The sequence below is a fragment of the Rhodobacter capsulatus genome (assembly GCF_052363175.1).
Classification (GTDB): domain Bacteria; phylum Pseudomonadota; class Alphaproteobacteria; order Rhodobacterales; family Rhodobacteraceae; genus Rhodobacter; species Rhodobacter capsulatus_D.
Genome location: NZ_CP198946.1, coordinates 1864510 through 2314498 on the forward strand (window position 1 = coordinate 1864510; position 449989 = coordinate 2314498).

At 64.5% G+C, this 449989-nt stretch carries 427 protein-coding genes, 6 tRNA genes, 6 pseudogenes and 1 riboswitch (2 of these 440 running past the window's edge); of the genes and pseudogenes, 259 read left to right on the top strand and 180 right to left on the bottom strand.

All coding sequences use genetic code 11. From position 1 onward, the window contains the following. The 4 genes in view from cobN to cobJ are tightly spaced (at most 27 nt apart) and all read left to right on the top strand, a layout consistent with a single transcriptional unit that may run on beyond the window. Positions 1-2113, top strand: partial view of a cobaltochelatase subunit CobN gene (gene cobN, locus ACTTAI_RS10065; protein WP_444455583.1) — the 3' portion only. The gene continues 1124 nt to the left of window position 1, outside the view; only the last 2113 of its 3237 coding nucleotides appear in the window; the start codon falls outside the window, past its left edge; its stop codon occupies positions 2111-2113. 27 nt (positions 2114-2140) lie between these two features. After that, positions 2141-2770 (top strand): precorrin-8X methylmutase, encoded by a 630-nt coding sequence (locus ACTTAI_RS10070; RefSeq protein WP_444455584.1) that lies wholly within the window; start codon positions 2141-2143, stop codon positions 2768-2770. 2 nt (positions 2771-2772) lie between these two features. Next, positions 2773-3510, top strand: coding sequence for a precorrin-2 C(20)-methyltransferase (cobI, locus tag ACTTAI_RS10075; RefSeq protein ID WP_444455585.1), 738 nt, complete (start codon positions 2773-2775; stop codon positions 3508-3510). Continuing rightward, a complete protein-coding gene (cobJ, locus tag ACTTAI_RS10080) occupies positions 3507-4244 on the top strand; it encodes a precorrin-3B C(17)-methyltransferase (RefSeq protein ID WP_444455586.1) in 738 nt (245 codons plus the stop codon). Before cobI ends, cobJ begins: the two co-directional genes overlap by 4 nt. Here the strand turns inward: cobJ and ACTTAI_RS10085 are convergent. Beyond that, a complete protein-coding gene (locus tag ACTTAI_RS10085) occupies positions 4217-4972 on the bottom strand; it encodes a cobalt-precorrin-6A reductase (protein WP_444455587.1) in 756 nt (251 codons plus the stop codon). The genes cobJ and ACTTAI_RS10085 overlap by 28 nt on opposite strands. Here ACTTAI_RS10085 and cbiE point away from each other — a divergent pair. The 11 genes and pseudogenes from cbiE (at position 4971) to ACTTAI_RS10140 (ending at position 15475) form a co-directional block, all read left to right on the top strand. Continuing rightward, a complete protein-coding gene (cbiE, locus tag ACTTAI_RS10090) occupies positions 4971-6161 on the top strand; it encodes a precorrin-6y C5,15-methyltransferase (decarboxylating) subunit CbiE (protein ID WP_444455588.1) in 1191 nt (396 codons plus the stop codon). The two genes, ACTTAI_RS10085 and cbiE, sit on opposite strands and share 2 nt — an antisense overlap. Beyond that, positions 6158-6490, top strand: coding sequence for a cobalamin biosynthesis protein (locus ACTTAI_RS10095; RefSeq protein WP_444455589.1), 333 nt, complete (start codon positions 6158-6160; stop codon positions 6488-6490). Before cbiE ends, ACTTAI_RS10095 begins: the two co-directional genes overlap by 4 nt. After that, positions 6487-7272: a precorrin-4 C(11)-methyltransferase gene (gene cobM, locus ACTTAI_RS10100; protein WP_444455590.1), complete on the top strand. Its 786-nt coding sequence runs from the start codon at positions 6487-6489 to the stop codon at positions 7270-7272. The genes ACTTAI_RS10095 and cobM overlap by 4 nt, the downstream gene beginning before the upstream one ends. After that, positions 7269-7994 (top strand): uroporphyrinogen-III C-methyltransferase, encoded by a 726-nt coding sequence (cobA, locus tag ACTTAI_RS10105; RefSeq protein WP_444455591.1) that lies wholly within the window; start codon positions 7269-7271, stop codon positions 7992-7994. The genes cobM and cobA (ACTTAI_RS10105) overlap by 4 nt, the downstream gene beginning before the upstream one ends. Position 7995: 1 nt before the next feature. After that, the gene (gene cobF, locus ACTTAI_RS10110; protein ID WP_444455592.1) at positions 7996-8763 is read left to right on the top strand and encodes a precorrin-6A synthase (deacetylating); all 768 of its coding nucleotides are present in this window, start codon (positions 7996-7998) and stop codon (positions 8761-8763) included. Positions 8764-8796: 33 nt separating this feature from the next. Further along, a riboswitch (cobalamin riboswitch) is annotated at positions 8797-9018 on the top strand. A 65-nt stretch (positions 9019-9083) separates the two neighbouring features. Further along, positions 9084-9746 carry an energy-coupling factor ABC transporter permease gene (locus tag ACTTAI_RS10115; RefSeq protein ID WP_444455593.1) on the top strand — a complete coding sequence of 221 codons (663 nt, stop codon included), beginning with the start codon at positions 9084-9086 and terminating at the stop codon, positions 9744-9746. Beyond that, a complete protein-coding gene (locus ACTTAI_RS10120; RefSeq protein ID WP_444455594.1) occupies positions 9746-10063 on the top strand; it encodes an energy-coupling factor ABC transporter substrate-binding protein in 318 nt (105 codons plus the stop codon). The genes ACTTAI_RS10115 and ACTTAI_RS10120 overlap by 1 nt, the downstream gene beginning before the upstream one ends. 16 nt (positions 10064-10079) lie before the next feature. Further along, a complete protein-coding gene (gene cbiQ, locus ACTTAI_RS10125) occupies positions 10080-10814 on the top strand; it encodes a cobalt ECF transporter T component CbiQ (RefSeq protein WP_444455595.1) in 735 nt (244 codons plus the stop codon). Beyond that, complete coding sequence (locus tag ACTTAI_RS10130) at positions 10811-11653, top strand: energy-coupling factor ABC transporter ATP-binding protein (protein WP_444455596.1); 843 nt, start codon at positions 10811-10813, stop codon at positions 11651-11653. The genes cbiQ and ACTTAI_RS10130 overlap by 4 nt, the downstream gene beginning before the upstream one ends. Positions 11654-11693: 40 nt before the next feature. Further along, positions 11694-14051, top strand: a pseudogene (gene tcuA / locus ACTTAI_RS10135) (FAD-dependent tricarballylate dehydrogenase TcuA); the annotation flags it as partial. Between the two features lie 115 nt (positions 14052-14166). Then, positions 14167-15475 (top strand): annotated as a pseudogene (locus ACTTAI_RS10140) (cobyrinate a,c-diamide synthase). Positions 15476-15493: 18 nt separating this feature from the next. Here ACTTAI_RS10140 and ACTTAI_RS10145 read toward each other — a convergent pair. Then, positions 15494-16732 carry a urate hydroxylase PuuD gene (locus tag ACTTAI_RS10145; protein WP_444455597.1) on the bottom strand — a complete coding sequence of 413 codons (1239 nt, stop codon included), beginning with the start codon at positions 16730-16732 and terminating at the stop codon, positions 15494-15496. 133 nt (positions 16733-16865) lie between these two features. Between ACTTAI_RS10145 and ACTTAI_RS10150 the strand changes: the two are divergent. Continuing rightward, positions 16866-17348, top strand: a pseudogene (locus ACTTAI_RS10150) (ureidoglycolate lyase); the annotation flags it as partial. A gap of 211 nt (positions 17349-17559) precedes the next feature. On the opposite strand, the gene feoB reads toward ACTTAI_RS10150, so the two are convergent. Genes feoB through ACTTAI_RS10165 form a run of 3 tightly spaced genes read right to left on the bottom strand, consistent with a single transcriptional unit; the run spans position 17560 to position 20017 of the window. Then, positions 17560-19425 (bottom strand): ferrous iron transporter B, encoded by a 1866-nt coding sequence (feoB, locus tag ACTTAI_RS10155; RefSeq protein ID WP_444455598.1) that lies wholly within the window; start codon positions 19423-19425, stop codon positions 17560-17562. Between the two features lie 6 nt (positions 19426-19431). Beyond that, positions 19432-19722: a FeoA family protein gene (locus tag ACTTAI_RS10160; protein WP_444455599.1), complete on the bottom strand. Its 291-nt coding sequence runs from the start codon at positions 19720-19722 to the stop codon at positions 19432-19434. A gap of 37 nt (positions 19723-19759) precedes the next feature. Beyond that, complete coding sequence (locus ACTTAI_RS10165) at positions 19760-20017, bottom strand: hypothetical protein (protein ID WP_444455600.1); 258 nt, start codon at positions 20015-20017, stop codon at positions 19760-19762. Between the two features lie 204 nt (positions 20018-20221). Here ACTTAI_RS10165 and ACTTAI_RS10170 point away from each other — a divergent pair, with 204 nt between their 5' ends. The 11 genes from ACTTAI_RS10170 (at position 20222) to ACTTAI_RS10220 (ending at position 30407) form a co-directional block, all read left to right on the top strand. Then, complete coding sequence (locus tag ACTTAI_RS10170; protein ID WP_444455733.1) at positions 20222-21238, top strand: sugar ABC transporter substrate-binding protein; 1017 nt, start codon at positions 20222-20224, stop codon at positions 21236-21238. A gap of 106 nt (positions 21239-21344) precedes the next feature. Then, positions 21345-22415 carry an ABC transporter permease gene (locus ACTTAI_RS10175; protein WP_444455601.1) on the top strand — a complete coding sequence of 357 codons (1071 nt, stop codon included), beginning with the start codon at positions 21345-21347 and terminating at the stop codon, positions 22413-22415. Beyond that, positions 22391-23188, top strand: a complete 798-nt coding sequence (locus ACTTAI_RS10180; RefSeq protein ID WP_444455602.1) for an ATP-binding cassette domain-containing protein — start codon at positions 22391-22393, stop codon at positions 23186-23188. Before ACTTAI_RS10175 ends, ACTTAI_RS10180 begins: the two co-directional genes overlap by 25 nt. A gap of 135 nt (positions 23189-23323) precedes the next feature. Continuing rightward, complete coding sequence (locus ACTTAI_RS10185) at positions 23324-24166, top strand: fumarylacetoacetate hydrolase family protein (RefSeq protein WP_444455603.1); 843 nt, start codon at positions 23324-23326, stop codon at positions 24164-24166. Then, complete coding sequence (locus tag ACTTAI_RS10190; protein ID WP_444455604.1) at positions 24163-25560, top strand: aldehyde dehydrogenase family protein; 1398 nt, start codon at positions 24163-24165, stop codon at positions 25558-25560. The genes ACTTAI_RS10185 and ACTTAI_RS10190 overlap by 4 nt, the downstream gene beginning before the upstream one ends. 141 nt (positions 25561-25701) lie before the next feature. Further along, positions 25702-27024 carry a hypothetical protein gene (locus ACTTAI_RS10195; RefSeq protein ID WP_444455605.1) on the top strand — a complete coding sequence of 441 codons (1323 nt, stop codon included), beginning with the start codon at positions 25702-25704 and terminating at the stop codon, positions 27022-27024. Positions 27025-27084: 60 nt separating this feature from the next. Continuing rightward, positions 27085-27975 (top strand): DMT family transporter, encoded by an 891-nt coding sequence (locus tag ACTTAI_RS10200; RefSeq protein ID WP_444455606.1) that lies wholly within the window; start codon positions 27085-27087, stop codon positions 27973-27975. A gap of 152 nt (positions 27976-28127) precedes the next feature. Beyond that, positions 28128-28571 carry a 30S ribosomal protein S6 gene (rpsF, locus tag ACTTAI_RS10205; RefSeq protein WP_444455607.1) on the top strand — a complete coding sequence of 148 codons (444 nt, stop codon included), beginning with the start codon at positions 28128-28130 and terminating at the stop codon, positions 28569-28571. A gap of 17 nt (positions 28572-28588) precedes the next feature. After that, positions 28589-28816, top strand: coding sequence for a 30S ribosomal protein S18 (gene rpsR / locus ACTTAI_RS10210; RefSeq protein ID WP_013067733.1), 228 nt, complete (start codon positions 28589-28591; stop codon positions 28814-28816). A gap of 12 nt (positions 28817-28828) precedes the next feature. Then, the gene (gene rplI / locus ACTTAI_RS10215; protein ID WP_444455608.1) at positions 28829-29401 is read left to right on the top strand and encodes a 50S ribosomal protein L9; all 573 of its coding nucleotides are present in this window, start codon (positions 28829-28831) and stop codon (positions 29399-29401) included. 334 nt (positions 29402-29735) lie between these two features. Further along, entirely contained in the window at positions 29736-30407 is a 672-nt protein-coding gene (locus tag ACTTAI_RS10220; RefSeq protein WP_444455609.1) for a class I SAM-dependent methyltransferase, read from the top strand. A gap of 96 nt (positions 30408-30503) precedes the next feature. Here ACTTAI_RS10220 and tig read toward each other — a convergent pair whose 3' ends face one another. Beyond that, positions 30504-31838, bottom strand: coding sequence for a trigger factor (gene tig, locus ACTTAI_RS10225; RefSeq protein WP_444455610.1), 1335 nt, complete (start codon positions 31836-31838; stop codon positions 30504-30506). 225 nt (positions 31839-32063) lie between these two features. On the opposite strand from tig, the gene ACTTAI_RS10230 reads away from it, so the two are divergent. Next, positions 32064-32435, top strand: coding sequence for a hypothetical protein (locus ACTTAI_RS10230; RefSeq protein ID WP_444455611.1), 372 nt, complete (start codon positions 32064-32066; stop codon positions 32433-32435). Positions 32436-32463: 28 nt separating this feature from the next. Here ACTTAI_RS10230 and ACTTAI_RS10235 read toward each other — a convergent pair. Next, positions 32464-32546 (bottom strand) — tRNA-Leu (locus ACTTAI_RS10235). Between the two features lie 470 nt (positions 32547-33016). On the opposite strand from ACTTAI_RS10235, the gene ACTTAI_RS10240 reads away from it, so the two are divergent. Then, entirely contained in the window at positions 33017-33265 is a 249-nt protein-coding gene (locus ACTTAI_RS10240) for a Hint domain-containing protein (RefSeq protein ID WP_444455612.1), read from the top strand. Positions 33266-33357: 92 nt separating this feature from the next. Here ACTTAI_RS10240 and ACTTAI_RS10245 read toward each other — a convergent pair whose 3' ends face one another. Together ACTTAI_RS10245 and ACTTAI_RS10250 are read right to left on the bottom strand one after the other, a co-directional pair. Then, a complete protein-coding gene (locus ACTTAI_RS10245; RefSeq protein ID WP_444455613.1) occupies positions 33358-34212 on the bottom strand; it encodes an NAD(P)H-hydrate dehydratase in 855 nt (284 codons plus the stop codon). Between the two features lie 74 nt (positions 34213-34286). Then, positions 34287-34898 carry an NAD(P)H-hydrate epimerase gene (locus ACTTAI_RS10250; protein WP_444455614.1) on the bottom strand — a complete coding sequence of 204 codons (612 nt, stop codon included), beginning with the start codon at positions 34896-34898 and terminating at the stop codon, positions 34287-34289. A 195-nt stretch (positions 34899-35093) separates the two neighbouring features. Between ACTTAI_RS10250 and ACTTAI_RS10255 the strand changes: the two genes are divergently transcribed. From ACTTAI_RS10255 to ACTTAI_RS10400, 30 genes are all read left to right on the top strand, one after another. Continuing rightward, positions 35094-35432, top strand: coding sequence for a P-II family nitrogen regulator (locus ACTTAI_RS10255; RefSeq protein ID WP_444455615.1), 339 nt, complete (start codon positions 35094-35096; stop codon positions 35430-35432). Positions 35433-35512: 80 nt separating this feature from the next. Beyond that, entirely contained in the window at positions 35513-36922 is a 1410-nt protein-coding gene (glnA, locus tag ACTTAI_RS10260) for a type I glutamate--ammonia ligase (RefSeq protein ID WP_444455616.1), read from the top strand. Positions 36923-37126: 204 nt separating this feature from the next. After that, a complete protein-coding gene (gene fabD, locus ACTTAI_RS10265; RefSeq protein ID WP_444455617.1) occupies positions 37127-38056 on the top strand; it encodes an ACP S-malonyltransferase in 930 nt (309 codons plus the stop codon). Positions 38057-38137: 81 nt separating this feature from the next. Beyond that, positions 38138-38875 carry a 3-oxoacyl-ACP reductase FabG gene (gene fabG, locus ACTTAI_RS10270; RefSeq protein ID WP_444455618.1) on the top strand — a complete coding sequence of 246 codons (738 nt, stop codon included), beginning with the start codon at positions 38138-38140 and terminating at the stop codon, positions 38873-38875. Between the two features lie 202 nt (positions 38876-39077). Continuing rightward, positions 39078-39311 (top strand): acyl carrier protein, encoded by a 234-nt coding sequence (locus ACTTAI_RS10275; RefSeq protein WP_013067402.1) that lies wholly within the window; start codon positions 39078-39080, stop codon positions 39309-39311. Between the two features lie 155 nt (positions 39312-39466). After that, entirely contained in the window at positions 39467-39871 is a 405-nt protein-coding gene (locus ACTTAI_RS10280; protein ID WP_444455619.1) for a hypothetical protein, read from the top strand. A gap of 126 nt (positions 39872-39997) precedes the next feature. Beyond that, entirely contained in the window at positions 39998-40570 is a 573-nt protein-coding gene (gene thpR, locus ACTTAI_RS10285; protein ID WP_444455620.1) for an RNA 2',3'-cyclic phosphodiesterase, read from the top strand. Between the two features lie 79 nt (positions 40571-40649). Further along, positions 40650-41912: a beta-ketoacyl-ACP synthase II gene (gene fabF, locus ACTTAI_RS10290; protein WP_444455621.1), complete on the top strand. Its 1263-nt coding sequence runs from the start codon at positions 40650-40652 to the stop codon at positions 41910-41912. Continuing rightward, the gene (gene mltG / locus ACTTAI_RS10295) at positions 41912-43072 is read left to right on the top strand and encodes an endolytic transglycosylase MltG (RefSeq protein WP_444455735.1); all 1161 of its coding nucleotides are present in this window, start codon (positions 41912-41914) and stop codon (positions 43070-43072) included. Before fabF ends, mltG begins: the two co-directional genes overlap by 1 nt. 204 nt (positions 43073-43276) lie before the next feature. Next, the gene (locus ACTTAI_RS10300) at positions 43277-43600 is read left to right on the top strand and encodes a hypothetical protein (RefSeq protein WP_444455622.1); all 324 of its coding nucleotides are present in this window, start codon (positions 43277-43279) and stop codon (positions 43598-43600) included. Continuing rightward, complete coding sequence (locus ACTTAI_RS10305; RefSeq protein WP_444455623.1) at positions 43539-44897, top strand: DNA-packaging protein; 1359 nt, start codon at positions 43539-43541, stop codon at positions 44895-44897. Before ACTTAI_RS10300 ends, ACTTAI_RS10305 begins: the two co-directional genes overlap by 62 nt. A gap of 183 nt (positions 44898-45080) precedes the next feature. Continuing rightward, entirely contained in the window at positions 45081-46271 is a 1191-nt protein-coding gene (locus ACTTAI_RS10310) for a phage portal protein (RefSeq protein ID WP_444455624.1), read from the top strand. Positions 46272-46274: 3 nt separating this feature from the next. Next, the gene (locus tag ACTTAI_RS10315) at positions 46275-46508 is read left to right on the top strand and encodes a GTA head formation protein, RCAP_rcc01685 family (protein WP_444455625.1); all 234 of its coding nucleotides are present in this window, start codon (positions 46275-46277) and stop codon (positions 46506-46508) included. Positions 46509-46518: 10 nt separating this feature from the next. Continuing rightward, positions 46519-47073: an HK97 family phage prohead protease gene (locus ACTTAI_RS10320; protein ID WP_444455626.1), complete on the top strand. Its 555-nt coding sequence runs from the start codon at positions 46519-46521 to the stop codon at positions 47071-47073. 31 nt (positions 47074-47104) lie between these two features. Further along, positions 47105-48301, top strand: a complete 1197-nt coding sequence (locus ACTTAI_RS10325) for a phage major capsid protein (RefSeq protein WP_444455627.1) — start codon at positions 47105-47107, stop codon at positions 48299-48301. A gap of 176 nt (positions 48302-48477) precedes the next feature. After that, the gene (locus ACTTAI_RS10330; RefSeq protein ID WP_444455628.1) at positions 48478-49071 is read left to right on the top strand and encodes a head-tail connector protein; all 594 of its coding nucleotides are present in this window, start codon (positions 48478-48480) and stop codon (positions 49069-49071) included. Then, positions 49068-49406, top strand: a complete 339-nt coding sequence (locus tag ACTTAI_RS10335; protein WP_444455629.1) for a head-tail adaptor protein — start codon at positions 49068-49070, stop codon at positions 49404-49406. The genes ACTTAI_RS10330 and ACTTAI_RS10335 overlap by 4 nt, the downstream gene beginning before the upstream one ends. After that, a complete protein-coding gene (locus tag ACTTAI_RS10340; RefSeq protein ID WP_444455630.1) occupies positions 49403-49810 on the top strand; it encodes a DUF3168 domain-containing protein in 408 nt (135 codons plus the stop codon). The genes ACTTAI_RS10335 and ACTTAI_RS10340 overlap by 4 nt, the downstream gene beginning before the upstream one ends. A gap of 73 nt (positions 49811-49883) precedes the next feature. Further along, positions 49884-50297, top strand: a complete 414-nt coding sequence (locus ACTTAI_RS10345; RefSeq protein WP_444455631.1) for a phage major tail protein, TP901-1 family — start codon at positions 49884-49886, stop codon at positions 50295-50297. A gap of 8 nt (positions 50298-50305) precedes the next feature. Then, the gene (locus tag ACTTAI_RS10350) at positions 50306-50632 is read left to right on the top strand and encodes a gene transfer agent family protein (protein ID WP_444455632.1); all 327 of its coding nucleotides are present in this window, start codon (positions 50306-50308) and stop codon (positions 50630-50632) included. Next, the gene (locus ACTTAI_RS10355) at positions 50629-50838 is read left to right on the top strand and encodes a rcc01693 family protein (RefSeq protein WP_444455633.1); all 210 of its coding nucleotides are present in this window, start codon (positions 50629-50631) and stop codon (positions 50836-50838) included. Before ACTTAI_RS10350 ends, ACTTAI_RS10355 begins: the two co-directional genes overlap by 4 nt. Before the next feature lie 3 nt (positions 50839-50841). Continuing rightward, a complete protein-coding gene (locus ACTTAI_RS10360) occupies positions 50842-51501 on the top strand; it encodes a phage tail tape measure protein (RefSeq protein WP_444455634.1) in 660 nt (219 codons plus the stop codon). Between the two features lie 10 nt (positions 51502-51511). Further along, positions 51512-52144 (top strand): phage distal tail protein, Rcc01695 family, encoded by a 633-nt coding sequence (locus ACTTAI_RS10365; protein WP_444455635.1) that lies wholly within the window; start codon positions 51512-51514, stop codon positions 52142-52144. Then, positions 52144-53034: a DUF2163 domain-containing protein gene (locus ACTTAI_RS10370; RefSeq protein WP_444455636.1), complete on the top strand. Its 891-nt coding sequence runs from the start codon at positions 52144-52146 to the stop codon at positions 53032-53034. Before ACTTAI_RS10365 ends, ACTTAI_RS10370 begins: the two co-directional genes overlap by 1 nt. After that, positions 53031-53483: a peptidase gene (locus ACTTAI_RS10375; RefSeq protein WP_444455637.1), complete on the top strand. Its 453-nt coding sequence runs from the start codon at positions 53031-53033 to the stop codon at positions 53481-53483. Before ACTTAI_RS10370 ends, ACTTAI_RS10375 begins: the two co-directional genes overlap by 4 nt. Beyond that, a complete protein-coding gene (locus ACTTAI_RS10380; RefSeq protein ID WP_444455638.1) occupies positions 53484-57398 on the top strand; it encodes a baseplate multidomain protein megatron in 3915 nt (1304 codons plus the stop codon). 2 nt (positions 57399-57400) lie between these two features. After that, positions 57401-57817, top strand: coding sequence for a DUF7742 family protein (locus tag ACTTAI_RS10385; protein WP_444455639.1), 417 nt, complete (start codon positions 57401-57403; stop codon positions 57815-57817). After that, positions 57759-58577: a serine O-acetyltransferase gene (gene cysE, locus ACTTAI_RS10390; protein WP_444455640.1), complete on the top strand. Its 819-nt coding sequence runs from the start codon at positions 57759-57761 to the stop codon at positions 58575-58577. The genes ACTTAI_RS10385 and cysE overlap by 59 nt, the downstream gene beginning before the upstream one ends. 9 nt (positions 58578-58586) lie before the next feature. Further along, positions 58587-59246 carry a lysophospholipid acyltransferase family protein gene (locus ACTTAI_RS10395; protein ID WP_444455641.1) on the top strand — a complete coding sequence of 220 codons (660 nt, stop codon included), beginning with the start codon at positions 58587-58589 and terminating at the stop codon, positions 59244-59246. Beyond that, positions 59243-60181: a phosphatidate cytidylyltransferase gene (locus tag ACTTAI_RS10400; RefSeq protein WP_444455642.1), complete on the top strand. Its 939-nt coding sequence runs from the start codon at positions 59243-59245 to the stop codon at positions 60179-60181. Before ACTTAI_RS10395 ends, ACTTAI_RS10400 begins: the two co-directional genes overlap by 4 nt. A 50-nt stretch (positions 60182-60231) precedes the next feature. Here ACTTAI_RS10400 and ACTTAI_RS10405 read toward each other — a convergent pair whose 3' ends face one another. The 6 genes from ACTTAI_RS10405 to ACTTAI_RS10430 all read right to left on the bottom strand — a co-directional run bounded on the left by ACTTAI_RS10405 (position 60232) and on the right by ACTTAI_RS10430 (position 66692). Continuing rightward, on the bottom strand, positions 60232-61500 hold the full coding sequence (locus ACTTAI_RS10405; protein WP_444455643.1) for a pyruvate dehydrogenase complex dihydrolipoamide acetyltransferase: 1269 nt from the start codon (positions 61498-61500) through the stop codon (positions 60232-60234). A gap of 7 nt (positions 61501-61507) precedes the next feature. Then, complete coding sequence (locus ACTTAI_RS10410) at positions 61508-62866, bottom strand: pyruvate dehydrogenase complex E1 component subunit beta (protein ID WP_444455644.1); 1359 nt, start codon at positions 62864-62866, stop codon at positions 61508-61510. Between the two features lie 12 nt (positions 62867-62878). Continuing rightward, on the bottom strand, positions 62879-63883 hold the full coding sequence (gene pdhA, locus ACTTAI_RS10415; protein WP_444455645.1) for a pyruvate dehydrogenase (acetyl-transferring) E1 component subunit alpha: 1005 nt from the start codon (positions 63881-63883) through the stop codon (positions 62879-62881). 132 nt (positions 63884-64015) lie between these two features. Beyond that, the gene (locus ACTTAI_RS10420; RefSeq protein WP_444455646.1) at positions 64016-64315 is read right to left on the bottom strand and encodes an FtsB family cell division protein; all 300 of its coding nucleotides are present in this window, start codon (positions 64313-64315) and stop codon (positions 64016-64018) included. Positions 64316-64440: 125 nt separating this feature from the next. Then, positions 64441-65325 carry a fructose bisphosphate aldolase gene (locus ACTTAI_RS10425; protein ID WP_444455647.1) on the bottom strand — a complete coding sequence of 295 codons (885 nt, stop codon included), beginning with the start codon at positions 65323-65325 and terminating at the stop codon, positions 64441-64443. Between the two features lie 176 nt (positions 65326-65501). Next, positions 65502-66692: a phosphoglycerate kinase gene (locus tag ACTTAI_RS10430; RefSeq protein WP_444455648.1), complete on the bottom strand. Its 1191-nt coding sequence runs from the start codon at positions 66690-66692 to the stop codon at positions 65502-65504. Positions 66693-66901: 209 nt separating this feature from the next. On the opposite strand from ACTTAI_RS10430, the gene ACTTAI_RS10435 reads away from it, so the two are divergent. Beyond that, complete coding sequence (locus ACTTAI_RS10435; protein WP_444455649.1) at positions 66902-67408, top strand: peptidylprolyl isomerase; 507 nt, start codon at positions 66902-66904, stop codon at positions 67406-67408. Next, a complete protein-coding gene (locus ACTTAI_RS10440; RefSeq protein WP_444455650.1) occupies positions 67401-67982 on the top strand; it encodes a peptidylprolyl isomerase in 582 nt (193 codons plus the stop codon). Before ACTTAI_RS10435 ends, ACTTAI_RS10440 begins: the two co-directional genes overlap by 8 nt. A gap of 236 nt (positions 67983-68218) precedes the next feature. On the opposite strand, the gene tyrS is transcribed toward ACTTAI_RS10440, so the two are convergent. After that, entirely contained in the window at positions 68219-69469 is a 1251-nt protein-coding gene (gene tyrS, locus ACTTAI_RS10445) for a tyrosine--tRNA ligase (protein WP_444455651.1), read from the bottom strand. Between the two features lie 59 nt (positions 69470-69528). Between tyrS and ACTTAI_RS10450 the strand changes: the two genes are divergently transcribed. Then, positions 69529-70674 (top strand): anhydro-N-acetylmuramic acid kinase, encoded by a 1146-nt coding sequence (locus tag ACTTAI_RS10450; RefSeq protein ID WP_444455652.1) that lies wholly within the window; start codon positions 69529-69531, stop codon positions 70672-70674. 49 nt (positions 70675-70723) lie between these two features. Next, on the top strand, positions 70724-71140 hold the full coding sequence (locus tag ACTTAI_RS10455; protein WP_444455653.1) for a DUF4405 domain-containing protein: 417 nt from the start codon (positions 70724-70726) through the stop codon (positions 71138-71140). A 9-nt stretch (positions 71141-71149) separates the two neighbouring features. Here ACTTAI_RS10455 and ACTTAI_RS10460 read toward each other — a convergent pair whose 3' ends face one another. The 6 genes from ACTTAI_RS10460 to ACTTAI_RS10485 form a co-directional block, all read right to left on the bottom strand. After that, positions 71150-71596 (bottom strand): cupin domain-containing protein, encoded by a 447-nt coding sequence (locus ACTTAI_RS10460; protein WP_444455654.1) that lies wholly within the window; start codon positions 71594-71596, stop codon positions 71150-71152. A gap of 126 nt (positions 71597-71722) precedes the next feature. After that, entirely contained in the window at positions 71723-72997 is a 1275-nt protein-coding gene (eno, locus tag ACTTAI_RS10465) for a phosphopyruvate hydratase (protein WP_444455655.1), read from the bottom strand. 115 nt (positions 72998-73112) lie between these two features. Continuing rightward, on the bottom strand, positions 73113-74003 hold the full coding sequence (locus ACTTAI_RS10470; RefSeq protein ID WP_444455656.1) for a DMT family transporter: 891 nt from the start codon (positions 74001-74003) through the stop codon (positions 73113-73115). A 59-nt stretch (positions 74004-74062) separates the two neighbouring features. Beyond that, a complete protein-coding gene (locus tag ACTTAI_RS10475; RefSeq protein WP_444455657.1) occupies positions 74063-75484 on the bottom strand; it encodes a protein adenylyltransferase SelO in 1422 nt (473 codons plus the stop codon). A 99-nt stretch (positions 75485-75583) separates the two neighbouring features. Continuing rightward, the gene (locus ACTTAI_RS10480) at positions 75584-76519 is read right to left on the bottom strand and encodes a nucleoside hydrolase (protein WP_444455658.1); all 936 of its coding nucleotides are present in this window, start codon (positions 76517-76519) and stop codon (positions 75584-75586) included. 28 nt (positions 76520-76547) lie between these two features. Then, a complete protein-coding gene (locus tag ACTTAI_RS10485) occupies positions 76548-78404 on the bottom strand; it encodes an ABC-F family ATP-binding cassette domain-containing protein (protein ID WP_444455659.1) in 1857 nt (618 codons plus the stop codon). A 209-nt stretch (positions 78405-78613) separates the two neighbouring features. Here ACTTAI_RS10485 and ndk point away from each other — a divergent pair, with 209 nt between their 5' ends. After that, positions 78614-79036, top strand: a complete 423-nt coding sequence (ndk, locus tag ACTTAI_RS10490) for a nucleoside-diphosphate kinase (RefSeq protein WP_097070160.1) — start codon at positions 78614-78616, stop codon at positions 79034-79036. 24 nt (positions 79037-79060) lie between these two features. Here the strand turns inward: ndk and ACTTAI_RS10495 are convergent, their stop codons facing one another. The 4 genes from ACTTAI_RS10495 to ACTTAI_RS10510 form a co-directional block, all read right to left on the bottom strand. Then, the gene (locus ACTTAI_RS10495) at positions 79061-79408 is read right to left on the bottom strand and encodes a TfoX/Sxy family DNA transformation protein (protein ID WP_444455660.1); all 348 of its coding nucleotides are present in this window, start codon (positions 79406-79408) and stop codon (positions 79061-79063) included. A gap of 108 nt (positions 79409-79516) precedes the next feature. Continuing rightward, entirely contained in the window at positions 79517-79672 is a 156-nt protein-coding gene (locus ACTTAI_RS10500; RefSeq protein WP_444455661.1) for a hypothetical protein, read from the bottom strand. A 218-nt stretch (positions 79673-79890) separates the two neighbouring features. Further along, positions 79891-80397, bottom strand: coding sequence for an RrF2 family transcriptional regulator (locus ACTTAI_RS10505; RefSeq protein WP_444455662.1), 507 nt, complete (start codon positions 80395-80397; stop codon positions 79891-79893). Positions 80398-80622: 225 nt separating this feature from the next. Then, positions 80623-81672 (bottom strand): cytochrome-c peroxidase, encoded by a 1050-nt coding sequence (locus ACTTAI_RS10510; protein WP_444455663.1) that lies wholly within the window; start codon positions 81670-81672, stop codon positions 80623-80625. Positions 81673-81838: 166 nt separating this feature from the next. Here ACTTAI_RS10510 and speB point away from each other — a divergent pair, with 166 nt between their 5' ends. Next, complete coding sequence (gene speB / locus ACTTAI_RS10515; protein ID WP_444455664.1) at positions 81839-82816, top strand: agmatinase; 978 nt, start codon at positions 81839-81841, stop codon at positions 82814-82816. Positions 82817-82903: 87 nt separating this feature from the next. After that, positions 82904-83938 carry a DUF475 domain-containing protein gene (locus ACTTAI_RS10520; RefSeq protein ID WP_444455665.1) on the top strand — a complete coding sequence of 345 codons (1035 nt, stop codon included), beginning with the start codon at positions 82904-82906 and terminating at the stop codon, positions 83936-83938. A 73-nt stretch (positions 83939-84011) separates the two neighbouring features. Here ACTTAI_RS10520 and ACTTAI_RS10525 read toward each other — a convergent pair whose 3' ends face one another. From ACTTAI_RS10525 to ubiT, 7 genes are all read right to left on the bottom strand, one after another. Further along, complete coding sequence (locus ACTTAI_RS10525; RefSeq protein WP_444455666.1) at positions 84012-86066, bottom strand: methyl-accepting chemotaxis protein; 2055 nt, start codon at positions 86064-86066, stop codon at positions 84012-84014. 88 nt (positions 86067-86154) lie between these two features. Beyond that, positions 86155-87150: a dihydroorotate dehydrogenase-like protein gene (locus ACTTAI_RS10530; RefSeq protein ID WP_444455667.1), complete on the bottom strand. Its 996-nt coding sequence runs from the start codon at positions 87148-87150 to the stop codon at positions 86155-86157. A 10-nt stretch (positions 87151-87160) separates the two neighbouring features. Next, complete coding sequence (gene nifJ, locus ACTTAI_RS10535; RefSeq protein WP_444455668.1) at positions 87161-90790, bottom strand: pyruvate:ferredoxin (flavodoxin) oxidoreductase; 3630 nt, start codon at positions 90788-90790, stop codon at positions 87161-87163. Further along, the gene (locus ACTTAI_RS10540) at positions 90783-92426 is read right to left on the bottom strand and encodes an NAD(P)-binding protein (protein ID WP_444455669.1); all 1644 of its coding nucleotides are present in this window, start codon (positions 92424-92426) and stop codon (positions 90783-90785) included. Before ACTTAI_RS10540 ends, nifJ begins: the two co-directional genes overlap by 8 nt. Positions 92427-92774: 348 nt before the next feature. Continuing rightward, the gene (ubiV, locus tag ACTTAI_RS10545) at positions 92775-93677 is read right to left on the bottom strand and encodes a ubiquinone anaerobic biosynthesis protein UbiV (RefSeq protein ID WP_444455736.1); all 903 of its coding nucleotides are present in this window, start codon (positions 93675-93677) and stop codon (positions 92775-92777) included. 16 nt (positions 93678-93693) lie between these two features. Beyond that, positions 93694-94671: a ubiquinone anaerobic biosynthesis protein UbiU gene (gene ubiU, locus ACTTAI_RS10550; RefSeq protein WP_444455737.1), complete on the bottom strand. Its 978-nt coding sequence runs from the start codon at positions 94669-94671 to the stop codon at positions 93694-93696. Then, complete coding sequence (ubiT, locus tag ACTTAI_RS10555) at positions 94671-95219, bottom strand: ubiquinone anaerobic biosynthesis accessory factor UbiT (RefSeq protein WP_110804177.1); 549 nt, start codon at positions 95217-95219, stop codon at positions 94671-94673. The genes ubiU and ubiT overlap by 1 nt, the downstream gene beginning before the upstream one ends. A gap of 139 nt (positions 95220-95358) precedes the next feature. Between ubiT and ACTTAI_RS10560 the strand changes: the two genes are divergently transcribed. Beyond that, positions 95359-96870 (top strand): UbiD family decarboxylase, encoded by a 1512-nt coding sequence (locus ACTTAI_RS10560; RefSeq protein WP_444455670.1) that lies wholly within the window; start codon positions 95359-95361, stop codon positions 96868-96870. After that, the gene (locus ACTTAI_RS10565; RefSeq protein ID WP_444455671.1) at positions 96867-97430 is read left to right on the top strand and encodes a UbiX family flavin prenyltransferase; all 564 of its coding nucleotides are present in this window, start codon (positions 96867-96869) and stop codon (positions 97428-97430) included. Before ACTTAI_RS10560 ends, ACTTAI_RS10565 begins: the two co-directional genes overlap by 4 nt. Here the strand turns inward: ACTTAI_RS10565 and ACTTAI_RS10570 are convergent. Continuing rightward, a complete protein-coding gene (locus ACTTAI_RS10570; RefSeq protein ID WP_444455672.1) occupies positions 97412-98605 on the bottom strand; it encodes an NnrS family protein in 1194 nt (397 codons plus the stop codon). The two genes, ACTTAI_RS10565 and ACTTAI_RS10570, sit on opposite strands and share 19 nt — an antisense overlap. A 164-nt stretch (positions 98606-98769) precedes the next feature. Here ACTTAI_RS10570 and ACTTAI_RS10575 point away from each other — a divergent pair, with 164 nt between their 5' ends. Continuing rightward, the gene (locus tag ACTTAI_RS10575) at positions 98770-99723 is read left to right on the top strand and encodes an acyltransferase family protein (RefSeq protein ID WP_444455673.1); all 954 of its coding nucleotides are present in this window, start codon (positions 98770-98772) and stop codon (positions 99721-99723) included. A gap of 228 nt (positions 99724-99951) precedes the next feature. Here ACTTAI_RS10575 and ACTTAI_RS10580 read toward each other — a convergent pair whose 3' ends face one another. Continuing rightward, complete coding sequence (locus tag ACTTAI_RS10580) at positions 99952-100866, bottom strand: hydrogen peroxide-inducible genes activator (RefSeq protein WP_444455674.1); 915 nt, start codon at positions 100864-100866, stop codon at positions 99952-99954. 98 nt (positions 100867-100964) lie between these two features. On the opposite strand from ACTTAI_RS10580, the gene katG reads away from it, so the two are divergent. From katG to ACTTAI_RS10595, 3 genes are all read left to right on the top strand, one after another. Further along, complete coding sequence (gene katG, locus ACTTAI_RS10585; RefSeq protein WP_444455675.1) at positions 100965-103133, top strand: catalase/peroxidase HPI; 2169 nt, start codon at positions 100965-100967, stop codon at positions 103131-103133. Between the two features lie 194 nt (positions 103134-103327). Beyond that, positions 103328-103513: a hypothetical protein gene (locus ACTTAI_RS10590; RefSeq protein WP_444455676.1), complete on the top strand. Its 186-nt coding sequence runs from the start codon at positions 103328-103330 to the stop codon at positions 103511-103513. 127 nt (positions 103514-103640) lie between these two features. After that, the gene (locus ACTTAI_RS10595; RefSeq protein ID WP_444455677.1) at positions 103641-103844 is read left to right on the top strand and encodes a hypothetical protein; all 204 of its coding nucleotides are present in this window, start codon (positions 103641-103643) and stop codon (positions 103842-103844) included. 23 nt (positions 103845-103867) lie between these two features. Here the strand turns inward: ACTTAI_RS10595 and ACTTAI_RS10600 are convergent. Further along, positions 103868-105068 (bottom strand): annotated as a pseudogene (locus ACTTAI_RS10600) (IS3 family transposase). A gap of 388 nt (positions 105069-105456) precedes the next feature. On the opposite strand from ACTTAI_RS10600, the gene ACTTAI_RS10605 reads away from it, so the two are divergent. Genes ACTTAI_RS10605 through ACTTAI_RS10640 form a run of 8 tightly spaced genes read left to right on the top strand, consistent with a single transcriptional unit; the run spans position 105457 to position 111796 of the window. Beyond that, a complete protein-coding gene (locus tag ACTTAI_RS10605) occupies positions 105457-106623 on the top strand; it encodes a phage portal protein (RefSeq protein WP_444455678.1) in 1167 nt (388 codons plus the stop codon). Then, positions 106616-106936 carry a gene transfer agent family protein gene (locus tag ACTTAI_RS10610; protein WP_444455679.1) on the top strand — a complete coding sequence of 107 codons (321 nt, stop codon included), beginning with the start codon at positions 106616-106618 and terminating at the stop codon, positions 106934-106936. Before ACTTAI_RS10605 ends, ACTTAI_RS10610 begins: the two co-directional genes overlap by 8 nt. Further along, the gene (locus tag ACTTAI_RS10615; protein ID WP_444455680.1) at positions 106933-108444 is read left to right on the top strand and encodes a phage major capsid protein; all 1512 of its coding nucleotides are present in this window, start codon (positions 106933-106935) and stop codon (positions 108442-108444) included. The genes ACTTAI_RS10610 and ACTTAI_RS10615 overlap by 4 nt, the downstream gene beginning before the upstream one ends. 3 nt (positions 108445-108447) lie before the next feature. After that, complete coding sequence (locus ACTTAI_RS10620; protein ID WP_444455681.1) at positions 108448-109095, top strand: phage tail assembly chaperone; 648 nt, start codon at positions 108448-108450, stop codon at positions 109093-109095. 2 nt (positions 109096-109097) lie between these two features. Beyond that, entirely contained in the window at positions 109098-109469 is a 372-nt protein-coding gene (locus ACTTAI_RS10625; RefSeq protein WP_444451431.1) for an HNH endonuclease, read from the top strand. A 23-nt stretch (positions 109470-109492) separates the two neighbouring features. After that, positions 109493-110032, top strand: a complete 540-nt coding sequence (locus ACTTAI_RS10630) for a hypothetical protein (RefSeq protein WP_444451433.1) — start codon at positions 109493-109495, stop codon at positions 110030-110032. A 40-nt stretch (positions 110033-110072) separates the two neighbouring features. Then, a complete protein-coding gene (locus ACTTAI_RS10635) occupies positions 110073-110624 on the top strand; it encodes an ImmA/IrrE family metallo-endopeptidase (protein WP_444451435.1) in 552 nt (183 codons plus the stop codon). Positions 110625-110626: 2 nt separating this feature from the next. Next, positions 110627-111796 carry a beta family protein gene (locus ACTTAI_RS10640; RefSeq protein ID WP_444451436.1) on the top strand — a complete coding sequence of 390 codons (1170 nt, stop codon included), beginning with the start codon at positions 110627-110629 and terminating at the stop codon, positions 111794-111796. Positions 111797-111898: 102 nt separating this feature from the next. Here ACTTAI_RS10640 and ACTTAI_RS10645 read toward each other — a convergent pair whose 3' ends face one another. Continuing rightward, the gene (locus tag ACTTAI_RS10645; RefSeq protein WP_444451438.1) at positions 111899-112609 is read right to left on the bottom strand and encodes a hypothetical protein; all 711 of its coding nucleotides are present in this window, start codon (positions 112607-112609) and stop codon (positions 111899-111901) included. 220 nt (positions 112610-112829) lie between these two features. Between ACTTAI_RS10645 and ACTTAI_RS10650 the strand changes: the two genes are divergently transcribed. The 11 genes from ACTTAI_RS10650 to ACTTAI_RS10700 all read left to right on the top strand — a co-directional run bounded on the left by ACTTAI_RS10650 (position 112830) and on the right by ACTTAI_RS10700 (position 121380). Beyond that, positions 112830-113114 (top strand): head-tail connector protein, encoded by a 285-nt coding sequence (locus ACTTAI_RS10650; RefSeq protein ID WP_444451440.1) that lies wholly within the window; start codon positions 112830-112832, stop codon positions 113112-113114. A 1-nt stretch (position 113115) separates the two neighbouring features. After that, the gene (locus ACTTAI_RS10655) at positions 113116-113595 is read left to right on the top strand and encodes an HK97 gp10 family phage protein (protein ID WP_444451441.1); all 480 of its coding nucleotides are present in this window, start codon (positions 113116-113118) and stop codon (positions 113593-113595) included. After that, on the top strand, positions 113588-114010 hold the full coding sequence (locus ACTTAI_RS10660; RefSeq protein WP_444451443.1) for a DUF3168 domain-containing protein: 423 nt from the start codon (positions 113588-113590) through the stop codon (positions 114008-114010). Before ACTTAI_RS10655 ends, ACTTAI_RS10660 begins: the two co-directional genes overlap by 8 nt. 2 nt (positions 114011-114012) lie before the next feature. Next, the gene (locus ACTTAI_RS10665; RefSeq protein ID WP_444451445.1) at positions 114013-114324 is read left to right on the top strand and encodes a phage head closure protein; all 312 of its coding nucleotides are present in this window, start codon (positions 114013-114015) and stop codon (positions 114322-114324) included. After that, positions 114321-114962: a hypothetical protein gene (locus ACTTAI_RS10670; RefSeq protein WP_013068047.1), complete on the top strand. Its 642-nt coding sequence runs from the start codon at positions 114321-114323 to the stop codon at positions 114960-114962. The genes ACTTAI_RS10665 and ACTTAI_RS10670 overlap by 4 nt, the downstream gene beginning before the upstream one ends. Beyond that, complete coding sequence (locus ACTTAI_RS10675; protein ID WP_444451447.1) at positions 114959-115354, top strand: phage terminase small subunit P27 family; 396 nt, start codon at positions 114959-114961, stop codon at positions 115352-115354. The genes ACTTAI_RS10670 and ACTTAI_RS10675 overlap by 4 nt, the downstream gene beginning before the upstream one ends. Before the next feature lie 3 nt (positions 115355-115357). Beyond that, positions 115358-116971, top strand: a complete 1614-nt coding sequence (locus ACTTAI_RS10680) for a terminase large subunit (protein WP_444451449.1) — start codon at positions 115358-115360, stop codon at positions 116969-116971. A gap of 13 nt (positions 116972-116984) precedes the next feature. Then, a complete protein-coding gene (locus ACTTAI_RS10685; protein WP_444451451.1) occupies positions 116985-119357 on the top strand; it encodes a hypothetical protein in 2373 nt (790 codons plus the stop codon). Positions 119358-119851: 494 nt separating this feature from the next. After that, on the top strand, positions 119852-120298 hold the full coding sequence (locus ACTTAI_RS10690) for a hypothetical protein (protein ID WP_013068052.1): 447 nt from the start codon (positions 119852-119854) through the stop codon (positions 120296-120298). 66 nt (positions 120299-120364) lie between these two features. Next, the gene (locus tag ACTTAI_RS10695; RefSeq protein ID WP_444451453.1) at positions 120365-121060 is read left to right on the top strand and encodes a hypothetical protein; all 696 of its coding nucleotides are present in this window, start codon (positions 120365-120367) and stop codon (positions 121058-121060) included. 131 nt (positions 121061-121191) lie between these two features. After that, complete coding sequence (locus ACTTAI_RS10700) at positions 121192-121380, top strand: hypothetical protein (protein WP_444451454.1); 189 nt, start codon at positions 121192-121194, stop codon at positions 121378-121380. Here the strand turns inward: ACTTAI_RS10700 and ACTTAI_RS10705 are convergent. Further along, the gene (locus ACTTAI_RS10705; protein ID WP_444451456.1) at positions 121362-122654 is read right to left on the bottom strand and encodes a tyrosine-type recombinase/integrase; all 1293 of its coding nucleotides are present in this window, start codon (positions 122652-122654) and stop codon (positions 121362-121364) included. The two genes, ACTTAI_RS10700 and ACTTAI_RS10705, sit on opposite strands and share 19 nt — an antisense overlap. A 137-nt stretch (positions 122655-122791) precedes the next feature. After that, positions 122792-122881, bottom strand: a tRNA-Ser gene (locus ACTTAI_RS10710). A gap of 292 nt (positions 122882-123173) precedes the next feature. Here ACTTAI_RS10710 and ACTTAI_RS10715 point away from each other — a divergent pair. Both ACTTAI_RS10715 and ACTTAI_RS10720 read left to right on the top strand, forming a co-directional pair. Further along, complete coding sequence (locus ACTTAI_RS10715) at positions 123174-123620, top strand: Lrp/AsnC family transcriptional regulator (protein ID WP_444451458.1); 447 nt, start codon at positions 123174-123176, stop codon at positions 123618-123620. 1 nt (position 123621) lies between these two features. Then, positions 123622-124263, top strand: a complete 642-nt coding sequence (locus ACTTAI_RS10720) for a LysE family translocator (RefSeq protein ID WP_444451460.1) — start codon at positions 123622-123624, stop codon at positions 124261-124263. Positions 124264-124274: 11 nt separating this feature from the next. Here the strand turns inward: ACTTAI_RS10720 and ACTTAI_RS10725 are convergent, their stop codons facing one another. Both ACTTAI_RS10725 and ppk2 read right to left on the bottom strand, forming a co-directional pair. After that, positions 124275-124892: a TetR/AcrR family transcriptional regulator gene (locus tag ACTTAI_RS10725; protein ID WP_444451462.1), complete on the bottom strand. Its 618-nt coding sequence runs from the start codon at positions 124890-124892 to the stop codon at positions 124275-124277. Further along, complete coding sequence (gene ppk2 / locus ACTTAI_RS10730) at positions 124885-125826, bottom strand: polyphosphate kinase 2 (RefSeq protein WP_444451464.1); 942 nt, start codon at positions 125824-125826, stop codon at positions 124885-124887. Before ppk2 ends, ACTTAI_RS10725 begins: the two co-directional genes overlap by 8 nt. 869 nt (positions 125827-126695) lie before the next feature. On the opposite strand from ppk2, the gene ACTTAI_RS10735 reads away from it, so the two are divergent. From ACTTAI_RS10735 to ACTTAI_RS10745, 3 genes are all read left to right on the top strand, one after another. Then, entirely contained in the window at positions 126696-132914 is a 6219-nt protein-coding gene (locus ACTTAI_RS10735) for a Hint domain-containing protein (RefSeq protein WP_444451466.1), read from the top strand. Positions 132915-133168: 254 nt separating this feature from the next. Continuing rightward, complete coding sequence (locus ACTTAI_RS10740; RefSeq protein ID WP_444451468.1) at positions 133169-133927, top strand: Hint domain-containing protein; 759 nt, start codon at positions 133169-133171, stop codon at positions 133925-133927. A gap of 145 nt (positions 133928-134072) precedes the next feature. Beyond that, entirely contained in the window at positions 134073-135623 is a 1551-nt protein-coding gene (locus ACTTAI_RS10745) for a Hint domain-containing protein (protein WP_444451469.1), read from the top strand. A gap of 94 nt (positions 135624-135717) precedes the next feature. Here the strand turns inward: ACTTAI_RS10745 and ACTTAI_RS10750 are convergent, their stop codons facing one another. Next, complete coding sequence (locus ACTTAI_RS10750; RefSeq protein ID WP_444451471.1) at positions 135718-135927, bottom strand: DUF1127 domain-containing protein; 210 nt, start codon at positions 135925-135927, stop codon at positions 135718-135720. Between the two features lie 87 nt (positions 135928-136014). Between ACTTAI_RS10750 and ACTTAI_RS10755 the strand changes: the two genes are divergently transcribed. From ACTTAI_RS10755 to ACTTAI_RS10770, 4 genes are all read left to right on the top strand, one after another. After that, positions 136015-137424 (top strand): aminotransferase-like domain-containing protein, encoded by a 1410-nt coding sequence (locus tag ACTTAI_RS10755; RefSeq protein WP_444451473.1) that lies wholly within the window; start codon positions 136015-136017, stop codon positions 137422-137424. Positions 137425-137596: 172 nt separating this feature from the next. Then, positions 137597-138478: an ABC transporter permease gene (locus ACTTAI_RS10760; RefSeq protein ID WP_444451475.1), complete on the top strand. Its 882-nt coding sequence runs from the start codon at positions 137597-137599 to the stop codon at positions 138476-138478. Next, positions 138475-139281, top strand: a complete 807-nt coding sequence (locus ACTTAI_RS10765; RefSeq protein WP_444451477.1) for an ABC transporter permease — start codon at positions 138475-138477, stop codon at positions 139279-139281. The genes ACTTAI_RS10760 and ACTTAI_RS10765 overlap by 4 nt, the downstream gene beginning before the upstream one ends. Positions 139282-139328: 47 nt before the next feature. Further along, positions 139329-140405: an ABC transporter ATP-binding protein gene (locus tag ACTTAI_RS10770; RefSeq protein WP_444455738.1), complete on the top strand. Its 1077-nt coding sequence runs from the start codon at positions 139329-139331 to the stop codon at positions 140403-140405. 173 nt (positions 140406-140578) lie between these two features. On the opposite strand, the gene typA is transcribed toward ACTTAI_RS10770, so the two are convergent. The 4 genes from typA to ACTTAI_RS10790 all read right to left on the bottom strand — a co-directional run bounded on the left by typA (position 140579) and on the right by ACTTAI_RS10790 (position 144066). Beyond that, positions 140579-142396 carry a translational GTPase TypA gene (typA, locus tag ACTTAI_RS10775; protein ID WP_444451479.1) on the bottom strand — a complete coding sequence of 606 codons (1818 nt, stop codon included), beginning with the start codon at positions 142394-142396 and terminating at the stop codon, positions 140579-140581. A gap of 69 nt (positions 142397-142465) precedes the next feature. Next, positions 142466-142798 (bottom strand): DMT family transporter, encoded by a 333-nt coding sequence (locus ACTTAI_RS10780; protein WP_444451481.1) that lies wholly within the window; start codon positions 142796-142798, stop codon positions 142466-142468. After that, positions 142798-143409: a YitT family protein gene (locus ACTTAI_RS10785; RefSeq protein ID WP_444451483.1), complete on the bottom strand. Its 612-nt coding sequence runs from the start codon at positions 143407-143409 to the stop codon at positions 142798-142800. Before ACTTAI_RS10785 ends, ACTTAI_RS10780 begins: the two co-directional genes overlap by 1 nt. Positions 143410-143448: 39 nt before the next feature. Then, complete coding sequence (locus ACTTAI_RS10790) at positions 143449-144066, bottom strand: YitT family protein (RefSeq protein ID WP_444451485.1); 618 nt, start codon at positions 144064-144066, stop codon at positions 143449-143451. 386 nt (positions 144067-144452) lie between these two features. Here ACTTAI_RS10790 and ACTTAI_RS10795 point away from each other — a divergent pair, with 386 nt between their 5' ends. Continuing rightward, entirely contained in the window at positions 144453-144689 is a 237-nt protein-coding gene (locus ACTTAI_RS10795; protein WP_444451487.1) for a hypothetical protein, read from the top strand. A gap of 166 nt (positions 144690-144855) precedes the next feature. Next, positions 144856-145371 (top strand): DUF4114 domain-containing protein, encoded by a 516-nt coding sequence (locus ACTTAI_RS10800; RefSeq protein WP_444451489.1) that lies wholly within the window; start codon positions 144856-144858, stop codon positions 145369-145371. Between the two features lie 68 nt (positions 145372-145439). On the opposite strand, the gene ACTTAI_RS10805 is transcribed toward ACTTAI_RS10800, so the two are convergent. The 4 genes from ACTTAI_RS10805 to ACTTAI_RS10820 all read right to left on the bottom strand — a co-directional run bounded on the left by ACTTAI_RS10805 (position 145440) and on the right by ACTTAI_RS10820 (position 148229). Further along, positions 145440-146654 (bottom strand): NADP-dependent isocitrate dehydrogenase, encoded by a 1215-nt coding sequence (locus tag ACTTAI_RS10805; RefSeq protein ID WP_444451490.1) that lies wholly within the window; start codon positions 146652-146654, stop codon positions 145440-145442. 93 nt (positions 146655-146747) lie between these two features. After that, positions 146748-147344 carry an HD domain-containing protein gene (locus ACTTAI_RS10810; RefSeq protein WP_444451492.1) on the bottom strand — a complete coding sequence of 199 codons (597 nt, stop codon included), beginning with the start codon at positions 147342-147344 and terminating at the stop codon, positions 146748-146750. Further along, positions 147341-147568 (bottom strand): hypothetical protein, encoded by a 228-nt coding sequence (locus tag ACTTAI_RS10815; RefSeq protein WP_110803986.1) that lies wholly within the window; start codon positions 147566-147568, stop codon positions 147341-147343. Before ACTTAI_RS10815 ends, ACTTAI_RS10810 begins: the two co-directional genes overlap by 4 nt. Position 147569: 1 nt before the next feature. Further along, positions 147570-148229 carry an alpha/beta hydrolase gene (locus ACTTAI_RS10820; protein ID WP_110803987.1) on the bottom strand — a complete coding sequence of 220 codons (660 nt, stop codon included), beginning with the start codon at positions 148227-148229 and terminating at the stop codon, positions 147570-147572. Positions 148230-148442: 213 nt separating this feature from the next. Between ACTTAI_RS10820 and ACTTAI_RS10825 the strand changes: the two genes are divergently transcribed. The 11 genes and pseudogenes from ACTTAI_RS10825 to ACTTAI_RS10875 all read left to right on the top strand — a co-directional run bounded on the left by ACTTAI_RS10825 (position 148443) and on the right by ACTTAI_RS10875 (position 157416). Then, entirely contained in the window at positions 148443-148901 is a 459-nt protein-coding gene (locus tag ACTTAI_RS10825) for an RrF2 family transcriptional regulator (protein WP_444451494.1), read from the top strand. 121 nt (positions 148902-149022) lie between these two features. Continuing rightward, positions 149023-150090 (top strand): cysteine desulfurase family protein, encoded by a 1068-nt coding sequence (locus ACTTAI_RS10830; protein WP_444451496.1) that lies wholly within the window; start codon positions 149023-149025, stop codon positions 150088-150090. An 18-nt stretch (positions 150091-150108) separates the two neighbouring features. After that, positions 150109-151623 carry a Fe-S cluster assembly protein SufB gene (gene sufB / locus ACTTAI_RS10835; protein ID WP_444451498.1) on the top strand — a complete coding sequence of 505 codons (1515 nt, stop codon included), beginning with the start codon at positions 150109-150111 and terminating at the stop codon, positions 151621-151623. Between the two features lie 99 nt (positions 151624-151722). Continuing rightward, positions 151723-152277: a hypothetical protein gene (locus ACTTAI_RS10840; protein ID WP_444451500.1), complete on the top strand. Its 555-nt coding sequence runs from the start codon at positions 151723-151725 to the stop codon at positions 152275-152277. Positions 152278-152296: 19 nt separating this feature from the next. Next, positions 152297-152890, top strand: coding sequence for a class I SAM-dependent methyltransferase (locus ACTTAI_RS10845; RefSeq protein WP_444451502.1), 594 nt, complete (start codon positions 152297-152299; stop codon positions 152888-152890). A 29-nt stretch (positions 152891-152919) separates the two neighbouring features. Then, entirely contained in the window at positions 152920-153690 is a 771-nt protein-coding gene (gene sufC / locus ACTTAI_RS10850) for a Fe-S cluster assembly ATPase SufC (RefSeq protein ID WP_444451504.1), read from the top strand. Then, positions 153690-154958 (top strand): SufB/SufD family protein, encoded by a 1269-nt coding sequence (locus ACTTAI_RS10855; protein WP_444451506.1) that lies wholly within the window; start codon positions 153690-153692, stop codon positions 154956-154958. The genes sufC and ACTTAI_RS10855 overlap by 1 nt, the downstream gene beginning before the upstream one ends. A 10-nt stretch (positions 154959-154968) precedes the next feature. Beyond that, positions 154969-155457, top strand: a complete 489-nt coding sequence (locus ACTTAI_RS10860; RefSeq protein WP_444451508.1) for a YIP1 family protein — start codon at positions 154969-154971, stop codon at positions 155455-155457. Next, complete coding sequence (locus tag ACTTAI_RS10865) at positions 155454-156044, top strand: YIP1 family protein (protein WP_444451510.1); 591 nt, start codon at positions 155454-155456, stop codon at positions 156042-156044. Before ACTTAI_RS10860 ends, ACTTAI_RS10865 begins: the two co-directional genes overlap by 4 nt. A gap of 133 nt (positions 156045-156177) precedes the next feature. After that, positions 156178-157280: pseudogene (locus tag ACTTAI_RS10870) on the top strand (cysteine desulfurase). Between the two features lie 59 nt (positions 157281-157339). Then, positions 157340-157416, top strand: a tRNA-Arg gene (locus ACTTAI_RS10875). Between the two features lie 76 nt (positions 157417-157492). Here the strand turns inward: ACTTAI_RS10875 and ACTTAI_RS10880 are convergent. After that, positions 157493-158197: a glycosyltransferase gene (locus ACTTAI_RS10880; RefSeq protein ID WP_444451512.1), complete on the bottom strand. Its 705-nt coding sequence runs from the start codon at positions 158195-158197 to the stop codon at positions 157493-157495. 249 nt (positions 158198-158446) lie between these two features. Beyond that, positions 158447-159007 carry a YcbK family protein gene (locus ACTTAI_RS10885; RefSeq protein ID WP_444451514.1) on the bottom strand — a complete coding sequence of 187 codons (561 nt, stop codon included), beginning with the start codon at positions 159005-159007 and terminating at the stop codon, positions 158447-158449. A gap of 305 nt (positions 159008-159312) precedes the next feature. Here ACTTAI_RS10885 and ACTTAI_RS10890 point away from each other — a divergent pair, with 305 nt between their 5' ends. The 4 genes from ACTTAI_RS10890 to ACTTAI_RS10905 are packed head-to-tail and all read left to right on the top strand — an operon-like array spanning position 159313 to position 163578. Beyond that, positions 159313-160935, top strand: a complete 1623-nt coding sequence (locus ACTTAI_RS10890) for a L,D-transpeptidase family protein (protein ID WP_444451516.1) — start codon at positions 159313-159315, stop codon at positions 160933-160935. A gap of 48 nt (positions 160936-160983) precedes the next feature. Beyond that, the gene (gene lpxD / locus ACTTAI_RS10895) at positions 160984-162084 is read left to right on the top strand and encodes a UDP-3-O-(3-hydroxymyristoyl)glucosamine N-acyltransferase (protein ID WP_444451518.1); all 1101 of its coding nucleotides are present in this window, start codon (positions 160984-160986) and stop codon (positions 162082-162084) included. 7 nt (positions 162085-162091) lie between these two features. Beyond that, entirely contained in the window at positions 162092-162367 is a 276-nt protein-coding gene (locus ACTTAI_RS10900; RefSeq protein ID WP_444451520.1) for an acyl carrier protein, read from the top strand. Further along, positions 162364-163578 carry a beta-ketoacyl-[acyl-carrier-protein] synthase family protein gene (locus ACTTAI_RS10905; RefSeq protein WP_444451521.1) on the top strand — a complete coding sequence of 405 codons (1215 nt, stop codon included), beginning with the start codon at positions 162364-162366 and terminating at the stop codon, positions 163576-163578. The genes ACTTAI_RS10900 and ACTTAI_RS10905 overlap by 4 nt, the downstream gene beginning before the upstream one ends. Positions 163579-163635: 57 nt before the next feature. Here the strand turns inward: ACTTAI_RS10905 and ACTTAI_RS10910 are convergent, their stop codons facing one another. Further along, positions 163636-164208 (bottom strand): invasion associated locus B family protein, encoded by a 573-nt coding sequence (locus tag ACTTAI_RS10910; RefSeq protein ID WP_444451523.1) that lies wholly within the window; start codon positions 164206-164208, stop codon positions 163636-163638. Positions 164209-164656: 448 nt separating this feature from the next. On the opposite strand from ACTTAI_RS10910, the gene ACTTAI_RS10915 reads away from it, so the two are divergent. Next, positions 164657-166243 carry a helicase HerA-like domain-containing protein gene (locus tag ACTTAI_RS10915; RefSeq protein WP_444451524.1) on the top strand — a complete coding sequence of 529 codons (1587 nt, stop codon included), beginning with the start codon at positions 164657-164659 and terminating at the stop codon, positions 166241-166243. Between the two features lie 14 nt (positions 166244-166257). Here the strand turns inward: ACTTAI_RS10915 and ACTTAI_RS10920 are convergent, their stop codons facing one another. Next, positions 166258-166566 (bottom strand): DUF6477 family protein, encoded by a 309-nt coding sequence (locus ACTTAI_RS10920; RefSeq protein WP_444451526.1) that lies wholly within the window; start codon positions 166564-166566, stop codon positions 166258-166260. 217 nt (positions 166567-166783) lie between these two features. Between ACTTAI_RS10920 and ACTTAI_RS10925 the strand changes: the two genes are divergently transcribed. The 3 genes from ACTTAI_RS10925 to lipA all read left to right on the top strand — a co-directional run bounded on the left by ACTTAI_RS10925 (position 166784) and on the right by lipA (position 169677). Beyond that, positions 166784-167905, top strand: a complete 1122-nt coding sequence (locus tag ACTTAI_RS10925) for a DUF6456 domain-containing protein (protein ID WP_444451528.1) — start codon at positions 166784-166786, stop codon at positions 167903-167905. Positions 167906-168018: 113 nt separating this feature from the next. Next, on the top strand, positions 168019-168471 hold the full coding sequence (locus ACTTAI_RS10930) for a hypothetical protein (protein WP_444451530.1): 453 nt from the start codon (positions 168019-168021) through the stop codon (positions 168469-168471). 240 nt (positions 168472-168711) lie between these two features. Further along, positions 168712-169677 (top strand): lipoyl synthase, encoded by a 966-nt coding sequence (gene lipA, locus ACTTAI_RS10935; protein ID WP_444451532.1) that lies wholly within the window; start codon positions 168712-168714, stop codon positions 169675-169677. Positions 169678-170028: 351 nt separating this feature from the next. On the opposite strand, the gene ACTTAI_RS10940 is transcribed toward lipA, so the two are convergent. From ACTTAI_RS10940 to ACTTAI_RS10985, 10 genes are all read right to left on the bottom strand, one after another. Continuing rightward, the gene (locus tag ACTTAI_RS10940; RefSeq protein WP_444451534.1) at positions 170029-170418 is read right to left on the bottom strand and encodes a hypothetical protein; all 390 of its coding nucleotides are present in this window, start codon (positions 170416-170418) and stop codon (positions 170029-170031) included. Further along, on the bottom strand, positions 170415-170801 hold the full coding sequence (locus ACTTAI_RS10945; protein ID WP_444451536.1) for a response regulator: 387 nt from the start codon (positions 170799-170801) through the stop codon (positions 170415-170417). The genes ACTTAI_RS10940 and ACTTAI_RS10945 overlap by 4 nt, the downstream gene beginning before the upstream one ends. Continuing rightward, positions 170792-171670, bottom strand: a complete 879-nt coding sequence (locus tag ACTTAI_RS10950) for a CheR family methyltransferase (protein WP_444451538.1) — start codon at positions 171668-171670, stop codon at positions 170792-170794. The genes ACTTAI_RS10945 and ACTTAI_RS10950 overlap by 10 nt, the downstream gene beginning before the upstream one ends. Then, positions 171667-172134, bottom strand: a complete 468-nt coding sequence (locus ACTTAI_RS10955; protein ID WP_444451539.1) for a chemotaxis protein CheW — start codon at positions 172132-172134, stop codon at positions 171667-171669. Before ACTTAI_RS10955 ends, ACTTAI_RS10950 begins: the two co-directional genes overlap by 4 nt. 5 nt (positions 172135-172139) lie before the next feature. Then, entirely contained in the window at positions 172140-174338 is a 2199-nt protein-coding gene (locus ACTTAI_RS10960) for a chemotaxis protein CheA (RefSeq protein ID WP_444451541.1), read from the bottom strand. A gap of 10 nt (positions 174339-174348) precedes the next feature. Then, complete coding sequence (locus ACTTAI_RS10965; RefSeq protein ID WP_013067490.1) at positions 174349-174714, bottom strand: response regulator; 366 nt, start codon at positions 174712-174714, stop codon at positions 174349-174351. Next, positions 174711-174986, bottom strand: coding sequence for an STAS domain-containing protein (locus ACTTAI_RS10970; protein WP_444451543.1), 276 nt, complete (start codon positions 174984-174986; stop codon positions 174711-174713). Before ACTTAI_RS10970 ends, ACTTAI_RS10965 begins: the two co-directional genes overlap by 4 nt. Before the next feature lie 150 nt (positions 174987-175136). Continuing rightward, positions 175137-176114 (bottom strand): glucokinase, encoded by a 978-nt coding sequence (locus ACTTAI_RS10975; protein ID WP_444451545.1) that lies wholly within the window; start codon positions 176112-176114, stop codon positions 175137-175139. A 1-nt stretch (position 176115) separates the two neighbouring features. Further along, the gene (locus ACTTAI_RS10980) at positions 176116-177444 is read right to left on the bottom strand and encodes a GH1 family beta-glucosidase (RefSeq protein WP_444451547.1); all 1329 of its coding nucleotides are present in this window, start codon (positions 177442-177444) and stop codon (positions 176116-176118) included. Continuing rightward, positions 177441-178475, bottom strand: coding sequence for a LacI family DNA-binding transcriptional regulator (locus tag ACTTAI_RS10985; protein WP_444451549.1), 1035 nt, complete (start codon positions 178473-178475; stop codon positions 177441-177443). Before ACTTAI_RS10985 ends, ACTTAI_RS10980 begins: the two co-directional genes overlap by 4 nt. Between ACTTAI_RS10985 and ACTTAI_RS10990 the strand changes: the two genes are divergently transcribed. From ACTTAI_RS10990 to ACTTAI_RS11020, 7 genes are all read left to right on the top strand, one after another. Beyond that, positions 178449-178685, top strand: coding sequence for a hypothetical protein (locus ACTTAI_RS10990; protein ID WP_444451551.1), 237 nt, complete (start codon positions 178449-178451; stop codon positions 178683-178685). The genes ACTTAI_RS10985 and ACTTAI_RS10990 overlap by 27 nt on opposite strands. A gap of 60 nt (positions 178686-178745) precedes the next feature. Further along, positions 178746-180101 carry an ABC transporter substrate-binding protein gene (locus ACTTAI_RS10995; RefSeq protein ID WP_444451553.1) on the top strand — a complete coding sequence of 452 codons (1356 nt, stop codon included), beginning with the start codon at positions 178746-178748 and terminating at the stop codon, positions 180099-180101. Between the two features lie 83 nt (positions 180102-180184). Beyond that, a complete protein-coding gene (locus ACTTAI_RS11000; RefSeq protein ID WP_444455739.1) occupies positions 180185-181180 on the top strand; it encodes a carbohydrate ABC transporter permease in 996 nt (331 codons plus the stop codon). Further along, the gene (locus ACTTAI_RS11005) at positions 181177-182325 is read left to right on the top strand and encodes a carbohydrate ABC transporter permease (protein ID WP_444451555.1); all 1149 of its coding nucleotides are present in this window, start codon (positions 181177-181179) and stop codon (positions 182323-182325) included. The genes ACTTAI_RS11000 and ACTTAI_RS11005 overlap by 4 nt, the downstream gene beginning before the upstream one ends. Then, a complete protein-coding gene (locus ACTTAI_RS11010; protein WP_444451557.1) occupies positions 182326-183951 on the top strand; it encodes an alpha-glucosidase in 1626 nt (541 codons plus the stop codon). Continuing rightward, entirely contained in the window at positions 183944-185029 is a 1086-nt protein-coding gene (locus ACTTAI_RS11015) for an ABC transporter ATP-binding protein (protein ID WP_444451559.1), read from the top strand. The genes ACTTAI_RS11010 and ACTTAI_RS11015 overlap by 8 nt, the downstream gene beginning before the upstream one ends. Before the next feature lie 70 nt (positions 185030-185099). Continuing rightward, entirely contained in the window at positions 185100-186656 is a 1557-nt protein-coding gene (locus ACTTAI_RS11020) for a trimethylamine methyltransferase family protein (RefSeq protein WP_444451561.1), read from the top strand. Positions 186657-186762: 106 nt separating this feature from the next. On the opposite strand, the gene ACTTAI_RS11025 is transcribed toward ACTTAI_RS11020, so the two are convergent. From ACTTAI_RS11025 to ACTTAI_RS11040, 4 genes are read right to left on the bottom strand one after another with little or no spacing between them, the layout of a single operon-like run. Then, a complete protein-coding gene (locus tag ACTTAI_RS11025) occupies positions 186763-188082 on the bottom strand; it encodes an HlyC/CorC family transporter (RefSeq protein ID WP_444451563.1) in 1320 nt (439 codons plus the stop codon). 34 nt (positions 188083-188116) lie between these two features. After that, positions 188117-189058 carry a site-specific tyrosine recombinase XerD gene (locus tag ACTTAI_RS11030; RefSeq protein ID WP_444451565.1) on the bottom strand — a complete coding sequence of 314 codons (942 nt, stop codon included), beginning with the start codon at positions 189056-189058 and terminating at the stop codon, positions 188117-188119. Next, positions 189055-190626, bottom strand: coding sequence for a hypothetical protein (locus tag ACTTAI_RS11035; protein ID WP_444451567.1), 1572 nt, complete (start codon positions 190624-190626; stop codon positions 189055-189057). Before ACTTAI_RS11035 ends, ACTTAI_RS11030 begins: the two co-directional genes overlap by 4 nt. Continuing rightward, complete coding sequence (locus ACTTAI_RS11040; RefSeq protein ID WP_444451568.1) at positions 190616-190876, bottom strand: hypothetical protein; 261 nt, start codon at positions 190874-190876, stop codon at positions 190616-190618. Before ACTTAI_RS11040 ends, ACTTAI_RS11035 begins: the two co-directional genes overlap by 11 nt. 208 nt (positions 190877-191084) lie before the next feature. Between ACTTAI_RS11040 and ACTTAI_RS11045 the strand changes: the two genes are divergently transcribed. Continuing rightward, on the top strand, positions 191085-191648 hold the full coding sequence (locus ACTTAI_RS11045; protein ID WP_444451570.1) for a shikimate kinase: 564 nt from the start codon (positions 191085-191087) through the stop codon (positions 191646-191648). Next, positions 191649-192755: a 3-dehydroquinate synthase gene (gene aroB, locus ACTTAI_RS11050; RefSeq protein WP_444451572.1), complete on the top strand. Its 1107-nt coding sequence runs from the start codon at positions 191649-191651 to the stop codon at positions 192753-192755. It abuts the gene before it with no gap. A 105-nt stretch (positions 192756-192860) separates the two neighbouring features. Here aroB and guaA read toward each other — a convergent pair whose 3' ends face one another. The 8 genes from guaA to ACTTAI_RS11090 all read right to left on the bottom strand — a co-directional run bounded on the left by guaA (position 192861) and on the right by ACTTAI_RS11090 (position 201558). Next, a complete protein-coding gene (gene guaA, locus ACTTAI_RS11055; protein ID WP_444451574.1) occupies positions 192861-194417 on the bottom strand; it encodes a glutamine-hydrolyzing GMP synthase in 1557 nt (518 codons plus the stop codon). 399 nt (positions 194418-194816) lie between these two features. Beyond that, positions 194817-196166: a branched-chain amino acid ABC transporter permease gene (locus ACTTAI_RS11060; RefSeq protein WP_444451576.1), complete on the bottom strand. Its 1350-nt coding sequence runs from the start codon at positions 196164-196166 to the stop codon at positions 194817-194819. Then, the gene (locus tag ACTTAI_RS11065) at positions 196163-197170 is read right to left on the bottom strand and encodes a branched-chain amino acid ABC transporter permease (RefSeq protein WP_444451578.1); all 1008 of its coding nucleotides are present in this window, start codon (positions 197168-197170) and stop codon (positions 196163-196165) included. Before ACTTAI_RS11065 ends, ACTTAI_RS11060 begins: the two co-directional genes overlap by 4 nt. Next, positions 197170-197550: a hypothetical protein gene (locus ACTTAI_RS11070; RefSeq protein ID WP_444451580.1), complete on the bottom strand. Its 381-nt coding sequence runs from the start codon at positions 197548-197550 to the stop codon at positions 197170-197172. Before ACTTAI_RS11070 ends, ACTTAI_RS11065 begins: the two co-directional genes overlap by 1 nt. Before the next feature lies 1 nt (position 197551). After that, positions 197552-198256 carry an ABC transporter ATP-binding protein gene (locus ACTTAI_RS11075; RefSeq protein WP_444451582.1) on the bottom strand — a complete coding sequence of 235 codons (705 nt, stop codon included), beginning with the start codon at positions 198254-198256 and terminating at the stop codon, positions 197552-197554. After that, on the bottom strand, positions 198253-199041 hold the full coding sequence (locus tag ACTTAI_RS11080; protein WP_444451584.1) for an ABC transporter ATP-binding protein: 789 nt from the start codon (positions 199039-199041) through the stop codon (positions 198253-198255). Before ACTTAI_RS11080 ends, ACTTAI_RS11075 begins: the two co-directional genes overlap by 4 nt. Before the next feature lie 108 nt (positions 199042-199149). Beyond that, positions 199150-200334: an ABC transporter substrate-binding protein gene (locus ACTTAI_RS11085; RefSeq protein ID WP_444451587.1), complete on the bottom strand. Its 1185-nt coding sequence runs from the start codon at positions 200332-200334 to the stop codon at positions 199150-199152. Positions 200335-200460: 126 nt separating this feature from the next. Continuing rightward, positions 200461-201558: a GlxA family transcriptional regulator gene (locus ACTTAI_RS11090; RefSeq protein ID WP_444451589.1), complete on the bottom strand. Its 1098-nt coding sequence runs from the start codon at positions 201556-201558 to the stop codon at positions 200461-200463. Between the two features lie 182 nt (positions 201559-201740). Here ACTTAI_RS11090 and ACTTAI_RS11095 point away from each other — a divergent pair, with 182 nt between their 5' ends. Then, positions 201741-203114 carry a class II 3-deoxy-7-phosphoheptulonate synthase gene (locus tag ACTTAI_RS11095; RefSeq protein ID WP_444451591.1) on the top strand — a complete coding sequence of 458 codons (1374 nt, stop codon included), beginning with the start codon at positions 201741-201743 and terminating at the stop codon, positions 203112-203114. 99 nt (positions 203115-203213) lie between these two features. Here ACTTAI_RS11095 and ACTTAI_RS11100 read toward each other — a convergent pair whose 3' ends face one another. Next, positions 203214-203948: a PAS domain-containing protein gene (locus ACTTAI_RS11100; protein ID WP_444451593.1), complete on the bottom strand. Its 735-nt coding sequence runs from the start codon at positions 203946-203948 to the stop codon at positions 203214-203216. Between the two features lie 248 nt (positions 203949-204196). Here ACTTAI_RS11100 and ACTTAI_RS11105 point away from each other — a divergent pair, with 248 nt between their 5' ends. Genes ACTTAI_RS11105 through ACTTAI_RS11115 form a run of 3 tightly spaced genes read left to right on the top strand, consistent with a single transcriptional unit; the run spans position 204197 to position 206232 of the window. Beyond that, entirely contained in the window at positions 204197-205069 is an 873-nt protein-coding gene (locus tag ACTTAI_RS11105; RefSeq protein ID WP_444451595.1) for a YicC/YloC family endoribonuclease, read from the top strand. Between the two features lie 12 nt (positions 205070-205081). Next, positions 205082-205717 carry a guanylate kinase gene (gene gmk / locus ACTTAI_RS11110; RefSeq protein ID WP_444455741.1) on the top strand — a complete coding sequence of 212 codons (636 nt, stop codon included), beginning with the start codon at positions 205082-205084 and terminating at the stop codon, positions 205715-205717. Continuing rightward, positions 205714-206232 carry a gamma carbonic anhydrase family protein gene (locus ACTTAI_RS11115; protein ID WP_444451597.1) on the top strand — a complete coding sequence of 173 codons (519 nt, stop codon included), beginning with the start codon at positions 205714-205716 and terminating at the stop codon, positions 206230-206232. Before gmk ends, ACTTAI_RS11115 begins: the two co-directional genes overlap by 4 nt. On the opposite strand, the gene ACTTAI_RS11120 is transcribed toward ACTTAI_RS11115, so the two are convergent. After that, a complete protein-coding gene (locus ACTTAI_RS11120) occupies positions 206233-206469 on the bottom strand; it encodes a hypothetical protein (protein WP_444451599.1) in 237 nt (78 codons plus the stop codon). 323 nt (positions 206470-206792) lie between these two features. Between ACTTAI_RS11120 and ACTTAI_RS11125 the strand changes: the two genes are divergently transcribed. After that, positions 206793-207824, top strand: a complete 1032-nt coding sequence (locus ACTTAI_RS11125; RefSeq protein WP_444451601.1) for a sensor histidine kinase — start codon at positions 206793-206795, stop codon at positions 207822-207824. Positions 207825-207917: 93 nt separating this feature from the next. Here the strand turns inward: ACTTAI_RS11125 and ACTTAI_RS11130 are convergent, their stop codons facing one another. Continuing rightward, positions 207918-209504 carry an alpha-glucosidase gene (locus ACTTAI_RS11130; RefSeq protein ID WP_444451603.1) on the bottom strand — a complete coding sequence of 529 codons (1587 nt, stop codon included), beginning with the start codon at positions 209502-209504 and terminating at the stop codon, positions 207918-207920. Positions 209505-209643: 139 nt separating this feature from the next. Here ACTTAI_RS11130 and ACTTAI_RS11135 point away from each other — a divergent pair, with 139 nt between their 5' ends. Genes ACTTAI_RS11135 through ACTTAI_RS11160 form a run of 6 tightly spaced genes read left to right on the top strand, consistent with a single transcriptional unit; the run spans position 209644 to position 220649 of the window. After that, positions 209644-212046 carry a glycogen/starch/alpha-glucan phosphorylase gene (locus tag ACTTAI_RS11135; protein WP_444451605.1) on the top strand — a complete coding sequence of 801 codons (2403 nt, stop codon included), beginning with the start codon at positions 209644-209646 and terminating at the stop codon, positions 212044-212046. Between the two features lie 9 nt (positions 212047-212055). After that, the gene (glgB, locus tag ACTTAI_RS11140) at positions 212056-214224 is read left to right on the top strand and encodes a 1,4-alpha-glucan branching protein GlgB (protein WP_444451606.1); all 2169 of its coding nucleotides are present in this window, start codon (positions 212056-212058) and stop codon (positions 214222-214224) included. Between the two features lie 19 nt (positions 214225-214243). Then, on the top strand, positions 214244-215515 hold the full coding sequence (glgC, locus tag ACTTAI_RS11145) for a glucose-1-phosphate adenylyltransferase (RefSeq protein WP_444451608.1): 1272 nt from the start codon (positions 214244-214246) through the stop codon (positions 215513-215515). 57 nt (positions 215516-215572) lie between these two features. Next, a complete protein-coding gene (glgA, locus tag ACTTAI_RS11150; protein WP_444451610.1) occupies positions 215573-217006 on the top strand; it encodes a glycogen synthase GlgA in 1434 nt (477 codons plus the stop codon). After that, entirely contained in the window at positions 217003-219027 is a 2025-nt protein-coding gene (gene glgX, locus ACTTAI_RS11155; protein ID WP_444451612.1) for a glycogen debranching protein GlgX, read from the top strand. Before glgA ends, glgX begins: the two co-directional genes overlap by 4 nt. Beyond that, positions 219024-220649, top strand: coding sequence for an alpha-D-glucose phosphate-specific phosphoglucomutase (locus tag ACTTAI_RS11160; protein WP_444451614.1), 1626 nt, complete (start codon positions 219024-219026; stop codon positions 220647-220649). Before glgX ends, ACTTAI_RS11160 begins: the two co-directional genes overlap by 4 nt. Positions 220650-220743: 94 nt before the next feature. Here ACTTAI_RS11160 and ACTTAI_RS11165 read toward each other — a convergent pair whose 3' ends face one another. Together ACTTAI_RS11165 and cbbR are read right to left on the bottom strand one after the other, a co-directional pair. Next, a complete protein-coding gene (locus tag ACTTAI_RS11165; RefSeq protein ID WP_444451616.1) occupies positions 220744-221715 on the bottom strand; it encodes a quinone oxidoreductase family protein in 972 nt (323 codons plus the stop codon). Positions 221716-221796: 81 nt separating this feature from the next. Next, positions 221797-222738 (bottom strand): LysR family regulator CbbR, encoded by a 942-nt coding sequence (gene cbbR / locus ACTTAI_RS11170; protein ID WP_444451618.1) that lies wholly within the window; start codon positions 222736-222738, stop codon positions 221797-221799. Positions 222739-222830: 92 nt separating this feature from the next. Here cbbR and ACTTAI_RS11175 point away from each other — a divergent pair, with 92 nt between their 5' ends. From ACTTAI_RS11175 to ACTTAI_RS11230, 12 genes are all read left to right on the top strand, one after another. After that, positions 222831-223826, top strand: a complete 996-nt coding sequence (locus ACTTAI_RS11175) for a class 1 fructose-bisphosphatase (protein ID WP_444451620.1) — start codon at positions 222831-222833, stop codon at positions 223824-223826. A 4-nt stretch (positions 223827-223830) separates the two neighbouring features. Continuing rightward, positions 223831-224709: a phosphoribulokinase gene (locus ACTTAI_RS11180; protein ID WP_013067557.1), complete on the top strand. Its 879-nt coding sequence runs from the start codon at positions 223831-223833 to the stop codon at positions 224707-224709. Between the two features lie 82 nt (positions 224710-224791). Further along, on the top strand, positions 224792-226765 hold the full coding sequence (gene tkt, locus ACTTAI_RS11185) for a transketolase (RefSeq protein ID WP_444451622.1): 1974 nt from the start codon (positions 224792-224794) through the stop codon (positions 226763-226765). Positions 226766-226773: 8 nt separating this feature from the next. Next, positions 226774-227775, top strand: a complete 1002-nt coding sequence (gene gap / locus ACTTAI_RS11190) for a type I glyceraldehyde-3-phosphate dehydrogenase (RefSeq protein WP_444451624.1) — start codon at positions 226774-226776, stop codon at positions 227773-227775. A 79-nt stretch (positions 227776-227854) separates the two neighbouring features. After that, entirely contained in the window at positions 227855-228919 is a 1065-nt protein-coding gene (fba, locus tag ACTTAI_RS11195; protein ID WP_074553302.1) for a class II fructose-bisphosphate aldolase, read from the top strand. An 18-nt stretch (positions 228920-228937) separates the two neighbouring features. Further along, positions 228938-230314: a ribulose-bisphosphate carboxylase gene (locus ACTTAI_RS11200; protein WP_444451626.1), complete on the top strand. Its 1377-nt coding sequence runs from the start codon at positions 228938-228940 to the stop codon at positions 230312-230314. A gap of 56 nt (positions 230315-230370) precedes the next feature. After that, positions 230371-231057 carry a ribulose-phosphate 3-epimerase gene (gene rpe, locus ACTTAI_RS11205; protein WP_444451628.1) on the top strand — a complete coding sequence of 229 codons (687 nt, stop codon included), beginning with the start codon at positions 230371-230373 and terminating at the stop codon, positions 231055-231057. Between the two features lie 4 nt (positions 231058-231061). Continuing rightward, positions 231062-231613, top strand: a complete 552-nt coding sequence (locus ACTTAI_RS11210) for a thioredoxin family protein (RefSeq protein WP_444451631.1) — start codon at positions 231062-231064, stop codon at positions 231611-231613. Continuing rightward, the gene (gene gph / locus ACTTAI_RS11215) at positions 231613-232272 is read left to right on the top strand and encodes a phosphoglycolate phosphatase (protein ID WP_444451633.1); all 660 of its coding nucleotides are present in this window, start codon (positions 231613-231615) and stop codon (positions 232270-232272) included. The genes ACTTAI_RS11210 and gph overlap by 1 nt, the downstream gene beginning before the upstream one ends. After that, the gene (locus tag ACTTAI_RS11220) at positions 232263-232946 is read left to right on the top strand and encodes an HAD family hydrolase (RefSeq protein WP_444451635.1); all 684 of its coding nucleotides are present in this window, start codon (positions 232263-232265) and stop codon (positions 232944-232946) included. The genes gph and ACTTAI_RS11220 overlap by 10 nt, the downstream gene beginning before the upstream one ends. Before the next feature lie 60 nt (positions 232947-233006). Beyond that, positions 233007-233447 carry a TIGR01244 family sulfur transferase gene (locus ACTTAI_RS11225; protein ID WP_444451637.1) on the top strand — a complete coding sequence of 147 codons (441 nt, stop codon included), beginning with the start codon at positions 233007-233009 and terminating at the stop codon, positions 233445-233447. A gap of 176 nt (positions 233448-233623) precedes the next feature. Beyond that, positions 233624-234376, top strand: a complete 753-nt coding sequence (locus ACTTAI_RS11230; protein ID WP_444451639.1) for a helix-turn-helix transcriptional regulator — start codon at positions 233624-233626, stop codon at positions 234374-234376. 323 nt (positions 234377-234699) lie between these two features. Here ACTTAI_RS11230 and tsf read toward each other — a convergent pair whose 3' ends face one another. Together tsf and rpsB are read right to left on the bottom strand one after the other, a co-directional pair. Beyond that, positions 234700-235608: a translation elongation factor Ts gene (tsf, locus tag ACTTAI_RS11235; protein WP_444451641.1), complete on the bottom strand. Its 909-nt coding sequence runs from the start codon at positions 235606-235608 to the stop codon at positions 234700-234702. Between the two features lie 71 nt (positions 235609-235679). Then, entirely contained in the window at positions 235680-236435 is a 756-nt protein-coding gene (gene rpsB, locus ACTTAI_RS11240; RefSeq protein ID WP_444451643.1) for a 30S ribosomal protein S2, read from the bottom strand. A 314-nt stretch (positions 236436-236749) separates the two neighbouring features. Here rpsB and ACTTAI_RS11245 point away from each other — a divergent pair, with 314 nt between their 5' ends. Genes ACTTAI_RS11245 through ACTTAI_RS11255 form a run of 3 tightly spaced genes read left to right on the top strand, consistent with a single transcriptional unit; the run spans position 236750 to position 239325 of the window. Next, entirely contained in the window at positions 236750-237646 is an 897-nt protein-coding gene (locus ACTTAI_RS11245; RefSeq protein WP_444451645.1) for a PfkB family carbohydrate kinase, read from the top strand. Further along, positions 237643-238560, top strand: coding sequence for a pseudouridine-5'-phosphate glycosidase (locus tag ACTTAI_RS11250; RefSeq protein ID WP_444451647.1), 918 nt, complete (start codon positions 237643-237645; stop codon positions 238558-238560). Before ACTTAI_RS11245 ends, ACTTAI_RS11250 begins: the two co-directional genes overlap by 4 nt. 60 nt (positions 238561-238620) lie before the next feature. Further along, positions 238621-239325, top strand: a complete 705-nt coding sequence (locus ACTTAI_RS11255; RefSeq protein ID WP_444451649.1) for a DUF502 domain-containing protein — start codon at positions 238621-238623, stop codon at positions 239323-239325. A gap of 90 nt (positions 239326-239415) precedes the next feature. On the opposite strand, the gene ACTTAI_RS11260 is transcribed toward ACTTAI_RS11255, so the two are convergent. After that, positions 239416-240189 (bottom strand): 3-hydroxybutyrate dehydrogenase, encoded by a 774-nt coding sequence (locus ACTTAI_RS11260; RefSeq protein ID WP_444451651.1) that lies wholly within the window; start codon positions 240187-240189, stop codon positions 239416-239418. Between the two features lie 262 nt (positions 240190-240451). On the opposite strand from ACTTAI_RS11260, the gene ACTTAI_RS11265 reads away from it, so the two are divergent. The 6 genes from ACTTAI_RS11265 (at position 240452) to ACTTAI_RS11290 (ending at position 246338) form a co-directional block, all read left to right on the top strand. After that, positions 240452-242275: an extracellular solute-binding protein gene (locus tag ACTTAI_RS11265; protein WP_444451653.1), complete on the top strand. Its 1824-nt coding sequence runs from the start codon at positions 240452-240454 to the stop codon at positions 242273-242275. Beyond that, a complete protein-coding gene (locus ACTTAI_RS11270; RefSeq protein WP_110804083.1) occupies positions 242272-242388 on the top strand; it encodes a lipoprotein in 117 nt (38 codons plus the stop codon). Before ACTTAI_RS11265 ends, ACTTAI_RS11270 begins: the two co-directional genes overlap by 4 nt. A gap of 97 nt (positions 242389-242485) precedes the next feature. Beyond that, positions 242486-242803 carry a hypothetical protein gene (locus ACTTAI_RS11275; RefSeq protein WP_444451655.1) on the top strand — a complete coding sequence of 106 codons (318 nt, stop codon included), beginning with the start codon at positions 242486-242488 and terminating at the stop codon, positions 242801-242803. A 66-nt stretch (positions 242804-242869) separates the two neighbouring features. After that, positions 242870-244408 (top strand): class I adenylate-forming enzyme family protein, encoded by a 1539-nt coding sequence (locus ACTTAI_RS11280; protein ID WP_444451657.1) that lies wholly within the window; start codon positions 242870-242872, stop codon positions 244406-244408. Then, the gene (locus tag ACTTAI_RS11285; protein ID WP_444451659.1) at positions 244405-245028 is read left to right on the top strand and encodes a DsbA family oxidoreductase; all 624 of its coding nucleotides are present in this window, start codon (positions 244405-244407) and stop codon (positions 245026-245028) included. Before ACTTAI_RS11280 ends, ACTTAI_RS11285 begins: the two co-directional genes overlap by 4 nt. Before the next feature lie 92 nt (positions 245029-245120). Continuing rightward, the gene (locus ACTTAI_RS11290) at positions 245121-246338 is read left to right on the top strand and encodes a multidrug effflux MFS transporter (RefSeq protein WP_444451661.1); all 1218 of its coding nucleotides are present in this window, start codon (positions 245121-245123) and stop codon (positions 246336-246338) included. Between the two features lie 7 nt (positions 246339-246345). Here ACTTAI_RS11290 and mfd read toward each other — a convergent pair whose 3' ends face one another. Together mfd and ACTTAI_RS11300 are read right to left on the bottom strand one after the other, a co-directional pair. Continuing rightward, complete coding sequence (gene mfd, locus ACTTAI_RS11295) at positions 246346-249792, bottom strand: transcription-repair coupling factor (RefSeq protein ID WP_444451663.1); 3447 nt, start codon at positions 249790-249792, stop codon at positions 246346-246348. A 38-nt stretch (positions 249793-249830) separates the two neighbouring features. Further along, on the bottom strand, positions 249831-250364 hold the full coding sequence (locus tag ACTTAI_RS11300; RefSeq protein WP_444451665.1) for a component of SufBCD complex: 534 nt from the start codon (positions 250362-250364) through the stop codon (positions 249831-249833). A 139-nt stretch (positions 250365-250503) separates the two neighbouring features. Between ACTTAI_RS11300 and hemB the strand changes: the two genes are divergently transcribed. Together hemB and ACTTAI_RS11310 are read left to right on the top strand one after the other, a co-directional pair. Then, the gene (gene hemB, locus ACTTAI_RS11305) at positions 250504-251502 is read left to right on the top strand and encodes a porphobilinogen synthase (RefSeq protein ID WP_444451666.1); all 999 of its coding nucleotides are present in this window, start codon (positions 250504-250506) and stop codon (positions 251500-251502) included. Between the two features lie 109 nt (positions 251503-251611). Beyond that, on the top strand, positions 251612-252169 hold the full coding sequence (locus ACTTAI_RS11310; protein ID WP_444451668.1) for a YSC84-related protein: 558 nt from the start codon (positions 251612-251614) through the stop codon (positions 252167-252169). Between the two features lie 75 nt (positions 252170-252244). Here ACTTAI_RS11310 and ACTTAI_RS11315 read toward each other — a convergent pair whose 3' ends face one another. Then, a complete protein-coding gene (locus ACTTAI_RS11315) occupies positions 252245-252865 on the bottom strand; it encodes a lytic transglycosylase domain-containing protein (protein WP_444451669.1) in 621 nt (206 codons plus the stop codon). Positions 252866-253053: 188 nt separating this feature from the next. On the opposite strand from ACTTAI_RS11315, the gene ssb reads away from it, so the two are divergent. Continuing rightward, positions 253054-253581 (top strand): single-stranded DNA-binding protein, encoded by a 528-nt coding sequence (gene ssb, locus ACTTAI_RS11320; protein WP_444451670.1) that lies wholly within the window; start codon positions 253054-253056, stop codon positions 253579-253581. Positions 253582-253638: 57 nt separating this feature from the next. Here ssb and ACTTAI_RS11325 read toward each other — a convergent pair whose 3' ends face one another. Continuing rightward, complete coding sequence (locus tag ACTTAI_RS11325) at positions 253639-254511, bottom strand: NAD(P)-dependent oxidoreductase (protein ID WP_444451671.1); 873 nt, start codon at positions 254509-254511, stop codon at positions 253639-253641. A 111-nt stretch (positions 254512-254622) separates the two neighbouring features. On the opposite strand from ACTTAI_RS11325, the gene ACTTAI_RS11330 reads away from it, so the two are divergent. Continuing rightward, a complete protein-coding gene (locus tag ACTTAI_RS11330) occupies positions 254623-257097 on the top strand; it encodes a penicillin acylase family protein (protein WP_444451672.1) in 2475 nt (824 codons plus the stop codon). An 86-nt stretch (positions 257098-257183) separates the two neighbouring features. Here ACTTAI_RS11330 and hflX read toward each other — a convergent pair whose 3' ends face one another. From hflX to dusB, 7 genes are all read right to left on the bottom strand, one after another. Continuing rightward, positions 257184-258467, bottom strand: coding sequence for a GTPase HflX (gene hflX / locus ACTTAI_RS11335; RefSeq protein ID WP_444455742.1), 1284 nt, complete (start codon positions 258465-258467; stop codon positions 257184-257186). Next, on the bottom strand, positions 258464-258697 hold the full coding sequence (gene hfq, locus ACTTAI_RS11340; RefSeq protein WP_013067525.1) for an RNA chaperone Hfq: 234 nt from the start codon (positions 258695-258697) through the stop codon (positions 258464-258466). The genes hflX and hfq overlap by 4 nt, the downstream gene beginning before the upstream one ends. Before the next feature lie 177 nt (positions 258698-258874). Next, a complete protein-coding gene (ntrX, locus tag ACTTAI_RS11345) occupies positions 258875-260305 on the bottom strand; it encodes a nitrogen assimilation response regulator NtrX (protein ID WP_444451673.1) in 1431 nt (476 codons plus the stop codon). Then, positions 260302-262551 carry an ATP-binding protein gene (locus ACTTAI_RS11350; protein ID WP_444455744.1) on the bottom strand — a complete coding sequence of 750 codons (2250 nt, stop codon included), beginning with the start codon at positions 262549-262551 and terminating at the stop codon, positions 260302-260304. Before ACTTAI_RS11350 ends, ntrX begins: the two co-directional genes overlap by 4 nt. Before the next feature lie 75 nt (positions 262552-262626). Next, positions 262627-264003, bottom strand: coding sequence for a response regulator (locus tag ACTTAI_RS11355; protein ID WP_444451674.1), 1377 nt, complete (start codon positions 264001-264003; stop codon positions 262627-262629). Positions 264004-264006: 3 nt separating this feature from the next. Beyond that, positions 264007-265074, bottom strand: coding sequence for a two-component system sensor histidine kinase NtrB (locus tag ACTTAI_RS11360; protein WP_444451675.1), 1068 nt, complete (start codon positions 265072-265074; stop codon positions 264007-264009). Beyond that, positions 265071-266057: a tRNA dihydrouridine synthase DusB gene (gene dusB, locus ACTTAI_RS11365; protein WP_444451676.1), complete on the bottom strand. Its 987-nt coding sequence runs from the start codon at positions 266055-266057 to the stop codon at positions 265071-265073. Before dusB ends, ACTTAI_RS11360 begins: the two co-directional genes overlap by 4 nt. Before the next feature lie 182 nt (positions 266058-266239). On the opposite strand from dusB, the gene ACTTAI_RS11370 reads away from it, so the two are divergent. The 4 genes from ACTTAI_RS11370 (at position 266240) to ACTTAI_RS11385 (ending at position 269672) form a co-directional block, all read left to right on the top strand. Beyond that, positions 266240-267379, top strand: a complete 1140-nt coding sequence (locus ACTTAI_RS11370; protein ID WP_444451677.1) for a bifunctional 2-C-methyl-D-erythritol 4-phosphate cytidylyltransferase/2-C-methyl-D-erythritol 2,4-cyclodiphosphate synthase — start codon at positions 266240-266242, stop codon at positions 267377-267379. Between the two features lies 1 nt (position 267380). Then, positions 267381-267875, top strand: a complete 495-nt coding sequence (locus ACTTAI_RS11375) for a phosphatidylglycerophosphatase A family protein (protein WP_444451678.1) — start codon at positions 267381-267383, stop codon at positions 267873-267875. Continuing rightward, positions 267872-268339, top strand: coding sequence for a CinA family protein (locus ACTTAI_RS11380; protein ID WP_444451679.1), 468 nt, complete (start codon positions 267872-267874; stop codon positions 268337-268339). The genes ACTTAI_RS11375 and ACTTAI_RS11380 overlap by 4 nt, the downstream gene beginning before the upstream one ends. A 154-nt stretch (positions 268340-268493) precedes the next feature. Continuing rightward, positions 268494-269672, top strand: coding sequence for an ammonium transporter (locus ACTTAI_RS11385; RefSeq protein WP_444451680.1), 1179 nt, complete (start codon positions 268494-268496; stop codon positions 269670-269672). Positions 269673-269747: 75 nt separating this feature from the next. Here ACTTAI_RS11385 and ACTTAI_RS11390 read toward each other — a convergent pair whose 3' ends face one another. Next, positions 269748-270218 (bottom strand): type II toxin-antitoxin system RatA family toxin, encoded by a 471-nt coding sequence (locus ACTTAI_RS11390; protein ID WP_110804105.1) that lies wholly within the window; start codon positions 270216-270218, stop codon positions 269748-269750. Positions 270219-270299: 81 nt separating this feature from the next. Here ACTTAI_RS11390 and hpt point away from each other — a divergent pair, with 81 nt between their 5' ends. After that, positions 270300-270848, top strand: coding sequence for a hypoxanthine phosphoribosyltransferase (gene hpt / locus ACTTAI_RS11395; RefSeq protein ID WP_110804106.1), 549 nt, complete (start codon positions 270300-270302; stop codon positions 270846-270848). Between the two features lie 46 nt (positions 270849-270894). On the opposite strand, the gene ACTTAI_RS11400 is transcribed toward hpt, so the two are convergent. From ACTTAI_RS11400 to ACTTAI_RS11445, 10 genes are all read right to left on the bottom strand, one after another. Further along, positions 270895-271425 carry a DsbE family thiol:disulfide interchange protein gene (locus ACTTAI_RS11400; protein WP_444451681.1) on the bottom strand — a complete coding sequence of 177 codons (531 nt, stop codon included), beginning with the start codon at positions 271423-271425 and terminating at the stop codon, positions 270895-270897. Continuing rightward, complete coding sequence (gene ccmD / locus ACTTAI_RS11405) at positions 271418-271576, bottom strand: heme exporter protein CcmD (protein ID WP_444451682.1); 159 nt, start codon at positions 271574-271576, stop codon at positions 271418-271420. Before ccmD ends, ACTTAI_RS11400 begins: the two co-directional genes overlap by 8 nt. After that, entirely contained in the window at positions 271573-272301 is a 729-nt protein-coding gene (locus tag ACTTAI_RS11410; RefSeq protein WP_444451683.1) for a heme ABC transporter permease, read from the bottom strand. Before ACTTAI_RS11410 ends, ccmD begins: the two co-directional genes overlap by 4 nt. 86 nt (positions 272302-272387) lie before the next feature. Continuing rightward, complete coding sequence (gene ccmB, locus ACTTAI_RS11415) at positions 272388-273044, bottom strand: heme exporter protein CcmB (protein WP_444451684.1); 657 nt, start codon at positions 273042-273044, stop codon at positions 272388-272390. After that, a complete protein-coding gene (gene ccmA / locus ACTTAI_RS11420; protein WP_444451685.1) occupies positions 273041-273685 on the bottom strand; it encodes a heme ABC exporter ATP-binding protein CcmA in 645 nt (214 codons plus the stop codon). Before ccmA ends, ccmB begins: the two co-directional genes overlap by 4 nt. Then, complete coding sequence (locus ACTTAI_RS11425) at positions 273682-274056, bottom strand: Mth938-like domain-containing protein (protein WP_444451686.1); 375 nt, start codon at positions 274054-274056, stop codon at positions 273682-273684. The genes ccmA and ACTTAI_RS11425 overlap by 4 nt, the downstream gene beginning before the upstream one ends. After that, a complete protein-coding gene (gene secF, locus ACTTAI_RS11430) occupies positions 274043-275059 on the bottom strand; it encodes a protein translocase subunit SecF (RefSeq protein ID WP_444451687.1) in 1017 nt (338 codons plus the stop codon). Before secF ends, ACTTAI_RS11425 begins: the two co-directional genes overlap by 14 nt. Positions 275060-275069: 10 nt before the next feature. Continuing rightward, positions 275070-276734 carry a protein translocase subunit SecD gene (gene secD, locus ACTTAI_RS11435; protein ID WP_444451688.1) on the bottom strand — a complete coding sequence of 555 codons (1665 nt, stop codon included), beginning with the start codon at positions 276732-276734 and terminating at the stop codon, positions 275070-275072. 23 nt (positions 276735-276757) lie between these two features. Then, positions 276758-277093, bottom strand: coding sequence for a preprotein translocase subunit YajC (gene yajC, locus ACTTAI_RS11440; protein ID WP_444451689.1), 336 nt, complete (start codon positions 277091-277093; stop codon positions 276758-276760). A 131-nt stretch (positions 277094-277224) separates the two neighbouring features. Then, positions 277225-278388 carry a M20 aminoacylase family protein gene (locus ACTTAI_RS11445; protein ID WP_444451690.1) on the bottom strand — a complete coding sequence of 388 codons (1164 nt, stop codon included), beginning with the start codon at positions 278386-278388 and terminating at the stop codon, positions 277225-277227. A 62-nt stretch (positions 278389-278450) separates the two neighbouring features. On the opposite strand from ACTTAI_RS11445, the gene mazG reads away from it, so the two are divergent. After that, positions 278451-279281 (top strand): nucleoside triphosphate pyrophosphohydrolase, encoded by an 831-nt coding sequence (mazG, locus tag ACTTAI_RS11450; protein WP_444451691.1) that lies wholly within the window; start codon positions 278451-278453, stop codon positions 279279-279281. Between the two features lie 15 nt (positions 279282-279296). Here the strand turns inward: mazG and ACTTAI_RS11455 are convergent, their stop codons facing one another. The 12 genes from ACTTAI_RS11455 to recA all read right to left on the bottom strand — a co-directional run bounded on the left by ACTTAI_RS11455 (position 279297) and on the right by recA (position 295123). Further along, positions 279297-280112 (bottom strand): sulfite exporter TauE/SafE family protein, encoded by an 816-nt coding sequence (locus tag ACTTAI_RS11455; protein ID WP_444451692.1) that lies wholly within the window; start codon positions 280110-280112, stop codon positions 279297-279299. Position 280113: 1 nt separating this feature from the next. Then, entirely contained in the window at positions 280114-281154 is a 1041-nt protein-coding gene (gene dusA, locus ACTTAI_RS11460) for a tRNA dihydrouridine(20/20a) synthase DusA (RefSeq protein ID WP_444451693.1), read from the bottom strand. Positions 281155-281429: 275 nt separating this feature from the next. Continuing rightward, positions 281430-281945 carry a chemotaxis protein CheD gene (locus ACTTAI_RS11465; RefSeq protein ID WP_444451694.1) on the bottom strand — a complete coding sequence of 172 codons (516 nt, stop codon included), beginning with the start codon at positions 281943-281945 and terminating at the stop codon, positions 281430-281432. A gap of 2 nt (positions 281946-281947) precedes the next feature. Continuing rightward, positions 281948-282994, bottom strand: coding sequence for a protein-glutamate methylesterase/protein-glutamine glutaminase (locus tag ACTTAI_RS11470; protein WP_444451695.1), 1047 nt, complete (start codon positions 282992-282994; stop codon positions 281948-281950). Between the two features lie 46 nt (positions 282995-283040). Continuing rightward, on the bottom strand, positions 283041-286127 hold the full coding sequence (locus ACTTAI_RS11475; RefSeq protein WP_444451696.1) for a methyl-accepting chemotaxis protein: 3087 nt from the start codon (positions 286125-286127) through the stop codon (positions 283041-283043). Positions 286128-286258: 131 nt separating this feature from the next. Then, positions 286259-287020, bottom strand: coding sequence for a squalene/phytoene synthase family protein (locus ACTTAI_RS11480; protein WP_444451697.1), 762 nt, complete (start codon positions 287018-287020; stop codon positions 286259-286261). Next, positions 287017-288639: a citramalate synthase gene (gene cimA, locus ACTTAI_RS11485; RefSeq protein WP_444451698.1), complete on the bottom strand. Its 1623-nt coding sequence runs from the start codon at positions 288637-288639 to the stop codon at positions 287017-287019. Before cimA ends, ACTTAI_RS11480 begins: the two co-directional genes overlap by 4 nt. Then, positions 288639-290021: a cysteine--tRNA ligase gene (gene cysS, locus ACTTAI_RS11490; protein ID WP_444451699.1), complete on the bottom strand. Its 1383-nt coding sequence runs from the start codon at positions 290019-290021 to the stop codon at positions 288639-288641. The genes cimA and cysS overlap by 1 nt, the downstream gene beginning before the upstream one ends. Positions 290022-290088: 67 nt before the next feature. Further along, positions 290089-290883 (bottom strand): class II glutamine amidotransferase, encoded by a 795-nt coding sequence (locus tag ACTTAI_RS11495; RefSeq protein ID WP_444451700.1) that lies wholly within the window; start codon positions 290881-290883, stop codon positions 290089-290091. 88 nt (positions 290884-290971) lie between these two features. Further along, the gene (locus ACTTAI_RS11500) at positions 290972-291262 is read right to left on the bottom strand and encodes a DUF1330 domain-containing protein (protein WP_013067477.1); all 291 of its coding nucleotides are present in this window, start codon (positions 291260-291262) and stop codon (positions 290972-290974) included. Next, complete coding sequence (alaS, locus tag ACTTAI_RS11505) at positions 291262-293916, bottom strand: alanine--tRNA ligase (protein WP_444451701.1); 2655 nt, start codon at positions 293914-293916, stop codon at positions 291262-291264. The genes ACTTAI_RS11500 and alaS overlap by 1 nt, the downstream gene beginning before the upstream one ends. Positions 293917-294055: 139 nt before the next feature. Continuing rightward, on the bottom strand, positions 294056-295123 hold the full coding sequence (gene recA / locus ACTTAI_RS11510) for a recombinase RecA (RefSeq protein WP_444451702.1): 1068 nt from the start codon (positions 295121-295123) through the stop codon (positions 294056-294058). A gap of 243 nt (positions 295124-295366) precedes the next feature. On the opposite strand from recA, the gene ACTTAI_RS11515 reads away from it, so the two are divergent. Beyond that, on the top strand, positions 295367-295960 hold the full coding sequence (locus tag ACTTAI_RS11515; protein ID WP_444451703.1) for a hypothetical protein: 594 nt from the start codon (positions 295367-295369) through the stop codon (positions 295958-295960). 8 nt (positions 295961-295968) lie between these two features. Here ACTTAI_RS11515 and ACTTAI_RS11520 read toward each other — a convergent pair whose 3' ends face one another. The 4 genes from ACTTAI_RS11520 to ACTTAI_RS11535 all read right to left on the bottom strand — a co-directional run bounded on the left by ACTTAI_RS11520 (position 295969) and on the right by ACTTAI_RS11535 (position 302097). Further along, positions 295969-298275 carry an ATP-binding response regulator gene (locus ACTTAI_RS11520; protein ID WP_444451704.1) on the bottom strand — a complete coding sequence of 769 codons (2307 nt, stop codon included), beginning with the start codon at positions 298273-298275 and terminating at the stop codon, positions 295969-295971. A 134-nt stretch (positions 298276-298409) separates the two neighbouring features. Beyond that, complete coding sequence (locus tag ACTTAI_RS11525) at positions 298410-299579, bottom strand: RsmB/NOP family class I SAM-dependent RNA methyltransferase (protein ID WP_444451705.1); 1170 nt, start codon at positions 299577-299579, stop codon at positions 298410-298412. A gap of 104 nt (positions 299580-299683) precedes the next feature. Then, the gene (locus ACTTAI_RS11530) at positions 299684-300901 is read right to left on the bottom strand and encodes an N-acetylmuramoyl-L-alanine amidase (protein ID WP_444451706.1); all 1218 of its coding nucleotides are present in this window, start codon (positions 300899-300901) and stop codon (positions 299684-299686) included. Positions 300902-300957: 56 nt separating this feature from the next. Continuing rightward, complete coding sequence (locus tag ACTTAI_RS11535; RefSeq protein ID WP_444451707.1) at positions 300958-302097, bottom strand: pyridoxal phosphate-dependent aminotransferase; 1140 nt, start codon at positions 302095-302097, stop codon at positions 300958-300960. A 152-nt stretch (positions 302098-302249) separates the two neighbouring features. Between ACTTAI_RS11535 and ACTTAI_RS11540 the strand changes: the two genes are divergently transcribed. Beyond that, positions 302250-302996 (top strand): DsbA family protein, encoded by a 747-nt coding sequence (locus ACTTAI_RS11540; protein WP_444451708.1) that lies wholly within the window; start codon positions 302250-302252, stop codon positions 302994-302996. Between the two features lie 43 nt (positions 302997-303039). On the opposite strand, the gene ACTTAI_RS11545 is transcribed toward ACTTAI_RS11540, so the two are convergent. From ACTTAI_RS11545 to ACTTAI_RS11565, 5 genes are all read right to left on the bottom strand, one after another. Next, positions 303040-304143 carry a CaiB/BaiF CoA transferase family protein gene (locus ACTTAI_RS11545; RefSeq protein WP_444451709.1) on the bottom strand — a complete coding sequence of 368 codons (1104 nt, stop codon included), beginning with the start codon at positions 304141-304143 and terminating at the stop codon, positions 303040-303042. An 81-nt stretch (positions 304144-304224) separates the two neighbouring features. Continuing rightward, entirely contained in the window at positions 304225-304485 is a 261-nt protein-coding gene (locus ACTTAI_RS11550; RefSeq protein WP_444451710.1) for a putative hemolysin, read from the bottom strand. Positions 304486-304573: 88 nt separating this feature from the next. After that, a complete protein-coding gene (locus tag ACTTAI_RS11555) occupies positions 304574-306385 on the bottom strand; it encodes an ABC-F family ATP-binding cassette domain-containing protein (protein WP_444451711.1) in 1812 nt (603 codons plus the stop codon). A 224-nt stretch (positions 306386-306609) separates the two neighbouring features. Further along, positions 306610-307368 (bottom strand): GNAT family N-acetyltransferase, encoded by a 759-nt coding sequence (locus ACTTAI_RS11560; RefSeq protein WP_444451712.1) that lies wholly within the window; start codon positions 307366-307368, stop codon positions 306610-306612. An 89-nt stretch (positions 307369-307457) separates the two neighbouring features. Next, positions 307458-307922, bottom strand: a complete 465-nt coding sequence (locus ACTTAI_RS11565) for an outer membrane protein assembly factor BamE (protein WP_444451713.1) — start codon at positions 307920-307922, stop codon at positions 307458-307460. 114 nt (positions 307923-308036) lie between these two features. On the opposite strand from ACTTAI_RS11565, the gene ACTTAI_RS11570 reads away from it, so the two are divergent. From ACTTAI_RS11570 to ACTTAI_RS11605, 8 genes are all read left to right on the top strand, one after another. Further along, complete coding sequence (locus ACTTAI_RS11570; protein WP_444451714.1) at positions 308037-308603, top strand: YceD family protein; 567 nt, start codon at positions 308037-308039, stop codon at positions 308601-308603. 187 nt (positions 308604-308790) lie between these two features. After that, the gene (gene rpmF, locus ACTTAI_RS11575; protein WP_023912988.1) at positions 308791-308997 is read left to right on the top strand and encodes a 50S ribosomal protein L32; all 207 of its coding nucleotides are present in this window, start codon (positions 308791-308793) and stop codon (positions 308995-308997) included. A gap of 111 nt (positions 308998-309108) precedes the next feature. Continuing rightward, on the top strand, positions 309109-310212 hold the full coding sequence (gene plsX / locus ACTTAI_RS11580; protein ID WP_444451715.1) for a phosphate acyltransferase PlsX: 1104 nt from the start codon (positions 309109-309111) through the stop codon (positions 310210-310212). Then, entirely contained in the window at positions 310209-311183 is a 975-nt protein-coding gene (locus ACTTAI_RS11585) for a beta-ketoacyl-ACP synthase III (protein ID WP_444451716.1), read from the top strand. The genes plsX and ACTTAI_RS11585 overlap by 4 nt, the downstream gene beginning before the upstream one ends. 110 nt (positions 311184-311293) lie before the next feature. After that, positions 311294-311596 carry an integration host factor subunit alpha gene (gene ihfA / locus ACTTAI_RS11590; protein ID WP_110804145.1) on the top strand — a complete coding sequence of 101 codons (303 nt, stop codon included), beginning with the start codon at positions 311294-311296 and terminating at the stop codon, positions 311594-311596. 54 nt (positions 311597-311650) lie between these two features. Continuing rightward, positions 311651-314548, top strand: coding sequence for a MerR family transcriptional regulator (locus ACTTAI_RS11595; RefSeq protein ID WP_444451717.1), 2898 nt, complete (start codon positions 311651-311653; stop codon positions 314546-314548). 91 nt (positions 314549-314639) lie between these two features. Next, positions 314640-314717, top strand: a tRNA-Pro gene (locus tag ACTTAI_RS11600). Between the two features lie 72 nt (positions 314718-314789). Further along, complete coding sequence (locus ACTTAI_RS11605) at positions 314790-315866, top strand: 2'-deoxycytidine 5'-triphosphate deaminase (RefSeq protein WP_444455746.1); 1077 nt, start codon at positions 314790-314792, stop codon at positions 315864-315866. Positions 315867-315959: 93 nt separating this feature from the next. On the opposite strand, the gene guaB is transcribed toward ACTTAI_RS11605, so the two are convergent. Together guaB and ACTTAI_RS11615 are read right to left on the bottom strand one after the other, a co-directional pair. After that, entirely contained in the window at positions 315960-317408 is a 1449-nt protein-coding gene (gene guaB / locus ACTTAI_RS11610) for an IMP dehydrogenase (RefSeq protein WP_444451718.1), read from the bottom strand. Positions 317409-317476: 68 nt separating this feature from the next. After that, a complete protein-coding gene (locus tag ACTTAI_RS11615; RefSeq protein WP_444451719.1) occupies positions 317477-318442 on the bottom strand; it encodes a tellurium resistance protein in 966 nt (321 codons plus the stop codon). Positions 318443-319166: 724 nt separating this feature from the next. Between ACTTAI_RS11615 and ACTTAI_RS11620 the strand changes: the two genes are divergently transcribed. From ACTTAI_RS11620 to ACTTAI_RS11640, 5 genes are all read left to right on the top strand, one after another. Next, positions 319167-320276, top strand: a complete 1110-nt coding sequence (locus ACTTAI_RS11620) for an outer membrane protein transport protein (protein WP_444451720.1) — start codon at positions 319167-319169, stop codon at positions 320274-320276. Positions 320277-320401: 125 nt separating this feature from the next. Continuing rightward, positions 320402-321316 carry a DMT family transporter gene (locus ACTTAI_RS11625; RefSeq protein WP_444451721.1) on the top strand — a complete coding sequence of 305 codons (915 nt, stop codon included), beginning with the start codon at positions 320402-320404 and terminating at the stop codon, positions 321314-321316. 25 nt (positions 321317-321341) lie between these two features. After that, the gene (locus ACTTAI_RS11630; RefSeq protein ID WP_444451722.1) at positions 321342-322202 is read left to right on the top strand and encodes an ATPase; all 861 of its coding nucleotides are present in this window, start codon (positions 321342-321344) and stop codon (positions 322200-322202) included. Between the two features lie 40 nt (positions 322203-322242). After that, positions 322243-323163: a homoserine O-succinyltransferase gene (locus ACTTAI_RS11635; protein ID WP_444451723.1), complete on the top strand. Its 921-nt coding sequence runs from the start codon at positions 322243-322245 to the stop codon at positions 323161-323163. Between the two features lie 56 nt (positions 323164-323219). Further along, a tRNA-Val gene (locus ACTTAI_RS11640) sits at positions 323220-323295 on the top strand. A 27-nt stretch (positions 323296-323322) separates the two neighbouring features. Here the strand turns inward: ACTTAI_RS11640 and ACTTAI_RS11645 are convergent. Continuing rightward, on the bottom strand, positions 323323-324339 hold the full coding sequence (locus ACTTAI_RS11645; protein WP_444451724.1) for an SDR family NAD(P)-dependent oxidoreductase: 1017 nt from the start codon (positions 324337-324339) through the stop codon (positions 323323-323325). Between the two features lie 156 nt (positions 324340-324495). Between ACTTAI_RS11645 and ACTTAI_RS11650 the strand changes: the two genes are divergently transcribed. Then, positions 324496-325890, top strand: a complete 1395-nt coding sequence (locus ACTTAI_RS11650; protein ID WP_444451725.1) for a phosphomannomutase — start codon at positions 324496-324498, stop codon at positions 325888-325890. 189 nt (positions 325891-326079) lie between these two features. Here ACTTAI_RS11650 and ACTTAI_RS11655 read toward each other — a convergent pair. Both ACTTAI_RS11655 and ypfJ read right to left on the bottom strand, forming a co-directional pair. After that, positions 326080-326163: transfer RNA gene (locus ACTTAI_RS11655), tRNA-Leu, on the bottom strand. Positions 326164-326222: 59 nt separating this feature from the next. Further along, on the bottom strand, positions 326223-327098 hold the full coding sequence (ypfJ, locus tag ACTTAI_RS11660; RefSeq protein WP_444451726.1) for a KPN_02809 family neutral zinc metallopeptidase: 876 nt from the start codon (positions 327096-327098) through the stop codon (positions 326223-326225). Between the two features lie 138 nt (positions 327099-327236). Here ypfJ and ACTTAI_RS11665 point away from each other — a divergent pair, with 138 nt between their 5' ends. The 7 genes from ACTTAI_RS11665 (at position 327237) to gluQRS (ending at position 334583) form a co-directional block, all read left to right on the top strand. Beyond that, the gene (locus ACTTAI_RS11665) at positions 327237-327821 is read left to right on the top strand and encodes a YqaA family protein (RefSeq protein WP_444451727.1); all 585 of its coding nucleotides are present in this window, start codon (positions 327237-327239) and stop codon (positions 327819-327821) included. A 1-nt stretch (position 327822) separates the two neighbouring features. Then, a complete protein-coding gene (locus ACTTAI_RS11670) occupies positions 327823-328308 on the top strand; it encodes a disulfide bond formation protein B (protein WP_444451728.1) in 486 nt (161 codons plus the stop codon). A gap of 251 nt (positions 328309-328559) precedes the next feature. Next, positions 328560-331214: a DNA gyrase subunit A gene (gene gyrA / locus ACTTAI_RS11675; protein ID WP_444455747.1), complete on the top strand. Its 2655-nt coding sequence runs from the start codon at positions 328560-328562 to the stop codon at positions 331212-331214. Positions 331215-331249: 35 nt separating this feature from the next. Next, entirely contained in the window at positions 331250-331960 is a 711-nt protein-coding gene (locus tag ACTTAI_RS11680) for a porin (protein WP_444451729.1), read from the top strand. A 59-nt stretch (positions 331961-332019) separates the two neighbouring features. Continuing rightward, entirely contained in the window at positions 332020-332370 is a 351-nt protein-coding gene (locus ACTTAI_RS11685) for a DUF6614 family protein (protein ID WP_444451730.1), read from the top strand. A gap of 39 nt (positions 332371-332409) precedes the next feature. Beyond that, positions 332410-333750 carry a methylenetetrahydrofolate--tRNA-(uracil(54)-C(5))-methyltransferase (FADH(2)-oxidizing) TrmFO gene (gene trmFO, locus ACTTAI_RS11690; protein ID WP_444451731.1) on the top strand — a complete coding sequence of 447 codons (1341 nt, stop codon included), beginning with the start codon at positions 332410-332412 and terminating at the stop codon, positions 333748-333750. Then, a complete protein-coding gene (gluQRS, locus tag ACTTAI_RS11695) occupies positions 333747-334583 on the top strand; it encodes a tRNA glutamyl-Q(34) synthetase GluQRS (protein WP_444451732.1) in 837 nt (278 codons plus the stop codon). The genes trmFO and gluQRS overlap by 4 nt, the downstream gene beginning before the upstream one ends. Positions 334584-334634: 51 nt before the next feature. On the opposite strand, the gene hisI is transcribed toward gluQRS, so the two are convergent. Beyond that, positions 334635-334997, bottom strand: coding sequence for a phosphoribosyl-AMP cyclohydrolase (gene hisI / locus ACTTAI_RS11700; protein ID WP_444451733.1), 363 nt, complete (start codon positions 334995-334997; stop codon positions 334635-334637). 57 nt (positions 334998-335054) lie between these two features. On the opposite strand from hisI, the gene ACTTAI_RS11705 reads away from it, so the two are divergent. Both ACTTAI_RS11705 and ACTTAI_RS11710 read left to right on the top strand, forming a co-directional pair. Continuing rightward, entirely contained in the window at positions 335055-335483 is a 429-nt protein-coding gene (locus ACTTAI_RS11705; RefSeq protein WP_444451734.1) for an iron-sulfur cluster assembly scaffold protein, read from the top strand. Between the two features lie 66 nt (positions 335484-335549). Continuing rightward, positions 335550-336959 carry a methyl-accepting chemotaxis protein gene (locus ACTTAI_RS11710; RefSeq protein ID WP_444451735.1) on the top strand — a complete coding sequence of 470 codons (1410 nt, stop codon included), beginning with the start codon at positions 335550-335552 and terminating at the stop codon, positions 336957-336959. 113 nt (positions 336960-337072) lie between these two features. On the opposite strand, the gene ACTTAI_RS11715 is transcribed toward ACTTAI_RS11710, so the two are convergent. From ACTTAI_RS11715 to sciP, 5 genes are all read right to left on the bottom strand, one after another. After that, the gene (locus tag ACTTAI_RS11715; protein ID WP_281269354.1) at positions 337073-337195 is read right to left on the bottom strand and encodes a hypothetical protein; all 123 of its coding nucleotides are present in this window, start codon (positions 337193-337195) and stop codon (positions 337073-337075) included. Positions 337196-337266: 71 nt separating this feature from the next. Continuing rightward, on the bottom strand, positions 337267-339360 hold the full coding sequence (gene recG, locus ACTTAI_RS11720; protein ID WP_444451736.1) for an ATP-dependent DNA helicase RecG: 2094 nt from the start codon (positions 339358-339360) through the stop codon (positions 337267-337269). After that, a complete protein-coding gene (gene ligA, locus ACTTAI_RS11725; RefSeq protein WP_444451737.1) occupies positions 339357-341480 on the bottom strand; it encodes an NAD-dependent DNA ligase LigA in 2124 nt (707 codons plus the stop codon). The genes recG and ligA overlap by 4 nt, the downstream gene beginning before the upstream one ends. Before the next feature lie 61 nt (positions 341481-341541). Next, complete coding sequence (gene ctrA, locus ACTTAI_RS11730) at positions 341542-342255, bottom strand: response regulator transcription factor CtrA (protein WP_444451738.1); 714 nt, start codon at positions 342253-342255, stop codon at positions 341542-341544. A gap of 95 nt (positions 342256-342350) precedes the next feature. Further along, on the bottom strand, positions 342351-342629 hold the full coding sequence (gene sciP / locus ACTTAI_RS11735) for a CtrA inhibitor SciP (protein ID WP_013067386.1): 279 nt from the start codon (positions 342627-342629) through the stop codon (positions 342351-342353). Between the two features lie 125 nt (positions 342630-342754). Between sciP and mnmA the strand changes: the two genes are divergently transcribed. Continuing rightward, positions 342755-343894 (top strand): tRNA 2-thiouridine(34) synthase MnmA, encoded by a 1140-nt coding sequence (gene mnmA / locus ACTTAI_RS11740; protein WP_444451739.1) that lies wholly within the window; start codon positions 342755-342757, stop codon positions 343892-343894. 2 nt (positions 343895-343896) lie between these two features. Here mnmA and ACTTAI_RS11745 read toward each other — a convergent pair whose 3' ends face one another. From ACTTAI_RS11745 to ACTTAI_RS11770, 6 genes are all read right to left on the bottom strand, one after another. Continuing rightward, complete coding sequence (locus ACTTAI_RS11745) at positions 343897-346128, bottom strand: PAS-domain containing protein (RefSeq protein ID WP_444451740.1); 2232 nt, start codon at positions 346126-346128, stop codon at positions 343897-343899. Next, a complete protein-coding gene (locus tag ACTTAI_RS11750) occupies positions 346125-347294 on the bottom strand; it encodes an FIST N-terminal domain-containing protein (protein ID WP_444451741.1) in 1170 nt (389 codons plus the stop codon). The genes ACTTAI_RS11745 and ACTTAI_RS11750 overlap by 4 nt, the downstream gene beginning before the upstream one ends. Positions 347295-347340: 46 nt before the next feature. Next, positions 347341-348054 (bottom strand): response regulator, encoded by a 714-nt coding sequence (locus ACTTAI_RS11755; RefSeq protein WP_444451742.1) that lies wholly within the window; start codon positions 348052-348054, stop codon positions 347341-347343. A gap of 170 nt (positions 348055-348224) precedes the next feature. Further along, the gene (locus ACTTAI_RS11760; protein ID WP_444451743.1) at positions 348225-349994 is read right to left on the bottom strand and encodes a PQQ-dependent methanol/ethanol family dehydrogenase; all 1770 of its coding nucleotides are present in this window, start codon (positions 349992-349994) and stop codon (positions 348225-348227) included. A 197-nt stretch (positions 349995-350191) separates the two neighbouring features. Then, positions 350192-350578 (bottom strand): c-type cytochrome, encoded by a 387-nt coding sequence (locus tag ACTTAI_RS11765; protein ID WP_444451744.1) that lies wholly within the window; start codon positions 350576-350578, stop codon positions 350192-350194. Between the two features lie 113 nt (positions 350579-350691). Beyond that, positions 350692-351234 (bottom strand): tetratricopeptide repeat protein, encoded by a 543-nt coding sequence (locus tag ACTTAI_RS11770; RefSeq protein ID WP_444451745.1) that lies wholly within the window; start codon positions 351232-351234, stop codon positions 350692-350694. A gap of 115 nt (positions 351235-351349) precedes the next feature. Here ACTTAI_RS11770 and ACTTAI_RS11775 point away from each other — a divergent pair, with 115 nt between their 5' ends. From ACTTAI_RS11775 to ACTTAI_RS11795, 5 genes are read left to right on the top strand one after another with little or no spacing between them, the layout of a single operon-like run. Next, positions 351350-352519, top strand: a complete 1170-nt coding sequence (locus ACTTAI_RS11775) for an ABC transporter substrate-binding protein (protein WP_444451746.1) — start codon at positions 351350-351352, stop codon at positions 352517-352519. Beyond that, entirely contained in the window at positions 352516-353478 is a 963-nt protein-coding gene (locus ACTTAI_RS11780; protein WP_444451747.1) for a YVTN family beta-propeller repeat protein, read from the top strand. The genes ACTTAI_RS11775 and ACTTAI_RS11780 overlap by 4 nt, the downstream gene beginning before the upstream one ends. Before the next feature lie 9 nt (positions 353479-353487). Continuing rightward, positions 353488-353928 carry a hypothetical protein gene (locus ACTTAI_RS11785; RefSeq protein ID WP_444451748.1) on the top strand — a complete coding sequence of 147 codons (441 nt, stop codon included), beginning with the start codon at positions 353488-353490 and terminating at the stop codon, positions 353926-353928. Next, positions 353921-354643 carry an ABC transporter ATP-binding protein gene (locus tag ACTTAI_RS11790; RefSeq protein ID WP_444451749.1) on the top strand — a complete coding sequence of 241 codons (723 nt, stop codon included), beginning with the start codon at positions 353921-353923 and terminating at the stop codon, positions 354641-354643. Before ACTTAI_RS11785 ends, ACTTAI_RS11790 begins: the two co-directional genes overlap by 8 nt. Next, entirely contained in the window at positions 354640-355428 is a 789-nt protein-coding gene (locus tag ACTTAI_RS11795) for an ABC transporter permease (protein WP_444451750.1), read from the top strand. Before ACTTAI_RS11790 ends, ACTTAI_RS11795 begins: the two co-directional genes overlap by 4 nt. 225 nt (positions 355429-355653) lie before the next feature. On the opposite strand, the gene ACTTAI_RS11800 is transcribed toward ACTTAI_RS11795, so the two are convergent. From ACTTAI_RS11800 to ACTTAI_RS11810, 3 genes are read right to left on the bottom strand one after another with little or no spacing between them, the layout of a single operon-like run. Beyond that, entirely contained in the window at positions 355654-356247 is a 594-nt protein-coding gene (locus tag ACTTAI_RS11800; protein WP_444451751.1) for an ABC transporter ATP-binding protein, read from the bottom strand. Further along, positions 356244-357074 carry an ABC transporter permease gene (locus ACTTAI_RS11805; protein ID WP_444451752.1) on the bottom strand — a complete coding sequence of 277 codons (831 nt, stop codon included), beginning with the start codon at positions 357072-357074 and terminating at the stop codon, positions 356244-356246. The genes ACTTAI_RS11800 and ACTTAI_RS11805 overlap by 4 nt, the downstream gene beginning before the upstream one ends. Further along, positions 357074-358054: an ABC transporter substrate-binding protein gene (locus ACTTAI_RS11810; protein ID WP_444451753.1), complete on the bottom strand. Its 981-nt coding sequence runs from the start codon at positions 358052-358054 to the stop codon at positions 357074-357076. The genes ACTTAI_RS11805 and ACTTAI_RS11810 overlap by 1 nt, the downstream gene beginning before the upstream one ends. 186 nt (positions 358055-358240) lie before the next feature. Between ACTTAI_RS11810 and pedF the strand changes: the two genes are divergently transcribed. Together pedF and ACTTAI_RS11820 are read left to right on the top strand one after the other, a co-directional pair. Further along, positions 358241-358930: a cytochrome c-550 PedF gene (gene pedF, locus ACTTAI_RS11815; protein ID WP_444451754.1), complete on the top strand. Its 690-nt coding sequence runs from the start codon at positions 358241-358243 to the stop codon at positions 358928-358930. Positions 358931-358947: 17 nt separating this feature from the next. After that, positions 358948-359835, top strand: a complete 888-nt coding sequence (locus ACTTAI_RS11820) for a substrate-binding periplasmic protein (protein ID WP_444451755.1) — start codon at positions 358948-358950, stop codon at positions 359833-359835. Positions 359836-359865: 30 nt separating this feature from the next. Here the strand turns inward: ACTTAI_RS11820 and ACTTAI_RS11825 are convergent, their stop codons facing one another. Together ACTTAI_RS11825 and ACTTAI_RS11830 are read right to left on the bottom strand one after the other, a co-directional pair. Continuing rightward, positions 359866-360717 (bottom strand): FAD:protein FMN transferase, encoded by an 852-nt coding sequence (locus ACTTAI_RS11825; protein WP_444451756.1) that lies wholly within the window; start codon positions 360715-360717, stop codon positions 359866-359868. Further along, on the bottom strand, positions 360714-362762 hold the full coding sequence (locus ACTTAI_RS11830; protein WP_444451757.1) for a 4Fe-4S binding protein: 2049 nt from the start codon (positions 362760-362762) through the stop codon (positions 360714-360716). Before ACTTAI_RS11830 ends, ACTTAI_RS11825 begins: the two co-directional genes overlap by 4 nt. Positions 362763-362937: 175 nt before the next feature. Between ACTTAI_RS11830 and ACTTAI_RS11835 the strand changes: the two genes are divergently transcribed. The 6 genes from ACTTAI_RS11835 to ACTTAI_RS11860 are packed head-to-tail and all read left to right on the top strand — an operon-like array spanning position 362938 to position 372161. Continuing rightward, positions 362938-366366 carry a transglutaminase family protein gene (locus tag ACTTAI_RS11835; protein ID WP_444451758.1) on the top strand — a complete coding sequence of 1143 codons (3429 nt, stop codon included), beginning with the start codon at positions 362938-362940 and terminating at the stop codon, positions 366364-366366. A gap of 20 nt (positions 366367-366386) precedes the next feature. Then, entirely contained in the window at positions 366387-368813 is a 2427-nt protein-coding gene (locus ACTTAI_RS11840; protein WP_444451759.1) for a circularly permuted type 2 ATP-grasp protein, read from the top strand. Between the two features lie 3 nt (positions 368814-368816). After that, positions 368817-369701 carry a transglutaminase family protein gene (locus ACTTAI_RS11845; protein WP_444451760.1) on the top strand — a complete coding sequence of 295 codons (885 nt, stop codon included), beginning with the start codon at positions 368817-368819 and terminating at the stop codon, positions 369699-369701. After that, positions 369698-370417, top strand: a complete 720-nt coding sequence (locus ACTTAI_RS11850) for a 5-oxoprolinase subunit B family protein (protein WP_444451761.1) — start codon at positions 369698-369700, stop codon at positions 370415-370417. Before ACTTAI_RS11845 ends, ACTTAI_RS11850 begins: the two co-directional genes overlap by 4 nt. Beyond that, positions 370414-371427 (top strand): biotin-dependent carboxyltransferase family protein, encoded by a 1014-nt coding sequence (locus ACTTAI_RS11855; protein ID WP_444451762.1) that lies wholly within the window; start codon positions 370414-370416, stop codon positions 371425-371427. Before ACTTAI_RS11850 ends, ACTTAI_RS11855 begins: the two co-directional genes overlap by 4 nt. Continuing rightward, positions 371424-372161 (top strand): LamB/YcsF family protein, encoded by a 738-nt coding sequence (locus ACTTAI_RS11860; protein WP_444451763.1) that lies wholly within the window; start codon positions 371424-371426, stop codon positions 372159-372161. Before ACTTAI_RS11855 ends, ACTTAI_RS11860 begins: the two co-directional genes overlap by 4 nt. Here ACTTAI_RS11860 and lpxB read toward each other — a convergent pair. The 13 genes from lpxB to pyrH all read right to left on the bottom strand — a co-directional run bounded on the left by lpxB (position 372149) and on the right by pyrH (position 384344). Further along, a complete protein-coding gene (lpxB, locus tag ACTTAI_RS11865) occupies positions 372149-373300 on the bottom strand; it encodes a lipid-A-disaccharide synthase (RefSeq protein ID WP_444455749.1) in 1152 nt (383 codons plus the stop codon). The two genes, ACTTAI_RS11860 and lpxB, sit on opposite strands and share 13 nt — an antisense overlap. Then, positions 373297-374103, bottom strand: coding sequence for an LpxI family protein (locus ACTTAI_RS11870; protein WP_444451764.1), 807 nt, complete (start codon positions 374101-374103; stop codon positions 373297-373299). Before ACTTAI_RS11870 ends, lpxB begins: the two co-directional genes overlap by 4 nt. Next, complete coding sequence (lpxA, locus tag ACTTAI_RS11875; RefSeq protein WP_444451765.1) at positions 374100-374894, bottom strand: acyl-ACP--UDP-N-acetylglucosamine O-acyltransferase; 795 nt, start codon at positions 374892-374894, stop codon at positions 374100-374102. Before lpxA ends, ACTTAI_RS11870 begins: the two co-directional genes overlap by 4 nt. Before the next feature lie 2 nt (positions 374895-374896). After that, positions 374897-375358, bottom strand: coding sequence for a 3-hydroxyacyl-ACP dehydratase FabZ (gene fabZ, locus ACTTAI_RS11880; RefSeq protein WP_444451766.1), 462 nt, complete (start codon positions 375356-375358; stop codon positions 374897-374899). A gap of 105 nt (positions 375359-375463) precedes the next feature. Then, positions 375464-376096 carry an OmpH family outer membrane protein gene (locus ACTTAI_RS11885; RefSeq protein WP_444451767.1) on the bottom strand — a complete coding sequence of 211 codons (633 nt, stop codon included), beginning with the start codon at positions 376094-376096 and terminating at the stop codon, positions 375464-375466. A gap of 4 nt (positions 376097-376100) precedes the next feature. Beyond that, positions 376101-378476 (bottom strand): outer membrane protein assembly factor BamA, encoded by a 2376-nt coding sequence (gene bamA / locus ACTTAI_RS11890; RefSeq protein ID WP_444451768.1) that lies wholly within the window; start codon positions 378474-378476, stop codon positions 376101-376103. A gap of 121 nt (positions 378477-378597) precedes the next feature. Next, complete coding sequence (locus ACTTAI_RS11895) at positions 378598-378771, bottom strand: hypothetical protein (RefSeq protein ID WP_444451769.1); 174 nt, start codon at positions 378769-378771, stop codon at positions 378598-378600. An 85-nt stretch (positions 378772-378856) separates the two neighbouring features. Then, on the bottom strand, positions 378857-380197 hold the full coding sequence (rseP, locus tag ACTTAI_RS11900; protein ID WP_444451770.1) for an RIP metalloprotease RseP: 1341 nt from the start codon (positions 380195-380197) through the stop codon (positions 378857-378859). Between the two features lie 3 nt (positions 380198-380200). Further along, positions 380201-381373: a 1-deoxy-D-xylulose-5-phosphate reductoisomerase gene (gene dxr / locus ACTTAI_RS11905; RefSeq protein WP_444451771.1), complete on the bottom strand. Its 1173-nt coding sequence runs from the start codon at positions 381371-381373 to the stop codon at positions 380201-380203. Positions 381374-381376: 3 nt separating this feature from the next. Then, entirely contained in the window at positions 381377-382171 is a 795-nt protein-coding gene (locus ACTTAI_RS11910; protein WP_444451772.1) for a phosphatidate cytidylyltransferase, read from the bottom strand. Then, positions 382168-382923, bottom strand: coding sequence for a polyprenyl diphosphate synthase (gene uppS, locus ACTTAI_RS11915; protein WP_444451773.1), 756 nt, complete (start codon positions 382921-382923; stop codon positions 382168-382170). Before uppS ends, ACTTAI_RS11910 begins: the two co-directional genes overlap by 4 nt. A 20-nt stretch (positions 382924-382943) precedes the next feature. Beyond that, complete coding sequence (gene frr, locus ACTTAI_RS11920) at positions 382944-383507, bottom strand: ribosome recycling factor (protein ID WP_444451774.1); 564 nt, start codon at positions 383505-383507, stop codon at positions 382944-382946. A gap of 105 nt (positions 383508-383612) precedes the next feature. Next, positions 383613-384344 (bottom strand): UMP kinase, encoded by a 732-nt coding sequence (pyrH, locus tag ACTTAI_RS11925; protein ID WP_444451775.1) that lies wholly within the window; start codon positions 384342-384344, stop codon positions 383613-383615. 41 nt (positions 384345-384385) lie between these two features. Here pyrH and miaA point away from each other — a divergent pair, with 41 nt between their 5' ends. From miaA to ACTTAI_RS11940, 3 genes are all read left to right on the top strand, one after another. Further along, positions 384386-385330 carry a tRNA (adenosine(37)-N6)-dimethylallyltransferase MiaA gene (gene miaA / locus ACTTAI_RS11930; protein WP_444451776.1) on the top strand — a complete coding sequence of 315 codons (945 nt, stop codon included), beginning with the start codon at positions 384386-384388 and terminating at the stop codon, positions 385328-385330. Between the two features lie 100 nt (positions 385331-385430). Continuing rightward, complete coding sequence (locus ACTTAI_RS11935) at positions 385431-386327, top strand: AraC family transcriptional regulator (RefSeq protein ID WP_444451777.1); 897 nt, start codon at positions 385431-385433, stop codon at positions 386325-386327. A gap of 61 nt (positions 386328-386388) precedes the next feature. Then, positions 386389-386904 carry a TIGR00645 family protein gene (locus tag ACTTAI_RS11940; RefSeq protein ID WP_444451778.1) on the top strand — a complete coding sequence of 172 codons (516 nt, stop codon included), beginning with the start codon at positions 386389-386391 and terminating at the stop codon, positions 386902-386904. 57 nt (positions 386905-386961) lie between these two features. Here the strand turns inward: ACTTAI_RS11940 and ACTTAI_RS11945 are convergent, their stop codons facing one another. The 5 genes from ACTTAI_RS11945 to ACTTAI_RS11965 form a co-directional block, all read right to left on the bottom strand. Then, entirely contained in the window at positions 386962-389169 is a 2208-nt protein-coding gene (locus ACTTAI_RS11945; RefSeq protein WP_444451779.1) for a methyl-accepting chemotaxis protein, read from the bottom strand. A gap of 222 nt (positions 389170-389391) precedes the next feature. Further along, positions 389392-390918, bottom strand: a complete 1527-nt coding sequence (adh, locus tag ACTTAI_RS11950; protein ID WP_444451780.1) for an aldehyde dehydrogenase — start codon at positions 390916-390918, stop codon at positions 389392-389394. A gap of 330 nt (positions 390919-391248) precedes the next feature. Next, positions 391249-392223 (bottom strand): GAF domain-containing protein, encoded by a 975-nt coding sequence (locus ACTTAI_RS11955; RefSeq protein WP_444451781.1) that lies wholly within the window; start codon positions 392221-392223, stop codon positions 391249-391251. A 100-nt stretch (positions 392224-392323) separates the two neighbouring features. Further along, positions 392324-393103 carry an RlmE family RNA methyltransferase gene (locus ACTTAI_RS11960; protein WP_444451782.1) on the bottom strand — a complete coding sequence of 260 codons (780 nt, stop codon included), beginning with the start codon at positions 393101-393103 and terminating at the stop codon, positions 392324-392326. Then, entirely contained in the window at positions 393100-394230 is a 1131-nt protein-coding gene (locus ACTTAI_RS11965) for a Ppx/GppA phosphatase family protein (protein ID WP_444451783.1), read from the bottom strand. The genes ACTTAI_RS11960 and ACTTAI_RS11965 overlap by 4 nt, the downstream gene beginning before the upstream one ends. A 422-nt stretch (positions 394231-394652) precedes the next feature. Between ACTTAI_RS11965 and ACTTAI_RS11970 the strand changes: the two genes are divergently transcribed. The 9 genes from ACTTAI_RS11970 (at position 394653) to ACTTAI_RS12010 (ending at position 402933) form a co-directional block, all read left to right on the top strand. Next, positions 394653-394976, top strand: coding sequence for a virulence factor (locus ACTTAI_RS11970; RefSeq protein ID WP_444451784.1), 324 nt, complete (start codon positions 394653-394655; stop codon positions 394974-394976). Beyond that, positions 394976-395866: a methylenetetrahydrofolate reductase gene (locus tag ACTTAI_RS11975; protein WP_444451785.1), complete on the top strand. Its 891-nt coding sequence runs from the start codon at positions 394976-394978 to the stop codon at positions 395864-395866. The genes ACTTAI_RS11970 and ACTTAI_RS11975 overlap by 1 nt, the downstream gene beginning before the upstream one ends. A gap of 3 nt (positions 395867-395869) precedes the next feature. Then, positions 395870-396841, top strand: a complete 972-nt coding sequence (locus tag ACTTAI_RS11980; protein ID WP_444451786.1) for a methyltetrahydrofolate cobalamin methyltransferase — start codon at positions 395870-395872, stop codon at positions 396839-396841. Between the two features lie 428 nt (positions 396842-397269). Next, positions 397270-398748 carry a DUF2927 domain-containing protein gene (locus ACTTAI_RS11985; protein ID WP_444451787.1) on the top strand — a complete coding sequence of 493 codons (1479 nt, stop codon included), beginning with the start codon at positions 397270-397272 and terminating at the stop codon, positions 398746-398748. Positions 398749-398794: 46 nt separating this feature from the next. Further along, positions 398795-399976: a vWA domain-containing protein gene (locus ACTTAI_RS11990; protein ID WP_444451788.1), complete on the top strand. Its 1182-nt coding sequence runs from the start codon at positions 398795-398797 to the stop codon at positions 399974-399976. After that, positions 399973-400335 (top strand): hypothetical protein, encoded by a 363-nt coding sequence (locus ACTTAI_RS11995; protein WP_444451789.1) that lies wholly within the window; start codon positions 399973-399975, stop codon positions 400333-400335. The genes ACTTAI_RS11990 and ACTTAI_RS11995 overlap by 4 nt, the downstream gene beginning before the upstream one ends. Then, on the top strand, positions 400332-400934 hold the full coding sequence (locus ACTTAI_RS12000; protein WP_444451790.1) for a DedA family protein: 603 nt from the start codon (positions 400332-400334) through the stop codon (positions 400932-400934). The genes ACTTAI_RS11995 and ACTTAI_RS12000 overlap by 4 nt, the downstream gene beginning before the upstream one ends. 31 nt (positions 400935-400965) lie before the next feature. Next, positions 400966-401652, top strand: a complete 687-nt coding sequence (locus ACTTAI_RS12005; protein ID WP_444451791.1) for a M48 family metallopeptidase — start codon at positions 400966-400968, stop codon at positions 401650-401652. A 60-nt stretch (positions 401653-401712) separates the two neighbouring features. Further along, positions 401713-402933 (top strand): hypothetical protein, encoded by a 1221-nt coding sequence (locus ACTTAI_RS12010; protein WP_444451792.1) that lies wholly within the window; start codon positions 401713-401715, stop codon positions 402931-402933. A 108-nt stretch (positions 402934-403041) separates the two neighbouring features. Here ACTTAI_RS12010 and ACTTAI_RS12015 read toward each other — a convergent pair whose 3' ends face one another. After that, positions 403042-403725: a hypothetical protein gene (locus tag ACTTAI_RS12015; RefSeq protein ID WP_444451793.1), complete on the bottom strand. Its 684-nt coding sequence runs from the start codon at positions 403723-403725 to the stop codon at positions 403042-403044. After that, a complete protein-coding gene (locus tag ACTTAI_RS12020; protein WP_444451794.1) occupies positions 403725-404342 on the bottom strand; it encodes a thiamine phosphate synthase in 618 nt (205 codons plus the stop codon). The genes ACTTAI_RS12015 and ACTTAI_RS12020 overlap by 1 nt, the downstream gene beginning before the upstream one ends. An 81-nt stretch (positions 404343-404423) precedes the next feature. Here ACTTAI_RS12020 and ACTTAI_RS12025 point away from each other — a divergent pair, with 81 nt between their 5' ends. From ACTTAI_RS12025 to trhA, 5 genes are all read left to right on the top strand, one after another. Then, positions 404424-405161: an RNA methyltransferase gene (locus ACTTAI_RS12025; protein ID WP_444451795.1), complete on the top strand. Its 738-nt coding sequence runs from the start codon at positions 404424-404426 to the stop codon at positions 405159-405161. 271 nt (positions 405162-405432) lie between these two features. After that, complete coding sequence (locus tag ACTTAI_RS12030) at positions 405433-406182, top strand: hypothetical protein (protein WP_444451796.1); 750 nt, start codon at positions 405433-405435, stop codon at positions 406180-406182. Between the two features lie 30 nt (positions 406183-406212). Beyond that, positions 406213-407409 carry a COX15/CtaA family protein gene (locus tag ACTTAI_RS12035; protein ID WP_444451797.1) on the top strand — a complete coding sequence of 399 codons (1197 nt, stop codon included), beginning with the start codon at positions 406213-406215 and terminating at the stop codon, positions 407407-407409. Continuing rightward, a complete protein-coding gene (locus ACTTAI_RS12040) occupies positions 407406-408875 on the top strand; it encodes a carboxypeptidase M32 (RefSeq protein ID WP_444451798.1) in 1470 nt (489 codons plus the stop codon). Before ACTTAI_RS12035 ends, ACTTAI_RS12040 begins: the two co-directional genes overlap by 4 nt. Positions 408876-409030: 155 nt before the next feature. Then, positions 409031-409675, top strand: coding sequence for a PAQR family membrane homeostasis protein TrhA (gene trhA, locus ACTTAI_RS12045; RefSeq protein ID WP_444451799.1), 645 nt, complete (start codon positions 409031-409033; stop codon positions 409673-409675). On the opposite strand, the gene tgt is transcribed toward trhA, so the two are convergent. Beyond that, complete coding sequence (gene tgt, locus ACTTAI_RS12050) at positions 409672-410799, bottom strand: tRNA guanosine(34) transglycosylase Tgt (RefSeq protein ID WP_444451800.1); 1128 nt, start codon at positions 410797-410799, stop codon at positions 409672-409674. The two genes, trhA and tgt, sit on opposite strands and share 4 nt — an antisense overlap. Before the next feature lie 368 nt (positions 410800-411167). On the opposite strand from tgt, the gene ACTTAI_RS12055 reads away from it, so the two are divergent. The 4 genes from ACTTAI_RS12055 to tpiA all read left to right on the top strand — a co-directional run bounded on the left by ACTTAI_RS12055 (position 411168) and on the right by tpiA (position 413940). Further along, positions 411168-411533, top strand: a complete 366-nt coding sequence (locus tag ACTTAI_RS12055) for an SUF system Fe-S cluster assembly protein (protein WP_444451801.1) — start codon at positions 411168-411170, stop codon at positions 411531-411533. 91 nt (positions 411534-411624) lie between these two features. Continuing rightward, a complete protein-coding gene (locus ACTTAI_RS12060) occupies positions 411625-412698 on the top strand; it encodes an alkene reductase (RefSeq protein ID WP_444451802.1) in 1074 nt (357 codons plus the stop codon). Positions 412699-412767: 69 nt separating this feature from the next. Next, positions 412768-413127, top strand: a complete 360-nt coding sequence (locus tag ACTTAI_RS12065) for a HesB/IscA family protein (protein WP_110803908.1) — start codon at positions 412768-412770, stop codon at positions 413125-413127. Between the two features lie 69 nt (positions 413128-413196). After that, complete coding sequence (gene tpiA / locus ACTTAI_RS12070) at positions 413197-413940, top strand: triose-phosphate isomerase (protein WP_444451803.1); 744 nt, start codon at positions 413197-413199, stop codon at positions 413938-413940. Positions 413941-414114: 174 nt separating this feature from the next. Here the strand turns inward: tpiA and ACTTAI_RS12075 are convergent, their stop codons facing one another. Then, positions 414115-414576, bottom strand: coding sequence for an Lrp/AsnC family transcriptional regulator (locus ACTTAI_RS12075; protein ID WP_013067321.1), 462 nt, complete (start codon positions 414574-414576; stop codon positions 414115-414117). Between the two features lie 129 nt (positions 414577-414705). On the opposite strand from ACTTAI_RS12075, the gene cobA (ACTTAI_RS12080) reads away from it, so the two are divergent. The 6 genes from cobA (ACTTAI_RS12080) to ACTTAI_RS12105 all read left to right on the top strand — a co-directional run bounded on the left by cobA (ACTTAI_RS12080) (position 414706) and on the right by ACTTAI_RS12105 (position 419574). Beyond that, positions 414706-415497: a uroporphyrinogen-III C-methyltransferase gene (cobA, locus tag ACTTAI_RS12080; protein ID WP_444451804.1), complete on the top strand. Its 792-nt coding sequence runs from the start codon at positions 414706-414708 to the stop codon at positions 415495-415497. Next, a complete protein-coding gene (locus tag ACTTAI_RS12085; RefSeq protein WP_444451805.1) occupies positions 415494-415808 on the top strand; it encodes a DUF2849 domain-containing protein in 315 nt (104 codons plus the stop codon). Before cobA (ACTTAI_RS12080) ends, ACTTAI_RS12085 begins: the two co-directional genes overlap by 4 nt. Then, positions 415801-417462 carry a nitrite/sulfite reductase gene (locus ACTTAI_RS12090; protein ID WP_444451806.1) on the top strand — a complete coding sequence of 554 codons (1662 nt, stop codon included), beginning with the start codon at positions 415801-415803 and terminating at the stop codon, positions 417460-417462. The genes ACTTAI_RS12085 and ACTTAI_RS12090 overlap by 8 nt, the downstream gene beginning before the upstream one ends. Then, positions 417452-418222 (top strand): phosphoadenylyl-sulfate reductase, encoded by a 771-nt coding sequence (locus ACTTAI_RS12095; RefSeq protein ID WP_444451807.1) that lies wholly within the window; start codon positions 417452-417454, stop codon positions 418220-418222. Before ACTTAI_RS12090 ends, ACTTAI_RS12095 begins: the two co-directional genes overlap by 11 nt. Beyond that, positions 418219-418605: a DUF934 domain-containing protein gene (locus ACTTAI_RS12100; RefSeq protein WP_444451808.1), complete on the top strand. Its 387-nt coding sequence runs from the start codon at positions 418219-418221 to the stop codon at positions 418603-418605. The genes ACTTAI_RS12095 and ACTTAI_RS12100 overlap by 4 nt, the downstream gene beginning before the upstream one ends. Positions 418606-418683: 78 nt before the next feature. Further along, positions 418684-419574, top strand: coding sequence for a ferredoxin--NADP reductase (locus tag ACTTAI_RS12105; RefSeq protein ID WP_444451809.1), 891 nt, complete (start codon positions 418684-418686; stop codon positions 419572-419574). Here ACTTAI_RS12105 and ACTTAI_RS12110 read toward each other — a convergent pair. Beyond that, on the bottom strand, positions 419465-420607 hold the full coding sequence (locus ACTTAI_RS12110; protein WP_444451810.1) for a hypothetical protein: 1143 nt from the start codon (positions 420605-420607) through the stop codon (positions 419465-419467). The genes ACTTAI_RS12105 and ACTTAI_RS12110 overlap by 110 nt on opposite strands. A 393-nt stretch (positions 420608-421000) precedes the next feature. Here ACTTAI_RS12110 and infC point away from each other — a divergent pair, with 393 nt between their 5' ends. The 5 genes from infC (at position 421001) to ACTTAI_RS12135 (ending at position 425481) form a co-directional block, all read left to right on the top strand. Continuing rightward, a complete protein-coding gene (gene infC / locus ACTTAI_RS12115; protein ID WP_444455751.1) occupies positions 421001-421489 on the top strand; it encodes a translation initiation factor IF-3 in 489 nt (162 codons plus the stop codon). A 153-nt stretch (positions 421490-421642) separates the two neighbouring features. Then, positions 421643-422230, top strand: a complete 588-nt coding sequence (locus tag ACTTAI_RS12120) for a L,D-transpeptidase (protein ID WP_444451811.1) — start codon at positions 421643-421645, stop codon at positions 422228-422230. Between the two features lie 352 nt (positions 422231-422582). Further along, positions 422583-423608, top strand: a complete 1026-nt coding sequence (locus tag ACTTAI_RS12125) for a hypothetical protein (protein WP_444451812.1) — start codon at positions 422583-422585, stop codon at positions 423606-423608. Beyond that, positions 423605-424417 (top strand): hypothetical protein, encoded by an 813-nt coding sequence (locus tag ACTTAI_RS12130; RefSeq protein ID WP_444451813.1) that lies wholly within the window; start codon positions 423605-423607, stop codon positions 424415-424417. The genes ACTTAI_RS12125 and ACTTAI_RS12130 overlap by 4 nt, the downstream gene beginning before the upstream one ends. Beyond that, positions 424414-425481, top strand: coding sequence for a GSCFA domain-containing protein (locus tag ACTTAI_RS12135; protein WP_444451814.1), 1068 nt, complete (start codon positions 424414-424416; stop codon positions 425479-425481). The genes ACTTAI_RS12130 and ACTTAI_RS12135 overlap by 4 nt, the downstream gene beginning before the upstream one ends. Before the next feature lie 24 nt (positions 425482-425505). Here ACTTAI_RS12135 and ACTTAI_RS12140 read toward each other — a convergent pair whose 3' ends face one another. Both ACTTAI_RS12140 and ACTTAI_RS12145 read right to left on the bottom strand, forming a co-directional pair. Further along, positions 425506-426816: a glycosyltransferase family 61 protein gene (locus ACTTAI_RS12140; protein ID WP_444451815.1), complete on the bottom strand. Its 1311-nt coding sequence runs from the start codon at positions 426814-426816 to the stop codon at positions 425506-425508. A 14-nt stretch (positions 426817-426830) separates the two neighbouring features. Further along, entirely contained in the window at positions 426831-427601 is a 771-nt protein-coding gene (locus ACTTAI_RS12145) for a hypothetical protein (protein ID WP_444451816.1), read from the bottom strand. Between the two features lie 275 nt (positions 427602-427876). Here ACTTAI_RS12145 and ACTTAI_RS12150 point away from each other — a divergent pair, with 275 nt between their 5' ends. From ACTTAI_RS12150 to ACTTAI_RS12160, 3 genes are all read left to right on the top strand, one after another. Beyond that, positions 427877-430267, top strand: coding sequence for a glycosyltransferase family 2 protein (locus ACTTAI_RS12150; protein ID WP_444451817.1), 2391 nt, complete (start codon positions 427877-427879; stop codon positions 430265-430267). After that, positions 430267-431316: a glycosyltransferase family 2 protein gene (locus ACTTAI_RS12155; RefSeq protein WP_444451818.1), complete on the top strand. Its 1050-nt coding sequence runs from the start codon at positions 430267-430269 to the stop codon at positions 431314-431316. The genes ACTTAI_RS12150 and ACTTAI_RS12155 overlap by 1 nt, the downstream gene beginning before the upstream one ends. Positions 431317-431475: 159 nt before the next feature. Continuing rightward, positions 431476-432447, top strand: coding sequence for a phosphoadenosine phosphosulfate reductase (locus ACTTAI_RS12160; RefSeq protein WP_444451819.1), 972 nt, complete (start codon positions 431476-431478; stop codon positions 432445-432447). 21 nt (positions 432448-432468) lie between these two features. On the opposite strand, the gene ACTTAI_RS12165 is transcribed toward ACTTAI_RS12160, so the two are convergent. The 3 genes from ACTTAI_RS12165 to ACTTAI_RS12175 form a co-directional block, all read right to left on the bottom strand. Then, on the bottom strand, positions 432469-432798 hold the full coding sequence (locus ACTTAI_RS12165) for a hypothetical protein (protein WP_444451820.1): 330 nt from the start codon (positions 432796-432798) through the stop codon (positions 432469-432471). Between the two features lie 87 nt (positions 432799-432885). Next, the gene (locus ACTTAI_RS12170) at positions 432886-433122 is read right to left on the bottom strand and encodes a DUF1127 domain-containing protein (protein WP_444451821.1); all 237 of its coding nucleotides are present in this window, start codon (positions 433120-433122) and stop codon (positions 432886-432888) included. Positions 433123-433257: 135 nt separating this feature from the next. After that, positions 433258-433572: a hypothetical protein gene (locus ACTTAI_RS12175; RefSeq protein ID WP_444451822.1), complete on the bottom strand. Its 315-nt coding sequence runs from the start codon at positions 433570-433572 to the stop codon at positions 433258-433260. 142 nt (positions 433573-433714) lie between these two features. Between ACTTAI_RS12175 and pyrC the strand changes: the two genes are divergently transcribed. The 9 genes from pyrC to purF all read left to right on the top strand — a co-directional run bounded on the left by pyrC (position 433715) and on the right by purF (position 443670). Next, complete coding sequence (pyrC, locus tag ACTTAI_RS12180) at positions 433715-434755, top strand: dihydroorotase (protein ID WP_444451823.1); 1041 nt, start codon at positions 433715-433717, stop codon at positions 434753-434755. Positions 434756-434859: 104 nt separating this feature from the next. Next, a complete protein-coding gene (locus ACTTAI_RS12185) occupies positions 434860-435540 on the top strand; it encodes an orotate phosphoribosyltransferase (RefSeq protein WP_444451824.1) in 681 nt (226 codons plus the stop codon). A 241-nt stretch (positions 435541-435781) separates the two neighbouring features. Continuing rightward, positions 435782-437263 (top strand): replicative DNA helicase, encoded by a 1482-nt coding sequence (locus ACTTAI_RS12190; protein WP_013067299.1) that lies wholly within the window; start codon positions 435782-435784, stop codon positions 437261-437263. A gap of 209 nt (positions 437264-437472) precedes the next feature. Next, positions 437473-438522, top strand: a complete 1050-nt coding sequence (gene alr, locus ACTTAI_RS12195) for an alanine racemase (protein WP_444451825.1) — start codon at positions 437473-437475, stop codon at positions 438520-438522. Further along, entirely contained in the window at positions 438522-439298 is a 777-nt protein-coding gene (locus tag ACTTAI_RS12200; RefSeq protein ID WP_444455753.1) for an MlaE family ABC transporter permease, read from the top strand. Before alr ends, ACTTAI_RS12200 begins: the two co-directional genes overlap by 1 nt. After that, on the top strand, positions 439295-440038 hold the full coding sequence (locus tag ACTTAI_RS12205) for an ABC transporter ATP-binding protein (protein ID WP_444451826.1): 744 nt from the start codon (positions 439295-439297) through the stop codon (positions 440036-440038). The genes ACTTAI_RS12200 and ACTTAI_RS12205 overlap by 4 nt, the downstream gene beginning before the upstream one ends. A 50-nt stretch (positions 440039-440088) precedes the next feature. After that, positions 440089-441456 carry a DNA repair protein RadA gene (gene radA / locus ACTTAI_RS12210; protein WP_444451827.1) on the top strand — a complete coding sequence of 456 codons (1368 nt, stop codon included), beginning with the start codon at positions 440089-440091 and terminating at the stop codon, positions 441454-441456. Positions 441457-441477: 21 nt separating this feature from the next. Continuing rightward, positions 441478-442089: a CvpA family protein gene (locus ACTTAI_RS12215; RefSeq protein ID WP_444451828.1), complete on the top strand. Its 612-nt coding sequence runs from the start codon at positions 441478-441480 to the stop codon at positions 442087-442089. 114 nt (positions 442090-442203) lie between these two features. After that, positions 442204-443670 carry an amidophosphoribosyltransferase gene (purF, locus tag ACTTAI_RS12220; RefSeq protein ID WP_444451829.1) on the top strand — a complete coding sequence of 489 codons (1467 nt, stop codon included), beginning with the start codon at positions 442204-442206 and terminating at the stop codon, positions 443668-443670. 131 nt (positions 443671-443801) lie between these two features. Here the strand turns inward: purF and ACTTAI_RS12225 are convergent, their stop codons facing one another. From ACTTAI_RS12225 to ACTTAI_RS12235, 3 genes are all read right to left on the bottom strand, one after another. Continuing rightward, positions 443802-444305, bottom strand: a complete 504-nt coding sequence (locus ACTTAI_RS12225; protein WP_444451830.1) for an RES family NAD+ phosphorylase — start codon at positions 444303-444305, stop codon at positions 443802-443804. 8 nt (positions 444306-444313) lie between these two features. Continuing rightward, positions 444314-444808 carry a pantetheine-phosphate adenylyltransferase gene (coaD, locus tag ACTTAI_RS12230; RefSeq protein ID WP_444451831.1) on the bottom strand — a complete coding sequence of 165 codons (495 nt, stop codon included), beginning with the start codon at positions 444806-444808 and terminating at the stop codon, positions 444314-444316. A gap of 91 nt (positions 444809-444899) precedes the next feature. Continuing rightward, positions 444900-445829, bottom strand: a complete 930-nt coding sequence (locus ACTTAI_RS12235; protein WP_444451832.1) for a LysR family transcriptional regulator — start codon at positions 445827-445829, stop codon at positions 444900-444902. Positions 445830-445931: 102 nt separating this feature from the next. Here ACTTAI_RS12235 and ACTTAI_RS12240 point away from each other — a divergent pair. From ACTTAI_RS12240 to mmsB, 4 genes and pseudogenes are all read left to right on the top strand, one after another. Beyond that, positions 445932-447432: pseudogene (locus ACTTAI_RS12240) on the top strand (CoA-acylating methylmalonate-semialdehyde dehydrogenase). A gap of 215 nt (positions 447433-447647) precedes the next feature. Beyond that, the gene (locus ACTTAI_RS12245) at positions 447648-448796 is read left to right on the top strand and encodes an acyl-CoA dehydrogenase family protein (RefSeq protein ID WP_444451833.1); all 1149 of its coding nucleotides are present in this window, start codon (positions 447648-447650) and stop codon (positions 448794-448796) included. Then, a complete protein-coding gene (locus ACTTAI_RS12250; protein WP_444451834.1) occupies positions 448793-449833 on the top strand; it encodes an enoyl-CoA hydratase/isomerase family protein in 1041 nt (346 codons plus the stop codon). The genes ACTTAI_RS12245 and ACTTAI_RS12250 overlap by 4 nt, the downstream gene beginning before the upstream one ends. Positions 449834-449863: 30 nt before the next feature. After that, positions 449864-449989, top strand: partial view of a 3-hydroxyisobutyrate dehydrogenase gene (mmsB, locus tag ACTTAI_RS12255; RefSeq protein WP_444451835.1) — the beginning only. It continues 747 nt past the right edge of the window; the window shows 126 of its 873 coding nt (coding positions 1-126); the start codon lies at positions 449864-449866; its stop codon lies beyond the right edge, outside the window.

Here is a 449989-nt window from a genome sequence, read left to right on the forward strand (position 1 = left end):
CGTGCTCTCCACCTATCCCGGCCGCGCCTGGCAGATGGCCCATGCGGTGGGTCTTGATGCGCTCGCTTCGACCGAGGCCTTGCTGGCTCAGCTCGCCACCGAAGGCTATGCGGTCGCCCCCGGTGCGCCCCTCGAGGCGCTGGCGACCGAGCGCTTGAACTGGCCCCTGGCCGAGTATCTGGCCGCGTTTCAAACCCTGCCCGAACCGCTGCGCCAGGCGCTGACAACGGCTTGGGGAGATCCCGAGACCGATCCGGCCTGCATCGACGGTGCTTTTCACTTCGCCGCCCTGCGCCGGGGCGCGGCGCTGATCGCTCTGCAACCTGAACGCGGCGAAGTGCAAAGCCGCGACGGTGACTATCACGACCTCTCGCGCACGCCGCGGCATTCCTATGTTGCCTTTTATCTTTGGCTGCGCGCGCAGGGCATCGACGCGCTCGTTCACATGGGTGCACATGGCACGCTCGAATGGTTGCCGGGCAAGGCCGTCGCGCTGTCGGAAACCTGCTGGCCCGAGGTGCTGGCGGGGGCGCCCGTCATCTATCCGTTCATCGTCAACGACCCGGGCGAGGCGGCGCAGGCGAAGCGGCGGTTGTGCGCCGTGACGCTCGGCCATCTGCCGCCGCCCTTGTCGCAATCGGCCGTGCCCGAGGGGATGGCGCGGCTCGAACGGCTGCTCGATGAATATTCCACCGCCGATGGGCTTGATCCCGCCCGGCGCGACCGGCTGATTGCCGATATCCGCGACGAAGCCCGCGCGAGCGGCGTCGAGGAGGATCTGGGCATTCCCGCGCAAGCTTCGGCTGCCGAAGCGATCACCCGCATCGACCGTTTTGTCTGTGATATCAAGGAAAGCCTCTTTGGCGACGGGCTGCATGTGCTGGGGCAGGGCGCCTGCGGGCCTTCGGAACAGGCGGGGCTTTCGGCCGCTTTGGCGGGCAAACGCGTGCCCCCCGGCCCATCGGGCAGCCCGGCGCGCGGGCGCAGTGATGTGCTGCCGACTGGGCGCAATCTTTTCTCCGTCGATCCCCGCGCCGTGCCCTCGCGCGCCGCCCATGCGCAGGGCGTGAAACTGGCCGAGGAACTGCTGCGCAAGCATCTGCAGGATCATGGCGACTGGCCGAAGGGGCTGGTCGTCGATCTTTGGGGTTCGGCCACGATGCGCACCGCGGGCGAGGAATTCGCCATGGCGCTGCATCTGGCGGGGCTCAAGCCGGTCTGGGACGAGGGCGCCGCCCGTGTCTCGGGGGTCGAGGTCATTCCGCTCGCGCTGCTCGGCCGCCCGCGCATCGACGTGACCCTGCGGGTCTCGGGTCTCTTTCGCGACATCTTCCCGGGCCTTGCGCAGCTCTTCGAAACCGGCGCCGAGGCGCTGGCGCTGCGCGAGGAAGCACCGGACGATAACCCCTACCTTGCTGCCGCCCCGCGCGTCTTCGGGCCGCGCCCCGGCCAATACGGGCTGAACATGGGCACGGCGATGGACGCCTTTACCCCCGAAGCGCGGGCGAAGGCGGGCGAGGCGTGGCTCGCGGCCTCCTCCTATGCCATTGACAAGAAAGGCGAGATTCGCGCCGACCGGGCGGGTCTCGAAGCCCGCATGAGGAGTGCCGACAGTTTCGTGCATGCGCAGGATCTGCCCGAAAGCGATATTCTGCTCGCCTCGGACTATGCCGCCCATGAAGCCGGGTTTGCCGCCGCCCTCGCGCGGCTCGGCGCCGAGGCCCCGGCGCTTTACCATCTGGACGCCACCGATCCGAACCGCCCGCGCGCCCGTAGCCTGCCCGAGGAAATCGCCCGCGTCGTGCGTGCCCGCGCCAGCAACCCGGCCTGGGTCGAGGGGATGATGCGGCACGGCTTCCGCGGCGGTGCCGAGATCGCGGCGACGCTCGATCACATGGCCGCTTTCGCGCATCTGGCCCAGGTCGTGCCCGCGCATCTTTTCGATCTCTACCACGAGGCGACGCTCGGCCGTGACGACGTGACCGAGTTCCTTGCCCGCGAAAACCCCGAGGCGCTCGACGCCATGCGCGATCTCTTCCGCCGTCTCGCCGAGGCGGGCCTCTGGCTCACCCGGCGCAATTCGATTGCGGCAAGCCTTGAGGAGAGGCTATGAGCGCGCCAACCCGAAGGATGACCCCCGATGCCCCATGAGTATGAAAAGGACGGCGCGAAGATCTATGTGCAGTCCTTCGCCACGATCCGCGCCGAGGCCGATCTGGCCCGCTTCACCGCCGAGGAAGAGGTGGTGGTGGTCCGCATGATCCATGCCGCCGGGATGGTGGGGCTGGAGCATCACGTCCGCTTCGCGCCCGGCATGGCGATTGCCGCCCGTGCGGCGCTGGAGGCCGGGGCGCCGATCCTCTGCGATGCGCGGATGGTCTCCGAAGGTATCACCCGCGCCCGTCTGCCGGCGAACAACGAGGTGATCTGTACGCTGCAAGACGCCCGCGTGCCCGCGCTGGCGAAGGAGATGGACAACACCCGCTCCGCCGCGGCGCTGGAGCTGTGGCGCCCGAAACTCGAAGGGGCTGTGGTGGCGATCGGCAATGCGCCGACGGCCTTGTTCCACCTTTTGAACATGCTCGAAGACCCGGCCTGCCCGCGCCCGGCGGCGATCATCGGCTGCCCGGTGGGCTTCATCGGGGCCGCTGAATCGAAAGCGGCGCTCGCACTGGCGAACCCGGTGCCGTGGGTGATTGTCGAGGGGCGGCTCGGCGGCTCGGCCATCACCGTCGCGGCGGTGAACGCGCTCGCAAGCCGGAAGGAATAGAGATGGGACGCATCCTTTGCGCCGGTCTTGGGCCGGGTGACCCCGAGCTGATCTCGGTGAAATCCGACCGCGCCATTCGCGGCGCCACCGACATCGCGCATTTCCGCAAGGCGGGGCGGCCCGGTCAGGCGCGGCGGATCGTCGAGGGGATGCTGCGCCCGGATGTGGTCGAGCATGCGATGGAATATCCGGTGACGACCGAACTTCCGGTCGAGTCCCCGGAATATAACGAGGCGCTGGCGCGGTTTTACGACGACTGGGCATCGCGGCTTTCGGAACTTTCGAAAACGCGCGATATTGTCGTGCTCTGCGAAGGCGATCCCTTCCTCTATGGCTCGTTCATGCATCTTTACACCCGCCTGCAAGGCCGGGCCGAGATCGAAGTGATCCCCGGCATTCCCGGCATGGTGGGTTGCTGGTGGGCGACGGGCACGCCGATCACCTGGGGCGACGATGTGCTGACCGTGATGGCGGGAACGCTGCCCGAGGCGGATCTGGTCGCGCATATGGAACGCTCGGATGCGATCGTGGTGATGAAGACCGGGCGCAATCTACCGAAAATCAAGCGCGCGCTTGCGGTTACGGGTCGGCTCGACGCAGCGTGGCTCGTCGAGCGCGGCACGATGCCGACCGAGCGCATCGCGCGTCTGGTCGATGTGGCCGAGGAGGATTGTCCCTATTTCGCCATCGTGCTGGTGCACGGGCAGGGGCGGCGGCCGGAACTGGGGGGCGAGGAATGAGCGGTTGGGTTGTCGTTGCCGGGCTTGGGCCGGGCCGTGAAGATCTGGTGACGCCCGAGGTGGTGGCCGCCGTGGCCGAGGCCACCGATATCGTGGGCTACATCCCCTATGTCGCCCGCATCGCCGCGCGCGAGGGGTTGACGCTGCACCCGACTGACAACCGGGTCGAGCTTGACCGCGCGACCCATGCCCTTGAAATGGCAGCCGAAGGTCGGCGCGTGGTGGTGGTCTCCTCGGGCGATCCCGGGGTCTTTGCGATGGCCTCTGCGCTGTTCGAGGCGCTCGAAGCCCATCCCGAACATGCCGGGACCGAGATTCGCATCCTGCCGGGCATCACCGCGATGCTGGCGGCTGCGGCTGCGGCCGGGGCGCCGCTTGGGCATGACTTCTGCGCCATCAATCTTTCGGACAATCTCAAACCTTTCGAAATTCTCGAAAAGCGGCTGCGCCACGCGGCGCGCGGGGATTTCGCGATGGCGTTTTACAATCCGCGCTCGAAATCGCGCCCGCATCAGTTCACCCGCGTGCTGGAAATCCTGCGCGAGGAATGCGAGCCCGAGCGGCTGATCCTGTTCGCCCGCGCCGTGACGACGCCCGAGCAGGCGATCAATGTGGTTGAACTGCGCGAGGCGACGCCCGAGATGGCCGACATGCGCACCGTGGTGCTGGTCGGCAATGCCAGCACCCGCCGCATCGGGCCCTGGGTCTACACGCCGCGCGGCGTCGCGCCGTGATCGGCGAGCCAGCCCATCACCCCCTCGAGCGTCGCGCGGATCTCGCGCGCGGGGACCATGGGCCGGTCGATCAGGATCACCGGCAGACAAAGGCTGCGGGCGGCCACAAGCTTCGCCTCGGCGCCCGCGCCGCCAGCGTTCTTCGCAACGATATGGGTGATGGTTTCGCTGCGCAGCAATTCCATATCCCCTTGAATCGTAAAGGGGCCGCGCGCGATGACGGCGGTCGCATCGGGCAGGGGCAACGGTGCCTCGGGCGGGTCGACCAACCGCAGCAAATAGTGATGCTGCGGTGCAGCGGCAAACTCGGCCAGATGCTGTTTGCCGATCGCAAGGAACACCCGCGCCGGGGCTTGCGGCAGCGCGGCGACGGCGCCCGCAAGATCGGGAACATTGGTCCAGCGGTCGCCCTCCTGCGCGGTCCAGGGCGCCCGTTCGAAGGCGCAAAGGGGCACGCCGGTTTGCGCACAGGCCGCGACGGCATTGCTGCTCATCTGCGCGGCGAAAGGGTGCGTGGCGTCGATCATATGCGTCACGCCCTCGCGCTTCAGATAGTCGACGAGCCCGTCCACGCCGCCAAAGCCGCCGATGCGGGTGGGCAAGGGCTGCGCCACGGGCGCATCGGTCCGGCCCGCATAGGAAAACACCGCCTCAAAGCCTTGTTCAGCAAGGGTTTTCGCCAGTCGACTGGCTTCGGTGGTGCCGCCAAGCACAAGGAGGCGCGTCATGTCTGATCCGTGGTTGAGCATCGTGGGTCTGGGCGAAGATGGCCTTGATGGGCTGCCTTTGGCAAGCCGTCAGGTGCTGGATCGGGCCGGGGTCATCTTTGGCGGGCCGCGGCATCTCGACCTTGTGGGCGCTGGCCGTCGCGGTCAGGCTTGGCCCGTGCCCTTTGACATTGCCCCGGTGCTGGCGTGTCGCGGGCGGGCGACGGTGGTTCTGGCCTCGGGTGATCCGTTCTGGTTCGGGGCGGGCTCGATGCTGGCCGAACGGCTGGCGCCCGAAGAGTGGCAGGCGTTTCCGGTGCCGGGCACGGTCGCGCTGCTCTGCGCGCGGCTTGGCTGGCGCATCGAGGAGGTGACGGCGCTGGCGCTGCATGCGGCGCCCTTCGGGCGGCTGCGCGCGGCGCTGGTGCGCGGGGCACGCGTCGTCGTGACGCTGCGCGACGGCGCGGCGGTGGGGGACCTGGCCGCTTGGCTTTGCGCGAACGGCTATGGCGCGGTGAGGATGGTGGTGGCCGAGCGGCTGGGTGGCCCGGCCGAGCGGCTGCGCAACATCACCGCGCAAGCCTATGATCTGAGCGATGTTTCTGCGCTTGTCGCGGTGGCGCTCGACGCCGCCGATCTGGCGCCTGAGGTCGGTCTTTCCGCCACACCGGGTCGGCCGGAAACCGCCTTTGCCCATGACGGGCAGATCACTAAGGCGCCGATGCGGGCGCTGACGCTGGCGGCGCTGGCCCCCCGGGCGGGCGAATTGTTGTGGGACATCGGCGGCGGCTCCGGCTCGGTCTCGGTCGAGTGGTGCTTGGCGGGGGGGCGCGCGATCACGATCGAGCCGCGGGCCGACCGGATCGAGAATATCCGCGCCAATATTGACAGCTACGGCCTCGGCGCCCGGATGCAGGCGGTGCATGGTGCGGCCCCCGAGGCGCTGGCGGATCTGCCCTTGCCCGAGGCTGTCTTCATCGGCGGCGGCGGGTCTCAGGCGCTGCACGACCTGCTCTGGGAGCGTCTCGCCCCCGGCACGCGGATCGTCGCGAATGCGGTGACGCTGGAAAGCGAGACCGCTCTGATGCGCCTGCACGAACGCCACGGCGGCCAGCTTTTGCGCATCGACATCGCCGAGGCCCAGCCGCTCGGCCGGATGCGCGGCTGGTCGCCCAGCCGTCCGCAGCTGCAATGGAGCGGGCGGCGATGAAAGTGGCCGGTGTCGGATTTCGGCCCGGAACCGGGTCAAAACCGCTGCGCCATGCCGTCGCGTCCGTGGGAAAGGTGGATGCTCTTGCCACGGCGCGCGAAAAAGCCGAAGAGCTTGCCGCCGCTCTGCCCGACTATCGGGTGATCGGCGTCACGGTTGCGGGGGTCGAAACGCCGTCGCAATCGGAGCGGGTCCGGGGGCTGAAAGGCACCGGATCGGTGGCAGAGGCCGCGGCGCTGGTCGCGGCAGGCAAGGGGGCGCGACTGGTGCTGCCCCGACAGGTGATCGGCGGGGTGGTCCTTGCCGTGGCGGAGGGAGAGGACGAATGACGGTGCATTTCATCGGCGCGGGGCCGGGGGCGGCGGATCTGATCACGATCCGGGGCCGCGATCTGATCGCGTCTTGCCCGGTCTGTCTGTACGCCGGATCGCTGGTGCCCGAGGCGCTGCTGTCGCATTGCCCGCCCGGCGCCAAGATCGTCAACACCGCACCGATGAGCCTTGATGCGATCATCGACACGATCGCCGAAGCCCATGCCGCGGGGCACGATGTCGCCCGGCTGCATTCGGGCGATCTGTCGATCTGGTCGGCAATGGGCGAGCAGCTGCGCCGTCTGCGCGCCTTGAACATTCCTTATGATGTGACGCCCGGCGTGCCGTCATTCGCCGCCGCGGCCGCAACGCTTGGCGCGGAACTGACGCTGCCCGGGGTGGCGCAATCGGTCATTCTGACCCGCACCTCGGGGCGGGCCTCGGCCATGCCCGAGGGCGAGACGCTGGAGAATTTCGCCCGCACCGGGGCGGTTCTGGCGATTCACCTTTCCGTGCATGTGCTTGACGATGTTGTGCAAAAGCTGACGCCGCATTACGGCGAAGAGTGTCCGGTCGCGGTCGTGTGGCGCGCGAGCTGGCCCGATCAGCGCGTTGTCCGGGCAACTTTGGCGACCCTGCAAACCGCCATCGGCGCCGAGATGGAGCGCACGGCGTTGATCCTTGTCGGCCGGTCGCTCGCCACCGAGGATTTCGACGAATCCCGCCTTTACGCGGGCGATTACGACCGCCGCTACCGCCCCTTGGGCACCCATCCGCGCTTCCCGGAGGGCACCGAATGAGCGGCTTTGTCTCCTTCGTTTCCTCGGGTCCGGGCGATCCGGAGCTGCTGACGCTGAAGGCCGCCGACCGGCTCGCCAAGGCCGATGTTGTGCTGTTCGATGACCTTTCCGCCGGGCCGATCCTTGGCCATGCGCGCGAGGGGGCCGAGCTGATCGCGGTCGGCAAGCGGGCCGGGCGGCCCTCGCCGAAGCAGGATCATGTGAGCCGCTTGCTCGTCGATCACGCGCTGACCGGGCTCAAGGTGGTGCGGCTGAAATCGGGCGATTCCGGGCTTTTCGGTCGGCTCGAGGAAGAGTTGGACGCGCTGACCGGCGCGGGCATTCCTTACGAAATCATCCCCGGCGTGCCCTCGGCCTGTGCTGCTGCCGCCGCGGCAGGGCTGCCGCTGACGCGCCGTCTGACCGCGCGGCGCGTGCAATTCGTCACCGGCGCCGATGTGACCGGCGATCTGCCCGAGGGGCTGAACTGGGCCGCGCTCGCCGATACGGGCGCGACGACCGTCGTCTTCATGGGCAAGCGCACCTTCCCGAAACTGGCCGCCGATCTGATCGCGCACGGGCTGGCCCCCGACACCCCCGCGCTGCTCGCCGAAGCCGTGGGCCACCCCGAGCAAAGCTGCACCCGCTCGACCGTGGCAGATCTTGCGGCGAGCCTTGCCGCGGAACGCTCGGACAAGCCCGCGCTCATCCTTTACGGCCCGCTTTACGACCCGGAGGTCTGAGATGATCGAGCTGACCCTGATCGGCATAGGCACCGGCAATCCGCGGCATCTGACGCTTCAGGCGATCGACGCGATGAATGCCGCCGATCTGATCCTGATCCCGCTCAAGGGGGCCGACAAATCCGATTTGGCTGGGCTGCGGCGGGGCATCTGCTCGGCGCATCTGACGAACCCCGCGACCAAGGTGGTCGACTTCGCGCTGCCGGTGCGGGATGCTGCCAACCCGTCCTATCGCAAGGGCGTGGACGACTGGCACGACGCCATCGCCGAGGCCTGGATGGCGGAAATCACCGCGCATGTTCCGGGGCTTGGCGGCAAGGTGGCGCTGCTCGTCTGGGGCGATCCTTCGCTTTACGACAGCACGCTGCGCATCGCGGAGCGGCTGAAAGCCCGCCTGCCGATCACGACGAAAGTCATCCCCGGCATCACCGCCATTCAGGCGCTGTGCGCCGCCCATGCGATCCCCTTGAACGAGATCGGCGCCCCGGTGATGATCACCACCGGGCGGCAATTGCGCGATCACGGCTGGCCCGCGGGGACCGAGACCGTCGTGGCCATGCTCGACGGCGAGTGTTCCTTCCAAGGCCTTGATCCTGAAGGCCTTACGATCTTCTGGGGCGCCTGTGTCGCGATGCCCGAAGAGGTGCTGATCAAAGGCCCCGTGGCCGAGGTCACGGCGCAAATCCTGCAGGCGCGGGCCGATCTGCGCGCCCGCCACGGCTGGGTGATGGACATTTACCTGCTGCGTCGCAATGTGCCCGCGGCGTGACGCTTCCTGCCCTTGACACTGCCGGGCACGCGGGGATAACTCGACCGCGATGGTTCCCAACTGGACGGGATTAATAGGGAACACGGTGAGGATTACCCATCAGGGGCCGAATCCGTGGCTGCCCCCGCAACTGTGAGCGGCGAGACGACGGTCGAAGACCACTGATTCCCCCTTTTCCACGGGGTTCGGATCGGGAAGGTGACCGGAGTTGTCTGACCCGCAAGTCAGGAGACCTGCCATCGCTCGAGCGTCGCAAGCCTTCCCGGGGCGGGGTGCCTCCGGTCTCTCGAAAGCGACGCGGGACAGTGGAAGGAAGTCACATGCACATCATGGAGGGGTATCTCCCCGTTTCCCATTGCGCATTCTGGTATGCCGCCTCGGCGCCCTTTGTGGTCGCGGGCGCGCTGAAAATTCGCCGTATCGTCGCCGAACGCCCCGAGGCGCGGATGACCCTTGCGGCCTCGGGCGCCTTTGCCTTCGTGCTCTCGGCGCTGAAAATTCCCTCGGTGACGGGCTCGTGCTCGCACCCGACCGGCACCGGCCTTGGCGCGGTGATCTTCGGGCCGTCGGTGATGGCGGTTCTGGGGTTGATCGTGCTGTTGTTCCAAGCCCTTCTGCTCGCCCATGGCGGGCTGACGACGCTCGGCGCCAATGCCTTTTCGATGGCCGTCGTCGGCCCATGGGTCGCCTGGGGGCTTTGGACGCTGGGCCGCAAGATTGGCCTCTCGGTCGCCGTCAGCGTCTTCCTCGCCGCGGCTCTGGGCGATCTCGCCACGTATCTTACGACCTCGGTGCAACTGGCTTTGGCCTATCCCGATCCGGTCTCGGGCATCTGGGGGGCTGCGTTGAAATTTGGCTCGATCTTCGCTTTCACGCAAATCCCGCTGGCTCTGGCCGAGGGCTTCCTGACCGTCATCGTCATGGAAGCGCTGGCGGGCAAGGGCGGCGTCGATCTGCGCACGATTACCGGGGAGGCACGCTGATGGTCTGCAAACGCACGATGGCCCTTTTGGGGGCGACGCTCGCCCTCGTGGCGCTACCGCTTCTTTTCGTCTCGGGCGAGTTTGGCGGCACCGATGATCAGGCCTCGGCGGCGATCGAGGCGATGAAACCCGGGTTCACCCCCTGGGCCGCACCGCTTTGGGAACCGCCGAGCGGCGAGGTCGAAAGCCTGCTCTTCTCGTCGCAGGCCGCGCTTGGTGCGCTGATCATCGGCTATGTGATCGGGCGCCGCCACGAACGCGCCAAGGCCGAAGCGGCGAAGACCGAACCGCGCGCCGTCGCCACCCCGGCCGAGTAAGGCAAAGACCCGGGCCATGAGCATTGCCTCGATCGACCGGGTCGCCGCGCAGGGCCATTGGCGAAATCGCCCGCTGGCCGAGAAGTCTCTGATCGGATTGGGGTTTCTCATCCTTGCCGTGACCTTGCCGCCCTTTCCCGGGGCAGTGCTGGTGACAATGGCGATCCTTGCCTTCACCTTCGCGGGCGCCCGGGTCTCGCCGCGCTTCTGGGCATCGGTCGCGGTGCTGCCGCTTGGGTTTCTTGCCACCGGGGCGTTGGTGCTTCTGGTTCAGATCGGCCCCGAGGGCATCAGCCTTGCCCCGGGCGGCCCCGCCGCCGTCGCGGCTTTGGTGACCCGGGCGACGGCCGCGACCTGCTGCCTGCTCTTCCTCGCCACGACCACGCCCGCGGCCGATCTGCTTTCGGGTCTGCGCGCCTGGGGCGTGCCCGCCGAACTGGTCGAGATCGCGCTGCTGACCTATCGCTTTGTTTTCATTCTGGCCGAGGAGGCCGCCGCCATGACCACCGCGCAACGCGCCCGCCTTGGCCATGCGACCCGTGCGCGCTGGCTGCGCTCGACGGCGCAGGTGATCGCGGTGCTGCTGCCCCGCGCTTTGGCCCGCGCCCGTCGTCTTGAAACCGGGCTCGCGGCGCGCAACTGGCAGGGCGAGATGCGGGTTCTGTCGAACCGCCCCGCGGCCTCTCCCCTGATCCTTGGCCTGATCCTGACCCTGCAAGCCGTCCTCGCCGCGGCCGGAGTGTTCCTGTGACCGCGATCCTTGCCGCCGAGGCGCTTCAGTACAGTTTTCCGGGCGGGGTGACCGCACTTGACGGGCTTTCTCTTGCCGTGCCGCAGGGCGAAAGCCTTGCGATCCTTGGCCCGAACGGCGCCGGGAAATCGACGCTGCTTTTGCATCTGAACGGCACGCTGCGCCCGCAAGCGGGGCGGGTGCTGCTGGGCGGCACCGCCACCGGCCATTCCCGCAAGGATCTGACCGACTGGCGCCGCCGCGTCGGGCTGGTGCTGCAGGACGCCGACGATCAGCTTTTCGCTGCAACGGTCTTCGAGGATGTGTCTTTCGGGCCCTTGAACCTTGGCCTGTCCGAGCCCGAGGCCCGCGCCCGGGTCGAGGAGGCGCTTTCCGCGCTCTCCATCTCCGATCTGCGCGACCGACCGACCCACATGTTGTCGGGCGGGCAAAAGCGGCGCGTGGCGATTGCGGGAGCTGTCGCGATGCGCCCCGAGGTGCTGCTGCTTGACGAACCCACTGCGGGGCTCGATGAGGCCGGGTCGGAGCAACTTCTGACGCTGCTGCGCGGGCTTCTGGACCGCGGCATGACGCTGGTCTTTTCGACCCATGATGTGAACCTCGCCGCCGCTCTGGCCGACCGGGTGGCGCTGTTTCGCGCCGGTCAGGTCGTGGCCGAGGGCAGGGCGGTCGAGATCCTCTCCGACCGCGCGACGCTGGCCAAGGTCGGCCTGCGCCCGCCGTTGTTGATCGATCTCGCGCTTTCAGCACGCGAGAGCGGCCTTCTCGACCACAACGCCGCCCTGCCGAAAACCCGCGCCGAGTTTTCTGCGGCGATGGCGGGCTGGACCCGGCGCTAGGGCGGTTTTCCTTGGCCGCGGCTTGCGTTACCTTGGCGCCATGACCACGACGCCCGTGCCCCAGACCCCTTTGCCCGCTTCGCTTGGCGTCCTCGTGATCGGCGCGGGGCTGGCGGGGCTTTGCGCCGCGATCGAGGCCGCGCGCGCGGGGGCCTCGGTCCTTGTTCTTGACGCCGCCCCGCCCGAACGGCTGGGCGGCAATGCGAGGCACGGTCGCAACATCCGCGTGGCGTCAGACGCCGAGACGCCCTATCAGCGCGACAGCTACCCGGCCGAGGAATTCCGCCGCGATCTTCTTCGCGTCGGCGGGGGCGATCCCGCGCTGGCCGAGGCGCTTGCCGAAGGCTCGCGCGATCTGGCCGACTGGCTTTTGGCGCAGGGCGTGCGGCTTGAACCCTGGGCGGAGGGCAATCTTCCCTATTCCCGCCGCACCGTCTTTCTGCGCGGCGGCGGGCAGGCGCTGGTGAATGCGCTTCTGGCCCGGGCGTGCAGGCTTGGGGTGCAGATCCGTGCCGGGATTGCCGTCGAGGCCCTGCCGCCCGAGGCTTTCGATCCCGCGCATCAAGGCCCGCTGACGGTCGAGATCGGTGCTGACCGGATCACCGCGCAGGCGCTCGTTCTGGCCTCGGGCGGGATCGGCGCGAACCGGGAGTGGCTGGCGCAGACCCACGGCGCGCGGGCGGATCAGATCGCCAACCGCGGCACGCCGGAACAGCTGGGCCTGCCACTGCTGCACGCACTCGCGCAAGGCGCGCAGGCGGCGGGCAAGCCGGGCGATGGCCATGTCGTCGCCGTCGATCCGCGCGCGCCCTTTCACGATGCGGGCATCGTCAGCCGTGTCGACGGGATGCAGCACGGCATCGTCGTCGGGGCCGATGGGCGTCGCTTCGCCGATGAAGGCGCGGTGAAAGGCCCCGAGCGCCATTCGGTCTGGGCGCGCAAGTTGCTCGCCCGCCCCGATCCCCGCGCCTGGATCATTCTGGGCGCGGAGGCCGCGATGAAGCTGCCGCCGATGATTTTTTCGCCCTTATCGGCTGATACACCTGCGGCGCTGGCGGAACTTTGCGACATCGACCCCGCGGGGCTGACCGCAACGCTTCAAGGCCCGCTTGATCCGCCGCGCTCGGGTGTTATGGCTCCGCTTGTTGCGCCCTTCCATGCAATTCCGATGATCCCCGGCATCGGCTTCACCCGCTACGGCCTTGTCCCCGACGCGACCGCGCGTGTGCGGCTGGCCGAGGCGGTGACCCCAAGACTTTTCGCCGCCGGAACAAACATCTGCGGCGCGATCCTGGGGCAGGGCTATCTCTCCGGCGCGGGGCTGACCATCGCCGCCGTCTTCGGCCGCATCGCCGGGCGCGAGGCGGCAAAGCTCGCGCCGAAAGCCAAACTCATTCCCGCCAGCCTGCCGCCAAACCCGATCCCGCCCGCGCCCCAAGCCGAGCCCTTTGCCGAGGCGAAACGGGCGCTCAACCTGTGCAACACCTGCGGGTTCTGCACCGGGCTTTGCGCCGTCTTTCCCGCCGCGCAGGGCCGCCCGAACCTCACGACGGGCGATCTGCGCCATCTGGCGCATCTGTGTCACGATTGCCGGTCTTGCGTGCATGATTGCCAATACGCCGCCCCGCATGAGTTCGCGGTCAACCTGCCCGCGACGCTTTCCGCCCTGCGCCGCGCCGACTACCGCGAGCCGCTTGCCCTTGCGAAAGCGGTTTTCGCGATCTGCTGCGCGCTGCCGCCCTTGGCGCTGCTCATTGCGCACCCCCTGGCGCAGGTTTTCGCGCGCCACACCGGGCCGGGGGCCTTTTACGCGCTGATCCCGCATCCGATCATGGCTGGTGCCACGGGCGCGGTGATGGGGCTGGCGGCGCTTCTCGTTCTTCTCTGTCTGATCCTGTTTTGGCGCGCGGGCCGTGGCCCGGTGCCGGTGGACCGCGTCGCCCTGCGCGCCGGGTTGTTCGACGCGCTGACCCTGCGCAACCTCGATGATTGCGAGGATCGTCTTGGCCCCGCGGGTCGCCTGCGACGCTTGGCGCATCATCTGCTCGCGGGCGGCTTCGGGCTGACTTTCCTTGCCACTGTCGCCGGGTTCTTCGCGCATGTCGCGGGCCAGCCCGCGCCCTATCCGCTCTTCAGCCCGCCGGTGATCCTTGGCACGGCGGGGGGCGTCGCGATGCTCGCGGGGCTGGCGCTGATGTCCCTGCGCCCCGATCCGTTGAAAACCCCCGAAATGGCGCGCTCGGATCGTTTCTTGCGGGGGCAACTGGCCGTTCTGGCGGGCTCGGGGCTTGCGCTGCTGGCGCTGCGCGACACGTCCGCGATGGGGCTCTTGCTCGCGTTGCATCTGGGCGCCGTCGCGGGGGCGGTGCTGTGCCTGCCGTTCGGCAAGCTCTCGCATGGCGGTTGGCGGCTGATCTCGCTTGTCCGCGCCGCGGCCGAGGCCCGGGCGCGGCGGCTTGACACAAGGCCCGCGGCCACGCTGCATCAGGGCGCGTCCGCACGGGAGGGGAAAGATGAGCGATGGACCGAAAGGGGTTGCGATTGCGGCACCCGCCTCGGGCTCGGGCAAAACGACGCTGACGCTGGGGCTGTTGCGGGCGCTGAGCCGGCGCGGGCTCAAGGTTGCCCCCCTTCAAGAACGGCCCCGATTACATCGACCCGGCCTTTCACGCCGCCGCCGCCGGTCGGCCGAGCTTCAATCTGGATGGCTGGGCAATGGATCGAGCGCTGCTGGACGCGCTGGCGGGGCAGGCGGCGGGCGCCGATCTGGTGATTTTCGAAGGCGCGATGGGCCTTTATGATGGTCCGCCTGACCCGGGCCGCTCCGGGCGTGGCGCCAGTTCCGAAATCGCGCGGATGTTTCATTGGCCGGTCGTGCTGGTGCTGGACGTGAAGGGGCAAGGGCAATCGGCGGCGGCTACCGCGCTTGGCTTTGCCCGCCACCCCGAGGCGCCGCCGATGGCCGGGGTGATCCTGAACAATGTCGCGAGCGCGCGGCACGAAAGCATGATCCGCGCCGAGATGGACCAGCTGGGCCTGCCTGTGCTGGGTGCGCTGCCGCGGCGCTCTGATCTGAGCCTGCCCGAGCGGCATCTGGGTCTGGTGCAGGCCGAGGAACAGGCGGGGCTCGACGCGACACTGGATGCGCTGGCCGAGTTCGTCGCGGCGCATGTGGATCTCGACGCGCTTCTGGCGGCCTCCGGCGCTGGCCCCGCGCCCGGTCAGGGGGCTTGGCCCGTGCCGCCCGCGGGGCGGATTGCGCTTGCCCGCGATGCGGCCTTTTCCTTTGTCTATCCGCATATGCTGGAAGCCTGGCGGCGGGCGGGGGTGACGGTGCTGCCGTTCTCGCCCTTGGCGGATGAGGCGCCTGATCCCTCGGCCGATCTTTGCTGGCTGCCGGGGGGCTATCCCGAACTGCACGCGGGTCGGATCGCGGCGGCGAGCCGCTTCAAGGACGGTTTGCAGCGTTTCGCAAAGACCCGCCCGGTGCATGGCGAATGCGGCGGCTACATGGTTCTGGGCGCGGCGCTGGTGGATGCCGAGGGTGTCTCCCACGCGATGACCGGGCTTCTGGGGCTGGTGACGAGCTATGAAAAGCGCCGCCTGCATCTGGGCTATCGCTCAGCGGAGCTTTTCGCGCCTCTGCCGGGATATGGCGTCGGATCAAGGCTTTGGGGGCATGAGTTCCATTACTCCACGATCCTTGCCCAACCCGATGCGGCGCTGGCCAAGGTCTGCGATGCGGCGGGCAAGCCGGTGGCCGAAACGGGATCGGTGCGGGGCAATGTGACGGGAAGCTTCTTCCATCTGATCGCAGGGTAACCGCCCCCCGACCGTTGCTCAGTTCTGCGCCAGTTCCGCCTCGGCCCCCGCGCGATACCAGTTGCGGATCGCGGCGCGATCTTCGGGCGTCAGGAAATTCGCTGCGCCGGGGGGCATTGCCGTCGTCAGACCGGCAAAGATGAAGACGAGTTCGGCCGCGCGCGCCACCGCCTCGGGCGTGTCGAGGATCAGGCCTTTCGGCGCCGCAAGAATGCCCTCATAGGCGGGCTCGCGCGTGTGGCACATGGCACAGTTTGCCGTGACAAGGCTCGCCACCTCCTCGAACCCCGGGGCCTTGGCGAACTGCAACGCTGTGCCCGACAGGGCGGCTTCGTCCTCGGGCGCCTCGCGCGGGCCAAGGGTCGACAGCCAGACACAAAGGCCAAACAGCAGAACCGTCGCCGGGATCGTCCAATAGGGCGCGGGCTTGCGGGCGTGACGGCTGTTGAACCAGTGCCGGATCGTCACCCCCATCAGGAAGACGAGCGCGGCGATGACCCAGGCATAGCGCGTCGCAAAGGCCAAGGGCGCGTGGTTCGAGAGCATGAAAAACACCACCGGCAGCGTCAGGTAGTTGTTGTGCATCGAGCGCAGCTTGGCGATCTTGCCGTATTTCGGATCGGGCGCGCGGCCCGCCTTCAGATCGGCGACGACGATCTTCTGGTTCGGGATGATGATCAGGAACACATTCGCCGTCATGATCGTGGCGGTATAGGCGCCCAGATGCACGAAAGCCGCGCGGTCGGTGAAGATTTGCCCGTAGCCCCAGGCCATCGCCGCCAGCGCGGCAAGCAGCAGCGCCATGAAGGCCGCGGGATAGTCGCCCAGACGCGATTTGCAGGCGCGGTCATAGATCAACCAGCCCAGCGTCAGCGAGGCCGCCGAAATCGCCATGCCCTGCCACGGCGCCCAGTCGATCTTCGCCGGATCGATCAGGAACAGATCCGCCCGGTGCCAGTAGACAAGGATCAGCATCCCCGCGCCCGAAAGCCAGGTGGCGTAGCTTTCCCATTTGAACCAGGTCAGATGCTCGGGCATCCGCTCGGGCGCGACCAGATATTTGCGGATATGATAGAAGCCACCGCCATGCACCTGCCATTCCTCGCCCGCCGCCCCCTTGGGCAGATCGGGGGCTTGCCTCAGCCCCAGATCGAGCGCGATGAAATAGAAGGACGAGCCGATCCAAGCGATGGCGGTCACGACATGCAGCCAGCGCATCGCAAAGGTGGCCCAGTCCCAGATCAGTGCAGCATCCATCGGTTTCTCCTTTGGGCTCAGGCTAGCGGGGCGGGAACGCGGCCTCCAGCGCAAAAGCGACGCCGCCGCGTCGCCCCCTTGCACTTGCCTGATTTTGCGCCTTTCGTGGCGGCAGGATGTGACGGAGGATGACATGCAGCGCTTGACGGTAGAGCCCCTGACGGCCGAGGCCTTTCGGCCCTTCGGCGATCTGATCGACGTCCTAGGCCCGCCGACGAAGCTGATCAACGGTGGGCTCTGCGGGCGCCATCACGATCTGGCGCGGCTGTCCTTTGATGACGAGGGCCGGGCGGGGATTTCGCTCTTCGCGGCGCAGGCGCGGGCGCTGCCCTATGTTCTGGATCTGGTCGAGCGTCATCCCTTGGGGTCGCAGGCCTTCCTGCCGCTCGATGGCGTGCCGTTTCTGGTCTGCGTGGCCGAGGATGCCGAGGGGGTGCCGGTGCGGTTCCGCGCCTTTCTGACCGCGCCGGGGCAGGGTGTGAACCTGCTGCGCAACGTTTGGCATGGGGTGCTGGCGCCGATCGGCGGGCCGGGCCGTTATGCGGTGGTGGACCGGATCGGGCCGGGAGCGAATTTGCAGGAATATCCGCTGCCGGTGCCGATGCTGGTGGAGGGGGTAACCTCGGGTCTCGGGCGGATCAGGAAAGGCATTGCCTTTCCCCGCCCGGGTCACGCCCGCATTTCCAAGACCGTTTCCCGAAGCGTGACAGAGGCCAGCGCCCGCCGTGGGCGGGGCGGGCGCTGGCCGGCGGCCTTTGGGCCGCGGCCGGACAAGGGGGGAGATGTCCCGCGTGACCTCGGCGATGGCCTCGGTCATGGCTAGCGCCTCAGCCCCAGCCGATCAGCACGGCCAGATGATAGGTGAGGAAACAGGCGACCCAGGCCAGCGCAAACATGTAGGCAACCGTCACCCACATCCATTTGCCCGATCCCGTCTCGCGCTTGATCACGGCGAGCGTCGAGATGCATTGCGGTGCGAAGATGAACCAGACAAGGAACGACAGCGCCGTCGCAAGGCTCCATTGTGCCGACAAAAGCGTGCCCAGAACCGCCTCGCCGCCGTCCGAAGAGACCGCATAGACGGTGGCCAGCCCCGCCACGGCAATCTCGCGCGCGGCCATCGCCGGCACGATCGCTACCGCCATCTGCCAGTTGAAGCCGACGGGTGAAAGGATGGGCTCGATCAACTTGCCGATGCCCGCGGCGAAGCTGTAGAGGATCGCCGGTTGCGTCGCGCCCTCGGGCGGCTGCGGGAAGGTCGCCAGCACCCAGATCACCACGGTCATGGTGAAGATCGTTGTGCCCGCGCGCTTGAGGAAGGCCATCGCCCGGGTCCAAAGCCCGATTGCCACCGACCGCCCCTGCGGGATCTTGTAATCGGGCAGATCAAGCATGAAGGGCGGCGAGGGCTCGCCGCGGGCAAACAGGAACTTGGCCACCGCCGAAACCGCCAGCGCCGAGACGATGCCTGCGCCGTAAAGTCCAAACATCACAAGCCCTTGCAGGCTGAAGATGCCAAGGATCGATCGTGCCGGAATGAAGGCCGAGACGATCAGCGTATAGACCGGGATCCGCGCCGAACAGGTCATCAAGGGCGCGACGAGGATCGTGGTGATGCGGTCGCGCGGGTTGTCGATCACGCGCGTCGCCATGATGCCGGGAATGGCGCAGGCGAAGGACGACAAGAGCGGAATGAAGGCGCGGCCATGCAGCCCGGCGCCGCCCATGATCCGGTCCATCAGGAAGGCCGCCCTTGCCATGTAACCTAGATCTTCCAGCAGCAGGATGAACAGGAACAGGATCACGATCTGCGGCAGGAAGATCACCACGCCGCCAACGCCGCCGATCAGCGCATCGACGAGGAAACTCTGCACCAATCCCTCGGGGACATGGGCGCGGATCAGATCGGCGACGGCGGTGAAACTGCCGTCGATCAGATCCATCACCGGCGCGGCCCAGCTGAACACCGCCTGAAACATCACGAAAAGCAGGCCGAGCAGGAACATGAGCCCGAAGACCGGATGCAGCAGCAGCCTGTCGATGCGATGCGTCAGCGTGTCATGCTCGGGCGGCAGGGTCACGGCGCGCGCAATCAGCCGGTCGGCGGCGCGGTGGCTGAGCCGCAGATCGGCGGCATCGGGCGGCGCCCAGAGGTTCGGCCCGGCCTCGGGTACGCCCTCGGCCAAGGTCTCGTCCAGCGTTTTCAGAAGCGCTTCAAGTCCGCCCTTTCGCACCGCGGTCGAGGTGACGACGGGCACGCCCAGTTCTTCCTGCAGCGCGGCGCGGTCGATCTCGATCTTCCGGTGTCGGGCGATGTCGATCATGTTCAAAACGACGATCATCGGCAGGCCGGTGGCGACCAGCTCCATCGCCAGCCGCAGCCCCGAGCGCGGGGCCACGGCATCGACGACAACGAGCATGAGTTGCGGTGCGGGCTCGGCTGGATGGCGGCCCAGCACGACATCGCGCGTCACCGCCTCGTCGGGCGAACGCGCGCGCAGGCTGTGGGTGCCGGGCAGGTCGATCAGCTCGATGTGCTTGGAGCCGGGGGTGGTGAACAGGCCCAGCTTGCGCTCGACCGTGACGCCGGCATAGTTGCCGACCTTCTGGCGTGCGCCGGTCAGCGCATTGAAAAGCGATGTCTTGCCGCAATTAGGCGGCCCGACAAGGGCGAGGCGGAAAAGGTCGGGCATCTGCACTCAGGATACGAGGATTGCCATCGCCTCGCGGCGACGCAGCGCGACGGTGGTGCCGTTCACCCTTACCGCGATCGGATCACGCCCGAAAAGCCCCTCGTGCAGAATTGTGACCTTGGCGCCTTCGACAAAGCCGAGCTCGATCAGGCGCCGCTCCATTTCAGCGGCGGGCAGGCTGGCGGAATGATCGGCGGCGGCGATGTGAAAGACATGGCCCGAATAGCCCTTGTGCATCTGCCCAAGGGGCCGGTGATCCGCCTGCGGGACCGCCGTGGGCTGCGGAAGGTTGGACATGTTCAACATCGCTGCGGTCCTTGCGGCTGAGTCGGGATCATCCCGCCTGGCGTCGGGCGATCATTCCCAGTCCGGCCCGAAGGGTCAAGTTATAGCCGTCCTGCCTGGCCGGGCTTTTGCGCGACAGGCCGTCGCAAGTTTGAGACGGGGCGACAGGGGGGCGCCTCGGCGCTGCCACGTCATCCGGATCGATCCCGACGCCGTTCAGGGCGAGTTCGGCAATCAGCATCTGCGCCAAGATGATCGCGCAGCCGATCAACTCGCCGCCGCAGTCGAAGATGATCAGGTCGAACATGGCGTCTTCTTCCGCGCTCAACCCTGACGGCTTCACGACCTGCCGAAAAAGGGGCCGGATGGATTGGTCCTCAAATAATAAATCAACATGAGTTATCTATTGACCGAACCGCCGACTCGCGCCAAAGTTTCCCTGAGCCCTGGAGGAGGGGCCGCGACGGCGTAGAGCAATCGTAAAGCAATAACGGGAGGAGAGACCGTGATGATGCGCAAACTGGCCCTGCTGGGCGCTTCGGCTGCTGCCATGACTGCCCTGGCGGGCGGGGCCTTTGCCGAGACCGGCGCGTGCCTGATCACCAAGACCGACACCAACCCCTTCTTCGTGAAGATGAAGGAAGGTGCGCAGGCCGAGGCGGAGAAGCTCGGGATCACGCTGAAAAGCTATGCGGGCAAGGTGGATGGCGACAACGAAGCTCAGGTCGCCGCGATCGAGACCTGCATTGCCGATGGTGCCAAGGGCATCCTGATCACGCCGTCCGACACCAAGGCGATCGTGCCCACCGTGCAAAAGGCGCGCGAGGCGGGGATTCTGGTGATCGCGCTCGACACGCCGCTCGATCCGATGGATGCGGCCGACATGACTTTCGCCACCGACAACTTCTCGGCCGGGCTGCTGATTGGCCAGTGGGCGAAAGCGAATCTGGGCGACAAGGCTGCCGAGGCGAAAATCGCGATGCTCGATCTGGCCGTGTCGCAACCCACCGTTGACGTGCTGCGCGATCAGGGCTTCCTGCAGGGCTTCGGGATCGATCTGGGCGATGCGAACAAATGGGGCGACGAAACCGACGCCCGCATCGTCGGCCATGACGTGACTGCCGGCAACGAGGAAGGCGGCCGCAAGGCGATGGAGAACCTTCTGGCGAAAGACCCGGATATCAACGTCGTCTACACGATCAACGAACCGGCCGCGGCGGGCGCTTATGAGGCGCTGAAGGCCGTCGGCAAGGATCAGGGCACGCTGATCGTCTCGGTCGATGGCGGCTGCCCGGGCGTGAAGAACGTCGAAGGCGGCGTGATCGGCGCCACCTCGCAGCAATATCCGATGCTGATGGCCTCGAAAGGCATCGAGGCGATTGCCGCCTTTGCCAAGGACGGCACCAAGCCCGCCGCGACCGAGGGCAAGACCTTCTTCGACACTGGCGTGCAGCTGATCACCGACAAACCGGTCGAGGGCGTGCCTTCGATCGACAGCAAGGCGGGCCTTGGCATCTGCTGGGGCTGAAACGAACACCACTCGCGAAACGGGAGGGGGCGGCGGCAGCCGCCCCTTCGCACACCCGGCCCGGGGGTGGCTGGGCACCGTGAGGGAAGAATGGCGGGAGGGAAGAATGGCAAGTGAAACACGGGGGCCGCAGGGCTTCGAGACGGTGATCGGGGCCGCGCCACAGAAGGTGGCCGAATTCGCCGAAACCAAGACACCGGTGCAAAAGCTGCAATATGCGCTGCATCAGACGCCCGCGCTGGTGCCGCTGATCGTGCTGGTCGCCTCGATCATCGGCTTCGGGCTGCTGCTGGGGCACAAGTTTTTTTCCGCCTATGCGTTGACGCTGATCCTGCAACAGGTGGCGATCACCGGCATCGTCGGCGCGGCGCAGACGCTCGTCGTGATGACCGCGGGGATCGAGCTGTCGGTGGGCGCGATCACCGTGATGTCCTCGGTGATCATGGGGCAATTCACCTTCCGCTATGGCATCCCGGCGCCGATTTCGGTGCTGTGCGGGCTGGGCGTGGGCACGCTCATCGGCTTTCTGAACGGCACGATGGTGGCGCGGATGAAGCTGCCGCCCTTCATCGTCACGCTCGGCATGTGGCAGATCGTGCTGGCGGCGAACTTCATCTATTCCGCGAACGAGACGATCCGGGCGCAGGATATCGAGGAAAAGGCGCCGATCCTGCAATTCTTTGGCGAGACCATCCGCATCGGCGGGGCGGTCTTGAACTTCGGCGCCATCCTGATGATCGCGATTGTTGCGGTCTTGGCCTATATCCTGCGCCACACCGCTTTTGGCCGCCATGTCTATGCGGTGGGCGATGACCCCGACGCCGCGGAACTGGCGGGGGTCAAGGTCAAGTCGATCCTGATTTCGGTCTACACGATTTCGGGGCTCATTTGCGGGCTGGCGGGCTGGGCGCTGATCGGGCGGCTGGGGTCGGTGTCGCCCACTTCGGCGCAGCTCGAAAACATCAACTCGATCACCGCGGTGGTGATTGGCGGCATCTCGCTGTTCGGCGGGCGCGGCTCGATCTTGGGGATGATGTTCGGCGCGCTGATCGTGGGCGTCTTTACCCTTGGGCTGCGGATGTATGGCACCGATCCGCAATGGACCTTCCTTCTCATCGGCTCTCTCATCATCGCGGCGGTCGCGGTGGATCAATGGATCAGAAAGGCGGCGGCGTGATGGAACCCATTCTGACGGCACGCGGTCTGACGAAACGCTACGGCAAGGTCACGGCCTTGGATCATTGCGATTTCGAGCTTTACCCGGGCGAGATCCTCGCCGTGATCGGTGACAACGGTGCCGGAAAATCGACGCTGATCAAGGCCTTGTCTGGCGCAGTTATTCCGGACGATGGCGAGATCCGGCTCGAGGGCCAGCCGATCAGCTTTACCTCGCCCCTTGATGCCCGGGCGAAGGGGATCGAGACGGTCTATCAGACGCTCGCCATGTCGCCCGCGCTCTCCATCGCCGACAACATGTTCATGGGGCGCGAGCTGCGCCGCCCCGGGATCATGGGCAAGCTCTTCCGCATGCTCGATCGCCCGCAGATGGAGCGGATCGCGCGGGAGAAGCTGTCGGAACTGGGTCTGATGACGATTCAGGACATCAATCAGGCGGTGGAATCGCTCTCGGGCGGGCAGCGGCAAGGCGTCGCGGTGGCGCGCGCGGCGGCCTTCGGCTCGAAGGTGATCATCCTTGATGAACCGACCGCGGCCCTTGGCGTGAAGGAAAGCCGCCGGGTGCTGGAACTGATCCTCGACGTCAAGGCGCGCGGTATCCCGATCATCTTGATTTCCCACAACATGCCGCATGTGTTCGAGGTCGCCGACCGCATCCACATCCACCGGCTTGGGCGGCGTCTGTGCGTCATCGACCCGAAGCGCTACACGATGTCGGATGCCGTGGCCTTCATGACCGGCGCGAAGCTGCCGGAAGGAGCCGAAGCTGCCTGACCCCTGCGACAAAAAGCACCGCACCTTGCCCGGGGGGAACCCCGGGCTTTCTCTTGCCCTGGCCCGTGCCTCTATCGCAGATTGTGCGTCTGCGCCGAAGCTTCGACACGGCAGAATGGAATATCGGGAGTTGGAATGAAACTGGTTCGGTATGGAGCAAAGGGCGCGGAACGGCCCGGTCTCCTGCACGTCGACGGCACGATCCGTGATCTGTCCCGCGTGGTGCGCGATATCGATGGCAAGGCGCTGAGCGACGAAGGCTTGTCGAAACTCTTTTGGACGGATGCGGGCAAGCTGCCGATCGTGCCCGAAGGCGCGCGGCTGGGCGCTCCGGTTGCTGGCACGGGCAAGCTGATCGCGATCGGGCTGAATTACGCCGATCACGCCGAGGAAGCCGGTCTGACCGTGCCGCCGGAACCGGTGGTTTTCATGAAGGCGACCTCGTCGATCTGCGGCCCGGATGATGATGTGGAATGCCCCCGTGGCTCGGAAAAGCTCGACTGGGAGGTGGAGCTTGCCTTCGTCATCGGCACGCGGGCGAAATATGTGACGCTGGACGACGCGATGGATCACGTCGCGGGTTACATGATCTGCAACGATGTGTCCGAACGCAGCTTCCAGATCGAACGCTCGGGGCAATGGGTGAAGGGCAAGAGCCATGACACCTTTGCGCCGCTCGGTCCGTGGCTGGTGACCAAGGACGAGATCAAGGATCCGCAGGCGCTGGATCTGTGGCTGAATGTGAATGGCGTGCGGCGGCAGACCGGGACCACGGCGACGATGGTCTATGGCGTCGCCTTCCTTGTGCATTACCTGAGCCAGTTCATGACGCTTGAACCCGGCGACATCATCACCACGGGCACGCCGCCCGGCGTCGGGATGGGATCGAAGCCGCCGAAATTCCTGCGTCCGGGCGATGTGATCGAGCTGGGCATCACCGGGCTTGGGTCGCAGCGCCAGGTCGTAGTGCAGGCATGAGCCCCGCCGCCGAGGCCTATGCGCGTCTGAGTGCGGGCGACGCCCGGCGGCGGATCGAATTCACCGTGCAAAAGCGCCGCGCGGTGCTGAGGCGCCTTGCCGCCGAGATCCGCGCCCGCGAGGCCGAGATCATGGCCGCTTTGGCCGCCGATCTGGGCAAGCCCGCGGTCGAGGTGCGAATCTCCGAGATCATCCCGATCCTGTCGGAGATCCGCCATTCCGCGCGGCATCTTAAATCCTGGGCGCGGGTGCGCCGGGTCCGCCCGACGCTCTCGATGATCGGAACCCGCGCGACGATCCGGCCCGAGCCGAAAGGCACGGTGCTGATCATCGCGCCGTGGAACTATCCGCTGTGTCTGGCTTTAGGGCCTTTGGTCAGCGCGATCGCCGCGGGCAATGCGGCGGTGGTGAAACCTTCCGAGATGGCGCCGACCACCTCGGCGCTGATCGCCAAGATCGTCGCGGCCTGCCTGCCCGACGATCTGGTCGCGGTTGTCGAAGGCGGCGTCGAGACCTCGACCGAGCTTCTCGCGCAGCCCTTTGACCATATCTTCTTCACCGGCTCGCCTGCGGTGGGCAAGGTGGTGATGGCGGCGGCGGCGAAGACGCTGGCCTCCGTCACGCTGGAACTGGGCGGCAAGTCGCCCGTCATCCTTGGCCCTGATGCCGATCTGAAAAAGGCGGCGCGGATGGTGGCCTGGGGCAAGTTCGCCAATGCCGGGCAGACCTGCATCGCGCCCGATCATGTCTTCGTGCCGCGGGCGCAGGAGGCGGATTTCACCAAGGCGCTGCGGGCGGAAATCGCGCGGATGTATGGCGCCAATCCGCAGGCCTCGCGCAGTTTCGCACGGCTCATCGGTGCGAAGCATTTCGAGCGGCTGCGCGCGATGGTGAGCGAGGCCGTGGGGCAGGGTGCCCACGTCATCGCAGGCGGTGACGCCGAGGCCGCCAGCCGCTATCTGGCGCCGACGGTGCTTTCGAACGTGCCCGAAACCGCGGGGCTGATGCGCGAGGAGATCTTCGGCCCGGTCCTGCCGGTGATCGCCTATGACGATCTCGACACCGTTCTGGCGGGGATCGAGGCGGGCGAAAAGCCGCTCGCCCTTTATGTTTTCGCCCGCGACCGGGCGTTGATTTCGCGGGTCTGCCGTGCCACGACCTCGGGCGCAGTGGGGGTGAATGTGACGCTGGCGCATTTCCTCCACCTCAATCTGCCGTTCGGCGGGGTGGGCAATTCGGGCCTTGGCGCGGCGCATGGGCATTGGGGTTTTCAAGCGTTTTCCCATGAAAAACCGGTGCTTGAGAACCGTTTTGCAGTTCTAGACCCTTTGATGCCGCCCTATGGCACGCTTACCACCCGGCTTGCGCGGATCGTGCAGGCGCTTGTCGGCTGAGCTGACATGAAAATGCTGCAACTGCGAAGGTGACTTTTCTGCACGGCAGCGATACACTCAACTTATGCGATACCGCTGCCGGGCCGGAATCGGCGCGCGGCAGCGGGTGAAACTGGGTGTGCATGCTTGCAGGGGAACGCTATGGAAGAGCCGACACCGAAGGATCAGACGCAGCAGGAGGCGGCCGCCAACCCGGCCGCTCCGACCAAGCCCGCCGCCGATCTGGCGCTGAAGGAAGCCGCCGAGAAAGAAGCGGCTGCGAAAGAGGCCAAGGCAAAGGACGCAGCCGCGCAGGACGCGGCCAAGGCCGCCGCCAAGGAGGCCGCGGCAAAGCCCAAATCCGCCGCGCCCCCGAAATCCGAGAGCGGCGCGAAACCCGCCGCTGAGCCGGTGCTGGAAAAGGTCACAAAAACCTCGGAAACCGATGTCGCCTTCGCGCTTGGCGGGCTGGCGGGCAACAATGCCCATGGCGCGGGCTTCCTGCAGGCGGCGCTGGAAGGCGGCGTGCATCCGCGGGCGATTTCCTGCACCTCGGGGCAGATCTACTGGGTCTATCTTTACCTGCGCGCGCTCGAGGCGGGCGGTGACGATCTGGAGACGCAGCTCGCCGATGCGATCGCCGAGCAGCAGCCCTTCGGGCAGCGCGACGCCGATCTGATGCATCTGGCGATGTATGGCAAAAGCGGCGTGTTCCGGCCCTCGTTCTTCGAATGGCCGATCGACATGATGCAGAATTTCTCGGCCTGTCTCGACAGCATCTCGCGCAGCCGCGGCGATGTCTTCTACCTGCGCGAAATGGCGAGCCTCGTGCCTGCGCGGACGCTGGTGCCGCTGTTTGACGAAAGCTTCTTCGAGCGGATCTCGGACGCGTTCAATGCCACCGGAATCGGCATCCTGTTCAACAGCTTCGATCCGCGCACCGGCACCGAATACGTGCATATCAACCCCTCGGCGCAGGCGCAGATCGGCATCGGCCCGGGCGATCGCAAGCCCTACCGCAGCCACACGATCTACAAGGAAATCACCCCCGAGGCGGTGCGCGACGGGCTCTGGCTTTACGAATACGGCTTCGAGGGCGAGTTCACGGCGATCGACGGCGTCTATTACCGGCCGATCATCCTGAGCGAGCTTTCGGCCGCCAAGAGCATCTTCGTGGTGCGGCCGGTCAACCGCAGATGGCTCGGCGATCTGCCGACAAGCAAACCCGCGCTCGAAGACCTGAAGACCGAGGTGGCGTTCAACGGCATCTATCACGCCGAGCGCGACCGGATGGTGATGGTGAACCGCTGGATCAAGGAGGGAGTGATCTGCGATCCGCGCTTCAGCCCCATCGACATCTACGAGATCGAGGTCGAGACGCAACGCAGCTTCTTCGACTATATCTTTGAAAGCATGGAGGTCTTCGAAGACGCCCGCGCGCTTGCCCGCACCGCCTTTGCGGGCGATCTGATCCCCGTGGCCTAGCGCGCCCCTTGCCCCCGCCGCCGTTTCGGCCCAAACCAAGGTCAAAGCGGGGAGGCGGGCATGAGCGAGACGAAGGGCGGCTGGAAACTTTGGGCGGTGCTGGCGCTGCCGCCCTTGTTCTGGGCGGGCAACTTCATCGTCGCGCGGGCCTCGCGCGGGGAATGGCCGCCCGTCGCGCTGTCCTTTGGCCGCTGGTCGATCGCGCTTCTGGCGCTTTTGCCCTTTGCCTGGCCCTATGTGAGACGCGATTTTCCGCTCTACAGGCGGTATTTCTTTCGCATCCTGCTGTTGACGCTGCCCGGCGTCGCCGCCTTCAACTCGCTGGTTTACTGGGGCCTGCAGACCTCGACCGCGACGAACGGGATGCTCTTGAATTCCACCATTCCGTTGCTGATCATGGCTTTGGGGGCGATCTTCTGGGGGCAAAGGCTCAGCCTTTGGGCGATCCTCGGGCTGATCGTCTCGACCGGCGGCGTGGCGGTCGTCATCCTGCAGGGGTCATGGGAGCGCGCGGCGGCGCTGAACTTCGAGCGCGGCGATCTGATCATCTTTGCCGCGATGGTGGCCTGGGCGCTTTACACGATGGGCTTGAAGCTCTTTCCGCCCGAGGTGAACCGGATCGGCCTGCTGGCGGTGCAGATCGCCTTGGCTTTGCCGATCTTGGCGCCGTTTCTGGCCTTCGAGATCGCCTCGGGCCGGGTGCCGGTCTGGACGCCTGCCTCGATCGCGGCGCTGGTCTATATCGGCATCGTGCCCTCGGTTCTGGCCTATCTCTTCTACACGAAGGCGGTCGAGATGGCGGGCCCGGCGCGGGCGGGGCAGTTCATCCACCTGCTGCCGGTCTATGGCGCGATCCTCTCGGCGGCGCTGCTGCACGAGCCGCTGCACCTTTACCATGCGGCGGGCTTCGGTCTGATCCTGACCGGCATCGTGCTGGCGGCGCGGAAATAGCCCCGGGTTTTCCGGGGATTTCGCTTGCATTGCGGGGGCTGACCGCCTAGAAGCCCCTGACTTCCGCGATGATATGAACCGGCGACGCCTCTCGTGGTGGGCTGCGGAAGTCCTGGCCCCCTATGAAGCCGCCTTGTGAAACAGGAGCCTACATGCCGCTTTACGAGCATGTCCTCATTGCGCGTCAGGACCTTTCCAACGCGCAGGCCGAAGGCCTGATCGAACACTTCTCGACCGTGATCGGCGACAACGGGGGCAAAGTCCTCGGGTCCGAATACTGGGGCGTGAAGACGATGGCCTACAAGATCAACAAGAACCGCAAGGGCCACTACGGCTTCCTGCGCACCGACGCGCCCTCGGCCGCCGTGCAGGAGATGGAGCGTCTCGCCCGTCTGCACGACGACGTGATGCGCGTTCTGACCATCAAGGTCGACGCCCATGACGAGGGCCCCTCGGTGCAGATGCAGAAGCGTGACGACCGTGGCGACCGCGAAGAGCGTGGCGACCGCGGTGATCGTGGCGACCGTGGCCCCCGTGGCCCGCGCGAAGATCGTGGCCCCCGCGAAGATCGCGGCCCGCGTCCCGAGCGTCGTTGATCCGAGGAGAGTGACCCATGGCTACCAAACCCTTCTTCCGTCGCCGCAAGGTTTGCCCGTTCTCGGGCGATAACGCGCCGAAGATCGACTACAAGGACGTCCGTCTGCTGCAACGCTACATCAGCGAGCGCGGCAAGATCGTTCCCGCCCGCATCACCGCCGTCTCGGCCAAGAAACAGCGCGAACTGGCGCAGGCGATCAAACGCGCCCGCTTCCTCGCCCTGCTGCCCTACGCCGTGAAGTAAGGAGACCTGAACATGCAAGTCATCCTTCTGGAACGCGTGGCCAAGCTTGGCCAAATGGGCGACGTGGTGAAAGTGCGCGACGGCTACGCCCGCAACTTCCTGCTGCCGCAAGGCAAGGCGCTGCGCGCGAACGACGCCAACATCAAGAGCTTCGAAGCCCGCAAGGCGCAGCTGGAAGCCCGCAACCTCGAGACCAAGAAAGAAGCTGAAGCGGCTGCCGCCAAGCTCGACGGTCAGAAGTTCGTGGTCATCCGCTCCGCTTCGGACGCCGGTGCGCTTTACGGTTCGGTCACCCCGCGTGACGCCGCTGAAGCAGCCACCGCTGGCGGTTTCTCGGTCGACAAGCGTCAAGTGGCGCTGAAAGCCCCGATCAAGGAACTCGGCCTGCACGAAGTGCACGTGCTGCTGCACCCGGAAGTCCAGGCGACGATCACCATCAACGTCGCCCGTTCGGCCGAAGAAGCTGCCATCCAGGCGGCCGGCAAATCGATCCAGCAGCTGGCGGCGGAAGCCGATGCGGCGGCCGAGTTCGAAATCGCCGAGCTCTTCGACGAAGTTGGCGCCGCGGCGTCGGACGACGAATAAGACCCTTCCAACCGGAAGTGTTGCAACCGCGCCCCTCGGGGCGCGGTTTTGTTTTGGCGACCGCCTGTGCAACATGGTCAAGCGCCGCTGCAAGAGGCCGAAGAAAAGGGGGGCTGGCGACCCGCTCCGCCAAGACCTCAGACAGTTTCCCCGGCTTTCTGGCGCCGCCTGTATCAGGCTCTGGCTCCATCCTGTGTCGATGTGACTCAGCTTTCGGGCCTTTTCGCTGCCAGGTAGAGCCTCGGGGTAAAAAACACTTGATCTCATGGCCTGATCGGCCAATCTTGGCGTCAGGTGCCACGCCATCTGGGGCTTGAAAAAGGGCAGGTATTGCATGTCGAATGAACTCACCGATACAAAATTCGTGATAGACCGCACAATCGAAGAGCAGGTCGATATCATCCGAAAACCTTGGGAAAACTCTCCATATTATGACAGTGCCGAGAAATGGACTTTCATTTTCTGGGACCAGGATCGGAAATTCAAACCCTATTTCGATATGCTCGACACTACGGCGATGCTGGAACTGTCCTGTGGTCACGGTCGGCACGCCGAACATAGTGCCAAACTGGCAGGGAAGCTGACTTTGGTCGATATCATCCCCGAGAACGTTGATTTCTGTCGTGAGCGGCTCAAAGGCTTTGACAATATCTCTTTCGAACTCGGAAAAGGAACCAGTTTCCCGAATACCGCTGATGAATCTCTCACGGCGATCTACTGCTATGACGCCATGGTGCATTTTCTGCCTGATATTGTCGAAGCCTATTTGAAGGACACGGCAAGGGTTTTGAAACCCGGTGGGCGCGCACTTTATCACCATTCGAACTATTCTGCGAGCAACAGGCTTATCAAGGGGGGCACGCCTGGTGCGCGCGGCTATATGACGAAGGATTTATTTCGGGAATTGGCGACGTCGGCCAAACTGAATGTTCTGAAGCAGGAAATCATTGACTGGGGGGGGCATCAGGATCTGGACTGCATCTCGCTTCTCGAGAAACCCTGTTAGTCACCACTGGTCTGCTTCGACGAAGACAGCACCCCGAACTGCAACGGAAAAGGCCGCCCCGAGAGGGCGGCCTTTCCTGTCACTGTCCGGTGACGATCAGAGCTCGTCGAGCGCTTCGATCGCTTTCTGGAGCTCTTCCTTGCTGACCTCTTTCTCGGTCACGGTAGCGCCCGCGACGATGAAATCGATCACTTTTTCTTCGTAGAGCGGCGCGCGGATCTGCTGTTGCATCTGCGCGTTGCCTTTGACGAATTCGAAGAATTCGCGCTCGTGGCCCGGGTATTGACGCGCCGCGGCGAGAACCGCTTGCGTCATCTCGGCGTCGGTCACTTCGATCTTCTCGTTGCGGCCGAGTTCGGCGAGCAGCAGGCCCAGACGCACGCGGCGCTCGGCCAGCGTCTTGTGCTCTTCGGTCGGTTCCACCGCGCCATGGTCATGGCCGTGGTGATCCGGGTGCTCTTCGTGCCACAGCTGGTGCGCGATCTGACCGGCTTCGGCCTCGACCAGCGACGGCGGCAGGTCGAATTTCACCTGCGCATCCAGAATGTCGAGCAGGGCGCGTTTCAGGATCGCGCGCGAGGCGCCCTTGTATTCCGCTTCCAGACGCGAGGCGACCTGGCCCTTCAGCGCTTCCAGATCGGCGGCGCCGAATTTCTTCGCCAGCTCGTCGTCGAGTTCGGCCGGTTTCGGGGCCTTCACCGCATGGACGTGGCATTTGAAGGTGGCTTCCTTGCCCGCCAGATGCGCGGCGCCGTATTCGGCCGGGAAGGTCACTTTCACTTCGGCATCTTCCCCGGCTTTCACGCCGACGAGTTGCTCTTCAAAGCCCGGGATGAACGAGCCCGAGCCGAGCACGAGCGGGTATTCCTCGCCCTTGCCGCCTTCGAAGGCTTCGTCGCCGAGGAAGCCTTCGAAGTCGATCACGACCTGATCGCCGTCCTTGGCCTTGGTGCCTTTCTTGCGGTCCTCGAAGGACTGCGCCGATTTGGCGAGGTTTTCGAGCGCTTCGGTCACCGAAGCCTCGTCGGCCTTCACCACAAGACGCTCCAGCGTCACGGTGCTGCGGTCAAAAGCCGGGATCGGCGGCAGGGCTTCGTAGGAGACGGTGAAGACGGCGTCGGTGCCCGGTTTCCAGTCCTTGCCGTTTTCCATCTCGACCTTCGGCTGCAGCGCCGGACGGTCGCCCGATTGATCGAGCAGGTCCTTGATCGCGCCGTCGACGGATTCGTTCAGGACATCGCCCAGAACGCGGTCGCCGAAGTTCTTGCGCAGCATCGCCATCGGCACTTTGCCCTTGCGGAAGCCCTTGATCTCGACTTCGGGCTGCACCTCGATCAGTTTCTCGGTGACTTTCGCATCCAGTTCGGCGCCGGTCAGCGTGATCGTGTAGCCGCGCTTGAGGCCTTCGTTGAGGGTCTGGGTGACCTGCATGGGGTTTCCTCTGGTTCGGGCGCACCCCCGCGGGCACGCTCAGGCAAAATTTCAGCCGTCCTTCTAGGGGCTGGCGACCTTGCTGGCAAGGTGAAAAGCCGCGAATTGATCGCATCTTGAAAGGGTTTTACCCGACGCACTATGCCATTATAGAGATAGGGTGGCCTGTCGAATTCACGTGCAGGTGGTATTGGTGAGGAGAATTGAATGCTGCGCGGAGTTTTGATGATACTTGCGTCGATCGCCCTCATGGGCAGTGTGACGGTTTTGAGCGGCAAGAAATGGGAGTCCCGCAAGGTCGACCTGTCGCATCTTCCCGAGGATCCGACGATCTTCGATTGCAAGCAGATTGCCAAGCTTTACGACAAGGAAGTGGAGGCGCTGGCGCGCGACATGGCGCAGGCGGCCTTTGCGCCGCCGACGGCGGGCGGAACGCGTTTCATTAGCGCGGGAGGCTTCGGGACCGGGATGAATGCGGTTTCGAAAGCCGATGGGCATGGCTTCGGCGGCACGCATGCGCGCGAAAGTCTGCTGGAAAAGGTGGATCGCTATCTCAATCGCGAATGCCGCGCGGGCGGCGAGACGCCCCAAGGCTGACCCCGCGACGGCGGGGGCTGCCTCAGAATGGTGCGGGTGAAGGGACTCGAACCCCCACGCCAAGGCGCCAGAACCTAAATCTGGTGCGTCTACCAATTTCGCCACACCCGCACTTGTCTTTGCTTTTAGCAACTCTGTGGCCCCCTGTGTAGGGGGGCAACAGGTCTCTTCGCAAAATAGGTTTTGTTAACCTTTTCCCTCGTCAGCGCCGGGGGCTTGGCCTAGTCTGGGATCAGAGCCGTAAAGGCCGAAAGAGCAGAACAGCCGGAAACCGGCACCAGAGCAGGAAGACCCGATGGACAGGCAGGCCACGGGGCGCGACGAGGAAGGCGGAGCCAAGGGGCCTGCGTCTTCTGCGCCATCGTTCACATTCGATTCCCGAAAAAGTGCCGAGGGCGCGCATGGGGTGGCGGGCTTCGCCATGGGGTCGCGCGTGGCGACCATGGATGGGCTCTTGCCAGTCGAGTTTCTGAGCCTTGGCGATCGGATCGTCACCCGTGCCGGCATGCGGGTGCTGCGCGGGCTTTCGAGCCTGCCGCTGGTGTCGCGGCTTGTCGCGATTGCCCCCGGCGCGCTTGGCCATGACCGGCCGGGGCAGGCGATGGTTCTGGGGGGCGGGCACGCCGGTGCTGCTGCGCGACTGGCGGGCGCAGGTGATGTTCGGCACGTCACAGGCGCTGGTGCCGGTCGAACGGCTGATCGACGGGCAGTTCATCACCCGGTTGAGCGGTCAAAAGATCCGGCTGTTCGCGCTGCATTTCGACGCGCCCGAGGTGATCTATGCCGACGGGGTGGAGATCGGCTGCAAACCGTTGGTCGTGCGCGCATAACCGACGTTCCAAAGGGCGTATTTGCACCAAGGAAAAGGCCGTTGGTTTTTTCTTGGTGCAAATACGCCCTTTCCGCGCTGACAAAACGCGGATCAGAGGTTCAGCGCGCGGAACACCTTGGGCAGTTCTTCGGGCAGATCTTCGGCGATAAGGCCGGGGCCGAAGCTGCGGGCGGCCTCGACATGCAGCCAGGTGCCGGTGCAGGCCGCTTCGAAGGGCGAGAAGCTGCGCGCCATCAGACCGGCGATGATTCCGGCCAGAACATCGCCCGATCCGGCGGTCGCCAGCCAGGGGGCGGCGCGCGGGCCGGTGGCGCTGTGCAGCGCAGCCTCGCCCGAGGGGGCGGCGATGGCGGTTTCCGGCCCTTTCAACAGCACGGTGCATTTGACCCTGTCGGCGGCGTGACGGGCGGCTTCGACCTGGGTCAGCGAGCCGTCTTCGAGGGCATGCGCGAGGTCGGGGAACAGGCGGCGGAACTCGCCCAGATGCGGGGTGATCACCACCTGTTCGTGCAGCGCATTGAAGAGCGGGCGCGGATCGGCGGTGAAAGCGGTCAGCGCATCGGCATCAAGCACGGTCGGGCGGCGCAGCCAGAGCGCGGCCGGGGCCATTTCAAGCGCGCGGGGTTGGCCCAGACCGGGACCAAGGCAGAGCGCATTCAGCCGTGGGTCCTGAAAATGGCCGCGCAGGGAATAGGCATCGGGCAGGGCGGTCAGCATGATCGCGGTCAGCTGCGCCGCATTCTCGGCCAGGCTGACTTGCGGGCAGGCCAGCGTCACGAGGCCCGCGCCGACCCGCAGCGCCGCGCGGGCGGCCAGACGGGCGGCCCCGCCCTTGCCGGGGCTTCCTGCCAGAACCATCGCATGGCCGTGGTCGTATTTGTGACCCTCCGGCGATTTGGTGAGGCGGGAGCGCATTTCCTCGGTCAGGGTGATCTGGCGGATCATGGCGGTCTCCGGCGCGGTCGGTCCTTTTTCACCATATACGCAGCCGTTGGTGTGAAAAGGGTGAAGATTTCCCCTCAGAGCCCGATCGGTTTGACGATGACGCCGATGCCTTCGGCGCGCAGGCGGGCATGCAGCGGTTTCTCGCGGTGGAAGGTCACGGCGAGCGAGCAGGGCGCCGAGGGCCAGCCGATGGAATCGGGTTGGGCATCGGCGTCGCGCCCGGACGGCAGGTCGATCGCCAGCACCGGACGCCCCGCGGCGGCCAGTGCGCCGAAGATCGGACCGAAACCCGTCAGCGGCCGCGTCAGCCCGATGCCGAACAGTGCATCGACGACCAGATCGGCCGTGCTGAAATCGGGCGCCGCAGGCAGGGGCGCAATCGTGCCGATGCGCCGCCAGCGGTCGTGATTGGTGCGGGCGTCAGGCGGCAGCCGCTCGGGGTCGCCGTAAAGATAGAGCGTCACCTTCCAGCCGCGGCGGCGCAGCAGACGCGCGACCACGAAACCGTCGCCGCCATTGTTGCCCGGCCCGCAGAGCACGACCGCGTGGCGGGGCGTATCGCTCGGGGTGCGAAAATCGGGCCAGGCCTCGCCGATCGCCTCGACCACGCCGGTTCCGGCGCGTTCCATCAGGTCGAGACCGCTGAAGCGGCCCGAGGCAATGGCGGCTCTCTCGAGGCTGCGCATTTCATCACTCGTCAAGATTTCCGTCATTTGCTGCCCAAAGAGTTTCCATTCCGCACAATAAATATGCTAACCGCTCAATTCATCATCGCCATCGGGGGAATCCCTCGGCGCGGCACCCGAGGCAAAAGCTAGCCGATTGCGGGGCGGCGTGGAAAGTGGTGAGACGAGTGCGCAAGATCGAAAGGGGGAGTCGGCATGAAGAAGGTCGAGGCGATCATCAAGCCTTTCAAGCTCGATGAAGTGAAGGAAGCGCTTCAGGAAGCTGGAATCCAGGGGCTGAGCGTGATCGAAGTGAAGGGCTTCGGGCGGCAAAAGGGCCACACCGAGCTTTATCGCGGGGCCGAATATGTCGTCGACTTCCTGCCCAAGGTGAAGATCGAGATGGTGCTGCCCGACGAGATGGTCGATGTCGCCATCGAGGCGATCATCGGCGCCGCGTGCACCGAAAAGATCGGTGACGGCAAGATCTTCGTGTCCTCCATCGAACAGGCGATCCGCATCCGCACCGGCGAGACCGGCGAAGACGCGGTCTGAGATTTAGACATTCGGGCCTTCGGCCCTGAACCGCAACGGGCTTGCCCGGAACCCATGCTCAACGAAAGGGTAATTTGCAAATGAGCGTAGTCAAAAAGGCTCTCGATCTGATGAAGGCGGAGGAAGTCGAATATGTCGACATCCGCTTCTGCGACCCGCGTGGCAAACTGCAGCACGTGACGCTGATCGCCGACCTCGTGGACGAGGACTTCTTCGAGGAAGGCTTCATGTTCGACGGCTCGTCGATCGCGGGCTGGAAGTCGATCGATCAGTCGGACATGAAACTGATCCCCGACGCCTCTTCGGTCTACATCGACCCCTTCTATGCCGAAAAGACCATGTGCGTGCATTGCAACGTGGTCGAACCGGACACCGGCGAAGCCTATTCGCGCGACCCGCGCGGCATCGCGCTGAAAGCCGAAGCCTATCTGAAGTCCTCGGGCATCGGTGACGCCGCCTATTTCGGGCCGGAAGCCGAATTCTTCATCTTCGACGACGTGCGCTACTCGGTCACCCCGGCCAAGGTCGCCTACCAGATCGACGCCGAAGCGGCGGCCTGGAACACCGACGCCGAAGTCGAGATGGGCAACCTCGCCCACCGCGCTGGCCACAAGGGCGGCTACTTCCCGGTGAACCCGGTCGACGAAGCCCAGGACCTGCGTGGCGAGATGCTCTCGACCATGAAGCGCATGGGCATGAAGGTCGACAAGCACCACCACGAAGTGGCGACCTGCCAGCACGAACTCGGGCTGATCTTCGGCACGCTCACCGAGCAAGCCGACAACATCCTGAAATACAAATACGTCATCCACAACGTCGCGCATGCCTATGGCAAGACCGTGACCTTCATGCCGAAGCCCATGAAGGGCGACAACGGCTCGGGGATGCACGTCAACATGTCGATCTGGAAAGACGGGAAACCGCTCTTTGCCGGTGACAAATATGCGGACCTGTCGCAAGAAGCGCTCTACTTCATCGGCGGTATCCTGAAACACGCGAAAGCGCTGAACGCCCTGACCAACCCGGGCACCAACAGCTACAAGCGTCTGATCCCGGGCTTCGAAGCCCCGGTGCTGCGCGCCTATTCGGCCCGCAACCGCTCGGGCTGCGTCCGTATTCCGTGGACCGAGTCGCCGAAAGCCAAACGCGTCGAAGCCCGCTTCCCCGATCCGTCGGCGAACCCCTATCTGGCGTTTGCTGCCCTCCTGATGGCCGGTCTCGACGGCATCAAGAACAAGATCGACCCGGGTCCGGCGTCGGACAAGGACCTCTACGATCTGCCGCCGGAAGAACTGGCCGCGATCCCGACCGTTTGCGGTTCGCTGCGTGAAGCGCTGACCGAGCTCGAAAAGGATCACGAGTTCCTGCTCGCCGGTGACGTCTTCACCAAGGACCAGCTGGAAGGCTACATGGCGCTGAAGTGGGAAGAAGTGTATGCCTACGAGCACACCCCCCACCCGGTCGAATACCAGATGTACTACTCCTGCTGAGTGGCGGGATGGTTTGGGAAAGGGCGCCTTTGGGCGCCCTTTTTCATTGCCGAAGAGAAGGGGGCGTATTTGGACCAGGAAAAGTCAGTTGTTTTTTCTTGGTCCAAATACGCTCTTTTGCCTGCGGCGCTTGACCCCGGGCGGCGCGGTTGCCCCGGACGCTGCGTCAAGGTATGAAACGGCAGCATTACCAAGGAGGCGGGCATGAGCGTGGCATGGGTGTTCCCCGGTCAAGGGGCGCAGACGATCGGAATGGGCAAGGCCTTGGCCGAGGCTTATCCGGCGGCGAAGGCGGTCTTCGACGAGGTCGACGCGGCTCTGGGTGAAAAGCTGAGCGCGCTGATCTGGGAGGGCGAGATCGAGCGGCTGACGCTGACGGCAAATGCGCAACCGGCGCTGATGGCGACCTCGCTGGCCGCGGTTGCAGCGCTGAAGGCCGAAGGGATCGAGATCGGCTCGGCCGCCTTTGTTGCCGGGCACTCGCTTGGCGAGTATTCGGCGCTTTGTGCGGCGGGTGCTCTGACGCTGGCCGATACGGCGCGGCTCTTGCGCATCCGCGGCGAGGCGATGCAATCGGCGGTGCCGGTGGGCGTGGGCGCGATGGCGGCTTTGCTGGGGCTCGATTTCGCCACGGCGGCCGAGGTTGCGGCCGAGGCGGCGCAGGGCGAAGTTTGTCAGGCGGCGAATGACAATGATCCTGCGCAGGTGGTCGTTTCGGGACACAAGGCCGCTGTCGAGCGCGCGGTCGAGATTGCCAAGGGCAAGGGCGCGAAGCGGGCGGTGATGCTGCCGGTCTCCGCCCCCTTCCATTGCGCGCTGATGCAACCCGCGGCGGACCGGATGGCCGAGGCGCTGGCGGCGGTGACGGTCTCGGCGCCGATCGTGCCGGTCGTGGCGAACGTGCGCGCCGAGGCGGTGTGTGACCCCGAGACAATTCGCCAACTGCTGGTGGCGCAGGTCACGGGCTCGGTGCGCTGGCGCGAGTCGGTGCTGTGGATGGTGTCGCAAGGCGTGACCGACTTCTGCGAAGTGGGCGCAGGCAAGGCGCTGTCGGGCATGATCAAGCGCATCGCCAAGGAAACGACGCAGAAAGCCGTCGGCACGCCCGAGGATGTGGCGGCGCTGAAGAGCTGAGCGGGCCAAGCCGGGGGCTCTGCCCCCGGACCCCCGGGATATTTGTGGCAAGATAAATGTCACGTCAGGAAAGGCTTGCAGATGTTTGATCTGACTGGGAAATCGGCGCTGGTGACGGGCGCCTCTGGTGGTATCGGTGGCGAGGTGGCGAAGGCGCTGCATGCGGCCGGGGCCAAGGTGGCGCTGTCGGGCACGCGGGTCGAGCCGCTCGAGAAGTTGGCGGCGGAGCTTGGCGAGCGGGCCTTTGTGTGCCCGGCGAACCTCTCGGACCCCGCTTCGGTCGAAGCGCTGCCGAAGGCCGCCGTCGAGGCGATGGGGTCTGTGGATATCCTTGTGAACAACGCGGGCATCACCCGCGACAACCTCTTCATGCGGATGTCGGACGAGGAATGGGCGAGCGTGATCGACGTCAACCTGACCGCCTCTTTCCGGCTGATGCGCGGCGTGCTGCGCGGCATGATGAAGGCGCGCTGGGGGCGGATCGTCAACATCACCTCGGTCGTCGGCCAGACCGGCAACCCGGGGCAGGGCAACTATGCCGCCGCGAAGGCGGGGCTCACCGGCATGTCGAAATCGCTGGCCTATGAAGTGGCGAGCCGCGGCATCACCGTGAACTGCGTCGCGCCCGGCTTCATCGCCACGGCGATGACCGACAAGCTGAATGACGAGCAGAAGGCGAAGATCCTGACGCAGATCCCGGCCGGGCGCATGGGCGCGGCCGAGGAGATCGCGGCGGCGGTGCTTTACCTTGCCTCGCCCGAGGCGGGCTATGTCACCGGCACGACGCTGAGCGTCAACGGCGGTATGGCGATGATCTGAGGTCACTGGTGTGACGAGTTGCCCCTGCCGCTGCGGCAGGGGGGAAAGCAAAACGGCTTGCCTTGTGCTTTCACTGTGATATGAGCGGCGGGGACGAGCGGGGGGTTAGCCTCGGCTCGCGGCAGCCCGGCAAAACGGGCGTTGAAGCCGCTCGAACGAGCACTGACAGGATGGGTTTCGGCCCCCTAAACGAGGAAGAAACATGAGCGACATCGCGGATCGCGTGAAGAAGATCGTCGTGGAGCATCTGGGCGTGGAAGAGGACAAGGTCACCGAGACCGCCTCGTTCATCGACGATCTCGGCGCCGACAGCCTTGACACCGTGGAACTGGTGATGGCTTTCGAAGAAGAATTCGGCATCGAGATTCCGGACGACGCCGCGGAAACCATCCAGACCTTCGGCGATGCGGTGAAGTTCATCACCGAAGCCGCCTGATCGGTTTTCGAGCTTTAAAGCTTGACGAACGGCGCCCCTTGGGGCGCCGTTTGCATTTGGGGCGCTGCCGTGATCGGTTTCGGGAACCGTGGCGCTTGCTGAATCGTGAAATTAGGTACATTCTGAACTCCGGATTTCCCGAGAAGGAGTTTGTGATGTTTCTGTCCAAAGCTGTTTTCGCCGCAAGTGTTGCGGCCCTGTTGGCGGCCCCGGCCTGCGCGGACCCCGCGGTGGGTATTGGGGTCTCGATCGCCTTTGGGGGCGGTCAGGTTCAGTCGGGCTTGGGCCTGCGGGTGTTTTCGGATGACGAGGATGACAGCGTCGTGGCGACGGCCGGTGTCGATTACCTGTTTCAGAGCAAGTCCTGGCGCGGCACCTTTGGCGGCGCCTATGTGAACGATGATGCCTATGTCGGCCTTGATCTGGGCTATGGCTTCGGCGGCGGTGGCTTCACCTACGGTCCGAGCGGTGGTTTCGTGAGCACGACTGCGCCTGCGGCCGCGCCCGCAAGCGGCGGCGGTGGCGGCGGTGGCGGGCCGGAGGTCCAGTCGCCGCTCTGAGTGGCTTGCCGTGTCATCAGGCCATCGGGGCTGGCGGATCTTTCGCCAGCCCTTTCGGTTTCTGCCGCGACCTCTCTTTCGCGCGGCACGGAGATCGGGCCCGATCGAGGGGAACAAGGAGGGGCGATGCGGGTCTTTCTGGGCATCATGGTTCCCGAGGCGCTTTGGGGCGCGGTTGCGTCCTTGCAGGGCGAGTTGGGCTGCGGGCGGGCGGTGGCCGAGGAGGCGCTGCATCTGACGCTGGTGTTTCTGGGCGATGTCGACCCGCCGGAACTGGAGCTGCTGCACGAGGAACTGGTCGGGATTTCGGTTGCGCCGGTCACGCTGGGTCTGGCGGGGCTGGATGTGATTGAAGGCGGCGATCGGACGCGGGCTCTGGTGCTGAAGCTGCGGCCCGAACCGGCGCTTGAGGCCTTGCAGGCGAAGCTGGCGCAGGCGGCGCGGCGGGCGGGGATCGATCTCGAACGGCGCCGGTTTCGGCCGCATGTGACGATCGCGCGCTTCAACAAGGGCTTGACCGAGACTCAGGCGGCGCGGCTGGGGCATTTGCTGGAAAGCCGGGGCGATGTGGTCTTGCCGGAGTGGCGGGTGACGGGCTTTGCGCTGCTGCGCTCGCATCTGACGCGCGAAGGGGCCGAGTATGAGGTGCTGGCCGACTATCCCGAGTGCCCGGACTTTACGCGAGGGCAGGCGAAGTGATGCCTGCGGCGGCGCATGACGTTGCACGGCTTTTGCGGCCCGTGTAGAAGGCCTTAACGAAACGCGAAAGGGGTTTGCGATGCGTCGGGTTGTCGTCACGGGTCTGGGTCTGGTCACGCCGCTGGCTTGCGGGGTCGAAGAAACCTGGTCGCGGCTTCTGGCTGGTCAGTCGGGGGCGGGGCCGATCACGCGCTTCGACGCCTCGAATGTGGTGACGAAATACGCCTGTGAAGTGCCGCGGGGCGATGGCACCGAGGGCACGTTCAATCCCGATCAGTGGATGGAGCCGAAAGAGCAACGCAAGGTTGACGAGTTCATCCTTTACGGCGTTGCCGCGGCGGTGCAGGCGGTGAAGGATTCGGGCTGGGAGCCGGAAGACGAGGACGCGCGGTGCCGCACCGGCGTGATGATCGGCTCGGGTATCGGCGGGCTGCAGACGATTGCGGAAAACGCCGTCCTGATCAAGGAGAAGGGGCCGAAACGTGTCAGCCCGTTCTTCATTCCGGCGGCGCTGATCAACCTCGTCTCGGGGCATGTCTCGATCCGCTTCGGCTTCAAGGGGCCGAACCATGCGGTGGTGACGGCTTGCGCGACGGGCGCCCATGCGATCGGCGATGCGGCGCGGCTGATTGCGCTTGGCGATGCCGATGTGATGGTGGCTGGTGGCGCCGAGAATCCGATTTCCGAGATTGGCATCGCCGGGTTCAACGCCTGCAAGGCGTTGTCGACCAAGCGGGCCGAGGAACCGACGGCGGCGAGCCGTCCGTGGGATGCCGACCGCGATGGCTTCGTCATGGGCGAGGGCGCGGGCGTCGTCGTGCTGGAAGAATATGAGCACGCGAAAGCGCGCGGCGCGAAGATCTATGCCGAGGTGCTGGGCTATGGCATGTCGGGCGATGCCTATCACATCACTGCGCCGTCGGAAGATGGCGATGGCGGTTTCCGGGCGATGAGTGCGGCGGTGAAACGCGCGGGGATCGATCCGAGCGAGATCGATTACATCAACGCGCATGGCACCTCGACCATGGCCGACACGATCGAGCTGGGCGCGGTCGAGCGGCTTCTGGGCGAGGCGGCGTCGAACGCCACGATGTCCTCGACGAAATCGGCGATCGGGCATTTGCTGGGGGCTGCCGGGGCGGTCGAGGCGATCTTCTGCATTCTGGCGATCCGCGATCAGGTCGCGCCGCCGACGCTGAACCTCGACAACCCGGCGGTCGAGGCGAAGATCGACCTTGCGCCGAAGGCGGCGGTGAAGCGCAAGATCGACATCGCGATGTCGAACAGCTTCGGCTTTGGCGGCACCAATGCGGCGCTGATCCTGGGCAAGGTGCGCGGATGATGTGGCGCAACATCGTCTCCAACTTCCTGACGCTGTTGATTGTTCTGATGGTTGTGTTGGGGGGAGTGGTGACCTGGGCGAAGCGTCAGTATGACGGGCCCGGTCCGCTGACGGCGGGGATGTGTCTGCGCGTCGAGCCCGGCGCGAAGTTTCGGGATATCTCGGAGACGCTGAAGGACAAGGGCGCGATTTCCTCGGCCTATATCTTCCGCGCCGGGGCCGATTACGACAAGAAGGCGGGCAAGCTGAAGGTGGGGTCTTATCTGATCGCACCGGGGTCTTCGATGGCGGGAATCGTGACGCAGATCACCGAGGGGGGACCCTCGACCTGCGGAACCGAGCTGAATTACCGCATCGGGGTGAATGGCCAGCAGATGATCCTGCGCGAGCTGGACCCTGCGGTGGGCGATTATGTCGAGACGGCGAAATTCGATCCGAAGCTGGAGCCGGCGCCCGAGGGCTTTGCCGAGCAGGCGGCGCAGTCGGATGTGCGGCTGCGGGTGACTTTGGCCGAGGGCGTGACCAGCTGGCAGGTGGTCGAGGCGTTGAAATCGGCGGATTTCCTGAGTGGCGAGGTGGCGAAGCTGCCGCCCGAGGGGAGCCTGTCGCCCGACAGCTACGAGATGAAGCGCGGTGCGAAGCGGGCGGATCTGCTGGCCGAGATGACCGAGCGGCAGAAGGCGGTTCTGGCCGAGGCCTGGGCGGCGCGGGCGCCGGGGCTGCCCTACAAGACGCCCGAGGAGGCGCTGGTGATGGCCTCGCTGGTGGAAAAGGAAACCGGCGTACCGGAGGAGCGGGCGCGGGTGGCGAGCGTCTTCGTCAACCGGATCGCGCAGGGGATGCGGCTGCAGACCGACCCGGCGGTGATCTATGGCGTGACCAAGGGTCAGGGCGTGCTGGGGCGCGGTCTGCGGCAGTCGGAGTTGCGGCGCGAGACGCCTTACAACACCTATGTCATCGACGGGCTGCCGCCGGGGCCGATCTGCAACCCGGGCACGGCGGCGATCAAGGCGGCGCTGAATCCTGATTCGACGAAGTTCCTGTATTTCGTGGCGGACGGCACCGGCGGCCATGCCTTTGCCGAGACGATCACGGAGCATAACAAGAACGTCGCGCGCTGGCGGGAGATCGAAAAAGACCCAAGGCCAGGGCGCAAGTGACGGAAACTGAGAGAAAACCCCGGCCTTGTCCGGGGTTTTTTCGTTTGCCGGCGCGCAACCTTGAATTTAGCGATTGACTTTGCGAACGATCTAGGGTAGATATTTGTCATGCTAGGAGAGGTGGGCAAGCGCAACGGGTGACCGTGTGCGCTTTTTTTCATTTCGCTCGTGCGGATCAGGCATGAGAGGCGGGTAACTCAGAACATGGACATGGGGTTCAAGGGTGGGGACGCTCCTCCGGTGGATTTGCTGGAGGAGACGGAGGAGCTTTATCGGGAAATTGCCGGGGAACTGGCGCTGGCGATGCGAGGGGTTCGCCAGGGCGAGATGAAGGAGGCCAAGGCCGCCGCGCAGGCGGTCAAGGACCTTCGCACGGCCTTCCAGATGGTGATGGAAGAAAGGGTGCGCGTTGAAAAACTTCGCAGACAAGTGGCCGGAGTCGTCTCCGGAAGCGAGCTCGACCTGGATGCTGCCCGGGCTGAGATCGGGCGCCGCCTGGCTTGCCTCCGCGACGCCGCAGGAGGTTGACGGCTTTCTGAACGGGCTTGGGGACAATGCGTTGCTGGCCTTGCCCTGGATCTTCGAGTTCTGGGCCTTGCCCCATCAGCTGCCCCCCGTGGGCGGCTGGAAGAGCTGGGTGATCATGGGGGGACGCGGGGCTGGCAAGACACGGGCCGGGGCGGAATGGGTGCGCGCGCAGGTTGAGGGCGCGCGGCCCGCCGACCCCGGCCGGGCGCATCGCGTGGCGCTGGTGGGCGAGACCTTCGATCAGGTGCGCGATGTGATGATCTTTGGCGAGAGCGGGATTCTGGCCTGTTCGCCGCCGGATCGGCGCCCGGAGTGGGAGGCGACGAAGCGGCGGCTGGTCTGGGCGAATGGCGCGACGGCGCAGGCCTATTCGGCGCAGGAACCCGAGGCGCTGCGCGGGCCGCAGTTCGACGCCGCCTGGATCGATGAGCTGGCGAAGTGGAAAAAGGCCGAGGAAACCTGGGACATGCTGCAATTCGCGCTGCGGCTGGGTCCGCATCCGCAGCAGGTGATTACCACGACGCCGCGCAATGTGGGGGTGCTGAAGGCGATCCTTGCAAACCCCTCGACCGTGCTGACCCATGCGCCGACCGAGGCGAACCGGGCCTATCTGGCGGAAAGCTTCCTGACCGAGGTGCAGGCGCGCTATGCGGGCACGCGGCTTGGGCGGCAGGAACTGGAAGGCGTGTTGCTTGAGGATGTCGAGGGCGCGCTGTGGACGACGGCGCAGCTCGAGGGGCTGCGGCTGGCGGCACCGCCGCAGATGGACCGGGTGGTGGTGGCGCTCGATCCGGCGGTGACGGGCGGCGCGGGCTCGGATGAATGCGGAATCGTCGTGGCGGGGGCGATGACGCGCGGGCCGGTTCAGGACTGGCGGGCCTTTGTGCTCGAAGATGCGTCGGTTCGCGGGCGGCCGACCGATTGGGCGCGGGCGGCGATTGCGGCGATGGAGCGTTGGGGCGCCGAGAAGCTGGTGGCCGAGGTCAATCAGGGCGGCGACATGGTCGAAAGCGTGCTGCGGCAGATCGATCCCTTGGTGCCGTTCAAGGCGCTGCGGGCCTCGCGGGGCAAGTCGGCGCGAGCCGAGCCGGTGGCGGCTTTGTATGAGCAGGGCCGGGTGAAGCATTGCCGTGACGGGCGGCTTGGCACGCTTGAGGATCAGATGTGCCGGATGACGGTGCAGGGCTATGCGGGCAAGGGCTCGCCCGACCGGGTGGATGCGCTGGTCTGGGCGATGACCGAGTTGATGATCGAGCCTGCGGCGCATTGGCGACGGCCGCAGGTGCGCGGGCTTTGAGCGCGCAAGGGCGTATTTGAGCCAAGAAAAAGCCCGGTGTTTTTCTTGGTGAAAATACGCCACGGGGGTGCGGGGGTGTGAAACCCCCGCTTCTGCCGGAAGTCAGGTCGAAAGGGTCGGGAGGTTTCCCGGCCCTTTTTCTTTGGCCGGGGTCTTGGGCCGGGCCGCGACGAGGAGAACGGGATGGGACTGAATTTCTTTCGCAGGGCGGCCCCGGAGGTTACGGCCGAGACGGCGGTCGAGCGCAAGGCCTCGGTGACGGGGCGGATCGTGGCGATGGCTTCGGGGGCGGGGCGGCCGGTCTGGGGGCCGCGCGATACGGTCAGCCTGATGCGCTCGGGGTTCAATGGCAATCCGGTCGGGTTCCGCTCGGTCAAGCTGATTGCCGAGGCGGCGGCGGCGGTGCCCTTGATCTGTCAGGATGCCGAGCGGCGTTATGATGTGCATCCGGTGCTGGATCTGTTGCGCCGTCCGAATGCCGCGCAGGGGCGGGCGGAACTGTTCGAGGCGCTGATCGGGCAGATCCTGCTGTCGGGGAACGGCTATCTGGAGGCGGTCTGTCCCGAGCCGGGCGTGCCGAAGGAGCTGCATGTGCTGCGCTCGGACCGGATGGCGGTGGTGCCGGGAACGGATGGTTGGCCGGTGGCCTATGATTACACCGTGGGCGGGCGGAAGCATCGGTTCGACATGACGGGCCATCCCGATCCGATCTGTCATATCAAGAGCTTCCATCCGACCGACGACCATTATGGGCTAAGCCCGATGCAGGCGGCGGCGGTGGCCTTGGATGTGCATAACGCCGCGAGCGCCTGGTCGAAGGCGCTTCTGGACAATGCGGCGCGGCCGTCGGGGGCGATCATCTACAAGGGCGCCGATGGGCAAGGGGTTCTGGCGCCCGAGCAATATGAGCGTCTGATCTTCGAGATGGAGACGCATCATCAGGGCGCGCGGAATGCCGGGCGGCCGATGCTGCTCGAAGGTGGGCTCGACTGGAAGCCGATGGGGTTCAGCCCCTCGGACATGGAATTTCACGAGACGAAGGCGGCGGCGGCGCGGGAGATCGCACTCGCCTTCGGGGTGCCGCCGATGCTGTTGGGCATTCCGGGCGATGCGACCTATGCCAATTACGCCGAGGCGAACCGGGCGTTTTACCGGCTGACCGTGTTGCCGCTTCTGACCCGGGTTTCGGCGGCGCTGGCGTGGTGGCTGTCGGGGTTCTGGGGCGCCGCGATCGAGCTGAAGCCGGATCTGGATCAGGTGCCGGCGCTTTCGGCCGAGCGCGATCAGCTTTGGGCACGGATCGGGGCGGCGGCCTTTCTGAGCGACAGCGAGAAACGGGTGCTTTTGGGGCTGCCGCCGGTTGCGGAGGGGTGAGGCATGGTGGTGGGGGGGTCGCGCTACCTCAAGGAGCCGTTCGAGGTGCATGAGCAGCGCTTCGAGGCGACCGAGCGGATCATGGAGTTGCAGTTCACCCAGGTGGAACGGCGGCTTGAACGCATCGAGGTGATGATCGAGCGGCTGGAAAAGCGTTTGTTCATGACGGTTTACGGCGTCGTCGCCGTGATCCTGACGCAGGCGGTGCAGGGCATTCTGAATTTTGCCCCGAAGTGAGGAGCGGAGAATGGAGAGAGGCGAGAGCGGGCTGGAGACGAAGTTCTGCGGCGCGCAACCGGTGCAGGTGCAGGAGGGAACGCGGATCGAGGGCTATGCGAGCCTGTTCGGTCTGCCCGATCAGGGCGGCGATGTGGTGGCCAAGGGCGCTTATGCGAAAAGTCTGGCGGCGATCGCGGCGCGGGGCGGCTCGGTCAAGATGCTGTGGCAGCATGATCCGGCGCAGCCGATCGGGGTCTGGGACGAAATCCGGGAAGACGTGCGCGGGCTTTATGTCAAGGGCAGGCTCTTGCCCGAGGTGGCGCGGGCGCGCGAAGCGGTGGCGCTGATCGAGGCGGGGGCGATCGACGGGCTGTCGATCGGCTATCGCACGATCACGGCCGAGAAGGACGCAAAAGGCCAGCGGCTGCTTGCGGAACTGGAGCTTTGGGAAGTGTCGCTGGTGACCTTCCCGATGCTTCGCGAGGCGCGGGTGGCGGCGAAGGGCGAAAGCCTTGCGGCGGCCGACTGGCGCGATCTGGCCGAGGCGCTGGCGAGGGCCACGGCCGAACTGGCGGCGCGCTGAGCCCCGCCGCTGCTGCAGGAGAGTTGAGAGGATGAAGACCGAGACCAAGGCTCGGGCCGGATCGGGCATGCCCGAGGGCCCCGATCCGGCCGCCGAGGTGAAAGCCGCGCTGGCCGGGTTCCTGAAGGAAGTCAAAGGCTTTCAGGACGACGTGAAGACGAGATTGCAACAACAGGAAGAGCGTGTGACCATGCTGCAGACCAGAACTTTCGCCGGGCGCCATGCCCTTGCTGCCGCGGCCTCGGAGGAGGCGCCGCATCAGAAGGCTTTCGCGGCCTATCTGCGCTCGGGCGACGACGGGGGCCTGCGCGGCCTGACGCTTGAGGGTAAGGGGATGACGACGGCGGTGGCGGCCGAGGGCGGCTATCTGGTCGATCCGCAGACCGCCGAGACGATCCGCGGCGTGCTGCGCTCGACCGCGTCGCTGCGCCAGATCGCCAATGTGGTGAATGTCGAGGCCACCGCCTTCGAAGTGCTGGTGGACAAGACCGATCTGGGCTCGGGCTGGGCGACCGAGGTGGCGGCGCTGACCGAAACCACCGCGCCGCAGATCGACCGCATCACGATTCCGCTTTACGAACTGGCGGCGATGCCGAAGGCGTCGCAACGGCTTCTGGATGACAGCGCCTTCGACATCGAGACCTGGCTGGCGGGTCGGATCGCCGACAAATTCGCCCGGGCGGAAGCGGCGGCCTTCATCGCGGGCGATGGCATAGACAAGCCGACCGGGTTCCTGACGAAGACGAAGGTGGCGAATGCGGCTTGGGCCTGGGGCAGCCTTGGCTATGTGGCGACCGGCGCGGCGGGGGATTTCGCGGCGGTGAATGCCTCGGATGCGGTCGTTGATCTGGTCTATGCGCTGGGGGCTGAATACCGGGCCAATGCGAGCTTCGTGATGAATTCGAAGACCGCGGGCGCGGTGCGCAAGATGAAGGATGCCGATGGCCGGTTCCTGTGGGCGGACAGTCTGGCGGCGGGAGAACCCGCGCGGCTGATGGGCTATCCGGTGCTGATCGCCGAGGACATGCCCGATATTGCCGTGAACGCCTATGCGATCGCCTTTGGCGATTTCGGCAATGGTTACACGATTGCCGAGCGTCCGGATCTGCGGGTGCTGCGTGACCCGTTCTCGGCCAAGCCGCATGTGCTGTTCTATGCCTCCAAGCGCGTGGGCGGCGATGTCAGTGATTTCGCCGCGATCAAGCTTCTCAAGTTTGCCGCCTCGTAACGGGCGGTGAAGGGGCCGGGGGGTAACCTCCGGCTGCCGCCGGTTCGCCGGACGGGCGGGCGCGGGCCTCAAACCGCTGCCTAGCTGCTCCCTCCGTCCGAGTGGCGGGGCGGGGTTTGCGCCCGAACGCCCAGATGCAGGACCGCGACAGGCGGTCGGCTTTTCGGAGAGTTTCCATGATGCTGAACGAACTGACGGCGGTGCCTTTGGCGGCGCTGCCGGTGGCCGAATTCCGCGACCATCTGCGGTTGGGCACCGGCTTTGCCGATGTGGGCGCCGAGGATGCGGCGTTGCAGGCCTATCTGCGGGCGGCAATGGCCGCGATCGAGGGGCGCACGGCCAAGGCGCTGATTTCCCGAGACTTCCGGCTTGCTCTGACCTGCTGGCGCTGGGGCGAGATGCAGACCTTGCCGATTGCACCGGTGAGCGCGGTGACTGCGCTGCGGCTGGTCGACAACGCGGGCGTCGCGACGCTGGTGCCCGCGGGCTGGCGGCTGGTGCAGGACATGGCGCGGCCGCGGATCGAGGCGCTGGGGGCGTTGCTGCCCACGATCCCGGTGAACGGCCGTGTCGAGATCGATTTCACCGCCGGGTTCGGGGCGGGCTGGAGCGCGCTGCCGGTCGATCTGGCGCAGGCGGTGTTCCTGCTGGCGGCGCAGTATTACGAGTTGCGCCATGACGGGGCGGCCGAGGGCGGCGCGATGCCCTTTGGCGTGATGGCGCTGATCGAACGCTGGCGCACGGTGCGGGTGCTCGGGGGGCGGCCATGACCCTGCCGCGGCTGAACCGCAAGCTGGTGCTGGAGGAGGCCACGCGCAGCGCCGATGGCGCGGGCGGGCATCGGTTGAGCTGGGTCGCCAAGGGCGCGCTTTGGGCCGAGGTGACGGCGGGCAGCGGGGTCGAACGGGCGGGGGAATTCGTCACGCTGGCCTCGGTGCCGTGGACCATCGTCGTGCGGGCGGCCCCGGTTGGGCATGCGAGCCGCCCGAAGCCCGAGCAGAGGTTTCGCGACGGCACGCGGATCTTTCGCATCCTCGCCGTCGCCGAGCGCGACCGGGAGGGGCATTACCTGACCTGCTTTGCCCGCGAGGAGGTGGTGGCATGAGCTATGCGGTTGCGAGCGCGTTGCAGGCGGCGGTCTATCAGCATCTGCGGGCGGATGCGCCCTTGGCGGCGCTGGTGGGCGCGGCGGTTTACGATGCGATGCCGCCGGGAACGCTGGTCGGCACCTATGTGAGCCTTGGGCCCGAGGATGTGGCCGATGCCTCGGACAAGACGGGCGATGGGGCGGTGCATGATTTCGTCGTTTCCGTGATCACCGACGAGGCGGGATTTGCCACGGCGAAGGCGGCGGCGGCAGCGGTCTCGGATGCGCTGGTGGGCGCCGATCTGGTGCTGGTGCGCGGGCGGCTGGTGGGGCTGTGGTTCCTGCGCGCGCAGGCGCGGCGGGTGGAAAAGGCCGATACGCGGCGGATCGATCTGACCTTTCGGGCAAGGGTCGAGGGCTGACGCCCTCGGGTCGGGCGAGGGTTGAGGGCCGATGCCTTTCGGGCGGTGAAATTTCAACATCTGGAGTGACGACATGGCGGCGCAGAACGGCAAGGACCTTCTGATCAAGATCGACCTGAGCGGGTCGGGGCAATTCGAGACCATCGCGGGGCTGCGCGCGACGCGGATCAGCTTCAATGCCGAGACGGTCGATGTGACCTCGCTTGAAAGCCAGGGTGGCTGGCGGGAATTGCTGGGGGGTGCGGGGGTGCGCTCGGCCGCGATTTCGGGCTCGGGGGTGTTCAAGGACGCCGATACCGACGAGCGGGCGCGGCAGATCTTTTTCGACGGGGAGGTGCCCGAGTTTCAGGTGATCATCCCCGATTTCGGCATCGTGCAGGGACCGTTCATGATCACCTCGATCGACTATGCGGGCAGCCACAATGGCGAGGCAACCTATGAGCTCGCGATGGCTTCGGCGGGTGCGTTGAGCTTCACGGCGATCTGAGGGTGATGATGGCGAACCCTTGGGCGGGCGAGGTCGAGGTGGTTCTGGGGGCCGAGCGGCGGGTGGCAAAGCTGACGCTGGGGGCCTTGGCGGAACTGGAGGCGGGGCTGGGAGAGGCCTCGCTGATGGATCTGGTTCGGCGGTTTGAAAGCGGGGCGTTTTCGAGCCGGGACGTGCTGGCGCTGTTGGTGGCGGGCTTGCGCGGCGGTGGCTGGGAGGGCCGGGCCGAGGATCTGCGCACGGTCGAGATCGGCGGCGGGCCGGTGGGCGCGGCGCGCATCGCGGCCGAGTTGCTGGCGCGCGCTTTTACCGTGCCGGGGCAGGGCGGATCGTGAGCGAGGGGCTGGATTGGCCGGGGCTGTTGCGGGTCGGGCTGAAGGGGCTGGGGCTGCGGCCATGGGACTTCTGGCGGCTGACGCCGACTGAGCTGGCCGTGATGCTGGGCGAGGTGGCGGGCGCGCCGCCGCTGACGCGCGGACGGCTTGCGGAGCTTGCGGCGCGGTTTCCCGATGTGGTGCGCGACGGCAATTCGAAAGGATGAGCGATGATCGAAGTTGACGGGCTCGATGCGCTGAGCCAGCAGGCGGCGGAATTGGAGCAGGCCTTGGGCGGCGCGGAGGGGGTGGCCGCGAGTTTCAGCGATGAACTCGGGCGGATGCGCGAAAGCCTGACCTATACGAGCCGCGAGGTGGGCAGCCTGTCGCAAAGCTTCGGGCGCTCGATCCGGCGGGCGTTCGATGGCGTGATCTTCGACGGCATGAAGCTCTCGGATGCGTTGAGTTCGGTGGCCGAGGGGATGGCGCAGGCGGCCTATTCGGTGGCGATGAAGCCGGTGCAGGATGCGATCGGCGGGGCGATTGCGACTTCGCTCAACGGGATGCTGGGCGGGGTTTTCGGGTTTGCGAAGGGCGGGGCCTTTTCGCAAGGACGGGTGATGCCCTTTGCCAAGGGCGGGGTCGTGTCTTCGCCCACCAATTTCGCGATGCGAGGCGCGACGGGGCTGATGGGCGAGGCCGGGCCCGAGGCGATCATGCCGCTGGCGCGGGGCGCGGACGGGCGGCTGGGCGTGCAGGCCGCGGGCGGGCGGGTGGTCAATGTGGTGATGAACGTCACGACGCCCGATGCGGCCGGGTTTGCCCGCTCTCAGGGCCAGATCGCGGCGCAGGTGAACCGCGCGCTCGCGCGTGGATCGCGCAACGCCTGAGGAGGAAATCATGGCATTTCATGAAGTTCGGTTCCCGGCCAATCTGAGTTTCGGCTCGGTCGGCGGGCCGGAGCGGCGCACCGAGATCGTCACGCTCTCGAGCGGGTTCGAGGAGCGCAACAGCCCCTGGGCGCATTCGCGGCGGCATTACGATGCCGGGGTTGGGTTGCGCAGTCTCGATGATGTCGAGCGGCTGATCGCGTTTTTCGAAGCGCGAGGCGGGCAGCTGCACGGCTTTCGCTGGAAGGACTGGGCCGATTACAAGAGTTGCCCGGCCTCGAAAGCGGTGACGCATGAGGATCAGCTGATCGGCATCGGGGATGGCGTGACGGCGGCGTTTCAGCTGGTCAAAACCTATGCCTCGGGCGGGCAGAGCTATGTGCGGCCGATCACGAAGCCGGTCGAGGGCACGGTCAAGTTGGGCATCGCGGGCGATCATCAGGCCGAGGCGGTGAATTTCGCGGTCGATCATGGCACCGGGATCGTCACCTTCAACGAGCCGCCGCCGAAAGGGGCGCGGGTGACGGCCGGGTTCGAATTCGACGTGCCGGTGCGGTTCGATACCGACCGGATCGCGGTCTCGGTGCAGTCGTTTCAGGCGGGGGATCTGCCGCAGGTGCCGGTGCTGGAGGTGCGGGTCTGATGGCCTATCCGGAGAGTTTGAAGGCGCATCTTGCGCAGGGCGTGACGACGCTGGCGCGGGCCTGGGCGCTGGTGCGGGCGGACGGGCGGGTGCTTGGCTTCACCGATCACGACCGGGTTCTGGCGTTCGAGGGGATCACTTTCGAGCCGGGCAGCGGGATGACGGCGAAGGCGCTGATGCAGAGCACGGGTCTGTCGGTCGACAATACGGAAAGCTACGGCGCGTTGAGTTCCGAGGCGATCACCGAGGCCGATATTTTGGCCGGGCGCTATGATGGCGCCGAGGTCCGGGTCTGGCTGGTGAACTGGGCCGACCCGAGCGAACGGGTGCTGACCTTTCGCGGGCGATTGGGCGAGGTGTCGCGCGGCGCAGGCGGGTTCACGGCCGAATTGCGCGGGCTGACCGAAGCCTTGGGGCTGGAGCAGGGGCGGATCTATCATCCGCGCTGCGCGGCCGTTCTGGGTGATGGCCAGTGCCGCTTCGATCTGACGAAGGACGGCTACGCGCTGGAGGCGACGTTGAGCGGCGTCGAGGAGGCGGTGCTGTTGCGCATCGGCGAGGGGGCGGGGTTCGAGGATCGCTGGTTCGAGAAGGGGCGGCTGGTGGTGCTGGGGGGCGCGGCAGTGGGCCTGATCGGCGTGGTGAAGAATGACCGGCTTCAATCGGATGGCTCGCGTCTGATCGAGCTTTGGCAGCGGTTGGGGGCCGATCCGATGGCAGGGGATCTGGTGCGGATCGAGCCCGGCTGCGACAAGCGCGCCGAAACCTGTCGGCTCAAGTTCGACAATTTCCTGAATTTTCGGGGATTCCCGCATATTCCGGGAGAGGACTGGCTGGTCTCCTATCCGGTGCAGAGCGGTACGAATGACGGTGGGAGCCTGTTTCGATGAGCACGGTCGGGTTGCAGGCGGTGGCGATTGCGCGGGCGTGGATTGGTACGCCCTATCGGCATCAGGTCTCGGTGCAGGGCGCGGGGACGGATTGTCTGGGGCTTTTGCGCGGGGTCTGGCGCGCGCTTTATGGCGCCGAGCCGGAGCTGGTGCCGCCCTATACGGCCGATTGGTCCGAGCCCGCGCGCGAGGAAGTGCTGTGGCGGGCGGCGGAGCGGCATCTGGTGGCTTTGCCCATCGGGGCGGGGCCCGAGCGCCCGGGCGAGGTGCTGCTGTTTCGGATGCGCGCTGGCGCGGTGGCCAAGCATCTGGGCATCGCCGCCGAGATCGGCGCGCGGGCGAGCTTCGTGCATGCTTACACGGGCCATGGTGTGGTCGAAAGCCCGCTGTCGGAGCCGTGGCGGCGCCGGATCGTGGCGCGGTTTCAATTTCCCGAGGGGGCAAGGTGAATGGCGACGATACTGCTTTCGGCGGCGGGCGCCGCGATTGGTGGTGGCTTTGGCGGCACGGTTCTGGGCCTGTCGGGGGCGGTGATCGGACGGGCCGTGGGGGCCACGCTGGGCCGGGTGATCGATCAGCGGCTTCTGGGATCGGGGTCGCAAAGCGTCGAGACCGGGCGGGTGGATCGGCTGCGGCTGTCGAGCGCCTCGGAGGGCGAGGCGGTCGGGCGGCTTTGGGGGCGGATGCGGGTTGCGGGGCAGGTGATCTGGGCGACGCGGTTCTTCGAGACGAAATCGGTCGAGAAAAGCGGCAAGGGCGCGCCGCGGGCCTCGGTCACGAGTTACAGCTATTCGTTGAGCCTCGCGCTGGCCTTGTGCGAGGGCGAGATCTTGCGGGTCGGCCGGGTTTGGGCGGATGGCAGCGAGATAGAGGCCTCGAGCCTGAACATGCGGGTTTACGGGGGTGGTGAGGATCAGCTGCCCGACCCGAAGATCGCGGCGGTCGAGGGGGCCGAGCAGGCGCCCGCCTATCGCGGCATTGCCTATGTGGTGATCGAGGATCTGCAGCTGAGCCCCTATGGCAACCGGGTGCCGCAGCTCAGCTTCGAGGTGGTGCGTGCGGCGCAAGGCGATCTGGCCGAGGCCGAGCCCGATCTGACGCGGGCGGTGCAGGCGGTGGCGCTGATCCCGGGCACGGGAGAATATGCGCTGGCGACGACGCCGGTCTATGTGACGACGGGCAGCGGCGTGACGGCGACGCAGGTGGTCGCGAACCAGAATGCCCCCGGTGGGCAGACCGATCTGGTCGCCGCGCTGGAGCGGCTGGAGGAGGAACTGCCGAACTGCGGGGCTGTGTCGCTGGTGGTGAGCTGGTTTGGCGATGATCTGCGCTGCGGGGCGTGTGATGTGAAGCCCAAGGTCGCCTCGGTGCTGGAAGAGGGCCGCAATATGCCTTGGCGGGTCTCGGGGGTGGAGCGGGCTACGGCCGAGGAAGTGCCGCTGCTGTCGGGGAGCTCGGTCTATGGTGGCACGCCTGCGGATGCGGCGGTGATCGAGGCGATTGCGGCCCTGCGCACGGCGGGCAAGGCGGTGATGCTCTATCCGTTCATCCTGATGGAGCAGCTGGCGGGGAATGCTCTGCCCGATCCCTGGAGCGACGCGGCCGAGCAGCCAGCCTTGCCCTGGCGGGGGCGGATCACGCTCTCGGTCGCGCCGGGGCGGGAGGGCAGCCCGGACGGAACGGCGGTGGCCGAAGCGCAGGTGGCGGGGTTCTTTGGCACCGCGCAGCCGGGTGACTTCGCAATCTCTGGTGGGCAGGTCGTCTATTCCGGCCCCGAGGAATGGTCGATGCGTCGCTTCATCCTGCATTATGCGCATCTGTGCCAGCTGGCGGGGGGCGTCGATGCCTTTTGCATCGGCACTGAGATGGTGGCGCTGACCCAGATCCGGGGGCCGGGGAACAACTTTCCGGCGGTGGCGGCATTTCGGCAGTTGGCGGCCGAGGTGAAAGCGATCCTCGGGGTTGGATGCAAGATCGGTTATGCGGCAGACTGGTCGGAATACTGGGGTTATACGCCGGGCAATGGCGATCGGTTCTTTCACCTGGACCCTCTCTGGGCCGATGCAAATATCGATTTCATCGGCATCGACAATTACATGCCGCTGTCGGATTGGCGGGACGGCGAGGATCATCTTGATGCTGGCTGGGGCTCGATCTACGCGCTCGATTATCTGCGCGCCAATATCGAGGGCGGCGAGTACTATGACTGGTATTACGCTGTGCCCGAACATCGCACAGCGCAGATCCGCACGCCGATCACCGATGGCGATCACGACGAGCCCTGGATCTGGCGAGCGAAGGACATTCGCAGCTGGTGGCTGAGCGATCACCATGAGCGGGTGGGGGGCGTGCGGTCCGAGGCGGCGACGGATTGGGTGCCGCAGTCGAAACCTGTCTGGTTTACCGAAATGGGCTGTGCGGCGATCAACAAGGGCACGAACCAGCCAAACAAGTTCTTGGACCCGAAAAGTTCGGAATCGAACCTGCCGCATTATTCCGACGGGCGGCGCGACGAGCTGATCCAGATGCAATATTTGCGCGCGATGACACGCTACTGGGGGGAGGCGGCGAAGAACCCGGTGTCCGCGGTTTATGGCGGGCCGATGCTCGACATGAGCCGCGCGCATGTCTGGGCTTGGGATACGCGGCCCTGGCCTCAGTTTCCGCTCAACACCGCGCTGTGGGCGGATGGCGACAACTATGCGCGCGGGCATTGGATTTCGGGACGGGCGGTAGCGCAGCCGTTGGCGAACGTCGTGGCCGAGATATGCAACGTGGCCGGGATCGAGGACATCGACGTGAGCGGACTTTATGGCCTTGTGCGCGGCTATACGATGACAGGCGACCAGACCGGGCGCTCGGGACTGCAGGCGCTGATGCTGGCCTATGGGTTCGAGGTGCTCGAGCGCGAGGGCAAGCTTGTGTTCCGGATGCGCGACGGTCGGGTCGATGCCACGCTGAGCGCGGCGGATCTGGCGATCGGTGAGGGCGACGCCATTGTCGAAACGGTGCGGTCGGCCAAGGCCGAGATCGCGGGGCGGGTTCGGCTGGCCTATGTCGAGGCGGATGGCGATTTTGAAGTCAAGGCGGTCGAGGCCGTCTTTCCCGACGAAGCGGCGGGGGCGGCTGCGGGATCGGAGCTGCCGCTGGCGCTGACGCGGGTGCAGGCGCAGGGCATCGTCGGGCGCTGGCTGGCCGAGGCCCGGGTGGCGCGCGACAGTTCGCGTTTCGCGCTGCCGCCCTCGCTCGGGCATCTGGGTGCGGGCGATGTGGTGGCGCTTGATCTGGCCGAGGGGCAGCGGCGCTATCGGATCGATCGGGTCGAAGATGCCGGGCTGATGCAGGTCGAGGCGGTGCGGGTCGAGCCCGGACTTTATGCGCCCGCCGACGAGGTGGAGGATCCGGCCAGCTTGCGCCCCTTTGCGGCGCCGGTGCCGGTGACGGCGGTGTTTCTGGATCTGCCTTTGATGAAGGGTGACGAGGATCCGATCGCGCCGCATCTGGCGGTGACGGCGACGCCCTGGCCGGGGACGGTGGCGGTCTGGGCCTCGGACGAGGATGCGGGATATGCGTTGAATGCGACGCTGGGCACGCGGGCGGTGATCGGGGAGACACTGACGCCGCTGCATCGTGCCGGGTCTGGGGTCTGGGACCGGGGGGCACCGCTGCGGGTGAAGCTGGCGAGCGGGGCGCTGGAGTCGGCGACGGCGTTGCGGGTGCTCAACGGGGCGAATGCGATGGCGATCGGCGATGGCAGTTCGGGCAATTGGGAGGTGTTTCAATTCACGCAGGCGTCGTTGATCAGCGGGCGGATCTGGGATCTTTCGCTGCGGTTGCGCGGACAGTTGGGCACCGACGCGCTGATGCCCGAGGTTTGGCCCGAGGGCAGTCTTGTGGTGTTGCTTGATGGTGCGCCCGAGCAGATCGCGCTGCCAAGCGCTGCGCGCGGGCTGGCGCGGCATTACCGGATCGGATCGGCGGCGCGGTCCTATGACGATCCGTCCTTCGTGCATCGGGTCGAGGCCTTCGCCGGGGTCGGGCTGCGACCGTTCAGCCCTTGTCATCTGCGCGCGGAACCAAGCGGCAGCGGCTGGAGCTTTCGCTGGGTGCGGCGGACGCGGATTGATGGCGACAGTTGGCAGGGCTACGAGGTGCCGCTGGGCGAGAGCGCGGAGCTGTATCTGATCCGGGTGCTGGAGGGAGCGGTTGTCAAACGCGAGGTGACGGTGGGCGAGACAAGTTGGACCTATCCGGCGGCGTTGCAGACGGCGGATGGCGTTGGCGGGGTCTTTACGCTTGAGGTGGCGCAGGTGTCGGAGGTTTACGGCCCCGGGCTGGCGGCGCGGATCGAGGTCGGGGCCTAGTCTTGCGACCGATCCTGATCGACGATCTGCTGATCGCGGCGCGGGCGGTGGCGGCTGTCGCAGCGTCCGAGCGCCCGGCGCGGCTGGCGCAATGGTTGCGCGAGGCGCATTGGGCCGATCTTTATCGCAAGCGGCTCGCCCGGTCGCATCCGCGCTGGGGCAATGGCTCGCTGATGGCGCGGGCGCTGCGGGAACCGGCTCTGCGGGGGCAGCGCCCCGATCGGGCCGAGATCGATCATCTGGCCGAGGTGATCGCAGCCGTTAAGTGCTGGCGCGCGAGGGGGCTTTGCACGGGCAATCAACTCCCCTATCTGAGGGACAATGCCTGTGTTAGGCTGACCCAAAGTCAAGGAGACTCCCATGTCCAAAACCCGCGCGAAGGTGGCTGCCATCGATCCGGTGTGGATGCGGATCTGTGAGGAAGCGCATGATGCCGTCAGTCAGGAGCCGCTTCTGGGCGCATTGATTCATGCGGGTCTTCTGCACCATGCGACGATGGAAAAGGCCTTGGCCTATCGGTTTTCGCTGAAGCTCGCCTCGGGTGAGATGAGCGAGCAATTGCTGCGCGAGATCGCCGACGAGGCTTATGGCGCTGATCCCGATCTTGGACAGGCGGCGCGGGCAGATCTGGTGGCGGTCTATGATCGTGACCCCGCGTGCCATCGGTTCCTGCAGCCGATCCTGTTCTTCAAGGGCTATCAGGCGCTGCAAAGCTATCGCATCGCGCATTGGCTCTGGCGGCAGGGGCGCAAGGACATGGCCTATTTCGTGCAGATGCGCACCTCGGAGGCCTTTGGTGTCGACATTCATCCGGCGGCCCGGATCGGCCGCGGCGTGATGATCGACCACGCCCATTCGATCGTGATCGGCGAGACGGCGGTGGTGGGCGACAATGTGTCGATGCTGCATTCGGTGACGCTGGGCGGCACCGGCAAGGAAGAGCAGGACCGCCATCCGAAAATCGGCAATGGTGTGCTGATCGGTGCGGGTGCGAAGGTGCTGGGCAATATTCACGTCGGCGACAATTCGCGGATCGCGGCGGGCTCGGTGGTGCTGGCCGATGTGCCGCGCTGCAAGACCGTGGCCGGGGTGCCCGCGAAGATCGTCGGCGAGGCGGGCTGTGCGCAGCCCTCGGTCAGCATGGATCAGCAATTGCGCGGTTGTGACTGCGAGGGCTGACGGCGGATCATGACGGGGCTTGAGCGGATCAAAGCGCTGCCCTACCGGATCGTCACCAAACTTGCGGGCGACGCGATTTCGCTGTTTGCCCGCATCCTGACCGCGCCGCGGGCGATCTGGTCGGGGTCGGAGCCGCTGCCCGGGCCACGGGTCTATTATTCCAATCACACCTCGAACGCGGATTTCGTGCTGATCTGGACGGTGCTGCCGCCCGTGCTGCGGGGGCGGACCCGGCCGGTCGCGGCGCTGGATTACTGGCTGGCCTCGCCGATCCGGGCCTTTGCCGGGCGAGACGTGTTTCGGGCCGTGCTGATCGACCGTCGCCCCGAGGCGCGGACCGAGGATCCGGTCGGGCAGATGCTGACGGCGCTGGACGCGGGCTCGGCGCTGATCATTTTTCCCGAGGGGCGACGGAACACCTCGGACGACCCGTTGCTGCCGTTCAAATCCGGGCTGTTTCATCTGGCGCGGCAGCGGCCCGCGGTTGACCTCATTCCGGTATGGATCTCGAATTTGAACCACGTCATGCCGCGCGGCAAGGTGATCCCGGTGCCGCTGATCTGCACAGTCACCTTCGGGGCGCCGATCCGCATTGTCTCGGATGAGCCGAAGGAAATCTTTCTGGCCCGCGCCGCAGCGGCCTTGGCGGATCTGGGGGCGGCCCGATGATCGGTCTTGCCCCTGCGCTTTTCGGTCTTGGGGTCGTCCTGTTTCTGGCGGCGATCCTTGGTCAGGTGCTGCGCGAGGCGATCGCGCCGGATGGATCGCATCCGGTGATCGAGACGATGAATGCCCGCATTGCGGCATGGTGGGCCTTTGCCGTTCTTATGGCGCTGGCGCTGCTGGCGGGGAAGGCGGGCGTGATTGCCCTCTTCGTGATCGTATCATTTTCGGCGCTTCGGGAATTTCTGACATTGACGACAAAGAGCGTCGCCGATCACTGGACACTGGCCGCAAGTTTCTTTCTGGTCTTGCCGTTGCAATATACTTTCGTCGCCGCAGGATGGACGAGCCTTGCTGCGCTTTTTGTTCCCGTGCATGTCTTTCTGCTGCTGCCGGTCATTTCCGCGCTGCAGGGGCGGCCCGAGCAATTTCTGGCGCGTGTCGCCGAAACGCAATGGGCGGTGATGATCTGCATCTATTGCGTCAGTTATATTCCGGCGCTGCTCTGGCTGCAGATCCCCGGGTTCGAGGGGCACACCCTTCTGCTGATCGGCTTCCTGATCCTTGTCGTGCAGATCTCCGACATCGCGCAATATGCGATCAGCCGCGGGATCGGACGGCGCCTGATTGCCCCGGCGCTGTCGGCCTCGAAGACCTGGGAGGGCACGGTGGGTGGCATCCTTGCTTCGGTGCTGGCTGGTGGCGCGCTGTCGTGGCTCACGCCCTTCACGCAGTTGCAGGCGATGGGGATGAGCCTTGTCCTTGCCCTGATGGGGTTCTTCGGGGATCTCGTCATGGCGGCGATCAAGCGCGACAAGGGCACGCGCGACTGGGGCCATCTGATCGCGCCGCATGGCGGCTTTCTGGATCGGCTCGACAGCGTGATCTTTGCCGCACCGATCTTTTATCACCTGACCCGCTTCTTCTGGGCGAGCCCCTGAAATGAAAAGTGGCAGGGTTTCCCCTGCCACCATCGCATTGTTCGGACCGTTCAGGCGAGCATCGCCATCGGGTTTTCCAGATTGGCCACGATTGCGGCCAGCAGCTCGGCCCCCAGCGCGCCATCGATCACCCGGTGATCGACCGAGAGCGTGAGCGACATCATTGTTGCCACCTCGATCCCGCCCGATGCGTTCACGACCGGCTTCTTTACCCCCGCGCCCACAGCCAGAATGGCACCATGCGGCGGGTTGATCACCGCGTCGAAGCTTTCGATCCCCATCATCCCCAGGTTCGAGATCGCGAACGACCCGCCCTGATATTCATGCGGCGCCAGTTTCCGATCCCGGGCGCGCTTGGCCAGATCCTTCATCTGTGCCGACAGTTGGCTCAGCGATTTCGTGTCGGCATCCTGCAGGACCGGGGTGAACAGCCCGCCCTCGATCGCCACGGCCACGGCCACGTCCGATGCTTTCATCTGCAGCACCCGATCACCCGCCCAGACCGCATTCGCCGCCGGAACGGCCTGCAGTGCCAGCGCGCAGGCCTTGATGATGAAATCATTCACTGAAAGCTTGACGCCCCGCGCCGACAGCTGCCTATTCAGCTCCTCGCGGAAGGACAGAAGCGCATCCAGACGCACCTCGCGGCGCAGATAGAAATGCGGGATCGTCTGTTTCGCTTCGGTCAGCCGCGCCGCAATTACCCGGCGCATGCCATCGAGCGGAACCTCGGTATAGGCGCGGCCCTCGTAAAGTTTCGCGACCGAGGCGGCAGAGACCGGCGCGGGGGCAGGGGCTGGCGCCGCCGCAGCAGCAACAGGGACCACAGCCGCAGCCTTGGGCGTCGCATTTTCGACATCGGCCTTTATTATCCGGCCATGCGGGCCCGAACCCGAAAGCGTCGCCAGATCAAGCCCCTTGTCGGCCGCAATCCGCCGCGCCAAGGGCGAGGCGAAGATCCGCGTGCCCGCAGCTTTCGGCACAACCTGCGCCGCCGCAACGGGGGCCGCAACGGCCGGGACAGCAACCGGGGCAGGGGCCGCGGCTTTCGGCGCGTGGGCAACCTCGGCGCTGCCACCCTCTTCCACCAGCACCGCGATCGGCGCGTTCACCTTCACGCCCGCGGTCCCTTCGGCCACCAGAAGCTTGCCGATCACGCCTTCATCGACCGCCTCGAATTCCATCGTCGCCTTGTCGGTCTCGATCTCGGCGATGATCTGGCCCGATTTGACCGCATCGCCTTCCTTGACCAGCCATTTCGCCAGCGTGCCCTCCTCCATCGTGGGGGACAAAGCGGGCATCAGGATTTCCACAGCCATCTTTCCCTCACCGATAGCAGACGCGTTTCACCGCCGCGACGACCTCGTCCGAGGTCACCAGCGCCAGCTTTTCAAGGTTCGCCGCATAGGGCATCGGCACATCCTTGCCCGTGCAGTTGATCACCGGCGCATCGAGATAGTCAAACGCGCGCTCCATGATCGTCGCCGACAGATGGTTGCCGATACTGCCCACCGGCCAGCCTTCCTCGACCGTGACACAGCGGTTCGTCTTCATCACCGAGGCCAGAACCGTGTCGTAATCGATCGGGCGCAGCGTGCGCAGGTCGATCACCTCGGCACTTATGCCCTCGGCGGCCAGCTTGTCGGCCGCGTCAAGCGCATGCGCCATGCCGATGCCGAAGCTGACGATCGTGACATCCGTGCCCTCGCGCCAGATCCGGGCCTTGCCGAAGGGGATCGTGAAATCGTCGAGCACCGGCACCTCGAACGAACGCCCGTAAAGGATCTCGTTTTCGAGGAAGATCACCGGGTTCGGGTCGCGGATCGCGGATTTCAGCAGGCCCTTCGCATCGGCCGCCGAATAGGGCATCACCACTTTCAGACCCGGGATCTGTGCATACCAGGCGGCGTAATCCTGCGAATGCTGCGCAGCGACGCGCGCTGCCGCACCATTCGCACCGCGGAAGACGATCGGGCAACCGAGCTGACCGCCCGACATGTAGAGCGTTTTCGCGGCCGAGTTGATGATCTGGTCGATCGCCTGCATGGCGAAGTTGAAGGTCATGAACTCGACGATCGGTTTCAGCCCGCCAAAGGCGGCGCCGACCGCGATGCCGGTAAAGCCATGCTCGGTGATCGGCGTGTCGATCACCCGTTGCGCGCCGAATTCGTCGAGCAACCCTTGGCTGACCTTGTAGGCACCCTGATACTCGCCGACTTCCTCGCCCATCAGGAACACCGTCTGATCGGCCCGCATCTCTTCGGCCATCGCCTCGCGCAAAGCCTCGCGCACGGACATCGTCTTCATCGGCGTGCCCTCGGGCCAATCGGCCGAGGCTTTCGACACCACCGCCACCGAAGCTGCCGCAATGGGCGCCGCTGCCACCGGGGCAGGGGCCGCCACAACCGGAGCCGCCGCTTTCGGCGCTGGAGCCGTTTCCACACCTTCGCCCGCCAGACGCAGGATCGGCGTGTTCACCTTCACCCCCGAGGCGCCTTCGGCCACCAGCAGCTCTGCCACCGTGCCCTCGTCCACCGCCTCAAATTCCATCGTCGCCTTGTCGGTCTCGATTTCGGCGATGATCTGGCCCGATTTTACCTCGTCGCCCGCCTTCACCAGCCATTTCGCCAGCGTGCCTTCTTCCATCGTCGGAGACAGCGCGGGCATCAGAACGTCAATTGCCATCGTCTTCTCTCCTCAGGCGTAAATGTCGGTCCAAAGCTCGGTGAGCGCAGGCTCGGGGCTTTCCTTCGAAAACTCCGCCGCCTCGTTCACGATCGCCTTGATCTCGCGGTCGATGGCCTTCAGGTCATCATCCGTTGCCTGACCCGAGGAAATCAGCAATTCCCGCACGTTTTCAATCGCATCACGCTCGTCGCGCATCTTCTGCACTTCCTCGCGGGTGCGGTATTTCGCCGGGTCCGACATTGAGTGACCGCGGTAGCGATAGGTCTTCACTTCCAGAATGTACGGTCCAGCGCCCGAGCGGCAATGCGCAACCGCCTTTTCCGACGCCGCTTTCACCGCCAGCACATCCATGCCATCGACGATCTCGCCCGGAATGCCGAAGGCCTCGCCGCGCATGTAGATATCCGCCGACGAGGTCGAGCGTTTCTGCGCCGTCCCCATCGCATATTGGTTGTTCTCGATCACGAAGATCACCGGCAGCTTCCAAAGCGCCGCCATGTTGAAGGTCTCGTAGACCTGGCCCTGGTTCGCCGCGCCATCGCCGAAATAGGCGAAGGTAACATTGTCATTGCCGAGATATTTGTCGGCAAAGGCCAGCCCCGCGCCCAGCGGCACCTGCGCGCCGACGATGCCATGCCCGCCGTAGAAGTGCTTCTCCTTCGAGAACATGTGCATCGAGCCGCCCTTGCCCTTCGACAAGCCACCCTCGCGCCCGGTGAGTTCCGCCATCACGCCCTTCGGGTCCATGCCGCAGGCCAGCATGTGGCCGTGATCGCGGTAGGAGGTGATGCGCTTGTCGCCCGGCTTCGTCGCAGCCTCAAGGCCGACGACGACCGCTTCCTGTCCGATGTAAAGGTGGCAGAAGCCACCGATCAGGCCCATGCCATAGAGCTGACCGGCCTTTTCCTCGAACCGGCGGATCATCAGCATGTCACGGTAATAAGTGAGCAATTCTTCCTTCGAGACATTGGGGCGCGCGGGCGCCGCGGTCTCGGGGGTCTTGCGTGTCGCCATTGGACAGCCTCCCAGGTCGCGATAGTTCAACGTTAAACCATTCTCTACAGCATGCGACGAAAAGATGCAATCGCGCGAACGCAAAACGCCCGCACGAAGCCGTGCGGGCGCGAAAACAGGCTTAAGGATCGCTTAACGGATCACGATTTCATCGCCGCGCAGCGTGCCCAGCACCTCGCGCGCGCGTTCATCGAGCAGATCAAGGTCGAGATAATCGTCCGACAGCCGATGCGTCAGATTCGCCATCCGCTCTTCTTCGGCTTTCAGCTTGTCACGCTCGACCGTCAGTCTCTCGATTTCGGCATCAACCTGAACGCGATGGAAGATGCCATTCGGCCCCTGCATTGCGGCAAAGGCGAAGTTGAGCCCAAGCACGGTGGCGGCGGAATAGAAGACGAAGGGGGCGACCCTCGGACCTTTCGGAAGATTCATGCTGTGCCTCTCATGCGGCCTCTGACGGGCGCTGGCGCAACCTTGCCACAAAGGCCCGAGCGTGAAAAGGCCCGGAACGCAAACGGGCCCCCAATGGGGGCCCGCGGGATTACCTTATACGCCGATCAACCGGCGATCGAGGCGCGGTAGATGCTGTCGATCGCTTCGCCCAGCGCCGCGTCGAATTCCGCATCGGTCATCTGCGCGGTCAGGCCCTCGGTCAGCGCGCGGCTGAACGAGGCGATCATGCCCTTGTTGCGGGCGAGAATCGCGTTCGCGTCGTTGCGGGCATAGCCACCCGAGAGCGCGACGACCTTGATCACGTTCGGATGCTCGACGAGCGGCAGATAGAAGTTGTCGATCGTCGGCAGGCTGAGCTTCAGCATGACGGGCGAGGACACGGTTTCGAGACCCGCCAGCAGCGCATCGCGCAGCATCGCTTCGGCGTCGATCTTGTCGGCGATCGAGATCGTCACTTCCGGCTCAAGGATCGGAACCATGCCCGCGCCCAGAACCTGCTCGCCGATTTCGAACTGCTGCGCCACGACCGAGGCAATGCCCATCGGATCCGCGGCCGAAATCACCGAACGCTCTTTCGTGCCGAAGATCCCGGCTTCCGCGGCGCGCTCCAGCAGCGCATCCAGCGTCGGCATCGCCTTCAGCATTTGGCAGCCGTTCTTTTCCTCTTCCAGACCCTTGTCGATCTTCAGGAAGGGCACGACGCCGCGCTTTTCCCACAGATAGGTGGCGGTCGGGATGCCGTCGATGTCGCGGTCCATCGTCTGTTCAAAGAGGATCGCGCCGACCACCTTGTCGCCGGTGAAGGCGCTCGACTTGATGATCCGCGCGCGCATCGCGTGGATCAGGTCGTACATTTCGGTTTCGTTCGAATAGGCGTCTTCGGTGATGCCATAGAGCCGCAGCGCCTTCGGCGTCGAGCCGCCCGACTGGTCAAGAGCGGCGATGAAGCCCTCGCCCTTGCGCATGTGTTCCATCATCGTCTTCGCCATATTCGACCCCCGATCCTGGGCCCGGACCATTCCGGGCAGCGACTTTGCAATTGCAGCACCCGGTTAAACTCTTGTGACAAAGGATGCAATTCCGGTTTCGCTAACAGCGCAGCAGACATGAAAAAATCGGGGCGCTTTGCAGCGCCCCGACCCTGATTTGTCGCAATCGGACAAGCTTATTTCGTCAGCGCCGCAACGCCGGGCAGTTCCTTGCCTTCCATCCACTCAAGGAAAGCGCCGCCCGCGGTCGAGATGTAGCTGAAATCTTCCGCAGCGCCCGCCTTGTTCAGCGCCGCCACGGTGTCGCCACCGCCCGCCACCGACACCAGCTTGCCTGCCTTGGTCAGATCCGCCGCTTTCTGCGCCGCCGCATTTGTCGCCGCATCGAAGGGCGCGATCTCGAAGGCGCCGAGCGGGCCGTTCCAGATCAGCGTTTTGCTGGCCTCGAACACCTTGGCGATCTCTTCGACCGACTTCGGACCGGCATCAAGGATCATCGCATCGGGCGGGCAATCGGCCTTGCCGACGACCTCGTTCGCGGCGCCCGCCTTGAACTCGCGCGCCACCACCACATCGGCGGGCAGGTGAATCGCGCAGCCCGCGGCCTTGGCCTTTTCAAGGATCTCGCGCGCGGTCTCCGCCATCTCGCGTTCGGCCAGCGATTTGCCGACATCGATGCCCTGCGCGACGAGGAAGGTGTTCGCCATGCCACCACCGATCACCAGATGATCGACCTTGGTCACCAGATTGCCCAGAAGATCAAGCTTGGTCGAGACCTTGGCGCCACCGACGACCGCCGTCACCGGCCGCGCCGGATTGCCCAGCGCCGCTTCCAGCGCCTTCAGTTCCGCTTCCATCAGACGACCCGCCGCGGACGGCAGGATATGCGCCACGCCCTCGGTCGAGGAATGCGCGCGGTGCGCCGCCGAGAAGGCATCGTTCACATAGACCTCGCCCAGCGCGGCCATTGCGGCGCTCAGTTCGGGATCGTTCTTTTCTTCACCTGCATGGAAGCGGGTATTTTCCAGCAGCAGAACTTCGCCCGCAGCCAGCGCCGCGACGGCAGTCTTGGCGGGACCGCCAATGCAGTCCTCGGCGAATTTCACCGTCACCCCCAGCGCCTTGGCCAGTTCCGGCACCAGCGGCTTGAGGCTCATTTCCGGCACGGGCTTGCCTTTCGGACGACCGAAATGCGCCAGCAACACCGGCTTGCCACCTTTGGCGAGGATGTCCTTGACCGTGGGCGCGATCTTTTCGATCCGCGTCGCGTCGGTCACCACCCCGTTTTCCACCGGCACGTTGATGTCCACGCGCACCAGCACCACCTTGCCCGCAAGATCCATCTCGTCGAGCGTTTTCCAAGCCATGTCCGTTCTCCAGTTGTGGGTCGCGAGGTGGGGGCCGTCCACCTGCGGCTCGCGCAAAATTGCCCGGATGTGACGGGGTCGTCAACGCCTTGCGGCCGCGCGGGCGGCGAAATCCCGCCCGGCTGCGACGAAATTCCCGCACCGCTTTGCCCTTTCCTTAGCGCCTCCCAGCCCTTAAGTTGCGCCCAGACCAAATTCAGGAGAGCCCCATGGCCGAGATCAAGGATCCCGAAAACACCATCATCATCACCCTCAAGGATGGGCCGGTGGTGATCGAGCTGCTCACCGATGTGGCGCCGCTGCACTGCGAGCGGATGAAACAACTGGCCCGCGATGGCGCCTATGACAACGTGGCCTTCCACCGCGTGATCGACGGCTTCATGGCGCAGACGGGCGACGTCGAAAACGCCAATATGGAAAAGGACTACAACCCGCGCCGCGCCGGCACGGGCGGGTCGCAATATCCCGATCTGAAAGCCGAGTTCTCCAAGGTCCCGCACGCCCGCGGCTCGCTTGGTGCGGCGCGCTCGATGAACCCGAACTCGGCCAACAGCCAGTTCTTCATCAACTTCGCCGACAACAACTTCCTGAACGGCCAATACACCGTCTACGGTCAGGTGATCTCGGGGATGGAATTCGTCGACAAGATCGCGCGCGGCGAGCCGCCGGCGAACCCGGACCGGATGATCACCGTGCGGGTGGCGGCCGATGCGTAAGCTGCTCCTTGCCACGGCACTGGCCTTTGCGGCCACGGGGGCGATGGCGCAGGATGGCACCACCGCGCCCGATGGCCCGGGTCCGAACCTCGTGCTTGAGATCGGGGGCTCGGTTTCGGGCAAGGTCGTGATCGACCTCTCGCCCGACGTCGCGCCGCAGCATGTCGAGCGCATCACCCAGCTCGCCAATGAACATGCCTATGATGACGTGGTCTTCCACCGCGTGATCGAGGGCTTCATGGCGCAGACCGGCGACGTGCAATTCGGCAAGCGTGGCGGCGATCTGTCGATGGCGGGCATGGGCGGGTCGAAATACGGCGACCTTCCGGCGGAATTCTCGAACCGCTCCTTCACCCGTGGCATGGTCGGCATGGCCCGGTCCGCCAGCCCCGACTCGGCCAACAGCCAGTTCTTCATCATGTTCGACGCCGCCCCGCATCTGGACGGCCAATACACCATCGTCGGCCATGTGGTCGAAGGCATGGATCTCGTCGACAAGATCAAGAAGGGCGCGCCCGAGATGAACGGTCTCGTCGACAACCCGGATTACATCGTCAAGGCCACGGTCGAGTGACGCTGGCGCAGGGGGCTCTGCCCCTCATGCCCTCGCGGGGCTCGGGCGTTCGACCGGGAAAGGCTCCACCGGAGCCTTTCTTTCTCCGGTCTCACCCCCGAGATATTTGACGCAAGATAAAAGGGCGCCCGTCAGGAGCGCCCTTTTCCTTTATCTTGCCCGAAATATCCCGGGGTCGCCGATTGGTGCGCCATTGGTTCAAGACCAATCGGCGACGGGCAGAGCCCCGGCCTCGCTCAGCCCAGGCTCACCAGCGCATGGCGCTTCTTGCCCGCGCTCAGCTTCACCGGCGCGGCCAGATCGGCGGGCGCGAACATCCGCCCGGCATCGGTGCAGATCTCGTCATTCACTTTCAGACCGCCCTCGGAAATCAGCCGCTTGCCGTCCTTGCCGGTCTTGGCGAGACCCGAGCGCACGACGAGCTGCGCAAGGCTGATCCCCTCGGCCACTTCCTCGGCACCAAGCGTCAGCGTCGGCAGATCCTCGCCCACGCCGCCTTTTTCAAAGACCTCGCGCGCGGTGGCCTCGGCCGCGGCCGCGGCTTCGGCACCGTGCAGAAGCCGCGTCACTTCATTCGCCAGAATGATTTTCGCACCGTTGATCTCGGAGCCCTCGAGCTTGCCCAGACGCTCGCATTCCGCGACCGGCAGATCGGTGTAAAGCTTCAGGAACCGGCCCACATCGGCATCGGTCGTGTTGCGCCAGAACTGCCAGAACTCATACGGGCTCAGCATCTCGCCATTCAGCCAGACCGCGCCCCCCTGCGACTTGCCCATCTTGCGCCCGTCCGAGGTGGTCAGAAGCGGTGTCGTCAGCCCGAAGATCTCGCGATCCAGCACCCGGCGCGTCAGATCGATGCCGTTGACGATATTGCCCCACTGATCCGACCCGCCCATCTGCAACAGACAGCCATAGCGGCGGTTCAGTTCAAGGAAATCATAGGCCTGCAAGATCATGTAGTTGAATTCGAGGAAGCTCAGCGACTGCTCGCGGTCGAGCCGCGATTTCACCGATTCGAAGCTCAGCATCCGGTTGACCGAGAAATGCCGCCCGATATCACGCAGGAATTCGAGGTAGTTCAGATCATCAAGCCATTCGGCATTGTTGCGCATCAGCGCGCCATTGCCTTCGTCCTTGTAATCAAGATAGCGCGCAAAGACCCGCTGCATTCCGGCGATGTTCTCGTCGATCTTCTCGGGCGTCAGCAGCGGCCGTTCCTCGCTGCGGAAGCTGGGGTCACCCACCTTCGTCGTGCCCCCGCCCATCAGCGTGATCGGCTTGTGTCCGGTCTTCTGGAACCAGCGCAACAGCATGATGTTCAGAAGATGCCCGACATGCAGCGAGGCCGCCGTGGCATCATAGCCGATATAGCAGGTCACCATCCCCCCCGCCAAAGCGGCGTCGAGTTCCTGAAGATCGGTGCAATCGGCCAGAAAACCGCGCTCGATAATGACGCGCAGGAATTCCGATTTCGGATGATAAGTCATCGTGCTTGTCCCTTGGCTGGCCCCATGCGTATATCGGCGCAGGCGCAAAAGGGGAAGAGATGTTGAAAACGGGCGCAAAATCGCAGCCGGTCTGGGCGATCGGCACGATGTCGGGAACCTCGCTTGACGGCGTCGATGCGGCGGCGCTGCTGACCGACGGCCATGCGATCCTCGATTTCGGCCCCAAGGCCTACCGCCCCTATACGCCCGCCGAGCGTGGCGTGATCCATCGCGCCCTGGGCCGCTGGCAGGGCGAAGATGGCGTGGCTGAGGCTGCGGAGGTGGTCGAGACCGCGCATGCCGAACTTCTTGCAGGTCTTCTGGCCGATCTGCCCGCGGACGCGGAGGAGGTGCTGATCGGATTTCACGGTCAGACTTTGGCGCATGATCCGAACGGGCTGCACGGCCAGCGCCGCACGCATCAGGCTGGCGATGGCGCGGTTCTGGCCGAGGTTCTGGGCCGCCCCGTGGTCTGGGATTTCCGCTCCATGGATGTCGAGATGGGCGGGCAGGGGGCGCCTTTGGTGCCCTTCTTCCATTTCGCCTGTGCGACCTGGGCCGGGCTCAGCATGCCTTGCGCCTTTCTCAATCTGGGCGGCGTCGGCAATGTGACCTGGCTCGACCCGCGCCAGCCCGCGCCCGAAGCTGAAGGCGCGGTTCTGGCCTTCGACACCGGCCCGGCGAATGCGCCGATCGATGATCTTATGCGCCATCGTTTGGGCGCTGCGGCCGATATCGGCGGCGCGCTCGCGTTGAAGGGGCGGGTGGACGAGGCCGGGGTGAGGACATTCCTTGGCCACCGGCATTTCTTCCGCATGCCGCCGAAATCGCTCGACCGCAATGAATTCGCCACGGCGCTTGCGTTTGTTGATCGGCTTGATGATGCCGATGCGGTGGCGACGCTCACCGCCTGCGCCGCCGCTGCCGTGGCCCGCGGTTTCGAGCATTTCCCGAGCCCGCCAGACCTCGTTCTGGTCTCGGGCGGTGGTCGCCTCAACGCGGCGCTGATGGCGGAACTGGTGGCCCGGCTGCCCTGTCCGGTGGCCCCGATCGAAGACATCGGCCTTGATGGCGACATGCTTGAGGCCCAGGCCTTCGCCTATCTCGCCGTCCGCGTCGCCCGCGGCCTGCCGACCTCGGGGCCCACGACGACCGGCGTTGCGGCACTGGTAGGCGGTGGCAAGCTCAGCCGCCCGCGGGAATAGACGGAAATCGCCCCCTTCTGCGTATCATGGGAAACGACAGGAGGATGCGATGACACACCTTGCTTCCCAACCGTTTTCGAACCGCGCTGCGGCGGTCTTTCTGGCAGGCTTCACCTTCCTTGGCCTTGCCGTCTCGGGCCTTGCGATCGCGATTGCGCCTTCGGGCCGGATCGCGATGGACATCGGCTGGCATCTGGCCTTCCTCACCCGCGTGCAATGGGAAAGCCTGCACCTGACGCTGGGGGTCTTCTTTCTTTTCGCGGCGGGCTGGCACATCTGGCTGCATTGGCCGGTGATCACCAACCTGCTCTGGTCGGCACAGATGCACATGCTGTCGCATCGCCGCGAGGTCGGTCTGGCGCTCGCGGTTGTGGGCGCGCTGATCGCGCTGGCGGTGCTCGATCTGCCGCCCGCAAGCTGGCTGACCGATCTCTCCGATCTCTTCAAGCGCGGGTTCTGGAGATAAGGGGACAGGTCACCGCGCCGAGGGCGGGAGGTCATCGATCTCGAACCCCGGCGCGGCCATCTCGAACCCCTCGAAGCGAAAGCCGGGGCTGACGGTGCAGCCAACCAGCGTCCAGTCGCCAAGCGTCCGCGCCGCCTGCCAATGGTCGATCGGCACGATGCCCTGCACGACTTCGGCGCCGAGCACATCGGGGCCAAGCCGCAGCCGCGTCACCGGCCCGGCCTCGGTCGCGGCAATCCGCAATTCGAGCGCTGCGCCCGCGTGATAATGCCAGATCTCGGCCGCATCGACGCGGTGCCAATGGCTGGCTTCGCCTGCTTTCAGCAGAAACAGGATCGCTGTGCCCACCGGGCGCGCGCCCGGTTCCGCCTCGGCCACCCAGGTCTGGCGATACCAGCCGCCTTCGGGATGCGGTTCCAGCCCGAGTTTCGCGATGATCCGATCTGCCTCGCCCATGATCCCTCCGGGTTTTTTCCTGGCGCAAATACGCCCGCCGGAGGCAGACAAGTCAAAGAAAAACCGCCGAGGGCAGGGTGCCTCCGGCGGAATTTGCGTATTTGGACCAAGAAAAAGCCCGAGGGCTTATTTCAGGATCGCGCGGCCCATGTATTCGGCGGTCTCGCCCAGCATTTCCTCGATGCGGATCAGCTGGTTGTATTTCGCCAGCCGGTCGGAGCGGGCGAGCGAGCCGGTCTTGATCTGACCGCAGTTCGTCGCGACGGCCAGATCGGCGATCGTCGCATCCTCGGTCTCGCCCGAGCGGTGCGACATCACGTTGGTGTAGCGCGCGCGATGTGCCATCTCGACCGCCTTCAGCGTTTCCGAGAGCGAGCCGATCTGGTTCACCTTCACCAGCATCGCGTTCGCGACGCCTTTCTTGATGCCCTCGGCCAGACGCGCCGGGTTGGTCACGAAGAGATCGTCACCGACCAGCTGCACCTTGTCGCCCAAAGCATCGGTGAGCAGCTTCCAGCCGTCCCAGTCATCCTCGGCGCAGCCGTCCTCGATCGAGATGATCGGATATTCGGTGCAGAGCTTGGCCAGATAATCGACATTCTCGGCCGAGGTCAGCGACAGGCCCTCGCCCTTCATCTCGTATTTGCCGCCTTTGAAATATTCGGTCGAGGCGCAGTCGAGCGCCAGATAGATGTCCTCGCCCGGCTTGTAGCCCGCCTTTTCGATCGCCTTCAGGATGAAGTCGAGCGCGTCACGGGTCGAGGCGAGCATCGGCGCAAAGCCGCCCTCATCGCCCAGACCGGTCGAGAGCCCCTTGGCCGACAGTTCCTTCTTCAGCGTGTGGAACACTTCCGAACCCATGCGCACGGCGTCGCGGATATTGCCCGCGCTGACCGGCATGATCATGAATTCCTGAATGTCGATCGGGTTGTCGGCATGCTCGCCGCCGTTGATGATGTTCATCATCGGCACCGGCAGGACACGGGCCGAGGTGCCACCGACATAGCGATAAAGCGGCTGCGCCGTGAAATCGGCGGCGGCTTTCGCGCAGGCCAGCGACACGCCCAGAATGGCGTTCGCGCCCAGACGGCCCTTGTTGTGGGTGCCATCGAGCTCGATCATCAGCTTGTCGATGCCTTCCTGATCGGTGACGTCTTCGCCGACGAGGTTCTCGGCGATCTCGCCGTTCACCGCCATCACGGCTTCCAGAACGCCCTTGCCCATGTAGCGCGACTTGTCGCCATCGCGGCGTTCCACCGCTTCATGCGCACCGGTCGAGGCGCCCGAGGGCACGGCGGCGCGGCCCATCGTGCCGTCTTCAAGGGTCACGTCGACTTCGACGGTCGGGTTACCACGGCTGTCGAGGATTTCGCGCGCGTGGATGTCGATGATCGTGCTCATGGGAGTGCTCCGATTGGTAAATCGCCCCCTCTATAGCCCCATGCTGCCGCAGCGAAAAGGCCCTTGATAGCGTTAACGGCGGTGTTAGCGTCCGACTTCGCGTGAAATTTTTGCGTCAGGCGGCAGGGACTTCGGCCTTGGCCAGACGGCGCTGACGGGCCAAAGTGTAAAGCCCCGAGGCGACGATGACCGCGCCGCCGATCAGCGTCCAGCGGTCCGGGGCCTCGGCAAAGACTGCCCAGCCGATGATCAGCGCAAAGATCAGCCGGGTGTAGCGGAAGGGGGTGATCACCGCGACCTCGCCGATCCGCATCGCCGCGATCAGCGCATAATAGCCCGCGGTGCCGAAGACCAGCGCCGCCGCGATCGACGCAAGATCGAAGGCGGTGGGCATCAGCACCGGCCCCTGAAACCGAACGAGCATCGCCCCCGCCGGAATCACCGAGGCAAATCCGTAGGTTGCAAGTTGCATCGAGGTGATCGACTTCGGCACGCGGCGCGTCACCACATCGCGCGCGGCAAGGCCGAGAACGCCGACGACCGCGAAAAGCGAGAGCACCGAAAATCCTTCGGTCCCCGGGCGGATCACGATCAGCACGCCCAGAAAACCGACGCCGATTGCCGACCAGCGCCGCCAGCCGACATGCTCGCCGAGGAAAAGCGCGGCCCCCAGCGTCACCGCCAAGGGCGTTGCCTGCAGGATGGCCGAGGCTTGGGCAAGCGGCGTGAAGGCCACGGCGCAGACGAAGGCGAGGGTGCCGACGAGTTCGCCGAAATTGCGCCCGATCACCGCGGGCGCCAGCAGATCGCGTGACACCAGCCGGTCGCCGTTGCGAGCCGCGAGCGTGGCAAAGATCGCCGTGCCGCCGATGCCAAGCAGCATCAGCACCTCGCCCACGGGCATGTGCCCGGCGAGGAATTTGACGCACATGTCCTCGATGGCGAAGCCCGCCATCGCAAGCACCATCAGCAGACTTCCGCGGAGATTTTCAACACCATGTCCCATGGCGGTCCCCTGCCAGCGCGCCGCTCAAAGGTCCAGCGTGCGATTGTATCCGCCACAAGTCAGGTGCCGCAAAAGGTGCGGGTGACGCGTTCGTCGGGGGTGGGGGCAGCCTCGAAGGCGGCAAAATCCGGGTTAGGGTCGAACGGATGGGTGAGTGCCGCCTGCAGCTGATGGAAGGGGGCGAAATCCCCCAGCACAGCGGCGGTGATCACCTCTTCGATACGGTGATTGCGCGGGATTCGCACCGGGTTGGCGGCAGACAGCACCGCCTGCGGCACGACCTCGCGCGTGAGCCGCGCCTGCCAAAGCGTTTCCCAGCTGTCAAAGGCACAGGGATCGGGGAACTCGTCCCGCGCCTGCCCGGTGACCAAACCGCGGAATGTGCGGGTGAAATCGGCCCCCTCGGAGGCCATGCGCGAGAGCAGGCTCTCGATCAGCGGCCGGTCGGCCTCGGTGGCGCGCTCAAGCCCGATCTTGCGGCCCATCCGGTACAGCCAAGCCGCCTGATAGGCCGGGGCGAAGCCATCCAGCACCGCCTGCGCCTGTTCGACCGCCTTTTCCTCGGGGCCGATCAGCGGCAACAGGCAGGAGGCCAGCTGCGTCAGGTTCCAGAGCGCGATCTGCGGCTGGTTCGCATAGGCATAGCGGCCGTAACTGTCGATCGAAGAAAACACCTTTTGCGGATGATAGACATCGAGGAAGGCGCAGGGGCCGTAATCGATCGTCTCGCCCGAGAGCGCGCAATTGTCGGTGTTCATCACCCCATGGATGAAGCCGAACGACAGCCATTGCGCGACAAGCTTCGCCTGCGCCTCGACGGCACCCGCCAGCAGCCCAAGCGGGCCGTCCACGTCGGGATAATGGCGGGAAATCGTGTATTCGCAAAGCGTTGCCAGCGCTTCCTGATCTTGCCGCGCGGCGAAATACTCGAACGTGCCGACGCGGATATGGCTGGCCGCAATGCGCGAGATCACCGCGCCCGGCTTGTGGAACCCGTCGCGATAGACGGTCTGCCCGGTCAGCACCGCGCCAAGCGCCCGCGTCGTCGGCACGCCAAGGGCCGCCATCGTCTCCGAGACCAGATATTCGCGCAACACCGGCCCAAGCCAGGCCCGCCCGTCGCCGCCGCGCGACCAGGGCGTGCGACCCGCGCCTTTCAGCACCCAGTCAAGCCGCGCGCCATCGGGCGCCAGCACCTCGCCCAGAAGGATCGCCCGGCCATCGCCCAGTTGCGGCACGAAGCCGCCGAACTGATGCCCCGCATAGGCCTGCGCGATCGGCTCGGCGCCCTCTGGCAGGCGATTTCCTGCCAGAACCTCGGTGCCCTCGGCGCTGGCAAGCCAGTCGGCATCGATCCCCAGCCGCGCAGCCAGAGCCCGGTTGACGACGATCGGTGCTGGGGCGGCGACCGCATCTGGCCCCAGCCGGGCAAAGAAACGCTCGGGCAGGCGGGCATAGGAATTGTCGAAGGACAGTCGCATGTGCAACGATGTGCTGCGCCTGTGACGTTCGTCAAGAAAGAGTGCGTAATTGCTACAAAGAAAAGCCGCGCCGTTGTTCTGCGCGCGAGACAGTCGGTGTCAGAGACGTGCAAGCCGTTCCGTCAGCAGGGAGTAGAACCCTTCGGCATCGACATCCCGCAAGAAAAGCGCATTCGGTGCGCGCTGTGTCACGCGCCACCAATCGGCGACGGTCATGCCCATCGTCAGCTCCGAATGGGTCTCGATCTCGACATTGATGAAGCGGCCCTCGAACAGATCGGGGCGGAGCAGCCAGGCGATGACACAGGGGTCATGCAGCGGCGCGCCTTCGGAACCATATTTCGCCATGTCGAAGCGCTCGAAGAAATCGGTCCAGCTCGCCACCGCCGCGCCGACGGGGGTGTTCAGCGCCCGGAACGCCTCGATCCGCGGGCGTGTGGTCAGCGCCTTATGCGTCGCATCGAGCGGCACAATGACTACAGGCGCTCCGGATTTCAGCACAATTTCAGCCGCTTGCGGGTCGACGTAAATGTTGAATTCGGCCGCCGGGGTGGTGTTGCCGACTTCGAAATAGGCGCCCCCCATCAGCACGATCTGCTCGACCTTCGAGATGATCTCGGGCGCGCGGCGGAAGGCGGTCGCGATGTTCGTCAGCGGCCCGAGCGGACAAAGCGTGACCGTGCCCGGGGCCTCGCTGCGCAGGGTTTCGATGATGAAATCAACCGCATGCTGGTCTTGCAGCGGCATCGTCGGCTCGGGCAGGGCGATCCCGTCGAGCCCGGTCTTGCCATGCACATATTCTGCCGTCACCAGCGGGCGCAGAAGCGGTCGGTCGCAGCCCGCGAAGATTTTCACATCCCGCCGCCCGGCCAGTTCGCAGACGATCCGCGCGTTTTTCGTCGTCAGCGCCAAGGGCACATTGCCCGCGACGCAGGTAATCCCCAGCACCTCGAGTTCGGGGCTGCCAAGGGCCAGAAGGATCGCCACGGCGTCATCCTGCCCGGGGTCCGTATCGATGATGATCTTGCGCGTCATGTCTTACCTGTGCCTTCGGGCTTAGCCCTCAGCCCGCCATCGCGGTTTCCAGCGCTTCCAGCGCCGCCATCCAGAGTTCCTCGGCCCGGCCCATCGCCTCGCGCGCTTCGGCATGCTTGAGCATCCACTTTTCGCGCTCGGCGGCGCGGGCCGCTTCGTAGAGGGTAGGATCGGCCAGTTTCTCGTCAAGTTTGGCCAGCATCTCGGCCAGTTTCTCGACCCGCTCCTCGCATTTGCGCGCCTCGGAGCGCAGCGCCAGTATCCGCTCGCGCGAGGGCGGGGCGGCCTTCTTCTCGGCTGGTTTCGGTGCGGGTCTCTCGTCGGGATCACCCGCGAGCAATTCCGCCCGGTAGGCTTCCAGATCGGCGGGGTAGGGCGCCACGGCACCGCCCTTGACCAGCCAGAGCCGGTCGGCCACGAGGCCAAGCAGGTGCATGTCGTGGCTGACAAGGATCACCGCGCCCGAATAGGCGGTCAGCGCCTCGACCAGCGCCTCGCGGCTCTCGATATCAAGGTGGTTCGTCGGTTCGTCGAGAATGAGAAGATGCGGGGCATCAAGCGTGGCGAGCAGCAGCGAGAGCCGCGCCTTCTGCCCGCCAGACAGCTTGCCGACCGCGGTTTCTGCCTGATCCGCAAGCAGTCCGAACCCGGCCAGCCGCGCGCGCAGCTTCGCCTGATGCTCCTCGGGGCGCAGGCGCTGCAGGTGAAGCAGCGGCGTCGCGTTCAGATCCAGTTCGTCGACCTGATGCTGGGCGAAATAGCCGATCCGCAGTTTCGAGGACCGGGCAATCCGCCCCTCGCAGGTTTCAAGCTTGGCCGCGAGCAGCTTCGAGAGCGTCGATTTCCCCTCACCGTTGCGGCCCAGAAGCGCGATCCGGTCATCCTGATCGATGCGCATATTGAGCCGCCGCAGGATCGGCTTGTCGCCATAGCCCACCGCGGCACCATCGAGCGTGATGATCGGCGGCGACAGCTGCTCGGGCGTGGGGAAGGTAAAGACCTGTTTCGCAGCTTCTTCGGGGGCGGTGATCGGCTCCATCTTTTCCAGCATCTTGACGCGTGCCTGCGCCTGCGCGGCCTTCGTCGCCTTGGCCTTGAAGCGATCGACGAAGCTTTGCAGATGCGCCCGCCGCGCCTCCTGCTTCTTCGCCGCCGCCGCCAGATTGGCCCGCGCCGCCGCGCGTTGGCGGGCGAACTGGTCGTAAGGCCCGTTCCACAGCGTCAGCTTGCGGTTTTCCAGATGCAGGATCGAGCCGACGGCGCGGTTCAAAAGATCGCGGTCGTGGCTGATGATGATGACCGTATGCGGGTAGCGGGCCAGATATTGTTCCAGCCACAAAGCCCCTTCGAGGTCGAGATAGTTCGTCGGTTCGTCCAGAAGCAGCAGATCGGGCTGCGCGAACAGCACCCCCGCCAGCGCGACGCGCATCCGCCAGCCGCCCGAGAAATCCGAACAGGGGCGGCGTTGCGCCTCGGCGTCAAAGCCAAGCCCGCGCAGGATCGCCGAGGCCCGGCCCTCGGCCGACCAGGCGTCGATATCGGCCAGCCGGGTCTGGATTTCCGCGATGCGCCCCGGGTCGGTCGCGGTCTGCGATTCCTCCAGAAGATCGGCGCGCTCGGTATCGGCGGCCAGAACGGTGTCGATCAGGCTCGTGGCGGAGGAGGGCACCTCCTGCGCGACACCGCCGATGCGGGCGTGCAGGGGCAGACCGATCTCGCCCGATTCGAGCGCAAGCTCGCCCCGGATCAGTCTGAAAAGCGTGGTTTTCCCCGCGCCATTGGCGCCGACAAGGCCGACCTTGTGGCCGGTGGGGATCCGGGCCGAGGCTGCGTCGAACAGCGGGCGGCCCTCGATGGCATAGGTGATGGCGTCAAGCGTGAGCATGTTCCGGCTCTGCCCCAGCCTGTGGACCGCGTCAATGGCGCGCAGGTGGGGGCAGGGGCAATCCTTCCGGGGCAGCGTTGCGCATTTGTCGCATTTCCTGCCCAAAACGGCAGTCGCGCGGGGGTTTTCAACATCCCTGCCGCATGATAGCAGGCGCCAGACGCTTTTCTGACCGGCCTTCCGGTCCCCAACCAAAGAGGCTTTCCCTCATGGCCATCGAACGCACGCTTTCGATCATCAAACCCGACGCGACGCGCCGCAACCTCACCGGCAAGATCAATGCCAAATTCGAGGAAGCCGGTCTGCGCATCGTCGCGCAAAAACGCATCAAGCTGAGCCTCGAACAAGCCGGCAAGTTCTATGAAGTGCACAAGGAACGCCCCTTCTACGGCGAGCTGTGCGAATTCATGGCGTCCGAGCCGGTCGTCGTGCAAGTGCTCGAAGGGGAAGGCGCGATCGCCAAGAACCGTGAAGTGATGGGCGCCACCAACCCGGCGAACGCCGCTGACGGCACCATCCGCAAGGAATTCGCCCTCTCGGTCGGCGAAAACTCGGTCCACGGTTCGGACGCGCCGGAAACCGCCGCGGTCGAAATCGCCTACTTCTTCTCGGGCCTCGAACTGGTCGGCTGATCGCCGGTCCGTTGCGGCTTGCGGCTAGCGCCGCAGGCCGACGCCAATCAGATCAAGGGCCGCCTCGATCCCGGGGTGGCCCTTTTGATTTCCCAGAGCACGCGCTTTCAGCGCATCGAACTTGACCCTGAGCGCGTCCTTTTCGGCGCCGCGGCAGTCATTCCACGGCCGTCCCTGCAGCGCCATCACGAGCGCGTAATATCCGATGAAATGCGGCGGGTTCCCGCCCCGAAGCCAGGCCTCGTAAGCGGCATCGGCACCCATGGCACGCAGCGCCTCGGCGCTGGTGATGCCCGATCGCAGGAAACCCTCCGCCGTGGCGGGTCCGATCCCGGGGATGTCAGTCAGTGGCGATGTCATGGGGGACTTCATGGGACGCTCCGGATCAAGGCATGATCCCCGATCAGGAGCCGTCCCGCAAGTCTTGCCCGCGCAGGGGCAGGGAGCGTCAGGCCCGCGAACAGGCCCGGACCGAGGGCCTCAGATCGAGGCCCAGTCGGTGATCGTCTTGCCAGCCTGCACGGGCTTTTCTGCATGACCCTGCTGCTGCGCCGAGGCTTTCGCATCGGCCTGTTGGCGTTGCATGCCTTCCGGCTGGTCGGAAGACACCATTCCCATTTGTTGCGTCTGTTGCATCTCGGGCCTCGTTGTTACCGCTTGCCCCTTCATGGGGCGCTTGAATTGCGGCGACACTATGACGCAGCTAAACAGGCCCGCCCGAAAGTTCAACTCACGATGAAAGGAGCGTTAGCGTTACCCGAAAATCGCGGGCGGAAAATGGCCGAACCCGCGCCGGGGCCGGGCGCGGGTTCGTGAGAATTGCGTTTCTTTCGAAACATTTCCGTGAAGGGCGCTCAGGCCTCGAGTTCGGCCGCCACCGCCGCACGCGCCCGTGCCGGGCCGCCGCAGATCGAGATCCGTTGCGCCCCGGGCAGGCGCAGAAGGGTCTCCAGTGCGGCGTTGTCGCGCACCAGATCGCCCACCGAATGCGCGTCCATTGCGGTGTAGAACGCCTCAAGTGCCGCGCCGATCGCATCGCGGAAGCGGCAGGCGTCGCAGAGCGGGCAGGTGTTGTTCTCGCCGTCCAGACATTCGACGAAGGGCAGCACCGCCTCGAAGGTGCGCAGCACCTCGCCGACACTGATCTGGTCCATCGGTCGCGCCAATCGCAGCCCGCCGGAGCGGCCCCGTTGTGTTTCGATGAAGCCGCGTTGCGCAAGCGTGTTCACCACCTGCGCCAGATGGTTTTCAGAGGCGTTGCAGGCCTCGGCGATCTCGTGCTTGCGCACGATGCGGTCGCCATTGACCGCACAGAACATCAGGGTGCGCATCGCCAGGTTGGTCCGAGTCGTCAGTCGCATGCTGGCTCCAGGATTTGCCGAAAACGGAATAGGCATGTCACAGATATTGTTTTGACATATGTCAGGAATTCGCGGCGATTGACAGTGCAACGGTGTCCTTGCGGCAATATGTCTGTGAGGTATTCCTTTTCAGCGTTCCCCCCGGCGTGACCCGGTTTCGGGACTGCCGAAAAGACAGGCGCGGGGAAAGTCCCCGCGCCGTTCGTGCCGAAATTTGGTGCAATATCAGTTCATCTGCACAGGTTTCGGCGTCTCGGCCGTGCGCGCCGGCAGGATCGGATGCACCACCTCGGGTTGCTCGCCGGTCAGCGTTCCAAGGAAGGCCGTGATCTGTTCCACCTGCTTGTCGTCGAGCTTCGCGCCAAGCTGCGAATTCGCCATCACCGAGACCGCTTCCTTGAGATCCCAGACCTTGCCGGAGTGGAAATAAGGTGCCGTCAGCGCGATGTTGCGCAACGGCCCGGCGCGGAACACATATTCGTCCGAGGCGGTTTTGGTGACCTTGAAGCGGCCCGTGTCGCCCGCGGGCAGGATCTCGGCGCCGGGGGCCTCGACCACACCAAAGGGATAATAGCCGTTGCCGCCGATGTTGATGCCGTTGTGGCAGCTCGAACAACCGGTGTCGATGAAGAGCTTCAGACCGGCCTTTTCATCCTCGCTCATCGCCCCGTCAGTGCCGGTCAGCCACTGGTCGAATTTCGAGTTCGGCGTGATCAGCGTCGCTTCGAAGGCTTCGACGGCCAGCGCGAAATTGTCGAAATTGATCGGGTCGGACTGGCCGGGGAAGGCCTTGGCAAAGGCGTCGACGTAACCCGGCATCGATTTCACCGTGGCGACCAGATTGTCGGGGGTGTTGTTCATCTCGACACCCGCCTGCACCGGACCCTTGGCCTGCGCGGCCAGATCGGGGGCGCGGCCATCCCAGAATTGCGCGATGTTGAAGACGGCGTTCAGCGCGGTCGGCGCATTGCGCGGGCCTTTCTGCCAACCATGCCCGATCGAGGTTTCCAGCCCGTCGACCCCGCCAAGCCCGACGTTGTGACAGGACTGACAGGAGAAGACGCCCGATTTCGACATCCGCGGATCAAAGAACAGCATCGCCCCCAGATCGATCTTGTCGCGGGTGACGGTGTTGTTGTCGGCCAGCTGCGGCGCCTGCATCGGGATCACTTCGAAAAGCCCCTTTGCCTCCTCGCGCAGTGCCGCATCATCGGCCAGCGTGGGGGAGGCAAGCAGCGTCATCGCCGCCAACAGGCTGATCTTGTTGCGTTTCATCGGTGTCCCTCCGTGTTTTGAATATGGAATACTTCTAAACAGCTGGTCAATCCGAGGTGTTGATCTGCATCAAGTTAGAATAAGTCCAGATGTGGCGGGGTGACGCAGGTTTTGGTTGACACCTCAAGTTTATCAGGGCGCTATGCGATGAAAAGGGGGCATCTGCATGGCACTGGAAGACGCGAAAAATCAGATAGATATGGCTTTCACGCGGCAAGATCCGCGCGGCCTTGCCTTCGAGAATGCCTTTGCGGGCGCGACCTCGTTTCTGCGGCGGCGCTACAGCAAGGACCTGACCGGCATCGACCTTGCGGTGACCGGGGTGCCCTTCGATCAGGCGGTGACGCATCGTCCGGGCACCCGCTTCGGGCCGCGCGCGATCCGCGAAGCCTCGACGCTGCAGGCGTTTGATGCACCCTATGGCTGGGGCTTCGATCCGTTCAGCGAACTCGCGATCGCCGATTACGGCGATCTCGCCTTCGACTATGCCCATACCGCGAGCTTCCCGGACCGGGTCACCGATCACATCGCGGGAATTCTGGCACAAGGCGCCGGGTCGATCACCCTCGGCGGAGATCACTTCATCACCCTGCCGATCCTGCGCGCCTATGCGGCCCATCACGGCCCCGTTGCGCTCATCCATTTCGACGCCCATTCCGACAGCTGGGCCGATGACGACATGAGCCGGATCGACCACGGCACCTTCCTTTACAAGGCGCTGAAACTGGGCGTCGTCGCGCCCGAGACGACGGTCTCGGTCGGCATCCGCACCGACAACCCCGACACTTGCGGCGTCACCATCCTTGATGCGCCCTTCGTGCATCGCGCGGGCGTCGACGAAACCGTGGCGCGGATCAAGGCGGTGGTGGGGGATCGTCCGACCTATATCAGCTTCGACATCGATTGCCTCGACCCGGCCTTTGCCCCCGGCACCGGCACGCCGGTCTGGGGCGGCTTGGCCAGCTGGCAGGCGGCGGCGATCCTGCGCGGGTTGGCGGGCGTCAATCTGGTCGGCGGCGATGTGGTCGAGGTCTCGCCCCCCTATGACACCACCGGCGCCACCGCGATTGCCGGGGCCCATGTCGCCAGCGAGTTGATCGCGCTTTACGGTTACACGCGTCGGAAGGCCCCGAACGCACCGTGACGCAGGGCTGAGGGCTTGCACAGTCTCTCCGCTCTGCCTACATCGCGCACAAGACAACAGGCCAAGCAGCCGCAAAACGGGGACGTCATGCGCAGCACCTTGCAATATTTCAGCTGGGCATTCGGGTTCACCGCGGTCGGTCTGGCCTTGGCAATGTGGCTCGGCTTTACCTATGAACACACGACCCATGGGGCGCTGTCGTTCTTCTTCGTCGCCTGCGTGCTTGCCGTGCTGGAGATCTCGCTCTCCTTCGACAATGCGATCATCAACGCCAACAAGCTGGGCCAGATGACCCCGGCTTGGCAGCGCCGCTTCCTGACCTGGGGGATTCTGATCGCCGTCTTCGGCATGAGGATCTTGTTTCCACTGATCATTGTCGTCGTTGCGGCAGGCATCGGCCCGATCGAGGCGCTGCGCATCGCCGCGACGCAACCGGCCGAATATTCGCGCATCATCGGCGAGGCGCATATGTCGATTGCGGCCTTTGGCGGCGCCTTCCTGATGATGGTGGCGCTGAGCTATTTTGTCGATGAAAGCAAGGAAGTGCACTGGTTTGTCGCGCTCGAGCGGCGGCTGAGCGACTGGGCCTCGATCCGCGGCATCGAGGTCGGCTTTCTGTTGGCGATCGTGCTGATCTTTGCCTGGTGGCTGCCGCCCGCGACCGAGGGAACCTTCCTGATTGCCGCTTGCACCGGGCTCTTGACCTTCCTCGCGGTCGAGGGGCTGGGGCAGGTGCTGGATAACGCCTCGCTTTCGGGCGATGTCGCTCGCGGCGGGCTGGGGGCGTTCCTCTATCTCGAAGTGCTCGATGCCTCCTTCAGCTTCGATGGCGTGATCGGTGCCTTTGCGCTGACGCAAAACCTGTTCCTGATCGCCATCGGCCTTGGCATCGGCGCGTTCTACGTGCGCTCGATTACCGTGATGCTGGTCGAGCGGCAGGCGCTGAGCGACTTCCGCTACCTCGAACACGGGGCGTTCTGGTCGATCCTCGTGCTGTCGGTGGCGATGTTCGCGCAGACGCTCATGCATGTGCCGGAATGGGCGACCGGGCTTCTGGGCGTCGTCTTCATCGGTGCGAGCCTGATGTCCTCGCTGCGCTGGAGCCGCTCGAACGCAGCCTGATCGCGGGCTTCGGACAAGAAAAAGACCCGGGTGCGCTTGCGCACCCGGGTCTTTTTTATTGATGTTCCGCTGCTTACGAGGCGCGGCGGTAGCTTTGCTGCGTGTCTCCGCCGGTGCGGAAGATCGCCCCTTGCGCCGACAGATGCCCCGCCTGATCGCGCAGCACCGCCACGGCGGCCGAGCTTTCCTCGAACATCGCAGCGTTCTGTTGCGTCACCTGATCGAGCTGGTTCACCGCCGAGGAAATCTCGCCCAGCCCCATCGATTGTTCCGCCGCCGAATTGGCGATCGCCTGCACCAGCGTATCGACCTCGGCGACGAGATGGTCGATCTCGCCCAAAGCCTGACCCGAGGAATTGACCAGATCGACGCCCTGCCGCACCTGACGGCCCGAGGTTTCGATCAGTTCCGCAATCTCGCGCGCGGCTTCCGACGAACGCTGCGCCAGCGCCCGCACTTCCGAGGCGACGACGGCAAAGCCGCGGCCCGTTTCCCCCGCCCGCGCCGCCTCGACGCCTGCGTTCAGTGCCAGCAGGTTGGTCTGGAAGGCAATGTCGTCAATCACCGAAGTGATGCGCGAAATCTGTTCCGAGCTGCGCGCGATATCGTTCATTGCCGAAATCGTCTCTTCGACGACGCGCCGTCCTTCGGTCGAGCGATGCCGCGCCTTGCTCACCGCGCCGGCCGCATTGCGCGCGCCGCTTGACGAGCTTTCCACCGAGGAGGCCAGCTGATTGATCGCCGCGGCGGTTTCTTCAAGCGAGGCCGCCTGGGTTTCGGTGCGCCGCCCCAACTCGGCCGAGGCGCCCGAGAGGCTTTCGGTCTCGCTCTGGATCGATTGCGCGCTGTCAAGGATCGAGCCGACCAGTTCCGCCATTCTGTCGATCGCCTCGTTGTAATTGTGGCGCAGCGCTTCGAATTCCGCCGCCATCGGACGGTCGAGCCGGTGGTCAAGCTCGCCCGCGCTGAGCGCCGCGACGGCCTGCTGAAAGTCGAGAATTGCCGCCTTGCGGTCGGTGACGTCGGTGGCGAATTTCACCACTTTGTAAGGGGTGCCCTCGGCGTCGAGGATCGGGTTGTAGCTGGCCTGAATCCAGACTTCCTTCCCCGACTTGCCGATGCGGCAGAATTCGCCCACCTGCGGGATGCCCGCGCGCAGATCGGCCCAGAATTGCCGGTAGGCCTCGCTTTCGCGCTCTTGCCCGCGCAGGAAGTGCGAGTGGTGCTTGCCGATGACTTCGGGCAGGGAATAGCCAAGTGCGCGCAGGAAAATGTCGTTCGCTGTCAGCGTGTTGCCATTCATGTCGAATTCGATTGTCGCCTGCGACCGGTTCAGCGCCGTGATCTGTCCGGCCTGATCGAGGGCGACCTTTTTCACATCGGTCACGTCATAGGCGAATTTCACCACGCCGGTCAGTGTGCCGTTGAGCCCGAAAAGCGGGTTGTAAGTAGCACGCAACCAGATGTCCTTGCCGCCCTTGTCGGTGCGCAGGAATTCGCCCGCGACCAGTTCGCCCGCGCGCAGTCGGGACCAGAATTGCGCATAGTCCGGCAGATCGGCCTTGCCCGCGGGCATGAACATGCGATGATGTTTGCCAATCACTTCGGCGGCGGCATAGCCGGTGACTTTCAGGAAATTCTCGTTCGCTTCCAGCACCTTGCCGTCAAGATCGAATTCGATCACCGCGGCGGAGCGGCAGATGGCCTGCATCATTGCCTCCATCCGCTTGGTTTGTTTCGTCTTTTCCGTCACATCCGCGGCAAAGTTGACGACTTGCGTGACCGTGCCGCTTTCGTCGCGGACCGGCACATAGGTTGCCTCGATCCAGACGGTGTCGCCGTTCTTGCGGTGCCGCGCGGCGGTGACGCGCTGTTCCTTGCCTGCCCGCAGCCCGTCCCAGAACGGCCCCTTGCCGATGCTGGCGGCATCTTCCGGCGGCATCACGATGGCGATGGATTTTCCGACCATCTCTTCGGGCGCGTAGCCCATCAGCCCGGCATAGACGGAGTTGGCCTGTTCGATCTTGCCGGTCATGTCGAAGATGATCACCGCCAGGGCGGTTTCCACGGCGGTCTTTTCGGCTTTCACAAGGACGTTCTCGATCGAGGACTTCGGGCGGAAGAACATGGCGACTCCAGGGTGGCAGTGTTGCCCGCGACCATAGTCCTCAGCTCTTGCCGTCAGGTTAACCCGCACCGCCGTCTGAAATTTTGTCTCAGCCCTTTGCCCAGCTTTGCATCACTTTGATGTAATTCGCCCGCTCGTAACCCTCGGGATCATCGATCGCCCCATGCGCCAGCATACCGCGCACCGCCGCCAGCGAATTCACCCCGCGCGCAGCCAGCCAGTCCTCGAGCCCGCGCACGAGGGTTTCCATATGCCCCGGCCCGTGACGCAGAAGCGCCGAGGTGGTCATCACCACATCCGCACCGGCAAGCAGATAGCGCACGATATCCTCGGAGGTTTCGACCCCGGTCGTCGCGGCCAGCGATCCGCCAAGCCGCCCGGACAGCACGCCAATCCAGAGCAGCGGCAGGCGCATCTCGTAACTCTGTGACAGCTGCAGCGTCGGGGTGACGGTCAGGCCCACAGGGTCGATTTCGGGCTGATAGAAGCGGTTGAACAGCACGACCCCCTTCGCCCCGGCCGCGATGATGCGCTTGGCCATATGCGCGGGCGACGAGAAATAGGGGCCGATCTTCACCGCAACCGGGAGGCTGACCGTCTCGCAGACCGCGCGCACCACATCAAGCGTGCGCCGTTCCACGTCCGAGCCCGAGACCGTCGGATCGGTGGGCAGGAAGTAGACGTTCAGCTCGATCGCCGCGGCGCCCGCTTCCTCCATGTCATGCGCCGTGTCGGTCCAGCCGCTGTCGGTGGTGCCGTTGATCGAGGCGATGACCGGAATCGGCAGCGTTTTCGAGGCCTTCTCGACCAGTCCGAGCGTGTTGGAACTTTCAAAGGCAAAGGCCGCCTGCGTCGGGAAATAGCTCAGCGCCTCGCCATAGCTTTCGGTGCCATGCTCGACCAGCTGATCAAGGATGCGCTGTTCGTGCCAGATCTGCTCCTCGAAGACCGAGGGCAGCACCACCGCGCCCGCGCCGCCATCGGCCAGCTGTTTGAGCACGTCGAGCCGCGCATTCAGCGGGCTTGGCGAGGCGACGACGGGGCTTTGCAGCTCCAGACCCAGGTAGCGCGTTCTCAAGTCCATTCCGGGGTCCTCACATCTTTCCTGCCGCAGCCATGGCTCGGGCCGGGTCGGGTCCAGCATCCATACGCGCAAAGTCCTCATAACTGCGGTATTTTTCAAGCACGGCCTGTTGCGCCTCGGCCAGAAGCGCCGCCGCCTCCTCGGGCCGCGTCGCGGCAAGGGCCGAATAGCGCAACTCGTTATAGGCGTAGTCCTTGAAGGGCAGGGTTGGGCGGGGACTGTCAAGGCGGAACGGTGCCGCGCCCGTGCCGCGCAGCTGCGGGTCGTAGCGCAGAAGCGGCCAGTAGCCCGAGGCAACGGCGCGGTCTTGTTGGTTCAGCCCGCGGCGGATGTCGAAGCCATGCGCGATGCAATGGCTGTAGGCAAGGATGAGCGAGGGACCGTCATAGGCTTCAGCCTCGCGGAAGGCTTGCAGGGTCTGCTGCGGGTTCGCCCCCATCGCCACCTGCGCCACATAGACATTGCCGTAAGCCACGGCCTGCAGCGCAAGGTCTTTCCGCGCCGTGCGCTTGCCCGCGGCGGCGAATTTCGCAATCGCGCCAAGGGGCGTGGCCTTTGACGCCTGCCCGCCGGTGTTCGAATAAACCTCGGTATCCATCACAAGGATATTCACGTTGCGCCCGGAGGCGAGCACATGGTCCAGCCCGCCATAGCCGATGTCATAAGCCCAGCCATCGCCGCCGACGATCCAGATCGAACGCCGCACCAGATGGTCGATCACGCTCATCAGATGTTGCGCCCGCGGCGCGTCGCGATGGGCCAGAAGTCGCGTCTTCAGCGTCGCCACCCGCTCGCGCTGCGCCCGGATCTCGCTTTCGCGGATCTGCGGCGCCGACAGGATCGCCGCCACCAGATCCTCGCCCACTTCGGGGGCCATTTCCGCGGCCAGGCTGCGGGCCAGATCCAGATGCTTGTCGGCCGCGAGCCGGAAGCCAAGGCCGAACTCGGCGTTGTCTTCAAACAGCGAGTTGGCCCAGGCCGGACCGCGGCCCTCGGCGTTCTTTGTCCAGGGTGTGACCGGCAGGTTCCCCGAATAGATCGAGGAACAGCCGGTCGCATTCGCGATCATCAGCCGGTCGCCGAAGAGCTGGCTGAGCAGCTTGACATAGGGCGTTTCCCCGCAGCCCGCGCAGGCGCCCGAGAATTCAAAAAGCGGCTCAAGGAATTGCACGCCGCGGACGTTGGCGAAATCGACGCGCGAGCGGTCATTGACCGGCAGATGCTCGAAGAAGGTCATCGCCTTGCGCGCCTCGTCCAGAAGCGTGGCCTTTTCGGTCAGGTTGATGGCCTTCACCCCCGGCTCGACCGGGCTTTGCGCCGGGCAGGCCTCGATGCAGAGCCCGCAGCCGGTGCAATCCTCGACATGGAATTGCAGACTGAACCGCGCGCCCGGGTAGCCGCGCGCATTGACCGGGGCCGACTTGAACCCCTCGGGCGCGCCTTCGAGCAAGTCCTCGTCGAAGTATTTCGCCCGGATGACCGAATGCGGGCAGACGAAGGAACATTGGCCGCACTGGATGCACAGGTCGCTGCGCCATGCCGGAACGTCATCCGCCACGTTGCGTTTTTCCCAGGCCGCGGTGCCGGTCGGGAAGGTGCCATCGGCCGGCAACAGGCTGACCGGGATCGTGTCGCCCATGTCCTCCATCATCGGCGCGGTGACGCGGCGCACGAACTCGGGCGCGGTCGGCGGCACGGCCGGGGGGCGCTCGAAGCGCGAGGTGACGGTGGCGGGCAGCTTGACCTCGTGCAGCCGTTCCAGCGCGCCATCGACGGCGGCCCAGTTCTGCTCGATCACCCGTTTGCCCTTGCGGCCATAGGTTTTCTTGATCGAGGCCTTGATCTGTGCGATCGCCTCTTCGCGCGGAAGCACGCCCGAAAGCGCAAAGAAGCAGGTCTGCAGGATGGTGTTCGTCCGCCGCCCCAAGCCCACCTCGCGCGCGGCCTTGTTGGCGTCGATGACGTATAATTTGAGCCCCTTGTCGAGGATCGTCTGCTGCGCCGAGCGGGGCAGGCGATCCCAGACCTTCTCAGGCCCGAAGGGGGCATTGAGCAGAAACGTCGCCCCCGGCGCCGCAACGCGCAGCACGTCGATTTTCGACATGAAGGGGAATTGATGACAGGCGACGAAATTCGCCGCGTGGATCAGATAGGGCGCCTTGATCGGGCGCGGCCCGAAGCGCAGGTGCGACACCGTCTGCGCCCCCGACTTGTGGCTGTCGTAGACGAAATAGCCCTGCGCACAAAGCCCCGCCTCCTCGGCGAGGATCTTGACCGAGTTCTTGTTCGCACCGACCGTGCCATCCGCCCCAAGGCCGAAAAATACAGCGCGGACAACATCTTCCGGCTCTGTGTTGAAGTGCGGATCGACGGGCAGCGAGGTGAAGCTGACATCATCGGTGATGCCGACGGTAAAGCCCTGTTTCGGGCTGTCCTTCGCCAGCTCGTCATAGACGGCCTTCACCTGCGCCGGGTCGAAATCCTTCGAGGACAGCCCATAGCGCCCGCCGGTGACGCGCGGCATGGTTGCCCGTTTTCCGGTGGCGACCGCCTCGCAAAGCGTGGCGACGACATCAAGGAAAAGCGGTTCTCCGGGGGCGCCGGGTTCCTTGCAGCGGTCGAGCACGGAAAGCTTGGTGCAGGTCGCGGGCAGGGCGGCCAGAAAGGCCTCGGCCGGGAAGGGGCGGTAAAGCCGCACGATCAGCGCGCCGAGTTTTTCGCCCGCGCCATTCAGCGCCGAAAGCGCTTCCTCGACCACCTCGGCGCCCGAGCCCATGATCACGATCACCCGCGTCGCCTCGGGGTCGCCCAGATAGTCGACAAGGGAATAATGCCGCCCGGTCAGGCTGGCGAGCCGCGCCATTTCCTCGGCCACGATCGCGGGCACGGCGGCATGGAACGGGTTGCCCGCCTCGCGGCCCTGAAAGAACACATCCGGGTTTTGCGCCGTGCCGCGCACGACCGGATTGTCGGGCGACAAAGCCCGGGCGCGATGGGCGCGCACCAGATCATCATTCACCATCGCGCGGATGGTTTCATCGGGGATCAGCCGCAGCGTGTTGACCTCGTGGCTGGTTCGGAAGCCATCGAAGAAATGCACAAACGGCACCCGGGCGCGCAGCGTCGCCGCCTGCGCGATCAGCGCCATGTCGTGGGCCTCCTGCACCGAGCTTGATGCCAGCATCGCAAAGCCCGTCGCTCGCACCGCCATCACGTCGGAATGATCGCCAAAGATCGAGAGCGCATGGGTCGCCAGCGCGCGGGCCGCCACATGAAAGACCGTCGGCGTCAGCTCGCCCGCGATCTTGAACATGTTCGGGATCATCAGCATCAGACCCTGCGACGCGGTGAAGGTCGTCGTCATCGCGCCCGCCTGCAGCGCGCCATGCACGGCGCCCGCCGCCCCGGCCTCGGACTGCATTTCCTGAATCACGGGCACATTGCCCCAGATGTTGCGGATCTCGCGCGCGGCCCATTCGTCGGCCAGTTCCGCCATCGTCGAGGACGGCGTGATCGGATAGATGCCGCAGACCTCGTTCACGCGATAGGCGATATGGGCGACGGCGGTATTGCCATCCATCACCGCTTGCAGGCCCTGATCGGCCGGGGCCTTGGGCTTTTCGGCAACCGCATCACGCATGGGACGTCTCCTCGGGCATCAGCTCCATCGCGCCGCAGGGGCACTGCTCGACGCAGTTCGAACAGCCGGTGCATTTCGTCAGATCGATGCGATAGCCACGGCCGGGGCCGTGCTTGACGATCGCTTCCTCGGGGCAGGCGGCAAAGCAGTTGTCGCATTCGTAGCACTGGCCGCAGGAATAGCAGCGGCTCGCCTCGTAGCGGGCTTCCTTGGTGGTCAGCCCCTTGATGATTTCCTGAAATCCGCCCATCCGCGCGGTTTCCGCCAGCCGCCGCTGTTCGCTTTGCAGCGCATCGGAATAGACCGGCAGGTTGAGGCGGCCAAACCCGGCCAGCGGGGCAGGGGTTTTCGGCTCATGCACCGAGCCGGTGAGCCAGGCATCGATATGGCGCGCGGCCAATTTCCCGTGCCCGGTCGAGATGGTGACGGATTGTTGCGCGGGCACCATGTCGCCGCCCGCGAAAATGCCCGCTGCGCCTGTCTGCATATCGGGGCCAACGACCAACGCGCCATCGGGGGTGAAACTGAGCCCCGGCACCGCCTGAAGGAACCCGCTGTCCGATTGCTGCCCCAAGGCCAGCACCAGCGCATCGGCGCTCAGCGTTTCGATCTCGCCGGTGGGCTGCGGGCGGCCCTCGGCATCCAGTTCCATCCGCTCGATCTGCAGATCGGAGCCCGAGATTTCCTTGATCGTCGTCAGCCAGCGGATCTTGACGCCTTCTTCCAGCGCTTCGTCGGCCTCGAACCCATGCGCGGGCATGTGCTCGCGGTCGCGCCGGTAGACGATGATGGTTTCGGTGGCGCCCAGACGCTTTGCCGTGCGCGCGGCATCCATCGCCGTGTTGCCGCCACCGTAAACGACGACGCGGCGGCCAAGCATCGGCGGCGCCGCGGACGAGGTGTCGCGCAACAGGTTCACCGCATCGAGCACCTTCGCCGCATCGCGGGCCGGGATCTCGACATGCTTGCCCATCCCCGCGCCGATGGCGAGGAAGACCGCATCAAAGCCCCCCGCCGTCTTTTCCGCCATCAGATCGGTGACCCGGTGATTGAGCGTGATCTTCACCCCCAGGGCCTCGATCCGCGCCACATCGGCGGCCAGTTCCGCCCGCGGCATGCGGTAGGCGGGAATGCCGAAATGCATCATGCCGCCCGCGACCGGACCGGCCTCGCGGATTTCGACCGCATGGCCTGCCCGCGCCAGATGATAGGCGGCCGAAAGCCCCGCAGGCCCGGCGCCGACGATCAGCACGCGCTTGCCGGTGGCGTCGCGCAGGCGGTGGAATTGCCAGCCCTCGCGCGTGGCCATGTCGCCCAGAAAGCGCTCGACGGCATGGATCGACACCGCGCTGTCGACCTCGCCGCGGTTGCAGCCGCTTTCGCAGGGGTGATAGCAGACGCGGCCATGCACGGCGGGCATCGGGTTGTCTTCGGTGAGCTTTTCCCAGGCCTGCCGGTAGCGGCCTTCCTGCGCGAGCGCGATCCACGCCCGGATGTTTTCCCCCGCGGGGCAGGCGGCCTGACAGGGTGGGGTGAGGGTCACATAGACCGGATGTTCCGTGCGCACCGGCCCCGTGCTGCCCCGCGATCCGCTTGGAACGATCGAGGGCGTCAAATCCCGTAGCCGCGTGCTCATGGCCTTCTCCGGTGGTGGTGGTCCCGACCCGGAAAGCCTAGCGCAGCTGTGCAAAGCTGTGCATGATTTGGATCATTTCGAAAAAGATGTGCGCGGAGCGATTGTTGCGGCGGAAATGGTTGGGTCGGGCGGATCAGGAAAAGCACCGCTTTTCCCCGCCCGCAGCGACCACGGTCCCGCAAGACCGTTTCCCCAAGCGCGCGAGAGGCCAGCGCCCAGCCCCGGCGGCGCGAAAGCGCCCGCCATGGGCGGGGCGGGCGCTGGCCGAGGGCCTTTGGGCCCCCGGCGGTCATGGGGATGTGTTGCGCATGGCCGCGTCAGCGCCGCGGCCAAGACACGCTTGGGTAATCAGGCCGAAATCGGGTGCTGCCAGTCCGACCCCGACGGCCCATCAAGGAAGCCGTCGGCAAAGCGGCCGCCGGGGGCCTCGGGCAGCAGTTTCGCCACCAGATCGGCGGGCGAGATCTTGCCCGCCAGACGATCCGCATAGCCCTGACAAAGCGCGTTGAAATCGCCCGTCTGCGGCGAGAGCCGCAGCGTCGAAACGCCCGCCTCGGCCAGGGCCTCGGTGTAGTAAGCCGCGCAGCCCGTGGCGGCAGAGAGCGTCTGCACCCCGTTCACCGACAGGAACGCCTGCCCATCAAGCGTGTCGACCTCGCGCCCATCGAGATCGGCGCCGCAGATGAACTGGCAATTGTCCTTGGCCCGGTCATGCAGCCGCGCATGATAGCAGCGCGCCGACATCGCAAGCGGCAGCCGCCCGTGACCCCAGACCTCGACCGCCACACCCGCGTCCTTGCCCGCCTTGCACAAAGCCGCAATCGACTTCAGCGGCAGCTCGGGCGGCAGACAAATCCGCGTCGCGCCCTTGCGGGCGAGATAGGCGAGCGTGCCTTCGTTATAGACGTTCACCAGCGGGCCGACCCAGAACGGCGTGCCCTCGGGGATGTGCTTGAGCGCGGTGATATCGTTGATCTCGACCGGCAGACCCATGTCGAACAGGTCTTTCGTCTTGCCGCGTTCGCGGTTGAGCGTGATCAGGCCCAGCGTGGACAGCGCCACTTCCTTGCCCGCATCCTTCAGCGTCGCAACGATCAGCGGGATGTCATGTTCCCAAAACGGCAGCCGTTTCGAGCAGACCACCTCGCCCACCACGACCCGGGCGACCGGCGCCGCGCGCAGGCGTTCGTAAAACCCGCGCGTCGCATCGGTGGTCCAGAAAAACAGGTTGGCGCCAACCGTGAGGTCCATCGTCATCTTCAAATCCTCAACGCCAGGTCTTCGCATAGGCCCCGGCCGTGGCCTGCTGGCCCTCGGTCAGCCGCGCCAGTTCCGCCAGCGGCAGATCACGCCCCGCGGCCAGCGCATCGGTGGCGGCGCGGAAGGCCCGCACCACCTCGGCCACATAGGCGCGCGAGCGTTGCCGCCCCTCGATCTTCAGCGCGGTCACCCCCGCCTTGGCCAGCGCCGGGATCAGGTGGCGGGCGTCAAGGCTCACCGGATCTTCGAACACATGGCCGGTCTGTTCGCCCGAGGTGAAGCAGCCCTTGCAGAGCGTCGGATAGGGCGCGGGCTGTTCCTTGGGCGTGCGGTGAATGGTGAAGCCCCCAAGCTTCGCCGCCAGATCCGGGCCTTCCTCGGCATAGACGACGTGCGACGCGGGCGAGCAGACGCCGTTCATGTTCGGCGAAAGCCCCGTGGCATAGGACGAAAGCGCACAGCGCCCCTCGGCCATGACGCAAAGCCCGCCGAAAACAAAAGCTTCCGTCTCGACGTCGATTTCCTTGTTGATCGCGGCAATCTCCTGCACGGTCAGCACGCGCGGCAGAACAACCCGTTTCACATCAAAGGCTTCGGCGTAGAAGTTGATGGCATCCGGGTTCGCGGCGGCAGCCTGCACCGACAGGTGACGGCGCAGCTTCGGATGGTGCGTCGCCGCGTAGTCCAGAAGCCCGATATCGGCGAGGATCACCGCATCGACGCCTGCGGATTCCGCATCGGCCAGACGCTTGTGCCACAGCCCCTCGGCGCCCGCGCGCGGGAAGGTGTTCAGCGCGACCAGCACCTTGGCGCCGCGCTTGTGGGCCCCGGCCACGGCGGCCGTCAGCTCCTCCGTCGAGAAGTTCAGCCCCGGGAAGTTGCGCGCGTTCGTCTCGTCCGAGAACCCGCAATAGACGGCATGCGCCCCGGCCTCGACGGCTGCACGCAGTGCAGCAGGCGTTCCCGCGGGGCAAACAAGTTCCATCATGTCCAGTCTCCTGCCAGCGTATCGACGCGGTGCAGCACCACGCCCGACCCCTTTTCGGCGAGGGTCACCGCCTGTTGCACGAAGGGTTTCAGCGGGCCCGCCATCTCGGCCAGTTCGGCCGCAAGGTCAAGCTCCGCATCGTCGATCGCATTGCGCAGCGCGACCACGGCCGAGGTATCCCCCTCGACCACCAGATCGCGCGAAAAGAAAAGGGCATCGCCGTCATAGGCGCCGTGCATCATGCCAAGGAAAGCCGCGATCGGCCCGGCAATCCGCGCTTCCGCCATCGGCGGCTTGCGATGCGCGCTGACCTTCACGCCACCAGACCGCAGATCGAGGAGCAGCATGAACGGCAGATCGGTGGGGTCGAGCAGGAAGCGGCATTCGCGATACTGGCCAAGCCGGGCGAACAGCCCCGGGTGGCGTGTGGCAATCCGTCGCGCCAGCATCGACAGCGTCACCGAGAGCGGCGCAAGCGGCAAGGGCCGCATCGCCCGGCCCATCAGGCTTGGCAGGCGGGGAATCGTCTGGTCATGATCGGACATGGCGCTCCTTTCGTCGGGCGGGAAGGCCCCTCCGCTAGATGGGCTGCTTTAACGCGGCTCACAATGCGGCAACTTGATCAATGTCAAACCTCTCTTTAACCGGGGATGTTAGCGGACCCAAGAGCTTCCGGAGGATCTGATGCGCAGCCTGCCCGTTTTCACCGACCTGCGGTCCTTCCTTGACTGGACGAAATCGAAGGGCGATCTGCGCGCGATCCCCGAACCTGTGCAGACCGATCTGCAAATGTCGGCCGTGCATCGCGCGGTGCTCGAACAGGGCGGGCCGGTGCTGCGGTTCGAGGCGCCGGTGCTGCCCTCGGGCCAGCGCTCGCCGATTCCTGTGGTGACCAACCTTTTCGGCACCACCGACCGGGTGGCGGCGGGGCTGGGGCTGCGGCTGGATCAGGTGCCGGAACTCGGGCAGTTTCTGGCCGATCTGAAATCCCCCGCCCCGGTCGAGGGGATGCGCGACGCCTTTTCCCGCCTGCCGATGCTGAAGGCGGCTTTGTCGACGCGGGTGAATATCTCGAAAAAAGGCCCGGTGCAGGATGTGGTGCTGGAGCCGGGCAAGGGGCTGAACCTGGAAGACGTGCCGGTGCAGAAGCTCTGGCCCGGCGATGGCGGGCGGCTCTTCACCTGGCCCGTCGTCATCACGCGGCCGCATGGCACCGCCGCCGATGCGGTGATGAGCTATAACCTCGGCATCTACCGCGCCCAGCTGCATGGGCCGGAAAGCATCATCATGCGCTGGCTCGCCCATCGTGGCGGCGCGGCGCATCACCGGTCTTGGCTCGCCGCGGGGCAGCCGATGCCGGTCGCCATGGTTCTGGGCGCCGATCCGGCCACGCTGCTGTCGGCCGCGCTACCGCTGCCCGAGCAGGTCTCGGAACTCACCTTCTCGGGCGTGCTGCGCGGCGCCCGCAGCCATCTGGTGCCCGCGAAGACCGTGCCGCTGATGGTGCCCGCCGAGGCCGAGATGGTGATCGAGGGCTGGATTCACCCGAATGACACCGCGCCGGAAGGCCCCTTCGGCGATCACACCGGCTATTACAACTCGGTCGAGCCCTTCCCGGTGCTGCGCGTCTCGGCGCTGACGCATCGCAAGGACCCGATTTACCTCTCGACCTATACCGGCCGCCCACCGGATGAGCCCGCGATCATCGGCGAGGTGTTCAACCAGCTCGCCATGCCAGTCTTCCGCCAGCAGATCCCGGAAATCCGCGACCTGTTCCTGCCGCCTGCCGCCTGTTCCTATCGCATCGCAGTGGTGCAGATCGCCAAGCGCTACCCCGGTCAGGCGAAGCGGGTGATGATGGCGCTGTGGGGGATGCTGGCGCAGTTCAGCTATACGAAGATGATCATCGTCGTCGATGAAGACATCGACCCGCGCAACTGGGACGACATCGCCTGGGCGATGGCAACGCGGATGGACCCGGCGCGCGATACCGTCATTCTGGACCGCACGCCGATGGATTATCTGGATTTCGCCTCGCCCATCGAGGGGCTGGCGGGCAAGATCGGCATCGATGCGACGAACAAGATCGGCACCGAGACAACCCGCGAATGGGGCACGGTGATGAAGATGCGCCCCGAGGATACGGCCTTTGCCGAGACGCTTCTGAAGCGCCACTTCCCCGGCGGTGTGAAATGACCGCCCGCGTCGTTCTGGGCGTCTCGGGCGCCTCGGGGGCGCTGCTCGCGCTCGCCGTGGGCGAGGCGCTGGTCAAGGTCGGCGCCGAGATCGATCTGGTTGTGTCCTCTGCCGCGAAGCTGACCTTCGCGACCGAGGCCGATGCGGGCGCCTTGGAGCGGCTGCAGGGCATGGCTGCGCATGTGCATGCGATCGGCAATGTCGGCGCGGCGATTGCGTCCGGGTCCTGCCCGGTGACGGGGATGATCATTGCGCCCTGTTCGATGCGCTCGCTTGCCGCCGTCGCGCATGGGCTGGATGACAATCTGCTGACGCGCGCGGCCTCGGTCCAGCTGAAGGAGCGCCGTCCGCTGATCCTGATGGCGCGCGAGGCGCCGCTGACGCTGGCGCATCTGCGCAACATGACGGCGGTGACGGAAATGGGCGGCATCATCCTGCCGCCCGTGCCCGCGTTTTATCTGAAACCCCAGACCGCCGAGGAGATCGCGGCGCAGATCGGGGCAAGGGCCGTCGATCTGCTCCGCCTTGGGCCGACGCAGGCTCAGGCCTGGTCGCCCTGAACCTTGATCTTCGGCCCGTGGCCCAAAGGCCGCGCGCCGGGCGTGCCGGGTTGCAGCTTCTCGCCCGTCAGCGACGGCCAAAGCCCGACCAGCATCGCGCCATAGGCGGCGACGAAGAGCAACGCCGCAGCGATCAGCGCCATCGGTTCCGAGGTCGAGGCCCGCAGCCCTGTTGCCGCGATCAGCAGCACGCCCGCAGCTTTCAGCGGCAGCGTCGCGACCGAGCGGCGGCCCGATTGGCCAAGGCTCATCTTGATCATCACCGCCGAGGACAGCCCGGCAACAGCGCCGATGGCGAGCAGGTGAATGGCGCCCGGATAGATCTCCATCGCCATCACCCCGGCCATGCCCATCGCATAAAGCCCGGTGCCAAGGCACAGGAAGCCAAGGTGAAAGCCCGAAAGCAGCGCGTCATGCTTGAAGGCCCAGCCATTGCGCCAGCCCATCGCGCGGAAGAGGTTGGTGGCCCCGGCCAGCACCAGAACGGCGCCAAAGGCGCGCGGCGGCAGGAAGGCTGCGGGCACGCAGAAGGCGGTGAAGATCGGCCCCCAGGTGTCGAGCCCGCTTGGCCGCGGCAGGGAGGTCTCGCCCTTGTGGACCATCGCATTGCGCGTCAGCCCCGCGGTCAGCTTGCCGCCAAAGGCCGCGTTCATCGTGGCGCAGGCCATCAGCCCCGCCATCGCGCCTTTCGGCGCCAGCCCGGGGGCCATCCCCATCCAATCGAGATGCATGATCAGGTCCGAGACCCAATGCAGCGCGAAAATCCCCAGATAGCTCAGCGTTTCCAACTTTTTCAGCCGCGCGACGGGCCAGGCCATCTTCGCCATCACGATGACGCCAAAGCCAAGATCGATCAGCGCCACCACGGGCGCCGGGATGAAGGCCGAAAAGGCGATCGCCAGACGACCGGCGAGCCAGAGCGCGGCGAGCCCCGGGAAGTAAATGCCCTGCAACGACTTCGGCGCCGAGGCGAGGAAGATCCCCGCCAGCACCGCGCCGCCATAGCCGAAGATCATCTCATGCGCGTGCCAGTCGATCGGCATCGCGCGGGTGGGCAGCAGCCCCTCAGTCAGCCCGGCACCGATCCAGTGGCCCCAAAGCGCCATCGCAAGGATCGCGAACAGGATCGCGGCAAGGTAGAAGGTGCGGTGACCCTCGCGGAAGATGCGGGACATGGGGTGGCTCCTTGGTCTTTGGCCTTTTCGTGCCTGCACCATCGCCTTTTCGCAAGCCCCGTGGCAGGCGGCACGTTGGCTCACCCGCGCGGTTTGGGGCGGCACACTTGAATGTGATGGGCCGGAAGGCTAGGGCAGGGCGACGCAGCAGACCCGAGGCAAAGATGACCGCTTCCGCCCCGCAAACCCAGCGCCTGATCGGGCTTGATCTGCTCAAGCTGTTTTTGGCGCTTCTGGTGGTGACGATCCACGCGAACCCGTTTCGCGGCGTGAATGACGAGGCGATGTGGGCGCTTGGCAATGGTCTGGCGCGGATCGGGGTTCCGGCCTTCTTCGTCGTCGCGGGCTACACCTTCCGCCCCGAAGTGCCGGGGCGGTCGGTCAAGCTGATGTTCCGCTATCTGAAACTGCATTTCCTGTGGCTGGCGATCTATCTGCCCGCCTGGTGGGTGACGGTCTGGGACCACGGGCTGGTCGAATATGTGAAGTTCTGGGTCTTCGGCTATTGGCATTTGTGGTTTCTGGTCGGGCTGGCGATGGCCGTGGGGCTGTCGCAACTGGTCTGGCGGTTCTCGGATCGGACGATCTGGACGATTGCGATTGCGGTGCTGCTCGCGGGTTTTGCGCTGCAATGGGCGATCGGCTTTTACATCCTGCCGCGCGGCTTCTGGCCAGATGCGAAGAACGGCGTGCTGATGGGATTTCCCTTCTATCTGATCGGCTACATGAGCAAGCGCAGCGGCCTTGTCGCGCGCATCCCGCTGCGGGTGGCGTTCTGGGGCTCTCTGATCGGCCTCATGTCGGTCGTCGGCGAATCCGAGCTGATGAAGGCCTTGGGGGGCGAACATCCCTTGGCACCCGAGACGCTGTTGACCGCCGCCGTCACCGGGCCGCTTCTGTTGGCGCTTGGCGTCAAGGCGCAGGGCTTTCCCGGCTGGCTGGTGCGGCTGCCCATCGGCACGCTTTCAGCCGGGATCTACTTCCTCCATGTGGGCATCGTGATCTGGCTGAACCATTTCACACTGCCGCGGGTGGAGGTCTATCTGATCGCCGTCACCGGGGCCGCGCTGATCACGCTCGGACTGATCCGCACGGGATTGGACAAGAAGCTGTTTTGAGCGGTCCGTCGGGCGGATCAGGAAAGGCACCGCCTTTCCCCGCCCGTTGTGCAACGCCCGTCGCACGACCGTTTCCCCAAGCACGACAGAGGCCTGCGCTCCGCCCCGGCGGCGCGAATGCGCCCGCCGATGGCGGGGCGGGCGCAGGCCGAGGGCCTTTGGGCCCCCGGCGGTCACGGGGCGAATGCTGCGCGAGACCTCGGCGATGGCCTCGGTCAGATCGGGGCCTCACACCCCCTTGGACTGATCCCGCAGCGCCGTCCCGACCTTGGCGATCACCGCCGCCACTTCCGCGAGCTGCGCGGCCAAGGGCGAGGACCGCCGCCACACCATCCCCACCCGCCGCGAGGGCGCGGGGTCGGCCAGCCGCGCCACCGACACCGGGGCCGAGCGCGTCTCGACCGGCAAAGCGATTTCCGGCAGCAGCGTCACCCCGATCCCCGCGCCGACCATCTGCGTCAGCGTTGCGAGCGACGAGCCCTCCATCACCGTGCGCGGGGTCACGCCGCCGACCTTGCAGAATTCGAGCGCCTGATCGCGGAAGCAATGCCCTTCTTCCAGCAGCAAAAGCCGCATCCGCGGCAGCACCTCGGCCGAGGGGACGGGCTTGCCCGCATCCGCTGCAGGCCGCACCAGCACGAAATCCTCGGTGAACAAGGGCTCCCAGGCGAGCGAGGGTTCGGAGACCGGCAGCGCAAGGATCGCGGCATCGAGCTGCGCCTCGGTCAGGGCCGCGATCAGCTTGCCCGTCACCGCCTCGCGCGGCGCGACCTCCAGCCCCGGATGGCTGCGCGCGAGCCCCGCGACGAGCGCAGGCAACAGATAGGGCGCGATCGTCGGAATGACGCCAAGCCGCAGCCGTCCCGAGAGCGGCCCCTGCGCGGCGCGGGAGAGATCGCCAAGCTCGTCCACCGCGCGCAGGATCGCCCGCACCCGCGGCACCAGCACCGCGCCCAAGCCGGTCAGATGCACCTGCCGCGGCCCGCGCTCGAACAGCGCCGCCCCCATCGTCTCCTCCATCTCGCGGATCTGCACCGAGAGCGCCGGCTGCGAGATCGCGCATTCCTCGGCCGCGCGGCCGAAATGGGCACTGCGCGCCACCGCATCGAAATAGCGAAGCTGTTTCATCGAGAGATTTTTCATAGGATTTAGTTATCGAGTAATTCGGATAATGCAATTGGAATTTATCGAAATCGCCTTATAGTTTTGTCCCGACAGCAACGAACCCAGCGGAGGACGCGATGGACGGCAAGGACAGGGCGACCGGCAAATGCCCGGTGATGCATGGCGCGGTGACGGCGGCGGGGGTGTCGAACACCAGCTGGTGGCCGAATGCGCTCAATCTCGATATCCTGCATCAGCATGACACCAAGGGGAACCCGTTGAACGGGTTCGATTATCGCGCCGCGGTCAAGGGGCTCGACGTGGCGGCGCTGCGCGCCGATCTGACCGCGCTGATGACCGACAGCCAGCCCTGGTGGCCCGCCGACTGGGGTCATTACGGCGGTCTGATGATCCGCATGGCCTGGCATGCGGCGGGCAGCTATCGCGCGGCGGACGGGCGCGGCGGCGGCAATACCGGCAACCAGCGCTTTGCGCCGCTGAATTCCTGGCCCGATAACGTCAGCCTCGACAAGGCGCGGCGGTTGTTGTGGCCGATCAAGAAGAAATACGGCAATGCCGTCAGCTGGGCCGATCTGATCCTGTTTGCGGGCACGGTGGCTTATGAGTCGATGGGGCTGAAGACCTTCGGCTTCGGCTTTGGCCGCGAAGATATCTGGGCGCCGGAAAAGGACGTCTATTGGGGCGCGGAAAAGGAATGGCTGGCGCCGTCGGACGGTCGCTATGGCGATCTGACAAAGCCCGAGACGATGGAAAACCCCTTGGCCGCGGTGCAGATGGGGCTGATCTATGTGAACCCCGAAGGCGTGAACGGCCAGCCCGATCCGGCCCGCACCGCGCTCCATATCCGCGAGACTTTTGCCCGGATGGGGATGGACGACGAAGAAACCGTGGCGCTGACCGCGGGTGGCCACACGGTCGGCAAGGCGCATGGCAATGGTGACGCCAAGGCGCTGGGGCCGGACCCGGAAGCGGCCGATGTCACCGATCAGGGTCTGGGCTGGGCGAACCCGCATCAGGGCGGCAAGGCGGCGCAGGCCGTCACCTCGGGGATCGAGGGCGCCTGGACCACCCATCCCACCCGCTGGGACATGGGCTATTTCGAGATGCTCTTCGGCCATGACTGGGAGCTGACGAAATCCCCCGCGGGGGCCTGGCAGTGGAAGCCGGTGACGATTGCCGAGACGGACAAGCCGCTTGATGCGACCGACCTGAGCACCCGCCATGATCCGCTGATGACCGATGCCGACATGGCGATGAAGGTCGACCCGGTCTACAATGCGATCTGTCAGAAGTTCATCGCCGATCCCGCGGCCTTCGACGATGCCTTTGCCCGCGCCTGGTTCAAGCTTTTGCACCGCGACATGGGGCCGAAGGCGCGCTACATCGGCCCCGATGTTCCGGCCGATGATCTGATCTGGCAAGACCCGGTGCCGCTTGGCCCGACCGGCTGGGACGTGGCCGCAGTGAAGGCAAAGATCGCCGCCTCGGGGCTTTCGGTCGGGGATCTGGTGGCGACGGCTTGGGATTCGGCGCGGACCTTCCGGCAGTCGGATTATCGCGGCGGCGCGAATGGCGCGCGCATCCGGCTTGCGCCGCAAAAGGACTGGGCGGGCAACGAGCCTGAACGTCTGGCCCGCGTGCTCTCGGTTCTGGAACCGATCGCCGCGGCGGCAGGGGCTTCGGTCGCCGATGTGATCGTGCTTGCGGGCAATGTCGGCGTGGAACAGGCGGCGACGGCGGCGGGTTTCGCGCTGGAGGTGCCCTTCACCCCCGGCCGTGGCGATGCGACCGAAGCGATGACGGACGGCCCCAGTTTCGACGTGCTCGAACCCGTGCATGACGGCTTCCGCAACTGGTTGAAGGCGGATTACGCAGTCTCTCCCGAAGAACTGCTGCTGGACCGCGCGCAGCTGATGGGGCTGACCGCGCCCGAGATGACCGCGCTTCTGGGTGGTCTGCGGGTGCTGGGCGCCAATCACGGGGCCAATCCGCAGGGCGTCTTCACCGACCGTGTGGGCGAGCTTTCGACCGATTTCTTCGTGACGCTCACCGACATGGGGCTGAGCTGGCACAGGGTCGCGGGCGGCTACGAGCTGCGCGACCGGGCGACCGGTGCAGTGAAGCATACCGCGAGCCGCGTCGATCTGGTCTTCGGCTCGAATGCGATCCTGCGCGCCTATGCCGAGCTTTACGCGCAAGACGACAATGCAGGCCTGTTCGTGACCGATTTCGTCGCCGCTTGGGTCAAGGTGATGGAGGCGGATCGCTTCGATCTGCGCGCCTGATCCCGGACCCACTTGTGATCTGGAAAGGCCCCGCCCCGCGCGGGGCCTTTTGGTGCTCCGGGGGCGGCATCGCGTGCCATTGACTTTGCCCGGGCCTTGGCAAAAGTCTAGCGCGCGGGGCGCAAAGGGCGCCTTGCGCAAGCCTCATACCGACCCGAGGGAGGGACCATCCTTTGGCCATTTTCGATCATCCCATGCTGCGCCCGCTGCCGATGCGGCTTTTGCCCGTGATCTTCCTCGTCGGCTGGGCCGTGTTCGAGGCGGTGTTCCTGGGCGGCATCCTGTGGCCGATCCTGTTCATCGGGGCTGCGGCCTATTGCTACTATGTGCTGATCCACACCTACACGCCGCCAGCCGACAAGACGTCGAAAGACGCCTGACGCCGCGCACGGCCTCTGACGAAAGCCGAACCCGGCCCTGCCCCCGCGGGACCGGGTTTTCTCTTGCAAGACGAGGGGGCAGGACGGCGCGCGAGGTTGCCGAGGCTACTGGGAATACCTGCATGTCATGGGCCACATCGAAGGGCAGGAAACCTTGTTTGATCGGGCCACTCCCAAGAAGGCCACCAAGACCAAAGCGGCGATGCACAGCACTCGACTGCCCTTTGCCCCCTCGGACCTGCCAAAGCTGTTGCTGGGCGCCTTCATGAAGGAACTGATTGATGTAGCCAGAGAGGGAGACTCTCATCTAAGGCAAATGCTGACGAACTGACCTGCCCCCGGTTCGTCCCTCGTTCATAACGAGAGTCCTTGGGGTTGATAGTTGTCGGTTTCGGGTTGGGCAAGCGCGCCGGGCGCGGAGCCCCCAGATTGCTCAAGCGCCCGGCGCGCTTCTGCCGGGGTTTGATTGCCCAGCGAGGAATGCGGCCTGACGTGGTTGTAGTCGTAGCGCCACAGGGCCAGGGTGCGGCGGGTATGAGGAGGATCAGAAAACAGCGCGGGGCGCTGTTTTCCCGACGATTGGGCGAGGCTGTCGAAGATCTCCTCGTTGAGGCATTCATCTCGCAGGCTGCCGTTGAAAGACTCGATGAAGCCGTTCTGCTGCGGCTTGCCCGGATCGATGTAATGCCACTCGACCTTGTTGTCGTTCGCCCACTTCAGGATGGCCTTGCTGGTGAACTCGGTGCCATTGTCGGAAACGATGCAAGCCGGTTTGCCGTAGATCCAGACCAGCGCATCGAGTTCCCGCGCCACTCTGGCCCCCCGAGATGCTGGTGTCGGCAATCAGGGCAAGGTTCTCGCGGCAGCAGTCGTCGTTGACTGCCAGGATGCGGAACTTCCGGCAGGCCCCGAACGTGTCGGACAGGAAGTCCAAGGACCACCGCTGGTTCGGGCGCAATGGCACCGGCATCGGGGGTGCGGCTGCCCCGCGCGCGTTTGCGGCCACGGCGTCGGCGCACCGACAGGCCCTCTTCCCGGTAGATGCGGTAGAGCTTCTTCTCGTTCATGATCATGCCCTTGCGCTCCAGCAGGATGCCCACGCGCCGGTAGCCGAAGCGACGGCGCTTCTCGACGATCTCGTGCATCGCCTCACGGATTTCCGGGTTATCGGGCGGCCTCTCGCGCCGCACCGTCTTCGGATCGACACCGATCAGAACGCAGGCACGGCGTTGAGAGATCGGATGATCCTTCATCGCCCGCAGCACTGCATCCCGCCGTTGCACCGGTGTCGTCAGGGCTTTCCCAAGAGGTCCTTCAGAACCACGTTGTCCAGCATCGCATCCGCCAGCAGCCGCTTCAGCTTCGCGTTCTCGTCCTCGAGCTGCTTGAGCCGCTTGGCGTCCGACAGGTCCATCCCGCCATACTTGGCCTTGAGCTTGTAGAACGTCGCAGGGCTCAAACCGTGTTTCCGGCAAAGCTCCGAGGTCGGCAAACCCGCCTCCCGCTCTTTGAGTATCCCGATAATCTGCGCCTCGGTGAAACGGCTTTTCCTCATGTCGTCTGCTCCTTCTCAGGTTGGGCAAACTCTACATCACAGCGAGGGATCTTCCGGGGGGCAGGTCACAGCGAAGCACTGAGGCAGTGTGGGGATGACATGTGTGGAGGCCTGGGCGGCTCCACTCGCAACTCATTGATTTTATAGCAAAATCTGCGACTTGCAGAAAGTGGCGGAGAGGGAGTCCGTCAATCGCCGCACATAAGTCTTACAAGCCATTGATAATAAATACTAAGTGGAATCCGTGTGGCGCAGTATGTATAGCAGAATGTATAGCAAAACTTCTTGACTTCAGGGCGGGATGGGGGGTATTATTATACCCATACGAGTGCCCCTGTTTTCAGTTGCGATGTTTCAAAAGTTCCTTTCTGCATTTCAGAAAAAGGCGGTGGGCGTTTCGACGCCTGCCGCCCTTCCGCTGTTAGGCCTTGCCCCGACCCTGACCGGCAAGACCGTCACCACCGAAAGCGCCCTGCGTGTGCCTGCCGTCGCCTGTGCGGTGGCGCTGATCGCCGAGACGGTGGGCTCGCTGCCCGCAAAGCTCTTCGAGAAAGACGGGCGCGCGAGCGTCACCGATCACCCGGCCTTTTCGCTGATCCATGACGAGGCAAACCCTTGGACCTCGGCCGAGGCGCTGCGGGTGCAGCTCACGACCGATGCGCTGTTGCGCGGCCACGGCTTTGCTCTTGTCGTGCGCACTGCCAGCGGCACGCCTGTCGAGCTGCATCGGCTCGAACCGCACATGGTTCAGGTCGAAACCGACGACTTCGGCGAACCGGCCTATCTGGTGCAGCTCGCCGATGGCCGCCACCGCTACCCTTTCACCGACATTCTGCATGTGAGCGCCTTCGGGGGTGCCTCGCCGATCACGCTTGGCCGCGAGGCGATCGGTCTTGCCCTCGCCTTTGAAGAACATATCGCCAAGCTCTTTGCGAACGGTGGCAAGCCAGGTGGCATCCTGAAGACCGAAAAGACCCTTGGCGACGAAGCCAAGGCGAAGCTTGCGACAAGCTGGACGGCAGCACATGGCGCGGGCCGATCGGGGGGCACCGCGATTCTCGACGAGGGCATGAGCTATGAGGCGGTGACGATGACGCTTGCTGACACGCAATTCGCCGAGAACCGTCTGGAACAGATCCGCGAGATCGCCCGCGCCTTCCGGGTGCCACCGACGATGCTCTTCGAGCTGACGCGGGGCACCTGGAGCAATACCGAAGAAATGGCCCGGCAATTCCTGCAAGTGACGCTGAAGCCGTGGCTGGCGTCCTGGTCCTGGGCCTATGCGCGCTGCCTGCTTTCGCCCGAGGAACGCCGCCGCCTTTATGTCGAGTTCGTCACGGACGACCTGACCACCACCGACACCGCCGCCCGTGCGGCCGCCTATGGGCAGTATCGCAGCATGGGCGCGATGACCGCCAACGAGGTGCGGGCCGGTCTGAACCTGCCGCCGCGCGCCGATGGCGACACGCTGCAAAACCCCTACACCACCACCGGCGCCGCCCCCGCGGTTGATCCGGTGGCTGATCCTGCCCCCGAGGATGCCCCGCATGACTGACCGCATCACCCTGCGCGCCTTCTTTGGCGACGCCGAGCGCGCCTTCACCCTGACCGACCCGATGCTGACCGAGCTGGAGCGCCTGACCGGCCTTGGCACCGGCGCGCTTTATACCCAGCTCGTCAACATGGCCTTCCCGGTGCAGGTTCTCGCGCAGGTGATCCGCCTTGGCCTGATCGGCGCGGGGATGACCCCCGAAGAGGCGAAGCACCTTTGCGCTGCCTATGCCGAGAACCGACCGCTGGCCGAGGTCTTCCCGCTCGCCTTCGCGATCCTGGATGCGCGCTGGAGCGGTGTGGAGGTCAAGCCATGACCGACCGGCTCGAAATCAAGGCGCAGCTCGCCGTGACCGAGGCGGGCGAGATCACCGGGATTGCCTGGCCTTTCGGCTCTGCTGACCGCGTGGGCGACGTGATCGTGAAAGGCGCCTTCGCAGCACCCGCGGCGCTGCCGATGCTCTTTGCCCATGATCAGGCGCAGGTGATTGGCGTCTGGGACCGGATCACCGAGACCGAGGCCGGTCTGACGGTGAAGGGGCGCCTGCTGATCGACGACGTTGAACGCGCCCGCGAAGTGCGCGCGATGGTCAAGGCGGGCGCCGTCTCGGGCCTGTCGATCGGCTTTGTCACCAAGGATGCCAAGCGCGAAGGCCGGGGCCGCCGGATCACCGCGCTTGAGCTGCACGAAATCAGCATTGTTGCCGTCCCGGCGCATCCGGGCGCGCAGATCACCTCTTTGAAATCAACGCATTGCAATTCGGAGTTCACACAGATGGAACAAGAAGACACCCCGGCCCAAGCGCCGCAGATCGACACCAAAGCCTTTGACGAGATCAAGGCCCGGCTCGACAAGCTCGAAGCGAAGACGAACCGCCCGAGCCTGGCCGTGACCGGCGTGCAAAGCCCGATCATGGCCGCCGACGAGGTGAAGGGCTTCGTGCATTACCTGCGCACCGGCGACAAGTCCGAGACGAAGAGCCTCGCCTATGGCGCCCCCTCGACCGGCGGCATCCTCGCCCCCGAAACCGTCTCGACCGCGATCATCGAAAAGATCGCCGAACAATCGCCCGTGCGCGGCCTTGCCTCGGTCATTTCCATGAGCGGCCCGCTGCTGCAACTGCCCCGGCTGGTGAACGAGGTGCAGCCCGCGCATGTGACCGAGACCGCCGCGCGCCCGGAATCCGAGCCGACCTTCGAACAGATCGACCTCAAGCCGCATGAGATGGCGGTGATTGTGCCGGTGACGCGGGTTCTGCTTGAAGATGCGCAGGTCGATCTGAACGGCTATCTGAGCGCCCATATCGCCCGCCGCTTCGGCCAGCTCGAAGCGCAATGGTTCGTCAAGGGGAACGGCACCACCGCCGCCGAGGGCGTTCTGACCGCGACCGAGGTGCAGGAACTCGACGCGCCGACCCTGACGGCCGACACGCTGCTGGACCTCTTCTATGCGGTGAAGACGCCCTATGCGCAGAACGGCGCGTGGCTGATGAACCGCAAGACGATGGCGAGCATCCGCAAGCTGGCCGACCTCGACGGGCAACTTCTGTGGCAAAGCGGCCTTGCGGCGGGCCAACCGTCGCTGTTGCTCGGCCGCCCGGTCTATGAGGCGCCCGATATGGACGACGCGACCACCGGCAAGACGCCGATCGTCTTCGGGGACTTCGCCTCGGGTTACACGATCGCCGACCATACCGGCTTCAGCGTCATGCGCGACGATTACACCGGCGCGGCGAACGGCATCGTCAAGCTGCACGCCCGCCGCCGTGTCGGTGGTCGCGTGACGCTGGGCGAGGCGCTGGTGAAGCTCAAGCTTGCCGCCTGAGCCATGACCCCGCTTGCGCGCAACGAAGAGGTGACTTTGCATCACGGGGGTTGGGCCGTGGTGCTGCGCCCCTCGCTGCGCGCGGCGATGACGCTTGAACGCCTGCACGATGGCTGGCCGGGTCTTCTCCTTGGGCTCGGGCAGTTCCGCTTGCAGACCGTTCAGGCGATCATCCGGGCTTCGGCGGTTGATCGCAACGCCGCCGAGGCCCTTCTGGCCTCTTTCGCCGCTGCCCCCATTGCGGCGGTGAAAGAGGCCGTCACCGCGCCGCTCGGCGCGCTTCTGACCCTCTTCCTTGCCCCGATGACCGAGACGGCAGAGACGGCAGAGACGGCAGAGACCACCACCCCGGCCGCGACGAAACCCTGGGCCGACGCCTATGCCGAGCTTTACCGCTTCGGCACGGGTTGGCTTGGCTGGAGCCCGGCCGAGACCTGGGCCGCAACACCGACCGAGATTGCGCAGGCGCTCGACGGCAAGCTCGCGCATCTGATCGCGTTGAACGGTGGCGAGGGCAACGCCGGTCCCAGCGGTCCCGCCGGTCCCGGCCCCGACACCTACACCCCCGCGCGGCTGCGCGAGATCGAAGAGCTGGGCTTCGACCCGGCCTTTGACCGCGAGGGCCTGCGCCGTCTGAAAGCGATGACCTGACCATGCCCCGCCCGCCCCATATCTGCGCCTGTGGCCGCCTTGTGCCGCATGGCGAGCGCTGCTCTTGCCAGAAAGAGGCCGACCGCGCCCGCAAGCGCCGCCACGATGCGAAACGCCCCTCGGCCCGCGAACGCGGTTACACGACCGATTGGGAGAAAGAGCGCGCGGCGTTCCTGCTATGCCACCCCTGTTGCGCGATCTGCGGGGCGGTGGCGACCGTGGTCGATCACATCACCCCGCACAGGGGGAACAAGGCGCTCTTCTGGGACCGCTACAACTGGCAAGCCCTCTGCAAGCCCTGCCATGACCGGGTGAAGCAACGGCAAGAGCGACACTGCAAATGCGCATCACAGATGACAAAACTGGCATGTTGATCGAACAGTAACATCTGATAAGAATGCCCAATGCGCTGTTGTTATTGTGGGGGGACCGCATGGCGGCTTGTCGAAATACGAATTACTGGGCTTGGAACACAATTTTTCTATCATCCGTGTTTGGTGCAGTGACAGCATTTTTTGTTGTCTATTGCTTCTATGTCTCCATGGTTCATCCAATATTTGGGCATAACGAGAACTGCACCTTAGCCAACGGCGGATACCATTGTATTTTCTTGAGGGATAAAGGGTGGAGCGATGCTGACTATCTCCAGACCTTAACTGGTTTCTACGGTTCTGTAATTACAATATTAGTCGCAATATTGGCAATAGTTGCAGCAATAGGCGCATACACTATCAGGTCGAGCGCAAAATTTCAGATCGAGCAAGAAGTTCCTCAAGGCGTTTCTGATTTTTTTGATCGAGAACGAGGGGTGAACTTAATTTCCGCTCGGGTTTCATCTGAGCTGGAAAAAAGGCTTAATGCCGAACTGCGCACGCTTGACTTGCCCTCGGGGGGGGGCACTCTGGGAGTATATCGAAAATCTGAGGCTCGAAGTTGAGCGATTGACTCTTATCGTTGAGACCATGCAGGAGGAATAAGTGAAAAGCAGGATCAACAGGCCGCTTCCGCCTAATCGTGTCTCTCGCCTTCCGCCGATCAACACTTCTGCGCTTGATACTCCTGAGCGCGTTGTAGACTACTGCAAGTCTAAGGGTCTAATATCAGATGACGGCGCAGTAGATATTGAGCGCCTTATTGCCGAAGACGCTAATCTTAAACTAATTCGAGAAGACCTTGGCGACAAGGATGCGTCTATCGAGCATATCGGAGATAAATTCATAATTAAAGTCAACAGCAGGCACCCAAAAACTCGCCAAAGATTTTCCATGGCTCACGAGTATGCTCACTACCAACTTCATCGGCACATGATTAAAGAAATGCCCGTGGGGGAAAAGATAATGTTTAGGGATGGCGCCTCAATGCCTGTTGAATGGCAAGCCAACCGCTTTGCTGCCTCTGTTCTCATGCCTTTTAGCGCGGTTAATGTGGCGTTAAAAAGGAGCAATGATGACAGAATTTTAGCTGCGCGCCTTTTGCAAGTATCCCTCCAGGCGTTGGACTACAGAATTGAGCAGATGGGGAGATCTTGATCGTGGCTGATGACTATTTTGTGCTCGCAAGGACAGGTCAATCAGAAATGAGGGCCTTGCGAAATTTGAAAAAGGAAGATCGGGTAAAATTCACCACGCTTCTTGAATTGACCCGGGGGCGCAAGAGGGCCTCAAAACACATCAAAGATGGCGATGAAATATATAACTTTTCTGCCATTCAGGATTTCCTGCACGACTACTATGTCGAAGGTATGATGATGTTTGTAGACTTGACGCGTGATCAGGATTTGTCCTCGCCGCGCATCGATGCGTTGGCATCGTCATCGGACGGTTACGCAGAGTGGATTAGCTTTGTTAATGGCGTCAAGGAGAAATGCCCAGGGATTTGTCCAGTGATACAAGTTTCACCAGAGGACGGTGAAAGCTGGGATTCATATGGTGAAAAAATTTTAGAACAGTTCGAAGCGCTCTCTAGCAATTTTCCCGCGCTGGCATACAGGGTTCGAAAGAACATTGATGACTCTTTTGACGCCGATCTGGAGCTACTATCTTCGCGGATTAGGCGCTACACGGATTCCGGGTTCAAGTTCTATTTCATCTTGGACTATGAATACATTAGGGTAAATACAGCGGAGCTTCACTCTCTTGAGGCCGCAAGCATAATTCAGGTGGTCAATGAAATTTGCCCGACCGCCGATATTGTTTTGGCCGCAACATCTTTCCCTAGCTCCGTCACCGACATTGGCAATGAAGATCGTGGAGACTTTCCAATTGAAGAAGTTAAATTTTTTGAGTTAGTTGCAAATCGGCTCAGCAACATTGTTAAGATACACTATGGAGATTATGGGTCAATTCATCCAATCAGAAATGACGCTGTTGCGCGCGGCTGGAGGCCGCGAATTGATTATCCATACGCTGGTAGGAAGGTCTTTTACTTTCGAGAAAAGCGAGAGGCAAAAACCATCGAAGCAAATGGGAGCAAGAGTGTTGTTTATTCCGATTACATTTCCCACTATTGCAGTGTCGCCAGGAAAATATATACAGACCAGAGGTTTTTGAACGACCAGCATTCGAGTGACATAACGTCATGGGGTATTTCTGAGATTGCCAACGCGGCAGAAAATCGCGTTGGCGGGTCAACGCCATCCTATTGGATTTCAGTTCGCATGTGCATCCATATTGAGCAGCAGTTGCTTAGGCTGAGTGCGTAGAAACTCAGAGGGGCGTGTATTGAGAAATTTCATACACGCCCCGGACCGGCGGGGGGAAGTCCGCGCAGGATGGGCGTTAAATAACTTTTCTTCGACTATTCGTCAGACCTTCTTCATCGAGGCAAGTTCAGCACGGAGCGCCGCCTTCTTCTTGGCTGCTTCTTCAGATGAGAGCACCGGGAGAACTTCAGCCGCATTGGTCAACTCGGGTGTGTTAATCGCATGCGGACCCGCATCGACGAGATTGCTTGGCGGAGCCGCCTCAGTTTGCATGATTGCTTTAATAACTCCATGCCAATACTCCATTTCCTTGACTTGGCTTCCAAGGTAGCTGTCATCGGAGGTCGCGCCATTAGAGTTTCGGTAGAAGGTTACATCCTGAATCGGATTCATAAGATCGTTAGTGTAGATCCTCAGGACGACTTCTTTAGTCTTTTCTTCCGTGCGCTTCGATCCAGTAATGCCCCCTAAGATCAAACCAACGGGGCCAAGAATGACACCTCCGATTGCAGCACCCGCAAGCTGACTGCCTCGATTGCTCATTTGCAGAGAGAAACCATCTCTGATGACTTCGACCGCAGTGATGTTTACCCCTTCAAGGATCGAACCATAGGGGAAAGTTAGGACTTTTCGGCGAACAGGATCAAGCGCCAAGCCGGTCTTGTCCTGTAGGGAGCAATAATACTTAGCAGCAGAAAAGTTAGGTATTGCGGCGGCGGCGGCGACCAACGCTGCCTCTTTCTTGGATTGCGCATATAGCGCGACAATCACGGCAACGACCACACCTACCGCGAAGATTGCTAGATAACCCATTGATCTCTCCTGAAATGAGCGCCTTTCATTAAGGCCGACACGCAACTAACTACAATGACATAATTGTCACAGTCGATTTGTGGGCAGCACGTCCGTGCTGACGTCGAAAGGCAATAGCCATCGATGCAATCGCGTGCGCGACGAGCTACCTCTGTTTTCGCTTCATATTTGCCGACCATTGCGTTATAATATATCGTGATAATGTCTTGAGTTTTCGAGTATGCCTTTCGTTACCGTGCCCGAGCTGAAAGCCCAGCTCAACATTGACCATGACCTCGACGATGCGCTTTTGTCGCACCAGATCGAGGCCGCCGAAGCCCATGTCGCAAGCTTCATCGGTTCGCCGCTGACCGACCCGCTTCCGGCCGCAATCCGGCAAGCGGTGCTGATGCTCGCCGCTTACTGGTATGAGACCCGCGAGACCGCGCAGGCCGGGGGTGCGCCCTATGCCGTGCCGTTCGGGGTGCATGACCTTTTGCAACCGCACCGGGTCTGGGTGGTCTGACATGGCCGAGCTGGACCTGAACGCCCAAGCCGCCCGGCTGGCGCGGCGCCTTGAAGCGATTCCTGCGACCGTTCTTGAAGCCCTGCGCCCCGCCGTGGTGCAGGCGGCCGAAGACCTCGCCGCCACCGCCCGCAGTCTTGCCCCCGAAGCCGAGGGTGATCTGAAAGCCTCTATCGTCGTGACCCCGCCCGGCGCCGAGACCCCGGCTTATGCCGAAGGCGGTGGCCGTCGCATCGCAGGTGCCAATCAGGCGCTTGTCACCGTGGGCAATCCCGAACAGCGCCACGGCCACCTTGTCGAGTTCGGCACGAAGCCGCATGTGAACGCCGGGCAGTTCGCAGGGACGCAGCACCCCGGCACCGCGGCGCAGCCCTTCCTTCTGCCCGCTGCGCGTCTGACCGAGGATCGCGCCCGGCGCCGGATCGCCCGCGCCATCGGTCAAGCCGTGCGCAAGGCCGCGCAAGGGGGTGGTCATGCTTGACCCGGCTCTTGCCTTTCAAACCGCCGTGCGGGCGGCGCTGATCGACGCGCCCGAGGTGCTGGCCCATGTGCAACCCGCGAACATTCGCGCGGGCAGCATCCGCCCCGAGCGCCTGCCTTCGGTGGTGCTGGGCGATGCCCGCACCGAGTTCCTGGGCTGCGCGGCCGGGTCGCAGCGTCTCGCGCGGGTGTTCCTGACGCTGCACATCTGGGCGCAGGAAGACGGTGCCGACACCGCGCGGAAGATTGGGGCGGCGATCTATGGCGCGCTGGAGTTCGGACCGAAGGACACCACCGAGATCAACCTCGACGACTGGGCGCAACCGCGCGTGGTCTGGTTGCGTGATCCGCAGCCCGAGCTGACGCTGACACATGGCGCGATGGCGCTTGAGGCGGTTGTCCGGTGGCGGGTGTGACGATGCAGGCCGGAAAGCTTCAAAACCGCATCGCCTTGCAACGGCTGACCGAAACAGTCGCGGCTTCGGGGGCGGTCACGACCACTTGGGCGACCTATGCCCAAGGCCGGGCCGAATTGCGTCAGGCGGGCGTGTCCGAGTTCCTGACCGCCGGGACCGAGGCCGCGACGAAGAACGCGGTGTTCCTTCTGCGATGGCTGCCGGGCGTGTCGGTGGCCGATCGCATCCTTCACGATGGCACGGCATGGAACATCGTCGCCATTGCCGAGATCGGGCGCAGGCGTGGCCTTGAGCTGCGGGCGGTGGCCGCATGAAGCCCGCAGCGATCTTCCTTTATGAACTCTCGGGCAAGTCTGCCGAGCCCTTCGCGGCTGCGGGTTGGGATTGCTACTGCATCGACATTCAGCATCCGGGCAACCGCACCGAAGGCAATGTCCACTTCGTTCAGGCCGATGCGCGGCGCTGGAAACCGACCCGCGACATGGTGGAGCGCTGCCGGTTCTTCGCCGCCTTTCCGCCCTGCGATGATCTGGCGACCTCGGGCGCGCGCTGGTTCAAGGGCAAGGGGCTGCACGCGCTGGCCGATGCCATCGAACTCTTCGCCATCGCCGCGGAATGGGCCGAGTTCTTCGAGGTGCCCTATCTGATCGAGAACCCGCGCAGCACGATCAGCACATATTGGCGCAAGCCCGATCACAGCTTCGACCCCTGCGACTATTCCCGGCTGGCACCCTCCGAGCATTACACCAAGAAAACCTGCCTCTGGACCGGGGGCGGCTTCGTCATGCCCGCGAAGACCCCGCTGCCCGGCCCGGCGCAGGCCAATGTGATCCGCGACATGAAGGGCAAGGGCCGCGCGCGGGCGAATGCGCGCAGCGTGACCCCGACCGGCTTCATGCGCGCGGCCTTCGAGGCGAACTTCGGCGCGACGGCGCAGGCGGTGGCCGCATGAGCGCCGTCACCCTTCGCGGGCTGAAGCCCGCGCTCAAGCCCGATGCCGAGGCGCTGACGAAGGCGCCGCCCGCGCCCGCCTATCTCTCGTTGCACGCGAAGGCGGAATGGAAGCGCATCTTTCCGCAGTTGATCGCGCGCCGGATCGTCACCCGTGCCGATCTGGCGGGCGTCGAAGCCTATTGTTCGGCCGTGGGCATCTGTCGGCAGATCGAAGCGGACCGCACGGCGGCAGGCGGGGTGATCGACAAGACCGCCTTCGGCATCTGGAACCGCGCCGCCCAGACCGCCCGGCAACTCGCCTCGGAATATGGGCTGACGCCGACCTCGCGCGCCCGCATCGGCTCGGCCGCGGCCGAGGATGCCGAAGACGATGACCCGCTGTCGGTGTGACGCATGACGCCCCAAAGCACCTATCCGACCTGGGTCTTCGACGGCTCGCCCATCGACGACCCGCAAGGCGCGGGCGAACGGGCGGTGCAGTTCCTGCGACGGCTGCGCCACCCGGCCAGCACCGCGCCGAAGCGCGCCTTTCAGCTTGCGCCCTGGCAAGAGCGGATCGTTCGGCGCATCTATGGCCCGCGCGATGCGCAGGGCGCCCGCATCGTCAAGATGGTCTTCCTGATGATCCCGCGCGGCAACCGCAAGACCTCGCTTGCCGCCGCGCTGGCGCTCTTGCACTTGCTCGGGCCGGAACGGGTGCCCGCCGGGCAGATCATCTTTGCCGCCTCGGATCGCGAACAGGCGGGCATCGGCTTTCGCGAGGCGGCCGAGATCATCCGGCAAGACCCGCGCCTTGAGGCCGTGACCCGGCTTTATGACGCCCATAACGCGCCGAAGGCGATCAAGAGCACCCGCGACGGCTCGGCGCTGAAGGCGGTGTCCTCGGACGGGCGCGCGCAGCACGGCACGACGCCCACCTTCGTTCTGGCTGACGAGATTCATGTCTGGCAGGGGCGCGAGCTTTGGGAAGCGCTGCAATCGGGCATGGCGAAGCGCGCGGGCGGGCTGACTGTCATTGCCACCACCGCAGGGCGCGGGAATGAAGGTCTGGCCGCCGAGCTTTACACCTATGCGCGCGGCGTGGCGCTGGGGCAGATCGTGAACCCCGAGTTCCTGCCGATCCTCTTCGAGCCTGAACCGGGTGCGGATTGGGAAGACGAAGCGCTCTGGCATCGGGTGAACCCCGGTCTGGCGCATGGCTTTCCTGACCTCGACGGGCTGCGCTCGCTGGCAAGGAAGGCGAAGGACAGTCCGGGCGAGCGCTACAGCTTCGAGCAATTCAACCTGAACCGATGGCTCGGGAACTCGCGCGACCCGCTCTTCGACTTCGACACCTATGATGCCCGCGCCTTCGACGATGACGAGGAAGACCTTGAACAACTGCCTTGCTGGCTTGGGGTGGACCTGTCGCGCTCGGGCGATCTGACGGCCGTGGTCGCGGCCTTCCGTCACCCGGACGGGCAAGTGACGCTGAAGCCCGCGTTCTTCGTGCCCGGCGAAGAGCTGAAGGCCCGCGCCGATCGCGACGGGGTGCCCTATGAGCGCTGGCGCGATGACGGGCTGATCCGGGTTTGCCCCGGCCCGATCATCGACGAAGGCATGGTTGAAGACGAGATCCGCGACCTTTGCGCCCGCTATGACGTGCAAGAGATCGCCTTCGACCCGCATCTGGCCACCCGGATGATGCAGCGCCTTTATGATGATGGCCTGCCGGTGGTGGAGGTCCGACAAGGCCCGCTGACGATGGGCGCCGCCGGGGCCGACCTTGAGCGCATCGTGAACGGAAAGCTGGTGCGCCATGACGGCCACCCGATCTTGCGCCAGCACTTCGCAAGCGTGGTGGCGGTGCGCACCGACTCCGGGTTGGTGAAGATGCACAAGGGTCAGAAGCGCGACCGCATCGACGGCGCGATTGCAAGCGCGATGGCCGTTTACCGGCTGAGCCTCGGGCAAAGCAATGCAAGCGCCTATAACGCCCCCGCCTCAAGCGGGCTTTTCGTGTTCTGAGTGAGTATGAGTGATGAATGACCTTACCCTTCCTGGCTTGATTGTTCCCGTCGAAGCCCGGATCGACAAACTGGAAAAGGCCCTGAAACGGGCGAGCCAGGCGCAGGCCCGCGCGGCGCGTCAGATGGAAGACCGTGCCCGGCAATCGGTGGACCGCATGGCAAAGAGCTATGACGGGCTCGGGGCAAAGATGGCGGGCGCGCTTGGCAATCTGCCCTTGCCGGGTCTGGGCGTGGGCATCGCAGGGCTTGCGGGGGCCGGGCTTGGCGCCGGTCTTGGCATCGCCGCCGGACAGGTGCGCGCGACCGTGCGCAGCATTGCCGAGATCGGCAACGAGGCCCGCCGGGCCGGTGTGGCCGTCGAAGCGTTCCAGCGCTGGCAGTATGTCGCCGATCAGAACCGCGTCAGCCTCGACGCGCTGACCGATGGCTTCAAGGAACTGAACTTGCGCGCCGACGAGTTCGTGACCACCGGCGCGGGCGCAGGGGCCGAAGCCTTTCAGCGCCTCGGCTTCAGCGCCACCGACCTTGCCACGCGCCTCAAAGACCCCTCGGCGCTGATGCTCGAAATCGTCAAGCGGCTTCAGGGCATGGACAAGGCGGCGCAAATCCGCATCGCCGATGAAGTCTTCGGTGGCACCGGCGGCGAGCGCTTCGTCGAAATGCTCGGCCGGGGTGAAGCCGGTATCGCGGCGATGATGGGGCGGGCGTCGGTGCTGACCGCCGATCAGATCGCCAAGGCCGACGACCTCGACCGGCGCTATACCGCGCTGACGGCCAGCCTGCACCGGGGCTGGCAACAGGCGGCGCTTGGCGCGGCCGACTTCGCGGCACAGTTGTTGAACATTCAGACCGGCACCGATCGGCTGGCCGCCTCGGACCTGTTCCGCAACCGGGCGCAGGCGCCGCAAATCCTCGGACCGGGCGTTGACAAGGCGCTCAAGGACAACGGGCAGGCGGTGGCCGACAATGCCAAGGCGATTGGCGATTTGCTGAGCCTTTACGAGCGCTTCGGAAGCGAAGCTGACAGGCTTGCGCCGATCTTGACCCGCTTTGGCGGCGAGCTGAACCGGATGGGCGAGACCGGAGCCGGGCAAAGCTTGCAGGACGTGGCGCTCGCGATGCAGACCCTCACCGGCAAGCTTGATGCGGGCGAGATCAGCGCGGCCGACTTCGAGCGCCAGATGGGCGATCTGATCAAGAAGGCGCAAGGGGCCTTTGCCTCGCTCGGCGAGATCGACGACGCGCGCTTCACCAAGGTCATTGAACGCTTGGGCGGGCTCTGGAGCGCGCTTGAGGCGCTGCGCACGAAGGCGGCCGAAGCACGGGCTGCGCTGCCGGGCGGGGCTGCAACGCTGGACGACACGCGCGGCGCGGCGATCGCCGAGGCCCGTTCGGGCAGCTATGAGAACAGCAGCCCCTATGTGCTGACGACCTCGCCCCGGCCGAAACAGCCGCCGCCGCTTCTGGGCGAAACCGGCCCGGTGGTCGGATCTGGCCAAGGGGCCGGTGGTGGTGCGGGTGGTCGCAGCGCCGGTGACTTCGCACAGGCCGTCGCTGATCTGGAGCGTGAGAAAGCCGCCCTTGACGCTGAAGCCGCTGCGCTTGTCACCGCGGCCGCTGCGGGCCGGGGCTATGCCGAGGCGGTGGACTTCGCCCGCAAGCGCGCCGAGCTTCTGACGGCGGCGCAGCGCGAGGGCAAGGCGATCACCCCGGAACTGAGCGCGCAGGTCGATCAGCTCGCGCGCTCCTATGTCGAAGCGGGCACCCGCGCCGAGAAAGCCGCCGCCAAGCTGAAAAAGGTCGAAGAGGCGGGCAAGCGCGGGGCCGAGGCCCTGACCGACACCTTCCTTTCGGTGCTGAACGGCTCGAAGAGCGCCGAAGAGGCGGTGGCCGATCTGTTGCTTCAGCTCGCCGAGGTGCAGATGAAACAGGCGCTCATGGGGCTCTTTTCTGGCGCGTTTGGCGGCTTTGGCACATGGTTGGGCGGTCTCTTTGGCTTTGCCTCGGGGGGCTACACCGGCCGGGGTGGCACGTTCGAACCGGCGGGCATCGTGCATCGGGGCGAGTTCGTCATGTCGAAAGCTGCGACCGAGCGCCTGGGCGTGGGTAATCTCGAAGCCCTGCACGGGGCTGCGCTGCGCGGTTATGCGACCGGCGGCTTCGTGGGTGGCAGCACCCCGAAGGCGATGCAGGCGCTTGGCGGGGCGAAGGCCGGGCCGGTGGTCACGATCAACGCGCCGGTGACGGTGAACGCGACCGGGGGCACGCAGGAACAGAACGCCGACCTTGCCTATCAGGTGGCAAAGCAGACCGAACAGATGATGCGCAACATCGTGACCGAAGAGATCATCCGTAACATGCGACCGGGCGGAATACTGCGCTAGGACTCCACAGGAAGGCCGTGGAGCGCCCTATTGTGCCGGGGGTGGGGTTGGACCGGAACGGGGCAGGATGGGACTCAGAGGCGCCTTCCTGAGTCTCTGGCGCGTGCCGCGGTGCAGGGACCGGGAACGGGGTCACGAACCGAGGGAGGGAAGCGGGCGCAGCCCGCGACCGACCGGGGAAGGGAGGCGTGTCGACATTCCTTTCCGCGGTTTCCTATTTTGGCCCCCCTCTATTTTAAGGAGTAAACTAGAAGAGAAAGCCGCGGAAAGGATTGCTGACACCTCCGCGGTTCTAACCCTCCCTTCCTCGGTTCTAACCCTTCCTTCCTCGGTTCTGATCTTCTCTTCGCCGGTTCCAAGCAATCCTTCCCCGGTCATAAGCAATGCCGACCCGGCCTGACAAATCCGCGGACCGACCAGAATACCACTTGACGCGTATACGCGTATCGCGGTATATTGCGGGCAATGAGAACCTAGCCCCTAAAGGACACAAGATGGCTTACATGTTGAGATTGCCCGACGAACGCGGCGCGCAACTGCGTCAAATCGCGGAAAAGAAGAACACGACCGTGAGTGAGCTGATCACCGATTACATCCGTTCGGAGATCAAAGCTGGCACCATTCCGAGCAACATCCCCGGTATCAATGTCGCCAAGGCGGGCGAAAGCATCGCCATTTCCGCGCCCGGCTTCGAGGCGAGCGTTCCGGCGCATAAAGGCCAGACCCTCGCGGACCTGCTGCGCAAATCCGCGGCCCTGACCCCCTCGGCCTTCGAGCACAAGAAGGAATGGCTCGAAGGCATCGCCGCTCTGAGCGGCATCAAGTTGAAACGCATGGGCGCAGGCGTGCGCATCGTGTCGCCGATCACAGGGGCAGAATACCCGCTCGCCTCTGGTGTGGCCGAAGACCTCGCGAGCGAAATCGAACGCGCTGCCAAATAAGAACAGGGGCGAGCGCGGCAGCGCTCACCCCCTGAATGCGTCCCTCTATGACCTTCAAAAGATACCATGTGCGCTGACACTACCAAAGCCCCGACCCTGAGCTTGACCCCCTATGCTGGCCAATCTGACGAAGAGATTGCGGCGTGGTTTCGCTGGAAATACCCCAAAGGCAAGACAGACAAATCTTCCGGGGCCTATGCGGCCGCACTCTACAAATCGCGACCGGGCCGCGACGATCCGGCCGCCGAAAATGACTGGTATACCCGCCTCACCGAAGCGCAGCGTGCCATCCTGGACGACGCAAAGCGCGTGAAGGGCGCCGCAGCGGACGAAAAGAAGCGCATCGAGTTTCGGGACAAATACAAGCTGAGCGACGAGGAAAGCCGCAAATACTGGGCGCTTCGTGACCTGCCACCCGTGGGCGGCAAGAGGGTGGAATGGGACCGGGCGCGGGATATGTTGCGAAGACGCAAGAGCGCCAAGCCTCGGCAGAACGAAGACCTCTCGAAAATGACACCCGCCGAGCGGGAGAAACACCGCCGCAAACAGAAGACCGAGGCCAAGCAACGCGAGCGCGCGCGGAAGAAAGCCGAAGAGGCGGCGGCGGCCCTCGGCGCCCCAGCCACCGCCGTTGCGTCAACTCAGGTCGCGCCGAGCGACGAAATCACCGCGTTGCTTGCAGTTCTCGAAGCGGCCGAGGCCGCCGAGATCGCCGCTGAGCGTGAAGAAATGGCCGTCGAACGCAGGCTCGAAGCCGCCTGATCCCCGGCACAATCAACAAACACGCGGGCGAGGTGAAAACCTCGCCCCTTTTCTCGCGCTTTTCACTTTTCCCACCGAACGGATTCGCCCGGCGGGCCTATAGAATGAAGGTAACGTCCCCGAGAGCCCTCATGCCTGAACCTGTCACCTTGCCCGAACTTCAGAAGATGCACAGAATGGCCGCCGCGCTTGTCGTGGCTGATCCTGTCTATCTGCCGCTTTTCGAGCGCATCGAGCTGGAGCTGGCCGCCCATCAGGCGAAGGATGATGCAATCAACCGGGCCCGCGCCATCGCGGCGTGTCACAGAGCGGTAGCCTGAAGAAGCTGCTGCATGTGTTCGAGCGTGGCCCCGTCGCCGTAACGCTCGCGCGACAAGCGGTGGCCGAGAATGTCGCGTCTGATCCGGTCATCAATGCCCGCTGCAAGCATCCGGTCTTCGAAGGAATGGCGCAGCGAATAAAGGGTGTGATCGTCGCTTTCCATCAGGCCGTTCTCGCGCAGGAACTTGTTGACCGTCGCGGACAGGCTGGCGCTGCTGTCACGGTAGCGCGGAAACCCCTCGGGAAAGGCCCGCAGGGCCTCCAGCGACACGCCCAGCAAGGGAACGATACGCCGGGCGTGTTTCGTCTTCACCTGCCGACCTTCCGGCTCAATCGAAATGTGCGGGACATTGTGATTGAGCTTGATCGTGTTCACCGTCAGGGCGGCCAGCTCGGAAGGACGGCATCCGGTGTTCACCATCGCAATCAGGATTGCCCGTGCCTCGGGGTTCAGCCCGTCCAGAGCGCCCGGCGCGAGAAGCTTTTCCTTGATCCATTTCACCGAGAAGGGCGGACGTTTCTTTGCATCGCCTTCCTTGAAGGACAGGTCCGAAAGCGGCAGCACCAGACCGAGCCGCTTCATCCGGTTCACGGTCTTCAGCACGTCGCCAAGGTGGATCAGATCCTTGTTTGCGCTGTTCGGTGTCAGATCTTCCTCTTCGAGCCGTTCCATCCACCAGTTGCGGAAGTCGAGCATGTCGTCGCCGGTGATGTCGTGAATCGCCTTGTCGCCGACCACGGCAATGAAGTTCTTCACGGCTTTCACGCGCGGGTTTTTCCAGCGCCGAAGCTGATCCTCGGACTTGCCCAAGGTCTTGTCCTTGGCGAGCGTCCAATAGAGTTCCAGCGCGGCGCTGACGGAAAGGGGCGGGGCCTTCTCTGCGCCAAGCAGGGCAGCGGCCTCGCGCATGTCGGGTGTTTCGGGGCTATCCTTGAAGCCGGTAACGGCGGCGAATCTGTCGCGCAGCTCTTCGAGCGGCAGCTTCGCAACTTGTTCGGCGCGCATGTAGCGAAAGCCGCGTGCTTCGGCGAGGTCACGGGCCGCGGCGAAGCGTTCCTGGGCATCCGTGCTGTCACCGGCGAGCTTGGCTTCCCAAGCTGCAACCATCTGTTCCCAAGTCGCGGCCTCTTTCGTCTTGGCGACCGAGGGGGAATCCGTGTGCAGACTTATCCAGACGAACTTGCGCGGTTCAACCGAGGCATAGCGTTTCGGAACGCGCCGGTAGAGGTGAAGCGTTCCTTTTACTGAACCGTCGCGCGTTTTGATTGCCATGCTTTGCCCCCGGTGCTTCGGGCGAGTGTATCACAAAATGTAATGCAAAATGTATAGCAGAAGTGGGCGCCTGCATGGGGTGAAAATAGAAAAGCCCTTGAAGATCAAGGGCTTGGCTAACATCAAAACATTGTGAATGGCGGAGAGGGAGGGATTCGAACCCTCGGACCCCTTGCAGGGTCAACGGTTTTCGAGACCGCCGCAATCGACCACTCTGCCACCTCTCCGCATCAGGGGTCGTCGTGAGGCGGGGGTTTAACGTGAGCCTCGGAGGGGCGCAACCGGTTTTTTCATCCTCGGGCAAACTTTTTCATCAGCGCCCTGCAGGCCGTTTTCCCGCAGTCGAAAAGAGCCTTGCCGCAGGGGCTTTCCTGCGGGCAACCGGATGTCATGCGGTCGGGCGGCGCGACCGCACGCGGCAGCCGGACGATGTCCGGTGGGTGAAAAACATCCGTTGCAATCACGCGCGCATCGGTGATGATCCGGTTTGAAGGCTATTATGGCGGATGAATCGTGGTCATGGACGAGATCGACAGAAAGATTTGCGCCCTTCTGGGCGAGGATGCGCGGCAGTCGATGGCGCAGCTCGGCGCGCAGGTCGGGCTCTCGCCCTCGGCGGTCAATGACCGGCTGCGGCGGTTGATCGAGCGCGGCGTGCTGCGCCGCACCCTTGCCGATGTCGATCCCGAGGCGGTGGGCCTGCCCGTCGCCGCCTTCGTCTGGATCGCGCTCGCCGAGGGCATCGACGAGGCCGCCTTTCGCGCCGCCATCGCCAAAGAGCCTGCCGTCACCGCCTGTCATCATGTCACCGGGGGCTGGTCCTATCTGGTGCAGATCCGTGTCGCCTCGCTCGTCGCGGTCGAGGAATTTCTGGTCGCGCTGAAGCGGGCGGGATGGATCGCGCGGACCGAAACCATGCTGGCGCTCTCGACCGTGGTCGAGCCGCCGTTTCGCTACAGGAGATAGAATGGACGCGCTGGTGCTGTTCGGAAAAGGGCTGTTCATCGGGCTGGCGATTGCCGCGCCGATCGGGCCGATGGGGGCCTTGTGCATCCAGCGCACGCTGGCGCGCGGGTTCTGGGCGGGCGTCGCGGGCGGTTTGGGCACGGCGCTGGCCGATCTGACATTCGCCACCGGGGCTGCGGTCGGCTTTGCCGTCTTCAAGGATCTGGTCGAGCGCATCGCGCTGCCGCTTGGCCTGATCGGCGGGGCCTTCCTGATGTATCTCGCCTGGAGCGGCTGGCCGCGCGGCGGGGCAGGGGCCGAGCCTGCCGCGGCGCGGGCGCCCGAGACCCGGGGGTTGTTGCGCACCACGATCGTCACCTATGGGCTGACGATCACCAACCCGCCGACGATCCTGCTCTTTGCCGCGATCTTTGCCGGGCTGGGGCTGGCGCAGACCGGATCGAGCCTAGCGATCGTCGCGCTGGTCGTGGGGGTGTTCCTTGGCTCGATCGGTTGGTGGGCGTTCCTGTCGGGCCTTGTCGCGGCACTGCACCACCGGCTGCCGCCCGCTTTCGCGCTCTGGACAGCGCGTGTCTCCAGCCTGACGATGGCGGGCTTCGGCCTTTGGGCCTTTGCCTCGATCCTCAAACCTTTGGGCCTTTGACCTTTGCGCCTTTAACCGTCGGGGGCGATCAGGCCGAGGCCGCGCAGATAGACGCCGATGCCGCTTTCGAGCAGATCTTCCGGCGAGAAGGGCGATTGCGTGCCGGGCGCCGCACGGGCGTAAAGTTCGACCACGCCATGCGAGAGCGCGCGGACATGGGCGGCGACCATCGTCGGCGGTGGGCGGCGGCCTTCGGGGATATGGGCCGAAAGCGCCTGCGTCGCCTTCAGCACCACCGCCTCGGCCCTTGCCATGCCCGCGGCGAGTTCGGGCGAGCGGTTCGGGCTGAGGCCGCTTTCGAACATCGCCATGTAATGGCCGGGGAATTTCTTCGCGAAAGCCAGATAGGCCCGCCCGGTCGCGCCGAAGGCCGAGAGCGCCGAGGGTTTGCCGCCGTTCCAGGCGTGTTCCATCAGATCGGCGAAGATCGCATAGCCCTGCCGCGCGCATTCGGCGATCAGATCCTCGCGCCCGGCAAAGTGGCGATAGACGGCGGCGGGGGTCACGCCCGCCTCCTTGGCCGCTTCGGACAGCGTGAAGCCCTGCGCCCCCCGGGTCGAGATCAGCGACAGCGCCGCCTCGACCAGCGCCTGGCGGAGATTTCCGTGGTGATATCCTGCCTTAGCCATCGATGTGATCGATACCCCCGCAGATCAGCGGATCGGGCTGACCGATCGCGTCGCGGTCCTTGCCCGGATAATCGAGTGCGCCCAGCACCGTCTGGATCGCAGCGATTCGGGCGCGAGACTTGTCATCGGCGCGGATCACCGTCCAGGGCGCATGGGCGCTGTCCGACCAGCGCAGCGTTTCCGCAATGGCAACCGTATAGGCATCCCATTTCTTCAACCCCTCGACGTCGATCCAGCTCAGTTTCCATTGCTTGAGCGGGTCCTGCTCGCGATCAAGGAAGCGCTTGAGCTGCTCGGCGCGATCGACCGAAAGCCAGAGCTTCACCAGCACGATGCCCTCGTCGACGATCATTTTCTCGAAGCCGGGCAGCTGGGCAAAGAAATGCGTGCGCTGCTCGGGCGTGCAGAAACCGAAGACATGTTCGACCACGCCGCGGTTGTACCACGACCGGTCAAAGAGCGCGATTTCCCCGGCGGCGGGCAGGCGCTCGACATAGCGTTGAAAATACCATTGGCTCTGTTCGCGTTCGGTCGGCGTCGGCAGGGCGACGATATTGGCCTGCCGCGGGTTCAGGTTCTCGCGCAGCCGTTCGATCGTGCCGCCCTTGCCCGCGGCATCGCGGCCCTCGAACAACACGACCAGCCGCCGCCCGGCCTTTTTCAGCCCCCAGCTCATCTTCACCAGCTCGACCTGCAGCGCCTGCATCTGCGCCGCATAGTCCTTTTTCGACATCTCCTGACGATAGGGAAAGGAGGGGCTCAGGATTTCATCGGGCTTCGCCGTCTCGATCGCCTTGCGCAGCGCTTCCGGCGCGTCCTTGTGCAGGAAACGGGTGATTTCACCGACGAAGGGGATGTCGGGGCGATCCCCGGCAGAGGCCCTCTTCTCCCGATCCGGTTTGCCCGTTTCGGCGGTCTTCTTCTCCTTGGACATGCAGCCCTCATGCAATGTGAAGCGGTTTAACTATAGCGGTGCGGGTCGGGCAGGCAAAGGGGCAGGCGGCTTCGGTGCGGCAGCAGGAATGGCGCGGGCGGCGGCCCTGTGACGCAGGGGGTTAACAAAACGTGATTCGTCCTCTGCCTGTTGGCTTGGCGAACAAACGCGCCGTTTCGTTCGCTTTGGTGGCGATCATGGAACAATGGCCGCGCCGGAATTGTTCCGCCCGGGCGCTTAGATTGATCGCGTTCCGGAAACGAGGTCGCCGCCTAATTGTTGTGCATCCGGAAACGGCGCCGGGCCGCGTTGCCATGCGCGTTGCAGCCTCCCCCAACGGGTTATCGTTAATTCCCGATAAACAGGACAAATTTTAGTGAAATCGACCGTATTCTCTTGGGGCCCCGGAATGGCCCCGGAAACAATCTGGGCGTGATTGGCGCGAAAGAGCGGCAGCAATCGGACAACCGTGGAGAGATCGCGGAAAAATCTGGGCGAGATTTGGGCAAATTTCCGTTCCCCGACGGCCAAGCTCTTGGTATCACGATAAGGCCTGACTTTGGGCACTGGCCGTGGGGGCGGCCGGTTTCGAGCGGACTCTTCGGATCGCTCGGGAAGGTTGAAGTGGTGCTGCCGTGGGCGGGGTGATCTGCCACCCCGAGAACGACACCGAAGCAATTGTTTGAAAAACCGCCATTTTTGGCGGGCTGCTTCGTGCACCCTCTCCGTCCCGATGCTCCTTGGAGCGCGCGTCCAGTGGTGGCGGGGCAACCTGCGTGACGATTTCAAAGGCTCTGCGCGGGGCAGGGCCGTCCGTTGTTGTGCGTGCGGGGCTTTGGCTTCGCCAGTCGGGGTAAGGAGAGGCTGCCATGACCTATACTTTCAGCGATCACACGATTTTCGCGTGGGATTTGTCGAACATCACATCGTCGAAAGCCGGTCTTTTCGCGGACAGCGCCACCGGGCTCAGCAATGCTGCGGGCTCGACCTTCACCATCGCTTCGGGCTCGACGGTCAATCAGATCACCGTGCGCGACAATGACAGCTATTTCAACGACGGCGATCTGGATCAGACGCTGAACTCGAGCGAGACCCTCGAAGGCTCGAGCTACACTTCTGCCTCCGGTCGCATCACCCCCGAATATGCCTATACCGTCGCCCCCGCCGGTTGCTCCGATCCCTCGCAATACATCACCGTCTATGCTTTCGAGATGGCCGACAACGACATGGTCGGCATCGTCTCCACCTCGGCGCTGAAGGCGGGCGTGACCTATACGGTCGTTTCCTGCACCGACAACTGTCCCTCGGTTCCCTATTCCTGCCTCGCGACCTATCCGACCCTTGACGGCATCGTCGAGGGCACCGCGGGCGCCGATCTGATCGACACGAGCTACACCGGAGACCCGGAAGGCGACATGATCGATCACAACGACTACCAGGGCGGCAATGCCGACAGCGTCGTTGCGGGCGCGGGCAATGACACGATCCTGTCGGGCGCGGGCAATGACACTGTTTACGGCGAAGACGGCAACGACCTGATCAATGGCGGCGCCGACAATGATCTGCTTTACGGCGGCGCAGGCGACGACACTTTCGTCGGCGGCGCGGGCAATGACACGTTCAACGGCGGCACTGGCCTTGACGTCATCGACTATTCGAACTCCGGCGCGGCGGTGAACGTCAACCTGAACACCGGCGTGCTCTCGGGCGGCGATGCGGCGGGCGACGTGATCGGCGGCGGCGTCGATGGCGTGATCGGCTCGGAATATAACGACAGCCTCGTCGGCTTCGACCATCAGGGCACCAGCGCCTCGGACACCTATACCAACGTCTTCCACGGCATGGACGGCAACGACACGATCTTGGGTCAGGGCTCGGATGACAGCCTTTACGGCGGTGCCGACAACGACAGCATCGAGGGCGGCGCGGGCAACGACTATATCGAGGGCGACGGCGATCTCGACAGCGGCGCGGCTTCGGTCGATCTGACGATGGACTGGCAGCGCTTCAGCCAGAGCTGCGGCACCATCACCAATGGCTCCTCCTATGACATGGGCGGCGTGAAGGTCACCTTCGGCTTCACCGACCAGACCTGTGGTGCCACCGCGACCTCGACCAGCGACACGCAATATGTCGAAGCCGGAGACGGGCTGAACGGCTCGGGCGGGCTGCAGCTTTACGGCAATGGCGGAACCGGCAACACCTCGACCACCTCGCTCAGCTTCACCTCGACGAATGCCGACTATGCCTCGGCGGTGACCGATGTCAGCTTCCGCATCAACGATGTCGATGTCGGCAACAGCTGCGACTACCATCAGGATATCGTCACCGTCCGCGCCTATGATGCGAACGGCAACCTGCTGAACGTGACCTACACCGTCGAAGGCGCGCAGACCGTCTCGAACGGCACCGTCACCGGCCATGACGTCGACAACGGTTCGCTGTCGCCTGCCTCGGCGCAAGGCTCGGTTCTGGTGCATATCGACGGCACCGTCGCGCGCATCGAGATCGACTACAACAACGGCGGCAATTCGGATCAGGCGATCACCGTGACCGACCTGACCTGCTCGACCGTCTCAGCCGAGGAGGCGGACGAAGCGGGCGATGACACGCTGTCGGGCGGTGACGGCGACGACACCATTCTGGGGCAGGGCGGCAACGATACCATCACCGGCGGTGCGGGGAATGACCGGATCTCGGCGGGCGATGACCGCGACGTGATCCATGGCGCGGCGGGCGACACGATCGACGGCGGCGCGGGCGGCGACGACTACGATACGCTCGACATCACCGGCCAGGGCGACTGGCGCGTGATCAACCAGACGGCCGACAGCAACGGCAACGGCTATAACGGCACCGTGCAGTTCCTTGATGCCGATGGCAACGTCACCGGCTCGCTCAACTTCACCGAGATCGAAAACATCACCGGCGATGACGTCAACCACCGGCCGGATGCGGTGAACGACAGCGCCTCGGTGGTCGAGGACCATTCGACCACGATCAGCGTTCTGAGCAATGACACCGATCCCGATGGCGACACGCTGACGGTGACCGGCGCCACCGCGCTGCATGGCACGGTGACGATCAATGCCAACGGCACGCTGACCTATACGCCGAATGCGAATTACAACGGCACCGACACGATCACCTATACCGTGCGCGATCCGGGCGGTCTGACCGACACCGCGACGGTCAATGTCACCGTCACCCCCGAGAACGATGCGCCGGATGCGGTGAACGATACCGCCGCGACGAATTTCCAGACCGCGGTGAACGTCGCCGTTCTGGCCAATGACACCGATATCGACGGTGACACGCTGACCGTGACCTCGGCCACGAGCCCGAACGGCACCGTGACGATCAACGCGAACGGCACGATCACCTTCACCCCGGCGACGGGCTTCTCGGGCGATGCAACGATCTCCTATACCGTCTCGGACGGCCATGGCGGTGTCGATACCGCGACCGTCACCGTCACAGTCGGCGCCGATCCGCGCGATGGCTATGTGGATGGCACGGCTTCGGGCGATCTGATCGACACCAGCTACACCGGCGATCCGCAAGGCGACATGGTCGATCATTCCGACGCGATCCTGCCGGGCGACGGGCCGAACGACGACCGCATTCGCGCGGGCGCGGGCAATGACACCGTGCTGGCGGGGCTCGGGGATGACACTGTCTGGGCGGGCACCGGCAATGACTCGGTCGAGGGCGGCGATGGTGATGACAGCCTGCTGGGCGAAGGTGGCGCCGACACGCTGCGTGGCGGCGACGGCAACGACACCCTCGACGGCGGCGATGACAACGACAGCCTTGTCGGCGGCACCGGCGACGATCTGCTGATCGGCGGCGGCGGCAATGACACGATCTCGGGCGTGGCGGGCAACGACACCGCGCTTGGTGGCGCGGGCGACGACAGCATCACCACGGGCACCGGCTCGGATCGCGCCGAAGGCGGCGACGGCAACGACTACATCAACACTCGCAACGATGCAGCCTCGCCCGATCTGGCCTATCCGGGTCTCTATCCGGCCGATACCGATCCCTATGATGACCGCGACACCGTGCTGGGCGGGGCGGGCAATGACACGATCCTGACCGGCGACGATGCCGACAGCGTCGAGGGCGGCAGCGGCAATGACGTGATCGACAGCGGCGTCGATGCCGACACCGTGCTGGGTGGCGACGGTGACGACAGCATCACCTCGGGCTGCGGTTCGGATGTGGTCGATGGCGGTGCGGGCAATGACACGATCTACGGCGGCCTTGGTCCGACCGTGCCCGATATCATCAACGTGCCCGACGCGACCGACCTCGTTCCCAACAACGGCATGGACACGATCCATGGCGGCGACGGCAACGACGTCATTTATGGCGAGGATGACGACGACCAGCTTTACGGCGATGCGGGCAATGACACGCTCGATGGCGGCATCGACGAGGACACGATCCTTGGTGGCACCGGCAATGACAGCATCATTGGCGGTCAGGGTGCCGACTCGATGGCGGGCGGCGACGACCGGGATACCTTCCGCGTCGCGACCGCGGCGGCGGGCTCGGGCGACGTGATCGACGGCAACGAGGGCGGCGACGACTACGACACGCTCGATCTGACCGGCGCGGGCCGCACCAACATCATCTACGATCCGCACAATGCCGAAAACGGCACGGTCGAGTTCCTCGATGATGACGGCAATGTGGTCGGCACGCTGACGTTCAGCAATATCGAGAACATCATCGTCGATCGCGACGGCATCGTGACCGGCACCGATGGCGCCGACCTGATCGACTACAACTATACGGGCGATCCCGAAGGCGACATGATCGACCACAATGACGCGCTGATCCCGGGCGATGGCCCGCAGGATGACCGCGTCGTGGCCGGGGCGGGCAATGACACGATCCTGTCCGGTCTGGGCGATGACACGGTCGATGCGGGTTCGGGCAATGACTCGGTGCAGGCCGGGTCGGGCGATGACTCGGTCTCGGGCGGCGAGGGCAACGACACCATCCTTGGCGAGTCGGGCGATGACACGCTCGATGGCGGCGCAGGCGATGACAGCGTCGTCGGCGGCCTTGATGACGACAGCATCCGCGGCGGCGAGGGCAATGACACGCTCGATGGTCGCAGCGGCCTCGACACGATCGACGGCGGTGCGGGCAACGACAGCATCGACGGCGGCGACGGCAATGACAGCGTCACCGGCGGCACCGGCAATGACACGCTTTACGGCGAGCTCGGCGATGATACGCTGACCGGCGGCGATGGTCGCGATCTGGTTGATGGCGGCGACGGCAATGATCTGATCGACACTTCGGGCACCGGCAGCCCCGATATCGCCTATCCGGGCCTTTATGGCGCCGACAGCGATCCGATGAATGACCGCGATACGGTCATTGCCGGGACCGGCAACGACACGATCCGCACCGGAGACGATGCCGACAGCATCGATGCGGGGCAGGGCAATGACGTGATCGACGCGGGCGACGATGCCGACACCGTGCAGGCCGGGATCGGCGACGATCTTGTGATCGGCGGCGAGGGCTCGGACAATCTTTCCGGCGGCGATGGCAATGACACGATCTATGCCGACAACGGCCCGGGCACGACGAGCGCGACCGAAGTCACCGATGATACCGATCCGGTGCCGCAAAACGGTCGGGACACGGTGCATGGCGGCGAAGGCAACGACGTCATTTATGGCGGTGACGACGATGACCAGCTCAGCGGCGACAACGGCAACGACTGGATCGACGGCGGCATTGACGAGGACACGATCACCGGCGGCGAAGGCAACGACACGCTTTTGGGCGGCGCGGGCGACGACAGTCTGGATGGCGGCAACTCTTCCGACAGTCTGGATGGGGGCACCGGCAACGACACGCTGATTGGCGGCGAAGGCAACGACACGCTGATTGGCGGGGCGGGCAATGACAGTCTGGATGGTGGCTCGGCCTCGGATACGCTGGATGGCGGCACGGGCAATGACACGCTGACCGGCGGCGAGGGTGATGACTCGATCCTTGGCGGCGACGGCAACGATCTGGCCACCGGCGGCACCGGTCAGGACACGATCCGCGGCGGTGCGGGCGACGACACGATCTCGGGCGACGATGGCGACGACCGGCTTTATGGCGACGCAGGCAACGACAGCCTGTCTGGCGGTCAGGGGCAGGATCTGCTTGAGGGCGGGGCGGGCAACGATACGCTGCAGGGTGGCGATGGCGTTGACACGCTCTCGGGCGGCGATGACCGCGACGAGTTCCTGGTGACCAGCCGCGACGCGGGCAATCATGACGTCATCGACGGCAACGAGGGCGGCGACGACTGGGATACGCTCAACCTCACCGGGGCCGGGCCGGTCAAGATCATCTACGATCCGACCGATCCGACCTATGATCCGGCGACGGGTGTGGGCGAAAGCGGGATCGTCAACTTCCTTGACGAGCATGGCAATGTCACGGGCTCGCTCAGCTTCAAGAACATCGAGAAGGTGGTGCCCTGCTTCACCCCCGGCACGCTGATCGCAACGCCGAAGGGCGAACGGCTGGTCGAAGAGCTGCGCGAAGGCGACCGCATCCTGACCCGCGACAACGGCATTCAGGAAATCCGCTGGATTGGCCGCCGGGACATGAACCGGGCGGAACTGATCGCCGCGCCGCATCTGAAGCCGGTGCTGATCAAGGCGGGCAGCCTTGGCAACGGTCTGCCGGAGCGCGACATGCTGGTCTCGCCCAACCACCGGATGCTGGTCGCGAACGAACGAACGGCGCTCTATTTCGAAGAGCACGAGGTTCTGGTGGCGGCCAAGCACCTGATCGACAATCGCGGCGTGAAAGCGGTGGAAACACTGGGCACCAGTTACATCCACTTCATGTTCGACCGGCACGAGGTGGTTCTGGCCAATGGCGCCTGGACCGAAAGCTTCCAGCCGGGGGATCAGACGCTTGACGGTTTGGGCAATGCGCAACGCGCGGAAATCATGGAGCTGTTTCCGGAACTGCGCAGCCGCGAGGGCATCGAAAACTATGGTGCGGCGCGCAAGATCCTGAAGAAACACGAGGCGACGCTGCTGCAGTGGCGCTGAGACCGGTCTGACCAAGGTCAGTGGGGGCTGGGGCGTGCGGGGGAAACTTCGTGCGCCCCACATGTTTTCGGCTGGTGTCGCGCAATCGTGGCCAGATCGCGGCGCACTGCGTTGGTTTCGTGTCAGGAAACGGAAAGTTCCGCCCAATTGTGGCAATTTTCGATCATTTGCCTTTTGACAATCCCGGTCCTGCAGTATCCTGAGCACCGGGGACGCTCTTTGGCCCCCGGTGGATCCGGGGCAGGACGTGAGAGATGACGGCAACGGGCAAGATCATGGATGGGACTGCGATTCTCGGTGCCGCATCCGATTGGAACGGCGCGTCCAGTCCCTTGGTCGAGATGCGGCTTCAGTTCGACGGCTATGACCAGTCGGGCGGACAGATCGAGGGCCGCAGCGAAGCCGGTGACACGCTTTTTGCGATGGATATCCGTCAAGTGCTGGGAGCCGTGCCCTGTTTCACCGCGACAAGCCAGATTGCCACGGGGCAGGGGCCGATGCCGGTGTCTGCGCTCGTCCCCGGAACCCGGGTGATCACGCGTGACAACGGCATGCAGGAATTGCTCTGGGTCGGGCGTCGGCGGTTCGGCTGGCAGGCGCTTGGTCTCAATCCGCTGCTGTGCCCGGTGCGGATCGCCGCGGGAGCGCTGGGGCAGGGGCTGCCCGAGCGCGACATGATCGTGTCGCCCAACCACCGCTTCCTGACACGGATGCCGGGCGAAGGCGAAACCGGCGAGCGGCTGACGATGGCGCGCGATCTGGTTGGGCTTGACGGGATCGCGCTTGCTCCGGTGGTCGAGGTGGAATACTGGCAGCTGCTCTTTGCGCGCCACGAACTCGTGCTGGCGGATGGCAGCTGGTCGGAAAGCTTCCTGCCGACGCAAGCAAGCCTCGAGGCGCTTGACCGCGACGGCCGCGCCGCCCTGTCGCTGGCGCTGCCGGGGATCGAGGCCGAGGTGACCACCGGCTTTCATGCGGTGCGCCCCTTTGCCGAAATCGGCTCCGCGGCCTGAACGCGGCGCGGCCTTTCCTCAAGTCCGCCGCCTTGATCGTGCCATGAGAGCGCACGGCTTCTGCCCTTGTTTCGGCCCCAATCCGCCACGCTGATTAACCATTGTCACAGCAAAGTCTCGGTCACGAGAAAATGCAGGAACGACAATGATCATCACGGGCTCCGACCAGAACGACACGCTGAACGGCACCGCCAATGCGGATACGATCAGCGCCGGGGCGGGCGATGATCTGGTGAATGCCGGGGACGGTGGCGATTCCGTTCAGGGCGGGGACGGCAATGACACCATATTCGGCGCCAATGGAGCGGACCGTCTTTACGGCGGCAATGGCAACGATTCCCTGTCCGGCGGGGCTGGCAACGATCTGATTTCGGGGGATGCGGGCAACGATACCCTGCGGGGGGGCACTGGCAACGACACGCTGAACGGCGGCACCGGCATGGATTATGCCGATTACACCGATGCGACGGCGGCCGTTCTGGTCAATCTCGCTTCGGGCACGGCAAGCGGAGGCGCGGGCACCGATGCGCTCAGCGGTGTGGACGGGATCTATGGCTCGGCCTATGCCGACACGCTGATCGGCTTCGACGGCGAGAGCAGCAGCGGAACGGATGCCTATACCAACGTCTTTTACGGCTATGGCGGCGCGGATTCGCTGGATGGAGCCGGGGGCGACGACAGCCTTTATGGTGGCGACGACGCCGATACCGTTCTGGGTGGCGCGGGTAATGACGTCGTTTCGGGCGACGCGGGCAATGACAGCCTTGATGGCGGGGCGGGAAACGACACGCTGACTGGCGGGACCGGCGATGACGTGATCCTTGGCGGTGACGGGGCTGATTCGATCAACACCGGCGCGGGCAACGACACGGTCAATGGCGGCGCCGGGTCCGACACGATCTCGGTCGTTTCGGGCGGTACGACGGTGATCATCGGCTCGGAGGACGCGGACAACAGCGACATCGATACGCTTTATGTCTTTCGCCACAACATCGACTGGTCAAAGACCGTCATCACCGGCGAGTCAGGCACCATCGTCTGGCTCAACGGGGCGACGACGACGTTCACGAATATCGAAAATATCGAATTTGTTCGAAATGTACCTTGTTTTACCCCCGGCACACTGATCGAGACCAAGCGCGGCCGGGTGCCGGTGGAGAGGTTGCGGCTCGGCGACCGGGTTCTGACGCGCGACAATGGCTATCAGGCGATTCGCTGGATCGGGCGGCGCGGCCTGAAAACCGCGGATCTGGCGGCGGCGCCACAGCTGCAGCCGGTGCGGATCGCAGCGGGGTCATTGGGCGAAGGGCTACCCGAAACCGACATGCTGGTGAGCCCGCAACACCGGATGTTGATCTCGGGCGCGCGGGCGGAGTTGTTGTTTGGCGAGGCCGAGGTTCTGGCCGCGGCGGCGCATATGGTCGGCCTGCCCGGCATCACCCGGGTGCAGCGCGACGAGATCACTTATCTGCATCTGATGTTCGACGCGCATGAAATCATCCGCGCCGAAGGCGCCTGGACCGAAAGCTTCCAGCCCGGCGATCACACGCTGTCGGGCCTTGATGCCCCACAACGCGAGGAATTGTTCCAGATTTTTCCGGATCTTGGAAAGATTGCGCGGCAGGGGCGCTGGACCTCGGCGCGCCGGTCGCTGAAGGCGCATGAGGTCCGGGTGCTGCTGTCGCTGGCGGCTTGAGCCCAGGTCAATCGCCGATCCGCAACGAAAAAAGGCCGGATGCGATGCACCCGGCCACAGGAAGAGGCCGACAGGGGACTGCGGCGCTCGGGATTCAGAAGGCCGAATATTGCGACGGCAGCGGTTTCGCCGTGCCGATGGGCGCAAGGCCGATGTCACGCAGAAGATGATCGTCGAGGCGGGCCAGCGCCAGTCGGGCGCGGCGGTCATCGCGCCAACGGGCGACCGCGCCCAGCACGACCGCAAGCGGCGTCTGCGCGCCACGACGCGACAGCGACGAAACGGAGTGGGACAGGCTGGTCATGATGCACCTTTTCTGTATTGATACAATTGAGCGTTTTCTGGTATGAGGACATTACAATTCCCGCACAAACAGCGCGAGGGAAACATTGTGACTGATACAAGTTGGAAGCCAGACCTGCCGGTACAATCCGGCCCGAAATATCTGGCGCTGGTCCGGGCGCTGCGCGAAGGCGTGCGCCGGGGCGATCTTGCCCCCGGATCTCGGCTGCCCACCGTGCGCGATCTGGCGTGGAAACTGGGGGTTACGCCCGGAACGGTGGCGCGCGCTTACCAGATTGCCACGCAAGAGGGGCTTCTGGAGGCCGCGGTCGGACGCGGAACATTTGTATCAACACAATCGCGTCGTCTGGGTCCGACGGAGTCGCTCTATCAGCAGCCGCTGTCTGATCCTGCGGCGGATGGGGTGATTGATCTGCGATCGCCACAATTGCCCGATGTCGGACAATCCGTGGCGCTGGCTCAGGCGATGGCCGATGCGGCGACGGCGCTTGGCGAGCATTATCTGGAATATCCGGGCCTGCGCCGCGACCGCTATTGCCGCGAGGCGGCGCTGGAGTGGTTTTCGCATTGTTCGCTGCATGGTCAGATCGGTGCCGATGATCTGGTGCTGACGCATGGCGGGCAGAACGGTATCTCGATCGTGCTGCAATGCTGCCTGCGTGGCGAACGTCCGGTGGTGTTGTGCGAGGAACTCGCCTATCCGGGTTTCCGGCATGCCGCGCGGCTGAGCCGGGCCGAGGTGGTGCCGGTGAAGCTGGACGACGAGGGCATGATCCCCGAGGCGCTTGACGCCGCCTGTCGCCGCTACGGCGGGCAGGTGGTCTGCGTGACACCCGATGCGCAGAACCCGACCACGGCGCGGATGTCGAACAAGCGCCGTCAGGCGATCGCTGACGTCGCGCGCAAGCATGATCTGCAGATCATCGAGGACGATTGCTACACCGCGCCGGTGTCGGGGCTGGAGGCGATCCGGGTGATCGCGCCGGAACGGACCTGGCATGTGACCTCGCTTTCGAAGACGATTTCGGCGGGGATGCGCTTTGGCATCGTCATCGCCCCCGAAGGCATGGGCGAGGCGGGGCGACTGACCGCGCAGCACAGCTTCTTCGGCCTGCCGCGGCCGGTGACCGACATCATCACCCGGCTTTTCACCTCGGGCGAGGCGATGCGTCTGCGCCATGCCGCGCAAGAGGTGATGAGCCGCCGTCTGCAGATGGTGGTGCAGGCGATGGCCGATCACGACATCGCCTGGCAACCGGGGCTGAGCTTCATCTGGCTGCGGCTGCCGACGGGCTGGCGGGCCTCGACCTTCGCGCGCGTGGCCGAGGCCGAGGGGGTGCTGGTGCGCTCGGCCGACGAATATGTGCTCGCCGATGGCCATGCGCCGAATGCGGTGCGCTTCGCGCTGGCGGGCGGCGTGCCCGAGGATCGTCTGATGCGCGCGATTGCGAAACTGCGGGCGCTGCTCGAGAATCCACCCCGCGATTTGCCCGTCTGACACTGCCCGTCAGAGTTGCACAGTGGCAGCGATGCTGCCGCTTTGCTGGGCAGTCGCGGAAAATTTCCCTGACGGCGTCTTGGGGCGGTGCATCGTCCCCCTTTCCTCTGCCGAAACCTTGTGCAAATTTGTCCCAAACGCGCTTGAGACGCGCTGAGGGAGAATTAAGAGTATGTCGGCATCTCCAATACGGCGATGGGCGCGATCAGAGGCGGCCAGCGGCTGGTTCATGGTCAGCCCCACGCTGATTTATGCCATGCTTCTGCTGGCAGCGCCTTTGGTGACCATCTTTGCCTATTCCTTCTTCAAGGATGGCTATCTGGTGGTGATCCACGAATTCACCACACAAAACTATATCGACGCCTGGTCGGACCCGATCTTTCGCACCATCCTGTTCCGCTCGGTGCTGGTTTCGGCGCTGGTGACGCTGGTGACGGTGCTTCTGGCCTTTCCGATCGCTTATTTCATTTCTTTCGTGGTGCCGGCTTCGAACAAGTCGCGCTGGCTCTTTCTGATCACCATTCCGTTCTGGACCTCGTATCTGATCCGGGTGTTTCAATGGAAGGTGATCCTGAACTTCAACGGCGTCGTGAACTCGACCCTGATGGGGCTCGGCATCATCGACACACCGCTGCAGATGCTGAACTCGATCGGCGCCATCGCGATCACGCTCGCTCATGCCTATGCGCCCTTTGCGATCCTGCCGATCTTCGTCAGCCTTGAGAAGATCGACCGCTCGTTGCTCGAAGCCGGGCAGGATCTGGGCGAAAGCAAGCTGATGACCTTCTGGCGGGTGACGCTGCCCTTGGCGATGCCGGGGGTGATCGGGGCGGTGATGATCGTCTTCATCCCGACGATCGGCGACTATGTGACGCCGGAACTGATCGGCGGCGGCAAGCTCCCGATGGTGGCGAACATGATCCAGAAGGACATGCTGAAGATCGACAACAAGCCCCTTGGCGCGGCGGTGGCGGTCTCTGCGATGTTCGTCGTCGCGGCTGTGTCGCTGATCTTCCTCTTCCTGAACCGGCGCTTCCTGAAGGTGGGCAAATGAAGTTTTCCGGTCTGCGGGCCTATGCCTTTCTCTACCTTATCTTCCTTTACGCGCCGATTGCGCTGCTTCCGGTCTTTGCCTTCAACGACGGCACGGTGATTGCCTTTCCGCTGAAAGGCTTCACGCTGAAGTGGTTCGCGCAGCTTTTCGAGAACGAGACGCTCGCAGGGGCGCTGACGAATTCGCTGATCGTGGCGGTGTCGACGTCGATCCTCGCCACGGCGCTCGGCATTTTTGCCGCGCGCTCGGCCACGCGTTACAATTACCGCGGCAAGGCGGGGGCGATGGGGCTGATCATGCTGCCCTTGGTGCTGCCCGAGATCATCGTGGCGGTCTCGCTTCTGGTCGTGCTGCTGGCCGCGGGCGTACCGCTGTCGATCCTGACGGTGATCCTGGGTCACGTTCTGGTCGCGACGCCCTATGCGATTGCGGTGCTGAACGCGGCGTTTTCCTCGCTCGACCGCTCGCTCGAGGAAGCCGCCTATGACCTTGGCGAAACGAAATGGTCGACCTTCCGGCTGATCATCCTGCCGCTGGTGACGCCCGGGATCATTTCGGCGGCACTGATGGCCTTCACCATCTCGCTTGATGAATTCATCATCGCCTTCTTTCTGGCGGGCGAGCAGACGACGCTGCCCACCTACATCTATTCGCAGCTGCGCTTCCCGAAACAGATCCCGATGATCATGGCGCTTGGTACCGTGCTGGTCGTCTGCTCGGTGCTGCTGCTCACCACTGCCGAATATTTCCGCCGCCGCGGCATCGCGAAGACCGGCGCCAAAGACACTGGAGGCTTCCTGTGACCCAAAACGTCATCACCGCGAAAGTGCCGCTGGAGCAACGCCGCAAGATGATCGAGTTCGATCGCGTGCACAAATATTACGGCGATTACCACGCGCTGCGCGGCATCACCGCAACGATCCGCGAGGGCGAGTTCTTCTCGCTCCTCGGCCCCTCGGGCTGTGGCAAGACCACTTTGCTGCGCACCATCGCCGGGTTCGAGGATATTTCCTCGGGCGCCGTGCTGATCGACGGCAAGCACATGGAAGACGTGCCGCCGAACAAGCGCCCGACGAACATGGTGTTTCAAAGCTATGCGATCTTCCCGCATCTGACCGTGGCACAGAACGTCGGATTCGGGCTGCGTCGCGATCCGCGGTCCGAGGCCGAAAAGACCAAGGCGGTGGAAGAGGCGCTGGAGATGGTCGGGCTCAAGGGATACGGCGCCCGGGCCGCCCATGCGCTTTCGGGCGGGCAACGGCAGCGCGTCGCGCTCGCCCGCGCGCTGATCCTGAAGCCGAAGGTGCTTTTGCTTGATGAACCGCTCTCGGCGCTCGACAAGAAGATCCGCGAGCAGATGCAGATCGAGCTGATCAAGCTGCAACGCGAGGTGGGGATCACCTTCGTTCTGGTGACGCACGATCAGGAAGAGGCGCTGGTGATGTCGGACCGCATCGCCGTGATGTTCGAGGGCGAGATCGCGCAGCTGGCCGACCCCGAAACGCTCTATCGCCGCCCGGCCTCGCGCCGCGTGGCGGATTTCATCGGCGTGATGAACTTCCTGCCCGCCAAGGTGCTGGGCGAGGGCAACGGCCATGTGCAGCTTGAGGTGGCGGGGCTGGGTCAGGTCGATGTGACGGATGAACAGGCCTCGGCCAAGCCGCAGGGCGGCGAGCCTGCGGTGGGATTCCGTCCCGAGACGCTGACGATCCTTTACGAAGGCCAGAAAGCGCAGGACCGGGAATCCCCCGGCGTGATCGACGAGGTCGTCTATTACGGCGACATGACCTATTACGACGTGAAGCTTGATGGCGTTGAAACCCCGGTGCGGATTTCGATGCGCAACGTCTTTGGTCGTCCAGTGCTGGATGTGGGAACGCAGACGCGGGTCGCCTGGTCGCCGGGCGCGCTGGTGCTGTTCCGCTGACGAAAAAGGGGGGCTTCGCGCCCCCCTCTTTGCTTCGCAAATTCACCCCCTGCGGGATATTTGCAGCAAGATAAATACGCCTCGTAAGCCCTTTATCTTGCTTCAAATATCCCGGGGGGTGAATTTCATTCGGCACGAATGAAAGAGGGGGGCAGAGCCCCCCTTTTCCCGTCTTATTCCGAGCGCGAGGCGCGTTTGCGCTCATGCGGATCCAGAAGCCGCTTGCGCAGCCGCACGATCTTCGGCGTCACCTCGACCAGTTCATCGTCGTCGATATAGGCGATCGCTTCTTCGAGGCTCATCCGCACCGGCGGCGTCAGGCGCACGGCTTCGTCGGTGCCCGAGGCGCGGACGTTGGTCAGCTTCTTGCCCTTGAGCGGGTTCACTTCGAGGTCATTGTCGCGCGAATGCTCGCCGATGATCATGCCCTCGTAGATCTGTTCCTGCGCGCCGATGAAGAGCTTGCCGCGTTCTTCGAGGTTCCACAGCGCATAGGCGACCGAGACGCCGTTCTCCATCGAGATCAGCACGCCTTGGCGGCGGCCCTGAATCGGGCCCTTGTAGGGCGCCCAGCCGTGGAAGATGCGGTTCAGCACGCCGTTGCCGCGGGTGTCGGTCATGAACTCGCCCTGATAGCCGATCAGGCCGCGCGACGGCACATGGGCGACGATCCGGGTCTTGCCGTGACCGGCGGGGCGCATCTCGACCAGATCGCCCTTGCGCGGCCCGGTCAGTTTCTCGATCACCGCGCCCGAATAGTCGTCGTCGACATCGACGATGACCTCTTCGATCGGCTCCATGCGTTCGCCGTTTTCTTCGCGGAAGATCACGCGCGGACGCGAGATCGAAAGTTCGAAGCCTTCGCGGCGCATGTTTTCGATCAGCACGCCCATCTGAAGTTCGCCGCGGCCCGAGACGACGAAAGCATCGCCGCCGGGCGTGTCCTCGACGCGGATCGCGACGTTGGTTTCGGCTTCCTTCATCAGGCGTTCGCGGATGACCCGCGATTGCACCTTGGTGCCGTCACGCCCCGCAAGCGGGCTGTCGTTGATGCCGAAGGTGACCGAGATCGTCGGCGGATCAATCGGTTGCGAGGGGATCGCGGTGTCGATTTCGAGCGCGCAAAGGGTGTCGGCCACGGTCGCCTTGGTCATGCCCGCGATGGTGACGATATCACCCGCTTCCGCGATGTCGATCGGCTGTTGCGTCAGGCCGCGGAAGGCGAGGATCTTGGTGCAGCGGAATTGCTCGATCCGCTCGCCGGTGCGCGAGAGCGCCTTGAGCGTGTCGCCGACCTTGAGGCGCCCGGCCTCGACGCGGCCGGTCAGGATGCGGCCGATGAATGGGTCGGCCGAAAGGGTCGTCGCGAGCATCTGGAAGGGCTCGTCGGCGCGGAATTCCTGTTTCGGCGGTTCGACGTGTTCGAGGATCAGATCGAACAGCGCCGAGAGATCCTGACGCGGGCCATCCAGCTCGCGATCCGCCCAGCCGCCGATGCCCGAGGCATAGACATGCGGGAAATCCAGCTGCTCGTCGGTGGCGCCAAGGTTGGCGAAAAGATCGAAGACCTCGTTCAGAGCGCGGTCGGGCTCGGCCGCGGGTTTGTCGACCTTGTTCAGAACGACGATCGGCTTCAGGCCAAGCGCCAGCGCCTTCGAGGTCACGAATTTCGTTTGCGGCATCGGGCCTTCGGCGGCATCGACCAGCAGGCAGACGCCATCGACCATCGACAGGATGCGCTCCACCTCGCCGCCGAAATCGGCGTGGCCGGGGGTGTCGACGATGTTGATCCGCGTGCCCTTCCATTCGACCGAGGTGCATTTGGCCAGAATGGTGATGCCGCGTTCGCGTTCGATGTCGTTGCTGTCCATCGCGCGTTCCGCGACGGCCTGATTTTCCCGGAAAGCCCCGGATTGACCCAGCAGCTTGTCGACGAGGGTCGTCTTGCCGTGGTCAACGTGTGCGATGATCGCAATATTGCGAATGTCCATGAAGTCCGCCTGTTCGAGATTTCCGCTGCCCATACGGGAAAAGCGGCCGCTTGGCCAGTAAGAACCGCGTCAGTGATGCCCTGCCGATGAAAACAGGTTGATGACGGCGATGCCCGCGATGATCAGGCCGATGCCGAAGAGCGCGGGGCCGTCGAGTTTTTGCTGAAAGATCAGCCAGCCCGAGGCGGTGATCAGCACGATGCCGATCCCCGACCAGAGCGCATAGGTGATGCCAAGCGGCAGCGATTTCAGCACGAGGGTAAAGAACCAGAAGGCCACACCGAAGCCGAAGAGCACACCGAGCGTCGGCCAAAGTCGGGTGAACTGGTTCGAGGCTTGCAGGCAGGTGGAGCCGAAGGTCTCGAACAGGACCGCGATGAGCAGATAGAGATAAGGTTTCATCACGACACGATATACCAGTCGCGCCGATGGTTGAAGGCAATCACGAAGTTCAGCACGAGCGCGCCCAGAAGCGACCAGCCGATCCGGTCGAGGGGCAGGATCAGCGCGGCGATGGCGAACAGGATCAGGTCATGCGACAGCTGCACGTGGCCCGCGCGCCAGCCGAAGCGGTCCTGCACGATCAGCGCGATGATCGAGATGCCGCCGAGCGTGCCCGAGTGACGGAACAGGCCGAGCAGGCCGACACCCGCCGAGACGCCGAACAGAAGCGCCGCGGCGGCCGGGTGGATGGTTTCAAGGACGACGAAAGGTTTCAGCGCCTCGGCCAGGATCGAGACGAAGGTGACGGTGGCGAGCGATTTCAGGCAGAAGATCGGCCCGCGTGCCCACCAGGCCAGCGCATAGAAGGGGATGTTGAGGGCGAAGAACAGCGCCGAGAAATTCAGCCCGGTGGCGTAGGACAGGATCAGCGCCGTGCCCGCGGTGCCGCCGGTGACCAAGCCTGCGGCGCGCAGCAGGTGAATACCAAGCGCTGCCTGCGCCGAAGCAAGGACAAGCCCCTGGGCGTCCTCGAAGAGCGTGTAGCGGCGGGCGTATGGGTCAGCGCTCATGACCTGAATATGCGTCAGAAGGGCTGTCCTGTCAACGGATCAGGTCGCGATATAGCGGTCGCGGCGATGGTTCATCGCAATGACGATGTTGATCACCAGCGCGCCAAGGGCCGAGATCGCGACGGTTTTCCAGTCACGAACAGTCAGCGCGAGACCAAAGACGCAAGCGTCGAAAATGAGCTGGGTCCAGCCGGCGCGGAAGCCGGTCCTGTCTTGCAGATAGAGCGCCATGATGCCGACGCCGCCAAGGCTGGCCCCGTGGCGAAAAAGGGCGAGCAGGGCAGAGCCCGACAGGAAGCCGAAGATCACCGCGCCGACGAGCGGGTTGACATTGGCGAAGCTGACGTAGCCGGGCAGGAAGGCGGCCAGCGCCGAGAGCGCCGCGACCGAGAGGAAGGTCTTGATCACGAAGGCCAGCCCCATGCGCCTGTAGCCGAACCAGTAGAAGGGAATGTTGATCGCGAAGAAGACCGGCCCGAACCCCCAGCCTGTGGCGTAGCTGATCAGCACGGCCAGACCCGCGGTCTGCCCGGTGACAAGGCCGAGATGGGTCAGCAGCACGATGCCGAAGGCGGCCATCGTTGTCCCATAGGCGAGGCCCTGGGCGTCATCCAGAAGCGTGTGTTCGACGGGGTTTTCGGCGATGATTTCGGTCATGCGGCGCTTGTCTCATTCCTCGTTCCCGCGGGCAAGGGCCTGTGGCGGCGCGGACACGGCCTGCGCGCAAATACCGGAGCGCGTGCCGTTTTTCTTGGCACGACTCGGGGGGGCGGGCATGGTGCGCTCATCCGGCAATTCAGACAGGGAGGGCGGATCATGACGATTTATGCATCCAACCTCCGAACCGGTGGGCTCACTTATGGCGCAGCCTTCGCTGCCGCCGTCTTTGGCACTCGCATTTCCGCGTAAGCCATCCGCCCCGGTGCCGCTGCACCACGTCTGACATCTGACCGGATCATCCCCAAGCCTGCCACGGCCCCAGCCTGTTCCGGTCCTTTTCCATCCCAACCCAGAGGCCGGTTGCCCTGTGCACCGGAAAGGACATGACCAGAACCGACGACTTCGAACTGTCGCTCAAACTCGACCTCGAAACGCTGATGGCGGCCCATGGACCGCGTCGGGTGCTGTTGGGCACGCTGGCAGCGCTTTTGAGCCATCACCGCAACCGGGGGCTTGTCGCCCGCTTCGCCGAAATGGATGACCACATGCGGCGGGATATCGGCCTGCCGCCGCGCGGGCCGTCGCCGCCGATGCCGCATTGGACGCATTTCGGTTGGTGAGCGCGGAAGCAAAGACGACACGGGCCGGGTTTTCTCGCCCGTGTTTCCAAGGCGTGGAAAGATTGTTGCGTTAACCAGGGGGGCTACATCACATTGTCGAAATGTGAATAAAATGTTAAATCTATAAGGGGCATTTTAATCGCCTCGATGTGATTGGAGAAAATGAATGAAGGCACTTCTTGGAATGGCCCTTGCGTTGGGGCTTGTGTCGGCGCCGGTTTCTGCTGCAACGGTCGGTGCGGACATTGTGGCGACGGGCGGAACGGTCACCGCGTCCTATGTCGGCAGCTCTGCCGGCTATCAAAGCCAACTCTATTTCGGCAATACTCTGCTGTTCGACACCGCAAGCTCGGTGGCGGGAGATACGTTTGTGCTCGGCTCGTTCGCGGCCGGGGATATCCTGACCTTCACGCTCCATGTTGTCAACACCCAATACAACTTTGTGAGCGGGCCCGCCACGGGTAACCCCGATGGGATCGCGCATGCCGCCGTCGAGGCTTACGATACCTACACCCAGGTCGGTTTCGAAGACATTTATGGCGGCGGGGATCTGGATTACAATGACCTGGTGTTCAGCTTCACCAATACTGATGCGAACACGCCGAACGTTCCCTTGCCGGCAGGCGGTCTGCTGCTGATCTCCGGTCTGGGTCTGGCAGGGGCGCTGCGCCGTCGTCGCTGATCGGCTTCTCCTGAAGGGCAACGGGCGGCCCCTTGGGGCCGCCCGTTTCAGATCCGGTCTGGCGTCGTTCAGCCCGCCAGCGCCTTGTTCAGGTATTCGTCGACCTTTTCCAGATAGCCCATCGTGGTCAGCCACTTCTGATCCGGCCCGACGAGCAGCGACAGATCCTTGGTCATGAAACCGTCCTCGACGGTCTGCACGCAGACCTTTTCGAGCGTCTGCGCGAAGTTCATCAGCGCCGCGTTGTCGTCGAGTTTCGCACGATGCTTCAGGCCACCGGTCCAGGCGAAGATCGAGGCGATCGAGTTCGTCGAGGTCTCCTTGCCGGCCTGATGCTGGCGGTAGTGACGGGTGACGGTGCCATGCGCGGCCTCGGCTTCGACGATCTTGCCATCGGGCGTCATCAGCACCGAGGTCATGAGGCCGAGCGAGCCGAAGCCCTGCGCCACGGTGTCCGACTGCACGTCGCCATCGTAGTTCTTGCAGGCCCAGACATAGCCGCCCGACCATTTCAGCGCCGAGGCCACCATGTCGTCGATCAGACGGTGTTCGTAATGGATGCCCGCGGCCTTGAACTTGTCGGCGAATTCTTCTTCGTAGACCTTCTGGAACAGATCCTTGAAGCGGCCGTCATAGGCCTTGAGGATGGTGTTCTTGGTCGAGAGATAGACCGGCCAGCCCTTGAGCAGGCCATAGTTCATCGAGGACCGGGCGAAGTCGATGATCGATTCATCAAGGTTGTACATCCCCATCGCCACCCCGGCGCCGGGGGCGTCGAAGACGGTCTTTTCGATCACGGTGCCGTCCTCGCCGACGAATTTCATCGTCAGCTGGCCCTTGCCGGGGAAGTGGAAATCGGTGGCGCGGTATTGGTCGCCAAAGGCGTGACGGCCGATCACGATCGGCTGGGTCCAGCCCGGCACCAGACGCGGCACGTTGCGGCAGATGATCGGTTCGCGGAAGATCACGCCGCCCAGAATGTTGCGGATCGTGCCGTTCGGCGATTTCCACATCTGCTTGAGGTTGAATTCGGCCACCCGGGCTTCGTCGGGGGTGATCGTGGCGCATTTCACCGCCACGCCGACTTCTTTCGTCTTCAGCGCGGAATCGATGGTGATCTGGTCGTTGGTGCGGTCACGCTCTTCGATGCCCAGATCGTAGTAGAGCAGGTCGACGTCGAGATAGGGCAGGATCAGTTTCTTTTTAATGAAATCCCAGATGATCCGGGTCATCTCGTCGCCGTCCATCTCGACGATGGGATTCGCTACCTTGATCTTCGACATTGGGCCCTCATGCCTTGGTGACTCGTTGCCGCTTTTTAGCGGGTTTTCGCAGGTTTGGCTAGCCTTGTATGCGATTGCATACCGATTTCGAGGTCAGAGGCCGCGGGCGGTGAACCAGGGGCGTATCTTCGCCTGCACCCAGTCCCAAACACCGGGCAGGCCGCGCGCGACCTTGGTGCCGACGCGGGCCTGAAGCTGGTCCCAGGTGACCTCATATTCAAGCCAGGAGCCGCCGCCCGAGAGCTGGTTCAGCAGCACCGGCTGCACCCGGTCGAGCGATTTCGCATAGATCGCGGTGGGGGTTTCGGCGGCTTCGAACTCCTCCCAGAGCGCCAGAAGATCGTCGCCCAAGTCTTTGGGAAGAAGCCCGAAAATGCGCTTGGCAGCTTGCGCCTCGGCGTTCTGGATCGCGACGGAATCATGCGCGGTGCCGCCTTGCGAATGGATCGGCACGTCGCCCACGTCAATCTCGACAAGGTCGTGAATCAAGAGCATCTTCACCGCGCGCAGCGGATCGACGCCGGGGGCGGCTTCCTCGGCCAGCACAAGCGCATAAAGCGCCAGCGTCCAGCTATGCTCGGCCGAGTTTTCGCGCCGCGCGCCGTCGTGAACCGGGGTCGCGCGGGTCACCGATTTCAGCTTTTCCGCCTCGAGCAGGAAGGCGAAAAGCTGATCGCGCCGGGAGCTCATTCGCCCCGCAGCGCCTTCAGCCGCGTCTCGAAGAAGTCACGACCGCGATCCGCCGCCATATAGGCGCGGCAGGCGGTCATGAAGGCTTCCTGCATCGAGGGCGAGGAGGTGCCGATGTAATTGCCGACCTCCATGAACAGCCGCTCGGCCTTTTCGCCCAGCTCGCGCTGCGCCGCGATCACGTCGCGGGCCAGCGCTTCCGCCAGATCTTCGGTCAGTGCCATCTCAGCGCGAGCCCTCGGTCAGGCGGCGGCGCACATAGGCCTGCACGGTGTCGATCATCGGCTTCATATGGGCTTCATCGTCCTTGAAGAAGTGATCGGCGCCTTCGACTTCCTCGTGTGTGATCACAATGCCCTTTTGTTCGCGCAGCTTGCCGACGAGCGAATGCGTGTCCTTCGGCGGGGCGACGCGGTCGGCGGTGCCGTTGATGATCAGACCCGAGGACGGGCAGGGCGCAAGGAAGGAGAAGTCGTAGATATTGGCGGGCGGAGCGACCGAAACGAAACCGGTGATTTCCGGGCGGCGCATCAGAAGCTGCATGCCGATCCAGGCGCCGAACGAGAAACCCGCAACCCAGCAATGCTTCGAATTCGGGTTCATCGCCTGCAAATAATCCAGCGCCGAGGCGGCGTCGGAGAGTTCCCCGATCCCCTGATCGTATTCGCCCTGCGAGCGCCCGACACCGCGGAAGTTGAAGCGCAGCACGGTAAAACCGAGCTTGTGGAACGCATAATGCAGATTATAGACAACACGGTTGTTCATCGTGCCGCCATATTGCGGATCGGGATGCAGAATGATCGCGATCGGCGCATCGGGGGCGGGCTGCGGATGGTAACGTCCTTCGAGACGGCCCTCGGGGCCGGGGAAGATCACTTCGGGCATGTTCTCTCGCCTGTCTGCAACGTTCTCGGGGGATCTGCGGCGGTGCGCAATCTTGACGCTTTTGCTTGCAGACCCTAGGACGAAAACGTCCCGGCACGATGCCGGGATTTCGGATGCAATCGAGTTAAGCGGCCAAGGGCGCGTCGTCAATGCTTCGCCGCAGTTTCGGCGGGTTTCCGATGCGTCCCGGGGCCTTGGTCTTGGGGGGGAAGCATGAAACTTTCGACGAAGGGGCGCTATGCGATGGTCGCGCTGGTCGATCTGGCGACCGTCGGTCCGGGGCAGATGACCTCGCTGGCCGAGATTTCGAAGCGTCAGGACATTTCGTTGCCCTATCTCGAGCAGCTTTTCGTGCGGTTGCGGCGGGCCGGGCTTGTGGCTTCGGTGCGCGGCCCGGGCGGCGGCTACAAACTGGCGAAGACGCCGGCGGATATTCGCATCTCTGAAGTCTTCGAAGCCGTCGACGAGACGGTTTCGGCGCTGCATGTGGGGGCCGGGGCCTCGGGCGGGATTTCGGGCTCGCGGGCGCAGTCGCTGGCAAACCGGCTTTGGGAAAGCCTCTCGGCGCAGGTCTTCGTTTTCCTGCATCAGACCACGCTGGAAGATGTGGTGAAAAACGGTCTGAAGCCTTGCCCTGCGGTGCCAAGCCTGTTTTCAGTGGTGGATGACTGACCGTCGGCCCGGAGGCGGGCAGGGGTGAAGGGCGTATTTGGCCCAAGGAAATGCGGTATCGGCTTTTTCTTGGCGAAAATACGCATCCTCCCCCGAAGACGGGCGCAAGGACGGGGATTTGATGACACGGCTTTATCTCGACTGGAACGCGACGACGCCGCTGCGGCCCGAGGCCAAGGCGGCGATGGGCGCGGCGATGGAAGTCGTGGGCAACCCGTCCTCGGTCCATGCCGAGGGGCGGGCGGCGAAAGCCTTGATGGAAAAGGCGCGGGCGCAGGTGGCGGCGGCACTGGGGGCCGAGGGGGCGGATATCGTCTTCACCTCGGGCGCGACCGAGGCGGCGGCGCTGGCGCTTTCCGGGCGGGGCTGTGCCTGTGCGGCAATCGAACATGATGCGGTGGCCGCTTGGTGTGCCGATGCGCTGCCGGTCGATGGATTCGGCCGGGTCGCCATGGCCGATCCGGGCCGCACAACGCTGCAGCTGGCCAATTCCGAGACCGGAGTGATTCAGGTTCTGCCCGAGGGGCTCTGGGCGGCTGACCTCACTCAGGCTTTCGGCAAGCTGCCCATTGCTTTCAACTGGTTGGGTGTGACCTGCGGTTTCATTTCCGCCCATAAACTGGGCGGACCGAAGGGGATCGGCGCTTTGGTGCTGCGCCGTGGCACGGAGATTGCGTCGGCTCTGAAAGGCGGCGGGCAGGAGATGGGGCGCCGCGCGGGCACGGAAAACCTCATCGGCATTGCCGGTTTTGGCGCTGCGGCCGAGGCGGCTGCGGCCGACTTGGCACGGGGCGTGTGGGCGGAAGTTGCCGAAGTTAGAGATATTCTAAAAGAGGCACTGGAATTCCCGACGAAAGAAGTCTATTTTCCGGGATGGGAGACGCCGGAGGGCGAAACGGTGGGGCGGCCGCAGGTTTTGCCCAACACGCTTTCGGTGATCGCCCCGGGTTGGAAAGGCGAGACTCAGGTGATGCGCATGGACCTTGCGGGCCATGCGGTGTCGGCGGGATCGGCCTGTTCCTCGGGCAAGGTCCGCGCAAGCAAGGTGCTGCGCGCGATGGGCTGGTCCGACGAGCAGGCGGGTTCGGCGATCCGGGTGTCGCTCGGTCCGGGGATCGGACGGGACGAGATCTTGCGCTTTGCCGACGACTGGCGGGCCGCATATGAAAAGCACCGCGCAAGACACTGACGCGGAAGGGGAAAGACGATGACGCAGGACCAGGATATCCGCGAAGGCGTGGACCGCGAGACGGTCGAGACGGTGCAGAACATGGGCTCCTACAAATATGGGTGGGAGACCGAGATTGAGATGGAATATGCGCCGAAAGGAATCTCGGAAGAGATCGTCCGGCTGATTTCGGCGAAGAACAACGAGCCCGAATGGATGCTCGAGTGGCGGCTTGAAGCCTATCGGCGCTGGGTCGAGATGGAGATGCCGGACTGGGCGCTTCTGAAGCTGCCCGAGATCGACTACCAGGATCTTTACTATTACGCCCGCCCGAAGAGCATGGCGACGAAGCCGAAATCGCTTGAAGAGGTCGATCCGAAGCTTCTCGCCACCTACGAGAAACTGGGTATTCCGCTGAAGGAACAGATGATCCTTGCGGGCGTCGAGGGGGCGGAAAACATCGACCTGTCGAACCGTCAGGTGGCGGTCGATGCGGTCTTCGACTCGGTTTCGGTGGGCACGACGTTCAAGGAGAAACTGGCCGAGGCCGGGGTGATCTTCTGTTCGATCTCGGAAGCGATCAAGGAACATCCCGAACTGGTCAAACAGTATCTGGGCACGGTCGTGCCGCAGACCGACAACTTCTTTGCGACGCTCAATTGCGCGGTCTTCTCGGACGGGTCTTTCGTCTATGTGCCGCCGGGGACGCGCTGCCCGATGGAGCTCTCGACCTATTTCCGCATCAACGCGGAAAACACCGGGCAGTTCGAGCGCACGTTGATCGTTTGCGACAAGGGCGCCTATGTGAGCTACCTTGAGGGCTGCACGGCGCCGAAACGCGACACCGCGCAACTCCATGCTGCCGTTGTGGAAATCGTTATCATGGAAGATGCCGAGGTGAAGTATTCCACGGTGCAGAACTGGTTCCCGGGCGACGAGGAAGGCAAGGGCGGCATCTACAATTTCGTCACCAAACGCGCCGATTGCCGCGGGGCGCGGGCGAAGGTGATGTGGACCCAGGTCGAGACCGGCTCGGCGATCACCTGGAAATACCCGTCCTGCATCCTGCGCGGCGACGAGAGCCAGGGCGAGTTCTATTCGATCGCCATCGCGAACAACTTCCAGCAGGCCGATACCGGCACGAAGATGGTGCATCTGGGCAAGAACACCCGTTCGCGCATCGTCTCGAAGGGGATTTCGGCGGGGCAGGCGCAGAACACCTATCGCGGGCTCGTCAGCATGCACCCGCGTGCGAAGAACAGCCGCAACTACACCCAATGCGACAGCCTGCTGATTGGCGACAAATGCGGCGCGCATACCGTTCCCTATATCGAGGTGAAGAACAACTCGAGCCGGGTCGAGCACGAGGCCACCACCTCGAAGGTCGATGACGATCAGCTGTTCTATTGCCGCGCCCGCGGCGTCGGCGAGGAAGAGGCGGTGGCGCTCGTCGTCAACGGCTTCTGCCGCGAGGTGCTGCAGGCGCTGCCGATGGAATTCGCGATGGAGGCGCAAAGCCTGGTCGCGATCAGCCTTGAAGGCTCGGTGGGGTGACCGTGTTAAGATTTCATCAATCTTCCCCGCGGGTGTCGCAATTCCGGCCAGATCCTTTGGCGATCTGGGCCCCGGACGATGCGGCACGGGGCAGAGCGGATGATGCAGGTCAATGCGAATTTCAACGAACGGCTGAACCGGATTGCGCAGAACAAGGCGGCCTCGACCGGGCGGATGCGGCTGCACGTGGGCGATCGGGAAGTTCTGGTGCGCTCGCTCGACAGTCTGAAGCCGCGCGAAACTCCCGTCATCGGCATGATCCGCAACCTGTCGCATGTGATGAGCTTCGTTCTGGCCTTCGGGCTGGGGATGCTCACCTATGCGGTCTCGACGGCGGTGCGGATGCAATTGACCGACCCGACGGCAAAGGACCCGATTTCGGCGGGCTTCGCATCGAACGAACTGCTCGGCGGATTTCTTGCGCTGGCAATCTCGCTCGGTCTGGCGCAGGTCTTTCGGCTCAGCTCCAGAACGCTCAGCGCGGCGCAGACTGCGGGCGTTTTCGTCGCGATCGTGTCACTGCACAATCTCGCCTTCTGGACGCCGGAGTTGGCCTCCATCGTCTTCACGCCGAACTGGGTGGAAACGAACCACGCGAGTGCCGTGCCCAATTCGCTGATCTATCGCAGCCTGGTCGTGCCCCTGCACGCCTGAACCGGGCTGGGGGGGGCGCATGAGCCCCAAGATCGAACGGCCGAAACTGACCCTGCCGGAGGCCGAGGCCGCCGCGTTGACCGAGGCCTATGCGGGCGCCGAGGTGATCCTTGAATACGGCTCGGGCGGCTCGACCGCGATGGCCGCCGAGATGCCGGGCAAGCATGTTTTCTCGGTCGAGAGCGACGCCGACTGGCTGACGATGATGCGCAGCTGGTTTGATGCCAACCCACCGAAAGCGCGGCTGGTGCTGCATCACGGCGATATCGGCCCGACCAAGGAATGGGGCGCGCCCAAGGACAATGGCGCATTCCGGCAATGGCCTTCCTATCCGATCGGGGTCTGGGATCGGCCCGATTTCGTGCACCCCGATCTGGTGCTGATCGACGGACGCTTCCGGGCCGCCTGTTTCCTGACCACGCTGTTTCGGATCACCAAGCCCGTCCGGCTGCTTTGGGACGATTATACGCTGCGTCCCGGCTATCACCTGATGGAAAGCTTCTGCCCCCCGGTCCGCACGATCGGGCGCATGGCCGAGTTCCATCTGACCCCCACCGCCATTCCGGCCGAGAAACTTGGCCTGATCCTCACCACCTATCTGCGCCCCAACTGACCGGCGCCGCTGATCGCAAGGACGAAAAAATGCTTGAAATCAAAAACCTGCACGTCAAACTTGAAGAAGGGGAAAAGGTCATTCTGAAGGGGATGAACCTGACGGTCGAAACGGGCAAGGTGCATGCGATCATGGGGCCGAACGGCTCCGGCAAATCGACGATGAGCTATGTGCTGGCGGGCCGCCCGGGCTATACGGTCACCGACGGCTCGGCCAAGCTGCAGGGGCAGGAGCTGCTCGAGATGGACCCCGAAGCGCGGGCGGCGGCGGGTCTGTTCCTGGCCTTCCAATATCCGGTCGAGATCCCGGGCGTCGGCAACATGACCTTCCTGCGCACGGCGCTGAATGCGCAGCGCAAGGCCCGCGGCGAGGAAGAGCTGTCGGCCGGCGAGTTCCTGAAGCTGGTGCGCGACAAGGCGAAGTCGCTGAAGATCGATGCCGAGATGCTGAAGCGTCCGGTCAACGTCGGTTTCTCGGGCGGGGAAAAGAAGCGCAACGAGATCCTGCAGATGGCGATGCTGGAGCCGAAGATGTGCATCCTTGACGAGACCGACTCGGGTCTGGACGTCGATGCGATGCGGCTGGTGTCCGAGGGCGTGAATGCGCTGCGCTCGGCAGGGCGCAGCTTCCTTGTGATCACACACTATCAGCGGCTGCTCGACCACATCCAGCCCGACGTCGTGCATATCATGGCCGATGGCCGCATCCTGCAAACCGGCGGTCCCGATCTGGCGCTGGAAGTCGAGAAGAACGGCTATGCCGACATCCTCGCGGCGCATGGGCTGACGGAGGCGAAGTGATGGCGGCGAAAGAGGAAGCAGTGGCGGCGCGACTTGCGGGGCTGACCGCCGGTCCGGGCTTGGCTGGACCGCGGGCCGAGGCGCGGGCGCGGCTTGAAGCGATGGGCCTGCCCGGGCGGCGCGACGAATACTGGCGCTGGACCGATCCGGCGGCATTGAATGCGATCACACCTGCGCTGGCGAAAGCGGCCGAAGACGACGAGGCGCCGCTCTTCGATGCGCTTGACCGTCTGAAGATCGTCTTCGTCGATGGCGTCTTCGATGCTGACGCCTCGGATGACTTGACGCTGGAAGGCGTGGAAATCACTCGGCTTGCCGATAAGACTGCGGCCTGGGCCGAAGCCCTTTATGGCACGCTGGAGGCTGCGGGCCAAAATCCGGTGAAACGACCGTTCGCCGCGCTCAACACGGCGCAGGCGACGGATGGCGTGCTGATCCGGGTGACGGCTGCGGCCGCAAAGCCGATCAACCTGATTTACGTCCACAAATCAGAGGCTTCCGATCCGATCCTGCATCACTTGATCAGCCTTGAGCCGGGGGCGGATCTGACGCTTCTGGAAACCGGTCCGGCCGGGGCGCGGTTCAACAAGGTGATGGAGGTCGATGTCGGCGCGGGCGCAAGCTTCCACCACATCCGCGCGCAGGGCCCGGACAGCGAACGCCGCGCTGTCACCCACATCTTTGCCCGGGTTGCGGAAAAGGCTTTGTTCAAAAGCTTCACCCTTACGGTGAATGGCGCACTGACCCGCAACGAGGCGGTGATCGAGATTATTGGCAATGATGCCGTGGCCCATGTCGCCGGCGCGGCGCTTGGCGATGGCGCCACCGGGCCTTTCCTGCATGATGACACCGTCTTTGTCACCCATCAGGGCCTGCGCTGCGAAAGCCGTCAGGTCTTCAAGAAGGTGCTCAAGCACGGCGCGATCGGCACCTTCCAAGGCAAGATCCTGGTGAAACCCGGCGCGCAGAAAACCGACGGCTATCAAATCAGCCAGTCGCTTCTGCTGGACGACGACAGCCAGTTCCTTGCCAAGCCCGAGCTCGAGATTTATGCCGATGACGTGAAATGCTCGCATGGGTCTACGACCGGCGCGATCGACGAGACGGCGCTGTTCTATCTGCGTTCGCGCGGGGTGCCGGAGGAAGAGGCAAAGGGGCTCCTTGTGCTGTCTTTCCTTGCCGATGCGATCGACGAGATCGAGGATGCGGGGCTGAAGGAAGACATCGTCGCCCGGCTGGAAACCTGGCTCGCGCGGCACAGGGACTGAGGAGAGGACCATGTCCGCGGTCGAAGATATCCTGCGCAGCTACCGACGCCCCCGTGTGGTGATCCGGGAGCATCTGGCCCGGATGCGGTCGGAATCGCGGCTGTTCACCTTTCTCTTCGCTGCGCTTCTGGTGATCTTCGTCGCCCAATGGCCGCGGCTCGCGCGGCAGCATTACGAGGTTCCGGACATTCCGATGCCGGGGCTTCTTCTGGGCACGGCGCTGGCGCTGGCGGCGACGGTGCCGTTCTTCTATGCGATCGCGCTGCTCGTGTCCTGGATCACCCGGATCGTCGGCGGGCGAGGCGATGGCTATGGCGCGCGGCTGGCGCTGTTCTGGGCGCTGTTCACGGTATCCCCGCTGATGCTGCTGCATGGGCTTACGCTCGGGATCGTCGGCTTCGGCATTCAGGCGGATTCGCTTTCGGTCGTGGTCTTTGCGGCCTTCCTGCTGATCTGGGGCGCCGGTTTGCGCGTCACCCAGTTCGAGGGGCGGGCATGAGTCTGGCGCTTTATCTTGCGCTGGTGCGTCTGAGTTTTTCCGACCCCGTCGCGGCGGCAGAGCGGGTGACCTCGCTACTCGACAGTTCCAAGGCGCGTTGGCTGGCCTTCGGGGCGGTGATTGCGGTGGGCGCCGCACTTGGACTGCTTGGCGAGATCCTGTTTTCGCTCGTCACCGGCGTCGATCTTGGCCCTGCGGCCTCGCCCTTCCTGATGGCGGCGATTCAGGGGGCACTGCTGCTTTACTCCGCCTTCGCGATGGCGTTCTTTGGTCGACAGTTCGGCGGGCAGGGCCGCTTTGGCGAGGCTTTCGCGCTGATGATCTGGATTCAGGCGATCATGGTCGGCGCGCAGCTCATGCAGGTTGCGGTGATGCTGATGTTCCCGATCATCGGCGTGCTGATGACGCTGGTGCTGTTCGGGGTGATGCTCTGGCTGATCACGCTGTTCACCGCGGCGCTGCACGGATTCGAAAACCTGATGCTGACCGGGATCGGGGTGGTGGTGGTGTTCTTCGGATCGGCGATGCTGATCGGCTCGGGTCTTCTGGCCACCGGGTTGAGCCCGGTTCTTCTGACGGAAAGCTGAAAGGGATAGAATGTACGACGTTGCACGGATCCGCGCCGATTTTCCGATCCTGTCCCGGCAGGTGAACGGCAAGCCGCTCGTCTATCTCGACAATGGCGCCTCGGCGCAGAAGCCTGCCTGCGTGATCGAGGCGATGACGCAGATGTATACGCAGGATTATGCCAACGTCCACAGGGGCTTGCACACCCTTTCGAATATCTCGACCGAGCGTTATGAGGCCGTTCGCGGCATCGTCGCGCGCTTTCTTGGCGCGCCCTCGGAAGAGGAAATCGTCTTCACCACCGGCTCGACCGAGGGGATCAATCTGGTCTCCTATGCCTGGGCCGCGCCGCGGCTGCAGCCGGGCGACGAGATCGTGCTCTCGATCATGGAACATCACGCGAATATCGTGCCGTGGCATTTCCTGCGCGAGCGGCAGGGGGTGGTGCTGAAATGGGTCGAGATCGAGCCTGATGGCAGCCTGCCCGCCGAGAAGGTGCTGGAGGCGATCGGGCCGCGCACGAAACTGGTGGCGATCACCCAGATGTCGAACGTGCTGGGCACGGCGGTCGATGTGAAGACGATCTGCGCGGGCGCCCACGCAAAGGGCGTGCCGGTGCTGGTCGATGGCTCGCAGGGCTCGGTTCATGCGCCGGTCAATGTCGCCGACATTGATTGCGACTTCTACGCCATCACCGGGCACAAGCTTTACGGGCCGAGCGGTTCGGGCGCGCTCTACATCAAGCGCGCGCGGATGGAAGAAATGCGGCCCTTCCTGGGTGGTGGCGACATGATCGCGACGGTCACGCGCGATGCCGTCACCTACAATGCGCCGCCGATGAAATTCGAAGCGGGCACGCCCGGGATCGTGCAGCAGATCGGTCTGGGCGTCGCGCTCGACTATCTGATGTCGCTCGGCATGGAAAACGTCGCCGCCCACGAGGCGGGCTTGCGCGCCTATGCCGAGGCGAAGTTCAAGGGTCTGAACTGGTTGCACATTCAGGGCAACGCGCCGCAAAAGGGGGGGCGATCTTCTCGATGACCCTCGACGGGCCGCCGGCCCATGCGCATGACATCTCGACGATTCTCGACAAGCGCGGCGTTGCGGTGCGCGCGGGCACGCATTGCGCGATGCCGCTGATGGCCCACCTTGGCTTGACGGCCACCGCGCGGGCCTCGTTCGGGCTTTACAACACCACCGAAGAGGTCGACGCGCTGGTTTCAGCGCTTGAGCTCTGTCATGAGCTTCTCGCCTGAGAAAAAGCGGTCAAACAGGTTGCAGCGTCAAAGGCTTTCGGGTATGAACCGCGCACGCTGCACCCGTAGCTCAGCTGGATAGAGTACTGCCCTCCGAAGGCAGGGGTCACAGGTTCGAATCCTGTCGGGTGCGCCACTTCCTTCAATGACGTGAAATGACAAGGCGCCCCACAGGGCGCCCATTTTGTCTCGATCAGATCGGGCCCGCCCGATCAGGCGGCCGATTGCGGCTCTTCCGCCGCGCCCCATTTATGTGCGTATTTCAAGCGGTTGAGATGCCAGCTTTCACTGCCGAACTGCCCGCGGCTTTCGTGCATCAGCGCGATGTCCCAGACCCCAAGCGTCAGCCCTGCCTGCCGGGCGGCATTGCAGAAATCGAGATCGTAGAAATGGAAATCGAAGCGTTCGTCGAAACGCAGCTTGCTGTCGACCAGCGCGCTCATTCGGCAAGCGACGAAAACCCCATCAATCAGATCGACCGGCACACGGGAGGGACCGAAGCGGTTCACGCGTTTGGGCGGCCAGCTTTGCCCCTGAACGATCGCGCCTGCCATGTTCTCTTTCTCGACGCGCTTTCCGTGCTCGTCCTGAAAACACCAGGCGACTTGCCCCGGAACCGCCCGCATTGATCCGGCGACGCCGATAATGTCAAAGGCCTCAAGCCCGTCGCGGCAATGCCCGAGCCAGTGATGATCGATGAAGAACACGTCATCGTGGCAGAAGATGAGGGTGTCGTAGTCTTCCCGCGATCTTTCGATTGCATCGTTATACACGCGCGAAAGGCCAGCCGTATTGTTCGGATAAAGCAGGATGTCGCAGTGATCGGACAGGCTGCGTTCGAATGTCTGGCCAGTCGGTTTCGTGTCGTAAAATTCATCAAGCCCCACGGCCGTGGCCACGACAAGTCTGCTTCTCATTCCAAACCTCGATCCGGTCATTCTGATCCGGTTCCAAGGTTATGCGAGGAAGGCTGACAAACTGTTAATGCGCAATGGACGACGATACCGGATCGGTACCGCCACGGGGCTGCAAAACAGATGTTGGATATGCACTTTTCCGCAGAGTTTTCCCATCCCAACAGATTTTCACAACCTTATGGGCGCGAAAGGAAAAGTCTCAACGCGGTGCGGTTTTTCCGGAAAGTTTTCCTCAGGCGGAAAACCGGCTCAGCCTTGCCAGCTGCGGACGTCGCCGCAGTCCATGTGAACAAAGCCCGAATGATTGTAGCGACCGACGCCGCCCGCACGGCAGGACATCGCAGCCGAATAGATTTGCCCGACCGAGCGCGATTTCATCCGAAGATCGGCGGCCATGCCCTTCATGTGCAACGAGTTGCGCGCAACCCCATGCGATCGCGCCCGCAGCATCGCATTGGTCGCGGGCGAACGATACCCCGACAGGAGCATGTAGGGCTCTGAAGTGTCGAGAAGGCGGTGCGAGGCGGCGGCGATGTCGACGGTTCTCGGATCGATCGTCTTCACATCATTGGTGCGCCAGTCGCGCATGAAGCGGGTGATTTCGTTCAGGGCTTCGGGGATATACTCGCCTTCGATCCAGTAGATCGTGTCGAGGCTTTCCCCGGTGCGACCGGAATACATGTGGATGCGGCGAATGTCGCCGGCGCCGCGCAGGAACCCGAAGGCATTGGAGGCTTTCGGGGCAGCCACAACAAGCGTAGCTGCAAAGGCCGCGAGAAGCCCGCGACGAGAAGTCGTGATCGTGCTCATGTCGGTTCGCCTGTCCCTCGGTCTACGCCGTCTGAAGTTTTCGCGGCTTGATCCGTGATTAACCGGATTCCGTGGCAATGTTATGGCACGAAGAGAATCGTGTTTCAAATTGTCATTTTTGGCGAGGTAGGGAAAACCCGACCCCTCGGCAATTTCTTGCCGTTAACGGTTCCATCAAATTCTGTGGCGCGTTTGCATCTGTCGCGCCGCTGCCGCGGCAAAAGGCGCAGAGAAGCGCCTGCAGGGATGGACTTAAACAAGATTTTCCCAGAAGTTGTGAGTTCATCGTCTGTAGTGGGACCAGAATGACTGCATATTGTAGCGGGATGGGGCGTGCCGCCCTTGTTGCGATGATGATGGCCGGGGGGGCGATGGCGCCCTTTGTTGCGGCCGATCCGGCCCGGGCGCAGACGATTTCCGGCTTTGCGCAAGCGGTGTCCGAGGGCACTTCAGTCGATCCCGCCCTGTCCGCTTTTTACGCCTCGCGCGGCTATGCTCCGCTCTGGACGACGGCAGAGGCCAGCGGGCGGCGGGCGGCCTTTTTTGCCGCGCTCGATCAGGCCGATGCCAATGGCCTGCCTGCGGCGCGCTACAGTGCCGATGATCTGCGCGCCCGCTTTGCCAGCATCGAGACCGAGCGCGAACGGGGGCAGCTCGAGGCGGCCGTGTCGCTGGCCTATCTCGCCTGGGCGCGCGATATCAGCTCTGGCGCGCTGGAGCCGAAGAAGATCGATCCCGGCATCGTGCGCGAGATCCATCGCCCCGATCCGCAGGCGCTGCTGAACGGTCTGGCGGCCAGCCCGGTTCCGGCGCGGTTCCTGCGCGATCTGACGCCGAAATCGCCGCGCTATGCGGCGCTGGTGAAGGCGCGGCTTGATTTGCAGACGCAGATCGCGACGGGCGGCTGGGGGCCGCAGGTTTCGGCGAAGCGGCTCGACCCGGGCGACACGGGCCCGGCCGTGGTGGCGCTGCGCGACCGGTTGATCCGCATGGGCTATCTCGACCGCTCCGTAGCGGCGAGCTATGACGGCGCGCTGCAAAAGGCTGTGCAGACCTATCAGCTTGATCAGGGCATCAAGGCGGATGGCATCGCGGGCGAGGGCACGCTGGCCGAGATCAACCGCGCCCCCGAAGAGCGGATGAAGTCGATCCTCGTCGCGATGGAGCGGCTGCGCTGGATGAACGGGCTCGATCTGGGCAAGCGGCATATCTGGGTGAACCTTCCAGATTTCAGCGCGCGGATCATCGACGACGGCAAGATGAGCTTCGAAACGGTGACCGTGGTCGGCATGAACCAGGGCGACCGGCGCACCCCCGAATTCTCCGACCAGATGGAGATGATGGTGATCAACCCGAGCTGGTCCGTGCCACGCTCGATCACCGTCAAGGAATACCTGCCGATGATGCAGCGCAATCCGGGCGCGGCGGGGCATATCCAGCTGATCGACAGCCGGGGCCGCGCGGTCTCGCGCGCCTCGGTCAATTTTGCCGCCTACAACGCGCGCAACTTCCCCTTCGCGATGCGGCAGGCACCTTCGGACGGCAATGCGCTCGGGCTGGTGAAGTTCCTGTTCCCGAACCCCTACAACATCTACCTGCATGACACGCCCTCGAAGTCGCTGTTCCAAAAAGAGGTCCGCGCCTTCAGCCACGGCTGCATCCGCGTCGGGCGGCCCTTCGATCTGGCCTATGCGCTTCTCGCGGCTCAGGAAACGGACCCCGAGGCCTATTTCAAATCGGTGCTGAACACCGGCGCCGAAACGACTGTGAAGCTGCGCGAACCGGTGCCGGTGCATCTGGTCTATTTCACGGCGCTGCCCAATGCCCGCGGCCGGATCGAGTATCGCGACGATGTGTACGGGCGGGATGCCGCCCTCTTTGCCGCGCTCGACAAGGCGGGGGTGGCATTGGCGCCGCTGACGAATTAAATCGGGGACGAGGCGCGGCACGGCGCCGGTCAACGAGAGGCTAGAGTCATGGCGCAGACGGTCGAAACCATTGCACGGGCGCTTGCAGCGCGTGCCGAAGGTGATGTTTCCCTGCCGATCGAAGGTGCCTCCGAGCCGCAATCGGCCGGGCCGAAGCAAATCGCGCTCGCGATGAGCGAGAAATACATTCCGGGGCTCGCGCAGGGCAAGGCGCTGGCGGCGATCCTGCCCGAAGGCACGGATTGGCAGGCGCTGGGGCTGAAGGCGGCGATCTTCGTGGCGCGGCCGCGGCTGGCGATGGCGGGGCTGTCGAAAGCCTTCGACCCGGGCCCCGAGATCGCGCCCGGCATCCACCCGACCGCGGTGATCGACCCCACGGCCGAGATCGGCGCAGGCGCGGCCATTGGCCCCTTTGTCGTCATCGGTCGCGGTGTCCGAATTGGCGACGGCGCGCGGATCGCGGCCCATGCCTGCATTTTCGAGGATGTAAAGATCGGCGAGCAAGCCCTTGTCCTGCAAGGGGTAAAAATCGGTGCCCGAGTGGTGATCGGAGATCGGTTCATCGCCCAGCCCGGCGCGGTGATCGGCTCGGACGGGTTTTCCTTCGTCACGCCCGAGAAATCGGGTGTCGAGGAAATCCGCGAGACGCTTGGCCAGCGCGACACGATCAAGGAGCAAAGCTGGACCCGCATCCACTCGCTTGGCACCGTCGTCATTGGCGATGATGTGGAGCTGGGCGCCAATGTCTGCATCGACCGCGGCACGGTGCGGGCGACGATGATCGGCTCGGGTACGAAACTCGATAACCTCGTGCACATCGGCCACAACGTGCAGGTGGGCCGCGATTGTCTGCTCTGCGGTCAGGTCGGCATCGCGGGCTCGTCGCGGATCGGCGACCGGGTGGTGATGGGCGGCCAATGCGGGGTGAACGACAATATCTTCGTCGGCGATGACGTGATCGCGGGCGGCGCCACCAAGATCTTCACCAATGCGCCCGCGGGCCGCGTTCTGCTGGGTTATCCGGCAGTGAAGATGGAAACCCATGTCGAAGCTTGGAAGAACATCCGCCGTCTGCCGCGACTCTTTGCGCAAATGGCCGAACTTCGGGAAACTGTTACAAATCTCACGCAGAAGAAGGGCACGGAGTAACAGCCAGATGAGGCCCGATATGCAAGAGAAGATTCTTTCGATCATCGCCCGCGAGGCTGCGATGGAACCCACCGAAGTGCGCCCGGACATGACGCTTGACGAGCTTGGGCTCGACAGTCTCGGCCTCGTCGAGATGATCTTCGCGATCGAGGAAACCTTCGGGGTTTCCGTTCCCTTCAACGCCAATGAACCGACGCAGAGCGAGTTCGACATTTCCTCGGTTGGCTCGATCATCCGGGCGGTCGAGCGGTTGATCTCGGGGCCGCAGGCGGCGCTGGCGTGACCCAAAGACGTGTTGTGATCACGGGGGCCGGAACGGTCAACGCTTTGGCCCCTGACGTGAAAGGCACCTTTGCCGCGATGGCGGAGGGGCGCTCGGGGATCGGGGCGCTTGACTTTGCCGATGTCGAGCGGCTGACGATCCGGATTGGGGCGCAGGTGCGCGATTTCGCGCCCGAGACGCATTTCGACAAGGGCAAACTGTCGCTTTACGATCGTTTCACGCAATTCGCGCTGGTCGCCGCGCGGCAGGCGATGGCGCAGGCGGGTCTTGCGCGTGAGCCGGGCGATCCGACCCGGTGGGGCGCGATCATCGGCACGGCGGGCGGCGGCAATGCTACGGTGAACGAGGCCTATCGCGCCGTTTATGCCGAGGGCAAGAACCGCGTGCATCCTTTCACCGTGCCGCGGCTGATGGGCAATGCGGCCGCCTCGCATGTGTCGATGGAATTTGGCCTGATGGGGCCAAGCTTCGCCGTCGCGACCGCTTGCGCCAGTTCGAACCATGCGCTTGGGCTGGCGTTTCAGATGATCCGCTCCGGCATGGCCGACGGGATGCTGGCGGGCGGTGCTGAATCGATGCTGAATTTCGGCGGGTTGAAGGCCTGGGAAGGTCTGCGGGTGATGTCACCCGATGGCTGCCGCCCCTTTGCTGCCGGTCGCAATGGCATGGTGCAGGGTGAGGGCGCGGGGATTTTCGTTCTGGAAAGCCTTGATGCGGCACAGGCGCGGGGTGCTGAAATTCTAGCCGAGATCAAGGGCTTCGCCATGACCTCGGACGCAAGCGACATCGTCATGCCCTCGCGCGAGGGGGCGGCGCGGGCGATGCGCGGGGCACTTGAGGATGCCGGTGTCACGCCCGAGGCGATCGGCTATGTGAACGCCCATGGCACCGGCACGGCGGCCAATGACAAGACTGAAGCGGCGGCTTTGTCCGATATCTTCGGCGCGCGCCTGTCGCAGGTTCCGGTCAGTTCGACGAAAGCGATGCATGGCCATTGCATCGGCGCCACCGGGGCCATCGAGCTTCTGGCCTGCCTGATGACGCTGAACGAGGGGGTGATCGCACCCACGCTTGGCTATGACGCGCCCGACCCCGAGTGTCCGCTTGATGTCGTACCCGGCACGGCGCGCGTCGCGCGTGTCAACACGGTCATGACCAATGCCTTTGCCTTTGGCGGTCTGAATGCGGTGCTGATCCTCTCAAAACTATGACGCCGCCCCGAAAGGCGGCGTTTTTCAAGTGCTTGCGCTTCGATCCTTAGTTTTGGATCACTTTTGTACAACCGCGTCCCAAGCGGCGCTGAAGCCCTTGAGCGAGATCGCGAGTTCGACTTTCTTGTCCGGCGCGACCATCGGCACGATGGTCATGGTGATCTTGTTGCCCTTCTTGAACAGATCAAGATCCTTGTCCTTCAGCGCCACGTTCGAGAAGCAGGCGTCTTTCGAGCAGAAAGCATAAGGCAGGGTGACCGCTTTTTGCGCATCGATCTGCAGCGTGACGCCCGCGGTCAGAGCCGACTCAAGCGGGGTGGCGATCGTCGCGCCCGCAACGGCTTCCTTGCCCTTGGGCAGCGCCATGATCGAGATCGAGGCGACCTTGTTGCCATTCGTGTCCGACATGAACTGCGTCATCTCGCAGGTTTCCTTGTCGTCCTGCGCCTTGATGCACTGCACTTTCCAGTCGCCTTCCGTCGTCTTGACATAGGGCTCGGCAGGGGCCGGGGCGGCGGGGGCAGCCGGTGTGGCCGGAGCCGCCGGGGCGGTGGCCTCCTGGGCCAGCGCCATCGGCGCGGCAAGGGTGGCAGCAAGCAGAAGGCTGAGCGAGGTGGTGTGTTTGATCATCAAATGTCCTCCGGTGGGGATGGTGTCGCCTTAGCACGCAGGCCGGGGCCTGTCAGGGACAAAAGCGCATGAATGTGAAGCGCCTCGGGGCCATGCGGTGAAAGTTGCGTGAGGAAAGCGTGACCCGGCAGAGGGTTGAAAAGAGAAGGGCTCCGTTTCCGGAGCCCCGTTTTCCCCCTGTCGGACTGGCCGACTATGTCATTGCACCGGACGCTAGTGCGGAAACCGGCTCAGGTCAACACGCAATGATGATCCCCCGTGAGCGGCCGTCAGTACGCGATCAGGTAAAAAACCGCGCCCGAAGGCGCGGTCAGTCTGACAGGGAGGAAGTGTTCCGCGGCCAGAGGGCCAAAGCGGAACACTTCCAGACTGGCATGAAAGGGTTAAACAAGTATTGTTCTGCACAACCATGACTTAAGCCATGAGACGGGGCAACGCGGGGGCGAAGATGAGCCAGATTCTCACTGAAGCGGGTATTTTCGTGGGCGGTGGCGGCGCGGGTTATGCCACGGTACAAGAACTGCTTCTGAAGGCGGGCAACCGGCACGGGCTGATTGCGGGGGCCACCGGCACCGGCAAGACGGTGACGCTGCAGGTTCTGGCCGAGGGCTTCTCGGCCGCCGGAGTCCCGGTCTTCATGGCCGATGTGAAAGGGGATCTGGCCGGACTTGCTGCGGCGGGCTCGCAGACCGCGAAGCTGCATGACCCCTTCCTCAAACGTGCGGCCAGCATCGGTTACGATCTGTCTTATCGCGCCTATCCGGTCACCTTCTGGGACATGTTCGGCACGCAGGGCCACCCCGTGCGTACGACTGTTTTGGAGATGGGGCCGCTGCTGCTGGCGCGGCTGCTTGGCCTGAGCGACGCACAGGAGGGGGTGCTCAACATCGCCTTCCATCTCGCCGATGCTGAAGGGCTGGCGCTCCTCGATCTGGCAGATCTGCGGGCGATGCTTGTGCATGTGGGCGAGCGGGCCGAGGAGCTGAAGCTGCGCTACGGCAATATCGCGTCCGAGTCGGTGGGGGCGATCCAGCGCCAGCTGCTGATCCTTGAAAATCAGGGCGCGACGGCCTTCTTTGGCGAACCCGCGCTCGAGCTGTCCGACATGATGACGGTTGCACCGGACGGGCGCGGTCGGATCAACATTCTGGCGGCTGACAAGCTGATGGCGAGCCCGCGGCTTTACGCGACCTTCCTGCTGTGGCTCTTGTCCGAGCTCTTCGAAGACCTGCCCGAGGTTGGCGATCCCGACCGCCCGAAGATTGTCTTCTTCTTCGACGAGGCGCATCTGCTGTTTGACGACGCGCCGAAGGCGCTGGTCGACAAGGTCGAGCAAGTGGCGCGCCTGGTCCGTTCGAAAGGTGTTGGCATCTATTTCATCACCCAGAACCCGGCGGACGTTCCCGACGCGATCCTTGGTCAGCTGGGCAACCGGGTGCAACATGCGCTGCGCGCCTTCACCGCCAAGGATCAGAAGGATCTCAAGCGGGCGGCTGAAAATTACCGTCCGAACCCGCGCTTTGACACCGAAACCGCGATCAAGGAAGTCGGCACGGGCGAGGCGGTGACGTCGTTCCTTGATCCGAAAGGCGTTGCCGGTGTGGTCGAGCGTACGCTGGTGCGCCCGCCGCAATCGCGTCTGGGCCCGATCACCCCCGAAGAGCGCCGCGCGGTGATGGCAACTGCGCCTTTTGGCACGAAATATGACATGGCCGTTGACCGGCAATCGGCCTTCGAATTGCTGACCGCGAAAGCCGAAAAAGCGGCTGCTGAAGTTGCTGCGGCCGAAACGGTCCCCGCGTCGGGACGCGCGGCGAAGCTCGAATTCAACCATGCCCGCCGTTACGCCCCCTATGCGCCAGGCACGGCAGAGCCGGACCGCCCGAGCCCGAAGGCAACCCGGTCTTCGGGCAGCGCGTCGCGCACGGACAGCATCGTCGAGGTGTTCGGCAAGTCGCTGGCTCGACAACTTGGCAGCAAGGCGGGCCAGCAAATCGTGCGCGGGGTGCTCGGCTCGTTGTTCAAGGCCCGCTGACCCCGACGCGCCGATCAGGCCACCCGGATCGTGGGCGTCATCTGCAGCCGGGGCAGCAGACGCACCTCGGCCATCATCGCGATCAACACCTCGATGTGGCGCAGAAAACTGTATCCCGCCGCCCCGGTGCGGCGGGCCGTCTCAAGGTCTTCTTCTTCGGCCAGAAGGACGCGAAGGACCTCCTCGGGCTTTGGCAAATCGCGCGCGGCCAGCAGCCGTTTCAGATCGCGGCCGCGCTGGTAGTCCCTTTGTCCGAAACGGGCCGCCCGGATCAACAGCTTCGGGCGGCGCAACTGCGCCATCTGGTCGATCAATTCGCACATCGTGATCCCCTCATTCGCTCCGAACAAGAAAACACAACCAGAGCGGGTGTTGCGCGAAGACCATGACGATCGTGCGCTGCAGTGGGTAATCTTTAGATTTTTTAAAGAATTTTGGGGGTTGCCCTATTTCTTAACGAAGGGGTAACCAAAGCAACCCACGGTTGCAAGTGCCGTTTTCGCTTGTCTTTTGAATAGCGTAACGAACTGGGAGACGGAGATGAAGACCATGCACGCTTCGCAGCAGCTGCCTGCCTGGTTGCCCGACTACGCGCGGCTTTACCTGCGCCACGTCGAGGAAGGCGTGCCGATCCGGCAACTGGCGAAGGCCGAGGGCTGCCATGCCTCGACCATCCTGCGCCGCGTCCGCCGGATCGAGCAGCAGCGCGACGATCCGCTTGTCGATGAAGCCCTGGCGCGGTTTGGTCGGTCCACTCCCTCTGCACTTGCTGCCTCGCCCACAGAGGATGACACCGCGATGATCGCCCAGATCCGTGCCCCTGAGCCCGAGCCCACCCCCGACATCGAGACGCTTTCGCGCGAGGGGCGACGGGTGCTCAGACGCCTGTCCGAACTTGGCGCGCTGCTGATCATCGCGGCGGATATGGAAAAGGCGGTGGTGCTGCGGGGCACGGTGCGCACGGCCGTGGTCGAGCGCGAGGTTGCCCAAAGCTTCGCGCTGCACGGCTGGATCACCGTCAAGCATGCGGGGCGGGTGACGAGTTACGAGCTTTCCGCTGCGGGGCGTGGGGCGCTGAAACGGCTTCTTGAGGCCGAGGCGGCCGCCGAGGGTCGCGATCCTGAGACCGACCCGCAGAACCCGCACGCCGACAGCCATCGCGAGTGGGGGGATCGGACGGTGAACGAGGGGCAGGGACGGTTGACGCGGATGCGGATGAACCTGGCCGAAAGCCCGCTTGGCGTGCTGGCGCGGCGGCGCGATGCAGATGGGCGCCCGTTCCTGCCACCCGATCTGGTCGCCGCGGGTGAGCGGCTGCGGGAAGATTTCGAACTGGCACAGATGGGGCCGCGCGTCGCGCAGAACTGGGAGAGGTTCATGACGGGCGGCGCAAGGGGGCAATATCGCCCGGACCTTGGGCAGGGCGGTCCGGGCGGTTCCGAGCGCGCCCGCGAGCGCGTAGCCGCGGCGCTGTCCGACCTGGGTCCCGGGCTGGGCGACATGGTGCTGCGCTGCTGCTGCTTTCTCGAAGGGCTGGAATCTGCCGAACGCCGCATGGGCTGGTCGGCGCGCTCGGGCAAGATCGTGCTGCGCATCGCGCTGATGCGGCTCAAGCGGCATTACGAGGAAACCTATGGCGGGGCCTCGCCACTGATCGGTTGACCTGCGGCTTCGGGCCGGTCTTGACACCGGACCGGCCCAACTGCGCCAATGCGTGTCTTGACTGTTTACGCTGCAATTGCAACGCTTGGCCTGTTCGCGAGGCCTGTCGAAACATGTCGAGTAAATTGTATTTTCGTTTCGCGACCTTACCGGTCGCATTGCCTGCCAATCCCCCGAAGATATCGAACTTGTCAGGATTCTGCTATGTCATTTGGGCAGGGTTCACCTTGTGGGATGTTCTGCCAGATATCGTTCGTGTCGGGCTCACAGCGGTGCCGCCGAGTGATTGGTTCTTGCTGGGCATGGTGATCGTAATAACGCTTGGCTGGGGGGGATTGAGTGTCGCAAGCGCATGCGGTCTGCCGCGCCTCGAGATTGACGAGGGCCGCATCATCCGCAGAGGCTTGTTTGGTCGTCCGACCACGATAGAGCTTGGTGATTACGCCCAAGTCTTTCTGGACGGCCTAAATTTCCCGTATCGAGACCTGGTGTTCCTGCCGATGCAGCCCGGGCAGAAACGGCGCGGTGTGAACCTGATGTCCTTCGTCACGGAACCGGGGGGATGATGAGGCCATTCTCGGGCTGATCCGGCGTGCTGCGGGTGATCGACCGGCCCCGACAGCAGAGCAGATGAAGCTCCTTGCCGGCCGTCGTCGGATCGAACCATTCGTCCCGATACTCTCGACGCTCTTTGTCTTCGGGCTTGTCGCCGCGTTGGGATGGGCGGGTTTATTCGAGCGGTGAGCCATTTGCATCGGGCCGGGTTTCGTCCTATCTGGAGGACGTTCGCTGCGAAAGGAAGCCCGATGCCCGACACTCAGGACCCGGCCCCGAAGGCGCCCAGCCTGCGCCACCCGGAAAAGGCGCATCGTCCCGACAATGCCCAGCCGAAGAAACCGGGCTGGATCAAGGTCAAGGCGCCTACCTCGCAGGGCTACAAGGAAACCCGCGATCTGCTGAAGTCGAACAAGCTCGTCACCGTCTGCGAGGAAGCGGGCTGCCCGAATGTCGGCGAGTGCTGGAGCCATGGGCACGCGACGATGATGATCATGGGCGAGACTTGCACGCGGGGGTGCAGTTTTTGCAACGTCGCGACCGGCAAGCCCGATGCGCTGGATGCGTTTGAGCCCGGCCGGGTGGCCCATGCGGTGGCGACGCTCGGGCTCAAGCATGTCGTCATCACCTCGGTCGACCGCGATGATCTTGAAGACGGCGGGGCGGAACACTTCGCCCAGACGATCCGTGCCGTCCGGCATCGCTCGCCCGAGACGACGATCGAGGTTCTGACCCCGGACTTCCTCAAATGCGGACCACAAGCGCTTGAAAAGGTTGTTGAAGCGCGGCCGGATGTGTTCAACCACAACCTCGAGACCGTGCCCGGGCTTTACCCCACGGTCCGCCCCGGAGCGCGCTATTTCCATTCGCTGCGGCTTTTGCAGCGGGTCAAGGAACTCGATCCGTCCATGTTCACGAAATCGGGGATCATGGTCGGTCTGGGGGAAGATCGGCAAGGCGTCAGTCAGGTGATGGATGACATGCGGGCCGCCGATATCGATTTCCTGACCATCGGTCAGTATCTGCAGCCGACGCCGAAACACCATGCCGTTGCCCGTTTCGTGACGCCCGAGGAATTCGCCGATTACGAAAAATCGGCCTATGGCAAGGGGTTCCTGATGGTCTCGGCAACGCCGCTGACCCGGTCGAGCTATCATGCCGGAGAGGATTTCGCGAAATTGCGTGCTGCCCGCAATGCGAAGCTTGGGCGCGAGTGAACGCAGAGTTCAGGGCACCGCGTCGGGCGGAGCGGCTTCGATGCGGTGGCCCCAGCTCTCACCGCCCGAGGAATGGCAGCCTGTCTGGTGCTCTGAGCCACACCGGCGGCTGTTGCAGGTCATGTGGGAGAAGATCGATCGCCTTCAGTCACAGCGAGCGCCGAGCTCGTTTCCCCCTTTCCTGCGGAGCGTGACCTGCTTTTCGCAGAATCACTCGGATTGCTCCGGGGGATCTGTTTGGGGCTCCCTGCTTCGGAGCCGTCAGAGACGGATAAGACGGGGATCATGTCGCGCGTGGCTAGGACGCGCAAAGTCAAGCCTGAGAAACGGATATCCGTTCTTGGATGGGCCTCAGAACCACTGAATCTCGCCTTGCTCCTCCATCTGAACTTCATGGCGCTCAAGCTCCGGATCGAGATTCGTCGCCAGTTCGTGAAGACGCAGCCGCGACAAGATCGGCACTGCGTGCAGTTTGACATCCTGAGGCATTTCCGTCGAGACGGCGGCCATCAGACGCCCGAGATCCTCGAGCGCCTGAGTGATCCGATCGATACCTTGCAGGCCACGAATGGCGGCTGCGTCGGTGTGATCGGCGAAATGGCACAGCGAAATGGCCCGCTGGACCTCCGACGAAAGTCGGGCCAAGGTGTCAAGCTCGTCGCCGATGCGGGCGGCAAGGGCGTCGAGCGGAAGATCCCGTCTTTCAATGGGTATGGAGGCGATGGTGGGAAGATCGATCATAGCCGACCCACCACGGCTTCGATGCAGGTGCGCAATTCTTGCGGGGTGAACGGCTTCTTGAGGAAGTTATTCATCCCCAGCCGCTTGCCCGTGTCGATGATTTCGCGATCCGCCCGACCGGTGATCAGGATGAACCCCAAACCTTTGGTGCGCGCGTTCGTGCGCAGCGCGTGCAGCAGTTGCAGGCCGTCCATGCCGGGCATGTTGTAGTCGGAAATCACCAGATGGACTGGCGTCTTTTCCAGAATTTGCAGCGCCCCGGGACCGTCGGTCGCATAGCCGACCTGACGGATGCCCATTGCATCGAGCGCTTGCGTGATCAGTCCGCGGCTGGTTGACATGTCATCAACGACCATGACCCTCAATTGATCTCTCAGTGCCATTTCGGGCCTCCGATCGAGCTTTCCACATGGGGAAGCTTGTAAGTTGTAATGCCGGCCGTGGAGAGCTGGCTGGGCGGTTCGAGCGGGATACGTTCGGAATGACCGACGAAAAGCCATCCGCCCGGATTGAGCACGGATTCAAAGCGGCGCCAGAGGCGAAGCTGATCTTCCGGGCTGAAATAGATCACGACGTTGCGGCAGAATACGATATCGAACCGGCCTCGCATCGGCCAGGTCGTGTCGTGCAGGTTCAGCTCGCGGAACGACACCAGATTGCGCAACGCGGGGACGATATGCACACCGTCTTTCTCAAGGGTCACGAAGCGTTGCAGCGGCTTCGGGATCGTCGAGAGCGTCGTCTCTTCGTAGACCGCAGCACGGCCACGCGCGATCATCTGCGGATCAATATCGGTTGCAAGCAACCGGATATCGAGCCGCGCCAAATCCTGAGCCATATCGGCAAGCACCATCGCGATCGAAAACACCTCTTGCCCGGTCGAACACCCCGCCGACCAGATCCGGACTTTCTTGCCTGCTCTTGCCTGTTCGAGCAAGGGGGGCAAGGTTGTGGAACGCAAGGTCTCGAAATGGTGGTTCTCGCGGAAGAACTGCGTCACGTTCGTGGTGAGGGCCGAAACCATCGCCCGACGCTCTTCGTGTCCTTCGTCCGACGTGATCAGACGGATGTAGCTGCCATAGTCCTTCATGCCGAGCGCGCGCAGGCGTTTGCCAAGGCGCGACTGCACCATCGAGGTTTTCCCCGGTGCAAGGACGATCCCCGCCTGCTCGTAGAGAACGCGGGCAATCGACGTCAGCTCGCTTTCGCTTGGAGCGGGGGGAACCGCCAGGTGGGGAGGATGCTGGGTCATGCTGCCTCGGCGTTTTCGTCTGGCAACACGGCGCTGAGGTCGAGCACGCGGATCATGCGACCGTCGACGATGGTCAGCGCTTCAATGAAGCTGTGGGCGCAATCGGCGGCCAGCTCCGGCGGCGGCTGCAGTTCTGTGCGCGGCAGTGCCAAAATGTCCGAGACGGCATTGACCAAAAGCCCCGCGGTTTGCGAGCCGACCTGAACGACGATGATGACGTTGCGGGCATCGCCCACGACGGGTTCCATGCCGAGGCGAACAGAGAGATCGACGACCGGCAGTACGGTGCCGCGCAGGTTGATCACGCCGCGCACATGCATCGGCGCATGCGGCAGAGGGGTCGCACGGGTCCAGCCACGGATTTCGCGGACGGACATGATGTCGACGCTGTATTCCTCATCGGCAAGCCGGAATGACAGGAGTTCGACTTCGGAGGAGTTTTGCGAGCTTTTTTCCAGGGTCATGGCGGTCATCCTGCAAGAGCGAAGGCTGGGCTCCGGGTGCGTCCGGAAGCGTTTTGAACAAGATCGGGCGGGTCAAGGATCAGGGCGATCTGACCATCGCCAAGGATGGTGGCGGCGGCGACGCCGGGAATGTGGCCATAGCTGCGCTGCAGCCCCTTGATCACCACCTGCCGCTGCTCAAGGATCGAGTCGACGACAAGGGCGGAACGGGTGCCGTTTTCCTGCGCCGTGAGCAGAACGATACCGCCTGCATAGCTGGCCTTCGGGGCCCGATAGCCAAGTTCCGCCCCCAGATCATAGAGCGGGACAAAGGCTCCGCGGACATGGATCACGTTCGTGTTCGGGCCAAGGGCGCGAATATCCTCGTCGGTGAGGGTCGCCGTTTCAAGGATTGCCGAAAGCGGCACCACAAGAGTTTCGCCCGCAACATTCACCACCATGCCATCAAGCACGGCGAGGGTCAGTGGCAGCGAAATCGAGAAGCGCGTGCCTTTGCCGGGCTCCGAATGGATGGTGATGCGACCGCCGAGCGATTGGATGGCCTGACGCACGACATCCATGCCGACGCCGCGACCGGAGAGGGCCGATACCTGATCTGCCGTCGAGAACCCGGGAAGGAACAGAAGGTTGTCGATCTCGCTGTCGCTGAGCTGCGCGTCCGGAGCCACGAGCCCCTTGGAAATCGCAATCTCGCGCACCTTCGGACGGTTGATGCCAGCACCGTCATCGGCGACCTCGATCACCACGCGCCCCGAACGATGCTGTGCCGAGAGTGTGATCACCCCTTCCGAGGTCTTTCCAGCAGCACGCCGTTTCTCGGGCGTCTCAAGGCCATGGTCAACCGCGTTGCGGATCATGTGGGTCAGCGGATCGGCAAGCCGTTCGATCACGGTCTTGTCGACTTCGGTCGCCTCGCCTTCGGTGCGCAGACGCACTTCCTTGCCAACGGCGCTTGAAGCTTCGCGGACGATCCGGGCCATGCGCTGGAACAGCGGCTTCACCGGCTGGGCGCGAATCATCATCACGCTGTCCTGGATGTCGCGGGTCAGCATCATGAAGGCTTCCAGCCCGGTCATCACGGCCGAGTTCGGCGGCAAGCCAGCTTCGGCCACGCTTTGGGCCAGCATCGCTTGGTTGATCACCAGCTCACCGACAAGGTTCACAAGCCGGTCGATGCGGTCGAGATCGACGCGCACCGTTGCCGAGGGTTCGGATGCCGATTCGCGCTGAACCGGTCCGGCGCCCGCAGATGCGGGCGCGTCAGCCGCGACGAAAGGGGGCGGTGGCGGGGCCTCGACCCGCGGTTCGGGTTTGGACATCGGGATGACCTCGGCCGGGGTGGACGGAGCGGTCGCGACAGGCACCGGATCTTCCGGATCGGGCGTGAGCGGCGGCAGATCGAATGCCGCAGCGCCGGGCATTCCGAAATCGCCCATCTCGGGCAGAGAATCCGCGGCTGCCCCGCTGGAGATCTCGATGTCACAGACGTCTTCGACAAAGTCGAACACCTCGCGGATGTCGAAATCGGTGACATCGCCTGAAATCTCGACCACCCATTCAAGCCAGGAGCTTTCGGGATCAAGCGCTTCGAGCGGCGGCAGACGCGAGAGATCACAGGTCGTGGTGGTCGCACCAAGCTTTCCGAGCGCGCGCAAAAGGTGCAGCGGCTCGTTGCCCGAACTGAACAGGGCCGCAGCGGGGCGGAAGCGCACTGTCCAGACCGGCGTGGAGGGAGCTTCGTCGACAGGCCCGAAATCGAAGGCCAGACCCATCGGTTGGAAATCGGTCACTTCTTCCTCGACGACCGGACCGGCGCCGCCGCCGATCAGAGCTTCGAGCGACACGAGGCAGTCCTCAGACCCTTCGGGCGGGGGGGCCGCATCGCGCGCGGCGCGGACATGGTCCTGCAGGAAATCCGCCGCCTGGAAGAACAACTTCATGGCCTCGGGCGTGATCGTCATCCGACCAGAGCGCAGTTCATCGAGAACCGTTTCGTAGCGGTGGGCAAAGCCGACCAGCGCATCAAGGCCGAAGGCCCCTGCGCCGCCCTTGATGGAATGGACCGCGCGGAAAACGATGTTGATCGTCTCGTTGTCATGGCTGCCCTCGTCCATGTCGGACAGGGCATCCTGCAGGCTTTCGAGCAGCTCTTCACATTCGATGAAGAAACTGGCCCGGATTTCTGCCATCGGGTCCGTTGCCATCTCGCTCTCCTCAGCCGGTAACCATTTGCAGCGCCTTGACCAGCTTCGGCGGGTCGAAAGGCTTCACGATCCAGCCGGTGGCGCCAGCCGCGCGGGCGCGGGCCTTCAGCTCGGGGGCGGATTCGGTGGTCAGCACGAGGATCGGTGTCGCCCGGTGCTTGTCCTGCGCCCGCACAGCCTCGATGAAGCCGAAGCCATCAAGACGGGGCATGTTGATGTCGGAAATGATGGCATCGGGGGCGATGCCGTCGAGCACCTCAAGCCCGTGAACCCCGTCTTCGGCGAGGTGGAGCGTGATCCCCGCATCTGTCAGGGCAAGTTTCAGCATGTCGCGGATAGTGCGGCTGTCATCGACCGCAAGGACAGTCAGGCTCATGCGGCCTCTCCGGTTTGAATGTCCGCGGGCGTCAGGCCAAAGACGGCAAGAGCGTCGTCAAAGGCTTCCGATCGCGGCGTGATGATGAGTGAGGTTCCAGCCTGCCGCGCGCTTTTTGCGGCGGAGGCCAGGACTTGCAATGCAAGCCCGCCCAGATGGGTAACGGCCGAAGCGTCGAGAACGAGATCGGCACCGGTCGCACCGCGCAGGGCTGTGGCGAGCGGTGCGACCTGCGACAGGTCGAGCCGTGAAGCAAGGGCGATCGTGGTCATTCCGACCTCGCCAATAGATGGGTTTGGAAAACGGACACGTGTTCCCCTTTCATTCCTGCATGAAAGAGGCTTACCGGCTGCGGGTTAAATAAGGTTTGACGCCACAGGGTTTTTTACCCTGCCATCCTGTTGCCTTTTATGGGCTTTGGCTCAGATCCGGGGGGCACAGGCGTGCAGATGGGCCGCACAACCCACGAGGGCGGCGTAGTCATCCTCAATCACCCGCACCGGGAAAGCGGTCAGAAAGCCCGAAAACCGGCCCTTTGCCTGCATTGCATCCGCGAAACCGAATTCGGAGAACAGCGGCGTGAAGGCGCGCGCGACGCCGCCACACAGATGGATGCCGCCAAACGGCAAGTGAATCAGCGCCAGATCGCCGACGACGGCGCCGAGGTGGCGCAGGAAGATGCGGGCAGTCTCAAGGCCAAGCGCGCTGCGGGCAGTGATCTCGGCCATCACCTCGGCCGCGGTCAGGTTGTGCGGTTCCCCGGCCTCGGCGGCGGCAAAGGCGAAGACACGCTCAAGCCCGCGGCCGGACAGCACGTCCTCGACGGCTGCAAAGCCGTGTGCCGCCTCGACAAACCGCATCAGGCGTATGTCTTCGTCAGTGACGGTTGGCAAGGTGATATGCCCGCATTCCGAGGCGGTGACGATGCGTCCGCCCGGGGCTTCGTGCACGGGGGCGGCGTTGAAGCCGGTGCCGACGCCGATCACGAGCTGCGCCGAGCCGGGCCGGGCGGGTTGGCCGGGCAGAACGGTCGCAACCGCCTCGGGGGCGAGATGGCCCAGCGCATGGCCCTGCGCCTGCAGATCGTTCAGCACCGCGACGGTCTCGGCCCCGGTGACCTTGGCGATCGATGTGCTTTCGATCACCCAGGAGAGATTGGTCATATGGGCGGTGCCATCGCGCACCGGACCTGCCGCGGCCACGCAGGCGCCCGCAAGATCGGTCACACCCTCGGTCTGCATGTAGGCGCTCAGGATCGGTTCCAGCGCGGGCTGACCGGCATTGGCATAGCGGCGGATCGATTCGGGCAGCAGCCGCCCATGATCCGACAGCGCCACCCGCGTGTTGGTGCCGCCGATATCGGCCAGAAGCGCGTAACGGTTCGGGGTGGCGGTGATCATGTTAGCGCTCCAAAGCCTTGCTCAAGGCGTGATAGGACGCCTTGGGGGTGCGCTGCAAGCTTTCGAAATCAACATGGACAAGACCGAAGCGGCCCTCATAGCCCTCGGCCCATTCGTAATTGTCGAGCAGCGACCACGCATAATAGCCCGCCAGCGGCACGCCCGCGGCAATGGCGTCGCGGCAGGCGTGCAGATGTGCGGCGAGATAGGCGATGCGATCCTCGTCGATGCACAGGCCATGGACCAGACGATCCTCGGCCGCCATGCCGTTCTCGGTGATGTAAAGGGGCGTCGACCCCGTGTAATCGCGGTGCAACCGGGTGAGGAGATGACTCAGCCCCTCGGGGCAGATTTCCCATCCCAGAGCGGTTTTCGGCAGCGGCCCGGGCAGTTCGGTTGTGCCGGGCCAAGGGCCTGTGGAGGGGCCGATGCGCTTGGCGGTGTAGTAGTTGATGCCGAACCAGTCGAGCGGCGCGGTGATCGTTGCGAAATCCTCCTCCCAGCCCTGCGGCAGATGCGGGGCGAAGCCGTCGAGGACCTCTTCCGGATAGCGGCCAAGGAACATCGCCTCGACAAAGAAGCGATTGAAGATCGCATCGTAACGCTTTGCCGCTGCTGCGCATTCCGGGCTTTGCGAAGCGGGCAGGGCGTGTTCGAAATTGCACACGGCGCCAAGGTTCGTCAGCCCCTCGGCGCGCAGCACGCCGATGGCCGTGCCATGCGCCAGACAGAGGTGATGCATCGCCCGCGCGGTGGCCCGGATGTCGCGCAGACCCGGCGCGTGGAGGCCAAGGAAATGCGAGAGCCAGCCGACGCACCAAGGCTCGTTGATCGGGGCGGTCGACCAGATCCGGTCGCCGAGCCGTCGCGCGATGATCCGGGTGAAATCGCCAAACCACTGAGCCACGTCGCGGTTGCGCCAGCCGCCCAGATCCGCCAGCGCCGCGGGCAGTTCCCAGTGATAGAGCGTGAGCGCCGGTTTCAACCCGCGTTCCAGCATGCCATCGACAAGGCGGTCGTAGAAATCGAGCCCCTCGGCATTCACCGCGCCGCGCCCTTCGGGCAGAACCCGCGCCCAAGAGGTGGAAAAACGATAGGACTCAAAGCCCGCCGCCGCCACAAGGTCGAGATCCTCGGCCCAGCGGTGATAGTGATCGCAGGCGCGTGCGCCGGTCTCGGCGCCTTTCACATTGCCGGGCGTTGCCGCGAACGTGTCCCAATGCGTCGGACCGGCGCCGCCGAAAGCGTGCCCCTCGATCTGATAGGAGGAGGTCGCGACTCCAAACAGGAACCCGGGCGGAAAGGCGGAGCGTGGGGGCAGGGCGGTCATGCGGCACCTCCGGGGGCTGGGCCAGTGGAGCCGCCGACGACCAGAACCGCTTCGAGCAGGTCCGAGGCGGGCTCGGGCAGCGGGGATTCGATCATGCGCAGCAACATCGTGGCGCAGCGCCGCCCGGCCTCGCGAACGGAAGAGCGGGTGGCGGTGAAGATCGGCTCCTCGGCACCGTTCTTAAGGTAGCCGAGTTCGTCGTCATGGGTGACGATCGAGACATCGCGGCCCATCACCAGACCTTCCTCCCAAAGCGCGCGGCGCACCCCCATGGCCGAAAGGAGCGACGAGGTCAGGAAAGCCGTGGGCGGCGTGCTCAGGCGCAACATTGCGCGGGCGGCATCATGCCCCTGCGCCTCGGTCATCTCGCCCGCCACCATCAGCCGCGGATCGGGGGACAGATCGGCCGCGGCCAGCGCACGTTCGAACCCGCGCCGCCGACGCAGGGCGAAATCCATCGCCTCGATCCCGTTCACCAGCGCGATGCGGCGATGCCCGAGGTCGAGCAGGAACCGTGTTGCCCGCTCGAAAGCGCGGGAATTGTTCACATCCACAAAAGCATAGGGGCGGCTGATGCCCGAAGCGCGACCATGCACGACAAAGGGCAGGCCAAGCTCTTCGAGCAGGGCAATGCGCGGATCGCCCGCCCGCGGGCCATGGACGATGATGCCATCGACATTGCCCTTGGAGCGGATTTCCCGATAGGCCCGCTCCTGGTCCGCGTCGGGAACGAGGGTCAGAAGCATGTCATAGCCGGCGCGGGCATAGACCTCGCCGGCACCGGCGATGAAATCTGCGAAGACCGGGTTGACGATCTCGTGCTGGGTGGAAATCGGGATGACATGCCCGATCGCCATCGCCCGCCCGGTGGCAAGGCGCTTGGCCTGCGCGTTCGGCCTGTAGTTGTATTCGCGCGCGGCCGCCTCGACCCTTATCCGGGTGGCTTCGGCCACTTCGGGAAAGCCGTTCAGGGCGCGACTGACCGTGGTCGGCGAAAGCCCCAGATGCTGCGCGAGATCCTTGAGGTTCATGGCGGGGTCCGTTTGACCGCTATTCAAAGCGGTTTTAATGCTGGTAGCGTAAACCCCTCGCCCCCGGCGCGTCAATCGTTCCGGCGGGATCTGAAAATTGCTGCGCAAGCAGCATTGACAGCTTTATTTTCTGCATGTGCAGCCGCCGTTTTGATTGACTTTGCGGGGGGATTGGGGGACGCTTCTGCATCCAAAGCGCTTTGGGTTTGAGTCGGATCAGCCTCGGGCGGCAGCGGCAAAGGGCCGATGGCCCGGTCTCGGGAGGACTGAATGACGAAACATCTTTTGCTGAGCGCAGCGGTGCTTGCGCTCGCCACATCCTCTGCTTTTGCGCACCAGATGAAATTCGCTCCGGGGGAGGATGGGCGGTTCCATTGGGACAGTTTTGACAGCTTCAAGGCGAGTCACGATCTGAAGGGGCAGAAACTGGTGATCGATGGGCCCTGGGGCGGTGTCGACAAGGAGCTGTTCGAATCGGTGCTCGCGACCTTCGAGGCCGCGACGGGCGCGAGCGTCGAATATAATGGCGGCGATGGCTTCGAGCAGCGGATCATGGTCAATGTCGAGGCCGGATCGCCGCCCGATATCGCGGTGGTGCCGCAGCCCGGTCTTGCGGCCGATCTCGCCAAGCGCGGCAAGCTGACCCCGCTCGGCGATGCGACGCAGAGATGGCTCGCCGAGAATTATGCCGCGGGGCAATCCTGGGTCGATCTGGGCAGTTACGCCGGGCCGGATGGCAAGAGGGCGCTTTACGGTCTGTTCTACAAGGTCGATCTGAAATCGCTGGTCTGGTACAGCCCGGAGAACTTCGAGGATGCGGGCTATGAAGTGCCGCAGACGATGGAAGAGCTGAAGGCCCTGACCGAGAAGATCGTCGCCGATGGTGGCACGCCCTGGTGCATCGGGCTGGGCTCGGGTCCGGCGACGGGCTGGCCCGCGACCGACTGGGTCGAGGACATGATGCTGCGCAACAACACGCCCGCGGATTACGACGCCTGGACGACGAATGCGCTCAAGTTCACCGATCCCAAGGTGCTGACGGCGATCGACGATTTCGGCTGGTTCGCGAAGAATGACAAATTCGTCGCCGGTGGCGCGGGCGCGGTGGGGTCCACCGATTTCCGCGACAGCCCGAAGGGCCTCTTCGTCAGCCCGCCGCAATGCTACATGCACCGGCAGGCCTCCTTCATCCCGAGCTTCTTCCCCGAAGGCACGAAGATCGGCGAGGATGTCGATTTCTTTTACTTCCCGGCCTATGCGGGCAAGGATCTGGGCAAGCCGGTGCTGGGCGCAGGCACGGTCTTCGTGATGACGCATGAAAGCGATGCGGCGAAGGCTTTCTTCGAATTCCTGCAAACACCGATCGCGCATGAGGTCTGGATGGCGCAAACCGGCTTCCTGACGCCGCTGAAGACGGTGAACCCCGAAGTTTACGGCGATGCGACGCTGAAGAAGATGGGGGACATTCTGCTCAACGCCTCGACCTTCCGCTTTGACGGCTCCGACCTGATGCCGGGTGCCGTGGGCGCAGGCACGTTCTGGACCGGCATGGTCGATTATGTCGGCGGCAAGGACTCTGCCACCGTCTCGGCCGAGATCCAGAAATCCTGGGACGCGATCAAGTGATCTGAAACGGCGGGGCATGTTTTCGGGCATGCCCCGGCCGCTTGGAGAACGCTTCGGGGAGGGAGCGGATGGATCAGTCATTGATGGCGCAGGCGGCTTCGGCCCTGTCGACGATCGTCATCGGCGTCTTCGGCTGTGTGGCGTGGTTCTGGCTGTCGAACCTGGCGCTTGATGCTGCGCTGCCGCCACGGGGCGAGAAGATCGGCCGCAATCTGGCCTGGGCCGCAGCGATCCGGCCGTGGCTTTTTCTGGGACCGGCGCTGATCGCGCTTGGGGTCTATCTTGTCTATCCGATCCTCGTGTCGATCTGGCTGTCGTTTCATGACACCCGCGGCGATGCCTTTGTGGGGCTGGCGAACTACCGCTGGCTCCTTGCTGATGGCAAGTTCCATGAATCCTTGCGTAACAATGCCTTGTGGCTCGTTGTTGTGCCAACTTTCTCGACCTTGTTCGGTCTGATCGCGGCCGCCTTGACCGATCGCATCCGCTGGGGGAACCTTGCGAAGTCGCTTATCTTCATGCCGATGGCCGTGTCTTTCGTCGGCGCGGCGGTGGTGTGGAAATTCGTCTATGACTACCGCGGCGAGGGTCAGCCCGAGATCGGCCTCCTGTCCGCGCTGGTCACGCATCTGGGCGGCACGGCGCAAGCCTGGTTGACGGTGCCTGGGTGGAACTCGATCCTGCTGATGGTCGTGCTGATCTGGATCCAGACCGGCTTCGCGATGGTGATCCTGTCCGCCGCGCTGCGCGGCATCCCCGAGGAAACGGTCGAGGCCGCGACGATTGACGGGGCGACGCCGCTGCAGATCTTCTTCCGGATCAAGGTGCCGCAGATCTGGGGCACGATCGCCGTCGTCTGGACCACGATCACCATCACCGTGCTGAAGGTCTTCGACATCGTGCTGACGATGACGAACGGACAATGGGGCACGCAGGTGATGGCGAACCTGATGTTCGACTGGATGTTCCGGGCGAATGACTCGGGGCGCGCCTCGACCGTGGCGCTGGTGATCATGGTTCTGGTGACGCCGATCATGATCTGGAACATCCGCAACGCGAACCGGGAGATGCAGGGATGACGGACCGGGGCGAAGACGGCGCGGCGGGACGGTCGGCGGCCCTCGTCTGGGCGGTGAATATCGCGGCTGCGGCGCTGGTGTTGCTGTGGACAATCCCGACCGTGGGGTTGCTCGTCTCGTCCTTTCGGGATCGCGACCAGATCATCACCTCGGGCTGGTGGCGGGCGGCCTTTTCGGCCACGGCCACCGATTTCGTGCGGGCAGGAACGGCTGCGGAGCAAATACAGGAAGACGGTGTTTTCGTCATATCCGGCAATGTGTTGCCGCCGAAAGCTGAGTTGAAATCTTGGGGCGTTTCCTCAAAGGCGCCCGCAGCCTATCAGCCCGGAGACATCGCCGAACTGAAAGACGGGCAACGCCTGACGGTTTCGGAAACGGGCGACTATCGGTTAACCTCGCCCACGACTTTCCCCGAGGGCCGGGGCATGCGGATCTTCGTCACGACGGTGGCGCCGCCGCGTTTGACGACCGAGAACTACACCCGTGTGATCACAGCCGAGGGGATCGGGCGAGCGTTTCTGAACACGATGACGGTGACGATCCCGGCGACGGTGATCCCGATCCTGATCGCCGCCTTTGCCGCCTATGCGCTGGCCTGGATGCGGTTTCCGGGCCGGGCGCTTCTGGTCGCGACCATCGTCGGCCTGCTGGTCGTCCCCCTGCAACTGGCGCTGATCCCGCTTTTGAAACTGCACAATCAGATCGGCCTGAACCAGAGCTACCTCGGCATCTGGCTTGCCCATACCGGCTTCGGCCTGCCACTCGCCATTTACCTGCTTCGCAACTACATGGTCGGCCTGCCGCGCGAGATCATCGAATCCGCCCGCGTCGACGGCGCGACCGAGTTCCAGATCTTCCGCCGCATCGTGCTGCCGCTCTCGTTCCCGGCACTGGCCTCCTTTGCGATCTTCCAGTTCCTCTGGGTCTGGAATGATCTGCTCGTCGCCACCGTCTTCCTTGGCAACGCCACTGATACGCAGGTGATGACCGGGGCCCTGCGCGCGCTTCTGGGCTCGCGCGGGGGCGACTGGGAAATCCTCGCGGCCTCGGCTTTCGTTTCGATTGCCGTGCCGCTTTTCGTCTTCTTCGCTTTGCAGAAATATCTCGTGCGCGGTCTTCTGGCCGGCTCGGTGAAAGGTGGCTGAATGACCTTCCTTGAAAAATCCCCCGACTGGTGGCGCGGCGCGGTGATCTATCAGATCTACCCGCGCAGCTTTCAGGACACGAATGGCGACGGCGTGGGCGATTTGCCCGGGATCACCTGGCATCTCGACCATGTGGCCGGGCTTGGCGTCGATGCGATCTGGATTTCGCCCTTCTTCACCTCGCCGATGAAGGATTTCGGCTATGACGTCAGCGACTATTGCGACGTCGATCCGCTGTTCGGCACGCTTGCCGATTTCGATGCGCTGATCGCGCGGGCGCATGACCTGGGGCTGAAGGTGCTGATTGACCTCGTGTTGTCGCACACCTCCGACGCGCATCCGTGGTTCAAGGAGAGCCGCCAGAGCCGGACGAGCGCGAAATCCGACTGGTATGTCTGGGCCGAGCCGAAACCCGATGGCACGGCGCCGAACAACTGGCTCTCGATCTTTGGCGGTCCGGCGTGGCAGTGGGATGCCCGGCGCGAGCAGTACTATCTGCACAACTTCCTGACCTCGCAGCCCGACCTGAATTTCCATTGCCCCGCGGTGCAGGAGGCGCTTCTGAGCGTTGCGAAATTCTGGCTTGATCGCGGCGTCGACGGCTTCCGGCTTGATACGATCAACTTCTACATGCATGATTCCGAGTTGCGCAATAATCCGCCGCTGCCCCCGGAAGAGCGCAACGATCAGACCGCACCCAAGGTCAATCCCTACAACCACCAACGCCACATCTATGACAAGAACCATCCGCAGAATATTGTTTTCCTAAGGAAATTGCGAAAACTTATGGATGGGTACAATGCTGCCGCCGTGGGCGAGATCGGCGACAGCCAGCGCGGCCTCGAGATCTTGGGCGAATACACCTCGGGCGCTGATGCGATGCAGATGTCCTATGCCTTCGAGCTGCTCTCGGGCCATGCGGCGCTAGGGGCCGACTACATCGCCGAGGTCTTTTGCAAGGTCGCAAAGGTCGCCCCGGACGGCTGGGCCTGCTGGGCCTATTCGAACCACGACGTCGTGCGCCACATCAGCCGCTGGCGCCTGAGCGATGCGGCGGCGCGCTGCTACACGACGTTGCTGATGTGCCTGCGCGGCTCGGTCTGCCTCTATCAGGGCGAGGAACTTGGCCTGCCTGAAGCCGAGATCGCCTATGAGGATCTGCAGGACCCCTATGGCAAGGAATTCTGGCCCGAGTTCAAGGGGCGGGACGGCTGCCGCACGCCGATGGTCTGGCAAGGCAACGACCCGCAGGGCGGGTTTTCGCGCGTAAAGCCGTGGTTGCCCGTTCCGGCGGCGCATTGCGCCTTGGCTCCCGATGTCGTCGAGGGCGACCCCGGGGCGCTTATCCATCATTACCGCAAGGCCATCGCCCTGCGTCATGCCCATCCGGCGCTGCAAAAAGGCGCGATGACCGCGATCGACGCCAAGTCCGGTGTGCTCTCGTTCCTCCGGTCCTTGGGCGAAACGGAGCTGCTTTGCCTCTTCAACCTCACCGATAATCCGTCCTCTGTCAGCTGCCCGGGCGATTGGGAGGCGGTCGATGGGGCCGCGCCCGAGGGGGGGAACCTCGACCTTGGCGCTTGGGACTTCGCGATCCTGCGCCGGTGCGGAGGGCATCATGGCTGATCTCAAACTCACGCGCGTCGGCAAATCCTATGGCGAAGTCGACGTGCTGCGGGACATCGACCTGGATATCAAAGCCGGGGAGTTGATCGTTTTCGTCGGCCCCTCGGGCTGCGGAAAGTCGACGCTGCTGCGGATGATTGCGGGGCTGGAGCGGATCAGCGCGGGCGAATTGCGGATCGACGGCGTGCGGGTAAACGACATGCCGCCCGCACAGCGCGGCATTGCGATGGTGTTCCAGTCCTATGCGCTTTACCCGCATATGACCGTGCGCCAGAACATGGAATTCGCCTTGAAGATTGCGAAGAAATCCCGGCAAGAGATTGACAAGGCAGTCGAAAACGCCGCACGCATCCTGCAGCTGACGCCCTATCTCGACCGGCTGCCGAAGGCGCTTTCGGGGGGGCAGCGCCAGCGCGTGGCCATTGGCCGGGCGATCGTGCGCGACCCAAAGGTCTATCTGTTCGACGAACCGCTCTCGAACCTTGATGCCGCGCTGCGGGTGGCGACGCGGATCGAGATCGCGCAGCTGAAAGAGGCGATGCCCGAGCGGACGATGATCTATGTGACCCATGATCAGGTCGAGGCGATGACGCTGGCCAGCCGTATCGTCGTGCTGGCGAACAAGGGAATCGCGCAAGTCGGCACGCCGCTCGAGCTTTACGAAAAACCCGAAACCGAGTTCGTCGCGCAGTTTATTGGTTCCCCGCAGATGAACCTGCTGCCCGGGGTGATCCGTGAAACCGGGGCGGTGACGGTGGTGGCGCTGGACGATGGCGGCATCGCGCGCTCGACCGTGCCCACGACGACGGCCGACCTTGGGCTGCGGGTGAATATCGGTGTTCGACCCGAAGATCTGACTGTGATCACAGAGGGCGGTCTCTTTACCGGCGCGGTCGAGATCGTCGAGGCGCTTGGCGAGGTGACGCTGCTTTACTTCGCGGCCAAGCCCGGGGCGCCGCATATGATTGCGAAACTGCCCGGGATCCATGCCGGTTTGCGTCACAGCACGGTCAGCCTGACCGCGGCGCCGGAAAAGGTGCATCTGTTCCACGCCGGACGGTCGCTTCTTTATCGCTGATGTCGCAAACCGCGCATGGATGTCGGCAATCGTCGGGTAAAACCGGGACAGACCCAAGCGGAGGTGCGCGATGAGCGAAGAGATCGAACAGGCGGCAGGCGGGCGGCGGGCGCGCGGCGGCGGCGGGGCGGCCCGGCGGGCCGAACGCACCGCGGTGCGGGTCGAATTCGCCAAATATATCGAGCGCAACATTCCGAACCTCGAGATCCTGAACGAGGAAGCGCTGCAGATCATCGAAGCCAATGCCGAGACGGTGCTGGAAGAGATCGGCGTCAATTTCGTCGAGAATCCGGCCGCGCTGGATCGCTGGCGCGCCGTGGGCGCCGATGTGCAGGGCGAGCGCGTGCGCTTCCCGAAAGGCCTTGCGCGCGAGCTGTGCAAGACCGCGCCGTCGAGCTTCGTGCAGCATGCCCGCAACCCTGATCGCAATGTCACCATCGGCGGGAAAAACCTTGTGCTGGCGCCGGTTTACGGCCCGCCCTTCGTGCGCGATCTGGAAGGTGGCCGCCGCTATGCGACGATTGCCGACTTCCGCAATTTCGTCAAACTCGGGCAGATGTCGAAGTATCTGCATCACTCGGGCGGCACGGTGTGCGAACCGACCGACGTGGCGGTGAACAAGCGTCACCTCGACATGCTGCACGCGCACATGACGCTCTCGGACAAGCCCTTCATGGGCTCGGTCACCGAACGCTCGCGCTGCGTCGACTCGATCGAGATGTCGAAGATCCTGTTTGGCGAGAAATTCGTCGACGAGAACACGGTGATGACCTCGCTCGTCAACATCAACTCGCCGCTGACCTTCGACCCGATCATGATGGACGCGCTGGAGGTCTATGCCGCCGCGAACCAGGCCTGTATCGTTTCGCCCTTCATCGTTGGTGGTGCGATGGCGCCGGTGACGGTCGCGGGCACGCTGACGCAGGTGCTGGCCGAGGTGATGGTGGCGGTGGCCTACAGCCAGCTGATCCGCAAGGGCGCGCCGGTGATCTTCGGGGCCTTCGTGACCTCGATCGATATGAACTCGGGCGCGCCGACCTTCGGCACGCCGGAAGCGGCGCAGATCACGCTCGGCGCCGGGCAGCTGGCGCGGCGGATGGGTCTTCCGTTCCGCTCGGCGGGCTCGTTCTGCGGCTCGAAACTGCCCGATGCGCAGGCGGCTTATGAAACCGCGAACACGCTGAACATCGGTCTGCTCGCGGGCGTGAACTTCATGCTGCATGCCTGCGGCTGGCTCGAAGGCGGTCTGGTCTCGTCCTACGAGAAATACGTGATGGATGCCGATCAGCTCGGTGTGCTGCAACGCTTGGCCGCGGGCGTCGACATGAGCGCGAACGGGCAGGCGATGGATGCGCTGCGCGAGGTTGGCCCGGGCGGTCACTTCCTCGGCTGCGGTCACACCCAGTCGAACTTCAAGGAAGCCTTCTGGAAAACCGATCTCTTCGACTACAAGCCCTTCGAGACCTGGGACGAGGAAGGCGCGCGCGACACCGCGACGTTGGCGAGCGTTCGGGTGAAGAAGATGCTCGGCGACTATCAGGCCCCGGCGATCGATCCGGGCATCAACGAGGCGCTGGCGGAATATGTGGCGAAGAAGAAGGCCTCCGTTCCGGACGCTTTCCTGTAAGCCGCGGGCGGGGGCGCTGCCCCCGCACCCCCGGGATATTTGAGGCAAGATAAAAGGCGCTCCGGTCGGGGCGCCTTTTTTTGAGTTCCGGCTGTCTGTGGCGCCGCTATTGCCCGGCGTCGAGCGGGCGGATGCGCAGCTGGCTGATCCGGTTGTCCTTGCGAGCCGCGACTTCGAAGCGGAACCCGTGGAAGGAGAAGACCTGCCCGACCTCGGGGATGGTCTGCGCCTCGTGGATCACGAGGCCCGCGACCGTGTTGGCTTCATCATCGGGCAGCGCCCAGTCGGTCTCGCGGTTCAGGTCGCGGATCGTCATCGCGCCATCGACGATGTAATCGCCGGTCTCGGTCGGTTTGAGTTGCCGCTCGCCCTTGGGGTCGAATTCGTCGGTGATCTCGCCGACGATTTCTTCAAGGATGTCTTCGAGGGTCAACAGCCCCTTGAGGTCGCCATATTCATCAACAACGAGCGCGAAGTGTGTGCGCCGCTTGAGAAATTCCCGCATCTGCTCGTCGAGCGGCGTTGTCTCGGGGATGAAGTAGGGCTTCATCGAGACCTTCATCACATCAAGATCCGAGACGGAATCGAGCTTGCCGTCCCCCGTGCGCAGGAAACGCTCGACCGCGCGCAGAAGGTCCTTGGCATGCAGGATGCCGACCACATTTTCCCGCTCGCCCTTGTAGAGCGGCAGACGGGTGTGCGGCGACGCCAACACCTGCGCCAGCACCTCGTTCGGGTCATCCTCGGCGTCGATCATCTCGATCTGGCTGCGGTGGCGCATGATCTCTTCGACGGTGCGATTGCCGAGATCGAGCGCCCCCAGCAGGCGGTCGCGGTCGGCCTTGTCCACCGTCCCTTCGGAGGTGCCAAGCGCCAGTGCCCCGGCGATCTCTTCATGAATCGAGAACATGTTCTGGTTCGCATCGGTGCGATGGCCGAAGATCCACAGGATGCCGCGCACGATCGTGCGCACGACCGAAACGATCGGGCTGAGCACCACGATCAGCACGCGCACCAATCGCGCCACCCGGGCGGCGACAGTCTCGGGATTGGCGATGGCCCAGGTTTTCGGCAGCACCTCGGCGAAGATCAGGACGAGGGCGGTCATCACAAGCGTCGCCAGCGCGACGCCGGAATGGCCGAAGATGCGGGTCAGCAGTGCGGTTGCCAGCGAGGCCGAGAGGATGTTGACGACGTTGTTGCCCAGAAGCAGCGAGCCGATCAGCCGCTCGCTGTCCTCGGTCACCCGCAGCGCGGCGGCTGCGCCCTGTTCGCCCTTGTCGGCCCGGGCGCGCAATTTCGCCCGCGAGGCGGCGGTCAGCGCGGTTTCGGACCCGGAGCAAAAGGCCGAGATCATCAGCAGAACCGCGATGGCCGCGGCGTTGATCCAGAAGGTGGTGTCGAGAAAGGCGATGAGAGTGCTCATGATGCAATGATGATGCGGCCTTGCCGCGATGGGATCAAGTCTTGCTGGCCAGGGGGTGATGGCCCAGCACCAGCTCTTTCAGCCGCTCGTCGAGGACATGGGTGTAGATCTCGGTCGTCGAGAGATCGGCATGGCCCAACAGCGTCTGGATGACCCGAAGATCGGCGCCGCCTTGCAGCAGATGCGTGGCGAAGGCATGGCGCAGGACGTGCGGCGTCACCCGCGCCGGATCGAGGCCAGCCGCAAGAGCGATATCTTTCAACAGCGCGTGGAAGGCCTGCCGGGTCAGATGCCCCTCTTTCCCCGAAGAGGGGAAAAGATAGCGCGAGGGAGGGGTCTTGCGGGCGATCCGCGCCGCGTCTTCTGCCGCGTCGCGGGTGATGAGCCAGGCCGCCAGCGCTTCGCGCGCGGGATGCGACAGCGGCACCATCCGCTCCTTGTCGCCCTTGCCGCGCACCATCAGCATCGCGGGATTGCCCCGTGCCGCCGAGACCGGCAGTCCGACGAGTTCGCTCACGCGCATGCCGGTCGCGTAAAGCAGTTCCATCAGGCAACGGTTGCGGATCTGTTCGGAGGTGGTGCGGCCCTGATCGCGCCCGGCGTCCAGAAGTGCCTCGACCTCCTCGACACTCAGCGTCTTCGGCAGGCGCTTTGCCTTACCGGGACCGGAAATCTGCAGCGTCGGATTGTCCTCGCGCCAGCCTTCGTCATAGGCGAAGCGGTAGAATTGCTTCACCGCCGAGAGCCGCCGCGCCCGCGTGGATTTTGCCAGCCCCTCGGCTTCAAGCCGGATGAGCCAGGTTTCGACCGCCTCGCGGTCCAGTGTCATCAGATCAAAGCCCTTCGCCGCGGCGAAATCGATGAAATCGATCAGATCGCGACCATAGGCGTCGATCGTGTTGCGCGCGGCCCCGGCTTCGGCGGATTGCGCCTCCAGAAAGACAGCGATCCGTTCGCGCGGGGTCAGGCGGATCATCCGCGTCGCTCCAGAATGATCAGTTGCAGCGCGGTGCGACGGGCCAGGTTTTCAAGCCCAACCTTGCGCAGCACCACCAGCCCGGCCTCGAGCCGCCGCGGATCACCCTTGGCGCCTTCCGAAATGTCATCGACGGCCGAGAGCAGCGCCTCGCCCAGACGGTCGGGGACGAGGGTCGCATAGGCCTCGGGGACCGCCTTCGGCGGCGCGTCGAACACGCGTTTCACCGTCAGCGCCAGAAGATCCTGTGCCGGGATCTGCGAGGTATCGCCGCGCGCCACCGCGATCAGCAGCGGTTCGGCACTGGCCGCGTCGGGCCAGCTCTGCGCGACCTTGTCGAAATCGCTGGTGAGCAGCGCCATGCGCAGCGCGAGGGTTTTCGCCTCGCCGGTCAGCGGCAGATCTTGCAGCCGAGGGGCGAACATCTCGGCGAAGGCGGTCTCAAGTTCCTGATCCTGCATCACCGCCCAGGCTTGCGGCAAAAGCGTATCGACGCGGTCCGCATCACTTGCAGAAAGGGCGCTATCCAATTGAGAAATAATGGTAACGCGATCCCATACCCCGCCCGAAGCAGAAGCGCGGTCCTGCGTGTAAAGCCCCAGAAGCTGGTTTGGATCGAGCACGCCCATGCGGGTCAGCCGCTCGGCGGCTTCCAACTGCGTCTTCCAGCCGGCATTGGGCCGAAGGTCGGAATGCGCGAAGGCGACGGGCAGGGTCGTCGTCGCCATCGGCTGGCCGACGGCCTCCATCAGCCGGAAGCTGAGCGGATTGGGCCGCGCGGGCGGCGGCAGATCGGGGGCGCCATCGGCCCCGGCATCGTCCAGAAAGCGTTGCAAAAGCGTCGCCGTCTCGCTGTCGATCTGACCCAGCGCCTGTCCGGTGCCGAGCGTCAGCATCGCCGCATCCCAATTGCTGCGCCGCGCTAAGCAGTAGATCCGGGCCGGATAAGAGGGCGCGACCGCGGGGGATTTCTCCATGATTTCACAGGCATGGTCTTCCTGTCCCAGCAGCAGCGCGACATCGAAGCGGCGCCGGAAAATCTCCGGGTCGGATGGCTCGGCCTGCTCGAGCAGCGCCATCGCCTGATCCAGCGCGCCAAGATCAAGCAGACGATCAATGCGGGCGAGGAACAGCACGTTCTTGCCCTCGGGCGCCGGGGTGATCGGCGGATCGAGTTCGGCGAGCATCAACTCCAGCAAGAACCCCTGCACGGCGGGCAGCGTATCAAGACGCTCCTTGCGCAGGGCTGCGGCCAGATCGACCTCGGGCGTCGCCCCCCAAAGCCCGCGCGGCAGACCGATGCGGCTGGCGGGCAGCAGGCCAAGGCTGTCGGCGCTGAGCGGGGAGTCTAGCGAGGCCACTCCGATGTTCTCAAGCGCGCCCGTGCCCGAAACCGGAGCTTCGCCGACGACCGGCGGCAAGACCGCCGCCGACCCGTTTCCGGGCCGCGCCACACTGACCGAGGTCGAAAGCCAGTCGATGGCCGACATCGGCGGTTCGGCGACAGCCGCACCGGAGGAAAGAAGACCGAGCGTCAGGCTCAGCAGCAGAGGGCGGTCAATCGTCAAGCCCCGCCCCCGCAGCTGCGGGCGCGGCACCCGGTTGCGGGGCGCTCGCATCGGCGGGCGCAGCAGGCGCCATCGCGGCCCCGGGAACCGCGGGCGCGACCGCGGCAGGCGCCGGGGCAAGATCGGGCAGTGCGACCGGCGTGCGGATTTCGACCGGCTCGGCGCTCATGTCACCGAAATAGGCATAGCCCAGCGTGCCGAGCACCGCCGCCACGAGAAGAACGAGGATGGCCTTGAATATGCGCCCCATGTGTCTGCTTTCTTGTCTTTATGGTCGTCTTCGATCGTTTTCGCCGGAAACGGGAGCTGCCCCATTCGGGCGTCGCTCCTGCGGGGATGCCGCCGAAACGTCGCGCTGGCAAGATTATATATGGCATTTCGGCAAAGTTCACGCCATTGAGGGGCGCAAAGATCACGAATGCGCAAGCGCCCGTCAGAGGCGGGACCGGGGAGGAAGCGTGGCCGGGGAAGAGGGAGTTCACCCGCGTCTGCAAAAGACGATCGTGCTGGTGGGGATGATGGGCGCGGGCAAGACCGCGGTCGGCACGGCTTTGGCGCGCGCCTTGAAGGTGCCCTTTCACGACAGCGACGAAGAGATCGTGAAGGCAGCGCAGCGCTCGGTGGCCGAGATTTTCGAACGCGATGGCGAGCCGTTCTTTCGCGCCCGCGAATCGGAAGTGATCGAGCGGCTTCTGACCGGTACGCCCGGCGTCGTCTCGACCGGCGGTGGCGCCTTCATGGCCGAGGCGAACCGCGAGATGATCGCCCGGCTGGGCATCTCGGTCTGGCTCAAGGCAGACCTTGAACTGCTCTGGAACCGGGTGAAGGGCAAGACGACGCGGCCGCTTCTGCGCACCGCCGATCCCAAGGCGACGCTCGCGGGATTGATCGAGAAGCGTTACCCCGTCTATGCGCTGGCGCAGGTGGCGGTCGAGGCCGAGCCGGGGCTGTCGATCGAGCAGATGGCGCAAAAGGTGATCGAAGCTTTGACGGCGGAACCCGGGGTTTTCGCGGAGGATTGAATGACCGAAGTGGTGAAGGTGGAACTTGGCGCGCGCGCCTATGAGGTGCGGATCGGCGCCGGGCTGCTGGCGCAGGCGGGGGCCGAGATCGCGCCCTTGCTGCGCAAGCCCAAGGTGGCGGTGGTTGCCGACGAAACCGTGGCCCGGTTGCATCTTGAGGCGCTGCGGGCGGGTCTGGGCGATGTCGAGATGGTCTCGATGACGCTGCCCCCGGGCGAGGGCACGAAAAGCTGGCCGCATTTCGAGCGGGTCTGCGAATGGCTTCTGGCCCAGAAGGTCGAGCGCAAGGATATCGTCGTTGCCTTTGGCGGCGGGGTGATCGGCGATCTGGTGGGCTTTGCCGCGGCGGTGCTGCGGCGTGGTGTGCGTTTCGTGCAGATCCCGACGACGCTGCTGGCGCAGGTCGACAGTTCGGTCGGCGGCAAGACCGGGATCAATGTCGCCGCGGGCAAGAACCTGATCGGCGCCTTCCATCAGCCCTCGCTGGTGCTGGCTGATATCGGGCTTCTGGACACGCTCACCCCGCGCGATTTTATCGCCGGCTATGGCGAAGTGGTGAAATACGGGCTTCTGGGTGATGCCGCCTTCTTCGACTGGCTCGAGAAGAACGGCCCTGCGATGGCCGCGGGCGACAAGGCTTTGCGCCAATATGCGGTGAAGCGCTCGGTCGAGATGAAGGCCGAAATCGTCGCGCGTGACGAGACCGAGGAAGGCGATCGGGCGCTTTTGAATCTGGGCCACACTTTCTGCCATGCGCTGGAGGCCGCGACGGGTTATTCGGACCGGCTCTTGCATGGCGAGGGCGTGGCGATTGGCTGCGCGCTGGCGTTTGAGCTCTCGCAGCGACTGGGCCTGTGTTCGCAAGAGGCGCCCTCGCGCGTGCGGGCGCATCTTCGTGACATGCAGATGAAGGTGGAACTGTCGGATATTGCTGGGGAATTGCCGGATGCCGAGGGGCTGATCGCATTGATGGGGCAAGACAAGAAAGTGCTCGACGGCAAGCTGCGCTTCATTCTGGCGCGGGGAATTGGCGAAGCTTTCGTGACCTCGGAGGTGCCGCGCGAAGTGCTGAAGGATCTGCTGACTGAAGCGCTGGCGCGGCGGTAAGACGCCCGCAGGCGGCACCCGGGAAAAATAGAAGGCCGTCACCACATCTTGAACGTGGTGACGGCCTTTTCGTATCGCCGATTGACCGATTGTGACCCCGACGGGTCACTCCCATTCGATCGTGCCCGGCGGTTTCGAAGTGATGTCATAGGTCACCCGGTTGATGCCCTTGACCTCATTGATGATCCGCGTCGCGGTTTCGCCAAGGAAGTCGTGGCTGAACGGGTAGTAATCGGCCGTCATGCCATCGACCGAGGTCACCGCACGCAGCGCGCAGGCGTAGTCATAGGTGCGCCCGTCGCCCATCACGCCCACGGTCTTCACCGGAAGGATCGCGACGAAGGCTTGCCAGATCTCGTCGTAAAGCCCGTGCTTGCGGATCTGGTCGATATAGACCGCATCGGCCTTGCGCAGGATGTCGAGCTTCTCGCGGGTGATTTCGCCGGGGCAGCGGATCGCCAGACCCGGACCGGGGAAGGGATGGCGGCCGATGAATTTCTCCGGCAGACCCAGTTCGCGACCAAGGGCGCGGACCTCGTCCTTGAAGAGTTCGCGCAGCGGCTCGACGAGCTTGAGGCCCATCTTTTCCGGCAGACCACCGACGTTGTGGTGCGACTTGATCGTGACCGAGGGACCGCCACTGAACGAGACCGATTCGATCACGTCAGGGTAAAGTGTGCCCTGGGCGAGGAATTCGGCGCCCTCGATCTTGTTCGCTTCGCGCTGGAAGACGTCGATGAAGAGCTTGCCGATCGTCTTGCGCTTGACCTCGGGGTCCGACACGCCCTCGAGAGCGCCGATGAAGAGGTCGGCCTCGTCGGCGTGGATCAGCGGGATGTTGTAGTTGTCGCGGAACATCGTCACGACTTCGTCGGCCTCGTTGAGCCGCATCAGCCCGTGATCGACGAAGACGCAGGTCAGCTGATCGCCGATGGCTTCGTGGATCAGCACGGCCGCAACCGAGCTGTCGACGCCGCCGGACAGGCCGCAGATCACCCGCTTGTCGCCCACTTGCGCGCGGATCTTGGCGATGGCGTCGTCCTTGTAGGAGGCCATCGTCCAGTCGCCGGTGAAGCCCGCGAGACGGACGAAATTCTCGTAAAGCTTCGCGCCTTTCGGGGTGTGGTGCACCTCGGGGTGGAACTGCACGGCGTAGAAATGGCGCGAGACATCGGCTGTGATCGCGAAAGGGGCGCCGGGCGAGGTGCCATAGACCTCGAAGCCCGGGGCGATGCGCGAGACGTGATCGCCGTGGCTCATCCAGACCTGTTCGGGGCCGACGTCGAACCAGCCGCGCAGAAGCGGCAGGACGTTCTCGGACGGGGTCACGAAGGCGCGGCCGAATTCGGCGGTGCCGTGGCCGGTTTCCACCAGACCGCCCAGTTCCTGCATCATCACCTGTTGCCCGTAGCAGATGCCGAGGATCGGCACGCCCAGGGTGAAAGCGGATTTCGGCGGGCGGGGGGAACCCTCCCGGGTGACCGAATCCGGGCCGCCCGAGAAGATGATGGCCTTGGGGGCGAAGTCCGCCAGGAAGGCGTCGGTCACCTTCTGATAGGGGTGGATTTCGCAGTAGATGGAAAGCTCGCGCAGGCGCCGGGCGATGAGCTGGGTCACCTGCGAGCCGAAGTCGATGATGAGAAGGCGCTGATGCTGGGTCATGGATGCGGAATAGGTTGGGATGGGCTGGAAAGCAAGAGCGCAGAATTTCCCGAGTGACAGCCAAGAAGCGGCGCGTTAATCTTTGTTAATCTTGCCAATTGGATTTTCTCACAATGATCATGAAATCTGTTGCAGCCACTATATTGTTTGGCGTTTTTCTGTGCTCTCCGGTGTTCGGGGATGACCAAGCTTCGGAGACCGGGCCTTCGAGTACCTATAGGACGTCTATTGAACTCCTGACCCCCGGACAGCCGAAGGCAGTCTATGCGGGCTGTTGCAAGCACTGCAGCAAGGGCAAGGCTTGCGGCGACAGTTGTATAAGTCGCTCAAAGAGCTGTCAAAAAGGGTCTGGTTGCGCCTGTGATTGAAAAGGGGCCCTTGAGGGCCCCTTTTGTCATCTTACCGTTCGGGCAGCAGGCCCCTTGGGCTGAAGCGCAGCACGGCGAGCAGGATCACCCCCATGATGACAAGGCGCATGTGCGGGGCCGAGTCGACGAGATGCGATTTCAGCGTGCCATCGGCGAGATGGTCGGCGAGCATCCCCATCAGCGTCGGGCCCCATTCGCCCGCCTTGATCCAGACGAACCAGATCAAGAGGCCGCCCAGAACCGAGCCCCAGTTGTTGCCCGAGCCGCCAACGATCACCATCACCCAGATCAGGAAGGTGTAGCGCAGCGGGTTGTAGGCGGAGGGGGTCATCTGACCGTCGAGCGAGATCAGCATCGCGCCCGCAAGGCCGAGCACGGCGGAACCGATGATGAAGATCTGCAGGTGGCGCCCGGTGACGTTCTTGCCCATGGCCGCCGCGGCGACCTCGTTGTCACGGATCGCGCGCATCATCCGGCCCCAGGGTGAATTCAGCGCAAGCTGTGCAGCCCAGATCAGCAGGCCGAGCACCGCGATGAAGAGCAGGCAATAGAGCACCTTCACCAGCAACGTCGAGCCGGTCATCGGGTCGAGGCCGAAGCTGGCGGCACGCGCGAGGAAGCCCGGATCCTGTTGCAAGTTCGTCTCGTAAGGCACGGGCCAAGGTCGCGGAATCCCGTTCACGTTCAGAACGCCGCGATCCAGCCATTCCTCGTTGCGCAGGACGGCGACGATGATTTCCCCGATCCCGAGCGTGGCAATCGCGAGATAGTCCGAGCGCAGGCCGAGCGCGGTTTTCCCCACGACCCAGGCGGCGGCGGCGGCAAGTGCCGCCCCGATCGGCCAGGAAAGCAGAACCGGCAGGCCGATGCCGCCCAGATAGCCCTGCGCCGAAGGGTTGATCGCCTGAACCGCCTCGACCGCCGGGTCGAAGAATGCGCGATAGGCGAAGAAGCCGAGCACCAGCGTCGCCGCAACGGCCCAGCCGCGCAGGCGGGCGGGCAGGCGGCCCCACAGGAAGACGGCAGCAACCAGCGTGGCCATCGCGATGCAGAGCGCGATCAGAATGCCCCAGCCACCCGCAGCAAAGGCGCCCGGCGTCGGCGGCATCGAGACGAGCACCGGCGCAAGGCCCCCAAGCGCCAGAAACCCGACGACGCCGGTGTTGAAGAGCCCCGCATAGCCCCACTGGATGTTCACGCCCAAGGCGAGGATGGCCGAGATCAGCCCGACGCGCAGGATACCCAGCGCGTTGTCCCAGTGCCCCGAGAAGAAGGTGTTCGAGAGAGTGCCCTCAAGGATGAAGAGGAGAGCGAGAGCCCCGAACATCGCAGGGGCGCGCCATTTGCCGCCTTTCGCGGCTTTCGGTTGATGCGTGCTCATACCGATTTTCCTTTGAAAAGCCCGGTGGGCTTGAACAGCAGCACGATGATCAGGATCGCGAAGCTGACCGCGAATTTGTATTCGGTGGAGAGGAGCTGCAGCAGACCCTCGGGCTCGTAGCCGGGGATCAGATACATCGCCACTTTCTTCCAGGCATAGGTGATCGAGACCTCGGAGAAGGCGATCACGAACCCACCGGCGATGGCGCCGAGCGGGTTGCCAAGGCCGCCAACGATCGCCGCGGCGAAGATCGGTAAGAGCAGCTGGAAGTAGTTGAAGGCCTTGAACGACTTGTCGAGACCGTAAAGCGTGCCCGCGATGGTGGCGAGCGCCGCGGCGATCACCCAGGTCACGGCGACGACGCGGTTCGGGTCGATGCCGGAGAGCAGCGCCAGATCCTCGTTGTCGGCATAGGCCCGCATCGATTTGCCGGTGCGGGTCTTGGCGAGGAACCAGAACAGCGCCCAGACGACGAGACCGGCTGTGATCACAGTGATCGCCGTTGTCGCGCGGATTGCCAGCGGCTCGGTCAGGCCGGTCATCGCCTTGAACTGCGGTGCCGAGATCAGGAAGCGGGCGCCATCGGCGAATTTGATCTCGTCGACACCGATCAGCACGCGGGTGAGGCCGTTCATCACGAACATCACGCCAACGGAGACCATCGTGATGTAGATCGGTGCGGCGCGAACCTTCCGATAATAGCTGTAGACCACCTTGTCGGTGGCCAGCACCAGCGTGGCGGTCAGCGCGATGCCGATCGGCAGTGCCAGAAGGGCCGTTGGCAGTGGACCGAAGGAAATGCCCACAGATTGCATCGCCCAAGTGACGAGGATCGTCAGCCCGGTGCCGAATGCCATCGTGTCGCCATGGGCGAAATTCGAGAAGCGCAGGATGCCGTAGATCAGCGTCACGCCAAGCGCCCCAAGCGCGAGTTGCGCGCCATAGGCGGTGGCAGGAACCACGATGTAATTCAGGATCGCCACGAAAGCGTTGAGGATATCCATCACTGCACCTCCTCGCAGCGGCCTTCGAAGGCGATCACGAGGGCTTGCCCCTCGGATTGGGTGTGGATCGACAAAACGGCTCCGGAAGCACCGAAGTCGGAGAAGAAATACGAAGATCCGTCAGAGGGTTCCGAGGCGAGGCTCAGTTGTCCCGTGGCCGGATCAAAACCGCCCGTCATGGACATTTTTACCTGATGATCGCGGAAGATGGCGGTGGCGCCCTGAACTTCAAGGGTCACGTTATAATCTTCCTCGCCGCAACCGCCCGAGATGCAGGACTGCGTGAAGTGACAGTTCAGCACGAAAGCACGGTCGGGGTGGATGTCCTCGGCCAAGGCGGGGGAAGCAAGCAGAAGCGCTGCCAGAAGGGCTGTCTTCATCTCAACCCCCAAGGAAGGTGCGGCGGACCTCGGGATCGGCCATCAGCGCCGCCCCGGTGTCGGTATATTTGTTCGCACCCTGCACAAGCACATAGCCCTGATCGGCGATCTCGAGCGCCTGACGGGCGTTCTGCTCGACCATCAGGATGGAAATCCCGGTCCGAGCGACCTCGATGATGCGATCGAATAGTTCGTCCATGACGATCGGCGAGACCCCGGCGGTAGGCTCGTCGAGCATCAATAATTTGGGTTTTGTCATCAGCGCGCGACCGACGGCGACCTGCTGGCGCTGCCCGCCCGAGAGTTCGCCCGCGTTCTGGTGGCGCTTTTCGCGCAGGATAGGGAACAGCTCGTAGACCTGCTCGATCGTGTCGCGGAAATCGTCGGTGCGGATGAAGGCGCCCATTTCGAGGTTTTCCTCGACCGACATCGTCGGGAAGACGTTGTTCACCTGCGGCACAAAGCCCATGCCCTTCTTCACCCGCTCTTGCGGGGAGAGGCCGGTGATGTCCTCGCCGTCGAGTTTCACATGGCCGCCGCGCAGCCGCAGCATGCCAAAGACCGCTTTCATCGCGGTCGATTTGCCCGCGCCGTTCGGGCCGACGATCACCGCGATCTGTCCTTTTTCGACCTTCAGCGTGCAGCCGTGCAGGATGTCGGCGGCGCCATAGCCACCGGTCATTTCGGAGGCGTCAAGAAAGCTCATGCCTGCGTCTCCGCCTTGATCTTGTTCTTAAGACCGCGGCCGAGATAGGCCTCGATCACCGCTTCGTTCTGCATGATGGTCGCCGGGTTTCCCTGAGCCAGAACTTTGCCCTCGGCCATGACGATCACCGGGTCGCAGAGGCGGCCGATGAAATCCATGTCGTGCTCGATCACGCAGAAGGTGTAGCCGCGTTCTTTGTTCAGCCGCACGATCGCATCGCCGATGGTGTTCAGAAGCGTGCGGTTCACCCCGGCGCCGACCTCGTCCAGAAAGACGATCTTCGCCTCGACCATCATCGTGCGGCCAAGCTCCAGAAGCTTCTTCTGCCCGCCCGAAAGGTTCCCGGCGCGCTCGTCCTTCAGATGGGAAATTGTCAGAAAGTCAAGGACTTCATCGGCCTTCTTCAGAAGCGCCGCTTCTTCCTCGGCGATCCGGCCGCGACCAAACCAGGCGTTCCAGAGCGTCTCGCCCGACTGGCCCGCAGGCACCATCATCAGGTTTTCGCGCACCGTCATCGTGGGGAATTCATGCGCGATCTGGAAGGTGCGCAGCAGGCCTTTGTGAAACAGCTCATGCGGCTTCAGGCCGGTGATGTCCTCGCCCGCCATCGTCACACGCCCGGAGGTGGGCTTGTGCACCCCGGCTATGACGTTGAAAAGCGTCGACTTGCCCGCGCCGTTCGGACCGATCAACCCGGTGATCGACCCCTTGGCGATTTCGAGCGAAGCGCCATCGACGGCGTGAAAGCCGCCAAAGTGCTTGTGCAGGTTCTCGACCCGGATCATGCAGTCCCCTTGGTGGCCCCGAAGGGCCGGTATCTGTGCCGTTTTCGGCTTTGTTTTCAAAGCAAACAGCCCGGATTTCTCCGGGCTGCTTCGATCTCTTGCGAAACCTCAGCGGTATTTGACGGTTTCGATCTTGTCGTTCTTGATCTCGATTTCGCGGAAGGTACCGGCAGATTCGCCCGCACCGATCAGCTCGACCGAGGACGCACCTTGATAGTCGATGTCCTTGCCTTCGGCGATCAGCTCAAGCGCCTTGCCAAGCTCGCCGGGAAGGATCTTTTCGCCCGGAGCATTGGCAACATCCATGACCTTGGTCTTGTAGACGGCCGGATCGGTCGAGTTGGCAGCAGCCATCGCCAGCATGATCAGCGCAGCCGCGTCATAGGCTTCGCCCGAGTAAACGCCCGACCCATCGAAGCCAGCGGCCTTGGCAGCGGCGAGGAACTTGTCCTTGCCTTCGCCTTCCGACGACGGCATCTGGCCGAACGAGCCGTTGATTTCCTTGCCGAAATCGGTTTCGAGCTTGCCGCCGACCATACCGTCGGGGAAGACGAAGGTGGAGAAAGCGCCGGTATCAAGCGCGCCGCGCAGGATGCCCGAACCGCCTTGGTCGACGTAGCCCGCGATCACGAGGGCTTCGCCACCGGCCGAGGCCAGCGCCGCGACTTCGGCCGAATAATCCGGCTTGCCGTCGTCATGCGCCGCGTTGATCGTGACCTTGCCGCCCTTGGCTTCGAAAGCCGCGGCGAAGCTGTCGGCGAGACCCTTGCCGTAGTCGTTGTTGGTGTAGGTCAGAGCGACCGACTTGATGCCGTGCTCCATGATCTCGTCGGTCATGACTTCGCCCTGACGCGCGTCCGACGGCGAGGTGCGGAAGAACAGGCCGTTGTCTTCAAGCGTCGACAGCGCGGGCGAGGTCGCCGAGGGCGAGATCATCACGACGCCTTTCGGCATGGCGACGTTTTGCAGCGAGGCGGTGGTTTCGCCCGAGCACATGCCGCCGACGATGCCTTTGACGCCATCGGCAGTGATCAGTTTTTCAACGGTCGCGGTGGCAGCGGCCGAATCGACGCAGGTGCTGTCCCCACGCACGCCCACGACGGTCGAGCCGCCCATGAACTTGCCCGAGTCCGAAACTTCCTTCATCGCCAACTCGGCACCCTGCGCCATCGCGGGCGACATCGATTCAAGCGGACCGGTGAAGCCGAGCGAGATGCCCAGTTTCACTTCGTCGGCAAAAGCACCACCGGCGGTCAGCGCCAGCGAGGCGGTTGCCAGGAGAAGCTTCTTCATGTGTTCACTCCCATGTTGGAACATTGTCCTGGCCGCGCAGGTTAGAACCGTAAACTGGAAAAGAAAATAGGCCACTTGGTCAAGTTTCGGTCGGAAGGGGCCTCATTTGCGCAACATTCTGACGCATCAATCCAAAAGATCGTCGTCCAGATCGTCCTCGGACAGAACCGCCTCGATCGCGGCATCCTCTTCCTCGCTGCCGCCCGAGGTGCCGCGTTCGCGATATGGCGTGGTCTGATAATGCGCGCGGTAGCATTTTGAGAAATGCGATGGGCTCGCGAAACCGCAGGCGAGGGCGACGTTGATCACGCTCATTTCCGTTTGCATCAACAGGTTACGCGCCTTTTGCAGGCGAATTTCCATATAGTAGCGCTTAGGGCTGCGGTTCAGGTAGCGGCGGAACAGCCGTTCGAGCTGGCGGGTGGACATGCCCACTTCCTCGGCCAGCTTTGCCGGGCTGATCGGCTCCTCGATGTTCGCTTCCATCCGGCCGATTACCTGCGCAAGCTTCGGATGTCGCACCCCGATCCGGGTCGGGATCGACAACCTTTGCGTGTCCTGATCGGTCCGGATCGAGTTGTAGATCAACTGATCGGCGACCGTATTGGCCAGCCCCTCGCCATGATCGCGCGCAATCTGCTTCAGCATCAGGTCGATCGAGGCGGTGCCCCCGGCCGACGTCAGACGGTTTCCATCGATCACGAAGACCGATTTCGTCAGTTTCACCCCCTCGAAATCCTCGAGGAAGCTGTCCTGATTCTCCCAGTGGATCGTCGCCCGCTTGCCGTCGAGCAGACCAGCCTTGGCCACAGCCCAGGCTCCGGTGCAGACGCCCCCCACCGCCGCGCCGCGACGAGCCTCGCGCCGCAGCCAGTTCAGGATCGGTTTCGTTGTCGCCTCGGCCACATCGATGCCGCCGCAGACCAGAACCGTGTCGTCGCGCGAAATCTCATCCAGGCCCATGTCGACACGCAGCACCGTGCCATTCGAACAGGTGACATCCTGCCCATCCTCCGAGGCCAGTTTCCAGTCGTAAAGTTTCAACCCCGAGACCTGATTGGCCAATCTCAGCGGTTCGATCGCGCTGGCGAAGGCCATCATGGTGAAACGATCGAGGAGCAGGAACACATAACGCCGTGACCGCTCGGGCGCGGTCAGGCGAACCGTCCCCTGCGAAGGGGCCGGACGGGTATGGGTGCGGGGAGCGTTTGAGGGCAGACGCATTTTGCGACTTCTTTCATGTCGTTTCGTGCACACAATCAGTCTTTGCGTCGCAGCGCAAGGGGGCCTTTGGGGCAGGGCAAGTTGCCTGCCAGTCTGCGGGACAGGTGTGAAAAACGGGTTTGTTCTATTTGGCGCACCGCTTTATAAGGCCCAGCGACGAAAAGCCCCGAAGGGAGTGGAAAATGGCCAAGGCATGGATGAAATCGGACTGGCGCGCGAAGCCGCGGGTGCAGATGCCGGATTATCCCGACGCCGCGGCCCTTGCCGCGGTCGAGGCGCAGCTGGGCAAGATGCCGCCGCTGGTCTTCGCGGGCGAAGCGCGGCGGCTGAAGGCTGATCTGGCCAAGGCCGCCAAGGGCGAGGCGTTCCTGCTGCAGGGCGGCGACTGCGCCGAGAGCTTCACCGAATTCCATGCCGACAATCTGCGCGACACTTTCAAGGTGCTGCTGCAGATGGCGATCGTGCTGACCTGGGGCGCGAAAGTGCCGGTGATCAAAGTCGGCCGGATGGCCGGTCAGTTCGCCAAGCCGCGCTCGGCGCCGACCGAAATGATCGGCGGGGTCGAATACCCGAGCTACCGCGGTGACATCGTGAACGGCTTCGAGGCGACGCAGGAGGCGCGGATCCCCGATCCGAAGCGCATGCTGCAGGCCTATACCCAGGCGGCGGCCTCGCTGAATCTGCTGCGGGCCTTCTCGACGGGCGGCTATGCCGACATTCACCGCGTGCAAAGCTGGATCGCCGGTTTCACCGACGAAGAGGATGCGGCGCGCTACCGGAAAGTGGCCGATCAGATCGCCGAGGCGATGGAGTTCATGGCGGCGGCCGGGGTGACCTCGGAAACCGCGCATGAGCTTGCGACGGTCGATTTCTACACCAGCCACGAAGCGCTGCTGCTGGAATACGAAGAGGCGCTGTGCCGGATCGACAGCACCACCGGCCTGCCGATCGCGGGCTCGGGGCATATGCTGTGGATCGGCGACCGCACGCGTCAGATCGACGGCGCGCATGTCGAATTCTGCCGCGGCGTGCAGAATCCGATCGGGCTGAAATGCGGTCCCTCGACCACCGAGGAAGACCTCAAGGTACTGATGTCGAAGCTCAATCCGGAGAACGAACCGGGCCGTCTGACGCTGATCGCACGCTTTGGTGCGGGCAAGACCGGCGATCACCTGCCGCGGCTCATCCGCACCGTTCAGGCCGAGGGCGCGCAGGTGCTTTGGACCTGTGATCCGATGCACGGCAACACCATCAAGTCGGCCTCGGGCTTCAAGACGCGGCCGTTTGAATCGGTGCTGCGCGAAGTGCGCGAGTTCTTTGCGATCCACAAGGCCGAGGCCACGATCCCGGGCGGCGTGCATTTCGAAATGACGGGCAAGGATGTGACCGAATGCACCGGCGGCGTGCGCGCGGTCTCGGACGAGGATCTGTCGAGCCGGTATCACACTGCGTGCGACCCGCGTCTGAACGCGAGCCAATCGCTGGAACTCGCCTTCCTTGTCGCCGAGGAACTGCAGAACCTGCGCGTGCAGAAGAAGAAGGCAGCAGGGCTTTAAGAGCGCCCCGCAAGTGCTTGGTTTAAAATAATAAGGCCCGGGGCACCCCGGGCCTTTCTTCATTCAATAGTTTGGAAAATGACTTGGGTCGCTCAAGCTTCACTTCACGATGCGGAACATCGCACGGCGCTCTTCGGGTGTCAGATCGTTCACAACCGGGCGCGAGGCTTGCGGCGCCGGAGTGGTGGTTGCGACCGGAGTTTTCGGCACCGAGAAGGTCGGCAGACGCTTGCCCAGACCGAAAGCCTCGGGGGTGACGGGTTTCGGCATCGGCGCCGTGGCGTGGGCACAGGGCGTGACGGGTTGCACATGCGCGGCATCGACGATGAAGCGGCGCGGCGTGCGGCCGATGCCTTGACCTTCGGCAACAAGGCAACCGAGGATTCGGGTCACGTCGCCCATGTCCGATTTCATCGGCAAGAGCAGCAGGCGGGCGGTCATCGGCGGCTTGCCGATCCCGGCTTCGGCGGTCAGCACGAGTTCCGCGATGGCCGGGCCCTGGAAGACGGCTTCGGTGGCGTCGGCAACGCGCTTGCGGCCTTCGGGGGTGAACATCGCGGTCAGCGGCATGCCGCGGATTTCCATGCCCATCAGATCATTCAGATGCATGCCAGCCAGACGGAAGCGGCCCATGCCGGGGGCGACGCGCTCGAGGATGAAGGCATATTCGAGTGCATTTTCCAGACCGCGCGGATCGATGTCGGAGCGGGCGGGAACATCGCGGCCAGCGCGGAGCCCTTCCCAATAGGCGCGCATCTGCGCCACGACCCGCCGACCGACGCCAGCCTGTCCAAGCCGAGCCACTTTTTCAACTGTGTCGAGTTCGCGGTCCATCGTCGTTTTTCCCGTGTTTGCGGCCTCAGCCGCGCCATCCCCAAGCAGCTTGCGCCGCCACTGTCCGTTGCAGCTTGCGCTGCTGTCCCCTGCACCCCCGGCCCGTGGCCCTCCGGGTCTTTCTGTTGACCCCGGGAGTGAAATCCTTACTGAAGTCTTAATACGCCTTTTTTCAGCCACAGGGGGAACTAAAGTCTTAAATGGTTAAGCCCGCCACACCTTCCCGCACGCTTCGGGGCCCGCTTTCGATGACCGGTTTCGCGTCCATATCCGGTTCAGGCCATGGCCACGACTGGCTGTGGGAGATCCGTTCGGTCAATGGCAAGGGGTTCGATCTGCGGCTGCGCCTGCCCGAAGTTGAGGGGCTGGAAGCGGCGACACGCGCGGCGCTTTCGCACCGGGTTTCACGTGGAAATATTCAGCTTTCCCTTAAGCTTGCACGGACTTCCGGAGGTGAGCGGCTGCGGCTGTCCGGGGCCGGTCTTGCGGCGGCGCTGAGTGCCTTGCGGGAGGTCGAGGAAGCCGCCCGTTTGCATGGCGTCAGTCTTGCACCGTCGCGGGCCACGGACCTGCTGTCGCTGCGCGGAGTGCTCGATCTTGGAGGGGCGGAAGAAGCAGAGCAAACACCTTTGCGGGGGGCCTTGTTAACGGATCTCGACCGGTTGCTGGTTGACTTCGTCGCAATGCGTGCGGCGGAAGGTGAGCAACTTGGTGGCATAATTGTGGCACAGATCGACCGAATCGCCGATCTGACCGAGCGGGCAGCCGAGGTTGCCGAGGCGCGACGGCCCGAAGTTGCGGCGACGTTGAAGGCATCTTTGGCGCGTGTTCTGGAAACTGGTGTCGATGCCCAAAGGGTTGCGCAGGAACTTGCGCTGCTTGCGGTCAAGGCGGATGTGACCGAGGAGATCGACCGGCTTCGCGCCCATGTGACGGCAGCCCGGGCGCTTTTGGCAGAAACTGGCCCGATCGGACGCAAGTTCGACTTTCTGACGCAGGAATTCGTGCGCGAATCAAATACGCTGTGCTCGAAATCGGGCTCGACGGCGTTGACCGCGATCGGGCTTGACCTGAAGCATGTCATCGACCAGATGCGCGAGCAGATTCAGAACGTGGAGTAAGTCATGCCCGAACTGCGCCGCCGGGGGCTGTTGATCATTCTGTCCTCGCCCTCGGGGGCGGGAAAATCGACGCTCGCGCGCAGGCTGATGGCCTGGGATTCGACGCTGTCGTTTTCAGTGTCGGCTACGACACGCAACCCGCGGCCGGGCGAGGAAGACGGGCGCGAGTATTATTTCCGCACCCGCGCCGAGTTCGAGGCGATGGTCGCGGCGGGGGACATGCTCGAACATGCCGAAGTTTTCGGCAATTTCTATGGCACGCCCTCGGCCCCGGTCGAGGCGCGGCTGGCCGAGGGCCGGGATGTGATTCTCGACATCGACTGGCAGGGCGGGCAGCAGGTGCGTCGCTCGCGCCTCGCGCAGGATGTGGTGTCGATCTTCATCCTGCCGCCCTCGATTGCCGATCTGGAGCGTCGGCTGCGGATGCGGGCGCAGGACAGTGACGAGGTGATCGCCGGACGGATGGCGAAGAGCCGGGACGAGATCAGCCATTGGGGCGAATATGATTACGTGGTGATCAACCGCGATGTGGCGGCGGCCGAAGCGGAGCTGGTGACGATTCTGCAAGCCGAGCGGGCACGCGCCGAGCGTCAGCCGGGGCTGACCGAATTCGTGCGCAGCCTGAACAAGGAGTTCGAAGCGCGATGATCTATGAACTCGACGGTGTGGCGCCGGTGCTGGGGCAGGGTGCCTGGGTGGCCCCGGACGCCAATCTGATCGGCAAGGTGGTGCTGGAGGCGTTCGCCTCGGTCTGGTTTGGCTGCACGCTGCGCGGCGACAACGAGGAGATTCGCGTCGGCGCGGGCACGAATGTGCAGGAAGCGGTGATCTGCCATACCGACATGGGCTTTCCGCTGGTAATCGGGGCGAATTGCACGATCGGTCATCGGGCGATGCTGCATGGCTGCACCATCGGCGAGGGCTCGCTGATCGGGATGGGCGCGACTGTGCTGAATGGCGCGAAGATCGGGCGGGGCTGTCTGATCGGCGCCGGGGCACTGATCACCGAAGGCAAGGAGATCCCAGATGGCTCCCTCGTCATGGGGGCACCCGGCAAGGTCGTGCGAGAACTTGATGCGACAGCGCAAGCCCGGCTTCTGAAATCGGCAGAGCATTACCGCGCCAATGCGGCGCGGTTTGCCAAGGGCCTTCGGCCGCTCTGATCAGTTCCAGGCGGGCGGCACCTCAAGAATGTCGAAGTCCCGCGGCCCCCAGATCTGACGCACCTCTGCGCAGACAATCGCGGTATTGGGCAGCGGCGGGGAATAGGCCCGCAGCGGGCCCTGATATCCAAGCCGGTCCAGAAGACGGGCAAGGTCGAGGATATCATGGCCCGGGCTGAACAGCGGTGACAGAACGACATCGGGCATGACGCGGGCAAGCATTTCGGCATCGATCATCGCCAAACGCGCGATCGTAATGTTTGCGCCCTGCACGCCACGCAGGGCGCGCGGTAAGGATTGCGACGGATCGACCACGAGAATACGACGACCTGTCAGGGAAAGCCCTGCTGCGTCAAGACGTTTTGTGCCTTTGGGAGCATCGATAGGCGGGGGCATTGCTCCATCCATTTTTACGATGGAAGTCCATCGCTTATGACAATTGATCCCGCGAATTTCGCAAAAGCTAGCCCCCTTCGCTTTTGCATGCGGCCTTGAACTTGGGTATCGTTTCCCCGAAGCTTCTTCGGGTCAAGTATTCGAAGCCTTAAGGTGACCGAAAAATGGCGGATTCGTCAACAATCTCATTGGCCGAGTCGCTACCGTTTCCGCTCTTGCTCGTGTCTCCCGCACAGCGTGTAATTCATGCCAACCCCGGGGCCGAGGCTCTGCTGGGGCGGGGACTGGCCGGACGCACGCTGGTCACGGTGCTGCGCCAGCCTGGGCTGGTCGAGGCCGTGGAAGCAGTGCTGACAGGTCAGGGGCGACAACAGGTCCGTTTGCGGCTTGGAGGCCCGGGTCAAGAAACGCAAGTTCTGGCGACGGTCGCTGCATTGGCAGAGGGGACTTTGGTGTTGACTTTCGAAGATCTGACCGCCGTCGAGAATGCCGAAGCCATGCGCCGGGACTTCGTTGCGAATGTCAGTCACGAATTGCGCACGCCGCTGACGGCCTTGATGGGCTTCGTCGAAACTTTGCGCGGGGCGGCGAAAGACGATCCGGTGGCGCGAGACCGCTTTCTGGCAATCATGGAGCGCGAAGCCGGACGGATGAACAGGTTGGTGGGTGATCTGCTGTCGCTCAGCCGTGTTGAAGCGGAGGAACGTCGCCGACCGACCACGGGCATCGACTTGGGGGCAGTGCTGCGCGGCGCCATGCAGGCCTTGGCGCCTTTGGCAGAAGCGCGGCAAGTTCGGCTGATCCGCGAAGGCTTGACCGAAGGTCTCAAGATACCAGCCGATCCGGATCAGTTGACCCAAGTCTTCACGAACTTGATCGAGAATGCGATCAAATATGGTGGCAGCGGTGGCGAGGTGCGGATTTCGGTCGATAAGATCGATTATGAGCCGGTCTTGAGGGGGGCCGCGCTACGGGTTGTAGTTGCCGATCGGGGTGAAGGCATTGATCCCATCCATCTCCCAAGGCTGACCGAGCGTTTTTATCGAATTGACACGCATCGTTCGAGGGAACAAGGCGGCACCGGGCTTGGTCTTGCGATCGTCAAGCACATCGTGTTGCGCCATCGCGGCCGGATGAAGATCGAAAGTGAAAAAGGTCAAGGCAGTAGGTTCCTGATCCTGCTTCCGGTGTCGTAATACATCAAGAGTTCCGGGGCTCTACCTTTGGCCCCGGAATATTTGCAGCAAGATTAAGAAGATAAGGATTGTTCCTTATCTTCACCGATCTCGTCAGCAGAGCCACACAAAACCATTGGGGCCCAGATTCACCACGCCATCCTCGACCGTTGCCGCCATCGCTGGCCCCGTTGGCGTGCCGATAATCCCCGTCAGGGTCACAGGCTCGGCTCCAAGATTGAAGAGGCAGGTAAGCCGTTCCGAAGCGGCTTCTCGCGTGAATCCGAGCACCGGATCGGGCAGATCAAGAAAACGCGTATGCCCCTCCTTCAGGGCCGAAGACGCACCTCGGAAGGCGAGCATTGCGCGATAGTGATGCAGGACAGAAGCGGGATCAACTTCCTGGGCCGCAACATTGCGCGCAAGCTGCGGGGCTTTCACCGGCAACCAAGGCTTGACCGCACTGAAACCACCATTCATCGCCCCATCCCAGACCATCGGTGTCCGGCAACCATCGCGCCCTTTGTTTTCGGGCCAGAAGCGAAGTCCGGGCGGATCGGTGAGTTCCTCGTAGACAAGATCGGTTTCTGTCTGCCCCAGCTCCTCTGCCTGGTAGAGACCAATCGTGCCTTGGAAGGAGGCGAGCATGGAAATGGCGAGCTTCGCAATCGCATCTTGCGCCCCGTGGCTTGCCCAACGCGTGACATGGCGATTCACATCATGATTGGAGAAGGACCAGGACGGCCACCCATCCGGAGCGCTCTTAAAGAAACCTTCAAGAACCTTCCGGAAATGTGCTGGAGTGAATTTGGGGCCAAGCATGTCGAAGCTGTAGGCCATGTGCAGGTGAGCATCACCTGAGGTGTAATCCGCCATCAAGCGCAATGCGCGGTGCGGCACTTCACCAACCTCACCAACCATGCAGCGGTTCTCGTACTCATCGAGAAGAGTGCGCATTCGCGCTATGAAATCAAGGTTTTCCGGCCTGTTCTTGTCATAGGCATGATCTTGCATGTCATAGGTCGAAAGCGGCGGCCAGCGTTCCGGATCAGGCGGCATCGGCGGGTTGTCGCGGAACTCTGCATCATGGATGTAGTAGTTCACCGTATCGAGCCGGAAACCGTCGACACCACGATCAAGCCAGAAACGCAAGACGTCGAGCATCTCGTCCTGAACCTCGGGGTTGCGCAGGTTCAGGTCTGGTTGCGAAATCAGGAAGTTGTGCAAATAATACTGACCGCGCTCTGGAGCCCATTCCCAAGACGAGCCACCAAAGACCGATTGCCAGTTGTTTGGCGGCGCCCCATCGGGTTTGGGATCGGCCCAGACATACCAATCGGCCTTAGAGCCACGCTTTTTCGAATCGACAAACCATGGATGGCGGTCCGATGAATGGCTTAACACCTGATCTATGATCACCTTGAGCCCAAGCTCATGGGCACGCGCCACAAGAGCATCAAAGTCCTCAAGTGTCCCAAATACCGGATCAATGTCGCGATAATCCGAAACGTCATACCCCATATCATCCATCGGAGAGCTGAAAATCGGGCTCAACCAGATCGAATCGACACCGAGGCTTGCTACATGGGGCAACCTTTCGGTGATGCCTTTCAGGTCTCCGATCCCGTCAGCATTCGAATCCTGAAAGCTGCGCGGATAAATCTGGTAGATCACCGCACCGCGCCACCAATCTCTGCCCATCGTCATCTCCGTGCCAATATATGAAGCAAGCATAGGCTCATTCCATGCCGCGGCAATGACATAGCGCGCAAAGGGGCGGGTTCGGCTTGACGGCGGCGGGACGGCATCCCATCAAGGGGGTGGGAGAACGAAGAAGGGTTTGACAGTGAGAGACGTAAGCGCGCCCAGCGTCGAGGCTTTCCGTACGGAAATCCTGCGGCATCTGACCTATTCCATGGGCAAGGATGCTGGCCATGCCTCGCTTTACGACTGGCGCATGGCTCTCAGCCTTGCGCTGCGTGATCACATTGTCGAGCCTTGGTTCGACGCAACTCGGCAAACCTACGAACAGGGGCGCAAACGGGTCTACTATCTTTCGATGGAGTTCCTGATCGGGCGGATGCTTGAGGATGCCGCGATCAACCTCGGCATGCGCGCGATTGCGCGAGAGGCGATCGAGGGATTGGGCCAGGAATGGCATCGAGTTGTCGAAGACGAGCCCGATGCGGCGCTCGGCAATGGCGGTCTTGGCCGCTTGGCGGCATGCTACATGGAGAGCATGGCCACGCTGGGGTGTGCTGGTTATGGGTATGGCATTCGTTACGAACACGGGCTTTTCCGTCAGTGGTTCGAAGGTGGACGCCAGGTCGAGACCCCGGAAGACTGGCTCAAGCAGCGCCATCCTTGGGAATTCGAACGCCCGGAAGTGTGTTATGAGATCGGTTTCAAAGGCACGGTCGAGATCACAAATGGTAAATCTATCTGGGTTCCGGCGGAAACGGTGATTGCAGAAGCCTATGACATGCCGGTTATTGGCTGGCACGGGCGTTGGGCAAACACCTTGCGGCTTTGGGCCGCGAAACCGACAACATTGTTTGATCTTGCTCGCTTCAATCACGGTGATTTCGCGGCTGCGGCCGAGCCAGAGGCGCTGGCGCGCACGCTCAGCCGGGTGCTTTATCCCGATGATACGACATTCCAAGGCAAGGAACTCCGACTGAAACAGGAATATTTCCTGACCTCGGCGGCGCTTCAGGACATCCTGCGCCGTCATCTGACAGCGGGTCTTTCTCTGACAGATCTCCCCGATCATATCGCGATTCAGATGAACGACACCCATCCGGCGATCGCAGGACCGGAGTTGATCCGGCTTCTCAGCGACGTGCACGGAATGAGCTTCGACGAGGCGCTTGAAATTGGCATCAAGTGCCTAGGCTATACCAACCATACTCTGCTGCCGGAGGCGCTCGAACGCTGGGCGACTTATCTCATGGGGTCGGTTCTGCCACGACACATGCAGATCATCGAGGCGATCGACGCTTGGCACCTGCGGATGAACCCGTCTCGGCCGCATTATGTGGGAATCGTGAAGCACCATGAAGTGCGGATGGGCGAGCTTGCTTTCATCACCTCGCACAAGGTGAACGGGGTGTCTGCGCTGCATACCGAGCTGGTGAAGAAGAACCTGTTCCCCGAACTCGACAAGCTGCATCCTGGGCGGATCATCAACCAGACCAACGGAGTCACACCGCGACGCTGGCTGCGGATGGCCAATCCAGCGCTTTCGCGGTTGATCTCCGAAGCTATTGGACATGGCTGGGAAGCCGATCTTGACAGGCTTCGAGAACTAGAAAAATTGAGCGAGGACAATGCGTTCCGCGACGAATTTGCAAAAGCGAAGCGAGAGAACAAGGTTGCTTTGGCGAAGTGGATTTCGGAGTCTCAGGGAGTGACGGTCAGCCCTGATGCGCTCTTCGACATTCAGGTCAAGCGTATCCATGAATACAAACGCCAACTTTTGAACATTCTGCAAACAATCGCGGAATGGCACGCGATCCGCTCGAATCCGACAGCCAATGTGGTTCCCCGGGTGAAGATATTCGGGGGCAAGGCGGCGCCCGGCTATCAGGCGGCGAAAGAGATTATCAGGCTCATCAATGACGTGGCGCGGGTGGTGAACAACGATCCGTATGTCGGGGATCGGCTCAAGATCATCTACCCGCCGAACTACAACGTTTCGATGGCTGAGCGTCTGATCCCGGCGGCTGATCTGTCCGAACAGATTTCGACCGCAGGCAAGGAAGCATCGGGCACGGGGAACATGAAGTTCGCCCTGAACGGCGCATTGACGATTGGAACACTCGATGGTGCCAATGTGGAAATCCGCAAGGAAGTCGGTGCGGAGAATTTCTTCTTGTTTGGCTTGACTGCAGAAGAGGTGATGGAACGTCGCAAGGATCCGGAGCATGCACGTCACGCCATTCTGAAAAGCCAGCCGCTACAGGATGTGCTGCAAATGATCGCAGAGGGGCGGTTCTCACCCGATGATCCGAGCCGCTATCATGGGCTCGTTCACAACATGTGGCATAGTGATTATTTCCTGGTGGCGTCTGATTTTGAAGCCTATCGCGATGCACAAATAGAGGTTGATCAGACCTTCTCCGAGGCTGAACGCTGGTGGAAAATGGCGATTTTGAACACGGCGCGGATGGGGTTTTTCTCCTCCGATCGCGCCATTCGTGGTTACATGACGGATATCTGGGGGACCGAATCCGCCCTGTGAGGTGAAGGAATGTCGATGATCTTGTCTGCCGAGGCGCTGGCGCTGGCCGAGGGCCGGCATGACGATCCTTTTTCTCTTCTGGGGTGGCACCAGACCGAGGGTGGTGGTCGTATCGTTGCTCTGGTTCCGGGGGCTGAACAAGTTTGGGCATTTGCCTCAGACACCGGGGCAGAAGTTGAACTCCGCCAGGTAACAAACGGACTATTCGAGGGAAAATGGGATAGCGGTAAATACCGCTTGCGTGCAAAAAATGCCCATTCCACTTGGGATTTCGAAGATGCTTACGCCTTCGGACCGGTGCTTGGAGAGATCGACGAATACCTGATCGGCGAGGGAACACACCGCCAACTTTGGCAGGTTCTCGGCGCGCATGTGATTTGGCATGAGGGCGTCCGCGGCGTTCATTTCGCAGTCTGGGCACCTTCCGCACGGCGGGTTTCCGTTGTCGGCAACTTCAACATCTGGGACGGGCGTCGGCATCAGATGCGGCGGCGCGGCGCGACCGGAGTTTGGGAAATCTTCATCCCGGGACTGATGTCGGGCGAGGTCTACAAATACGAAATCCTCTCTGCTGATGGAATTGTTCAACCTCTCAAAGCGGATCCGGTCGGATTTGGCGCCGAACACCCCCCGCAGACCGCTTCCCAAATTCGCGAGCTTGGTTTGCATCTATGGGGCGACGCAACATGGGTCAGCGGGCGGCAAAAGATTCACGACATCCACGCACCGATCTCGATTTATGAGGTGCATCTTGGTTCGTGGCGACGGGTTTGGGATCAGGGCGAACGTCCTCTCAGCTATTACGAGCTTGCGGGCCAGTTGATCGATTATGTCGTCGATATGGGGTTCACGCATATCGAACTCTTGCCAATAACTGAATTTCCGTTCGACGGATCTTGGGGGTATCAGCCTGTCGGGCTCTATGCACCGACGATCCGTCACGGACGACCAGAGGAATTTGCAGCTTTCGTCGACGCCGCCCATCGTCGTGGTGTCGGTGTGATCCTTGACTGGGTGCCGGGACATTTCCCGTCAGATGAACATGGGCTGCGGCGCTTTGATGGAACAGCACTTTATGAGCACGCTGACCCGAGAGAGGGTTTCCATCAGGATTGGAACACCCTGATCTACAATTACGGTCGGCGCGAAGTGAAGAATTTCCTTCTTGCCAATGCGCTCTTCTGGCTTGAGGAATACCATCTTGATGGACTTCGCGTGGATGCCGTGGCTTCCATGCTGTATCGTGATTACTCCCGCCGTGACGGCGAGTGGGTTCCCAATATTCACGGTGGCCGAGAAAACCTCGAAGCGATCGATTTTCTGAAATCTGTCAATGCCGAGGCTTATGGCGGAGCTCCTGGGATCATGACCGTTGCCGAGGAAAGCACAGCGTTTCCCGGTGTGACGCGACCGGTTCACATGGGAGGGTTGGGTTTCGGCTTCAAATGGAACATGGGCTGGATGAACGACAGTCTGCGCTACTTTGCGCGTGATCCAATCCACAGGCGCTGGCATCACAATGAACTTACTTTCGCGAGTTCATATACTTACAGTGAAAACTTCATCTTGCCGATCAGTCATGATGAAGTCGTACACGGCAAAGGCTCGATGCTTGCAAAGATGCCCGGAGACGGCTTGCAAAAGTTCGCAAACTTACGCGCGTTTTACGCGTTCCAATGGGCGCATCCTGGCAAGAAGCTTCTGTTCATGGGACAGGAATTCGCCCAAGGGCGGGAGTGGGCGTATCAAGGAGAGCTCGAATGGCAATTGCTTGGAGATCCGTTGCATCGAGGCATGCAGGCGCTCGTGCGGGATTTGAACAAGCTTTACCGCGAAACTCCGGCGCTGCATTGGGGGGACTGCGACCCCTCGGGTTTCGAATGGATCGAGGCAGATGACGCCGAGAATTCGGTTTATGTCTTCGAACGCAGAGCGCCCGGTGCAGATCCTGTGATCGTAGCAGCGAACCTGACCCCGATTGATCGCACCTATCGCATTGGTCTGTCACAGGCGGGAACCTGGTGTGAGATATTCAATTCAGACAGCGGTTATTACGGGGGCGCAAACTGGGGCAATCTCGGAGCGATCGAAGCTGAGGAGATTGCAACAGCCCGCCGTCCGTTCAGTGCTGAAGTTTATCTGCCGCCACTCTCCGTGGTGATGTTCACGCCTGCTTGAGGCGTAAGGGAGGAAGAGAATGAAACCGCAACCGAACCAGAGGCTTTCGTCACAAGCCATGGCTTTCGTTCTGGCGGGTGGTCGGGGGAGCCGCCTGAAAGAGCTGACCGATCGGCGTGCGAAACCTGCGGTCTACTTTGGCGGCAAGACCCGGATCATCGACTTTGCCCTGTCGAATGCGTTGAACTCGGGCATTCGGAAAATGGCGATCGCGACACAATACAAGGCGCACAGCCTCATTCGTCACATGCAGCGCGGCTGGAACTTCTTCCGGGCAGAACGCAATGAATATCTTGACATTCTTCCGGCAAGTCAGCGCATCGACGAAAGCAAATGGTATCTCGGCACGGCCGACGCGGTCGCGCAGAACATCGACATTATCGAGGATTATAACGTCAAATATGTGATTATTTTGGCCGGCGATCACATCTATAAGATGGACTATGAGGTTATGTTGCTGCAGCATGTGCTGAGCAAAGCCGACGTGACGATTGGCTGTCTCACCGTTCCCCGCTCCGAAGCTTCGGCATTCGGTTGTATGGCGGTCGACAAGACTGGCCGCATCACCGACTTCATCGAGAAACCTGCCAATCCACCCAGCCTTCCGGAGGATCCGACCCACTCACTCGTCTCGATGGGGATTTACGTGTTTGATTGGGTGTTCCTACGCGAACTACTGATCCGCGACGCCGAGGATCCGCACTCAAGTCACGATTTCGGTCATGACCTGATCCCGCAAATCGTGAAATACGGCAAGGCCATGGCGCATCGGTTCTCGGAGAGTTGTGTCACCTCGGGTTTGGAGCACGAACCCTATTGGCGCGACGTAGGGACCATCGATGCCTTCTGGCAAGCCAATATCGATCTGACCGAATTCACGCCGAAGCTCGATCTTTATGACAACGCTTGGCCGATCTGGACCTATGCCGAGATCGTACCGCCCGCGAAGTTCATTCATGATGAGGATGGGCGCCGCGGCAGTGCTGTCTCTTCGCTGGTTTCGGGGGACTGCATCGTTTCCGGGTCCGAGGTTCGGAATTCGCTTCTTTTCACAGGATGTCGCGCACACAGTTGGTCGATGCTCCAGCATGTCGTTGCCTTGCCCTATGCTGATATTGGGGAACGGGCGCAGCTGACGAATTGCGTCATCGATCGCGGCGTGAAGGTTCCGCCTGGCCTCGTTGTCGGTGAGGATCCGGAGGAAGATGCAAAGTGGTTCCGCCGCACCGAGGGAGGAATCGTGCTGATCACGCAAAGCATGATTGACGCCCGCGCTGCTATATTGGAGTGAAGTGGCCCGGACGCAGGTCCGCGCCGGAAATTGATGGGCAGGAAGAGGTGGACGGGGATGAAACACGTTCTTTCCGTTGCTTCAGAGGCGGTTCCGTTGGTCAAGACCGGTGGACTTGCCGATGTAGTCGGGGCTTTGCCCGAAGCGCTGGCGGGGCAGGGCTGGGAGATGCGGGTGATGATCCCCGCTTATCGCGGCGTGATTGATCGGCTGAAGAAAACCAAAGTGGTCTGGAGGGATCCAGACCTTTATGGTGCTCCGGCGGAACTGCATCTTGGAAAGCACGGCGCTTTGGAGGTCATGGCCCTCCATGCCCCGCATCTTTATGACCGTGCAGGCGGGCCGTATTCAGATATCCGTGGGGATTTCGGAGACAATGCCGAGCGTTTCGCCGCTCTGTGCTGGGCAGCTGCCGCGGTTGCTCGGGACGGCGCGGGGGATTGGCGGCCCGATCTCCTTCATGCGCATGACTGGCAGGGCGCGCTCGCTCCGGCTTACCTCCGCTACGCCGGATCATCGCTGCCAACTGTGATGACGATTCACAACATAGCATTTCAGGGCCGTGTGGGGGCCGAAAAGATGGCAACCTTGCGGCTGCCTCGCGAGGCATTTCACCGGGAGGGATACGAATTCTGGGGCGACATCTCGACTCTGAAGGCCGGACTGACAACGGCAGATGCGATCACGACTGTGAGCCCCCGTTACGCCGAAGAACTGATGCGGGGCGAATATGGTCAGGGGCTGGAGGGAGTCATCGCTGCGCGCGCGGGCGTGGTTATGGGCATCCTCAATGGCATTGATGAGACTGTCTGGAATCCCCAGAGCGATCCGGACTGCATTCCCTTCTCCGCGAGTACACTTTCCGCAAAATCAAAGAATCGCAAAGTGTTGCAGTCCGAGTTTCAACTTGAGAGCAAGATCGATGGCCCGCTGGTGATCCTTGTTTCCCGGCTTACGGCACAAAAGGGGATAGACCTTTTGCCCGCTGCCGTAGAAGAGCTTGTCGCGCAAGGCGGCGCTCTCGCATTGCTAGGTTCCGGAGATGGCTGGGCAGAGGAACTGGTGCGGGGATTGGCTGCGCGCTTCCCTGGCCGTGTCGGGGTTCGGATTGGCTATGATGAGGCTCTGAGCCATCGCATGTTTGCGGGAGGGGATGCAGTGCTCGTCCCATCTCGCTTCGAGCCTTGCGGCCTAACCCAGCTTTATGGGTTGCGTTACGGTTGCCTGCCCATTGTTGCCGCGGTCGGAGGTCTGGTCGATACGGTGATCGGAGCGTCTCCTGCAACTCTCTCCGCGCAGGCGGCAACGGGCGTCGTGTTCCACCCGGTCGATGCCTTGGCCTTGCGGCAAGCGACCCGGCGTTTGTGCGACCTACATGCAGATCGCAGGACCTGGACCGCGATGATGAAGCGCGCCATGAAATCCGAGCTTGGCTGGGCGAACTCTGCTGCCCGTTACGCCGCACTTTATGAACGGCTGATCGCGCAATGAGGATTGGACCGGGCAGACCTGAAATCCTCGGGGCGGTTCCGGTCTGCGGCGGCGTCAACTTCGCGCTGTTTTCAGCTCATGCCGAGAAGGTTGAACTCTGCCTTTTCGAAGGTGAGCGGGAAATCCGCCTGCCTCTTCCTGAGCGCGCCGGGGATGTCTGGCACGGTTTTGTTCCCGGCGCAAAAAACGGGGCAGAATATGGATATCGGGTCTATGGCCCTTGGGCCCCCGAGATAGGGCATCGTTTCAACCCCTCAAAGCTTCTGGTCGATCCCTATGCGCGCGCATTGTCGCGTCCGCTGATCTGGAGCCAACAGATGCAGGGGGGAGTCGGGTCTACTCGACCTGACCGGCGCGACTCCGCATCGGCCACGGCACGCGGAATTGTTTGCGAAATCATCAAACCGCATTGGGAGCGACCATCAAGGTCATGGTCTCAAACGGTTATTTATGAGGCCCATGTCCGCGGGCTGACAATGCAACACCCGGAAATTCCGGCATCTATGCGCGGAACTTATGATGCGATTACAGCGCCGCCGATCATCGCGCATCTCAAGCGCCTTGGCGTGACTGCACTGGAATTGCTCCCGGTTTTCGCATTCATTGATGATCGTTTTCTGGTCGAAAAGGGCCTGCGCAACTATTGGGGCTATCAGCCGATCGGGTTCATGGCGCCCGATCCGCGATATGGCAATCGCGAAAGTTTTCGCACGATGGTCAGAGCCCTGCATGCTGCCGGGATCGAAGTGATCCTGGATGTTGTTTTCAATCATGCGGGCGAGGGGGATGGTATGGGGCCGACCGTCAGCCTGCGCGGAATTGACAACACGTCCTATTACAGGTTGTGTGAAGGTGGGCGCTCCTATGTGAACGACACGGGCACGGGCAACACGCTCAACTTGGCGCATCCCATGGTGCTGCGTCTTGTGACCGATGCCCTGCGCCACTGGGTTGATGAGATGGGAGTCGATGGATTCCGCTTTGACTTGGCCACAACGCTTGGACGCGCGTCCACGGGCGAATTCAAGGAACTGGCGTCCCTGATTTCGGCGATCCGTCAAGATCCGGTTCTGAATGCAGTGAAACTGATTGCAGAACCGTGGGACATCGGTCCGGGCGGCTATCGTCTCGGGGGCTTTCCCTATCCCTTCGTGGAATGGAACGACCGATTTCGCGACGGCGTTCGGCAGTTCTGGCGTGGCGATGCGGGTCAGATTCCCGAGCTTGCCCGCCGGTTCGCAGGCTCTGCCGAGATCTTCGATACGCGTGGACGGACGGCCACAACCTCGGTGAATTTTCTGACTGCACATGATGGTTTCACCTTGCATGATCTTGTTTCATATAATGAAAAAAGAAATGAGGCGAATGGAGAAAACAACCGTGATGGGCACAATGCGAATTTCTCACAGGCTTTGCCGGACGATGCCTCCAAAGCTGCACGCAAACGGGCCATGCTTGCCACACTGATGATTTCGCAAGGGGTGCCAATGCTCCTTTCCGGGGACGAGTTTGGAAACTCTCAGGGCGGCAACAATAATGCTTATGCGCAAGACAATCCGATTGGCTGGGTCGATTGGCCAAATGCGGATGATGAGCTTGTTGACTTCGTTGCCCGTCTGGTACGACTGCGCCGCGATCATCCGGTGCTGCGGCAGACGCGTTTTCTTCATGCCAAGGTCCGTGCGCAAGACGGGATCCGTGATCTGATATGGAGGTTGCCATCCGGGGCTGAGTTGTCCTCGCAAGATTGGCACGATTCGCATTCACGCTGCCTCTGTGCCGAGGTTCGGGGGGCGGCAGAAGGGCAGCCGGGTCTTGCCGCACAGGAAGCGATGTTTGCCGTCTTCAACGCAGGAGGTACGCTTGAGGTGCATCTGCCCGAGGGGGACTGGCGCCTTCTCGTAGATACGGCGGATCCAGCGCGCCCAGAGGCCCTCCATCCCGCTGCGGTGACTTGCGTTGCCGCCCAATCCGTTCAACTGTTCATCCGATCGACTGCACGGCAGGAGCCACGTTCATGACCATTCATTCGACCCGCCCTTTCGAGGGACAAAAACCCGGCACATCCGGGTTGCGCAAGAAGACGCAAGTCTTCATGCAAAATGGGTATCTTGAGAATTTCGTTCAATGCACTTTTGACGCTATCGGCGGGATTATCGGCAAGACTCTCGTTCTTGGCGGTGACGGTCGTTACTTCGGTATCGAGGCTGCACAAGTGATCCTGAAGATGGCCGCAGCGGGCGGAGCGGAACGCATGATCGTAGGGCAGGGCGCCTGGCTTTCGACGCCTGCAGCCTCAAACCTGATCCGCCTCCGCAAGGCGGATGGGGGCATCATCCTTTCGGCCAGCCACAACCCGGGCGGCCCCAATGAGGATTTCGGGGTGAAATACAACATGGCCAACGGTGGTCCTGCCCCCGAGGCCGTGACAGAGGCGATCTTTGCGCGGACAAGGGAGATAAATTCTTATCGCAAACTCGATGCACCGGATATCAATCTGACAATGGTCGGCGAGAGTCTTCTGGGGGAGATGGTCGTCGAGGTTGTAGACCCCGTCTCCGCCTACGCCGACATGATGGAAGAGATATTCGATTTCAAAGCGTTGCGAGGCATTTTTCACGAAGGCTTTACGATGCGCATGGACAGCATGTGCGCCATTACCGGGCCCTACGCAGTCGAGATCCTCGAAAATCGTCTCGGTGCTGCAAAAGGCACAGTGGTCCATGAACAGCCACTGCCCGACTTTGGTGGAATGCACCCGGACCCGAACCCGACTTGGGCTCATGACCTGATGAGCGCGATGATGGGGCCGAATTCCCCCGATTTCGGGGCAGCCTCTGACGGAGACGGGGACCGGAACATGATCGTCGGACGCGGCATCTATGTGTCGCCATCCGACAGTCTCGCCGTTATCGCAGCCAATGCTCATCTGGTTCCCGGTTATGCGCAGGGGTTGAAGGGCGTGGCCCGCTCAATGCCGACCTCCGCTGCGGTCGATCGGGTTGCCAAGGCACTCAAACTCGACTGCTACGAGACACCGACAGGCTGGAAATTCTTCGGAAATCTCATGGACGCAGGCCGCGTCAGTCTGTGCGGCGAAGAAAGCTTCGGAACCGGCTCTGATCACGTTCGAGAAAAGGATGGTCTTTGGGCGGTCCTGATGTGGCTCAACATCATCGCGTCGCGCGGCATGGGCGTTGCCGAGATCATGGCCGATCACTGGGAAACCTATGGTCGGAACTACTATTCGCGCCACGATTACGAGGCGCTTCCGATCGACGTCGCCAATGCGATGCTCACCGATCTGCGTGATCGGCTTGGTGCGCTGAAAGGCATCCAAGTTCAGGGACTTGTCATCGTGGATGCGGATGAGTTCAGTTATACTGACCCGGTCGATGGGTCGGTCTCGGCGCATCAGGGGTTCCGCATTCTGTTCGAAGGTGGCTCGCGTGCGGTGTTGCGTCTTTCTGGAACCGGCACAGAGGGGGCAACGCTGCGCGTCTATCTTGAACGCTATGCGGCTGGACCGGAAGGCCTGACCGAGGAGCCGCAAGAAGCTTTGGCGCCGATCATTGCCGCGACTGAAGAAATTGTCGGCATCAAGGCCCGAACGGGGCGCAAAGGCCCGGATGTGATTACCTGAGCTTCGAACCAAAGCGCCGCCACCGGGAGGGAGGCGGCGCTTTGACAATTATCGCAGCATATCGATAAGTCCGATAATCGGTATTATGTAAAAATTACGGGATCAAAACTGTGCATCCGGTAGTTTTTCTCGCCTCCAGCGCAGTATGCGCAGCCGCGACATCTTCCAAAGCGTAGCGTTGACCAATCTCGACCTTGATCTTGCCCGACAGGACCAGATCGAACAGCTCACTGCTGGCCTTTGGCAACCAACCCGGTTGCATGGTGTGATGGAAAAGCGTTGGCCGCGTGAGACGCAACGACCCACGCGAAAGATCGGTGATACGGAAATCCAGCGCCGGTCCCGAACTTTGACCGAAGCTGACAAGCGTCCCGAAGGTTTCAAGCACCTCAAGCGATTTCTTCACGGTCACCGCACCAACGGAATCGTAAACCGCCTTCACCCCCTTGCCGTTGGTCAGACTCATCGTCTCGGCGACAAAATCCTTGGTCTTGTAGTCGATTACCGCGTCATAGCCATGCGCCAGCGCCAGCGCACATTTCTCGGCCGTACCCGCGGTGCCGATCGCACGCACCCCCCTGTGCTTCAACCATTGCCCGGCCAACAGTCCGACGCCGCCCGCCGCAGCATGCACCAGAACGCAATCGCCTGCATGCACCGGATAGGAATGGTGGATCAGGTAATGCACGGTCAGCCCCTTGAGCATCACCGCTGCCGCGATCTCGTCGCTGATCCCGTCAGGAATGGGCACCAGCTGATCGGCCGCAATCACGCGATGACTGGCATAGGCGCCATTGCGCACCGTATAGGCGACGCGCAGGCCCACCGGCAGATCGACCCCGACACCGACCGCCTCGATCACACCCGCGGCTTCGCCCCCGGTGACCAGATCTGAGGGCACACCCCACGGATAAAGCCCGGTGCGGAAATAGACGTCGATGTAGTTCAGACCGATCGCGGTCTGGCGCAAAGTCACCTCGCCCGGCCCGGGCTGCGGCACTTCGCGCTCGACACGGCGAAAGTTCTCGACCCCGCCCGGGGCGGTGACGACCATGGCATAGCTCATTGCATTCTCCTTCCGACCAACGGTCGCGGTCCCAAACCAACCCCTGATCGCGCCCCGTTTCAAACCAGAATGAACCTGCGTTCAAGATGCGTCAATCATGGGAATCGTAGGGAAATAGCTGCCCCGAAGCGCCAGGATCGCTTCCCACAATCGCTCGGCCACCGGACGCGGCACCTCGTCCTCGCGCCGGACCATGAACCAGTTGCGTACGATCGGCAGCCCCGGCGCCGACAGTTCCACAAGTCGCCCCGAGCCCAGCTCCTCGGTCACCGTGTGCAAGCTGAGAAAGGCAATGCCCAAGCCCGCCATCACCGCCTGCTTGATCGTCTCGTTGCTCTCCATTTCCATCGTCTCGAAGGCACGCCCGTCCGCCACCCGGTCCAGCCAGCGCTCCATCAGGATGCGCGTCCCCGAGCCCGGTTCGCGCGTCAAAAACACCTCGTCGAGCAGCGCATCGGCGCTGACCCCCTGCCCTAGCAGCCGATGTCCCGGCGGCACCACTACCGTATGCGGATGCGGCCCGAGCGTCTCAGCCATAACTGTCGGACGGCGCGGCGGCCGCCCCATGATCGCAATTTCAAAGGCACCACGTTCCAGCCCTTCGATCGTGGTTTCTCGGTTGCCCACCCGCAGCGCCACTTCGATGTCCGGGTGCGAAAGACTCAGGGCCTTGACCAGCCTTGGCGCGAAATATTTTGCCGTCGAGACCACGCCCAGCGTCACCCGGCCGGTTTTCCCGCGTGATAGCGCTGCCAGATCGGCCCCGGCCTGCGACAAAGCGTCTTCGATCCGCTTTGCCGCCGCCAGCATCGTATGGCCTGCATCGGTCAGATCAGAGCCCGCGCCATCAGCCGCGCGCTGCAAAAGACGAACCTGAACTGCATCCTCCAAGCCCTTGATTTGCGTATGAATTGCTGGCGTCGTCAAGCCAAGCGCCTGTCCTGCGGCGGTTAGCGAGCCCCATTTTGCAACCGCCCTCAGCGCGCGCAGTTGCTTCATCGTGATCCCGTCCAGCCGGACCATGTTAAATTTTCCTGAAAGCGAGTTGCCGAATTTCAAATTTGCATGAAACCGCTTTCGGCGCAACGTCCGGCCAACCGAATGAGGAGGAGGCCATGGCGATCGAGCTTGAAGGTCTCGGGCTTAGCCCGGAACTGGCGGATGTGATGACCCGGCTGGCGCGTGTGGGGGCGGATCTCGCCCGCACCATTGCTCGCAACGGGGTGGAGACGGACCTGGCGGCGGGGGTGGGCACCAATGCCGGGGGCGATGGCCAAAAGGCGCTCGACGTGATGGCCGATGACGCCTTCCGCGAGGCGCTGACGGGCACGGCCGTCGCCTTTTACGCCTCCGAAGAACAGGACGAGGTGGTGACGCTGGGCAAAGGCACGCTGGCCTTGGCCATCGACCCGCTCGACGGCTCCTCGAACATCGATGTGAACGTGTCGATCGGCACGATCTTCTCGGTCTTCCCGGCGACCGACGACCCGAACACCAGCTTCCTGCGCAAGGGCTCGGAGCAGCTGGCGGGCGGCTATATCATCTACGGGCCGCAATGTGCGATCGTGTGCAGCTTCGGGCGCGGCGTGCATCACTGGGTGCTCGATCTCGACAGCCGCAGCTTCAAGCGCCTGCCCGACATCAAGGCACTGCCGCAAGACACCTCGGAATATGCGATCAACGCCTCGAACTACCGGCACTGGCCCTCGCCGATCCGCGCCTTCATCGACGATCTTGTCGCCGGCGCCGAGGGCCCGCGCGGGCGCAACTTCAACATGCGCTGGATCGCCTCGCTGGTCGCGGAAACCCACCGCATCCTGATGCGCGGCGGCGTCTTCCTGTATCCGGGCGACGAACGCAAGGGCTATGCCCGCGGCCGTCTGCGCCATGTCTATGAATGTGCGCCGATTGCCTTTCTGATCACACAAGTGGGCGGCGGCGCCACCGATGGCTGCGAAGACATCCTCTCGGCCATTCCCGACAAGCTGCATGCGCGCACGCCGTTCGTCTTTGGCTGCGCGGCCAAGGTGGCCCGCGTCACCGCCTATCACGACCTGCCCGGGGAGGAGACCTCGGCACTCTTCAACACCCGCGGTCTTTTCCGGAGCTGATCCCATGTCGAAAAAATACCCCATCATCTCTGTCGTCGGTTCTTCGGGGGCTGGCACCTCGACCGTCAAGGCGACCTTCGACCAGATCTTCCGCCGCGAGGGGGTGAAAGCCGTCTCGATCGAGGGCGACGCCTTCCACCGGTTCAACCGCGCCGACATGAAGGCGGAACTGGAACGCCGCTATGCCGCGGGCGATGCCACCTTCTCGCATTTCTCCTACGAGGCGAATGCGCTGGAAGATCTGGAACGCGTCTTCCGCGAATATGGCGAAACCGGCAAGGGCCGCACCCGGCGGTATGTCCATGACGCCAATGAATCGGCGAAATATGGTGTCGAGCCGGGCCATTTCACCGACTGGGCGCCGTTCGAGGAAGACACCGACCTGCTCTTCTACGAGGGCCTGCATGGCTGCGTGACGAATGATCAGGTCAACATCGCTGCCCATGCCGACCTGAAAATCGGTGTCGTGCCGGTGATCAACCTTGAATGGATCCAGAAGATCCACCGCGACCGGGCGCAACGTGGCTACACGACCGAGGCCGTCACCGATGTCATCCTGCGTCGCATGCATGCCTATGTGCACTGCATCGTGCCGCAATTCTCGCAGACCGACATCAACTTCCAGCGCGTGCCGGTGGTCGACACCTCGAACCCGTTCATCACCCGCTGGATCCCGACGCCGGACGAAAGCCTGATCGTGATCCGCTTCCGCAACCCGCGCGGCATCGACTTCCCCTATCTCACCTCGATGATCCACGGATCCTGGATGAGCCGGGCGAATTCGATCGTGATCCCGGGCAACAAGCAGGATCTGGCGATGCAGCTGATCCTGACGCCGCTGATCGAGCGTCTGGTCCGCGAAGGCCGCCGCGCCCGCGCCTGAGGCGAATGATTTCAAGACAATGGCGAGGTCCGGCAAACCGGGCCCGCCGCTCGGACGAAAGGCTCATCAGGGAGGAGGAGCCATGAAGGATCTCGATATGGCGCAGGAAACGCGGATGGCCACGGCCATTCGGGCGCTGGCGATGGATGCGGTGGAAAAGGCGAAATCCGGGCATCCCGGCATGCCGATGGGCATGGCCGATGTGGCCACCGTTCTTTTCAACCGCTTCATGAAGATTGACCCCGCCGCGCCGAAATGGCCCGACCGCGACCGTTTCGTGCTGTCGGCCGGTCATGGCTCGATGCTGCTTTACGCGCTGCACCACCTGCTCGGCTATGCCGACATGGATCTGGAACAGCTGAAAAACTTCCGCCAGCTTGGCGCCCGCACCGCCGGCCATCCCGAATATGGCCATGCCGATGGCATCGAGATGACCACCGGCCCGCTCGGTCAGGGGATTGCGACCGCGGTCGGCATGGCGCTGGCCGAGCGCATGAAGAACGCGCGTTATGGCAATGATCTTGTTGATCATTTCACCTATGTCATCGCCGGGGACGGTTGCCTGATGGAAGGTATCAGCCACGAGGCGATCGACCTGGCCGGGCATCTGGGGCTTGGCCGTCTGATCGTGCTTTGGGATGACAACCGCATCACCATCGACGGCGACACCGATCTTTCGACCTCGACCGATCAGAAAGCGCGCTTTGCCGCCTCGGGCTGGCATGTGCAATCCTGCGACGGTCATGCCCCGAACGAGATTGCCGCCGCGATTGAGGCCGCCCGCAAGGATCCGCGTCCTTCGATGATCGCCTGCCGCACCGTGATCGGCTTTGGCGCGCCGAACAAGCAAGGCGGCCATGACGTGCACGGCGCGCCGCTTGGCGCCGAGGAAATCGCCGCCGCGCGGGCCTTCCTCGACTGGCCGCATGCACCTTTCGAAATCCCTTCCGAACTCACCGCGGCCTGGGGCCGGGTCGCGGCGCGGGGGGCTTCGGCGCGGGCCAACTGGGAGGCGCGGTTGCAAAACCACGCTGCCCGCGCCGACTTCATCAAGGCGGAGGCCGACGATACCTCGGCGCTTCCCGCCGCCATCACCGCCTACAAGGCGAAGCTCTCGGCCGACAAGCCGAAGGTGGCGACGCGCAAGGCCAGCGAAATGGCGCTTGAAGTGGTGAACACCACCCTGCCCCATTCCGTTGGCGGCTCGGCCGACCTGACCGGCTCGAACCTGACCCGATCAAAGGGCATGGTCTCGGTCAAACCCGGCGCCTATGCGGGCAACTACATCCATTACGGCATCCGTGAACACGGGATGGCGGCGGCGATGAACGGCATCGCACTGCATGGCGGTCTGCGCCCCTATGGCGGCACCTTCATGGCCTTTGCCGATTACTGCCGCCCGTCCATTCGCCTCTCGGCGCTGATGGGGGTTCCGGTCACCTATGTGATGACCCATGACAGCATCGGCCTTGGCGAGGATGGTCCGACGCACCAGCCGGTCGAGCATCTGGCCTCGCTGCGGGCGATCCCGAACCTGAACGTGATCCGCCCCGCCGATGCGGTCGAAACCGCCGAGGCCTGGGAAATCGCCATGACCTCGAAACACACGCCGAGCCTGCTGGTGCTGTCGCGGCAGAACCTGCCGACCGTGCGCACGACGCATACAGCCGAGAACCTGACCGCGCGGGGCGCCTATCTGATCCGCGATCCCGAGGATCGTCAGGTGACGCTGATCGCCACCGGCTCGGAGCTGGAAATCGCCCTCGCCGCAGCCGACCAACTGGCGAAAGAGGGCATCCGCGCCGCTGTCGTCTCGGCCCCCTGCTTCGAGCTGTTCGCGTCGCAACCGCGCGATTACGTGACGAAGGTTCTGGGCACCGCGCCGCGCGTCGGCTGCGAGGCCGCGATCCGGCAGGGCTGGTGCATGCTGCTCGGCCCGGGCGATGCTTTCGTCGGCATGACCGGCTTTGGCGCCTCGGCCCCGGCGCCGCAGCTCTATCAACACTTCAATATCACCGCAGAGGCGATTGTCTCTGAAGCAAAAAACTTGATCTGAGGGAAAAGATGACCGTCAAAGTTGCCATCAACGGTTTTGGCCGCATCGGCCGCAACGTGCTGCGCGCCATCATCGAGTCGGGCCGTACCGATATCGAAGTCGTCGCGATCAACGACCTTGGCCCGGTGGAAACCAACGCCCACCTGCTGCGCTTCGATAGCGTGCACGGCCGCTTCCCCGCGACTGTGACCACCGGCGAAGACCGGATCGACGTCGGCCGCGGCCCGATCAAGGTGACCGCGATCCGCAATCCGGCCGAACTGCCCTGGGGCAATGTCGATGTGGCGATGGAATGCACCGGCATCTTCACCACCAAGGAAAAGGCCGCCGCCCACCTGCAGAACGGCTCGAAGCGCGTTCTGGTCTCGGCGCCGTGCGACAATGCAGACAAGACGATCGTCTTCGGCGTCAACCACGGCACGCTGACCAAGGAAGACATGGTCGTGTCGAACGCCTCGTGCACCACGAACTGCCTGTCGCCCGTCGCCAAGGCGCTGAACGACGCGATCGGGATCTCGAAAGGCTTCATGACGACGATCCACAGCTACACCGGCGATCAGCCGACGCTCGACACGATGCACAAGGATCTTTACCGCGCCCGCGCCGCCGCGCTGAGCATGATCCCGACCTCGACCGGCGCCGCCAAGGCCGTGGGTCTGGTGCTGCCGGAACTCAAGGGCAAGCTTGACGGCGTCGCGATCCGCGTGCCGACGCCGAATGTCTCGGTCGTGGACCTCGTCTTCGAAGCCGCCCGCGACACCACCGTGGCGGAAGTGAACGCTGCGATCCGCGCGGCCGCCGATGGCCCGCTGAAGGGCGTGCTGGGCTATACCGACCAGCCGAACGTGTCGTCGGACTTCAACCACGACCCCCATTCCTCGGTCTTCCACATGGATCAGACCAAGGTGATGGAGGGCAAGATGGTCCGCATCCTGAGCTGGTATGACAACGAATGGGGCTTCTCGAACCGCATGGCGGATACCGCCGTCGCGATGGGCAAGCTGATCTGAAACGGCCGGGGGCTCTGCCCCCGGACCCCCGGGATATTTGGAGCAAGATAAAGCTGCTCCACGATTTGAGGACATCAAAATGGCACTGATCACCCTTCGGCAACTGCTGGACCACGCGGCGGAATATTCCTACGGCGTGCCCGCCTTCAACATCAACAACATGGAACAGGGCCTCGCCATCATGGAGGCCGCCAAGGCCGTCGATGCGCCGGTCATCATCCAGGCCTCGCGCGGCGCGCGGTCCTATGCCAATGACATCATGCTGGCGAAGATGATCGAGGCCTTGGCCGCGATCTACCCGGATATCCCGCTCTGCATGCACCAGGACCACGGCAACAACGAGGCCACCTGCATGACCGCGATCCGCCACGGCTTCACCTCGGTGATGATGGACGGCTCGCTGGAAGGGGATGCAAAGACGCCCGCAAGCTACGAATATAACGTCGAAATCTCGGAACGCGTTGCGCGGATGGCGCATTGGGTCGGCGCCTCGGTCGAGGGGGAGCTGGGCGTTCTCGGTTCGCTTGAAACCGGCGAGGGCGAGGCCGAGGATGGTCACGGTGCGGTGGGCAAGCTCGATCACTCGATGCTGCTGACGGACCCGGATCAAGCCGTTGACTTCGTCAAGAAAACCCAAGTCGACGCGCTGGCGATCGCCTGTGGCACCTCGCATGGCGCTTACAAGTTCTCGCGCAAGCCCGATGGCGAAATCCTGGCGATGTCGGTGATCGAGGCGATCCACAAGAAGCTGCCGAACACCCACCTTGTGATGCACGGCTCGTCGTCGGTGCCGCAGGATCTGCAGGACATCATCAACGAATTCGGCGGTGCCATGCCGCAAACCTTCGGCGTGCCGGTTGAAGAAATCGTCCGCGGCATCAAGATGGGCGTGCGCAAGGTCAACATCGACACCGACTGCCGCATGGCGATGACCGGTCAGTTCCGCCGCATCGCCGAGCAGAACAAGGCCGAATTCGACCCGCGCAAATTCCTCAAGCCCGCGATGGATGCGATGCGCGACCTCTGCAAGGCCCGTCTTGAGGCCTTCGGCACCGCTGGCCATGCCAGCAAAATCAAGGTCATCCCGATGGATGATATGGCGAAACGCTACGCCAGCGGTTCGCTCGCGCCCAAAACCGCCTGATCGAAAGGACCCCTCATCATGGATCAGTCTAACCGTTACGCCCGGCTCGACCTCAAGGAAGCCGATCTCATCGCCGGCGGGCGCCATGTGCTTTGCGCCTATATCATGAAGCCCAAGGCGGGCTACGGCTACCTTGAAACGGCCGCCCACTTCGCCGCCGAAAGCTCGACCGGCACCAACGTCGAGGTTTCGACCACCGACGACTTCACCCGCGGCGTCGATGCGCTGGTCTACGAGATCGACCCCGAGCGCGAGATCATGAAGATCGCCTATCCGGTCGAACTCTTTGACCGCAACATCATCGACGGCCGGGCGATGCTGTGCTCGTTCCTGACGCTGACGATCGGCAACAACCAGGGCATGGGCGATGTCGAATACGCCAAGATGCACGACTTCTGGGTGCCGCCCTGCTACCTGCGCCTGTTCGACGGCCCCTCGATGAACATCGCCGACATGTGGCGGGTGCTGGGCCGCGACGTGAAGGACGGCGGCATGGTCGTGGGTACGATCATCAAGCCGAAGCTCGGTCTGCGTCCGAAACCCTTCGCGGATGCCTGCTATGAATTCTGGCTGGGCGGCGATTTCATCAAGAACGATGAACCGCAGGGCAACCAGACCTTCGCGCCGCTGAAGGAAACCATCCGTCTGGTCGCCGATGCGATGAAACGGGCGCAGGACGAAACCGGCGAAGCCAAGCTCTTCTCGGCCAACATCACCGCCGACGACCATTACGAAATGGTCGCCCGTGGCGAATACATCCTTGAAACCTTTGGCGAAAACGCCGATCACGTCGCCTTCCTCGTGGATGGTTACGTCACCGGCCCGGCCGCGATCACCACCTGCCGTCGGCAGTTCCCGCGTCAATTCCTGCACTATCACCGCGCGGGCCACGGCGCCGTGACCTCGCCGCAGTCGATGCGCGGCTACACCGCCTTCGTTCTGTCCAAGATGTCGCGTCTGCAGGGCGCTTCGGGTATCCACACCGGGACGATGGGTTATGGCAAGATGGAGGGCGATGCCTCCGACAAGATCATGGCTTACATGCTGACCGACGAAGCGGCGCAGGGTCCGTTCTACCATCAGGACTGGCTGGGCATGAAAGCTACGACGCCGATCATCTCGGGTGGCATGAACGCGTTGCGCCTGCCGGGCTTCTTCGACAACCTCGGCCATTCGAACGTGATCCAGACCTCGGGCGGCGGCGCCTTTGGTCACCTTGATGGCGGCACCGCCGGGGCGAAATCGCTGCGGCAGTCCTGCGACGCCTGGAAGGCGGGTGTGGATCTGGTGACCTATGCGAAATCGCACCGCGAACTGGCCCGCGCCTTCGAGAGCTTCCCGAACGACGCCGACAAGCTCTATCCGGGCTGGCGCGAAGCTCTGGGCGTGAAGTAAGGCTTGACCATCGGGCGGGGGGACACCCCCGCCCACACCCCTCTTTGGAGACCGACATGACCTTCGACCGTTCCATCAAGATCGCTCCCTCGATCCTTTCTGCCGACTTCGCCGACTTCGGCCGTGAAATTCAGGCCATCGAGGCGCAGGGCGCCGACTGGGTGCATGTCGATGTGATGGATGGGCACTTCGTGCCGAACCTCACCTTCGGTCCGCCAGCCGTGGCGGCCTTCCGCAAGCACGTCAAGACGGTGATGGACGTGCACCTGATGATTTCCCCGGTCGACACCTATATCGACGCCTATGCCGCCGCGGGCGCCGATGTGCTGACCGCCCATGTCGAGGCTGGCCCGCATATCCACCGCACGATGCAGGCGATCCGCGCCGCGGGCATGAAATCGGGCGTCGCCGTGAACCCCGGCACGCCGATCGAAGCGATCGAGCATATCCTCGACATCACCGACGTCGTCTGCATCATGACGGTGAACCCCGGCTTTGGCGGCCAGAAATACATCGACATGACCGTCAAGGTGCGCAAGCTGCGGGCACTGATCGGCGATCGCCCGGTGCATATCGAGATCGATGGCGGCATGGACCCGGTCACCGCGCCGCTGATGGCGGCGGCAGGAGCTGACGTGTTCGTTGCGGGCTCGGGCGTTTTCAAGGGCGGCTCGGTCGCGACCCCCGAGGTCTATGGCAAGAACATCGCCGCCATCCGTGCGGCGGCACAGTCGGCGCTGTAAGATCATGGCCGTCTCCCCTCCGGTCTGCGATTTTGGCTGGAAAGCCCCGGATTTCCGCCTGCCCGACACCTCGGGCAGGCTCTGGAGCCTTGAGGATATCCGCGGGCCGAAAGGCTTGCTGATCATGTTTATCTGCAACCATTGCCCCTATGTTCAGGCGATCCTTGACCGGCTGCAACGCGATGCCGAGGCGCTGATGGAAGTGGGCATCGGCGTGGCGGCGATTTCGTCGAACGACGTTGCAAGCTACCCCGAGGACAGCCCCGAAAACATGGCCCGGCTGGCGGCGGAGCGGGGCTTTCGTTTCCCCTATCTTTTTGACGAAACACAAGCCGTGGCAAAGGCTTACGATGCGGTCTGCACACCGGATTTCTTCGGATTCAACGCCGATGATCAGCTGCAGTATCGCGGACGGCTCGACGCTTCGGGCCGCACCGCCGGTCCGGCGGATGCCCGGCGGGAGCTTTACGAGGCGATGCTGAGTGTTGCCGAAACCGGCCAGGGACCGCGCGATCAGATCGCCTCGATGGGCTGTTCGATCAAATGGAAAGAGTGATGACCCCCGCGCTGATCTTCGACCTTGACGGAACGCTGATCGACTCGGCGCCCGCCATTCACAAGGTTTCGAACGACGTGCTGACGGGGCGCGGCTATGCGCCCCTCAGCCTGGAGCAGATCCGCAGTTTCGTCGGTCAGGGTGCCCCGCATCTGGTGCGCTGCCTGCTGACGACGGCGGGCGAAGATCCCGAGGGTCCGCTTTTCGATGCGATCTATGCCGACCTTGTCACGCGCTATGAAACGGATGTCGAGGGAAACACCCTTTACCCGGATGTGATCGCGGCCTTGGAGCACCTGCGGGCGATCGGATGCCCGATGGCGATCACTACCAACAAGCCTTACAAGCCCGCTCTCGCCGCGATCGCGCATGTCGGTCTGACGGATTATTTCGAGCTTGTCATTGGCGGCGACAGCCTGCCGACTCGCAAGCCGAACCCCGAGATGGTGCATGAAGCGCAAAGATTATTGGGCCGGGACAGGGCCCTTTACATCGGCGACAGCGAGATCGACGCACAGACCGCCGAGAATGCGGGACTGCCGTTCGTGATCTACACCGAAGGCTATCGCAAGACCCCGGTCGACGCCTTGCCTCATGCGGTGAAGTTCAGCGATTTCAAAGACCTGCCGCGTATCGTTGAGGGATGGACATGGACCTGAAAGCGTTGATTTTCGACGTCGACGGCACCTTGGCGGAAACCGAGGAAGTGCATCGCCAGGCGTTCAACGAAACCTTCGCCGCGCGCGGGATCGATTGGAACTGGTCGAAGGAAGATTATCGGACGCTTCTGCGCACCACCGGCGGCAAGGAGCGGATGGCGAAACACCGGGAAAATGTGGGCTACGGCCCCAACGATTCCGAGATCGCCGAGCTGCACAAGGCGAAGACCAAACGCTATGTCGAGATCATCGCCTCGGGTCAGGTCGACCTCCTGCCCGGTGTCGCTGACCTGATCGAGCGGGCGCAGGCCGCGGGGCTTCGCATCGCGATTGCGACCACCACGACCCGCGCCAATGTCGATGCGCTGATCGCGGCCACCTTCCGTCGCCCCCCCGATGCCATTTTCGAGGTGATCGCCGCCGGCGACGAGGTCGCAAAGAAGAAACCCGCGCCGGACGTGTATCTGCTGGCCTTGAAGAGCCTAGATCTGCCGCCCGAAGCCTGCATCGCCTTCGAGGACAGCCGGGCGGGCCTCGCCTCGGCCAAGGCCGCAGGACTTCGGGTCGTTCTGACACCCTCGGAATATACTCGAGGCGATGATTTCTCCGCCGCGGATTGGCTGATCCCCGATCTGACCGCCGCCGCCACGAAAGAGATTCCGGAACTGCCTTGAGCCTCTTGCACCCACCGGCACCGCAGTCCAGAGTGGGCGCGGAACTTGCCGGAGGAAGACATGGACCTGCGCTACCTGACGCCCGATTTCGCCGTGGCACCGCAGATCGCTCTTGATGAGGTCGCCGAGGCCGCCAAGCGCGGTTTTCGCACGCTGATCAACAACCGTCCCGATGAAGAAGTTGATGCGGCAATGTCGCACGAGGCGATGCAGGCCGCCGCAACCGCGGTCGGGATTGCCTATGTGCATTTGCCCTATTACCCGGGCGAACTGACCTCCGATCTGATCGAGGATTTCGAGACCGCACTTGCCTCGGCGCAGACGCCAGTTCTGGCCTGGTGCCGCTCGGGAACGCGGTCGTCGCACCTCTGGGCACTGAGCCAGGCGGGGGTGCTTTCGGTCGACGAGATCGTGCAGAATGCGAAAAATGCTGGATATGATCTCTCTGCCTTGGTGCCGATGATCCGTGCAAAGGCCGCCAACACAGCTTCCGATACTTGAAGAACGAAACTCAATCGCCTGGTAAAAAAGCACAATTGCACAGAAGCCGGAAGGATGGTTCAGTCTGCGACCTTGTGACTTCTGGGACATAAAACAGGTCAACAGACTTGCGCCCATAGGGTTGTGCATGGCAATAGTGTGATCTGTGCAAGCTTGCGAGGTGTGAGACGCACGCTATGCTGGATCATCTTGAACAGCTTCTGGTTGCCGAGGACATCGGCACCATCTGGAACATGCACTGTGCCCAGATGGCGAAATTCGGATTCGACCGCCTCATCTATGGGTTTACCCGGTTCCGCGCCACGCAGAATTTCGGGTCGCTCGACGATACGCTTATCCTCTCGAACCACGATCCTTCCTATTTGAATTCCTTCCTGGGCGCGGGTCTGTTCTCGGAAGCACCGATGGTGAAATGGGCGCTTGATTCGGTCGGAGCCTGCTCTTGGCGCATCGTCGCCGAGCGCGCGGCCGCCGGAGAGCTGAGCGAAGGCGAAAAGCGGGTGCTTGAGCTCAATCGTCGCTTTAAAGTTCTGGCGGGCTATTCGATCGGATTCCCTGACACTTCGGCCCGTGCCAAGGGAGCGATCGGGCTCTGCGCGAAGGCCGGCCTCACGCAGGCCGATGTTGATGCGATCTGGGAAGAGCATGGACGTGATCTGCGCGTGCTGAACTCGATCATGCATCTCAAGATCAGCGCCCTGCCCTTTTCGACCACGCGACGACCGCTGACTGCGCGTCAGCGCGAGGTGTTGGAGTGGGTCGGCGACGGCAAGACTTCTGCCGATATCGCGCAGATTCTGGGTCTGACGATCGCCACGGTCGAGAAGCACCTGCGCTTGGCACGCGAGGCGCTTGAGGTCGAAACAACCGCTCAAGCCCTGCTTAAAGCCTCGATGCAAAAGCAACTTTTTATTACAACAGCTTCGTAGCCCAAGGTCAACCTGTCCAAAAAGTCTGCGGCATTCCTGCACGGTAAGGAAAACCTGACTACTCCGAATCTCCAAAATTGGGCTAACTACACGTGTTCCGTGAGTGGTGGCTTCGGCCAGGAACGGGGAAGCAGTCGAAGATTGATCCGGCGAGATCCCACCCGGTTTTCCGGTACGGCCCAGCGAGTTTATAGTCACCCGTCTGGGCCGTTTCATTTTTATGCATATAAAATGTAGAATTTAACCCATGCCGTAGCGTCATCCCCTGAAAAAGAAAAACGCCGCCCCGAAGGGCGGCGCTGTCTTTTGCCGAGGGGCTGCGCTTACGCGCCGACCATCTTCGCCACTTCGGCGGCGAAATCCTCTTCCTTCTTCTCGACGCCTTCGCCCACGGCGAGACGCGCGAAGCCGGTGATTTCCACGCCCGCCTCAAGCGCAGCCTGAGCCACGGTCACATCGGGGTTCATCACGAACTTCTGGTTCACGAGGGTCACTTCCTCGAGGAACTTCTTCATCCGGCCCGGGATGATATTGTTGTGAATCACCTGCTCGGGCTTCGGCTTGGCCGAGGTGGCATTTTCTTCCAGCGCCTTGGCGGTCTGCACTTGCAGCTCGCGCTCCAGCACGGCCGGATCAAGGCTGGCTTCGTTCAGCGAAATCGGCGAGGTCGCAGCGATATGCATCGCGAACTGCTTGCCGATTTCTTGCGCCTTGGCCGCATCGCCCTTCAGCGCCACGAGCACACCGATCTTGCCCATTTCCGAGGCAGCGGCGTTGTGGACGTAGGAGACGATGGTGTCGCCTTCCAGAACGTGCAGACGACGGAAGGTCATGTTCTCGCCGATACGGGCGATGGCTTCGCCGATGACTTCATCGACGGTCTTGCCGTTCAGGGCCGCGCCCTTCACCACTTCGACCGATTCGCCGACTTCCAGGGCGGTCTTGGCGACGTCACGCACCAGCGCCTGGAAATCGGTGTTCTTGGCGACGAAGTCGGTTTCCGAGTTGATCTCGATCGCGACGCCACGGCCGGTGGTCACGGCGACGCCGATCAGGCCTTCGGCGGCAACGCGATCGGCCTTTTTGGCGGCTTTCGCCAGACCCTTGGTGCGCAGCCAGTCGATGGCGGCATCCATGTTGCCGTCGCACTCGGTCAGCGCTTTTTTCGCGTCCATCATGCCGGCGCCGGTGGTTTCGCGCAGTTCTTTCACCATCTGAGCGGTGATCGCCATGGGAACTCTCCTTGGAATGAGGTGAGGGCGGGGTTACCCCCGCCCGATGAAGCTTGTGTGACGGCCGGTGCTCAGGCCTCGGCAACGTCCTCGACCGGGGCTTCTTCCAGAGCGCCGAGGTCAACACCGGCGGCACCCATCTGGGCGCTCATGCCGTCGAGCGCCGCGCGCGAGACGAGGTCGCAGTAGAGCGCGATGGCGCGGGCGGCGTCGTCGTTGCCCGGGATCACGTAGTCAACGCCCTTCGGCGAGCAGTTGGTGTCGACGACGGCCACGACCGGGATGCCGAGCTTCTGCGCTTCGAGGATCGCGAGATCTTCCTTCGACACGTCGATCACGAACAGCAGGTCCGGCAGACCGCCCATTTCGCGGATCCCGCCGAGCGACGCTTGCAGTTTGGCCTGCTCGCGTTCCATGCCCAGACGCTCTTTCTTGGTCAGCCCTTCAGCGCCAGCGCCCATAACTTCGTCGATGTGCTTCAGACGGGCGATCGACTGCGAAACGGTTTTCCAGTTCGTCAGCGTGCCGCCGAGCCAGCGGTGGTTCATGTAGAACTGGGCGCAGCGTTCCGCAGCATCGGCCACGGCTTTCGAGGCCTGACGCTTGGTGCCGACGAAGAGCACGCGGCCGCCCTTGGCGACGGTCTCACGGACCACGTTCAGAGCCGCGTCCAGCATCGGGACGGTCTGGGTCAGGTCGATGATGTGGATGCCATTGCGCTCGCCATAGATGAACTCCGCCATGCGGGGGTTCCAGCGTTGCGTCTGGTGGCCGTAGTGAACGCCAGCTTCAAGAAGCTGACGCAGCGAGAAATCGGGAAGCGCCATGTTCCATTTCCTTTCCGGTTTGCGCCTGAGCGGAGGATTTCAGGGTTGCCCCCAACCGGTGGACCGAACGGGGATGTCTCCCGCCGTTGGCCCGCCTCCGCCTGTGAAGTGCGCGCCTCTTAGACCAGCCTGGCCCCTCTGGCAAGCCCCCGGCGCTTGTCTTCGGTGTGGCGCGGATGTTTTGGGCCTCATCAACGGGGCTTCCTTCACAATTCCGCTTTATCTTGCCGAAAGTATCCCGGGGGAAGGCGCGAAAGCGCCGAGGGGGCAGCGCCCCCCTTGCCTCGCCGGTCAAGCCGTAGCACCAAGGAACGATGAACGACACTCCCGACATTCTCTGTATCGGTTCCGTGCTCTGGGACATCATCGGCCGGGCGCCGGTGCACATGCGGGCGGGCTCCGATGTGCCCGGCCGGATCACCCGCCTGCCCGGCGGCGTCGCGATGAATATCGCGATGACACTGACCCGCTTCGGCCTGCGCCCCGCCATCCTTACGGCGATCGGCCGCGACACCCAGGGCGCCGACCTGATCCAATCGGCCGAACTGATGGGGATCGATTGCCGTTTCCTCTATCGCTCGGACGACCTGCCCACCGACCGCTACATGGCGATCGAGGGGGCGAACGGCCTTGTGGCCGCGATTGCCGACGCCCACAGCCTAGAAGCGGCGGGTGACAAGATCCTGCGGCCGCTCGCCGATGGGCGGCTGGGCAGCGCCGAGACGCCCTGGACCGGCCCGGTGGCGCTGGATGGCAACCTGACCCAGACGCTGCTGGCGGAAATCGCCCGCGCGCCGCTTTTTGCCGCCGCGGATTTGCGCGTGGCGCCTGCAAGCCCCGGCAAGGCCGAGCGGCTGGCGCCGCTGCTCGCCCATCCCAAGGCGACGATCTACGTGAACCTTGAGGAAGCCGGGATCCTGTGTCAGCGCGACTTCCCGGGAGCCGAGGCCGCCGCCGAGGGGTTGCTTGCCCGCGGCGCCGCGCATGTCCTCGTCACCGATGGCGGCAGCGCCGCCGCTGACGGCCGTCTAGGCCAAGGCGTCATCACCGCCGCCCCGCCCCCCGTCCTCGTCACCCGCGTCACCGGCGCGGGAGACACCTTCATGGCCGCCCATCTGGTGGCCGAACGCGACGGCGCGGATCGCGAGACCGCCCTTGCCCGCGCCCTTGCCGCCGCCGCCCGCTACGTCTCCGGAGACAAACCCATATGACGACCCTGCCCCTTGCCTTTTCCCCCGAAGTCCGCGCCGCGCTTGATGCGGGCCAGCCCGTCGTCGCGCTCGAAAGCACGATCATCACCCACGGCATGCCCTATCCGCAGAACCTCGAAACCGCGCGTCGGGTCGAGGCCGAGGTCCGCGCCGCCGGGGCGACGCCCGCCACCATCGCGGTGATGGGCGGGCGCATCCATATCGGCCTGACGGCGGCGGAGCTTGAAACGCTCGCCCAGGCGCAGGGGGTGATGAAGCTCTCGCGCGCCGATCTGGCCGTCTGTCTGGCGCAGGGCCGCACCGGCGCCACCACCGTTGCCGCGACGATGATCTGCGCGCATCTCGCCGGCATCTCGGTCTTTGCCACCGGCGGGATCGGTGGCGTGCATCGCGGCGCCGAGGAGAGTTTCGACATTTCCGCCGATCTGAGCGAACTGGGCCTGACCCCGGTCACCGTCGTCGCCGCCGGCGCCAAAGCCATACTTGATCTGAACAAGACGCTGGAAGTTCTTGAAACGAATGGCGTTCCGGTAATCGCCTTCGGTCAGGACGATTTCCCCGCCTTCTGGTCGCGCAGCTCGGGCCTGAAAGCCCCGCTGCGCGCCGACAACGCGGCCGAGATCGGCCGCGCCCATCTGATGCGCGCCCGCCTTGGCCTTTCAGGCGGCCAGCTCGTCGCCAACCCGATCCCGGCCGAGGCTGAAATCGCCCGCGAAGAGATCATCCCCGTCATCGAAACTGCGCTGACGGAAGCCGCGGCGCAGGGGATCGCAGCGAAAGCGGTCACCCCTTTCCTGCTCGCCCGAATTTTCGAGCTGACCGAGGGCCGCTCGCTCGACGCGAATATCGCCCTCGTTTTGAACAATGCCCGACTGGCGGCTGCGATTGCGGCCGAAATCGCCACGCAAGGGTGAGGGCTGCATTGCAGCCCCCGCCCGGCATCCCTACCTGACAAGGGCAACAAGAGGCACGACATGACCGACCCGCATCCCGCCCACGAGACCCCGCTCCCGCACAAGCGCAGTCTGCTTGGCGCGCTTCGGGCTTCGTTCTTCACCGGCCTGATCGTGATCTCGCCGATTGCGGCCACGATTTGGCTGATGTGGACACTGGCCGGCATGGTCGACGGCTGGGTGCTGCCCTTCATCCCGGCGCATCTGCAGCCCGAGACCTATGTCGGCACCAATCTGCGTGGCGTCGGCGTAGTGATCTTTCTGGTTTTCACCATCACCGTGGGCGCGCTCGCACGCAACTTCATCGGGCGCGCAGTGATCCGCTTTGGCGAGGGGCTGGTCGATCGGACCCCGGTCGTGCGCTCGGTCTATAATGGCGTGAAGCAGATTGCGGAAACCGTGCTCAGTCAGGGCGATGCGAAATTCGACCGCGCCTGTATGATCGACTATCCGCGCCCCGGGCTGAAGGCGATCGCCTTCGTCTCGGCGCGGGCCAAGGGCGAGATCGCGGTTCAGGGCGATCCCGCCGATCCGCTGATCTCGGTCTTCCTGCCGACGACGCCGAATCCGACCTCGGGGTTCCTGCTCTATCTGCCGGAAAGCGAGATCACCTATCTCGACATGTCGGTGGAAGACGCGGCGAAGCTGATCATCTCGGCCGGGCTCGTCTATCCGTCCGAAAAGAAGTTTGAACAACAGGGCAAGGCCCCGAAAAAGGCCGCCTGACGCGCCCCTTCATCTTGCCTCAAATATCTCGGGGGGTCCGGGGGCAGAGCCCCCGGCGGGTCGCCTCGGCCAAAGCCGAGGCGAAATCCGTCACAGCGCCGTCCAGCCGCCATCCACCGAAATCGTCGTCCCAGTGATCTGCGCCGCCGCTTCCGAGCACAGAAACACCGTCGTGCCGCCAAGCTGCTCCACGGTCGCGAATTGCTTGGAGGGCTGGCGCGTCAGCATGACCTCGCGGATCACCGTCTCGCGGTCCATGTTGTGCACCTTCATCTGATCGGGGATCTGCGCCTCGACCAGCGGGGTCAGCACATAGCCCGGGCAGATCGCATTGCAGGTGATCGGCTCCTCGGCGGTTTCCAGCGCCACCGTTTTCGTCAGCCCCACGACGCCGTGTTTCGCGGCGATATAGGCCGATTTGAACGGCGAGGCCGTCAACCCATGCGCCGAGGCGATGTTGACGACCCGCCCCCAGCCCGCCTTGCGCATCATCGGCAGCGCGGCAGCGGTCGTATGGAAGGCCGAGGACAGGTTGATTGCAATAATCGCATCCCATTTCTCGACCGGGAACTGATCAACAGGTGCAACATGTTGGATGCCCGCATTGTTCACCAAGATGTCGCAACGCCCGGCTTGTGTGACCAACGCCCGGCATTCCTCGCCCTTCGACATGTCCGCCTTGATGTAGCGCCCCGTCACGCCAAATTCGGCGGCCAGCGCCGCCGCCAGCGCGTGATCCTCGTCGCGGTCGGTGAACGAGTTCAGAACGACATCGGCCCCGGCCCGCGCCAGCTCGCGTGCGACGCCAAGTCCGATTCCCGAGTTCGATCCGGTAATGATCGCCGTCTTGCCCTTCAGGCTCATGCTGTCCTCCTGCCAATGTCTTTTCAAACACCACCCCACCGCGAACGGTTCCGCAACTGCGAAGGGACTGCCCGAAAGAAAAAGACGCCCGCGCAAGGCGGGCGTCAAGTCATGAGGCAGGTTTCATACAGGCAAGAAACCTATCGAGCAGTGACTCCTTTATAGACCTGCACGCCGTCGCTTCCAAGGGAAAAGTTTGCTTCCCCAAGCGGCAGGCTCTAGCTTGTCGCCTGAAAATACAGGCAAACGGGAGATTGTTGCGATGCAGGGATCGGTGTTTTTCCGCGCTCTCGCCCTTGTGATATTGGCTTTCAGCAGCGTTTTGGCAGACTTTTCGGCCCGGGCCGAACCGATGTCGGGAATCGCCATGCAAGGAAAGTCAGCCCTTGATCCGACGCGGATGCACCTGCCCTATGCCGACCCGGATGCGCCCTCTGGCGGGCAAATTCGCATGGGCGAATCGGGCAGTTTCGATTCGCTGAACCCTTGGATTCTGCAAGGTCGGCCCGCGCAGGGCATCTCGGCCTATGTCACCGAATCGCTGATGCTGCGCAGCTATGATGAACCTTTCACGCTCTATGGTCTTTTGGCCGAAAGCATCGAAACCGATGCGAGCCGCTCCTGGGTCGCCTTCACCCTGCGCCCCGAGGCGAAGTTTTCCGATGGCAGTCCGGTAACCGTCGAGGATGTGATCTGGTCCTTCGAGACGATCGGAACCGAGGGCGCCCCGCGCTATCAGACCGCCTGGAAAAAGGTGAAGTCGATCATCCAGACCGGCCCGCGCAGCCTGCGCATCGACTTCACCGAGCCGAACCGGGAATTGGCCCTGCTGATGGGCCTGCGCCCCGTCTTGTCGAAGAAGCAGTGGCAAGGCCATGATTTTGCCTCCGAAATGCAGATGGCGCCGGTGGGCTCCGGTCCCTATGTCGTCGCGACTTATGACATGGGCCGGTCAATCACGCTCAAACGCAATCCCGACTGGTGGGCCAAGGATCTGCCGATCACGCAGGGTTTGCACCATCTCGACCGCCTGCGCTGGGACTATTTCGGCGATCAGAACGTGATGTTCGAAGCCTTCAAGGCGGGCGAGCTCGACCTTTACCGCGAGACCAATGCCGCGAACTGGCACAGCGAATATGATTTCCCGGCAGTGCAGGATGGCCACATCCTCAAGGAGGAGATCGCCAATCACGTTCCCTCGGGGATCAAGGGGCTGGTGATGAATACGCGCAAGCCGGTCTTTGCCGACTGGCGGGTACGGCAGGCGATGATCCTCGCCTTCAACTTCGAGTTCATGAACAGAACCCTGACCGGAGGTGCCGAGCCGCGGATCTCGTCCTATTTCGCGAATTCCGCCTTGGCTATGCAGCCCGGCCCTGCCACGGGAAAGGTCGCGGATCTGCTTGCGCCCTATGCCGCCACTCTGCTGCCCGGCACGCTCGAAGGCTATGAATTGCCGGTCGGGGATGGGAGCACGCAGAACCGTCGCAACATGCGCGCAGCCCTGAAACTGATGGAAGAGGCGGGATGGACGGCTGCCGATGATGGCGTTTTGAAGAACGCCGCGGGCGAGCCTTTCCGGTTCGAGATCGTGCTGCAGCAGGGCGCGGACGAATCACAATCGGTGGTCGACATCTATATCGAGGCGCTGCGGCGGCTCGGCATCTTTCCGGGGGTGACAATCGTCGATGACGCGCAATTCCAGGCCCGCAAGACGAGTTACGACTTCGACATGACCTGGATGTTCGTCGCCACGTCGCTCTCGCCCGGCAACGAGCAGTATCTTTACTGGGGATCGAAGGGCGCCGACGCGCCGGGCTCACGCAACCTGATGGGGATGCACGATCCCGCAGCTGATGCGATGATCGCGGCGCTGCTGTCGGCAGAGACGCCAGAGGATTTCACCGCCGCCGTGCAGGCGCTTGACCGGGTGCTGACGGCGGGTCGCTACGTGATCCCGATCTGGTATGCGCCGGTCACGCGGGTCGCACACAGTCGTGACCTTCACTTTCCGGCAACCGTTCCATTATACGGAGATTGGCCGGGCGTGACGCCCGATGCATGGTGGCATGAGGCGAAGAAATGAAGAAGGTGATCGTTCTGATGGTGCTGGCGGCGACGCTTGCAGGCTGCAACACGGTGGCGGGCGTCGGGGCCGATGTGACGGATGGCGCCCACAAGGTGCAAGGCTGGTTCTGATCGGCAATCCATCGATCAGACCGAATTTTTCCTTTTCAGGCCGCAATTTGCGGCGCAAGATCGAGGCATGAGGACGGTCTCGAAGCAGGAGGTCAAGATGAAATGGCATCATGTGCAGGACAACTGGCCCGCCTTCTTCGAGGCAATCATCGACCGCTGGCCCGATGCGGACGAGGCCGAGCTTGACGAAATCGACGGCGATCAGCGGGCGTTCATAGCCTATATCACCGAACTGACCGGACAGGAGCCCGAGGAAGCGCGCGCCGAAATTCGGGAATGGCTGACGGGCGAGTTGCCCTCGGATGTGGTGATGGATCCCCGTCACGACAATCATTCGATTGCTTTGTCGAAGAAGTTCGTTCCCGAGGGCGAGGACGAATACGACGACGACTCCCGTTTCGGCGACGAGGAATGACCCGCTACACGGCAAGCTGATCCTGCCCCGCTTGCAACCGCGGTCATCGCGGCTTAGCAAAGTGGCATGTTGTCGATCCATCAGTCATCCCTCTTTGCCCCGCCGCCGGCTGCCTTCAACATGGCCGCCCATGTTCTTGCGCATGCCGATCGAATTTCCGACCGCTCGGCCTTGCAGATCGTCGGTCCCTCTGGTGCCGAACGCTGGTCTTTCGGCCGACTGGCCGGAGCGGTGCGGGGAACCGGGACAGGTCTGCTGAAAGCGGGTCTGGTGCCAGGCGATCGCGTGCTTCTGCGGCTTGGCAATACACCCGAGTTCCCGATCGCCTTTCTGGGGGCCATCGCAGCGGGTCTTGTCCCGGTGCCGACCTCGGCGCAACTGACCGCGGAAGAAATCACGAAAATGGCGGTGCAGATTGCCCCCGGAGCCGTCGTGGCTGGAGACGGCATATCACTTCCCGATAATCCACTGATGATCTTGACTGAGGCCGATCTGCGTGGGTTCGAAGCGCTTCCGCCCTGTGATTATCAGCTGGGTTCGCCTGATCGACTGGCTTACATCGTCTTCACCTCCGGCACATCCGGATCGGCACGCGCGGTCTGTCATGCGCACCGCGCGATCTGGGCGCGGCAGATGATGCACGATGGCTGGTATGGTCTGAGAAGTTCCGACAGATTATTGCATGCCGGTGCATTCAACTGGACCTACACGCTCGGGACAGGTCTAATGGACCCCTGGACCGTCGGAGCCACCGCCCTGATCCCGGCGCCGGGCGTCGATCCGGCGATGCTGCCCTTGTTGCTGCGCCGCTTCGATGTGACAATTTTTGCTGCAGTGCCGGGGGTTTACCGACAGCTTCTCAAGCATCATCCGACGTTGAACCTGCCTCGGTTACGCCACGGCCTGAGCGCCGGAGAAGCATTGCCCGCACTGACAAGACGCCACTGGACGGACGCCAGCGGCACCCCGATCTTCGAAGCGCTGGGCATGTCGGAATGCTCGACCTTCATTTCCTCCTGTCCGACGCACCCGGCCCCCGAGGGCACTATGGGATGGCCTCAAGCCGGTCGCCATGTCGCAGTCCTCTCGCCCGAGGGCGTGCCGGTACCCCGCGGCGAACCCGGCGATCTGTCGGTGCATTGCTCGGACCCCGGGCTCTTCCTCGGCTATTGGGGCGCCGAGGCCGAGGCGCGCGCAAAGTTCACCGCTGATGGTCAGTGGTTCCGGACCGGCGACATCGTCACGATGACCGAGGCCGGCGCCATAACCTATCAGGGGCGCGACGATGACATGATGAATGCGGGCGGCTTCCGCGTCAGCCCGCTGGAGGTCGAAGCAGCGATGGTCACTTGTCCTAACGCTGGCGAAGTGGCGGCAATCGAGTTGCGCATCTCGGAAGAAACGAGTCTCGTCGCGCTGGCCCATACCGGGCCGGCCTCAGAGGAAGCGCTCTCGGCGCATGCTGCCGCACATCTGGCACGTTACAAGCAACCCCGGATCTACCGTCAATTTCCCGCCTTGCCACGCAATCGCAATGGCAAGATCGACCGGAAAACACTGCGCAACACATGGCCGGAACTTGCAGGAAACGGAGCAAGCCAATGATTCCCCTTGATATCTTCGCGGATCCCGTTTGCCCGTGGTGTTACCTTGCCAAAGCGCAACTCGACCGCGCGCTTGAGGCACGACCCGATCATCCTTTTCTGATTTCATGGCATCCGTTCCAGCTGAACCCGACCTTGCCGCCCGAGGGCATGGACCGCGGAGCTTGGCTGCACGCGCGTTTCGGGGCCGATGCTGACCGGATCGACCTTCCCGTGCTTGAAGCGGCACGGACCGCCGGTGTCGAGATAAACTTGCCAATAATCGCCACAGTGCCGAATACATTGAATGCCCACCGCTTGCTTCATTGGGCTGGGATCGAGAGCGCGCAGACGCCTGTGATGGCAGGTCTTCTGCGCGCTTATTGGCGCGAAGGACTTGATATCGGCGCATCGGAGGTTCTGATAAAAATCGGTGCAGATGCTGGCCTATCTTCAGACGTCCTGCGCCGCCTATTGGCAACGGATGCGGACATTGACATCGTCAGATCACGCGAAGCACATGCACGGGATCGTGGCATCACGGCCGTGCCGACATTCATTCTCGACAATGTGCATGTGATCACAGGCGCGCAACCTGCAAAGCTCTGGATGCGGGTCATCGACGATCTCGCTGCGGCGTAGTTTCGCGTTTTCGCACGTCTTTGTGCGCGGCTGCGCTCTGGCCTTCGACGAGGGTTCGGATATGGTTCTGCCCGAACATCGAAAGGCAGCGCATGTCCGACCCTCACGCTTCTGCGGCGCCCCCCCGCATCCCCGTTTTCGAATTCACCGCGTTAATGGCACTGCTGGCGGCAACGGTCGCCTTTTCTATCGATGCCATGTTGCCTGCGCTGCCGGAAATTGCAGCCACGCTGACACCCGAAGCCGTAAACCGCGCGCAGCTTGTCCTGACCTTCTTCGTTCTCGGGATTGGAGTCGGCACCTTCGTTGCGGGGCCACTGTCCGATGCGATCGGCCGAAAACGCACCATTCTCGTCGGGGTCAGCATCTTCGTGATCGGCGCCGCCATCGGTGCACAGGCCCAAAGCCTCGAGGTGCTGCTGGCTGCGCGTTTCGTGCAGGGATTGGGCGCAGCCGCACCGCGTATCGTGCCCATGGCGCTGGTGCGCGACATGTATGCCGGACGCGAGATGGCGAAGGTCACGGCCTTCATCATGATGGTCTTCATTCTCGTTCCCGCGCTGGCCCCCTCGGCAGGTCAGCTCATAATCGGCTTCGCGGGGTGGCGCGGAGTGTTCTATGCCTTCATCCTTTTTGCGCTAATCGGCCTGACCTGGCTCAGCCTGCGGCAACCAGAAACGCTCGCCATCGAACGGCGCCGTCCGCTTCACCCGACCCTGCTTTGGACCGGTACGAAGGAAGTGCTCAGCGACCGTGACGTGCGGCTCTACATCCTGACGATGACACTTGGGTTCGGACAGATGTTCGCGCTGCTTTCCTCGTCACAACAACTGTTTGCGGCCTTCGGTGCAGTTGAGAGCTTTCCGAAATGGTTCGCCCTGATGGCTGTCCTTGCTGGCTCCGGCACGGCTTTCAACGCCATGTTCGTGATGCGCCTTGGTATGCGCAGGATGGTGCGCGGAACCTACATGATGCAGGTCGTCTCCTCGGGGGCAATGCTCGCCCTGATCCTTGGGGGAGCGGTGACACCCCCCACCGGTTTCGTATTCCTGTTCGCCTGGACAGTGACAGTCTTCATGATGGCGGGGATCACGTTCGGAAACCTGAATGCACTCGCGATGCAGCGGATGGGGCATCTTGCAGGTCTTGCCGCCTCGGTCGTATCGGCACTTTCGACGATGGGCGCGGTGCTGATCGCGGCCCCGGTCGGGTTGATGTTCGATGGGACAGCGCTGCCGATCGTCATGGCGACGCTGACCTGTTCAAGCCTCGCCGTGATCCTGATGGGCCTCGTGCGCGAAAACGGATAAGGGGGCGTCACGCCCCCTTTTTCTTCTCTGTCTTTTTCACCGCAACGACTTTCTCTGCAAGATCGCGGGCGATCGAAAAAGCCCCCTTTATCTTATCGGCATCGTTGACCCAGTCCCGACGCACGACAACTTTGTTGCCATTGATCTTAGCAGTGCCACGTTCCGCATTCAGGAATTCAACCAGACCGGCCGGGTTCGGGAACTTGTCGAGATGGAACTGAACGGTCGCGCCCTTCGGCCCGGCATCCATGCGCGAAATCTGCGCGCGCTTGCACATCGCCTTGATCCGGACGACCAGCATCAGCGTGTTCACTTCCTTCGGCAAGGGACCGAAGCGATCGATGAGTTCGGCCGCGAACCCTTCCATCTCGACCTTGCTCGCAAGGCTCGACAGACGTCGATAAAGGCCCAGACGCACATCAAGATCAGGGATGTAACTTTCTGGAATCATGACAGGAACGCCAAGATTGATCTGTGGCGACCAATCCCCGTCATCTGCCGTCTCGGTGAGCTCGCCAGACTTCAGCTTGGAGATCGTTTCCTCAAGCATCGCTTGGTAAAGCTCGTAGCCAACCTCCTTGATATGGCCCGACTGCTCTTCGCCCAGCAGGTTCCCGGCCCCGCGCAAATCGAGATCCTGGCTCGCCAGAGAGAAACCGGCACCAAGGTTGTCGAGGCTCCCCAGAAGCCGCAAGCGCTTCGTTGCCTGCGGGGTCAGCGGCAGCCGTGGCTTCGTCGTGAGGTAGCAATAGGCGCGCATCTTCGAACGTCCGACGCGGCCGCGGATCTGGTAGAGCTGCGACAGACCGAACATGGCAGCCCGATGCACGACCATCGTGTTCGCCGTCGGAATGTCGAGACCGGATTCGACGATGGTCGTCGCCAGCAGCACATCGTGCTTGCCGTCGTAGAAGGCGTTCATGCGATCGTCGAGCTCCCCCGCCGCCATCTGACCATGCGCGATGATGTAGCTGACCTCGGGCACATGCGTGCGCAGGAAATCCTCGACCTCCGGAAGATCCGAGATCCGGGGCACGACGTAGAAACTCTGCCCGCCGCGGTAATGTTCACGCAGCAGCGCCTCGCGGATCGTGACGGTGTCGAACTCGCTGACATAGGTGCGGATGGCCAGACGATCGACCGGCGGCGTGCCGATAATCGAGAGGTCGCGCACACCTGTCAGGCTCAGTTGCAACGTCCGGGGAATGGGCGTCGCGGTCAGGGTCAGCACATGGATTTCCGAACGCATCTCTTTCAGCCGCTCCTTGTGCTGAACGCCGAAATGCTGTTCTTCGTCAATAACTAGCAGGCCGAGGTTGCGGAACTTGACACCCTTGGCAAGCACGGCATGAGTGCCGATCACGATGTCCACCGTGCCATCCGCCAGCCCCTCGCGCGTCGCATTTGCCTCCTTGGCCGAAACGAAGCGGGAGAGCGGCTTCACCGTCAGCGGCGTGCCGCGGAAGCGCTCAATGAAGGTCTTGGCGTGCTGGCGCGCAAGCAGCGTCGTCGGGGCGATCACCGCCACCTGCATGCCCGAACTGGCCGCGACAAAGGCGGCCCGCATCGCGACTTCGGTCTTGCCAAAGCCGACGTCGCCGACGACCAGACGATCCATCGGACGGCCCGCCGCAAGGTCGGTCACCACGTCCTCGATTGCCGCCAGCTGATCGTCGGTCTCGGTGTAGGGGAAACGGGCGGCGAAGGCCTCCCAGTCATGATGCGCGGCTTCCAGAATCGGTGCCGCCCGGAGCAACCGCTCCGCAGCGATCCGCATCAGCCGGTCGGCAATCTGCCGGATCCGCTCCTTCAGCTTGGCCTTCTTCGCCTGCCAGGCCCCACCGCCGAGCTTGTCGAGCAGGCCTTCCTCATGCCCGTAGCGCGACAGCAGCTCGATGTTCTCGACCGGTAGATAGAGCCGATCCCCCCCGGCATATTCGAGAAGCACGCATTCATGCGGTGCCCCAAGCGCCGTGACGGTCTCAAGGCCCTTGTAGCGGCCGACACCATGATCAACGTGCACCACAAGGTCACCGGGCGACAGGCTTTGCGCTTCGGTCAGGAAGTTCTCGGCCTTGCGCTTGCGGCGCGGTTTCGCAACCAACCGGTCGCCCAGAACATCCTGCTCCGAGATGACCGTGAGCCCCTCGGCCTCGAACCCTGAGTCGAGTGCCCAGACCGCAAGCCCCAACCCCTCGATACCCCGGGCATCGGAAATCAGCTTTGCCCCGGAAAGACCTTCGTCTTCCAATAATCCTTTCAACCGTTCCCGCGCGCCTTCGGACCAACTCGCGATCACCACCGGACCAAGATGCAACTTCGCTTGCACGTGATCCTTCAAAGCACCGAAAAGGCTGACATTTTCCAGCTGACGTTCCGGCGAGAAATTTCTACCGATCTTCGCTTCGGCATTCAGGATACCCGGCCCGGGCGGCGCTTGCAGCACCTGCAGTTTCAGCACGCGATGCTTCGCAAGCTCGCTTTCCCAGCCCTTGCCGTCAAGATAGAGCAGATCCGGCGGCGCGGGTTTGTAGACCGTATCCAGCCGATCCCGCCGATTCATCGCCTCGCGCCGGGTGTCGTATTGATCGGCGATCCCGTCCCAACGCGTGGCGCGCTGCGGCTCGATCTGGTCATCGAGCATCACCGTCGCATCTTGCAAATAATCAAACAGAGTCTCCAGCCGATCATGGAAGAAGCCCAACCAGTGCTCCATCCCGGCGTGTTTGCGCCCGGCAGAAACCGCTTCGTAAAGCGGATCATCCGTGCCGCCTGCCCCGAATTCGATCCGATAATTCTGCCGGAACCGCGTGATCGAGGCCGGATCGAGGATCACCTCGCTCACCGGGGCGAAATCGATCTGACTCAATTTTTCGGTGGTGCGCTGGTTGGCCGGATCGAAGCGCCTCGCGCCATCCAGAACATCGCCAAAGAGATCAAGCCGCACCGGACCGCCTTCCCCCGGCGGATAAATGTCGATGATCCCCCCGCGCACGGCGTAATCGCCCGGTTCCGACACCGTCGACACCGGAGAGAACCCCATGCGGACCAGAAATTCCTTCAGCGCCTTTTCATCGATCCGCTGCCCGACTCGTGCCGAAAAGCTCGATCCCGCGACGAGACCCCGCGCCGGGACCCGCTGCGTTGCCGCGGCGAGGGTCGTCAGGAGCACGAATGGCCCCGTGATCACACCCGAAGCGAGCGTCGCCAGCGTCGCCATCCGCGCCGCCGAAATCTCGGGGTTCGGAGAAACCCGATCATAAGGAAGGCAATCCCAGGCCGGAAAGGTCAGAACCACCGCCAGCGGATCGAAAAAGGCCAGCGCCGCGCGCATCGCCTCGAGCCGCCGGTCATCGCGGGCCACATGAATGACAGGACGCCCCTTGGCCAGTTCCTTGGCAAGAAGCTTTGCGTCATAGCCCTCGGGGGCGCCAGAAAGAAGGAAGTGCTGCATGGGCGAGAGGTATCGGAACGCGCAGACCTGTCAAGGCCTCAGCCGAGCGGAGACAGCTGCATGTTCTGAAACATTCCCCAAAGTGCGGTCACGCAAATCGCGCACATGCCCACCGCCTGCACCGAGACCCGATGCCGGATCAGGATCCGCGCCACGGCTTCCACCTCGGGCTCGGCAACCAGCACCTTTTCAAGCCGGGCCGCCGTTCGCAGGCTCAGAAGCCCGACACAACTCAGGGGGACGACGATCAGCGCCACCGCTTGCGCAAATTCGAACCGGAAGACAAAGCCCAGCACCACGATCAAGCTGAGCAGGAAAGAGGCCACCAGCGTCAGCGTCACCCCCGCCTCGCGGCCGATCGACAGGATCCGGCGCACGTTGACGCCGGTCAGCATCAGCATGTCCTCGGCAACCGCGCCGCCCTTGCGTCGCGCCCGCACGATCAGATCAAAGGGAACTCCCAGAACATAATGCGAAGCCGTAGACCAGGTCACCGCCAGGGCGATCCAGTACCAAAGGTTCGAAAACGACCGCATGTCGATCAGGTCGAAGATCGTTTGCAGAATGTCCAAGGTCTTGCCCGCCCGTTGCCTGCCCCCGGTTTCGCGCATCGGCGCCGCGGTTGCAAGCGCACCTTGGCGCGGGCGCGACAATGCGGGTCTTGAGCCGCCCCGCAATCCGTGGCACCCACGGCGACGAAGGAGACCGCCCATGACCCTGATCACCCCCCCCTTTCCCACCAATCGCCTGCGCCGGATGCGCCGCACCGAAGCCCTGCGCGACCTCGCTCAGGAAAACCGGTTGTCGGTCAAGGACCTGATCTGGCCGATCTTCATCACCGATGTGCCCGGTGCTGATGTCGAAATCTCTTCGATGCCGGGGGTCGTGCGCCGCACCATGGACGGCGCGATCAAGGCCGCCGAAGAAGCCGCAACGCTTGGCATTCCGGCGATCTGTCTTTTCCCCTACACCGATCCCGCGGTGAAGACAGAGACCTGCGAGATGGCTTGGCAACATGACAACTTCGCCAACCGCGTGATTGCAGCGATGAAGGCGGCGGTGCCTGAGGTCGCGATCATGACCGATATCGCGCTCGACCCCTATAACGCGAATGGCCACGACGGTCTGGTGCGTGACGGCATCATCCTGAACGACGAAACCACCGAGGCGCTGGTCAAGATGGCGCTCGCTCAGGCCGATGTCGGCGCCGACATCCTTGGCCCCTCGGATATGATGGATGGTCGCGTCGGCGCGATCCGTACCGCGATGGAGACCGCCGGTCACAAGGATATCGCCATCCTCAGCTATGCGGCGAAATATGCCTCGGCCTTCTACGGTCCGTTCCGCGATGCGGTCGGCGCCTCGGGCGCGCTCAAGGGCGACAAGAAGACCTACCAGATGAACCCCGCCAACAGCGCCGAGGCTTTGCGCAACGTCGCCCGCGACATCGCCGAGGGTGCCGACATGGTGATGGTGAAGCCGGGCATGCCTTACCTCGACATCGTGCGTCAGGTGAAGGATGCGTTCGGGATGCCGACCTATGCCTATCAGGTCTCGGGCGAATACGCGATGTTGATGGCGGCTGTGCAGAATGGCTGGCTCAACCATGACAAGGTGATGCTGGAAAGCCTGATGGCGTTCCGCCGCGCAGGCTGCGATGGCGTTCTGACCTATTTCGCCCCGGCGGCGGCGAAACTGATCGGCGCCTGATCGCGCATCGACCCCAAAACAGCCGCGGGCGCAAGTGACAAGCGTTCGCGGCTGCGCTAATCTTGCTCCAACCGGTCTGATCAAGGCCGGAAAGACATGGAGCGAGCAGATGACAGAACTTTCCAGACGGTCCCTTCTCGTGCTCGGTGGTGCCAGCCTCGGCCTTGCTGCCTGTGGCAATGGCGTGGGCTCGAACGGCGGTGCCACAATCGATGCGCGCGTCGATGCCACGCGCGACTACATGTTGCGCAGCTTCCCCTCGACCCAGCAACTGCTGAGCAAATCGGTCGGCGTGCTCTACATGCCGCTGATGACCGAAGCGAGCTTCGGCTTCGGCGGCGCCTTCGGGCGCGGGGCCCTGCGGATCAACGATGTCACGGTGGATTACTATTCTGCCGCCTCGGCCTCGGTCGGCTTCCAGATCGGCGCGCAGCAATATGCCCATGCGCTGTTCTTCATGACCGAAAAGGCGCTGGCCGATTTCCGCAAAGCCGATGGCTGGGAACTGGGCGCAGATGCCCGCTATGCCCTGCCAGATGGCGGTGGCGCGATCGGCACCGACACGACGACGACGCTGGCCCCGGTGGTGGTGCAGGTCTTTGGCCAATCTGGCCTGATTGTGGGCGCCTCGCTCGCCGGGACGAAATACACCCGCATCATTCCCTGAGACGATCCTCAAGAAAACCGAAAGGCGCGGAACTTTCCGCGCCTTTTCATTTGATTGCGAGGCGAAGCTTACACCTCAGCCGCCGTAGATGACCTTCACGTAATTCGTCGTTTCTTCGTAATCGGGCACGCCACCCGCCTTATCCACGGCCTCGGGCCCGGCGTTATAGGCGGCCAAAGCCAGCTGCCAGTCGCCGAAGCGGTCATACATCATCCGCAGATAGCGCGCCCCGCCTTCGAGGTTTTCCAGCGGATCGGTGGCATCCACCCCCAGCAGCTGCGCCGTGCCCGGCATCAACTGCGCCAAGCCTGTCGCCCCCTTCGGCGAGACCGCGCCGGGGTTCCAACCGCTTTCCTGCTGCACAAGACGCAGGAACAGATCCTCGGGCACCCCATGGCGCGATGCGGCCGCCTTGGCATGGGCCAGATATTCACCCTTGTAGCGCCCGCTGTAGCGCGGCAGCGCGACATTCGAACTGAGACCGCCCTTGGGCGCATCGGGGCGCAGCCGCTCCGAATTGTCGTATTGCCCGGACAGACGGCCATCGAGCAGCGCGAACTGATTGCGCCGCACCAGCGATTGCGACTTGGACGAGGCCCGGCCCAGCACCAGCCCCTCGGCATCGGCCTTACTGATGGCTGAGGGACTGACCGTCACTGCCATCGCAAGTCCAACCGCTGCAACGATTTTTCGCATAAACAACCCTGAAGGTGCCCTCTTCGTGCGGAACTATAGGGACAATTGTTGCAAATGCCTAGCGTCTTGCGCCCCGGCTCTTTTTATGGGCAAAGTATTGCCGACGCTTCAAAACGGGGCCGCTTCATCGCGGCCCCTGAAGCATTTAGAGGCAACGCCGGATCGCTCCGGCCACTACGGAGAGTTTCATGGCAGGATCGGTGAACAAGGTCATTCTGGTCGGCAATCTGGGCCGCGACCCGGAAGTGCGCAGCTTTGCCAATGGCGGCAAAGTCTGCAACCTGCGCATCGCCACCTCGGAAACCTGGCGCGACAAGCAATCGGGCGAACGCAAGGAACGCACCGAATGGCACTCTGTCGCGATCTTCAACGAGGCTCTCGCCAAGATCGCCGAGCAATATCTGCGCAAGGGCTCGACCGTCTATATCGAAGGTCAGCTCGAAACCCGCAAATGGACCGACCAGCAGGGGCAGGAACGCTACTCGACCGAAGTCGTTCTGCGTCCCTACACCGGCAACCTGACGCTGCTCGGCGGCCGTGACGGCGGCGGCTCGGGCGGTGGTGGTGGCGGCGGCTACGGCGGGGGCACGCAGGGCGGCGGTTATGGTGGTGGCTACGACGACGGCCCGGGCTATGGCGGCGGCTCTTCGGCCCCCTCGGGCGGCGGCGGCGGTGGCGGTGGCCGCCCGGACTTCGACGACGACATTCCGTTCTGACGAAAAGGGGGCCGAAAGGCCCCCTTCTTCATCATGATGCCATCTGATGCGGGGCACTCAGCCCAAGGCACGCAGCCGCGCGATCAGGCTCGAAGTATCCCAGCGCCCGCCGCCCATCTTCTGCACATCCTTGTAGAACTGATCGACCAGCGCCGTTACCGGCAGGCTCGCGCCGGTCTCGTTCGCGGTGGCCAGGCAGATCCCCAGATCCTTGCGCATCCAGTCGACGGCGAAGCCGAAATCGAAGCGGTTTTCCGCCATCGTCTTCGAGCGGTTCGTCATCTGCCAGCTACCTGCCGCACCTTGAGAAATCACCTCGACCAGCGCCCCGGCATCCAGCCCGGCCTTCTCGGCGAAGTGAAGCGACTCGGCCAGCCCCTGCACCAGCCCGGCAATCGCGATCTGGTTGCACATCTTGGCGAGCTGCCCCGCGCCACTCTCACCCAGCCGCCGACAGATCCGGGCGTAAGCCGCAATCACCGGCTCGGCCGCGGCATAATCCGCTTCGCTCCCGCCGCACATCACCGAAAGAACGCCATTCTCGGCCCCCGCCTGACCGCCCGAAACCGGCGCATCTACGAAACCGAGTCCTTTCTCAGCAGCAATCGCCGACAGCTCGCGCGTCACCTGCGCCGAAACGGTGGTGTGATCGATAAAGATCGCCCCCGGCGCCATCCCGGCGAAAGCCCCCGTCTCGCCAAGGCAAACCTGACGCAGATCGTCGTCATTGCCGACACAGGCCATGACAAACTCCGCCCCCGCCACCGCTTCCGCCGCCGTCGCGGCACGGGTGCCCGCATGCGTGGCGACCCAGGCCTCGGCCTTCGCCGGGCTGCGGTTCCACACCCTCACCGCATGCCCCTTCGCCGCCAGATGGCCCGCCATCGGAAAGCCCATCACGCCCAAGCCAAGAAACGCCACCTTTGCCATCACCGCTCCCTCTGCACGCGTTTGCGCGTTGAACATTGCCTGCCTGTGACTTAGTAACGCCCCCGCCTGCCCCGTCAATCTGCACCGTCAAATCCCGGTCCGAGGTCCCGCATGTATCGCCTGTTCACCTGGTTGGTCCGCATCGTCTCGGCCGTGCTTGCGCTTGCGGTCGTCGCGGCTTTCGGCGTCTGGTATTTTGCCACCCGCTCGCTGCCCGATTACGACGCGACCTATCAGATGGAGGGGCTTTCGGCCCCGGTCGAGATCGTCCGCTCGACCGAGGACGTGCCGCATATCTTCGGCAAGACCGATGCCGATGTCTATTTCGCGCTGGGGCTCGCGCATGCGCAGGACCGGCTCTGGCAGATGACGCTCGCGCGCCGCACCGTGCAGGGGCGGCTGAGCGAGGTCTTCGGCGAAAAGACCCTGAAGACCGACGAGCTGATGCGTCGGCTCGACCTTTACGGCGCGGCACAGGCTTCGGTCGCGGTGCAGGATCCGGCGACGAAATCGGCGCTCGAGGCTTATGCGCGCGGCGTCAACGCCTGGATCGAAGAGGTGAACCGCTCGGCGCTTGGCCGTGGCGCCCCTGAGTTCTTCCTGTTCGATGCCGAGATCGCCTATTGGACCCCCGCCGATTCGATCGCGCTCTTGAAGCTGCTCGCGGTGCAGAACTCCACCCAAATCGACACCGAGGTGCTGCGCGCGCAGCTCTCGATGCTGGGTCAGGGCTGGGCGACAGACCTGATGCCCGAGGTTCCTGGCCCCGGAACGATCGCCCTGCCGCGCTATTCCGCGCTGTTCCCCGATCTTTCCGCCGCACAGGTGCAAACCGCCAGCGATGACGAGGGGCCGCTCTCCCCCTTCGCCAGCCGCGATTTCGGCGCTGCATCCAACGCTTTCGCCGCCGCGCCCGCGCGCTCGGCCGCGGGCGGGTCGCTTCTGGCCAATGACCCGCATTCCCCCTTCACCGCGCCCTCGCAATGGTATCTCGCGCGGCTCGAGCTTTCGACCGGCGGCGTGATCGGCGCGACAATCCCGGGCATTCCCGCGATCCTCACCGGCCGCAGCGAAGCACTGGGCTGGGGCATCACCGCATCCTGGGCTGATGACGAGGATCTTTTTGTTGAGGAACTCGATCCGAAACAGCCTGAGCGCTATCGCACCCCCACCGGCTGGGCCGATTTCACCACGCGCAAGGTGATCGTTTCGGTCAAGGACGCCGCGCCGGTGACGCTTACCCTGCGCTGGACCGAGAACGGCCCGGTCCTGCCCGCCGGTCACTTCGATCTGGGCAGGGTGACGCCGCCCGGCCATGTGATGAGCCTTGGCTGGTCGGCGCTCTCGCCCGCCGATACCTCGATGAGCGCGGCGCTGAAAATCATGCAGGCGAAAACCGTGCCGGATGCGGTTGCGGCGGGCGAAGGCTTCATCGCCCCCTCGATGAACCTGACGCTCGCCGATGCGACCTCGGTGGGCATGGTGACGCTCGGCGCGCTGCCGCTGCGCGATCCCGCCAACGCCACCGAAGGCCGCATGCCGCAGCCGGGCTGGCTTTCGGCGAACCGCTGGCATGGCCGCCTGCCCTATGACAGCAATCCGCGCCTGCTCGACCCCGAGGGCGGCATCGTCATCAACACCAATAACAAGCTGACAGATCAGCCCTTTCCGCTCCACGTCAGCTACGACTGGGGCGATACCCAACGCGTCGCCCGCCTGACCCGCCTGATGGGCGAGCGCGAGGTGCATTCGCGCGAAAGCTTCATCGCAGTGCAGACCGACACCGTTTCGCCCGCCGCGCGTGGCCTGCTGCCGCTCGTCGGCGCCGATCTGTGGTTCACCGGCACCCCCGCGCCCGAAGGCACGCCCGAGCGGTTCCGCCAGCGCGCCCTCGAACTGCTCGCCGCCTGGGACGGCGACATGAACGAGCACCTGCCCGAGCCGCTGATCTATGCCGCCTGGATGCGCGAATTCCAGAACCGGCTGATCCGCGACGAACTCGGCCCGGAACTGGCGGCGAAATTCATCCATATCGAGCCGCTTTTCCTCGAACATGTGCTGCGCAACGTGAATGGCGCCGCGCGCTGGTGCGACATTCTGCAATCGGCGCCGGTCGAGACCTGCACCGACATCGCCCGCATCTCGCTCGATGCGGCGCTGCTGGGGCTGAAGGAAAAATACGGGCCACAGATCGAAAGCTGGCGCTGGGGCGACGCGCATGAGGCGCATCACGACCATACGGTTCTGGGGCAAAATCCGCTGCTGGGCTGGCTGATGAACATCCGGCAATCCACCTCGGGCGGTGATTTCACCCTGAACCGTGGCCTGACCGTGGGCACGGGCCCCGAGCCCTTCACTAATGTCCATGGCGCGGGCTATCGCGGCGTCTATGATTTCGCCGACCCGGATTCCTCGGTCTTCATCATCGCCACGGGCCAATCGGGCCACCCGTTCTCGCCGCATTATGACGATCTGGCCGATCTCTGGCGGCGTGGCGAATATATCCCGATGTCGCTTGATCCGGCTCTGGCGCGGGCCGCGGCCGCCGGGATCACCCGGCTGGAACCGGTCACGCCAGATGACTGAACGGCGAAAGGGCGTATTTGAACCAAGAAAAAACACCCGCTTTTTCTTGGTCTAAATACGCCCTTTCAACGGCTTGCAGAGCAAACCTAAAGTGATTGGAAGCGGACCTTCTGCGCCTCGGTCCAGCGCAGGAGCAACTTCCAGCCCTCTTCGCCCTGCACTTCGTCGCGGATCACGCCTTGGGCATGCAGCCAAGCATGTTCCTTGCCCGCGGTGAAGGGCAGATCGATCTCCTCCTCGATCCGCTCATCACCCAAACGGGTTTCGATCGCCGCCAGAAGCGCCGGGATACCTTCACCCGACAGCGCCGAGACCGCCTGCACATCCGAGCGCCGCGCGTCCTGACCCAGAAGGCCCGACCGCACCGCCTCGGACAGGGCGTCGATCTTGTTCCAGACCTCGATCAGCGCCACATCTTCGGCAACGCCCAAGGATTCAAGGATCTCGCCGACGTCTTCGGCCTGTTCCTCGGTCTCGGGGTGGGAAATGTCGCGCACATGCAGGATCAGATCGGCTTCCAGCACCTCTTCGAGCGTCGCGCGGAAGGCGGCCACCAGTTCGTGCGGCAGGTCCGAGATGAAGCCCACGGTATCCGACAGGATGATGCGCCGCCCGGACGGCAGCACGAGCCCGCGCATCGTCGGGTCGAGCGTCGCGAACAGCATGTCCTTGGCCAGCACCTCGGCCCCGGTCATGCGATTGAAAAGCGTCGACTTTCCGGCGTTCGTATAGCCCACCAGCGCAACGATCGGGAACGGCACCTTGCGCCGCGCTGCCCGGTGCAATTCGCGCGTCTTCACCACCTTGGCCAGCTGCCGTTTCAGCCGGATCACCTGATCGTCGATCGCGCGCCGGTCAGCCTCGATCTGGGTTTCGCCGGGACCGCCAACAAAACCGAAACCGCCGCGCTGACGCTCGAGGTGGGTCCAGGCCCGCACAAGCCGCGTGCGCTGATAGGAGAGCGCCGCCAGTTCCACCTGCAGCACGCCTTCGCGCGTCCGCGCTCGATCGGCGAAAATCTCAAGGATCAACCCGGTCCGGTCCAGAAGCTTGACGCCCCATTCCTTTTCCAGGTTGCGCTGCTGGATTGGGCTCACAGGACCATCGACCAGCACCAGATCCACCTCGGCCGCGGTGAGACGCTCTTTCAGCTCGGCCATCTTGCCGGTGCCGAAAAGATGCCCCGCATGGGGTTTGGGTAGGCGCACGATCTCGTGGCCCATGATCTGCAAATCAGGCAGCGCGGCCGCAAGCGAAACAGCTTCGGCCAGCCGCAATTCCGGCTCGCGCCGGGCATCGACCGCCTTCAGGTCGGGGTGCAGCACCCAGACGCGGGTCGGACGGTCTTTCGAAAGGATGGAGTCGCTCAGTCTTCGCCCTCGTAAAGAGAGATCGGCGAGCCGGGCATGATGGTCGAAATCGCGTGTTTATAGACCAGCTGCGACTGGCCATCGCGGCGCAGCAGCACGCAGAAGTTGTCGAACCAGGTGATCACGCCCTGCAGTTTCACCCCGTTGATGAGGAAGATCGTGACCGGAACCTTGGTCTTGCGGACGTGATTAAGAAACGCGTCCTGAAGGTTCTGTTTGTCGGCAGCCATTTTTTCTTATGCCTTTTTTTGTGTTTTGTCCTGTCGCGCGGGGCCGGGTTCGGTCTCCCGCGTCAAGTATGCGCAAAGGTGCAAGAGATTCCAGCCAAAAAGCAGTCACTTGTTCGCGGGGCACGGAAAATGCCGTGCCCCTGTCGCGTCCGGGGCGCAGTCGGACGATTTCCGACCTCAGACTTCATCGCCCGCGGTTTCGATCTCGTCCTCTTCGGCCTCGTCGAAGCCCGCGCCGCCCCGGCCCGATTTCGCCGAGGTCACGACACCGAGCGATTTCAGCTTCCGGTGCAGCGCCGAGCGTTCCATGCCGACAAAGGCCGCCGTGCGCGAGATGTTGCCGCCAAAGCGGTTGATCTGCGTCAGCAGATATTCGCGTTCGAAAAGCTCGCGCGCCTCGCGCAGCGGCAGCGACGCAAGTTGGCCGCCCAGAACAATCCGCCCCTCCTCGGGTTGCGCGGCATTTCCGGGCAGTTCCCGCGCCTCGATCGGGCCGGTGCCGTCGCCAAGGATCAGCACGCGCTCGATCACATTGCGCAATTCGCGGATGTTGCCGGGCCATTCCATCGTCTGCAGGCTGGCCACCGCCTCCTCGGACAGTGCCCGCTGCGCCAGCCCCTGGGTGCGGTTGAAGACCTCGATGAAATGCCCCGCGATCAGCGGCACATCCTCGCGCCGCTCGGCGAGCGAGGGCACGGCGATCGGCACCACATTCAGCCGGTCGTAAAGCTCCTGCCGGAACCGCCCGGCGGCGATCTCCGCAGGCAGATTGCGCGTGGTCGAGGAAATCACCCGCAGATCCACCCGCACCTTGTCCGAGCCGCCCGCGCGGGTGAATTGCTGCTCGGTCAGCACGCGCAAGATCTTCGATTGCGTCCCAAGCGGCATCTCGGCCACTTCGTCGAAATAAATCACCCCGCCATGCGCTTGTTCCAGAAGACCTTTTTCGATTCCACGCTCGGCGGTCTCACGACCGAACAGCACCTCTTCCATGCGCTCGGGCGCGATCGTCGCCGAGTTCACAGTGACAAAGGGCGCCGCCGCGCGGGTCGAATGCTGGTGGATGTAGCGCGCCGCGGATTCCTTGCCCGAGCCGGGATCGCCCGTCAGCATCACCCGCCCGTTCGATTTCGTCACCTTGTCGAGCTGATCCTTCAGCCGCCGGAACGCCGCGGAGTTGCCGATCATGTCGCCCGAATGCAGATCCCGTCGCCGCAGGCTCGAATTCTCGCGCCGCAGACGGCTGGTTTCCATCGCGCGCGAGATCACCACCATCAGCTGGTCGATGTTGAACGGCTTCGAGATGAAATCGTAAGCGCCCTGCTTGATCGCGGCGACCGCGATCTCGATGTTGCCATGCCCCGAAATGATGATGATCGGAATATCCGGGTTGTCCCGCTTCACCGTCTTCAGGATGTCGATCCCGTCCATCCGGCTGTCCTTGAGCCAGATGTCGAGGATCATCAGCGCGGGGGCTTCGGCGTTGATCGCCTCCATGCAGGCGTCGGAATTGGCCGCCGTCCGTGTCGCATAGCCCTCGTCCTTGAGGATGTCGGCGATCAGCTCGCGGATGTCCTTTTCGTCATCGACGATGAGAATGTCGCTCATGGCTCACTATCCTTGATGGCGCGCAGCCCGGATCGGGCGCGGGGCAGTCTGATTTCGGCACAGGCGCCGGGATGGGCGCCAGCGTCAAAGGGAGGCGCATCGGTCAGAACCAGCATGCCGCCGTGTTCCTCGATGATCTTCTTCACGATGGAAAGGCCAAGGCCGGTGCCCTTGGCGCGGGTGGTGACATAGGGCTCGAAGAGCCGCGCCCGATCGGGCGGCAGGCCGATGCCATTGTCCATGATCCTGATCTCGACCGCTTCCGGCTCTTCGGTCAGGCTGACCCTGACTTCCGGGGCATAGCCTTCGGGGGCGCCCTTTTCGATCAGGCTCTCGATCGCCTCTCCGGCATTCTTGATCAGATTGGTCAGCGCTTGGCTGATCATCGTCGCATCCAGTTCGACCACCAAAGGCCCCGCGGGCAGATCGGCCGAAAGCTTCGCGCCGTGCAGCGATCCTTCCTGCAACAGCACCGCGTCGCGGGTCAGCTGCACGATATCATGATCGCGCCGGTTCGGCTCCGGCATCCGGGCAAAGCGGGAAAACTCATCCACGATCCGGCGCAGATCGTCGGTCTGGCGGATGATCACGCCGGTCAGCTGCTCCAGCGCCTCGGCCTCTTCCGCCTCGACCTGACGGCTGAACTTGCGCTTGATCCGCTCGGCCGACAGCTGGATCGGCGTCAACGGGTTCTTGATCTCATGCGCAATGCGCCGCGCGACATCGCCCCAAGCAGCCATCCTTTGCGCCGAGACCAATTCGGTCACATCGTCAAAAGCCACCACATAGCCCTCGCGCCGCCCAGAGGCCCGCCGTTCGGCCATCCGCACCAGCAGGCTTTCGAGCCGACCATCGCGGGAGACCCGCACTTCCTCTTGCACGACAGAATGCAGGCCGTCCTGCAACTTATGGAAAAGCGAAGCAAATTCCGGAACGGCCTCGGAAAGCGCACGATCCGTGTCGCGTGCGGGCGAGAGCTTCAACGCCCGCACGGCAGAGGGGTTGAGAAAGTCGATCCGCCCCTCGGCATCCAGACCGATCACCCCCGAGGTGACAGAAGACAGCACGGAATCAAACATCCGCCGCTGCTCGTCGGTTTCCCGGTGCGAGGCCACCAGCTCGTCGCGCTGCCCCTTGAGCTGGCCGGTCATGCGGTTGAACACCTGCCCGAGTGTGGCGATTTCGTCATCGCCCTCTTCCTCGATCACGCGGGCATCCAGATCGCCGCGCCCGACACGCTCGGCCGCTGCAGCCAGTCGCCCGATCGGACGCGACAGGCGCTCGGCAAACCAGAGCCCCGCCCAGATCGCAGCCAGGATCAGGATCAGCGCGAAGCCCACATAGATCAGCCCGAACTCGAACAGCACCCGCCCGCGCGAGGTCTCAAGTTGCTGATACAGGTGGACGGTCTCGCGCGTGTTGTCGAGCAGCGACAGGATCTGGCCATCGACCGCACGCGACACATAGAGGTAGCGGTCGACATAGGCGTCGAGTTTGATCAGCGCCCGGAATTCCGAGTTCGACCAATCCTCGATCAGCACCGTCTCGCCCTTCGCGGCCTGAACCACCTTTTCAGGCGGCGGGGTCTCGTAGTCGAAGAGATAGGAGCGATCCCCGCGCGCGACGATTTCCGCCCCGCCATCAATCACATAGGCTTCCTTGAGGCCGCGCTGGATGCTTTGTTGCCCCGAAACGAGCCATTCGCGCAGATCGCCATCATCGGCAAAGGTCGCCGCCTGACGCCGCAGGTTGAGAAAACCAGCCAGCGCCTCGGCATCCTGCACAAGATCGTGGCGATGCTCTTCCTGATAGGCTTCAGCAGCCGACAGCGAGGTGCCGACGACCGAGCGCACCCGATCCGAGAACCAGCCCTCAAGCCCGATGTTGACAGTCAGCCCGGCAAAGAGCGCCACGAGCACGGTCGGCACCAGTGCAATCCCGGCAAAGACCCCGGTCAGCCGCAGCGTCAGCCGCGAGCCCGTCGCCCGCGCGCGGCGAGCGGCCATCATCTGGGTCAGGCGCAGCAGGATCAGTCCGGCCAGCACGAGGAAATAGACAAAATCGCTCAGAAGCGTCAACCGCAGGGCGATGCTGTCTGCACCCTGCCCCAGCGGTCCCAGAACGACGAAGGTGATGATGGCGAGAGCTGGGCCCAGCACCGCCAGACCAAAGACGAAGCCACTCTGCACGCGGCGCTGGCGACGCAGCCGCGCCAGCTTCTCCCAAGCTGAGCCACTCCTCGTCATGGACACGACGGGTCCCCCGGATTTCCGCCGCGGCGAATCCGTGAGGTGGATTTGCCACAATTACCTGTGGCTCATTTACATCAGTTTGCGCCGCCTTGTCACCTGAATATCCAGATCGGTGATCTTTTTGCGCAAGGTATTGCGGTTGATCCCCAAAAGATCCGCACATTTGGCCTGATTGCCGCCGGTGGCATCAAGCGCGATCTCGATCAGCGGCGCTTCCATTTCCGCCAAAATCCGGTCGTAAAGCCCGGGCGGCGGCAGGTTTCCGCCATGCAGATCGAAGTAACGCCGCAGATGCCGGGCGATCGAGGCGGAGAGTTTCTCGCCCTCGCCGCCCGCACCGCGCAGGGGTTCGACCGCGGGCTGGTTGCCCAGAACGAATTCGACCTCGGCCCGGGTGATCTCTTCCTCGGAGGCCGTCACGACAAGCCGCCGCACGGTGTTTTCCAGCTGCCGCACGTTGCCCGGCCAGGCATAGGCCCGCACGAGCGCCATCGACTCCGCCGAAAAGCGCCGCGTGCCCAGACCGTCGCGCTCGGCCCGGCCCAGGAAATGCTCGGCGAGCAGCGGAATATCTTCAACCCGCTCGCGCAGCGCGGGCACAGCCAGCGTCACCCCGCCCAAACGGTAGAAAAGATCCTGCCGGAACCGGCCCGCCTCCATCAGCGCGCCCAGATCGACCTGGGTCGTCGCCATGATCCGCGGCGCGGGATCGGGCAGCGCATCAAGCATCCGCACGATCCGCCCCTGCGTCTCGTCGTCGTAATCGCCGACCTCGTCAAAGACCAGCGAGCCGCCCTTGACCCGGGCAAGCAGGCTCGAGGGGCCATCGGCGCCCATCAGATCGGCCGCCTGCGCCACCACGAAGGGCAGCGTGCGCCGGTCGGAAAAATCATGAATCGCCTTTGCGATCAGAGACTTGCCGGTACCAGATTCGCCCATGATCATCACCGGCAGATCGGCGTTCATCACCCGCGCGACCAGCCGGTAAAGCGCCTGCATCGCCGCGGTGCGCCCGACAAGCGGCAGATCGGTGCCCTCGGGGCGCGTCGTCTCGACGACCTTCGGCACCACCTGCGCCCGACGCTTCAGCTCCAGCGCCCGCGCTGCCCGCTTCATCAGATCGGGCAGATCGAAGGGCTTCGGCAGATAGTCATAGGCATCCGCCTCGGCCGCCTGAATCGCCGTCATAATGGTGTTCTGCGCCGAGATCACGATCACCGGCAGGCCCGGCCGTTCCCGCGCGATCCGCGGCAGCGCCTCGAGGCCGTTGCCGTCGGGCATGACCACATCGGAAATCACCAGATCCCCCTTGCCCTCTTCGACCCAACGCATCAGCGTCATCAAGGACGCCGTCGCATGGACCTTGCAGCCCGCGCGGGTCAGCGCCTGGGTCAGAACGGTGCGGATCGTGCGGTCGTCGTCGGCGACGAGAACGGTGCCATCCATCGATCAAAGCTCCTTCGGGGCGACGGGCAGAGAAATGCGGAAAAGGGTGCGGCCAGGAACGCTTTCGACGCTGATCCAGCCGTTATGTTCGGAAATGATCTTCGAAACGAGGGCAAGGCCAAGGCCGGTGCCGTTCTCCCGTCCCGAAACAAAGGGTTCGAAAATCGAGCTCGCGATATCGGCGGGAATGCCCGGACCATCGTCAATCACCTCGACCTGCAGCGGCAAGCGCTGACCGCCGCCATCGGGTCGACGCAGCCGCAGCGCATAGTCATAGAACGTGCGCAAGCGGATCGTGCCGTGGCCTTTGGAGGCCTCGGAGGCGTTCTTCAGCAGGTTGAGGAACACCTGCGTCAGCTGATCGGCATCACCGAGCGTCGGCGGCAGCGAGGGGTCGTAATCCTCGACGATCAGCATATGCGACCCGAAACCGACGCCCGCAGATTTCCTTGCCCGATCAAGCACATCGTGGATGTTCACGGGTTTCATTTCGGGCGGACGCACATTGCCGAACTGCTCGACCTGTTCGAGCAGTTTCACGATGCGGCGGGTCTCATCGACGATCAGATCGGTCAGTTCGAGATCCTCGCCCGAGAGCCCCATCGACAGAAGCTGCGCCGCTCCGGCAATCCCCGCCAGCGGGTTCTTGATCTCATGCGCCAGCATCTCGGCCATGCCGATCGCCGAACGCGCCGCCGATTTCACCATGCTGGCCCGGCCGAGCCGGTCGGCGATCTCGCGCGGAGAAATCAGCAACAGCACCGTTTCCGGATCGTCGGCAATCGGCGCGGCCTGCAGGTTGCACTGCACAGGCGCGCGTTCCCCGGTCGTCAGATCCACGTCGTTGACGAACAAGGCCGAGCGGTTCTTGCGCACCCGGGCGAAAATCTCTTCAAGCGGCGCAGAAATCGCCAGCCTCTCGCCAAGCGCCTGCCCCTTCAGCGCGCGCGCCGAGAGGTTGAGGAACAATTCCGCCGCCGGATTGATCTCGATCACCCGGTCGTTGACGTCGAGCATCAGCGCAGGCAGCGGCAGCGAGTTCCAGATGATGCCGGGCGGGGGCAGGTTCATGCGGCCTCCCTGTCGGAAAAGGCGCTGCGGATCAGCGCGAGCGTGGCAGCGGGGTCGGTCGCGCGCATCATCTCGGCGCGCAGCGGCGCAGCGGCCGCATCGGCATACCAGCCCAGATGCTTGCGCGCGATGCGCAGCCCCAGATCACGGCCGTAAAAACTAAGGATACCCTCGTAATGCTCTGAAATCAGATCGGAAAAGGCGGAACCTGTGGGCAGCGTCGGCATTGCCTTGCCGAAGAGAGACGCCGCGATCTGTGCCAGGCGCCACGGCGCCCCCTGCGCACCGCGCCCCACCATGACACCCGCGGCGCCACTTTGATCCAGCGCCGCGCGCGCCGAGACCGCATCGACGATATCGCCATTCGCGACCACCGGCACCGAAACAGCCCCGCGCACGGCGGCAATCGCGCTCCAATCCGCCTCCCCGGTATAAAACTGCATCCGCGTGCGCCCGTGAATGACGATCATCTTCACCCCGGCCGCCTCGGCCCGGACGGCGATTTCCGCCGCGTTCAGCTGATCCGTGTCCCACCCAAGTCGCATCTTCAGCGTCACCGGCAGATCGACCGCGCCCACGACGGCCTCGATCAGCCGCAGCGCATGGTCGGGATTGCGCATCAGCGCCGCGCCCGACAGCCCGCCCGTCACCTTTTTCGCCGGACAGCCCATGTTGATGTCGATGATCTCGGCGCCCATGTCGGCGACGATCTTCGCCGCCTCGGCCATCGGCGCCGCCTCGCGCCCGGCCAGCTGCACCGAGGTCGGCAGCCCCGCCGTCAGCTCCGCCTGTGCCTTGGCCCGGACCGAGGGTTTGGCAGTCAGCATCTCGCCGCTCGCCACCATTTCGGACACCACCAGCCCCGCGCCGAACCGCGCCACCATGCGCCGGAACGGCAGATCGGTGATGCCCGCCATCGGCGCCAGCAGCACCGGAGGGTCGAGGCGAATGTTATCGAGGCTGATCGTCACTTGGTCTCTCATTTGCAACTGCTCAAGGAAGTAGCGTCCGATCCGAGGAATCACAATTGCGTCCGGTCATCTGACCCATCACTTGGGCGAGAAAAATCGGCATCTGCCTATAATTTGGGCAAAATGGCTGCGGCTCCGTGTGCATTGCACCCGCGCCGTGCATGTCCTAAGCCTTTGGCAAGCAAGGAGGCATCATGACGGTTGCGGTGATCATCGTCGCGGCAGGTCGCGGCACGCGGGCGGGCGAAGGTCTGCCGAAGCAATGGCGCGATCTGGCCGGACGGCCGGTTCTGGCTCAAACGGTCGAGGCTTTCGCGGGCGTCGGTCGCATTCTGGTCGTGCTGCATCCCGACGACATGGGGCTTGGCATGGACTTGCTGGGCGGCGCGGCGGTGCTGGTCGCAGGCGGCGCGACGCGGTCGGAAAGCGTGAAAAACGCGCTTGAGGCGCTCGAAGGCTCGGATGTGACGCGGGTCCTGATCCATGACGGAGCCCGACCGCTGGTTCCGGCCTCGGTGACCGCGGCGGTTCTGGCTGCGCTTGAGACGACGCCCGGCGCCGCGCCCGCGCTGCCGGTGACGGATGCGCTCTGGCGCGGCGAGAACGGCCTAGTCGCCGGCACGCAGGACCGCGACGGGCTTTACCGCGCCCAGACCCCGCAGGGCTTCCGCTTCCCCGATATACTCGAGGCGCACCGCGCCCATCCGGGCGGCGCCGCCGATGATGTCGAGGTCGCGCGTCACGCGGGGCTTTCCGTCGCGATCGTTCCGGGGCATGAAGACAATCTGAAGATCACCTATGCGCCGGACTTCGCCCGCGCCGAGGCGATATTGCGTGAAAGGAAGGGGCTGACGATGGATGTGCGACTGGGCAACGGCTATGATGTGCATGCCTTCTGCGAGGGCGATCATGTGTGGCTGTGCGGGGTGAAGGTGCCCCACACCAAGGCGCTACTCGGCCATTCCGACGCCGATGTGGGGATGCATGCGCTGACCGATGCGATCTATGGCGCGCTGGCCGAGGGCGATATCGGCCGTCACTTCCCTCCGACCGATCCGCAATGGAAAGGCGCCGCCAGCTGGATCTTCCTTGAGCATGCCGCGAAACTGGCGAAATCGAAGGGCTTCCGCATCGGCAACGCCGACGTGACGCTGATCTGCGAGCGCCCGAAGGTCGGCCCGCATGCGATAGCGATGGCTGCCGAGCTCGCCCGGATCATGGATATCGAGCCCTCGCGCGTGTCGGTGAAGGCTACGACCTCGGAGCGGCTCGGTTTCACCGGTCGCGAGGAAGGCATCGCCTCGATCGCCACCGTGACGTTGATCGGCGCGTAAGATGGCGGCCCGCTGGCTGCAAGCCATCACCACCTTCGGCTTCGTCGGCCGTCTGCGCCCGGCCCCGGGCACCTGGGGCACGGCGGCGGGGCTTGCCGTGCTGTGGGCAATCGAACGCTTCGCCGGATTCGGGCCGCTTGTGGCGACCACGGCTGTGATCACAGCAATCGGCTTCTGGGCGGTGGCGCGTGAGTTGCGCGATCGCCCGGGCGAAGACCCCTCGGAAATCGTCATCGACGAGGTGGCAGGTATCGGCGTCGCACTCATCTTCCCGGCCGCCGGGTTCTGGATGCGGGACATGTCGATGGTCTGGCCGGGGCCGCTGGCGGCCTTCCTCTTCTTCCGTCTTTTCGACATCTGGAAGCCTTGGCTTGTCGGCCGCGCCGACCGTCGCGGCGATGCCGCAGGCGTCATGCTCGATGATCTCTGGGCAGGTTTGTTCGCAGGGATCTGCACCGTGATCGCTGCCGGGATCTATCACGGCTTCATCCGATGATCGCCGTGGAAGTCCTTGATTCCGCGCGCGAAAAAGGCATTCGCATAGCGACCGCCGAAAGCTGCACGGGCGGCATGGTGGCCGTGGCCCTGACAGAGATCCCCGGCTCCTCCACTGTCTTCGAGCGTGGTTTCGTCACTTATTCCAATGCGGCCAAGGTCGAGATGCTGGGGGTGCTGCCCGCCACACTTGAAGCCTTTGGAGCGGTATCAGAACAGGTAGCGCAGGAAATGGCCGAAGGGGCGCTGGCCCATTCCTCCGCCGATCTGGCGGTTTCCATCACCGGCATTGCAGGCCCCGGCGGGTCCGAGTTCAAACCCGAGGGCCGGGTCTGCTTCGGCATCGCCCGTCGCGGCGGCGCAACCCACACCGAAACGCGGGATTTCGGCGCTCTCGGACGTTCGGCCGTGCGGGCTAAGTCCTGCGAACACGCCCTGTCGCTGCTCGCCGCCGCCCTTTCGTAATCTGCCGCAAATCCCGGCTTGGCGCAGGAATTGCGCCCAAAGCTTGAGCAGACATAATGCGCCCATGATTTAAGCGCCATTTGCGGTCACTTGCGCCTTTTCACGGCGGTTTCGGCATGTTTCGCCGCTGCCAAACCGACGAGGAGGATTCGGGATGAACGGGGCAGATACCGCCTGGGTCAGCATGGCGACAGCACTCGTGCTGTTGATGACGCTACCGGGCCTTGCGCTTTTCTATGGCGGGCTGGTGCGGGCACGCAACGTGCTGTCGATCTTCATGCAGTGCTTCGCGCTCGCCGCGGCCATGAGCATTCTGTGGTTGTTGGCGGGCTATTCCATCGCTTTTGGCGACGTCGGTGGTGTCTGGGGCGGTCTTTCAAAGGTTGGCCTGCTCGGCGTCACGGTCGACAGCCTGCACGGAACCCTGCCCGAGGTGCTTTTCTTTGCTTTCCAGATGACCTTCGCCGTGATCACACCGGCACTGATCCTCGGCGCTTTCGTCGAGCGGGTGAATTTCTGGTGGGTCTTCACCTTCTCGGCGCTCTGGATGCTGCTGGTCTACGCGCCGGTCGCGCATTGGATCTGGGGTGCGGGCTTCATGTCGGACGGTGGCCTGTTCGGGGCAAAGGGCACGCGCGATTTCGCGGGCGGCATCGTCGTTCATGAAACCGCTGCGCTGGCGGCGCTGCTGCTCGCCGTGATGATCGGGCCGCGCCGCAACCGCCACACGCCGCCGCACAACCCCGGCATGGTCGCCATCGGCGCGGGTCTGCTCTGGGTCGGCTGGTTCGGCTTCAATGGTGGATCGGAACTTGCGGCTGACGGCACCGCCGCGATGGCGATCACCGCAACGCATCTGAGCGCCGCCGCCGCCTCGCTGTCGTGGATGTTCTGGGAACGGATCAAGTTCGGGCGGGCCTCGCTCGTCGGCATCGTCACGGGCTCGATCGCGGGACTTGCCTCAGTGACCCCGGCCTCGGGCTATGTCTCGCCGCTGCAAGCGGTGATTATTGGCACGATAGCAGGCATCCTTTGCCAAGAGGCCGTGCTGCTCGTGCGCGAGCGGATGAAGCTTGACGACTCGCTCGACGTCTTTGCCGTGCATGGCGTCGGCGGGATCTTCGGCACGATCATGGTCGCCGTGTTCGGGGCGACGAGCTTCACTGCGCAACTTGGCGCCCTTCTGATCGTCGGGATTTACACCCTTGCGCTGACTTGGGTTCTGGCCCGCGCTGTCGCGATGGTCTTCCCGATGCGCGTCGACAAGGAATCCGAGACGAACGGTCTCGACATCTCGACGCACGGCGAGCGCGCCTACGACTTGAACTCCTGATCTCAAGTCCCTGTCAGAAAACAAAAAGGCCACCGAAGGGCGGCCTTTTTTTTCATGATCGCGATGTGCGGTATCTCAGCTCTGCACGCGCCCGGACCAGCCGTAAAGCGCGATGGCCCGATCCTCGAAGGCCTTCACGATCATCCGCATCGCCTGATCGAAGACGATACCAATAACCCCTTGCAGCAGCGCATTCTTGAATTCGAAATCGACGTAGAAATCGACCTCGCAGCCGCCCGGCCGATCCGAAAATTGCCACCACGAATGCATATGCTTGAACGGCCCGTCGAGGTATTGCGTGTCGACGCGGAAGTTCTCCGGGTCCAGCACCACCCGCGATCCGAAGCGCTCGCGGAAGACTTTGAACGAGATCACCAGATCCGCTTCCATCAGTTCCGTGCCCGGGCGCGGTCCCGGCTTGCGGGCACGAATGCGCGCCGCCGAGTTCCAAGGCAGGAACTCCGGATACCGTGCAACATCGGCCACAAGCGCATACATCTGCGCCGCCGAATAGGGCATGAAACGCTGTTCAGTGTGCCGCGGCATCGTGCCCGTCTCCCTTTTCCCGCGCCTCTTCTTGCGATAAAGCAACTGAATTGCAAGGGCCGAGAGGCCGCAGGAGGAACGATGTCGCAAAGCGGTTACGTAATCGACCAGATGATCTCGGCCAAAGCCATCGCGGCCCGCGTCGAGGCGCTGGGGGCCGAAATCACCGAGGCGTTCAGAGACACCGACCGTCTGGTCGTCGTGGGGCTTTTGCGCGGCTCCTTCGTCTTCATCGCCGATCTGATCCGCGAAATCGGCGTGCCCTGCGAGGTTGATTTCCTTGAGGCCTCAAGCTACGGAAATGAAACCACCTCGACGCGGGAAGTTCGCGTTCTCAAGGACTTGCGCGGCACAATTGGCGGGCGCGACGTGCTGGTTGTCGAAGATATCGTCGACACCGGCCACACGATTTCGAAAGTCATGGAGATGCTGCGGGCGCGCTCGCCGCGGCGGATCGAATGCTGCGCCATGCTCGACAAGCCCTCGCGCCGCGAAGTCGATGTGAAGGCGCGCTGGACCGGATTCCAGATCCCCGACGAATTCGTCGTCGGCTACGGTCTCGATTATGCGCAGAACCACCGCAACCTGCCGTTCATCGGCACAGTGCGTTTCACCGAACCGCAGAAGTGATCACGGCCTTCCGGGCCGGGGTCCGCCCCAGCCCGGAGCCGTCTGATTACTCGCCTTCGCCCGCCAGCAGCGGGTCCAGTTTTTCTGTGATCACATCCTCGGTCAGCGGTCCGGCAATGCGCGTCACGATCCGCCCCTCGCCATCGACGACGAAGGTTTCGGGCACCCCGGCGACGCCCCAATCCAGCCCCATCTTGTTGCCCGGATCGGCGCCGAGCTTCGTGTAGGGGCTGCCCATCTCGCCAAGGAAGGCCTGCGCCTTCTCGGGCGTGTCCTTCCAGTTCACACCCATAATCGCGATGCCATCCTGCTTCAGACCGATCAGATTCGGATGCTCGACCCGGCAGGGCGCGCACCACGAGGCCCAGAAATTCACCAGCTTCATCTTGCCGTCGCGCAGATCGGCATCGGTGAACGGCACCTCAGCCCCCAGCTGCACAAGCTGCACCGGCGGCGCCTCTTTCCCGGCGAGCGCGGTCGGCATGTCATTCGGGTCATTCTGCTGCATGGCAAAGTAGCCAGCGCCAACAAAGCCGACCATCACGATGAGCGGAAGAAACATCAAGGGTTTAGCCATCGTTCTTCATCCGTTCTTCTTGCGCCTTGAGCGCCCGTTTCACCTTCGCACCGCGGATCAGCGTCACCGCAATCAACCCCGCCAGCAGCGCCAGCGTCACCCCCCAGGAGGCAAGGATCGTGAATGCGTATTTTCCGAACTCCGGCATCATGCCATGCGCTCCCTTTGTTCCAGCGCCTTCAGACGGCGGGACCGGATCTCGGTGCGGGTGCGCAGCAACAGCAGCGTCACGAACAGCATCCCGAAGCCGCCGATCGACAGCACCAGAGGTTGCCAATAAACATCCGCGATGTGCTGTTCCTTGTCGAGACTGAGCGTCGAGCCCTGATGCAGCCCCTGGTTCCAGAAGATCGCCGCATAGCGCGACAGCACCGCGAAGACCGAGCCCACCAGACACAGCACGCCGGTCAGATCGGCGGCGGTATCGGGGGTCTCGATCGCCTCCCACAGCGCCATGTAGCCCAGATAGAAAAGGAACAGGATCAGGAACGAGGTCAGGCGCGGGTCCCACTCCCACCAGGTCCCCCACATCGGCTGCCCCCAGAACGCCCCGGTGATCAGCGCGATCAGCGTCATCACCATGCCGATCGGTGCCGCGGCCTTTGCCGCCAGTGCCGAAACATGGTGGCGCCGGATCAGCCAGATCAGCGAGGCGACAAGCATCATCACCCAGATGTTGATCGCCAGCGTCGCGGCCGGGACGTGAACGTAGATCACCTTCACCGTCGCGCCGAACTCGGCCGCGACCGGGGTGAAGAAGAAGCCCCAGACAAGCCCCGGCACCAAGGTCAGAACCGTCGCCCCCACGACCCAAGGCAAAAGCCAGCCCGAGGTCTGCATGAATTTGACCGGGTTTGCATATTCCCAGATCGACATGGGCTTTCGTCCTCCCTCTCGTGTCCCGTCGGACATGTCACGCTTTGCCACGGCCCGGATTGACACGCATCAAGCCGCAGCCCGTCTCACCGCAAATTGACGCGAATGGCCGCCGCCGAGGCAAAGGGCACCAGCGCCACGGTGGCGGCGGTGATCCCCGCGAGCATCGTCAGCGGCACCTCGATCGCCATCCCCTCGGCGCCGCGCCGTACCAGTTCGGCGCCGAAAATCAACGTCGGCACATAAAGCGGCAGCACCAGCAGCGAAAGCAGCAAGCCGCCCCGCTTCAACCCGACCGTCAGCGCGGCCCCGAAGGTGCCCAGAACCGAGAGCGCCGGCGTGCCCAGAAGCAGCGAGACGTCAAGCCAGAGATAGGCCGGGGTCGGCAGATGCAGCAGCACGGCGAACAGCGGCGCCGCCAGCACCAGCGGCAGGCCGGTGGTGATCCAATGCGCAAGGGCCTTGATCGTCACCACGGCTTCCAGTGGGATCGGGGCGGTCGCCAGAAGATCGAGCGAGCCATCCTCGAAATCGAGCGCGAAGATCCGGTCGAGCGACAGCAGGCAAGCGAGCAGCGCCCCGAGCCAGAGGATGCCGGAGGCGATGCGGGCAAGGATTTCCCCCTGCGGGCCGACGCCGAACGGCACCAGCGTCACCACGATCAGGAAAAACGCCAGACCCAGCCCAAAGCCGCCGCCAGCGCGGATCGCCAATCGCAAATCCCGGGCAAGAAGCGCAATCACAGGAAGGCTCCGTCGAAATCATGATCAAAGGCGCCGCGAGGACCGCCCGCCTCGGGCGGACGCGCCTTGAACGCGCCAAGGTCGAGCACCTCGGCCTCGGCAAGGCCCAGATCGATATGCGTCGCCATCAGCGCCGCGCCGCCGGTGGCCAGATGCGCCCGCACGGCCTCGGCAAAGAGCGCAACCGAGGCTGCGTCAAGCGAGACCGTCGGCTCGTCCAGCACCCAGACCGGACGCCCGGTGACCAGCAACCGCGCCAGACCCAGCCGCCGCTTTTGCCCGGCCGAAAGGTTCATCGCCGCGCGGTGTTCAAGCGCACGCAGGTTCATCCGCTCGAGCGCGCTCTCGACCGTGTCGGTCGCATAGATCGCCGCCCAGAATTGCAGGTTCTCGCGCACCGAAAGTGTCGCCTTCAGCCCATCGGCATGGGCCGCATAGGCCATCGTTTCGGGCGGCATCGAAATTCGCCCGGCCAGCGCCGGTTGCAAACCGGCAAGCGTGCGCAACAGTGTCGTCTTGCCGATCCCGTTCGGCCCGCGCAGCACCAGCGCATGGCCCGCCGCCAGCGAAAAGCTCACCCGCTCCAGCACGGCAAGACCGCCGCGGCTGACGGTGAGATTTTCGACGGCAAGCAGCGTCATGCCGTCGGGACCTCGCCCGGCATCGGCAGAAGGGCCGCGGCAACGCGGCGGCCCTCGGACAGAAGCACATTGTAATGGCGCGCGGCCGCGGGCGTCGACATCGGCTCCGCCATTACCCCAAGCGCTTCAAGGTCAACCTGCAAGCCCTTGGGAAGATGGGCGATATCCGCGCCCATTCCGCACAGCAGAAGATCCACCTGCCCGGCAAGCGCGCGCAGCGCCGCAAGATCGTCGAAGCCGGTCCAGACCGCGGCAGCCTCGGCGCGGATCAGCAGACCGCCCCGATGCACCGCCCCGGCGACGCGAAAGAAGCCTGGGCCGTAGCCGTCGATCGGCAGCGCCGATCCGTAGCCCGCCTCACGGCTTTGCATCTTGCGCCCCGTTCGAGAAGAACTTGTCCGACGGGTCTTTCTTTTGCTTGTTGCGATCCAGCCCGATGAACAGAACGATGTTCTTCGCGACATAGACCGAGGAATAGGTGCCGGTGAACACGCCCCAGACCATCGCGAAGACGAAGCCGCGGATCACGTCGCCGCCCCAGATCAGCATCGGCACCAGCGCCAGCAGCGTCGTCATGCCGGTCATCACGGTGCGCGAGAGCGTCTCGTTGACCGAGAGGTTCATCACGTCGCGCAGCGGCATCGTCTTGTATTTCACAAGGTTTTCGCGCAGCCGGTCGAACACGACGACGGTGTCGTTGATCGAGTAGCCGGTTATCGTCAGCAGCGCCGCCACCGTCGTCAGGTCGAACTTCAGCTGCAGCACCGCAAAAAGCCCGACCGTCAACAGCACGTCGTGGACCAGCGCCACCACGGCCCCAAGCGCGAATTGCCACTCGAACCGGATCCAGATGTAGAACATGATCGCGACGGTCGCAGCCAGAAGCGACCAGATCGCGGTCCAGACCAGCTCCCCCGAGACCTTCGGGCCCACCGATTCAAACGAGGTGATCTTCAGCTGCGGATCGACGGCGGTCAGCGCGGTCTCGATCTTGTTGACCAGCTCCTGCCCCTGCGCGCCCTGCCCCTGGGCGCCCTGCGTCGGCGCCCCCTCGGCGTCGTCCTGCAACTGGATGCGGATCATCGCCACATGCTGATCGGCCCGGAAGCTCGGATCGCGCACCTCCGAAATGATCACGTCGCCCAGCTTCAGCGGTTCAAGCGCAGAACGATATTCCCCGACGTCGATTGCAGTCGTGGATTCAGTACGGATCGTTGTGCCGCCCTTGAAGTCGATGCCGAAGTTCAACCCGATGATGAAGGGCAGCACCACCGAGGCGATCATCAGAACGACAGCCGCGCCAAAGGTGGCGAACTGCCAGCGGAAGAAGTCGATATTGGTCTTTTCAGGAACCAGTTTCAGACGGAAAGCCATGGGTTCCTCCTCAGATGACAATGGTCTTGGGACGACGCCAGCCATACCAGACGACGATCATCAGCCGCACCACCCAGATCGCGGTGAAGATCGAGGCGGTAATGCCGATCAGCGTGGTCACGGCAAAGCCGCGGACCGGCCCCGCGCCCAGAACGAACAGGATCGCCGAGGACAGGAACGAGGTCACGTTCGCATCGATGATCGCCGACATCGCCTTGTCGAAGCCCAGCTCGATGGCGCGAACAGGGGATTTGCCTGCCCGGATTTCCTCTCGCATGCGCTCGTAGATCAGCACGTTGGCATCGACCGAGGTGCCGATGGTCAACACGATCCCGGCAATCCCGGGCAAGGTCATCGTGCCGCCGATCGCGCCCATGACGGCGAAGATGAAGGCGATGTTGATGAAGAGCGCCACCGCCGAGAAGAAGCCAAACAGCCCATAGGAGGCGATCATGTAGATCACCACAGCGGCGAACCCGATGAGCGATGCGATCATCCCGGCCTTGACGCTGTCCGCGCCCAGTTCAGGCCCGATCGTGCGTTCTTCAAGGAAGGTCATGCCTGCAGGCAGTGCCCCCGCCCGCAAGAGCAGCGCCAGATCGGTCGCTTCCTGCACCGAGAACCGGCCGGTGATGATGCCCGAGCCGCCCGCGATATGCGCGCGGATCGAGGGCGCCGAGATCACCTTGTTGTCGAGCACGATGGCAAAGGGCTCGCCGATGTGATCGGCAGTGTAATCGCCAAAGGCGCGCGCGCCGCTCACATTGAAGCGGAACGACACGGCCGGAGCGCCATTGTCATCCGTCGCCGGACGCGCATCGGTCAGATCATCGCCGGTGACGACGGGAACCTCGTCAAGGACATAATAAAGCCCCTTGCGCTCGGCATCGGGCAGCAGAACGTTGCCTGAGGCGACCGGGGAATTCGGGTTCGAGGTCGTGCCCACGACCGGGTTGAAGGTCAGCTTGGCGGTGGTGCCGATCAGATCCTTCAGTTCCTGCGCCGAGCCGATACCGGGCACTTCAATCAGGATGCGGTCGGTACCCTGCCGCATGATCGTCGGTTCGCGCGTGCCTGCCGCGTCGACGCGACGACGCACGATTTCCAGCGACTGCTGCATGGTGCGATCATCGGTGGCGGTCTTTTCCGCCTCCGACAGCCGGAAGACCAGCGTATCGCCCTCGGCCGTCACCTCGTAGTCGGACTGGCCGACACCCGTCAGGCTGACGACAGGGCGGGTCAGGGTCCGCGCGATCTCGACCGCTTTCGCGATCTGATCCTTTTGGCCGATCTGGATGCGCAGCTCACCCTCGGGTGAGGGCACACGCCGAATCGAGCCGATAGTGGCGCGTTCAGCCGCCAGAAGCTTGCGCGCCTCGGGCCAAAGCGAATCCATCCGGGCCTTGTAGACCTCGTTCAGATGCACCTCGGCCAGAAGATGGGCGCCACCGCGCAGGTCGAGCCCGAGATTGACCAGCGCCGAAGGCGCCCAATCGGGCCAAGCGGCTTTCGCCGCCTCCTGCGTTTCGGTCAGGGCTCCGTTTTTCTCGAAGGCCGTGATGGCGTCATTGTGCCCTTCGACGCGGGCATAAAAGAGGTTGGGCGCCGCCGTGATCAATGCCGCAAGGCACAGACCCAGAATGACGAGACGCTTCCAAAGCGAGATCTGCAGCATGGCGGCGCGGCCCCGATGTCAGGTCAGTTGTTCGCGGCCGGTTCGGTCTTCGACAGAACCTGAACCACGGCGCTGCGGATCATCCGCACCTTCATGTCCTTGGCGATCTCGACTTCGACTTCGCCATCTTCGCGCAGATGCACGATCTTGCCGATGATCCCCGCCTGCGTCAGCACCATGTCACCGCGGCGCAGCGCATCGACCATCGCCTTGTGTTCCTTGGCCTTCTTCTGCTGCGGACGGATCAGCAGGAAATACATGATCACGAAGATCAGGATCAGCGGCACGAACTGGCCGAAGGCGGCGATGCCACCGGCGGCGGCAGAGGCATCCTGAGCATAGGCGGGAGTGACGAACATGGCATGGTCCTTTCGTTAGGGCCGTGGGGGCAAAGCCCCGGTTTTCGGCGCGCACCCTAGCCGCGCCCCCCCGCAATGGCAAGCGGGCGGGCGCTCACGTGGGTGTCAGAGAGCGGGCGCTGCCTCTGGCTTCAGCGCGCGGGAAGCGCGCGCTCGACCAGCCGGGCGAAGAAGCTGGCGCCGATCGGCGCCGCCTCATCGTTGAAATCAAAGGCGGGATGGTGCAGCCCGGCCCCCGGCCCGGTGCCAAGGAAGAGATAGGCCCCCGGGCGCGCCTCGAGCATATAGGAGAAATCCTCGGCGCCCATTTCGCGCCCGGCATCGTCCTTCACCGCCTCGGGGCCGGAGACCTCGCGCGCCACTTCGGCAGCGAAACGGGCCTTGTCGCCATCGTTGATGGTGGGCGGATAGCCCTTGTCGTAGCGGATCTCGACGGAGACCCCAAAGGCCGCGGCCGTGCCTTCGACGATCTCGTGGAAGCGGCGCTCGACCATCGCGCGCACTTCGGGGGTGAAAGAGCGGATCGTGGCGCAAAACCAGCCGGTTTCGGGGATGATGTTGTTCGCCGTGCCGACATGGATCTGCGTCACCGAAACGACGAGTTCGTCCATCGCGAAGAGGTTGCGGCTAACGATCGTCTGGAGCGATCCGACCATCGCCGTGATCGCCGGGATCGGGTCGATACACTCATGCGGCGTCGCGCCATGCCCGCCGCGGCCGGTGACGGTGACCCAGGCGGTATCGACCGCCGCCATCAGCGCGCCCTGCGTGGTGTGGAAATGGCCAAAGGGCAGGTTCGGCGCATTATGGATGCCGTAAACCTCGGTGATGGCGAAGCGCTCCATCACGCCCTCTTTCACCATGACCTCGCCGCCGCCGCCGTCTTCCTCGGCGGGCTGGAAGAGCAGCGCCACCGTCCCGGCAAAATTCCGCGTCTCGGACAGATACTTGGCCGCGCCAAGCAGCATCGCCGTATGGCCATCATGGCCGCAGGCATGCATCTTGCCCTCGTGCTCCGAGGCGTAATCCACCCCGGTGATCTCGTCGATCGGCAGCGCATCCATATCGGCGCGCAGCCCGATTGTGGGCCCGTCCTGCCGCCCCTTGATCAGCGCCACGATGCCCGAGGTCGCGATGCCTTCGTGGATCTCGTCCACGCCGATCTCGCGCAGCCGCTCAGCCACGAAAGCCGCGGTCTTCGGCAGTTTAAATTCCAGTTCGGGGTGACGGTGCAGCCATTGCCGCCACTCCTTCATCTCGGGGGCAAGGGCGGCAATGCGGTTGATCACGGGCATGGTGGACTCTGGGTTTTGGAAAGCGATAGGGAAGTAGATGGACCTGCAGGAGGCAAGAGGCAATGGCGAAACCGACCGATCCGGGGATCTTCATTGAAACCGACAGCGTGGGCGCCGAGACCGAGCGGCTGGCGGCGATCATGGCCCGTCTGCGCGACCCCGACACCGGCTGTCCTTGGGATATCGAGCAGGATTTCGCCACCATCGCCCCCTACACGATCGAGGAGGCGCACGAAGTCGCCGATGCGATCGAGCGGCGGGCCTGGGGCGAGCTTTCGGGCGAGTTGGGCGATCTGGCGCTGCAGGTCGTGTTTCACGCGCAGATGGCGGCCGAGGCCGGGCATTTCGATCTGCTGACGGTGCTGCGCGGGATCAATGCAAAGATGATCGCGCGGCATCCGCATGTGTTTGGCGACGAAAGCCGCGTGAAGAGCGCCGCGCAACAGACGGAAGATTGGGAGAAAATTAAATCCGCCGAGCGTGCAGCCAAGGCCGAGTCCGGGGTGTTGGACGGCGTCGCGCTGGGGCTTCCGGCGCTCACCCGGGCGCTGAAGCTGCAAAAGCGCGCCGCGCGGGTGGGGTTCGACTGGCCCTCGACTGCCGAGGTGGTGGCGAAGATCGTCGAGGAGGCAAACGAGCTGGTCGAGGCCCGCGATGAATTGGGGCCCGAGGAGATCGCCGAGGAATATGGCGATCTGATGTTCGTGATGGTGAACCTCGGGCGGCATCTCGGGCTCGATGCCGAAGCCTGTCTGCGCGCGGCGAATGGCAAGTTCACCCGGCGGTTCGCCTTCATCGAGGCCGAACTGGCGAAGGCAGGAAAACGCCCCGCCGACAGCGATCTGGCCGAGATGGATGCGCTTTGGGATGCGGCCAAGCGCACGGGATTGTGAGAGGCTTTCGGGGGCTCAGAACAGCGCCTTGCGTAGCATGTTCAGCGCGACAAGCATCATGAAGCCCGCGAAGATGCGTTTGAGCGGTTTCGGATCGAGCCGATGTGCCAGCGCCGCGCCCCAGGCAGCGGTGATGGCCGTAGTGGCGCCGATCACGACCAGCGCGGGCAGGTTGATCGAGCCCACCGTGTAGGGGGGCGCCGCCTCAACCGGCGTCAGCAGGAAGGCCACGGTCGAGGGCACCGCCATGATCGCGCCGAACCCCGCCGAAGTGGCCACCGCGCGGTGAATCGGAATCCCGTGCAGCGTCTGCATCGGCGTCGAGATCGAGCCGCCGCCGATCCCGAGCAGCACCGAAACTGCCCCCATCAGCGGCCCGAACCACATCCGGAACCCCTGCCCCGGCATCCCCTCGGCGATCCGCCAGCTTTGCTTGCCAAAGGCCATATACAGCGCGATCGCCATGACGAGCGTGCCGAAGATGATCGTCAGCGCATGGGTGTTGAGCCGCGACACCAGAAAGACGCCGAGCAGCGCCCCGCCCGCGACATAGGGCGCCCAGTCGCGCAGAAGCTGCCAATCGACCGCCCCCTTGCGCGCATGCGCGGTGACCGAGCGGGTCGAGGTGATGATGATCGTCGCCATCGACGTCGCGACGCAGACCTGCATCAACCCGTCCGAGCCATAGCCCAGACCGTTGAAAAGATAGAAGAAGGCAGGCACCAGCACGATGCCGCCGCCAACCCCCAGAAGCCCCGCCAGCACCCCGGCAAAGGCGCCGACAGCCAGCAGGATCGCGACGAGCGGCAGGATCGTCGTCAGATGCTCCATCCTAGATCTCCCGCGTGACTTCGGCCAAGGCCTGATCGTAAAGCTTCAACCCGGCCCCCGACCGCGTCGCCCCCTCGGACAGCACGCGCCGCCAACCGCGCGCCCCGGGCCGACCGTGGAACAGGCCCAGCATGTGCCGGGTGATCTGATGGAGCCGCCCGCCCTTGGCCAGATGATCCGCGATATAGGGCTTCATCGCCTCGGCCACGTCCACGGCCGAAAGCGTCTCGCCCCGGCCCCAAAGCGCGGCATCGGCACCCGCAAGCACCTGCATCGGCTCCTGATAGGCGGCGCGCCCAACCATCACCCCGTCCATCCCCGCCTCCAGATGCGCCTCGACCTGCGCCAGCGTGGTGACGCCGCCGTTCAGGCTCAGATGGAGATGCGGAAACTCGCGTTTCATCGCATGCACAAGCGAGTAATCAAGCGGAGGGATCTCGCGGTTTTCCTTTGGGCTGAGGCCTTGCAACCAGGCCTTGCGGGCATGCAGGGTGAAACGGGTCACCCCGGCCGCCGACACCCGGCGCAGAAAATCGGGCAGGATCTCCTCGGGGAGCTGATCATCGACGCCGATCCGGCATTTCACCGTGACCTCGACCGCCGCCGCGGCCTGCATCGCCTCGACACAGCGCGCGACCAGATCAGGCGTCTTCATCAGAACCGCGCCGAAGGCCCCCGACTGCACCCGGTCCGAGGGGCAACCGACGTTGAGGTTGATCTCGTCATAGCCCCAGTCGCGCGCGATCCGCGTCGCTTCGGCCAATTCGGCAGGGTCGGAGCCGCCCAGTTGCAAGGCAACGGGATGCTCGACCGCGCTGAAATCAAGAAGCTGCGTCCGCTTGCCATGGATCACCGCCGGAGCGGTGACCATCTCGGTATAAAGCAGGGCGTTGCGCGACATCGTGCGATGAAAGACGCGACAATGCCGATCCGTCCAGTCGAGCATCGGCGCAACAGACAGACGCGCATGCAGGGCGACGCCCTCAAGCGATTGTTTTTCCTTCGCACCACGCGAAGGCAAAGGAGATGGCTCTTGCTGCATTGACCTTGGTTTCCGCTTCTTCCGCATCCGACAGCCGAAACCGAGGATCGACCGAAAGGCCGGGGTTCCAACGGGAGGCTTCGGCAAGCGCCTGCCCGGACCGGACAAGGGGCGCTCGCGTCCGCGCTGTCATACCGAAGAATGGAAAAATCGTCCATCGCGATCGACGATGGCGCATGTCTTGCAACCCGTGACGACCGAACCGTTTCGCAAGGACCAAGACCGGAGCGCCCCAAGATCGAGCGTGATCCTGAAACGCTCCCGTCCGTCGACCCTCAGAACAGCTCGACGCCATTGCCCGCAGCAATGACCGGCGGCGTCTCGACCACCTTGGTCTCGCCCAGAAGCCGTTGCCGCGCCCGGCCAGTGCCAGGCCAGAACTCGACCCGTCGCGCCTGCGTGCCGCCAAGACTTTGGCCGGTACATTCGATCCCTTCGCGTCGCAGGAAATCAAGCACGAACTCGGCATTTTTCTGACCAATGTCGGTCAAGCCCGCAATCATGCGCCCGCCCCCGAAAACTTTTGCTTTCAGCCGCTTGCGATTGGCGCCATCCTTGATCAGGGCGTTGATCAGCAATTCCATCGCGTTGACCCCGAAACGGGCCGAGTTCAGCGAGGCCCCGGCCCCGTCGGGCAGCAGGAAGTGGTTCATGCCACCCACCTGACTGGCCTCGTCATAAAGACACGTCGCCACGCAGGACCCGAGAATGGTCGAAATTGACGCCTCCGCCCCCTTCGCCGTGATGAACTCGCCTTGCGCGATATGGAGGGTCTTGTGATGTCCAGCCATGGTTATTCCCCCCGTGAAGATTTGAACTGCATCTGACTGCCGGAACACAGCTGCAAGACCGATTGCGCCATCTTTCCGATCGGCACCGGCTTTTCTGCTGCACCAATTTCAAGCGCCGCCCGCGGCATGCCGAAAACGACACAGGTCGCCTCATCCTGCGCCAGACAGCGCGCCCCCGCTTGCCGCAAGTGCTTCATCGCTTCCGCCCCGTCGCGCCCCATCCCGGTCAGCATCACCGAAACCACTTTTTGCGCGATCGGCACAGCAGATTCGAACAAAACCTCGACCGAGGGGCGATGGCCATTGCGTTTGTCGGTCGCGACAAGCTTGCAGCGGGGCTGATCGGTCGGGGTGACGGCAAGATGGTAATCCCCGCCGGGTGCCAGATACACCATCCCGGGCAGCAACGGAGCCCCTTCCCGGGCGAGCTCAACCGTCGGCACCATACGCCCATCCAGCCGCCGGGCAAAACTCGCAAGAAATCCCTCCGGCATATGCTGCGTGATCAGGGTCGGCGGGCAATTGCGCGGATAGCCCGACAGCAGGGTTTCGAGCGCGTCAACCCCCCCGGTCGAAGAGCCGATCAGGACATATTTGCCGTTCCATTTGAAATCCTCGGCCGGAGCAATGTGGGCCCGGGGACCGGGGCTGCGCAAACGGGCATTGGCCGCCGCCACCAGGAGTTCGGCAAGATTGAGGAATGTATCCGAAAGCCGGTCGAAACTGGGCTTGCCGACACATTCGACCGCGCCAAGCGACAGAGCCTCCAGCGCCGCGGCAGACCCTTTCTGCGTCTCGGTCGAGATCATCACGACGGGCATCGGACGCAGCCGCATCAGTTTTTCTAGAAATTCGAGCCCGTTCATCCGCGGCATCTCGACATCGAGTGTCAGCACGTCGGGGGACAGAGCCTTGATCTTTTCGCGCGCCTCAAAGGGATCGCTCGCCTCGCCGACAACGACGATACGCGGATCCGGAGCCAGCTTTGTCCGGATCAAAGCCCGAATGGTCGGGGAGTCATCGACGATCAGAACGCGTTTCGGTGTCATCTCATTATCCGGTTATTTATACTTTGAGCCCGCTTTCGGTTCAGGTTCAGAAATCGACCCATTCGCCCCCATCTTCGGAAATGGCCAATGCGCCGTTGCTTCGCGGGGCAGGTCGGGAGATCGGCTTCTGTTTCGGAGGCGTAGACGGCGCCGCTGCAGGACGGACAACAGCAGCAGGCCGATTGACGACAGGCGTGGCGGGCGCAACCGCGCGGAACCGGGATGTCGTTGCCGTCAAGGCCTGCACGCCTCGGCTCAAGGCCTGCGCGGCGGCCGTCGTTTCCTCGAACATCGCGGCGTTCTGCTGCGTGACCTGATCAAGCTGGATCATAGCGGCGTTGATTTCCGAAAGACCCGTCGATTGCTCGCGTGCGGAATAGGCGATCTTCGACACACGCCCGGCGATGTCATTGACCGAAGCAAGGATGCCGTCCAGCGCCTGGCCCGTTTGACCAACAAGATCCACACCAACTTTGACATGATCCGACGAGGCCGTGATCAAGTTCGAAATCTCCTGCGCGGCTGCGGAAGAGCGCTGCGCAAGTGCCCGCACCTCGGAGGCGACGACGGCGAAACCGCGACCCGCCTCGCCTGCGCGGGCCGCCTCGACCCCGGCGTTGAGCGCAAGAAGGTTGGTCTGGAAGGCGATATCCTCGATCACTTCGATGATGCGCGAAATCTTTTGTGACGACTCCGCGATCTCCCCCATGGCGGAAACCGCCTGTTGCACAACCCTGCCTGACCCTTCGGCGCCGACACGGGCACGCTCAACAACCTGATCCGCTTCGGAAATGCTTGCCGAAGCCGCACCGATCGACGAGGTCAGCTGATCAAGAGCGGTCACCGTTTCCGCCAGCGTCGCCGCTTGCCGCTCCGTGCGCTGGCTCAGATCCGAAGCCGCATTGGTGATCTCGCTCACTTCGCCATCAATGCTTTGCGCATTGTCGATCACCACCAGCATCGCCGCAGCAAGGGTGCTCGCCGCATTGTTGAAATCAGTGCGCAGCTGTTCGTATTCCGTCGGGAAATTCCTGTCGATCCGGGTCGCAAGATCGCCTTTTGCGAGCTGTTCAAGCCCGATGCGCAGCGCCTCGACCACACCGAGCTGTTCGGTCAACATGGTCTCGTTGCGGGCGCGTGCAAGGTCGAGCGCCGATTGTGCCTTGGTGATATCATTGGCGATCAGGACAATCTTGAGCATATTGCCCGCACGATCGGGCACAGGCGTCACGCTGCCCTCGGCCATCACTCGTCCACCATCGGCACAGATCAGTTCGAACCGCCCGATCACCGGATCCAGCCGGTCAAGACGCGACCAGAACCCGGCCAAAGCTCCTTCGCCATCGATCAAGCCGTCATGGCTCCGGCCGACCAGACCGGCCTCTGTCTCGCCCAATGCGGCCAGAAGATTGGCATTGCCGCGCGTCACCAGTCCCGCGGGCGAGAACTCGAGCATCAGCTGCGTGCTGTCGAGCGCATTCAGCAGCGCCCGGGTCATCCGCAGTTCAGTCACATCCCGCCATTCGACCACGAACCCCAGCTGCGCACCATCCGGCATCCGGATCTCCGAGAAATCGACGCCATACCGCCCTTCACCCACCGCCACATCGCGCCGGAACGGCAGCTGAGAAGGATCTTGCAGCCGCGCTTCAATATCGGCACTCATCGGGTAAAGCGCAGAAAGCCGCAGCCCGACCAGCTCTTCGGCCTCAAGATCGGACTGACGGAGACGGAAATCGCCCAATTTCGCCGAGACAAGTTTTATCAGTGCCGTATTGACGTAAGTGATTGTCAGATCGGCCGCGACGACCATCAGCGCCGCAGAAGAATTGCGGAAAGCCGTGCCCTGAACCGTCGCCGCATGGCGGGTGGCCTCGGAGGCGGCAAGATCACCACGCAGCGCTTCGATCGCTTGCGCAATTTCGCCGACCTCATCCTTCAACCCGGTTCCGGGGACAGTCATCGCATGATCGCCCCGGCTGATCCGATTCACCGCGCCCGCAAGATGATGCAACGGCCGGGCAATCCCGCGCGCCATCCAGGTCGAGATCGCCGCCAGAACCGCGATCATGACCGCAGCATTGACGCCCAGCTTGCGCGCCAATTCCCGCGCAGGCGCGAAAAGTTCGCGATCCGACTGTTCGACCACCAGCGCCATTGTCCGTCCGAAAAGCTTCAGCGGGGCGTGCACGGCAAGAACCGGCGCACCATCGATTCCATGCTCCTCGACCCGGCCGGTCGAACCGGCCAGCGCTGCGGCAACGGCAAGATTGTCCACGGTGCTGCCGGGTTGCACCGCCACCTGACCGCCGGGGCCCGGACGCAGATTCGATTGCAGATGCTGCGCCGCATCGACGAGATAGGCCTGCCCGGTGTCACCAAGCGCCTGCGGATCGGCAATCATCTGCATCAGAGGACCAAGACGTACGGCAAAGGCCAGAACACCGAGCGAGCGCCCCTCGGCGCTGCGCACCGCCTGAGCCATATAAATGACCGGCTCGCCCCCCGGGCCTGATTTCACGAAGTCGGAAATTTCCGGCGAATCTTCCTTGCGCGCGAGCGCCTGCGCAAAAAGCGTCGCAAGCGGGGCCGCCTGCAGCGCCGGATCGGTCAGATCGGCGGTGAATTCCGGACCCTTTTGAAGCGAATAAAGAACCCGCCCACTCGGGTCGATGAAGAAGAGATCCGCAAGACCGCGTTCCTTCGCGAGCGTCACGAACCCCGGATGCGCGCGCCTGTGGATGACACCAAAGTCATTGATGTCGCCCGCAAAATCGAGCTTCCAGCGTTCCCCTTCAGGATTCGGGTTGGCCTCGACCCAGGCATGGCGCAGATTTTCGGCCGCCCCCTCGCCCAGCATCTTCCAGGCGCCGGACAGATCGCGCATCAGCCGCGCAGTGCCCTGATTGACCGCCATCGAGCGCAGCTCGGATTGCACCTGATCGGCCCAAGTCTTCGCCCTTTCCGCACGCGTATCAAGCGCATATTCCAACCGCTGGCTGCCCTGTTCCAGCAGCAGACTGCGCGCTTCGTGATAGGAGGACACCCCCATCACCGCAAGCGCGCCGACCGCAATGGCCACGAGCATCAGGGGCAGCTTCAAGCGCAGCTTGAGGCTTTTCAGAAAGGGCATTCCGGATCTCCAGCTCAGCGCCCGGGCGGGCAAAACGACGCCGTGCCCCGGGGCACTCTCTGGAACATGACCGGAACTTTTGAAGATTCACTTAAACGATACGGGCCCTTGCCTTCTTTTCTTGCGCAAGATCACACGGCCAGACGCGCCCTCAAAAGGCCAAGTCGGCGCGCGAATTCCGAGCTGCGCAAGGCCCCTTCGGCGATCCGCTCGGGCGCAGCCGCCGCACGCCGCAGCACGCCGACCGCCTGCCAGCCGCTGAGCGCGGCCACCCGCGCCGCCGAGGGCGCCGAGCGCAGCGCGGCTTGCGCAGCCATCAGACGCACCTCGCCTTCGCGCGCAAGCGCCGCCAGCCGCGCGAGATCGGCGCCCGCCAGCGTCAACCGACCGCGGGCAGTCAATTCCGGCAAGGCAATCAACCAGTTCGCCAATCCCGCCGCCGCCCCATAGCCATGCAGCGCAGCCTCGAACCCGGCGTCGAAACAAGCGCCAGCCGCAGCGAAGACCGCCCCCGAGGTGGCATCAAGATAATCCCACAGCCGTGTTTCATCGGCGAAAGCCTCGCCGTGACAATCGGCACGACGCGCCTCGGCCGCGGTGATCAGCCCCCGCAGCGCCTCCTCTGGCAAGGCCTGCAAAGCCGGACCGATCTCATGCGGGATAGGCTTGCCCTGCTTGGACTGCGCCACAAGCGCATCGATCCACCATTGCACCCGCATCTCGGCCACCAAAGGCTCGGCACTGGCCCAAGGCGCCTGCGCGATCGCCAGATTGGCAGCGTAAAGCGCAAAAAGCGCAGGCCGATCCGCGGGCGGCGCGGCCATCACCGCGGCAAAACGATCCGGGTCACCCGCCGAAAGACGCTCGGCACACAGGGAAAGCGCCTCACTCATGCCGGTTGCGCCCCGTCGCGAATGAGCTTCCAGATGATCGCATCGAGCAGCGCCTCGAACGAGGCATCGACGATGTTCGGGCTGACGCCCACCGTCGACCAGCGCTGACCCTGCCCGTCTTCGCTGTCGATGATGACGCGGGTCACGGCTTCCGTGCCGCCCTGCGTGATGCGCACGCGGAAGTCGACCAGCTTCATGTCCTCGATGCAGCGCGTGTAGGGGCCAAGATCCTTCACCAGCGCTTTGGAGAGCGCGTTCACCGGGCCGCGGTCATGCCCCTCGGCATCCATGCTTTCCGAGACCGAGAGCATCTTCTGCCCGCCGATCTTCACCACGACAACCGCTTCCGAGACCGAGACCATCTGATCATAGCGGTTCTTGCGCCGCTCGACGATCACCCGATAGCGTTTGATTTCAAAGAATTGCGGGCAAAGCCCCAGCACGCGCCGCGCCACCAGCTCGAAACTCGCCTGCGCGCCGTCATAGGCATAGCCGCGATCCTCGCGCGCCTTGATCTCGTCGAGGATCTGCACGAGCCGCGGGTCCTTCGGGTCGATCTCGATCCCCATCGCGGCGAGCCGCGCCCGCAGGTTCGACTGACCGGCCTGATTGGACATCGGAATGAGCCGGCTATTCCCGACCGTTTCCGGCGCGATATGCTCGTAGGTCGAGGGGTCTTTCAGGATCGCCGAGGCATGCAGCCCCGCCTTGTGCGCAAAGGCCGAGGCACCCACATAGGCGGCCGAGCGCAGCGGCACCCGGTTCAGGATGTCGTCAAGACGGCGCGAAAGCCGCGTAATGCCTGTAAGCTTCGCCGCGGAAACGCCTGTTTCGTAAAGGCTTTTATAGGGCTCCTTGAGAAGCAGCGTCGGGATCAGCGAGGTCAGGTTGGCATTGCCGCAACGCTCTCCCAAGCCATTCAGCGTGCCCTGCACCTGCCGCGCCCCCGCGTCGATCGCGGCGAGCGAATTCGCCACCGCCGTGCCGGTGTCATCATGGCAATGGATGCCGAGATGATCGCCCGGCACGCCCGCCGCGATCACCGCAGCCGTGATCGTGCCCACCTCGGCGGGCAAAGTGCCGCCATTCGTGTCGCACAGGATCACCCAGCGCGCCCCGGCCTCGTAGGCGGTGCGGCAGCACAGCACCGCATAACCCGGATTCGCCTTGTAGCCATCGAAGAAATGCTCGGCGTCGAACATCGCCTCGCGCCCCTGCGCCACCATATGGGCGACGGAAGCGCGAATGTTTTCAAGGTTTTCCTCAAGCGTGATGCCAAGCGCGGCAGTCACATGGTAATCATGCGTCTTGCCGACCAGACAGACGCCGGGGGTGTTCGCATTCATCACCGCCGCCAGCACGTCATCGTTGGCAGCCGAGCGACCGGCGCGTTTCGTCATGCCAAAGGCGGTAAAGGTCGCCCGCGTCTGCGGCCGGGCGGCAAAGAAATCGCTGTCGGTCGGGTTCGCCCCCGGCCAGCCGCCCTCGATATAATCGACGCCGATCTCGTCGAGCGCCTCGGCAATCGCGATCTTCTCCGCCACCGAGAACTGCACGCCCTGCGTCTGCTGTCCGTCGCGCAGCGTGGTGTCGTAGAGGTAGAGGCGTTCCTTCGCCATCACAGCCCCTCCAGCTTCGCGGCGTCAAAGCCCGCGCCGGGCAGAAGCTCGACGCCCGCCTTTGACATCCGCACCTCGACCCCCGCCGCCATCAGCGCAGATTTGAGCGCATCAACCGGGGCGAAGTCCTTGGTTTCCATCGCTTTCGCGCGCAGATCTGCGAGTTTTGCGGCAAGCCCCGACAAGTCAACCTCGGGCGCCTTGGCCCAGTCGCCCATCTCGTCCATGAGGAGCCCCAACATCTGCGCCGAGCCCTTGAGCAGCGCAGGCTCACCCGTCAGACCATGCAGCACCGCAAGCGCGCCCGCGGTGTTCAGATCATCGGCCAAAGCCTCCAGCACGCCGGGCGCAACCTCATGCGAGGGCGCAATCCCCGCCGTCAGCGCCCGCCATTTGCGAAGCGTCGCCTCAGCCTGCGCGGCCTTCTCAGCGGTCCAGTCCATCGGCTTGCCGTAATGCGTCTGCAGGAAGACAAAGCGGATCACCTCGCCCGGGATGCCCTTTTCCAACAGATCCCGCACGGTGAAGAAATTGCCCAAGGACTTGGACATCTTCTTGCCCTCGACCTGCAGCATCTCGTTGTGCAGCCAGACATTCGCAAAACCGCCCTCGGGATGGGCGCAGCAGCTTTGCGCGATCTCGTTTTCGTGGTGCGGGAATTGCAGGTCGATCCCGCCCGCGTGAATGTCGAAACTCGCGCCCAGCAGTTCGTAGGACATTGCCGAGCATTCGATATGCCAGCCCGGACGGCCGCGGCCCCAGGGGCTGTCCCAGCCCGGCAGGTCCGCATCCGAGGGCTTCCACAGCACGAAATCCATCGGATCTTCCTTGAAGGGCGCCACTTCGACCCGCGCGCCCGCGATCATGTCATCGACCGAGCGGCCCGAAAGCGCGCCATAGTCGGTATAGCTGCGCACCCGGAAGAGCACATGGCCGTCCTTGGCATAGGCGTGGCCCTTGGCGATCAGATCGGCAATCATTTCGATCATCGCGCCGATATAGTCGGTCGCCCGCGGCTCGTGATCGGGGCGCATCGCCCCAAGCGCGTCCATGTCGGCGTGATACCAGCCGATCGTCTCCTCGGTCCGCGCCCGGATCAGCTCTTCCAGCGTGCCGGAAGCGCCCCCCTCTTTGCGCGAAAGGGCCGTCGCGTTGATCTTGTCGTCGACATCGGTGAAATTGCGCACATAAGTGACGTGACCCGTGCCATAGACATGGCGCAGCAGCCGGTAAAGCACATCGAACACCACGACCGGCCGCGCATTGCCCAGATGGGCGCGGTCATAAACGGTCGGACCGCAGAGATACATCCGCACATTTTGCGGATCGAGCGGGCGGAACGTTTCCTTGCGGCGGGTCTTGGTATTGTGCAGGCGGATCATCGGCTTCCTCGCATCTTTGTCCCTGCGGATTAGCGCAATTGCAGGCGCGAGGAAACAGCAGAACCGCCTAAGCAGCCACCGCCTGCAGCTTCGGGGCAAAGGGTTCGATGGTCAGCGCGGCGCCCTCGAAGATGCAGAACGACCCGGGCGGAACCGGGGTCCAGTCGCCCTCGCCATCCTCAAGCGGTTCGGAGACGACGGCGCGGCCCTGCCGGGTGTCGGACCAGCGGTGATAGAGCGTCGGCGCAAGGTCATCGCTGGCATAACGCACCGCATAAAGCCGCTTGCCATCGGAAAAGGCCGCCGTCAGACGCATGTGCGGCCCCTGCCCGCGCTCGCGCGAAAGCGATTCCAGCCGCGCCGTCGCCCGTTCGAGCGCGGCCTTCGGATCGTCGTCCAGCCCCTCGGCCAAAGCGAGCAGGAACAGCGCCTCGCTGTCGGTCGCGCCCTTCCTGTGCGGGTAAAGGTGATCGGGGATCATCATCTCGCCCGCGCGGCGAAAGGCGTTGTAACCGCCGATCTGTCCGTTGTGCATGAAGCTCCAGCGGCCGACGACGAAGGGATGGCAGTTATTGCGCGAGGTGGCGGTCCCGGTCGAGGCCCGCACATGGGCCAAGAAGAGCGGCGATTTCACCTGCGCGGTCAAGGACTTGAGGTTCGGGTCCGACCAGGCTGGCATGACATCGCGGTAAAGCCCGGGCTCGGGGCGCTCGCCATACCAGGCAAGACCGAAGCCGTCCGCATTGATCGCCGTGTGGCATTGCGTGGCGCAATGGCTCTGGTGGATCAGCGAATGTCCCGGTTTCGAGACGATATCCTCAAGAAAGATCGGTTCCCCGACATAGGCTGCCCAACGGCACATTTTCCGGCCCCAAACAGGCGGTTGGCTCCGCCCCGGTTGGCGTTGACATGATGCTGTTACAGTAACGCAATCCGGGACGGGGCGAAAGTCAGGCGTTTTCCTCGACGATCACGAGATCGCGTTCGGACGCCCCTTTGGCATGCGACAAAGCGGCCTGATAGGCTTCCGAATTGTAGCAGGCGACCGCGGCTTCAAGGCTGGGGAACCGCGCGACAACATTGCGCGCGCGATCATTGCCTTCCAGCTGCACATAGCGCGTGGCGCGGGCGAGGAAGACCCCGCCATGCGCCGCAATTGCCGGACCCGCGGCGGCGGCATATTTGCCGTAAGCCTCGGCGTCGAGCACCTTCACATGGGCAATCCAGAGTGCGGAGGGCATCACAGCGCCTCCAGCATGGCTTTGACCGCGGCCACGGCGTCGTCGGCCTTGGTCGGATCGGCCCCGCCCGCCTGCGCCATGTCCGGGCGGCCACCGCCACCCTTGCCACCCAGCGCCGCCGCCGCGATCTTGACGATCTCGACCGCGGAAACGGCGCCGGTCTTATCCGCCGTCACCCCCGCCGCGCAGGCCGCCTTGCCGCCGGTATCGGCCACAACCAGCACCGCGCCCGAACCGACCTTGTCCTTCAGACTGTCGACAAGCGCCGGAAGATCCTTGCCCGAGACCCCGGAAACCACTTGAGCAATGAAACGCAAGCCCTTGATTTCCATAACTTCCGGACCACCAGCCGCACCGCCGCCCATGGCCAGTTCGCGACGCAGTTGCGCCACTTCATTGGCGAGCGCCTTGCGTTCCTCGGCCAGCGCCTTGACCCGATCGGCCACTTCCGCAGGCGAGGTTTTCAGCATCGCCGCCACGTCCGACAGACGCGCGTTCTGCGCCTTCAGCCAATCGAGCGCCGCCTGACCGGTCAGCGCCTCGAAGCGCCGCACCCCCGCCGAAGACGCGCTTTCGCCAAGCGCCACAAAGGCGCCGATGTCGCCGGTGCGCTTCACATGGGTGCCGCCGCAAAGTTCAAGGCTGTAGGTCCGCCCGTCATTGCCCTTGCCCGAGCCCAAAAGCTCGCCCATCGACACGACGCGGACCTCGTCGCCGTATTTCTCGCCGAACAGCGCCTGCGCGCCAAGGCCGCGGGCATCGTCGGGCGTCATGATCCGGGTTTCAACCGGGGTGTTCTGCCGGATGAAGGCGTTCACCTCGGCCTCGACCGTCATCAGCTCTTCGGCGGTCATCGCCTTGCCGTGGCTGAAGTCGAAGCGCAGCCGGTCTTCGGCATTCAAGGAGCCCTTTTGCGCGACGTGATCGCCAAGCGCACGGCGCAGCGCCTCGTGCAGAAGGTGCGTGGCCGAGTGGTTCGCGCGGATGGCCGAGCGCCGCGCGTGATCGACTTCCAGCTTCGCGGGCTGGCCCTTCGTCACCTTGCCCTCGATGACCTCGCCGATATGGATGAAGACGCCCGCGACCTTTTTCGTGTCGGTGATGCGAATTTCGGCGCTGTCGGTGCGGATGATACCGTGATCGCCGACCTGACCGCCGGATTCGGCATAGAACGGCGTCTGGTTGACGACGATCTGCACCGCGCCCGTGGCCTCGGCGACCTCAGTGCCCTCGATCACCAACGCCTGGATCTGACCCTCGGCGGTTTCGGTGTCATAGCCGAGGAATTCGGTAACGCCCGCGCGTTCCGCAATCTCGAACCAGACTTTCGCATCCTTGGCCTCGCCCGAGCCAGACCAACTGGCGCGCGCCTTCGCCTTTTGCTCGTCCATCGCGGCATCAAAGCCCGCGGTGTCGACGGTCCGGCCCTTTTCACGCAAAGCATCCTGCGTGAGGTCGAGCGGGAAGCCATAGGTGTCGTAAAGCTTGAACGCGGCATTGCCCGGCAGCTCCGCCCCTTCGGGCAGCGCGGCGAGTTCGTCATCAAGCAGCTTCAGACCGCGTTCCAGCGTGACCTTGAACCGGGTTTCTTCCAGCTTCAGCGTTTCCTCGATCAGCGCCTGAGCGCGGACGAGTTCGGGATAAGCCGCCCCCATCTGCCGCACCAGCGCCGGAACCAGCTTGTGCATCACCGGATCCTTCGCCCCGAGCATATGCGCATGACGCGCGGCCCGACGCAGGATGCGACGCAGCACATAGCCGCGCCCGTCGTTCGACGGCATCACGCCATCCGCGATCAGGAACGAGGTCGAGCGCAGGTGGTCGGCGATGACGCGGTGATGCACCTTGCCCGCCCCATCCGGATCGGCCGAGGTCGCATGCGCCGAAGCCTCGATCAGGCTGCGCATCAGATCGGTGTCGTAGTTGTCGTGCTTGCCCTGAAGCAGCGCGCCGATCCGTTCCAGCCCCATGCCGGTGTCAATCGACTGCATCTCGAGTTCAACCATCGAGCCGTCTTCGAACTGCTCGTTCTGCATGAAGACGTTGTTCCAGATCTCGATGAACCGGTCGCCGTCCTCGTCTTTCGAGCCGGGCGGGCCGCCCCAGATGTGATCGCCGTGATCGAAGAAAATCTCGGTGCAGGGGCCGCAGGGACCGGTCGGCCCCATCTGCCAGAAATTGTCCTTGGTGGGGATGCGGATGATGCGCTCGTCCGTCAGACCCGAGACCTTTTTCCAGATCGCCGCCGCCTCGTCATCGGTGTGATAGACGGTGACGAGCAGCTTCGACTTTGGAATATCGAAATCCTTGGTCAGCAGCTCCCAGGCGTAGGTGATCGCCTTTTCCTTGAAGTAATCGCCAAAGGAAAAGTTGCCGAGCATCTCGAAGAAGGTATGGTGGCGCGCGGTGTAGCCGACGTTATCAAGGTCGTTGTGCTTGCCGCCGGCGCGGACGCATTTCTGCGCCGTCGTCGCGCGGACGTAATCGCGCTTTTCCACCCCGGTGAAGCAGTTCTTGAACTGCACCATGCCCGAGTTGGTGAACATCAGCGTCGGGTCGTTGCGGGGAACCAGCGGAGAGCTTTCCACCACGCGGTGACCGTTCTTTTCGAAGAAGGCAAGGAAGGTGGACCGGATGTCGTTCAGACTGGGCATGGGCAAGCCTTTTTTGCGGATTTCCCCCCGTTTAGCGGCCCGGCCCGGCCCTGTCCAGAAAGCAAAACGGCCGGGGGTGACCCGGCCGTCGCACCGCACCGTTCTGGTGCTGCTGCTCAAGGCAGCGGGCCTTGCGACCTTACTCTTCGGTCAGATCTTCCTCAGTCGGCTCGACACCGAATTCAAGCCCGTGGCTGGCACGAATCTTGTCTTCGATCTCATAGGCGATATCGGGATTGTCGCGCAGGAACTGTTTGGCATTCTCGCGGCCCTGTCCGATGCGCTCGTCGCCATAGGAATACCAGGCGCCCGATTTCGCCACGACCCCGGCCTTGACGCCCAGATCGACCAGCTCGCCGACTTTGGAAATGCCCTCGCCATAAAGGATGTCGAATTCGACCTCGCGGAAGGGCGGCGCCACCTTGTTCTTGACGACCTTCACGCGGGTCTGGTTGCCGATCACCTCGTCACGGTCCTTGATCGCCCCGGTGCGGCGGATATCAAGGCGCACAGAAGCGTAGAATTTCAACGCATTGCCGCCCGAAGTTGTCTCGGGCGAGCCAAACATCACCCCGATCTTCATGCGGATCTGGTTGATGAAGATCACCATGCAGTTCGAGCGCCCGATCGAGGCGGTCAGTTTGCGCATCGCCTGAGACATCAGCCGCGCTTGCGCGCCGACCGTGGCATCGCCCATATCGCCCTCGATCTCGGCCTTCGGGGTCAAGGCCGCCACCGAGTCGACAACGACAAGGCTCACCGCCCCCGAGCGCACCAGCGTATCGACGATCTCAAGCGCCTGCTCACCAGTGTCCGGCTGCGAGATCAGCAGGTCTTCAAGGCTCACGCCCAGTTTCTTCGCATAATAGGGGTCGAGCGCATGTTCGGCGTCGACAAAAGCGCAGACGCCGCCTTTTTTCTGCTCTTCCGCAATGCAATGCAGGGTCAACGTGGTTTTCCCCGAGCTTTCCGGTCCGTAGATCTCGACGATCCGGCCCTTCGGCAAACCACCGATGCCAAGCGCAATGTCGAGCCCAAGCGATCCGGTCGAGGTTGCCTCGATCTCCGGCGGCGGGTTGTCGCCGCCGAGCTTCATGATCGAGCCCTTGCCGAACTGCCGTTCGATCTGCGCAAGGGCCGATTCCAGCGCCTTTTGCTTGTCTGCCTTGCCTTTGTCATTCATCTCGAACAAGCCCGTCGTTGCCATCTGTCGTCCCCTTATCCCATAGGGCGCGCGCCGCGGCAATCGACCGGGCACATCGCATTCGTTCCCCTCTTGTTCTCAAGATATGAGTACAATTGAGGAACATTGCAATCAAATTCTCCCGAAACAGTTAGCGCCACCATGGTTAAAAATTGGTTTAGACGCGTTCTGAAACAGGATCCGGACAGCTTTACCCAGACCGGCGGTTTCAGTAAGACAAGGCAAACCGTCCGGAGACTTTGGAAAATGCTGATTTTCTGGGAACAAAGGCTGGTGTTTCTGGCAACACCCAAAGCCGGTTCCACCGCAGTCGAGGTGTCGCTCGAATCGCTTGCGAGCGTTTCCATGCAGCGCCCCGCCCCGATGAAGCACATGAGCGCCACCGAGTATCATCAGGTTCTTGCGCCCTTTCTGGCCGCAAAGGCGGGCGCGCCCTTCACCACCGTCGCCCTGATGCGCGAACCAATCGGCTGGCTGCGCTCCTGGTATCGGTTCCGCACCCGCGATGATATCGAGGATCCCGATCATCCTATGGCAGGCAAAAGCTTTGACGCTTTTGCTCAGGACTACATCTCCGCTGATCCGCTCCGAAACCCGGCGATTGGCTCGCAATCGGCGCATCTGTGCGGGCCCGATGGCACGCCGCAGGTCGATCGTATTTTTCGCTACGAGGAAATCGACTCCTTCGTGCATTTCCTCGAAGATCGGCTCAACTGCGCCATCACGCTCTCGCGTGTGAACGTGCCGCCCGCGGCCGATGTGGCGTTGAAGCCGGAAACCGAGGCTGCGCTGAAACAGGCGATGATGGCAGATTTCAAGCTTTACAACAGCCTCGCCTGAACCGCGCCTCAGGAAGCCCGGGCGCGGCGGGCGATCTGGTTCTGCACCGTTGCCGTCAACTCGCTGAGCGAGAAGGGCTTCGGCAGGAAGATCGAATTCGGGGTCGGCGGACGGCCTTCGCGGAACACATCCTCGGCATAGCCCGAAACGAAGACCACGGCCGTGTCGGGGCGGCTTTTCAGCGCTTCGGCCACCCAGGTCGGTCCATCCATGCCGGGCATGATCACGTCGGTCACGAAGACATCGAACTGCAGCTGGTCATCTTCGAGAATGCGCAGCGCTTCTTCCGCGTTCTCGGCCTCGAAGACCGTGTAGCCTCGCAGCTTCAGCGCGCGCGAGGCAAAGGCCCGCACCGGCGCCTCATCTTCGACCAGAAGCACCATAGCCGCCGAGGTCTCTTCGATGCTCGGCAATTCCATCGTCGGCTGCGCTGGCTCCTGTTCATATTCCGAGGGTCGATCATGCGCCGGCAGGAACAACGTAAAGCAAGTGCCCGAGCCCAGAACCGAGTCGCAGAAGATATAGCCGCCGGTCTGCTTGACGATCCCGTAAGCGGTCGAGAGGCCAAGTCCCGTGCCTTCGCCCGGTTTTTTCGTCGTGTAGAAGGGTTCGAAGATCTTGCCCAGCTTGTCGGCCGGGATCCCCACCCCCTCATCGGTGACCTTGACCACGACGTAATTGCCCTTCGGCACAGCGGCGCGATCGCGCTTCAGATCCTCGATCAGATGCAGGTTTTCGGTCTCGATCCGAATCTCGCCGCCGCCGGGCATCGCATCGCGCGCGTTGACGACGAGGTTCATGATCACCTGTTCCAGCTGCCGCTTGTCAGCCCGGATCGGCGCAAGGTTCGGGTCATGCGTCAGCGTCAGCACAACCTTTTCGCCGGTCAGCCGGTTCAGGAGATGCGTCAGGTCCGAGAGCGTATCGCGCAGGTCGATGATCCGAGGCTTCAGCGTCTGCTTGCGCGAAAACGCCAGAAGCTGCCCAACAAGAGAAGCGGCGCGGTTCGCGTTCTGGCTGATCTGGTCAAGATCGGTATAATCCGGGTCGCCCTTGTCGTGGCGCAGCATCAACAAATCGCAATGTCCAGAAATTGCTGTCAGCAGGTTGTTGAAATCATGCGCAACCCCGCCCGCAAGCTGGCCAATGGCCTGCATCTTCTGGCTCTGCACGAACTGCCCTTCGAGCGTCTTCAACTGTGTCGCATCCGACAGAACGGCAATCAGCCCCGGCCGCCCCTCTTCCACGACACGTGCCAGCGTCACCTGAAGGAAAACCTCGCGATCCCCCCGGCGTGCCCGCAGCACCTCGGGGCGACGTTCCGTCCGCCCAGCCACGGCATCGACGACCCAGTCATCGACCGGACGCCCCAGCCCCTCGAACAGTTCGGACAGCTTGGTCGAGGCCGGGATCTGCCCAAGCAGCCCCCGCGCCGCGCGGTTCACCTCGATCACCCGGCCATCGACCGTAAGCCGCATCAAAGCCACCGGCAGGGCCTCGAACGAGACCGGATCGGTGCTCGGCGCACGGCCAAGCGCCACCGGCATCAGATAGATCTCGTCGCGCCCGCCCGCTCCGTCGATCTGCGCCACCATGCAGCGCAAGGGGCCCTCGATCGTCGCGATCTCCTGCTCTTCGCCCGAGCGGATCGGCAATTCGGTGAAGATGCGGTCAAGCGTGCGGACACGTTCGCCCACCAAGCGCCGCAAGGCCTCGTTCATAAAGAGGATCGTGCCGGATTTCGAGGCCGTCAGCATCGGCAGCGAAATGCTTTCCGCCCCGCGCCCGCCCACCGGACGTTCGGCCATATCCTCAAGCCGCCAGAGAAATCCGCCGCCCTCGATCTGATGCACCGAAAGCCGCACATGCCCCCGCCGCGTCACCAGATCCTCGCGCGCGGCGCCAAGCGCCGCGGCCTTCGACTGCAGCCGCGTCAGCATCGCGCCCGGATTGGCAAAGATCTCGCCAAGCGCGCGGGTCAGGGTCTGCCCCCCGCGCGAGCCGAACCGCTCGATCGCGGCGCGGTTCTGATAGCCGATCTCACCATCGCTGTCGGTGGTAAAAGAGGGCGAGGCATCATGCACGATGAAGGCGGAAATCGCATTGGCCACCTGCAGGCGACGCCGCGCCAGATAGCGCTGCGCAAGCTTTGCCAAGGCCGCCAGCAGCAGGAAACTGCCCGACATCGACAAGAGCAACGTCATGATCACCCGATCCTGCACGAAATAGCCCGCAGCCCCGGCGGCAAGGCCAAGGACAAGCAACAAAGCCGCCCCAGGCGCAATGAGGGCAGCAGAACGGCCGAGGGGCTCCATGGGCTGATCCGGATGTGCCACTAGCTTCTTCCTGCGCAGAATCGTCTCCTCGCATTGCGGGTCAATTGGGTTAAAGCCTGCTTAACAAAACTCGGCGTCGCCCCAAAGCTGCATCACAAAAGTTCTTGTTACGTTCACAGACGACGCAGAAGCGCCGCGAAAAAGCCATCCCCGCCGTCCCGCGGGCTCAGGCGCCGCCTGCCCTGCAACGCGAACCCGCCGCGTTCCAGAAAGGCATCGACCCTTGCCTCGTTCTCCACCGCAAGCAGCGAGCAGGTCATGTATAAAAGTTGCCCGCCGGGGGCAACATGGCGCGCCGTCCCTGTCAGGATATCCTGTTGCACCTGTGTCAATTCCGCGAGCCGCGCCGGGGTCAGCCGCCATTTCGCTTCGGGCGTGCGCCGCCAGGTGCCTGAGCCCGAACAGGGCGCATCGACCATCACCAGATCGAAAAGCCCCGTCACCTTGCCCGGATTGGCAAGCGTGATCCGGGCTCCGGCCCGCGCCGCCCGCGGGGCGATGTCCTTCATCCGCGCCGCATCGATATCATGCGCCGTGATCAAGGCGTCGGAATGCGCGGCAGCCAGAGCCAGCGCCTTGCCGCCCCCCCCCGCGCAGTAATCGAGCACCCGCGCCCGCTGCGGCAGCGCGATGCCCTCCAGCACCGCCTGCGAGGCGACATCCTGCAATTCGACAAGCCCGCGCTGATAGGCCTGCGAGGCCGCCACCCGCCGCGCACCGGAAACAACGCACAGGGCCGTCTTCGCCAGCGGATGCGGCTCTGCCTCGATCCCGTCATCGGCCAGCGCGGCGCGGGCCTGCGCAACCGTCGCCTTGGTCAGATTGACTCGCAGAAAGACCGGGGCCCGCGCTTGCATCGCCTTCGACACGACCGCGAAATCCGCCCCCAGATCCGCCCGGAGCTGCGGCAAGAGCCAGTCGGGCCAGTCGCGCGCCAGAAGATCCTCGGCGGCAGGCGCGGGCGCGGCCAGCACGGCCAGTTCTTCGGCGCTCACTGGCGCGGGGGCATGGCCCTCGCCAGTGAAGACCGTCGCCGGATCGATCGCTTCGGCGCGACACATCCCAAGCATCAGCGCCCGGCCAGTCGCTCCGCCGCCAAGCGCCGCATAGCTGCCCCGACAGCGCAGCGCGTCATAGACATGATCGCGCACCGCCGCCCGATCCCCCGATCCGGCAAAGCGGTTCGCCCGCCCCCAGTTCGTCAGCGCACGCTCCGCCGGCTCGCCCGCGGCGACGGCGTCAAGCAGCGAAATGGCGGCGGCAATCCGGGCAGCAGGGGTCATGGGCACTCCTTTCCTCAACACCTAACCGCCTTGACGCAAAACGAAAAGGCCCTGCCGCAGCAGAGCCTTTCGAAAGGATTGCGGAACATCGCAAGCGCCCCGGATCATTGCCGCAAGAGCCGCGCCTCGGCAGCGTCGGCCTTGGCCCAGCGTTGCACGCCCTCGGTGATCGCCTTCACCATCTGCGCGCGCCAGCTTTCGTCATGCAGCCGCGCCCGGTCGATGTCCGAGGACATGAAGCCAAGCTCCAGCAACGCCGAGGGAATGTCGGGCGAGCGCAGCACGGCAAAATCCGCCCCCTGCACCGGATGGCGGTGCATCCGGAGCCCCTCGCCCTTGATCGCGCCCGACAGCACCTGCCCAAAGCGCACCGCGCGGGGCTGGGTCTCGGTCCGGGCAAGATCCATCAGCACCCCCGCCACAGCATCGTCATGCCCGGCCAGATTGACGCCCGCCAGAAGATCGGCACGGTCGTGCCGTTCGGCCAGTTTCTGCGCCGCACTGTCAGAAGCCGTCTCGTCGAACAGATAGATGGTCGATCCCATGGCCTCGCCTTCGGGCAGGGCATCGGCATGCAGCGACAGGAAGAGATCCGCCCCCGAGTCATGCGCCAGCGTCAGACGGGTCTCGAGCGGCACGAAGATGTTTTCCTCGCGCGTCATCGTCACCTCGATGCCCGCGCGGGTCAGCGCTTCCTTGAGTTCGCGCGCAAAGGTCAGCACCAGAACCGCCTCGGAATAACCATCCGCCTCGGCGCCGGGGTCAATGCCGCCGTGCCCCGGATCGATCACCACCCGCAGGGGTGCCGATCCATCCTGCCGCCGATGCGGGGCGGCCACCGGCGCAGGCTGCGGCAGATCCCACAGCGCCGATTGCGCAGCCCCGTCGCGGGCGACGAATTCGGTCGCCTCGACCCGTTCCAGCACCAGATGCAGGTTCGGCGTCTCGCCGGTGCGCTCCTCGGCCGAAACGAGCCGCACCGGGCCGTTCAGTTCGGCCACGAACCGCGACCAGCCCGGGCGGAACGCGCCCCAGCGGATTTCGCCCAAAAGCCCCTTTTGCGCGTAATCCTTTGGATTGGCCGCGGCAAAATCAACCTCGCGGAAGTCGACGACCAGACGCGGCGGGTTGTCGAGCAGAAAGGCGCGGAACGGCACCGGCTGGCTCAGGCCCAGCGTCACCTCGGTCACGAAGGCCGAGGGCTGGGCGATCGCGGTGCGGGCGGGCTCGAGCCGCGCCAGCGCCGAAAGCTCCGGCCCCTGCGCCAGCGCAGGAGCCCCAAGCGCCAAAAGCGCCGCGAGGACGAGGGAAAGACGTGCCATGCCTGCTCCGTTTTTCGCCACTATAGCGCAAGCGGCCGGGCACGGGAATCCCCCGCTCAGCGCGACGCCATGAAACGGGTCAGCCGTTCGAGCCCTTCCTCGATATCGGCCGTCGCGCGGGCATAGGAAAAGCGCAAGGTGGTGGCGCCGCGCACCGGGTCGAAATCGAGCCCCGGCGTCACCGCAACGCCCGCCTTTTCAAGCACTTCCGCGGCAAAGGCGCGGCTGTCCGTGGTCAGATCCGAGACATCGGCATAGATATAGAACGCCCCATCCGGCGGCGCGATTTTCGTGAAGCCCGCCTTCGGCAACCGATCGAGCATCAAGGCCCGGTTCGCGGCATATACGGAGCGGTTCGCCTCCAGTTCCTCGGTCGCGTCCAAAGCAGCCAAGGCGGCGATTTGCGAGGCATGCGGCGGGCAGATGAACAGGTTCTGCGCCAGCCGCTCGACGGTGCGGATATGGGCTTCGGGAACCACCATCCAGCCCAGCCGCCAGCCGGTCATGCTGAAGTATTTCGAGAACGAGTTGATCACATAGGCCTCGTCGCCGATTTCCAGCGCCGAAACCGCGCGGTCTTCGTAATGCAGACCGTGGTAGATTTCATCGGAGACGAAAGCCAGATCGCGCTCGGCCGCCGCGCCCATCAGCGCCGAGAGTTCAGCCCGGCCCAGCATCGTGCCAGACGGGTTGCCGGGCGAGGCGACGATCAGCCCCTGCACATCGGCGGGGATCTCGGAGGGCACCGGCTGATAGCGGTTCTCGGGCAGGGTCAGGATATCGACCGGCGTCACCGACATCGCGCGCAGGATCTGCCGGTAGCTCGGATAGCCGGGCGCCCCCAGCGCCACCCGGTCGCCCGCATCAAAAAGCGCCGAGAAGGCGAGGATGAAGGCGCCCGAGGAGCCGGGCGTCACCACGACGCGATCGGGGTTCAGATCGACGCCATACCAACGGCGGTAAAGATCGGCGATGCCGCGGCGCAACTCGGGCAGGCCAAGCGCGACCGTGTAGCCCAGGCTGTCACGTTCGAGTGCCGCCGCCATCGCCTTGCGCGCAAGCGCGGGCGCGGGCGTCGAGGGCTGGCCCACCTCCATGTGAATGATGTGGCGACCCGCCGCCTCGGCCGCGCGGGCGGCTTCCATCACATCCATCACGATGAAGGGATCGACTTGTCCCCGGTTCGAAAATCGCATCGCTTCCTCCGTGGTTTGGCGGCGGCCATAGGCCCGGCGGCGGCGCGGGTCAATGCCGAAACCGTGCAACCCCGGTTTGTCTTTTTCCTTGCGCCCCGCGCCGGGTTTGGCCACTCTCGCGCCGACTTGATACGGCCCCGAAAGGACCCTGGATGAAACGCCTCTCGCTTGCAGCCCTCGCGCTTGCCGCCTGCTTCGGCACGCCCGCCGCAGCGCTTGACCTGTCCACCATGACGCCCGCGGAAAAGGCCGCTTTCGGCGAAGCGGTGAAAAGCTACCTGATGGAGAACCCCGAGGTTCTGGTCGAAGCGATCAACAAGCTCGAGGAACGTCAGCAGGCAGCGCAGGCGGACAATGACAAGGTGCTGGTGAAGACCAACGCCGACGACATCTTTCATTTCGCGGGCGATTGGGTGGGCGGCAATCCCGATGGCGACGTGACGATGGTCGAATTCATCGATTACAAATGCACCTATTGCAAGAAGGCCTACGAGGTCGTCGACGAGGTGCTGAAGAAGGACGGCAAGGTCCGCTTCGTGGTGAAGGAATTCCCGATCCTCTCCGATCAGTCGGTGCTGGCGGCCCGGTTCGCCGTCGCCACGCGGATGGTTGCGGGCGACGCGGCCTATGAAAAGGTGCACAACACGCTGATGGCGTTTCGCGGCGACATCACGCTCGACAGTCTGAAGCGGCTGGCGGCGGATGAAAAGATCGATGCCGCGGCGGTGATCGCGAAGATGAACACCGAAGAGGTGACGGCGGTCCTGCGCGCGAATGCGCAACTGGCCGAGCGGATGGCGATTTCGGGCACGCCCGCCTTTGTCGTCGGCGGGCAACTGCTGCGCGGCTATGCGCCCGCCGAGGCGATGGCGCAGATCATCGCCGACGAGCGCGGCTGAGCGTCGCCACAACAGGTTCGAAAGGGGGCTTCGGCCCCCTTTTTCATTCCGTAGACCAGCGCGCCAGCGCCTCGGCCGCGCTGAGGCGGCTCTGCGCCGATCCCGCCCCGATCATGCCCGGCGTGCGCGAGAGCTTCGGCGCGGGGGCGGGTTGCATCAGCCCCTCATGCGTAAGATAGGTGCCCCGGGCGCGGTTGTGCGGATGGGCGGCGGCCTCGGACAGGCTCAGCACCGGGGTCGCACAAGCGTCGCTGCCCTCGAAGATCGCCTCCCACTCCGCCCGGGTCCGCTCGGCAAACCGCGCCGCCAGCGCCGCATGCAGCGCGGGCCAGTTGGCGCGATCGCCCCGGTCGGGCAGCTCGCCCGGAGCAAAGCCCGCAAGGTGCTGAAACTCGGCCCAGAATTTTTCCTCAAGCGGCCCGATGGCGAAATGCCCGCCACAGGCACAGCGATAGACGTTGTAATGGGGCGCGCCGCCATCGAGCAGATTGCCGCCGCGCGGGGCCTGCCAGAGCCCCTGCCCGGCCATGCCCGAAATCATGCCCATCAGATGCGCCACGCCATCGGTGATCGCCGCATCGACCACCTGCCCCTGCCCGGTCGCACGGGCGCTCAGGATCGCGGCCAGCATCCCGAAGGCGAGATAAAGCCCGCCGCCGCCGAAATCTCCGACCAGGTTCAGCGGCAGAACCGGCGTCTCGGTCGTGCCGATCGCGCCAAGCGCGCCCGAAAGCGCGACGTAATTGATGTCATGCCCCGCGGTCTGCGCCAGCGGCCCGCTTTGCCCCCAGCCGGTCATGCGACCATACACCAGACGCGGATTTTCGGGAAAGTCGTCCGGCCCGAGGCCCAACCGCTCCATCGCGCCCGGCCGCATCCCCTCGATCAGCGCATCGGCGCGCAGGATCAGGCTGCGCGCGACAGCCTTGCCCTCGGGGGATTTCAGATTCAGTTCAAGCACATCGCGGCCGCGGTCGAGCGGATCGGTCGCCATGCCCAGCACATGCGCCGCAGCGCCCTGCGCCCCCGGACGAGCAAGGCGGATCACCTCGGCCCCCATGTCGGCCATCAGCTGGGCGGTGAAGGGCGTCGGACCAAGGCCCGAAATCTCGACAATGCGCAATCCCGCCAAGGGGCCGTTGGTCATGCAATCCTCCGCCTGAAAAGGCCGGGGGCTGTGCGCCCCCGGACCCAAGCAGCGTATTGCCACCAAGGAAAAGCGGAAGCGTTACGCTGCGTCAGCAGGCGCGGCAGCGGCCGGGTCAGGGCGGTGATGCTCGTTGAAATATTCCCATTCACCGACCTTGCGGCCATCGGGCAGCTTGCAGGTCGCGTCGCCCCCCGGGGTCATGTCGTTGAGCAGAACCTCGCCGCCCTGTTCGACGCAATAGGCCGAGGCTGGGTTCGGCATGCCGATCGGCTTGTCGGCAGGCGCGGTGGTTTCGGTGCAGGCGGCAAGCGCAAGAAGCAACAGCGGAAGATATTTCATCGTGACCTCAATAGACACCGGACGAGTCAGCGCGAGCATCCCACAGAGATCCGCCCGGGGCCAGCGATGATTGCGCCCGCGCGACGGGTCACGAGGACGCCTTGTCCTCCAGCGTCAGCCATTCTTCCTCGGCCGCGGCCAGCGCCGCTTCGCGCTCGACCAGCATTTCGGAGGCCTTGGCGAATTTCACCGGCTCGCGGGTGAAGAGATCGGGATCGGACAGCAGCTCGTGCAGTTTGCCGATCTCGCGCTCGAGCCTTTCCATGATGCCGGGCAGCGCTTCCAGCCGATGTTTCTCGGTGAAGGTCAGCCCAGCCTTCTTCACCACCTCTTTCGGGGCCTCGGCCGCCTTCTTCGGCGCGGCTTTCTCGGCCGCAGGCGGCGCCTCGGTCAGCGCCTTTTGCGTCTGATAGTCAGTCCAGCCGCCCGCATAAACGGTGGCCTTGCCGTCGCCCTCCATCGCGATCGTGGTCGTCGCCACGCGGTCGATGAAATCGCGATCGTGGCTGACCAGAAGCACGGTGCCGTCATATTCGCCCAGAATATCCTGAAGCAGATCAAGGGTTTCGACGTCGAGATCGTTCGTCGGTTCGTCGAGCACCAAAAGGTTCGAGGGCTTGGCCATGATCCGCGCCAGCAAGAGCCGCGCCCGTTCACCACCCGAGAGCGAGCCGATCGGCGCGCGGGCCTGTTGCTCGTCAAACAGGAAGTCCTTGAGATAGGCCACGACATGCTTGGGCTGGCCGCGCACCATCACCTGATCGGCGCGCCCCGAGACCCGCATCTCGGGATCGTTCACCAGCCCGTCCCAGAGCGTCATCGAGAAATCGAGCGTCGACCGGGTCTGATCGAAAACCGCCATGTCCAGATTGGTGCCCTGCGTGACCGTGCCCGCATCGGGGGCAAGTTCCCCGGTCAGCATCTTCAGAAGCGTCGTCTTGCCGACGCCATTCGGGCCGACAAAGGCCACCCGGTCGCCGCGCAGCACGCGCAGATCGAAATTCTTCACGATGGTCTTGGCGCCGAAGGTCTTCACCAGCCCCTTCGCCTCGATCACCCGCTTGCCCGAAACCGGACCGCTTTCGAGTTCCATCAGCGCCGTGCCCTGACGGCGGATCTGCCCGGCCCGCTCGGCCCGCAGCGCCTGCAGCGCGCGGACCCGGCCCATGTTGCGCTTGCGGCGTGCCGAAATCCCCTCGACCGCCCATTTCGCTTCCGCCTTGATCTTGCGGTCGAGCTTGTGGCGGGCGTCGTCTTCCTCGGCCCAGGTGGTTTCGCGCCACTCCTCGAAATGCTCGAAGCCCTTTTCCAGCCGCCGCACCTCGCCCCGGTCGATCCAGAGCACCGCCTGCGTCAGATGCCGCAGAAAGGCGCGGTCGTGCGAGATCAGCACATAGGCCGTGCGGGTGTCGCGCAGATACTCCTCAAGCCAGCCGATCGCCTGAATATCAAGGTGGTTCGTCGGCTCGTCGAGCAGCATCAGCTCGGGCGCTTCGGCCAGAAGCTTCGCCAAAGCCGCGCGGCGGCGTTCCCCGCCCGAGGCGGTCGCAACCGGCGCGTCGGGGCGGAATTTCAGCCCCTCGGCCACCATCTCGATGCGGTAGCGCTCGGCCTCGGCCAGCCCCGAGGCGGCGTAATCGCCCAAAGTGGCAAAGGCCGACAGATCCGGCTCCTGCTCCATGTAGCCGACGCGGGTGCCCGTCGGCACGACCCGGCTGCCCTGATCGGGTTCAACAAGCCCCGCCATCACCTTCATCAGCGTCGACTTGCCCGAGCCATTGCGGCCCACAAGGGCGACGCGGTCGCCCTCCTGCACGGTCAGGTCAAGACCGTCATAAAGGGGATTGCCGCCGAAAGTCAGCGAGATCGAGGAAAGCTGGAGAAGAGGTGCGCGTGCCATGCGCTTCCGCTAGCCGGGAGAGGCCAAAAGGTCAACGGTCACGAGGGCATCGCCTCCCGCGACGGGCCGCTTCCCCCATTTCCGAACATGCAGGAAATCCCGACTGCGCTTTTATCTTGCCCCAAATATCCCGGGGGGTGAGATGGGATAGCGCCACCTTCCGGGGGAAGGTGGCCCCATCGAACGGGCTGCCGGTGGCAGCCCTGGGCGGGGGGCAGAGCCCCCTACCCGGCCACCAGCCGCAGCGCACGGGCGCGTTCGGGCGGAATCGCGCCGATTTCAAGCCCGGTAAAAACATGCAGCGTGCCCAGATCCTCGTCGACGACGGCATGATCCGAGACCCAGCCGCCCATGCCCAGATAGCTGCGCAGCAAAGGCGGCATCTTCAGCATCGCCTGTTTCGGATCGCCCTTGCGGCCCAGAAGCTGGCGCGCATAGCGGATCACCTTCGGCGCCTTCACCCGCACCCGCCAGCGCTTCGGCGCCAGATGGCGCTCGGCCAGAACCGCGAAAGCATCGGCACAGCTGTCAAAATCGGTGGTCAGGAAGGACGAGCAGCCAAACAGCATCTCGATTCTCTCGGAATCGACAAGCCGGGTCACCGCCCCCCAGGCGAGGCGCAGGATATCGGGATCGCGGCACTCGGGATCGACGCAGAAGCGCCCCATCTCCAGCATCCGTCCGGAATAGGCGGAAAGCGGCGTCAGGTCATAAAATTGCGCCGAATAGCTGCGGTGAAGCTCGCGCCCGCTCTCGATCGGCAGGAGCCGAAAGCAGCAAACCAGCCGCCCGCTGCCCGTCTCCTCGACCAGCACATGGCGGCAGGCATCGTCGAAGGCATCGGCATCCAGCGCCTCGCCCATGTCCATGCCGCGGCCGCGGGCCGAGACGAAGGCCCGCCAGCGCAGCGCCTGCGCCGCCTGCACATCCGCGTGTGATTGCGCGAGTCGGGCCGCATAACGGCCTCTCGAGAGCGAAAACATGGGGCCTCCCGGGATCTGTCGCGCTGATCCTACGGCAAAGACCTGACAGCGAAAAGACATTCGGCTGCGACCGAGCGCCCCGTCCCCGATCAATTGTCGAGCAATTTGCCCGCCGACACGCGCCCGAACGAGCCCAGAAGCTCGCGGATCAGGCCGATGCCCTTGATGTTGCTCTTCGTCACGCGACGCGACAGCACCACGACCTCGCCCCGCTCCAGACCGAAGCGCTCGACATTCTCGACCATGCCCTTGTCATCAAAGGTGATCGCCACGACCTGCCGGTCGACTTCCTGCGGCGCCCGCGCGCCGTAGTATTTCCAGCGCGAGCCGACATAGAACCAGCCCGACCCCTGCAGGACCCCCATCGAGGACGGGCGACCGATCACATCCGTGACCTCCTCGCGCGAGCTCTTGCCGACTTCGATCTTTGCCAGATCGTCTTCGGTGGGCACATAGCCGTGGTTTTGATAGATCGCAGTGCAGCCCGCCACGAAAAGCACCGCCGCAACGGTGACAAATCGCGCCATGCGGCGAATTCCGGACGTGCTGCTCAAGCCTACCCCCTCTTGCCTCGTGACCTCGGGCCTTCTATCCCGATTACAACAGGATGCGGCCGCCCTCAAGCGCCCTCGACCGTCCCTCACCCGCTTGCGATCCCGGAGACCGTGATGACCGACACCGAAACCCTGCCTTTCAGCCATATTCTGCGCCCGTCCGAGCTGGCGGCGCGCAAGCCCACGCGCTTCGACATCACCCCCGATCCCGAGACCTGCACGGCGATTGCCGACTGGGCGGGGATCGAGGCGCTCGCCTCCCTGCGGCTCAAGGGGACGCTGACGCCGAGCGGGCGGTCGGACTGGACGCTCGACGCCGAGTTCACCGCCCGCGTCGTGCAGGCCTGCGTCGTGACGCTGGCGCCGGTCACCACCGATCTGCGCGAAACCGTCACCCGGCGCTATCTGGCGCAGATGCCCGAGCCCACGGGCGACGAGATCGAGATCCCCGAGGATACCGACAGCGAACCGCTGCCCGATCGCTTCGATCTGGGCGCCGTCGCGCTCGAAGCGCTTGAACTCGCGCTGCCGCTTTACCCGCATGCGCCGGGCGCGGCGCTTGGCGCACACGAGGCGACGCCCCCCGGAGCCGCGCCGATCCGCGACGAGGACACCCGCCCCTTTGCCAATCTGAAAAGCCTGCTCGGCAACAAGGACGGGGAGGAAAGCGACAAGTCCTGAGCGCGGCTTTTCGGCCCGGTTTTGACGGCGCCGAAAAAAGCTGCAAAAAGGGCTTGCAACGGGGCGGAACTGCAGTATGTTCCCGGCCTCATTCGAACGCAGGGTTCGCACCCGGTCTGCCGCTGGCTGCCGTGACGAAACCCCAGGAAAAACAGGGCCTTGCGCCCCCAGAACCGAGGTTAGACACATGGCCGTCCCGCAGAACCGAGTCACGCGCTCCCGTCGTAACATGCGCCGTGCGCATGACGCCCTTGTTGCCGCCAACCCGGCTTCGTGCCCGAACTGTGGCGAACTGAAGCGTCCGCACCACGTCTGCGGCGCCTGCGGCCACTACGACGACCGCGAAGTGGTTGCGCAAGCGACTGAAGTCGATCTGGACGACGACGCGGCGTAAGCCCGTCCCTCCGCCATGGTCAAACTGTTCAAACAGGAGAAGACCACGGTGGGAGCAGAAGCTGACGTTACGTCAAGTCGCGGCCGCACTGCAGCCGCCCAAGCGCCGGACATGTCCGGCGCTTTGATTTCCGGCGTCCCGGTTTCCGCCCCGCTCGTGCTGTCGATCGATGCAATGGGGGGCGACCGGGGCCCCGCGGCCGTCCTTGACGGGATCGCCCTTGCGCGCCGGAAATATCCCGACCTGAAATTCCTCGTGCATGGCCCCGAGGCCGAGCTTGCGCCGCTGGTGAAGGCGCGCAAGCTGAAGTCATGCGTGACGATCCGTCATGCGACCGGCGTGGTGACGATGCACGACAAGCCCGCGGCGGTGATGCGCGGCGGCAAGGACACCTCGATGTGGTCGACGATCGATGCGGTGCGCGATGGCGCGGCGCAGGTTGCGGTGTCTTGCGGCAATACGGGCGCCCTGATGGCGGTCTCGATGCTGCGTCTGCGCAAGGTTCCGGGCGTGAACCGCCCCGCCATCGCCTCGTTCTGGCCCTGCAAGAATCCCTCCGGCTTCAACGTCATGCTCGACATGGGCGCAGATGTGAAAGCCGAGGCCCGCGATCTGCTGACCTATGCGCTGATGGGGTCTTCTTACGCCCGCAACGCGCTCGGCCTTGAACGTCCGCGTGTCGGGCTGCTCAATGTCGGCACCGAAGAGCACAAGGGCCATGCCGAGCTGAAGACCGCCGCCGAGATGATCGGCGCGATGCAGGAGCCCGGCGGCTATGATTTCGTCGGCTTCGTCGAGGGCACCGATCTGCCCGGATCGCGCGTCGATGTCATCGTGACCGACGGCTTCACCGGCAACATCGCGCTGAAGACCGGCGAGGGCACGGCGAAATTCGCGGGCGAGTTGATGCGCGAGGCTTTCACCTCGAGCCTGCTCGCCAAGGTCGGGGCGCTGCTCGCCTCGGGTGCGCTCAAACGTCTCAAGGCGAAGATCGATCCGCGCCGGGTGAACGGCGGTGTTTTCCTCGGTCTGAACGGCACTGTGATCAAGTCCCACGGGGGTGCGGACGGCACCGGCGTTGCCGCGGCCATCGACCTTGCGGCCCGTCTGGCGGGTCTGGGCTTTGCAGAACGCCTTGCGGCACGGGTTGCCCTTGCGTCAGCAAACGGTCAGGATGCAGCCTCGGTGGAGGCAGGAGTCGAGAACTCGAAATGACGATCAGAGCGGTGGTCCGCGGTGTGGGGCATTATCTGCCCGCCCGCGTGGTTGAGAATGCCGAGTTCGAGGGCAAGCTCGACACGACGGATGAATGGATCCGGTCCCGCACCGGGATCGAGCGGCGCCATTTCGCCGCCGAGGGGGAAACCACCTCGCAGCTGGCAATCAAGGCCGCCGAGGCGGCTCTGGCCGATGCGGGCATGACGGCCGATCAGATCGACGCGATTGTGCTGGCGACCTCGACACCGGATTTCACCTTCCCGTCTGTCGCGACGATGGTGCAGGCGGGTTTGGGCAACACCACTGCCTTTGCCTATGACGTGCAGGCGGTCTGTGCCGGGTTTGTCTTCGCGCTGACGAATGCGAACGGGCTGATCCTCTCGGGGCAGGCGAAACGCGTGCTGGTGATCGGCGCCGAGACCTTCTCGCGGATCATGGACTGGGCCGACCGGGGCACCTGCGTGCTCTTTGGCGACGGCGCGGGCGCGCTGATCGTGGAAGCGGCCGAAGGCGCGGGCACATCGGAGGACCGCGGGATTCTGGCCACCGATCTGCATTCGGACGGGCGTTACCGCGAATTGCTTTATGTTGATGGCGGCGTCTCGACCAATGGTCAATCTGGCCATCTGCGCATGCAGGGCAATGCCGTCTTCAAGCATGCCGTCTCGAAACTGGCCGAGACCGCGCATACCGCGCTCGACAAGGCCGGGCTGACCTCCGACGACGTGACCTGGATCGTGCCGCATCAGGCCAACCTTCGGATCATCTCGGCCACCGCCGAACGCATGCAGGTGCCGATGGAGCGCGTCGTGGTGACGGTGCAAGATCACGGCAACACTTCTGCCGCATCGATTCCCCTTGCGCTCTCGACGGCGCGGGCCCGGGGCCAGATCAAGGCCGGGGATCTGATCGTGACCGAGGCAATCGGCGGCGGTCTTGCTTGGGGATCGGTCGTCCTGCGCTGGTAAACGCGCGATTACGGTGGAAAAACCCGTATCAACCTTGCCGTGCAAGTCATTGATATTGACTCGGGAAATACTTGCCCCCATCGTGATGTAAATCACTTCGGGGGATTGAGATGTCAGAGAAAACGCTGACCCGCATGGATTTGAGCGAAGCCGTGTTCCGCGAAGTCGGGCTGAGCCGCAATGAATCCGCGCAACTGGTCGAAACCGTGCTGCAGCACATGTCCGACGCGCTGGTGCGCGGCGAGACGGTGAAGATCTCGTCCTTTGGCACCTTTTCGGTGCGGGACAAGACCTCGCGCATGGGCCGCAACCCGAAGACGGGCGAGGAAGTTCCGATTTCGCCCCGTCGGGTGCTGTCGTTCCGGCCTTCGCATCTGATGAAAGACCGGGTTGCCGAAGGCAATTCGAAATAGGACCGGCTCAACCGGTTCACGGGATAAGCCCGAGCAGGAGATGAACGCGCCGCGATGACGAAGTCAGCCGAGGCCTTCCGCACGATTACCGAAGTGGCCGAGCTTCTCGACACCCCGACGCATGTCCTGCGCTTCTGGGAGAGCAAGTTTCCACAGATCAAGCCGGTGAAACGCGCCGGTGGCCTGCGGTATTATCGCCCGGCCGATGTCGCGCTTCTGGTGGGGATCAAGCACCTGCTGCAGGTCGAGGCCTTGCCGATCAAGGAGGCGCAGGCCCGGCTGAAATCGCAAGGCACGAAGAAGGTTTCGGCGCTTGGCGCCGAGATGCTGAGCGCCAACCTGCCGCGCGAGCCTGTGCCGATGGCAGAGAGCGCGGCCGAGGTCGAGCTTGCGCCCGAGCCCCAGGTCGAGCCCGGCGCCGTGAGCGAGGACGCAGAGGCGACCGATGGTCTTGCGGACGCAGGCGGCGCCCTCGCAGATGACCCCATCGACGCGGAGCCCTTGGCCGGGTTCGAGCCCCCGGAGTTCGTGGCAGACTATCCTGCCCCCGCCCCCGAAGAGCCTCTTGCGGCTGTTTCTGACCCCGAAGAACCCGCCCTCGACAGCTGGCATGAGCAGATCGCACTGGAATCGCTCGACGATCCGGACGCGCTCACCGAACCAGCCCCCAGCTTCGAGACGGTGCTGACACAGGACGAGCTCGCCGAAAGCGGCTCCGTCACCGTCATCGCCCCCGAGCCCGCGATTGCGGCGATCGAAGATGCGTCGGCTCTGGACAACGAAGCGCCAGAAGACAGCGTTGAAGTTGCAACGCCAGCACAGATTGTCGAACCGGACGTCTCGTCCTTCTCTGCCTTCGTGGCAGAAGACTTTGTGTCCGAAACAGTGCCCGATGATCTCGACACCGAGACGGGCGATGCGCAGGACCCCGTGTTCGCGGCTGCCCCGAGCATCGAAGAGATCACGCCCGAAGATACGGCAGATCTTGCCGCGCCAGACCCCATTGCCGAACCGGATATCTCGTCCTTCTCTGCCTTCGCGGCAGAGGACTTCGTGTCCGAAACGGTGCCCGACGATCTCGACACCGAGACGGGCGGTGCGCAGGAGCCCGTGTTCACGGCTGCCCCGAGCGTCGAAGAGATCACGCCCGAAGATACGGCAGATCTTGCCGCGCCAGAACACATTGCCGAACCGGACATCTCGCCCTTCTCTGCCTTCGCGGCAGAGGACTTTGTGTCCGAAACGGTGCCCGATGATCTCGACACCGAGACGGGCGATGCGCAGGACCCCGTGTTCGCGGCTGCCCCGAGCGTCGAAGAGATCACGCCCGAAGCAGAGAGCGCGACAGAGCTTGCCTTTGCCCCTGAGACCGAAGCGGACCCGGCTTTCGCCACAGTGGAACTGAGGACCGCACCGACAGTCCCAGATGATGCGACTGCCCCGGAACCTACCGCGGCTTTCGGAGCCGAGAGCGATTTTGCGACGGCAGACTGGGGCACGCCGGAGGCATCTGATTTTACGGCGGAAGAGACCTTCGGGGACATCGCCGATTTTGTCGAACCGGAGCCTGAGCAGGCGCCACTTCCTCAGACCGAGCCCGAAGCCCCTGCCCCGCTTGCGGAAATCGCCGCGGAGGCGTTGTCGGACGCAACGGAGCCCCCCGCGCTGAGCGCCGAAGAACTTGATCGGCTCGATGCAGAGCGCCGTGCCGAACGCGCGCGGGCCGAGGCCGAGCAGCGCGCGCTTGAGATTGCGCAGGCGGCGGTCGAGGAAGCCCGCCGCGAGGCCGAAGCCGTGCGGGCCGAATTGCAGCGGCTGCGGCGCGAGGCAGAGCTCGCCCGGGCCGAAGCCGCCCGCGCCAAGGCCGAGGCGGAACTGGCCGCACAGGTCGCCGCGGCGGCGCTCGCTCAGGCCGCAGCCGAGGCCGAGGCGCTTGACCGTGGCATGCCCTTTGCCGAGGGTCTGGCCGAGCCGGAACCGCTGCCGCACCCCGAGCCGGAACCGGAACCAGAGCCAGAGCCTGAACCCGAGGTGATGGCCCTTCCCGAGCAGGACCTTGACGTTGGCCCGGCGCCCGAACCGGAACCGGAGCCGGAGCCCATCCCGACCTTCCGCTCGCGCCATGTGCCCGAAACGGCGCCCGAGCCCGTCGCAGAACCGGAGCCGGAGCACGAAGCTGCGGAAGTGATCGAGAACGACGAGAGTTTTGACGATCTCGCCTATCGCTTCATCGCACCGCGGCCGATGTCGCGCCCCGCACGGGTTGAGGCAATGGTCGAGCCCGAGGCGGTGCCGGAACCCGAGCCGGAGCCGCAGCTGCCGATTCAGGGCTCGCTGTTCGATTACATTCCGCCGCCGCCGAAGGCGACGCCGGTCATCGAACCTCTGCCCGAACCGGAGCCCGAGCCGGAGCCCGTCCTCGCAGCCGATGCGCCGATCGAGGCCCTGAGCGAGGCGGAACTCGAGATCCTGCCAGAACCCGAGCCAGAACCGGAACCCGAGCCGGAAATCCTGCACGCGCCCGAACCGGAGCTTGCCGCGGCCCCCGCGCCCGAACTGCAAGCCGAACCCGAGCCAGAGCCGCAACTGCCCAAGCCGAGCCGGTTCGTGCCGCAGATCGAGACCGAAACGATCCTCGTTTACGAAACCGACGCGGCCGAAGAGCCTGAAACCGAAGCCGAGGCCGAAGCGGTTTCGGAATTCGATCCGCTTGACCGGGTGGTCTCGCTGATCCTGAGCGGCACCGCGCCGCTGCAGGTGGAGCTGGCCGCGGCCGGGCAGATCGATCCGACGGCGAATCCGCTGGGGGCCCTGCGCGAGGATCTGACGCAATTCGCCCCCGACGATCTGTCGCCGATCGAGCGGATACGGCTGCTGTCGGCGCATGACCGTCTGGTGCGGCTGCAAAGCCGTCTGGCACAGCCGCCGCGGCCGGTTCCGGCCCGGCGCTGAGAATGATCTGCGCCCCCTCCTGCAAGCCCGTGCAAAAAGTTGCGTTTTGCCGCTTGCACCCGACCGCGCAATGGCCCTATATGCGCCTCGTCGGGCCGTGGCGCAGCCTGGTTAGCGCGTCCGTCTGGGGGGCGGAAGGTCGTGAGTTCGAATCTCACCGGCCCGACCATCAAAAGAACGCTCACTCCTTGCGGAGTGGGCGTTCTTTTTTGACCAACTCCTGTTCCGCGAGGCCGCGATGATGCATGGTGTTCTTCCCGACAGTGCCCTGCGCGCGATGATCGCCCGCGGCGAGATCGCCGCCGAGCGTCCGGTGACCGCGGAACAAATTCAGCCTGCGAGCCTTGATCTGCGGCTTGGCGACGTGGCCTACCGCATCCGCGCCTCGTTCCTGGCGGGCCGGGGCCAGCGGGTGGACACGAAACTGGCCGAGTTCGAGATGCACCGGATGAGCCTTGCCGAAGGCGCGGTGCTGGAAAAGGGCTGCGTCTATCTGGTGCCGCTGATGGAGCGCCTCGCCCTGCCCGCTGGTCTGACCGCCGTCAGCAATGCGAAAAGCTCAACCGGGCGGCTCGATCTGCTGACCCGGGTGATCACCGATGACGGCACGGAATTCGACCGCATTCCCGAGGGTTACACCGGACCGCTTTACGCCGAGATCTGCCCGCGCTCGTTTTCGGTGCTGGTGCGGCCGGGGATGCGGCTCAACCAGATCCGTTTTCGCGCGGGTCAGGCGGCGCTGAGCGATGCGGAGTTGAAGCTGCTGCATGCCGCCGAACCGCTGGTGAGCGGCGAGGCGGTGATCGATCACGGGCTCGGCTTCTCGGTCGATCTGCGCCCCGAGACGGGCGATCTGGTGGGCTACCGCGCGAAGCCGCATACAGGGGTGATCGATCTGGACCGGATCGCGCATTATCCCGCCAGCGCCTTCTGGGAAGAGGTCCGCACGCGCGAGGGGCGGATCATTCTGGACCCCGGCGCATTTTATATTCTGGTGAGCCGCGAGGCCGTGGTGATCCCGCCCGATTTCGCCGCCGAGATGGCGCCCTATCTGGCCATGGTGGGCGAATTCCGCGTCCATTACGCGGGCTTCTTCGATCCCGGGTTCGGCCATGGCGCGGCGGGCGGCGAGGGCTCGAAGGGCGTGCTGGAAGTGCGCTGCCACGAGGCGCCTTTCGTGCTGGAACACGGGCAGGTGGTCGGGCGGCTCGTCTATGAGCGCATGGCCGGGCGGCCGGAGCGTCTTTACGGGGCGGGGATCGCCTCGAACTATCAGGGGCAAGGGCTGAAGCTGGCCAAGCATTTCCGCGCTGGGTGAGCGGCGCCTGCCCCGAGGCAGCTGTCTCGCGCAAGGCAGAAATACGAAAGGCCGGGACATTTGCCCCGGCCTTTCTCATGTCTGGCCCCCCGATCAGCCGATGCGGTAGTTCGGGCTTTCGCGGGTGATCTGCACGTCATGGACGTGGCTTTCCTTCAGCCCCGCGCCGGTGATGCGCACGAACTCGCAGCCGCCGCGCATTTTCTCGACCGTGGCGTGGCCGGTGTAGCCCATCGCCGCGCGCAGGCCGCCCACCATCTGATGCAGCACCGCCGCGACCGGGCCCTTGTAGGGCACTTGCCCCTCGATCCCCTCGGGAACCAGCTTGTCGGAGGCCGCGTCCTTCTGGAAGTAGCGATCCGCCGAGCCGCGCGCCATCGCGCCAAGCGAGCCCATGCCGCGGTAGGATTTGTAGGACCGGCCCTGATAGAGGATCACCTCGCCCGGGGATTCGTCGGTGCCCGCAATCGCCGAGCCGACCATCGCGCAGGAGGCGCCCGCCGCGATCGCTTTCGCGAAATCGCCCGAGAACTTGATCCCGCCATCGGCGATGATCGGAATGTCGCCTGCGCCCGCGCAGGCATCCATGATCGCCGTCAGCTGCGGCACACCCACGCCCGCGACGATCCGCGTCGTGCAGATCGAGCCCGGGCCGATGCCAACCTTGACCGCATCCGCGCCCGCCCCGATCAGCGCGCGCGTCGCCTCGGCCGTCGCCACATTGCCCGCGCAGACCTGCACCGAGGGCGCATAAAGCTTGATCCGTTCGACCGCTTTCGCCACGCCCTCGGAATGGCCATGCGCGGTGTCGATCACGATCAGATCGCAACCCGCCTCGATCAGCGCGACCGAGCGTTCATAGCCCGCATCGCCCACGGTCGAGGCCGCAGCGACGCGCAGACGGCCCTTGTCGTCCTTGCAGGCTTGCGGGTGCAGCACCGAATGCTCGCTGTCCTTCAGCGTCAGAAGACCGGTCAGCTTGCCCTCGGCATTCACCACCAGAAGCTTCTCGATCCGGCGCGCCTTCATCAGCTTCATCGCCTCGTCGCGGTCGGCCGGTTCGCGCAGCATGGCGAGGTTTTCGCGCGTCATCATTGCCGAAACTGGGGTCGCGTCATCGGTGGCAAAGCGCATGTCGCGGTTCGTCACGATGCCGACGACCTTGCCCGCGACGTCGACGACCGGAAAGCCCGAGACGTTGTAGCGTTCGCGCAGCACCTTGGCATCGGCCAGCGTCTGCTCGGCCGTCAGCGTGATCGGGTTGTAGACGATGCCCGATTCAAAGCGCTTCACACGCCGCACTTCGGCGGCCTGTTTCTCGACGGTGAGGTTGCGGTGGATCACCCCCATGCCGCCCGCTTGCGCCATGGCAATCGCCATGTTCGCCTCGGTCACGGTATCCATCGCCGAGGACAGGAGCGGGATGTTCAGACGGATCGAGCGCGTCACGCGCGTGGAAACGTCAGCCTCCGACGGCAGCACGGACGAGGCTGCGGGAACCAGAAGGACATCATCGAAGGTGAGGGCCTCGCGAATCTGCATGGGGGACTCCATCGGCAGGGAACGGTTGGCACGTCCCTGTTTCATGGCTTGGCCCCCGACGCAAGCCCTCAGGCGATGGCAGCCCCGGTTTTCAGCGCCAATTCGCCCTTTGCCCACATCTTGTAGATCCGCACCGCGATCGGCGGCACGATCAGCGTGGCCGCGATCAGCGCAATGCCGCCCGGAACCAACAACTCCTCGCCCATGGTCAGCCAGAGCGAGGCGGTCGCCACCAGCGGGAAGGTCAGCGCCCCCCAAAGGGGCGAGAAGCCCGCCGCCAGAAGCCAGCGCAGCCGCACGAGGAAGAAGAAAAGCAGCAACGCCGCGCTCATCGCGAAGACGTAAGACATCGCGACCGCGCCCAGCACCGACGCCGTGGTGCCGATCACGGCGACGGGTGCAAGGTGGATCGCCAGCAGGGGCCGCAGCGGCGCCGGCACGGTTTCCCGCGAGAATTGCTGCAAGGAGACAACCCAGATCGCCACCGCAAACACCAGCGCGACCCAGAACAGCCCGACCGCGATCATCGTCAGACCAAGCTGCGTCGCCACCAAAGCGGCCACGATCCAGCCCGAAAACAGCAGATGCCAGGTCGGATTGACCCGGCGCTGCTCGGCCGGGCCGGTGGCGAAGACATAAAGCATCGCCACCGTCAGCATCACATGCAGCCCCGCCCCCGTCGCCAGAACCGCCAGCGCCGCCGCGGGCAGATAGGGGCCGATTGCCGCCGCCATCAGATAGAGCATCAGCATGGCCGCCGCGAGCCCGGCCCGGCCCGGCAGGATGCGCAGATCCTCAAGCACGACTGCGGGGCGGCGCAGCACCTTGACGAGATAGGTCAGGAAGACAAAGGCGCACAGCAGCGTCACCGCACCGCTCAGCGCCTCGCCGATCGCGGCGGGCAGATCAAAGGCCTGACCGGCCTTGCGCCAGCCAAGCGCCAGAGCCACGAGCCCGAGGGTGGGCGGAAAGATCGCGGGGGGCGTGCGCCGCCACAGCCCGGGCGGCGTCGGTTTCGGGGGAACGGCGGCCATCTTCTCGTCCTGTTTCAACTTAAGGCTGCAAATCGGTTTGGGTCAACTTGCATCATATTTGACGAAAATCTTGCAGTAGAACAATGGCAAAGAAAGGGCAAATCGACAGTGGACGGCGTGTCGCAGAATTTACCCCGGCACGACAGGGCAACCTCAGGCAGATCGGCCGACACCATGCAGTGCCGGGCTTTGACCCGTTTTCATTTCGGCAAGCATTAAGAAAGTATTTACTATATTAGCGGTTAATGGGGTGAGGGAGGACCCAATGCACACCAAATGGAAACAATGCCAGCCCCCACCGCAGCCCGTCACTCTGGCCGTTTCGACATCCGATGGCCGGTTTGCCGCGCAGCTTTCTTTCGTGCTTTTGATGCCTGCGCTCTGGCTTGGCGGCACTGCAATCGCGGGGCTCGCGCACGCACTGCCATGACCCGCTCGACGCTGCCATCAGCTCAACCCAGAGCTGTCTTCACTTAAAGGCGCAGAAACCGCGCCAACGGCCGAAAATGGCGCGCGGATGCGTGGCATCCGGGCCTCGGATGCCACACCCCGAGGCAAACCAAACCGTTGAGTTCACTTGGTTTCGTGGCAGTTCGGCAACATGACGCAACGGTAAGCTCACGCGGACGTGACGTAAGGCCGCAGCCCGAATTGATTCACCTTAACAGCGTGATAGGGTCACCCTCGGGAGAAGAGTTCCACACACTCTAGGGATGAGAATCACATGAAAAAAATACTGATGACGGCGAGCGCCCTAGCCCTTGGCGCCACAGCCGCCACCGCGGGGGGTATTGAACGGTCCAGCCAGTCGACGGCGATCCTGTTCGAAAAAGGCAACTATGCCGAGTTGAACTTCGGTGGCTTCAGCCCGGATGTTTCAGGTGTCGGCCTGAACGCGGCCATGACCGGTCGAAGCGCCCATTCTGGCGACATGGCGGGTGGCTACGGCACCTACAGCTTTGGATACAAAGTTGCGCTGACCGATAAAATCGACGCTGCCGTGGTGCTGGAAAACGCTATCGGGGCAGATGTGAATTACCCGACGGGAACGGACTACTTCCTGCAAGGGTCGACGGCGACCATCGACAACACCTCGCTTACCGGGATGCTGCGTTATAAATTGCCGCAGAATTTCTCGATGATCGGCGGCATTCGGGCACTGCGGACCAGCGGTGTGGTCAGCCTGCCTGCGGTCGGGGCCTATCGCATGAGCTCCTCGACCGAAACGGACTTCGGTTATCTTGTCGGTGTGGCCTGGGAAAAACCCGAAATCGCGGCACGCGTGGCGCTGACCTACAATTCCAAGATCACCCACGACTTCGAAGCCCGTGAATCGAGCGCTTACACAGGCGGCGCAACACTGGACACCGTTTTCTCGACCACGATTCCGGAATCGGTGAACCTGGAATTCCAGACCGGCATCGCCAGAGATACGTTGCTGTTCGGCTCGGTGCGCTGGGTTCACTGGACCCAACTGGAAATCGCGCCGACACATTACACGGTCGACATGGGACAGGATCCGCTTGTGGCCTACAAGGACAATACGTTCACCTATTCGCTCGGCGTCGGACGCAAGTTCAACGACAAGTGGTCGGGAGCCGTCGTTCTGGGCTACGAGAAATCTTCAGGCGAAACGACCGGCAACCTCGGACCGACCGACGGGTTCCGCTCCATCGCGTTCGCGGGAACCTACCAAGCAACTGACAACGTCAAGATCACTGCGGGCGTGCGCTATGTCGATATCGGCGATGCCGTCACCAACCCGTTGATCAGCGGCGATTTCTCCGACAACTCGGGCTGGGGCGCGGGCGTGCGCGTCGGCATCACCTTCTGATCTTTCGAGATCTTCCGAAATACCGCAAAGGCCCGCTTTGGCGGGCCTTTCGCACCTTCCTGACGCATTGTGTTCGGCACAAGTTCCGAGTGGCCTGTCCACCCTGCCCCGGCTAGCGTCGCGCCATGACCACGACCCGCATCCCCCCGCTTGTCTGGGCGCTTCTGGCCGCCCTTGCCCTGATCTGGGGCACTTCGTTCCTGTCGAACCGCGCCGCGCTGACCGGCACCGGCTTTCTGACCACCGTCACCTTTCGGGTCGCCGGGGGCGCGGTGCTGCTCTGGCTCTGGGTCGCCCTGCGCCGCCTGCCCCTGCCGGAAGACCCGCGCTACATCCTGCGCTTCCTGATCATGGGGGCACTGAACAATGCCATTCCCTTTTCGCTGATCGTCTGGGGCCAGCAGCATATCGACTCTGGTCTGGCCGCGATCCTCAATGCCTCCACCGCGCTGTTCGGCGTCCTTGTTGCCGCCGCCGTCTTCCCCGACGAGCCGCTGACGCGGCGCCGCCTTGCGGGCGTCGGGCTCGGCTTTGTCGGCGTCGTCCTGGCCATCGGCCCCGAGGCGCTGACCGGCTTCACCCTCGCCTCGGCCGCGCAATGGGCGATCATCGGCGCCTCGATCACCTATGGCTTCGCGGGCGCCTATGCGAGGAAGGCAATCATCGGCCTCGCCCCCGAGGTCGCCGCCGCCGGCATGCTGACGGGCGGCGTGGTCTGGCTCGCCCCCGCCATGCTGATCGTCGAGGGCGTGCCAAGCCTTGACTACGCCCCGCAGGTCTGGGCCGGGCTGATCTGGCTCGCGCTTGGCTGCTCGGCGCTCGCCTATCTGATCTATTACCGGATCCTGAAACTCGCTGGCGCGGGAAACCTGTCGCTCGTCACCCTGCTGATCCCGCCCGTTGCCATCGTCGCCGGGGCGCTGGTCTATGACGAACGCCTTGGCCCGCATGCGCTTGTCGGTTTCGCCGTGCTGGCTGCGGGGCTTTGGCTCACCAATTCGCGGCCAAAACCGCGTGACGACGCCCGATCCCCGCGCTAAACCGAGGCCGAAACAGGGGGTAAGCATGATCTACGCAAACCGCGCCGAATGGCTGGCGGCCAGCCGCAAACGGGTGCTGTTCTTCGGCATGTCGGGGCTGGGCAAGACCTATCTGGCGAATATGCTGCGCGCCTCGCCCACGGGCTGGTTTCACTACTCGGTCGATTACCGCATCGGCACGCGCTACATGGGCGAATATATCGCCGACAACTTCAAGCGCGAGGCGATGAAGAACCCCTTCCTCGCCGAATTGCTGCTGTCGGACTCGGTCTATATCGCGTCGAACATCACCTTCGACAACCTCGCGCCGCTGTCCACCTACCTTGGCAAGCCGGGCTCCGAGGCGAAAGGCGGGTTGACCTTCGAGGATTACATGATCCGACAGAACCAGCACCGCGGCGCCGAACAGGCCGCGCTGATGGACACGACTTATTTCATCGAGCGCTCGCAGGCGATCTACGGGCTGCCGAATTTCGTCTGCGACTGCGGCGGCTCGATCTGCGAGGTGGTGGACCCCGAGAACCCCGCCGATCCGATCATGAAGGAACTCTCCGAGCATCTGCTGATGGTCTGGATCGAGGGCAGCGAGGAACACACCGACGAGCTTGTCCGCCGCTTCGACCGCGCACCGAAGCCGATGTATTATCAGCCCGCGTTTCTGGACAAGAAATGGCTGCAATACCGGGTCGAGCGCGGCTTGCGCGAAGACGAGGTCAACCCCGATGACTTCATCCGCTGGACCTATCGTCAGGCGCTGGACCACCGTCAGCCGCGCTATGCGGCGATGGCGCGCAACTGGGGGATCAAGGTGGCTGCGTCAGATGTCGCCCTTGTGCGCGACGAGAAAGACCTTACATCCTTGATTGCCTCGGCCCTTCCGGCCTGAGGCCCCGTCTCAACATCTTCTGCCAAGTATCGGAAAGACAATGCCCATCACGCTCCCTGCCACGCTGCCCGCCTTCGACATCCTGTCGCAGGAAGGCGTGATGGTGATGACGCCCGAGCGTGCTGCGCGGCAGGAAATCCGACCGCTGCGGATCGGGTTGCTCAATCTGATGCCAAAGAAGATCCAGACCGAAAACCAGTTCGCCCGGCTGATCGGCGCGACGCCAATCCAGATCGACTTCCAGCTGATCCGGATGACCGAGCATCAGACGAAGAACACCGCCGCCGAGCATATGGCCGAGTTCTACCGCCCCTTCGCCGAGATCGAGGCCTCGGGCGAGAAATTCGACGGTCTGATCGTCACCGGCGCCCCGATCGAACACCTCGCCTTCGAGGACGTGACCTATTGGGACGAGCTGCAACGGGTCTTCGACTGGACGCAAAGCCATGTCTTTTCGACCTTCGGCGTGTGCTGGGGCGGCATGGCGATGGCCTATCACTTCCACGGCGTGGCGAAACACATGCTCGAGGCCAAGGCGTTCGGCTGCTTCCGCCATCGCAATCTGGCACCGACCTCGCCCTATCTGCGCGGCTTCTCCGATGACGTGCTGGTGCCGGTGAGCCGCTGGACCGAGATGAAACAGGACGAGCTCGATCAGGCGGGCCTGCGCACGCTGATCGCGGGCGACGAGACCGGCCCCTGTCTGGTCGAGGACACGTGCCACCGCGCGCTGTATGTGTTCAACCACTTCGAATACGACAGCACGACGCTGAAGGACGAATACGACCGCGACGTGGCGGCGGGCAAACCGATCAACGTGCCTGCGAACTACTATCCTGACGACAATCCCTCCCAGACGCCGACGAACCGCTGGCGCAGCCACGCGCATCTGCTTTACGGCAACTGGGTGAATGCGATCTATCAGGACACGCCCTACGATCTGGCGCAGATCGGCCTCTGATCCGCGCCGGATAGCCCTTGCGGTTGCGGGGCTTCGCAGGCTAAGAGCACCGCATCGGGTGATTAGCTCAGTTGGTAGAGCGCCTCGTTTACACCGAGGATGTCGGGAGTTCGAGTCTCTCATCACCCACCAGCCCCACCGCAAGCCAGCGCAGCCCGATCACTTGCCGTAATAGTCGCGATACCAGGCGACGAAGCGGGCGATGCCGTCGCGGAAGTCGGTCTGCGGTCGGTAGCCGGTCAGGCGCTGCAGCAGCTCCGCATTCGCCCAGGTGGCGGGCACGTCGCCCTTCTGCATCGGCATGTAATTGCGGATCGCGGTCTTGCCGAGGCTCGCCTCGATCGCATCGACGAAATCGAGCAGCCGCACCTTGTCGGAATTGCCGATATTCACCACGCGCCAGGGCGCAACCGGCGACAGGCTGTCGCCCTCGGGCACCACGCCGTCCTCGGGACGCACCGGAACCGTGTCGATCAACAGCCGGATGCCGCGCACGAGGTCATCGATATAGGTGAAGTCGCGATACATCTCGCCGTGATTGTAGATGTCGATCGGCCGGTCATCGAGGATCGCATCGACGAATTTGTAAAGCGCCAGATCCGGCCGCCCCCAGGGCCCGTAGACGGTGAAGAAGCGAAACATCGTCGTCGGCAGGTTCCACAGATGCGCATAGGCATGCGCCATGCTTTCATTGGCCTTTTTCGTCGCCGCATAGATCGTCAGTTGCGTGTCGGCCTTGTCGGTCTCGGCAAAGGGCATCTCGGTATTGGCGCCATAGACCGAGGAAGTCGAGGCAATGAGCAGGTGCTTGACCTCGAGCCGCCGCGCCGCCTCCATCACGGTGAAGGTGCCGATCACGTTGCTGTCGAGGTAGGCACGCGGGTTTTCAAGGCTGTAGCGCACCCCGGCCTGCGCGGCCAGATGCACGATCACCTCGGGGCGGAAGTCGTCAGCCAGCGCGTCGAAGCGGGCGTGATCTTCCAGCATCCCCTCCATCGCGCTGAAATTCGGGTTCTGCAGCAGCATCGCATGGCGGCGCTGCTTCAGCGCGACGTCATAGTAATCCGTCATCCCGTCATAGCCCTGCACCCGGAAGCCCTCGGCCAGGAGCGCCTGCGCCAGATGAAAGCCGATGAACCCGGCGGTTCCGGTGATCAGGATGCGCCGTTGGTCCATATTGCTTTCTCCCATGCTGAAAGGTCCGGCCCGCCTGCGGACACTCGCCCAGATGCCCGCTTGGCCCACCCTTCGTCAAGCCGCGGCGGCGCAGGCATGGCTCGACAGGAGCGGAGCCGCCGCCTAGAACGGTCGGGACAAACACGGAAGAGAGCCATGCCCCCCAAATTCGGAACCAGCGGCCTGCGCGGACTTGTCGTCGAGCTGACGCCGGAGCTGATCGGCGCTCATGTCGGCGCCTTCATCATCGCCTGTCCGACCGGCACCGGCCTCTTCGTCGGTCAGGATCTGCGCCCGTCTTCGCCGCGCGTCGCCGCCGATGTCATCGCAGCGGCACGGGCCGCGGGCCTTTGCGTCACCGATTGCGGCACGCTGCCCACCCCGGCGCTGGCGCAGGTGGCGATGGAAGCGGGCGCCGCCGCCGTGATGGTCACCGGCAGCCATATTCCCGCCGATCGCAACGGGCTGAAGTTCTACCTGCCCACGGGCGAAATCTCGAAAGCGGACGAGGCGGCGATCCTTGTCGCGCTCACGCATCCGGCGCCGACGAGTCGCCCCGGCCCGCTGCAGCTGCGCCCCGACGCCGGTCAGGCCTATGTCGCGCGCTATGTCACGGCCTTCGGCCCCGGGGCGCTGGCCGGGCTGCGGCTCGGGCTTTACGAACATTCCTCGGTCGCGCGCGATCTGCTGCATGACCTGCTCACCGCGCTTGGTGCCGAAGTGGTCCGGCTCGCGCGGTCCGAGACCTTCATTCCCGTCGATACCGAGGCGGTCGACCCCGAGACGCGCCACCAGCTTGCCGCCTGGTGTCGCGACCTTGGCCTTGATGCCATTCTCTCGACCGATGGCGATGCCGACCGCCCGATGCTTGCCGATGCCACGGGACGGGTGATCCCGGGCGATATTCTGGGCGTGCTGACCGCACGGGCGCTCGGCGCAAAGGTGATCTGCACTCCGGTCTCGTCAAATTCGATGGTCGGGATGATCGCCGATTTCACCACCGTCGCGCGCACGAAGATCGGCTCGCCCTTCGTCATTGCCGCAATGGAGGAAGCGCTCGCCGCAGACGCCGCTGCCGAGGTCGTGGGCTTCGAGGCGAATGGTGGTTTCCTGCTCGGCTTCACCGCCAAGGCGCCCGCAGGCCCCCTGCCCGCGCTGATGACGCGCGACGCGGTGGCGCCGATGCTGGTGCCGCTGATCGCCGCGCGCGCAGCGGGCCAATCGCTCAGAGATCTTGTCGCCACCCTGCCTGCCCGCGCCACCGCTTCGGACCGCCTCACCGAAACCCCGACCGAAGCGAGCGCAGCCTTTCTGGCGCATCTGTCCGAGGATGCGACGGCCCGGGCCACGTTTTTGCGCCCCTTCGGTGCCGAGACCGCGCTTGATCGCACCGATGGCCTGCGGATGACGCTGACGGATGGCCGCGTGCTGCATCTGCGCCCGTCCGGCAATGCGCCCGAGTTCCGTATCTATACCGAAGCCTCCGAGATCGAAGCCGCGCAGCAGTTGCTGAGCGCCGCGATGGGCGAGATCAGCGCCCGACTCAAATAGCCCGACCGCAGGCGCTGCCCCTCTCCGCCCGCGGCGACCGATACCGCCTCGGAACGTCAGAGTGAGTCTTTTCGCAATGGCGCGAATCAAAAGATCCGGCGGCGTGTCAGAACTGCCAGCAGCCCGCGCAAAGATCCCGCGAGCCCCCGCGAAGGGGCAGCAAAACACAAATATGTCCTTGGGATCAGCTGGTGCCCGAGGCGAGACTCGAACTCGCACACCTTGCGGCGGAGGATTTTGAATCCCCTGCGTCTACCATTCCGCCACTCGGGCCAGCACGTTGCATCTAGCCCCGCGCGCCGCGTCTGACAAGAGCAAACGGCACGCCAATGTCAGGGCGTCTTGCGCGCGAAAGTATCGCAGGCTCCGATCGCGCCGCTGTCGAAGCCCTGCGCGAACCAGAACTGGCGCTGATCCGAGGTGCCGTGGGTGAAACTGTCAGGCATCGGGCGGCGCCCGGCATTGCGGGCCAGCGTGTCATCGCCGATCTGCGCCGCGGCATTCATCGCCTCTGCCACATCGCCCCGCTCGATCGTGCCAAAATCCTCGGCCGCGTGCTGCGCCCAGACCCCGGCGAAACAATCCGCCTGCAGCTCAAGCCGCACCGAAAGCGCATTCGAGACCGCAGGGGTTGCCTTCGCCCGGGCCGCCTCGACCTTGTCGAGGATGCCCAACTCGTCCTGCACCCTGTGGCCGATCTCATGCGCGACCACATAGGCCGCCGCGAAATCGCCCCCCGCGGCAAGCTCCTGCGACAGGGTCTCGAAAAAGGCGGTGTCCAGATAGACCTTGCCATCGACCGGACAATAGAACGGCCCCGTCGCCCCCGAGGCCGTGCCGCAGGGCGAGGGCGTGGCCTGCGAGAACAGCACCAGAACCGCCGGGTGATAGACCTTGCCCAGATCCTTGCGGAAGATATCGGCCCAGATCTCCTCGGTATCGGCCAGCGTCACCGAAACGAAATCGCCCATCGCCCGGTCGCGCTCGCTCAAGGAGCCGCTGTCTTCGACCCGCGGCGCGCTTTCGCGCTGCAGCCCGTCGCTGTTCAGAAGCGGCGTCAGATCGACACCAAAGAGCCACCCCACCAGCACCAGGGCCACAAGCCCAAGCCCCCCCGCCCCGCCAAGCGAGACCCGCCGCCCGCCCGCGGGACCAGCTTCACGACGGTCCTCGATATTGTCGCTGCCACGACGACCTTGCCACTTCATCGCGCCCCTCCCGATCACGGTTTCGAAATTACCCCCGTAAAGCCACCCCGGACAGGGGGAAAACGTCGCGCCCCGCCTTGACGCCGCCCCCCCGCCTTGCGATGCACGACGAGACACCGGAACCAGCCGCGGGGGCCCATGTTCGAACGACTTTACCGCTGGACGCTCGGTTTGGCCGGACATCCGCGCGCGGACTGGGCGCTGGGGATCATCTCCTTCGTCGAAAGCTCGTTCTTTCCGATCCCGGCAGACGTGCTGTTCGTGCCGATGGGACTCGCGCGGCCCGAAAAGATCTGGCGCTATGCGCTGATCGCCTCGGTCACCTCGGTTCTGGGCGGCATCTTCGGCTGGTGCATCGGCCATTATGCCTTCGACCTGATCGCGCGGCCCTTCCTTGAAGCGACGGGCAAGATGGCGACCTTCGAGTCGCTGCGTGACGGCGCGGGAACCTGGGCGATCTTGGTGATGCTGGTCACCTCGGGGCTGGCGCATATGCCGCCGATGAAGGTGGTGACGATCCTTGCGGGCGTGCTCAGCTTCGATCCGGTGCTCTTCATCCTCTCGGCGATCGTCGCCCGTTCGGCCCGGTTCTATGGGCTGGGCTGGCTGCTGTCGCGATTCGGCGCGCGCATCGCAAGCTTCGTCGAGCGCCGTCTGGTCTGGGTCGCGGGCGGGCTGCTGCTCGTGCTCGCCGCCCTCTGGTTTGTCCTGAAAGGAGCCTGACATGGACCCCGTGCTGACGCCCCGCCGTCTGGTTGCCCTTGCCGCTGCCGGATCGGCCGCGGTTCTCGTGGCGGCGCTGATCTTTCAGGCGCTGGGTTTCCCGCCTTGCGATCTGTGCATCCTGCAGCGCTGGCCGCATCTGGTTGCCGCCGTTCTGGGCGGGCTGATGCTGCTCTTCCGGCTGCCGATGGCCTTTGCCCCTTTCGGTGCCTTGGCCGCGCTGACCACGGGCGCTTTCGGGATCTATCATTCGGGCGTCGAGCGCCACATCTTTGCCGGTCCCGACACCTGCACCTCGAATCCGATCGCCAGCCTCTCGGCGCAGGACCTGATGGCGCAGATCTCCTCGGCGCCGCTGATCCGCTGCGACGAGATCGCCTGGGATCTTTTCGGCGTGACCATGCCGAACCTGAACGCGGTCTTCTCGCTTTGCTTCGCGGGCCTCTGGATCGCGGCCTTCCTGACCGCGCGCCGCACCCGCGGCTGAGCGCGCAAGGGCGTATTTGAACCAAGAAAAAGCAGCCCGTTTTTCCGGGTCCAAATACGCAATCTCTGCCCTTTCCCGCCGACGCCGCCATTCGCCGTTGCACCCAAGCCATGGGTTGCGATATAAAGCGGCACAACAAAATCTGGCAGAAGAAGCCCCGCGTGACCGATATCATCGACACCTCGGACCCCTCCGGCGAAACCCCGAAACGTGCGGCCCATGCAGGCCCCGTCGTTTCCATCGCCGAGGAAATGAAGACCGCCTACCTCGATTACGCGATGAGCGTGATCGTGAGCCGCGCCATTCCCGATCTGCGCGATGGGCTCAAGCCCGTGCACCGGCGCATCCTTTACGCGATGCACGAGACCGGCAACACGCATGACAAGGCCTATCGCAAGTCGGCGCGTCCGGTCGGCGATGTCATGGGGAAATACCACCCGCATGGCGACGCCGCGATCTATGACGCGCTGGTGCGGATGGCGCAGGACTTCTCGATGTCGCTGCCGCTTCTGGATGGTCAGGGCAACTTCGGCTCGATGGACGGCGATAGCGCCGCGGCGATGCGCTACACCGAAGTGCGGATGGACAAGCCCGCCGCCTTCCTTCTGGCCGATATCGAAAAGGATACGGTCGACTTTCAGGACAACTACGACGGCAAGGACAAGGAACCCACCGTGCTTCCGGCGCGGTTCCCGAACATGCTGGTCAATGGCGCGGGCGGCATTGCCGTCGGCATGGCGACGAACATCCCGCCGCACAATCTGGGCGAGGTGATCGACGCGACGCTCGCCTTGATTGAAAACCCCGACCTGACCTCGGAAGGGCTGATGGACTATGTGCCCGGCCCCGATTTCCCGACCGGCGCGCAGATCATGGGCCGCGGCGGCGCCCGCAAGGCCTATCTGGAAGGCCGCGGCTCGGTGATCATCCGGGCGAAAACCCGGATCGAGGAAATCCGCAAGGACCGCTTTGCCATCATCGTCGACGAGATCCCCTATCAGGTGAACAAGGCGGCGATGATCGAGAAGATGGCCGATCTTGTCCGCGAAAAGCGGCTTGAGGGCATTTCCGGCATTGCCGACGAAAGCGATCGTGTCGGCGTGCGGGTGGTGATCGAACTGAAGCGCGACGCGACCGCCGATGTGGTGCTGAACCAGCTTTACCGCTTCACGCCGCTGCAGACCTCGTTTGGCTGCAACATGCTGGCGCTGAACGGCGGCCGCCCCGAACAGCTGACTTTGCGCGATTTCCTGAGCCATTTCATCACCTTCCGCGAAGAAGTTGTGGCGCGTCGCACGGCTTACGAGCTGCGCAAGGCGCGCGAGCGCAGCCACATCCTCTGCGGTCTGGCCGTCGCCGTCTCGAACGTCGATGAGGTCGTGGCCACGATCCGGTCCTCAAAAGACCCGGCCGAGGCCCGCGACAAGCTGATGGCGCGGCGCTGGCCCGCGCATGAGATCGTCGAATATCTGCGGCTGATCGATGATCCGCTGCATCCGGTGAATGATGACGGCACCTATAACCTGAGCGAAATTCAAGCGCGCGCGATCCTCGATCTGCGCCTGCAACGCCTGACCGCGATGGGCGTGCAGGAAGTCACCGACGAGCTTGCCGAACTGGCGGGCAAGATCCGCGATTACCTCGCCATTCTGGCGAGCCGCGAGCGGATCATGGAGATCATCTCCAATGAGCTGCGCGAGGTTCGCGCTGCCCATGCCGTGCCGCGCCGCACCGAGATCGTCGACTGGGCCGGGGATCTCGACGACGAAGACCTGATCGAGCGCGAGGACATGGTCGTCACCATCACCTCGGGCGGCTACATCAAGCGCACGCCTTTGGCCGAATTCCGCGCGCAGCGCCGCGGCGGCAAAGGGCTCGCCTCGATGGCGACCAAGGAAGACGATGTGGTGACGACGCTCTTCGTCGCCAATACCCACACGCAGCTTCTGTTCTTCACCACCGACGGCATGGTCTACAGCCTGAAATGCTGGCGGCTGCCGCTGGCCGGGCGGACCTCGAAGGGCAAGGCGATCGTCAACATCCTGCCGATCCCGCAGGGCGTCTCCATCGCCTCGCTGATGCCGGTCGATGAGCCCGAGGAAACCTGGGACGATTTTCAGGTGTTCTTCTCCACCTCGGATGGCGACGTGCGCCGCAACGCCTTGTCGGACTTCGCCAAGGTAATGAAGAACGGCAAGCGGGCGATGGAACTGCCCGAGGGGGTGACGCTCGTTGACACCCGGATGTGCCACGAAGACGACGACATCATGCTGGTGACGGCTTCGGGCCGCGCCATCCGCTTCCCGGTGCCGGAAGTCCGCATCTTCAAGGGCCGCTCTTCCACCGGCGTGCGCGGCGTGCGGCTGGCCGAAGGCGACAAGGTCGTGTCGATGTCGGTGATCCGGCATTTCGAGGCCGAGCCCTGGGAACGCGAGGCCTTCGTCAAGCGCTTCCGCGCCGAGCTTGGCAGCGAGACCGAGGACGAGGCCGAAACCGAGGTCGATGCAGAAGATGACGCCGAGGGCGCCGAAGGCGTGCTGTCGGATGCGCGCTACGCGGAAATGCTGGCGGCACAGGATCTGATCCTGACGATCACCGCCAAGGGTTTGGGCAAGATCTCCTCGAGCCACAGCTACCCGGTGCGCGGCCGTGGCGGCCAGGGCGTCACCGCCTTTGAAAAGTCGATGCGGGGCGGGGCGCTGGTGGCCTCGTTCCCGGTCGAGCCGACCGATCAGGTGATGCTGGCCACCTCGACCGGCCAATCGATCCGCTGCCCGGTGGCGGGAATTTCCTTCCGCTCGCGCTCGGCAGGCGGGGTGAAGGTGTTCAACACCGGTGCCGACGAAGAAGTGGTCTCGGTCGCCCGCGTTGCCGATCCAGGCGACGAAGACGGCGCCGAAGCCTGAGAACAAGATCAAGAACGAACTCCATGAGGTTGAAGATGCAGAAGATTATCCCGATGGCGCTGATCGCGGCGCTGCTTCCTGTCACCGCCATGGCCGAAGGTTCGGTGCGCGGCGCAGAGCTTGGGTTTGCCTGGTCCGGGCTGATCGAAGGCCAGCAGAAGCACAAGAACAACCTCGCGCTGGAAGGCGCGGTGGAATACGGCTTCACGCCGGGCTTTTCGGCTCAGCTCGATGTGGCGCAGCACCATTTCACCAACAGCAACGACGAAGGCACCGCCTTCACGCTGCACGGCATCGGCCATGTCAACGACGGGTTCGCGGTCGGTGGCTTCCTTGGCCATGAATGGATCGGCGGCAACCACATGGAGCATTACGGGCTCGAGGCCACGCATGACTTCGGCCCGCTGACGATCGAAGGCGAGGCGAGCCTGCTGAAGAACGACGGCAACGACGCCACGATCCTCGGTCTCGACGGCAGCTATGCGATGAACGATGCGCTCTCGGTCGGCGCGCGTTTCGAAAACGTCAACGCCTATGCGCACGACAGCTCTGACACCACCGCGATCGACGCCACCATCGGCTATGCCATGCCCTCGGGTGTGAAGATCGACGGCTCGCTGGGCGTGGTCGACGGCAACCAATCGGATCGGGAAATGACGATCGGTCTGGGCGTGAAGATGCAGATGGGCGGCAATGGCGTCACCTTCGGCAAGCGCGGGCTTGCACAGGCGATCATCGGCAACTGAGCCGTTAGGCCAATTTCAAGATTTCCATGCTTTTCTTTCTCTACCCGAGGGAGAAAAGCATGGATCTCTACCACTGCATGATCGAATTGAAGAGCGACGCCAAGGCCATCGCCTTTGCCGCCTCGGTTGAACAATGGATGCATGAGCTGAAAGCGGAAGGCCTGATCGGCGGCTGGCGCTTGATGCGGCGCAAGATGGGTCTGGCCTCCGGTCCGCACACCGGCTTCATTCTGGAAGTCGAGTTCGAAAGCATGGCGGCGCTGGAAACGGCCTTCCGCTCGGTCGCGCAATTCACCGAGGGCGAGATGCGGCATTACGAGCTGATGCATGCGATGATCGCCTCTTACTCGGTCGGCCTCTACCGACCCTTCCCCGATCCAGAGCGTCGCGAGCGCGTCGCCCTGATCTGATCCCGTTGCGCGCTGCGCCTTGGGGCGGTATCAGGCGGCATGGACACACTTCACATCATCGGCGCCGGTCTGGCCGGTTCGGAAGCGGCATGGCAGGCGGCACAGGCGGGCGTTCCCGTGGTGCTGCATGAAATGCGCCCTCAGGTCGGCACATTCGCGCATCGCTCGGGCGATTTTGCGGAAATGGTCTGCTCGAATTCCTTCCGCTCGGATGACGACGAGCGCAACGCCGTCGGGCTGCTGCATTGGGAAATGCGGGCGGCGGGCGGGCTGATCATGGCCACGGCCGACCGCCATGCCCTGCCCGCGGGCGGGGCGCTGGCGGTGGACCGCGAGGCGTTCTCGGGCGCCGTCACCGCGGCGCTGCGAGGGCATCCGCTGATCTCCGTCTCGGAAGAAGAGATCACCGAGCTTCCCACCGAAGGGCATTGGATCATCGCCACCGGGCCGCTGACCTCGGGGGCACTGGCCGAGAGCATCCGCAAAGTGACCGGGGCGGAAAGCCTCGCGTTTTTCGACGCGATCGCGCCGATCGTCCATGCCGAGACGATCGACATGTCGGTGGCTTGGCGCCAAAGCCGCTACGACAAGGGCGAGACCGAGGAAGAACGCACGGCCTATATCAACTGCCCGATGACGAAGGATGACTACGAGGCCTTCATCGACGCGCTTCTGGCGGCGGACAAGACCGAGTTCCACGAAGGTGAAACCGCGGGCTATTTCGACGGCTGCCTGCCGATCGAAGTGATGGCGGAACGCGGCCGCGAAACCCTACGCCACGGGCCGATGAAGCCCGTTGGCCTGACCAATGCGCATGACCCCGCAACCAAGGCCTATGCGGTGGTGCAGCTGCGCCGCGACAATGCGCTTGGCACGCTCTACAACATCGTCGGCTTCCAGACCAAGATGAAGTATGGCGCGCAAACCACTGTTTTCAAGATGATTCCCGGGCTTCAGAATGCCTCCTTCGCGCGCCTGGGCGGCATTCACCGCAACACCTTCCTGAATTCGCCGACGCTGCTTGATACCCAGATGCGGCTGAAACTGGGGCCCAATCTGCGCTTTGCCGGTCAGGTGACCGGGGTCGAGGGCTATGTCGAAAGCGCCGCGATGGGTCTTCTGGCCGGGCGGATGGCCGCGGCCGAGATCAAGGGGCAGCTGCTGCCCCCCCCGAGTTACGAGACCGCGATGGGCTCGCTCGTGAACCACATCACCGGCGGCGCCGAGGCGAAGACCTTCCAGCCGATGAACGTGAACTTCGGGCTTTTCCCGCCGCTCGACGACGCGCGCGGCGGACGGCGCGGCCGCAAGGACCGCTACAAGGGCTATACCGACCGCGCCAAGGAAAGCTTCATCGCCTGGCTGGCCGATCAGGCGTGATCACCCGCTTCGCGCCCTCGCCCACCGGCCCGCTGCATCTGGGCCATGCCTATGCGGCACTTGTGGCGCATGACATGGCGCGGGCGGCGGGCGGGCGGTTCCTCTTGCGCATCGAGGACATCGACCGCGAGCGCTCGAAACCGCAGTGGGAGGCGCAGCTCTTCGATGACCTGCGCTGGCTTGGCCTCACCTGGGACGGGCCGGTGCTGCGGCAGTCCGAGCGCCTGCCCGCCTATCGAGAAACCCTTGAAAAGCTGTGGGAAAACGGGCTGCTCTACAGCTGCACCTGCACCAGGCGCGACATCGAACAGGCCGCCTCCGCGCCACAGGAAGGCGTGCCCCTTGGCCCCGACGGCATCATCTACCCCGGCACCTGCCGCGAAAAGGGCGCCCGTCGTCCCGGCCAGCCCCTGCCCGAAACCGCGCTGCGCCTGCGCATGGACCTTGCCGCAACCGCAACCGGCTTCACGGAAACCGGCCCCGCCCATCGCGGCTGGCACGCGATCACGCCCGACCAGATGATCCGCGAGGTCGGCGACGTCGTCCTTGCCCGGCGCGAGATGGGCACATCGTATCACCTTGCGGTGGTGCTCGACGACGCCGCGCAGGGCGTGACCCATGTCACCCGCGGCGAGGATCTGTTCGAGGCGACCTGCATCCATGTCACGCTGCAAAACCTGCTCGGCCTGCCCGTGCCCAGCTACCACCATCACGGCCTGATCCGCGACGCGGCGGGCAAACGGCTTGCCAAACGCGACGACGCCCGCGCACTATCAAAATACCGCTCCGAGGGCGCCACCCCCGCCGACATCCGCCGCCTGATCGGGCTCTGACTTTTTCTTGGCCGAAATACGCCGGGGTCCGGGGCAGAGCCCCGGCCTGCGTCACTCCACCATCGGCGTCAGGATCTCGACCTCTTCGCCCCCGCGCACGGCGGTGTAAAAACACGACCGACGGTTGGTGTGACAGGCCGGGCCTGCCTGCTCGACCAGCATCAACAGGCAATCCCGGTCGCAATCGACGCGCAACTCGACGAGTTTCTGCACATGGCCCGAGCTTTCGCCCTTGGCCCAGAACGCCTGCCGCGACCGGCTCCAATAGGTCACCTGCCCCGTCGCCAAGGTCCGCGCCAGACTTTCGGCATTCATCCAGGCCATCATCAGCACCTCGCCGGTGGCGGCCTCCTGCGCAATCGCCGGGATCAGCCCGTTCGCATCGTATTTCAGGCTTTGCGGATCGAAACCCATGCTTTCCTCCCTGCGTGTCCCGGTCTATCTAACCTGCGCAGCCTGCGGGGAAAAGTCATGAGCGATACCGATCTCTTCAAACTCTATGCCGATCGCGTGCTGGCGCTGGCCGCCGCGATCCCGCACACCGATCCCCTGCCCGATCCCGCACTGCGGGCCACGAAACGTGCGCCGCTCTGCGGCTCGACCGTTGCGGTGGCGCTGCGGCTCGAGGGCGACCGCATCGCGGCTTTCTCTCAAACTGTGCATGCCTGCGCTCTCGGTCAGGCCTCGGCCGCAATTTTCGGGGCGCAGGTGATCGGCCGGACGCGGCTGGAGGTGCAGACCCTGTGCGACGCGCTGGCCAGCATGTTGAAGGGCGGGCCAGTGCCAGCCGCCCCCTTTGGCGACTATGAGGTGCTGACGGCCGCGCGCGACTATCCGAACCGCCATGCCTCGATTCTGCTCGCGCCAGAGGCGACTTTGTTGGCTCTCACGGCAGTTTGAGAACCCCCCTTAACCCTTGTGCAAGGGGAGCATGCGATGGTGGGCCGTCACAGATCCGGACCTTGCATGACTCACCCCGCCCCCATCCCCTCCCTGCCAAATACTTCCGAAGGCCGCATCACCCGCATCGCGACCGACGCGCTTGAACTTGGCCGGGATGTCGCCGAAGTGGCCGGTGCGCTTGAAGCGCTGGAAAAGCTCGCCGATTCCCAGATCGCACTGTTGCGCAGCGCGCAAAGCGCCGCCGAAACGGTGCAGGACGCCAATGCCCGCGTGCTCGACGGGGCGCAGCGCGTCGGCCAAAGCGCCGATGCCACGCTCGACATGGTCGAAGAGACCGCCGCGCAGCTGCGCGAGACTTCGGCCCATGCGCAAACGATCGCCAACTGGGTGCGTTCGGCCATCGCACGGATGGAGGAGCTGAACGAGACGCTGACCAAGGTTCAGGCCGAAAACGCCGGGATCAAATCCGTGGCGATGCAGGTCAACATTCTGGCCATCAACGCAAAGATCGAAGCCGCGCGCGCGGGCGATGCCGGACGTGGCTTTGCGGTCGTCGCCGAGGCGATCAATGAACTTTCGCGCAAGACCGCCGCCGCCTCGGAGGGAATCGGCAATGCGGTCGGCGGGCTGACCGGCTCGATCCGCGCGCTGCATGACGAAGCAGGCGCGATTTCGACCGATGCCGATGCCGTTCTGACCGGGGCCTCGGGCACGGATGCGGCGCTCGGACGGATGCTGGGCGGGCTCACCCAAACCCGCAGTGCAGTGACCGAAATCGCCACCCGCGCGTCCGAGGTGAACAGCGCCAACGCCTCTTTCGGCCCCGCCTTCCGCCGCATGGCCGAAGGGATGCAGGAAACCTCGACCGAGGTGCACGAGGCGACGCAAAAGACCCGGACCCTGATCATCGCGGGCGAAACCATCGTGCAGGAAGCCGTCGAACTGGGCGGGGCGTTGGCTGATAACACCTTCATTGACGCGGTGAAATCCGCCGCCGAAGAGGTCGGCCAATTGTTCGAGGCGGGCATCGCCGCGGGCAGGATCGCGGCAAGCAGCCTCTTCGATCAACGCTATACGCCGATCGCGGGCAGCAATCCGCAGCAAATGATGGCGCCCTTCACCGGGTTCACCGATGCGGTCCTGCCCACGGTGCAGGAGCGGGTATTGACCCTCTCGCCCGAGATCGTGTTCTGCGCCGCCGTCGACCGCAACGGCTATCTGCCAACCCACAACCGCAAATTTTCGCAGCCGCAAGGCGCCGACCCGGTCTGGAACGCCGCCAACTGCCGCAACCGGCGCATCTTCAACGACCGGGTCGGGCTGCGGGCCGGACAATCGACCGCGCCCTTCCTGTTGCAGATCTACCGACGCGACATGGGGGGCGGCAACATCGTGCTGATGAAGGATCTCTCGGCGCCGATCTTCGTTTCCGGACGCCATTGGGGCGGGTTGCGTCTGGCCTACCGGATGTAAAAAACGCCGCCATCCGAGGATGGCGGCGCAGGAAGCGCTTTCCGGGCAAAGCCCTTGGGGACAGGCGGCCGTGATGTGAAACTCAGGGTCGCGAAAGCGCGAGGCAGTGACGGTCAGAAAAGGCCGGGCAGGTAAAGCACGGCAACGAAGGTGGCGCAAAGCGACAGCGCCCCAATCATGTCTTGCGCAAATTCGGTGGTCTCACGGGCAAAGAACGGGGTCGGACGGTGCTGCATCTCAGGTCTCCTTCCTGTTGCCCTTTTGTTCTCATTTTTCGCCGGATGCGTCAAGAACATTTTAAGAACTCTTAACCGACCTCGATCAGACGGATCGCCCGATCCTGCTCGGTCAGCCACATCAGCATCCGCGCCGCCTGCCCGCGCGGACTGACCAGAGCCGGGTCGTTGCTCAGCAAAAGCCGCGCATCGCTTTGCGCCATCGCCATCAGCCCGGCCTGCCGTTCCAGATCGGCGATGCGGAATTTCGGCAGCCCCGATTGCGCCGTGCCGATCACATCCCCCGCGCCCCGCATCGCAAGGTCTTCTTCCGCAATGCGAAATCCGTCCTCGCTGTCGCGCAGGATCGACAGCCGCCGCTCGCCGCCCTCGCTCAGCGGCGCCTGATAGAGCATGAGACAGGTCGATTTCGCTGCCCCGCGCCCGACCCGCCCACGCAGCTGATGCAGCTGCGCCAGACCAAAGGTCTCGGCCCGCTCGATCACCATGATCGAGGCATTGGGCACGTTCACGCCGACCTCGATCACCGTTGTCGCGACCAGAACCCGGGTGGTGCCGTTAACGAAATCCGCCATCGCGGAGTCCTTTTCGGCGGGCGGCAGCTGCCCATGCACCAGCCCTACGACACCCTCGCCCAGCACCATGCGCAAATGCGCGAAGCGCTCCTCGGCCGAGGCCAGATCGACATGTTCGCTTTCCTCGACCAGCGGGCAGACCCAATAGGCCTGCCGCCCCTCGGCCACGGCGCGCGCGAGATGCGCGACCACCTCGCCGATCCGGGCGGTCGAGATCAGCGCCGTCGTCACTGGTTGCCGCCCCGGCGGCTTTTCGTCGAGCAGGCTCACATCCATGTCGCCATATTGCGCGAGCGCGAGCGATCGCGGGATCGGCGTCGCCGTCATCACCAGCACATCGGCCATCTCGCCCTTGGCGCCCAGCTCCATCCGCTGCGCCACGCCAAAGCGATGCTGCTCGTCGATAATGACCAGCCGAAGATCCTGAAAAACCACGTCTTTCTGAAAGACCGCATGGGTGCCCAGCAAAATCTGAATCCGCCCCTCGACCAGATCGGCGAGCTTGCGCGCCCGTTCAGAACCCTTGTCGCGGCCGGTCAGAACCTCCATCCGCACCCCGGCAACCTCGGCCAAGGTGCCCAGCCCCTCGAAATGCTGCCGCGCCAGAATTTCCGTGGGGGCCATCAGCACACCCTGCCCACCTGCTTCGACCGCAGTCAGCAGCGCCAGAAACGCGACAAGCGTCTTGCCCGCGCCGACATCGCCCTGCAGCAACCGGTTCATCCGGCTCGGCGTGGCCATGTCGGCCGCGATCTCGCGTGTCGCGCGAAGCTGCGCGCCGGTTGGTTGAAACGGAAGCGATTTCAGCACCTTGTCGGTCAGATATCCAGTGCCCTCGGTCACTCGCCCCTTCGGATGGCGGGCCTGACGGCGGGCCAAGGCCAAAGTCATCTGATGCGCAAACAGTTCGTCATAGGCAAGACGTTGCCGCGCGGGCGCGGTCGGCCCGGTGTCCGCCTGCACCTGCGGCGCATGGGCCGAGCGCATCGCAGCGGCCCAATCAGGCCAACCCTCGCGCGCCTTCAGCGCGGCATCGATCCATTCCGGCAGCTCGGGCAAGCGGGTCAGCGCGCCCTCGGCCGCCTTCGCCATCACACGCTGCGTCACCCCGGCGGTCAGCGGATAGACCGGCTCGAACCGCGGCAGCTTGTCGGCCTCAGCGAGCGGCAGGACGTGATCGGGGTGCACCATCTGCGCGGTGCCGTCGAAGAGTTCGAGCCGCCCCGAGACCAGCCGCCGTCCGCCCTTGGGCAGCAGTTTCTCCAGATAATCGCCGCGCGCATGAAAGAAGACGAGCGCGAATTCCGCCCCCGCACCATCGCGCACCAGCACCCGCGACGGGCCCGAGCGGTTGCGCGCAGCCATATGGGTCAGCACCTCGACCTCGACCGTCAGCGTCAGCGGCGGAGTCACATCGCGGATCGAGGCCACCGGACGGCGGTCGACCACCGCCTGCGGCAGTGTGAAAAGCAGATCGCGCGGGCGGGTAATTCCAAGGTTTTCCATGGCCCTGGCCGTCTTTGCGCCGATCCCGGGCAGGGTCTCGATCTCGGCGAAAAGCGGAAAAAGGGCGGCAGGCCGCCCCGTCATGTCGCCCCGATGAGGCTGATCCAGGCCTCCTCGTCGATCACCTTGACGCCCAGATCCGCAGCCTTCTTCGCTTTCGATCCGGCGCCCGGACCCGCAATCAGAATGTCGGTCTTGGCAGACACCGAGCCCGCGACCTTGGCGCCAAGCGCCTCGGCCCGGGCTTTCGCTTCGGCCCGGGTCATGCGTTCGAGCGTGCCGGTAAAGACGACGGTCAGACCGGCCACCGGGCTGTCGGTCGCTCGCGGCGTGGCGGGCTCGACGGTGAGATGCCTCACAAGCCGGTCGATCGCCTCGCGTTCGGCACCCGGATGGAAGGCCGCGGTCACCGAGGCGGCCAAGGTCTCACCGACGCCATCGATGCTGAGCAGTTCCTGCCAGTCGGGGCTGTCGGGCACCGCGGCGCTCATCGCAGCTTCGAAGCGCTCCCAGGTCAGGTAATGCGTGGCGAGAAGCGCGGCCGAGCTTTCGCCGACATGGCGGATGCCAAGCGCGAAGATCAGCCGAGCGAGCGGGATTTTCCGTTTTTCGTCAATGGCCTGAAACAGGTTCTGCGCGGATTTCTCGCCCCAGCCCTCGCGGTTTTTCAGCTGTTGCAGACCGCTGCCGAACCGTGCCTGAAGGGTAAAGATATCAGCAGGTTCGCGGATCCAGCCATCCTTGTGGAACGCTTCGACCTGCTTCGCGCCCAGCCCCTCGATGTCGAAAGCCGCGCGCGAAACGAAATGCTTCAGCTTCTCGACCGCCTGCGCCGGGCAGATCAGACCGCCCGTGCAGCGGCGCACGGCATCGCCTTCCTCACGGATCGCCTCGGACCCGCATTCCGGGCAAAGATGCGGGAAAACATAGGGTTGCGCAGCAGGATCGCGGCGGGACAGATCGACATCGGCGACCTTCGGGATCACGTCGCCGGCGCGGTAGACCTGCAACCAATCGCCCTCGCGGATATCCTTGCCATCGCGGATCACCTCGCCCTTCGAGGAGAGCCCGGCAATATAGTCTTCGTTGTGCAGCGTCGCGTTCGAAACGACGACGCCGCCGACCGTGACCGGAGCGAGCCGCGCCACAGGTGACAACGCGCCGGTGCGGCCGACCTGAATCTCGATCTTTTCAAGCCGCGTCCAGGCGAGTTCGGCCGGGAATTTATGCGCAATTGCCCAACGCGGCGTGGTCGAGCGAAAGCCAAGCCGCGCCTGCAGGACAAGATCGTTGACCTTGTAGACGACGCCGTCGATGTCATAGCCGAGCGTCGCGCGTTGCGCCTCGATCGCGCGGTAATGGGCGAGCATCTCGGCCGTATCGGCGCACAGGCGCGTCAGCGGATTGGTCTGGAAGCCGAGCGCCTTGAGGCGTTCGATCGCGCCGAATTGCGTGTCGGACAGCGGTTCGGACAGAGCCCCCCAGGAATAGGCGAAGAATTTCAATGGCCTGGAGGCCGTGATCCGGGCGTCGAGCTGGCGCAGCGAACCGGCGGCTGCATTGCGCGGATTGGCGAAGGTCTTGTCCCCCAGTTCAGTCTGCCGAGCATTCAGCGCGGCGAAATCGGCATGGCTCATGTACACCTCGCCGCGGACTTCCAGCACGGCGGGTGCCCCAGTCAGACGCTGCGGAATGTCGGAAATCGTGCGGGCGTTTTCGGTGACATTCTCGCCCACTTCGCCATCGCCCCGGGTCGCGGCCTGAACCAGCACACCATTTTCGTAGCGCAGCGACAGCGACAGGCCGTCGATCTTGGGTTCCGCGGTGCAGGGCAAGAAGATCTCGGGGCCAAGCCCCAGATAGCTGCGCATCCGTCCGTCGAAATCCGCCACATCCGCATCCAGAAAGGCGTTTTCCAGACTGAGCATGCGAATCTCATGCGCAACTTTCCCGAACCCCTCGGCCACGGTTGCCCCGACTTTCGCCGTCGGGCTGTCGGGTCGTGCCAAATCGGGAAATCGTGCTTCGATCGCCGCCAGACGACGCTTCAAAGCATCGTAATCGGCATCCGAAAGATCGGGCGCATCGAGCGTGTGATAGGCGCTGTTCGCCACTTCGATCCGCGCAACAAGCGCGGGATACTCCGCCTCTGCTTCGGCGCGGGTCAGATTGTCCACGTCAGCTTGCGGCGTCGCACTCATCATGTTTTCCCTCCGGCTGCCCCAGATTTAGGGGCAGCCGCCGGGAGCGTCCAGTACGAAGAGGTCAGGCGCCAACGACCATGCGGCGGTCGATATCACCCTGATCCGGATCGCGCAGCACATAGCCACGGCCCCAGACGGTTTCGATGTAGTTTTCGCCACCGGTCACTTCGGCCAGCTTCTTGCGCAGCTTGCAGATGAAAACGTCGATGATCTTCAGTTCCGGCTCGTCCATGCCGCCGTAGAGATGATTGAGGAACATCTCCTTGGTAAGGGTCGTGCCCTTGCGCAGGCTCAAGAGCTCCAGCATCTGGTATTCCTTGCCGGTCAGATGCACCGGCTTGCCGCCGACTTCCACCGTCTTGGCGTCGAGGTTCACCGAAATCTTGCCAGTGCGGATGATCGACTGCGAATGCCCTTTCGAGCGGCGGATGATCGCATGGATTCGCGCCACCAGCTCTTCACGATGGAAGGGTTTCGTCATGTAATCATCGGCGCCAAAGCCGAAGCCCTTGATCTTGTTCTCGGTGTCATCGGCACCGGTCAGGATCAGGATCGGCGTATCGACCCGCGCCAGACGCAGCTGACGCAGCACCTCGAGCCCGTTCATGTCGGGCAGGTTCAGATCGAGCAGGATCAGGTCGTAGTCGTAAAGCTTCGCAAGGTCGATGCCTTCTTCACCAAGGTCGGTGCAGTAGACGTTGAGGTTGGCATGGGTCAGCATCAGCTCGATGCTGCGAGAGGTCGTTGGATCGTCCTCTACCAACAAAATCCGCATCCTGGGTTCTCCGCATTAATCCCTCGATCACCTTCGACCTTGGCACCAAATGGTTAACACGTAGTTACTGTCGCAGGATTTCGTTCATTTGCAACCTAAAGTTGTCTATACTTTTGAATAGCTGTCACTTTAAGTCCAGCGATGCCGTGTTTCTTGACCGCTTCGGCCCAGATATCGAATTCTTCCTCCGATAAGCCGTAACGTTCAAGTACTTCCGAACGTCCAATCAGCCCATGCGTCACCGCATGCACGATGATTGCCTTGCGCGACGCCACCCAACGGCGCGTTTCTTTCGGCGGCAGATCAGCGCGGGTCAGAATCGTGCCATCAGGCAGCGTGACTGCGCGCGGTCCGTCGACTTTTTTTAGATACATGGGTTCACCCCCTCGTCTTCATGGGGGAAGAATGCGCGGCGGGCCTTAACACTCGGTTTAGCCAAGGGTTGAGAGTAGATCGCATTTTCCTATATTCTTGCGGGTCTGGTTAAAGGACTGTTGCGATGCCGAAAGATCTTCCCCTGAATTCGCTGGGCCTGCCCAAGGCGCCCGCCGACACCCGTGTGGTCGTCGCCATGTCGGGCGGCGTCGACAGCTCGGTCGTGGCCGCGATGCTGAAGGAGGAAGGTTACGACGTGATCGGCGTGACGCTTCAGCTTTACGACCACGGCGCGGCGCTGGCGAAAAAGGGTGCCTGCTGTGCGGGACAGGATATTCACGATGCCCGGCGCGTCGCGGAAGCCATGGGTTTCCCGCACTATGTTCTTGATTACGAAAACACTTTTCGCGAGGCCGTGATCGAGGAATTTGCCGATGCCTATCTGGCAGGGGCAACGCCCGTGCCCTGCATCCGCTGCAATGAACGCGTCAAGTTCAAGGACCTGCTGGAGACGGCCAAGGACCTCGATGCCGATTGCATGGCGACCGGCCATTACATCCAGCGCAAGCTCGGGCCGCAGGGACCGGAGTTGCACAGCGCCGCCGATCCGATGCGCGATCAAAGCTATTTCCTGTTCTCGACCACGCCCGAGCAACTGGCCTTCCTGCGATTCCCGCTCGGCCATCTGCCGTCAAAAGCGGAAACTCGTAAACTTGCGGCCAGATTCGGTTTGGTCGTCGCCGACAAGCCTGACAGCCAGGACATCTGCTTCGTGCCGAACGGCAATTATGCGAGCGTGATCGAGAAGTTACGCCCGGGTGCCGCGGATCCGGGCGAGATCGTCGATCTGTCGGGGAAGGTTCTCGGGAATCACAAAGGCGTGATCCATTACACCATCGGCCAGCGCCGCGGTCTGGGCATCGGCGGCCTTGGCGATCATCCGCTTTACGTCGTCAAGCTCGACCCGGAGACGCGCCGGGTGATCGTCGGGCCGAAGGAGGCGCTCGCCACACGGCTTCTGCGGGTGGGCGAGATCAACTGGCTCGGCGATGCGCCCTTCGACAGCCAGCCGGAATGGGAGGTCTCGGTGCGAATCCGCTCGACCCGGGCGCCGCGTCCGGCGCTGGTGCGGCCGCTTTCGGCCACCACGGCCGAGGTCGAGCTGATCGAAGCCGAGGAAGGCGTCAGCCCCGGTCAGGCCTGCGTCTTTTACGAAACCGGCGGCAGCCGCATCTTCGGCGGCGGCTGGATTATCAAGGCGTAACGCTAGCGCGTCGACCCGGCGCCGAAGAGGAACTCCGACAGCGCCTCGGTCGGCGTCGGCTTTTGCAACACGGCCACGCCAAGGGCGCGCGCCTGCGCCCCCAGCTCTTCGCTGCGATCGGCGGTGACAATCAACGACGGCACGTCGCCCAGCCGCTCGCGCAGCGCCGCCAGACAATCGAGCCCGCTCATCCCCGCGCCGAGCTGATAGTCGATCAGACAGCGGTCGGGCACCAGACCGGTCGCCTCGATCAGCTCCAGCGCCTCCTCGCCCGAGGGGACGTCGAGCACGCTCACCCCCCATTTCTCCAGCAGCTGCACCATCGCGCGTGACAGGTCCGGGTCGTTCTCGATCAAGAGCACCACCAGCTCGCGGCCCTCGGCGTCGCGGCCGATCGGCACCACTTGCCCCGGTTCGGGCAGCGCCAGCGGCCGGGCGCCCTGCACCAGATCGAGCATGAAGGTCGAGCCGCAACCCGGCTCCGAGCGCAGCGAGAGCGGATGGCCCAGAAGCGCCGCCGCCCGTTCGACGATGGCAAGGCCCAGCCCCATCCCCTCGGAGGCCGAGGCATGGGCGTCGATGCGCTGAAACTCGCGGAAGATCAGCTCCTGATGTTCCTCGGCGATGCCCTGGCCCGAATCGCGCACCTCGACCCGCCAAAGCCCGCCGCGCCGCCGTGCCGCGACCAGAATCGAGCCCTTGGCGGTGTAGCGGATCGCATTCGAGATCAGATTCTGTAAAATCCGGCGCAGATAGGCGCGGTCGGAAAAGACCACGGCCTCGGTCGGGCGGACGCGCAGGCGCAGCCCCTTGAGCGCCGCCGCGGGGGCAAATTCGTCGGCCAGTTGCCGGAACACCGGGCCAAGCGGCACGGCGCAGGGGTCGATCGCCGCCCGCCCCGATTCGAGCCGCGAGATATCGAGCAGCGCCCCCAGAATCCCCTCGACCGACAAAAGCGCGTTCTGCGCCTTGTCGAGCGTGCGCCGCGCCGAGGCGGTCAGCGCGTCATCGCCGAGCGAGGCCAGATAGAGCTTTGCCGCCGAGAGCGGTTGCAACAGGTCATGGCTCGCCGCCGCCACGAATCGCGCGCGTGACGCATTCGCCCGCTCGGCGCTGGCCAGAGCATCTTCCAATTCGCAGGTGCGCTCGGTCACCCGCGCCTCCAGCGTCTCGTTCGCGCGGCTGAGTTCGGCCAGCGTCGAGCGCACCTCGGTGATGTCTTCAAGCGAGACGACAAACCCGCCGTCGGGCAGTTCCTGCGCGAAGATCTCGTAGACCTGCCCGCCCTCGCGCGTCACCTCGATCTGAAAGGTCTCAAGCCTGCGCGCGCGCCGCACCCAATCGGACAATTGCCGCGCCGAATGGCCACCCGGAAAAATGAACTGGCCGCGCAGCTGTTCCAGAAGCGTGTCGAAATGCAGCCCCCGCCAGAGCCGGTTGCGCGGCAGCGTCAGAAATTCCGCCAGCCGCTCGTTCCAGACCAGCAGATGCAGCCGCACATCAAAGAGGCACACCCCGATCTTCAGATGTTCGAGCGTCGGGCGCAGCACCGCCGCCTGATCGTCGAGCCTGCGCCCGCGGGCCTCGCGCTCGCGGCGGATGAAATCGGTGACTTCGGTCTGCAGGATCACCGTGCCGCCCTCGCGGGTGCGGTGTTCCGAGACCTGCACCCAGCGATCCTCGCCCATCTGCTGGGTCAGGATGAAATGGTGCTGCTGGTGCCGCATCAGCCGCATCCGCACCCAGTCGTTCCGGGTCATCCCGTCGGGCATGCCCAGATGCCGCGAACTCGCCGCGATCTCGACGTAGCGGGTGAAGCTCAGCCCCGGCTGCATCTGCGTGCGAATGTCGGGCAAGAGCCCGTTGAAGCGCGAATTGCACATCACCAGCACGTCGTTGGCGTCAAACAGCGCGAAGCCCTCCTGCACCGTCTCGATGGCAGAAGCCAGATTGAGCCGCGCCGCCTCGGTTTCGCGATGCGCCTCGGCCAGCCGCGCGTTCGAGGCATTGAGCAGATCAAGCGCCCGCTCCAGATCGCGGGTGCGGTCGCGGACCTGCTCTTCCAGCATCGCGGCGCGTTCGAACTGCACCCAGGCGGCGCCGCGATCCTCGGGGGTTTCCTCGGCATGGCGGATCAACGCACCGACGATGGTCAGAAGCTTCTCGGTCTGTCGCTCGGGCGTATCCGCCGGATCGACCAGTGCCCGGGCGGCCTGCAGATCATCGGGGCTCATCTGCGCCCCTCCGGCGGATAGAAGGCCAGCCCGGTGAGCGTCTGGTTCACATGCATCGCCCCCACCTGCTCGCCATAGGTCGACAGCCCCCAGACACCGTTCTGCATCAACACCTCGGAAATCTCGCGAGAGAGTTGCCGCCCCTCGGCCTCGATCCGCCGAAAGAAACAGTCAAAGGCAAGGATTACCGCCGGACGCCCGTCTTCAGAAAGCCCCGCCATTTCCTCGCGCAGATGCGCCACCATGTCGACCGGCTCGGCGAGCGTCAGCACCAGCCCCTCGTCGATAGCGGAAAAGAAGGTCAAGCTGCCGTCGGGCTCGACCTGCTGGATCGAGCGCACATGATGCCGCCCGCCCGCCCGCACCAGCAGCGGATGCGCGGCGAACAGAAACGGCGTCAGCTGCTCGGGCAGCATCCCCAGCGCGCGCGCATATTCCCGCGCCGCCGGTTCGTCGTTGATCCGCTCCACCAACCGGCGCGAGGGATCGGCGCGCGTCACCACCATCCGCCGCGCCGTCGGACGCTGATGTGCAAAGCAGAAGGGCCGCAATTCCCAGGCCGAGCGGATCAGCGTCAGCACCGCCGCATTCTCGCGCAGACCGCCGCGGGCAAAGACCGGCGCATTCTCGAACCGGGCCGCATCGCCCGCCGAGCCGCCGACGACCGGCACCGCGCCAAGCCCGCCCGACAGCGCGGCGACGAGTGCATCCTCCTGCCCCGAAAGCCCGTCGATCAAGAGCACCGCCGCCTCGTGGTTCCACTCGGGCACCCGCCGCCCCAATGCCTGCCGCGCCCGCAGCAGCTCGGCAATCAGCGCCCGCGGGTCAAGCGCATCGAGACGCTCGATCAGCAGCTGCTCGACCTCGAACCCCGCCGCAGGCAGGGCAAAGGCGACGATCTGCCCGCTGTCATAGCCCTGCGCGGTGATCTCGCCCGAGGTGGAACAGCCGCAAACACGCGCCGAGCCGAAGACGCTGGGCGCCTGCGCCGCAAGTGCCGCCAGATCGGCCTCGGGGCTGGCAAACAGGAAGACTTGCGCGAAAGGCCCGGGGCCAAGCGCACGCGCCAATCGCGGCAGGGCATCGGACAACGAGGCCTGCACCGCCGCGCGCGCGGGAATGGCGGCGGCTGGCCCACGCCACAAGCCGCTGTCGGGATGATCCATCGCAGCCTCCTCCTGCCGCTATGGCGTCTCAACTCTTGCGGGAAGACTACGGCTTGCGCCACCCTTCGGGCAAGGGCGCAGTGATCTGCGCTTCCCGCGCCAAAAGCACCGCCTGCGTACGCGAATAGACCCCAAGCTTGCGCATGATCGCCGTCACATGCGCCTTGACCGTGGTTTCGGCGATCGACAGGTCATAGGCGATCTGCTTGTTCATCTTGCCCGCGCAGATCTGTTCCAGAATGTTCGCCTGCTGCCGGGTCAGAAGGCTCAGGCGGCGGATCGCCTCGTCCTGCGGGCTCATCCCGTCGCCGGTGGCAAGGCTGTCCCCGGTCGATTCCGGCACGAAGATCTCGCCGCGCGCGATGGCGGCAAAGGCCAGACGGAACAATTCGCGGCGCGAATGCTTCGGCACGAAGCCCGCCGCCCCGGCCGAGATCGCCGCACGGATCACCCGCGGATCATCGATCGAGGAGACGACGACGATCGGCATCTCGGGCGCGGCCTGACGCAGCCGCATCAGCCCGTCGAGGCCGTTCACATCGGGCAGGTTGAGATCAAGAACCAGCACGTCGGCGGGCGTGCCTTCGGCAGTCTCGATCCGGGCCAGCGCCGTTTCCAGACTGTCGGCGCTGTCGATCGCCTCGATCCCGGCCACGGATTGCAACGTCATCGCCAGCGCGTCGCAAAACAGCGGATGATCATCGACGATCAGCGCCGAGCGAAAATCCGAGCGAATGCTGGCGGCGGGTTCCGGGGTCATCGGGCCTGTCCTGTCTTGAAGCACCGTTCTTACGGCGCGACGTGTAAAGTCACCCTAACAATCATAGCACCGGGGCCGTATTGTCCAATGGTCGCATTGGCCTGCCCGAATGAGAAGGGCGCCCGGATTTCCCCGGACGCCCTCTCGTCGTCATGGAACCTCAGCCTCCCTCAATTGGCGGAGGCGAGCTGTTTGGGCAGACGGAACGTCCAGACCATTCCGCCCTGGTTCAGATAGTTGACGCGCTTGGCCACTTCGCCGCCCCAAAGCGGCACCGCGCCGCCCCAACCCGAAATCACCGAGACATATTGCTCGCCGTCCTGTTCCCAGGTGATCGGCTGACCCACGATGCCCGAGCCGGTCTGGAACGACCACAGCTTCTTGCCGGTTTCCGCGTCCAGCGCCATGAACTCGCCCTCGGGATTGCCGACAAAGACGAGCTTGCCCGCGGTGGTCATCACGCCGCCCCAAAGCGGGGCATCGTTCTTGTATTCCCATTTCACCTCGCCCGAATTCGGATCGATCGCCTTCAGCGAGCCGATATAGTCTTCAAAGAGCGGCTTGATCGTGAAGCCCGCGCCCAAGTAAGCCGCGCCCTTCTTGTAGTTGATCGGCTCGTTCCAGATATCCATGCCCCATTCGTTCGAGGGGACATAGAACAGGCCCGTGGTCTGGCTGTAGGCCATCGGCATCCAGTTCTTGCCGCCAAGGAAGGACGGCACGGCGAAGACCTGCTGGCCCTTGCCCTCTTCGGCGGCGGGGTTCGGTGCGCCGGGGCGGTTGTCTTCGTTGTAGATCGGGCGACCATCCTTGCCGATGCCCTTGGCCCAGGTGATGTTCTTGACAAACGGCCAGGCGTTGACGAAGGCGCCGTCTTCGCGGTTCAGCACGTAGAAAAAGCCGTTGCGGTCGGCGGTGGCGTAGCGCTTCTTGCCGTCCTTGTCGACGAAGCCCACGACCTCGTTCACCCCGTCAAAGTCCCAGCCTTCGCGCGGGGTGGTCTGGAAGTGCCACTTGATCTCGCCAGTTTTCGGATCGAGCCCGATGCGCGAGGCGGCGTAAAGGTTGTCACCCTTGTTGCCCTCGATTGGCGTGCCGGCGTTGCGCAGGTGGCTGTTCCAGGGCGCCGGGTTGCCCGCACCGAAGATGATCGTGTCGGTGTCGGCATCATAGGAGCCGCCCAGCCAGGTGGCGCCGCCGCCCGTCTTCCACAGATCGCCCGGCCAGGTCGCATTCAGCGTGCCGGTCATCGTCGAGGGTTTGCCCTTGTAGGTGCCCATGTTGCCTTCGATCGTCGGACGGGTCCAGATCAGCTCGCCCGTTTCCGCGTCGCGCGCCTGCACTTCGCCGACGATGCCGAATTCACCGCCCGAGTTGCCGGTGATGACGAGCCCGTTCACGACGAGCGGCGCGGCGGTGTAGCTGTAGCCTTCCTTGTAATCGGCGATCTTCTTGTTCCACTTGACCGAGCCGGTCTTGCGGTCGAGCGCGACGATGCGCGCATCGAGCGTGCCGAAATAGACGTTGTCGCCATAGATCGCGGCGCCGCGGTTGATCACGTCGCAGCAGGGCAGGATGCCCTCGGGCAGACGCGCATCGAACTGCCACAGCTCCTTGCCCGTGTGGATGTCGATGGCATAGAGCCGCGAATACGACCCGGTGATATACATGACACCGTCATAGACAATCGGCTGGCTTTCCTGACCGCGCTGCTTCTCGCCGCCCAGGCTGAAGGCCCAGGCAGGCACGAGGTTCTTGACGTTGTCACGGTTGAGCGTGGTGAGCGGGCTGAAGCGCTGCAGATCGCGCCCCATGCCGTTCGTTACGACGTCGCCCGCCGTCTGTTGGTCGTTGCGCAGATCGTCTTCGGTCACCCCGCCCGCCTGGGCGGTCCCGAAGCAGGTCAAGGCCACCACCGCGGCCAGAACGAAACGGTTCATGTGTCTTACTCCTCCCTGTTGTCCGATCACGCCCGGCAAAGGTCTGATCACGGCTTCGCGAAGTATCGGCGAGGCGCGGGGTTTGCGGGTATTGTCCATTGGTCTTACGACCCGTGACGCGGTGCCGATTTCGTGTAAAACAGGAAAGGCCGCGTCGCGGGACGCGGCCAATTCAGATCGAACCGAAGCCGCCCGTCTCAGGGCTGCAGGCTGGCCAGATATTCGACGATGAAATCCTGCACCGTCGGATCGGTGATGCCGACATGGCGCATCTTCGTGCCCGGCACGAGCTGGTCATTCGCTTCCATCCAGGCGCGGATCGCGCCCTTCGTCCACACAAAGCCCGAGGCGGCCAGCGCCTTCGAATAGGGATAGCCCGGGAAGGTTCCGGCGCGACGCCCGACAACGCCTTCCAGCAGCGGCCCGTAGCTCTTCTTGTCGGCATTGACCGAATGGCAGCGGTGGCAATTGGCGTCGAAGAACTGACGCCCGGCATCGATCTTGATGCGCTGCGTCGGATCGGCCTGAGCCGTCTGCGCGAATGCCGCGGCCAACACGGCGGCAAGGATGATGCTTTGTCTCATGGCCAACTCTCCTGATCATTCGGCGCTAGTCTATTCCGCTTGCCGCACCCTCGGTTGATCCGCATCAAACGCGCCATTGGACTTTGGTCGGAGTTAACGACGAAACCGACCCCTCAGCCCTGCGGCATGTAGTGCCCTTCGTCCGCATCGGGCGTCACCTCGCGCCAATCGTAACCCGCGCGCTGCAGCCGTTTCGCATCGCCAAGCCCCGCGGCGGCGGCCTGATCGACGAACTGCCGCCCCGCCTCGGGGTCGCGCGCGATGCCACGCCCGCGCAACAGATCAAGGCCGCGGTTGAACAATCCGATCGGATCGCCCGCTTCGGCCGCCTTCCGGTTCCAGTCCGCCGCCGCAGCAGGGTCTTCGGGACCGCCAAGCCCGTTGTCGTCGAGCTGGCTCATCCAGGTCATCGCGCCGGTCCACCCCCGCTGGGCACAAAGGCCAAAGACCTCGCGCGCCGCGCCATGATCGCCCGATTTCGTCATGTAATAGCCGCTTGCGCAATTCATCATCGAGGTCTCGCCCCGTTCGACATCGCGCAACACTCGCTCAAGGCTCATCTCGGGCGGGTTCAGATCGCCCTGCCCCGCCTGCTCGGCGCGCAAGGCACCGGTCATCGCCAGCACCAGACCACCCCACACAAGGATCCTCTGCATCGGACACCTCCGGACTTTTGCTCAGGCTAGCACGCGGCTGCGCCCGCCCGTCCTAGACCTTGGTCGTATTGCGTCCGCGCGCCGGGGCGGGAAGCCTGAGAGCGGGGGGAACAGAATGAAAAACCTTGTCGTATCTGCCGTCCTGTTGCTGGCCTGCCATCCGCTGTGCGCCGAGACGATCCGGCTGGATTGGCTTGAACGTCAGGTCACACCACCGCCGGTGCTGTCGAACCTGACCGGCGATCCGGCCGATCTGGGCCTTGCGGGCGCACGCCTGAGCGTGGCCGACATCGCGACGACCGGGAAATTCCTCAAGATCGACTGGGACTTGCACGAAACCATTGTAGCGCCCGAAGACGATTTTCTGACGGCTGCGAAAAAGACGCTGGCCGAAGGCGCGAAGGTGTTGATCGTGCGCGCGCCTGCCGCCGATCTTCTGGCGCTGGCCGATCTGCCCGAGGCCAGGGGAGCGCTGATCTTCAATACCGCCGCGCCCGATCAAAAGCTGCGCGACGAAGACTGCCGGGCGAATGTGCTGCATACGATCCCGTCGCTCGCGATGCGCAGCGATGCGCTGGCGCAGCTCTTGCTGAAAAAGGGCTGGGGACATCTGGCGCTGATCACCGGCCCGCAGCCCGAGGATCGCGCCTTTGCCGAAGCCCTGAAGGCGAGCCTGACCAAGTTCGGCCTCGCGCTTGCGGGCGAAAAGGACTGGCCGCTCACCTCCGACATGCGCCGCTCGGGCGCGGCCGAGGTGCCGCTCTTCACGCAAGACCTGCCTGATCACGACGTGTTGCTGGTCGCCGACGAACGCGGCGATTTCGCCCGGTATATCCCCTTCAACACTTGGTTGCCGCGCCCCGTCGCGGGCTCCGAGGGGCTGAGTGCGAAAGGCTGGACCGAGGTGGTCGAGGATTACGGCGCCGCGCAGTTGCAAGACCGCTTCCGTGTCGCCGCCAGCCGCCCGATGCAGGACGAGGATTTCGCCGCCTGGGTCGCCGTCGCCGCGATCTCGGATGCGCGCACGCGGGCGGGCAAGGCCGATCCCGAAACGCTGCGCAGCTTCCTTCTGTCGGACAAGGCCCGCATCGCCGCCTTCCTTGGCCAGCCGGTCAGCTTCCGCCCCTGGGACGGGCAGATGCGCCAGCCGATGCCGCTCGTGACGGACCGGGCCGTGGTGGCGATGGCCCCGCTCGAGGGCTTCCTGCATGCCGAAAACGAACTCGACACGCTCGGCACCGACCGCCCCGAAACCCATTGCACCGCCTTCGGAGCCACTCCATGATCCGTGCCCTGCTGCTTTCGACCCTGCTTGCCACGCCCGCCTTGGCCGATGAAATCTGGGTGACGAACGAATCCGATGACACGGTGAGCGTGATCGACGTCGCCACGCTTGCGGTGAAAGCCACCTATCCCACCGGCGAGCGCCCGCGCGGCATCACCTTTTCGCGCGATTTCAAGAAGCTCTACATCTGCGCCTCGGACAGCGACGCGGTCGAGGTAATGGACCCCGAGACCGGCGCGATCCTGCACGACCTGCCCTCGGGCGAAGACCCCGAGCAGTTCGTGCTCGCCCCCGATGACAAGCTGCTTTACATCGCGAACGAGAATGACGCGGTGACGACCGTCGTCGACACGCAAAGCCGCAAGGTCGTGGCGCAGATCGATGTCGGCGTCGAACCCGAGGGGATGGGGATTTCCCCGGACGGCAAGGTGCAGGTCACCACCTCGGAAACCACCAACATGGCGCATTGGATCGACACCACGACGCATCAGATCGTCGCGAACAGCCTTGTCGACAGCCGCCCCCGCCATGCCGAGTTCTCGCCCGACGGGTCGGAACTCTGGGTCAGCGCCGAAATCGGCGGCACGGTGACGGTCTTCGATGCCGCAACCCAGACCGAGAAGGGCAAGATTTCCTTCGAAATTCCGGGCATCCGGCCAGAAAAGATCCAGCCTGTCGGGATGCTGTTTTCGCCCAACCGGACCAAGGTCTTCGTGGCGCTCGGCCCGGCCAACCATGTCGCGGTGATCGACGCGAAGACGCTGGCGGTCGATCGCTATCTGATGGTCGGCCGCCGCGTCTGGCATCTGGCGCTTTCGCCCGATGGCACGAAGCTTTTCACCACGAACGGCGTTTCGGGCGATGTGACGGTGATCGATGTCGCCGCGCTCGAACCCTTGGCCACGATCAAGGTCGGCCGTTTTCCCTGTGGCGCCGCCGCGCGCCCGACTGCACATTGAGGTTTGCCCATGCGTTTCCTGATCTCCCTTGCGCTTCTCCTCGGCCTTGCCACCACGGCCGCCTTTGCCGAGACTGGCGGGGACGAAGCCCCGCCCGCCGGGCTTCTGGCCGCGGGCAACAAGCAAAAGCTGCCCGAGGTGATGCTCTCGGTGGGCGAACCGCTTGGCGGGCCTTGGGTGCTGAAATCCGGCACCTATTACACGGTCGAGATCACCTCGGACGGCTCGGGCGAGATCGGGCTTTCGGGCGCGGATTTCTTTCACGCCGTCTGGGTCGATGAAGTGGTGATCGAGGGGCTTGAAGTGCGGCCGATGGGGCTGCAATCGGTCGAATTCGACGAGCCCGGCACGATGAAGATCACCTTCATCGCGGTGAAACCCGGCCAATATGCGCTGATGATCCCGGGCTCGACCGGCGCCGATCAGCGTCTGGCGATCACCATTGAATAGCCCCGCGCTTCAGGTCGCGGAACTGAGCCACCGCTGGGGCGCGAAAACTGCGCTGGACGGCGTCTCCTTCGCCCTTCCGGCAGGGCGGTTTTGCGCACTCTTGGGGCCGAATGGCGCGGGCAAATCGACCCTGATGGCGGTACTGACCGGGCTGATCCGGCCCCGCCCCGGCACCGTCACCGTGGCGGGCGTCGACATGGGCCGCAGCCCGCGCGCGGCCTTGGCCGGGATCGGCGTCGTCTTCCAGCAACCGACCCACGACCTTGACCGGACCGTGGCCGCCAACCTGCGCTATTTCGCGGCGCTGCAAGGGCTTGGCCGCGCCGAGACCGAGGCCCGGATCGCGGAGGCGCTTGCCCGTCTGGGCATGGCCGAGCGGGCGGGCGAGAAGGTCGGCAAGCTCAACGGCGGGCATCGGCGGCGGATGGAGATCGCCCGCGCGCTGCTGCATCGCCCGCGGCTTCTGCTGCTCGACGAGCCGACGGTGGGCCTTGATGCGCCCGCGCGTGCTGCGATCACCGCGCATGTGCATGATCTGGCGGCGCAGGGCATCACCGTGCTGTGGGCGACGCATCTGGTTGATGAATTGCGCGACAGCGACGCGATGGTGCTGCTGCATCGCGGGCGCGTTGCCGCCACAGGCGCGGTCGGCGCCTTGCGCGGCGCGGCCCCGCTGCCCGACTGGTTCCTTGCACAGACCGGAGCCGCCGCATGAGCGCCCTGCGCGCCGCGGGCGCGATCATGACCCGCGAGCTCGCCCGGTTCCTGAGCCAGCGCGAGCGGTTCTTTGCCGCCCTTGTGCGCCCGCTGGTCTGGCTCTTTGTCTTCGCCGCGGGGTTTCGCGCGGCGCTGGGTCTCTCGATCATCCCGCCCTATCGCACCTACATCCCCTACGAGACCTACATTGCCCCGGGGCTGTGCGGGATGATCCTGCTGTTCTCGGCGATGCAAAGCTCGCTCTCGCTGGTGAACGACCGCGAAAGCGGCACGATGCGGCTGATGCTGACGGCGCCCTGGCCGCGCTGGTTTCTGCTGGGCGCGAAGCTGGTCGCAGGCGCGCTGGTGGGGCTCGTGCAGGTCGCGGCCTTTCTGGGCGTTGCCTGGGCCTATGGCATCCATCTGCCGCCCCTGGGCTACCTTGCCGCCCTGCCCGCGCTCGCGCTTTCGGGGCTGATGCTCGGATCGCTCGGCCTGCTTTTATCGGCCCGGGTCCGGCAGCTCGAGAACTTCGCCGGGGTGATGAATTTCGTGATCTTCCCGATGTTCTTTCTCTCCTCGGCGCTTTACCCGATCTGGAAGATGCAGGAGGCCTCGCCTTGGCTCGCTTGGGTCTGTCGGCTCAACCCTTTCACCCATGCGGTCGAGCTGATCCGCTTCGCGCTCTATCTGCAGCTGAATGCCGTGTCGCTGGCGGTGACCGCGGCGGCGGCGGCGGTGTTCTTTGGCCTGGCACTTTGGGGCTATGAACCCGCGCGCACGAGACCGCCGAAGGGGGAGTAACCCGACTTGGCCGAGGCCATTGCCGAGGCCATGCGCGCCACAGGCCCAGTGACCGCCGAGGGCCCAAAGGCCCTCGGCCTGCGCCCGCCCCGCCATCGGCGGGCGCATCCGCGCCGCCGGGGCGGGACGCAGGCCTCTGTCACGCTTGGGGAAACGGTCTTGCCAACAGGCGCTCGAAACGGGCGGGGAAAGGCAGTGCCTTTCCTGATCCGCCCGAAACCGGGCTCACCCCTCGCTCAACCGCGCGGGTCGGCCCGTCAGACGCGCGCGCCGCGTCGCCAGCCGGTCCAGTTCCTGCGGCGCATGCGAGGCCAGAACCACGGCCGGTTTCGTCTCGGCAATCAGCTCTGCCGTCAGATCCAGCAACTCCTCGACCCGACCGGCATCGAGCGAGACGAAAGGCTCATCGAGAATGAGCAGATCGGGTCGCGCCGCAAAGGCCCGCGCCAGCCCGACGCGCCGCGCCTGACCGAGCGACAGCTGCCCCGGCCAATGCGCGCCATAACCCGCCAGACCGACACGGGCGAGCCAGCCCTCGGCCGTCCCTTCATCGGTGCCGGTGGGCAGGATGATATTGTCCACCACCCGCCGCCACGGCATCAGATTGGGCTCCTGAAACACCATCGCGCGGCGGCTGGGCGCCTGCATCTCGCCGCGGAACTTCGTGTCCACCCCGGCCAGAATCCGCAGCAGCGTCGACTTGCCGGAGCCTGACGGCCCCTCGATCCCCAGCACCTCGCCCCGCGCAACGCGCAGGTTCAGTGCGCCCAGAACCACGGTGTTGCCGAAGCGTTTCTCCTGCAGATCGAGCGCGATCATTCCCGCCTCCAGCGGTTTGCCCGCACCGAGAGCGGCGCAAGGATCAACCATTCGACCGCCAACATGACGGTGACGAAGGCGGCCGCCCAAGCCAGCACTCCGGCGATATCGAACATCTGGAAATTCAGATGGATACGGAAGCCGATCCCGTTCGACCGACCCAGAAACTCGACCACCAGCACGACCTTCCAGATCAGCGCCAGACCCGCCCGCGCGGCAGCGATGATATGCGGCATCAGCTGCGGAATGAGGATGTGGCGGTGCCGTGCAACAAAGCCCATGCCGAAGACCCGCGCCATTTCCGACAAAGCCGGATCACGGGCCCGCACGCCCTCGCGCAGGATCACCGCGACCAGCGGCACCTTGTTAAGCGCCACGGCGGTGATCGCCGCGGTCTCGTTCAACCCGATCCAGAGATAGCACAGAACGATCAGCACCAGCGCCGGGATGTTGTTCCAGATCGTCAACCACGGATCGAACCAGTCGTTCACCCGCCGCGACAGGCCGAGCACGATGCCCAGCACCGTCCCCGCCAGCATCGCCAGCACGAAGGAGGACACGACCCGCAGCATCGTCGCGCCAAGATCGGGCAGCATCTTCCCCGACAGAAGGCCCCGCGCCAGTTCCGGCAGCACCTGCTGCGGCCCCGGCGCATGGCTCGGGTCGCCCAGCACGGCCGCCAAAAGCGCCCAGACCATGAGCGCCGCGAGGATCGAGATCGCGGTGCGCCCGACCGCGCGCCATTCCTGCCCGCCAGACGCAACGACGGGAGGGGCGACGATCCCCCCTCCCGCCTGCGGCTGCGGCTTGCGCGCCATGGTGAACATCAGTTCGTCAGGAAGGTGCCCGGGGGCAGTTCCTTGACCGGCCCGAGCAATTCCTCGCCGCCAATCCCGGCCATCAGCTTCAGCATCTTGTCAGCCGCGGCCTCATCGACCGGCGCATCGGTCGGAATGCCCGCCCGATAGCCCGCCACCAGCGCCAGATATTGCGCATCGGATTTCGCATTCATGATCTCGCGCAGCCGGGCAAAGGCGGCGTCATCCGTGGCGAGCCTCTGCTTGGCGGCCTTCGACGCGGCGCGCAGCCCCGCAACGACGGCGGGCTTGTCCTTTTCGAGTTTCTCCGAGAAGACATACCCGAGCAGCGGCGTTTCCGGATCCAGCCCCAGCGCCTTCGCGGCGTCCGAGGTCGACACCAGCGTCTCCATCCCCCGCGCCTGCATCTTGGCGCCGAAATGCCAGAAGTTGATCGCCGCATCGACCTCGCCCGAGAGCGCGGCCTCCATGATCAAGGGCGGTGCCCCGAAGACCTGCTCGGTCTCCTTCGCCAGATCAATGTTGAACTTTTTCTGCGCATAGGCGCGCAGGATCAGCCAGCTTTTATCCAGCGGCCCGCCCGCGATGCCGATCTTCTTGCCCTTCAGATCGGCCAGATCCATGATCCCCGATTGCGGCTTGACCAGCAGACCGCCTACCGCGCGCGAATAGGGAATGAAGGTGAAATCCTTGCCCTCGGCGCGCATCCGCGCGACCCAGAACCAGTCGGTCACGATCGCCTCGGCCTCGCCGCCCTGCAGCGCCACCTCGGCCGCGGGGTTACCCGCCACGGGCAACACATTCAGCGTGAAGCCGTTCGCCGTATCCAGACCGTAATGCTTGATCGTGTCGAGTTCCCAGTTCACCGTGCCGCCTTCGAGCGCGGCGACCGTCAGCGTCGGCAGATCGCCCGCCAGAACCGGGGCCGTGGACGCCAGCATCGCGGCCAGACTGCAGGCCAGCAGCCCCCGACGTGTCATCTTGATCATGGTTTCCTCCCTCATTCGTTGCAGGCACGCTATCCCCCCCCTTTTCGCCTTCCTATTAGACCAATGGCCAATACGCCCGGCCCCCCGCCTCGGGCAGGATCGGAGCTGACCAAGACCAAGGTCGAATGGAACGCGGGGGGTCGGCCCCGTTAACACCTTGGCAGCACCGATCGAAGGGAGAGAGAGATGCTTGACGTCAGAAACCGCCGGTCCATCGCGGCCCTGATGCTTGTCGGCCTGCTGGTTCCGGCTCAGGTTCTGGCGCATGGCAACGTCGCGCCACAGCCGGTGAACACGGATGCCCTGCCCGAGGTGGGCGAGGAATGGCTGACCGAAAACCCTTATCGCGCCGACAAGGTGGGCGACGATGTCTGGAAGACCGCGGTGAAGATCGGCGATTCCGGCTTCAACCAGAACTGCGCCCGCTGTCACGGCCTTGGCGCGGTCTCGGGGGGTCTTGCGCCTGACCTGCGGTTCCTTGAGGCCGAAGAATATGGCGATGAATGGTTCGCCGAGCGCTTCCAGCATGGCTACACGCAGGATGGCACGACGAAGATGCCGACCTTTGGTCCGATCCTTGGCCAGAAAGCGGGCTGGGCGATCCGCACCTATATCGAGACCCGCCCCGAGGATGGCGCACTCGACGCCCACAACGACCGGATTAAAGCGATCGTCGCCGATCTGATGACGGGCACCGCGGATGGCAAGGCGATCAAGGCCGAGCTCGAACAGATCAACTCCGAGGTCAAGACCTTCTCGGGGGCGCCGGTGGCCGACAGCACCGTGAGCCGCGCTGCCGAGGTGCTGACCGAGGACAAGGCGAGCTTCAAGCACGCGGCCGAGCTGCTTGAGCTTGGCCTCTCGGCGGCGAAATGAGCACGGGGGCGGGGCGGATGCGGAACCTTGCTCTGACGCTGGCGCTCGTCGGCCTTGCCCCCCTGTCCGTTCAGGCCGCCTGCGAAGGGGTCGCGCCCGGCCAGAAGCCGCAAAATACCCCCGTGCAGGACATCGGCCGCAGCTTCGACCGCATCCGCGACGAAGGCTGGATCGAGGTTGCGCTTTACGAGGATTACAAGCCTTGGTCCTGGGAGGAAAACGGCACGCCGAAGGGCATCGATGTCGACATCGCCAAGCTCATCGCCGCCGATCTGGGGGTCGAGCCGCGCATCCGTCTGGTGCAGGCGGGCGAGACGCTGGATGCCGATCTGCTGAATTACGTCTATCACGGCGCGGCCGTGGGCGGGCATGTCTCCGATCTGATGATCCATGTGCCCTATGATGTCGATTACGCCTGCCGCTTCGATCAGGTGGTCTTCACCGGCCAATATGCGACCGAGCGGCTGGCAATCGCCTATGACCAGGCGAGCTACCCCGAGAAACCTCCGACGCCGCCGGTCTTTCGCTACGATCCGGTGGGGGTCGAGAATGACTCGATTTCCGATTTCTTCCTGACCTCGGTCGCGCATGGGGCGACGGCGGACAAGGTGCATCGCTACAAGTCGACCGGCGACGCGATGGCCGGGCTTGCGGCGCATGAGGTCATGGCGGCGATGGGTCCGCGCGCCGAGATCGACGCCAATCTTGCCCCCGGCATCGGCGTGCATGAGCCGCCGTTCCTCGGTCTGGCCAAACAAAGCTGGACGCTCGGTGTGGCGGTATCGCTGCAACATCACGACCTTGGCTATGCGGTCGATGACGCGATTGCGGCGGCGCTGGCCGATGGTCGGATCGCGAAGATCTTTGCCGCCTATGGCGTCGATTTCAAACCGCCGGTGCGCTGAGAGCTTGGCCAAGGTCGTCGCCTTGGCCCCTCAGACCAGCGTCTCGAAATTCCCCTCGAAATCCACCACCGTCACCGCGCGCAGCCGCATCCGCTGCGCCGCGGTCACGATCTCGTCACGCGCCATCAGCACGAAGGCGGTCGAGGCCGCATCGCAGAGCGTGGCACTGGCGCCCTCGACCGTCACCGTCGAGAAGCGCGGGATTTGTCCATGCGGGCCAAGGATATGCGAGCCACCCGGAAAGGCCATCGCCGCCGGGGACGAGGTCGCCATCGCACCGCCCGTGAGCATCCGCACCGCCACCATCCCCGCGGCGGGGTCTTCGATACCCAGCCGGAACGGCCCGCCAAGGGCCCGAAACTCGCCCATGTCGATCAGACACTCGCCAAGGCCCGCGCGCGCGCAGATCTCGGCCACCCGGTCGGCAGCGTGCCCCTGCGCGATGCCGTTGAGCGTCAGTGCCTGCCCACGCGCCAGCACGATCTCGCGGCCGATCTGCACCCGATGCAACCCGATCGCCGCGCGTGGCTGCACCGGGTCGCGCCCCTCGGCCAGGGCCCGCCAGAGCGGCTGCACCGTCGGGTCAAAGGCGCCGCGCGTCAGGTCATGCACGCGCTTCGCCACCGCCAGAACCTCGCGCAGCCGGTCAGAGCCCGCCCCGCGCCCGGCCGCATTCAGCCGGGTCAGCTCGCTGTCGGCGTAAAGCGAAAAGGTCGCCGCGATCGCCGCGATTTCGGCGCGGATTTCGGCCAGTGGCAGCGCCCCCGGCGCGGTGATCCGCACATCGGCGCCAAAGGCTTGCCCCTGCCAGGTCTCGGCCCGCGCGCCTTGGGCGATCAGCGCCGCCCCCGCCACGATCTGCAGAAACCGCCGCCGCTTCATGCCGCCCTCCGCGCCCGTTTCGCCGCGAGCACCAAGGGCACGCAGCGGCTTTTGTCATCATGGATCGCCACGCAGTCAAGGCACTGGAAACACTCGGAATAGCGGATTTCACCCGTGGGCTTGATCGCACCATAGGCACAGCGCACCTTGCACAGCTGGCAGGGCTTGCCGCACTCCACCCGCCGCGGGATGAAGGCGCGCAGCCGCAACAGCCCACCGAGCCGCATCACCGCGCCCAGGGGGCAGACCGAGCGGCAAAAACCCTTGAACCAGACGGTCGAAACCGCAAGCCAGCCGATTGCCCAGATCAGATAGGGCCAGGGCCGGTCGAAATGCATCGTCACCGCGGTCTTGAAGGGTTCGAGTTCCGCCGCCGCTTCCGCGTGGCTTGGGGAAAGGAAGGCCACGGCGACCAGCGCCACGGCCGCAACCGGCCCCGTCCAGAGCAGCGCGCGGGCGAGAGAGCGCGGCGGCTCGATCCGCGGCAGGCGCAACAGCCGCCCGGCGTGATGGGCGAATTCCTGCATAGCGCCAAAGGGGCACAACCAGCCGCAAAAGAACCCCCGGCCCCAAAGCAGAAAGCCGATGCCCGCCGCCGCCCAGACCGCAAGCCCGAACGGGTCGTAAAGCAGCACCTCGAGCCCGCCCGCGACGAGCCCGCGCGCCACCGCCATGACGGTGACGATGGACAGCTGCCCCTGCCCCCAGAAACCGACGAAGCCGATCACCAGCGCAAGGATCGTCAGCCGCACCGGGGTGAAGGCGCGCAACCCCGCCAGCCGCGATTGCGCCAGAAGCGCCGCGATCAAGAGGGCAAGGAACCCGCCCAGCGCCCAGAGGTCGGTCGCGCGGTTGCGCAGGGCCTGGGCCAAAGGGCTCAGCCGCTCGGGCGCGGCGGGGCGCAGGAAGAACCGCTCGGGCGTCTGCAAAGCCACCGGGAAATGCGCCGAGCCGACCTCGGCCTGAAACATCCCGTGTTGGCGCACGGCCTGCAACCGCAGCTCCCACGGCCGGGTCGGATCGAAGCCCAGACGACGGTCGAGCCGCACCACCATCTTCGTCGCATCGTTCAACTCGGGCGGCAGATCCGCAGCCAGTTCCGGCAGGATATCGGCATCGCGCAGGACCAAGGGCAGCCCGTCCTGCGTGGCCGTCAGCCGGTCGGGCGCGGTGTTGCGCACGAAACCCTCCGACACCAGACCATGCTGCCCCGCCTCGATCAGCAGGAACAACTCGTCATCCGGGGCGCGGGCGGTGAAGCGGGCGATCTCGGCCAGCGTCTCGGGTGCCAGCACCGCCCGGGCAAGCGACGGCGGCCCAAGATCGATCGCGTAAAGATCGATGAACAGCGCGTCGGGGTCGGCGCCCGTTCCGTCATGCGCCCATTTCGTGCCCTTGAACGCGGCGTCAAGCTGCGCCTCGCTCACCTGCAAGCGGCCAACAAGCCCCTGATCCAGAAGCGCTTTCCAATCGAGTGCCTCGTCATGCGCGGGATCGGGCTTCGGCGTCGGCCCCGCCCCCACGCCCTGCATCTTTTCGCGCGCCACCGCCAGCGTCGCCGCAAGGATCGAGTCATGCGCGATCCGGACCGAGGCCGTCGCCTTCGTCACCCCGTCCAGATAGACATTGTCCGAAGCCGTCCCGCCCGAGCCGTAAGGCGTGCCGACGACCAGCGGTTCGTTGATCGAATGGCCGCGATATTGTTCGAGAAACGCCCGGAACGGCGCCTCACCCAGACCCGAAACGAAGATCGGCTCGTTCTGGTGCAAAAGCCGCACGTCGATGAAGCGCCCCTCGCGGTCGAGCAGCACCAGCATGTCGATGGGCGCGCCGGAAAAGCCGGGCAACGGTGCCAAAGGGGCGGTTTCAAAGACGAAACCCGCCTCGCCGCCGCCGGAATTGAGCAGCGTCCACACCCCTTTGTCGTTCACCGGCTGCCCAAGCTCATAGGGCGCAAGGATCATCGCCGAAAGCTGATCGCGCGTCAGCGTCTCCGCGAAAAGCGGGGTCGCAAAGGCCAGCCAAAGGAGCAAAAACCGGATCATTCCCCGAGAGTGCTTGAGCCGAGACAGGCTGCCTATTCGACCTTGGTGCAAGATCGGCATTGCCCAAATTTCAGGCAGATGCCCGAAAATCCGCGCGACCTTTTCGCCCGACGCCGCTTTGCCGTGGCATCCGCCGCGGGCCTTCCTAAACTCGGCGCACCGAACGGGGGAAGACATGGCCATTCACGCATCGATCCATCACCTGACGCATTACATCTATGACCGCCCGGTGAGTTTGGGTCCGCAGATCATCCGCCTGCGCCCCGCCCCCCATTCGCGCACGCGGGTGATTTCGCACAGCCTGAAGGTCAGCCCCGGCGGGCATTTCGTCAATCACCAGCAGGACCCCTATGGCAACTGGCTGGCCCGCTTCGTCTTTCCCGAGCCGGTGACCGAGCTGAAGATCGAGGTCGATCTGGTCGCCGACATGACCGTCTACAACCCGTTTGACTTCTTCCTTGAGGAAACGGCCGAGACCTGGCCCTTCGCCTACCCCGAGGAGCTGCGCGACGATCTGTCGATCTACCGCACGCCGGAACCTGAGGGGCCGCATCTGGCGCGGTTCATCGGCACGGTGGATTTCACCCAGACCCGCACCGTCGATTTTCTGGTGGCGCTGAACGCCCGAATTTCGCGCGAGGTGCGCTATACGATCCGGCTCGAACCCGGCGTTCAGACGCCCGACGAGACGCTTGGTCTGGCGTCGGGCTCGTGCCGCGACAGCTCGTGGCTGCTGGTGCAGGTGCTGCGCCATCTGGGCTTTGCCGCCCGCTTCGTCTCGGGCTATCTCATCCAGCTCGCCCCCGATGTGAAGGCGCTCGATGGCCCCTCGGGGACCGAGGTCGATTTCACCGATCTGCACGCCTGGGTCGAGGTCTTCCTGCCCGGTGCCGGTTGGGTGGGGCTGGACCCGACCTCGGGGCTTCTGGCGGGCGAAAGCCACATCCCGCTCGCAGCCACCCCGCATTACCGCAATGCCGCGCCGATCGCGGGGGGCTTTACCGCCGCGGGCACGCCCGAGACGCGGTTCGATTTCGACATGACGGTGCGGCGCGTGGCCGAGCATCCGCGCATCACCAAGCCCTTCTCGGACGAGGCCTGGGACCGGCTGAATGCGCTTGGCCACAAGGTCGACGCGAGCCTGACCGCGGGCGATGTGCGGCTGACGATGGGAGGCGAGCCGACCTTCGTCTCGGTCGATGATTTCCAGTCCGCCGAATGGAACACCGAGGCCGTCGGGCCGCAAAAGCGCGCCTTGGCCGATGATCTGATCCGGCGGTTGCGCACCCGCTTCGCGCCGGGCGGCTTTCTGCATTACGGGCAGGGCAAGTGGTATCCGGGCGAGAGCCTGCCGCGCTGGACCTTTTCGCTGTATTGGCGCCACGACGGCGTGCCGGTCTGGCAAAACCCCGATCTGGTCGCGCGCGAAAACGCCACCGCTCCGGTCGGCCCCACCGAGGCTGGGCGCTTCATGGAAAGCTTCGCCACCCATCTTGGCCTTGATCCGGTCTTTGCCCAGCCCGCTTATGAAGACCCCGGCGAATGGATCCTGAAGGAAGCGAACCTGCCGCCGAATGTCAGCCCGGAAAACCCGAAGCTGAAGAACCCCGAGGACCGCGCCCGCTATGCCCGCGTCTTCAGTCGTGGCTTGACCGAGCCTTCGGGCTTCGTGCTGCCGATCCAGCCTTGGCAAGGCCGGGCGGAGGGGCGGCGCTGGCGCTCGGAACTCTGGAAACCGCGGCGCGGGCATCTGTTCCTGGTGCCGGGCGACAGCCCGGTGGGCTTCCGCCTCCCCTTGGGCGCGCTGCCCTATGTGCCGCCCGCGGCCTATCCCTATTCCTATCCGGCCGATCCCACGGTCGAGGTCGGGCCGCTGCCGGATTTCAGCGCGGCCATTGCGGAACGGCGGGCGAAGATTCAGGCTGAGATCGACCGGCTGGCCGCCGAGGAAGCCCGGGAACAGGCGGCCTTCCTGCCTGCGGTCAGCCCCGAACATCAGCAGAAATCGACCCGCAGCGAGCGGGACCCGACCGCGCGGCAGGCGCTTTTGGCGCAGGGCGCCGATCCGGCCACGGGCGCGGTGCGCACGGCGATTGCCATCGAGCCGCGCGACGGGCGGCTGTGTCTTTTCATGCCGCCCTGCGACACGCTCGAAGATTACCTTGACCTGATCGCCAGCGCCGAGGCGACGGCGGCCGAGCTGAACCTGCCGATCCATATCGAGGGCTACGCGCCGCCGCAGGACCCGCGGCTGAACGTGATCCGCGTCGCCCCCGATCCGGGCGTGATCGAGGTGAACATTCACCCCGCGCATTCCTGGGAGGATTGCGTCGCCACGACCGAGGCGATCTATGCTGAGGCGCGGCTGTCGCGTCTTGGCGCCGACAAATTCATGATCGACGGGCGCCACACCGGGACAGGCGGCGGCAACCATGTCGTCGTGGGCGGCGAAACGCCCAACGACAGCCCGTTCCTGCGCCGCCCGGACCTTTTGAAATCGCTGATCCTGATCTGGCAGCGCCATCCGTGCCTGTCTTACCTGTTCTCGGGCCTCTTCATCGGGCCGACCTCTCAGGCGCCGCGGATCGACGAGGCGCGGCATGACACGCTTTACGAACTTGAAATCGCGCTCGCCCAGATCGGCGACCCGGTGAACGGGGGGAACCTGCCGCCGCCGTGGCTGATCGACCGGCTGCTGCGCAACATGCTGATCGATGTCACCGGCAACACGCATCGCGCCGAGATCTGCATCGACAAGCTGTTCTCGCCCGACGGTCCCACCGGCCGTCTGGGTCTGGTCGAGTTCCGCGGCTTCGAGATGCCGCCGCATCCGCGCATGTCCTTGGCGCAGCAACTGCTGATCCGGGCGCTGATCGCGCGGTGCTGGAACGCGCCCGTCACCGGCCGTCCGGTCCGCTGGGGGACGGTGCTGCATGACCGCTTCATGCTGCCGCATTACCTGTGGGAAGATCTGCTGTCCCTGCTCGCTGATCTGCGCGCGCATGGCTTTGACTTCGACCCGGTCTGGTTCGAGGCGCAATCCGAATTCCGCTTCCCCTTCTGCGGCCAGATCGAGGCCGAGGGGGTGCATCTGGAACTGCGGCAGGCGCTCGAGCCCTGGCATGTGCTCGGCGAAACCGGGGCGATCGGCGGCACCGTGCGCTATACCGACAGCTCGGTCGAGCGCTTGCAGGTGAAACTGACGAGCCTGCATCAGGACCGCTACACCGTGATGTGCAACCGCCGCCCGGTGCCGATGACGCGCACCAGCACCGCGGGCACCTCGGTCGCGGGGGTGCGCTTCAAGGCCTGGCAGCCCCCTGCCGCGCTGCACCCAACGCTGCCGGTGAACACGCCCTTGGTCTTCGACATCTACGACCGCTGGTCGGGCCGGGCGCTGGCGGGCTGCACCTATCACGTCGCCCATCCGGGCGGGCGCAACTACGACACCTTCCCGGTCAACGCCAACGAGGCCGAGGCCCGCAGGCTCGCCCGCTTCGAGCCGATGGGCCACAGTCCCGCCCCCTACACCCCCGCCCCCGAGGCGCCGCACCCGGAGTTTCCGCTAACCCTTGACCTGCGCCGTCCCATCGGGCTTGAGTGAGGCTCACGATCCGGTGAGACATGACCCTGACGCCTCCGCCCCAAGCCCACCCCGCGAATGACCTTTTCGCAAACTACCGGCTGTCGCCCGGGGTGGCGGACGAGCTTTTCGATGCACAGGGGCACATGCGCCCGGTCTGGAAGCGCTTTGTCGAACGTTTCGCGCGGCTTTCCCCCGCCGAGGTGACGGCGCGGTTCGAACGCGCCGACCAATATCTGCGCGATGCCGGGGTGTTCTTCCGGCAATATTCGAATGATCCGCTGGCGGAACGGGAATGGCCGCTCTCGCATATTCCGGTCATCCTGCATGAAAGCGAATGGGAAACGATCTGCGCCGGGCTCACCCAACGCGCCGATCTGCTCGAAGCCGTCATGGCCGATCTTTACGGCCCCGGGCGGCTTGTCGCCGAAGGTCACCTGCCCGCGGAACTGATCGCGGGCTCGCGGCAATGGCTGCGCCCGATGGTCGGCATCACCCCGCGCGGCGGGCATTTTCTGCATGTGCTGGCCTTCGAGATCGGCCGCGCCCCGGATGGGCGCTGGTTCGTGCTCGGCGATCGCACACAGGCGCCCTCGGGCGCGGGATTTGCGCTGGAAAACCGCATGGCGACCGGGCGGATCTTCCCCGAGCGGTTCCCGCGCGCCCATATTCACCGGCTGGCGGGGTTCTTCGGCACCTTCCGCGCCGCGATGGAACGGCTGGCGCAATCGGGCGGGCGCGAACGCGCCGCCGCGATCCTGACGCCGGGGCCGCAAAACGACACCTATTACGAACACACCTATATTGCCCGCTATCTCGGCCTGATGCTGCTTGAGGGCGAGGATCTGCTGGTGCAGGACGCGCAAGCGATGGTCCGCACGATCGAGGGGCCGCAGCCCTTGGGCGTTTTGTGGCGGCGCATCGATGCGGCCTTTGCCGATCCGGTCGAACTCGATGCCACGAGCCAGATCGGCACCCCGGGGCTGGTCGAGGCGATCCGGGCGGGCAATCTTGCCATGGTCAATGCGCTCGGCTCGGGCGTGATGGAGATGCGCGCGATGATGGCCTTCCTGCCGCGCATCTGCGAGGTGCTGCGCGGTCAGCCGCTGAAGATCCCCAATATCGCGACCTGGTGGTGCGGCGGCGCCACCGAGCGCGCCCATGTGCGCGATCATTCCGAACGCATGATGATCGGCTCGGCCTATGCCTGCGATCTGCCTTTCGATCTGGGCGCGGCGACGGCTTTGGGCGGCACGCTGCGCGGATCGGCCCGGTCGTCGATCTCGGACTGGCTCGAAGCCGAGGGGCAGATGCTCGTCGGACAGGAGGCGGTGACGCTGTCGACCACCCCGGCCTGGGTCGAAAGCGGCACCGGCGCGAACCGGATCGAGCCGCGACCGATGACGGTGCGGGTCTTCGCGGCGCGCGACGCAAGCGGCAACTGGACCTTCATGAAGGGCGGCTATGCGCGCATCGGCCGATCCGGCGACACCACGGCGCTGGCGATGCAGCGCGGTGGCGCGGTGGCCGATGTCTGGGTCGTCGCCGACCGCCCGGTGCGGCAGGAGAGCCTGCTGCCCCGCCCCGAAAAGGGCGTGCGCCGGGCGAGCCACGGCATCCTGCCCGCGCGCTCGGCCGACAACCTTTACTGGCTCGGCCGCTATGTCGAGCGGACCGAAGACGCGATCCGCCTCATTCGCGCCTATCACCTGCGTCTGGCCGCCACCGACAATGCCGAGGATGCGCGGCTGCGGCTGTTGCGCAGCTTCCTTGCGGGCTATGGCATCACGCTGACCCAACCGGTGCCGGGTGCGCTGATCGACCGGATCGAGGCCGCCCGCGGCTGCGCCGCCAAGGTCCGCGACCGGTTTTCCACCGACGGCTGGACCGCGCTCGCCGATCTCGCCCGCACCGCGCGCTCGATGAGCCAGACCGCGAAGCCGGGCGATGACGCTGCCCGCGCGATGTCGGTGCTGCTGCGCAAGATCACCGGGTTTTCCGGCCTCGTGCATGAAAACATGTATCGGTTTTCCGGCTGGACCTTCCTCAGTTTCGGCCGCGCCTTGGAACGTACCGATGCGCTCGCCGCCCTTCTGGCCACCTTCACCGATGCCAAGGCGCCCTCGGGCTGTCTGGATATCGCGATCGAGGTGGCCGACAGCGTGATCACCCATCAGCGCCGCTACCGCATGGAGCGCTCGCGCGAGACGGTGGTCGACCTGCTTGCGCTCGACGGCGACAACCCGCGCTCGATCCTGTTCCAGATCGCGCGGATGCGGGCGCTTGCCGCCGATCTGCCGCATGCGCGCGACAACGGGCGGCTGGCGGCGCTGTCGCGGGCCATCGTGCCGATCGAAAGCCTGCTCTCGGTCGCCGCCCCGGACGAGATCACCACGCATCGGCTGATCACCCTGCGCACCGAGGTTGGCGAGATTTCGAACCTCGTGACGCAGAGCTATCTGGGGTAGGTCATGCGTTACGACATCAAACTGGCCATCGATTACGACTATGCCGCACCCTCGGACCATCTGCGCAATCTGGCGCGGTTGCTGCCCCCCGATATTCCGGGCGCGCAGCGTGTGGTCTCGCGGCGGCTGACGCTTGATCCCGCGCCGGACGAGCGCCGCGACGGGCTTGATTTCTTCGGCAATGCGGTGACCTCGGTCGTCTGGCATCGACCGGTGGCGGATGTGCGCTTTGAACTCATCGCGCGGATCGAGCGCACCGCCCAGCCGGAACCGCTCGACCTTTCGCCGTCCCTGCTGACCCTTGGCGCCGAGATCGCGGCGGAAACGACTCTGGCGCCCCATGCCCCGCATCACTTTCTGGGCGCCTCGCCCCGTGTCGTGCCCTGCCCCGAGATCACCGCCTTTGCCCGCGCCGCGACCAACCGCACGATGACCGCCGCCACCGCCGTCGCCGCCGTGGGCCACGCGCTGCACAAGCACATGACCTTCGACGCCGAGGCAACGACCGTCGACACCCCCCCGCGCGAGGCCTTCGCCCGCGGGCGCGGTGTGTGCCAGGATTTCACCCATGTGATGATCGCGGCCTTGCGCGGGATCGGCATTCCCGCGGGCTATGTCTCTGGTTTTCTGCGCACGTTTCCGCCGCCCGGGCAACCGCGGCTGGAAGGCGCCGATGCGATGCACGCCTGGGTGCGGGCATGGGTCGGGCGCGAAATGGGCTGGATCGAGTTCGATCCGACCAACGCTCAGGCCGCGGGAGTGGATTTCGTCACCGTCGCCGTCGGACGCGATTACGACGACGTGGCCCCGATCCGCGGCGCTTTGCGCTCGGCCGGGGGCGCGCAAACACGACAGGCGGTCGACGTGCTGCCACTGGATACGGAATGAACCAGCCCGAACTTCTGGCCCTTGGCCTTGATGGCGTGCTGATCCGCTTTGCCACCGCCTATTCGGATGCGGCGAACAGCGCCGCGCAGCATCTGGCAGCGGCGTTGACGAGCGATCCGATCCCGGGTCAGACCGAGATCGCCCCCGGCCTGGGCTCGGTTCTGCTGCGTTTCGACCGTCTGGCGACCCATCGCGCCGATATTTTGGCCGCCTTGCAGCATCGACTTGCGGCGCCGCAAACCGCGCCTTCCGCTACGCAGCACTGGACCATTCCCGCCTGTTTCGGCGGCACCGCGGGGGCCGATCTGGCAGAGGCGGCAGCGTTGGCCGGGCGGACAGAAGAAGCCCTGATTTCAGAGCTTTGCGCGACCGATCTGCGGGTCTTGGCGCTCGGCTTCGCGCCCGGCCAGCCCTATTTGGGCACCCTGCCCGAGCATTGGCAGATGCCGCGCCTGCCCGCGCTGACACCAAGGGTCGAGGCGGGCACGATCACCACCGCCCTGCGCCAGATCGTCTTGTTCGCGGCCCCCTCGCCCACCGGCTGGCGCGCACTCGGCCGCAGCGCCTTCCGCCCCTTCACCGCCGCGACCGCCGAGCCTTTCCTGCTGCGCCCGGGCGATACGCTGCGCTTCACCCCGGCCAGCGTCGAAGACATCGCAGGATTGATCGAAAAGGGCGATCCTCTGGGCGGCGCAGTTCGGAGTTTCCTGAAATGACGGAATTTCTTGACGTCATTTCCGCCGGACCCGGAATTTCGGTGCAGGATCTCGGCCGCCCAGGCCATACCGCGCTTGGACTTTCGACCGGGGGGGCCGCCGACCGCCGCGCGCTTTGGGAGGCCGCCGCGCTTCTGGGCCAATCCCGCCCGTTCGCTGCCTTGGAACTGCCGCTGACCGGCGCGCGGTGTCGTGTCACCGTGCCCACGCGGATCGCGCTCACCGGGGCGCCGATGCAGGCGAGCCGTGATGGCAAGCCCTTGATCTGGAACGCCTCCCACCAGCTGGAACCGGGCGAGATCCTCGACCTGCGCCCCGGCGAGAGCGGCGTTTACGGCTATCTCTCCCTCGCGGGCGGGCTCTTGACGACCGAAACCCTCGGCGCTCGCGCGACACTGGCCGCCGCCGGGCTTGGCACGCCGGTTCAGGCCGGGATGCGCCTGCCTTTCGGCGCGGATCCCGCGCGCGACACCCCCGCACAGCGCCTGCCGCTTGATGATCGTTTCACGGGCGGCGTGCTGCGGGTGATCGAGGGGCCGCAAACCACGCTATTCGCCCCCGACACCCGGACCCGCGCCTTCGCGACGCCCTTCAAGGCCGGTCCGGCCAGCCGTCAAGGCCTTGCGCTCTTGCAAGACGGCGCTCCGTTCGCCACTGCCACGGCGGGGCTGCTTTCGGATTTCATCGGTCCCGGCGACGTTCAGATGACCGGAACGGGGCAAGCAGTTGTGCTGCTGGCCGATTGCCAGACCATCGGTGGTTATCCGCGCCTTGGCACGGTGATCCCCGCCGACCTGCCCCGCGCCGCGCAGGCCCGCCCCGGCACGGGCCTCAGGCTGGTTGACATCACCATGGACGCGGCCGAAGCCGCCTCGCCGCCCGAGGCGCTCTGGCTTGCGCCTTTGCGCGCGCGGGTGACCCCGCTCACCCGCGATCCGCGCGACATTCCCGACCTTTTGTCCTACCAACTGATCTCGGGCGCGGTGCGCGGCGACGAGGAGGATGCATGAAACTCGATCTCAATTCCGACATGGGCGAAGGCGCGGGCGCGGACGAGGCGCTGCTCGATGTCGTCACCTCGGCCAATATCTGCTGCGGGCTGCATGCGGGCGGGCCGCTGGAAATGGCGCGCGTGATGGCGCTGGCCGCGGAGAAGGGCGTCGGCATCGGCGTGCATCCGGGTTTTGACGACCGGGCGAATTTCGGCCGCACGCGGATGCGGCTTTCGAAACCGGAGCTGGTCGATCTGATTACCTGGCAGACCGGGGCCATGGCCGCGGTCGCGCAGGCCAAGGGCTTGAAACTGCGTCATTTCAAGCTGCATGGGGCGCTGTCGAACATCACGTCTGAAGATGCGGATCTCGCCCGCACCTGCTATGCGGCGGCGCTTTCTGTCGTGCCGGATTTGAAGCTGATGGTGCTTTCGGCCACGGCACAAGAGGCCGCCGCGCGCGACCTGAACGCCGATTGGGCGGGCGAGATTTTCGCCGACCGCGCCTATAACGACGATGCGACGCTGGTCGATCGCTCGCTGCCCGGCGCAGTTCTGCATGATGCCGAGGACGCCGCCGCGCGGATTTTGAACATGCTCCGCGCGGGCGCGATCATCTCGGCCAGCGGGCATCACATCCCGGCGCGGATCGACACCGTTTGCCTGCACGGCGACACGCCGGAAGCCCTTGAAATGGCACGATTGCTGCGCAGCAAATTGCGCACCGAAGGGGTCGTGCTTCAGCCCCTTTGAAGGAAGGCAAGAACCGAACGCGCGGCCCGCAGACCTGGGGGCTCGCCGCCCTCGCCCAATCGCTGCATCGTCAGCTCCATCGCAGCAATCTGCGCGGCGCAGAGGGCGGGATCATGCAAGATCCCGTGCAGCGCCCGCGCCATCGGCTGCGGCTGACAGGCCGGACCAAGGAATTCCGGCACGGCGCGGGTGTCCGAGACAAGATTCACCAGCGTCACCGTGTCGATCAGCATCGCGCGTTTGGTGATCTGCCAGGTGAGCCAGTTCATCCGGTAGCCGATCACCATCGGCACCCGGTTCGCGGCCAGCTCCAGACTGACCGTGCCCGAGGCCGCAAGCGCCAGATCGGCGGCGGCAAAGGCCGCGCGCTTGTCCGCCCCAGCCTCAAGCACATTCGGAACCTCGTCCCATGTGCAGGCCATCTCGCGCACCAGAGGCGCAACGCCGCGCACGGTCGGAATGACCACGCGAAGGCCGGGCGCCCCTTGCCGCAGTGCAGCAACGGTGGCCGCGAAACGGGGCATCAGCCGCTTCACCTCGCCCCGCCGCGAACCGGGCAGACAGAGCAGCAACGGCTGCTCCTCCCCGATCATCAGCGTCTCGCGCAACTCCGCGGCTTCGGTGGCGCGCGCCCGCGGCTCGGCCACGACCGGATGGCCGACGAAATCGCAACTCATCCCCGCGGCGGTCATGTAGGGCGGCTCGAAGGGCAAAAGCGCCAGAACGTGGTCGATCACCTCGGCCATCTTCGCCGCGCGGCCGGGCCGCCAGGCCCAGACCGAGGGGGCGACGTAATGCACCGTCTTCTGCGCGGGCCGGGCGGTCTTGACGATCCGCGCCACGCGCAGGCAGAAATCCGGGCTGTCGATGGTGATCAGCGCCTCGGGCGCGGCGTCCAGCACCGCCTGTGCCGTCTCGGCAATGCGGCGCTTGAGGTCGCGATATTTCGGCAGCACCTCAAGAAGCCCCATCACCGACAGCTCTTCCATCGGAAAAAAGCTTTTCAGGCCAAGGGCTTCCATCTGCGGCCCGCCGATGCCGACGAATTCGACACCGGGAACGAGGTCGATCAGCGCCGCCATCAGCGCCGCACCAAGCTTGTCGCCAGAGGCTTCACCGGCGACGAGGAACAGCTTCACGGACTGCGCCCCCACAGGAAAACTCCCGCGGCTTCGGCCGCCGCAATCGTCGCCGCGCGGTCCAGAAGCAGCACACCGCCCGCCTCGAAGACGATGCCGCAGAGCCCCGCGGCGGCGGCCTTGGCGACGGTCTGCGGCCCCAGCGCAGGCAGATCGATGCGGCGATCCTGCCCCGGTTTCGGCGCCTTGAAGAAGACACCCGCCTTCGGCATCGGCACCAGCGCGCGATGCGCGGCGACGAAATCGAGCAGCGCATCGGTGCCGGGCAAGGCCTCGACGCCAAGACAAAGACCGCGTGCGACGACCGCGCCCTGCCCGACATCGACGGCACCAAGGGCCGCGACGATTTCCGCTGCGCGTGCAGCATCAAGCTGATCCTGATCGCTGACGGCACCGCACAGAAGCCCGTCGCCCGGGACCAGATCCGGAGCGATCGTGTCGGCGCCGATCACCTCGAACTCCCATTCTTCGAAAAGCGCGATCACCGCCCGCAGCGTCGCATCGTCGCCCGCCTGCATCGCGCCGACAAGCCGCGGCACCAGCGACGCCGTGCGGGCATCAAAGAGCTCGGGTTCAAGCTTCGGCCGTTGCATGGCGCCCGCAAAACAGACGCGACGAATGCCACGATCCGCCAATGCTTCAAGGAAGGGCACCAGCCGCTCGATGCGGAAAGGCAGCACCGAGCCCCCCGGCGCGGGCTGACCTTCGAGCGCACAGACCAGCATCTCGGGTGCGGCTTGCAAAAGCAGCCCCGGCAGCGCGCCCCCACCGGCGATCAGCGCCGCTTCCGCCCCCACGCTCATCGCGGCGTCAGGAAGCTGCGGTCCGAGGGACCAAGGATGAAATCAAGCACTTCGCGGACATGGCGGCTTTCGGTGCCCTCTTCCGAGAGCTTGCGGGCCTGTTCGCGGAAGTTGCCTTCGCCCAGTGCCATGTAAAGTTCGCGCAATGCTGAAATTTCGGAACGCTCCACACCACGGCGTTTCAGCCCGACAAGGTTCAGCCCCTCGAGCCCCGCGCGCGGGCCGTCAACCAGCGCATGCGGGATCACATCCGAGGCCACCATCGACAGCGCCCCGATGATCGCGCCGTGCCCGATCCGCACCCATTGATGCACGCCCGACAACCCGCCGACGATCACGTCGTCCTCGATCACGCAATGGCCCGCGATCGCGACCGAGTTCACCAGAATGACCCGGTTGCCGATCTGCACGTCATGGGCGACGTGGCAGTTCGCCATGAAAAGCCCGTCGTCGCCGACACGGGTGACGCCGCCGCCGCCCTCGGTGCCGCAGTTCATCGTCACATATTCACGGATGCGGTTGCGCGCGCCAATCACCAGCCGCGTCTTCTCGCCCTTGAATTTCAGATCCTGCGGGATCTGCCCGAGCGAGGCGAAAGGAAAGACCACCGTGCCCGCGCCGATCTCGGTTTCCCCCGCGATCACGACATGGCTTTTCAGCTCGACCCCTTCGGCCAGTTTCACCTCGGGGCCGATGTGGCAGAACGGGCCGATCACGCAGCCCGCCCCGATCACCGCGCCCGGCTCGATCACCGAGGAAGCATGCACACGGGCCGTTGTGTCGACGCCCATGATCAGCCTTTCAGGTCCATCATCGCGGTGAATTCCGCGGTCGCCGCCAGCTGCCCTTCGACAAAGGATTCGCCAAGGAATTTCCAGACCTTGCCACCGCCGCGCTTGACCGTGACCTTCATCTCAAGCACGTCGCCCGGCACCACCTTGCGGCGGAATTTGCAGGCGTCGATCGCCATGAAATAGGTGCCAAGCGGCTTGTCGATGACGTTCATCGAAATGCCCACGACCACGGCCGCGGTCTGCGCCATCGCCTCGACGATCATCACGCCCGGCATCACCGGTTCTTCGGGGAAGTGGCCGGTGAACTGCGGCTCGTTGTTCGTCACGCATTTGATGCCGGTCGCGCTTTCGAAGGGAACGATGTCGCGCACCTTGTCGATCATCAGGAAGGGGTAGCGATGCGGAATGATCCGTTTGATCAGGCTCAGATCGGCACTGGTGTAGGGGGCGGGTTCGCTCATTTTCGATCCTTCCAAAACGGGCCTTGCAAACTGGCGGGCGGCCTTTGGCCGTTGCTATCGTTGCCACGCCCGCTTGGCAAGAACGGGGCGCGATCGGCTGGGCGGCTATTCGCCGCCGTTGCCGGGTGCGGGCGGCGTTTGCGTCTGCGCGGGACCGGAGCCCAGCCGGGCATCCATCAGCCGCGCCAGTTCTTCGGTGATATCGGCCGCCTCAAGCCCGCGGATGATCGCGCGCCGGTCGAGCACCATCACCGCATGCCGCCGCGTCAGCACCTCGTCGATGAGCGGTCCGCTGGCAACAAGGAATGCCTGCCGCGCCTCTTCGTAGCTTTGTGTCAGCGCTTGCGCCTTGGCTTTCTGTGCCGCCCGGATTCCGGTCGCGCGTTCGTCAAAGGCATCGGCCTCGGTGCGGAAGGCGGCGGGGGTCAGCTTGCTGCGCCGATCGGTCAGGGACTTTTCTTCGGCGATGAGGTCATCGGCGATGCGGGTGTTCTCGGCGTTCAGCGCGGCCGAGTCGCGTGCCATGTCGGCCACGATACGCTTGCCCCAGAGCGTGTTGTCGAAGAGCCGTTCAAAATCGAGCGTCAGAACCGGCACGGATGGGCTGGCTGTCTGCTCGGCCCGCGCGGGCGGTGCCGCAAGGCAGAGCAAAATACAGCCCGCGCAAAGGCTCAGGCGCAAAAGGCCGGGGAGGATCCCCGGCCCTTGTATCATCATGCGCGCGAGACCCCGCAGCATCGGATCAGAACTTCGTCGCGATGGTCAGGTCGAAGTTCTGCTCAAGGTCGTAGTCTTCCTTCTTCAACGCCTTCGAGAAGTTCAGCCGCAGCGGGCCAAGCGCAGACTCCCAGAACACCGAGAAGCCGACGGCAGAGCGCAGGTGCATGGAGTCGTCGACGGACTCGGACCCGGCCGTATCGTCGAGCCCCCAGACCGAACCGGTATCGAGGAACAACCCGCCGTGAACGCCGTATTCCTCTGGCAGGCCGAGCGGGAACTCGCTCTCAAGCCGCAGAGCCGCATAATACTTGCCGCCCAAGGCATCTTCGTTCCCCGCAGCCCGGTCACGCGGCCCATAGCCGTTGCTTTCGAAGCCGCGCACCTTGTTGTTGCCCGTGAAGCGGTCGAGAATTGTCAGGTTGGTATCGCCCCGCGCCGCGATCGCACCGCCTTCAAGTTCGGCACGCAGCGTCACGTCCTCGTTCCAGACCTTGCGTTCGGCACGCAGAAGCGCGGTGGTCTTGAGCGCCTCGACGTCGCCGCCGACGCCATAAAGATCCTGGCTGAAGCGGAAGGTGAAGCCCATCCGCGGGTCGATGCCGGTGCGGCGCGTGTCCCAGGTGTAGGTGTAGCCCGGTCCCATGCTATCCCGTGCGCCGATGGCTTCTTCGCGCACAAGAATGGGCGACGACCACGCATCGTCGTCGATATCGGCATCGGCTGCCGCTTCCGATTCCGAGGTGACACCGCTCAAATCGTTGCGCAGGAAGCTGTAGCGCAGTTCCAGCCGCGAATTGCGCGCCAGCGGGAATTCGAGCGAGGGCGAAAGCCCCATCATCTTGGTGTTGTAATCGGAATTGTCGTTTTCCGAGGTGTTATACCACAGATGGAACCGCCCCTTCAGATCGCGGCCAAGCAGATGCGGCTCGATGAAGTCGATCGAATTCTGCTGATTGTCCTTGGTCGTCCCGATCGAGATGCCCAGATATTGCCCTCGGCCGAGGAAGTTCGACTCTTCAAGCGAGGCGTTGATCCCGAAGCCAGACGAGGCCCCGTAGCTGGCCCCGAAGCTCAGCGAGCCGGTCGGCTGTTCCTCGACATCGACGCCGACGATCACCTGATCGGGGCCCGTCCCCGGCTTGGTGCCGACATCGGCTTTCGAGAAGAAGCCAAGGGCGCGGATGCGCTCGGCGGCATTCTTGATTTCGCGCGGGTTGAAGGGGTCGCCTTCGACCGTGTTGAACTCGCGCCGGATCACGCTGTCGAGCGTGGTGGTATTGCCTTCGATGTCGATGCGCTCGACAAAGATGCGTTCGCCCCGCACCAGCGCGAATTCGACGTTCAGCGTCTGCGTGCGCGGATCGCGGGTGATGCGCGGATCGACACGGACGAAGTTCACGCCCTTGCGCAGCGCCACCTCTTCCATCCGGGTCACGGCGTAATCGATATCGGTCGGCGAATAGATGCGGCCGGAGCGGATCTTCGCCAGCCCCTCGAAATCCTTCACATCGAGCTCAGGGATTTCCGAGACGGTGGAAATCTTGCCGAACTTGTATTGCTGACCTTCGCGGATGTTGAAGGTCATGAAGAAGCCTTCGCGGTCGCGAGTCATCTCCGACGACACGCCCGTCACGTCCACATCCGGATAGCCGCGCGAATGATAGAAATCGACCAGCATCTGCCGGTCAATCTGCACCCGATCGGGAACAAAGGTGTCGCGCTGGATCAGCCGGTGCAGGATGCCCGCCTGTTTCGTGCCCAGCACATCGCGCAGACGCCGATCCGAGAACGAGCGGTTCCCGGTAAAGGTGATGCGGTTGACCTCGGAAACGGCCCCTTCCTTGATCTCGAAGACGACGTCGACACGGTTGCCATCGCGCTTGATCACTTTCGGATCGACGCGGGCGGCCAGACGGCCGGTCGTGGCATAGCCCTCGGCCAGCGCGGCGGCATCGGCCTCGACCGTGGCGGGCGAAAACACCTTGCGCGGCTGGGTCTTCACGATGGTCGCCAGCTTGTCGTCCTTCAGGATCTTGTTGCCTTCGAAGTCGACAACATTGACCGTCGGATATTCCTTGACGCGGATCACCAGCGTGCTGCCCTGCGGCACCAGATCGACCGTTTCAAAGAGACCCGAGTTCTGCAACCGCTGCACGGCATCATTCAGCGCCCCGGCGCTGACTTTCGCACCCTTGGCGATTCCGGCAAAGCTGAGGATCGTGCCGGGTTCGACGCGGTCGTTGCCCTCGATCTTCACGCTCTGGAATGCGTAATCCTGCGCCAGCACCGGCGCCGCGACGAAAGCGCAAGGCACTGCCAGAGCAAGGAATGTGCTGGTTGCCAGCGTGCCCAGACGGGTCTTCGCCGTGGTCTTGGCAGGTTGCAGCCGGATCGTCATCGCACTCTCCCCGTCAGGTCGCTTTGCGCACTATAAAGACGTGACTAGCGAGAAAGACGGTCCTTGTCAAAGCGACTAAGCGTGTGGTCGCTCAAGGAAAGCGCGAGATATTGTAGATCGGTCAGAGCTGATAAAGCGCCGGATCGACAGGGGCGAGCATCGCCGAAAGTTCAACCCCGATGACCACGGCCCCGGCCAGCGCCACGAAGATCGCCACCGGCACCACGACCCGATCGACCGCAAGATCGAAGACGAGCGAAAAGCTTTGATATCCTTCGGTCAGAACCGCTTGCATGATCATTCCTCCTCGTCTTTCGAAAGAAGGATACAGGATCATTGCGGCCGAATTAGGGCCGTGCGGAGGGGCTCCGGCCCGCCTTTCAGCAGACCAGATCGTTCCAGAGCCCGAAGGCCATCAGTGACACCACGAGCGCCAGCCCGACCGAGACGAGCAGGTTCATCACCCGGTCTGACGGCGGCTTGCCCGAAACGCCTTCCCAGAGGTGGAACATCAGATGGCCGCCATCCAGCACCGGAATCGGGAACAGGTTCAGGAAGCCCACCGCGGTCGACAACATGGCGATGAACCAGATGAAATCCGCGGCCCCGGCCTTTGCCGCCGCGCCCGAGCCCTCGGCGATGCCGATGGCGCCGCGCAGGTTGCAACTCGAAATCTTGCCCAGAACGATATGCTCGATCGCCGAGACCGAGGCGGTAATCGCCCCCCATGTCTGCTTCATACCGCCCGTCAGCGCCTCGAAAGGGCCGATATGTGCGGTAACCGGCGTGAAGCCCGAGCCCGCGATCAGGCCGATCTTGTAGTCGCTGGTAAAGCTGCCATCCGGCCGCGGCATGTCGACGATCTTCGGCGTCAGCGTGACATTCAGCATGCTGCCGCCCGTGCCATCCTCGGAGGGACGCCACAGATCGAGCGTCAGGGGGGCCCCCTTGCCCGCCGTCACCGTCTCTACCAGATCGTCAAAGCGCCAGATCTTCTGCCCGTCGATCGCGGTGATCACGTCGCCCGCCTTGATCCCGGCTTCATCCGCCGCCGATTGCGGCAGCACCTGCGCGGCGCGCGGCGGGGCGAGTTGCGGCCCCTCGACCACCATGTCGGTGCCGTCGCGCAACACGCGGTAGCTCAGGCTCGGTTGCTCGGGCGTGGTGATCTTCGAAAGCTCGGAATAGTCGGGAAGCGAGACACCCTCGATCGCCAGAATCCGGTCGCCCGGGCGCAGATCGCCCGAGCCTTCGGGCAGCGCGATCAGTTCGGCCACCTGCGGCGGCACGGCGGGTTTGCCTTCCCAGGCCATCGCCAGCGCGAAGACCAGAATCGACAGGATGAAGTTGAAGATCGGGCTGGCGGCAACGGTCGCCGCCCGCGCCCAGAGCGGCGCCCCGTGCATCGAATGCCGACGCTCGTCCGCACTCAGCCGTGCCATGGTTTCTTCGTCAACGCCCGCCGAAGTGGCGTTGGCATCCCCCAGAAACTTGACGTAACCCCCAAGCGGAAAAAGGGAAATCTTCCAGACCGTGCCACGTTTGTCGACCCGGCTGATCAGCTTCGGACCGAAGCCGATCGAAAAGGCCTCGGCCTTGATGCCGCACAGCCGTCCGACGATGTAATGGCCGTATTCATGCACCGTCACGATGATCGACAGAGCCACGACAAAGGCGAGCACGGTCTGGATCAGCGAAACGAAGTCGGGAAGAGAATCCAAAGGTCAGGTCCTTACTGTCGGCACAAGGTTGCGCGCCAGAGCCCGCGCGGTGGCATCGGTGTCCATCACCATATCGAGGCTCTCAAGCGGTTTTCCAAGGCCATGACGTGCGGTCATTTCCGTCAAAACGGCTTCGACCAGCCGCCCCATGTCGAGGAAACCGATCTCTTCGGCGATGAAGGCATCCAGCGCGGCCTCCTTGGCGGCGTTGAAGGCCGCCCCGGCCGTGCCGCCCATCGCCATCACCTCGCGCGCCAGACGCAGCGCCGGGAAGCGTTCCTCATCCGGTGCGCGGAAGGTCAGCGACCCGATCTTCGCCAGATCGAGCCGCGCAACCGGCAGATGGCTGCGCTCGGGCCAGTTCAGCGCATAGCCGATGGCATGACGCATGTCGGGGGCGCCCAGATGCGCCATCAACGCACCGTCCTTGAAGCCGACAAGGGCGTGCACAAGGCTCTCCGGGTGCACCAGCACCTCGATCTGCTCCGGCCGCACACCGAAATATTCCTTGGTTTCAATCAGTTCCAAGGCTTTATTGAACATCGACGCAGAATCGATGGTGATCCGCTGCCCCATCGCCCAGTTCGGATGGGTCGAGGCCTGCGCCACGGTCGCATGCGCCAGTTTCTCGATCGGCCAGTCGCGGAAGGCGCCGCCCGAGGCGGTGATGATCACACGCTCGACCGCGTCCATCTCTTCGCCGACCAGCGCCTGGAAGACCGCCGAATGCTCGCTGTCGACCGGCAGCAGGCGGGCGTTATGCTTCGCGGCCTCGGCCAGCAGCAGCGGCCCGGCGGTGACGAGCGATTCCTTGTTCGCGAGCGCCAGCGTCGTGCCTTGCGACAGCGCGGCAAACCCGGGGGCAAGACCCGCAGCGCCGACGATGGCCGACATGATCCAGTCGGACGGACGCAGCGCCGCTTCGATCAGCGCCTCTTTCCCAGCCGTCGCCTCGATGCCGGTTCCGGCCAAGGCGTCGCGCAGCGCGGGCAGGCAGTCCTCATGCGCGGTGACCGCGACCTCGGCGTTGAACTGACGCGCCTGAGCGGCCAGAAGCTCGATGTTGCGCCCGCCCGAGAGCGCCACCACCTGAAAGGCCTCGGGCCGACGGGCGATCAGGTCAAGCGTATTGACCCCGATCGAGCCGGTGGACCCGAAAACCGTAATGCGTCGCATGACTTAGCCTCCGAAAAGCGTTTGCGGCATCAAGGGCACAAGCAAAAGCACCACCAGAGCCGCGCCGATCAGCGCGTCGAACCGGTCGAGAACTCCGCCGTGACCGGGGATCAGGGCCGAGGAATCTTTCACCCCCATCCGCCGCTTGATCGCGCTTTCCGCGATGTCGCCCATCTGCCCGGCAAGCGCCACAATCGGCGAAAGCCAGACAAGCGCAAGACCGCCCGGGCCCGCTGCGGCGAAAAGCCCGCCCACGGCCGCGGCTCCAAACCAGCCCGCCACCGTGCCCGACCAGGTCTTCTTGGGCGAGACACGGGGCCAGAATTTCGGCCCGCCGAGCGCGCGACCTGCAAAGTAACCGCCCACATCCGAGGCAACGACGACACAGACGAGCCACAAGATCACCTCGGGCCCGACGCCAAGGCACAGCGCGACGAGCGCATAGCCCGCCAGCATGATCGTGATCGCATAGGCCGCAAAGATCGCCCGGTCCCGCCGCGGCGCGGCAAAGCTGCCAAGGGCGGCGGGCAGGATCAGAAGCGGCATCAGGGTCCAGTAATGAACATAGACAACGATGAAGAGCGCCACCGCCCCGGTCAGACCGAGCAGAACCGCGGGCCAGCGCGCCGCCCCTTCGGGCGTCGTCATCGCGGCGAGTTCCCAGATCATCAGCCCGGTCACCAGCACCGCCAGCAGGATGAACGGCAGCCCCCCCAGCCAGATCGCCAGCGCCCCCGCCGCCACCATCGCCAGTCCCGATGCCGTGCGCGCGCGCAGATCTGACCAGTTGCCACTCATCCCTTCACCCCGCCAAAACGCCGCTCGCGGCCGCCAAACTGCGCCAGGATCGCCGCCAGCGCCGCCGGATTGAAATCGGGCCAGAGCGTCGGCGTGAATTCATATTCCGCATAGGCCGCCTGCCAGAGCAGGAAGTTCGAGGTCCGCGTCTCGCCCGAGGTGCGGATCACCAGATCCGGGTCGGGGACCTCTGCCGTGTCGAGATGGCGCGCGATGATGGCATCGGTGATCGCCTCGGGGGCAAGCCGCCCCGCCGCAATCTCGGTTGCCAACGACACCGCCGCCCGGCGCAGCTCGTCACGGCCGCCGTAGTTGATCGCGACGGTCAGGTTGAGCCGCGTGTTCATCGCGGTGCGCGCCTCGATCCCGTCCATCAGCCCACGCAGCTTGCCGTCGAGCGGCCCGCGATCGCCGATGAAGCGCATCCGCACCCCCTCGGCCGAGAGCGCATCCGCCTCGCGCTGGATGTAGCGGGCGAAAAGCGACATCAACCCAAGGACTTCCTCGGTCGAGCGCTTCCAGTTCTCGGTCGAAAACGCGTAGACGGTCAGCCATTTCACCCCCATGTCGGGGCAGGCGCGGACGATCTCCTTGACCCGTTCCGCGCCCTTGCGGTGACCGACCAGCCGCGGCCAGCCACGCTGCTTCGCCCAGCGGCCGTTGCCGTCCATGATGATCGCGACATGGGGCACACCGTAATCGGTCACGCCACCACCGCCAGAGGGCGCGGGACTGGGCTCGGTCGCGGTCATCTGTAGCCTTTCTGCCCGTCTCAGACGTGCATGATCTCCGCCTGCTTGGCTTCGAGCGCCTTGTCGACCAGTCCGATGTGCTTCTTGGTCAGCTCTTCGATCTCGCCTTCCCAGAACTTCACGTCGTCTTCCGACATGCCGTTCCCCTTGGCTTTCTTGATCTGGTCCATGCCGTCGCGGCGCACGTTGCGGATCGCGACGCGGGCATGTTCGGCATATTGCGCGGCGACCTTGGTCAGCTCGCGGCGACGTTCCTCGTTCAGCTCGGGGATCGGCAGCATGATGATCGGACCGTTGGTCTGCGGGTTGATCCCCAGACCCGAATCGCGAATGGCCTTTTCAACCTTGTTGATCATGGCCTTGTCCCAGACGTTCACGGTGACCATCCGGGGTTCGGGCACGTTGATCGTGCCGACCTGGTTGATCGGAACCAGCGACCCGTAGCTTTCGACCATGATCGGCTCGACCATCGAGGCCGAGGCGCGGCCGGTGCGCAGCGTGCCGAATTCATGCTTCAGCGCATGCATCGCGCCATCCATGCGGCGTTCGAGGTCGTCGGTGTCGATTTCGAGTTCGTCGGACATGGGTTCCCCCGTTCTTTTCCGTTTTGGTCTTCATAACGACGCAAGGGGCGCTTGGATAGGGGCCAAGCGCGCACACCCGTGCCGTTGCGTCACTTGTCGCCGATCTCAGCCCTGAACGCGGGTATAGGTGCCCTGCCCCGCAAGGATGCCGCGGAAGCCACCCGGCTCATCGAGCGAAAAGACGATGATCGGCAGGTTGTTGTCGCGTGCGAGCGCAATCGCCGAAGCATCCATGACGCCAAGGTTCTTTTGCAGCACCTCGTCGTAGCTCACCGTGTCATAGCGTTTCGCATGGGCGTGTTTCTTCGGGTCCATGTCATAGACGCCATCGACCTTGGTGCCCTTGAAGATCGCCTCGCAGGACATTTCGTTGGCGCGCAGCGTCGCGGCGGTGTCGGTGGTGAAATAGGGGTTGCCGGTGCCGACGGCGAAGATGCAGACGCGCTTCTTTTCAAGGTGACGCACGGCGCGGCGGCGGATGTAGGGTTCGCAGACCTGATCCATCGGGATCGCGCTGATCACGCGGGTAAAGACCCCCATCGATTCGAGCGCGCCCTGCATGGCAAGCGCGTTCATCACGGTGGCCAGCATCCCCATGTAATCGGCGGTGGTGCGCTCCATCCCCTGCGCCGAGCCCGCAAGGCCGCGGAAGATGTTGCCGCCGCCGATCACCATGCAGATCTCGACGCCCAGATCGCGCACGGATTTCACTTCGCGGGCAATGCGCTCGACCGTCGGCGGATGCAGGCCGTAGCCCTGATCGCCCATCAGGGCCTCGCCGGAAATCTTCAGAAGCACGCGTTTGTATTTCACGATCGGTTCGTTTGTGTCGGTCATCGCGGCTCCTCGGCTGTCCCCAGTTGTCATCGAGGCGCAAAATGTCGCAAATGGCGTCCGGATTCAACCTCAACCGCAGCCTCTGGATCATCGCCGTGTTCGACATCGACGCCCTGCCCGCCCATCGCCCGGTGCTGATCGCGGGCGCCACCGCCTCGGGCAAATCGGCGCTGGCGCTTGAAATCGCAGAACAATCCGGCGGCGTGGTGGTGAATGCCGATGCGCTTCAGGTCTGGTCGTGCTGGCGCGTGCTCTCAGCGCGGCCCGCGCAGGACGATGAGGCCCGCGCGGCCCATCTGCTTTATGGGCACAGGAAACCGGGCGAAGACTACTCCGTGGGCGCCTGGCTGCGCGAGATTGGCCCCCTGCTTGCTGCCTTTCGTCGCGGGGCGGGGCCGCGCCCGATCATCGTCGGCGGCACCGGGCTTTATCTGACGGCGCTGACCGAGGGGCTGGCCGAGATTCCCGCTACACCCGCCGAAATCCGCGTGCAGGCCGATGCGCGGCGGCAGGCCGAGGGGCATCTGGGCATGCTCGCCGAGCTCGACCCGGCTACGGCGGCCCGCGTCGATCCGCTCAATCCGATGCGGGTGCAGCGGGCCTGGGAGGTACTGCAGGCGACCGGGCGCGGGCTGGCCGCCTGGCAGGATGACACGCCGCCGCCGCTTTTGCCGCTCGCCGACGCGTCGGCGCTTCTGCTCTCGCCCGACCGCGACACGCTCGCCGAGCGGATCGACCGGCGCTTCGCGGCAATGCTCGATCACGGCGCGCTCAACGAGGTCCGCGCGGTCCTGCCCCAATGGGATGCGGGCGCGCTCTGGGCCAAGGCGATCGGCGCGCCGGAGCTTGTCGCGCATCTGCGCGGCGAGATCGATCTGGCCACCGCAACCGAACGCGCCCAAGCCGCATCGCGGCAATATGCGAAGCGGCAACGCACATGGTTTCGTGCCCGGATGGGGGGCTGGCACAACATCCTGCGGACCTGAATCCGGGCCGCGCGATTTTTCGCCAAGCCGCTTTTTCCGTTGGATTAACAAGGGCATCTTCCCTATTCTTGCGGCGACCACACCCGCCTGGGAAGCCTCTGTGAGCCTCTTCAAAACACCTCCGCTTGCGCCCTTCGCAAAGACCATGCGCCCGGGCGCCTCGGCCGCGTCGCTTGCCACCAAGGCAATGCGTGCAAAGTCGCTTTTGCCCGAGCCGCCCTCGGTGCCGCGCATCGTGCCGATCGCGCGTCTGGCACAGGGCGGTCGCTGGCGGGTCGAGGCGATGCGCGCACTCTCCGAACCCTGTTTCCTCTGGTTCACCCGCGGTCAGGGCCGGATCACCATGGGCGGCGTCACGCGCGGCTATGGCCCCTATTCGGCCGCCTTTCTGCCCGCGGGCGTGATGCATGGTTTCGAGGTCTCGACCCAAACCACCGGCATGGCGGTCTTCTTCGGGCAGAATTCCGAGCTGACGCTGCCGCATGCGGCGCAATATCTGCGCGTGCGCGAACCCCCGGTGCAGGCGGAGATCTCGGGGCTGATCGAATCGGTGATCCGCGAGCTGGAAAGCAACAGGGCAGGCGCCGACCGCGCTGCCGTGCACTATCTTGGCCTTTTGAGCGTGATCATCGAACGCCAAAGCCAGTCGCAGGCGGCAGAGCCCCGTGCCTCGGAAGCGGCGCGCAAGCTTGTCACCCGCTATGCGGCAGTTCTGGAACGGGATTTCCGGTCGGGCCTTGGCGTGTCGGATTATGCCGCACAGCTTGGCGTCACAGCCACGCATCTGACACGCTCGTGCCGGATCAGCTGTGGCCGCGCGGCCTCGGATCTGTTGCAGGACCGCCGCCTTTACGAAGCCCGCAGGCTTCTGAGCGAAACCAAGGCCCCGGTGAAGGAGATCGCCTCGGCGCTCGGCTTCACCAGCCCGGCCTATTTCACCCGCGCCTTTCAGGCCAAAGTCGGCAAAACGCCTTCGGCCTTTCGCAAGGGGGGGTAACCCCCTTGCGCCTCCCGGCGCGGTCCCTATCTAGGAACGGACTGATTTGCAGGGGGATTTCATGGAACGCGCAATCGAAAAGGTGCTCTTTGCCAGCCGCTGGCTGATGGCACCAATGTATCTTGGGCTCGTCGGCACTTTGGCCATCCTGCTTTGGGCCTTCGTGCTTGAGCTTTATCACTTCGCGCTCGAGATTCCGCATATGGAGGTCGATACGGCGGTGATGGGGGCTCTGTCACTGATCGACCTGAGCCTTGCCGCAAACCTGCTTCTGATCGTGATCTTCTCGGGCTACGAGAATTTCGTCTCGCGCATGGATACCGAGGATCACGAGGATCGACCGGATTGGCAGGGCGAGGTCGATTTCTCGACACTTAAGCTGAAACTGGTGGCCTCGATCGTCGCGATCTCCGGGATCCATCTGCTCAAGGTCTTCATGGATCTCGACAAATATCCGCAGGAAAAGATCATCTGGATGGTGGTGATCCATCTCGTCTTCGTCGTCTCGGGCGTGTTGCTCGCGCTGATGGACTGGATCGGCAACCACGCGAAGATGTTGAAGAAAGCGGCGAAGTAAGTCCCTTACGGCACGCATGGCAACGCCCGCGGGGACTGCCGCGGGCGTTTGCCTGTCTCAGGCGGCAGAGCGCTGCGGGATATGCCCCGCATCGGGCAGCTGGAAGCGCTCGACGGTCTGGCGCAGCTCGCCGCCCTCGACCGCCAGCGCCCGCCCGGAGGCCGCCGACATGTCGGTCATGTTGGCGATATGCTGCGTCGTCTGGTCAAGCTGGTTCACCGCGCCATTGATCTCGACGATGCCGCGGGCCTGTTCCTCGGCCGAAGCCGCAATCTCGCCCATACGGTCAAAGATATCGCGCACCGAGGTAACGATCTGATCCAGCGCCTCGCCGGTGCGGCCGACCATCTTCACGCCGCCCTGCACTTGCGCGGTCGAGGTGTCGATGAGCTGGGAAATTTCCCGCGCCGCGTCCGAGGCGCGTTGCGCCAGCGCCCGCACCTCCGAGGCGACGACGGCAAAGCCCCGCCCCGCCTCGCCCGCGCGGGCGGCTTCGACCCCGGCGTTCAGCGCCAGAAGGTTGGTCTGGAAGGCGATTTCCTCGATCACATGGGTGATGCGCGAAATCGACTGCGACGAGCTTTCGATCTCGGCCATCGCCGCGACCGCCTCGCTCACGACACCGGCGCCGCTTTCGGCATTGGTTCGCGCCTTCGCCGCGATCTCGCGCGCCTGCGCCGCGCCTTCGGCCGCCGAGGAGACCGAGCTTGTCAGTTGGTTGAGCGCCGCCGCGGTTTCCTCAAGCGCCGCCGCATTGCGTTCGGTGCTGTGGGCAAGCTCGGTGCTGGCCTGCGAAAGCCGCCCCGCCTCGGCATCGACCCGGGTCGCCGACTCGTCAATCTGCACCAGCGCATCGCGCAATTGCCCCAGCGCCGAGTTGAAATGCAGCCGCAACTGGTCGTATTCGCCCGGCAGCGGCGTTTCGATGACGCAATGCAGATTGCCCGCGGCAAGACATTCGAGCGCCTTCGACAGTGCCGTGACGACATCCTGCTGCTCGGCCAGACGCGCCCGCGCCTCGTCGGCCCGGCGGGCCACCTCGGCCCGTTCGACCTCGGCATGCAGACGGTCACGCTCAAGCGCCGCCGCCTCGGCCTGACGCCGCTCGGCTTCGGCGCGTTCTTCCTGCGCCCGCGCGATTTCCTCGGCGCGGCGCTTGGCCTGTTCCTCGGCTTGCAGCGCAGACTGCATGCGGGTGTTTTCCTCAAGATTGGTACGGAACACCACCAGCGCGCGGGCCATGTCGCCCAATTCGTCCTTCCGCTCGGTGCCGATGATCTCGACATCGGTGCGGCCCTCGGCAATCGCCCGCGTGGTATCGGCCTGACGCTGCACGCAAGCTGCGATGCGCCGCCCCCCCGCCCAGGCCACGCCCGAGGCAAGGACAAGCGACAGAGCCACAGCAATCGCGCTCAGTTTCGCCTGCGCCGCCAGCATGTCCTTGGCCAGCGCATCGGGCGAGGCGACGACATAGATGCCGATCGGCTTGCCCGCGTAATCCTTGACCACAACTGCCCGGCCGACATGCGGCACGCCCGCGAAATCCTTCAGAATATCAAGGCTTCCGCTTTTCAGCACCTGCGCTGCCATCGCGCCGTCCAGTATGGGGGCTTCCCCGGTGGTCTCGGCCTGACGCGCGATCTCGCCCGCCTCGCCCACCGGGGGTACGGTGTAAAATTCGAACTCGTTACCGGTATCCTCAGACATCTCCGACAGGAAATTCGCATCCATGTCGAAGCCCACTTCGACGCTGCCGACATGGGTTCCCTGCCAGCGGATCGGGGCCACGCCCCGCGCGCCGACGCCGGTCCGCCCCCGTTCCAGCCCGCGTTTCGGCGCGCTTTCCGCATTTGCCTCGACCACCATCGGACGGCTTTTCGTCAGATCATCGCCGCGCTTGTCGAGCTGGTGCACGCGGATCAGCGAGGTCCCGGGCGGCACATGGAAATGCAGCTGCGTCATCCCGGTCGCGGCCATCATCGTCTTGATCGAGCCCGAGAGCATCGCCTCGATCGCCTTGTCATCGTGTTTCGACACGGCTTCCTGAATGCCCGGAATGCCCGCAATCATCTCGGCCATCGACAGCGCCTGCGTCGTGCGCGCGTCGATCGCCAGCCGAAGCGCGTCTTCAGCCACGGCACGTTCCTTGGAATAGGCGGTGTCGAGCGTGCGTTGACCGACCAGCACCATGCCGGAAAGATTCAGCGCAATGGCGATCACCGCCGTCAGAAGGGGGAGAAAAAGGATCTGTCTGCGAAGCGTCATCGACGGTCTCCATCGCAAGTCGCAGCTGTCCTAGCGGAAATTCGTGAATACTCCGTTCACGCGATTAATGAGACCTCCGCACCACCATAAGGCGATTTTCGCATGCCGGAATGGCAAAACCGGGCCGCCTGGACAGGCGACCCGGTTGCAAGTGCGTCGATAGAGGTCGGACGCCGGAAGTAGGGCCGCGCCGAAGCGCGGCCCGGGCTGGGCAGGGAGGGATCAGAAGAAGCCCAGCTTGTTCGGGTTGTAGCTGACCAGCATGTTCTTGGTCTGCTGGTAGTGGTCGAGCATCATCTTGTGGGTTTCGCGCCCGATGCCCGACTGCTTGTAGCCACCGAAGGCGGCATGGGCCGGATAGGCGTGGTAGTTGTTCACCCAGACACGACCGGCCTGAATGTGACGCCCGAAGCGGTAGCAGGTGTTGATGTCGCGCGACCACACACCGGCGCCAAGGCCGTACATCGTGTCGTTGGCGATATGCAGGGCTTCGTCCTCGTCCTTGAAGGTGGTCACCGAGACGACCGGCCCGAAGATTTCCTCCTGGAACACGCGCATCTTGTTGTGGCCCTTCAGGATCGTCGGCTGGATATAGAAGCCGTTCGCCAGATCGCCGCCAAGGCTCGCCGCATCGCCGCCGCACAGAACCTGCGCGCCTTCCTCGCGGCCGATCTTCAGGTAGGACAGGATCTTGTCCTGCTGTTCTTGCGACGCCTGCGCACCGACCATCGTCTCCATCAGGCGCGGGTCGCCTTGCTTGATCGCTTTCACGCGGGCAATGGCGCGGGCGATGAACTCTTCGTAGATGTCCTCCTGAATGAGCGCGCGCGACGGGCAGGTGCAGACCTCGCCCTGGTTGAAGGCAAAGAGCACGAAGCCCTCGACCGCCTTGTCGAGGAAGGCGTCATCTTTCGCCATCACGTCCGAGAAGAAGATGTTCGGCGATTTGCCGCCCAGTTCCAGCGTCACCGGGATCAGGTTTTCGGTCGCATATTGCATGATCTTGCGGCCGGTTTCGGTCGAGCCGGTGAAGGCGATCTTGGCAATGCGGTTCGAGCGGGCGAGCGGGGCGCCGACATCCGGGCCCATGCCGTTGACGATGTTCAGAACGCCCGGCGGCAGCAGGTCCTTGATGACATCCATCAGCACCATGATCGCCGCGGGAGTCTGTTCGGCCGGTTTCAGCACGATGCAGTTGCCGGCAGCCAGCGCCGGGGCGAGTTTCCACGCCGCCATCAGGATCGAGAAGTTCCACGGGATGATCTGGCCGACGACGCCGAGCGGCTCGTGGTAGTGGTAGGCCACGGTGTCGTTGTCGATTTCCGACATCGAGCCTTCCTGTCCACGCAGCACGCCCGCGAAGTAGCGGAAGTGGTCGACGGAGAGCGGGATATCGGCAGCTGTGGTTTCACGGATCGGCTTGCCGTTGTCCCAGGTCTCGGCGGCGGCGAGCAGATCGAGGTTCTGTTCCAGACGGTCGGCGATCTTCAGAAGCACATTCGAGCGATGCGCGGCCGAGGTGGTGCCCCATTCGCCTTTCGCGGCATGGGCGGCGTCAAGGGCAAGCTCAACGTCGGCGGCGGTCGAGGCGGCGACTTCGCAGATTTTCTCGCCGGTGATCGGCGTGATGTTGTCGAAATACTTGCCGCCCACCGGCGCGGTCCATTTGCCCCCGATGTAGTTGTCGTAGCGCGGCTTGAAGGGCGACACCATCACCCCCTTGAAATCATGCGGCATGTCGTTGGCCATCGTTTTCCTCCCTTGATGGTCAGGCCCCCTCCCGGGGCACGTCGATGAAGAAAGACTGCGCCTCTTTGCGATTCTTGCATAGCCGCTTTGTTTTGAGGTTATGGCTCACTTGTTTCATGGCCGAGACAGGTGCAAGCGCAGCATCGCAAAATTCGTAAAGGCGGCGCGGGGTCGCAGGGGAGGAACGGGGGCTCTTCCCCCCTCTGCTTCGCCTCACCCCCCGAGATATTTGCAGCAAGATAAAGGGACACGGAAAAGCAAAGGCGCCCCTCCGGAGCGCCTTTCCCTTGTCTGGCCTCATATCGCTCGGCGGGGCGGAGCCCGCTGCCCTTACACCGTCAGGCCAAGCGCCTTGGCCTTGCGGTAAAAGGTGGCGCGACCGATGCCAAGATCGCGCGCGGCGGCCGAGACATTGCCGCCCGTGCGCGCCAGCGCCCGCACCATTTCGGCCCGCTGCGCCTCGGCCAGAGCGCCCTGCCCTTCGTCGCGCTTGGTCCCAAACAGATCCGTCGCGGGCACGCGGCCCATCTGCGCCTCGTCCAATCCGAGCTGACGCCGCGCCGCGCGGGTGGCACCGATCACCAGATCGTCGCGGTCGAGCGCGAGCAGCATCACGCCTTGCGGCGTTTCCTCAAGCGCGCCGGTGGAGAGAATCCGCGCCCCCTCGAACGAGGCGCGGAAAAGATCCGCCTCGATCCGGCTGGCCGCGTCCTGCACCGTCAGCGCGACAAGCCGGGCGTAGCCCTCGCTCATGTCCTCGCGCGCGGAGGAGACGTCGATCACCCCCGCCAATTCGCCTTTGGCCCCGAAGACCGGCGAGCCCATGCAGGTCAGCCCGGTGTTGGTCGAGCGGAAATGCTGGTCGCGCCAGACCGTGACCGGGCGCCCCTCGGCCAGACAGGTGCCGATGCCGTTCGTGCCCTCGCGGCCTTCGGACCAATCCGAGCCGGGGGCAAGGTTCGAGCCGTGAAAGGCCTTGCGATCGGCGTCACGCATCCGTTCTTCCAGCACCAGCCCCTCGGCATCCGACAAAAAGACGGCGCAGCCCGCCTCGCAGGCGGCGCGGGCGAGACGGTCGAGCACCGGGGTCGCAACGCGCAAAAGCAGCCCCGCGGCCTCGCGACGGGCAGCGATATCGGCAGCGGTCAGCCGGTCAGAGACCCGCGCCTTCGCCGGGTCAAGCTTGTGATGGATCATCGAGCGGCGCCAGCTGGCGGCAAAGCCCGCCCGCGCCCCGGCAGTCGATGAGGCGACGACGGCTTGCACGATATCGGCGTGGTTGCGCGTGGGTGCAGAAAGACGCATCGGAAAGCCTCCCCTCTTTGCGGTGCAGGCTCAGGATAGGCGCTTTGTGCAAAACCGCAACGGTCACGCGCGGGGCAAAATTACGACCAAGGTCGCAGTCTCACGCCTCGGCGGACTCGGCCTGCCCCTCTTCGTGACGCTTGCCGCGGAAGCCGGTGGCGACGACGAATTTTTCCGAGCTGTCCTTGCGCGAGCTGGGCGGCTTCATGTTCACCACCTTCTCGAAGTTCTTCTTCAGAACCGTCATCAGCCCCTGTTCGGCGCCGCCCGCCAGCACCTTGGCAACAAAGGTGCCGCCCAGCTCCAGCACGTCGAAGGCGAAATAGGCCGCGTGTTCGCACAACGTGATGATGCGCAGGTGGTCCACCTGCTGGTTGCCCGAGGCGGCGGCAGCCATGTCCGACATCACCACATCGGCGGCCCCGCCAAGCCAGGCCTTGACCTTGTCATCGGCGCCATCTTCCAGGAAATCCAGCTGATGCAGCTCGGCCCCGGCAATCGCCGCCACCTCCTGCAGATCGACGCCCAGCACCGTGCCGACCTTCTTGCCCGACTTTTCGCCCAAGGCATTCACCCGCGCGACGGCGACCTGACACCAGCCGCCCGGTGCACAGCCAAGATCCACCACCCGCGCCCCCGGCACGAGGAAGCGGAACTTGTCGTCCAGTTCCATGATCTTGTAGGCCGCGCGACCACGGTAGCCCTCTTTCTTGGCGCGCACCACATAGGGGTCGTTCAGCTGCCGTTCCAGCCAGAGCGTCGAAGAGAGCTTGCGCCCCTTCGCCGTCTTCACCCGCACCCGCAGGTCGCGCTGCCCGCGCCCCGAGGTGTTCTTGCCGGAGCCCGCGCCACCCGATTTGCCGCTCGGAGGTTTCGTCATTTCATTTCTCCCTCGATCGGCTTCATTTCTTCGATCACGCCATCTTCGGCCATCTGTGCGTAAAGCAAGCCCTCGCGCAGGCCGCGGTCGGCCACCGACATCTTGTCGGTGGGCCAGACCCGCATCAACGCCTGCAAGATCGCCGCCCCCGACATGATCAGCGTGTGCCGATCGCGGCCGATGCGCGGATCGGCGCGGCGGCCCTCGGGGCCGAGGTTCAGGAACGAGCGGATCACCGCGTCGATCTCGGTCGAGGTCATGGTGAGGCCATCAACCCGGTTGCGGTCATAGCGCTTCAGATTGAGGTGACAGGCCGCGACCGTGGTCACGGTGCCAGAGGTGCCGATCACCTGAAAGCCCTCTTGCGGCGTGCCCGAAGCGTAAGGCGTGAAATCGGCCAGCTTTTCCTCGAAGAACCACGACATCAGCGCGAACCGCGCCGCGTCATCCTCGACATCGCCGAACTGGTCCTTGAGCGTCGCGACGCCAAGCGGCACCGAAATCCAGTCCACCACGCGCGCCTGCGGAATGTCGCCCTCGGGCTGATCGAAACCCCCCGACAGCCGCATGATCGAGCGCGGCCGATCCGAGGGCGGCACCTTGGAAATGTCGATCCACACCAGTTCCGTCGAGCCGCCGCCGATATCGACGACGAGCAGCTGTTCCGTGTGCGGATTGACGAGCGACGCGCAGGAGATCACGGCGAGCCGCGCTTCTTCCTCGGGCGGGATGATTTCCAGCGGCAGCCCGGTTTCGCGCCGGACATAGCGGATGAAGTCGCGCGCATTGCCCGCGCGTCGACAGGCCTCGGTCGCAACGAGCCGCATCCGCTTCACGCCATGCGTCTCGATCTTGCGCCGACAAATCTGCAGCGCCTGCACGGTCCGGGCCATGGATGAACGCGAAAGACGGCCCGAGGCTTCAAGCCCCTGGCCGAGCTGGACCGCCTTCGAAAAGCTGTCCACCACCTGAAACTGATCGCCCTTCGGTCGGGCAATCAGCATCCGGCAACTGTTTGTGCCGAGATCGAGCGCAGCATAAAGCTCGCCCGACTCGGCGGGGGTGGGTGCGGCGCGTTCGACCGGTTTCGGGATCGCGCCCGCAGCCCGAGGACGCCTGGGCGCCATCTTACGCCCTCCGATTTCAAGTTACCCCCCTAGGTAGCGTGCGAGGGCAGAAGGATCAAGGACCGGATGACATCTTCGTGACGCGCGAAAGGCAGGGGGCGCTGCCCGCGCCGAGCCAGGGCGGGGGGCGCTGCCCCCCGGGGCCTGCGGCCTCCCCCCGGGATATTTGAGGCAAGATAAAGGAGGGCGGATTTATCTTGCCCCAAATATCCCCGCCGGAGGCTCCGACGCGCGGGGCCGGGCGCGCGGCAGGCCTCTTGAGCGCCCCCTCATCATCTTGATGCATCTTTTGAAGATGCACCAAGCCGCAACGCAGGGTTATGGAACCTGCACGGTTGTCGCCAATCTGGCGCAACATGTCGAAATCCGTCACCGGGCGCGTCGCAAACGGGCGTATCCATATCTCAGAGGGAATCACGCAAATGGCTGAGATCACGATCGTCTTCTGGCGCGACATCCCGGCGCAGATCATTGCCGGGACCGGTCGCAAGGCCGCCAAGAAACCTTTGCCCGAACGCTTCGAGCAGGCGATTGATCGCTGCGCGATGAAGATCGGCGCCAAGGACAGCGACGCTTACCTGGCCGAATGGCGCAAGGTGGTGATCGGCACCCGCGACGGCAATGATGCCGAAGCGGCCGAGGCCGAACTGGCCCGGGTTCTCTCCGACTACGACACGGCCGCCCTGGTGCGGTTGATTGGCAACGATGGCTGGGAACAGGCCCGCCCCACTGACGGAGAGATCTGATGGCGCTTTTGAACTTCCGCCGCGAGGCCGAGACCCCCACCAACGGCACCCTGACCGCCTTCCTTGACGGTTTCTCGATGGAGGTGATGCCGCGCACCGCCGAGAAGGTCGAAGATTTCCGCGCCATCCTGCCCGCCGGCACCCGCGTTTATGTCGCCCATATCGAGGGCACGCCGATCGAGGAAATGGTCGCCACGGCGAAGCGTCTGCGCGACGAAGGCTTCGAGCCGATGCCGCATTTCCCCGCCCGCATCATCCGCGACGCGCTGCAACTGCGGGATTGGGTCGCCCGCTACAAGGGCGAAGCCGGGGTGAAGCAGGCGCTGCTTCTGGGCGGCGGCGTGAAGACCCCGGTCGGCGATCTCGACAATGCGATGCAGCTGGTCGAAACCGGTGCCTTCGCGGGCTTCGAGCGTCTGCACTTCGCCGGTCACCCCGAGGGCAACCGCGACATCGACAGCGACGGCACGGACAAGATCGTCATGCAAGCGCTCAAGCTGAAACATAAATTTGCCGACACCACCGATGCCGACACGGCCATCGTGACGCAATTCGCCTTTGAAGGCGGCCCGATCATCGATTGGGTGAACCGTCTGGCCGCCGAAGGCATCAAGATGCCGGTCCATATCGGCATCGCCGGTCCGGCGAAGCTGCAGACGCTGCTCAAATTCGCGATCTCCTGCGGCGTCGGCCCCTCGCTGAAAGTGCTGCAAAAGCGCGCCAAGGACGTGACGAAACTCCTCACCCCGTTCGAGCCCACCGAGCTGCTGATGGAGCTGGCCAAGCACAAGGCCAAGCATCCCGATTTCGGCATCGAGGCGGTGCATTTCTTCCCGCTCGGCGGTATCAAGACCAATGCGACCTGGATCGCAGAAAAAACGAAAGGCTGACGAATGACCCGCACCGTACTCGAGAGCAAGACGAAGACCGTGGTGATCGGCTTCGACGAGCCCTTCTGCGTCATCGGCGAGCGCATCAACCCGACCGGGCGCAAGAAGCTCGCCGCCGAGCTGGAGCTGGGCGATTTCACCACCGTCGAAAAGGATGCTCTCGAGCAGGTGGCCTGCGGGGCGACGGTGCTCGACATCAACTCGGGCGCTGTCTTCTCGAACAAGATGGCGGAAGATCCGCGCTATGCCGACAACAACTTCGTCGAGCCGCCGCTGATGCGTGACCTGATCCTGCGGGTTCAGGCGATCACCGACGTGCCGCTGTGCATCGACAGCTCGGTTCCGGCCGCGCTTGAAGCCGGTCTGGCCGCCTGCGAGGGCCGTCCGCTCTTGAACTCGGTCACCGGGGAAGAAGAGCGTCTGGAGCGCGTCCTGCCGCTGGTCAAGAAATACAATGTGCCGGTCGTGGCGATCTCGAACGACGACACCGGGATTTCGGAAGACCCGGACGTGCGCTTTGCCGTCGCCAAGAAGATCGTCGAGCGTGCTGCCGATTTCGGTATCCCGGCGCATGACATCGTCGTTGACCCGCTCGTCATGCCGGTGGGTGCGATGGCCTCGGCCGGGCGTCAGGTCTTCACGCTGGTGCAGCGTCTGCGTACCGAGCTGGGCGTGAACACCACCTGCGGCGCCTCGAACATCAGCTTCGGCCTGCCGAACCGTCACGGCGTCAACGCGGCCTTCCTGCCGATGGCGATCGGTGCGGGCATGACCTCGGCGATCATGAACCCGGTGCGCAGCCAGGAGATGGAGGCCATTCGTGCCGCCAACCTGTTGATGAACCACGATGATAACGCGATGGACTGGATCAAGCTGTCGAAGGTGCTCGACGCGATGAAGGAAGGCGCAAGCTTCGCCGAGGCTTCGGCCGCCGCCGCCTCGGCCGGTCGGGGTGGACGCCGCCGCGCCCGCTGATCCTCACGATTCGCAGACAGATCGGAGCGCCCCGGCCTTGCCGGGGCGTTTCGTTTCCGGGCAGGCGGGTCATTCGGCCCGATTGGCGACCGCCACACGATCAATGCCGCCAAGGCCCATCGGCAGCAGCACCGCCCGGCGCCGTCGACTTCTTAAAAATACCACTCTTTCGAAACCTGAAACACGGCGGTCACGTAGCAGCGTGTTTTGCCGCTCGATTCGGCATCTGCGCAACAACCTGTTTCCCCAAGTCAGTCAATGACCGCACAAGAGGTCGACTTATGGCAACAATAAGGCGTGCGCGTGACGCCATCGTGGCACTACATCTGGAGCCGTCACGTTAAAATTTCAATGGAAACCAAAGAATTACTGGCCGCCGTCAGGAGCTGTGCCTATTCTTGGCGCCACAACCTGGGATACGCACTGCCATGCGTTTGAACTGTCTGCCGCTACGGGCCCTCTCTGCGGCTGCCACCGCAGAGAGGGCTCTGCCCGGGCTCTTTGCGCGGCTCCGGGTTGATCGCCGTGTCAGCCTGTCCGGGCTGGCCTTTGCCACGGCCTTGGCCGGATGTGCCTCTGCGCCGGTGGTCAAGGACGCGCCCGCCTCGCGCGCTTCGGCCACGGCCATCGACATGCCGATCCCCGATCCGACGAGCAGACGGAAACCGCCCGCGCCGCGCGCCGAGGTTCTGCCATCAAACAGCGTTCTGGCGCGCGACTTCATGGAGCTGAACTTCTTTCTGGAATCGGGCCGCCCGATCCCGCAATTCTCGCGCTTCGAAGGCCCGATCAGCGTCAGTCTGCAAGGCGCGCTGCCGCCCACGGCCGCGACCGAACTGTCGCGTCTCGTGCGTCGCCTGAACACCGAGGCGCATATCCCGATCTCGACCAATCCGGGCGCCGCCAACCATATCACCATCGCCTTCGTGCCGCGTCGCGAGATGACCCGCGAAGTGCCGAATGCCGCCTGTTTCGTCGTACCCGATGCCGCAACCTGGGACGAATACCGCGCCAACCGCCGCACGGCGAAAGGCGACTGGACACAGGTGAAAAGCCGCACCGCCGCCACCGTCTTCATCCCGGCGGAATCGACGCCGCAGGAAGTGCGCGACTGCCTGCACGAGGAAACGAGCCAGGCGCTCGGCCCGCTGAACGACCTTTACCGGCTGTCGGATTCGGTCTGGAACGACGACAACTTCCATGCCGTGCTGACCCGCTATGACATGATGCAGCTGCGCGCCGTCTATGCGCCCGACCTGCATTCCGGCATGTCGATCCCCGAGGTGCAGGCGAAACTGCCCGCCGTCTTCGCCCATATCAACCCGGGCGGCGGCAAGGTCACGCCGCTGCGCAACGACCCGACCCCGCGCGCCTTTGTCAATGCGCTGGAGCGCGCCATCGGCCGCGGCTCGCAAAGTGCGCGCAAGGCCGCCGCAATGACCGCCATCGAGATTTCGGCCGGACAGGGCTGGCACGACAGCCGCGCCGCCTTCAGCTGGTTCGCACTCGGCCTGCTCAGCGTCTATGACGACCCGGATACCGCGCTGAAGGCCTTTGCCAATGCGGGCGCGATCTATCGGGCGACGCCCGGCGCGGGCATCCAGTCGGCCCATGTCGACATGCAGCTCGCGGCCTTTGCGCTCTCGACAGGCCGGGCTTCGGATGCGATCGCGCTGGTGAACCGGGCGATGCCGCAGGCGCTTGCGGGGGAAAACGCAGCGCTGATGGCGACGCTCTATCTGATCCGGGCCGAAGCCTATGAGACGCTCGGCAATGCCGATCTGGCGCATCAGGCGCGGCTCGACTCGGGGCAATGGGCGCGATACGGTTTTGGCTCGGATGCCGCCGTGCGCGCGCGAGCTGCCGAGGTGGCAGCCTTGGCGAGGGCCGGGGCTCGGTATAACTGAGGCTCGGCTTGCCCCCGCGCCTTTGGCAACGCCGCGGGGGGTTTTGATGTTCCTGCCTTTCTTCGACACTTTGCGCCGCAACGGCGTTCCGGTCAGCCCGCGCGAATACCTTTCGTTCCTCGAAGGTCTCGCAGCGGGCCTTTGTCTTTATGACATCGACGGATTCTACTATTTCGCGCGTTCGGCCATGGTGAAGGACGAACGCCACCTTGACCGCTTCGACCGGGCCTTTGCGGAAAGCTTCCGCGGCCTTGACGCGATCCCGGCCGAGGCGGTGCTCGACGCCCTGCACCTGCCCGAGGACTGGCTGCGCAAGATGGCCGAAAAGCATCTGACCGAAGAAGAAAAGGCGCAGATCGCGGCGCTTGGCGGCTTCGAGAAGCTGATGGAGACGCTGCGCGAGCGCCTGAAGGAACAGGAAGGCCGCCATCAGGGCGGCAACAAATGGATCGGCACCGCCGGAACCTCGCCCTTTGGCGCCTATGGCTACAACCCCGAAGGGGTGCGGATCGGACAGGCTGAAAGCCGTCATCAACGCGCGGTAAAGGTCTGGGACAAAAGAGAGTTTCGCGATTTCGACGACCGGGTGGAACTCGGCACGCGCAACATCAAGGTGGCGCTGAAACGGCTGCGGCAATGGGCCCGGCATGGCGCGCAGGAAGAGCTTGATCTGCCCGGCACGATCCGCGCCAGCGCCGAAAGCGGCTATATCGACGTGAAGACCCGGCCCGAGCGGCACAATGCAGTCAAGGTGGTGCTGTTTCTCGACTCCGGCGGCTCGATGGATGCGCATGTGCAGCTGGTCGAGGAGCTCTTTTCCGCCGCCCGGGCCGAGTTCAAGCATCTCGAACATTATTACTTTCACAACTGCCTTTACGAAGGCGTCTGGCGCGAAAACCGTCGCCGCTGGGAGGATGTGACCCCCACCTGGGAGGTGCTCAACCGCTACGGGCCAGATTACAAATGCATTTTCGTCGGTGACGCCTCGATGTCGCCCTATGAGATCAGCCATGTCGGCGGCGCGAACGAGCATTGGAACCCGGAACCGGGGGTCGTCTGGCTCGACCGCGCGCGCACCCAATGGCCCGATCACGTCTGGCTCAACCCGGTGCCGGAAAAGCATTGGGGCTACACCCAGTCGATCGCGATGATCGACGCGGCCTTCGAGGGGCGGATGTATCCGCTGACGCTCGAGGGCATCACCCGGGCGATGAAGGTGCTCGGATGACCGCGCTCAGGCGGCTTTGGGCGGAACAGCGGCTGGCGCTGGTGGCCTTTCTCGTCGCGCTGTCGCTGGCCGGTTTTTTCGGCGGGCGGATGATCAGCCGCGCGCTCTTCTGGTCCGATCCCGCGCATCACCAGCAGGCGCCCGAGGCCTGGATGACGCCGGGCTATATCGCGCGCAGCTGGCATGTCGATGTGCAGGCGGTCGATGCGATCCTTGGCATCGAGGATGCGCGCAAGCTGGTGGATGACGACCGCCCGACGCTCGAGGCGATCGCGGAAAAGCTCGATGTCCCGGTCGGCGATCTGATCGCGAAACTGGAAGCCGGCCTGCCGCAGACCCCGCCCGGATCGCCGCCATGACCGACTGGATTCTGGCGCAGCTTCCGCTTTACGGGATCTGGCTGGTCGGCCTCGCGACGTTTCTCAGCTGCCTTGCCCTGCCGATCCCCTCGTCGCTGACGATGATCGCGGCGGGGGCCTTTGTCGGGTCGAGCGATCTGGCGCTGGTGCCGGTCGCAGGCGCGGCCTTTGGCGGCGCGCTCGCGGGCGATCAGGTCGGCTACTGGATCGGGCGCAAGGCGGCGCATCTTCTGCCCGCGCCCGGCACGAAAGGCGCGGGTCTGGTGAGCGCGGCGCTCGACAGCCTTGCGAAGAACGGCGCGGTGGCGATCTTCCTGACGCGCTGGCTCTTTTCCGCGCTTGGCCCCTGGGTGAACCTGGCCGCGGGCGCCTCGGGCTATGGCCATGCCCGCTTCACGCTCGCCGATATCGCAGGCGAGGCGGTCTGGGTCACGCTCTATGTCGGGCTGGGCATCACCTTCGGCGCCAATCTTCAGGCCGCCGCCGATCTGGCGGGCAACGCCCTTGGCCTGATGGCGACCGGGGTGATCGCACTTTTGCTCGGGCTCTGGCTGATCCGCGCGCTGCGCCGCCCCGCGCCGCTGCCGTCCGGGGATTGACCCCGCCCCGGCGCGGCCCCATCTTGCCCCCATGATCCTGCGCCTTCTGCCCTTCCTTCTCGTCCTCCTCGCCGCGCTCGCGATGTGGCATTTCTCTGCGCGCAACCTGCTGCGCCAGCTTTCTGCCCGCTCGGCACCGCTCACCGATCCCGGCCTTGCCCCGGTGCTGGCCCAGCTGCGCGAGGCCCTTGGCGTGCCCACCCTGCCCGTCTTCGTCTATGCGGAACCCACGGTGAACGGCCTTGCCGCCCCCGATGGCCGGGTCTTCCTGACCGAGGGCTTCATGGCGCTTTACCGTTCGGGTCAGGTCACGGCCGAGGAAATCGCCTCGGTCATCGCGCATGAACTGGGTCACGTGGCCAGCGGCCATGCGAAGCGGCGGATGATCGATTTCACCGGGCAGAACGTGCTGCAGATGGTGCTGGTGGGCGTGCTTGGCCGGATCATCCCGGTGCTGGGCATCTGGCTCGCCAATCTGATCATCGCCGCCATCGCCGCGCAACTGAGCCAGCGCGACGAATACGAGGCCGACGCCTTCGCCACCGCGCTTCTGCTCAAGGCGGGCATCGGCGCCGAGCCGCAGCTGAGTCTGTTTGCCCGGCTCGACGGCCTTGCGGGCGGGCGCGGCGCCGCCCCGGCCTGGCTCTCCTCGCATCCCGAGACCGAGCGCCGCATCGCCGCCATCCGCGCCAATGTCTTGCGCTGGACTGCGGCGTAAGTCACAGCCATGCGCGGTTTTTTCCGCTAGCGTCGCGGCACGGGACCACGAAGGATGACCATGCACCGCTCTCAGACCGTCCGCCGCCGCCGGGTGTTCTACATCCCCGGTTACGATCCGATCCACCCGCGCCGCTACCGCGAGCTTTACCGCACCGAGGGCACGGCACAGGCCGCGATCTCGGGCTATGCGCTGAGCCTTGCACCCAAACGCGCGGGCGGCCCCTATGGCTGGCATGTGACCTCGACGCAGGACGGCGAGACGGTCGAGGCTGATGTCGAGGTGCTGGTCTGGGCCGATATCGTGCGCGACAGCATGGAGGCCTCGATCCCCGCGACCTATCTGCAGCTCGTCCGCACCGCCTCGGCCTATATCGGCTCGGGGGCGCTGTTCCGGCTGATGCGGCTACGGAAAGGCCCGGTGATCGCGGCGCTTTACCCGATCTTCGCGCTGATCCTGCAGGCGCTTGCGGGCTTGGGCGCGGGCTGGGCGCTGGCCGCCCTGCTGCTCTGGCCGCTCCCTGATTTTCCCTTCGACGGGGGGCTCGGCCTTGCGCTCTGCGCCGGGGTCACCTGGGCGGTGCTCAGATGGTTTCGCAAGCAGGACGGCACCTTCTACGCCTATTACCTGATGCACGACTACGCCTTCACCGCGCGCTGGGGCGGCGCCAATCCGGAGGCGCTGGAAACCCGGATGGCAGCCTTTGGCGACACGATCGCCCAGGCGCTGAGCGAGGACTGGGACGAGGTGCTCGTCGTCGGCCATTCCTCGGGCGCGCATCTGGCGGTCTCGATCCTTGCCGATCTGATCCGGGCGGGCCGCGTGCCCGCGACGGGGCCAAGCCTCGGCTTCCTGTCACTTGGTCATGTCGTGCCGATGGTGAGCTTCCTGCCGGAAGCGAAACGGCTGCGCGGCGATCTGGCCTATCTCTGCACCCGCCCCGAGCTTGCCTGGGTCGATGTCACCGCCCCGGGCGATGGCTGCGCCTTTGCGCTTTGCGATCCGGTCAAGGTCTCGGGCGTCGGCCCGGTGGGCCAGATCCAGCCGCTGATCCTCTCGGCCGCCTTCACGATGACGCTCTCGCCGAAACGCTGGAAAGAGCTGCGCTGGCGCTTCTTCCGGCTGCATTTCCAATATCTCTGCGCCTTCGACCGGCCCGGTGTCTATGACTACTTCCGCGTCACCGCGGGGCCGCAGACGCTGAAGGCGCGGTTTGCCGCCACGCCGCCGTCGAAAAGCGTGATCGAAATCCCGGCGAATAGATTTACCAGCACCGGCTGAGGGGGCTCTGCCCCCTCGGCTTCGCCTCACCCCCGAGATATTTGGGGCAAGATAAAGATCATGATTTATCTTGCCGGAAATATCCCGGGGTGCGGGGCAGAGCCCCGCTCAGCCGAAGATCACCAGATCGGCGGCCCGGTTTTCGGTGCTCAGCAGACGCCCGTTCGGCAGATCATTTTCCTCGGTCCGGCGCGTGGCTTCCGCAAGCGGCAGATCGGCCCACCGCGCCATCAGGCGGCGGCGCAGCTCGGCCTCGGGCACGGCGAGGCGGACGGAGAGATCGAAAAGCGGCGCCAGATCGCGCCAGCCCGGGCGGGTCAAAAGCAGGTAATTGCCTTCGACCAAGATCACTTGTGCTGCAGCCGGGATCACCGCACCCGCAGGCACGACGGCATCGAGGGTGCGATCAAAGGTCGGCACCGGGCAATCGCCAGTCGCGGCCTTGACCGCCGACAGACAGGCGGCGAAGCCCGCAACGTCGAAAGTGTCGGGATTGCCCTTCACCGCGCGCAGGCCATGGGCGTCGAGCCAGTCATTATCGCGATGAAACCCGTCCATCGGCAGGATCGCGGCGCGGCCCGGCGTGCGGGCGTTCAAAGCCTCGGCCAGTTCCGCCGCCAGATGCGACTTGCCCGAGCCGGGGGCGCCGACCAGCGCCACCAGCACGCGCTCATCCCCAAGCTGCCCGATATGACCCGCCAGATCGGCGCGATCGACCCGCAGCTCCGAGCCCATGAAGGCGCCGACGTCGCCCATCGGACCGTTGGAATCACCCAGCCAGAACTCGGCCATCAGCCCATCGCCGCGACAAGGCGGCCAAGTGCTGCCACCGGATCCTCGGCGGTCCAGATCTCCTCGCCCACGGCGAAGAAATCGGTGACCGGGGCGAAGTCGCGCACCAGATCCTCGGTCAGCGCGCCTTCGGCAACGACCGGAACCTCGATCACCTCGGACCACCATTGGAACAGATCGCGATCGGCCCGGGTGCCGGTGCCAAGCCCGGTTTCGCCCACCGGACCGAAGCAGATGTAATCCGCCCCGGCCTCGCCGGCGCTCATGCCATCATGCTGCGACGCGCCGCAGAAGCTGCCGACGATCGCCTCGGTGCCCAGCTCCTTGCGGGCATAGCGCACGGTGCGCGCGCCATCGGTCAGGTGCACGCCGTCAAGGCCGTGGCGTTCCACGAGCGCGATGTGGTTTTCAATCACCAGCGCGACGTCGAATTCATGGGCGATCTGGCGCACCGCATCGGCTGCGCGCATCACCTTGTCCTCGTCTTTCGTCGCGAGACCCAGACGGATGCAGGCCACTTCCTGCGCGCCAAGCACGCGGGCAAGCAGCTGCGGGAAGACCTCGAGATCGAAGCTCGGCGGGGTAAGCAGGTAAAGCTGCGGGCGATCCTCGGACATGGGGCCTCCTTTCGGGTTTCGCGCCTTCTAGCGCAGGCGGCCCCGCCTTGCCAGCGGCTTTGCGCTTCTGTATCGGGGGGCATGACCCAGAAGCTGCCTCCCGTCTTCATCCTGATCCGTCCGCAGATGGGCGAGAACATCGGCGCCGCCGCCCGGGCGATGCTGAACTTTTCGCTGTCGACGCTGCGGCTTGTCGATCCGCGCGATGGCTGGCCGAACCCGAAAGCCGTCGCGATGGCTTCGGGCGCGGCGGGCAAGGTGCTCGATCATGCCGGGGTGTTCGCGACCACCGCCGAGGCGATTGCCGATTGCGACTTCGTCTTTGCGACGACGGCGCGCGGGCGCGAGCTGACGAAACCGATCTACACCCCCGAGGCCGCGATGGCCGAGGCGCGGGCGCGGATCGCCGCCGGTCAGCGCGTCGGCGTGATGTTCGGCCCCGAGCGCACCGGGCTTGAAAACGACGACATCATCCGGGCGAATGCGATCATCACTGTGCCGGTGAACCCCGAGTTCTTCTCGCTGAACCTTGCGCAGGCGGTGCTGCTGACCGCTTACGAATTTTCCCGTCAGGGCAATGCGGCCCCCGCGATCGACCCCGGTCTGGCCGGGGCCGAGATGGCCAACGCGTTGGAAATCGAAAAGCTTGGCGATCACTATGAAGAGCGGCTTGAGGCGGCCGGGTTCTTCTTCCCCGAGGGCAAGGCCCCGATGATGAAGCGCAATCTGCGCAACATGTGGAGCCGGTTCGGCCTGACGCGGGCGGATGTGCAGACGCTGCACGGGATGCTGCGGCAACTCTTGCGCAATAGGGACTGAGGCGGACGGATCCGTTTCGGGCGGAAGAGGAAAGGCACCGCCTTTCCCCGCCCGCCGTGCAACGCCCGTCGCAAGACCGTTTCCCCAAGCGGGACAGAGGGCAGCGCCCAGCCCCGGCGGGCGAGAAGCGCCCGCCATGGGCGGGGCGGGCGCTGCCCGAGGGCCTTTGGGCCCTCGGCGGTCACGGGACGGCTGTTCCGCGTGACCTCGGCAATGGCCTCGGTCATTTCCATGACTTGCGCCGCCCACGCTCTCCCGCCATCCTGCGCCGATGCGACACCTTCTGACGCGATCGCTTCTGGCGCTGGGACTGGGCAGCCTGCTGGGTATTGTGGCGCTGCTCGCGGTCCTGCCCGCGCTGCGTGCCGCGCTCTGTCCCAGTTGCTTCGGGCTTGTGCAAGCCAGCGACACGCTCTGGGTCGAAGCCACGATGCCCGCCCCCGACCGGCTGCGCCTGATCGCCCAAATCACCACCGCCGAGGCGCAGGTGGCGCAAGCCCTTGGCCCGACCACAGGCCTGCTGCGCCTGCTTGCCTGCCAGACCGCCGCCTGCGACCGCAGCCTTGGCGGGCGCGGCGCGGCGGCGGTGACCTATTCCTTTGGCCCCGTTGCCGTCGTGCGCGTCTCGCCGCGCGGGCTCTCGACGACGATCCTCGCCCACGAGCTGACCCATGTCGCCCTGCACGCCCGCATGGGCTTCACCGGACAATTGGCCGACCGCCTGCCCGCCTGGGCCGACGAGGGTCTGGCGGTCATCGTCTCGGACGATCCGCGCTATCTGAACCCGGGCACCGGTCCCGCGCGCTGCCATAAACCTCCGCGCCCCGATCTGCCCGAAACCGCAGGCGACTGGCTGCGACGGGCCGCAAACGAGCGCGACATTTACGCCGAAGCGGCCTGTGCCATGCTGGGTTGGATGGCGGAAAATGACGGCTGGAGGGGGGTTTGGGCGGTGATCGACGGCACCCGCGCGCTCGAACCGCCCGCCAATCCCCTTGCCCCCGCCCGTGCCGCGCCCTAGTGTCGCGCCAAAGCGACAGGAGGCCCGCGCATGGGGATGAAACCCGCCAAGAACCGCTCTCGTGCGATCTTCGAAGAGGTGGGCGTCGAGACCCCGAAACAGATGCCCGTGGCGCCGAAAGGCGGCATGATCGACGCGCGTCCGAAAGGCGCGCGCAAGGCGCTGATGCTCTGGATGGTCTCGCTGATCGTGCTGGCCGTGCTGCAACTTGGCCTTGATGCGACGCCGGGCTTCGGCATTGCCGAACTCGATCTGGTCCAGCCCTACACCGGGCTTGCGCTCTTCGCGGTCTGGGCGCTTGGCGCGCTCGGTCTCGCTCTCAGCCGCCGCCTACCGCCCGGCTGGGGGATGCGCGTCGCCGGGCTGGGCCTTGGCTGCCTGCTGCTCGCGGCCTCGGACCCGACGCCGATCTCCCAGCTTTCCAAGGCCTTGTCGCCCGAACCTGCGGCCGAAATGCTGCCGCAGACGGGCGCGCTGCCGCCGCTGCAACTTCTGCCCGCAACCCCGCCGACGCCTGCGCCCATCGCCGCCCCCGTGGCCGCCGCGCCGACCCCGCAAGAGCAGGTGGCGCAGGCCGCCGATCTGGTCGTGGCAAAGATCAATCTTGCGAAGACCACCATCGGCGCCGCTCCCTTCAGCACGCTGCGCCTTGGCCTTGCCTTCGCACTGGTGGGATTTGCCTTCTGGTATGCGCTGCTGGCCGCGCGCACCGAGGCCGCGCTGATCTCGGCCCGTCGTCAGGCGGAACCGGGGCTGTTCGGGCTGGCCACGGGTCTGATGCATCTGAGCTTTGTGCAACTGCTCGTCGGCGGTCTTGTCACCGGCATCGGCGCGGGCGCGGTCTTCACGGATTGGCCGATGATGGGCGGGGCCTGGCTGCCGCCTGATCTGCTCTCGATGGAACCCGTGTGGCGCAATGCGCTGGAAAATCAGGGGCTTTTGCAATTCAGCCACCGGGTGCTCGGCTATCTGCTGCTGGCGCTCGGGCTTTTCGCGCTGATCCGCTCGCGCCGCTCGGTGCATGGGGTGACGCGCACGGCCTTCGTGCTCGCCACGGTCTGGATCGGGCTGCAGGCGGTGCTCGGCGTCGTGACGCTTTTGCACGGTGATCCGCTGCACTTGCGCCTTGCGCATCTGGGCGGCGCGCTGGCGCTGTGGCTCTTTCTCATTCGCGCGCGCTTCCTCGCGCGCTATCCGCGCGTGCAATCGATCCGGGGGATCAAATGAGTGCTCTGGCCGACCTGAAAGCTTACCTTCGCGAAACCGAGGCGCTGACCTATGTGGCCGAGCGTCTGGGCTGGGATCAGGAAACGATGATGCCGCACGGTGCCGCCGAACAGCGGGCCGAGGAACTGGCGGCGATGGAATCGATCCTGCATGCGCGCCGCACCGATCCGCGGATCGAGGATTGGCTCGCCCGCGCCGAGGCGACGACCGAGGCCGAGGCCCGGCTGCTCGATCTGGCCGGGCGCAATTACAACCGCGCAACCCGCATTCCGGCGCGGCTCGCCACCGAACTGGCCCGCCTGACGTCGCTCGCCCAGGGCGTCTGGGCCGAGGCCCGGGCCGCCGAAGACCCGGCCGCCTTCCTGCCGACGCTGGCGCAGATGGTGGCGCTGAAGCGCGAGGAAGCCGCCTGCCTGTCCGAGGGCGATCTTTATGATGCGCTGCTCGATGATTACGAACCGGGCGCCACGCATCGCCAGATCGGCGCGATGTTCGACCGGATGCGCCCGCGCCTTGTCAGCTTGCGCGAAAAGGTGCTGGGATCGGAACACCAGCCGCCCGCGCTGACCCATGTCTTCCCCGAGGCGACGCAGCTGCGCATCGCGCGGATCTGCGCCTCGGCCTTCGGCTATGACTGGACGCAGGGTCGGCTCGATCTCGTCGTGCATCCGTTCTGCTCGGGCTCCGGGCGCGACGTGCGCATCACCACGCGGGTCTGCGAAAGCGAGCCCTTCAACTGCCTTTACTCGACCATCCACGAGGTCGGCCACGCCTGCTACGAACAGGGGATCGCGCCCGAATACGCTTTCACGCCCTTGGGCCGCGGCGTTTCGATGGGGGTGCATGAAAGCCAGAGCCGGATCTATGAAAACCAGCTCGGCCGCTCGGCCGCCTTCACCGGCTGGCTCTATCAGCGCATGGTCGATGCCTTTGGCGATTTCGGTGTGACCAGCCCCGAGGCCTTCCATGCGGTGGTGAACCGGGTCAATCCGGGCTTCATCCGCACCGAGGCGGACGAGCTGCATTACAACCTGCATGTGATGCTGCGCTTCGATCTGGAGCGGCATCTGATCACCGGCAAGCTCGAGGTTGCCGATCTGGAAGAAGCCTGGAACGCCCGGTTCCTGTCCGACTTCGGCGTCGCGGTCGAGAAACCCTCGCAGGGCTTCTTGCAGGATGTGCACTGGTCGGGGGGGCTTTTCGGCTATTTCCCGACCTACAGCCTTGGCAACGTCTATGCGGGCTGCCTGAACAAATCGATGCGCGCCGCCGTTCCGGGGATCGACGCGGCGCTGGCCGAGGGCACGGCGAAACCCGCCACCGACTGGCTGCGCGAAAACCTGCAACGTCACGGGGGCTTGCGCCCCCCGCGCGAAACGATCGTGACCGCCTGCGGGTTCGAGCCCACCGAAGAGCCGTTGCTCGACTATCTCGAAACGAAATACGCCGCGATCTACAAGCTCTGAGGCCGAGGGGGCTCTGCCCCCGCCGAGGCGATGCCTCGGGGGAGTCCCGCAAGGACGGGGGGCCGTGTGCCCCTGCCCCTTTGCCAGATGACGCTGCGTCAGCCTTTGGTGTGCCCGCCGCGGGTGCTAGGATGGGCCGATCCCCGGAGGCACCCATGACCCGACACCAGCTGGCCCACAGTTTCCGCGAGCATTTCGCCGATGGCGTGATGCATGTCCTGGGGGTGACCTTCGCGGTCGCCGCCGTTTCGGCACTGATGGTCTGGGCGGCGATGGCGGGGCTGGGGCCGAAGATCTGGCCGCTTGTGGTCTATGCGGTGGGGCTGATCGCCTCTTTCGGCTTTTCGGCGGGCTACAACCTGACGCTTTACGCCCCCGCCCGCGCGGTGCTGCGCCGCTTCGACCATGCCGCGATTTATCTTCTGATTGCGGGCACCTACACGCCGATGGCGCTGATCGGGCTGGGCGGCAAGGTGGGCATCGCGCTGACCGTCACGATCTGGGCGCTGGCGCTGATCGGCATGGTGATGAAACTCGGCTTCTTTCACACCGCTGAAAAGGCCGGATTTCTGCTTTACCTCGTGATGGGGCTTCTGGGCCTTGTCGCGATCTGGCCGCTGATCGAGCGGCTGCCGCTCGCCGTGCTGATCCTTCTGGGCATCGGCGGCGCGGTCTATCTGATCGGCACGGTGTTCTACAAGCTGAAGCGGATGCCGTTTTCGCGCGCGATCTGGCATGGCCATGTGATCGCGGCGGCGGCGACGCATTACGCCGCCGTCATCCTGATCGCCGGGCATTAACGCGGATCGATATCGCCCTGCGCACGCGCGGCATGGAACTCGGCCACAAAGGCCGAGAGCCGCCCGGCCGCAATCGCTTCGCGCAGACCCGCCATCAGATCCTGATAGTAATGCAGGTTGTGCCAGGTCAGCAGCATGCCCGAGATCATCTCCTGCGCCTTGAAGACATGGTGCAGATAGGCGCGGGAATAATTCCGGCAGGCCGGGCAGCCACAGGCCTCATCGAGCGGGCGCGGGTCATCCATGTGCCGCGCGTTCTTGATGTTGATCTGCCCGCGCCGGGTCCAGGCCTGCCCGGTCCGGCCCGAGCGCGAGGGCAGCACGCAATCCATCATGTCGATGCCGCGCTCGACCGCGCCGACGATGTCGTCGGGCTTGCCCACGCCCATCAGATAGCGCGGCTTGTCTGCGGGCAGGAACCCCGGCGCATAGTCGAGAACCGAGAACATCGCCTCCTGCCCCTCGCCCACGGCAAGGCCGCCAACGGCATAGCCGTCAAAGCCGATGTCCTTGAGTTTCTCGGCACTTTCCTCGCGCAACTCGCGGGTGACGCCGCCCTGCATGATGCCAAAGAGCGCATGGCCGGGCCGATCCCCAAAGGCATCACGCGAGCGTTGCGCCCACCGCATCGAAAGCCGCATCGACTTCGCCACCGCCGCGTCGTCGGCAGGCAGCGCCGGGCATTCGTCAAAGGCCATCACGATGTCCGAGCCCAGAAGCTTCTGGATCTCCATCGAGCGCTCGGGGCTCAGATGATGTTTCGAGCCATCGATGTGGCTGGAAAAGGTCACGCCTTCCTCGGTCAGCTTGCGCAAGGAAGCCAGACTCATCACCTGAAACCCGCCCGAGTCGGTCAGGATCGGGCGTTCCCAGTTCATGAACTTGTGCAGCCCGCCCAGCCGGGCGATCCGCTCGGCCGTGGGGCGCAGCATCAGATGGTAGGTATTGCCCAAAAGGATATCGGCGCCGGTCGCGCGCACGCTTTCGGGCATCATCGCCTTCACCGTCGCGGCGGTGCCGACGGGCATGAAGGCGGGGGTGCGGATCTCGCCGCGCGGGGTGTGGATGACGCCGGTGCGGGCGGCGCCATCGGTGGCGGAAAGGCTGAAGCTGAACTGGGTCATCGGGCGCTCCTTTGGCGCGCATTTAGCAGCGATGCGCCGAAAGGGAAAGCGAGCCGCGCAGGCAGGGTTTCCGGGGCGCCCCGGACAGGGGCTCCGCCCCCGCACCCCCGGCGTATTTGCACCCAAAAGAAGCAACTGGACCCAGCAGCCACATGTGTTTGCATGTGCCCCCCGGCAACAGGCTGAACGCCCTGCTTTTCCTTGGCAAAATACGCCCGGGGGGTGCGGGGGGCAGCGCCCCCCGCCGGGTCGCCGAGGCAAGGCCTCGGCGAAACACCACTTGGCACAGCCTCGGCACTCCGCACCGTCGGCCTTTACCTCGCCCCCAGATACCCTATATAAACTCTAGGAAATAGTCCGAGAGAGTCATGACCAGCACCGAACAGACGCTCCCCGAAGGGACCCCGCTGATTGCGCCTTCCGATCTTGAGCACCCGCTTTACGCCTCGGTGGTCGAAGCCTGCCGCACCGTCTTCGACCCGGAAATCCCGGTCAACATCTTCGATCTGGGCCTGATCTACACGATCAAGATCGGCGAAGATGGCGTCGTCGCCATCACCATGACCCTCACCGCGCCGGGCTGTCCGGTGGCGGGCGAGATGCCGCAATGGCTGCAAGATGCGGTCGAAGCGGTCGAGGGCGTGCAGCGCTGCGAGATCGAGATGACTTTCGATCCCGCCTGGGGCATGGACATGATGTCCGATGAAGCCCGGCTCGAACTCGGCTTCATGTGATTGTGCAGGTGGACAGAGCCTCTGTGCAGCCCGGCCCTTGCCTGACCTTGCCGATCGCTTAGGCTGAGGGTCTTCTCGAACGGAGGGTCAGATGACCGACACCCTGTTTTCCCCCGGCAAGCTCGGGGATATTTCCATCGCGAACCGCGTCGTCATGGCGCCGCTCACCCGCAACCGCGCCCCCGACCGGATGCCCACAGATCTGACGGTGGAGTATTATCGCCAGCGCGCGACGGCCGGGTTGATCGTGACCGAGGGCGCGCAGATCTCGCCCGTGGCCCAAGGCTATGCCTGGACGCCGGGCATTCATACCGAGGCGCAGGCGGCGGCTTGGTCGAAAGTGACCGAGGCCGTCCATGCCGAGGGCGGCAAGATCGTCATTCAGCTCTGGCACGTCGGCCGCGTCTCGCATGAGACGATCATCGACGGCGTGACCCCGGTCGCCCCCTCGGCGATTTCGGCGGCCTCGAAGACCTTCGACGGCACCGGCTTCGTCGAAACCGGGATGCCGCGCGAAATGACCGAGGAAGACATCGAGCGCGCCTTCCTCGATTACGGCCATGCCGCGCAGCTGGCCAAGCAGGCGGGCTTCGACGGGGTCGAGGTGCACGCCGCGAACGGCTATCTGATCGACCAGTTCCTGCGCGATACCGCGAACAAACGCACCGATGCCTGGGGCGGCCCGATCGCGAACCGCATCCGCTTCCTCGAAGGCGCGGTCGATGCCTGCGTCGCGGTCTGGGGCCCGGGGCGGGTCGGCGTGCGGCTCTCGCCCTTCTCGAACGCCAACAATGTGGGGATCGACAGCGACACGCCCGCGCTGTTCGGCGCGGCAATCGCGGCGCTGAACGACCGGCCGCTCGCTTACGTGCACATGGTCGAGGGCCAGACCGGCGGTCCGCGCGACTGGCCCGCGGGCGAACTCGAAGCGCTGCGCGAGGCGATCCGCGCCCCCTATATCGCCAACAACGGCTATGACCGCGCGAGCGCTCTGGCCGCGGTGGCAGGCGGTCAGGCGGCGGCCATCGCTTTCGGCAAGCCCTTCATCGCCAACCCCGATCTGGTGGCGCGGCTTGACCGCGATGCCGAGTGGAACCCGCTGCGCCTGGCGCTGATGTATGGCGGCGGCGCCGAGGGCTACACCGACTATCCTTTCCTCGCCTGATCTTCCGGGCGGCCCGGCCGCTTGCCGGACCGCCCCCGCCCGCCTATCTTGAGGCGAAAGGAGTGTCCCATGTTCGCCATCCCCGGAAAACCGCCCGTCACCCTGACCCCCGCCGCCGTCGAACAAATCGCCGCCCTGATGCAACGCGAAGGCGCGGCAGGTTTTCGCATCGGCGTCAAGAAGGGCGGCTGCGCGGGCATGGAATACACGATGGACATCGCGGCCGAAGCCGATCCGATGGATATCGTCGTCGAAGAAGGCCCGGCGCGCGTGCTGATCGCCCCCTTGGCGCAGATGTTCCTGATCGGCACCGAAATCGACTACGAGGAAACGATGCTCGAATCGGGCTTCAAATTCCGCAACCCGAATGTCGTCGAAAGCTGCGGCTGCGGCGAGTCGGTGAAATTCCGCGACGCCCCCGCGGGCTGAGGCCCATTTCTTGCTTGCACGGGCCGCGCGCCCGCCTAATCTGCGCCCGACTTTGTGAAGGAGGCGTCGATGCGCAGAAAACTGGCCGCGGGCAACTGGAAGATGAACGGCACGAAGGCGAGCCTCGCCGAAGTGGCGGCGCTGATTGCGGCGCATCCCAGTCCGAAATCCGAGGTGCTGCTTTGCCCGCCCGCCACCCTTGTTGCGGCGATGGCAACGGCGGCGGCAGGCAAGATCGCGGTCGGCGGTCAGGATTGCCACATGAAGGCCTCGGGCGCGCATACGGGCGACATTGCGGCCGACATGCTGGCCGATTGTGGCGCGAGCCACGTGATCCTCGGCCATTCGGAACGCCGCGCCGATCACGACGAAAGCTCTCAGATGGTTTGCGCCAAGGCTACCGCCGCGCGTGCCGCCGGTCTCGTTGCGGTGATCTGCGTGGGCGAAACCGAAGCGCAGCGCGATGCGGGCGAGACGCTGGCGCTCGTTGGCGCGCAACTCGCGGGCTCGGTGCCGGACGGCGCCACCGCAGCGAATACCGTGATCGCTTACGAACCCGTCTGGGCGATCGGCACCGGCCGCACGCCGACGCTGGAACAGATCGCCGAAGTGCATGATTTCATGCGCGCCGAACTCGTCGCGCGGTTCGGCACCGAGGGCGAGGGCATGCGGCTGCTTTACGGCGGTTCGGTGAAACCCTCGAACGCGACCGAGATCTTCGCGACCTCGAACGTCGATGGCGCGCTCGTCGGTGGCGCCTCGCTCAAGGCCGCCGATTTCGGCGCGATCCTGAGCGCGCTCGACGCGGCCTGAGGCAGGCTGGGGGCGCTGCCCCCAGACCCCCGGGATATTTGGAGCAAGATAAAAGACAAAGGGCGTCCGATCCGGGCGCCCTTTTGGTTTCGTCCTTTATCTTGCCCGAAATATCCCGGGGGGTGAATGGCGCAGCCAGAGGGGGGCAGCGCCCCCCTGCCCGGCCTGCGACCCTCACACCGGCAGAATCGTCGTCGACTTGATCTCTTCCATGCTCAGAAGGGCTGTGACGTTGTAGATCTTCACCTCGGAAATCAGGGCCTGATAAAAGAGGTCATAGGCGCGCGCATTCTTTACCCGCACCTTCAGGATATAGTCGATATCCCCCGCCAGCCGATGCGCTTCCAGCACCTCAGGGCGGGCGCGGAGCGTGGCCAGAAACCGGCGCTGCCAGTCGGCTTCGTGTTCCGAGGTCCGGATCAGCACGAAGAAACAGGCCTCCAGCCCCAGCGCCTCGGCATCGAGCAGCACCGTCTGCCGCCCGATCACGCCCAGATCCTTCATCTTGCGGATCCGGTTCCACACCGGGGTCTTCGACGAGCCCACCTTGCGCGCGATCTCGTCGAGCGACTGGCTCGCGTCTTCCTGCATCTGAAACAGGATCTTCCGATCCATCTCGTCCAACCGGACCGCCATTCGCCTTTTCCCCCGTTTTGCAGGAAATATCCTCTGTCGGAGCCAGGATAGAAAACGAAGTTCCTTATTCGCAAGGGGGCATGGCGTTCGCGGGGAAAAATTTCCTATATTGCGCGAAAGGAGACCACCATGACCCAGATCCTTCGCACCTCCGAGACCCAAGCTCCCCGCCGCACTGGCCATCGCACTGGCCATGTCACCCTGGCCGGGGCCGGTCCGGGCTGTGCGGATCATCTGACGCTGGCGGTGGCGCGGGCGCTGGCTGCGGCCGATGTGATCTTGCATGACCGGCTGGTCTCGGCCGAGGTGCTGGCGCTGGCCGGACCGCAGGCGGAGGTGATCGAGACCGGCAAGACCGGCTTTGGCGCCCATATGCCGCAAGAGGAGATCATCGCGCTGATGCTGGGCTTTGCGCAGGCCGGGCGCAATGTGCTGCGGCTGAAATCGGGTGATCCGGGCGTTTTCGGCCGTCTGGGCGAAGAACTTGACGCGCTTGAAGCTGCCGGGATCGGCTTCACCGTCCTGCCCGGGATCACCGCCGCCTCGGCCGCCGCGGCCGGCCTTGGGCAAAGCCTGACCGAGCGCGGCCGCAACCGCGAGCTGCGCCTGATCACCGGCCATGACGTCGCCGGTTTCGCCGAGGCGGATTGGGCGGGCCTTGCCCGTCCGGGCGCCGTTGCCGCGATCTACATGGGCAAGAAGGCCGCAAGGTTCCTGCAAGGACGGCTGATGATGCACGGCGCCCTTGCCACGACGCCGGTCACGCTCGTAGAAAATGTTTCCCGCGCCGAGGAGCGCGTGATCGCCACCACCCTGGCCGATCTGCCCGCCGCCGCCGCGCGTCTGGAAGGTCCCGCCGTCATCCTGTTCGGCCTCGCGCCCCGCGTGGCCGCCGCCCAATCGCTCGAGGCCGTGATATGAGTCGTTCCTTCGTTCCGAAAGTCGTCAGCGCCAATGATCTGCGCGCCGGTCACGTCGTCTATTTCTCGGCCGCCGAAGACTGGGTGCGCGACATTGCCGAAGCCGAAGTGCTGACCGACGAGGCCGAGGCGCAGCTGCGCCTGCTCACCGCGATGGGTCACAAGACGGTTGCGGTCGGGGTCTATCTGGTGGATGTGACGCCCGGACCGCAGGGCCCGGTTCCGGTCGCCCTGCGCGAGCAGTTCCGCGCCAAGGGCCCCTCGATCCGTCCGACGAAAGAAGCCGCCGCCAAGGAAGCTGCCAATGTATGAATACTCCGACTTCGACGAAGCCTTCGTGCGCAATCGCGTGGCGCAGTTTCGCGATCAGGTGGCGCGACGGCTTGACGGCAGTCTGACCGAAGACGAATTCCGCCCGCTGCGGCTGATGAACGGGCTTTATCTGCAGCTGCACGCCTACATGCTGCGCGTCGCGATCCCCTATGGCACGCTCTCGTCGAACCAGATGCGGGCACTGGCCGATGTGGCGGACCGCTTTGACCGCGGTTATGGTCATTTCACCACGCGCCAGAACATCCAGTTCAACTGGATCAAGCTCACGGACACGCCCGACATTCTGGAACGGCTCGCCGATGACGGGCTGCATGCGATCCAGACCTCGGGCAACTGCATCCGCAACGTGACGACCGACGCCTTTGCCGGGGCCGCCGCCGACGAAATCGAAGATCCCCGCCCCTATGCGGAACTCATTCGGCAATGGTCCTCGGATCATGCCGAATTCCAGTTCCTGCCGCGCAAGTTCAAGATCGCGATCACCGGCAGCCCCGAGGACCGCGCCGCGATCCGCGCCCATGACGTGGGGCTGCAACTGATCAAGCGCGGGGGCGAAACCGGCTTCCGCGTGCTGGTGGGGGGCGGACTTGGCCGCACGCCGATGCTCGCACCCGAACTGCGCGACTTCCTGCCGAAAGCCGATCTGCTGCCCTATCTGGAGGCGATCCTCGCCGCCTACAACCTGATCGGGCGGCGCGACAACAAATACAAGGCGCGCATCAAGATCACCGTCTTTGAAACCGGGATCGAACCCTTCCGCGATCTGGTCGAGCAGGAATTCGCCCGCATCAAGCCGCAATTCACCGGCGCCGATCAGGCGCTTCTGGCCGAGATCGCCCCGCATTTCGCCTTGCCCGCTCTGGTGTCGAAAGACCCGGCCCCCTATGCCGCGACGCTGGCGGCCGATCCGCTCTTCGCGGCTTGGGCGAAGCACTCGGTCACCGATCACAAGTCTGCCGATCATGCGGTGGTGACGATCTCGGTCAAGACCCCGGGCGAGGAACCGGGCGATGTCTCGGCCGCGCAGATGCGCGCCGTGGCCGACCTTGCCGACCTTTACGGCTATGGCGAGCTGCGCATCAGCCACATGCAGAACATCGTCCTGCCCCATGTCGCCCGCGCCGATCTGCCCACGCTGCATGCGGCGCTGGTCAAGGTCGGGCTGGCGGCGGCGAATGTCGGGCTGATCTCGGACATGATCGCCTGCCCGGGCATGGATTACTGCGCGCTGGCCACCGCCCGCTCGATCCCGCTGGCGCAAGAGATCGCGCAGCATTTCGAGACGCTGGGTCTGGTCGAAACCATCGGGCCGCTGCCGCTGAAGATCTCGGGCTGCATCAACGCCTGCGGCCATCACCATCTGGGCGCGATCGGCATCCTTGGCCTCGACCGCGCCGGGGCAGAAAATTACCAGATCACCCTGGGCGGCACCGAGGGCCCCGAGGCCGCGATCGGCGAAAAGATGGGGCCGGGCTTTGCCTATGACGCGGTCGTGCCCGCCATCGAGCGGCTGGTGCGCGCCTATCTGGCGCAAAGGCTGTCGGCGGACGAAACCTTCCTTGCGGCGCTCCACCGGCTTGGCCGCGAGCCCTTCCGCCTGGCGCTATATGGAGAGGCCCAAGATGCTGCCTGACATCGGCCCCCGCGTTGCGGGGCTGAACGAGCGCTACCGTCACCATGCCGCCATCTCGGTGATGGAGAAGGCGCTTTCCGATCCCGACACCGGGCGGGTGGCGATGGTGAGTTCCTTCGGCGCAGAGTCGGTCGTGCTGTTGCACATGGTCTCGCTGATCGCCCCGGCGACGCCGGTGCTTTTCGTCGACACGATGATGCTGTTTCCCGAGACGCTCGCCTATCAGCAGGAGGTCGCCTCGAAGCTCGGCCTGTCGGAGATTCGCACCATCCGCGCGACGAAAGCCGCGCTGGCGATCGACGACCCCGATGGCACGCTCTATCAGTTCAACACCGACGCCTGCTGCAACCTGCGCAAGACGGTGCCGCTGGAAGCCGCGCTTTCGGGCTTTGACGCCTGGATCACCGGGCGCAAGCGCTATCAGGGCGCGACCCGGGCCGAGATCGACTTTTTCGAGGTGGAAACGCCCGACCGGATGAAGATCAATCCGCTGGCGCATTGGGGGCGCGAGGATCTGGAAGAATACATGGTGCAAAACCGGCTGCCGCGGCATCCTCTGGTGGCCAAGGGCTACCCGTCGATCGGCTGTGCGCCCTGCACCTCGCCGGTGAAACCGGGCGAAGATCCGCGCGCAGGCCGTTGGCGCGGCTCGCAAAAAACCGAATGCGGCATCCATTTCATCGGCGGCAAGATGGTGCGGGTCAAACCGGCCGAAGCCGAAGAAACCGCCGACAGCAGCGACAAGGACAAGGTGGCATGAGCGTGATCGTGCGCGACACGGGCTTTGCGCCCGAGGATTTCACCGGGGTTGCGGTCGAAGTTCCGCCGACCACCGCGCCCGAGGCGCTGGCGGCGCTGATCGAGGGCGCCGCGCTGGTGAAGGTGCTGTTCCCCAGTTTCTCGGATGGCCGCGGTTTCACCCTTGGTCGCTTGATCCGCGATGCGGGCTACACCGGGCGACTGCGTGCCACCGGGCCGATCATCGCCGATCAATACGGCATGGCGCGGCGCTCGGGCTTTGACGAGGTCGAGATCCCCGATGATCTCGCCGCGCGTCAGAGCGAGGCGCAATGGCTCGCCCGTGCCGACTGGCAGGCACATGACTACCGCGCGCGCCTTTTCGGCTCGGTTGCGACAGCGTGATCGCTTGACGCGAAAGGTCGCAGGCGGCATGTGCCCATAGTCATGGCACGCCGCGGCCTTTTGTGGTAATTGCGGCGCATGTTTCCTGCCGCGCCTTCGCATGCGCCGGTGCGGCGCTTCTTCATCGCCCCTTCGGGCCTCAAAGACGAGACGACCGTGAACGAGACCACCCCGATTGCCCCCGCGAAAGTCCTGCCCGATGCGCAGACGGTGACCTCTGTCCGGCACTGGACCGACACGCTGTTTTCGTTCCGCGTGACGCGTCCGCAGACGCTGCGCTTCCGCTCGGGCGAGTTCGTGATGATCGGGCTGCTGGATGACAACGGCAAGCCGATCATGCGTGCCTATTCGATCGCCTCGCCCGCCTGGGACGAAGAGCTCGAATTCTACTCGATCAAGGTGCCGGATGGCCCGCTGACCTCGCGTCTGCAGCACATCAAGGTCGGCGAGCAGATCATCCTGCGCCCGAAGCCCGTCGGCACGCTGGTGATCGACGCGCTGCTGCCCGGCAAGCGGCTGTGGTTCCTGGCCACCGGCACCGGGATTGCACCCTTCGCCTCGCTGATGCGCGAGCCCGAGGCCTACGAGAAATTCGACGAAGTCATCATGATGCACACCTGCCGCACCGTTGCCGAGCTGGAATACGGCCGCCAACTGGTCGAGGCGCTGCAGGATGACCCGCTGATCGGCGAGCTGGTCGAGGGCAAGCTGAAATACTACCCGACCACCACGCGCGAAGACTTCCATCACATGGGCCGGATCACCGACAACCTCGCCTCGGGCAAGGTGTTCGAGGATCTGGGCATCACGCCGATGAACCCGGAAACCGACCGTGCGATGGTCTGCGGCTCGCTGGCGTTCAACGTCGACGTGATGAAAGTTCTGGAAAGCTACGGCCTGCGCGAAGGCGCCAATTCCGAGCCGCGCGAATTCGTGGTGGAAAAGGCTTTCGTCGGCGAAGGCATCTGAGCCTTCCGACAGGATTGAAACGGGCCGTCCCTCTCGGGGCGGCCTTTTTCTTTGGCCGGGTCCGTGCGGGGCAAAAGAAAACGCCGCCCCGAAGGGCGGCGTTTCCGATGTCAAGCGCGCGGCGCTTATTTCGCGGCAGCGGCAGCGGCAGCAGCTTCGGCAGCGGCGGCGGCGGCGACAGCGGCTTCGGCGGCGAGTTTCGCAGCTTCGGCAGCGGCAAGCGCGGCGGCAACCGGGTCAACCGGAGCAGCTTCAGCAGCCGGGGCAGCGGCTTCAGCAGCCGGAGCGGCAGCTTCAGCAGCCGGAGCAGCGGCTTCAGCGGCCGGAGCGGCAGCTTCAGCAGCCGGAGCAGCAGCTTCAGCGGCCGGAGCAGCGGCTTCAGCAGCCGGGGCAGCGGCTTCAGCAGCCGGAGCAGCGGCTTCAGCAGCCGGAGCGGCAGCTTCAGCAGCCGGAGCAGCGGCTTCAGCAGCCGGGGCAGCGGCTTCAGCAGCCGGAGCAGCGGCTTCAGCAGCCGGGGCGGCAGCTTCAGCAGCCGGAGCAGCGGCTTCAGCAGCCGGAGCAGCGGCTTCAGCAGCCGGAGCGGCAGCTTCAGCAGCCGGAGCGGCAGCTTCAGCAGCCGGGGCAGCAGCTTCAGCAGCCGGGGCAGCGGCTTCAGCAGCCGGAGCAGCTTCAGCAGCCGGAGCAGCGTCAGCGGCCGGGGCAGCGGCTTCAGCAGCCGGAGCAGCTTCAGCAGCCGGGGCAGCGGCTTCAGCAGCCGGAGCAGCTTCAGCAGCCGGAGCAGCGTCAGCGGCCGGGGCAGCGGCTTCAGCAGCCGGAGCAGCTTCAGCAGCCGGGGCAGCGTCAGCGGCCGGGGCAGCGGCTTCAGCAGCCGGAGCGGCAGCTTCAGCGGCCGGAGCAGCGGCTTCAGCAGCCGGAGCAGCTTCAGCAGCCGGGGCGGCTTCAGCGGCCGGAGCAGCCTCAGCGACCGGGGCGGCTTCAGCAGCCGGAGCGGCAGCGGCGGCCGGGGTTGCCGGGACGCCCGGCGGCAGTTCATCAACGGGCACGGTGACCACGGTGCGACCCGGCGACATCAAGCCGAGGATCAGGGCCAGCAGGATGCCCCCGCCGATAATGCCAAGCGTCGCCTTGGCATTTTGCGGCAGGTCTTTCCATTTCACTTCGGTCATTCTTCCCCCCTTTTCATGTTGGGACTCTCTTGGGAACGATCAACAATTCCAACTATCGCCTGCACTTGGGAATAAGGAAACGTGTCGCATTGCCGCCTTTTTCGAAGCACAAGCCGATTCCCGCCGAGGTGCTTGCGGAATCCTGTTGAAAGACAAGGCCCCTGCCCCTATTTTGCGCGCCATTCGCTCACCACAAAAGGATCAGAGCCATAGCCCGCAGACCGCACAATGCCCCGCCGCAACGCGAGACCGGCCCCCGGATCAACGAACGCATCCGCGCGCCTGAAATCCGCCTGATCGGGGCGGATGGGGAGAACGTCGGCGTGGTCACCCCCGCCCGTGCGATGCAGATGGCCGAAGAGGCCGGGCTCGACCTCGTGGAAATCTCGCCGACCGCCGTTCCGCCGGTGTGCAAGATCATGGACTTCGGCAAGTTCAAATACGAACAGCAGAAGAAAGAGGCCGAAGCTCGCAAGAAGCAGAAGGTCATCGAGATCAAGGAAATCAAGTTCCGTCCGGGCACCGACACGCATGACTACGAGGTCAAGATGCGCTCGGTGATGAAATTCCTGGAGGAAGGCGACAAGGTCAAGGTCACGCTGCGCTTCCGCGGTCGCGAGATGGCGCACCAGCAGCTTGGCATGGAACTTCTGAACCGGGTCGTGGGCGATGTCGGCGATGCCGGCAAAGTCGAATCGATGCCGAAGCTCGAAGGCCGCCAGATGGTGATGATGATCGCGCCGAAATAAGCGCTGCCATCCCTGCCGCGAAAAAAGGCCTCCCATCCGGGGGGCCTTTTTCATCTTGCCCCCCTCTCACTCGCTCGTGACAGGAGTTGACTGGAACCTGCCGCATCGCTGTCGAATTATGCATTGGTGATATTCACAATTCAGGAGGCCAGAATGCCCCGTCTCACCCGTCGTCTGCTCATCGGTTCCGGTGCCGTTGCGCTTTTCGCGCCCTCGGTTCTGCGGGCGGGCACGCAGGACGTGCCGATGGCCAGCCAGCCCGCAATCGTGGCCCCGCCGACACGCGCCAATATCTCGGCCTTCCGCACGATCGACTGGCGCGACCACTTCGACCGGCTCGACCGCGTGACGCTGATTGCCGACACGGTCTCGAAGGCGCTGCATTACTGGGCGGCCGAGGGGGCGGAGTATCGCATCTATCCGACCTCGGTGCCGAAAAGCCCGGAACTGACCCGCACCGGCTATACCGAGATCGTGCGCAAGCGCGAAAACCCATGCTGGACGCCCACCGCCTCGATGCTGGCCGCCGATCCGAGCCTGCATCCGATGGGCCCGGGGCCGGACAATCCGCTTGGCACGCGGGCGATGTATCTCGATTGGCCCGCCTATATCATCCATGGCACCCATGACACCCGCAAGATCGGCCGCAAAAGCTCGTCGGGCTGCATCGGGCTCTTCAACGCGCAGGTCGAGGCGCTTTATCCGCTTTGCCCCGTCGGCACGCAGGTGAAGGTGCTCTGAGCCCGTTCCGAAGCCATGGGCCAAAAAATAAAGCGCTGCGGGAGGGAGGCCCGCAGCGCGTTATTTGGAACCCGACGAGGGAGAACGTCCGGGTTCTGTTTCAGGTTCCGCAGGCTTGCGCCGTTTCAGGGAGATTGGGAACCTGATGAGGTGTTTCTAGCGGCTTCGGGGTCCAAACGACTTTGACATAGGTCAATACGCCATTGGCGATTGCTGCGACATTTTGGCAGCGCAGCATGACGCCATTCCGCAGAGCGTCGCAAAGAGCCCCGGCTTTGCCCTGAATTGTCCATGATTGGCTTTCAAACTGCGACAACGACGCATACTCTGCAGCGAAAAGAAGGCAGGACAGATGATCGACGCAGATGATGAGCCCGAAACCGACGCCGTGGACGCTCCCGCAGCGCATGGGGTTGCGGGAACGATCCGGCTCAGCCTTCTGGGCGCCGATCCCGCCCTGGCGCAGGCGCTGCGGCGCGGCGGGGCCGTGCTCGCCGATGCCGAACCCGGGCCGAAACAGGCCTCGGCAGCGCTTCTGGCGCGGTTTCACTACGGGCTGGCCTCGGCCCGCGCCGGGCGGCTCGGCGATGTGCGGCTGATCGCGCAGCTTTTTGAAGAGGTCGCGACCCGCTCTGCCCCACTCCTCTGGCCGCAGCCCGACGGGACACAGGTCGATGCCGCCCGCCCCGAGGTTGATCCGGCGGGCCTGCCCGATACCGCAGCCGCCACCGCCTATCGCGCGGCGCATCTTGATGCGCTCGCAAAACTTCTGGGCGAGACTGAAACGCTGATCCTGCCGCTCTCTGCCCCGGCGCTTCTGTGCGATCCGCAGAGCGGGCGCGTCGCGCCCCGCCCGGCGCCGGGCGTCGTCATCCCTGACTGGCCCGAGGCGCCGGGAACGGCCGAAGACCTCGATGCGGGCTTTGCCCGACTTCTGTCAGCACTGACCACACTGGCCCCGAACGCGGCGCTGCGGCTGATCGTTCTGCCCGCCCCGGCGGAAGCCTCGACCGAGACACAAGCGGCCCATGCCCTTGTCGCGTCCCGTGCTGCCGCCTGGGCGCGCGCGCAGCCCCGCGTCGCACATGACCCGGTGCTCGATGCGCTGGTCGCGCGGCTTGCCACCCTGCCGACCGAAGACCGTGATTTCGACCGCCTTGCCACGCTGATCGTGCGGCTCTGTGGCGGGGCGGATCTGCTCGATCTGGTCGAGGGCACGGCCGCGCCACTCGCGCCCCCGCCCGAGACAGACCGCAAGGCACGGCAGAAAGACCCCGAGCGCCGCGCCAAACGCAAGGCCAAGGCCGAAGCAAGGGACAAGGGAAAGACCGCGAAAGTGATGTGCGAAGACGAGCTGCTGGAGGCGTTTTCGAAATGAGCCTGCGGCTGTGCGTGATCGGCAATTCCCATATCGGGGCGATCAAACTGGGCTGGGACCGGCTGATGGCCGAGGCGGTTCCGGGCTGGGACGCCATCGAGCCGACATTTTTCGGCGCGCCCTCGGACGGGATGCGCCATGTCGCGCTGCAAGACGGCGCGCTCGTGCCGACGCGGCAGAAGATCACCAGCCATTTCCGTCAGTTGTCGGGCGGCTATGACCGGATCGATCTGGCGCGCTTCGACGCCTTCCTGCTGATCGGGCTCAACATGTCCTCGAAGCGCATCTTGCGCTTTTACAAGAGCCACGCCTGGGTCGGGCTGTCCGGCACGGCGGGCAAGACGCTGGTGCATCCGGCCTTTGCCGAGGCGTTCCTGACCGAGCGCTATCGCAGCACGCAGCTTTTCGAACATGCCGAACGCCTGCGCGGTGCCACCGACAAGCCGGTGCTGGCGCTCGCCGAGCCGCATTGGGCCGATTGGGCGCGACAGGCGCCCGAGGGCACCTCGGATTACGGCTGGGACGCCGCGATCTGCGCGGGCGATGGCCCGGCGATCGGCGAGATGTTCCTGCGCGTTGTCGGCGCGGCGCTTGCGCCCCATGCGATCTTCGTGCCGCAACCGCCCGAGACCGTCGCCGATGGCGTGACCACTCGCGGCGCCTATAACAAGGAGGCCTCGCGCCTCATTTCCGGCGAGGGCGGCGGCACCGACGCCTCGCACATGAATGCCGATTTCGGACTGGCCTGCTGGGCGGCGATCCATCCCGCCCTGACCGCGGCCAGCTGCATCGAAGGAGTGCCCGCATGACCCGCTCGCCCTATCAAGGCATCGACGCCCGCGCCTTCTGGCGCACCGGCATGGCCGAGGCCGCCTATCCGCCGCCCGATCTGTATCGCCCGCGCTGGGAACTGACGAAGACCGACCGGATCGTCACCGCGGGGTCCTGCTTTGCCCAGCATGTCGGCCGGGCCCTGCGCAAGAACGGCTTCAACGTGCTCGACGCCGAGCCGCGGCCGGTCCACATCGCCCCTGAAGACGGGCCGAGCCACGGCTATGACATGTATTCGGCGCGGTACGGCAACCTCTACACCACCCGCCAGCTGCGCCAGCTGATCGAGGAGGCCTGGGGCAGCCCGCGCGAGTTCGACGCGATCTGGGAAAAGGACGGCCGCTTTTACGACGCCTTGCGCCCGAACATCGAACCGGGCGGCTTTGCGAGCGCCGACGCGGTCAAGGCCGAGCGGGCGAGACACCTTGAAAAGGTGCGCGAGGTCTTCGGCCAAGCCGATGTCTTCATCTTCACGCTGGGCCTGACCGAGGCCTGGCTGCACAAGCCCTCGGGGCAGGTCTATGCGACTGCGCCCGGCACGATCGCGGGCAGCTACGACCCCGAGATCCATGCTTTCGCGAATTTCCGCACGGCCGAGGTGAAGGCCGATCTGGAAGCGGCGCTTGCGCGGCTCAAGGCGCTCAACCCGGCGCTGCGGGTGCTGCTCACCGTCTCGCCGGTGCCGCTGACTGCGACTGCCTCGGAGGCACATGTGCTGACGGCCACCACGCTCTCGAAATCCGTGCTGCGCGCCGTCGCGGGCGAGATGCAGGCCGACTGGCCGGAGGTGGATTATTTCCCCTCCTACGAACTTGTCACCTCGGTGAAGGCCGGGGGGGCGTGGTTCGAGCCGAACCTGCGCTCGGTGCGGGAAGCTTCGGTGGCGCAGGTGATGGCGGTCTTTACCCGCGCGCATCTGGGCGAGGCCGCGCCGCTCGCAGAAGTCGAGGAAACCCCGGCCGAAGACCGTGCCGCGCGTCGCGCCGAGCGTCAGGAACGCAAGGCCGCGCGTGAAGAGCGCCGGGCAAGGCGCGGAAAATAAACGTGAAACAGGCGTCAGGCGGCCTCAGCCCTCGGGCCGGGCCGCCGCGCGTTTTTCGCGCCGCTCGGTCTTGTCCGCCTGCCGCGCCATCCGCGCCGCCCGGCGTTCCTCGCCCTTGAGCTTGCCTTCCTTGCCCGGTTTCGTGCCGGACTTGTCCTTGCGCCGCCGCGCGCCACCGTCGGCCTCGGGCAGCTCGCGCCGTGCCCCGCGCGCCAGCGGCTCGAACCTGAGCTTGCCGCTCAGCGCATCTTCGAACAGATGCACGCCCGCCTGAATGTCGGCCTCGGACATCGCCGGGATCTCGGTGCCGTCGGGCAGGAAACCGCCCGCGACGAGCGCGCGCCCCAGCGCGGGCAGATCGAGTTGGCCGACCGAATGCCGATCCGCACGCTTGCGATCCGAGCGCACCCAATCCTGTTCGATCACGTCGATCACCAGCGGCGCCCGCCCGGTGAAGGCGGTCAGATGGGTGACGATGCTGTCCGAGACGTCGCTGACGCGGCGGCGGATCATCGCCACCTGCTGATCGGTGCGGCCCACCATCGCCACCATGTGCAGCGCCGAGCCATCCAGCGCCACCACCTGCCGCGCCGCCTTGTAATGGGCGATCTGCGCTTCAAGGCTGTGTTTCTGCGGGTGGAAAATCTCGTAGCCAGCGGCGGCCAGCGCCGCTTCGATCCGGTCCTCGCCCAGAACGCCGCCCCGGCTGGCGCCCAGCGCGGACCGGGAAATGTAAAGCTTTTCCGCCCCTTGCGGCGCGATATCGCGCGCGAAGCGGGACTGGAAGAAGGCGCGGAACGGCTCGGTCCCGGCGGCAATCGCGCCAAGGCCGAAGCCCTGTCCGGGCACTTCGAGACACTCGACCCGCGTCGGCTGCGCAAGAATGCGGATCGGCACGTCGATCCCCAGAAGATCGAAGAAAAGCCGCTGGAACGGCTGCAGCTTCAGCTCGCCCTCGACCTCGATCGTCTCGCGCTTGACGGTGAAGACGAAGCCATCGACCGCCCCCTTCAGCGCATCGAGCGCCCAGAGCCGTGGCGTGCTTTCAACGAGAAAATGGCCGAAGTGATTGAGCAGGACACCGCCCCAGATCCAGCGCCCGGGCAACTCGGCCACGGGTTCGGGGCGCGGCTCCGGCTCGACCATCAGGCGACGGCCGCGCCAGAGCACCCCCTCGTGCACATAGGCGCCCTCGGCGTCGAAGACGCCCATCGGCTGCACCATGTCGGCCACGGTCGCAGGCACGACGAGCGCCTGCGGCACGGTCACGATCTTCGTGGACCAGCCACCAAGCGGCTGCGGGGCGCGGCAAGGATCGTCGTCGTGGGCAACCATCTGATCCCCCGCGGTTACTTCGTGACCTTGGTCGGCTTGCGAATCGTCGCGGGCGCTTGCCGGATCTTCGAAAAGATCGGGTAATCCGCAGCGGCGAAAGCCTCGGCATCGACGCTTTCAAAGGCATCGTAGAACCGCCCGACCCCATAGGGCACCAGATCGATCGAGGTCCATTCGGCCAGAATCGCCTCGTAATTGTCGCGCAGCACGGTGTTCGCCGGATCAAGGTTCGAGACGAACACCAGCCCGGTCGGACGGCAGTTCAGCACCGTCAGCTCCAGATCCGGGCGATATTTGCGCAAGATCGGAATGAGCTTCCACACGTCGCCCGTCCACGGTCCCTTCGGCAGGTTCTTCAGATCGCGCGTCAGCATCTTTTCGTTGAAGGGCACGCAATCATGCAGCGCGATCACCCCCTCGGGGTTGGTCAGCGCTTCGGTGTTCATGAAGTCGCGCAGCAGGTATTCGAACAGGTGCATCCCGTCGAGGAACGAGAAGGAAATCTGGATCCCCATCTTCTCGAGCATCCCCGAGGCGAAGAAATCGTCGCTGGTCTGCTGGAAGATCAGCAGTTGCGGTTTCGAGCCGATCACGTCGACTTCGGCCTTGAAGAAGGGGTCGACGGCGATCGTCTTGCCACGCACCGGCGCGAAGCTGCGCCCGGCCCGGCAGCCGATTTCCATGTACCAGTCAAAGACCATCCGCTGGTGCAGTTCATCGAAGAATTCGATGTATCTCTGCCCCGGATTCCGACGGAACGCCTCGACTTTCTTGGCTCCGAACATCTGCCCACCCTCTTGTTTTATGCACGCGCATTCTATCCGCTCCCGATGGCTTGGCAAGGAGAGCGCCCTCGGCCCGGTGAAAACATCGGCTTTGGCCGAATTCGAAGCGATTTTCAGGCGATTTTCGGGCATTGCCAGATAGAGAACAATTTATTGCGGCCGTTGATCAATCCGCAACAATCCCGCGACGCGGCGGGCAAAGTTGCGCTTCGGCCCAGCGCTTGTTTGAAAGCACGGGGCCGCCCTGATAAGACAGGGAAAAACCCGGAGTGCAGATGGTGGGATCGACGGTCGTCGCGCGGCAGATGCAGACAAGCCCCTTCGAGGGCGGCCCCGAGGGGTTGCGACTGCTTGACGCCGTGATCTGGCCCGAGCTGCGCAATGGCCGACCGGGACGCACGCTGCGGCTCTTTTTTGCTCATCCCGCCTTTGCCGGGCAGATCGCCGCCGTGGCCCCCGAAGGCGGGGTCGAGGTGATCGACCGGCGCGAAGTGGCGGGGGGTGTGATGGTGCATGGCCGCGCCGCGCCGGAAGGCCCGCTGCTGCTGGGTCTGTGCCCCGAGGCCCAGCGCCCGGTCAAAGTCGAGGGCGAGAGCGACGCTCCCGCCCCCGTCGAAGCGCCGCAAGGCCCGGTGCTGCCGGTCGAGATCGCCCCCGCCGCGGCCGAGACCGATCTCTTCGCAGGCAAGTTCTGTCTTTTTGCGCAACGGCTCGAGGAAAGCGCGCTCTGCATCGCCGATTGGCTGTGCTGGCATCACGACCTGCACGGGGCTCAAGGCGCGCTGATCCTCGACCGCTCACCGCCTGACAGTCCGATGGGTCATGGCACCGATCTGGCAGCGGCGGTGGCGCGCGAGCTGGAGGCGCGCGAGCTGGCGATGACCGTCGTCGTGCTGCATTCCCCCGTGCCCCTCGGCAAACCCGACCACGGGCCGGAGAACCACCCCTTCCACGCTCCCGACGCGCCGGGCAAGGACCGGATGGAGGTTCCCGCGAACGACCCGTGGCGGGCGCCGCTCGGTCAGGGGATCGTTCTGGAACTGGCGAAATGGCGGTTTCTCGCCCGCGCCCGCGTCGTCTTGCAGCTTGACGTGACCGACATCCTGCAACCGCGCCCCGAAGGCGCCCCCTCGGCTTTCGAGGCTTGTCTCGCCGCCCCCACCGGCATGGTGACACTGGTGGGGCGGCGCATCTATCCGTGGCGGGTGCGCGCCGGGGCCGAGACTCGGTTTTCCGATCACCTGTGCCGGCAATTCGACGCGACGCGCGGCATTGCCCGCTGGGGCGTCGCGCCCGGCAAGACCAGTCTTGACGCGACCTGGCGGCTCTTGCGCATCGCCTATACGAAGCCCGATCCGGCGAGCCTCTTTCCGTTCTGGCGCGCGATGGGGCTGCGCGTGCCGGGACGGGCGGCCTCGGAACTGGCGCCCAAGACCTCGTTGATCGAAGACCCCGAGCTGTTACAAGCCGCGACCGGGATCTGGGGGGCAAAACCGATCCGCCCGCCGGTCTCGAAACCGCGCGCGGCCCCGCAACGCGCCACCGAGGCCGGGCGCACCTGCATCGTCACCACGATGAAGAACGAAGGCCCCTTCATTCTGGAATGGATCGCCTATCACCGCGCCATCGGCGTCGATGACTTCCTGATCTACACCAATGATTGCACCGACGGCACCGACACGATGCTCGACATGCTGCAGCGAAAGGGGATCTGCCAACACCGCGACAATCCGTTTCGGACGATGGACATGCCGCCCCAGCACGCGGCCTTGGAAAGCGCCGAGAAGGAGCCGCTGATCCAGAATTGCGGCTGGGCGATCTGCATGGATGTCGATGAATTCATCGACGTGAAGATCGGCGACGGCACCTTGCGCGCTTTGTATGAGGCGATGGGCGAGGCGAACATGATCGCCCTCACCTGGCGGCTTTTCGGCAATTGCGACGTGCATGAGTATCACGACCGCTTCCTGATCGAGCAATTCACCACCTGCGCCCCCGAGATCGTGCGCAAACCGCATCAGGCCTGGGGCTTCAAGACGCTCTTTCGCAACATCGACATCTACAAGAAGCTGGGCGTGCACCGGCCGAAGGGGCTGTTGCCCGACCTTTGGGATCAGGTGATCTGGCTGAACGGATCGGGCAAGCCGATGCCGCGCGAGATGTATCGCAACGGCTGGCGCTCGACCGCGACCACCTATGGCTATGACTGGGTGCAGCTGAACCACTATGCCGTGCGCTCGGCCGAAAGCTTTCTGGTCAAGCGCGACCGCGGCCGGGTGAACCATGTCGACCGAGATCAGGGGCTGAACTACTGGTTCCGGATGAACCACAACGCAGTGGAAGATCGCTCGATCCAGCGGATGATCCCGCAAACGCGGGCCGAGTTCGACCGGCTTCTGGCCGATCCCGAGATCCGCGCCGCGCATGAGTTTTCCGTCGCCGCGCATCGGGCAAAGATCGCGGAGCTGCGCTCGACCGAGGCTTACGCGAATTTCTACGCCGAGCTTTGCTCCGAGCGGTTCGAGAAGCTCTCGCGCATTCTCCATGTCTTCGGCTCGGCCGTGTTCAACGCCGGTCCCGGGGTGATCCCGGCGGCGATGCCGCTCGACAACCTGCCGCCCGGCTTCTTCTTCACTGTCGAGCACGAGGGCGAGGCGAACCACTGATGCGCGCGCTGGCCATTCTGACAGTGAAGAACGAGGCGGCCTTCCTGCTCGAATGGCTCGCCCATCACCGCGCCGTGGGCTTCACCGATTTTCTTGTCTTTTCGAACGATTGCAGCGACAGCACCGAGGCGCTGCTGGACCGGCTGCAGGCGCTTGGCGAACTGACGCATGTGCGCAACCCGGGTCCGTGGCGCGAGGGGCCGCAATGGGCGGCGCTGAAGGCGGCGGACAAACACCCGCTCACCCGCGCCGCCGATTGGGTTCTGGTCGCGGACATCGACGAATTCGTCAACATCCATACGGGCGACGGCACGCTTGCGGCGCTTTGGACCGCGCTGCCGCAAGCCACCGCCATTGCCCTCACCTGGCGGCTTTTCGGCAATGCGGGTGTGGTCGATTTCCGCGACGCGCCAGTGACCACGCAATTCCCCCGCGCCGCCCCCCCGGGCATGACCTGGCCTTGGCGGGCGAGCCTGATCAAGACGTTCTTTCGCAACGACGGCACCTATGGCAAGCTCGGCGTGCACCGCCCCCGCGCCCCCGATCATGACCGGCTGGCGAAAACGGTCTGGGTCGATGGCAGCGGCCGGGTGCTGCCCGAGACCTACCGCACCGGGCGGATCTTCACGCCGCTCGGCGAAGACCCGTGGCAGCTGGTGCAACTCAATCACTATGCACTCGGTTCGATGCAGGGCTACGTGCTCAAATGCGACCGCGGCCGGGCGAACCGCGAAGCCTCGACCTTCGATCTGAGCTACTGGGTCGAGCGCAATTTCTGCGACATCGAAGATCGCAGCATCGCCCGGTATGCTCCCGCCAACGCCGAAGGCCTCGCCCGGCTGCGCGCCGATCCCGAGATCGACCAACTGCATCGCGCGGGCGTCGCCTGGCGGCAGAGGCGCTTCGCCGAACTGATGGCCGAGGAATCCTTCCGCGCACTTTTCGGGCGGCTGATGCTGACGCCGCCCTCGCGCCCGCTGCCCGCCCCGCTGGCGGCGCGGATGCAGGCGCTTGGCCTTGCCGCAGCCACAAAGCTGCCACCGACGTAAACGAAGTGGAAACACTGCGCCGCTTTGCGAGGCATTGACCCCGAACTTCCTACAATCCGATCTATTTTCCCGCCCGCGCCGCATTTCCGGCAGGGCAGAGCAATGCTAGATTAACCTTGTTCACGCCACTCTGTTGCAGCGATGCGCAGGAGGGCTGCAATGGACGGGGGAACACTGGAAGTCAGGGCCATGCGGGATCTCAGCGACAGCGACTGGCTGCACCATATCGAGCATCTGGGCGATCTTGAGGGCTATTATGAGCCGCTGGGTCCGGCACATTCGGTGCTTTTTGCCGATCGCGGCCCGGTGCTTCTGGTCAGCTTCGAGATTCGCGCCGCGATCCGTGCCCGCTCCGAGGAAGAACTGCCAGCTGGCTTCTCTCTGGCAGAGGCGGGCGGCCATTCCAGTCTGACGATCATCGGCCATGACGAAAGCTGGTTCCGCGATCCGACCGTCTATGCCTATTTCGACCGTCTCGTGGACGAAGCCTTCTTCGAGGATTTCGACCGCGTGGTGTTTTACGGCGCGGGCAGCTGCGGCTATGCGGCCGCGGCCTATTCGGTGGCCGCCCCCGGGGCGACGGTGATCATGCTGGCACCGCAGGCGACGCTTGACGCACGTCTGACCGCCTGGGACGACCGCTTCCGGCGGCGGCGGCGGCAGAATTTCACCGACCGTTACGGCTTTGCCCCCGACATGCTCGACGGCGCCGGGGCCGCCTATATCATCTATGATCCGCTGATCGCCGAGGATGCGATGCATGCTGCGCTGATGGCACGGCCGCATGTGACGCTGCTGCCGTGCCGCAATCTGGGCAGCACGCCCGAAACCGCGCTGGCCGAGATCGACGCGCTGGAACCGATGCTGACGCAGGCTTGTGCAGGAACCTTCACCCCGGCGATATTCTGGCGGCTCTGGCGCGGGCGGCGCAATGCGACGCGCTATCTGCGCCGGTTGGCGGGCCATCTCGACAGGTCTGACCGGCCCTTTCTCGAGGCGCTCCTGTGCCGCAATGTGGTGGCGCGACTGGGTGGGCCCCGGTTCCGCAACCGTCTGGCCGCTCTCGAAGATCAGTTGGAAAAATCGGGCCATCCGCTACCCGAACCGGCGACAAGCCGCACCCCGGCCTGAACCGCCCCGGGGAGTGACGTCTCAGACCGTCGCCACCACGGAATCACCGTCTTCCTCGGCGGTCTCGTCATCATGCGGGCGGAAGACATGCGTCGTGACCTGTCGACGCATGATGCCGCGCGCCACCTGATCAAGGATCAATTCTTCGGGCGCGAAAAGCGGCGCGGGGGTGAAGGCTTCGAAGACCGCAGCCGTCTCCAGACCGAGCGCGCGCAACGCCTGCATCAGCGCTTCGTCAGCCCGCACCAGAAGGCGTTCCGGCTCGATCTGGCAGGGCGCCCGGAATTGTCCCACGCAAAGCGCCGCCAGAACCAGATCACCGCGCACTTCGGTCAGGGTTTCCTGCGACATCTCCCGCTCCTTCCGCAATCTTCATCGCGGCCAGTATCGACCGCGCGCGAGCCCCGCGCAAGAGGATTGGCCGCCGCAGGGGAGCGCTCAGTAGCAGTAGCGGTCGCGGAAGACGTGCGGCACGATCTCGTCGCGGGTGATGTGATGCAGCGCCAGTTCGGCATCCGACATCGCGCGCAGACGCGATACCTCGCGCAGACGCGCGCCGGTTTCAAGCACATCGACAAGCCCCTCGCCCAAGGCGGACGGCAGTCGGGTCAGACGCGTGGCGATGCCCTTGAACGGTGTCTTGGCCGGCGCGTCATGCAGTTCGACAAAAGTCATGGAAACCTCCTGACAGGGTGCAGAATGTTTCCTCCCATCCGGGCAACATAGGGACCGGGCCGAGGCTCGACAATCGCGATTGCCGAAACCCCGCCCTGCATTTTCTGCAATGCAGCGTAAAACGCCGCGCCCTTTTCAGCAGCGATAGGCTTTGGCCGACAGCTGATAGACCGGCTCGCCCGGAATCACCGGATCGAAGACGACGGTGTTGGCGCCGTCGCCCTTCGCCATGTCGAGGATCTTGTTGCGGGCGTAGCGCTCTGCCTCATGCCCGACAAGCGGGCCATAAAGCCCGGGCTCGTTGGTGATCGTGCTCGTCATCTTGCACTGCGTCACCTCGGCCGCAGTGGCGATGCGCACTTCGGGCACGCCGCGAAAGCCCGGATCGTTGCAGCCCGCAAGGGCGGTGGCGGCGGCAAGGCCCGCCAAAGCGATGAACCGTGTCGTCATGTGTCTCTCCATCCTCCCCCGAGGCCCCTGCAGGGTGACGCATGGGGAAGCCGTCGTCCAGAGCCCCGCGGTCACATCAGCGCGAAGCCGCCTGCGCCGCTTGGCACTGGAAAAGCCAGGGACGATTGTGTAACCCGTGCCCATGACCCGCATCACCCTTCCCCGCCCCGATGATTGGCACCTGCATCTGCGCGACGGCGCGATGCTTTCGGGTGTCCTGCCCGAAACCACGCGCCATTTCGCCCGCGCCATCGTGATGCCCAATCTGGTGCCGCCGGTGGTGACCGGCGCCGAGGCAGCGGCCTATCGCGACCGCATCCGCGCCGCGATGCCCGAAGGCGCGAGCTTCGAGCCGCTGATGACGCTTTACCTGACCGAAACCACCGAGCCCGCCGATGTCGCGGCAGCGGCGGCTTCGGGTCTGGTGAAAGCGGTGAAGCTGTACCCGGCCGGGGCGACGACGAATTCGCATTCGGGCGTGCGCGACTTCGACAAGGTCCGCGGCGTGCTGGAAAAAATGGCCGAGATCGGCCTGCCGCTTTGCGTGCATGGCGAGGTCGTCGATCCCGCCGTCGACATTTTCGACCGCGAAGCGGTGTTCATCGAGACCGTCCTCGACCCGATCCGCCGCGCGACGCCCGGCCTGCGCGTGGTGATGGAACATATCACCACGAAAGACGGCGTGGATTATGCCCGCGCGCAAGGCGACGATCTGGGCGCGACGATCACCACGCATCACCTGATCATCAACCGCAACCATATTCTGGTTGGGGGCATCAAGCCGCATTACTACTGCCTGCCGGTGGCAAAGCGCGAACACCATCGCCTTGCCCTGCGCGAAGCGGCGACCGGCGGCGAGGCCCGGTTCTTCCTTGGCACCGATTCCGCGCCGCATGTCGACCCGCTGAAGGAATGCGCCTGCGGCTGCGCGGGCTGCTTCACCGCGACGAACACGATGAGCCTTCTCGCCCATGTCTTCGAGGAAGAGGGCAAACTGGCAAACCTGTCCGCCTTCGTCTCGGAAAATGGGCCGCGTTTCTATCGCCTGCCAGTGAACCGTGAAACGCTGACGCTCGAAAAGACCGCCGCCGCCGCGACCTGGCCCGCCAAGATCGAGACCGGCGCCGGTCCCGTCACCGTCTTCGACCCGGGCTTCCCGGTCTTCTGGCACGCAATCGACTGATCCTTTTTCTTGGGGCAAATACGCTCTTTTCCACCCGCCCCCCGGGCGCCACGGTCGAAAAGAGGCGTATTTGCGCCAAGAAAAAACAGCATGAGGACACGCACATGATCCCCTCCTCCTATCCCGCCAAGGAAGAAATCGCCCGCCTGACCGCGCGGATGCTTCTGGAAATCAAGGCGGTGCATTTCAACGCCGAGACGCCCTTCACGCTGGCGTCGGGCCTGCCCTCGCCGACCTATATCGACTGCCGCAAGCTGATCAGCTATCCGCGCATCCGCTCGACGCTGATGGATTTCCTCGCCATCACCGTGCTGCGCGACGCGGGCTTTGAGGCCTTTGACAACATCGCCTGCGGCGAGACCGCGGGGATCCCCTTCGCCGCGATGGTGGCCGAGCGCCTGGCGCTGCCGATGACCTATGTGCGCAAGAAGCCCAAGGGCTACGGCCGCAATGCCCGGATCGAGGGCGCGATGACCGAGGGCCAGCGCGTGCTGCTGGTCGAGGATCTGACCACCGATGGCGGCTCGAAACTGAGCTTCGTCGATGCGATCCGCGAAACCGGCGCCACCTGTGCCCATACCGCGGTGATCTTCTACTACGGCATCTTCCCGGAAACCGTGCCGACGCTCGCCGCGCATGGGGTGCAACTGCACCACCTGTGCACCTGGTGGGACGTGCTGGCCGAGGCCCGCGCGCAGGGCGCCTTTGACGCCGCGACGCTCGATGAGGTCGAGGCCTTCCTCAGCGCCCCGCGCGCCTGGCAGGACGCCCACAAGAAGGCCTGAGATTTCCGGGGAGAACCCCGGGGATACGCCTGTGGATGAAATGGGGACAACCCGGGGCGACTCGCGCGCCCGGGGGGATACCCGCAATATCTTGTGGTCCTTGGTGGAAATTCCCCCAAAAATGCGCTAAACTGCGGCGCGGTTGCGCTTTTGTCCACAGGGTTATCCGACCTTGCGGAAGGTTTCCGTTTTCCCCCGCCCGTCGCTAGAAGAGCCCGGGGGATGGGATCATGAGGCAGAAATGAACACGCTTGCACCGATCAGACCCGAGATGCCGGAAGAAGAGGCTCTGCCGCATAATATCGAGGCGGAACAACAGCTTCTGGGGCTGATCCTGACGAATAACGATGTCATGGACCGGATCGCCTCGGTGGTGCGGGCGGAGCATTTCTTCGAACCCGTGCATCGCACCATCTTCGAAGTGGCGGCGGCGCGAATCCAGAAGAACGCGCTCGCCTCGCCGGTGACGCTCAAGGCCTATCTGGAGGATGACGAGGGGCTCAAGGCGCTTGGCGGCGCCACTTATCTCGCGCGTCTTGCCGGGGCGGCGATCTCGTCTTACGCCGCGCGCGACTATGCGCAGATGATCCATGACCTTGCGCTGCGGCGCGAGCTGATCCGGCTCGGCAAGGATCTGTCCGCTTCGGCGCAGAAGGTCGAGGTCGGGCTGGAACCCGAAGACCTGATCGTGAAGACCGAGGGCGCGCTTTACAAGCTTGCGGAATCGGGCACGGCCGACAAGGGATTTGTGAGCTTTCTCAAGGCGGTGACCGAAGCGGTGCAATCGGCGAATGCCGCCTACCAGCGCGAGGGCGGGCTCGCGGGCGTCTCGACCGGCCTGCGCGATCTCGACCGCAAGCTGGGCGGTCTGCACCCCTCCGACCTTCTGATCCTCGCCGGTCGTCCCTCGATGGGGAAGACCTCGCTTGCGACCAACATCGCCTTCAACATCGCCAAGGCCTACAAGCGCGGGATGCGCCATGACGGCACCGAAGGCGCGGTCGAGGGCGGTGTCGTCGGCTTCTTCTCGCTCGAAATGAGCGCCGAGCAGCTCGCCGCGCGCGTGCTCTCGGAAGCGTCCGAAGTGCCTTCGGAACAGATCCGCCGCGGCGACATGACCGAGGCCGAGTTCCGCCGCTTCGTCGAGGCGGCGAAGGCGCTCGAGACCTGCCCGCTTTACATCGACGACACCCCCGCCCTGCCTATCTCGCAGGTGGCGGCGCGGTGTCGGCGGCTCAAGCGCACGCATGGGCTCGACGTGGTGATCGTCGACTACCTGCAGCTGCTGCGCGGCTCGGGGCGGACCGACAACCGGGTGCAGGAAATCGGCGAGATCTCGATGGGGCTGAAGGCGATCGCGAAAGAGCTGAACATTCCGGTGATGGCGCTGTCGCAGCTCAGCCGGACGGTGGAAAGCCGCGAAGACAAACGACCCCAGCTGAGCGACCTGCGCGAATCGGGCTCGATCGAACAGGACGCCGACGTGGTGATGTTCGTCTATCGCGACGAATATTATCATGAACGCCTGAAGCCGCCGGAAGACGACCCGAAATTCGCCGAATGGATGCAAAAGGCCGAGCGCGTGCATGGCAAGGCCGAGGTGATCCTGGGCAAGCAGCGCCACGGGCCGATCGGCACCGTCGAGGTTGCGTTCGAAAGCCGCTTCACCCGGTTCTCGGACCTGGCCCGGCCCTGGCAGGGCGACGGTTCGGACGGGTTCTGAGCCAAAGCCGGGGGCTTCGCGCCCCCGGACCCCCGCGGGATATTTGCGGCAAGATAAAAAGAAGCCTTTGGTTTTATCTTGCGACAAATATCCCGGGGGGAGTCCGCTTGCGGACGGGGGGCAGAGCCCCCCTGCCACATCTGCCGCGGGCGCGCCCGCTCACGGATGTTTGCGCTTGACCTTCTGCCCCTCAGGCTCAAGAAAACCGCATGACCACAGCATCGCTCCGCATCGATCTTGACGCCGTGCTTGCCAACTGGCGGGCGCTTGACGCAATGACTTCCGCCGCCACCGAGACCGGGGCAGTGGTCAAGGCCGACAGCTACGGCCTTGGCGCCGCCAAGGTGGCGCAGGTTCTGGCACGGGCGGGGGTGCGCAAGTTCTTTGTCGCCGCCACCGAGGAAGGCGCAGCCGTCCGCCAGGCCCTGGGCGAAGGCCCCGAGATTTTCGTCTTTTCCGGCCATATGGCGGGCGACACCGAGATGATCGGCGATCTGGGCCTGACGCCGATGCTGAATTCGGCCGAACAGGTGAAGCGCCATTTCGACGCCCTGCCCGGCGCGGCCTTCGGCGTGCAGCTGGACACGGGCATGAACCGACTCGGGCTCGAGCCCGCCGATTGGGCCGCTGTTTCGGCCGAACTGCTGGCCGCCGGGCCGAAGCTCGTGATGAGCCACCTTGCCTGTTCGGACGAGCCGGATCACCCGATGAACGCGCTGCAGTTGAAAACCTTCCGCGACATGACCGACGGGATGGGGCTGAAACGCGCGCTCTCGGCCACGGGCGGCATCCTGCTGGGCCCCGATTATCATTTCGACGTCACCCGGCCGGGCATCGGCCTTTATGGCGGTCAGCCTTTCGACAAGGCCCGCCCGGTCGTGCGGCTGTCGCTGCCCGTGGTGCAGATCCGCACCGTCGAGCCGGGCGAGACCGTGGGGTATTCCAACAGCTGGACCGCGACACGGGCGAGCCGCATCGCCACCGTCGCCGCGGGCTATGCCGACGGGCTGTCGCGCAGGCTCTCGGGCAAGGCGACGCTCTGGGCCGAGGACACCCCCTGCCCGCTCGTCGGCCGCGTCTCGATGGACCTGATCACCGTCGATGTCACCGATCTGGCCGAGACCCCGCGCAGCCTCGATATCCTTGGGCCGCATCAGGGCGTCGATGCGCTCGCCGATGTGGTGGGCACGATCGGCTATGAAATCCTGACCTCGCTCGGCCATCGCTACCAGCGCGTCTATGCCGGGGGACTGGTGTGATCCTTTCTGCTCTGGCCGCGCTTGGCCGCACCGTTCTTTCGGCGCTTGCGGGCGCGGGCCGCGTGGCACTTTTCACCGGTTCGGTGCTGAGCCATCTGGCGCGCCCGCCGTTCTACACGCGCGAATTCCTGCAGGCGATGCTGCAGATCGGCTGGCTGTCGCTGCCGGTGGTCGGCATGACCGCGCTCTTCACCGGCGCCGCGCTGGCGCTGCAGATCTACGCGGGCGGCGCGCGGTTTTCGGCCGAAAGCGTCGTGCCCTCGATCGTTGCGATCGGGATGGTGCGCGAGCTTGGCCCGGTGCTGGGCGGCCTGATGGTGGCCGCGCGCGTGGCCAGTTCGATCGCCGCAGAGATCGGCACGATGAAAGTGACCGAGCAGATCGACGCACTCGTGACGCTGTCAACCAACCCGTTGAAATATCTTGCCGTTCCGCGCGTTCTGGCGGCGACGCTCTCGGTGCCGCTGCTCGTCGCCGTGGGCGATGTGATCGGCGTGATGGGCGGCTGGCTCATTGGGACCGAACGGCTGGGCTTCAACTCGGCCACCTACATCCGCAACACCTGGGAATATCTCGAGGCCTGGGATGTCGGCTCGGGCCTCGTCAAGGGCGCGGCCTTCGGCTTCCTCGTTGCGCTGATGGGCTGCTATTACGGCATGAATTCGGGCCGCGGCGCGCAGGGCGTGGGCCGAGCCACCAAATCCGCGGTCGTCGCGGCTTCGGTGATGATCCTCGCCTCCAACTACCTGCTGACCGAGGTGTTCTTCTCCAAATGATCGAGATCGAAAACCTCCACAAATCCTTCGGGCCGAAAACCGTGCTGCGCGGCGTCTCGCTGCGGGTCGAGCGTGGCGAAAGCCTTGTCGTCATCGGCGGCTCGGGCACCGGGAAATCGGTTCTGCTGAAATGCATCCTTGGCCTTGTGGCGCCCGACTCCGGGTCGATCCGGGTCAACGGCGCCCCCGTGATCGAAGCGCGCGAAGACTTCCTGTCGCGCTTTGGCATGCTGTTTCAGGGCGCGGCGCTGTTTGACAGCCTGACGGTCTGGCAAAACGTCGCCTTCCGGCTCTTGCGCGGGCAACAAAAACGCCCGAAGGCCGAGGCCCGCGCGGTCGCGGTCGAGAAACTCGCCCGCGTCGGTCTTGGCCCCGAGGTGGCAGATTTGTTCCCGGCCGAACTCTCGGGCGGGATGCAAAAGCGCGTGGGCCTTGCCCGCGCCATCGCCACCGATCCGACGGTGATCTTCTTCGACGAGCCGACGACCGGTCTTGATCCGATCATGTCCGGCGTCATCAACGATCTGATCAACTCGGTCGTGCGCGAGATGGGCGCGACCGCGATCACCATCACGCATGACATGTCCTCGGTCCGGGCGATCGCCGACCGGGTGGCGATGCTGCATGACGGGCTGATCCGCTGGCATGGCTCGATTGCGGAACTGGATGAAACGTCAGACCCTTACGTGACGCAATTCATTCACGGCCGCGCCGAAGGCCCGATCGCCGCGATCCGCTGACGCCTGAAGGCGGCGCTTGCCGCCCGCGCGGGCCTCTGCCACAAGGGCGCATGGCAAAGGCATCCGCACAATTCACCTGCACCGACTGTGGTGCCGTCCATCGCAAATGGTCGGGGCGCTGCGACGCCTGCGGCGCGTGGAACTCGATCATCGAGGAAGCGCCCCTGTCGGCGGGTCCCGCGGGCAAAAGTCTGGGCGGGGCGAAGGGGCGGCGCATCGATCTGACGACGCTCGCCCATGAAGAGGCGCCGCCGCCGCGCACGCTGTGCGGCATGGCGGAATTCGACCGGGTGCTGGGGGGCGGCCTTGTGCCCGCCTCGGCGATCCTTGTCGGCGGCGATCCGGGCATCGGGAAATCGACGCTGCTGTTGCAGGCCGTTGCCGCCTTTGCCCGCAAGGGGCTGAAATGCCTTTATATCTCGGGCGAAGAAGCCTCGGCGCAGGTGCGGATGCGGGCGATGCGGCTGGGGCTTGCCGATGCGCCCGTGAGCCTTGGCGCCGAAACCAACCTGCGTGACATCCTGACGACGCTCGAAGCCGAGCGGCCCGATCTGGTGGTGATCGACTCGATCCAGACGATGTGGGCCGACATGGTCGAAGCCGCGCCGGGCTCGGTCTCTCAGGTCCGCGCCGCCGCGCATGAGCTGGTGACTTTCGCGAAATCCCGCGGCGTCTCGGTGATCCTTGTCGGCCATGTCACCAAGGAAGGCCAGATCGCCGGGCCGCGCGTGGTCGAGCACATGGTCGACACCGTGCTCTATTTCGAGGGCGAGCGCGGGCACCAGTTCCGCATCCTGCGCGCGGTGAAGAACCGCTTCGGCCCGGCCAGCGAAATCGGCGTCTTCGAGATGACCGGCGGCGGTCTGGCCGAAGTCGCCAACCCCTCGGCCCTGTTTCTGTCCGAACGCGGCCAGCCCGCGCCCGGCTCGGCGGTCTTTGCGGGCATCGAGGGCACGCGCCCGGTGCTGACAGAAATTCAGGCGCTGGTGGCGCCGTCCTCCCTCGCTTCCCCCCGCCGCACCGTGGTCGGGCTCGATTCGGGGCGGGTTTCCACGATCCTCGCCGTTCTGGAAAGCCGCTGCGGCATTCCCTTTGCCGGGCTTGACGTCTTCCTGAACGTCGCGGGCGGGCTGAAGGTGCTGGAACCCGCCGCCGATCTGGCCTTGGCGGCCGCGCTGCTTTCGGCGCGCGAGGATGTGGCGCTTCCGGCCGATCTGGTGATTTTCGGAGAAATCTCGCTTTCTGCGGCGCTGCGCCCGGTGGGACAGGCGGAAAACAGGTTGAAAGAGGCAGAGAAACTTGGTTTCTCACAGGCGATCCTGCCGGTGGGCACCAAGCTTGAAGGCGGGGCGGGGATGGCGCTGCGCAAGCTGCCCGACCTCGTGACATTCGTTGGGGACATGTTCGGCGCAGGCTAGCGTCGCAGGGGGTTCAGGACCATGGAAGGGTTCACCATTGTTGACGCCATTGTGGCAGTCACCATCATCCTGTCGGCGATCCTCGCCTACAGCCGCGGCTTCGTCCGCGAAGGCCTTGCCATCATGGGCTGGATCGGTGCCGCGGTGCTGGCCTATACCTTTGCCGATGCCGCCAAGCCCTTGATCGCGCAGCTTCCGGTCCTGAACAAGTTTCTGGCCGACAGCTGCGAACTCGCGACGATCGGCGGCTTTGCCGCGGTTTTCGCGCTGTCGCTGGTGCTGTTTTCGATCCTGACGCCGCTCTTTGCAACGCTGGTGCAGCGCTCGGTTCTGGGCGGGCTGGATCAGGGGCTGGGCTTTCTGTTCGGGGTCGCGCGCGGCGTGATCCTGGTGGCGGTGGCTTTCGTCGTCTATGACAAGCTCGTCGCGGCGCAAGCGATGCCGATCGTCGACAACTCGCGCTCGGCAAAGGTGTTTTCGAAGCTGAGCGGGCAGATGGACGACACCATGCCCGACGACGCGCCGGGCTGGATCGTCGGCCGCTACGAGGCGCTGGTGGCAAAATGCGGCCCCGTGGCGGGCACCGAGGCCCCCGCGCCCGCCGCCGAAACCCCGGCTCCTGCCTCGAACTGAGGCGCTCACGCGAAATCGTGACAGCTTTGTAAGGAATTCCGAGCGGGAGGGCTTAACAGCCCTCCCGTTTCGCGTTAAAGCCGCGCCAAGCCGCCGATCCCCTGGAGCCTTCCCATGACCGCTGCCGAAAAGACCTTCCTGTCGCATCCGTTCGACGACGACAAGCTGAAGGAGGAATGCGGCGTCTTTGGCGTGATCGGCGTCACCGATGCCGCAAACTTCGTGGCGCTTGGCCTGCATGCGCTGCAGCACCGCGGTCAGGAAGCGGGCGGCATCGTCGCCCATGATCCGGCCAAGGGCTTCAACTCGGCGCATCGCTTCGGCTATGTGCGTGACAACTTCACCAAGGCCTCGCTGATGGAAACGCTGCCGGGGCCGCTGGCCATCGGGCATGTGCGCTATTCGACGGCGGGCTCGAAAGCTGCGGTGATCCGCGACATCCAGCCCTTCTTCGGCGAGTTTTCGATGGGCGGCTGTGCGATCGCCCATAACGGCAACCTGACGAATGCCGATGCTTTGCGCCGCGAGCTGATCGACCGCGGTGCGATCTTTCAATCCGGCTCGGACAGCGAATGCATCATCCATCTGATGGCGCGCTCGATCCAGACCAACCATGCCGAGCGCATCGCCGATGCGCTGCGCCGGGTCGAGGGGGCGTTTTCGGTCATCGCGATGACGCGCACGAAACTGATCGGCGTGCGCGATCCGCTGGGCGTGCGCCCGCTGGTGCTGGGGCGGCTGGGCGAAAACGGCTATGTGCTCTCGTCCGAGACCTGCGCGCTTGATATCATCGGGGCGGAGCTGGTGCGCGAGATCGAGCCCGGAGAGATGGTGATCATCCACGAAGGCCAGATCGAGAGCACCCGGCCCTTCCATGCGGCGCAACCGCGGTTCTGCATCTTCGAACATGTCTATTTCTCGCGGCCCGACAGCATCATCGGCGGCCGCTCGGTCTATGAGACGCGCCGCCAGATCGGGGTGGAACTCGCGCGCGAGGCGCCCGTCGAGGCCGATCTGGTCTGCCCAGTGCCCGACAGCGGCACCCCGGCCGCGATCGGCTACAGCCAGGAATCGGGAATTCCCTTTGCGCTTGGCATCACCCGCAACCAATACATGGGCCGCACCTTCATCGAGCCGACCGAGCACATCCGCAACATGGGCGTGCGGCTGAAGCTGAACGTCAACCGCTGCCTGATCAAGGGCAAGCGCGTGGTGCTGGTGGACGACTCGGTCGTGCGCGGCACGACGAGCCGCAAGATCAAGGAAATGATCCTCGAAGCCGGCGCGGCCGAGGTGCATTTCCGCATTGCCAGCCCGCCCACCGCCTGGCCCTGCTTTTACGGCGTCGACACGCCCGACCGGAACAAGCTTCTGGCGGCGCGGATGTCGGTCGAGGAGATGCGCGACTGGATCGGGGTGAACAGCCTTGAATTCATCTCGCTCGACGGTCTTTACCGCGCCGCGGGGGCCGAGGGCGGGCGCGACAACGCCTGCCCGCAATATTGCGACGCCTGTTTCTCGGGCGATTATCCGGTAAAACCCTCCGATCAGATCGGCAAGGGTTTCAAGATGAAGGGCTGAGCCCTTTTCGCCTCGGGCAAGCCGGGGGCTCTGCCCCGCCGAGGCGATGCCTCGGCCCCCCGAGATATTTAAGGCAAGATAAAAGCATAGCCCGAAGGAGCCTCGCCGAGGCCCACCGTGACGCGCTTGCCTCAGCCGAAATCGGCAGGCCAGTGCCGCCCCGTCAGGCGTGCTACGCGTGTTTTGTCTCTCCAGTCGAACAGCACCAGATGCCAACGATCCGGCGCACTGCGGGCGGTGTAGATCATCCCTGCCGCACCGCCCGCGCGCGCCGCATCAGCCACCTGCCAGCTTGAGGCCGCAAGGCCCTGCGCGCGTTCGGGCAGCCAAGGCACCGCCGCAAGCGCGGGATCGACGCCCCAGGCGGCGCATTGCGCGCTGTCGCGCAGATCGAGCACCCGCGCGGGACCGATCGTCAGCGCGCAGATCACCCGTGGCGGATCATCCGGCCCGATGTAAACGCGCACCGCATGCTGCGCCCAGTCCGGCCGGGACGAGACATAGAGCGTCGGCTGGAAATCATGGTGAAAGCGACCCTCGCGGCTCGGGGCGGGGGAAAGCGCGGCCCCGGCATGGGCCGCGGGAACGATGCGGTAAAAGCGGCCGGAGATCTGCGAAAACGCCCCCGCCGACACGGGACCGCCTAGCGGTGCAGCCGCGCGGAGAGCCGCTCGGCCACCATCGGCGTGACGAATTTCGACACGTCGCCGCCGAGCCGCGCGATTTCTTTCACCAGCTTCGAGGCAATCGCCTGCCGCCGCGCATCGGCCATCAGGAACACCGTCTCGACACTGGCATCGAGCGCACGGTTCATCCCCACCATCTGGAATTCATATTCGAAATCCGCGACCGCCCGCAGCCCGCGCACGATCACGCCCGCGCCGACATCGCGGGCGCAGTCGATCAGCAGGTTTTCGAACGGATGCACGACAATCTCGCCGCCGCGCCGCGCGGTGATCGGCGCGCATTCCGCCTTGATCATCTCCACACGCTCTTCGAGCGAAAACAGCGGGCCCTTGTCGCGGTTGATCGCCACCCCGATCACCAGCCGATCCACCAGCGCCAAAGCGCGCTCGATGATGTCGATATGCCCAAGGGTCACCGGGTCGAAGGTTCCGGGGTAAAGGCCGATCCGCATCCAGTCCTCCTCCGACTGCGTTCACCGAAAGGTGAGCGCACGCAACAGCATCGGCGCGGGATTTGCAAGCACCCCCTGCCGCGCCGCAGCGTCACAGCGCCCGCGTGGGCGAGCCGACGCCCTCGCCCGTGACGGCCAGCGCCTCGAGCCGCGCCACCTCGCGCCGCATCCCGCGCCCCAAGGCCTCGGCCAGCCGGTCGAGCCGTTCGGACCGCCGATCATCGGCATGGCGAATGAGCCAGAAGGCGCGGGAAAGCGCGATATCCTCGGGCAGAACCCGCACGACGCCGGGTGTGAAGGGCAGCGCGAAATCATGCACGATTCCAAGCCCCGCCCCCGCGCGCAGCATCTGCATCTGCACCGAGACCGAATTCGAGGCGAGTTCCACCTTGTCCGCCCCGGTCTGCGCCAGATAGTCCAACTCCTTGTCGAAGATCATGTCGGGAATATAGCCGACGATGCGATGCCCCTTCAGCTGCGCCCGCTCGGTGATTGGCGGATGGCGGCGCAGATAGGCCTCATGCGCGGCCAGATGCAATTGATAATCCACGAGTTTTTGCACCGTCAGCCGCCCGGCCGAGGGCGGCGAAACCGCAATCGCCATATCCGCCTCGCGTTTCGAGAGGTTGAAGACCCGCGGCAGCGCGACGATCTGGATTTCAAGCCCCGGATGCGCGTCGCAGATCGCGGCGCAGACCTGCGGCAGCAGGTAATTCGCGCAGCCATCCGGCGCGCCGATGCGCAGCTGTCCGGTGATCTGCCCGGCCCCGCCCGAAAGCTCCTCGGCCGCGCCCGCGAAGGCAGCCTCGGCTGCCTCGGCATGGGGCATCAGCCGCGCGCCCTCGGCGGTCAGCGCATAGCCCTGCGGGGATTTCGCAAAAAGCTTCGCGCCGACAGCTTCTTCGAGCCGCGCAACGCGCCGCCCGACGGTGGCGGCATCGCATTTGAGCACACGCCCCGCGCCCGACAGGCTTTCCGCCCGCGCCACCGCCAGAAACACCCGCAGATCATCCCAGTCCATCGTTGCAACCTTTGCAAAACTGCAAAACGCTTTTGCCTGACTTCCTCTTTTGGCGGCATTTTCGCAAGGGTAAAGTGCCGCAAACCTGTCAGGGAGGACGACATGAAAGAGATCGGACACTGGATCAACGGCAAGATGGTTGCGGGCACTTCGGGCCGTTTCACCGATGTGATGAACCCGGCCACCGGCGAAGTGCGCGCGAAAGTGGCGCTGGCGACCAAGGCGGAACTCGACGCGGCTGTGGCCGAGGCCGAAAAGGCGCAACTGGGCTGGGCCGCGACGAACCCGCAGCGCCGTGCCCGGGTGATGATGAAATTCGCCGATCTGATCAACGCGCATATGGATGAGTTGGCGGAACTCGTCTCGGTCGAGCATGGCAAGGTGCTGGCCGATGGCCGCGGCGACGTGCAACGCGGCCTTGAAGTGATCGAGGTCTGCATGGGCGCCCCGGCGCTGCTGAAGGGCGAATACACCGATGGCGCCGGCCCGGGCATCGACATCTATTCGATGCGCCAGCCGCTCGGCGTCGTCGCCGGCATCACCCCCCTTCAACTTCCCGGCGATGATTCCGCTGTGGAAAATGGGCCCGGCGCTCTCGGCCGGGAACGCGATGGTGCTGAAACCGTCCGAACGTTGCCCCTCGACCGCGCTGCGTCTGGCGGAACTCGCCAAGCAAGCGGGCCTGCCCGATGGCGTGCTGCAAGTGGTGAACGGCGACAAGGAAGCGGTCGACGCGATCCTTGACAACGAGACCATTCAGGCTGTGGGCTTCGTCGGCTCGACGCCGATCGCGCAATATATCTATGGCCGCGCCTGTGCGAACGGCAAACGCGCGCAGTGCTTTGGCGGCGCCAAGAACCACATGATCATCATGCCCGATGCCGACATGGACAAGGCGGCCGATGCGCTCGTTGGCGCTGGTTACGGCGCGGCGGGCGAGCGCTGCATGGCGATCTCGGTCGCGGTGCCGGTCGGCCAGGGCACGGCCGAGGCGCTGGTCTCGCGGCTGATCCCGAAGATCGAAAAGCTGAAGGTCGGCCCCTACACCGGCGGCGCCGATGTCGATTTCGGGCCGGTCATCACCAAACAGGCGAAAGACCGGATCGAAGGGCTGATCGGCTCGGGCGTCGAGCAAGGTGCGAAACTTGTCGTCGACGGCCGCGGGCTGAAGATCCAGGGCTACGAGAACGGCTATTACGTCGGCCCGACCCTCTTTGACGAGGTGACGACCGAGATGGAGATCTACAAGCAGGAGATCTTCGGGCCGGTGCTGAGCGTCGTGCGCAAGGATAGCTACGAAGACGCGCTGAAGCTCGTCATCGACAACGAATACGGCAACGGCACGGCGATCTTCACCGCGGACGGCGACACCGCGCGCGACTTCGCCAGCCGCGTCAATGTCGGCATGGTCGGCATCAACTTCCCGATCCCGGTGCCGCTGTCCTACTACACCTTCGGCGGCTGGAAAAAATCGGCCTTTGGCGATCTGAACCAATACGGGCCGGATGCCTTCCGCTTCTACACCAAGACGAAGACGGTCACGGCGCGCTGGTTCTCGGGGATCAAGGACGGCGTGGCGCTGAACTTCAAGGCGCTCGACTGATCGCATGACAGCGGGCCGCGCTTCGGCGCGGCCTGCCCTTCGGGCCAGAGGCGTATTTGCGCCAGGAAAAGCCCATCGCTTTATCTTGCCCGAAATATCTCGGGGTGAATTGGCCGCAGGCCAAGAGGGGCAGCGCCCCTTCCCCCACCTTGCAAAACTCGTGCAAGGATTCGAAATTAAACAGACGTTCAATTCAGGCACTTTGGGAGGGGCGCATGGATTTCGCGCTGAGCGAGGAGCAACAGGCCATCTTCGACATGGCCTTCGCCTTCGGGCAGGAAGAGATCGCGCCGCACGCGCGCGACTGGGAGGCGGCGGGCACGATTCCGCGCGATCTGTGGCCCAAGGTGGCCGCGCTGGGGCTTGGTGGCATCTATGTCTCGGAGGATTACGGCGGCTCTGGGCTGAGCCGACTTGATGCGACGCTTGTCTTCGAGGCGCTGGCCATGGCCTGCCCGGCGGTGGGGTCGTTCCTGTCGATCCACAACATGTGCGGCGGCATGATCGACAAATTCGGCTCGCCCGAGACCAAGGCGAAATGGCTGCCGAAGCTCTGCACGATGGAGACGATCTTTTCCTACTGCCTGACCGAACCCGGCTCGGGCTCGGACGCGGCGGCCCTGCGCACCCGGGCCGAAGCCGTGCCCGGCGGCTACAAGCTCAATGGCACCAAGGCCTTCATCTCGGGCGGCGGCTATTCCGATGCCTATCTGACGATGGTCCGCACCGGGACCGAGGGGCCGAAGGGCATCTCGACCGTGGTCGTCGCGGCGGGCACGAAGGGGCTGTCTTTCGGCGGGCTTGAGGACAAGATGGGCTGGCGGGCGCAACCGACGTCGCAGGTGAACTTCGACGATTGCGTGATCCCGGCCGAGAACCTTGTCGGCGCCGAGGGGAAGGGGTTCAGCTATGCGATGGCGGGGCTTGATGGCGGGCGGCTGAACATCGCGGCCTCGGCGCTTGGCGGCGCGCAGGCGGCCTTGAACGCGACGCTGCGCTACATGGGCGAGCGCAAGGCGTTCGGCCAGTCGCTCGATCAGTTTCAGGCGCTGCAATTCCGCCTGGCGGAACAAGAGGTCAAGCTGCAATCGGCGCGGGTCTTCCTGCGGCAGGCGGCGTGGAAGCTCGACCACGCCACCCCGGACGCGACGAAATTCTGTGCGATGGCAAAGCTTTACGTCACCGATGCGGCCTTTGACGTCGCCAACCAATGCCTGCAGCTGCATGGCGGCTACGGCTATCTGGCCGATTACGGGATCGAGAAACTGGTGCGCGATCTGCGCGTCCATCAGATCCTCGAAGGCACCAATGAAATCATGCGGTTGATCGTCGGCCGCAGTCTGATTGCGGAGCGCGACCGATGACCGACTGGATCCTGGCCCGCAAGGAGGGCCGCGCGGGCCGCATCACCTTCAACCGCCCGCAAGCGCTCAATGCGCTTGATCACGGCATGGCCGGGGCGATCGAGAAGGCGCTGGATGACTGGCGCCATGACCCCGCGGTCGAGGTCGTGATCATCGACGCCGAGGGGCCGCGGGCCTTTTGCGCAGGCGGCGACATTGCCACGATCTATCACCTTGGCAAGGAAGGCGATTTCGAGATCGGGCCGCGGTTCTGGCGGGCCGAATATCGGCTGAACGCGCTGATCAAGGAATATGAAAAGCCGATCGTCGCCTTCATGCAGGGCTTCGTCATGGGCGGCGGCGTGGGTGTGGGCGGTCACGCCAGCCACCGCATCGTCGGCGACACCACGCAAATCGCCATGCCCGAGACCGGGATCGGCCTCATTCCCGACGTCGGCGGCACGCTGATCCTCGCCCTCGCCCCCGGGCGGGTCGGCGAATATCTCGGCCTGACCGGCGGGCGCATCAACGCCGCCGATGCGATCTATGCAGGCTTTGCCGATCTTTACATCCCCGAGGCGGATTGGCCCGAGCTGATCGCGCAGATCACCGCGACCGGCGATCCGTCCTGCCTGCCGAAACACCATACCCCCGCCCAGAAGGGCCGCCTTGCCGATTTCCGCCCCGAGATCGACGCGGCCTTTGGCGGGGGCAACCTGCGCGAAATCGTCGGAACTCTTGACCGGATGCCCGGCGATTTCGCGCAGGAGACTGCCACCACCTTGCGCCGGGTCTCGGCGCTCTCGGCCGAGGCGACGCTGCGACTGGTGCGGATGACGCGGGCAACGCCAACGATCCGCGAGGCGCTGTCGAACGAGTTCCGCTTCACCCTGCGCGCGGTCGAAAAGGCGGAGTTCCTTGAGGGCGTGCGGGCGCAGATCATCGACAAGGACCGCAAGCCGGTCTGGCGCTACAGCCTTGAGACCCTGCCCGATGCGCTGTTGGCCGAGTTGCTCGCGCCGCTGCCAAAGGGCTGGGAAATTCCTTTCGACGCCTGAACATCGCGTCACAAATCCTTGGGAGGACACATGAAAGTCGGTTTCATCGGACTTGGGAACATGGGCGCACCGATGGCGACCAATCTGGCGAAAGCGGGGCATCTGGTGATGGGCTTCGATCTGGCCGCGCCTTGCCCCGAAGGCGTCGCACAGGCG

Bases quoted from the DNA above. Each gene is read 5' to 3' on its own strand.
- katG (WP_444455675.1), top strand. From the start codon at position 100,965: ATGGACGGCAAGGACAGGGCGACCGGCAAATGCCCGGTGATGCATGGC.
- ubiU (WP_444455737.1), bottom strand. From the start codon at position 94,671: ATGGAACTTGTTTGCCCCGCGGGAACGCCTGCTGCACTGCGTGCAGCC.
- ACTTAI_RS10475 (WP_444455657.1), bottom strand. From the start codon at position 75,484: ATGCGACTGTCCTTCGACAATTCCTATGCCCGCCTGCCCGAGCGTTTC.
- ACTTAI_RS11960 (WP_444451782.1), bottom strand. From the start codon at position 393,103: ATGACGAAACCTCCGAGCGGCAAATCGGGTGGCGCGGGCTCCGGCAAG.
- ACTTAI_RS11530 (WP_444451706.1), bottom strand. From the start codon at position 300,901: ATGGCACGTCTTTCCCTCGTCCTCGCGGCGCTTTTGGCGCTTGGGGCT.
- ACTTAI_RS10085 (WP_444455587.1), bottom strand. From the start codon at position 4,972: ATGACGCGCCTCCTTGTGCTTGGCGGCACCACCGAAGCCAGTCGACTG.
- pdhA (WP_444455645.1), bottom strand. From the start codon at position 63,883: ATGGCGACACGCAAGACCCCCGAGACCGCGGCGCCCGCGCGCCCCAAT.
- ACTTAI_RS11835 (WP_444451758.1), top strand. From the start codon at position 362,938: ATGGCCATTCACGCATCGATCCATCACCTGACGCATTACATCTATGAC.
- ihfA (WP_110804145.1), top strand. From the start codon at position 311,294: ATGTCAGAGAAAACGCTGACCCGCATGGATTTGAGCGAAGCCGTGTTC.
- ACTTAI_RS12105 (WP_444451809.1), top strand. From the start codon at position 418,684: ATGTTTCCTGCCGCGCCTTCGCATGCGCCGGTGCGGCGCTTCTTCATC.
- nifJ (WP_444455668.1), bottom strand. From the start codon at position 90,790: ATGCGTGATGCGGTTGCCGAAAAGCCCAAGGCCCCGGCCGATCAGGGC.
- ACTTAI_RS11650 (WP_444451725.1), top strand. From the start codon at position 324,496: ATGCCCCCCAAATTCGGAACCAGCGGCCTGCGCGGACTTGTCGTCGAG.
- ACTTAI_RS11400 (WP_444451681.1), bottom strand. From the start codon at position 271,425: ATGGCTAAACCCTTGATGTTTCTTCCGCTCATCGTGATGGTCGGCTTT.
- eno (WP_444455655.1), bottom strand. From the start codon at position 72,997: ATGAGCACGATCATCGACATCCACGCGCGCGAAATCCTCGACAGCCGT.
- ACTTAI_RS10320 (WP_444455626.1), top strand. From the start codon at position 46,519: ATGGAGAGAGGCGAGAGCGGGCTGGAGACGAAGTTCTGCGGCGCGCAA.
- ACTTAI_RS12100 (WP_444451808.1), top strand. From the start codon at position 418,219: ATGAGCGTGATCGTGCGCGACACGGGCTTTGCGCCCGAGGATTTCACC.
- ACTTAI_RS11260 (WP_444451651.1), bottom strand. From the start codon at position 240,189: ATGAGCCTGAAGGGCAAGACGGCGATCATTACCGGATCGAACTCGGGA.
- ACTTAI_RS11710 (WP_444451735.1), top strand. From the start codon at position 335,550: ATGACTCACCCCGCCCCCATCCCCTCCCTGCCAAATACTTCCGAAGGC.
- ACTTAI_RS11095 (WP_444451591.1), top strand. From the start codon at position 201,741: ATGGCCAAGGCATGGATGAAATCGGACTGGCGCGCGAAGCCGCGGGTG.
- ACTTAI_RS11825 (WP_444451756.1), bottom strand. From the start codon at position 360,717: ATGAAGCGGCGGCGGTTTCTGCAGATCGTGGCGGGGGCGGCGCTGATC.
- lipA (WP_444451532.1), top strand. From the start codon at position 168,712: ATGCCCGACACTCAGGACCCGGCCCCGAAGGCGCCCAGCCTGCGCCAC.
- ACTTAI_RS10245 (WP_444455613.1), bottom strand. From the start codon at position 34,212: ATGATCCGCCAGATCACCCTGACCGAGGAAATGCGCTCCCGCCTCACC.
- ACTTAI_RS11120 (WP_444451599.1), bottom strand. From the start codon at position 206,469: ATGATCGATGCCGAAATGCTTGCCCGCGTCATGCCCGATGTCGTTCTG.
- ACTTAI_RS12205 (WP_444451826.1), top strand. From the start codon at position 439,295: ATGATCGAGATCGAAAACCTCCACAAATCCTTCGGGCCGAAAACCGTG.
- secF (WP_444451687.1), bottom strand. From the start codon at position 275,059: ATGGCTTTCCGTCTGAAACTGGTTCCTGAAAAGACCAATATCGACTTC.
- cysS (WP_444451699.1), bottom strand. From the start codon at position 290,021: ATGATCCGCCTGCACAATACCAAGACCCGCCGCAAGGAAACGTTCCGC.
- ACTTAI_RS10830 (WP_444451496.1), top strand. From the start codon at position 149,023: ATGACACGGCTTTATCTCGACTGGAACGCGACGACGCCGCTGCGGCCC.
- ACTTAI_RS10170 (WP_444455733.1), top strand. From the start codon at position 20,222: ATGCGCAAACTGGCCCTGCTGGGCGCTTCGGCTGCTGCCATGACTGCC.
- dusB (WP_444451676.1), bottom strand. From the start codon at position 266,057: ATGAGAGACCAAGTGACGATCAGCCTCGATAACATTCGCCTCGACCCT.
- ACTTAI_RS11065 (WP_444451578.1), bottom strand. From the start codon at position 197,170: ATGGATATCCTCAACGCTTTCGTGGCGATCCTGAATTACATCGTGGTT.
- ACTTAI_RS10350 (WP_444455632.1), top strand. From the start codon at position 50,306: ATGGCGAACCCTTGGGCGGGCGAGGTCGAGGTGGTTCTGGGGGCCGAG.
- ACTTAI_RS11560 (WP_444451712.1), bottom strand. From the start codon at position 307,368: ATGTTTTCGCTCTCGAGAGGCCGTTATGCGGCCCGACTCGCGCAATCA.
- ACTTAI_RS10455 (WP_444455653.1), top strand. From the start codon at position 70,724: ATGACACACCTTGCTTCCCAACCGTTTTCGAACCGCGCTGCGGCGGTC.
- ACTTAI_RS11870 (WP_444451764.1), bottom strand. From the start codon at position 374,103: ATGAGCGTGGGGGCGGAAGCGGCGCTGATCGCCGGTGGGGGCGCGCTG.
- ACTTAI_RS10990 (WP_444451551.1), top strand. From the start codon at position 178,449: ATGCTGCGCGAGATCCTTGAGGTTCATGGCGGGGTCCGTTTGACCGCT.
- ppk2 (WP_444451464.1), bottom strand. From the start codon at position 125,826: ATGTCCAAGGAGAAGAAGACCGCCGAAACGGGCAAACCGGATCGGGAG.
- ACTTAI_RS11070 (WP_444451580.1), bottom strand. From the start codon at position 197,550: ATGAAGACAGCCCTTCTGGCAGCGCTTCTGCTTGCTTCCCCCGCCTTG.
- ACTTAI_RS12250 (WP_444451834.1), top strand. From the start codon at position 448,793: ATGACCGACTGGATCCTGGCCCGCAAGGAGGGCCGCGCGGGCCGCATC.
- ACTTAI_RS10670 (WP_013068047.1), top strand. From the start codon at position 114,321: ATGAAGCCCGCAGCGATCTTCCTTTATGAACTCTCGGGCAAGTCTGCC.
- ACTTAI_RS11550 (WP_444451710.1), bottom strand. From the start codon at position 304,485: ATGAAATATCTTCCGCTGTTGCTTCTTGCGCTTGCCGCCTGCACCGAA.
- pedF (WP_444451754.1), top strand. From the start codon at position 358,241: ATGCTTGACGTCAGAAACCGCCGGTCCATCGCGGCCCTGATGCTTGTC.
- ACTTAI_RS10660 (WP_444451443.1), top strand. From the start codon at position 113,588: ATGCTTGACCCGGCTCTTGCCTTTCAAACCGCCGTGCGGGCGGCGCTG.
- ACTTAI_RS10880 (WP_444451512.1), bottom strand. From the start codon at position 158,197: ATGAGAAGCAGACTTGTCGTGGCCACGGCCGTGGGGCTTGATGAATTT.
- ACTTAI_RS11995 (WP_444451789.1), top strand. From the start codon at position 399,973: ATGACCGCGCTCAGGCGGCTTTGGGCGGAACAGCGGCTGGCGCTGGTG.
- ACTTAI_RS10765 (WP_444451477.1), top strand. From the start codon at position 138,475: ATGAAGTTTTCCGGTCTGCGGGCCTATGCCTTTCTCTACCTTATCTTC.
- ndk (WP_097070160.1), top strand. From the start codon at position 78,614: ATGGCCATCGAACGCACGCTTTCGATCATCAAACCCGACGCGACGCGC.
- ACTTAI_RS10365 (WP_444455635.1), top strand. From the start codon at position 51,512: ATGGCATTTCATGAAGTTCGGTTCCCGGCCAATCTGAGTTTCGGCTCG.
- ACTTAI_RS12140 (WP_444451815.1), bottom strand. From the start codon at position 426,816: ATGGTTGCCCACGACGACGATCCTTGCCGCGCCCCGCAGCCGCTTGGT.
- ACTTAI_RS11885 (WP_444451767.1), bottom strand. From the start codon at position 376,096: ATGCTGCGGGGTCTCGCGCGCATGATGATACAAGGGCCGGGGATCCTC.
- ACTTAI_RS10495 (WP_444455660.1), bottom strand. From the start codon at position 79,408: ATGAAGTCCCCCATGACATCGCCACTGACTGACATCCCCGGGATCGGA.
- ACTTAI_RS11230 (WP_444451639.1), top strand. From the start codon at position 233,624: ATGCTGGATCATCTTGAACAGCTTCTGGTTGCCGAGGACATCGGCACC.
- ACTTAI_RS10480 (WP_444455658.1), bottom strand. From the start codon at position 76,519: ATGACGCGCAAGATCATCATCGATACGGACCCCGGGCAGGATGACGCC.
- ACTTAI_RS10470 (WP_444455656.1), bottom strand. From the start codon at position 74,003: ATGGGACATGGTGTTGAAAATCTCCGCGGAAGTCTGCTGATGGTGCTT.
- ACTTAI_RS10815 (WP_110803986.1), bottom strand. From the start codon at position 147,568: ATGGCACTGACCGAAGATCTGGCGGAAGCGCTGGCCCGCGACGTGATC.
- ACTTAI_RS10995 (WP_444451553.1), top strand. From the start codon at position 178,746: ATGACGAAACATCTTTTGCTGAGCGCAGCGGTGCTTGCGCTCGCCACA.
- ACTTAI_RS11020 (WP_444451561.1), top strand. From the start codon at position 185,100: ATGAGCGAAGAGATCGAACAGGCGGCAGGCGGGCGGCGGGCGCGCGGC.
- ACTTAI_RS11360 (WP_444451675.1), bottom strand. From the start codon at position 265,074: ATGAACCTGCCCCCGCCCGGCATCATCTGGAACTCGCTGCCGCTGCCT.
- ACTTAI_RS10915 (WP_444451524.1), top strand. From the start codon at position 164,657: ATGAGCCAGATTCTCACTGAAGCGGGTATTTTCGTGGGCGGTGGCGGC.
- tgt (WP_444451800.1), bottom strand. From the start codon at position 410,799: ATGACCCAGTTCAGCTTCAGCCTTTCCGCCACCGATGGCGCCGCCCGC.
- ACTTAI_RS11990 (WP_444451788.1), top strand. From the start codon at position 398,795: ATGTTCCTGCCTTTCTTCGACACTTTGCGCCGCAACGGCGTTCCGGTC.
- ACTTAI_RS11060 (WP_444451576.1), bottom strand. From the start codon at position 196,166: ATGAGCACGCATCAACCGAAAGCCGCGAAAGGCGGCAAATGGCGCGCC.
- ACTTAI_RS11955 (WP_444451781.1), bottom strand. From the start codon at position 392,223: ATGCGTCTTTCTGCACCCACGCGCAACCACGCCGATATCGTGCAAGCC.
- ACTTAI_RS11845 (WP_444451760.1), top strand. From the start codon at position 368,817: ATGCGTTACGACATCAAACTGGCCATCGATTACGACTATGCCGCACCC.
- ACTTAI_RS10735 (WP_444451466.1), top strand. From the start codon at position 126,696: ATGACCTATACTTTCAGCGATCACACGATTTTCGCGTGGGATTTGTCG.
- ACTTAI_RS10195 (WP_444455605.1), top strand. From the start codon at position 25,702: ATGGAAGAGCCGACACCGAAGGATCAGACGCAGCAGGAGGCGGCCGCC.
- miaA (WP_444451776.1), top strand. From the start codon at position 384,386: ATGTCGCAAATGGCGTCCGGATTCAACCTCAACCGCAGCCTCTGGATC.
- ACTTAI_RS12040 (WP_444451798.1), top strand. From the start codon at position 407,406: ATGAGTGCTCTGGCCGACCTGAAAGCTTACCTTCGCGAAACCGAGGCG.
- rpmF (WP_023912988.1), top strand. From the start codon at position 308,791: ATGGCCGTCCCGCAGAACCGAGTCACGCGCTCCCGTCGTAACATGCGC.
- ACTTAI_RS10580 (WP_444455674.1), bottom strand. From the start codon at position 100,866: ATGAAAAATCTCTCGATGAAACAGCTTCGCTATTTCGATGCGGTGGCG.
- ACTTAI_RS10925 (WP_444451528.1), top strand. From the start codon at position 166,784: ATGAAGACCATGCACGCTTCGCAGCAGCTGCCTGCCTGGTTGCCCGAC.
- ACTTAI_RS11425 (WP_444451686.1), bottom strand. From the start codon at position 274,056: ATGCAAAGCCGTGAGGCGGGCTACGGATCGGCGCTGCCGATCGACGGC.
- ACTTAI_RS11810 (WP_444451753.1), bottom strand. From the start codon at position 358,054: ATGATCAAGATGACACGTCGGGGGCTGCTGGCCTGCAGTCTGGCCGCG.
- trmFO (WP_444451731.1), top strand. From the start codon at position 332,410: ATGGACACACTTCACATCATCGGCGCCGGTCTGGCCGGTTCGGAAGCG.
- ACTTAI_RS11665 (WP_444451727.1), top strand. From the start codon at position 327,237: ATGTTCGAACGACTTTACCGCTGGACGCTCGGTTTGGCCGGACATCCG.
- ACTTAI_RS12235 (WP_444451832.1), bottom strand. From the start codon at position 445,829: ATGGACTGGGATGATCTGCGGGTGTTTCTGGCGGTGGCGCGGGCGGAA.
- ACTTAI_RS11330 (WP_444451672.1), top strand. From the start codon at position 254,623: ATGTATCGCCTGTTCACCTGGTTGGTCCGCATCGTCTCGGCCGTGCTT.
- ACTTAI_RS10630 (WP_444451433.1), top strand. From the start codon at position 109,493: ATGCCCAATGCGCTGTTGTTATTGTGGGGGGACCGCATGGCGGCTTGT.
- ACTTAI_RS11370 (WP_444451677.1), top strand. From the start codon at position 266,240: ATGACGGTTGCGGTGATCATCGTCGCGGCAGGTCGCGGCACGCGGGCG.
- ACTTAI_RS11180 (WP_013067557.1), top strand. From the start codon at position 223,831: ATGTCGAAAAAATACCCCATCATCTCTGTCGTCGGTTCTTCGGGGGCT.
- ACTTAI_RS12060 (WP_444451802.1), top strand. From the start codon at position 411,625: ATGACCGACACCCTGTTTTCCCCCGGCAAGCTCGGGGATATTTCCATC.
- ACTTAI_RS10955 (WP_444451539.1), bottom strand. From the start codon at position 172,134: ATGACCCTGGAAAAAAGCTCGCAAAACTCCTCCGAAGTCGAACTCCTG.
- ACTTAI_RS10145 (WP_444455597.1), bottom strand. From the start codon at position 16,732: ATGGATGCTGCACTGATCTGGGACTGGGCCACCTTTGCGATGCGCTGG.
- mltG (WP_444455735.1), top strand. From the start codon at position 41,912: ATGTGGCGCAACATCGTCTCCAACTTCCTGACGCTGTTGATTGTTCTG.
- ctrA (WP_444451738.1), bottom strand. From the start codon at position 342,255: ATGCGGATTTTGTTGGTAGAGGACGATCCAACGACCTCTCGCAGCATC.
- tig (WP_444455610.1), bottom strand. From the start codon at position 31,838: ATGCAGGTCACCCAGACCCTCAACGAAGGCCTCAAGCGCGGCTACACG.
- ACTTAI_RS10450 (WP_444455652.1), top strand. From the start codon at position 69,529: ATGTTGAAAACGGGCGCAAAATCGCAGCCGGTCTGGGCGATCGGCACG.
- ACTTAI_RS11630 (WP_444451722.1), top strand. From the start codon at position 321,342: ATGATCTACGCAAACCGCGCCGAATGGCTGGCGGCCAGCCGCAAACGG.
- ACTTAI_RS10645 (WP_444451438.1), bottom strand. From the start codon at position 112,609: ATGGGTTATCTAGCAATCTTCGCGGTAGGTGTGGTCGTTGCCGTGATT.
- recG (WP_444451736.1), bottom strand. From the start codon at position 339,360: ATGACGGGGCGGCCTGCCGCCCTTTTTCCGCTTTTCGCCGAGATCGAG.
- ACTTAI_RS10425 (WP_444455647.1), bottom strand. From the start codon at position 65,325: ATGGCGAAGACGATGATGGAACACATGCGCAAGGGCGAGGGCTTCATC.
- ACTTAI_RS10325 (WP_444455627.1), top strand. From the start codon at position 47,105: ATGAAGACCGAGACCAAGGCTCGGGCCGGATCGGGCATGCCCGAGGGC.
- typA (WP_444451479.1), bottom strand. From the start codon at position 142,396: ATGGACATTCGCAATATTGCGATCATCGCACACGTTGACCACGGCAAG.
- ACTTAI_RS10690 (WP_013068052.1), top strand. From the start codon at position 119,852: ATGGCTTACATGTTGAGATTGCCCGACGAACGCGGCGCGCAACTGCGT.
- ACTTAI_RS12090 (WP_444451806.1), top strand. From the start codon at position 415,801: ATGTATGAATACTCCGACTTCGACGAAGCCTTCGTGCGCAATCGCGTG.
- ACTTAI_RS11770 (WP_444451745.1), bottom strand. From the start codon at position 351,234: ATGCAGAGGATCCTTGTGTGGGGTGGTCTGGTGCTGGCGATGACCGGT.
- fba (WP_074553302.1), top strand. From the start codon at position 227,855: ATGGCACTGATCACCCTTCGGCAACTGCTGGACCACGCGGCGGAATAT.
- ACTTAI_RS11750 (WP_444451741.1), bottom strand. From the start codon at position 347,294: ATGGATCATCCCGACAGCGGCTTGTGGCGTGGGCCAGCCGCCGCCATT.
- ACTTAI_RS11275 (WP_444451655.1), top strand. From the start codon at position 242,486: ATGAAATGGCATCATGTGCAGGACAACTGGCCCGCCTTCTTCGAGGCA.
- pyrC (WP_444451823.1), top strand. From the start codon at position 433,715: ATGACCCGCATCACCCTTCCCCGCCCCGATGATTGGCACCTGCATCTG.
- ACTTAI_RS11100 (WP_444451593.1), bottom strand. From the start codon at position 203,948: ATGGACCGCGAACTCGACACAGTTGAAAAAGTGGCTCGGCTTGGACAG.
- ACTTAI_RS10540 (WP_444455669.1), bottom strand. From the start codon at position 92,426: ATGAGCACGCGGCTACGGGATTTGACGCCCTCGATCGTTCCAAGCGGA.
- ACTTAI_RS12125 (WP_444451812.1), top strand. From the start codon at position 422,583: ATGATCGACGCAGATGATGAGCCCGAAACCGACGCCGTGGACGCTCCC.
- fabG (WP_444455618.1), top strand. From the start codon at position 38,138: ATGTTTGATCTGACTGGGAAATCGGCGCTGGTGACGGGCGCCTCTGGT.
- plsX (WP_444451715.1), top strand. From the start codon at position 309,109: ATGTCCGGCGCTTTGATTTCCGGCGTCCCGGTTTCCGCCCCGCTCGTG.
- hemB (WP_444451666.1), top strand. From the start codon at position 250,504: ATGACCCTGATCACCCCCCCCTTTCCCACCAATCGCCTGCGCCGGATG.
- ACTTAI_RS10115 (WP_444455593.1), top strand. From the start codon at position 9,084: ATGCACATCATGGAGGGGTATCTCCCCGTTTCCCATTGCGCATTCTGG.
- ACTTAI_RS11080 (WP_444451584.1), bottom strand. From the start codon at position 199,041: ATGATCCGGGTCGAGAACCTGCACAAGCACTTTGGCGGCTTTCACGCC.
- ACTTAI_RS10560 (WP_444455670.1), top strand. From the start codon at position 95,359: ATGCGCAGCCTGCCCGTTTTCACCGACCTGCGGTCCTTCCTTGACTGG.
- guaB (WP_444451718.1), bottom strand. From the start codon at position 317,408: ATGCAGATTCGCGAGGCCCTCACCTTCGATGATGTCCTTCTGGTTCCC.
- ACTTAI_RS12075 (WP_013067321.1), bottom strand. From the start codon at position 414,576: ATGGCGGTCCGGTTGGACGAGATGGATCGGAAGATCCTGTTTCAGATG.
- ACTTAI_RS11470 (WP_444451695.1), bottom strand. From the start codon at position 282,994: ATGACACCGAAACGCGTTCTGATCGTCGATGACTCCCCGACCATTCGG.
- alr (WP_444451825.1), top strand. From the start codon at position 437,473: ATGACCACAGCATCGCTCCGCATCGATCTTGACGCCGTGCTTGCCAAC.
- ACTTAI_RS12035 (WP_444451797.1), top strand. From the start codon at position 406,213: ATGGGGATGAAACCCGCCAAGAACCGCTCTCGTGCGATCTTCGAAGAG.
- ACTTAI_RS11290 (WP_444451661.1), top strand. From the start codon at position 245,121: ATGTCCGACCCTCACGCTTCTGCGGCGCCCCCCCGCATCCCCGTTTTC.
- ligA (WP_444451737.1), bottom strand. From the start codon at position 341,480: ATGATGAGTGCGACGCCGCAAGCTGACGTGGACAATCTGACCCGCGCC.
- ACTTAI_RS10095 (WP_444455589.1), top strand. From the start codon at position 6,158: ATGAAAGTGGCCGGTGTCGGATTTCGGCCCGGAACCGGGTCAAAACCG.
- ACTTAI_RS10780 (WP_444451481.1), bottom strand. From the start codon at position 142,798: ATGAAACCTTATCTCTATCTGCTCATCGCGGTCCTGTTCGAGACCTTC.
- glgX (WP_444451612.1), top strand. From the start codon at position 217,003: ATGAGGATTGGACCGGGCAGACCTGAAATCCTCGGGGCGGTTCCGGTC.
- ACTTAI_RS11445 (WP_444451690.1), bottom strand. From the start codon at position 278,388: ATGCCCGTGATCAACCGCATTGCCGCCCTTGCCCCCGAGATGAAGGAG.
- ACTTAI_RS11715 (WP_281269354.1), bottom strand. From the start codon at position 337,195: ATGCAGCACCGTCCGACCCCGTTCTTTGCCCGTGAGACCACCGAATTT.
- ACTTAI_RS11285 (WP_444451659.1), top strand. From the start codon at position 244,405: ATGATTCCCCTTGATATCTTCGCGGATCCCGTTTGCCCGTGGTGTTAC.
- ACTTAI_RS11250 (WP_444451647.1), top strand. From the start codon at position 237,643: ATGACGACCCTGCCCCTTGCCTTTTCCCCCGAAGTCCGCGCCGCGCTT.
- ACTTAI_RS10370 (WP_444455636.1), top strand. From the start codon at position 52,144: ATGGCCTATCCGGAGAGTTTGAAGGCGCATCTTGCGCAGGGCGTGACG.
- ACTTAI_RS11585 (WP_444451716.1), top strand. From the start codon at position 310,209: ATGACGATCAGAGCGGTGGTCCGCGGTGTGGGGCATTATCTGCCCGCC.
- cobF (WP_444455592.1), top strand. From the start codon at position 7,996: ATGATCGAGCTGACCCTGATCGGCATAGGCACCGGCAATCCGCGGCAT.
- ACTTAI_RS11160 (WP_444451614.1), top strand. From the start codon at position 219,024: ATGACCATTCATTCGACCCGCCCTTTCGAGGGACAAAAACCCGGCACA.
- ACTTAI_RS10180 (WP_444455602.1), top strand. From the start codon at position 22,391: ATGGATCAGAAAGGCGGCGGCGTGATGGAACCCATTCTGACGGCACGC.
- ACTTAI_RS10220 (WP_444455609.1), top strand. From the start codon at position 29,736: ATGTCGAATGAACTCACCGATACAAAATTCGTGATAGACCGCACAATC.
- ACTTAI_RS10920 (WP_444451526.1), bottom strand. From the start codon at position 166,566: ATGTGCGAATTGATCGACCAGATGGCGCAGTTGCGCCGCCCGAAGCTG.
- glgC (WP_444451608.1), top strand. From the start codon at position 214,244: ATGAAACCGCAACCGAACCAGAGGCTTTCGTCACAAGCCATGGCTTTC.
- ACTTAI_RS11280 (WP_444451657.1), top strand. From the start codon at position 242,870: ATGTTGTCGATCCATCAGTCATCCCTCTTTGCCCCGCCGCCGGCTGCC.
- ACTTAI_RS11125 (WP_444451601.1), top strand. From the start codon at position 206,793: ATGGCGGATTCGTCAACAATCTCATTGGCCGAGTCGCTACCGTTTCCG.
- ACTTAI_RS11010 (WP_444451557.1), top strand. From the start codon at position 182,326: ATGACCTTCCTTGAAAAATCCCCCGACTGGTGGCGCGGCGCGGTGATC.
- ACTTAI_RS10590 (WP_444455676.1), top strand. From the start codon at position 103,328: ATGCTGCGCCCGCTGCCGATGCGGCTTTTGCCCGTGATCTTCCTCGTC.
- ACTTAI_RS11785 (WP_444451748.1), top strand. From the start codon at position 353,488: ATGCGTTTCCTGATCTCCCTTGCGCTTCTCCTCGGCCTTGCCACCACG.
- ACTTAI_RS10070 (WP_444455584.1), top strand. From the start codon at position 2,141: ATGCCCCATGAGTATGAAAAGGACGGCGCGAAGATCTATGTGCAGTCC.
- ACTTAI_RS10685 (WP_444451451.1), top strand. From the start codon at position 116,985: ATGAATGACCTTACCCTTCCTGGCTTGATTGTTCCCGTCGAAGCCCGG.
- ACTTAI_RS10190 (WP_444455604.1), top strand. From the start codon at position 24,163: ATGAGCCCCGCCGCCGAGGCCTATGCGCGTCTGAGTGCGGGCGACGCC.
- hfq (WP_013067525.1), bottom strand. From the start codon at position 258,697: ATGGCTGCCGACAAACAGAACCTTCAGGACGCGTTTCTTAATCACGTC.
- ACTTAI_RS11535 (WP_444451707.1), bottom strand. From the start codon at position 302,097: ATGCGATTTTCGAACCGGGGACAAGTCGATCCCTTCATCGTGATGGAT.
- ACTTAI_RS10885 (WP_444451514.1), bottom strand. From the start codon at position 159,007: ATGAGCACGATCACGACTTCTCGTCGCGGGCTTCTCGCGGCCTTTGCA.
- ACTTAI_RS11265 (WP_444451653.1), top strand. From the start codon at position 240,452: ATGCAGGGATCGGTGTTTTTCCGCGCTCTCGCCCTTGTGATATTGGCT.
- ACTTAI_RS11765 (WP_444451744.1), bottom strand. From the start codon at position 350,578: ATGAGACAAAGCATCATCCTTGCCGCCGTGTTGGCCGCGGCATTCGCG.
- ACTTAI_RS10785 (WP_444451483.1), bottom strand. From the start codon at position 143,409: ATGAGCGCTGACCCATACGCCCGCCGCTACACGCTCTTCGAGGACGCC.
- ACTTAI_RS12155 (WP_444451818.1), top strand. From the start codon at position 430,267: ATGCGCGCGCTGGCCATTCTGACAGTGAAGAACGAGGCGGCCTTCCTG.
- ACTTAI_RS10255 (WP_444455615.1), top strand. From the start codon at position 35,094: ATGAAGAAGGTCGAGGCGATCATCAAGCCTTTCAAGCTCGATGAAGTG.
- ACTTAI_RS10275 (WP_013067402.1), top strand. From the start codon at position 39,078: ATGAGCGACATCGCGGATCGCGTGAAGAAGATCGTCGTGGAGCATCTG.
- cobA (WP_444451804.1), top strand. From the start codon at position 414,706: ATGACCCAGATCCTTCGCACCTCCGAGACCCAAGCTCCCCGCCGCACT.
- yajC (WP_444451689.1), bottom strand. From the start codon at position 277,093: ATGTTCGTCACTCCCGCCTATGCTCAGGATGCCTCTGCCGCCGCCGGT.
- ACTTAI_RS10510 (WP_444455663.1), bottom strand. From the start codon at position 81,672: ATGAAACGCAACAAGATCAGCCTGTTGGCGGCGATGACGCTGCTTGCC.
- ACTTAI_RS10120 (WP_444455594.1), top strand. From the start codon at position 9,746: ATGGTCTGCAAACGCACGATGGCCCTTTTGGGGGCGACGCTCGCCCTC.
- ACTTAI_RS10485 (WP_444455659.1), bottom strand. From the start codon at position 78,404: ATGCTCACGCTTGACGCCATCACCTATGCCATCGAGGGCCGCCCGCTG.
- ACTTAI_RS10940 (WP_444451534.1), bottom strand. From the start codon at position 170,418: ATGATCGATCTTCCCACCATCGCCTCCATACCCATTGAAAGACGGGAT.
- ACTTAI_RS11025 (WP_444451563.1), bottom strand. From the start codon at position 188,082: ATGAGCACTCTCATCGCCTTTCTCGACACCACCTTCTGGATCAACGCC.
- lpxD (WP_444451518.1), top strand. From the start codon at position 160,984: ATGGCGCAGACGGTCGAAACCATTGCACGGGCGCTTGCAGCGCGTGCC.
- rpe (WP_444451628.1), top strand. From the start codon at position 230,371: ATGACCTTCGACCGTTCCATCAAGATCGCTCCCTCGATCCTTTCTGCC.
- ACTTAI_RS10900 (WP_444451520.1), top strand. From the start codon at position 162,092: ATGAGGCCCGATATGCAAGAGAAGATTCTTTCGATCATCGCCCGCGAG.
- ACTTAI_RS10335 (WP_444455629.1), top strand. From the start codon at position 49,068: ATGACCCTGCCGCGGCTGAACCGCAAGCTGGTGCTGGAGGAGGCCACG.
- ACTTAI_RS10530 (WP_444455667.1), bottom strand. From the start codon at position 87,150: ATGGACTTGAGAACGCGCTACCTGGGTCTGGAGCTGCAAAGCCCCGTC.
- ACTTAI_RS11480 (WP_444451697.1), bottom strand. From the start codon at position 287,020: ATGAGTGAGGCGCTTTCCCTGTGTGCCGAGCGTCTTTCGGCGGGTGAC.
- ACTTAI_RS12185 (WP_444451824.1), top strand. From the start codon at position 434,860: ATGATCCCCTCCTCCTATCCCGCCAAGGAAGAAATCGCCCGCCTGACC.
- ACTTAI_RS11385 (WP_444451680.1), top strand. From the start codon at position 268,494: ATGAACGGGGCAGATACCGCCTGGGTCAGCATGGCGACAGCACTCGTG.
- ACTTAI_RS11705 (WP_444451734.1), top strand. From the start codon at position 335,055: ATGAGCGATACCGATCTCTTCAAACTCTATGCCGATCGCGTGCTGGCG.
- ACTTAI_RS11210 (WP_444451631.1), top strand. From the start codon at position 231,062: ATGGCCGTCTCCCCTCCGGTCTGCGATTTTGGCTGGAAAGCCCCGGAT.
- ssb (WP_444451670.1), top strand. From the start codon at position 253,054: ATGGCAGGATCGGTGAACAAGGTCATTCTGGTCGGCAATCTGGGCCGC.
- ACTTAI_RS10330 (WP_444455628.1), top strand. From the start codon at position 48,478: ATGATGCTGAACGAACTGACGGCGGTGCCTTTGGCGGCGCTGCCGGTG.
- ACTTAI_RS12015 (WP_444451793.1), bottom strand. From the start codon at position 403,725: ATGGCCGAGTTCTGGCTGGGTGATTCCAACGGTCCGATGGGCGACGTC.
- ACTTAI_RS12165 (WP_444451820.1), bottom strand. From the start codon at position 432,798: ATGTCGCAGGAAACCCTGACCGAAGTGCGCGGTGATCTGGTTCTGGCG.
- ACTTAI_RS11105 (WP_444451595.1), top strand. From the start codon at position 204,197: ATGACCGGTTTCGCGTCCATATCCGGTTCAGGCCATGGCCACGACTGG.
- ACTTAI_RS11805 (WP_444451752.1), bottom strand. From the start codon at position 357,074: ATGTTCACCATGGCGCGCAAGCCGCAGCCGCAGGCGGGAGGGGGGATC.
- ACTTAI_RS10985 (WP_444451549.1), bottom strand. From the start codon at position 178,475: ATGAACCTCAAGGATCTCGCGCAGCATCTGGGGCTTTCGCCGACCACG.
- ACTTAI_RS11755 (WP_444451742.1), bottom strand. From the start codon at position 348,054: ATGACCCCGGAACCCGCCGCCAGCATTCGCTCGGATTTTCGCTCGGCG.
- ACTTAI_RS10750 (WP_444451471.1), bottom strand. From the start codon at position 135,927: ATGACCAGCCTGTCCCACTCCGTTTCGTCGCTGTCGCGTCGTGGCGCG.
- ACTTAI_RS11980 (WP_444451786.1), top strand. From the start codon at position 395,870: ATGACCCGCACCGTACTCGAGAGCAAGACGAAGACCGTGGTGATCGGC.
- ACTTAI_RS10315 (WP_444455625.1), top strand. From the start codon at position 46,275: ATGGTGGTGGGGGGGTCGCGCTACCTCAAGGAGCCGTTCGAGGTGCAT.
- gyrA (WP_444455747.1), top strand. From the start codon at position 328,560: ATGAAGACCGCCTACCTCGATTACGCGATGAGCGTGATCGTGAGCCGC.
- ACTTAI_RS10310 (WP_444455624.1), top strand. From the start codon at position 45,081: ATGGGACTGAATTTCTTTCGCAGGGCGGCCCCGGAGGTTACGGCCGAG.
- ACTTAI_RS11975 (WP_444451785.1), top strand. From the start codon at position 394,976: ATGGCGCTTTTGAACTTCCGCCGCGAGGCCGAGACCCCCACCAACGGC.
- ACTTAI_RS12160 (WP_444451819.1), top strand. From the start codon at position 431,476: ATGGACGGGGGAACACTGGAAGTCAGGGCCATGCGGGATCTCAGCGAC.
- ACTTAI_RS11005 (WP_444451555.1), top strand. From the start codon at position 181,177: ATGACGGACCGGGGCGAAGACGGCGCGGCGGGACGGTCGGCGGCCCTC.
- ACTTAI_RS10790 (WP_444451485.1), bottom strand. From the start codon at position 144,066: ATGACCGAAATCATCGCCGAAAACCCCGTCGAACACACGCTTCTGGAT.
- ACTTAI_RS10410 (WP_444455644.1), bottom strand. From the start codon at position 62,866: ATGGCAATTGACGTTCTGATGCCCGCGCTGTCTCCGACGATGGAAGAA.
- ACTTAI_RS11840 (WP_444451759.1), top strand. From the start codon at position 366,387: ATGACCCTGACGCCTCCGCCCCAAGCCCACCCCGCGAATGACCTTTTC.
- ACTTAI_RS12020 (WP_444451794.1), bottom strand. From the start codon at position 404,342: ATGTCCGAGGATCGCCCGCAGCTTTACCTGCTTACCCCGCCGAGCTTC.
- ACTTAI_RS10615 (WP_444455680.1), top strand. From the start codon at position 106,933: ATGACCGACCGGCTCGAAATCAAGGCGCAGCTCGCCGTGACCGAGGCG.
- ACTTAI_RS10795 (WP_444451487.1), top strand. From the start codon at position 144,453: ATGACCAGAACCGACGACTTCGAACTGTCGCTCAAACTCGACCTCGAA.
- ACTTAI_RS10740 (WP_444451468.1), top strand. From the start codon at position 133,169: ATGACGGCAACGGGCAAGATCATGGATGGGACTGCGATTCTCGGTGCC.
- ACTTAI_RS11760 (WP_444451743.1), bottom strand. From the start codon at position 349,994: ATGAACCGTTTCGTTCTGGCCGCGGTGGTGGCCTTGACCTGCTTCGGG.
- radA (WP_444451827.1), top strand. From the start codon at position 440,089: ATGGCAAAGGCATCCGCACAATTCACCTGCACCGACTGTGGTGCCGTC.
- ACTTAI_RS12025 (WP_444451795.1), top strand. From the start codon at position 404,424: ATGACCCAGAAGCTGCCTCCCGTCTTCATCCTGATCCGTCCGCAGATG.
- ACTTAI_RS12010 (WP_444451792.1), top strand. From the start codon at position 401,713: ATGCACCGCTCTCAGACCGTCCGCCGCCGCCGGGTGTTCTACATCCCC.
- ACTTAI_RS11355 (WP_444451674.1), bottom strand. From the start codon at position 264,003: ATGGATGGCACCGTTCTCGTCGCCGACGACGACCGCACGATCCGCACC.
- dusA (WP_444451693.1), bottom strand. From the start codon at position 281,154: ATGCAGCAAGAGCCATCTCCTTTGCCTTCGCGTGGTGCGAAGGAAAAA.
- cysE (WP_444455640.1), top strand. From the start codon at position 57,759: ATGTCCAAAACCCGCGCGAAGGTGGCTGCCATCGATCCGGTGTGGATG.
- ACTTAI_RS10970 (WP_444451543.1), bottom strand. From the start codon at position 174,986: ATGACCACGATCGCCCTTGCTTCACGGCTCGACCTGTCGCAGGTCGCA.
- ACTTAI_RS10865 (WP_444451510.1), top strand. From the start codon at position 155,454: ATGAGTCTGGCGCTTTATCTTGCGCTGGTGCGTCTGAGTTTTTCCGAC.
- ACTTAI_RS10400 (WP_444455642.1), top strand. From the start codon at position 59,243: ATGATCGGTCTTGCCCCTGCGCTTTTCGGTCTTGGGGTCGTCCTGTTT.
- ACTTAI_RS10770 (WP_444455738.1), top strand. From the start codon at position 139,329: ATGATCGAGTTCGATCGCGTGCACAAATATTACGGCGATTACCACGCG.
- bamA (WP_444451768.1), bottom strand. From the start codon at position 378,476: ATGACGATCCGGCTGCAACCTGCCAAGACCACGGCGAAGACCCGTCTG.
- ACTTAI_RS11245 (WP_444451645.1), top strand. From the start codon at position 236,750: ATGAACGACACTCCCGACATTCTCTGTATCGGTTCCGTGCTCTGGGAC.
- ACTTAI_RS11985 (WP_444451787.1), top strand. From the start codon at position 397,270: ATGCGTTTGAACTGTCTGCCGCTACGGGCCCTCTCTGCGGCTGCCACC.
- hisI (WP_444451733.1), bottom strand. From the start codon at position 334,997: ATGGGTTTCGATCCGCAAAGCCTGAAATACGATGCGAACGGGCTGATC.
- rpsR (WP_013067733.1), top strand. From the start codon at position 28,589: ATGGCTACCAAACCCTTCTTCCGTCGCCGCAAGGTTTGCCCGTTCTCG.
- ACTTAI_RS10375 (WP_444455637.1), top strand. From the start codon at position 53,031: ATGAGCACGGTCGGGTTGCAGGCGGTGGCGATTGCGCGGGCGTGGATT.
- ACTTAI_RS10820 (WP_110803987.1), bottom strand. From the start codon at position 148,229: ATGCCCGAAGTGATCTTCCCCGGCCCCGAGGGCCGTCTCGAAGGACGT.
- tyrS (WP_444455651.1), bottom strand. From the start codon at position 69,469: ATGACTTATCATCCGAAATCGGAATTCCTGCGCGTCATTATCGAGCGC.
- ACTTAI_RS11225 (WP_444451637.1), top strand. From the start codon at position 233,007: ATGGACCTGCGCTACCTGACGCCCGATTTCGCCGTGGCACCGCAGATC.
- ACTTAI_RS10405 (WP_444455643.1), bottom strand. From the start codon at position 61,500: ATGGCTGTGGAAATCCTGATGCCCGCTTTGTCCCCCACGATGGAGGAG.
- ypfJ (WP_444451726.1), bottom strand. From the start codon at position 327,098: ATGAAGTGGCAAGGTCGTCGTGGCAGCGACAATATCGAGGACCGTCGT.
- ACTTAI_RS12130 (WP_444451813.1), top strand. From the start codon at position 423,605: ATGAGCCTGCGGCTGTGCGTGATCGGCAATTCCCATATCGGGGCGATC.
- ACTTAI_RS11555 (WP_444451711.1), bottom strand. From the start codon at position 306,385: ATGGCACGCGCACCTCTTCTCCAGCTTTCCTCGATCTCGCTGACTTTC.
- ACTTAI_RS11090 (WP_444451589.1), bottom strand. From the start codon at position 201,558: ATGCGTCTGCCCTCAAACGCTCCCCGCACCCATACCCGTCCGGCCCCT.
- ACTTAI_RS11670 (WP_444451728.1), top strand. From the start codon at position 327,823: ATGGACCCCGTGCTGACGCCCCGCCGTCTGGTTGCCCTTGCCGCTGCC.
- ACTTAI_RS11795 (WP_444451750.1), top strand. From the start codon at position 354,640: ATGAGCGCCCTGCGCGCCGCGGGCGCGATCATGACCCGCGAGCTCGCC.
- rpsB (WP_444451643.1), bottom strand. From the start codon at position 236,435: ATGGCGCTTCCCGATTTCTCGCTGCGTCAGCTTCTTGAAGCTGGCGTT.
- ACTTAI_RS10760 (WP_444451475.1), top strand. From the start codon at position 137,597: ATGTCGGCATCTCCAATACGGCGATGGGCGCGATCAGAGGCGGCCAGC.
- ACTTAI_RS10380 (WP_444455638.1), top strand. From the start codon at position 53,484: ATGGCGACGATACTGCTTTCGGCGGCGGGCGCCGCGATTGGTGGTGGC.
- alaS (WP_444451701.1), bottom strand. From the start codon at position 293,916: ATGCCCAGTCTGAACGACATCCGGTCCACCTTCCTTGCCTTCTTCGAA.
- ACTTAI_RS10430 (WP_444455648.1), bottom strand. From the start codon at position 66,692: ATGGCTTGGAAAACGCTCGACGAGATGGATCTTGCGGGCAAGGTGGTG.
- ACTTAI_RS10745 (WP_444451469.1), top strand. From the start codon at position 134,073: ATGATCATCACGGGCTCCGACCAGAACGACACGCTGAACGGCACCGCC.
- ACTTAI_RS11255 (WP_444451649.1), top strand. From the start codon at position 238,621: ATGACCGACCCGCATCCCGCCCACGAGACCCCGCTCCCGCACAAGCGC.
- ACTTAI_RS10165 (WP_444455600.1), bottom strand. From the start codon at position 20,017: ATGTTCGACCTGATCATCTTCGACTGCGGCGGCGAGTTGATCGGCTGC.
- glnA (WP_444455616.1), top strand. From the start codon at position 35,513: ATGAGCGTAGTCAAAAAGGCTCTCGATCTGATGAAGGCGGAGGAAGTC.
- ACTTAI_RS11220 (WP_444451635.1), top strand. From the start codon at position 232,263: ATGGACCTGAAAGCGTTGATTTTCGACGTCGACGGCACCTTGGCGGAA.
- ACTTAI_RS12215 (WP_444451828.1), top strand. From the start codon at position 441,478: ATGGAAGGGTTCACCATTGTTGACGCCATTGTGGCAGTCACCATCATC.
- guaA (WP_444451574.1), bottom strand. From the start codon at position 194,417: ATGACCCAGCATCAGCGCCTTCTCATCATCGACTTCGGCTCGCAGGTG.
- ACTTAI_RS10980 (WP_444451547.1), bottom strand. From the start codon at position 177,444: ATGACCGCCCTGCCCCCACGCTCCGCCTTTCCGCCCGGGTTCCTGTTT.
- cobM (WP_444455590.1), top strand. From the start codon at position 6,487: ATGACGGTGCATTTCATCGGCGCGGGGCCGGGGGCGGCGGATCTGATC.
- ACTTAI_RS10800 (WP_444451489.1), top strand. From the start codon at position 144,856: ATGAAGGCACTTCTTGGAATGGCCCTTGCGTTGGGGCTTGTGTCGGCG.
- ACTTAI_RS10930 (WP_444451530.1), top strand. From the start codon at position 168,019: ATGTCGAGTAAATTGTATTTTCGTTTCGCGACCTTACCGGTCGCATTG.
- feoB (WP_444455598.1), bottom strand. From the start codon at position 19,425: ATGCCCGACCTTTTCCGCCTCGCCCTTGTCGGGCCGCCTAATTGCGGC.
- ACTTAI_RS11830 (WP_444451757.1), bottom strand. From the start codon at position 362,762: ATGATCCGGTTTTTGCTCCTTTGGCTGGCCTTTGCGACCCCGCTTTTC.
- ACTTAI_RS10855 (WP_444451506.1), top strand. From the start codon at position 153,690: ATGGCGGCGAAAGAGGAAGCAGTGGCGGCGCGACTTGCGGGGCTGACC.
- ACTTAI_RS12150 (WP_444451817.1), top strand. From the start codon at position 427,877: ATGGTGGGATCGACGGTCGTCGCGCGGCAGATGCAGACAAGCCCCTTC.
- ACTTAI_RS12110 (WP_444451810.1), bottom strand. From the start codon at position 420,607: ATGAACTGCCGCCGGGCGTCCCGGCAACCCCGGCCGCCGCTGCCGCTC.
- ACTTAI_RS12135 (WP_444451814.1), top strand. From the start codon at position 424,414: ATGACCCGCTCGCCCTATCAAGGCATCGACGCCCGCGCCTTCTGGCGC.
- ACTTAI_RS10565 (WP_444455671.1), top strand. From the start codon at position 96,867: ATGACCGCCCGCGTCGTTCTGGGCGTCTCGGGCGCCTCGGGGGCGCTG.
- ACTTAI_RS11895 (WP_444451769.1), bottom strand. From the start codon at position 378,771: ATGCAAGCGGTTCTGACCGAAGGATATCAAAGCTTTTCGCTCGTCTTC.
- ACTTAI_RS10650 (WP_444451440.1), top strand. From the start codon at position 112,830: ATGCCTTTCGTTACCGTGCCCGAGCTGAAAGCCCAGCTCAACATTGAC.
- ACTTAI_RS10825 (WP_444451494.1), top strand. From the start codon at position 148,443: ATGAAACTTTCGACGAAGGGGCGCTATGCGATGGTCGCGCTGGTCGAT.
- fabD (WP_444455617.1), top strand. From the start codon at position 37,127: ATGAGCGTGGCATGGGTGTTCCCCGGTCAAGGGGCGCAGACGATCGGA.
- ACTTAI_RS10360 (WP_444455634.1), top strand. From the start codon at position 50,842: ATGATCGAAGTTGACGGGCTCGATGCGCTGAGCCAGCAGGCGGCGGAA.
- mnmA (WP_444451739.1), top strand. From the start codon at position 342,755: ATGCCGAAAGATCTTCCCCTGAATTCGCTGGGCCTGCCCAAGGCGCCC.
- ACTTAI_RS10305 (WP_444455623.1), top strand. From the start codon at position 43,539: ATGCTGCCCGGGCTGAGATCGGGCGCCGCCTGGCTTGCCTCCGCGACG.
- ACTTAI_RS11775 (WP_444451746.1), top strand. From the start codon at position 351,350: ATGAAAAACCTTGTCGTATCTGCCGTCCTGTTGCTGGCCTGCCATCCG.
- fabZ (WP_444451766.1), bottom strand. From the start codon at position 375,358: ATGAGCGAACCCGCCCCCTACACCAGTGCCGATCTGAGCCTGATCAAA.
- ACTTAI_RS11860 (WP_444451763.1), top strand. From the start codon at position 371,424: ATGAAACTCGATCTCAATTCCGACATGGGCGAAGGCGCGGGCGCGGAC.
- ACTTAI_RS11390 (WP_110804105.1), bottom strand. From the start codon at position 270,218: ATGCCGCGGCACACTGAACAGCGTTTCATGCCCTATTCGGCGGCGCAG.
- ACTTAI_RS10805 (WP_444451490.1), bottom strand. From the start codon at position 146,654: ATGTCGAAGATCAAGGTAGCGAATCCCATCGTCGAGATGGACGGCGAC.
- ACTTAI_RS12005 (WP_444451791.1), top strand. From the start codon at position 400,966: ATGATCCTGCGCCTTCTGCCCTTCCTTCTCGTCCTCCTCGCCGCGCTC.
- ACTTAI_RS11085 (WP_444451587.1), bottom strand. From the start codon at position 200,334: ATGAAGAAGCTTCTCCTGGCAACCGCCTCGCTGGCGCTGACCGCCGGT.
- ACTTAI_RS12170 (WP_444451821.1), bottom strand. From the start codon at position 433,122: ATGACTTTTGTCGAACTGCATGACGCGCCGGCCAAGACACCGTTCAAG.
- ACTTAI_RS11680 (WP_444451729.1), top strand. From the start codon at position 331,250: ATGCAGAAGATTATCCCGATGGCGCTGATCGCGGCGCTGCTTCCTGTC.
- ACTTAI_RS11515 (WP_444451703.1), top strand. From the start codon at position 295,367: ATGCTGATTTTCTGGGAACAAAGGCTGGTGTTTCTGGCAACACCCAAA.
- ACTTAI_RS10420 (WP_444455646.1), bottom strand. From the start codon at position 64,315: ATGAATCTTCCGAAAGGTCCGAGGGTCGCCCCCTTCGTCTTCTATTCC.
- ACTTAI_RS11525 (WP_444451705.1), bottom strand. From the start codon at position 299,579: ATGACCCCTGCTGCCCGGATTGCCGCCGCCATTTCGCTGCTTGACGCC.
- uppS (WP_444451773.1), bottom strand. From the start codon at position 382,923: ATGACCGCGACCGAGCCCAGTCCCGCGCCCTCTGGCGGTGGTGGCGTG.
- ACTTAI_RS10695 (WP_444451453.1), top strand. From the start codon at position 120,365: ATGTGCGCTGACACTACCAAAGCCCCGACCCTGAGCTTGACCCCCTAT.
- ACTTAI_RS11455 (WP_444451692.1), bottom strand. From the start codon at position 280,112: ATGGAGCATCTGACGACGATCCTGCCGCTCGTCGCGATCCTGCTGGCT.
- ACTTAI_RS12065 (WP_110803908.1), top strand. From the start codon at position 412,768: ATGTTCGCCATCCCCGGAAAACCGCCCGTCACCCTGACCCCCGCCGCC.
- ACTTAI_RS11325 (WP_444451671.1), bottom strand. From the start codon at position 254,511: ATGGCAAAGGTGGCGTTTCTTGGCTTGGGCGTGATGGGCTTTCCGATG.
- ccmD (WP_444451682.1), bottom strand. From the start codon at position 271,576: ATGATGCCGGAGTTCGGAAAATACGCATTCACGATCCTTGCCTCCTGG.
- ACTTAI_RS12055 (WP_444451801.1), top strand. From the start codon at position 411,168: ATGACCAGCACCGAACAGACGCTCCCCGAAGGGACCCCGCTGATTGCG.
- tkt (WP_444451622.1), top strand. From the start codon at position 224,792: ATGAAGGATCTCGATATGGCGCAGGAAACGCGGATGGCCACGGCCATT.
- thpR (WP_444455620.1), top strand. From the start codon at position 39,998: ATGCGGGTCTTTCTGGGCATCATGGTTCCCGAGGCGCTTTGGGGCGCG.
- fabF (WP_444455621.1), top strand. From the start codon at position 40,650: ATGCGTCGGGTTGTCGTCACGGGTCTGGGTCTGGTCACGCCGCTGGCT.
- ACTTAI_RS10715 (WP_444451458.1), top strand. From the start codon at position 123,174: ATGGACGAGATCGACAGAAAGATTTGCGCCCTTCTGGGCGAGGATGCG.
- ACTTAI_RS10810 (WP_444451492.1), bottom strand. From the start codon at position 147,344: ATGAGCTCCCGGCGCGATCAGCTTTTCGCCTTCCTGCTCGAGGCGGAA.
- cobA (WP_444455591.1), top strand. From the start codon at position 7,269: ATGAGCGGCTTTGTCTCCTTCGTTTCCTCGGGTCCGGGCGATCCGGAG.
- ACTTAI_RS11635 (WP_444451723.1), top strand. From the start codon at position 322,243: ATGCCCATCACGCTCCCTGCCACGCTGCCCGCCTTCGACATCCTGTCG.
- ACTTAI_RS10500 (WP_444455661.1), bottom strand. From the start codon at position 79,672: ATGCAACAGACGCAACAAATGGGAATGGTGTCTTCCGACCAGCCGGAA.
- ACTTAI_RS11570 (WP_444451714.1), top strand. From the start codon at position 308,037: ATGACCGACACCGAAACCCTGCCTTTCAGCCATATTCTGCGCCCGTCC.
- adh (WP_444451780.1), bottom strand. From the start codon at position 390,918: ATGGCCAACGACATGCCGCATGATTTCAAGGGGGTGATGGTGTCGCCC.
- ACTTAI_RS10625 (WP_444451431.1), top strand. From the start codon at position 109,098: ATGCCCCGCCCGCCCCATATCTGCGCCTGTGGCCGCCTTGTGCCGCAT.
- ACTTAI_RS11945 (WP_444451779.1), bottom strand. From the start codon at position 389,169: ATGACGCTTCGCAGACAGATCCTTTTTCTCCCCCTTCTGACGGCGGTG.
- ACTTAI_RS11855 (WP_444451762.1), top strand. From the start codon at position 370,414: ATGACGGAATTTCTTGACGTCATTTCCGCCGGACCCGGAATTTCGGTG.
- ACTTAI_RS10395 (WP_444455641.1), top strand. From the start codon at position 58,587: ATGACGGGGCTTGAGCGGATCAAAGCGCTGCCCTACCGGATCGTCACC.
- ACTTAI_RS11820 (WP_444451755.1), top strand. From the start codon at position 358,948: ATGCGGAACCTTGCTCTGACGCTGGCGCTCGTCGGCCTTGCCCCCCTG.
- ACTTAI_RS11175 (WP_444451620.1), top strand. From the start codon at position 222,831: ATGGCGATCGAGCTTGAAGGTCTCGGGCTTAGCCCGGAACTGGCGGAT.
- glgA (WP_444451610.1), top strand. From the start codon at position 215,573: ATGAAACACGTTCTTTCCGTTGCTTCAGAGGCGGTTCCGTTGGTCAAG.
- ACTTAI_RS10860 (WP_444451508.1), top strand. From the start codon at position 154,969: ATGTCCGCGGTCGAAGATATCCTGCGCAGCTACCGACGCCCCCGTGTG.
- cobJ (WP_444455586.1), top strand. From the start codon at position 3,507: ATGAGCGGTTGGGTTGTCGTTGCCGGGCTTGGGCCGGGCCGTGAAGAT.
- tsf (WP_444451641.1), bottom strand. From the start codon at position 235,608: ATGGCGATCACCGCTCAGATGGTGAAAGAACTGCGCGAAACCACCGGC.
- speB (WP_444455664.1), top strand. From the start codon at position 81,839: ATGGCACTGGAAGACGCGAAAAATCAGATAGATATGGCTTTCACGCGG.
- ACTTAI_RS10705 (WP_444451456.1), bottom strand. From the start codon at position 122,654: ATGGCAATCAAAACGCGCGACGGTTCAGTAAAAGGAACGCTTCACCTC.
- ACTTAI_RS10910 (WP_444451523.1), bottom strand. From the start codon at position 164,208: ATGATCAAACACACCACCTCGCTCAGCCTTCTGCTTGCTGCCACCCTT.
- ACTTAI_RS11315 (WP_444451669.1), bottom strand. From the start codon at position 252,865: ATGCGAAAAATCGTTGCAGCGGTTGGACTTGCGATGGCAGTGACGGTC.
- glgB (WP_444451606.1), top strand. From the start codon at position 212,056: ATGTCGATGATCTTGTCTGCCGAGGCGCTGGCGCTGGCCGAGGGCCGG.
- frr (WP_444451774.1), bottom strand. From the start codon at position 383,507: ATGTCCGACGAACTCGAAATCGACACCGACGACCTCGAACGCCGCATG.
- ACTTAI_RS11595 (WP_444451717.1), top strand. From the start codon at position 311,651: ATGACGAAGTCAGCCGAGGCCTTCCGCACGATTACCGAAGTGGCCGAG.
- ACTTAI_RS11410 (WP_444451683.1), bottom strand. From the start codon at position 272,301: ATGTCGATCTGGGAATATGCAAACCCGGTCAAATTCATGCAGACCTCG.
- secD (WP_444451688.1), bottom strand. From the start codon at position 276,734: ATGCTGCAGATCTCGCTTTGGAAGCGTCTCGTCATTCTGGGTCTGTGC.
- ACTTAI_RS11270 (WP_110804083.1), top strand. From the start codon at position 242,272: ATGAAGAAGGTGATCGTTCTGATGGTGCTGGCGGCGACGCTTGCAGGC.
- ACTTAI_RS10620 (WP_444455681.1), top strand. From the start codon at position 108,448: ATGACCCCGCTTGCGCGCAACGAAGAGGTGACTTTGCATCACGGGGGT.
- ACTTAI_RS10680 (WP_444451449.1), top strand. From the start codon at position 115,358: ATGACGCCCCAAAGCACCTATCCGACCTGGGTCTTCGACGGCTCGCCC.
- ACTTAI_RS11780 (WP_444451747.1), top strand. From the start codon at position 352,516: ATGATCCGTGCCCTGCTGCTTTCGACCCTGCTTGCCACGCCCGCCTTG.
- ACTTAI_RS11970 (WP_444451784.1), top strand. From the start codon at position 394,653: ATGGCTGAGATCACGATCGTCTTCTGGCGCGACATCCCGGCGCAGATC.
- pyrH (WP_444451775.1), bottom strand. From the start codon at position 384,344: ATGACCGACACAAACGAACCGATCGTGAAATACAAACGCGTGCTTCTG.
- ACTTAI_RS11615 (WP_444451719.1), bottom strand. From the start codon at position 318,442: ATGGCCGCCGTTCCCCCGAAACCGACGCCGCCCGGGCTGTGGCGGCGC.
- ACTTAI_RS12120 (WP_444451811.1), top strand. From the start codon at position 421,643: ATGCCCCGTCTCACCCGTCGTCTGCTCATCGGTTCCGGTGCCGTTGCG.
- ACTTAI_RS11540 (WP_444451708.1), top strand. From the start codon at position 302,250: ATGAAACGCCTCTCGCTTGCAGCCCTCGCGCTTGCCGCCTGCTTCGGC.
- ACTTAI_RS11115 (WP_444451597.1), top strand. From the start codon at position 205,714: ATGATCTATGAACTCGACGGTGTGGCGCCGGTGCTGGGGCAGGGTGCC.
- ACTTAI_RS11015 (WP_444451559.1), top strand. From the start codon at position 183,944: ATGGCTGATCTCAAACTCACGCGCGTCGGCAAATCCTATGGCGAAGTC.
- tpiA (WP_444451803.1), top strand. From the start codon at position 413,197: ATGCGCAGAAAACTGGCCGCGGGCAACTGGAAGATGAACGGCACGAAG.
- ACTTAI_RS10665 (WP_444451445.1), top strand. From the start codon at position 114,013: ATGCAGGCCGGAAAGCTTCAAAACCGCATCGCCTTGCAACGGCTGACC.
- ACTTAI_RS11620 (WP_444451720.1), top strand. From the start codon at position 319,167: ATGAAAAAAATACTGATGACGGCGAGCGCCCTAGCCCTTGGCGCCACA.
- ACTTAI_RS10595 (WP_444455677.1), top strand. From the start codon at position 103,641: ATGGGCCACATCGAAGGGCAGGAAACCTTGTTTGATCGGGCCACTCCC.
- ACTTAI_RS11745 (WP_444451740.1), bottom strand. From the start codon at position 346,128: ATGAGCCCCGATGATCTGCAGGCCGCCCGGGCACTGGTCGATCCGGCG.
- gap (WP_444451624.1), top strand. From the start codon at position 226,774: ATGACCGTCAAAGTTGCCATCAACGGTTTTGGCCGCATCGGCCGCAAC.
- ACTTAI_RS10725 (WP_444451462.1), bottom strand. From the start codon at position 124,892: ATGGCTAAGGCAGGATATCACCACGGAAATCTCCGCCAGGCGCTGGTC.
- ACTTAI_RS10845 (WP_444451502.1), top strand. From the start codon at position 152,297: ATGAGCCCCAAGATCGAACGGCCGAAACTGACCCTGCCGGAGGCCGAG.
- ACTTAI_RS10250 (WP_444455614.1), bottom strand. From the start codon at position 34,898: ATGCGCAGCCTCGAGAGAGCCGCCATTGCCTCGGGCCGCTTCAGCGGT.
- ACTTAI_RS11380 (WP_444451679.1), top strand. From the start codon at position 267,872: ATGATCGCCGTGGAAGTCCTTGATTCCGCGCGCGAAAAAGGCATTCGC.
- cobI (WP_444455585.1), top strand. From the start codon at position 2,773: ATGGGACGCATCCTTTGCGCCGGTCTTGGGCCGGGTGACCCCGAGCTG.
- ACTTAI_RS11475 (WP_444451696.1), bottom strand. From the start codon at position 286,127: ATGCCCTTTCTGAAAAGCCTCAAGCTGCGCTTGAAGCTGCCCCTGATG.
- ACTTAI_RS12145 (WP_444451816.1), bottom strand. From the start codon at position 427,601: ATGTTCGGAGCCAAGAAAGTCGAGGCGTTCCGTCGGAATCCGGGGCAG.
- ACTTAI_RS11075 (WP_444451582.1), bottom strand. From the start codon at position 198,256: ATGAGCTTTCTTGACGCCTCCGAAATGACCGGTGGCTATGGCGCCGCC.
- cbiE (WP_444455588.1), top strand. From the start codon at position 4,971: ATGTCTGATCCGTGGTTGAGCATCGTGGGTCTGGGCGAAGATGGCCTT.
- ACTTAI_RS10200 (WP_444455606.1), top strand. From the start codon at position 27,085: ATGAGCGAGACGAAGGGCGGCTGGAAACTTTGGGCGGTGCTGGCGCTG.
- ACTTAI_RS11910 (WP_444451772.1), bottom strand. From the start codon at position 382,171: ATGAGTGGCAACTGGTCAGATCTGCGCGCGCGCACGGCATCGGGACTG.
- ACTTAI_RS11645 (WP_444451724.1), bottom strand. From the start codon at position 324,339: ATGGACCAACGGCGCATCCTGATCACCGGAACCGCCGGGTTCATCGGC.
- ACTTAI_RS11310 (WP_444451668.1), top strand. From the start codon at position 251,612: ATGACAGAACTTTCCAGACGGTCCCTTCTCGTGCTCGGTGGTGCCAGC.
- ACTTAI_RS12030 (WP_444451796.1), top strand. From the start codon at position 405,433: ATGCGACACCTTCTGACGCGATCGCTTCTGGCGCTGGGACTGGGCAGC.
- ACTTAI_RS11040 (WP_444451568.1), bottom strand. From the start codon at position 190,876: ATGGGGCGCATATTCAAGGCCATCCTCGTTCTTCTCGTGGCGGCGGTG.
- ACTTAI_RS11965 (WP_444451783.1), bottom strand. From the start codon at position 394,230: ATGGCGCCCAGGCGTCCTCGGGCTGCGGGCGCGATCCCGAAACCGGTC.
- ACTTAI_RS11000 (WP_444455739.1), top strand. From the start codon at position 180,185: ATGGCGCAGGCGGCTTCGGCCCTGTCGACGATCGTCATCGGCGTCTTC.
- cbiQ (WP_444455595.1), top strand. From the start codon at position 10,080: ATGAGCATTGCCTCGATCGACCGGGTCGCCGCGCAGGGCCATTGGCGA.
- ACTTAI_RS10175 (WP_444455601.1), top strand. From the start codon at position 21,345: ATGGCAAGTGAAACACGGGGGCCGCAGGGCTTCGAGACGGTGATCGGG.
- rpsF (WP_444455607.1), top strand. From the start codon at position 28,128: ATGCCGCTTTACGAGCATGTCCTCATTGCGCGTCAGGACCTTTCCAAC.
- ACTTAI_RS10575 (WP_444455673.1), top strand. From the start codon at position 98,770: ATGACCGCTTCCGCCCCGCAAACCCAGCGCCTGATCGGGCTTGATCTG.
- ACTTAI_RS10185 (WP_444455603.1), top strand. From the start codon at position 23,324: ATGAAACTGGTTCGGTATGGAGCAAAGGGCGCGGAACGGCCCGGTCTC.
- ACTTAI_RS10345 (WP_444455631.1), top strand. From the start codon at position 49,884: ATGGCGGCGCAGAACGGCAAGGACCTTCTGATCAAGATCGACCTGAGC.
- ACTTAI_RS10280 (WP_444455619.1), top strand. From the start codon at position 39,467: ATGTTTCTGTCCAAAGCTGTTTTCGCCGCAAGTGTTGCGGCCCTGTTG.
- ACTTAI_RS10520 (WP_444455665.1), top strand. From the start codon at position 82,904: ATGCGCAGCACCTTGCAATATTTCAGCTGGGCATTCGGGTTCACCGCG.
- purF (WP_444451829.1), top strand. From the start codon at position 442,204: ATGACCGCTGCCGAAAAGACCTTCCTGTCGCATCCGTTCGACGACGAC.
- ACTTAI_RS10720 (WP_444451460.1), top strand. From the start codon at position 123,622: ATGGACGCGCTGGTGCTGTTCGGAAAAGGGCTGTTCATCGGGCTGGCG.
- ACTTAI_RS10525 (WP_444455666.1), bottom strand. From the start codon at position 86,066: ATGTTCTTCCGCCCGAAGTCCTCGATCGAGAACGTCCTTGTGAAAGCC.
- ACTTAI_RS12245 (WP_444451833.1), top strand. From the start codon at position 447,648: ATGGATTTCGCGCTGAGCGAGGAGCAACAGGCCATCTTCGACATGGCC.
- ACTTAI_RS11130 (WP_444451603.1), bottom strand. From the start codon at position 209,504: ATGGGCAGAGATTGGTGGCGCGGTGCGGTGATCTACCAGATTTATCCG.
- ntrX (WP_444451673.1), bottom strand. From the start codon at position 260,305: ATGAGCGACATTCTCATCGTCGATGACGAAAAGGACATCCGCGAGCTG.
- mfd (WP_444451663.1), bottom strand. From the start codon at position 249,792: ATGCAGCACTTCCTTCTTTCTGGCGCCCCCGAGGGCTATGACGCAAAG.
- ACTTAI_RS10890 (WP_444451516.1), top strand. From the start codon at position 159,313: ATGACTGCATATTGTAGCGGGATGGGGCGTGCCGCCCTTGTTGCGATG.
- ACTTAI_RS10655 (WP_444451441.1), top strand. From the start codon at position 113,116: ATGGCCGAGCTGGACCTGAACGCCCAAGCCGCCCGGCTGGCGCGGCGC.
- ACTTAI_RS12000 (WP_444451790.1), top strand. From the start codon at position 400,332: ATGACCGACTGGATTCTGGCGCAGCTTCCGCTTTACGGGATCTGGCTG.
- ACTTAI_RS11200 (WP_444451626.1), top strand. From the start codon at position 228,938: ATGGATCAGTCTAACCGTTACGCCCGGCTCGACCTCAAGGAAGCCGAT.
- ACTTAI_RS10460 (WP_444455654.1), bottom strand. From the start codon at position 71,596: ATGGGCGAGGCAGATCGGATCATCGCGAAACTCGGGCTGGAACCGCAT.
- ACTTAI_RS12175 (WP_444451822.1), bottom strand. From the start codon at position 433,572: ATGACGACACGGTTCATCGCTTTGGCGGGCCTTGCCGCCGCCACCGCC.
- ACTTAI_RS10505 (WP_444455662.1), bottom strand. From the start codon at position 80,397: ATGCGACTGACGACTCGGACCAACCTGGCGATGCGCACCCTGATGTTC.
- ACTTAI_RS10610 (WP_444455679.1), top strand. From the start codon at position 106,616: ATGACTGACCGCATCACCCTGCGCGCCTTCTTTGGCGACGCCGAGCGC.
- dxr (WP_444451771.1), bottom strand. From the start codon at position 381,373: ATGCGACGCATTACGGTTTTCGGGTCCACCGGCTCGATCGGGGTCAAT.
- lpxA (WP_444451765.1), bottom strand. From the start codon at position 374,894: ATGGGCGTCGACACAACGGCCCGTGTGCATGCTTCCTCGGTGATCGAG.
- ACTTAI_RS11375 (WP_444451678.1), top strand. From the start codon at position 267,381: ATGGCGGCCCGCTGGCTGCAAGCCATCACCACCTTCGGCTTCGTCGGC.
- ubiT (WP_110804177.1), bottom strand. From the start codon at position 95,219: ATGTCCGATCATGACCAGACGATTCCCCGCCTGCCAAGCCTGATGGGC.
- ACTTAI_RS10440 (WP_444455650.1), top strand. From the start codon at position 67,401: ATGCGTAAGCTGCTCCTTGCCACGGCACTGGCCTTTGCGGCCACGGGG.
- ACTTAI_RS12085 (WP_444451805.1), top strand. From the start codon at position 415,494: ATGAGTCGTTCCTTCGTTCCGAAAGTCGTCAGCGCCAATGATCTGCGC.
- cimA (WP_444451698.1), bottom strand. From the start codon at position 288,639: ATGGCGAAGGAACGCCTCTACCTCTACGACACCACGCTGCGCGACGGA.
- ACTTAI_RS11940 (WP_444451778.1), top strand. From the start codon at position 386,389: ATGGAACGCGCAATCGAAAAGGTGCTCTTTGCCAGCCGCTGGCTGATG.
- ubiV (WP_444455736.1), bottom strand. From the start codon at position 93,677: ATGGACCTCACGGTTGGCGCCAACCTGTTTTTCTGGACCACCGATGCG.
- aroB (WP_444451572.1), top strand. From the start codon at position 191,649: ATGACCGAAGTGGTGAAGGTGGAACTTGGCGCGCGCGCCTATGAGGTG.
- ACTTAI_RS10300 (WP_444455622.1), top strand. From the start codon at position 43,277: ATGGACATGGGGTTCAAGGGTGGGGACGCTCCTCCGGTGGATTTGCTG.
- ACTTAI_RS11350 (WP_444455744.1), bottom strand. From the start codon at position 262,551: ATGACGAGGAGTGGCTCAGCTTGGGAGAAGCTGGCGCGGCTGCGTCGC.
- rplI (WP_444455608.1), top strand. From the start codon at position 28,829: ATGCAAGTCATCCTTCTGGAACGCGTGGCCAAGCTTGGCCAAATGGGC.
- gph (WP_444451633.1), top strand. From the start codon at position 231,613: ATGACCCCCGCGCTGATCTTCGACCTTGACGGAACGCTGATCGACTCG.
- ACTTAI_RS10945 (WP_444451536.1), bottom strand. From the start codon at position 170,801: ATGGCACTGAGAGATCAATTGAGGGTCATGGTCGTTGATGACATGTCA.
- mazG (WP_444451691.1), top strand. From the start codon at position 278,451: ATGGCGAAACCGACCGATCCGGGGATCTTCATTGAAACCGACAGCGTG.
- ccmA (WP_444451685.1), bottom strand. From the start codon at position 273,685: ATGACGCTGCTTGCCGTCGAAAATCTCACCGTCAGCCGCGGCGGTCTT.
- ACTTAI_RS10950 (WP_444451538.1), bottom strand. From the start codon at position 171,670: ATGACCCAGCATCCTCCCCACCTGGCGGTTCCCCCCGCTCCAAGCGAA.
- coaD (WP_444451831.1), bottom strand. From the start codon at position 444,808: ATGCGGATCGGCCTTTACCCCGGAACCTTCGACCCGGTGACCCTTGGG.
- ACTTAI_RS11605 (WP_444455746.1), top strand. From the start codon at position 314,790: ATGCATGGTGTTCTTCCCGACAGTGCCCTGCGCGCGATGATCGCCCGC.
- ACTTAI_RS10340 (WP_444455630.1), top strand. From the start codon at position 49,403: ATGAGCTATGCGGTTGCGAGCGCGTTGCAGGCGGCGGTCTATCAGCAT.
- ACTTAI_RS11850 (WP_444451761.1), top strand. From the start codon at position 369,698: ATGAACCAGCCCGAACTTCTGGCCCTTGGCCTTGATGGCGTGCTGATC.
- ACTTAI_RS11625 (WP_444451721.1), top strand. From the start codon at position 320,402: ATGACCACGACCCGCATCCCCCCGCTTGTCTGGGCGCTTCTGGCCGCC.
- ACTTAI_RS11030 (WP_444451565.1), bottom strand. From the start codon at position 189,058: ATGATCCGCCTGACCCCGCGCGAACGGATCGCTGTCTTTCTGGAGGCG.
- ACTTAI_RS10975 (WP_444451545.1), bottom strand. From the start codon at position 176,114: ATGATCACCGCCACCCCGAACCGTTACGCGCTTCTGGCCGATATCGGC.
- ACTTAI_RS11685 (WP_444451730.1), top strand. From the start codon at position 332,020: ATGGATCTCTACCACTGCATGATCGAATTGAAGAGCGACGCCAAGGCC.
- ACTTAI_RS12095 (WP_444451807.1), top strand. From the start codon at position 417,452: ATGCTGCCTGACATCGGCCCCCGCGTTGCGGGGCTGAACGAGCGCTAC.
- sufC (WP_444451504.1), top strand. From the start codon at position 152,920: ATGCTTGAAATCAAAAACCTGCACGTCAAACTTGAAGAAGGGGAAAAG.
- sciP (WP_013067386.1), bottom strand. From the start codon at position 342,629: ATGTATCTAAAAAAAGTCGACGGACCGCGCGCAGTCACGCTGCCTGAT.
- ACTTAI_RS11495 (WP_444451700.1), bottom strand. From the start codon at position 290,883: ATGTGCCGTTGGGCAGCCTATGTCGGGGAACCGATCTTTCTTGAGGAT.
- ACTTAI_RS10160 (WP_444455599.1), bottom strand. From the start codon at position 19,722: ATGTCCAACCTTCCGCAGCCCACGGCGGTCCCGCAGGCGGATCACCGG.
- ACTTAI_RS10965 (WP_013067490.1), bottom strand. From the start codon at position 174,714: ATGAGCCTGACTGTCCTTGCGGTCGATGACAGCCGCACTATCCGCGAC.
- ACTTAI_RS10675 (WP_444451447.1), top strand. From the start codon at position 114,959: ATGAGCGCCGTCACCCTTCGCGGGCTGAAGCCCGCGCTCAAGCCCGAT.
- ACTTAI_RS11520 (WP_444451704.1), bottom strand. From the start codon at position 298,275: ATGGAGCCCCTCGGCCGTTCTGCTGCCCTCATTGCGCCTGGGGCGGCT.
- trhA (WP_444451799.1), top strand. From the start codon at position 409,031: ATGACCCGACACCAGCTGGCCCACAGTTTCCGCGAGCATTTCGCCGAT.
- ACTTAI_RS11165 (WP_444451616.1), bottom strand. From the start codon at position 221,715: ATGAGCTATGCCATGGTCGTCACCGCCCCGGGCGGGGTCGAGAACTTT.
- ACTTAI_RS10700 (WP_444451454.1), top strand. From the start codon at position 121,192: ATGCCTGAACCTGTCACCTTGCCCGAACTTCAGAAGATGCACAGAATG.
- ACTTAI_RS12190 (WP_013067299.1), top strand. From the start codon at position 435,782: ATGAACACGCTTGCACCGATCAGACCCGAGATGCCGGAAGAAGAGGCT.
- cbbR (WP_444451618.1), bottom strand. From the start codon at position 222,738: ATGGTCCGGCTGGACGGGATCACGATGAAGCAACTGCGCGCGCTGAGG.
- ACTTAI_RS10240 (WP_444455612.1), top strand. From the start codon at position 33,017: ATGACCGGCCGGGGCAGGCGATGGTTCTGGGGGGCGGGCACGCCGGTG.
- ACTTAI_RS11545 (WP_444451709.1), bottom strand. From the start codon at position 304,143: ATGACCAACGGCCCCTTGGCGGGATTGCGCATTGTCGAGATTTCGGGC.
- ACTTAI_RS10230 (WP_444455611.1), top strand. From the start codon at position 32,064: ATGATACTTGCGTCGATCGCCCTCATGGGCAGTGTGACGGTTTTGAGC.
- ACTTAI_RS11800 (WP_444451751.1), bottom strand. From the start codon at position 356,247: ATGATCGCGCTCGATCTGCAGGAGAAACGCTTCGGCAACACCGTGGTT.
- ACTTAI_RS10435 (WP_444455649.1), top strand. From the start codon at position 66,902: ATGGCCGAGATCAAGGATCCCGAAAACACCATCATCATCACCCTCAAG.
- hpt (WP_110804106.1), top strand. From the start codon at position 270,300: ATGTCGCAAAGCGGTTACGTAATCGACCAGATGATCTCGGCCAAAGCC.
- sufB (WP_444451498.1), top strand. From the start codon at position 150,109: ATGACGCAGGACCAGGATATCCGCGAAGGCGTGGACCGCGAGACGGTC.
- ACTTAI_RS10960 (WP_444451541.1), bottom strand. From the start codon at position 174,338: ATGGCAACGGACCCGATGGCAGAAATCCGGGCCAGTTTCTTCATCGAA.
- recA (WP_444451702.1), bottom strand. From the start codon at position 295,123: ATGGCAACGACGGGCTTGTTCGAGATGAATGACAAAGGCAAGGCAGAC.
- ACTTAI_RS10570 (WP_444455672.1), bottom strand. From the start codon at position 98,605: ATGTCCCGCATCTTCCGCGAGGGTCACCGCACCTTCTACCTTGCCGCG.
- ACTTAI_RS11500 (WP_013067477.1), bottom strand. From the start codon at position 291,262: ATGCCCTCCGCACTCTGGATTGCCCATGTGAAGGTGCTCGACGCCGAG.
- ACTTAI_RS10840 (WP_444451500.1), top strand. From the start codon at position 151,723: ATGATGCAGGTCAATGCGAATTTCAACGAACGGCTGAACCGGATTGCG.
- ACTTAI_RS11465 (WP_444451694.1), bottom strand. From the start codon at position 281,945: ATGGCTGGACATCACAAGACCCTCCATATCGCGCAAGGCGAGTTCATC.